A 461373-nucleotide genomic window follows, 5' to 3' on the forward strand; every position below is an offset into this window, starting at 1 on the left:
TTCGGCGGCTGATCTGTATGGTGATCTACCTACCGTAGACATGCAGCGCTTGGTACTGGAACAAGCCGGTATCCAAAGCACTAACCCTGATCTGCCTAGCGTTCACCAACACATTGCTAACCACTCGCACGCCAGACCATTGAATATCGTCATCATTGTGGAAGAAAGCCTAGGCGCTCAGTTTGTGGGTAACTTGGGTGGACAAGACCTCACTCCAAACTTAGACAAACTGTCTACCGAAGGTTGGAATTTCCGCAGAGCCTATGCCACTGGCACACGCTCAGTACGTGGTTTGGAAGCGCTAGTATGTGGTTTCCCACCTTCTGCCTCTGATGCGGTGCTGCGTCTATCCGGCGCTCAACAGAACTTCTTCACCTTGGCACAAGGCTTAAAACCCTTGGGATACCGTTCGCACTTTGTGTATGGCGGCGAGGCGCACTTTGACAACATGAAAGGTTTTTTCATGGGTAACGGTTTTGATGAGCTGCATGAGCGCGCTCAGTTCAAAGACCCTGCCTTTGTAGGCACATGGGGTGCTAGCGACGAAGACATGTTCAATAAAGTGCATGAGGTTCTGAGCCAAGCTCACGACACCCCTACCCTATGCTTGGCCTTTTCTGTCAGCAACCACTCGCCTTGGGAATACCCTAGTGGCCGCATCACGCCTGAAGGTGAAGCTGCCAGCGTACAAAACACCGTGCGTTACGCCGACTGGGCGATTGGCCAGTTCTTTGAACGTGCCAAACAAGAAAGTTACTGGGAAAACACTGTGTTCTTGGTGGCTGCTGACCACGACGCCCGTGTAGGTGGTGCCGATGCAATCCCACTGCGCCACTTCCATATTCCTGCATTGATTTTGGGCGGTTCTATTGCCGCCAGACAAGACGACCGCATCATCAGCCAAATCGACTTGCCCGTCACGTTATTGTCGTTAGCCGACGCTTCTATTGCGCACCCGATGATTGGTCAAGATTTGACCAAACGTCAGACCGTACAACGCGCCATCATGCAATACGGCGAGAACTTTGGCTACCTGTATGAAGACTTGTTGACGGTATTGGAACCTGGCAAAAAACATCGCCAATTTACCTATACCGCCCCCGCTGACTATCAGGTAGTAGAAACACGCCCGCAAGCGCTGGAAACTGCTAAAGCCTATGCGCTATGGCCTACCTATATGTATGACTCTCGTAGCTATACCGTAGCTACTACCAACGATGTTCAAAACACTTATTCCCACCCTCTCAGCATCGCTGCTGAGTAGTGTGACCGCGACGCTGCTGCATATCTGTGTGTTTTACGGTTTGCTGCAGCACTCAGTTCCCGCACAAACGGCGACCTTTATTGGAGCGATTAGCGGTGCTGTTCTGAACTATATGTGTCAATACCATTTGGTGTATCGCAGTACGCGAGCCCACCGTTCAGCGGTACTGAGATACCTGCTGCTGGTCTGCACCAACATTGCATTGAACTCACTTATTTTTCAGGGGCTAACTGTACTGCTACCTACGCTCCAACCGTTATTACTACAAGCGCTCACAAGCGCCAGCCTTGCCACACTTAATTTATTTGCTTATCAGAGGATCATCTTTCATGAACGCTCCTGCTGAACCCTGGAGAACACTGCATACTTCATCAGCGAAAATGCTGAGCGTAGTGATCCCACTCTACAACGAGGCTGCGGTACTGCCGCTATTAATTCCCCGTTTATTGGCCATTCTGCAAACCACCGGCTTACGTCACGAAATCGTGTTTGTGGATGATGGCAGTCAAGACAACAGCCTTACTCTGCTACGCCAAGCCGTCGCTCAAGGACTGCCATTGCGCATCGTGGTCCTGAGCCGTAACTTTGGTAAAGAAGCCGCAGTAAGTGCCGGTTTGGAACACTGCAAAGGCGATGCCGCCATTGTGATGGACGCCGACTTGCAAGACCCACCGGAGCTAATCCCCGACATGGTATTAGCATGGGCAGCAGGTGCCGATGTAGTCACCATGAAACGTCGTACTCGCCAGGGCGACTCTTGGCTAAAACGCAGCACCGCACACTTGTACTACCGCCTACTGAACCGCATGAGCAGCATTAGTATTCCTGCAGATACGGGCGACTTCAGATTAATGTCCAGACAGGTGATTGACGCTATCTTGCAATTGCCAGAGCGCAACCGCTACAACAAAGGTTTATTTGCCTGGGTGGGCTTTAACACTCACGTCATTGAGTATGACCGTGCTCCACGTCCTGCAGGTCAAAGCAAGTGGAACTACCTGCATCTTTGCAACTTGGCGCTGGATGGTATTACCTCATTCTCGTCCGCCCCATTACGCTTAATTTTGCTCAGTGGCTTGCTCATTTTCATCGGCAGCATGATCACCGGTGTATGGCTGCTAGTAGAGCATTTATACATGGGCACACCCGTCACCACCCTGACCCTAGGTATTTTGCTGTTGGGTATGTTCAGTGGTTTGCAATTGAGCGCGTTGGGTCTGGTGGGCGACTACGTAGGTAAAGCCTATTTAGAAACCAAACAACGCCCTGTATTCCTGATCAAAGGCGTGATTGGCGCTGACACACCACTGCTATCGTCTTATCAACAAGACTATAAACATGCCTCACACATCTAACAGCGTGTCTCGTACACTGTGGTCGCTTCTGCTGTTTACGCTGTGCAGTCAGTTAGTCATCATGTGGGCATTGCCGTATGCCGACAGCTCTGAACCTCGCTATGCAGCTATCGCCCAAATCATGGCGCAAAGCAATGATTGGATTACACCGTGGTTTTCTCCAGATGTACCTTTTTGGGGTAAACCACCCCTGTCATTCTGGGCACAAGCCTTGTCGTTCAAGGTATTTGGCATCAATGAGTTTACGGGCAGGCTACCTTCGTGGTTAGTCAATATCGCCATTACTGCGCTGATTATGCATGGCACACGCTGCATCATGCAGTTGCAACCGCATCTTACCCGCGCCCAGTCTTACACCCCACTACTGGCTGCGTTGATCTACAACACCATGTGTTTGGCATTCAGCAATGCTGGCGCCGTACTCACTGACCCGTATTTGAATTTGGGGCTAAGCCTCAGCATGGTGGCGTTGCTACAGCAAGCAGCTCAACCGTCTAAAGCATGGGGCTGGGCATTTTTTGTGGGGCTGAGCATAGGTATGCTCTCTAAAGGCCCATTAGCACTGGTATTTTGCTTTGCCCCCCTAGTACTGCTGGCTTTCTTCAGACATCGCTTTGTGCTGAATCTACTGCGTCGCCTACCGTGGGTAAGTGGCACACTGCTGTTTTGTGCACTGTCCCTGCCTTGGTATATCTTGGCTGAGCTCAAAACACCTGGCTTTCTGAATTACTTTTTAATTGGTGAACACATCAGCCGTTTCTTGGTGCCCGGCTGGCAAGGCGACTTATACGGTACAGCCCATAAAGCCCCGTTAGGCAGCATCTGGATTTCGCTGCCCCCCGCTACGTTCCCGTGGGGATTACTCAGCCTATTCTTGCTGATTAAAGCGTGGCGCAAACATGGTTTACGCGCCTTTATGTCACTACCTACTGGTAGCCTGTACCTGTTTATCTTGGCGCTGTTTCCCGCGATATTCTTTACCGCAGCCGGCAACATTTTATGGACGTATTTGTTACCTGGTTTAGCCCCTCTAGCAATCTTGACGGCGTATTACTGCCCACCCATCACCCGCCCTATACAGCGTATGGTTGCAGCCTCTACAGCATTAGTCCCTATAGCTGGGCTTGTGTTGGCAGGCTTAAGCTTACATGATGTCACCATCACCAAGACCGAACGCCCTATTGTTCAAGAATTTTTAGCGCGTGCCACACCTAGCGATACCTTATACTTCGTAGACAAACCTACCTTTTCCGCTAGGTTTTACAGTCAGGAGCGCACCGCATCAATAGATCCGGCAGTCTTTAACAGCAACGACGAAGCTGCTACCCCTCGATTTGTTGTGATCGCGAACGACAACTCCAAAACGTTGAAAACCGTCACTGACCAGCACTACAGCGCTATTGCTCATTCCAAGCGCTATCAGTTATTTATGCGTTCACAACCTTGATATGACACAAAACTTTGGCAAAATCCGCTTGTTGATCGTTGAGGACAATGTTTCTCTGGCTGAAAATCTGTTTGAGTACTTTAATGAGCCACCGTTTTCACCCGACTTTGCATCTGATGGTCTAACTGCACTGCATCTTCTCGCCACCAATCAGTACGATGTCATCGTATTGGATGTCATGCTGCCGGGTATTAACGGTTTTGAAATTAGCCACCGAATACGCCATGACCTGCGTCGCAGTACGCCCATTATCCTGATTACGGCCAAAGATCATATTGATGACAAAACGCAGGGCTTTAATGCGGGCGTAGATGACTATCTGGTCAAACCCTTTGACCTCAAAGAACTAAGCTTACGCGTGCAAGCCTTAGCGCGTCGTAATAGCGTTTCTTCCGATCCATTACTGCATTTTCAAGCAGTCAGTTTTGACCCCGATACTTACACTGTATATGCGCAACAGCAAGCGGTTGGTACGCTTACTGGCTACAGTGCGAAGATATTTGAATTACTGCTGCGAGCCTACCCCAGACCAGTAAGTCACGAGCAACTCGTTGAGCAAGTATGGGATGGCCGGCCTACAGAACACCATACTGTGCGCACACACGTCTATGCTCTACGCAAACAACTGACTGAGTTCACACAACAGCCATTAGTGAAAACTCTGCATGGCCGTGGTTATATTTTGCATACTGCTGAGTAATCTATGAAAAGCATCGCCTCTAGAATTTATAAAGCACTCTTTGCGCTGTCTTTGATCAGTATGCTGGTCACGGTCATCACAGTGCTGCTTACCAATGAAAATCTTGAGGATGTGCTCTTAGGCTCACAAGCGGATCATATTCCACCGGAGCTGCTCAATGCGCAGCACCAACAGAACCTGTTTATTTGGGATGGCGCACTCAATAAAATCGCCTTTATTCCTGCCGGAACACCCATACCTGATGAGTTACCAGCCCCTTTCACTCCCTCTACTGTGCATAAAAAGGATGAGGTAGAGTTAGGCAATCAAACCTACCTCATCAATGTAGAAGTCACTGATCAGGGCACCCTCTATTGGGCTCGCAACATTACTGCTTTTGAAGAACGTGAAACCACCTTATTGATTTCGGTCGCTCTTATCATGGCAGGCATGGTGATACTAAGCTGGCTGTTAGCCTACTTGAGTAGTCGCAAACTGATTGCCCCACTTTCGGCACTTAGTGAACAAATTGCAGCGCTGTGTCCAGGCAAAAAACTACCGCCCTTAGACCTGAACTACCAAGATCGTGAGTTGCACCACATCGCCATGACCATGAACTTATTTCTAAGCGAAATGGAAGCATTCATCGAGCGTGAGCAACAATTGCTCAGCCTTGCCAGCCACGAACTACGCACCCCCATTGCCGTGATTTCTGGCGCATTAGATGTGATTGAACGCCGTAATCAACAACAGGCCAATGACTGCCAAACACTATTACGCATTCGCCGTGCATCGGTTGAAATGGCGGATAACGTAGACGCCTTGCTGAAACTGTCGCGTCAAGACACTCAAGATTTGCCCATTGAGCACATTAGCTTGGCAGAGGCTGTACGAGTCATCATTCAAGACACCTCGCACTTCTATGACACCACTCAGCGCGTCACCGTGCAGGCCCCCGCCTCTGAGGTTTACATCGTCAGCAACCCCGTTCTGGTGAGAATCTTGCTGCGTAATGTGATTCATAATGCTCTACAGCACACCAATGGCCCTATTACGGTCACTATGGAACACACTCACATTGCTATTTGTGATCAAGGCTCTGGTTTACCTGTAAGCAAACTGTCTTCCCTCCCGCCACAAAAAAACAGTAGCGGCTTAGGTCTGTACATCGTGACACTGCTCTGTGAGAAACTGGGCTGGACTTTACACATACAGCACGACGCCAATGGCCATTGCGTCTACATACATTACGCTGACGCCAGCCCACAAGGAACAAAGGCCTGTTGTTAAACAGGCCTTTGAGTGGTTTATAGCGCTTTTAATATCTGCTCTACCGTTGCTTTGGCATCCCCAAAGCACATGAACGAATTCTCGTTATAGAACAGCGGATTCTGCACACCGGCATAACCGGAATTCATTGAGCGTTTGAACACAATCACGTTTTGAGCTTCCCACACATGCAATACCGGCATGCCAGCAATGGGGCTGTGCGGGTCAGTAGCGGCGGCTGGGTTCACCGTATCGTTAGCACCGATCACCAACACCACATCCGTAGTGGCGAAATCATCGTTGATTTCGTCCATTTCTAACACAATGTCGTAAGGTACGCGGGCCTCAGCCAACAATACGTTCATATGCCCCGGTAAACGCCCCGCTACAGGGTGTATACCAAAGCGCACCGTTACCCCTTTTTGGCGCAAAAACTCGGTGATCTCAGACACCGCATTTTGTGCGTGTGCCACGGCCATACCGTAGCCTGGGGTGATGATGACAGAACGCGCATTTTTCAGCATATCGGCCACGTCGGCAGGCTGAATTTCGCGGTGCTCGCCAGTTTGCTCGGCGCTATCTGAGGCTCCACTTTCGGTGCCAAAGCCACCCGCAATCACCGATAAGAATGAGCGGTTCATGGCTTTACACATGATGTACGACAAAATCGCACCCGACGAACCCACTAACGCCCCCGTCACAATCAACAGATCGTTTTCTAGCATGAACCCAGCCGCCGCCGCTGCCCACCCAGAGTAGGAGTTCAGCATAGACACCACTACTGGCATATCCGCACCACCAATAGAGGCCACCAAATGCCAGCCAAACGCCAGCGCAATCAGCGTCATCAACAGTAATGCAATAGTTGAGCCATCAGCACTCACAAACGCCAATAGCAGCAAGAACGCGACCACCAACGCAGCCAAATTCAGCTTATGTTTATGCGGCAACACCAAAGGCTTGCTGGAAATACGGCCATTTAACTTGCCAAACGCCACCAACGATCCTGTGAAGGTCACAGCACCGATGAATACGCCCACAAACACTTCTACTAAGTGAATGGTGTGCATATCTGGGGACACGCTGTCGGCATTAGCGTAGCTGTTATAGCCCACCAATACAGCGGCCAACCCCACAAAACTGTGCAGTAATGCAATCAGCTCAGGCATCTGGGTCATTTCTACGCGCTGTGCACGAATCAAACCAATACCTGCACCAATTAGCATGGCCAAAATAATCCAGCCAAAACCAGACGCTTGATCGCTGAAAATGGTCGCGATCAACGCCAGCGTCATGCCAGCCACACCAAAGTAATTACCGCTACGTGCGGTTTCCTGTTTAGACAAACGCGCCAAACTCAGGATGAACATCAATGCTGCGATGATATAAGCAGCTGTTACTAGACCTTGAGACATTTCTTTTCCTTTTATTTGTCTTTACGGAACATCTTGAGCATGCGGTGGGTCACAAAAAAACCGCCGAAAATATTGATGCTAGCAATCAAGATGGCAATAAAAGCAAGAAACGACACCCAACCATTGCCTTGGCCTATCTGCAATAAAGCGCCCACCACAATAATGCCGGAGATCGCATTGGTCACTGACATTAATGGCGTATGCAGAGAGTGCGTGACATTCCAGACTACGTAATAGCCCACCACGCACGACAGCACAAACACAATCAGGTGATTCAAAAATGCGGCGGGTGCATTCGCGCCCAACCATAGGAAGCACAGCCCACCTACGCCCACAGCCAGTAACTTCTTCCACAGCGCCATAGGTGGTGCAGCAACGGTCTCTGTCGGTTTAGCGACTTTAGCTTGCGTAGGTGCTGCCGACACTTGAATAGGTGGCGGCGGATACAGCAACTCGCCTTGGTGACAGACCAGCATATTGCGCAGCACTACATCCTCTTGGTTCAGCACCGCCACACCATCTTTAGCGGGGGCCAACAACTTAGCCAAGTTCACTAGGTTAGTGGAGTACAACTGCGAGGCTTGGCCTGCCAAACGATTGGCCAAATCGGTATAACCAATCACGGTCACGCCATTGGCTGTAGTAATGGCTTCGCCTGGCACAGTGTATTCGCAGTTACCACCCGTTAACGCGGCCAAATCCACGATCACCGAACCCGCTTTCATGCTGTCTACCATCTCGCGAGTAATCAGTTTAGGGGCTGGCTTACCTGGAATCGCTGCTGTCGTGATGATGATATCTACCTGCTTCGCCTGCTCGGCAAACAGCTTCATCTCGGCAGCGATAAATTCATCACTCATGGTTTTGGCGTAACCATCACCACTACCCGTATTTTCTACAGGAATATCCAGTTTCAAGAACTGGCCACCCATGGAAGTAATTTGCTCCGCCACTTCTAAACGCGTATCGAAAGCTTTCACTATCGCACCTAGCTGGCGTGCAGCACCTATGGCAGCTAAGCCCGCTACGCCTGCGCCAATCACCAAGACCTCGGCGGGAGGCATTTTTCCAGCAGCGGTAATTTGGCCTGTAAAAAAGCGCCCAAATGCACTGGCAGCTTCTACTACTGCTCGGTAGCCACTGATATTCGCCATGGAAGACAACGCGTCCATCGCTTGTGCGCGAGAAATACGCGGCACCATATCCATGGCCAACACCGTAACTTGTTTTTCTTGCATGCTCTGCAATAACTCGGGGTTTTGGGCGGGCCAAATAAAGCACACCAACATGGTGCCGGGTTGTATAAGCTGTATTTCGTGGGAAGTAGGCGCATTGACCTTATAAATCAATTCGCATTCCCATACGCTGCTTGCATCCGCTACCGTTGCGCCAGTAGCGCTGTACAGCGCATCGTCAAAACTGGAGGCTTTTCCTGCGCCAGTTTCTATCACCACATCAAAACCCAGTTTCAGTAGCTGCTCCACACTTTTAGGTGTAGCGGCCACTCGTGTTTCACCGGGTATTGTCTCCCTGGGTATCCCTATTCTCATCGTTATCATCCTTATGCGGTGAGCTATACCTATTGATTAGGCTATTAAAATAATTAACGATTTTTTGTGTGCGATAAAGTCTTTTGCTGCGCGATACGAACATCACCCCTATAACAGCACATATCTACAACTAAAGTGTTGTGTAATGACCAAGAAAAACCCCTGTTAACCGTAGGCTAACAGGGGTTTGATGAAAATAGCTTATTGACTGACTTAGAACGGCAATCGGTATCCGGGAGACACTTGCTCTAGGCTGTAGCGTGTACCAGTTTGAGAACGCACCACCAATCGCTTACCTTGCTGACGTTCGATGATAAATCGATTCGTGAACAACGGATCATCTGGCTCAACCGCCAAACCATTGGATTCCAAGGTTTGCAGCACTAAAGCTTGGCCATCACGCACCCAACATCCGGCTTCGGACAAGCCTTGAGACGGTTGGCGTGGGCGTTTCACTTGCTCGGTGTACAGCATTTGGCCATTCGCCTGCAACGTCACCAAGGTGCGTAGCTCGCCTTGAATACCTTTTTCGTTACGCTTGCTCAACCAGTTCCCGATCACAGGATCTTCAGGGCTCGCTGGTGTACACGCGACAGGACGCGTTTCCACTGGCGTAGTAGGTTGAGTCGTTGGTGTTTCAGTAGGCATAGTCACACAACCGGCCAAAACCAGTGTTGCTAAACCTGCTAGGTAATTCATCCCTTTTCGCTTCATCTGTGCGCCCGCACGCATAATTCACCTTTGCGAATACTGTGTTGAACAGAGCACTATCTCTGTGTCCTAGCAAAATATTCTACCTCAGCTAATAGGCTTTGCCTGCCCTCTATGGGAATTTCTCTACACACTGTGGGCACCTACATTTTGTTACCCTAGAGAGGCCTTGGGTATTTCTCTGTAGGTAGCTAAAACATTAACCACAGAGAGGGCTAAAATAGGACACTAGAAAGCAGACTCATGCCTGTAAAATAGGCATGATTGAATCTCTATAGCCAGTGTGCTGGCATTTGCCACCACGCCACTGCCTATGACTTACACGCAAGGAGTAGCCACACTATGGCCACAGCAAAAAAAGCCAGCAGTACCACCGCTAGCAAAGCAGCGGCTACCAAAAAACCTGCCAAATCTGCCGCAAAAGCACCCGCTGCAAAGCGTGATGTGAACCCAGCAGGTTCTTGGCCGTTTCCTACTGGTAACCGCCCATAAGGTAAGACCACAAAACATCTGGGCCAGCACATCACGACTGGCCCGTGTTTTTTGACCTTCTGGATCTACCCTTTCTGCTTTTTCTTCGCTCTCTGCCATGTTCACTGATATTTTGTACTTTATTGCGAATATTGCCCTCAGCTTGCTGGGCATAGCTTTTGTGCTTCGTGCATGGTTGTATGCCATACGCTTGCACCCCTTTAACCCTTATTCCCAAGCCATTTTCAAAGTGACTGATTGGGCGGTACTTCCCTTACACCGATTCATCCCCAATCAACAATACGTAGACTGGCCAAGTCTGGCAGCCGCCTATATTGTGGCCTACGTACACGTCGCCTTGACCTTGCTGCTGCTCACCGATGCAGGTTTGTTTGTACCGGGAGACTTCTGGCTACGCGCCTTATTGTCTGCCGTGTTCACGGTGGCTGGCTGGATTGCCAACATGGTGCTGTGGGTCACATTGATTCAAGCTCTGCTGTCTTGGATCAACCCAATGGCGCCTGTCATGCCTATACTCAATACGCTGACAGCACCGTTGCTGAACCCAATACGTAGACTGTTGCCACGCACTGGTGCTTTTGACTTCTCGCCATTGGCACTGCTGGTACTGGCCCAGATCTGCATCTTTATTTTGGGCAGACTAAAACTAGGTGTTTTCGCTGGCGCATTCTAAGTGCTTAGCCCGCTGTAACGTCTCATCAAAAAGCCCGCTTCTGCGGGCTTTTTGATGCCTAGATTAATGTCGTCATGCTACTGCCGCGTGCCTATCCCATGCCAAAGCACTGTTTTTATCCAAACAGTGCTTTTTGATACGTTCACTAGGTGTTAGCTCGAAACGATCTACAGCACGGTAAAAACGCGGCATTTGATACGACGCCAGCTTGTTGGTTGCCCACTCTATTAGCGTGCCCCACTCCACCGCGCTGTTGGGCCTGAACTTCACATACAACATGATTTCTTGTTCGCCAATTTCGCTAGCCACCCCTACCGCTGCAGAGGCTTCTACTGCATCATGCTCAGCGAACACTCGCTCAATTTCCCATGCCGAAACGTTCTCACCACGTACGCGCATGCTATCGGTTTTTCTACCTACGAAAAACAGATCACCATCCCCATCACGCCACGCTGCATCACCGGTGTAGAGCTTGCCCTGTATTAATGCTTTTTGTGTAGCTTCTGGATTATGCAAATACGCTGGTAAAAACACACCCTCTAGCGGGCTGGACAGCACCATCTGGCCTATTTCACCTTCACCTACTTCTAGACCTTCGTCATTCAGTAGTTCTACCTGAATCCACGGCAACGCCGTACCTATAGAACCTGGCTTTCCAGATGCATTAAAGGTGGCAAAACTGGAGCATTCGGTCATGCCATAGCATTCGCGTAGCTCGCAGCCTAACTGCTCCTGCACGCTTTGCCAGGCATTTTTTGAAACGCCAGCTCCCCATGCCGTTTGAATGCTCGCGCCTTCTGGTACTTCGTCTTGCGGCAAGCGCACCAGAATATCCAGAATGCCGCCCAGATAATGTAAATGGGTGGCTCTGGCTGCTTGCCATTGCGACCAAAAACGACTGGCTGAAAAACGCTTCACAATCAGCAGGCAAACACGCTCTAAGAACGGCACCAACAACATCTGTGCGCCCCCGATGTGACATAAGGGCTCCCACAAAAACAAGCGTGCACCTTCTTTAACACCTGCAACTTGAATAGCCGCTTCACTGGCTACGCGCATCATTCTATGGGTGAACACCACACCTTTAGGCGCACCGGTGGTTCCCGATGTGTAGATGATGCATAAGGTGTCCGATGGCGCTATAGCAGGGTTCTGCAACACCGCATCACTCGCTATCTGTATCTGCTGCAGTTCTACCCAGTTCTCTGCACTGACTCCGGCATCGGCCAGCACCTCGGCAAACTCAGCTTCCGCAATAATTAAGGATGGCACGGCGTGCTCTACGATGTAGCGCACGCCTGGCCCCTTCACTTTGGTATTCACGGGAATCCAAATCACCCCAGACAACATCAGTGCATACAGCAACGCTATATGCTCGGCTGTGTTGCTCAGCATGACCGCAACGCTATCCCCTTTTTTGATGCCACGCGCCGCCAACCATTGCTGGAATCCCGCTACCTGTTGCCCCAACTGTTTTCTAGAAAGCGGCACAGACTCAAACTCAATCACATCTTGTTCAGCGGTTTGCGTCAGCCCTCGGTATAAAAGCGGCACCACATCCCATTGATCATCTTCTATACGTTTTGCAAAATACTGCTCAAAACCGTTCATAGTCCACTACGCCTGTTTTTGAAATAGGAAGAAATTGAAATCACTGCGGTCACCACAATCAGCAATACCGTCGATACTGCTGCCAACGTAGGCGTTACCGCCAACTGGATGTCATCCCACATTTGTTTAGGCAATGTGGTGTTGATACCGCCGCTCACAAAAATAGCGATGGTCAGGTCATCAAAAGACACGATGAACGCAAACAAAAACGCTGACGCTAAACTGCCGGCCAATAAGGGCAAGATCACCGTACGTAGACGCGCCATTACAGATGCACCCAAAATACGAGCAGCATCATCCAAGCGCCAATCAAACAGTCGTAACCCTGCCGATAACGTGACCACGGCATAAGGCAGCGCCAATACCGTATGGCCAATCACCATCCCCAGATCCGTGCCCACTAAGCCTGTGCTGGCAAACAAGTACAGCAACCCGATAGCAATCACAATACGTGGCACGATTAACGGTGCAACAAACACCCCAAACAGCAGCTTGGTCCACTTGGAAGGCAATTTAGTCAAGGCAAAGGTAGCCCCAAAACCCAACACCACCGCCAGAAATGCCGTCGTCAGCCCTATACCAAAAGAACGAATCACCGCAGCTTGCCACACAGAAGAGTTAAAGAACTCTTTAAACCAGCGCAGGCTAAATAGCTCAGGCGGGAACGCCACGACAGCATTCTTCGTAAACGCAATGGGCACCACGATAATGACGGGCAGCACTAAAAACAGCAGAATCAGCCAGGTATAACCACTAAGTGCGCGATTCGACGAAGACGAGGCTGGCGAGGCGAGCGGCAAGAATCTATCCAACCGTTGACCTATAAACAGCAACAGTTTCAGCATCATTCCAGAGCCAGACTTACTACTGCGTTTAGCCTCGGCACCTGCTAAGGACGTCAACCCCACCATGCGGTCATACACGTAGAACACCACAATGGAGCACAACAGCAGCACCGTTGATAACGCCCCAGCAAACTTCAGGTCAAACAGCTCCAGTACGGAAGAAATCACCAACTGGGCAATCATGGTTTCGCGTGGCGTACCCAGCAAAGCAGGCACAATAAAGAAGCCCAAGCTCGTAATGAATACCAACAGCCCGGCAGCAGCCACACCGGGCATAGAAAGCGGCAAGAAGATGGTCAGAAAACCCGTTGCCCTACCGGCGCCCAAGGTTTCAGCGGCTTGGCCTAACTGCCTACTAATACCTTGCATAATAGGTAGCATGGTCAACACGGCTAAGGGCAACATGGCATGCACCATACCCACTAGCACGCCTGACAACGAAGGCATCAATGACGCACTGCCATCAATTAACCCCAAGGCTTCGGCCACGCTGGTCAATACCCCACTACGTGACATCAGCAGCATCCATGCGTAGGTTTTCACCAGATAACTGGTCCAAAACGGCAGCATAATCCACAGCAACCAGCGGTTCCTGCGGCGCTCATTGAAGCTACTCAGTAGCAGCGCAATGGGATAACCAAACACCACTGAGAACACAGCGGTTAAGACGGAAATACCAAAGGTTGTCCACAGCACTTTGACGTATACCGGCGTTTCAAACAGTCGTGCAAACTGCTTAACGCTGAACTCGTCCTCGGCTGACATAAATCCGCCCTGCAGAATTTGCAGTACCGGTAATAGAAAAAAGACACCCAAAAAAACGATGGCGGGCAAGGCTGGTAGCCATACCCGTAAGTTTTTTCGCAGTTTGGATGGTCTAGGCTCACTTAACGAGAGCGTCGCAGCCCTATTGTTCATGACTTGCTCCTACTGCATCAGCACACTGGTAGAGGCCACATCCCAACGAATGCCCACCTTGTCACCCAAACTTGCGGCATGACGTCTATGGCAACGAACACTGAACAACTCGTCAGAGTCTGCCATCCCATCCAGCTTCACGCGTGCGCGTATCTCTGAACCCAGAAACACCATTTCTGCTACTGTGCCCTGCACGAAACCGTCTGCAGGTGTGACTAGCTCAGCCATTTCTGGACGTACCAGTAACGTAGACGCCTCGTGGTGGTGGTTCGTCGGCACATAGGCCGACTCTACTGACAGGTTGTATGCACCCGCTGCAAAGCTTTGCGTGGCTGTCATACGCCCATCTAGTAGGTTGGACTGCCCAATAAAGTCGGCAGCGAAACGAGAACAAGGGCGGTCGTACAGCTCTTGTGGTGTACCCAGTTGCTCAATACGAGCTTGATTCATCAAGCACACACGATCACTCATGGTCAACGCTTCGTCTTGATCATGGGTCACATAAATAAAGGTGGCACCTAAATCATCGTGTAAACGGCGGATTTCCAACTGCATGTGTTCCCGCAGTTTTTTATCCAATGCACCCAGAGGCTCATCCAGCAGCACCACGGATGGACGGTAAGCAAAGCATCGCGCCAGCGCTACCCGTTGCTGCTGCCCACCCGATAACTCTTTAGGCAAGCGTTTGGCGTAGTCGCTCATCTTGACCATTGCCAATGCATCCTCTACGGCAGAGTTCAACGCTGCGCCTTTGACTTGTCGCATACGCAAACCATAGGCAACGTTGTCCCACACATTCATATGCGGAAATAAGGCATAGCTTTGGAACACCATCCCTATGCCGCGCTGACCTGCCGCGGCATGGGTGGCATCTTTCCCATCAATCAGTAGCTGGCCACCGCTAGGGTCTACCAAACCGGCAATCATCATCAACAACGTGGTCTTACCCGAGCCTGATGGCCCTAGCAAGGTCAGGAACTCACCCGCCTTCACTTGCAAATCTGTAGGCAACAGAGCGTCCGTCTCGCCATAACGTTTAGCGAGACCTTTAGTTTCCAACTTGTACATACCAGAGACTCTTAAGAAATAATCCAGTTGTTAAAGCGCTCCGTCACTTCTTGACGGTTCGCGGCCCACCACTCAGGACTTGGCAATGCCATGTTTGTAAAGTTCTGTGGTGCGCTAGGAAGGATTTCTGCCCGTTCTGGAGAAATAAACTCAAACGCTTCTTGGTTGGTAGGCCCATATGCCAGCTCATCGGTGAACAAGGCTTGGCGCTGTTTGTCGGCACAAAAACGCACAAACTGTTTGGCAATGTCAGCGCGTGGTGTGCCACGAGGAATCCCCCACCCTTCAATGGAGTACAACCCTTCATTCCACACGATTTTGACCGGTGCCTCATTATCTATAGCTGCTTGAGCTCTGCCATTCCATGTAGAAATCATGTCTACATCACCGTTTTGGATGGCTTGCATAGCTTGTGCGCCAGATGTCCACCAAATAGCGATATGCGGTTTGATCTTATCTAGGCTACGGAAAGCACGGTCTACATCCAGTGGATAGAGTTGATCCATCGGTACGCCATCCGCCATGAGCGCTTGCTCTAAGGTATCAAGCGGATTACGACGCAGCGAGCGACGCCCTGGAAACTTCTCTACGTTCCAGAAATCAGCCCATGTCTGTGGGCCTTGCTCACCGTACTTGTCGGTTCTATAGGCCAATACCGTGGAGTAAATGTCCACACCCATCCATGTAGACGTTAGCGCCTCTGGAATCAACCCCGGCACGTCGGCTAACGTAAAGTCCAAAGGCTCCAGCAAATTCTGCGATTCCAAATATGGAATGTCTGCCGACAAGGTGAGTGTGGTCACATCCCAAATATAGTTTTTGGTCTGCACGATGGCGTTAATTTGGGCCACTGGCTGCGCCTCACGCGCCACGTTCACTACACGTATACCCGTTTCTTTTTCAAACGGATCGTAAAAGGCTTTACGGTACGCTGCAGAGTACGGACCACCAGGGTCAGCAACGATAAGTTTTTGGTCTTTGGCCCACGCGCCTAAGCTAGTCCCCGCCAATGCCAAACCGCCTGTGGCTTGTAATATTCGGCGGCGCATCATACTTTTAGGTGTATCCATGTCTCTCTCCAGTGCACTCGTTTAGTGGTTCTTCACAGCACAGCCACAACTGATTTTTAGGTATGTAGACTAGTGTGTGGCTTTACGATCTCTACGCACTTTGAAGAACTCTTCCATCATGCGTACAGGTTCACCACTGGCATACGATTCGGCATGTAGGCGTGTGGCGGCATCCATTGTTTCTGCAAAACTGGCTGCAGACATTTCTCTAAAGCGCTGCTTGTTCAAGCGCATCGCAACAGGCGGCTTAGCGCCCAACTCTTGGGCTACTTCCATCGCTTTAGCAAACACTTGGTCTTCGGCAACCAAGTGGTGAATCAAACCAATACGATGGCTTTCATCGGCTTCCATCATGCGGCCAGTCAAGGTGAGCTCAATGGTTCTAGACATGCCCAACATCAAATTCATGATCCACGGCCCGGTCACGCTCGCAATACCGGAGTTAATTTCAGGCTGGCCCATTTTCACGCCCGCGTGTGCAACACGTACATCACCCAATAAGGTGACTTGGAAGGCTGAACCTGCTGCGGTACCGTTCAACGCCATCACTAATGGTTTTTGCAGATTACGCAGCACATCGTAAAAACGTTCCCAAGACTGAATCCATACCCCTGAATCACTGACGTCAAAGTTTTGCGCTTCTTCCAAATCTTGGCCCGCGCTAAAAGCACGATTGCCTGCACCCGTCATGATCAATGCGCGAACACTGTCATCGTGATCAAAGGTTTTTAGCGCCTGCATAATTTCTTCGCGCATCGCGCCATGCCATGCGTTTAGCTTCTCTGGTCGGTTCAAACGGATCACTGCAACATTGCCAACTTTTTCTGTCTCGATAAACTTATTGCTCATAAAATAACCTTTTATTGCATAGCGATTAATTATTAGTGAAAACAATGATATTTTCTTAGCAAAAGTAAAAAAACTAGGGAAATCCATTAACAAAGACATATTCTTTCCCTGATGCATAAAAGGAAAAACATCAACAACACATAAAATTTCTTCTATAACAAGCACATAAGCACATAGACTTTGGTTTCCGTTGAAAACAGAAAAACCGCATGTTATTGTTATGCGATAAACATTTACAAACACTAAAACATGACTGTGAACTCTTCCCAAACTGCTGCTCAGTCCCCAAAACGTCGTCGTGCCGTCAAAGCCCCTACCGAGTCGTCACTGTTCGTGAACTCAGTAGAGAAAGCATTTCGTGTACTGGCAGTGTTCAACCATAAACATCGCAAACTGTCGTTATCGCAGATTGCTCAGCTATCCAAGCTGGACATCAGTGCTACGCAGCGCTTTACGTTTACGCTGCAGCATTTAGGCTTTTTGACGAAAGATGAGGAATCCAAGCTCTATGAGCTGTCGCCTCGTATGCTGGATCTGTCGCATCAGTACATTTCTTCTAATGACTCAGTAAGTCGTGCCACACCGTTTTTGCAGCAACTGGCCATAGAGACAGAAGAAACCGTCAACTTTTCCACGCTAGATAACACTGAAATTGTGTATTTGCAGCGTATTGTGAGCCGTCACGTACTGACACCTGAGGTGATCGTAGGTACGCGCCTACCGGCTTACTGTACGTCTTCAGGGTTGGCCATGCTGGCCGCTCTACCTACCGCTGAAGCGGAAGCTATTTTGGATGCGTCTGAGCTGGTGCCCTATACACAGCACACCATCTACGACAAGCCTAGCATCCTGAAACGCTTAGCCGACATACGCATGAAGGGGTATGCGCATGCAGAAAATGAGCTGTATCTGGGGGATATTTCCACCGCTGTGGCGATTGTGAATTCCGACAATAGGCCTGTAGGTGCGATCAATATCGCTGTGTCACTATCGCGCTGGAAAGGTCCAGACGACGAGCTGCGCATCGCCTCGTTACTGATAGAAGCTGGACGCGCTATTTCCAGTAGAGAATAAAAAACGGGACACTATGTAGTGTCCCGTTTTTTGTGACTGCTGCCGTATTAGTACTGTGCAGGAGCAGGTACCACACGAGTTGGACCTGTGCCGCTTAGCAACTGTACACGTTGACCAGGTACAAACTGGATATCTGCCTCTTGGGCGATAACGCGAGTTTCACCGTTATCCAAACGTACGGTAATTTCCAAACCATCGGTTTTACCTACGCGGTTTTCAATGGCATTACCCAACAAGCCGCCCAATAGCGCACCACCAATAGTTGCCAACGTTTGGCCACGGCCACCACCTATCGTGCTCGCAGCAACGCCACCAATCGCAGCACCAGCCCCCATACCTACGCCAGAGCTATTTTCGTCTTGAATGATGATAGGACGGCTAGAAATCACCGTACCCATACGCACAATTTGTTCGCGTTGGGCTTGCCCATAGGTATACACATTGCTGGATGCGGATTTATTGGCACAACCAGCCAAAAACACCAAAGGAGATACGGCCAAGGCAACCGCAGCAAAACGTCGTGCTGCGCCTTGTTTTGTTGCTAGACTAATCATAGGTACTCCATTATTAAATACGGGAACGATGCCCTTAAGGCGCTACGCCTTAGAATTTCACATCCAGATCGTAATGTTGCTTCAGCAATGCACTGATCTCTACACGCGAAGGCTGATGATTCTGAGGACCTTGGGATGCAATTTTAATCCCACCCATCACGTTACCCAAGCAACAAGAATCGTAAAGACTCCAACCTTTTGCTAAGCCGTAAAGCAAACCGCCGCGATGCGCATCACCACATCCTGTAGGATCAGCCAAATCGCTCACAACGATAGGAGCAATGGCTATTTCCTGCCCGTCAGTATACAGGCTAGCACCTTCGGCACCACGCGTAATGATTACTGCTTGTAACCCCTTGGCGATGTCAGCAATAGAGCGCTGCGTACGTTGCTCAATAACTTCAGCTTCGTAGTCATTTGCGGTCAGAATACTGGACATGCTGATCATGCGCTGCAGGTCTGCACCATCAAACAAAGGCATTGCTTGGCCCAAGTCAAAAATAAATGGTGTGCCTTGACGATGCAAACGCTCTGCATTGGCAAACATACCTTCTTTGGAATCTGGTGCCACAATAGCCCAGCCAGCCTCTTGGCCAGACAAGTCGTTTTCGCTAGAGTACTGCATCGCACCGGGGTGGAAGGCTGCAATCTGGTTGCCATCCAAATCGGTAGTGATATGACACTGTGCCGAGAACGTCTCTGGGCGCATTTGAATCATGCTGGTATCAATACCCAAATTATTCAGATATTGCAGGTAGTCTTGGGCATCTATACCAATAGTGCCCACTGGTACTGCCTGAGCGCCCAGCAAGTTCAGGTTATAGGAAATATTCCCTGCACAACCGCCGTATTCTTTACGCATGCTAGGAACCAGGAAAGACACACTCAGTGATTTCACACTATCAGGCAGAATGTGATCTTTAAAGTGCCCTTCAAATACCGTGATGGTATCAAAAGCCAACGACCCACATACCAGAATTCGCTCAGACATAAGCCTACCTAAAATATTTATCGATTTTATAACCATTGATGCGTGTTGCTGATTGCACCGGCAACACAAACTCAATTTCCGACTGCGCAGCAAAAGGCTGTTCTAGCTGTTGAGCAGTCAGATACTGTTTGGGTAATACTTCCACGCGCGCCACCACAGCTGCCGCCACATCAGTAAACGTCACCACCAAACTTGGCCATTCTTGGGCTTGATCATCAGCATTACGTAGGCGTACACGTAGCTGATATTGCTTCACACTGTTGCCCGAACCGGCCTGCTGCACCTGCAGCGCCGACGAAACTACTTTGATATCAGCAATATTGCGTACGTACGGTACGGTGCACCCTAATTTTTCGCACAATGCTTCCAATACAGGACGCGTCATCGGTACGGCACTGGCAATCTGCAAACGAAATACATACAAGGCTTGCACCGCCAATACACCCAAGAGTATCAGAGCCACAAGCACCCAGAACAGCCTGGCTAGCCTAAAGCTACGTGGTAAGTCGTGGGGCTCATCATAACGGTGATAGGGGCGCTCTTCGTCGCGTGCGCGGCCACTGGCAATAAACACCGGCGACTCGTCGTCTTGCTCTGCCCCTATGCGCCATGCCGGCTCACGGGTAGCTGCTGCTGCACTATTTCGTGGGGACACAAAGAACCTATTTTCATCCTCATGATGATCGTCAGGGTCTTCATAAATAGGTTGATGAGGCTCGTCATCCGCAGGAGGTTCGTAGCGAGCAGAAATCCACTCTACGCTGTCTACGATTGGTTCTGCTTCTTGCGCTTCTGAACTTTCTTGAGCATCCTGATCGTCGTAATCATCCTGATCATCGACGTAGTCTGTCTCATCATACTCAACCGTCTCTTCCTCTACAGGAACAGACGGCTGTGGTGCTTCTACTATAGGCGTGTTGCTAACGGAAACTGGAGTAGGCTCAGGCTGCCACTGTTGTAAGCCATCGGCTTGCGTCACGGAGCGTGGCGTTTGTGGTTGTGGCCCTTCAGGAACTACCTGTTCAAAACCGTCGAAGATGGCTGCGCACTGAGGACAACGTATATACCCTTTACGGCGTTGCAACTGCTCAACGTTTACCGTAAAACGCGTCTGACAATGCGGACAAAGCGTAACCAGTTCCATAGCCATCACTACCTAATCAAGCGGGTCGGCGACCTGCCAAACATACCCAGCCTTCGCGCTCTTGCCATACTTCCATGGGAATCCACTGCCCATAGGTTTTAATCAAGTCTTCGGCTTGCCAATCCAAAATACCGGACAATGCCAAGTAGCCGCCCGGACGTACACGCCCGCACAGCATGGAAGCCATCACTTTCAGCGGGCCAGACAAAATATTGGCCACTACTACATCATACTGCCCATCTTCTAGTGCATCAGGCAGGCTTGCATTCACCGTTACCTGATTCACTTCCGCATTGTAGATAGTGGAGCTAACAGCTTGCTCGTCTATATCCACCGCGTCTACGGAGCTTGCACCCAGTTTTTTAGCAGCAATAGCCAAAATACCTGAACCGCAACCGTAATCCAGTACGCGCTGATCTACTAGGTTTGCGTCAGACAACCAATGCAAACACAGGTGTGTGGTGGGATGGCTACCCGTACCAAAAGCCAGACCTGGATCCAACTCTATACGCACACCGCTTTCATCGCCTTGATCTGGCATAACCAAGTCAGGATCATCACGGTGCCAGCTGGGCACAATCAATACTTTCTCGCCCACACGGATGGGGCCGAACTGCGCCTGAGTAATACGTACCCAATCGCTATCAGGAACGTCACGTACCGACCATGCATTAGCTGGTACAGAGATATCCACATGTTCTTGAAGCTGAGCCACCATATCTTCGGGCTCTACGTCTTCTGGCAATAGCGCTACCACGCGGTTACGTTGCCATGCCAATACCTCAGGCTCTAGGCCTGGTTCACCAAACAAGGGCTTTTCTTGATCGGTGTGCTCATCAGCATCTTCAACCGACACTGAAAGCACGCCCAGCTCCAGCAAGGCATCGGACAAGCTCTCAGCCTGTTGCTCGCTGCAATGCAGTATCAGTTCTCGCATAATTTATTCCACCAAAAGAAAACAGGGGTACTAAACCCCTGTTCTTATTTTACCGTTTGCCTTATGGGCGTTGGGCAAGTTTTTGCTCTAAATAGTGGATGCTGGCCCCGCCTTCACGGAACGCACCATCTTGCATCAGCTCGCGATGCAGTGGAATATTGGTTTTGATACCTTCCACCACCATTTCAGACAGCGCGATAGACATACGCGCAATAGCCTGTTCACGTGTTGCACCGTAGGTAATCAGCTTCGCAATCATGGAGTCATAATTAGGCGGAACTGTGTAACCAGAGTACACGTGTGAATCCATACGCACGCCTGGGCCACCTGGTGTGTGCCAGTTGGTGATTTTCCCTGGGCTAGGAATGAACTTGAATGGATCTTCAGCGTTGATACGGCACTCGATAGAGTGGCCTTCAAACACGATATCGCGTTGACGCAGAGTGAATTTCTCGCCTGCAGCAATCTTGATTTGTTCTTGAATCAAGTCTAGGCCTGTGATCATTTCTGTCACAGTGTGTTCAACCTGAATACGGGTGTTCATCTCGATAAAGTAGAACTCACCGTTTTCGTACAAGAACTCAAATGTACCTGCACCGCGATAGCCCAGTTTCTTACATGCCTCTACACAGCGATCGCCAATGCGTTCGATGAGTTTGCGTGCAATACCTGGAGCAGGTGCTTCTTCAATCACTTTCTGGTGACGACGCTGCATGGAGCAATCACGCTCGCCCAGCCAAACCGCATTACGGCCGCCGTCAGCCATCACTTGAATTTCAATGTGACGTGGGTTCTCGAGGTATTTTTCCATGTATACCTCGGGATTGTTAAATGCTGCTGCAGCTTCAGTACGCGTTGTCGCGACAGCTGTCAGCAATGAGCCTTCGGTGAAGACCACGCGCATACCGCGGCCACCGCCACCACCAGAGGCTTTAACAATCACGGGATACCCAATATCACGAGCGATACGGATAATTTCTTGAGGGTCATCCGGCAATGCGCCAGCAGAGCCCGGTACTACCGGCACACCTGCTTCGATCATGGTTTTCTTGGCAGTCACCTTATCGCCCATCAGGCGAATGGTTTCAGGACGTGGACCGATGAAGACAAACCCGGATTTTTCCACACGCTCGGCAAAGTCGGCATTTTCAGCCAAGAAACCGTAGCCAGGGTGAATGGCTTCAGCATCGGTAACTTCGGCAGCGGAAATGATGGCGGGCATGCTCAAGTAGCTATCGCGAGCCTGCGCTGGACCAATACACACGGACTCGTCAGCCAATCGTACATACTTGGCTTCACGGTCAACATCCGAGTGCACCACCACCGTTTTGATGCCCATTTCACGACATGCGCGCTGGATACGTAGGGCGATTTCGCCCCGGTTGGCAATGAGGATCTTGTCAAACATGGACTTAGCCGATCACGAACAAAGGTTGACCAAATTCAACGGGCTCGCCGTTTTCAATCAGAATTTCTTTAATCACACCGCTCTTGTCTGCTTCGATTTCGTTCAGCAGTTTCATGGCTTCGATGATACACAGGGCATCACCCTCTTTCACGGACTGACCTACTTCTACAAACGGTGCTGCACCTGGGTTAGGAGCACGGTAGAAAGTACCAACCATAGGAGCAGGCACAACGTGGCCAGCAGGTGCTGCAGGCGCAGCTTCTGCGACAGGCGCGGCAGCAACGGGAGCCGCTGGTGCAGCAGCAGGAGCAACAGCTTGAGGTGCTGCGTACACTACTTGTTGGGCAGCAGCAGACGCTTTAACGATGCGTACTTTGCCATCACCTTCAGTTACTTCCAGCTCAGAAATATCGGATTCTGCTACCAGGTCAATCAGGGTTTTGAGTTTTCTAAGATCCATGCGTGCTTCCTGCTACACCGCCTCAGGCCAAAGCTGATACGATGCGGAAAAAATTGGTCAAATCGGACATATCCATTAGCGAAACTTATTGTGCCAAAGCAAAGCGCAATGCAGCTTCATAGCCATATGCACCCAGCCCCACAATAACACCTTTAGCCATCGCAGACAGATACGAGTGATGGCGAAAAGTTTCCCGCTGATATACGTTTGAAAGATGAACCTCCACGAAAGGAATGGATACTGCAGCCAGAGCATCACGAATCGCCACACTGGTGTGAGTGTAGGCACCAGCATTAATGATGATGTAATCGATGCGTTCACCAGCAGCCGCTTGAATGCGGTCTACCAGAGCACCTTCGTGATTGCTCTGAAAAACATGGCATTGAGCCCCCATACCAGTAGCCACATCCAGCAGATGTGTATTGATATCAGCCAGGGTTTGTCGCCCGTAAATATCGGGTTCACGCATACCGAGCAGATTCAGATTGGGCCCATGCAGAACCAGAATGTTTTGCGCCATGCTTTATCTTTTCGTGGAGACAGTTCGACTTTTTACGCCAAAATGCGCTAAATGTCTATAAATACCGCATCATAGCATCCACACAATTCTACGCCTACCCGGCGAGACTTGCCAATTCTAGTGCTAAGGATGCCTTACTAATTTGTCCTAATACGCGATGCTGCTCGCTACCTTCAGCATCAAACAGCATCGTGTACGGCAAACCACCTTGTCGGTTACCCAAATCGCGCATGATTTGTATGCCACGATGACCTGCCACCAAAATGTCATAACTGACTGGAGTTTTCAGCAGAAACTTGTTCACATTTGCAGTGGTATCGACGGCAACTCCCAGAAAACGCACATCTGGAAACTCTTTGCTCAACGCATCAAGGTCTGGCATCTCTTTCACGCAGGGTGGACACCATGTCGCCCAGAAGTTCACCAATAGCGGTTTACCCAAATAATCTGTCATGCCACGACTTTCGCCATCCAGCGAGGTAAACGACTGCTGGTAGAAACCGCTTGCTGTCACATCAGTGGCCCACACTGATGATAGTGCTGACCCATATAGCCCGGCTGCCGCACAGGCTTTCATAAAATTGCGTCTATCCATGTTTCTACTCAATTTGAACTGCCTAAATACTACTGTACACACTCTACCCAAGCCAATACATAACTGACTACAATGAACGCCGGAGGTTTCCCATGCACGTACATATTTTAGGCATTTGCGGCACATTCATGGGCGGTTTAGCCCTGATCGCTCGTTCTGCTGGCATGACCGTTACTGGTTGTGATGCAGGCGTTTATCCCCCCATGAGTACCCAACTGGAAGAGCAAGGCATAGAACTGATTGAAGGTTTTGATGCTAGCCAGACACAACTCAACCCTGATCTATATATAGTTGGTAACGTAGTGTCACGCGGTAACCCGCTGATGGAGGCCATCCTCAACCAAGGATTACCTTATGTCTCTGGCCCTCAATGGCTAGGTGAACACATACTGCGCAACCAACATGTACTCGCGGTAGCTGGCACACATGGTAAGACCACTACCAGTTCTATGTTGGCGTGGATTCTAGAGCACGCAGGTTTGCAACCTAACTTCTTGATTGGAGGCGTCGCCCCCGATCTGGGCCTATCAGCACGCTATCAACCTGAACAACGCTATTTCGTGATTGAAGCCGACGAATACGACACGGCCTTCTTCGATAAGCGTTCTAAGTTCGTGCATTACCGTCCACGCACAGCCATTTTGAATAATCTGGAATACGATCATGCCGACATTTTCCCTGATTTGTCTGCCATCGAAACCCAATTTCATCATTTGGTACGTACCATCCCAGCAGAAGGCCTAATCATTGCACCGGCACAAGACACTAATATAGATCATGTGTTGCAACGTGGTTGCTGGACACCCGTTACTCGCTTTGGTGACGGTGGTGAATGGCATGCCGAAGTAGATGGCGATGATTTGCTGATCTACCATCAGCAAGAGTTATGTGGTCGTATCCAATGGGAGCTTACTGGCTCCTACAACGTACTCAACGCGCTAGCAGCGATTGCCGCGGCACAAAGCGCAGGCGTTTCTGCAGAAGCCGCATGTGAAGCACTGTCTAACTTTAAAGGCGTAAAGCGTCGTATGGAGTTGCGTGGTGAAGTAAACCGTATCAAGGTATACGACGACTTTGCTCACCATCCTACCGCTATTGCTCTAACGTTAGAAGGTGTACGCGCCAAAGTAGGCAATGCCCGCATTCTGGCAGTGCTTGAGCCGCGTTCTAACACCATGAAGCTAGGCGCTATGGCAGCCAGACTCCCTACTGCGTTACAAGAAGCTGATCTTAGTTTCTGCTACGGCGAGTCTCAAGGTAAACACATGCTGGGTTGGGATGCTGCCTCGGTACTGTCCCCACTGGGTGATAAGGCCTCGGTATGGCATGATTTAGATACCATGATCCAGGCCATCGTCCGTCAGGCGCAGCCCGGTGATCATATTGTGGTCATGAGTAATGGCGGTTTTGGTGGCATACACCAAAAACTACTAAACGCGTTGTCCACTACAGCCTAACGTACACATCATGATTCTTTATTTGCATGGGTTCCGCTCTTCCCCCTCTTCGTTCAAGGCGCAGCGCTTGGCGGAGCGACTACGAGCATTAGAGCTAGAAGATTCATGGGTATGCCCGCAATTACCGGCTAGCCCAGCGGAAACCATTGCTCTGTGTCACCAGCTCATTGCACAGCACCACGCCACCACACCAGACCAGCCTCTGGTTGTGGTGGGTTCATCACTTGGCGGGTATTACGCCGCACATTTAGCTGAACACTATCGCGCTCCGGCTGTATTATTGAACCCAGTAGTACATGCAGCGCGCGACCTACGAAAACACGTAGGTTCACACACCTTATTTCATAGCGACGAACCGTTTCATTTTCTAGAGCAATACGTCGCTGAACTCGAAGCATTAGCCGAACAACCACCTAAAGATCCGCAGCGCTACTATCTATTAGCCTGCACGGGCGACGAGGTTCTAGATTGGCAAGAAATGGCTGACCATTACGCTGGTAGCCAAGGCAAAATCATACAAGGTAGTGATCACGGCATTTCTGATTTCGCAGAGTACGAGGACGACATTCTCGCCTTTATTCTCGAGAAACTCCGCACTACTACCCACCCCTAGTTTTCCAAGTTACACCCCGATTTATGTACGTCCTTTTTGAAGACAGCGGTAAGTTCAAAGCTGAAAAAATCTTTTCCGACGCAGACAGCACCCTGCAAGTAGAGTCTGCTAGCGGAAAACGCAGCAAAATCAAAAAAAACACCGTCTTTTTTGAGTTTGAACAGCCCGAACCCAGCACACTGCTCGAGCAGGCAGAAACACTGTCTCAAACCTTGGATATCAAATTTTTGTGGGAATGCGCTCCCCAAGAAGAGTTTCAAGCTACCGAGTTTGCCGCTGACTACTTCGGCCACGAGCCGAACGCCATAGAAAAAACCGCACTGATTCTGGCGCTACATAGTGCACCTGCTTATTTTCACCGCAAAGGTCGCGGCCTTTACCGCCCCGCGCCACCCGAGATTCTGAATGCTGCATTGGCAGCCATCGAACGCAAACGCCTACAAGAAATTCAACAAAAAGCATGGACTGATGCCATGCTCAATGGCGAGTTGCCACCGGAAATTGCTGCGGTAGCAGGGTCCTTGCTGATCAGCCCTGATAAAAACACCCAAGAGTGGAAAGCCTTTGATGCTGCCGTTACGCAATCTGGCCTTAGCGCAGAAAAACTGCTGCTGAAACTGGATGCATGGCCTAGTGCCTTAGCATTGCACCGTTATCGTTTCTTTTCCCAACACTTCCCGCGCGGTATAGAATTGCCCCCCGTCACGCTGGGTGATTTCTTGGAAGGCCTGCCACTTACGGATGCCAAAGCCTATTCCGTGGATGATGCAGGTACCATCGAAATTGATGACGCATTATCGGTCACCAAATTGGATGATGACCGTGTACGCATAGGCGTGCACATCGCCACCCCCGGTTTGGCTATTTTGCGTGATAACGAATTCGACCAAATGGCACGCAAGCGCATGTCTACGGTGTACATGCCCGGGCAAAAAATCCCCATGCTGCCACACGAGTTCGTTGAGCGCTTCTCTTTGCAAGCAGGTGCAGAACGCCCCACACTGTCGCTGTATGTAGAAGGTAGCCTGAGCACAGGTGAAATTTTCCATAGCGAAACCAAGCTAGAAAAAATTGTTGTACAAGAAAACCTGGTACAAAGCGACCTAGACCCACACGTCACACTGGAAGCGCTAGAAAACCCAGACGTAGACCTGCCGTATGGCGACTGGCTGCGCCCCTTGTGGCAATTTTCCCGCAAGCTATCGGCCAAACGTGACGAAGTACGCGGCAAACCCGAAAACAATAATCGCGTGGAATACACCTTCGACCTGCAAGGCCCGCCTGATGACCCCGATAGCCCTATTAATTTGATTCCTCGCGTGCGTAATGCCCCATTAGGGTTATTAACGGCGGAATACATGATCATGGCAAATAGCTTGTGGGGTGGTTTGTTGGTGCAACTTGGCTTACCGGGTATTTATCGTTCCCAACAAGCCATGCGCACTCGCATGTCTACCCACGCCGCGCCACACGAAAGCATTGGTGTACCCCAATATATTTGGTCTACATCGCCACTGCGTCGCTACGTAGACTTGGTCAACCAATGGCAAATTCTGGCTGCCGCTCAACACGGCGTATCCGCGCGCTTGGTTGCTCCGTTTAAACCCAAAGACGCTGATCTGTACGCCATCATTGGGGCGTTTGACTCCCAATACACCGCATGGGGTGACTTCCAGCACACTATTGAACGCTACTGGGTGTTGCGCTGGTTACAGCAGCAAGACATTCATCAGGTAGAAGCCACCTTCATCAAAGAAGACTTGGTACGCTTCAACAACTGCCCATTCACCACCCGAGTTGGCGGTTTGGGAACACTGGAGCGTGGCCAGCAATTGCGCCTGGAGATTTGTCAGATTGATGAGCTGCAGCTAGACGTTTCCTGCCGTCTATTGGATGTGCTGGATCCGCCGGCCGCCGCCTAACCTCATGGACCGCCTGCCCACCCCTACTGCGGCACAACCCTACCGAGATTTTTTATGGTGGGCGGTTCTGGCTTCTGTACTTATACATGTAGGTTTGCTGTGGTGGTGGCAGCGCACGCCTGCCTCTACACCGCCAATGCCTTCAGAGCTGGATGTCACTTTGGTGAACTTCAGTACCGAGTCCGCCCCGCTACAAGCAAAGCTACTCGCACAGTGGCAGGCCGATGGTGGTGGCTCAAGCGAGCTGGATGTGAGCGCTTCTGCTCCTGCAGAATCCCAAGCCATGCCCACTCCAGATCAGTTAGTCTTACAAGCTTTCAAACGCCGCCAACAGCAGCTAGAACAAGAGCAATTACAACTGCTCAGCGCCCTAGAGGCTGAATGGGAGGTCGCCCAAGCGCGTTACGCGCAGGACTACACCGGTGATGGCGTACGCTTTGACACCGCAGATCAAGACCCTCAGCTACAAGCCCTAGCTCAACAACTGCAACGTTTGCGTGATGAGGTAGAACTCTACAACCGCAAACCGCGCTATCAATATGACGCCCCTTCTGCTCGCCAATCCGCGCAAGCCGAATACTTAGAAGACTGGCGCCACAAAATTGAAACGCTGGGCGCCGAACACTACCCCGACGAAGCACGTGGTCGTTTATCTGGCTCAGTGCAACTGACGGTATTCATACGTAAGGATGGTAGCGTAGAGCGCATCGCCATCAATAAACCTGACCCTAATCCTCTCTTTACGTTAGCGGCACAACGCATCGTGCGCTTGGCTGCACCATTCCCGCCGTTTCCTCCTGAGCTCAGCGACGAGACCGACGGACTGGCTATCACACGTACTTGGCATTTTTCTCAGCATCAACTGACCACACAACCATGACCAACACTGCTCGCTATGCGGTTATAGGCAACCCTATTGCCCACAGCCGTTCACCTTTTATCCATCACGCATTTGCCGAACAATGTGGCATTTCTTTGGTGTATGAGCGCCTGCTAGCACCGTTGGATGGTTTTAACGCCACCATAGAGCAGTTCTTTGCCGAAGGCGGCAAGGGCTTAAACGTTACGGTGCCCTTTAAAGAAGAGGCATTTGCGCAGTGCCAATCTAGGCTTTCTTTACGCGCTCGTATCGCTGGTGCCGTCAACACGTTGTGGATGGAAGATGATGGCCTACACGGCTGTAACACCGATGGTTTGGGCTTGCTTAACGACATTATCCGCTTAGGCTTTGACCCCAAAGGCAAACGTGTACTGATGATTGGCGCAGGCGGCGCTGCGCGCGGTTGCCTATTGCCATTATTAGAAGCTGGTTGTCATACCTTGCAGGTAGTCAATCGCACCGCTAGCCGTGCACACAGCTTGGTAGACGAGTTTCTACAACACTGCCCTGACTACAACAATCACATACTTGCGGGCGGTTTAGACAGTGCTACAGGCGAGTGGGATATCGTGATTAATGCCACCTCGGCAAGTCTTGGAGCCCAGCGTATTGCTCTGCCCACCTTGAGTTTTAGCGCGCACTCCTTAGCGTATGACATGATGTACGGCGCTGAACCTACACTGTTCATGCAAGAAGCTGCACAACAAGGCGCATCACAGCAAGCGGACGGTTTAGGCATGTTAGTAGGCCAAGCAGCCGTTAGCTTTGAAATCTGGCATGGTATGCTACCGCGTACCGAAAACGTACTGGATCAATTGCGCCAAGCGCTCTAAGCCTTCTTTTGTCATGCTAGACGACACCGCCCCTCTGCCTAAGCGCAGACTGAACAAGTTCAAGGTAGTCAGCCTTATTGTGCTGCTACCTATAGCGTTGTTGTTGCTCTATCAGGTGTATTTATTCCTGATGGTGTGTTGGTATAGCGTGCAAAACCCTACGGCTAGCGCCGTCATGCGTCAAACCATAGAAGAACTGCGCGACCATGATCCCGCCGCAACTATTACCCATAAATGGGTAGATTACGCAGACATCAGCAACAACTTGAAGCGTGCCGTGATTGCATCGGAAGACTCCAACTTCCTCAATCACGAAGGCATTGAGTGGGAAGCCATACGTCGTGCCTTAGCCTACAACCGTTCACAAGCGGAAAAAGGCTCTGCTTTGCGCAGAGGCGGTTCTACTATTACGCAGCAAGTCGCCAAAAACCTGTTTTTGTCTAACTCCCGTAGTTATTGGCGTAAAGGCCAAGAGCTAGTGCTGAGCTACATGATTGAAACCGTCATGAGCAAAGAGCGTATTTTGGAAATCTACCTTAATATCGCGCAATGGGGGACAAGCACTTTTGGTGCTGAAGCCGCAGCCAGACACTACTTCCGGGTGGGTGCAAATCAGCTTACCCCTAGACAAGCCGCCAACTTGGCTGCCATGCTGCCTAACCCTGTGTATTACGACACCCATCGTAATACCCGCTACTTAAATAGTCGCACCAACACCATCCAGCAACGTATGCGTTTGGTGCAGATTCCTTAAGCAGCCACGCAGCAATTTTGTTAAGCTTTATCCTTTAGCATTTTGACCTTTAGTAAGTCCCTGCAATGCGCACTGCTCGCCGCTATTTGGCCTCTGAAATCTACCGATCCTGTGCTGTAGTGCTTCTCGCCCTACTGGGACTATTTACCTTTTTTGCTCTGATAGACGAGTTAGACAAAGTGAATAAAAATTTCACCTTGTTGAACCTGTTTTATCTGGAAAGCCTGCAACTTCCTACCCGCCTGTACGAACTGCTGCCCATAGGGTTGCTGATCGGTGCCGTATTAGCATTAGCCAGTTTGGCACAACGTAACGAGCTAGTCATTTTGCGCGTGTCGGGTGTAAGTGGCTTAGGCATGCTAGGCATGCTGTGGGTAATCACTATACCGTTGATGGTGGGTGCGTTCCTGCTGTCCGAGTACATCACCCCCACCGTACAGATTAAAGCCAGCGAAGCCCAACTGCAGTTACTGGGACGATCCGGTGGTGGTCGCTTAAGCAGCGGCTATTGGTTTAAGGAAAATATCGAGGACGGCGGCTCACGCATCATCAACATTCAGCGTATTCAAGCCAGCGGCAAAGTGGACAACATCACTGTGCTGGAAATGCTGCCTGAACAAACCTTAGACACCTTAACCCAAGCCCCTACTGGCCAATTCCACAGTGACGGCCTGCGCTTGGATAAAGCTACTGTCATTACTATAGATCCAGCAGCTTCACAGGCATTACACGGCGAACAAGCCCCTGAAAAACCGTTAAGCACACTGGCTAACGAATCCACACTAGAAATTCGCACGTCGTTAACCGCTGACCGGTTAATTGCCCGTATTCTGACGCCTGAAATGATGTCAGCCAGCGATCTGATGGACTACATCAGCTACTTACAAGCCAATGAGTTACAAACTGACCGACAAATGGTGGCGTTGTGGCGCAAGATCGCCTACCCCTTCACGTTGTTGGTGATGATTACCATTGCCGCCCCCATCAGTTTCATGCAAACCCGTCGTGGTGGTGTAGGCACTAAAGTGTTTGCTGGTATCTTGATTGGTGTAGGCTTTTTCATGGCTAATCAAATGGCACTGAACATTGGTACGCTCAGTAAATGGGCGCCGTGGATTACGGCCTTAGGCCCCAACATCATCGCGCTAGGCAGTGCACTGATAGCCTTGCTGTTAATGGAAAACCGTAACCGTTTCACACGTCGCCGCACTATGCTGGCATCGACTGACTGATATGATTCTTGAAACCTCCAAACCAGTCTGGGTGATTGGTGATGTGCAGGGTTGCTATCAAAGCCTAGAAGCTCTGCTGGCACACCCAGCGATACAAGCCGATCACGATGCCCTATTCTGCTTTGCAGGCGACCTGATTAACCGTGGCCCACAGTCCCTGGACTGCGTACGCTTAGCCCAATCCATGGGCGATAAAGCCATCACTCTATTAGGTAATCACGATATACATTTGTTGGGTGTGGCGGCTGGCGTACGCAAAGTAGGCAAGTCGGATACGGCCCAAGAAATCTTGGCTGCACCTGATGCCGAGCAACTCGTAGACTGGCTGCGCCATTGCCCCTTAGCCTTGCAGGTTCACGATCACTTGATCGTGCATGCCGGTGTCGCCCCCAGTTGGACCTTAGCGCAGACCTTGGCCCATGCTCGTGAAGTAGAGCAATGCCTGCAAGCCCCTAACTGGCAAAGCTTGTTAGAAGGCTTATTTGGCAATCACCCCGATGTATGGAGCGACTCGCTACAAGGGCAAGACCGACTACGTTTAATCATCAACATTCTGACCCGCATGCGTACTTGCTATCCAGACGGGCGATTAAACACCAAACACAAAGGCCCACCTGATCTACAAGAGGGCCACACTGCATGGTTTGATTTACCGAATCGCGCACTAGAAGTACCTGTGATCTTTGGTCACTGGTCTACCTTGGGCCTGATGCAACGGCCTGATGCCGTATGTTTGGATACCGGCTGCGTATGGGGCGAGTCACTGACCGCCATACGCTTACCGGATAGAAAGATTGTGCAGGTAGCGCACCAAGAAACTCAGGCGCTAAACCCGCTCGCGTTTTAACTTAGGCTTTTTCTACGACGGCAGCATGTACTTGCTGCCACGTTTCGGTTGCGACGACGGCCCTACCTACTTCAGCACAATGCTCAGCAGGCAAAACCTCTAAGAACTCGCACTCCACCATTGCACCGCGTGAGCCCAGCAAAATCCAAATATTGGCCATCAAGCTTTGATCGCCAGTGAAAGCAAAACGCGCAGTACGCTCGCCATGCTGGTAGTAGCGCAGCGCCACAGGCTGAATATCCACTTTCACACGTATAGCAGCTTCAAACAAGCTGGCATGAAAAGGCTTAACCTCGTCACCCGCAGACGTTGTGCCTTCAGGAAACAAGCCCACGGCTTCAGAGCGAACGAAGCGTTGATTCATCTGCTCGCTCACGCCTTTGATGGCATGTCGGTGTGTACGATCTATGTACACCGTACCCGCACCTGATACCAACCACCCTATCACTGGCCATTTACGAATTTCGCTCTTCGCCACGAAACAGGTAGCACGCACCTTATCTAATACAAAAATATCCAACCAAGAACAATGATTGGATACCCATAAGACTGAACCGTTCAATACTGGCTTGCCTTGCACGACGACTTTGACGCCGCAAATGGCCAGCAAACCTTTAGACCAATTCTGAATCATCCATAATCGGCGTGAAAAACCAATAATGGGGAAAAGTAACAGTGTGGACAGTAGTCCACCTATCAGCCACAACAGTAGCCCGGCAGCGCGCCAGACAAATCGCAATACACTCAAGATTCAATTCCTGCTTGTGTAGAAATAGGCTGCCCTTCTTGGGCAGCGTCCAACCAACGCTGCAAAATCACAGCTGCGGCCACCGCATCATCATCGTCATGATTGCCCAGTATTTGCTGAGCTTCCATGCTAGACCCTCGTTCATCCACCAGAACTACAGGTAGCCCGTACCGTCCTTGTAACTGGTTGGCAAAACGTCTGCAACGCAAGGATGCATATTGCTCCTCGCCAGAGGTGGTAAGCGGCAAACCCACCACCAACTGATCAGGCTGCCACTCTTTGAGTAGTGCCTCAATTGCTGCAAAACGTTGAATTTTAGTGACTGGCCGCAAAATAGTTAAGGGGCGTGCGTGCCAGGTCAACGTATTGCCTAGCGCCACGCCAATTTTTTTCAGGCCGTAATCAAAGGCCAGTACAGTTAACTCAGGCATGACCAGCAGCCATACTCAACATGGCCGGGTCTATACCCAACTGTGCTAGCGCCGCATGGTAACGCTCACCAGCAGGCAACTCAAACAAAATTTTAGAGTCTGCGTCCACGTTTAACCATGCATTTTGGGACATTTCGTCCTCTAGCTGTCCTGCACTCCATCCTGCGTACCCTAAGGCAATCAGAACTTGCTCAGGCCCTTTACCGCCCGCTACGTCCTGCAATACATCACGCGATGTGGTCAATGCCATGTCGCCCAATGCAATACTGGAGCTATAACTACCTGCTGGAGCATGCAAGACAAACCCTCGGTCTGTTTGCACCGGGCCACCAAAAAAGACGGCGCGCTGCTGCTCTTCTAAGTCTAAAGTCAGTTCTAACTCTATACGTTGCAGCAGATCTCCGATGGTCATGTCGGTAGGTCTATTGATCACTACGCCCAGCGCACCGTTTTCATTGTGTTCACACACATAGATCACCGTGCCAGCTAAACTACCGGTCACCATCCCAGGCATCGCCACCAGCAATTGTTTGGAGAGATCAATACGCTCAGGTGTTTCCACCGCCTGCTCCGCTGTACTCATGCTGAACCCTCCAATGCTAAATGTCGTAGCGTCACGACTGAAATTAGACTTCAATCAGCTCAAAATCTTCTTTACGAGCACCACACTCTGGACAAACCCAGTTTGGAGGCACATCCTCCCATAGAGTACCAGGCGCAATACCTTCTTCAGGCAGGCCTGCTTCTTCATCATAGATCCAGCCACAAATCAAACACATCCAGGTACGCATAACTCAAATTCTCTCTTCAAAAAACTCTGGACCCCCCGCATGCAGGCAATCCATTAAAATGGGCTTCATAATACTAAACCCTGCGCCAATCTGGCGTACTTTGCTCAAGTTTCATTGATTTTTCACATCATGGCTACTGATTTACCGCCTTCCTCACCGCCTTTGGTGTTGTTGTTTGGCCCTCTGGATCCTACTGGCGCAGCCCACCTTATGGCGGACAGCATCAGCTGTGCCCGCTTGGGTTGCCATGCGCTGAGTGTAGTCACCAGTTTGCACGTACAAGACACCATTTCCTGCGAGCAATTGCAACTTGTGCCGCCCGAGCACCTGTATGACCAGATGCGCTGTTTGCTGGAAGATATGCCCATCAGCGCCATCAAGGCTGGCCCGCTATACAGCGCAGAGGCCGCTAGTGTACTGGCTCAGGTCGCTGCAGACTACACAGCGATTCCATTAGTGCTGCAGTTGCAGTCATTGCAAGATCACATGCTGGCCGACCATGACATAGATACAGATGATGTCATGGACGCGATTTTTCAACTTGTACTGCCACAAACCGACCTAGTCGTAGCTGACAGCACACTGTTGGAACAACTGCAAAACTCAGGTCATCTACCTGAGCAAGACGATGTATTCCAAGCCGTGCTGGATTTAGGTGCTAACCAATTACTCAGCGCCACCACGGCCAACGGTACAGAACCAGCTCGCTACCAGTTGCTAGGCCAAGACGGCACACGCCAGCACTGGCCACTGCAAGCCATCCCACATCGTCTGCATGACACCGATTCCACGCTTAGCGTTGCAATTGCCGCAGGGCTAGCACAAGCCAAACCCATGAATCGCGCCATCACTGATGCCATAGGTTTTACCGAAAGCAGCGCAGAACGGCATTTTCAAGCAGGCATGGGCAAACTCATATTGAATCAAACACTATGACCCAGACATTACGTTTTCCTCGTGGCTTGTATGGTGTCACCCCTGAATGGGATGACACGGCCAAATTACTGGATGCAGTATCTGATGCGCACCGCGGTGGCATGACTGTGCTGCAATGGCGCCGCAAACTGGCTACCCCTGAACTGGCCACCACGCAGTTAAACGCATTGCTAAAACGCTGCCGCGAGCTGCACCTCCCCTTGCTGATCAATGATGATTGGGAATTGGCGCTGCAATGTCAGGCTGACGGCGCTCATTTGGGTAAAGATGACGGCTCACTCAGCATGGCCAGAACCGCTCTGCCTAGCCCGAAATTCGTGGGAGCCTCTTGCTACAATCAACCAGAGCTTGCGTTGCAGGCCATACAAGCTGGTGTGGATTACGTGGCCTTTGGTGCCATGTTTCCCTCTAGCATCAAACCTAACGCCCCTCGTGCGTTAGCCGAACACATACAACAAGGTTTGGCCCACTGCCGTGCACATGCAAGTGCATCAGGCCGGCCCGCCGTGGTCGCCATTGGCGGGATCACACTGGACAATGCTGCCAGCGTAATTCAAGCCGGAGCCGATACAATAGCCGTTATTAGTAGCCTGTTTGAGGCTCCAAACGTTTACCAGCGAGCACAAGCTTTTACGGATCTTTTTGCCAAATTCGCTTAACACGCTCACCTTTACCGGATACTTCACATGACTAGCAATGCAGATTTGTTCGAACGTGCCTGCCACCATATTCCTGGTGGTGTTAACTCCCCCGTGCGAGCCTTTGGTTCAGTAGGTGGTACGCCACGCTTTATCCAACGTGCACAAGGCCCGTGGGTATGGGATGCAGAAGGCACCCAGTACATTGATTACGTAGGCTCGTGGGGCCCGGCCATTCTGGGTCACGCACACCCTGAAGTGATTAAAGCCGTGCAAGAAAGCGCTGCACACGGCTTGTCCTTTGGTGCGCCTACAGCAGGTGAAGTAGAGCTGGCTGATCTGATTTGCCAATTGCTGCCATCCATTGAAAAAGTACGTTTGGTAAGCTCCGGCACCGAAGCCACCATGAGCGCCATTCGTTTGGCTCGTGGCTACACCGGTCGCAATAAAATCATCAAATTTGAAGGCTGCTACCACGGCCACGCTGACAGCTTGCTAGTGAAAGCGGGTTCTGGCTTGCTGACATTCGGTAACCCCACCTCCGCTGGTGTGCCTGCAGAATTCATCCAGCACACACTGGTACTGAACTTCAACGACATCGAAGGCGTTAAAGCTGCCTTTGCTCAGCACGCTGACGATATCGCTTGCATTATCGTTGAGCCTGTTGCGGGCAACATGAACCTGATCAAGCCTATTCCTGGCTTCTTGGAAACCTTGCGCGAGCAATGTACCGAACATGGTGCTGTGCTGATTTTTGATGAAGTGATGACTGGCTTCCGTGCAGGCGCTAAAGGCGTGCAAGGCATTAGCGGCATTCGCCCTGACATGACCACTTTGGCTAAAGTGATTGGTGGCGGTATGCCGGTAGGCGCTTTTGGTGGTAAAGCCGAAATCATGGATTGCATTGCTCCTCTGGGTTCGGTGTACCAAGCCGGTACGCTGTCTGGTAACCCTGTTGCGGTAGCGGCTGGTTTGGCCACACTGAAACTGCTACAAGCTCCTGGCGTTTACGATCAACTAGAAAAACAAACCCGCATGCTGGCCGAAGGTTTGGCTGAACGCGCTCGTGCTGCTGGCCATGCGTTTTCTAGCGATTACGTGGGCGGTATGCTGGGTCTGTACTTCACTGACACAGTGCCTACATCGTTTGCCGAAGTGTCAAAAAGCGATACTCAAAAATTCAATCGTTTCTTCCATGGCATGTTGGATGCCGGTGTTTACTTGGCCCCATCCGCATACGAGGCAAGCTTTGTATCTTTGACTCACGATGACGCCATCGTTGCACAAACTCTGAACGCCGCAGAGCAAGTATTTAAACAGCTTTAATTCTTAAGTTGTTTCGCTGTAAAAGGCGTGTTTAGCGGGCTTCAAGCCACTGCCGTGTCATGCGGCAGTGGCTTTTTTGTAAGCAGACGAATGTTAAAAGCTTGATTATTCGCAAGGCAAAGATACCCCTCACTAATAGAATTGAATGCATTATCTGAGCCCTTAACTGGGTTTAAATTCATATAGCGCTTCTTTATGGAATACCGCCATGAATATGCATGATGTCCCTTTTACTGCGACCCTAGCTGATGCTCCTGACCTAGAAAGCCGTGTGGTTTCTAGCGATCATCAGGACATACGCCTATGGCTACGACTGCTCAGCTGCACCACTTTTATAGAAAATGAAATCCGTAGCCGTCTGCGTAGCGAGTTTCAAACTACATTGCCGCGCTTTGACCTCATGGCTCAACTGCAGCATGAATCAGGCGGGATGAAAATGAGCGATCTCTCTAGACGCATGATGGTCACGAACGGCAACATTACCGGTATTGCTGACCAACTTGAGAAAGATGGTCTGGTAGAGCGTACCAAGCTGGATACTGATCGCCGTAGCTCGTTGATTCGCTTAACGCCTAAAGGCCGCAAGCTGTATCAGAAAATCTCCCAAGCACATGAGTCATGGATTCGTACACTGTTCGCTTCGTTGTCCAAGAACAGTCACCAGAAACTCTATGAACAGTTGGGCGAACTGAAAACAATGGCACGTCTGTTCAGCCACATTCCTGAGATGACAAATTAACCCTAACGGTTTACGCCGATATACCTTTCGTCATACCGACGAAGCCCCATCAGTAGCTGCACTGCGCTCAGCAAAACGGGTATGATTAAAGCCTATTTTTGATCTCTCTCACCTACAGGTGTGTTATGGCTGTCAATCTGCAAATTCCCGCTGAATCCGAGATTCACGCTGTTGCTGGCGTTGAAATCGGTATTACTGCTGCTGGTATTCATAAATCAGGTCGTCCAGACCTGACCGTATTTAAGTTAGCTCCCAACAGTACGGTTGCTGGCGTCTTTACCACCAACCGTTTTCGCGCGGCACCAGTGCAGGTTAGTGAAGCACACCTGCACTCCGATGCCGACACACGAGCATTGGTCATCAACACCGGTAACGCCAATGCTGCGACTGGCGAAAGCGGTTTGCAGAATGCTCGCCGTACATGTACTGAGCTGGCTGAACTGCTGGATCTGCGCCCATCGCAGGTACTGCCTTTCTCTACTGGTGTGATTCTAGAGCCGCTGCCTGTGGACAAACTGGTTGCCGCCTTGCCTGCCGCTGTAGGTAGCTTTGGTGCTAACCGCTGGTTTGATGCTGCACACAGCATCATGACTACCGACACACAGCCTAAAATTCATTCCAGCCAGATCAAACTGGGCGACACACTGACTACCATCACCGGTATCAGCAAAGGCGCTGGCATGATCAAACCCAACATGGCAACCATGCTGGGCTTCTTGGCTACCGATGCCGGTATTGCCCCTGAATTGCTGAAAGAGATGACACGCTCTATTGCGAACCGCTCTTTCAACCGTATCACCATTGATGGCGACACCTCTACCAACGACTCTTTCATCATCATGGCTACAGGCCAAAACGGTGTAATGGTGGACTCCGTTGCGAGCCCGCACTACGCTGGCCTGTACCAAGCATTGACTGCCGCCGCAGCCGAGTTGGCTCAAAAAATCGTGCGTGATGCCGAAGGTGCCACGAAGTTCATGACCATTCAGGTTGAAAACGCTGCCAACGAAGCTGAAGCCCTGAAAGTGGCTTACGCTGTTGCACAGTCACCACTGGTTAAAACCGCTTTCTACGCCTCCGACCCAAACTTGGGCCGTATTCTGTGCGCCATTGGTTATGCCGGCATTAAAGACCTAGACGTCAGCAAACTACGCCTGTGGTTGGGCGATGTCTTGGTAGCGGAAGAAGGTGGTCGCGCCGCCAGCTACCTAGAGGAAGATGGTCAACGTGTGATGCAAGAAGCTGAAATCGTGATGCGCATCGATTTAAATCGTGGCACGCACAACGAAACGGTTTACACCTGCGACTTCTCTCACGATTACGTAACGATCAACGCAGACTACCGCTCTTGATCCACCTAAGGCAGCCCTCAAGGTTGCCCTACAGGTGCTTGTTTTATTGCAGATTTTAAGTTTTTCCCCTACAATAAAAGGCTTAGCTTAAAAGGCTAATAATTTTATTTTTATGATTTTGGCGATTTTCGCCAGATTTTTAGGATTTTCCCTATGTACGCGGTTATAAAAACCGGTGGTAAACAGTATCGTGTTACTACTGGCCAAAAATTGAAAATAGAACAGATACCGGCAGACATTGGGCAAGAAATCTCGCTAGACCAGGTTTTGTCCGTTGGTGAAGGTGAGTCCCTGCAAGTGGGTACTCCTTTTGTTAATGGTGCCGTGGTTAAAGCTACTGTTCTTGCACAAGGCCGTCACCCAAAAATCAAGATCTTCAAAATGCGCCGTCGCAAGGGCTATCGCAAAACACAAGGTCACCGTCAAAATTACACCGAAGTTCGTATCGAAGCTGTTAACGCTTAATTAGCGTACAGTTTTGGAACTTCCGGCATAACTGGAGTTTAAAAAATGGCACAGAAGAAAGGCGGCGGCTCTACGCGGAACGGACGCGACTCACAATCGAAACGACTGGGCGTCAAAATCTACGGTGGCCAAGCCATCAATGCTGGTTCTATCATCGTTCGCCAGCGCGGTACTGAATTCCACCCCGGCGTGAACGTGGGCATGGGCAAAGACCACACCCTGTACTCCTTGGTGAATGGTCATGTTAAGTTCAGCATCTCTGGTGCTCTGAACAAACGTACTGTTTCTGTAATCGCTGCTGAATAAGCATCATTACTGACGGTATCAAAGCCCTGCCCCAAACCGGCAGGGCTTTTTGCTTTACACTATCTATCTTTACATTAGTACATTACACATCAGGTCAAATCACTTTATGAAATTCGTAGACGAAGCAACCATTGAGGTTATAGGCGGTCGCGGCGGCAATGGCGCTGCAAGCTTTCGCCGCGAAAAGTTCATCCCTAAAGGTGGACCTGATGGCGGCGATGGCGGTAGAGGCGGCAACGTGTACGCTATCGCCGACCGTAACGTCAACACCCTAATTGATTACCGTTTTTCTCGACTGCACCGCGCACGTAACGGTGAAAACGGTAGAGGCTCAGATCAATACGGCGCAGCAGGTACTGATATTGTCTTGCGTATGCCAGTAGGCACCACGATTATGGATGCCGAAACAGGCGAGCTGCTATTCGATCTGGATCACCATGATCAAGAGGTTATTTTGGCCGCTGGCGGTCAAGGTGGTCTGGGTAACTTGCACTTTAAAAGCAGTATCAACCGTGCTCCCCGTCAATGCACACCAGGCGAGATGGGTCATCAGCGCAAACTGCGTTTAGAACTGAAAGTGTTGGCTGACGTAGGCCTGTTAGGGTTGCCTAATGCAGGTAAATCCACCTTTATCAGTAAAGTGTCGAATGCTCGCCCACGTATTGCTGATTACCCCTTCACTACACTGCACCCTAACTTAGGTGTGGTGCGTACCTCGGCTTCGCACAGCTTTGTGATTGCCGACCTTCCTGGTCTGATTGAAGGTGCATCTGAAGGCGCAGGTTTAGGCCACTTGTTCTTGCGCCACCTGTCGCGCACACGCTTGTTGCTGCATATTGTGGACGTGAGCACCCTAGATCAAGATGTAGACCCAGTAGAAGCTGCGTTAGAGCAAATCAACGTGATTACTGCTGAGCTGAGCTTGTACAGTGAAGAGCTAGGCGACAAACCTCGCTGGTTAGCACTAAACAAACTCGACATGGTGGATGATCCTGAAGCCCTGCGTGCAGAGTTGGTGAAACGCTTAGATTGGAAAGCACCTATCTATGGTATTTCTGCGCTAACAGGCCAAGGCACAGAAGATCTGGTTCGCGACATCCAAAACTGGCTGGACGAACAACGTCGTCAACAGCAAGAAGCGGAAGAAAAAGCAGCGGGTACTTTCGTACATGTTGACCCTAGGTTTGACGAAAAACGACAAAACATTGACGTACCTCCGCCGGCAGTAGACAACGAATAGCAAAGGCGACGCTCTCGCGTCATTCAGCGCTAAAATCCACAGGTACCCACTCGGGTACCTGTTTTAGTCTAGACTGTAGTATCACCTCTTTATTTGCTGCGTCCCCATGTCTGTATCGTCTGAGAACACCTCCGTTATTGCCCAGGCCAAACGCTTGGTTGTGAAAGTAGGCTCGTCGCTAGTGACCAATAATGGTCGCGGTATTGATAGCAATGCCGTTGCACAGTGGTCGGCACAAATTGCTGAACTGCATCGTCAAGGCAAACAAGTTGTACTGGTATCCAGCGGCGCGATTGCCGAAGGTATTGCCCGCCTGGGCTGGACACGCCGACCTAGTGTGATGCACGAACTGCAAGCCGCCGCAGCTGTCGGGCAAATGGGGCTGATTCAAGCCTATGAGGTGGCGTTTGCTAAACATGGCATCCGTACTGCACAAATTCTGCTGACGCACGAAGACTTGGCAGACAGACACCGCTATTTGAATGCGCGCAGCACGCTCTACACACTGTTAGCGCTGGGTGTAGTACCTATCGTGAACGAAAACGATACCGTGGTCACCGACGAAATTCGTCTGGGCGATAACGACACCTTAGGTGCTCTGGTCACCAATCTAATTGAAGCGGAATCCCTGATTATCCTGACCGATCAAAAAGGGCTCTACAGTGCCGACCCTCGCAGTAACCCAGACGCCGAGTTTATTTCGGTGGCTCAAGCTGGTGATCCAGCTCTGGAAAAAATGGCGGGCGGTGCTGGCAGTGCTGTTGGTACAGGCGGTATGTTGACCAAAATCTTGGCCGCCAAACGCGCCGCCAACAGCGGTGGCCATACCGTGATTGCCTCTGGTAGAGAAGAAAACGTCTTACACCGATTGGCTCAAGGCGAATGCATAGGTACAGAACTACGTGCCACCCTACCCGTAAAATCAGCGCGCCAACGCTGGCTGGCGAACCACCTGCGTGTACGTGGTCGCGTCACACTAGACGAAGGCGCCATCAAAGCGCTGACCAACGGCCATAAAAGCTTACTACCCATAGGTGTGATACATGCTGAGGGTGATTTCGAGCGTGGCGACGTAGTAGCCTGCGTAGATGAGCATGGCGTGGAATACGGACGTGGCTTAATCAACTACTCCAGCTCTGACACCCGACGCATCTTGCGTACTCCTAGCCATAAAATCGCTGAGATTTTGGGTAGCATGTCTGCATCCGAGCTGATTCACCGTGACAACATGGTGTTTAGCCAGAGTAGCAACGCATAAAAAAGGGGCTTAAGCCCCTTTTTTATTACCTCGGTAGCCCCTATTCACCTGCTGCTTCAATCATATGACCAGCCGACACATCAGGCTGAGACTGCGATTTCGGCCGTGGCGGATGATAGTCATATTCTTTTGGCCAAGGAGTAGTGCCACCGGTAGTCTGGTGACGTTTATAGAACGCCACAAAATCGGACCAGCACAGTGCTTTGGAATACAGCCAACCCTGCACAAAATCTACACCATTAGCACGTAGGTAGTCAGCTTGCTCTTGGGTTTCCACCCCTTCAGCCACCATCACCAGACCTAGGCTTTGCGCCATCTTAATGATGTGCAACACCACTGCACTAGACGCCGCACCAGTACCAATAGAATGAATAAATGCTTTGTCTATTTTGAGCACATCCACTGGCAAACTCTGCAAGTACTGCAAACTTGAATACCCTGTACCGAAGTCATCAATTGCCACGACAAAACCGTCATCGCGCGCCGTGTTCAATGTGTCTCTAGCCGCCTCAATGTCCATACTCACCCGCTCGGTGATCTCTAACCACAATTGCTCAGCCTTGACCCCTTGCTCAAGAAAACTTTCACGTAGCACAGGCAAAATACGACCACTGCGCACGTCATGCGAACTCAAATTCAGGCTAATGTGTAGATTACGATCCAGCACCAGAAAATCGCCCGCCTCAACCACCACACGATCAACCAACAAGTTGGTCAACTCAATGATTTGACCGCTTTTTTCTGCCGCAGGTACAAACTCTTCTGGACTGATCCATGAGCCATCACCGCGCTTCCAGCGCATCAAGGCTTCAGCCCCCACACACGCACCGGTTTCTAAATGCATGATGGGCTGATAATACACTTCCATCTCGCGTCTACGTAAAGCCAGCCGCAACGCCGCAGTAAGTGATCGTGGCTTTAGCATTAAGTACAGGGTGAGTAACAAGCTCAACATGGTGAGCATCAATATCGTGGGCATCATGCTTTCGCGGTTTTCCTGTATATAGCTAAGAAAACCTTGTCTAGGCACCATTGCCACTGCTAGCCAATTCCCGTAGCGCTCCATGACAGTGATGTAGCGTTTATCTTGCCATTGCGCACCGTTTTCAACACTGAATACTTGCGTAAGCAGCTCTTGTGGAAAAGCGGCTGAGGCTGCTACTAAGGTACCGTCTGTGGTAGCTAATGCTAACAATGCTGGGCGCGTTAGATACATATCCATAAACCGCCATTCCCGCACCATAGCCTCGTAATTACCATAGCGCAGTAGAAGCACCCGCTCTGCTTCCAACTCGCTTAGCTCTATACCTGCTGTTACTTCCAGTCCACCGGGCGTACCAAAACTAACATCTTGTATCCCCATGAAAACATTTACTTGCCCCCATAAGACACATTTTTTTCCATCGGGCATGGTGTACGCTACTTCCTGAATAGCAGGAGAGTTCACCGCCACTTGCCGCATCCTCTCCAAATGCAGTGGCGAACAGGGCTCTACCTGATACGCTGACAATGCTTTCAATGCATCTTCGGCGGCTCGCAAGGTATCTTCTGTGCGCATCACAATAAGGTGATCGACACTACGTAACCTCTGTTCTTCACTGTATAGACTGAATTGCCATGACAACATGGCAAAGAGCAAAGAAGGAACTATGGCGCCCAAGCCAAGCATGGTCATCCTGATCAGCGCCGCTTTATAACGATGCATATCGGAATCCCAACTAGAAAAATATAAAAATACAAAAGAAATCTGAGCAGAAAAAGGTGCGCGCGCTCATTGCGCAACAAGCCGCACTTCAGACTACCGTTCTTTTCCCGTTTTTTGCGAATTTAATCGCTACTATTTATATCAGCCATTGATCCTGCCACCTTGCAGCAGCACTGCTTTCTACGTACCATGTGAGAGCGCATTCGGTATGGTGATCACCACATACCGTTTCTTATTTTTGCCCTTCCTTTTTCATGACTAGCACCCTTTTCCAGCTATTAGGCGGTATAGGCCTGTTCCTGATCGGTATGTCTATGCTTACCGACGGTCTGACGACATTTGCCGGTAATTCTTTACGCCAAGCGTTAGCGCGTTTTACAGGAACACCATTTCGTGCCTTTACATCCGGTGCGTTAATTACCATCTTACTGCAGTCTTCCACCGCCACCACCGTTACCTTGATCGGTTTTGTCAGCGCGGGCTTAATTAGCTTCACGCAAGCCATTGGCGTGGTAATGGGCGCAAGTTTAGGTACTACGGGTACCGGTTGGATTATCGCTACATTGGGGCTAAAGGTCAGCCTAGGGCTCTATATGCTGCCCCTCATAGGCATAGGTGCTTTTATCAAGCTATTAGGCCGTGGCCGCTGGCCTGCTCTGGGGATAGCCATGGCTGGTTTTGGCATGCTGTTTGTAGGGATTGATACCCTGCAATCCGGGATGACTGGCTTAAGCAGCATGCTGAACTTAGAATCGCTGCAACCTGATAGCTGGTGGCATCGCATTCTTATCATGCTAATTGGTACGGTGATGACGGTGATTCTGCAGTCATCCGCTGCCATGGTCGCCGCCACACTTACCGCCTTGGATGTAGGTGCCATCAGTTTTGAACAAGCCGCCATTCTGGTTATTGGTGCAGCCATCGGTACCACCATGACAGGAGTGTTAGCCGCTATTGGTGGCTCCATTCTGGCACGCCGCACTGCGCTGACTCACGTGCTGTTTAACTTATCTAGTGGCTTAATTGCGCTGCTGATTCTACCTCTGCTGCTGTGGCTTATTGATGCCATGCAAACCTATATGCATCTGCAAGCAGGGGCTGTGGCACTAGCTGCCTTCAATACTTTATTTATTGCTGTGGGTGTAGCGATTTTCTTACCCAACGCTGCACGCTTTGCGCGTCTGATAGAACGCATACTGCCAGAACGAGAAAACACGCTGACTAGCCAATTGGATGACTCGCAGTTGCAAGTGCCTGAGTTGGCCTTGGGCTCTATGCATAAAACGCTGGTGTTACTGTCTAACGAGCTATTTACTGTAGGCCGCCAGCTATGCACTATGCCCACAGAATCCCCCTTAAGTCCTACAGAACGCCAACGCTTACACAAGGCGTTGGAAGACTCACAGGAGTTCTTTGCTGGTATACGCTTAACCGATGAACATGATGCGTTGGTGCCTACACACTTAGCCCAAATGCATGTACTGGATCATTTGCTCAGACTCTACGGTCGCACCGTTAATGTGCGCCTGACCGCTATAGAAAATGTGCCTGCTATTCTTCAAGAGGCTTTAAACAGCACAGACCACCTACTGAAACTCGCCATTCAAGGCGTATCAGGACAAGCTGAAGAGGGCTGGTTGCAGGTGTTGGCCCATCAAAATGAAGCTCTAGGTTTGTTACGCCAACAAGCACGTACACAAATCATGACTGAAACTGCTAACGGTTACAGAGACTCTGCCCAAGCCCTGCATATTCTGGACTCCATGCGCTGGCTAGAACGCATCGCTTACCACGTATGGCGTATCTGCCATTACCTTTCTACCGAGAACCAAACTATCGTAGAAAGCAGTACAGACATAGAGCCTGCGTAAATGACAGCAAAGCCTATTTAGGCTTTGCTTGATCCGTCTTGCACCGGCAATGCGGTGGAATACTTAATTACTTCCATCGCAAAGCTGGAGCTGACATCGTGCAAATCGCATGCTTGAATCAGCTTCTTATAGACGGCGTCGTAACCTTGAATGTCATTGACGATCACACGCAATAAATAATCCACATCACCACTCATTCTATAAGCCTCTACAATTTCTGGAATATCCTGAACCGATAAGGCAAATTTCTTAATCCACTCTTCGTTGTGATGATTCGTGGATACTTTCACAAATACCGTCGTATTTAACCCTAATTTTTCAGGGTCACACAGCACAACGCGTTTCTGGATAACCCCTTCTTCTTTTAATTTCTGTATACGCTTCCAACATGGCGTACTGGATAAACCCACACGGGCAGCGATTTCGCTAATAGCCACATCTGCGTCTTCTTGTAGCATTTGCAGAATTTGCCTATCAATAATATCCAATTTTCTTTCCTTAAAATAATCAATATTAATGATTGGCAAAGTATGGTTTAACTCAAATTTTTTGCCCACCACTTACTTCAATGCGCTGCGCGGTAATCCACTTAGCTTCATCAGTAGCTAAGAAAGCAACCACATCGGCAATATCACCAGGAGCACCAATGCGCCCTAATGCAATGCTGCTGATGGCTCGCGCTGCTGTGTGTTCATCAATAGGACTCATAGCGGTTTCTGTCAGGCCTGGCGCAACAGTATTTACCGTAATTCCTCGTGGTCCTAAATGCGCTGCCAGCAAACGCGTCAACGCCTCTAGCCCAGCTTTAGCTGGCGCATACACAGCCATTTCTGGAAAGGCCATGCGTGTACCCATAGAAGAAATATTGATGATCCGCCCGTGATCGCGCAAACGGGGCAACATGCATTGTGTCAGAAAAAATGGGGCTTTTAAATTCACCATTAGTGTCAGGTCAAACTGCTCTGACGTCACACTTTCAATTGGCTCACGTTTCAATACACCCGCATTATTGACCAATATATCTAATCTTGTTTCGCCAACGGCATCGGCCACAATTTTATCAAATTGTGCCTGAATCTCGTACGGCCCTTTTGCATCGGATAAATCCGCAAAAATAGGCGCAGCTTTTCCACCTTCAGCCTCTATAGTCGCTACTAACTGCATTAACGATTCTTTGGATCGGTGTGCATGCACACACACGAACGCACCTAATCGCGCCAACCTCAATGCAATTTGATAGCCTATTCCTTGGCTGGCTCCGGTAACCAGAGCCACTTTTCCGTGTAGCTGCGCCATATTCGTATTCCTGTAGTCGTTAAGGTTGAACAATCACTTTGCCGAAAGCAGAACGATTTTCCAGCGCTGCAAAGGCTTGGGCCGTGTCTTCTAAGGGGTAGCGCATGTCTACAGGTGGATTCAAATCGCCTTTTTCTACTAAAGCCAGCAAAGCATGTAAGTCTTCGCGCATCCAGCCATTGGAGCCTAATACCGTCAATTCAAAAGTCCAGATATAGCGCAGATCGGTTTTAGGATCAAAACCCGCTGTAGCACCACACGTTAGCAACTTACCGCCTTTCTTCAACGACTTAATGGACGACACCCAGGTATCACCGCCTGTGAAGTTCACAATCATGTCCACGCCACCGGTGCCACTAATACGTGGTTTACCTACGTGCTCATGTAAGCCTTTGATGAAGTCTTGCTCTTTGTAGTTAATGCCGTGATCAGCACCTAGCTCACGTAGTTTTTCTAGCTTGTCATCACTGGAGGCCGCCACAATCACTTCGGCACCACTGAGTTTGGCTAACTGTACGCAGCAAGTACCTACACCACCTGACGCCCCCAGCACAAAGACTTTCTTGCCTTTGGCACTACCATCCAGTGGTAAACCACCACGAGTCACCATCATGCGATAAGCCGTACCGTAGGCCACCGGCAGCGCAGCGGCTTGCTCGTAACTCACACGGTCAGGCAAGGGGATAAGCTGGCTTACAGGCACTTTGCAGTACTCAGCCAAACCGCCATTTACGGTCTCGCCCAACAACTGGTAAGGATTCAACACTAGCGGGTCTACCAACACGCGGTCGCCTACTTTCCAGCCTTCTACATCAGGGCCTATTTCGGCAATACTGCCGGCCATATCAATACCCATGATGATAGGCATAGGTACGGTAATACCGGGCATACCTCGCAGCGTAAACAGATCGTGGTAGTTCAGCGAACATGCCCCCACTTTGATGATCACATGACCTGCATCCGCAGTAGGTGTAGGCCAATTGGCTTCAAAGGTGATTTGTTCAATGCCCCCGTGGGACTGTATAACTTGTGCTTTCATCGTTCCCTCACTAGAGAAATATTATTTGGCATAGCCAGCGGCCATTTTTTTGATGCTCAACTTGTCTAGCTTGTTATTTGCCAGCAAAGGCATGTCTTCAATAAACCGTACATGGCGCGGATACTGATACACAGGCCCGTTTTGCAATGCAAATTGCTTGATGTCGTCCTCGTTGATATGCGAGGCTTGGCGTTTCACCACAAATGCTGCTGGCACCTGCCCTTTGATCTGATCCGACACAGCGACCACCGCGACTTGCACCACATCAGGGTGTTTCATCAACAGTTTCTCCACATCACTGGGGTAAATATTTTCCCCACCGCAGACAAACATGTCGTCTACCCTACCCACGAAGTAGAAAAATCCGTCTGTGTCTCTGCGCATCACGTCGCCGGTTTTGTACCAACCATCGTGCAAGGCTTTAGCCGTTTCATCGTCACGATTTAGATAGCCTGGCATCACCGCTTTACTGCGTACCCATAGCTCACCTTCTTCGGCGTTATCCGTACCTAAACGTACTTCTACATCCGCAATGGGATGCCCCAAGGACAAGGCAGGACGGGTCAAACCAGCGGGGTGCGGCCCAAAAACGGCAGGCCCTGTTTCGGTAGTACCCCAGTTGTTGTTGACGGTGGCATTGGGGAACAGCGCACTGACACTGCGATGCAATTCGTCAGTGATGGGGGACGACCCCATTGCTACACTCAACACCGCACTAAAGTCATAACTGAGTGGTTGATCTTCCAATGCCCGTAATGCCATCGCCAACATGGTAGGCACAGCTGTCACCACTTGGCAGCGGTGATCTTGGCAGGCTTGTAGAAAGCTTTGTGCCGTGAATTTTTTCAGCATCACTACAGTGCCGCCGTATGCCGTCACCAACTTGGACAAGAACAAGGCATTCATGTGCGACAACGGTGCGGCGCACAGAACCTTGGCATGCTGTGTTTGGAAAAACTCGCCCCCATTCACACGCATTTTTTGCAGTGCCCAGATATAACCGCCATGGGTAAGCGGTACCCCTTTAGGCACACCTGTAGACCCCGATGTATACAGTACTGTTGCTGCGTCACTAGGGTGTGGCACGACGATTTCGGTAGTATTGCTGGCACTGCTTACTGTGTTCAATAGCGTAGCCAAATTGATGTGTGGCGTACCTTTGGGCAATAAATGCTCAAACTCGCTATCGCAAAACACCGTCTGCACCTGCGCATCACGCACGATGTAGTGAATGGTGTCTGAAGCCAGTTTGAACCCTATGGGTACTGCACAATAGCCAGCTTGCATAATGCCGTAATACGCCAGCAGATACTCCGCACTATTTAGCCCCATCAGCCCAATACGTGAACCTTTGGCCAAGCCTTGCTGCTGCAAAAAACCCGCAATGCGTGCGGCCTGATCGTGTAGATCATGGTAGCTGAACACGCGCTCTTGCCCGCGTTCATCCACTTCTATCAACCAGGCTTGCTGCGGGCTCACCTGCTCAGCAATGGCTCCACCCAGATTACTACTTTGTGGAAATTGCTCTGTAGACATGACTTAGCCCTTTTGCGCGCTGTAGCAACCACGACCAATGGCCGTCAGTCTGCCCTGCTCGTCATACACATCCACATCGGCTACCCCTACCGAACGGCCTACGCGGCGCGCTACGGCTTTGGCAATGAGGTATGGCCCGCTAGAGGGACGAATAAAATCCACACGGAAGTTAATGGTAGGTACGGCACCACCCACACTTAACGCCACCGCCAAATCACCGGCGGTATCAATCAGCGAGGCGATAGCGCCACCGTGAAACTGGGTGGCAGCGCGATCTCTCGCCAAGTTAGGCAACAGCGGCATTTTCATGTCTACTGTAGCGGCCTCTACATCAAGGTCTACCAGCTCCATGCCACAACTTTGGATGAAGGGTGATTCCTCAATTAGGTTCTCAAAAAGTTGACGCAATTCTTGACTCATAGTGCTCTCCTGTACTTACTGTTTGCTGTATTTCCAAAAAACCAAACGGTGATGCAAAACCCGGACGGCAAAGGCCAGCAAGGTTGCTAAAAGCGCCAGCACAAATACAGCTGAAAACATGGCTGTTGCATCAATATCGTAGGAAGCAGCCCGCAGGTAATACCCAATCCCTGCTTTGGCGGCCAAAAACTCGCCCACTACACACAAGATGAAGCTCAAGGCTGCGCAAACCTCTAGACCACTAAATACATAATCCAGAGCCGACTTGATTTTCACTAAAAAAACGATGCGCCAGCGCCCACCACCAAAGGCTTTGGCCATGTCTACCAACTCTGACGACACTGACCGCATACCGGCTACCGTGTGAATAAACATGACAAAGAACGTACCAATGGCGACCAAAGCAATCTTGGATGCCAAGCCAATGCCGAACCACACAATCACCAACGGTGCGATAGCGACTACGGGCATGGCTTGCAACGCCTGCACAATGGGGTGAAACACGCGATATAGGGTCTCAACCTCGCTGACCACAATGCCAAACAAGAAACCCAAACTAGCACCAATGAGCAGCCCTACTAACGTGGCAATCACCGTGGCCACGAAGTGGGTCTCAAACCACCCTTGGCCTGCCCACGCTGCCACGTTTTTAAATACGCTCATGGGGGCAGGCATAAGTGTGGGATTAGCCACTACATAGATAGCTAGGTAGTGCCAGCCCGCAATCAAAGCGATCACACCCAGCACAGGCAACACAACACGCTGCCAGCGAGGCGCGGAAAAATAGTTATCACTCATGAGCGTTTACTCCCTTCCCAGAACACCAGTTTCTCTTTGGCATAAGTCAGCAACGCTCCACCTACATAGCCCAGCACCCCTAGCAATACCATTGCGGTTACGGCCGTTGTGGTGTCCAGTGAGTTAGCTGAGTTATCAATCAAGAAACCCGCTCCCCCCATCCCTACGATGAACTCCATCACCACACAACCCACCAAGGCAAAGCCCCAGCCCACTTGCAAGCCCGAGATGATGGAGCCCGCCGCATTCGGTAAGCAGCAATGCCAATACAATTTCAAGCTGTTGGCATTCAGGCTCTTGAATAGATCCAACAGCACAGGTGGCGTTGCGCGTATGCCTACAAAGGTGCCCACAAAAATCGGGAAGAAACAAATCAAGGCCACCAGCACCACTGTGCTTTTGGTTTCATAGCCCAGCCACAACAAAATCAACGGGGCAATCGCCACCTTAGGCACAGCCTGTAACACCACCACAACCGGATACATCAACAGCTCTACCCGCTTGTACATGGCCAACACGCTGCCAAACACCACTGCCAGCAGCGTGCCTAACAAGAATCCCAAAATGGTGCTTTGCAAAGTCTGTGACAAATGCGGCCACAAATCGGCATCTGTAAACAAGCCGCTATAGATGCGTTCTAAGACGGCCTCCGGCCCTGGGAACACACGATTCGGAATATGGAACAGCGCAATCACGCAATACCAAATTACAAAAAACGCGATCACTGGTGCTATGGGCAACAGCACTCTTTTCAACACTTGGTTCATGATCACTACCCCTTAGCTCATTCGTGATCATCAAAAATCGATCGCAGATAGTTGGACATCTCGATGAACTCCGGGCTGTACAAGGTATCGATGCTGCGTGGTCGAGGAATGTCTATCTTCACGTCAGCCACGATCTTGCCGGGTCTACCGCTCATTACCACCACACGATCAGACAAAAACACCGCTTCTTGTATGGAGTGAGTAATGAACAGCACCGATGGTTTTTTCTCCAGCCAAATACGCTGTAGCTCTACCATCATGTTTTCTCTAGTCATGGCGTCTAGCGCTGAGAAAGGCTCATCCATCACCAATACCGACGGATTGCGTATCAGCGAACGGGCTAACGACACCCGCTGCTGCATACCACCTGACAGTTCAAAGGGGTAACGATCATGAAAGCCTTTGAGCCCTACCAAGTCCAACAAATCACGAGCGGTTTCCTGGTGCTGACGCGGTGATTTTCCGGTCAAGCTCATAGGCAACAACACGTTATCCAGTGCGGTTTTCCAAGGCAACAATGCTGCTTGTTGAAATGCCACACCTACGTCGTCCCGTGCACCTTTGATGACCTGACCGTTAAATTCCACCTGACCAGCCGTAGGTTTTAACAACCCCGATACCAAGCGCACCAGCGTGGACTTACCACAGCCTGATGGCCCCAATACTGAGACAAATGAGGAGGACTCTACCGATAGGTCCAGCTTATCCAGAGCCAGCACTTCTCCACGTTTACTGGGATAGCTGACCACAATATCTTTCAACGTTAACGACATGACTCAATCCTGGCGGTTGCGTTTAGTTGGGTAGCTGCTGCACCGTTTTGCGTACGGCTTCTGCATCAAAGTTATTGATTCCTGGGATGAACTGGTTGGTGTAGAGGGTTTCCACATCAAAGTCCGTCGTAGAGATCTGCTCACCTTCGTACAGTTTTTGCACGAACTTTTCCCAATCGGCCTTGTTGTACTGGCCAAAGTTTTCTTTGATGTCGTACAAACCAATCATGTTGTACGTGCCGTCGTTCACAGCCGAGAAGGTATCTACCCACTTAGCTTCGTTTGCCGCATCAGGCTTAGAGCTAGGGTCGATTTGCCAGTAAGCTTTCACACATTTTTCAGTGTCTGTAGCGCACGCCACAAACGACTTAGCGATAGCACGTCCCATACGTTCTACCAGCTCTGGGTTGGATTGAATGAGTTGCTCGCTAGTTGCCACACCATTTGCAAATAAATTGGCAAACTCTTCAGGAATAGGCAGGCGACGAATAGCGGTACCGTCTTTTTCCATCATCACATTTTGCGGTGCAGGCAGGTTCAGTGCATCCACACTGCCGGATTTCATGCGCTGCCATGCCGCAGGGCCTACACCCACAGGCATCACTTGCACATCTTTCATCCAGGTCACCCCTGCATCACCCAGCATGAGGCGGCTCATAGGTAGATTGCCCCAGCTCAATGCACCCACACCCATTTTCTTGCCTTTAAGATCCGACAAGGTTTTGATATCGCTGTCTTCCAAAACGGTGATTTCAAAAATATTGCGTGGGTAAAAGTTGTAGAAAAACTGGATAGGGAATTTCTCATCTTTGGCGGCGGCAATCACAGACAAGTCTGGGCTCATAATGCCGAACTCCACCGAACCATTCGCTACCTGTGGCAACAGCACGGCCGTACCTTGTACCGATACGTATTCCAGCTCTAAGCCTTCTTCTTTAAAGAAGCCCAGCGCATCCCCAAAGGGAATGGCAGCTTCTACGGCCGACCATGCTGGAGGAAAGCCTATACGGACTTTCTCCAAATTATCAGCTGCGTACAAATTACTACTGGCCAACAAGGCCACACTCAATGCGATTTTCTTCATGGCTAACACCGCCTCTTTGGAGGAATATTGTTTACTGTGATGAGTTAAGGGAGCTGAAACACGCCCTTTGCCGACTGAATCGTGATGTTCAGTTCTGGTTGTTTTGCGTGGGAAACGGGAACATTCACGCCCAATGCATCCCACAATGTCTGTACTACTACGGGCTCTGGGTGCCCTGCTTGGCATGCCACCAAACTAAATTGCTCAGCCAAGCGCTCGGAAGGATGCTGAGCATCACCCCAATCAATGAAATACGGTGCCAACACACCTAACGCATTGGGGCGCGGTATCAGCAAATGCCAATGCAACATCTCGCCGCTTTGGCTTTCTCTAGACAGTGGCACTACATCGCTTTCAATGCCTGCCACCGCATAGGCAGCCTTTAAGGCATCAAAATTTGCCAAAGTGCTACGCATAATGAAACGGTGCAAAGTAGGCTGTTCTAATGCTTGCAACTCATGTCGCAACGCACTCTGTGCATCCGATGACTCATCGATCGCAATCAGTTCTAAATAAGGGCTAGAACCACCGCCTATCAACTGGTTATGCGTGCCGAATAAACGGTGCTTTCCACCGGTTTCAGCCACCATTCCCGTTTTCAAGGCGAAAGCTTCCGCTAGAGGCGGCAATTGCTTGGCGCCAAACATAAAATGATCAATTGTTTGCATGGTGTTTTACTTGCTCATACTGTGCAGTGCACGCTCACTGATACGTAGGCCTTCTTTCAGCACATTCAGTCGCCACTCGGGCGCTAACGGGCAAAAAGCATCAAAGGCATCGGCTTTGAGTTGTTCGCGCTCTGGGTCACTTAAGGTGTTATCAAAGCGCAAACGGTTATCCGCTTGTAGACCACTGATGGTGTATTCCGGTGGTGTAGTACCAAACTCAATCACCGCCCCTACAAAGCGTGTTTTCCCCACAAAACTGCGTACCCCGTTGAAAACCAAACCAGAGTATTTGGGGCGCTCGCTACCATCAAAACCTGCTTTGGTTTCTATATTGTCTTGGCCCCACATCTCGCAGCACTCTTGCCACTCGCTGCTGCCGGGCTCATTAAAGCAGAGGTAGAAAGCTTGGCCGTATTCGCCTAGACCTGTGTGCCAGTCTATGAACACCACCTTTTCTTTATCTTGTAGAAATTCGTGTGCCACGTTCTCCAAGGCCAGATTGGACCATTGGCGAGCCTTACCACCGTAAATTAGCCCTTCCTCTATGTCGTACTGGCCATCAAACAAGGCACGGAAAAAATTGTTTTTACCGTGTTCTGCTATCCATTGCTGTAAGGCCTGCGCGTTATCCTGCTTTTGTTGAGCGGATGTAGCCCCGCACAAGAACGGATGTATCTGCGCATACAGTGGATTGGCGGGCGTAGCGGTAGAAAAATCGATGAAATTACGGTTTAGGTCTACGTTACGCTCGTTGGTACGCAACATGTACGAGAAACCATATGGATTCACAGCATGCACCAGTAGCACTGCAACGTCTGTAGGCAGCACGATAGTGCGTTGGTGCACAGCCTCTAAAAAGGCTGTGAGTAAGGCAGAAGAGGCATACCCCTCTAAACCATGGGTACCACACAACATAACCAGTACCTGTTTCGCCTCTGGATCACCAAGATAGACGGCATCCTGCGTTAGCGCCTCACCCATCACCCCTTGGTAACCTGGTAGTTCTTGGCTTAACACCCTGGTTTGTGCCACATTTCTTGCTGCTGCCAAAAATGCGGACCTTGCCTCGTCATAACTCTGAGAGTAATAGTCGAGCATGCTGCTTCCCCCTGCCTACTGCTAATAAACATCACCAATACTTCTAAAAGTTCTAAGAACCATCAAAAGTATTACAAAAATTTATCATGCTAAAAGGTAAGTCCCGAACGAGGAATTATGTATATGCTTATAGCGACTTACCAGTTTCGTATCGTTCTAAACCATGCCGTGCTCTGTTTTGGGCTCGTAGTGACGCATCAACACAAAGGCTTGCTGCAGGTCATTGATAAGGTCTTCAATGTTCTCTAACCCCACATGAATCCTGACTAACTGCCCTTCTTTTGGATAGTCATCATGAATTTGTGAGGCAGGTCTGGCTACTAACGGCACAACCAAACTCTCAAAACCGCCCCACGACAGACCTATACCCACAATACGCAGAGAATCGAAAAACATAGCTAGTTTTTCTTCGGGCATGGGCTCGAACACAAAGGAAAACAAGCCAGATACGCCACGAAATAAGCGTTTAAAGGTGGCATGCCCCGGATGCGATTCCAGCCCTGGACAACACACCCGCTGCACTTCGGGTTGTGCTTCTAGCCAGCGAGCCACACTTAACGCCGACTGGCCATGCTGACGTAACCGCACATCCAATGTACGCAAACCACGCAATGCCTGATAAAGATCATCAGGTGATGCTGTTTGCCCAAAACGCGTAACCGAATTAGAGAGCAACTCCCACGCTTTTTCGGTGCAAGACGCCACCCCCATAATGCAATCGGAATGACCGCCTATGTATTTGCTGACAGACTGTATAGAGATATCCACTCCATGCTCTAAAGGCTTGAACAGTAGGGGTGTAGCCCATGTGTTATCCATCAGCACAATGGCACCACGCTGGTGCGCTGCATAAGCCAACTCATCTACTTCACACATTTCAAACGAAATAGAACCCGGTGCTTCTAGGTATAAGGCGCAGGTGTTTTCCTTGAAGCGACTCAACACATCGGCCGTGTTTTGGCTGGTGAAAAACTCTACTTCCACCCCCAATTGCGTCAGCACATTTTCAGCAAACTCACGCAATGGCCAATACACAAAATCAGTAAGCAATACATGACTGCCAGGTTTACATACCGCTAGCAGCGAATGCGTACATGCCGCTAACCCTGATGGAAAACAAAAGGACTTATAGGCCCCTTCTAGCTCAGCAATGGCTGACTCGAACGCTGCCGTTGTCAGCGTGCCAAAACGACCATAGTTGGCTTGTGGCTTGGCATTAAAAGGCAATTTAGCCCGTTGACGCCACTGCTCCAACGTTTGAGCCAAAACCGTGGTGCCGCGCACTATAGGCGGATTCACGTACTGCAACGAGGATTCCCCGCCCCGTCCTACCTGCGTCAGCATGGTTTGCGTTGAACTTCCTGATTCGCCCACTTTTTTCTCCAGAAAACAATTCTTGTGAAAACTCACTTAGTAGAATAATTTACTAATATTTATTTATTGTGTGGTTTATTTTTCGTTAATAAATACTAATCACAAAATTTTCACAGCACAACCCACCCTAGGGTAATCCTATATGGGTTTTGCAACAGCAGAGGAAACCTGAGGTGTTTCTGAGCGAAATTCGGATAGGGCGATAAGAAAAAGATAGTGGTGGCACAGCCACGCAGGGATAGCGGTAGGCCTATACCAACACAGATGACCTTCCCACCTAGACACTCAGCATGGGCATAAAAAAACAGCAGAAGCTATAACTTCTGCTGTTTTGTAGGTGTCTATATGAACAGGCAGCGCACTACTACTTACTGCCTTGTTGCGTTGCCTGCAGGTATTAGGACGCCAGCTTCATGAGCACCAAGCCAGACACAATCAGAATAGCGGCAATAATACGCATCGCAGTAGCTGGTTCGCCCAAGAGGGTCAGGCCCAAAATAAAAGCTCCCACTGCGCCTATACCAGTCCAAATGGTATAAGCCGTACCCAAGGGTAGCGTGCGCATCGCAACGGCCAACAAGCCGAAGCTGATAATCATGGTAACAATGGTGATCACCGACGGCCCGAGTCGGGTAAACCCATTGGATAATTTCATGGAATAGGCCCACACCACTTCAAACGCACCCGCGAGAATTAACAAGAACCACGCCATTTGGCTTTCTCCTAAAAAGCCGGGTCGTCCCGGTAATCTACACACTGGATGGTGAGAGGTCGTCCTCTAGAAAATTATATCTTTTGGGGAAAATCGCTACACATTACGCTGGCTTTTTGACCACACTTTTTTTTGTAACCATGCCTGCCCATTCACCAAAAACACGCCAACCAACACCAAACAGGCACCAAGTAAAAACGATTTTTCTACGCGCTCATCAAGTAGCCATGCCCCTAGAACAAGACCAAATATAGGGGTCATAAAGGTCAACACACCCAATCGTGCTGCCAAATAGCGCTCTAGTAACCAGAACCACACAAAATAGCTGAGTAACGATACTAGTACTATCTGGAAGAGCAGGCTCATGCCTAAAGTAGTACTGGGGATAATGGTAGTCTGGCCTGTCCACAACACAAATACGAGCACAACCGCAAAGGTTAACCACATCTGACAAAACAGCACCTGTGTCACCGGTGCTGTTTTCAGCTTAGTGGTACGCAACACAATGGTGGTTCCGCCCCACAATGCCCCAGCCGCCAAAGCAAACACATCACCTAACCAGCTTAATGGGTGTGCATCTGTGGAGGGCACTGCACCACTTAAGGTAGGCCATAAAAACGCTAACGCTATCCCTGAGAAAGCTAGTCCTATCCCTATCCATTGCAAACGGGTTAATCGTTCGTCCGGCAAAAAACCATGCAGTCCAATCGCTACAAAGATAGGGGCGGTATAGAGAAATACAACGACGTGAGAGGTACTGGTATAGCGTAACGCTTCAGCAATGAGCAAGAACTCTAGCCCAAACAGTAAGCCCACTACTAAGCCTGAGCGCCCAAAAATTCCAGGTAGCCAAGTATCGTGTAGCCAGCATCTGTGTATCACAAAGATTAAAACGGCCACCACCCCTGAGCGCAGGGCAACTTGCAACGCCGGTGCCATATAGTCTGCAGCACCTTTTAGTGCAATTTGCTGCATGGCCCAAATCAGGCACAACACCACCATGATGGATACTGCTGAGCCATCAACCGCTTTTCTCATTTTGATGCTACGCCTTGCTGACTATGTAATGCTTCATAGTAGCGATTTAGCATCAAAGATATATAGTGTGAACACCCACTTTACTCAGCGAAAAACAATCACTCCGTGCTTATTTATAACGCCTTACTCAACAATTATGCGAGTTTCAAGATTGAGGCACCCAACACAATAAACCCTATACCTAGGTAACCAGAACGGTTCAAACGTTGTTGGAAGAACACGCGACCCGCCATCGTGGTCAAGAATATACCGGTACCACCCCACAGCGCATAGGCAATAGACAGATCTATTCCTTGCACAGCTTGTGAAAGTGCGGTGAATGAAAGAAGAATACTGGCAATACCAAGAAACCCAACCCAACGTTTCTTGAAACCATCTGAATATTTGATGAATATGTTAGCGGCTACTTCTAAAAGAATTGCGGCCAACATGAAAAAATAGTGAATCCATTCTGCGTTTTGCATGGTTATGACTCCTCCACCTGACGTGGAACACCGAGATTTACCAGCATTACACCTACTAGCAATACGCCCATACCAACCAGCTTTAGCGTACTAACTTGTTCACCGAAAAATCGGAATCCGATAAAAGCAATGGCGATCAATCCAATAGTTTCCCAGGTGGCATACGTTAGGGCCATTGGTAGATACTGCATCGTCGTTGCTAAAAAATAAAAAGATAAGCCAATCATGGCATACATGAACAACAGAGCAGTCCAAGATCCTGAGTCGGAAACTACTTTCATGGTGGTCACACCACTTATCTCTGCTGCTATGGCTGCCAATAAGAACAGCCAAGGTTTGACTAACACGGTAATCCTCATAGATTGCGGAACACGGAGCTATTCTCCACTGTCTACGCAAATTCCCAAAGATGACTCCCATCTATTTTTGAGATAGCATGGCATTATGCAATGGAGCCTTGAACAACTTCGACAATTCGTGACCACAGCAGAACAAGGGTCAATTAGCGCGGCAGCACGACATTTGGGCAAGGCCCAATCGGCGGTCAGTACAGCGCTTTCTCTATTGGAAGCTGACCTAGGTGTGGAGTTGTTTACACGCAGTGGACGCAGCGCTCAGCTTAGCGAAGCTGGGCGTGTACTACTGATGGAAGCTCGTGAATTACTACGCCAAGCGCAAGAGCTTGAGCAACGCGCTCAGTCGTTGGCCGCAGGCGACGATGCCTCGTTATCGTTAGCCTTAGATGAAGCCCTACCCTACACCGCCATACGCACGCTAATACGCGAAATTTCTGACCGTTTCCCACAGCTAGAATTAACGTTGTTAAATGGCACCGCCGCCGAAGTTGCGGGCTATGTAGAACAGCAACGCGCCGAAATTGCCTTTCACTATGACCGTGAAACCGTGCATGATTGCTTTGATCAGCGCCATATCAGTACAGTACCCCAAGGGATTTTCGTAGCCAGTGGCCACCCCTTGCTACAAGATCAACCTGTTAGCCGCAAAGACTTAATGCAATACCGACAACTGGTGATGCACACCGATGGCGACGAAGAACCCACCTACAGCACTAGGTTGTGGCATTCCGATAGTTTCTACAGTATTGCCGAGATGGTAGCCGATGATGTGGGCTGGGCAATTTTGCCACTGAACGTGGCCACAGATGACAGCTACCCCAAACCACTGAAGCAAGTGCATTGCCCATCGTTGGTATTGCCGCTCTTGTCTGTACGTATGCTGTGGCTACAAGGGCAAGCGCTCAACCCAACAGCTCGCTGGGTTGAAAAACGCTTTGCAGAATTGCTAAAACGCCCTGTGTAGACTGCCGTGCCGCTTAGGCGCCTTGCTCTACCGATGCGCTGGTGTTTTCTGGCGATTGATAATGACGTAATACGCGCCACACTACACCTGTTAACAACGCCACCAAAGCCGCTGCCGAAAACAACACCATGCTATGCGCACTGGAATAAGCATTTTGGGCGGCCAGTACTAAGGCATGACCTTGTTCCGCACCCAACTGCTGTGCCATCAGCATGGTTTCACCAATAGACAAGCCTGCTTTGCTAGCAACCTCGGGCGGTAACCCTGCGGGTAGTTGGATGTGATTGGCGTAATTCGCCGTTAATACCAAACCAAACCCCGCAATCCCCAGTGCAGAGCCCAAATCGTAGCTACTGGCGCTTAATGCACCCGCAGCACCGGCTTTTTCCTCTGGTGTACTACCCATAATTGCGACGGAGGAGGCTGTTAGCCCCACGCTGAGCGATAAGCCCAGACCTATCAACATAATGTTGATACCCCAACCCACCTGGCTAAAGTCACTAGCTCCCAAACCAAATAAGCTCAATGCAGAAACCAGCAACGATAAGGTGGCTATAGGCCGCAGCCCCACTCGGGCTAACAACATACTGCCTAGTGGTCCACCTACAGCCGAGGACACCATCAAAGGCAACATCACCAGTGCCGCAGTCAGCGGACTTTTACCCAGTACAAACTGCAGCTCTTGTGCGATGGTGAGCTCTACACCCGCCAACGCCCCCATCACTACAGTCGCCATCAACACCCCGGTACGCAGTGCAGGTAATGCAAACAAACCCATATCCAACATAGGCGCATCAGAGTGACGTTGCTTTTGTACGAACCATGCCAATAGCCCCACACCTATAGCGCAGAACAGCAAGCTGTAGCCCCAGTCACCATCTGGCTTAAAGCCTGATTTCACACCGTATACGGCAGCCAATAGGCCTACCATCAGAATCAGTGCTTGGCCTATAGTCCAGTCCCCTTTGCCAGTCACAAAATGGCGTGGAATCAGCACATAGGCCATAGGGCCAACCACCAACATGATGGGTACGTTCACCAAAAAGACTGATCCCCACCAGAAGTGCTCCAACAGCGCACCACCCACTAACGGGCCCAAGGCTGCCCCCGCCGAGCCCACTGCACTCCACAACCCCAGCGCTAAGGCGCGTTCTTTGGGGTCGTCAAAACTTTGGCGGATGATTGCCAGCAAAGAAGGAATCACCATGGCTGCACCACACGCCATCAAAGCACGCGCCAGAATCAACACGGCTGATGACCACGCATAGGCTGCCAGAATAGACATCGCAGTAAACACTACCACGCCCCACAGCAGCAATAGCCGGTGACCGATGCGATCGGCCAATGTCCCCATGGGAATCAACATACTCACCATCACCAGTGAGTACAGGTCAATAATCCATAGCACCTCTGTGCCACTCGCCTGTAAGGCCAATGTGAGAGAAGGAATAGCGATATGCAGGATGGTGAAATCCAACACAATAGGAAAGAACAACAGCATTACCGCTAGCAACACTAGCCAGCGATTATTTGTCACTTGTGACAAAGACTTCTCCAGATAAACAATAGCGACTAGGTCGCTTCAGTTCGAGCGCGTTTTTTTCGTCGTGGCAACTTGAATTCACTGACCAATACGCCCAATACGATCAGTGCGCCACCTAGGATGGCAACAGCAGGCAGTCTATCGCCCGCAATTCGCCCTACTATGCCAGCCCATACAGGTTCGCTGGCATAAATCAGGGTGGCCCGTGTGGGCGTCACCGTGCGCTGCGCCCAGTTCATGGTGTACTGAATCACCATGCTACTTAAGCCCAACCCTATGGCTGCCACCAACCATACCCATGAAAATTCAGGTATGGACTCGCCGGCAATGGGCATACAGAGAAATGACAGCACGCCTGCTACCCCTGTCTGCACCACTGTAATGCGTTGCACATTAACCTTAACGGCAAAATAACTGATCAATATCACTTCTACAGCAATGGCAAAGGCGCTAATCAACGTAGCAATTTCACCTGCGCTTAGGTTAAAACCAGCGGTTGTAGGCCCCGCCAGCAACACCAAACCTATAAAGGCCAGTGTGACCCCAATCAAAGTCATAAGGCTTGGTGCTTTACGCCATACCAGCCATTGCAGCAACGGCACTATAGGCACATAAAGAGCCGTGATAAAGCCCGACATGCTGCTGCTTACTGTTTGTAGGCCGTAGGTTTGCAAACCATAGCCTGCAAAAATACTGGCTCCTATCACCGTACCAGCCAACAATTCTATGCGTGTAATGCCGCGCATTGCGCGTCTGAATACCACCCAGCCTATAAGCCCTGCCGTCACAAAGCGCAGCCCCACAAAAAACAGCGGGCCGCTGTATTGCATGGCTGTGTGTATGATCAGAAAAGTCGTTCCCCACAACATGGTCACCGCGACCAGAGCCAATTCCTGCTTACTCAACGAAAACATGCTGGGGACTTATAGAAAGAAGAAAAATGTACATAAGACTATAAGCTGCTATCTTATAGTATTCATTGCTGACTGCGCACTACGTAGACAGATAACAATGATCACTCCTTTCTTTTTGCGTTTTATACACACCACATCATGCAACACAAGGTCTTGGCTATTTTACAAATGGGCGACCCACCGCTGGATATACAGCAAAAACTGGGCGTGCAATCAGATTGGATGATTGCGGCCTTGCCCGACACCCCAATTACCGTAAAAGTGCTGTATCCAGCGTCCGGCGATACCTTACCTGAACCCAATTTGCTGGCAGGCGCTATTTTGACAGGCTCTATGTCGATGGTGACTGACCGCGAAGCATGGAGCGAATACACTGCCGACTGGATACGACTTGCCATAGACCAACAGTTGCCTTTACTAGGCATTTGCTATGGCCATCAATTGATGTCTCATGCGTTGGGCGGCGTGGTGGACTATCACCCTGCTGGCCGAGAAATAGGCCAATTACCTATACAACTGCATGATGAAGCTAAAGCAGATCCGCTATTGGCTGACTTGCCGTCAACATTTATGGCTAACCTCACGCACGAACAAAGCGTGTTGCAACCTCCTGAGCAAGCAACGGTACTGGCGTCATCGGAACACGATGCTCACCAGATTTTGCGCTACAGCCCCTATGCCTTATCGCTGCAATTTCACCCCGAGTTTTCCAACGAGGTGATGAGCTATTTCTTGAGCCGACGCGAGGCATTGTTCAGCACTGAAGGCTACGATATTCCTGCCATGTGTGCAGCCTTAGAGGCTACCCCCGTAGCACGTAAAATTCTGCATGATTTTGTTGATCTGTGTGCGGCGGCTACACCCGCTACCGTCAACACAGCTGCCAACGCTAGCTAAACAGCCACGGGACACAGCAAAAAGAAGGCCAACTGCAATCATGGTTGGCCTACGCCAGAAAAATAGCCTCTGCTCTTTTGCGTACATATAAAAAATGGCTGAGCCTCTACAGGTTCAGCCATTTTTTTGCCGTAGTGCTATCGCATTAACGCAGCAGCGGCACACCAGTTTTAGACTGGATTTCCTCGAAGCTTACGCCTTCAGCCAGCTCTACCAGCTTCAGACCTTCGGGAGTCACATCCATCACGCCCAAATCGGTAATGATGCGGTCTACCACGCCCACGCCGGTCAAAGGCAATGTGCACTCTGGCAGAATTTTCATATCGGTAGTGCCGTCTTTTTTACGTGCTACGTGCTCCATCAGCACGATCACACGTTTCACACCCGCAACCAAATCCATCGCGCCGCCCATACCTTTCACCATTTTGCCTGGAATCATCCAGTTGGCTAAGTCACCGGCTGCAGTTACCTGCATAGCGCCCAAGATAGACAAGTTCACTTTGCCGCCGCGAATCATGGCAAAGCTTTGATCGCTACCAAAAATGGACGAACCTGGCAGTGTGGTCACGGTTTGTTTACCCGCGTTGATCAGGTCAGCATCCACTTCGTCTTCGGTAGGGAATGGGCCAATACCCAGCATACCGTTTTCGCTTTGCAGCCAAACTTCAATGCCTTCTGGTACATGGTTAGCCACCAGCGTAGGAATACCAATACCTAGGTTCACATAGAAACCATCTTGCAACTCTTTGGCAGCACGAGCTGCCATTTGATCTTTGGTCCATGCCATGACTATCAAGCTCCTGCCTTGGTGGTAATGGTGCGCTGTTCAATGCGCTTCTCGGGATTAGGGTTATGCACGATGCGATGCACATAAATGCCGGGCAAATGCACATCATCAGGCGCCAACTCGCCTACTTCCACGATTTCTTCCACTTCCACAATGGTAATTTTGCCTGCGGTAGCTGCCGCTGGGTTGAAGTTACGTGCGGTGTAACGGAAACGCAGGTTCCCGGACTTATCTGCTTTATGGGCTTTAATCAGCGCCACATCAGCCACCAAAGCCTCTTCCATCACGTAGGTTTCACCATTGAATTCACGCAGTTCTTTACCTTCTGCTACTAAGGTACCTACGCCAGTTTTAGTGAAGAAAGCAGGAATACCAGCACCACCAGCACGCAGCTTTTCAGCCAACGTACCTTGGGGAGTAAATTCAAGTTCCAGTTCGCCGGATAAATACTGGCGTTCGAACTCCTTGTTTTCCCCTACGTAAGAAGAAATCATCTTCTTGATTTGTCGGGTCTCTAATAGTTTGCCCAGACCGAAACCATCCACACCTGCATTATTGGAAATGGCAGTCAGATTTTTCACACCAGAGTCACGCAGCGCATCAATCAATGCTTCAGGAATGCCACACAGGCCAAAGCCGCCTACAGCCAGAGTCTGGCCGTCTGCTACTACGCCTTTCAGAGCTTCCGCCGCCGAAGGATAGAGTTTGTTCAAGGTAAGTCCTCCGTCAATAATTATTCATCAAGTCTATCCTGCCACACTTTACGGATAATGGTAGGTAGACTTGGCAGCTTAAGGTGCTTGCTATGATAATTTACCAAGATGCACTACGTAAGCGCATACGTAGTTTTTCGTACAGGAGTCGCTTTGTCAATGCTGGAAGATTACCGGTCAGCCTTTGAAATGGCCCCCATCGGTCTTGTTATCTCACGTCATCGCACCATTGTTGAATGTAATCAGCGGGTATGTGAAATTTTTCAGACCACCCGTGATGCCCTGATGGGACAATCATTTCTCACGCTATACCCCACGGTAGATGAGTTTGAACGTCTGGGGCTACGTATCCCCCCCATTATGAATGCCACCGGCCTGTATTCCGATAGTCGCATCATGAAGCGTGCTAACGGGCAGTTCTTCTGGTGCCATGTATCGGGGCGTTCTTTTGATCGTGACAAGCCGCACGACGCAGGCATTTGGAGCTTTGAAGACATTAGCGAACAACGCCCTATTACCGAGCACCAACTTACAGCAAGAGAACGCGAAGTCGCTGCCCGAGTACTAGAAGGCAAGAGCGCCAAAGTCATCGGTAAAGAGCTGGGCATTAGCCACCGCACGGTAGAAATTCACCGTTCACGCTTGATGCAAAAGTTTGGGGCCAGCTCTACGGCTGACCTTATACAGAAAATGCTTAGCGTTTAGTCTTGTTCATATGTTTTAGCGGCTTTACTACGCCCCGTCGCTTTCAACATAGGGTGCTGCCCCATGTATTCATGCAGGAAGTGTATGAAGCTAGTTGCCGCTGGTGATAGCGCCCGCCCTTGTCGGGTAAACAAATAAAAACTACGTGTGATCACGGGGCGATATAAGGCCCGCATCTCTAATTGGTACAGTTTGACCAATGGCGTGGCATACGCCACGCAGATAGTCACCCCCAGACCGGCATTCACCATCGCCAAGGCGGTGGACATAAAGGTGACTTCATTGGCTGGTTCTAACACCATGCCACGAATGGCACCGTACAGATCCTCTGACAAACGCTCAATAAACTGCCCTTGCAGCGAGATTAGCGGGTATTGCGTCAAATCAGACCAGCACACCCTGCGCAGTTTTTCCAACGGATGCCCCGGTGGAAATACCGCCATAAACGGGCCTTTGAATAGCGCTTGAGCATGAATATCAGAATTATTGTCTCGCTCAGGCCCTAAGCCTATATCCACTTCGCCTGAAAACACACGCGACACTACACTTTCCACAGCACAATCCACCAGCTTCACCCGTATGCCAGGGTAGCGCTGGGTGTAAGCCGCAATAATGCCCGGCAATAAGGTAGACGACATCAACTGCGGCGCTGCTATACGCACTAACCCACTTTTGAGGTCTTTCAAGTTAGCGGATTCATCAAGCGCATGATCTAGATCGTTTAGCACCTTCCCGATAATGGGTAATAAATCCTCCCCCACCTCGGATAATTGCAACCTACGCGTGCTTCTATCTATAAGCACCAACCCCAGCGCCGTTTCCAATTCTTTGATTAAGGCACTCACGGCTGACTGACTCACAAACAAGCTTTCCGCCGCCAGAGAAAAGCTGCCTGTACGTGCCACCGCCACAAAGGCACGCAACTGCCGTAAGGTCACGTTACGCTTGCTACGCAAAAGCTGTAATTGATCTGCAGACACGTGCTTTTCCTTATCTAATGGTTACCCCTAATTTATAAGGTAAATTGATATAACAATCCATAAATATCATTTGTTTTATAAGTAATTATGCCTTGTAATAGGTTCGTCACTGTGTGATCTGGGCCACTTTTGGCTCCTTATGTGGCTACAAGGCCCACATGGTCACAGCTCTACCTTTAAGGGGACATCCATGCAAATCAAAAAAATTCACCACGTTGCTTACCGCTGTAAAAACGCTAAGGAAACTGTGGAGTGGTACGGCAAGTACCTGAACATGCGCTTCATTCTGGCTATTGCTGAAAACGAAGTGCCTTCCACTAAAGAACCCGATCCTTACATGCACGTTTTCTTGGATGCAGGTAACGGTAACGTATTGGCGTTTTTTGAGCTGCCTACCCGCCCTGAAATGGGCCGCGACTCCAACACCCCAACTTGGGTGCAGCACTTGGCGCTGGAAGTAGACTCCGTAGACGACTTGTTGCGCACTAAAGCCAACTTGGAAGCCGACGGCATTTCCGTGATTGGCCCTACTGATCACACCATTTTTAAATCCATCTATTTCTTTGATCCTAACGGTCACCGTCTGGAACTGGCTGCTAACACCGCCACCCCAGACATGAGCAAGAAACTGGACGACGTGAAATGGGCAATGCTGGAAGAGTGGGACCGCACCAAAAAAGCCCCACAACATGCACAGTGGATGCATGACGGCAGCTATCAGGCCAACTAAACCTCTGGATCACGCATGTTTCTTAAATCCCTGACTCATTGGATCAACAAGGGGCTAGAGCTGTTTCTAGTCGTTTGCCTTGCCATTATGGCCATACTGGTATTTGCCAATGTGGTTTTGCGCTATGGCTTCGACTCGGGTATTGCGGTTTCGGAAGAATTAGCACGACTGTTGTTCGTCTGGCTGATCTTCCTTGGCGCTGTGCTGGCAACCCGCCAGCACGCCCACATTGCTTTTAATTCCTTTCTGGCCAAACGCACGCCTACCTGTCGCAAAATTTTGATAGCGATAAGCAGCCTCTTGATGCTGGTTGGTGGCGTTATTTTTGTTATTGGCGGCTGGAAGCAAACCCTCATCAATATGGACAATAGCTACCCTGTACTCGGCATTTCCTATGCATGGCTGTATGGCACCGCTATTGTTTTTGGTGTGGGCTTGGTCTTAAGTACCATTTTGAATATGTGGGAAAGCATTACTAGCCCCACAGGCTTCCCTGGCGGAGACGAATAACATGACCGCCGTATTATTGTTTCTTAGCATTCTGGTTGGGCTGATTTTTATCGGCATGCCCATCGCCTTTGCCCTGCTTTTTTCTGCCATCGGCATCATGATGGCCACCGACTCGTTCGATACCCAGATTGTGGTGCAGAACGCTATTGGCGGTGCAGATAACTTTATTTTGATGGCAGTGCCTTTTTTCATTCTGGCTGGCGAATTTATGAACGCCGGCGGTTTGTCTAAACGCATTGTGAATTTGGCTAGCGCCTTCTTTGGTCACTTGCGTGGTGGTCTGGGCTACGTCACGATTTTTGCCGCCTTGTTATTAGCCAGTTTGTCCGGCTCTGCTGTGGCAGATACTGCCGCATTGGCTGCAATCTTGATGCCAATGATGCGCCAAGCCGGGTACGATCCAGCGCGTGCTGGTGGTTTGATGGCTGCTGGCGGGATTATTGCCCCAGTATTGCCGCCTTCCATCGGTTTGCTGCTGTTTGGTGTGGTCACCAACGTGTCCATTACCCGCCTATTTATGGCTGGTATTGTGCCCGGTATCTTGATGGCCGTATCGCTGATCGTGGCGTGGTACTTGGTATCCCGCAAAGATACTACCGTCACCATTAACCCTCGCGTTCCTATGCGTGAGCGTTTAAAAGTGGTGTACCAAAGTTTCTGGGCACTGCTGATGCCAGTCATCATCATTGGTGGTTTGCGCTTTGGTATTTTCACCCCTACTGAAGCGGCTGTAGTGGCTGCGGCGTACGCGCTGTTTGTAGGGACTGTTATTTACCGCGAACTCACGTGGAGCCGCATTTATCACTGCTTGTTGATGTCGGCACGTTCGTCTGCTGTGGTACTAATTCTGGCTGCATTGGCGATGGTGGCGTCTTACATGATTACCATTGCCGACATTCCTTACCAAGTTGGTGAGTGGATGGATGTCTTTACCGACAACCCGATTTTGTTGGTTGCTGTGATGATGGCTGTGGTGTTCACCGCTGGTATGGTGTTGGACATGATTCCATTGGTGCTGATTTTTGCACCCGTGTTCGTGCCTATCGCTGTAGATGCCGGTGTAGACCCTGTGTACCTAGGCGTGCTGTTTGTCATGAACTGCGCGATTGGCATGATCGTGCCTCCAATTGGGGTGGTACTGAACGTCGTAAGCTCGCTGGGCAAGATCAGCATTGAACGCGCAACACGTGGCGTGATGCCTTTCTTGATCGCTGAGCTGCTTATTTTGATACTGCTTATTTTGTTCCCACAGCTGGTGATCACACCTGCTTCGTGGTGGCGTTAAACACAATACTTATTATTCTGGAGATATCCCTATGCGCACTACGCTACTAAAAAAACTGGGTGTATTACTGGCTACAGGTTTGCTGTCCAGCGCAGCTGTTGCTCAAACCATTGATGCAAAATTTGCAGTAACGCTGCCTAAAAATTCCCACCAAGGTTTAGGTGTGGCTAAGTTTATTGATCTGGTCAAAGAGAAAAGCGATGGCCGCATCAAAATCCGCCCTTACTACAACGCAGCGTTAGGTAACGACGTACAAGTAACCTCGGCTTTGCAAGGCGGCACCATTGAATTTACCGTGCCACAAACCTCTACCCTGACCGGTATGGTGCGTGAGTTTGAAATTCTGGATTACCCATTCTTGTTCGCTAACGAGCAAGAAGCCGACACCATTTTGGATGGCGCTATTGGTCAGCGTTTGCTGGATCAACTGCCAGAAAAAGGTTTGGTAGGTTTGGCGTACTGGGAAAACGGTTTCTTCAACGCAACCAACAGCAAGCACCCTATTACTAAGCCTGAAGACTTCGAAGGCCTGAAATTCCGTGCCGTACAAGCCAAGATTTCTCAAGAAACACTGAAAGCATTGGGCGCAAACCCTGTGTCCTTGGCTGTACCTGAGATTTACACCGCATTGGAAACTCGCACCATCGACGGCCAAGGTACACCTACGGCTGTAACGTCCTCCCTGAAACTGGGTGAAGTGCAGAAATACCTGTCGTTGACTAAACACTCCTACGGCGCGTTCTTGCCTTTGGCATCCAAGAAATTCTGGGACAAGTTATCTGAAGCAGATCAACAGATCATCAAAGAAGCTGCTGAAGAAACCCGTATTTACCAGCGTGAAATTGCTCGCCAGCAAGCCGCTGACGCCCAAGCAGCATTGGCCGCTCAAGGTTTAGAAGTTAACGAAGTAAGCGACGCCGAAATGGTTCGTTTCCGCGAGAAAATGCAACCTGTATGGGAAAGCTTTAACGCAGAAATCGGCCCTGAGTTCGCTGCTGAAACCTTCTCCGAAATCGAGAAGCTGCGCGCTGCTCCTGCTAACTAATACAGCTGGGGCTACCGCGTAGCCCCGCCCCACCAATTCCGAATAAGGAAAAGTCATTATGAAACTTGCTACCCTGAAACAAGGTGGCCGTGATGGTACCCTGATCGTTGTAGACCGGACATTGACACGCTACACGCCCGTGCCCCAGATCGCTGCCACCCTGCAAGCTGCCCTGGATAACTGGGAGCAGGTCGCACCTCAGCTGCAAACCGTTTACGACGCATTGAACCGTAACGAAGTAGCTGATGCAAAACCCTTTGATAGCCAAGCCGTACATTCTCCACTACCACGTGCTTACCAATGGGCAGATGGCTCTGCTTACGTGAACCACGTTGAATTGGTACGTCGTGCTCGTGGCGCTGAACTACCAGCGTCATTCTGGACTGACCCCTTGATGTACCAAGGTGGTTCCGATTCGTTCATCGGTCCACGTGACGACATTCCTGTTCCCTCTGAAGAATGGGGTATTGACCTGGAAGCCGAGATCGCTGTGATCACTGGCGATTTGCCTATTGGTGCTACACCAGAACAAACTGCAGGCGCTATCCGTTTGCTGATGTTGGTGAATGACGTATCGCTACGTAACCTGATTCCAGGTGAATTGGCCAAAGGTTTTGGTTTCTTCCAATCCAAACCAGCTTCGGCTTTCTCGCCAGTTGCGGTGACACCAGACGAACTGGGCGACGCTTGGCAAGACACCAAAGTACACCGTCCTTTGACTGTGCACCTGAATGGCAAACTGTTTGGTAACCCTGATGCAGGCACCGACATGACCTTCAACTTTGCGCAATTGGTGGCACACGTCACTAAGTCTCGCGAAGTAGAAGCAGGTTCTATCATTGGTTCGGGTACGGTATCCAACAAACAGGGCAACCTGCACGGTTCTTCCATCGAGAACGGTGGCGTAGGTTACTGCTGCTTGGCGGAAGTACGTATGTACGAAACCATTGAAACCGGTGCGCCACAAACACCTTTCTTGAAGTACGGCGACACTGTGAAAATTGAGATGCTGGATGCGCAAGGCCAAAGCATTTTTGGCGCGATTGAACAACGCGTAGTACCAAACTCCTAATCCACTAGGTATGCCCGTCTGCATGCGCAGGCGGGTAGCCCTCACCGGCCTAGATCCCATGAAACTATATAGTTATTTCCGCAGTTCTGCGGCATATAGGGTTCGTATTGCCCTCGCATTGAAAAAACTGCCTTTTGAGATCATCCCTGTGCACCTATTACGGGATGGCGGACAGCAATATCAGCCTGCGTATTTGGCAAAAAACCCTATGGGCATAGTCCCCAGTCTGGAAACCGATGATGGCCTGACATTGACGCAATCGTTAGCGATTATCGAGTATCTGGATGAGACCCACCCAGACGTTGCTCTACTGCCTGCTACGCCCGCTGAACGCGCGCGTGTGCGTGCACTGGCGCTGACCATTGCCTGCGATATTCACCCTATCAACAATCTGCGTATCTTGAAGTATTTGCAGAACACGTTGGGTGTGGATAACGATCAGAAAACCGAGTGGTATTTGCATTGGCTGAAACAAGGTTTGGCTGCCGTGGAAACCATGTTGGCAAACGACCCGCATACCGGTACGTTCTGTCACGGCGATACGCCCGGACTAGCCGACTGCTGCTTAGTACCTCAGGTGTTCAATGCCAAGCGTTTCAAGCTACCTATGGAAGACTACCCTACGATTAGCCGCATCGTAGACGCTTGCGAAGCGCTACCCGCGTTTCACCAAGCTGCACCAGCGCAGCAACCCGACGCTGAGGCGTAAAATCGTATTCATCGCACACGCAGGGGACTGCAGGAATACTTTTTGTGATTTGAGACACCAAATCACAAAAGTTTCCTCTCCGTCCCCGAAGCTTCTAGCTAGTGTTAAGTTTACTGCCCATTCTTATGTGGCCCTTTCTCTGGTAACTCATACCTGAGGATAAGTCATACACACGCTCAAACCGCGACTCTAGAATCGCTTGCTATGACGTATAAGAATTCAATCTTGCAGCAGCCAACGTACAAAAACCGTGGCAGGCCATGAAGGGAAAACAGAGGAAAGTGTTTTTTTATTTGGTGGTCAAATTAAAAAATACTTTTCGCAGTGCTAGCTAATGCAAGCAGTCGTTGATCAGCGTAATGCTGCATTCAGTGGTTGGTCCGTAGGTTTCAGCGTCCTTGCTTTCTACTTCGCAATCCCAAACGCTACGGACCAAGGGTAGATTAGCTCAACCCAGTTACAGGCACGCTCGCACCATGAATGGCACTCGCATCTTCAGAAGCCAAGAAGCCAATAACTGCCGCTAACTTCTCCGGGCTTACCCAACGAGTTGGATCGGCATCTGGCATGGCTTCACGGTTTTGAGGCGTGTCGATAATCGTGGGCAATACGCAGTTCACGTTAATGCCTTTTTCACGCAGTTCGGCGGCCATGCTTTCAGTGATGCGGCTCACCGCGCTTTTGGCTGCAATGTAAGCGCCCATATCAGCCAAGCCTTGGCGTGATGCAAAGGCACCTACGTTTACTACTTTGCCACTTCCTTGTTGCAGCATGTGCGGTACTACCGCCTGCACGGTGTGCAGTACTGTCATGACGTTCATGTCGTATTGCTGCTGCCAAGCTGCCAAGGGTGTGACGTGCACGGGCTCTCCCATGTGAAAGCCGCCCGCTACGTTGCACAGTACATCTATACGTCCAAAGCGTTTAACGGCCTCGTCTACGCCTTTCTGCAAGGCTTCAGGCTGCATTAGGTCAGCCTGTAGGTAATACACGTTATCGCCTTCTGGAGCAACGGCTTCCAACGCTTTACGATTACGTGCCACCAGTACCAAGCGCGCACCTTTTTGCGCAAAATGATGCGCCACTGCCTGCCCTAAGTTACCGCTAGCACCACTAATCATCACCACAGGTGAGTGCGTATTTTGCATGTTTACTTCCTGACTACTGTAAGAATCTAGTCTGCCGCTTATTTCGCCACAGACTTTTTGTTTGCATGGTAACGGCCCGAACCACGGTGGTAGACCGTATCGTCAGCCAATATAGTACCGGGGTCTAAATCAGGGCGCGTTGCGATGCGATCATAGACCGGCTGGAAATCAATGGCTGCCAATTCCAACAACGCATCCAAATCCTTGATCACAAAATAGCTTTCTTGGAAATCATCAATACGGTAATTGGTACACATCACCCTATCTAGATCAAACGCGATACGGTTAGGCGAATCGTCTTCCAAACTGAAGACACTTTCGGTGCGTGATGACGCTATGCCTGCACCGTAAATGCGGGGTGCGCCATCTTCCAGCACCAAACCAAATTCAACGGTGTACCAGTACACACGAGCCAAACGGTGCAGCACACCTAATTCCTTGGCACGCAAACCACCCTGACCATAAGCTTGGATGTAATCCGCAATAGCAGGATTCATCAGCATAGGAACATGACCGAACACATCGTGAAAGACGTCGGGCTCTTCTAGGTAATCCAGCTCGTGGGCTTTACGTATAAACTGCCCTGCTGGAAAGCGTCTATTGGCCAAGTGCTCAAAGAATACATCGTCTGGCACCAAACCAGGTACAGCGACCACTTGCCAGCCCGTGTGCTTCATCAGCACTTCACTCAATTGCTCGAAGTGCGGGATTTTATCGGCAGAGATAGGCAGCTTTTTCATGCCCTCTACAAACTCTTTGCAAGCACGCTGCGGCAACAACTTGGTTTGTCGCTCAAACAGTGTTTTCCAGACGCCATGCTCTTCGGCGGTATAGCGATCCCAACCTTGGTCTATGGTCCAATCAGCGCGCTCAGGCTGAAAAGCGTCGCCCGCCGCCAAGCCATGTTTGCTCTTGTCCTGAGTAATCTGTTCCTGCTCTAGCATGTGGGTATCCTCCGGCTGTCATACCTGTCTTAGGCTTGATCAGCTGACGCTGCGCAACGCGCAAAAACAGCATCAATAATATGTGCCAACGCGATATCACGTTGGCTCAACCCATCAGCATCGTGTGTCGTTAATACGATTTCCACACGGTTATAGACGTTACTCCACTCAGGATGATGATCATGTTTTTCAGCATGCAACGCCACTTGCGTCATGAATGCAAAGGCTTCAGTAAAGTCATGCAGCACAAACTTGCGTCGGATCAGCCCGCCGCGTTGTGCTTCATACTGCCAGGAAGGCAATTGTTCTAATGCTAGTTGTCTTTCCTGGTCATCCAATTTCAACATGATCATCGTTCCTTGATGGTTACATGCAGTGTGGCTTATTCAGCTGTCGCTGTGCCCAGCACACCGCGTTCAATTTGGTCACGCTCAATGGACTCAAATAGTGCTTTGAAGTTTCCTTCGCCAAAGCCTTCATCGCCTTTACGTTGGATAAATTCAAAGAACACAGGGCCTAGCAACGTGCCAGAGAAAATTTGCAGCAACAGACGTCGTTGACCACCTTCCGCCGTACCATCCAACAAGATGCCGCGTGCTTTCAATTCATCAGCGTTTTCACCATGCCCTGGGATACGCGTCTCTAGCATTTGGTAGTACGTTGCTGGTGGCGCTTTCATGAGCGGCACACCGGCTTTAATCAACTGGTCCACACCGTGGAAGATGTCGTCACACAGCAGCGCAATATGCTGTATGCCTTCCCCGTTGAACTGCAGCAAAAATTCTTCAATCTGCCCAGACCCTTGAGCCGATTCTTCATTGAGAGGAATACGAATTCTACCATCTGGTGCTGTCATGGCTTTGGAAACCAGACCGGTGTACTCGCCTTTGATATCGAAGTAACGAATTTCACGGAAGTTAAACAGCTTCTCGTAGAAATCTGCCCAGAAAGACATACGGCCACGGTACACGTTGTGTGTCAGGTGATCGATGAATTTGAAACCGTAGCCTACCGGATGGCGATCAACACCTTCGATAAACTCAAAATCAATGTCATAAATAGACTGACCATCTGCGTAGCGATCGATCAGATACAACGGCGCACCACCAATACCTCGGATGGCAGGCAAACGTAGCTCCATAGGGCCAGTTTCAATTTCAATAGGTCGCGCACCCAGCTCTAACGCACGATTGTATGCATGGTGGGCATCACGCACGCGAAAGGCCATACCACAGGCACTAGGGCCATGTTCAGCGGCAAAATATGCTGCTTCACTATTAGGCTCGCGGTTAACGATGAAATTAATGTCACCCTGACGGTACAGCGACACGTCTTTTGAACGGTGCTTAGCTACCTCGGTAAAGCCCATTAATTCGAAAGTTCGCTCCAGCAGACCTGGCTCTGGAGAGGCAAACTCCACAAACTCAAAACCATCCAGCCCCATTGGGTTCTCAAATAAATCCGCCATAGCTTTCTCCTGAAGAAAAGACTTTTAGATAGACTTATTTTAAGACTCAAGCACTGCACTAAAAATGCAAAGACAGCTCAGTTAAACCCTATAATACGCAGGAATCCTGCAAAAATTAGATAATTGGTTAAAGATATGAATGATTTCAAGCTAGACAAGGCCGACATTCACATACTACGCCTGTTGCAACAACAAGCTCGCGCTTCTTTTGATGAACTCGCCAGCCAAGTAGGACTGTCCTCGTCTGCCGTTTTACGTCGCGTTAAACGTCTGGAAAAAGAAGGTGTAATCCAGGATTACCGAGCCACCATCCAACCAGAAGCCATAGGTATAGGCCTGACTGCCTACATTAACTTGCGTTTGGAGAAACAAAGCTCACACGCCAAAAATAGCCCACGAGAAATGTTCAGGTCGTTGGTGCAATCGTGGTCTGAGGTGACGGGCTGCGTGGCTTTGGCGGGGGAAATGGACTACATGCTGTGCGTGGTCGTGCGCGACATGGCGCACTTTTCACGATTTTTATCCGACAAGTTACTGCGCCACGAAATTGTTCGCGACTGTCGTACCAGCTTTGTGCTGGAATGGGTCAAGGAAGAAAAAGGGCTACCCATCTAGCCCTTTCTTTACTGCTTAGCCACCCACAGGACTACACAACTCAACCAACGTACCATCAGGGCAACGTACGTATGACACCGCTTGCCCCCACTGTTTGATAATGGGTGCTTCAAGCTCTATAGCACCTGCTTTTAATGCTTTTTGATGGGCTTTCAGCACATTATCAGTCACAAACGCGACCTCTACACCCAGCGGTTTTTCTGACGTATGCGCCTCTACATGGCCGGTTGAAAAATTCATTTCACCCAACGCATGCGCCGCAAAAGCCAGTGTAGTTTGGCCAGTCTCTAACTCGCCATAATCACCAGTTTCGGCCAAAAATCGACGCTTGAAGCCAAAAGCTTGCGTAAAAAAACTCAATGATGCATCCACATCAGGCACATAAATAATCGTGTAGCCGAACTTCATACTGCTCCCACCCAACGTGTGTGTCACATTATTCGTAATTGCGTAACCAACGATCAATCTCACCAGCCACTGTACGGCTAGCATTTGCCAATGCTTGTGCACCACCTGCTGCATTAGCTTCGGGCGCATCAATAGCGCTTACAAAGGTACGCTGTGCCAAAAGTTTGTCGCCTGTTGCACCAGGCTCAACCAAGGTGGCACGCAACTGCACAACGGCTTTGCTGTGTTGATCATCTTGGAAGATTTGCTCGAAATTTTCTATGTCTACGCGCAGCAGCAATGGATACTGGTCACCGGATCGCAGACGCGTCACGCTGAAGTCGGTATCCAAAATGGGGCGGCCCTGTTCCAACTGTTGGCGCAACTGTAAGCCAAACAACTGTTCAATAGGTCGGCTCCAACGTGCTTCTTGATAGGCGCGTAATTGTTGATCCACATTAGCAAAACGGTACAACATGGCAGTACTGCCTGGAATCAAGCCTTGGCCTGTAATAGCCGCCACAATCACTGGACGCTTACCTACTACTGGTAGGTCTACAGGTTTGCTAATTGCTGGGCCCAAATCGTATAGCGTTGCCGTTGCTGGAGGTTTAGGTAACACAGAGCACGCAGACAGCAATACCGCCCCTGCTAATAAGCCTACTTTGAGAGCTATGCTTTTCTTCATGGAATTCAGTTTTCCTTGTGTCGCAACCATTTCTTATCCCCTTATCAGTTCGCAGCAGGCGTTCTAAAACCTCGCTCGCCTGGACCTGGCTGACTACTATCTGGGCCATACAGGAAGCGTTGCGGGTTGCTGGACACTTGATGAATCAATACTTTGACTTCTTGTACTGCACTACTGACTTCTTCCATCATGCGCTGTAGACCCGGCAAGGTAGCATTACCCAACTCTGAGCCCACTACAGACAAGGACTGCGCTGCCTGCTGCAAATTCGGAATAACACCACCCGGCGCTCGCATATTTTGCACAATACCGCTTACGTCTTGGCCCATTTTGGCCAGATTGCCGGCAGCCTGACGTATCACTTGCATATCGGTTTCAATCTCTTTAGCCATAGTTTCCACTACCGGTTTCAAACCCTCCATGACCTCTGCCGCATTTTGTGCAGCCGCCCCCATCCCTGCGATGGACTGCATCAATACCTGCTGGTTTTCTTTACTCAGCAACGCATTCAGACTCACTACGGTTTCTTGGATTTCACCTAAGAACTCTGGCCCCATCTCTACAAGACGACTTAAACGCGAAGGTCGCATTTCCAATCGTTTAAACCCGCTGGCTGTCTCGCCCAGTACAGGCTGAGCCACAGCATCATCATCCAATTCTATGTAAGCCAAACCCGTCACACCTTGGTACCCCAAGGTGGCATAGGTTTTGGCAGAAACGGGGGTAGATTCTTCTACTTTGATATGGATAATCACCATACCTTGTTGTTCATTATTGAACCCTATAGAGGCTACACGCCCCACCGTTACCCCTTTGTAGCGTACGGCAGCTTGTGGCTGTAAACCTGTCACAGCTTGCGTGCTGGAAAGCTCATAATCCACGTAAGTACCTTGATCGCGGGTCAGCCAATACGCCAGCAAGCTTAAGAGTGCTGCAACCACCAGCACAAAAACGCCAGCTGCCATGGCATGTGATTTATTTTCCATTTAATTCGACTCCGGATGCTGCGTCGAGACGGTCTGTGCCGCCGCTGAAGTTTGCATGGGTTCGCGTGCGCGACGGCCTCGTTCACCCAGAAAAAATTGCTCAATAAAAGGATGCTGGAACTGCACGACTTCGTCGGTAGTGCCTTCCACAATCACTTTCTTTTCTGCCAGTACGGCTACCCTATCACTCAACGCGTACAAGGTATCCAAATCGTGCGTTACCATCACCACCGTAAAGCCCAGCTCTTTGTGCATGGCCAACAGCAATTCACAAAACTCGTCTGAGCCACGTGGGTCTAACCCGGCAGTAGGCTCATCTAGCAACAATAAAGGCGGGTCCATAATCAGGGCGCGCGCTAACGCTACCCGCTTAATCATCCCACCCGATAGGTCAGACGGCATGCGTGAGGCGTGCTCAGGTTTTAAACCCACCATTTGCAGCTTTACCATCGCCGCATCGCGTATCACTGGTTCTGGCAAGCTTTGCTGCTCACGCAACGCAAAGGCAACGTTATCCAACACATTAAATGCCGAATACAACGCCCCACGCTGAAACAGCATCCCCATGCGTGCCGAAGCTCCCTCTGGGGGTAACGATGCAGGGTCTTGTCCATCAATACGCACCGTGCCTTTGGTAGGACGTGTTAGCCCCAAAATATGGCGCAGCAGTACGGTTTTACCGGTACCTGAACCACCCACGATCGTGAGTATTTCACCGCGACGTATTTGCAAATCTAAATCTTGGTGCACAGCAAAAGCTTTGTCGCCTGTGCCAAAAACGGTCCACAGTTTTTTGATATCTACCAAGATATCGCTATTTTTCTCTGCAGTTTGGGCCTGTGTCTGATGCATGACTTAGAACCCCACGCTTTTAAACAAGATGGCAAACACGGCATCCAGCAAAATTACCGCTGTAATAGAGGTCACTACCGACGCAGTAGTCCCAGAACCCAAGCTTTCTGTATTGGGTTTTACCCACAAGCCCCAATAACACCCAATCAGTGCAATGGCGGCACCAAACACCGCCGATTTAGCCGTTGCCAACCACACGTTGGCTACCTGCACGGCATTAGGCAAAGCTTGGATAAAATACGCGGGTGATAACCCCAAACTGGCCTCAGAGGCCCACATACCACCCAACAAGGCAGCCAAGGTAGTCCACACGCTGACCAACGGCATGGCTACCGCCAGCGCTAGCACTCTAGGCATCACCAGTCTGTAACCATGCGAAATACCCATCACTTGCATGGCATCTAGCTCTTCGTTAACTCGCATCACCCCTATTTGGGCTGTAATAGCAGAGCCCGACCTACCCGCAACCAGAATGGCGGCCAACAACGGACCCAGCTCACGTATTAGTGAAATACCTAGAATATTGACGATGAACGCGTCAGCACCAAACTGGCGCAGTTGCAGGGCCAACAAATAGGCCACTACCACACCAATTAGAAAGCCCACTAAGGCAGTAATAGGTAAAGCTTGCGCACCCATTCTGAACAAATGCGCAGAAAAATCATGCCACGGGCCACGCGATGGACGGCGAATCAGCTTCAACACATCCAATAAAAACTGCCCCATCAGTGCAATCATGCCTTTGGCATGGTTCACACCATTAAAGGACATTTGCCCCAAGGAGACAAAAGCACGCTGTGTTATGGTGCATTCAGGTTCGCTTACCGGCTCAACGGTAAGCTCTGCCACGCGCTCTACAATGGCCTGTTGAATCTCGGTGAGCCGTACTTGCTCGGGCAACTGACGCCCCCAGCAGTCCCACAAGATTTGCACCGTCACATAGTCCAGCCCCTGGGCTTCAGTGAGATCCCATACCGTCTGCTTGTTCCCTGCCACACTACGTAACTGAGGCAACAGCCGTTTACTATGTTTTTCATCACTTAATACGCCGGCCTCCCACTGGCCCTGCAAACGCACGACGGTCGTTTGCCCAGAGGTTTCGGTTACGATGACGGCATCCTGGGTAAGCCCCATATATCACTCTATCCTGTATTTGGCCCACGCTATTTTAACGGTAAGAAGCAAAATGGGGGCAGTGTGCATTGTCACAGAATTTAATTTGTAGCCCGTAGTAAAATCAGCCCACCGAATCACCCCATGTAAAGGTAGAGATATGGCACGGGATATGACCTCCCTTCCGCACGATCCGCCTCCTGTAGGCCAGGCTATACAAGCCATTCGCGCCCAACAGAAGCTTTCCTTGGATGCCCTATCCAAACGTTCTGGGGTGTCCAAATCCATGCTGTCGCAAATAGAGCGCAATCTGACCAATCCTACGATTGCCGTGCTGTGGAAATTGGCGCAAGCACTGGATATTAGTGTGGGGGATATATTGGGTTTAGGTATGCAAGCAGTCTCGGCGGCTGAACCTACCATTACCCTGCAATCTGCACATGCAACGCCTGTTATCAAAAACAAAGACGGCACCTGTGAGCTACGCATTTTAGGTCCTATAGATTTGGCGGGCACCACCGAGTGGTATGCCTTAACAGTAGAACCTGGTGGCGTATTGGCTTCTGATCCCCATGAGGCCGGCACCAGAGAACACTTAACAGTGCTTTCTGGGCTCTGGAAAGTGCAGTCAGGTAATAGCGAGCAGCAACTGCAAACAGGCGAAACAGCTCGCTACCCTGCTGACCAACCACACGTTATCAGTAATATTGGAGATACCACCGCCACCGCATGGCTGGTGGTAGAGTCTATACGGCGTTAAGCCGCTTTGCTCAGCCTTGCTTGGCTAGCCGGTACAGGCATGTTGAAAATATAACCGCGTCTGGCCACACGCAATACCGCGCCCAACATGTCTTCGTTTGTATGATTCTTTTCCATCGTGGGTATGGTTGCGTCCAAAATAATCACATCAATGCTGTGCTCTTCCAATGTATGCAGCTCAGAAGATGAACACTGTTTAACACGATGCAGATTGGCAGGTCGTAGCAACCCATCCAAATGGCGCGTATGACAGGAAGACGCACTGAAGGCTTCCAAATCAGAACCTAGAAAAAGAATATCCATGATGTCATGCCCCTCAAGCACTATCAATTCAGTAAAACGAACGATGTTCTATATATAGAACACAAAATTCATAATATAGAACGGCTTTGGTCAGATCAAGCGCTTCCTGAAATAACGCAGCTAAACACCCACAATACTGCTGAAGGCTGCAGTTTCTGCACACTTTTTGACACCTAGGTGTACACGTAGCCGTGGTATTCTGCCTTTTTTCTTTTTAGCTTCATTCAACTCTATGCCAGAAGAATTGCTTGCCGTATCCGGAGACTTATTAATCAAGTACTCCATTGGTCTAGGTATTGCATTATTTTGTTTGTTCGGTGCGTTATGGGCTGACGTACGACTGAAACGTAAACAAAGTCTGACGCGAAAAATCACCTTTCACGTCATCCAAAGCGCCTTCCTGTGTTCGCTGGCCTTAACAGTGAACCAATATGCTGAATACGCTATCGTGGACTACAAGCTGCGTGCAGCGAGTACTAGTGTCATTGATTTCATCACCGTATTAGTAATCGCGCTGATCGTTCTGCGACAAATATCGCTATTAATTACGCTCTTTGAAAAACACCAAATCAGCAAAGGCAGCGATCCTACTTCTACACGTGTGATTGCCAGAATGCTGAAAATCGCCGTGTTTGTGGTGCTGCTACTGATGTTTGGTGAGCACTTTGGCCTAAGTTTGTCGGGCTTGATGGCGTTCGGGGGTATTGGTGGTATCGCCATCGGTATGGCCGGTAAGGATATTCTGAGTAACTTTTTCTCGGGCGTGATGCTGTACTACGATAGACCCTTCAATATTGGCGACTGGATTAGTTCTCCTGATCGCAATATAGAGGGGACGGTAGTAGAGATTGGCTGGCGTATCACGAAGATTAAAACGTTTGATAATCGTCCGCTGTATGTGCCGAACTCGCTGTTTTCTTCTATCAGCGTGCAAAACCCCGGGCGCATGACTAACCGTCGTATTAATACGCAAATTGGCTTGCGCTACGAAGACTCTGCCAAAATTCGCGTGATTGTGGATGAGATCAACGCTTACTTAAAGAGCAATACCGACATAGACCAGACCCAAACCATTTTGGTGTATTTCGATGCCTTTGCCGACTCGTCTCTCAACATCATGATTTACTGCTTCACCAAAACAACGGCATGGGCGGAATGGTTAGGCATACAGCAAGATGTCTACTTGAAGATCATCGATATCGTGCAAAAACACGGCGCTGACTTCGCCTACCCTACACAAACACTGTACGTGAATAAACAAAGCATTCCTGAAGCCTAAGGCCATAGCAGCACACCATCAAAACCAACATCAAGGGAAATCCCGGGTGTTGGTTTTTTTTGTCTCCCTATATCTTTGATCAAAGATCAAAAATCATATTAATTTTAGGTGGGTGCATATGGACGCACATCTTCCCGGTACAACAGGGCCTATTGTTCGCACTTCCGTACACGACGCGGTGTACCAGGTGCTACGCAACCGCATCATGCACGGCGTGTACCGTGCAGGCCAAGTGTTGGGCATACAAGAATTGGCAGACAATTTAGATACCAGCACCATGCCTGTACGCGAGGCGCTACGTAGGTTAGTGGCCCAACAAGCGCTGGAGCCTATGCGCAGCCGTTCTTCGCGTGTACCGCTGATTACGCTTGAACGCCTCGAAGATTTGCGCCGCTCACGCGTGCTGATTGAAGGCGCTGTCACACAATGGGCTACTGGCAATGTCAGCGAAGCGGATTTAGCACTGCTTACCCAACTTGCCAAAGATATACACCATAGTCGCAGCCAACCTGACGGCATGACCACCAGTCTGGAACTGAATAGACAATTCCACTTCTGTATTTATCGCTATGCTCAATCGCCTGTCATGCTGGGCATGATTGAAAGCTTGTGGCTGCAATCTGGCCCCTATTTACGTGAGGTACGCGAGCATTGCGGCCCTGAACGTACCCCTATTGATGACCACCACGAAACCATCGTGAATGCACTGCGCAACAAAGACGCCAAGGCCGCCCAAGAAGCCTTGCAAGCCGACATCAGTTGGCCTTTTGAACAGTTGCTGCAATTACAACAACCAACAGCCTAAGCCTCATTGGAGGAGACATTCCATGTTGCACAAACACCGTTCCCGCGTCGTGACCAGCGGCCCTACCCGCGCACCACATCGTGCCTTTTTACGCGCCACTGGTATGGACGACCATTCGCTGGAACAATCCTTTGTAGGTATTGTGAGCACCACGGGTGATAACACGCCCTGTTCTATGTCATTAGCCCCACAAGCAGATCACGCCCGTTTAGGCGTAGCGGAAGGCGGTGGTGTGCCTATCAGTTTCTCTACCATTTCAGTGTCAGATGGCACGTCGATGAACCATGCCGGTATGCGCATGAGCTTAGTGTCACGCGAAACCATTGCCGACAGCGTCGAACTGATGGTGCGTGGCCACGCCTACGACGGCTTAGTGGGGTTTGCCGGCTGCGATAAAACCTTGCCAGGCATCATGATGGGCATGGTGCGTACCAATGTGCCTTCAGTATTTGTGTACGGTGGCTCAATGCTGCCTGGCTTTGATGCCGAAACTGGCCAAGACAGCACCATTTTGACCACTATAGAAGCAGTAGGGCGTTACCAAAGCGGCACCATCAGTTTGGACCAGCTACGCGGCATTGAGTGCAGCTCATCCCCTACCGCTGGCGCCTGTCCGGGCCAATTTACCGCCAACACCATGGCGATGGTAGGCGAAACGCTAGGCTTGTCGTTGCTAGGCTCTTCCATGACACCTGCGGTGTACAGCAGCCGCCTAGCTTTGGCCCGTCGTGCTGGCCGACAAGTAATGTCCATCTTGTCCACAGGCGGCCCATTACCTCGAGACTTAGTCACTAGAAAGAGTTTAGAAAATGCCTGTGCCGTCGTCGCCGCAACCGGTGGCTCTACCAACGCAGCGTTGCACATTCCCGCCATTGCGAACGAAGCCGGTATTCGCTTCACACTGGAAGATGTAGGCCGTGTGTTTGAACGCACGCCATTAATTGCGAACCTGCAGCCCGGCGGCCTGTATCTAGCGCGTGATTTGGATCGCATCGGCGGCACACCGGTGGTGCTGAAATCCTTATTAAAAGGTGGCTTCTTACACGGCGACACCCTCACCATAGAGGGCAACACACTGGCTGAGGCGCTGGAACACTTCCCCGACCCTGACAATAAAATCGTCTTCCCTTGCTCTCAGGCATTGCACCCCACTGGTGGCGTGGTCGTACTCAAAGGCAATCTGTGCCCCGATGGCGCGCTGCTAAAAATTGCTGGCCTGAAATCGCTACAGTTCACGGGTACAGCCCGAGTCTTTGAAAACGAAGAATCCTGTATGAAAGCCGTCTCCACGCAAGCCTACCAAGATGGCGATGTACTGGTGATACGCAATGAAGGCCCTATGGGTGGCCCCGGTATGCGCGAAATGCTAAGCGTGACAGCGGCGATCTACGGCCAAGGTAAAGGCGAAAAAGTAGCCCTGCTAACAGACGGCCGTTTTTCTGGTGCTACCCGTGGCATGTGTATTGGCTACGCCAGCCCCGAAGCCGCAATGGGTGGTGCCATAGGTTTAATCCAAAACGGCGACACTATTCACATTGATGCCGCTACTCGCAGCCTTAACTTACACATCAGTGACGAAGAACTCGCCTTGCGTCGTGCCAACAAACCTACGCTAGAGCGCGCACCTTTAGCTGGTGTACTAGAGAAATACGCCAAATTGGTAGGGCCAGCCAACGAAGGTGCTACTACGCACTCCGGCAATCTGGATTGGCCTTATGACCCAGCGGAGGGCGAAGAATGAAACTCGCTTTCTGCGGTTTAGGCTTAATGGGCACAGCCATGGTGAAGCGGTTACTCGCCGCAGGACATCAGGTTAATGTGTGGAATCGATCCCCTGCTAAAGCACAGGCAATGGCAGAGCTAGGGGCAACAGCATGCCGCACGCCTCAAGAAGCAGCTACGGATGTAGACGGCGTATTACTGTGTTTGCTGGATGCCTCTGCGGTGCAAGAAGTGGTCTTTGGGGAAAATGGTGTGGCCCACGCCCCCAACGTATCGTGGGTGGTAGACCATTCCAGCATTGCCCCAGCTATCACTCAACAACTGGCTAAACAGCTACAACAACAGTGTCAGGCTAACTGGTTAGACGCCCCCGTATCCGGTGGTGTGACTGGTACAGAGCAAGGTACATTAACCGTGATGGTAGGCGGCAAGGCAACAGCGTTACAGCAGGCGTCTCCCGCTATCTTGGCCTATGCCGCTCGTATCACCCACATGGGTGATTCCGGCACCGGCCAAACTGCCAAGCTGTGTAACCAAACCATTGTGGCCGCTACGCTAAACGCCATCGCCGAAGCCTTAAGCTTAGCCCGCGCTGCCGGTATGGATGCGGCCAAATTGCCCGAAGCGCTACAAGGTGGCTGGGCTGATTCCAAACTGCTGCCCTTATTTACACCCCGCATGCTGCAAGCACAACACCATATTGTGGGTGCGTTAGACACCATGCTTAAAGACATAGACAGCGCTTTGGATTTAGCTAAGCAAACGCGTACCCCTACCGCGCTCGCCGCAACAGTGCAGCAAAACCTGCGACTAGCCAGTGCCTTAGGGTTAGGGGCAGCTGAAATCTCAGCGCTGGTGTGTCTGAGCCACCCTGATAGCCTGCCTGCATTTCAGGCGCAAGCGTAGCCACAGGAGCCAGCCACCATGCGTTTTGCTGCCAATCTCAGCTTGTTATTCCCAGAACATGTGAGCTTTGCGGAACGCTGCGCACGCGTTGCCGCACAAGGCTTCAGCTATGTGGAAATGCTGTTTCCCTACGATTTGCACCCACAAGAATACTTACTTCCCTTAGAAGACCACGGACTACAGCCACTGCTGATTAATACCCCTATTGAAGCTGATCATTTCGGGCTGGCAGCACTACCCGAAGCCAAAGAGCGGTTCAGAGCCGATTTTGATCGCGCCTTGCACACCGCATACAGCTTAGGCGTGCCCGCCATTCACGTTATGGCTGGCATTACGCAGCATATAGAGGCCCAGCACTGGCAAGACACGCTGCAAGAAAACCTTAGCTACGCCCTGCACCAAGCGACTGGTACTGGCATCACTTTGCAACTGGAAGCGCTCAACCGTCGTGACTTACCCGGTTATGCCTACTGGAATCCCGCTGATGTGTTGACTATTGTGCAGGCAATGAACTCCCCTCAACTCAAGCTGCAATTCGACTTCTATCACAGCTTAGTGGAAGGTTTACCACTACTTGAAACCCTACAGTCATGCCGAGACATGGTGTCTCACGTGCAAATTGCTGATCCTGCTCAACGCCATGAACCTAACCTGCAACAGCACCCAGAGATGCTACAAGCCCTGCTCTATCTATTGAACACGCAATACTTAGGCAGCATAGGTTGCGAATACAAACCCGCCGCTCAATTTGAGCAAGGGTTAAAGTTTCTCGTGATCTTGCAGCAAGCAGGCTTATGCACCACGCCGGAGCACACATCATGCACATAGTCATCACTGGTGCCGCCGGCTATATAGGCCATGCGCTGACTCGCTGGTTATGCACCCAAAGCTATTTTGCGGGCCAACCCATCACGCGCTTAAGCCGCACTGATCTAGCGTTACAGCCCATAGAACATGCCCCCGCTTTTCTACGCGATGTAGAGGGAGACCTCTGCCAAGCCTCTGTACGCGAGCAACTATTGGCTGAACCCGCCGATTACGTCTTTCATCTGGCTGGTATCACCAGCAAACGTGCCGAAGAAAACCTGTGTTTAAGCTTAGAGGTGAACCTACAGGCGTCGATGGCTCTGTTAGAAAACCTGCGCCACCAAACGCATAAAGCCACCGTGGTGTTTACCAGCTCAATTGGTGTGTTTGGCACTCCATTGCCTAACCACATTAATGACCAAACACCCATACAGCCCACCTTAAGTTATGGCACGCATAAACGCATGGTTGAGCTACTGATTGCTGATTACAGCCGTCTTGGCCACATAGATGGTCGCTCAGTGCGCTTACCCGGCATTATCGCCAGACCGCTGCAAGCTATTGCCGCGTTATCCAGCTTTTCCAGCGATGTTGTACAGCATATGGCTGCTGGTACGGCCTATACCTGCCCTGTCTCATCTGATGCGGCAAACTGGTTGATCTCTTTACCTTGTTGTTTAGAACAACTGCTGCATGCGGCTGTATCACCAGCCTCGGCGTGGCCTACTAGCCGAGTAGTCACCCTACCCGCATTACGCGTACTAACTGGCGAATTGGTGCAAGGTTTAGCACAGCGTTATGGCGCTGATCGCACCGACTTGGTGAGCTGGCAGCCAAACGCCGACATAGAAGCACAATTTGGCCGCTGGCCCACCTTGGACACCACCCTCGCTAACCAGCTTGGGTTCACCCATGACCATACGATTGAAAACCTGATACACAGAGCCCTGCTTACCACCCCATCAGCTTGATACATATAAAACATAGAGACCACAAGGAGACTTATTATGCTGAAACTCTGTAAAAAACTACTGTACTGCTCAGGCTTGGCACTTTCACTAAGCAGCGCCCATGTTGCTCATGCCGCCCCCACCGAATTAACCGTATCTGTCTGGCTGCCGCCTACCCACTCGTTGGTGGCAGGCTTTATCGTGCCGTGGTTAGCCGAAATAGAAGAACAAACTGAAGGCCGCATCAAGCCTCGTCTACTCCCCAAACCAGTCACCAACCCTGCAGGCCACTACGATGCCGCACGTAACGGCTTGGTGGACATCACCTTTATCTCGCACGCTTACTACCCAGGCCGTTTTGAGTTAACCAAACTGGCTTCGTTACCCTTAACCGGTGATCACGGCGAAGCCCGCTCTGTAGCCGCATGGCGTATTTATGATCAGTACCTTAAAGACGCTGGCGAACACCGTGGCGTCAAATTGTTAAGCATGTATGGTCACGGCCCAGGTTTGGTTATGACCAGCAATAAACCCGTTCGTACGATTGAAGATTTTGATGGTCTGAAAGTACGCGTAGGTGGCGGTATGGCTGCCGACGTTGCACAAGCCCTAAATATCAATCCTGTGGTCAAACCTGCCCCAGACTCTTACGAATTATTAAGTACGGGCGTAGTAGACGGACTGTTCTTCCCCGGCGAATCCTTAGCCGCCTTCAAACTGGATGAGGTGGTACGCCACATCACGCGCTTTCCTGGTGGCCTCTATGGTGACTCTCATGGGTTAATCATGAATCAACGTGCCTACGATAATCTAGACCCACAAGACCGTGAAATTCTAGACAGACTAAGTGGTGAATACGCAGCACGCATGGCTGGTGCAGCATGGGGTGGAGCCGATGCAGGATCACTGAAAGCCGGTCAAGAAAAAGGGGTAGAAATCATCGACGCTGACGAAGCGCTGGTCGCCGCTGTACGCGAGCGCACACAACGCTTTGAACAAGCCTGGTTGGATGCCGCAGCGGCCAAGAACATTGATGGCCCAGCAGTACTTGCCGAGTTCCGCGAGCAACTACAACAGCTGGATGCGGAAATAGACAATCGTCCTTAATCCCTGCCCTCAATCAGGAAATCATGATGAATGCTCTGCTTCGTTCCGTGCTATGCGTCATGCGGCGCATCGCCGAAGTGACACTCTTTCTGATGATGTGCCTCACCATGCTGGACGTGGCGGGACGCTATTTCTTCAACTTTCCAGTACTGGGCTCGGTAGAACTTACCGAGCTACTCATGGTGGGCGTGATCTTTTCGGGGATTGCCTTGTCATCCGCTGCTAAAGGTCACATCACGGTGGACTTGGTCGCCATGGCGCTGCATGGTCGTACACGCTGGTTACAGCGAGTACTGGGCGACCTCATTTCCTTCGGCATCATTGCATTACTCGCTGTAGTGAGTTGGGGCAAAGCCGCTGAAATTGCAGATTACGGCGATAAAACCGCCGTATTACTGCTGCCCATCGCCCCCGTAGCCTACTTTATGGCCATTATGCTAAGCGTCACGACGCTGTACCACCTGCTGCAACTACTGCACACCATTTTCAAAGAGGCTAACCATGACTGAAGCGCTGTTAGGCTTTGCCGCCATGCTCGCCCTCATCATGCTGCAAGTACCCGTGGCATTTGCCATGGCTCTAGTAGGTTTAGTGGGAACAGCACTGATACGAAACTGGGATTCTGCCTATGCTATGGCGGGTTCCATGGTGTATGAAAGCGGGTTTCAATACACCTTATCTGTGTTGCCGCTGTTCATTTTGATGGGCAACTTCATCACTCAAGCCAGACTGTCCAAAGAGCTGTATAACGCCGCACACGCCTTCTTAGGACACCGACGCGGTGGATTGTCGCTATCTACTATTTTGGCCTGTGGTGGGTTTAGCGCTGTTTGTGGCTCTAGCCTAGCAACGGCGGCCACCATGTCCAAAGTGGCCTACCCAGAAATGCGCCGTTTTGGTTACGACCCTGCTCTGGCTACAGGCTCTATTGCGGCTGGTGGTACGTTAGGGATCTTGTTGCCGCCTTCTATTGTGATGGTGGTTTATTGCATTTTGACCGAACAAAGCATTGGCAAAATGTTTGCCGCAGGCCTAATTCCCGGTGCCTTGGCTATCTTGCTGTATTTGCTTGCATCGGCATGGGTAACATGGCGCAACCCTAATGCAGGCCCGGCTGCGGGTGAGCGCCAAGGATGGGCAGTACGCTGGCAAGCCATCAAACAAGTATGGGGCTTACTGGTACTGTTTGGCATTGTGATGGGTGGCATTTATGGCGGTATCTTCACCTCTACCGAAGCCGCTGGTATTGGCGCTTTCGGAGCCATGCTGTTCTCATTACTACGCGGCACCTTAACATGGCGCAGCCTGTCCGAAGTATTAATAGAATCCACCCAAACCACTGGTATGTTGTTTATGGTGATTATTGGCGCATTGCTATTCGCCAATTTCATCAACTTCACCTCATTGCCTGACGACCTAAAAGCTATGGTCATGCAGTTTGACCTTAGCCCTTACACCGTCATTATTCTGATCAGCCTACTTTATATTGTGCTGGGTGCTGTACTGGAAAGCATGTCCATGATTTTGCTGACCGTACCGGTGTTCTACCCTCTGGTGCAGTATCTGGGTTTTGATCTAATTTGGTTCGGCATTATCGTGGTGGTGGTCACAGAAATCAGCTTTATCACCCCCCCTTTCGGGATGAACGTAATCGTCTTACGCAGCCTATTACCTGAGGTTCCGTTAGCGACCATGTACCGTGGTGTGATGCCGTTTGTGTTTGCTGACATCATCCGCTTGGCAATCTTGATTGCCTTCCCTGTACTGTCGCTGTACCTACCTCGCTATTTAGGCTAACTGCTTGTTGGAGCCCTTATGAGTATGACTTCTCCCCGCGTTGCCGTTTGTGCTCGCGTTTTTCCTGAATCACTGGCCAAACTGGAAGCCGCTGGTTTTACCGTATATGCCCATCAAGCAGACAACGCTTTGCAAGGTGAACAACTGGTAGCCTGGGCACAAGATGCTGAAGCATTGCTCATTTCAGCCAGCAGCCGTATTGATGCCACCATGTTGGACCAACTCCCCAACCTGAAAGTCATCGCCAACATAGGTGTAGGCTATAACAACATTGATGTAGCCGCAGCCACAGCCCGTGGCATTCCCGTCAGCAACACCCCCGACGTATTAACAGAAACCACCGCCGATCTCGCGTGGGCATTGATGTTTGCCGCTGCCCGACGCATCAGCGAATCCGAACGCTGGCTGCGTGACGGGCAATGGAAATCCATGGCCTTAGATGGCTGGTTAGGTATGGATATACACGGCAGCACATTGGGCATTATTGGTATGGGCCGTATAGGTGGTGCCGTAGCACGCCGTGCGATGGGTTTTGGTATGCGTGTGCTGTATCACAACCGCACAGCCTTACCCGCTGAAGAAACACCAGGCGTGACTTGGGTAGAAAAAGACACCCTGCTGAAAGAAGCAGATCACGTGATTTTGGTTGTGCCTTACTCCCCAGCCACCCATCACCTGATCGGTGCCAACGAGTTGGCGTTGATGAAACCTACTGCTGTGTTGGTCAACATTGCCCGTGGTGGCGTGGTAGACGATGTGGCCTTAGCCCATGCACTGCAAAGCGGCAAACTCGGTGCTGCAGGTGTGGATGTGTTTGAAAACGAACCCAACATTGCCAAAGAACTGCTAGCCGCCCCCAATGCCGTACTGACACCCCACATAGGTAGCGCCACCAAACGTACTCGTTTGGGCATGGTGGATTTGGCTGTGGATAACTTATTGGACTGGCAGGCAGGCAAAACACTGCGTAATTCGGTTAACGGTTAAATAGCACGCAGGGGGGATAACTCCCCCTGTTTGTATTGCCGCAGCCCTCCCTAACATGGGCAATGAATGCGACTTTCATGGTTTAACTGGTGAAGTGTGATTTGCATGCCTAGAGTGTAAAACCCACGGATCAATCACTGTCTGCCGTAGCCTTGCGGCTGCGAAAGTATTTTTTAATTTGTACACCAAATAAAAAAACACTTCCCTCCGCCTTTCCTTCATCGCTTGCAACGAGCGTCAGATAGATCGCAACTGAAGGTGTGCGTATTTCTGCAGTAAAGAACAGTGCAGCCAAAGAAAGGGCGGTAAACCTCTTCACATTCAGAACACCCGGGGGACGGAGAGGAAACTTTTTTGATTTGGTGTCTCAAATCACAAAAAGTATTCCTGCAGTTCCCAGCGTGTGCGATGGATACTGCATCACCATATTTATGACTGATAGCCTTGGCTTGAAGCGGTTCCTCCCTCATCAACTACCGCGAGATTGCAGATAGATGGCAACTGAAGGTGTGCGATGAATGCAGTCGTCAGACAGCAACCTCTCTGGGCCTAAAGAGAATACCTATCACCACGTGCGCACCTTCTACACAAAACACAAACCCACAAGTTTTTAATCCAGATCAAAGTTTGTTATCACGCTAGCACCTATGCTCTAAACCACTATATATAGTTTCAAAAATACTTTTAAACACAATATGTAGATGGAGAGCCTTATGACACTGCTACCCGGTCACGCGCTGGATGATGGCCATCACCCCTCACTAGCCCCTGTTGTAGAGGTAGGCAACACCATGGAGGAATACCTGCACAGGCGTGACTGGCGTATCAATGCCAACGCCAACCAAGGGTACTCTTTGGGCGGACTAATCCTAAACGTCGCAGGCAAGGTAGTCGCCAATTATTGGCTAAGCCATATTTACCCACCTGAAGTAGGCCTAGCACACCGCAACGCCGATCTGCATATACACGACTTGGATGTGTTCTCTGGATATTGTGCAGGCTGGTCACTGCGCACCTTGCTGCATGAAGGGCTAAACGGTGTGCCAGGAAAAGTAGAGTCTGCACCACCCAAACACTTATCCAGTGCAGTGGGCCAAATCGTCAACTTCTTGGGTACCTTGCAAAACGAATGGGCAGGCGCTCAAGCCTTTAGCTCTTTCGATACCTACATGGCACCGTTCATACGCAAAGATAATTTGCCTTATGACGAGGTGAAGCAGTGTATGCAAGAGCTGATTTACAACCTCAACGTGCCATCGCGTTGGGGTACGCAAACCCCTTTCACTAATCTCACGTTTGATTGGGTATGCCCTGAAGACTTGCAAGAGCAAACGCCAGTGATTGGTGGTGTAGAAATGCCCTTTAGTTATGGCGATCTACAAGCTGAAATGGACATGATTAACCGCGCTTACATGGAGATCATGACCCAAGGTGATGCCAAAGGCCGCGTGTTTACTTTCCCCATCCCCACTTACAACATCACCAAAGACTTTGATTGGCACAGCGAAAATGCCGATCGCCTGTTTGCCATGACAGCACGTTACGGGCTGCCTTACTTTCAGAACTTCCTCAACTCCGATCTAGAGCCCAATATGGTGCGCTCTATGTGCTGCCGTTTGCAGTTGGACCTGCGCGAGCTGCTAAAACGCGGCAATGGACTATTTGGCTCAGCAGAGCAAACGGGCTCAGTAGGTGTGGTCACCATTAACTGCGCCCGTTTAGGGTACGTATATGCAGGGGATGAGCAGGCTCTTTTCAACCGTTTAGATGCACTGTTAGAACTGGGTAAAACCAGCTTGGAAATCAAACGTCAGGTCATACAGCAGCATATGGATGACGGACTATTCCCTTACACCAAACGCTATTTGGGTACGTTGCGTAATCACTTTTCCACCTTGGGTGTGAACGGTATTAACGAAATGATCCGTAATTTCACCCTAGATAAGCACGATATCACCACCCCATGGGGGCACGACTTTGCGCTGCGTTTGTTAGATCACGTGCGGGAACGCATGGTGGCATTCCAAGAAGAAACTGGTCACCTCTATAACCTAGAAGCCACGCCCGCAGAAGGTACTACGTACCGTTTCGCCAAAGAAGATAGAAAACTCTATAGCGACATACTACAAGCCGGCACCGAAGACATGCCTTACTACACCAACTCATCGCAATTACCTGTTGGTTTTAGTGATGATCCCTTTGAAGCTTTGCTGCACCAAGACAACTTGCAATGTAAGTACACCGGCGGCACCGTGCTGCACCTGTATATGAACGAAGCGGTTTCGTCGGTGGATGCCTGCCGCACGCTGGTTAAACGTAGTTTGGAAAACTTCCGCCTGCCTTACATCACCATCACCCCTACTTTTTCCATTTGCCCTAAGCATGGCTACCTGTCTGGGCGACATGAGTTCTGCCCCAAATGCGATGACGAGCTGCTGGCCCGTCACGCCACCACTCACCATTAAGCTATTGGAGTACTAACGATGACTACTACCCAACATCCTGTTTTGCGTAATGAAGAACGACAAGCGTGCGAAGTGTGGACACGTGTCATGGGCTATCACCGCCCTGTGTCCTCCTTCAATATTGGCAAACAAGGGGAGTTTCACGAGCGCCTGCACTTCGCAGAACACCCGCAACACAACACTGACTCTCTACGCAAACGGGCCTAACCACCATGACAACTGCCACGGTCACGCCTTGGCCCATACGCCCTGGGCGCAAGATAAAAATCGGTGGTCTGACACCCTTTAGTGCAGCCGATTATCCAGGCCAACTGGCCGCCGTCATCTTTATCCAAGGCTGCCCGTGGCGCTGTCATTATTGTCATAACCCGCACTTACTAGAGCGTACTGCCAAAAGCCCCGTAGATTGGGATGAGGTCCTAGCATGGCTGGATACACGGCATGGGTTGTTAGATGCGGTGGTCTTTAGCGGTGGCGAAGCTCTGTTAGATCCCGTCTTACCAGTAGCGATGGCACAAGTGCGTAAACGTGGTTTCAAAATAGGCTTACACACTGGCGGTGCATACCCTGATGCGTTGCAAGGTGTGTTGCCCTTGGTGGATTGGGTAGGCTTGGACATCAAAACCCGTTTTGCTGATTATCCTGCCATCACCAAACTGCCACGCAGCGGTGAACCCGCTAAACGCAGCTTGGAAATCTTGCTAAAAAGTGGGGTCAGTTACGAGTGCCGCACCACCATACATGCCAGTTTGCATAGTGATGAACAACTGTGTGAGATGGCGGATGAACTGGCATCGCTAGGCGTGTCCACCCTGAGTTTGCAGCGTTTCCGTAGTGAGGGCTGTAGCAATCATGCGCTGAACAATGTCAGTTATGCACACTTTCCAGCCCCCAACACGCTAGAACATTTATCAGGGCTATTTGCGAACTTTAGCGTACGTTAAGGCTTGGCGGGTTCTGTCCACGGGCAATAACAGCCCACAGCCAAGAAGCCCGCCCGCTGGTTCACGGTTTCACCTGCGACCAATCTATCTAATATGGGCTCTACAAAACTATTGGCTGACGTACACACCATACCCAAGCTATATGGCCCGGCATACACTAAGCGCCCAGACGCATCCCAAATACCAACCGCAGGACTAGCCGGAATGTGTTCCATACCAGGGATGTAATCCAACGCTTTAAGCTTGCCTTGCAGGAAAGTCGGTAATTCACCTGTAGAGCCAGGTTTTTGTACGCTATAGAAATCAATATTGGCGCGCTTATACATGCTAATCAAATAGCTAAGGTGCGCACCGGTTTCTCTATTACAGTACGTGCACTCTGGGTCCCAAAAGTGCACCATGCGGATGCGGCCCGTTGCTCCGGCTAACTCTATAGGTAGTTGCAGTGACGTATCTTCAAACACAATAGCTTGCTCGGGGTAAGCACTTAAGCCACTTATCCCAAAATAACGCCACAATGCGGCCCCCATGCCAAACAAAATCAGCATGCAGACGCTCACAAATATACGTAGCGCATTACGGCGCACAAAGCTTGGGCGCTCAACCGTAGACGATGGCGTTGTTTTCATTCTGATTCCAACCCACTACTTACGGCTGCTGCCCAAATTTACGTACGTATTGCTTAGTCATTTCTTGGCATGACTTCGCCAACTCCTGTTGCGCAATCAGAGAACGACTGGGATCTACGCTACGCTCACGGCATTTCAGTATGGCTTGCTGCTCAGCTGCCTGCACTGCTGGAGTTTGCGGTCTAGACATGACGTACGCCAAAATAGCGAGCATCAGAATAATAAAAACCCCACTTCCAGCCATAATGATGTGAAAGTGCAAACGCGAACGTCTTGGCCCTTGGCCTTGCTGAGACGACATACTTCATCCATTTTTAAACCCTACATGGGCTTTATTTTACTGCATACAAGACATTCTTGTATGTATTTACAAAAAACATGTAGGGCAAAAATGACTACACGATAGCAGCAATTCGCTGTGGTTTATCAGCAGATAGCAAAATATCTGCCAATTTCTCTAGGGCTACTTGCAAGCGAGCATGATCTGGAGCCCCACCCAACGCAATACGTATAGCCCCCGGAGACGACTCATAGGGACAGAACACATCGGAACTGGTAACACCCAAGCCTTGCTCTTGCGCCGTTTGTATCAACCTATACTGATCCAACTTCGGTGACAGCTCTAACCACAAGTGCAAACCGTAAGGATGAGCAATGGGTTTGCCCGGCAAGATACTGGCAGCAATTTTCTGCCGCTGGCCAGCATCTTGGCGTATTTGGCGCATCCATTCTTGTGCTGCCCCTTCTTGTATCCAGTGCGTGACACTAGACACCATGGTTTGCGCAGGCATTAGGCTCAATGAACGCAATGCATCCAAAATAGGCTCTATGGGTTCTGAGGGCGGCACCACCAAGTAAGCCGTGCGCAACCCCGGCGCCAAACACTTAGACAAGGTAGAGACATAAAACACCGGAGGCCCCGATGTAGACGACAGCCCCAGCGCCGCAATAGGTGGCGCAGCATCGCCTGCCAACAACCAATAGGGGTCATCTTCGATCACTGCCACGTCATGGCGCATGATCACTTTATAAATAGCTTCACGCCGCGATTGCGGCATAGTCGCAGTAGTGGGGTTATGAATAGTAGGTACTAGATACAGTAAGGAAGGCTTGTTTTCTCTGCATACTTTTTCTAGTTCGTCAGGCAACATACCATCTGCATCCGCAGGCACCGTAACCACTCTACGCTGCAATACGCGTATAGCGGCCAAGAAGCCGGGATGCGTCAAACTATCTACCACCACCACATCATTAGGCTGGGTACGCGCCAATAGCAACGCGCTCAGAGCGGCTTGAGCCCCTGAGCAAATCACAATGCGATCACCATCCACGTTATTCAGCATAGGTTTTAGCCATGCTGCCGCTGCTTGGCGATCTTGGCTGAGGCCAGCCCCAATGCGATAACTCATAAAATCTGCATTAGACATCAGCTTTTGCACATGGCTCATGGCTGACAACATCATGCGACTAAACAACGCACTTCCCAATAAAGGAGGCGTGTTCATGCTGAGGTCCACAGTCCCGTGATCCTCAGCGCTCGTACAGGAAATATAGGAGCCCCCTGCTCCGTATGCATCCATTAAACCGGCCGCGCGTACCTCTGCATACGCACGTGTAACCGTTGTAAGATCGACACCCATCGCTTGCGCCAGCTCTCGCTGAGGCGGCAAACGGTCCCCTGGGCGCAACACGCCATCATGTACCGCATTGATGATTTGGTTGGAAATCTGTTGATAAAGGGATCCTTCTCCGTCTTGGAAAGGCCTGACCCAAGAGGAGTTTGGTTTTTTTAATTTGCGGATTGTGGTTGGAACTTCCATAACGGAAACTCACCTCCTCTATACAAAACCCCATAAAATTACCATACAATAGCGAACTTGCATGGAACATTCTTTACACTTGTATGGTGCTGACTCTTCTTCTTACATAGCCATCATACCAAGAGTAAGTGCAACGTCCCTGTTGTTGCGTCAATACACGCTCATCTTCTTGGAAAAACCATTACACAAGGTCTAGGCATGATGAAAACTTGCTGGAACCGTGCCCGTTATGCACTCATGGCTTTTATGCTTTTGGGTCTTAGCGGATGCGACTGGGTGCTGTTCAACTCTAAAGGAGCTGTAGGCATTGCCCAACGCGATCTGATTATTATTTGCGTCGCGCTTATGCTTATTGTGGTGATTCCCGCCATCGTCATGTCAATTGTCTTTGCATGGCGCTACCGGGCATCTAATCAGAAAGCTAAATACACACCAAACTGGACTCACTCCACAAAAATTGAAGTTGTGGTTTGGGGGGTTCCCTTGATCATTGTTTGCATTCTTGCATTCATTGTGTGGAAATCCACCCACGAATTGGATCCTTACAAGCCTCTAGAGTCGACAGTAGAACCACTAAACGTGGAAGTCATTGCTACCGACTGGAAATGGGTCTTTGTTTACCCTGACCAAGGCATTGCCACTGTTAACCAGTTGAAGTTCCCTGCGAATCGCCCCTTGGCCTTTAGCATTACTTCTAACTCCACCATGAATACTTTCTTCATCCCTCAATTGGGTGGTCAGATTTATGCCATGGCTGGTATGCGCACACAGTTGCACCTGATTGCTGACGAGACTGGCGAATTCCGCGGTATGTCCGGCAACTACAGTGGCCTGGGTTTCTCGCAAATGCACTTCATGGCAACCGCTTTGACGGATGTCGAGTTTGATGCATGGGTAGATGAAGTACGTGAGTCCGACAAAACACTGGATATGACTAGTTTTGAGCAATTAGCTCAACCTACACGTCATTACTACCCTATTACTTACTTCGGCTCAGTTGAACCTCAACTGTTCAAGAAGGTAATCGACCAGTTCATTGGTGTAGGTGCTAACACCACACCGGCACCGGCACTTGATGCCGAGCCATCCCAAACAACGAAGGAGTGAAGGTCATGTTTGGAAAACTGACATGGGACGCCATACCGACGCACGACCCTATCGTCGTGGTGACCCTGATCGGTATCGTGTTGGGCGGAGCTGCCCTACTTGGTGCGATCACCTATTTTAAGAAATGGGGCGTACTCTGGCGTGATTGGTTTACCTCTGTAGACCACAAACGCATCGGTATTATGTATATCGTCGTTGCTATCGTGATGCTGATTCGTGGCTTCGCCGATGCACTGATGATGCGCGCACAGTTAGCTGCTGCCGGCCCTGGTAGCGAAGGCTTCCTGCCCCCAGAACACTACGACCAGATCTTTACCGCCCACGGCGTAATCATGATCTTCTTCGTCGCCACACCATTTGTTGTGGGTCTGATGAACGTAGTAGTGCCTCTGCAGATCGGCGCTCGAGACATGGCTTACCCATTCTTGAACGCGTTCAGCTTCTGGATTTTCGTAGTCGGCGCTGTGCTGGTTATGTTGTCCTTGGGTGTAGGTGAGTTTGCTCAAACCGGTTGGGTAGCGTATCCGCCATTGTCTGGGATTGAATACAGTCCTGGAGTGGGGGTGGATTACTACATATGGGCCTTACAGGCATCCGGTCTAGGTACACTGCTGACCGGGGTTAACCTGTTTGTGACTATCCTGAAAATGCGTGCACCAGGCATGAGCCTGATGAAAATGCCCGTATTTACATGGACCTCTTTTGTTACTTGCGCGATTATTATTGCTGCGTTCCCAATCCTGACCGTAGCTCTGGGCGCTCTGACACTAGACCGTTACTTAGACTTCAACTTCTACACCAACACATTGGGTGGTAACCCAATGATGTACGTAAACTTGGTGTGGGCATGGGGTCACCCTGAAGTGTATATTTTGGTGCTGCCAGCTTTCGGTATCTTCTCCGAAGTGACAGCTACCTTTGCACGCAAAAAACTGTTCGGCTACAAATCCATGGTAGGCGCGACCATCGCTATTGGTCTGCTGTCCTTCGTAGTGTGGCTGCACCACTTCTTTACCATGGGTTCCGGCGCCAGCGTCAATGCCTTCTTCGGCATTATGACCATGATTATTGCCGTCCCAACAGGTGTGAAGATCTTTACATGGCTGTTCACGATGTACCGTGGCCGCGTAGAGTTCTCCGTACCAATGATGTGGACTATCGCTTTCTTGGTGACATTCACCATCGGCGGTATGACAGGCGTGTTGTTGGCTATTCCTGGTGCTGACTTTGTTCTGCACAACAGCTTGTTCCTGATCGCTCACTTCCACAACACCATTATTGGTGGTGCGCTGTTTGGTTACTTTGCTGGTTTCTACTTCTGGTTCCCGAAAATGTTCGGCTTCAAGCTCAATGAGCGTCTGGGTCGTTACTCCTTCTGGTGCTGGGTCATCGGCTTCTACTTGGCGTTTATGCCGCTGTACATGCTGGGCTTCATGGGCATGACACGTAGGCTGAACCAATACGACAACCCTGCATGGCAGCCGTACCTGTACGTAGCCTTCGTAGGTGCTCTGTTCGTGTTGGCAGGTATTGGTTTCATGCTGCTGCAGTTGTACGTCAGCTTCCGCGACCGCAACAAAAACCTGGACGTTACTGGCGACCCATGGGATGCCCGTACATTGGAGTGGGCAACCTCTTCTCCTCCAGCGTTCTACAACTTCGCAGTTACCCCTGTGGTTGATGATCTGGATGCGTTCCACGTAGCTAAAGAGCGTGGTTTACCACCGCCTCCTAAGCATTACGAACCTATCCATATGCCACGCAACACCGGCGTACCGCTGATTGTTAACGGGTTCCTGCTGTTGATGTGTTTCGCACTGATCTGGCACATTTGGTGGTTGGCTGCAGGCAGTTTTGCGGCAACTATCATCACCTTCATCGTGCGTTCTTACAACGATGATGTGGACTACTACGTCCAGCCTGATGAAATTGAACGTATAGAGACCGCGCATCATCAAGCTGCGCTTGCACAGAAAGGTTGATAGCAACATGTCGACTATGACTCAACAATCCGCTCATTCGGCTGCTCACGGCGACCACGCCCACGCAGACGATCACTCACACGACCAGGGCTCCACAAAAGTCCTGGGCATGTGGATATACCTCATGTCCGACCTCGTACTGTTTGGTACGTTGTTCGCTTCTTTTGCGGTATTAAGCAATGCGTTTGCTGGTGGCCCCACCAGCAAAGAACTGGTCTCTTTGCCTTTTGTACTGGTTGAGACCTTCGTTCTGCTGTTCTCCAGTATTACGTACGGCTTTGTCATGCTGGCAGTACATCGCCAAGACAAAGCAGCCGCACTACGCTGGTTATGCGTAACTTTTGTATTGGGTGCTACCTTTATTGGCATGGAGCTCTACGAGTTCCAGCACCTGATTGCTGAAGGCGCTGGCCCTACCCGTAGCGCGTACTGGAGTGCCTTCTTCACCTTGGTTGGCACACACGGTATTCACGTTACTGCCGGTTTGATCTGGATGGCTGTGGTTATCCATCAACTGACTACACGCGGCCTGACACCTACCAACATCACACGCCTGTCGTGCCTGAGCATTTTCTGGCACTTCCTGGATCTGGTTTGGATCTGCGTGTTCACCGTCGTGTACCTGTTTGGAGCTCTTTAACATGTCACATTCCTCCACAAGCCGCGCAGGAGAAAGCCACGGCAGCGCCAAGTCGTACGGCATTGGGTTTGTTCTGTGCGTGATTCTGACTGTTATTCCTTTTGCTTTGGTGATGAACCCTGTTCTCAGCAAACCAGCCACTATGTTGATCGTAGTTGCCTTTGCCGTGATTCAGGTAATCGTTCAGTTAGTGTTTTTCTTGCACATGAACCGTTCGTCCGAAAACGGCTGGAATTTGGCCAGTTTCGTGTTCACCTTAGTTATTTTGTTCATCGTTATTGCATTGTCGATCTGGATCATCTGGAGCATGCATTACCACATGATGATCAACGGATAAGTTCAGCTCTGAACTGTTAGTCCGTTCGCTCTTCGCACCCGGCCGGCTTTACGGCTGGCCGGATGCTTCCTGCTACTGGAGCGCACTATGAATCATGCGACCCTCACCGCCGTCACTGCTTCACGTTGGTCCCAATTTTGGGTACTGACCAAGCCTAAGGTGGTACAACTCATTGCTTTCTGCGCCTTCATCGGAATGATGCTGGCACTTCCCCATTGGCCAGACCGCGCCGAATGGGTACGAATTCTGCTGTCTTGCTTTGGCATTTGGCTGGTAGCGTCGGCTGCCGCCGTTGTGAATTGCTTCGTAGAAAAATCCATTGATGCCCGCATGAAGCGTACAGCGTGGCGTCCTACTGCTCGTGGCGAGCTCTCTGATCGCCAGGCACTGCTGTTCACTGCCATTTTGTGTTCGCTGGGCTGCTTTATTCTGGTGACATATGCCAATATGCTCACGATGTGGCTGACTCTAGCAACCTTTGTTGGCTATTCCATTATCTACACCATTATTCTGAAGCCCCTGACATCCCAAAACATTGTGATTGGTGGTGCATCAGGTGCTATGCCTCCACTGCTGGGCTGGGCAGCCATACGCGGTGAAGTGCATATGGAAGCCATCATTCTGTTCTTGATTATCTTCGTCTGGACCCCACCGCACTTCTGGGCTCTAGCGATGTATAGAGTTGAGGATTACAAGCGCTCTGGCCTGCCTATGCTGCCTGTTACACACGGCATGGACTACACCGCGCGCCACATATTTCTCTACACCATTGCGCTGTTTATCACGACGTTACTGCCCGTTTTCTATGGCATGAGCTCGTGGCTATACCTGATCACTGCCATTGTGCTGAGCGGCATATTTTGTGCCTACGGGTATGCGCTGTACAAAAACTACTCCGACGATTTGGCAAAAAGAACCTTCCGTTGGTCTCTCTGGCACCTTAGTGGCATTTTCCTTGCCCTATTGCTAGATCATTACTTGCTATAAAAGTTGTTCGTTATGCCTTGGATTCGTACCCTACTGCTGTGTTTACCTCTGTTGTGGCTTAGCGCTTGCTCGGACGACAAGCCCTCCTTCCATGCCATGGATTTCAGTCAAGTAGAGTACGCCCAAGACTGGAACATGCCTGACGATACAGGCCGCTACACCAGCGTAGCCAATTACGCTGGCAAAGTTGTCTATGTATTTTTCGGTTTTGCCCATTGCCCTGACGTCTGCCCCACCACCATGGTGGAAATGGCAGAAGTAAAAGAAAAACTGGGCGAAGACTTCGACAAGCTGCAAATACTGTTTGTGACCGTAGACCCCGAGCGAGACACGCCCGAAGTCATGCGCGCTTACCTGGACAGTTTTGATCCTAGCGCCCAAGCCCTGATTGGCAGCCCGGAAGAAGTAGAGAAAATGGCTAGTGACTTCAAAGTGTTTTACCAACGCGTACCCGGCCCTACCCCAGACAGCTACACCATGGACCACTCAGCAGGTGCCTACGTGTACGATCCTAAAGGTAAATTACGCCTGTATATCAACTACGGTACGCCTGTGGATAACATTGTTGATGACATACAGCAATTGATAGACGGGAAGTAGAAAATTCGCAGTCTATACACTGCGTCAACTACACGCTCACTTTCTCTCTAGCACAGCGCAAATACGCATTTCTACAGCTTGCACCATAGCAATGCCCAGCACACAGTTAGCTGGGCATTTTTTATTTCTGATGCGTTGCTTAGCTCGCTGCCTTAATAACGGCTGAAACGCGCATGCACGCTACCGTTACGCTGTTTTACTTTGCCGATGTTGGTATCCTTATAGCTGCTTTATGTTACCTGTCACAAGACAGTCACTATAAAGCCCTACAGGCTGTTTATAGGCCAAACCAGCCCTTACCCACGCACATTCAAATTAGATGCCTCAGAAGGCCTAAAAATCGTTATACACAGCATGGGTTTTAACGCTCAGCCAACTGTGGACAACCTAGCTGAGTAGAGCCCTTAACAGGCTACGTTGGACACGTCCTACTTTAGCTCGGCTCAGCACATCTACCGCGCTATTCAAGACTATGAAAAACGCTGATGCTGAGTACATAAAAAAATCTGAGCTACGCTACTTAACCCATAAACCGAATCTGAAAGCCTGCTTATGTCTGGCATGGACTGGGCTGAAGTTGCTGTTGCTGTTGCTGTTGCTGTTGCGGTTGCGGTTGCTGTTGCGGTTGCGGTTGCGGTTGCGGTTGCGGTTGCGGTTGCGGTTGCGGTTGCGGTTGCGGTTGCGGTTGCGGTTGGCATCAGCTTCCCCCTCAACATCACAGCCGTGGCTACATCAATCAGTAGGGACAAACAAAAACCCCTGCTGATTTGCATCAGCAGGGGTTTTTTGATCGCTCTATGATCCGTAGATCATGCGTCTTTCAGGCTAACGCCCAGTCAACTTAGTGACCTGGGTTTTGCTTGAAACGACGTGCAGCAGCGGCTTGAGCGGCCAACATGGCCAACTCAGCTTCTACTACAGCCATATCCGCTTGATCTTTGGTATTGCGCAGAGCTTCTTCGGCGCGCTCGCGGGCTTCCAATGCTTTGGCTTCATCCAAATCAGCAGCACGAATAGCTGTGTCAGACAGAACCGTTACTTTGGAAGGCTGAACCTCGAGAATACCGCCAGCAACGAAAATCACTTCTTCACTGTTGTCGGCCATAACGATCTTCAGCATACCCGGACGAATCCGAGAAATCAGCGGGGTGTGACCGGGCAAAATACCCAGCTCGCCGGATTCACCTGGAAGCACAACAAACTTGGCTTCACCAGCAAACAGCGATTTTTCCGCACTGACCACATCAACTTGAAGCGTAGCCATGAGTAGTCCTTACAGGTTTTTCGCTTTTTCGAATGCTTCGTCGATGCCGCCAACCATGTAGAAGGCTTGCTCTGGCAGTGCATCACACTCACCATCAACGATCATTTTGAAACCGCGCAGTGTTTCGCTCAATGTAACGAATTTACCAGGAGCACCTGTAAACACCTCTGCCACGTGGAAAGGCTGAGACAGGAAACGCTGGATCTTACGTGCACGAGCAACGATCTGTTTGTCTTCTGGAGACAGCTCATCCATACCCAGAATCGCGATAATGTCACGCAATTCGTTGTAACGCTGCAGAGTTTGCTGTACGCCACGCGCAATTGCGTAGTGCTCTTCACCAACAACTTGAGGATCCAACTGACGGCTTGTAGAACCCAGTGGGTCAACCGCAGGGTAGATACCCAAAGCAGCGATGTCACGAGACAACACAACTGTGGAGTCCAAGTGCAAGAAGGTTGTTGCTGGGGATGGGTCAGTCAAGTCATCCGCAGGAACGTAAACAGCTTGAATAGAGGTAATAGAACCAGTTTTAGTGGAAGTAATACGCTCTTGCAGTTTACCCATCTCTTCAGCCAGTGTAGGTTGGTAACCCACGGCGGAAGGCATACGACCCAACAGCGCGGATACTTCAGTACCGGCCAAGGTGTAACGGTAGATGTTATCTACGAAGAACAGAATGTCACGACCTTCGTCACGGAATTTTTCCGCCATAGTCAGACCGGACAATGCCACGCGCAGACGGTTACCTGGAGGCTCGTTCATCTGACCGAACACCATGGCTACTTTGGATTCGCCGATGTTGTCCAGTTGAATAACGCCAGCTTCTGCCATTTCGTGGTAGAAGTCGTTACCTTCACGAGTACGCTCACCTACACCAGCGAACACGGACAAACCACTGTGTTGCTTAGCGATGTTGTTGATCAGCTCAAGCATGTTCACGGTTTTACCCACACCCGCACCACCGAACAGACCTACTTTACCGCCTTTAGCAAAGGGGCAAACCAAGTCGATCACTTTGATACCGGTTTCAAGCAATTCCACGGATGGGGACAGCTCGTCAAATTTAGGGGCATCTTGGTGAATAGCGCGACGCTCTTCAGTAGGGATTGGGCCAGCTTCGTCGATTGGGCGACCCAGTACGTCCATAATACGACCCAGAGTGGCGGAGCCAACTGGAACGGAGATAGGAGCGTTGGTGTTGCCTACTTCCATGCCACGGCGCAAACCGTCGCTGGAACCCATAGCAATCGTACGGACAACGCCGTCACCCAATTGCTGCTGAACTTCGAAGGTCAAACCTTCTTCGGCGAATTTGGAGCTTGTATCGACAAGCTTCAAGGCGTCATAAACCTTAGGAATGCTGTCGCGGGGGAACTGAATATCCACCACGGCGCCGATGCACTGAACGATGGTACCGTTGCTCATGTTTAGTCCTTGCATAATAACTTAATGGTTAGCCACACACCGATTACACGGCTGCGGCACCCCCCACGATTTCAGAAATTTCTTTAGTAATAGCAGCTTGACGGGTTTTGTTGTAAACCAGTTGCAGCTCACCAATCACTTTTTTGGCGTTATCGGATGCGGCCTTCATCGCCACCATACGGGCGGATTGCTCAGAAGCCATGTTTTCCGCTACAGCCTGATACACCAGACCTTCTACATAGCGCAACAACAGTTCATCAATAACAGTTTTCGAATCGGGTTCGTAGATGTAATCCCAACCGTATTCAGATTTGAGTGCCGTAGATGCTGTTGCACTCTCGCCTACAACCTGGAAAGGATCTGCCAAACCGCTAGGCAGTGGCAATAAACGAATGAACGTAGGATCCTGCGTCATGGTGTTTACGAAGCGACTTGTAGCTAGGTAGACTGCATCAATCTTGCCAGCAACGAAATCGTCCATCTGCACTTTAACAGCACCGATCAAACGCTCAAGGTTAGGTTCATCACCCAACTGCACTTCCTGAGACACCAAGTTAGCACCAACACGTGCCAGCGTAGAGGCAGCTTTGCTACCCAGCGCTGTGGTTTGTACCTTAATGCCTTGATTTTCAAAATCGCGCAGACGAGCCAATACCAAACGCAAAATGTTGGTATTCAAACCACCACACAGGCCTTTATCCGTACTAACTACCACCACACCAACTGCATTCAGCTTTTCACGCTCAAGCAAGTATGGGTGTGCGTAGTCTGGGTGTGCCTGCATCAGGTGCGCTGCAATTTCGCGTACCTTGGTCGCATAAGGACGGCCTGCACGCATCCGCTCTTGCGCTTTACGCATTTTGGATGCCGCCACCATCTCCATGGCTTTGGTGATCTTGCTCGTGTTTTGCACGCTCTTGATCTTTGTACGAATTTCTTTAATTCCAGCCATCACACTTTCCTGTAAAGGCGTTATCGGGACAGGGCACCTGCCCCGCTATATGGGGCAGAACTAGCCTGCCCCTGCCTTAGCTCCAGACTTAGAAAGAGCCGTGCTTTTTGAAGTCCTGAATGGCTGCAGCCAATTCAGCTTCATCTTCTTTGCTCAGGTTAGCCGTATCTTGGATACGGTTTACCAGGTCTGCATGTTTGCTACGCAGCGAGTCTTTCAGGGCTTTTTCGAATGGCAGAATCTGCGCAACTTCGAGGTCATCCAAGTAGCCATTGTTAATGGAGAACAAGCTAACAGCCATTTCCCACACTTCCAATGTGACGTACTGAGGCTGTTTCAACAACTCAACAGCACGACGGCCACGCTCTAACTGACGACGTGTAGCTTCATCCAGATCAGAAGAGAACTGCGCAAACGCAGCCAATTCACGGTACTGAGCCAGGTTAGTACGAATACCACCGGACATTTTCTTGATCACTTTGGTCTGAGCTGCACCACCCACGCGGGATACGGAAATACCAGCGTTAATCGCAGGACGTACACCGGAGTGGAACAAGTCTGTTTCCAAGAAGATCTGACCGTCAGTAATAGAAATTACGTTGGTAGGAACGAAAGCGGAAACGTCACCAGCTTGGGTTTCAATAATTGGCAGAGCGGTCAAAGAACCAGTTTTGCCTTTTACTTCACCGTTAGTCAGACGCTCTACGTACTCAGCGTTTACACGAGCAGCACGCTCCAGCAAACGGGAGTGCAGGTAGAACACGTCACCTGGGTAAGCTTCACGACCTGGAGGACGACGCAACAGCAAGGAAACCTGACGGTATGCCCATGCTTGTTTGGTCAAGTCATCGTAAACGATCAGAGCATCTTCACCACGGTCACGGAAGTATTCACCCATCGTGCAACCGGCGTAAGGAGCCAGGTACTGCATCGCTGCGGACTCGGAAGCCGACGCAGCAACTACGATTGTGTATTCCAGAGCACCGTGCTCTTCCAATTTGCGTACTACGTTGTTGATGGTAGAAGCTTTCTGACCAACAGCTACGTATACACAAGTAACGTTTTTGCCTTTCTGGTTGATGATGGTGTCAACTGCCACAGCTGTTTTACCAGTCTGACGGTCACCAATAATCAATTCACGCTGACCACGGCCAACTGGCACCATGGAGTCAATCGCTTTAATACCAGTTTGCAGAGGCTGATCAACGGATTGACGAGCAATCACACCAGGAGCAACCTTTTCGATTACGTCCGTAGCTTTAGCGTTGATAGGGCCTTTACCATCGATTGGGTTACCCAGTGTATCCACTACGCGACCGCGCAGTTCAGGACCCACAGGAACCTCAAGAATACGACCTGTGGCTTTAACAGGGTCGCCTTCCGACACACCTGTGTACTCACCCAGAATAACGGCACCAACGGAGTCACGCTCCAGGTTCAGCGCCAAGCCGTATACGTTGTTAGGGAACTCTAGCATTTCCCCTTGCATCACATCGGACAAGCCGTGGATACGTGTAATACCGTCAGTCACGGAAACGACCGTGCCCTGCGTGCGAATGTCTGCAGACGCGCCAAGGCCTTCAATTCGGCTCTTGAGCAGTTCGCTGATCTCAGACGGATTAAGTTGCATGTTCAGACTCCTGGAATCCTGTATTCTGGCCTGCCATCAAGCTGCCAATGTGTCGCGCATGCGGGCCAGACGGGCCTGCACGGAAGTATCAAGTACCTGATCGCCTACCACTACGCGAACGCCGCCGATCAAATCAGTATCAACGGTGACTTCAGGCTCTAGCTTCAAACCGAATTTTTTCTCAAGTGCGGCAACAAGCTTGTTCAGCTCATCACCTTGCAAGGGGAACGCACTGCTGATGCGGGCTACAGCACTACCTTCTTGTTTATGTTTCAGAAGGTCAAACTGTTCAGCAACCTGCGGCAATAGCAGCAGGCGTCCGTTAGCAATCAGCAAGTTCAGCAGATTGCGTGCCTTGTCATTCAGTGGGGTTTTCAGCAGACCTGAAAAAATCTCAAAACGCTGCGTATTGTTCAGCGTGGGCGTAGCCAGTGCTTCACGAACGTCGGGAAGATCAGCCACCTGAGCCATTTCGGACAAGAGGGCCGCCCATTGCTCAAGTGCACCCTGTTCTTGGCGTACAGCCTCGAACAGCGCCTCAGCGTAAGGTCTGGCAATAGTCGATAGTTCAGCCATGGCCTACCTTCAGATTAAAGTTCTGCTTCAAGCTGGTTCAACAGCTCGGCATGCACAGAAGAATCAACTTCGCGTCGCAGAATCTGCTCAGCGCCAATTACGGCCAATTTGGCCACGTCGCCACGCAGTTGATCACGCAAACGCTGTACTTCCTGTACCGCGTCCAGGTGAGCCTGGGCGATGATACGGGCTTTTTCATGTTCAGCTTCAGCGCGTGCTTGTTCGATAAGTGCAGCGGCTTGCTTTTCAGCTTCAGCCAAACGTGCATGGTTATCGGACTTCGCGGATGCTTCCATCAGACTGATACGTGCCTGGGCTTGTGCCAGATCAGCTTTGCCTTTATCGGCTGCAGCTAGACCATCGGCAATCTTTTGGCGACGATCATCGATTGCTCTCGTCAGTGGTGGCCATACGAATTTCATCGTAAACCAAGCCAAGACGAAAAACACGATCATCTGGAAAAAGAGAGTCGCGTTTAAATTCACGGTCGTATCCCTTAAATACCTCTTGTGCCGGGCTAAAAATGTACCGACACCCTATGTTCAAGTCGAGAGCGGCGCAATTTACAGCACCGCCAACCTCAACTGCCTGTCCGCCGTAGGGCCAGCGGACGCGCCGCTATTAACCAACGAATGGGTTAGCAAACGCAAACAACATGGCAATACCAACGCCAATCAGGAAGGCCGCATCGATCAGACCAGCCAACAGGAACATTTTGGTTTGCAAAGCGTTCATCAGCTCTGGTTGACGAGCAGAAGCTTCCAAGTATTTACCACCCATCAGGGCAATACCGATACTGGCACCAAATGCACCCAGACCGACGATAATACCGCAAGCCAGTGCAACAAAAGCAACGTTGGTCATGACAACTCCTTGGTTAAAAATCTTGTGTTCAAAAAACAAATAAAAAACGGAACGGCGTAGCAGAAAAACTGATCAGCCCCGGGTCAGACACCGCGCCAAACCCGGAATATGTTTAATGGCCTTCGTGAGCCTGACCCACGTAAACGAGTGTCAGCATCATGAAAATAAACGCCTGCAGCAGCACGATCAGAATATGGAAAATTGCCCATATAGAACCGGCCAATACGTGACCCACACCCAAGCCAATGCTTGAGCCATTAAACCCTGTCCATGCCCCGCCTAACAACGCGATCAACATGAAAACCAGCTCACCCGCGAACATGTTACCGAACAGTCGCATACCGAGAGAAACCGTTTTGGCCCCGTACTCGATAAGGTTCAGCAAGAAGTTGAACGGAGCCAGCAGCACACCAGCAATACCACCAAAGGTAAAGGGGGCTGTAAATAATGATTTCACAAAGCCTGTAGGCTTATGCATTTTGACGCTGTAATACAGTGTCATCAACAACACGCCCAGAGACATACCCATAGGGATGTTCAAGTCGGCGGTTGGCAAAATACGGTGGTAGTACAGGGGATCGCCGTGTTCGCTAGCCAAACCTGTTTGGATGAAGATCCAACCAAGGAAGTCAACGGGGATCAAGTCCAGTACGTTCATCAGAATGATCCACAAGAACACTGTCAGTGCCATTGGTGCCACAAAGCGGCGGGACTCTTCATTGTGAACGATGGATTTAGCCTGATCAGCAACCCAATCAACCAGCATTTCAGCGGCAGTTTGGAAACGACCTGGTACACCTGCTGTTGCAGAACGCGCTGCACGGTACAAGAAAAACACGACCAGCAAACCCATGATCAACGACCAGAAGATCGAGTCATAGTTGATGATGCTGAAATCGGCTATAACACTCTGCTTTTCACCCGTACTGTTCATGTGAACAAGGTGGTGCTGAATGTAGTCAGACTGAGGCGAAATACCACTGGCAGCCATCTGAATTACCCTGTGACGTATACATTATGGGTACGAGACCCGTTAATCGTTTATGGCAACTTGCCTGCGACAAGCAGCAGCACATATCCCTTTAATACACCGAGCAGCCCAAACAACAAGGCTGGCCACACCAGCCAACCCGTATCAGACCAGACCACTAGCGCCAAAATACCCAATGCTGAGCCTAGCTTAAACAGTTCACCCACAAAGAAGGCTTGTACTGTTGCTGTCTTACCGCTGAACAAATTCAGCAACAGCCGCATGGCAAAAAGTGCATTCGGTATCAAGTAAGCTGCTGCGCCCAGCAAAGCTGAGAGTGCTGCATTGCTACCTGCGACCATCCACGAAATCAAGATAACGACTACTGCCATGACTGCCTGAGCCATGAGCACACGAACTATTCCTGCTCCAGAACGCTTAGCCAGTCGGCTTCGTTGCTCTGGTGTCAGAACCAGCTTGTTGTGATCTTGTACTTCGTTGGTTTCTGGTCCGACAGCCTGTAACTGAGTGCTATCGGTGTTGTTGGCCCGCTGCATAACTTAGCCTTCCTGATTGAATATCTTGCTCGGATACGATTTCCTTGCAAGACAACACTTTACATGCGAAAAATCGTGTAAATATGGCAATTCATCACTAAGTTGCTTGGTGCCAAACCCGTAAAGTATAGCGTCTTTTTTTTGCTTCACGCAAATTAACAAAGGCATTCACGCCACAAATCGTTACCTTCTTTTAGTCATAATACGGCAACAAAATATGTTAACGGGGCGCAAAGCCGCGCCCCGTATAGCTTGCTTAAAATCAAAGACACTATTAACAGTGTTGGAATTTTGGTGGTCGTTTTTCCACAAATGCGTTCATGCCCTCTTTTTGATCTTGAGTTGCAAATAACGCATGGAAATTTCTACGCTCAAACAGCAGGCCTTCTGCCAATGGGCTCTCGTAAGCGCGGTTGACGTTTTCTTTAGCCATAATCACGCAATGCAATGGCATGCTAGCAATGGTTTCAGCAATTTTCATCACTTCTTCCATTAGCGACTCAGCCGGCACCACACGAGACACTAAACCAGCGTCTTCGGCTTCTTGTGCATTCATCATGCGTGCAGTCAAAATCATATCCATCGCTTTGGCTTTACCAATGGCGCGAGGCAAGCGCTGCGTGCCACCGTAACCAGGAATAATGCCCAGCTTAATTTCAGGTTGACCAAATTGTGCGTTATCGCCAGCGATAATCATGTCGCACTGCATGGCCAACTCGCAGCCTCCACCTAATGCGTAGCCAGACACAGCTGCAATCACTGGTTTGCGTATGCGACGTAAGTCTTCCCAATTACCACCCAAGAAATCAGCGCCATACACATCTTGAAAGAACCAGTCTTTCATGGCGGCAATGTCAGCACCAGCCGCAAATGCTTTGGGGCTACCCGTCAACACGATCACACTGATATCAGGATTAGTATCCAGCGCCCGCATGGCTTGCGCTAACTCGCTAATCAATTCATTATTTAATGCATTCAGTGCCTTAAGCCTATTCATCTGCACGAGACCCACGCGTCCGCGGGTTTCGACCAGAACTAAAGATGGTTCGCTCACATTGCCTCCGTTAAGCATTCTTGAAAGTAAAAGATGACTGCCAAAAATATACTGTATCGCGTTTGTTTTCCTGATCTTGCCGGACACCGTATACAGGTATCCCTGCATATTCCCAAACCCAACCCCCAAGGACAAGAACTTTTTTTGCCCGCGTGGATCCCTGGTAGCTACTTGATTAGGGACTTTTCCCGTCAAATCGAGAGCTTAAGCGCCACGTCTGACAAAAAAACGGTTGCCGTACAAAAGCTAGATAGCCACCGCTGGCTATGTGCTCCTACTAACGGCCCTTTGCATATTGAGTACACCGTCTATGCGTGGGATTTGTCGGTACGCAGCGCTCACGTCGATGAAACCCATGCTTTCTTTAACGGTACTAGCGTATTTTTAGGCGTACACGGTCAAGAGAATCAGCCTTGCTTCGTCGATTTACAAGCACCAAAAAAACAAAAAGACTGGCGTGTTTATACCAGCTTGCCGCTGGCCCCAAAACGCACCAAAGGTGCTGCAAAACGTCATGAGTTTGGGCTGTATATGGCCCCAGATTATGACGCCCTGCTGGATCACCCTGTAGAGATGGGTACACCACAGCATATCAGCTTTCATGCCCACGGTGCATTGCACGAAATGGTGTTTACGGGCGTTATTCCTAATCTAGATTTAGAACGCATCGCCGCTGACGCTAAAGCCATTTGCGAAGCTCAAATTAGCTTATTTGAGCCCGATGACAACCGCGTACCGTTCTTAGATAGCTCTGATCGCTATGTCTTTATGACTATGGTGACCGGTGACGACTATGGTGGCTTGGAGCATCGCAGCTCCACGGCATTGATGGCTTCTCGCTGCGACTTGCCTACGCTTAGCCAACGAGATCAACCCAAAACTGCTGGTTATCAAACCTTCTTGGGCTTAGTCAGCCACGAATACTTCCACACTTGGAATGTAAAACGTATAAAACCTGCCGCCTTTGCGCCGTATCAGTATTTACAGCCTAACTACACCGAGCTGCTGTGGGTGTTTGAAGGCTTTACCTCGTACTACGATGATTTGATGCTGTTGCGCGCCAAGGTAGTCAGCGAAGAGCAATACCTAAGCTTGTTGGCCAAGAACATAGACGTGGTACACCGTACAGGCGGTAGACTGAAGCAATCCGTCACGGAAAGCTCTTTTGATACGTGGACGCGTTTCTACAAACAAGACGAGAACTCGCCTAACGCTCTCGTGAGCTATTACAGCAAAGGGGCTTTGGTAGCCCTAGGCTTAGACCTCTATATACGCCAACACACTCAAGATCAACGCAGCCTAGATGATGTCATGCGTTTATTGTGGCAGCGCTATGGCCGTGATTTCTACCAAGGCAAACCCCATGGCGTGACCGAAGACGCTATTCCTGGGCTGATTTTAGAGGCCACAGGTGTAGATACTAGCGACTTCATTCAACGCCATGCCCATGGTCGTGACGATGTGCCCTTACAGCCGCTACTACAGGCTCAAGGCATAGAGCTACAGTGGCAAGCAGAGAGCCCACTGCCATCCTTAGGAGTACGCCTCAAAAACAGCCCACAAGGGCTGCAAGTGGCAACCGCCTATGAGGATGGCGCAGCTCATCACGCAGGAATTTCTGCAAACGATATAATCGTGGCTCTGGATGGTTTACGCGTCAACGATCAAGCCTCGTTAAACAAGCTGCTTGCCGCTTACACCGCCGGAGACAAGGTAGAGCTACACGTATTTCGCCGTGATGAATTACGCAGCTTCCGTGCCAAATTAGGCCCGGCCCCACAACAGACTTGTTCGCTTAAACGTCTTATTTCCTGACATGACACACGCTTCATCTGCTGTTAACTGTGTACTGATTACGGGTGGAGCCCAGCGCTTGGGCAAAGCCATGGCGCTACGCTTTGCCCGTCAAGGCTGGGATATTGCCCTGCATTATCATCGTTCGCATAAACAAGCCTTACAGACCGCCGCAGAAATAGAAGCCTTAGGACGTCGTTGTGCTCTGGTACAGGGTGATTTGTCTGACGCCCAAGATCGCAAAGACATTTTCACCCGTAGCGTGGAACAACTAGGGCAGCTGGATGCCATTATTAACAACGCGTCGCTGTTCGAATATGACAATGCCAGCCAGTTTTCAGCCGAGCTGTTAAACCAGCACTTGGGGCCTAATCTTGTTGCGCCTATAGAGCTCGCACAACAACTGCAGCAGCACATACAACCTCACCACCCTCAGCGCCAAGGTGTGGTGATCAACTTGCTGGACCAAAAGCTATGGGGCTATAACCCCGACTTTTTCTCCTACACGCTGTGTAAAGCAGCGTTGCAATCAGCCACCACCATGCTTGCTCAGGGGCTAGCGCCCTATGTTCGCGTGGTAGGATTAGCTCCTGGCCTGACCATGCCCAGTCATCTGCAAAGTGAAGACGATTTCGCCCGCACCCATGCACTGGCCCCTCTAGGTCGCGCCAGCACCCCGGATGACATCGCCAATGCGGCGTTAATGCTGGCAGAGAACCCCAGCATCACCGGTTCTTCTCTTGTTGTAGATGGTGGCCAACACCTCATGGGCCTACAACGCGATTTCAGTTTGCTTTAAATACTCTTCTTTTTGTTATGACTCTCGCTTCGGCAATACCTCCGCCACCCTCCGTTCGCCGCGTTTTCTTTACCAATCTGGAATTGGGTGCTCGCATCGGCATACTGGAGCATGAGCTACGCGCTACTCAGCCTATTAATATTGATGCCGAGTTCGATGTGCTCACACACCACGTTGTGGATGATCACAATATCGCTACGGTGTTGGATTACCGCCAATTGCGTAACGCCATCATTGAAGAGTGCACACAAGCCCACGTAAACTTGCTCGAAACTCTGGTTGAACAAGTAGCCCGCAGGCTATTTACCGACTTCCCAGACCTTGTGCGCCTACGCTTGCGCATCAGCAAACCTCAGGCATTCAGCGATTGCGATGCCGTTGGCATTGAACTTGAACAAAGCCGTACCGTTACTCCATGACCCTCCATTCCCCTGAAGCCGCCGTCAGCGAAGAAACGTCTGCCCTGACCCGCGAAGAAAAAAAACAACGTCACAACTTCCTGCAACTGGAAAAACGCCTGCTGCGTGAAGCCGGACGAGCGATTGGCGACTTCAATATGATTGAAGACGGCGACAAGATCATGGTCTGTTTGTCGGGTGGTAAAGACTCCTACACGTTGCTGGATCTGCTGATCAAGCTGAAAGCCCGTGCGCCTATACACTTTGATATCGTGGCAGTGAACCTGGATCAGAAACAACCCGGTTTCCCTGAGCACGTATTGCCTGAGTATTTGGAAAGCATTGGTGTGGACTACCACATCGAAACACAAGATACGTACTCCATCGTCAAACGAGTGATCCCCGAAGGTAAAACCACCTGTTCGCTGTGTTCACGTCTGCGTCGCGGTATTTTGTACCGTGTAGCCGAAGAACTGGGCGCGACTAAGGTTGCCTTGGGCCACCACCGTGACGATATTCTGGCTACTTTTATGCTGAATCTGTTTTATGGTGGCCGCCTTAAAGCCATGCCGCCAAAACTGATGTCGGATAACGGCAAGCACATTGTGATTCGTCCTCTGGCCTACGTGGCCGAGAAAGACATTATTGAGTACGCTCAAGTTCGCGAATTCCCCATCATTCCTTGTAACTTGTGCGGCTCTCAAGTCAACTTGAAACGCCAAGAAGCCAACCGCATGATTGCAGAATGGGACAAAAAATTCCCAGGTCGTACATGGAATATGTTTGGTGCGCTGAACAAAGTGGTGCCATCACACTTGATGGACAAAGAGCTGTTCGACTTTGAAGGCTTAACCATCAGCGGTCAGCCTGATGCCGAAGGCGATATGGCTTTTGACACGGAAGACTTCAACCAACCGCTCAATCACACATTTGGGCAGGATGAAAATGACGAAGCCACCAAGCGTCCTGCTGTGGTGGCCCGTCTGGATAAATAACGCGGCTTACTTAGCTGGGTTCTATCCCAGCGGCCCGTTTTAAGCGTGTGATCAACAACGGATCATACTCAGGCCCCTGCACCCTAGGCCGATTTGGCTCGGGTGCAGACAACGGCGCTGCTTCTTGACGCATAGTTTGGCCTGCTTCCAGTGCCAAACGTTGGTACAACGCCGTCCCTTCGCTTTTCCACGCAATTTCTTCGGGTTTGAGCGGGCGCATAATACGTGCAGGCGCCCCCATCACCAACTGCCCCGGTGGAATCTCCATGGCTGCTTTGACAAACGCCATCGCCCCCACAATAGAGTCTTCACCAATTACGGCGCGGTCCATGATGACGGCGTTCATCCCCACCATGGCATTTTTACCTACTCTGCAGCCATGCAAAATAGCACCATGCCCAATATGCCCATCTTCTTCTACGATGGCGTCAGCATCCGGAAAACTGTGAGCAACACAGTTATCTTGGATGTTGGCCCCAGTCATCAACTGTATGCGGCCAAAATCACCACGTAATACAGCGCCCGGGCCTACATAGCAGGCAGGGCCGATGATGACATCACCAATCAGCGTCGCCGAAGGATGCACGTACGCTGAAGGGTCTACAACGGGGATCACGCCACCGAAAGAAAAAATCTGGGCCATGGGTTAGTTCTCCCAGCTTTTCGCAACCATAGTCAGTACATCGTAGAGTGCGACTACATCACCATTTTGATTGGTAACTTCGCAATCCCAACGTACTTCACCATGCTCTGCGCTGCTGCGTGGGTTGATTTCTTTACACGTTAACTGCACACCCAAGGTATCACCGGCATACACAGGTGTCAGGAAACGTAAGTTATCTACACCGTAGTTAGCCAATACTGGACCGGGTGCCGATTCCACAAACAAGCCTGCTGCAAAAGACACCACCAAGTAGCCGTGTGCTACACGACCATCAAAGAATGGGTTGGCTTTAGCAGCTTCTTCGTCCATGTGGGCGTAGAAAGTATCACCTGTGAAGTGCGCGAAGTGCTCAATATCATCCAAGCTTACCGTGCGTTTTGCTGTAATCAGCTGATCGCCGATTTTGAGCTCTGCCAACGATTTGCGGAAAGGATGTGGCCCTTCTGTTTGTGCTGGAGCACCGGCTACCCAACGGCCAGTTACCGCGGACAACATAGTTGGAGGCCCTTGCACACCGGTACGCTGCATGTAATGGAACACACTGCGCAACCCACCTAGCTCTTCGCCACCGCCTGCCCGGCCTGGTCCTCCGTGCACTACACCAGGAACTGGTGAACCGTGCCCAGTTGAGCTTTTCGCGCTATCTCGGTTAGATACCAAGATACGGCCATTGAATGCCGCCATACCCAACACTACGTGTTGCACAACGGCTGGATCGTAGCTGAACACGGAAGTCACCAGACTACCCTGCCCTTTACGTACCAACGTTACCGCGTCATCCAAGGAGTCGTAAGGCATCACCGTGCTAACGGGGCCAAACGCCTCTACATCGTGTACTTTTTTAGCGCTCATAGGCTGATCGCAGTACAGCAATACCGGGTTATAGAACGCACCCGATGCGCCTGCATCGCTTTGCTCTGGCTGACCAAACCATACTTGGGTTTCTGCCAACAACTCTTGAACACGCTCTTGCACTTCTTTGCGCTGATCTTGACTAGCCAATGGCCCCATTTTGGTGCCCTCAGCAGCAGGATCACCCACTACGACTTTGCCCAAGGCTTCCGACAATGCGGTTTGCACTGCAGGCACCAATGCGCGTGGCACCATAACACGACGTATAGCGGTACATTTCTGACCGGCTTTAACAGTCATCTCGTTCACGACTTCACGCACAAACTGCACAAACTCAGGACTATCTGGAGTCACGTCTGTGCCTAGAACTGTCGCGTTCAGACTGTCGGCTTCCATCGTGAAACGTACAGAATTTTCTACAATGGCGCGGCTGCTACGCAGCATACGACCCGTAGAAGCAGAGCCTGTAAAGGTCACCACATCTTGACCATCCACATGGCTTAACAAGTCGCCTACCGAGCCACATACCAGTTGCAATGCCCCCTCAGGCAGCACACCAGTATCTAGCATACGACGCACCATCAATTCGGTCAGGTACGAGGTTTGGCTGGCAGGTTTCACAATGGCAGGCATACCGGCCAACCATGTAGGCGCCAGTTTTTCCAACATACCCCAGCAAGGGAAGTTGAACGCATTAATATGAATAGCCACGCCTTGCAGCGGTGTCAAAATGTGCTGTGCGCTAAAACTGTTGTCTTTGGATAAACGCTCAATACCGCCATCCAACAATACCGATGTATTGGGCAGTTCGCGTCTACCTTTAGAGGAATAGGTCAACAGTGTTCCTATACCCCCTTCAATATCAATCCAGCTGTCGCGTCGTGTTGCACCCGTGCGTGTGGACAATGCATAGAGTTCCTCTTTGCATTCCAACAGGGCCAAACCCAACGCTTTGAGCATGCCAGCGCGCTCATGAAAGGTCATAGCACGCAATGCTTTACCACCTGTTTTGCGGCCATACTCACGTATGGCTGCAAAGTCTAAACCTGTGGAATCTACTACAGCTACCGCCTCACCAGTTACCGCATCCAACAACGTCTGCCCGGCCCCGGTACCAGCTGTCCAGCTACCGCAGACATAGCTTTCAAGACGCGTAGGCGTTGACGATGAAATGGTCATGAAACTTTCCTTCCTGTTATAGAGTTTTGATCAGGCGTGTAAACCTAGTGCCTGCAAATGATCGTTCACGCGCTTTTCCCAGCGCAGCAACTGATCACTATTGCTTTCATGGCGCAGACCCAATCTGCACATCATGGCGTAGCGTGTGGAGTTTTGTTGACCAAACCCTGCTGCTACACGTGGGTGCCAGTACGCCAAGCTCTCTTTGATTTGCTGAGTGTGCGTGCCTGCTTTTACCAATACAGACAACCCTTCCTGACCCAATTCGGCGTGATGCACTTCTTGGGGGGCAATATCGCGGAATACTTCAGCCAAAGGGCCGTATGACACTTTGCTCAGCTCTTCCAACTGCACTTCAGCAGCAAAACCTTGCAGCACGTTCATTACTACCGCATCTACCCAGTTATTCAAAGGGAAGTAGAACACCGATAAGCGCATGTCCGAACCCTGACGCGCTGTAGGCAGCGCGCTATCTCTAGGTAAACGAGCGGCCCAGTCGTGCTGTTGCTCGTAACGCTCTACATCGGTGCCGAAGCTGCGCATAATTTCTAATACGCGCTGTGCATGATCGGCTTTTTCCAGCGTAATACGGCTAGCCGCAATACGTGCTTTGATGTTGGGAGCAAAGTTAATAGAAGACGCAAAGCCTGCCGAAGCAGCCAGTTCGCTATCCACGAAAGCAGACATCATGCGCATCAACTCGCCACGATAGCGAGCCGGTGCATTTTCAGGCGAACTCAGCACGCCGCCCTGTTCTAAGTATTCTTCAATTTTCATGGTATCGGACATAGCGACTCCCCTTACTCATCAAAACTCACTACCACCTTGTCACTCAAGGGATAGCACTGGCAACTCAGCACATAACCCTGCTCAACTTCGTAATCTTCCAGAGCGTGGTTGACCGCCATTTCCACTTCCCCTTCCAGCACTTTGGCTTTGCAGGTAGAGCACACACCAGCTTTACAGGCATATGGCGCATCCAGATCATTTTCCAGTGCAGCATCCAACAAGCTTTGACCTTCTTTAGGGAAATCAAAACTACGGGCCACACCATCCAACGTCACGGTTGCCGCACACATTCTGGCGGCACTACCAGCTTCAGAACTGGTGGATTGCTTACGAGCACGACCAGGCTGCGCCGAAGCGAACAGCTCGAACTTGATGCGCTCTTTGGCCAAGCCATGTTCTTTCAGAGCATCAGCAATGGTTAGCATCATGGGCTCTGGACCGCAAATAAAGGCGGTATGAACAGATGGCAGGTTGATCCAGCCACCGAACAAACCATCGCATTTTTCACGGTCAATACGACCAGTGAACAACTCAATCTCTTGGCCTTCTCTATCAAAAATATGGATGATAGACAGGCGTTCCATGTACTGGTTTTTCAGATCTTCCAGCTCTTCACGGAACATCATGGAGCTGATCTGACGGTTGGCGTACACCAGCGTAAAGCTCGCTTGTGGCTCACTAGACAGCGTGCTTTTGATGATGGACAGCAAAGGCGTAATGCCACTACCACCCGCGAAACCCAAGTAATGGCGTGAACTTTCGGGTTCCATAGGGATATGGAAGTTACCCATAGGAGGCATGGCTTCCAGCACAGCGCCTTCAGTCAGTTCTTCGTTTGCCCACGAGGAAAACGCACCACCATCCACCCGTTTAATCCCCACGCGCAACACGCCCTCTTCCAAGCCGGAGCAAATGGAGTACGAACGGCGCAGCTCGTCGCCTTCAAACTCGCGACGGAAGGTCAGGTACTGACCTGGGATAAACGTAAACAATGCGTCATCTTCTGGACGCGGCTTCAATGTAACGACTACGGCATCGCGAGTTTCGCGACGCACATCTATAACTTGCAAGGGGTGAAAGCGTGCCATGATTTCCTCCAATGGCTAGGCTTAAATACATTTGAAATAATCAAACGGTTCCAGACAATCCTGGCAGCGGTAGTTGGCCTTACAGGGCGTAGAACCAAACTGGCTAACCCGTTCTGTGCGTGTGGAGTTGCAGCGTGGGCAAGGTACCGTTGGTGCGCCTTCGGCTCGCAACCAAATACGAGCAGGCTTGCCATCGGTACTTTGCTCTACAGGCGGTGCAATACCGTAGTTCCGCAAGCGCTCTTTACCGCGCTCGCTCATCCAGTCGGTACTCCACGGTGGTGAGAGCTGACGCTCCAAACGCACCTGTTCTATGCCTTGAGCACGCAGAGCAGCTTCTATATCCTCGTTGATCACAGTGGTGGCCGGACAGCCTGAGTAGGTGGGTGTTACCACCACAACCAAGGTGTCTTCCTCGTAATACACCTCACGGATAATGCCGAGGTCCACCAATGAGATCACTGGAATTTCAGGATCAGGCACGGCGTCTAGCCATTGCCATACCTGATCCAGTTCGGGACGAGAGAGCGTGTTCATGATGCTTACCACGTACAGCCAGGGTAGGCGCGCTGCAAGAATTGCATTTGCGCGAGGATGTAACCCAAGTGCTCTGTGTGACGGCCTTGCTTGCCGCCTTTGTGCATGAAGGGGTTCTCGGGCAAGGTCAGTGTGGCGGCTGCCATCACTTCTTTCACACAAGCCATCCATGCATCACGCAGGCTTTCAGGTTGTGGTGCAATGCCGGCTTCTGCCAAGGCTGCATCAAACTCGTCACCCATGAACATCTCGCCGGTGTAGGCCCACAAGTTATCCAGCGCCTCTTGCATACGGCGGTGGCTTTCGTCTGTGCCATCACCCAAACGAATCAGCAAATCACTGCTGCGCTCTAGGTGGTAGCTCACTTCTTTCAATGCTTTGGCAGCAATCTCTGCCACACGGCTATCGCTGGATTGTTCCAGCGCTTGCAATTGCAAGTGGTGCCATGCATCAAACAAGAACTGACGCATCAAGGTGTGGGCATAGTCGCCGTTAGGCTGCTCTACTAACAACAGATTGCGGAATGCCACGGCATCACGCAGGTAAGCCAAATGATCCGCTGTTTTGCCTTCGCCCTCTATCTCGGCAGCCAGACCCAACCAAAACTGTGTCTGACCGATCAAGTCCAGCGCCACGTTCGCCATGGCGATATCTTCTTCCAAGATAGGGGAGTGGCCACACCACTCTGAAATCCTGTGACCCAGAATCAAAGTGCTATCGCCCATGCGCAGCAACAGCTGCTGCAAAGCCGTCGTTGTGTCTAACTGGGTAGTAGTCATTACATGTGCCCCACTTCTTCAGGAATCTTGAAAAATGTTGGGTGTCTGTACACTTTGGAGTTGGAAGGTTCGAACAACGGGCCACGTTTGGACGGTGCGCTCGCTACCACATCCTCGGATTTCACTGCCCAGATGCTCACGCCTTCATTACGACGGGTGTACACATCACGGGCATTGTTGATTGCCATTTCCGCGTCAGGCGCATGCAAGCTACCCACGTGTCTATGATTCAAACCGTGTTGACCACGAATAAAAATTTCCCACAGAGGCCATTCTTGAGACATGGTGTTGTCCTCCTTATCTCACTTGTTATTGCTACAGTTTTAGATGTACGTGCCGACAGCGATGTCACCGTCGGCGCTGTGTTGTACGCTTAGGCTTGCTTGCGCTGTTGCGTCTGTTTTTTCTGCGCGTGTACGGCTAGGCCTTCACGGAACCATGCGCCGTCATCCCACGCTTTCACTCGTGCGCCCAAGCGCTCTTTATTGCACGGGCCATTACCAGCGATCACTTCAAAGAACTCGTTCCAATCAGGCTCGGAGAAATCGTGTGCGCCACGTTCTTCGTTCCACACTAGGTTTTCGTCTGGTACGGTCAAGCCCAAGTACTTAGCTTGTGGCACGGTTTGGTCCACAAACTTCTGACGCAGCTCGTCGTTAGTGTTGATCTTGATTTTCCATGCCATGGACTGTGCCGAGTGCACGGAGTCTTTGTCGGAAGGACCAAACATCATCAAAGCGGGATACCAGAAACGGTTCAACGCATCTTGAGCCATCGCTTTTTGCTCTGGGCTGCCTTCGCACATCTTCATCATGATGTCGTAGCCCTGACGCTGGTGGAAGCTCTCTTCCTTACAGATACGAATCATGGCACGGCTGTAAGGGCCGTACGACGTACGCTGCAGAGGCACCTGGTTCATAATGGCGGCGCCATCCACCAACCAACCTACTGCACCGATGTCGGCCCAGTTCAATGTTGGGTAGTTAAAGATGGACGAATACTTCATCTTGCCGGAGTTCAGCAGCTCGATAAGTTCATCGCGGCTGACGCCCAGCGTTTCGGCCGCACAGTACAAGTACAGGCCGTGACCGGCTTCATCTTGTACCTTCGCCAACAGAATTGCTTTACGCTCTAGCGTAGGAGCGCGCGTAATCCAGTTACCTTCTGGCAACTGACCTACTACCTCAGAGTGCGCGTGCTGACCGATCTGACGAATCAGGGTTTTGCGGTAGCCTTCCGGCATCCACTCTTTAGGTTCAATTTTTTCACCGCGCTCAATACGCTCCATGAAGGCCTGTTCTTCTGCCGACATTTCATCAATGGGGCGTACGCGATCACTGCCCGTATTAATTACCTGTGCATACATAGGATGTCACCTTGCGTTCTATACTCGTTCAATAATCAGTGCGATACCTTGCCCTACGCCAATGCACATGGTGCACAGCGCGTAGCGGCCGCCTTGGCGATGCAGCTGATACGCTGCGGTCGCTGCCAGACGAGCACCACTCATACCCAGTGGGTGGCCTATAGCAATAGCGCCCCCGTTGGGATTCACATGTGGCGCATCATCCGCCAGCCCCAATTGGCGTGTTACAGCCAGAGCTTGGGCAGCAAACGCCTCATTCAATTCGATTAGATCCATGTCTTCCAAGCGCAAACCGGCACGTTTTAGTACGCGGCGAGTGGCTTCTACTGGACCAATACCCATCACACGTGGTTCTACACCCGCCGCAGCCATTGCTACGACGCGAGCCAACGGTTTGAAACCTTGTTGTGCGGCCATGGCTTCAGAAGCCACTACCAAGGCACATGCACCATCGTTCACGCCAGAAGCATTACCTGCGGTCACACTAAGGTCTGCACCGTTTACGCCTTTCAGTTTGGCCAATTGCTCTACGCCAGTACCAGGGCGTGGGTGTTCGTCTTCCGTCACGACGATAGGATCGCCTTTGCGCTGAGGAATACTGACGGACATCAGTTCGTCGTTAAATACACCAGCGGCTTGTGCTGCTGCCCAACGTGCTTGGCTACGCGCAGCGAACAAGTCTTGGTCTTCACGGCTAATGTTGAAGTCAGCCGCAACGTTATCAGCCGTTTGCGGCATGGTGTCTACACCAAAGGCCGCTGCCAGTTTGGGGTTCACAAAGCGCCAGCCAATGGTGGTGTCATACACTGCGTTGCTGCGTGAAAACGCGCTAGTCGCTTTGGGCATCACAAAAGGCGCACGGCTCATGCTTTCCACACCGCCTGCCACGATGAAATCACAGTCGCCTGCTTTAATGGAGCGAGCTGCCATACCTACGGCATCCAAGCCCGAACCACATAGTCTGTTGATGGTTGTTGCAGGTACATTCACTGGCATACCAGACAACAAGACCGCCATACGAGCCACGTTGCGGTTATCTTCACCCGCTTGGTTCGCACAGCCAAAAATCAGATCGTCCACCAGCGACCAGTCCGCATTAGGATTACGCTGCATCAAAGCAGTCAACGGCATTGCCGCCAAATCATCTGCTCGTACTGACGACAGTGCGCCACCATAACGGCCTATGGGTGTACGTACAGCATCACAGATAAAAGCCTCGGACATAGGTCTGTTTCTCCTGTTGGATCTGCTCCAGTCTATTCAATGACCGACCGGACGGTTATATATATTCACATGAGTATTTAGCCATTTAATACATTACAGATCAATGAGGGTTTTCTCTTAATTTGTAATGTTTCAGGCTAAATTTTTTTGCTGCTACCTACAAAACGGCAGCCAAACGTTCCAAACGTTGGCTAACTTGCTGGCTCTTGCCAGGCAATTCACCGTCAATACTGACAAAATCAGCCACCACCTTGGTATCGGCCATTTTTGATAAAGCTAAATACAATCGGGCAAACAGCTGACGGGCTTCGTGGCCTTCCCAGTTTTCTGGCAAGGCTTCTACCGGCAAGTGCGGTGCACGCAAGGCAACATGACGAAATTCATGCACCATCAGCAAACGCAATGTCAGTGCGGTAGCGGGCTCTAACTGCGAGAGCAACGCCTCAACTGGTTGGAAATGGGAAATAAAACCTTGATACGCTTCAGCGTAACGCGGTAAGTCCCAATGCTCGGCCACAAAGGTGCGCATGTTATCGCGCCCCTGCAATACTTCGGCCTGCCACACCAATACTTGTTTAGGCAGCGGTACGTCATCTGGCCCCATCGCCAAGCGAGGGCTTACTGCAGCATAGCCCAAACGTTTCAAGGTACGCATGATGGCGTCGGAATCACCACCTTCTACGTAGACCAAGCGCCATTGCTGCGTGGCTTGGTAGTCATACAGCACTTTTGCCGCATACGAAAACTCGGTGCGTGCGGCGTTGGTCAACCGGTAGAAGCTGCGACGCCCTGCCCGCTCACCCTGCAACTGCCCTGCTGCCATCAATCGCGACACCGCTGTGCGTACCAGATTTTCACTAATACCCACAGCAGCGCAGCATTCGATGATATTTCCCATCCACACTACACCACCACGCGGTTCTACTACGTCACCATATAAGGTGACGATGAACGCTGCCGCTTTAAGCTGGCAGTTTTGCAGCAACGTATCGACTAGCTGCTGACCCGCGTTGGTATTCGGCGTAGATGTAGACAGGAGTGGCATAGGCTTCAAAAAACATTAAGTGGGCTACAACCCTCAAAATGTACCAGTTTCTGCTACAGCTAGCAGCTTTTGGCAAGGTTCTGGTGTCATACCCATTGCGGCAAAGTGACGCAAGCGTTGCACCACCTCGGCTACACCACGCTCTTGAGCGTCTTGCAACAAACCACCCCGCCAACGTGGGAAACCGTAGCCATGAATCTCTACCAAATCTACATCAGCCGAACGTTGTGCAATACCTTCTTGCAGAATCAGCGCAGCCTCATTCACCATAGGCAACACTAAGCAATCAACAATGTCTTGCTCGGTCCATGCTTGTTTGACCCCACCAGTAGCCACGTTGGCGATGACCTCAGCCACCACAGGCGACTCTATAGCCTGGCGCTCACCAGGCACGTAGTCATACCAGCCACCATTGGTTTTTTGACCCAATCGTCCCATCTCGCACAGTTGCTCAGCCACTGGTGCAAAGACTTCTTCGCCACGCTCTTTCGCTGCTTTACGCTGGAAGGCTGCGATGTCCAAACCACCCAAATCTTGAGCCTCAAATGGCCCCATAGGCATACCGTAGGCACGCATAGCGGCGTCTACTTGGCTAGGTGTAGCACCCGCCAGCAGCAAGCGCTCTGCCTGCGCACGCAATACGCGCAGAATCCGGTTGCCGATAAAGCCATCACAAATGCCTGCTCGTACTGGAATTTTGCGCAACTTAGCCGCCAACGAAAAACTGGTAGCCAGCGTTTGCATAGAGGTTTGCTCTGTTGGCACGATTTCCAGCAGCTTCATGATTTGTGCTGGACTAAAGAAGTGCAGACCAATAAAACGCTCGGGCGCTACGATACCTTGGGCAATAGCAGAGGGATCTAAGTACGACGTATTGGTTGCCAAAATGGCATCCAAACGGCATACGGTGGACAACTGTGTGAATACATCTCGCTTCACTTGCAGGTCTTCAAATACCGCTTCTATAACCAGATCCACTTCGGCCAAGCCGGTGTAGTCGGTCACACCACGCACACCCGCAATACGTGCTTCGGCAGTTTCCGCCGTGATGCGGCCACGCTTCACGCTACTTTGGTACGTAGAGCTAATACGGTCCAACCCACGCTGCAACGATTCAGCATCACGCTCCATCAACACGACATTGATGCCTGCATCACGCAATGCCATGGCAATACCCGCACCCATGGTCCCACCACCTACCACGCCAGCCACCTGAATTTCTTTGGTATCAACACCCTTGATTTCTGGTGGACGAGTCGCGCCACGCTCTGCAAAGAACACATGGCGCAATGCACGTGCTTGTGCCGAACCACGCAAGGTCAGGAAAGTTTCACGCTCGAAGGCTTGCGCTTCTGCTACTGGTGCCTCGCACGCACGTTTTACACACTCCAACGTCATTGCTGGTGCTTGCAAACGTTTATCACGTGGCAACAACTCTTTAGCCAGTTGTGCCCACTCTTCTGAGGACAAGGCCTCACCCGCTACTGAACGTTGCAATACAGGCTGCGGTAATGGCTGTGCCAATACCTGCTCTAGCCATGTGAGCGCATTTTTCTGTAGATCAGTCTCAAACACAGCATCTACCAAGCCGCTTTGCAAGGCTGCCGGCGCTTTAACGGGAGCACCTTTGACGACCATCTCCGCTGCTTTACGCGCACCCACCAAACGTGGCAAACGCACGCATCCACCCGCGCCAGGTACCAGACCCAAATTCACTTCGGGCACACCCAATTGCGCATTAGCCAACGCCACACGGAATCTACACGCCAGCGCAATTTCCAAACCTCCACCCAGCGCGCTGCCATGAATCGCTGCCAGCCACGGTTTAGTGGCCTGCTCAATGGCCGCAATCACATCAGGCAAGTGCGGTGCTTGAGGCGGTTTGCCAAACTCATTGACGTCTGCACCCGCAATAAAGGTACGCCCTGCACATGTCAGCAGTACCGCTTGTACAGAGGGATCTGCATCCAGTGTTTGTACGGCAGCAATTAAGCCGCTGCGCACATCCTTGGATAGTGCATTTACGGGTGGATTATCCACCTGCACAATCGCAATAGCCCCACTACGTTCAATAGCAATATTCATCGTTTACATCCCCAGATAGGCCGAGCGTATGCGTGGGTCTTCAATCAATTGCTGAGCCGGGCCGGACAAGGTGATGTGCCCTGTTTCCATCACATAGCCTCTGTCTGCAACTGACAATGCGCCAAACGCATTTTGCTCTACCAACAATACAGTGACGTCCAACTCTTTCAGACTTTTCACCACATCAAAAATCTGAGCCACCAAAATGGGGGCCAACCCCATACTAGGCTCATCCAACAATAAGCACGACGGACGACTGAGTAATGCGCGCGCAATCGCCAACATTTGCTGCTGCCCGCCTGATAAACCACCCGCCGCCAAATTACGCTTTTCACGCAGGATAGGGAACATGTTGAAGGCATCTTCCATGTCTCTATCTACTTTGTCATCGGTGTACAAATAAGCACCCAAACGCAGATTTTCTTCCACCGTCAGGCTAGTGAAAATCTGGCGTCCCTCGGGTGATTGCGCCAAACCGCGCTTCACACGCTGGTAGGCTGGCATGGTGTTCAGGTTCTCACCCCTAAACACAATCGTGCCATCTTGCACAGGCTGAATACCAGACAAGCAGCGTAACAGGGTGGTTTTACCGGCACCGTTTGCCCCCACCACTACGACAATCTCACCTGCACTGATTTCCAGATCAATGCCATGCAGCACTTCAATGCGGCCATAGCTGGAACGTAATTGATTAACACTCAGCATATTTGGCAGCCTCCTCTTTTGCGCCTGCACCCAGATAGGCTTCAATCACGCGCGGATGGCTTGCGATCTCTGCGGGCACACCTTCTGCAATTTTTTCGCCATGATCCAGCACTACGATCTGATTGGAAATGCGCATCACCATTTTCATGTCGTGCTCTACCAGCAAAATCGCAATACCGCTGCCAGCAACCTCGGCCACCAGCTTCTCTATTTCTTCCGTTTCTACCGCGTTACACCCTGCCGCAGGCTCATCCAACAGCAGCAATTTGGGCCCTAACGCCAATGCACGGGCAATTTCCAAGCGCTTTAACGAGCCGTAAGACAGCGAACCGGCTTCAAACTCAGCAGCGCGCCCTAGCCCTACACGCTCAAGCAACTCACGCGCTTGGTCCTCTGATCGTTTGGTGCGTCTACGTGCGGAAGGCAAACCCAGCAAATCGGCCAATAGCGAACCGTTTTCTTGCAGGTGAAAACCCGTTGCCACGTTTTCCAAAGCTGTCATGGCAGGAAAAACCTGTAGGTTTTGAAAAGTACGTGACATGCCACGGCGCGCCAACAAATGTGGTGCCATGCCGGTAACAGGCTCATTGTTCAGCAACACTTCGCCTTGCTGCGGTTGATATACCCCCGACAGCATATTGAACAAGGTAGTTTTACCAGCGCCGTTAGGGCCAATCACCGAAACGATCTCACCTTCACGCACCGCAAAACTCACGTCATGCACCGCACGCAAACCACCGAAAGAGATACCTACGTTTTTAACGTCTAATAAACTCATTAGCCTCTCCCGCGTAGTTTCTGTGACAAGCTAGGCAATACACCTTCGCGCATGAATATCATGACCAGCATCATGATTAAGCCCAACACAATCTGCTCGTACTCTTGCAAGAAGGTCAGCACCTGCGGCAAGGCTGTCAGTAGCGTCGCACCAAACACAGCACCCAATACAGACGCTGCACCGCCCAACACGGCCATCGTCACAATTTCAATGGAGTGCATGAACCCGGCCACATCAGGTGTCACGAAACGGTTTTGCATCGCCAAAATAGAGCCCGCAAACGAAGCATAAATCGCAGAGATCACAAAGCCACGCAGTTTGAAGCGCGCTACATCCACACCTACGGTACGGGCAGCCACTTCAGAACCGTGCAATGCACGTAGTGCACGACCTGTTGCACTGTATTGCAAGTTCAAGGCAATGGCAGCACCAATCACCAACGCAATACCGCTAAAGGCATACCAGAACTCGGCATTATTCAGGTTTAAGCCCCACTCTTTCAATATGGCGCGTAAGCCAGGGTCAGCCACCACGATACCGTCTGGGCCACCTGTTAACCATGCTTCGTTAGTCAGAATCATGGAAATCAACACACCAAAACCCAGAGTGGCGACGGACAAGTAGTAGCCTTTGAGTCGTAAGATAGGACGTCCAACCAACCAAGCCAAAACGCCGGAAATCACAGCGCCCAACACAGCGGCTGACAACACCGAGATACCTAAGTGTTTAGGGGCCAATGCACAAGCATAAGCACCAATACCGATAAACCCGGCATGACCCAAACTGATCTGGCCTACAAACCCGGTCAGAATCACAATCCCCACCACAGCCAAGCTATTCACAAATACTAGTGAACCCACGCGTAGGTAGTAAGAGGACGGGAAGAACCACGGCGCAATAGCGATCAGCGCAATCAGAATCAGCAAAGTGGTATGTTTAGGAGACAATCTTTTCATGGTTTACACCCTCTCCATGGATTTACGCCCAAACAGACCCTGTGGCATCAGGAACAACACCGCCAAGATCACTACAAATGCTGCCGCGTCTTTGTACTGCGAACTGATATAGCCCGCTGTCATTGCTTCTAGCACGCCCAGCAAAATACCGCCTACCAATGCACCTTTAGGATTGCCCATACCGCCCAACATCGCGGCTGCAAACCCTTTAAGAGCCATGGTCATGCCAATGTCATAGCTGGTCAGCGTAATAGGTGTCACCAACACGCCCGCCAATGCACCAATCGCTGCCGACAAGGCAAACGACAGCGTCATCACGTATTTAGTGTTGATACCTACCAGCACCGCTGCGATGCGGTTGTTTGCCGTTGCCAATACTGCACGGCCAGTCAGGGTGCGCGTAAAGAACAGCCACAACCCAAAGAACACCACAAACGCACCAGCAATCACCCACAAGCTCTGCGGCAAAATTGTTGCCCCCAGCAGCCTAATGGGATCATCACCTGAAAACGCAGGAAATCTATGCAACTGCTTATCAAAAACCAGTTGCACTACCCCACGTACGAAAATGGATGCCCCGATCGTAATAATGATCAGGCTTACTACTGGTGCGCCACGTGCCGGCTCAATGGCCAACTTATTCAGCAACACCCCAATCACTGCGGTCACCACAATCGCCAAGGCGGCAGCCAATGGCAAAGGAGCGCCAGCGGTATACGCCGCAGCCGTAATCATGCCCCCCAACATCACGAACTCACCTTGCGCAAAGTTCGCCACATCTGAGGCGTTATAAATAATGGTAAAACCTAGTGCCACCAGAGCGTAGACGGCACCTACCGTCAGTCCCGATAACAGGAACTGCATAAATTCGGACATATCTGTCTCCAGACGTTCTGCGTGCCCACCGTGGAGGGTGGCTACTGCCACACCCCACGGATGACCTTATTACTCAATAATTGTCCATTTGCCATCACGGATTTCCAGCATGCGGAATGCTGTCAAATCCAGACCCAAGTGGTCTTCAGGCGTCATGGTGTAGATACCTGTTGTGCCTACCAAACCTTTGGTAGCTTCCAAGGCGTCGCGGATTGCTGCTGGATCAGTAGAACCAGCACGTTCAATCGCATCTACGATCAAGTACAGCGCATCGTGGGCATAGCCACCGAATGTGGAAACAGGTTTACCTGTTTTGCTTTCGTAGCGCTCTTTGTAAGCTTGTACAGCAGGACGTTGTGGATCATCAGCAGCCAACAAGCTTGCTACCAACAACGGTGTACCTGGCAAACGGATACCTTCAGCCTCTTTAGCGCCAGCCAACTCAATGAACGCATCAGATGCTACACCGTGAGACTGATACAAAGGCAGATCAATAGCCAACTGTGAGTAGTTACGTGTCACGATGGCAGGACCTGAACCCAAGCCCATCACCATGATAGTTTGGATACCGTCTTTGTTTTTCAGGTTGGTCAACTGTGGAGTCATATCTGCATCGGTAGGGCCAAAAATTTCATCGCCCACAACATTGATGCCGTACTCGTCCACGATATCCAAGCACTGTTTGCGCATGGAAGAACCAAAGCTATCCGAACCAGACAACAAGCCTACGTTGTGCAGATCACGTTTTTTCATGTCCTCAAAGATCTTGGCACAAGCCATGCGATCAGTGTGAGGGGTTTTGAACGTGTGTTTACGTACTGGTTGAGTAATTTCAATCGCACCAGCCAACGAGATGAATGGCACACCAGCCTCTTCCACTACCGGCATGATCGCCATAGTGGCGCCTGTTGTAGAACCACCGATGATGGCCACAACTTCGTCATCTTCTACCAAACGCGTCGCAAACGTACGCGCTTTATTGGCATCACTCGCATCGTCATACGAGATCAAACGGATTTTTTCGCCCTTAACACCAACACCTCCTCTGGCATTGATATCCTCTACAAGGATTTTCAGTGTCTGTTCTTCAGGCTCGCCCAAAAACGATGCAAAACCCGTGGAAGATACGGAAGAACCGATCAGGATTTCAGCTTGACTGCTCACTGCCATGCAAGATAGCACAGCGGCCACAGCAAGTTTGCACACGTTTTTCTTTGACGCGTATTGAGTCATCTCATGTCTCCTAGCTTGTTGAAGTGAACTACTTGTTATTGGGGTGGCCTTGCTGGCCACTCCCTGATTTCTTTGTTCTTACTGTGTCACCGGTCTACGCCACATCACCACACGGAAGCGGTTTGCTACAAAAGCAGCATCCGCCACGCATGCGTTTCCAGCAGGATTAGCCCCTGTGACGTGGAAATCACTGAATGCAGCGCTCTGGTTTACATAAATACCGCCCATCAAGTTGATGGACAGGTTTACACCCGCTGCCGCAAATGCCTGAATAGCCACTTGAGTTGCGTCAGCATCGGTTTCGTACAAGGCAGCGGTAATCGCTCCTTTGGTTCTGGCCAATGTGGCAGCGCGACGTACACCCTCTTCTGCGCTGTCTACTGCTACTAGAAATACGATAGGGCCAAAGCATTCGGCACCGTACAAGGTTTCGTCTTCAGCCTGTACCGACAACAGCAATGGGGTGGCTGTACGTGTGCCTTCTAAGCCTTCTATAGGTGCGGAGTCACGCACAATTGGGGCCACGTTACGCATGGATTGCACACGCTCCAACGTATCAGTATTTGCCAAAGCACCCGCCACCATAGCGGCACGCGCAGGGTCTGCTAACAAACCGTCAATCGCAGCGGCAATACCTTGCTGCACTTCTTCCAACGTTTTGTGGCCGTCACCAGCACGTATACCGGTTTTGGGAATGAAGATATTCTGCGGAGCCGTACACATCTGGCCGCTGTACAGTGCTAACGAGAACGCAATGTTCTGGCACATGCCTTTGAAATCATCCGTTGCCGATACAACAATACTGTTTACGCCTGCTTCTTCGGTGTACACCAGCGGGGTAGCGGCATTCGCACGCAACCATTTACCGAAAGTATGCGAACCGGTGTAATCAATTTGAGCCACATCGGGGTGTTCAGCCAAATCTTTGGCCAACCCAGTACCGGCGTCTTCTGCTGCTAACAACACCACATCTGCAGGGAAACCTTGCTCTGTCAGCACTGCACGGGCCACTTGCACTGTAATCGCCATAGGCAAGATCGCAGCAGGATGCGGTTTGGCAATGACGGTGTTACCGGTCATCAAATTGGCAAACAGACCAGAGTAACTGTTCCATGTAGGGAAAGTTTGGCAACCAATCAGTACCGACACGCCGCGCGGAATAATCTGCCAGTGTTTTTCCAGTACCAGGTCACCGGCTTTGCCTTGTGGCTTAACCCACTGAGCTTCGGCAGGAATACGAGCCATTTCTGCCCACGCATAGGCCAACGCTTCCAGACCACGATCTTGGGCGTGTGGGCCACCTGCTTGGAAAGCCATAGGAAAGGCTTGGCCAGAGGTATGCATCACAGCATGGGCCATTTCAAAACTACGTTTATTCAGACGATCCAAGATTTCCAAACACACACCCGCACGTGCCTCGTGCGATGCCGCTGCCCACGCTTTTGCAGCTGCTTGCGAATGCGTAACCAATGCTTGTGCATCGACTGCAGGGTATGTAATGCCCAGCACCGGACCATACGGCGACTGTTCTTGGCCTACCGTATAAGCACCCGGATGACCCGGCAAATCGAAGGGACTATTCAGGGTAGCGTTATACGCTGCCAAGCCATCGTCTTTGGCCGTTTCACCATAAAATTTGCCGCTGGGAACCTCTGGATATGCTGTCCAGAAACCGCGCTGTTGCAGGGCTGTTAACGCCGCCTCGAGGGTGGCGCGGTGCTGTTCAAATAAACTCTGCATACTGGTTTTTCCTATGTCTACATTTGGCAAATATTATTGACCGACCGGACGGTTTATGCAATAGTAACAACCCGAATACCCGAACTTTGAGAAAATAAGCAAAAAAATCAAAGCCTACCAAAGCAAGGTTCGGCACCACTGGTTCTAAAGCAAAAGGAGACATGCAATGAACCCTGCACACGATTGCGTGCTGAGTCGTCTTGACCAAGGCGTACTACACCTGACCCTCAACAGGCCAGAAAAGCTAAATTCCTTTAACACCGAGATGCACTTGGCCTTGCGCGCCGAATTCGAACGCGCCAGCCAAGATCCTGACGTACGAGCGGTGCTGCTTACGGGTGCAGGTCGAGGTTTTTGTGCTGGGCAAGATCTGGGTGATAGAGATCCGCGCAAAGCAGAAGCGGCACCAGATCTAGGTCAAACCATTGAACAGTTCTACAACCCACTCATCCGCCAAATTCGCGCTCTGGAAAAACCAGTCATTTGCGCGGTTAATGGTGTGGCTGCAGGCGCTGGTGCCAACATCGCACTGGTATGTGACATCGTATTGGCGGCACGTTCAGCCAAATTCATTCAAGCCTTTTCCAAAATCGGCTTGGTGCCAGACTCTGGTGGCACATGGAGCCTGCCTAATCTAATCGGTGAAGCACGTGCCAAAGCTTTAGCACTAACCGCAGCACCACTGGATGCCACTACTGCCGCCGAATGGGGCATGATCTGGCAAGCCGTGGAAGATACCGAACTGCAAGATACGGCCACTAAACTGGCTCGTCAACTGGCTCAGGGCCCTACTTTTGGCCTAGGCTTAATCAAACAAGCGATTCAATCCGCCTCTGAGAACAGTCTGGATCAACAATTAGATCTAGAACGTGACTTACAGCGCCGTGCAGGACGCAGTCACGATTATGCTGAAGGCGTAACCGCTTTCTTGGAAAAACGCGCACCTGAATTCAAGGGGAAATAAGATGAGCACAACGACTCTCTCCCCTCAGGCTTTAGCGCAAGCCTGTGCAGATGCCATGTGGGCGGATGATCACGCCACCAAACATCTGAACATGGAATTACTCAATGTGGATGCAGGCACTGCCTCTATCCGCATGCGTATTGCGCAACACATGCTAAACGGCCACGGTACTTGCCACGGCGGCTACATGTTTACTCTGGCGGATTCCTGCTTTGCTTTCGCCTGCAATACCTATAACCAACGAACAGTAGCCCAACATTGTTCCATTACTTATTTGGCTCCTGCATTCGAACACGACGAACTCACGGCTACCGCACGTGAAGTCAGCCGAATTGGTCGCAGCGGTATCTACGATATTAGTCTTCACAATCAACGTGGAGAACACATCGCAGAATTCCGCGGCCATTCGCGCACCATCAAAGGTTCATTATTGCCTGATAGCCAGCCCTAAGAGGCACGGCTTACACAAAGAAATAGAGAAGTAGAGGACACAAAACCATGGAACCTATCATTCCTAACAAAGCTGATCTGGACCCCATCGTACTGGCTTCGCGTGATGAAATTTCCGCACTGCAGTTGGAGCGCATGCAATGGTCACTGACCCACGCCTACGAGAACTCCCCTTTCTATAAAGCGCGTTTTGATGAAGCTGGTGTACACCCTTCAGATCTGAAAACCTTGGCAGACTTGGCCAAGTTCCCTTTCACCTGCAAAGATGATCTGCGCAAATCCTACCCCTTCGGTATGTTTGCGGTACCACGCGAAAAACTGGCTCGTATTCACGCTTCTTCAGGTACTACAGGTAAACCTACTGTTGTAGGCTACACCCGCAATGACATCGACACATGGGCCACATTGGTTGCCCGATGCATTCAGGCTGCTGGCGGTAGGCCTGGCGACATCATGCACAACGCCTACGGCTATGGGCTGTTCACAGGTGGTTTGGGTGCTCACTACGGCGCAGAAAAACTGGGTTGTACCGTAGTACCTATTTCTGGCGGCATGACTGAGCGTCAAGTATCCCTGATCAACGACTTCAAACCTCGTATTATCATGGTGACCCCATCCTACATGCTGTCCATTTTGGACGAGTTCCACCGCCAAGGCCTGGATCCACGTGAGTGTTCGCTGGAAGTGGGTATTTTCGGTGCAGAACCATGGACCAACGCGATGCGTTTGGAAATTGAGCAAGCCTTCGATATGCACGCTGTGGATATTTATGGCTTGTCTGAAGTGATGGGCCCAGGTGTGGCGAACGAGTGTGTGGAAACCAAAGACGGCCTGCACATTTGGGAAGATCACTTCTACCCAGAAATCATCAACCCAGAAACAGGCGAAGTGCTGCCTGACGGTGAGGAAGGCGAACTGGTGTTTACGACACTGACCAAAGAAGGCTTGCCTATTATCCGTTACCGCACCCGCGACTTGACTCGCTTGTTGCCAGGTACTGCTCGTAGCATGCGTCGTATGGCCAAAGTGACAGGTCGCAGTGACGACATGATCATTTTGCGTGGCGTGAACGTGTTCCCTACACAGATTGAAGAACAAATTTTGAAATGTGACGGCTTAGCTGCACACTTTAAAATCGAACTAAACAAATCGGGCCGCATGGATAACATGACTGTGCACGTAGAGTGCCAGCCACAATCCACTGACGATGCTTCGCGTCAACGTGCTGCCAAAGAACTGGCTCACCACATCAAGAGCATCATCGGCATCAGCACACACATCAACGTTGCTCAGCCAGGCACCTTGCGCTCTGAAGGCAAAGCACAGCGTATTGTGGACAACCGACCCAAGCAGTAAATTACCCCTTGTACATCAGCCTGTTACAGGCTGATGTACAAGAATACGCTACACTGATAGTTTTACTTACACAGGAAAAATATGGCTCGCTCCCGCGCAGCTGACTTTGAAGAAAAGCAGTTGCACATCTTAACCAATGCTGCTGCCGTTTTTGCAGAGCTAGGCATGGAAAAAGCCTCCATGTCACAAGTTGCTGCTCGCAGCCAAGTCTCCAAGGCTTTGCTGTACCACTACTACCCCAGCAAAACCGCTTTAATTTTTGACATCATCCGTAGTCACCTTGAAGAACTGGATGACGCGCTAGAAATTGTTGCCGAAGAAAGCAAGAACGATCCTGCTGAAGTACGCCTGCGTAAATTGGTGCGCCAAATTCTAGAATGTTATCGTGACGCCGATGACAAACACTTGGTACAGCTGAATTGCCAGCGTTCGCTTCCCGAAGAAGAAACGCATGAAATTAACATGCTAGAACGTAAGATTGTGGTGCAAATCGCCGATACGATCCGCGCAATCAACCCCGACATCAATGCCGAACGCCCGCTACTGAAGCCGGTCACCATGTCATTGTTTGGGATGTTGAACTGGGTTTATATGTGGTTTAGGCCTGATGGCCCTATCAGCCGCGAAGAGTACGCTGATCTCGCCACCACGTTGATTTTAGAAGGTCTGAAAAACATACGGTAAGCAAAACGGCTTACCGTTCTTCTTTTAGCCCCTGCCACTCTGGCCCGGGGACATCAATGTCCAACATAGCTAACACTCGTTGCACCGAGTGGTCGACTAGCTCATCAATATTCTGTGGTTTGAAATAAAACGCCGGTAAGGGTGGGAAAATAACAGCCCCCATTTCCGTCACCGCAGTCATATTGCGCAAGTGCGCCAAGTTAAACGGTGTTTCCCTGACCATCAATACTAAACGGCGGCGCTCTTTTAGCACCACATCAGCAGCACGGGTAATCAGGTTATCGGCTAAACCATGAGCTACCGAGCCCAAGGTACGCATAGAGCACGGCACGATAATCATACCGGCTGTTTTGAAGCTGCCGCTGGCGATGCTCGCGCCCACTTCTTTATGGCTGTGCACCACGTCGGCCAGATCATACAACTGCTGGCGCGTCATGCCCAGCTCGTGATCTAGATTCAGTACTGCGGCGGGTGAAACCACCAAATGGCTTTCCACCCCCTCGCAGCGCTGCAACATTTGCAACAGGCGCACTGTATAAAGTGCTCCCGTTGCGCCTGTCATGGCAACAATAATACGTTGCCTTACGCCTGAACTCATTCCAGAGCCCCAGCCTCACGCAGCATAGTTTCCAGTTCGCCGTTTTCGAACATTTCGGAAACGATATCGGAACCACCAACAAACTCACCGCCGATGTACAGCTGAGGAATCGTAGGCCAGCTAGAGAAATCTTTAATGCCTTGACGTACTTCTTCATCGTCTAGCACGTTTACGGTTACCACTTGGTTCAAACCTACTGCACGCAAGATTTGCACAGTGCGAGCAGAGAAACCACACTGAGGAGCTTGTGCTGTGCCTTTCATAAACAGCACAACTGGGTTTTCGGTCACGGTTTCACGGATAAAATCTTGAACTTCGCTCATGGTCTATACCACCTTAAAAATCGTTAATGCACCCGCCGGAGATGCGTTCAATTCCGGCTAGATCCTGTTTGCTGTGCACCGCCTTGAAACCGGCCTGCTGCAACATGTGACGTACCTGTACAGCTTGATCCCAACCATGCTCCATCCAAAGCTGCCCTGAAGGCAACAAAAATCGCGAAGCACCGTTAATAATAGTCTGCAAATCAGTCAAACCATCTGCCCCATCACTTAGCGCCATATCTGGCTCAAAGCGCACGTCACCCTCTGATAGATGGGGATCATTTGCCGCAATGTAAGGGGGGTTGGAAACAATTACATCAAAACCTTCAACGCCTTGCAGTGCATCGTACCAACTCCCTGCAAAAAATTCGACTTTTGCACACAAATCGTGGGAGTTTTTCGTCGCTATCTGTAAGGCATCCGCACTGAAATCCGTCGCAACCACCTGCGCATCAGGTCTAGCCAAAGCAATGGAGATCGCCACAATGCCACTGCCTGTACCTAAATCTAACACGCGCGGCTGCAACTTGCCTTCTAGGCAGCTCAATGCGTGTTCTACCAATGTTTCGGTATCGGGGCGCGGAATCAACACACTAGGCGACACACTAAAGCGGTGCCCCATAAACTCACGCCAGCCCACCAAATACGCCATCGGCGTGCCACCTAAACGCTCTTGTTCTAGCCGAGCATACGCTTGCACGGCGACTTCAGATAGTTCGTCAGTATCGTGTGCGATCAACCATGCTCGGCTTACGCCCAACACATGCTCCCACAGCATTTGCTGCTCTAAGCGGGGAAGCTGCGAGGCGCGCTGCCAGGCGCGTAGCGTATTCATTATGCGTTAGCCAAGGCCGCCAGCTGTTCAGCTTGGTGCTCAGCCAACAAGGCGTTGATCACTTCTTCCATATCGCCTTCCATGATGTAGCCCAGCTTGTACAGCGTCAGGTTGATACGGTGATCGGTCACACGGCCCTGTGGATAGTTATAGGTACGAATACGCTCTGACCTATCCCCCGTCCCCACCAGTGAACGGCGCTGATCGGATTCTTTTTGCTGTTGCTCGCGCAATTGCTGATCTTTCAGCCTTGCCGCCAACACTTGCATCGCTTTATCACGGTTACGGTGCTGTGAACGGTCATCCTGACACTCCACCACCACGCCTGTGGGCAAGTGAGTAATACGCACAGCAGAATCGGTTTTATTCACGTGCTGACCACCCGCACCGCTGGCGCGGAAGGTGTCGACACGCAGGTCGCTACTGTTGATCACAATATCAGAGGCTTCATCAGCTTCTGGCATGATCGCAACGGTTGCAGTAGAGGTATGCACACGGCCTTGCGCTTCGGTTTCAGGCACACGTTGTACACGATGCGCACCCGATTCAAATTTCAGTTGGCCATACACGCCATCGCCCTCAATACGAGCGATCACCTCTTTATAGCCACCCATTTCCGCATCGTGCGCAGAAATCATTTCCACACGCCAGCCTTTTTGCTCAGCGAAGCGGCTGTACATACGCAGCAAATCGCCTGCAAAAATGGCGCTTTCATCACCACCAGCACCCGCACGAATCTCTAAGTAAATGCCGCGACCATCGTCAGGATCTTTAGGCAACAACAACAGTTGCAGCTCGTCTTCCAATGCAGCGATACCGTCACGCGCAATACGGAACTCTTCTTCGCCCATTTCACGCATTTCAGGATCACGCATCATTTCTTGTGCGGTTTCCAGATCACCTTCGGTGGCCACATAGCGATTAAAGGCTTCCACTACAGGTTCCAACTCGGAACGCTCGCGTGACAACTTACGGAAGCTGTCCATATCTGACGCGGTTTCTGGCTCAGATAACAGGGCATCCACTTCAATCAACCGGTGAGCTAACTGCTCCAACCGGGTACGCATAGAATCTTTCATAAGGCAGGGATAGTGTGTGAAATCGGTAGGGACCAAAGTGCGGGCCCGTGCAGAGTTGCCTGCTCACAGCCCAAGAATGAACGCAACAGAGCGTCGCTACCGGCGACGGTGCGAATCAGGCAATAAACGCGGCAGCATATCCAACAACTGTTCGCGTTGCGGACCTTCGCTGCGGTTCAATTCGGCCATAGGGCCGTGCAGGTACTTCTGTGTCAGGCTATGAGCCAGCCACTCCATCACCTCTTCAGGTGATTCACCGCGAGCCAACATGCGACGAGCACGATCCAGCTCAAGCTGGCGTAGCTGGTCGGCATTACGCTGTACATCGATTAGCGTTGGCACGATTTCGCGGTTAGATAACCAGTGCATAAAGTTTTGCACTTGGGTATCAATAATTGCTTCGGCCTGAACTACAGCCGCTTTACGAGCATCGGTACCTTGTTGCACTACACGACCCAAATCGTCCACTGAGTACAAGTACACATCAGACAGACGAGCCACTTCAGGTTCAATATCGCGAGGTACAGCCAAATCCACCATCACCATAGGACGGTGTTTACGTGTACGAATAGCTCTCTCTACCATCCCCAAACCGAGGATGGGCAAGGAACTTGCCGTACAGGATACGATGACGTCGTATTGATCTATATGGTCTGGCAAATCGGACAGCTTCATTGTTTGGGCGGAAAAGCGATTCGCTAAGGATTCGGCTCGGTCCAAACTACGGTTGGCCACACACATGGATTTGGGGCTAGCCGCCGCAAAGTGCGTCGCACACAGTTCAATCATTTCGCCAGCACCGATAAACAGTACTTTGCTGTCACTTAAATTACCAAATACGCGCTCAGCCAAACGCACCGCAGCTGCGGCCATAGAAACCGAGTGCGCACCAATAGCTGTTTGTGAACGTACTTCTTTAGCAACAGAAAAAGTGCGCTGGAACAACTGGTGCAACAACGTGCCCAGTGCGCCTGCTTCTTCAGCAGCTTTCACGGCATCTTTCATCTGCCCCAGAATTTGGGGTTCGCCCAACACCATGGAATCTAAACCACTGGCCACGCGGAAAGCGTGACGCACAGCACCATTTTGTTGGTAACGATAAAGATGAGGAACCAGCTCGCTGGATTTCAAACTATTGAAATCAGCCATCCACTCTGGCAAACGCTCTGCCACATGCGGTTCAGCCGCACAGTAGATTTCTGTTCTATTACAGGTGGATAGAATAGCGGCTTCGCTAACGCTCTTTCCAAAGGCCGAGCGCAGGCCTTCCAGGGCGGGCCGAAGCACGTCCATAGGAAACGTCACTCGCTCACGCACAGCAACAGGTGCGGAGACGTAATTCAGACCAAAAGTAAGAACGTCCACTGACATGAGCCACTAAGGATAATTTAGGTATGGAGCATATTATAAGCGCCCGCAGCCTAGAACCCAAATTAGGGCTTTGTAAATACGGCTTCCCTGAGGCAAATCATGTGCCAAGTAAAATTTCTGTTGCAGGGGGTTTACAAACTCAAACTACGTGCTATAATTATTTTCTTCGTGGCCTTGTAGCTCAGTCGGTAGAGCAGAGGATTGAAAATCCTTGTGTCGGTGGTTCGATTCCGCCCAAGGCCACCACGAATTAAAAAAGCCCAATCTTCGGATTGGGCTTTTTGCATTTCTGGCCACGTTAACTCTACGAAGCCTGAGGGCATTCAACTTCGTAGCCACTCACGCTACTGCCCCCCCCCTATTCGCTTAGCCTTCTCTACGCATGCAGCAAGCAAACGCATCTGTTATCACCAGATAGTTTTCTTCTTACTACGCCCGAACTCACACACCACACGCCCTAGAACCGTAGGCAGTATGCTGCTATCTTCATCAACTTTCTCAAATGATCATCTATAATTAGCAATCATTCCTATTATCGTTTGAGAAAATCCCCTTGCATCCTGTCAATTCCGCACCCTCTGACGAGTTTGCCAGACTGTACAGAAATCATCATGGTTGGTTGGTGCAAATGCTTCGTCGTCGCTTAAACGGCGATGCTGAAAATGCGGCTGATCTCGCGCATGACACTTTCGAACGAGTGATGCGCAATGAACTTCATACCCCCTTGACGGAACCACGAGGCTTTCTCACGACGATTGCAAAACGGCTTCTCATTGATCAATTTCGTCGACGCGCCATCGAACAGGCTTTTCTCGAAACACTGATGTCTCGCGAGGAAGAGTTTGCACCCAGCCCTGAAACACAAGTATTGGTGATAGAAGCCCTAGACGCGGTATGTCGCATGCTGGAACAACTACCACCTCGCGTACGCAAAGTCTTTGTTCTTGCCCAAGTAGAAGGGCTACCCTACCAACGTATCGCACACACATTGAACATCTCTGTACAGGCTGTGCAACGTGATATCACCAAAGCTTGGCAGCACTGCTACCAAGTACTCTACACATGACCCCACCAAAGAGTGATCGCCTACATCCCGATATCATCAAACAAGCAGCTCAATGGATGATGCGTATCGGAGATACCCCTGATGCAGCGACTCAACAAGCCTGTTTCCAATGGAGACAGGCCGATACTCAGCACGAATTAGCGTGGCAACGCTTGCAAAGCATTAGCCATGACGTCAGTGCCGTAACAGATAGCGGAGTCTCCAGTGCAACAGCGAGCCACACGATCATACGCTACTGCGAACAGCGTTCACGTCGCACCACATTGAAATGGATGCTGGGCGGAATAGGTGTTGGCCTAGGTACATTAGGTTGGGCTGGCGCACGCCAGGGGTTATGGGACGGCTCGGAGGTTTATCAAACAGCCACCGGCGAACAACACATCATGACGTTACCGGACGGCACGGTTCTTACGATGAACACAGGCTCTGTAGTTGCGCTGAACTACTCTGAGCAACAGCGACGTATTGACCTACGCAGCGGCGAAATCCTCATCGTGACAGCACACGATCCAAACGATAGGCCTTTTAGTGTGCAAACACAGAATGGTCTGTTGACGCCGCTGGGCACGCGTTTTGTAGTACGTCAAATGGACAACAGTCTCAACACGACACGTCTCACAGTGTTCGAAGGTGCTGTACGTGTCACGCCAATCAATCAAGCGTCATCGGCTCTGGTCGTACCCGCAGGTGAAGAATTAGAGTTTGATGCACAGACCTTCTACCCCTCCAAGGCAGTAAGCAGCACCGTGCCCGACTGGAGTGTAGGTATGTTAGTTGCAAACCGCATGCGCTTAGACCAGTTTTTGGCCGAACTCAGTCGTTATCGCCCGGGCATACTGCGTTGCGACGACGAGGTTGCCGGGCAGGAAGTAACCGGCGCTTTCCGCATAGACAATACCGATAAAACACTAGAAGTACTTGCTAGCGTGTTGAATCTAACACTGCGATATCGCACACGCTATTGGGTCTCTTTAGGGCGAGACTGAGCACATACTGCTAGGTCTACTACACCAATCATCTTAATAATTTTCTACCACACCGAAGATTTTCATTTCTGGTTCGTCAGATATAGAGAGACAGGCTTCGAGGCTCACGAGGTCTGGTTATCCCCTTCGACAAACCAGGAGTTTCAACCATGGCCATACGCCATCACAATTCTTCGCTGCCCCTGATGCGATCCATGCGACCCGCCCCTTTGTATCTCGTTGTTCATTTGGCGCTTATGGTGGTGCCATTTGCCATGCCGACTGTAGCCTCGGCACAGCACACCACTACTGCTAGGACGATTACGTTCTCTATTGCGCCTACAACATTAGACAATGCGCTAGGGCAGTTTGGAGCCACCGCAAAAATCACGGTTGCTGCATCGCCAGAATTAACGCAAGGTGTGATGACACAGGGGTTATCCGGACACTACAACGTCGAACAAGGCCTAGAGCAGTTATTAGCCAACACGGGGCTACAAGCGATTACCAATGAGAATGGCGAGGGCTATAGATTGCGTAAAGCCCCTCCGGCAACCTCTGGTATCTCCACCTTGGCACCTGTAACCGTAACAGGCTCATACAACGATGCCGTGACCGAAGGATCACTCAGCTACACCAGCGAAGTGGTCACCATCGGCAAAGGTAATCAACGTATCAAAGACATTCCACAATCGGTCACGGTCATGACACGGCAGCGGATGGACGACCAGAACGCCAACACACTTGATGATGTGCTGGCAAATAGTACGGGCATGACTTTGTATAAAAGCCCAATGGGCGGCAATTACATTTACTCGCGAGGCTTTCAAGTTGAAAGCTATCAATTTGATGGCGTTAATCGTGCCTTTTATTATCCACAGGCCAATAGCTTTACCAGCAACACCGTCACATTAGATCGCGTGGAAATTATTCGTGGGGCCACCGGCTTGCTGCAAGGGGCAGGCACACCAAGCGCCGCCGTCAATCTAGTACGTAAACGCCCTCTGGAGGAAGACCAAGTTCAGCTGCTAGCCAGTGGTGGTTCTTGGAGTAATTATCGTGCCGACATAGACGCGACAGGCGCGTTGAACGAGGCAGGCACATTACGCGGCCGCGCGATAGCGAGCTATAACGACCGAGAGTACTTCTACGACGTTGCAAACAGTCGTACTGGCGTGTTGTATGGCGTTCTGAGTTATGACTTCAGCCCTGATACCACCCTGACTGGCGGCGTGAGCTATGAAGAGCTGCGCTCTACCCCCTTCTTTCACGGCCTGCCTCATTACAGTAACGGTGACGACATTGGACTCAAACGATCCACATCGTTAGCGCAAGACTGGAACCGCTGGAATGGTAAGCAAACCGTCTTTTTTGCTGAACTAGCGCATCGCTTTAATGAGGATTGGTCAACAAAACTGACAGCAACCTCCACTCAAGAATCCAATAACTCAAAATATGCCTTTACAGAAGGTGCTGTTAGCCCGGAAACAGGGCTTGGGCCCACTATGTATGCTGGTGTTTTTGATTTCTCTACGCATAACAAAGCATTCAATCTGGATGTTGATGGCGCTTTCCATGCGTTAGGACGCAAACATTCAGTCAGCTTTGGCGCAAGCCTCAACAAGTTAACCAGCAAAAACGAGTTTGCACTGGCACGACTCAATCGTGCAGTAAATGTGTGGGCGCCGGATCATCACGTTCCCGAGCCTACGGATGAATGGCTGCATGAAAATGCCTATAGGGCGTCGGCAACCATCCACAAAATGGAGCAAACAGGCGTATATGGTGTGGGACGTTTCAGCATTACGGATCCCTTAACACTGGTCGCAGGCGCACGCGTTAGTTGGTACAAAAACACCTCCCGTTATCGTGACAGTGGCGACCAATACACGGATCCATATAAAGAAAACGGCGTAGTTACCCCTTATGGTGGACTGATTTATGCCTTCAACCCACAGTGGTCAGGGTACGTCAGCGCCGCACAGATCTTTGAGCCGCAAAATGCGCTGAATGCCGCAGGTAAGGTGCTAGACCCTATAGTAGGACGGAACTACGAAATCGGTATTAAGGGCGAACTGATGGATGGCCAACTGAATACCTCTATCGCATTATTTCGCATTGATCAAAAAAATCGAGCTCAGCAAGATTTAACTAGCACCTGCATGGTTGGCGATATTTGCTACTTATCTAGTGGCAAAGTACGTAGTCAGGGGGTGGATGTAGAAATCAGTGGCGAAATCGCTCAAGGGTGGCAAGTTTTTGCAGGTTATACCTTTAATACCCTCAAGTTTTTAAACGATACCACTGTCACAAACGCGAACTTTGCACGGACAGTGACACCAAAACATCTTCTACGCTTATGGTCAAACTATCAGCTTCCTGGTGCGTGGTCGGCGTGGTCATTCGGTGCGGGCGTTAACTATCAAACTGGCAGTTACACCGAAACACGATCTGTGCGCGTTTCACAAGGATCCTACGGAATTTGGAATGCGAGAATCGGGTACGACATTAATAAAAACTGGTCAGCAGCCGTCAACGTCAATAATATTTTCGACAAGACCTACTACCAGACTATTGGCGCACCTAGTTGGGGCAGTTTCTATGGCGACCCACTCAATGCTGTGCTGACGATACGTGGCAAGTTCTAACGCATAACAATTGCGAACGAAGCGACAGAGTTAGGACGTTCAACGCCTGTCGCTTCATCAACCCCTCTCACCTCAGCATCTTTACGCTTACTTGCTTTCTCTTACGTCGGTTTCAGCTACCATGTAACAAATCAAGTCACTTTATGTCGTTAAGGAGAGCAAGTTATGAATTTCCACGCAGATTGGACAAACACACTCACAGAGCTAGGTCTGACTTCTGTTATGACTGAACTGTCTAGCGAAGAAGGCATTGCACGTAACGGCAACCACGCTGTTGAAGTGCTGAAACGCAAACTCGTTGAACTACGTAAAGTACCTAGCGAAGAACAAAGCAAAGGTCATAGCCACAATCTGCACGTGCTGAGCGAAATCATTGATACCGTAGAAAAAACCATGCGCAAGCAAGGCAACTAATACCTACCGGTACTAGCAGCACATAACAAAACAGCCCAAAGGCCACTAGGCTTTTGGGCTGTTTTGATCATGACGGATAAAACGACACAGACGCTACGCGCCCTCACACTTACATATCTTCTTTACGTATAGGCAGCGGCTGGCCAGCCAAGGTTAAGGTGCGCTCAAGCAACTGCTCGTAAATAGGTCTACCACCCAAGCTTGCGGCAACAACCGATGCACTCAGTGCCGCCAATAAGCTAGGCAAAGCCAAGCTATATGTGCCTGTAAGCTCTATTACCAACACCACTCCCACCAAAGGTGCACGAATGGTGCTAGCAAACATACCCGCCATCCCAGCCACCGCAAAAGCAATAGTCGCATCAGGCGGCAAGGTCATTACTTCGCCTAACAACGTCCCAAGAAATACACTCAAGGTTGCAGACAACGCCAAAATAGGCGCAAAAATACCTGCTGGCGCGCCAATGGAATAACTGGCGGTAGTCATAAAGAACCGCACCAATACCAGCAACCCCAGCAACCCTATGCTGATAGAGTGATTGGCGACAAACACGGCCAAATTTTCACCACCGCCAGTTGCCTGTGGAAAACTTAATACCAGCGGCCCAATCAACAACCCCATCAATGTGGGTAACAAATACGGCGACACCGATAAGCTGATACGGCGCGAGAGATCCAGCCCCATCAAAATGGTGCGGTTAAACACTACCCCTGCACATCCAAGGATCATACCCAGCACAACAAACACAGGCAGCATGTACATAGGCATATCGACGCTAGCCATTTGCATAAACGGTGTAGAACCCGATACCAGCATGGTCATGACCGCACTAGAACCACACGCAATTAATACCGCGCAGTAAGCACGCACACTGTAGGGGAACACATTGCGTGCTTCCTCGATCACAAAAAGCGCTGATGCCAACGGCGCATTAAAGGCAGCCGTTAAACCTGCCGCTGCACCCGCACCCAGTAAGGCTCTAGCTTCTTTGAAACGCCGTCCCAACACCTGTGCAATGGACGCCCCCATATGGATAGTAGGCCCTTCTCTACCGCCCACTAAGCCAGCACCTAGCGCCATCAAGCCACCCACGAATTTCACTGGCAGCACACGTTGCCAGCGTACCGTACGTAGCCCTGCCATCGCGCCTTCAACTTCTTGCACACCTGAACCACTGGCTTCCGGTGCAAATTTACGCACTAAGGCTACGGCCCCACAGAACATCGCTGCACAAAACACGGCCATGCCTACGTACTGCCATATTCCTTCCAGCCCCAACCACTCAGGTAGTAGGTGCACTCGTTGTTGTGAATGCCCGACCAACATATGAAAAACCGAGCCCAACAAGCCCGTTAAAACACCAATCATTACGGCGACGAAGTAGTACGCCAAAGTTTCTTTTTGCGTGGAAGTAGCTGTAGATTGCGTAGCCATATTAGGTAATGTCGGCCTTATTTCTCAGGATAAAAGCGGGGCAACCGCTCTACCACCTACGATGTGTAGTGTCAGAACAGCACCTTATTTACGAGGGTGAATCCTACATGCAGCAATGAGCGCTAATTGTTGAGGCTTGCGCACAAACCACACTATACCGCTATACGACGCTGTGTATAGGTTTGCAACACACTATTCACATTCATTCAGATTTGCCCCGTTTCTTCCCCCTACTTGGCATAGCCCTAAATAACACAAGGTTATTAATTGTCATATTTAAATATAATTAATGAAAATCATTATCATTTCAATTCAGAGAAAAGGGGAAGAAAGTGGCATCACGTCAATGCTACGCCATCTGGCTGGGTATCGCGGGTTTGGGCTGCGCACCATTACTACATGCTGAAGAGGATAAATCGGTACGTAGCCTAGAAGCCATTGAGGTTAAAGCGAATCATTTTTTAGAGTTAGCACCTGCTTATGGCGGCAACCATCTGGCCACAGGCGGTTCCATCGGTTTGCTAGGCAATCTGGATAATATGGAAACACCGTTCAGCACGGTGAACTACACCAGCGCCTATATAGAAGATCAACAAGGTCAAGAACTACGCATTCTGATCAGTAAAAATGATCCGTCGGTACAAACACCCGGCTCAGGCGGCACAGCAGGTAAAGACACCATCTACATCCGTGGTTTCTCGGCGGGCGATGTATACCTGAACGGTATGCAAGGCCTTACCAGCGGCAGACGTGTGATGGCCATGGCCGAACGCTTAGAAGTACTCAAAGGGCCATCAGCGCTGCTCTATGGCATGAATGCCAGTGGTGATGTGGGCGGCTCAATCAATATGGTGACCAAACGCGCCACCGTAGACCCCATCACCAACTTCACCGCAACCTACATGGCACCTTCCCAGTTTGGTGGACATCTAGATTTAGGCCGGCGTTTTGGTGAGAACAATGAATTTGGCCTACGTCTCAACACCGTATTTAAAGACGGTGAAGGCATGGTGGATCATCGCAAAAACCGCGATAAGTTTGTTTCATTAGGTGCCGACTATAACGGTGGTGCCTTCCGCCTAAAAACAGACTTCTACCATTTGGATGAATACATTAGCGGCGTCAACCGCGGTATTAGTTTGGCCAAAGACTTGCAGAAAAACCCACTGCCTTCAGCACCTAAAGGGGATGTATTGCTGAGTGCGCCATGGGCATCAGCACAAATACGCGAAAATACCGCCATGGCGCGTGCTGAATACGATTTCAACGATCAGGTCAGCGCCTATGCATCGGTAGGCTATAGCGAATCCAGCATGCACAACTACAACACCAAAGGCAGTGTGCTGCTGAACGACCAAGGTGATTTACGCCTTAAAGTGACCCGTCGTCATAACCAAAGCCGCAACGTGGCAGCCAACACAGGTCTGTTCTACGAATTTGATACGGCTGGGGTGAAACACAACCTCAGCATGGGCGTAGATTGGTACCGTCAAAACAGCCGTATGTCGAATACCGCACTCAAAGGCTGGACGGCAGACATCAACATCTACGACCCTGTTTACCCAGAGCGCCCAAACTTCGCCCAAGCCCCCTTAGGCCCTGCCACCATTACCGAGCTGTACAGTTTTGGTTTGGCCGATACGCTGTCGTTTGCTGACGATCGCTTTAGGCTGATTTTGGGTTTGCGCCATCAGACCGTTAAAACACATAACCGTTCTTCTGGAGTGCGCTACGACAAAAGTGCGCTTACCCCCGCCATCGCCGGTGTATGGCGCTTAGATGAAGACTGGATGGTCTACGCCAACTACATTGAAGGGCTGACTAAAGGCACGCAAGTGGGTGACGACTATGCTAACGATGGCGAAATCTTCCCACCACAGCGCACCAAACAACATGAAATTGGCCTGAAGTATGACTCTGGTGATTACGCAATCACGGCTGCTCTATTCCAGATCACTCAACCCAATACCTATGAGGTTCCTGGTCGCGCAGGCGAAAAACCCTCACTGAGCTATGGCGGTGAACAGCGCAACCGTGGTGCTGAAATTCAGGTGGTAGGCCAAGTGACTCCTGAATGGCGTCTAACGGGCGGTGTAGCGTATTTGGATCCACGCTATCACAAGACCAGCGATGAAGCCTCGCGCAACAACTACGTGACAAACCTATCTCGCTGGAGCGTAAAACTGGGCGCAGAATGGGAGCCATCCTTCTTTGAAGGTTTCACACTCAGCGCTCACTTGTCGTCACAGTCTAAGCAATATCTGGATAAATCCAACAGCTACTATGTACCCGGTGTGACCACTTATGATGTAGGTGCACGCTACCGCACGTCCTTGGCAGGTAACCCACTAACCTTACGTCTGAGCATTGAAAACCTGACCAACAAAGCCTATTGGGTAGCTCCTCTCAGCCAAGGCCAAGGTTCACCACGCACCGTATTGTTATCGGCCACGATGAACTTCTAAGCCCTATCAGTATCGCGGTGTAGTGAGTGTATCTATGCTGTGACTCCCCCAAGCAGTGCGGCAGGTTCTGCTTGGGGATTTGGCATCACAACCTAGCCCCCTACCACCCTATACTCAGGCGCCAAGGTGTCATATAACGACGTCTTTAACTGTTCAATAAAGCGCTCTTGCAGCACCGAAGGCGGGCGCTCTGAACTGGTGACCACCGAATAGTGGTTCACCACTATAGGGTCAAACGGCACAAACACGACGCCATCGCCCCTGTAGAGGGTCGCGGTTAATGGGTCTACCAACGCTACCCCTGCCCCCGCTGCCACTAACTCTATCAACGAGTACGAAATTTGCGACTCCAACCGCATTTCGCGTTGAATGCCGTGTGCTGCAAACAAAGCATCAATCTGCAAACGTGTATCTAACACGTGAGGATGCGATAAGAAGGTTTCGCCTTTTAAATCCCACGGCCCCACCGTTGCTTCCCCTGCAAGTCTATGCCCTACGGGTAGTACGCACACCATACGACCGGACAAAATACGCTCGCCATACGTGCCTGACTGTCGCATAGACAGCATCACCACAGCAATATCGCACATACCACTCAACACCATATTCAGCGATGTTTCTGAACCGTGCATGTGCAGGGTTAACCGCGCACCAGGGTACTGCGCACTAAATCCAGCCATCATTTTGGGCAAAAAAGACAACGCTAAAGCGGGGGCAGCGGCGATCTGCAAATAGCCTTGATGACCGTCGCGCAACATCTCCACACTTTGTAAGATGCGATCCACACTGATCAAAGACCGTTGCACTTCCTCATACAAAATCAGCGCTTCGGCTGTTGGTTTCAGTCTTCCTTGTTCTCTAACGAACAGTGAAAACCCTATATTTTCTTCTAAATCCCGAATCAACCGCGTTACCACGGGTTGCGAGACATTTAGCACCAAAGCCGCAGCAGTCACGGTTTTAGCCTGCATTACAGCTCTAAAACCCTCTAGTAATCGTAAGGTTATTTTTCCGGTCATAGCAAAAAGACATACAAGGTCTATAAATAAGCATTGGTCACACTAAAATTTCATTAATACTATAAATTAAAACAATTAAATATATAGCTCTAGATCACCATCAGCCCGTTTTCAGACTTATGACATTATCCTATAGGAGACATCATGCTTAGAACCTCCGTTCTCTTTGCTGCTGTATTAACTGCTTTCTCAACCAACCTTGCCGCACAAGAAGTTCTTAACGTTGGCGCCTACGGTGGCTCCACGGAAACATTGTTCAAAGAAAAAATCATTCCAAACTTTGAAAAAGAACATAACGTGAAGGTCATGTACGTCGCGGGCAACTCCACCGATACATTGGCCAAACTGGTTGCACAAAAAAACCGTCCTGAGTTTGACGTAGCCCTATTGGATGATGGCCCATTGGCCCAAGCAAATCAGTTTGGTCTCTGTAGCAGCATCGAACCTTCCCCGGTGTACGACGACCTGTACCCACTAGCCAAAATTTCTGATACCAGCATGGCTATTGGTGTAGTCGCGACCGGTTTGTTCTACAACACCGACGCCTTTGCCAAAGCAGGTTTGCCTGCTCCTACTTCGTGGGAAGATCTGACCAAAACAGAGTTCAAAGACAAAGTGGTGATCCCGCCTATTTCTAACGGCTACGGTCTGCAAACACTGATCAAATTCGCCAAACTGCGTGGCGGTGGCGAAAGCAATATAGACCCAGGCTTTGAGGCCATGATCGACCAAGTTGGCCCGAACGTGCTGGCATGGGAACCCTCACCAGGCAAAATGACTGAACTGTTCCAGAACGGCGATGCCATCTTGGGCGTATGGGGTAGTGGCCGTGTAGAAGCGCTGAAAGAGACAGGCTTTCCGGTCGAGTTCGTTTACCCACAAGAAGGCACGATGGTATTGCTGACAGGTGTGTGCCCTGTAGCGGGTCGCGCTGAAAACAACCCTGTCGCACAAGCCTTTATTCAATACTTGGTCAGCCCAGAAGTCCAAGCCTTACTGGCTGACGGCCAAGCATGGGGTCCCGTGAACAGCAAAACTGAACTGACACCAGAAGTGGCCGCCAAAGTGCCTTACGGTGAGGACCAGATTGCTGCTCTGGAAACCGTAGATTGGACCATCATCAACAAAGAACGCGCCCAGTGGACTAACCGCTGGAACCGTACAGTAGAGCGTTAATTTTGAGTTTCGTGCCGGCTTGACTCCCAAGTCGGCACTTTTGTTTTCTCTTTGCACAGTTCCGGTACACCATGAGCTTCATCAAGATCCAAAACCTTAGAAAGACCTTTGGCGATTTTCAGGCCGTAAAAGATTTAAGCCTGAGCATTGAAAAAGGTGAATTCATTTCTTTGCTTGGCCCCTCTGGCTGCGGCAAGACCACGACCCTACAAATGATCGCTGGCTTTCTCTCCCCTACCTCAGGCAGTGTCAGCGTCAACGGCAAAGACATCACTGGTATGCGTCCAGAAGCTCGCGGCATGGGGATTGTGTTTCAAAGCTACGCCCTCTTCCCCCACATGACCGTGGCCGAGAACGTGGGCTTTGGTTTAGAGATGCGCGGCGTGCCAAAGTCTGAACGCCAAGCACGCATTGAAGAAACCTTATCGCTGGTGCGACTGGATGGCCTGGGCAAACGTTACCCCGCTGAAATGTCGGGTGGCCAACGCCAACGTGTCGCTATTGCACGTGCCTTGGCTATCAAACCTGAAGTACTGCTGTTGGACGAACCCATGTCCAACTTGGACGCCAAGCTGCGTGAAGAAATGCACGTAGAACTGCGCATGATCCAGCGTCGCTTAGGCATTACCACCATCTTGGTTACGCACGATCAAGTAGAAGCCATGACCATGAGCGATCGCATCGCCGTCATGCATGGTGGCCGTATTGTGCAGTTGGCTACCCCCTATGAAGCGTATGAACACCCCGTATCACGCTTTGCTTCTGGATTTTTGGGTAAAACAAATTCGTTTGATGGCCTCATCGTTAAGCAAGATGACACCCATCATCATGTACAGATTCACCCTGACTACACCGTAGCTATTGCCCGTACCCACGACTTCACCTGTAAAAAAGTGCAGGTCAACATCCGCCCTGAAAAAATTCGTCTGGATAGCGCAGTAGGGCAAGGCCTCACTGGCACAGTCACCACACGTTTGTTCTTGGGTGCCAACTGGATGCTAGATGTGGACACCACGCTGGGCACGCTACGCGTCAGTGTGCCTAACAAAAATGCCTATGCCCCCGAAGAAGGCACGCAAGTGTCGGTGTTGTGGGAAGAGAGCGACCTGCGTCTGGTAGAAGCAGGAGACGAGGCATGACCACGGCATCGCAATCTCGTAGCGCGCCTTGGCTGTTAACTGCTCCGGGTCTAGCTGTTTTTCTGACCATGCTGCTAGTCCCGCTGGGCCTGACAGCCGTATTGTCGTTTAGGGTGTTTGACGGCATGTTTGGGGTGCAAGACACGCTAACGTTGGCCAACTACCTGGAAGTATTTGGCGACCCCTACTATCACGAAATTTTCATGCGTACAGGACTGATGTCCTTGGGCGTGACATTTATCTGTATTTTGATTGGGGTACCCGAAACGCTGATTTTGTCGCGTATGCGCAGACCATGGCGCGGGCTGTTCCTTGTACTGATTCTGGCTCCACTACTAATTTCCGTAGTGGTACGTACCTTGGGCTGGTCCATTTTGCTGGGCAACAATGGCCTGATTAACCAAGTCCTAATGGCCTTAGGCATTGTGGATGAGCCTCTACGCTTGGTCTTTACCATGAGCGGTGTGGTCATTGCCATGACCCATGTGATGGTGCCTTTTATGGTGATTTCCATCTGGGCATCACTACAAAAGCTAGACCCTCAAGTGGAAAACGCCGGTTTGTCGCTGGGAGCTTCCAACGCTACCGTGACCCGTCGCATTATCTTGCCGCAAATTTTGCCGGGCATTTTATCGGGCAGCATCATCGTCTTTGCCATGTCGGCCTCTGCGTTTGCGACCCCTGCTTTGTTAGGCGGCCGACGCCTGAAAGTCGTTGCTACCGCTGCTTACGATGAATTCCTCAGCACCTTGAACTGGCCGTTGGGCGCTACCATCGCCATCGTTCTGCTGATTGCCAACATCATCATCATTCTGGGCGCCAACCGCTTGATTGAACGCCGCTTCAAACAAGTCTTTAGCTCCTAAGGAAGAATCATGAGAAAAAACTCTTGGCTTGCCCTGATCTACCATGCGTTGTTCACGCTGTTTATCCTGGCCCCTCTACTGATTGTTATCGCCGTTTCGTTTACCGACAAAGGCTATATTTCCCTGCCTACAGACGGCTTGTCACTGCGCTGGTTCTACGCCATTTTTGAAGCCCGTGAAATTGTGTCGGCCTTTTGGCTATCGCTAGGTATTGGCTTGGTTTCAGCCACCATCGCGATTGTGTTAGCGATTCCTGCTGCCTTGGCTTTGGTGCGCTACAACTTTACCGGCCGTGGTGTTGTAACAGCTTTCTTTATGTCACCGTTGATGATTCCCCAAGTAGTATTGGGGGTCGCTTTTCTACGCTTTTTCAACGTTGTGGGCATCAGCGGTTCATTCATCTGGCTGGCCTTCACCCACGTGATTGTGGTGATGCCTTACGCCCTGCGTTTGGTACTGTCTGCTGCTACGGGCATGGGTAACGATGCTGAAAATGCCGCCATGTCATTAGGTGCATCCCGCTGGACCACATTCCGACGCATCACTATCCCCCTGATTCTGCCGGGCGTGGTGGGTGGCTGGATGCTTGCTTTCATACAAAGTTTCGACGAGTTAACCATGACTATATTCGTGGCCACACCGGGTACCACTACCTTGCCAGTCGCCATGTACAACCAGATTACCCACACCATCGATCCACTGGTGACCTCTGTATCCACCGTACTTATTGTGGGCACATTAATTCTGATGGTTCTGCTGGATAGGATTGTTGGTCTGGACCAAGTACTTATTGGTAAAAACTCTAGCAGGTAAGCAAACGTGCACACATCCGATATCGTAGTTGTAGGCGCCGGACTGGTAGGTAGCGCCCTAGCGTGGGGATTATCCCGGCTAGACCAAAAGGTCACCATTCTGGATGAAGGCGACCAAACCCTTAGAGCATCACGCGGCAACTTCGGCCTAGTATGGGTACAAGGTAAAGGCGCTGGTTTGTCAGACTATGCGCGTTGGAGCCTACGCTCTGCCACGCAATGGCCTGAACTGGCCAGTGCATTGACAGCTCAAACTGGCGTAGACGTCGCCCTGCAGCAAAAAGGCGGCTTAAGCCTTGCCCTTAGCGAAGACGACCTACAAAGCAAAGTAAAAAACCTAGAGTGGTTACGTGGTGAGGTGGGTGCTCCCTATGACTTTGAGGTGCTGGATAACAAGGCCCTTAAAGAGTTAGTACCCAGCATTGGCCCCACCATTCCGGGGGCTACTTACTCGCCCATGGACGGGCATGTAAACCCCTTGAAGCTGTTCTTGGCACTACACCGTGCCATGCACCATCAAGGCGTGTCCCTGCATAGCAATGCTGCCGTAGAGCGCATTGAACGCAAAGGCGGTTTATTCATTTGTCATACCGCTGCGGGCAAATTTGCTGCGAAGAAGGTCGTGTTAGCCGCTGGTTTAGCCAATAAAAAACTAGCACAGCACGTAGACATACATGCTCCTGTAGAACCCAATCGCGGCCAAGTGCTAATTACCGAGCGCCTACCCACCTTCTTAAACTTCCCCACCAATTACGTGCGCCAAACCGATGAAGGTACCGTACAGCTGGGCGATTCGCTAGAAGACGTGGGCTACAACGACGGGACCACTACCCCTGTACTGCAAAACATTGCACAGCGCGCGGTGCGTTGCTTCCCCATATTGGCAAACACCCGTGTTGTACGGTCGTGGGCCGCCTTACGCATCATGAGCCCCGACGGTTTCCCTATTTATCAAGAATCCAGCAGCATGCCTGGCGCCTTCTTGGTCACCTGCCATAGCGGTGTCACGCTAGCTGCTAATCATGCGCTCACTCTTGCGCCATGGATCGCGGGTGATCAAAAACCTGAAGCCATTCAGGCCTTCACGGCCAATCGTTTCAACGCAGCACGCACCAGCCCGCTGGGAGAAGAACATGCTCACTAAAGCCTTATTTAGAAAACTACCTCTTGCCACAGATCACAACGCTCCCTGCGTCACCATTGTGGTAAATGGCACCTCGCATAGCGTGACCAACGACCTGTCGGTTGCCGCCGCACTGCTCACGCTGGGTCCCGCAGCCATTCGACGCAATCTTGCTGACAACAGCGCTCGCGGCCCCTACTGCATGATGGGCGTCTGCTTTGAATGTTTGGTTGAAATTGATGATGTACCCAATGTGCAGTCCTGTATGGTCCAGGTGGCTGAAGGAATGCGTATCAACACTGTAAATGCGACGGAAACCTGTCATGACTGAACTGACCGCTAATCCACAACACGCTAAAGCGCCCTCTCGCCACGTGCCTGTGGTGATTATTGGAGCTGGCCCTGCTGGTTTGTCGGCAGCTAGCGAATGCGCACAACACGGTATCAAAACACTTTTGCTGGATGAGCAAAACAGCATGGGCGGTCAGATTTACCGTTCTATTACGCGTACCAATGCCGAACGCAAAGCGATCTTGGGACCGGACTACGTTGCTGGCGAGAAAATCGCCGAAGCGGCTAAAAACTCACTGATAGACTATTCGCCCAACAGCACGGTTTGGCAGGTTAACCGTGACCGCCAAGTCAGTTATAAAAAAGATGGCAAAAGCATCACCGTACAAGCTGACCACGTCATTTTGGCAACTGGTGCTATGGAGCGCCCCTTCCCTGTATCCGGCTGGACTACACCCGGCGTACTCAGTGGTGGTGGTGCCCAAATCCTACTAAAAAGCGCCGGTGTAGTGCCTAACGGTGCTGTCGTACTGGCGGGTTGCGGCCCATTGCTGTACTTACTGGCCTACCAGTACTTACAAGCTAACGTCGCCATTACCGCCATCGTCGACACCAGCAGTCGCGCTGACATCAAATCAGCCTTGCCACACTTGTTCCCTGCCCTGCGTGCATTCAATTACCTGCGCAAAGGCTTGAACATGATTACTGCCATTAAAAAGGCCAACATTCCGGTCTACAAAGGCAGTACTGATATCGCGATCCAAGGTGACGACACCGTCAACAGCATCCGTTTTCACAGCCAAGGGCGTTCGCACACACTGAAAACCGATGTAGTGTTGCTGCACCAAGGCGTGATTCCCAACACCCAAATCAGTTGGTCACTACGTGCCGAACACGAGTGGAATAGCGAGCAGTTGTGCTGGGTACCTGTTACCTCTGATTGGGGTGCCCTAGACGTACCCGGTATTTATACCGCTGGTGATGGTGCAGGCATTGGTGGTGCAATCGTTGCTGCCCTACAAGGCAAAATCACTGCTCTAGAAGTTTGCCAACAACTGGGCAAACTGGACAACGCCAAACGTGACGCTCTGGCAGCACCATTACGCAACGACCTCAACCGTAACCTTGCTATTCGCCCCTTTATTGATGCGCTGTACGAGCCAAAGAAAGCCAACCGCATCCCTACAGGTGACACGCTGGTGTGCCGCTGTGAGGCCGTAAGTGCCGCCGACATCAACTCATATGTGGAACACGGCTGTGTGGGTCCCAACCAAGCTAAAGCCTTTGGCCGTTGCGGTATGGGCCCCTGCCAAGGCCGTCAATGTGGCACTACCGTCACCGAGCTGATTGCCGACAAACTGCAGCGCAAAGCCGGCGACGTAGGTTATTACCGCATACGTCCACCTATTAAACCCATTACTCTGGCTGAGTTAGCGGGCAATGAGTAACTCTGACCACACGCACTGCGATGTCGTGGTGATAGGTGGCGGCCTGCAAGGCTTGTCTTCCGCCTATCATTTAGCCAAACGCGGGTTATCCGTCACACTGCTGGAAGCCGAATACTGTGGCCGCCACGCCTCGGGGGTTAATGCTGGTGGTGTACGTAGCCTAGGCAGACATGTGGCTGAAATTCCCATTTCACTGATGGCTCTAGACGACTACTGGCACCGTATGCCCGAAGTAGTAGGTCACGATTGCGGTTTTGTAGGCAGTGGCCAATTACAACTGGCTGAAAACGAAGCAGAAATGCAGGTAGCGGCTGAACGCGTCGCCTTACTCAACAGCTTAGGTTTTCACCACGAAGAAGTGATTGATGCTGCTTATGTGCGCAAGTTGGTGCCTAGCATCAGCCCCCATGTACACGGTGGTATCTGGGCCAAGCGTGACGGCTATGCGCTACCGTTCCAAACGGTAGTCGCCTTCAAGCACAGTGCGAGCCAGCTAGGCGCCCATATTCACGAACAAACCCCCGTGCTAAAGGTTGAGTCACATGGTGCTGATTGGGTAGTACACACAGCCACTCAAGAGTTCCGCTGTGGCCATATCGTGAACACGGCAGGCGCTTGGGCCAATGGTTTTGCCCGCCAACTAGGCGAAGAAACACCCGCTAAAACTAACGGTTTGATGTTGATGGTGACCCAACGGGTGGCCCCCTTCGTACGCCCCACTTTAGGTGCGTTGGGTAGACCATTGTCGTTCAAGCAGTTTGATAACGGCACGGTAGTTATTGGCGGCAGCCTAATGTGTGACGCCGATGAGGTCGCACGCTGCGCCGATGCCAATGCCGCTGCACTGTACAAAAGCGCACAAACCGTCACTGATTTATTTCCACACCTACAGCATGTCGCCATCAACCGTGTCTGGGCAGGGGTAGAAGCATTTATGCCTGATAGCATTCCTGTGATCAGCCCCAGCTCTACGGTGCAGGGCGTTACCCATGCTTTCGGTTTTTCTGCTCACGGCTTCCAACTAAGCCCGGCGATTGGACGCCTAGTGTCAGAACTGGTCTGTGATGGCCGTGCTTCGCTGGATCTCCATCCATTTTCCATCACCCGCTTCCAAGAAAGCGGGGATCATCCTTCTTAATTTATAGGAAATCTCATGAGTGATATTCAACGCATTGATAGTAACGAACGTCTGAGCCGTATTGTAATTCACGGTGGTGTGGCCCACGTTGCTGGTGTAACTGCCTCTGACCGCAGCGGCGACATTGGTGCACAAACACGTGAAGTACTGCAAAAAATTGACGGTTACCTGGCACAAGCTGGTACTGATAAATCCCGCCTGCTGAACGTACAAATCTGGTTGAAAGACATTGACCGCGATTTCGCAGGCATGAACGCCGTATGGGGCGAATGGGCAGACAAAGCCAACATGCCTACACGCGCAACCTGCGAAGCCAAGCTGGCAGCACCTGAACTGTTGGTAGAAATCATCGTTTCTGCTGCGGTTTAATACGCACCTCAACGCCCTTTCTGTTCTGGAAAGGGCGTTTCTATAGTTGCCCCCTGCCAGCATCTCATCATGACACGCTGCACTGTAACGCTTACTCATCGCTGATACATTCAGACGTCTAGTTCTATATTTTTCACACGCTACAATAAAGCTTTCTAACTTCTGCGTGGAAAACCATCATGATGCCTGACACCGATTACGACTCGTTGCTAGCCCAAGCCAAAGGCTTGTTCGATGGAGAGCACGACAAGATTGCCAACGCTGCTAACCTTAGCGCTCTGGTCTACAACACCATTCCTGGCCTGAACTGGGTGGGCTTTTACTTCTTTGATGGTAAAGAGTTGGTGCTAGGACCTTTCCAAGGCAAACCAGCCTGTATACGCATTGCGCTCAACAAAGGAGTATGCGGCACAGCAGCTGCCACACGCCGCATCCAACGTGTAGACGATGTACATACTTTTGACGGCCACATTGCCTGCGATGCAGATTCCAACTCGGAACTGGTGGTTCCTTTAGTACGCAATGGCGAGTTAGTTGGTGTATGGGACGTAGATAGCCCCTTGTTGGCACGCTTCAACCCAGAAGACGAAGTGGGCATGCAAGCCCTGTGCACGCTGTTTTTGGAATCGTACAAATAATTACTGCAGGCCCTGCCAACGTTCTACGGACGGTTCTGCTACTGCCCAATGCCATTCACCTTGGTAATGGCATATAGACGTGACGTAGGGCACTACCTGCTCTTCCGCACCTTCCACCGTAAATAAGACCTCACGACAACGTGCGAGTGCATTGTCAATGTCACGCACTACTTCCAGTTGCCCTTTCTCATTGCCATAAGGAATGGTGTTAGACACTTCCCACGAAACGGTCTGCCCAATAGGCAAACTACCGGCCAAGTTAGCCATGTAGTTTTGTTGGTCGTTCTGCCATTCGCGCAGTACGTATTTTACTAACGCGTCGGTAGCAGCTTGGAAGGTCACCCCTATACTAAAACCGATGGCTGGATTGGCGGTAATCGCACTACCAGCCACCCCGGTAATTGCCCCTACTGCACTACCAATATTGGATGATGCACACCCCGACAAGCCCACTACCAGCGATCCTATACAGACTAGGCCACGCCATCCCATCATTGCAGTGAGCCCCACCGCGAGGTTGCGGGTTCCGCATTCGCCCAACGCCACACCTTGCCGTCTTGGCAAATAGTGCTGACATAAAACTCTTGTTCACGCTCCGGTTCATCGGCCTCTACAGACACCACCGAAAACACCACTTCTTTGCATTGCAGCCCCATACCACCCATGAGTCTACTGACCGTCACTTGGCCGTAAGCATCTTCTTCAATGGGGATTTGATGGCTGACCTGCCATTCGGCTACATCACCTACTTGCAAGGTGCTGGCAGCCAGTGCAATCGCATCTTGTTCTTCTGCTCTAGTAGTACGCTGCATATATTGCACACCAGCGCGCGTTGCAGCTTGCACCCCTAAACCTATGCCCGTTGCGGCCGCCGCGTTATCCGTGATTCTGTCGGCAATGGCAACCCCCGCTATACCAGCGGCTGCACTACTACCTTCGGTCAACATGGAACTGCAACCAGACAGCAGCCACCCGGCTAAAACTAGCCACATGGCACGTGTAGTTTGACGTGTTACGCAGGCGTTTTTAATCCGGCGCATAACAGTTTTTCCACCTCGAGCGAAATAACAACCACCCGAGTGTAACGGACACGCCCCGTCTAGACGGTAAAAGAAAGTAAAGCTTTTAAAAGAAGCGAGCCCACTACCATTTTTTAATTATCTTTTTGAGCAACAGGTACTTTCTCGTCTGCCTGATTCATACGTTGAATCACCGACGTGATATAGACCGTAAAAATAGGGAAAGTGGTCATACCTATTACCGCCAAAGTAGTAGCCGATACTTTACCTATAGGCGTTTGCGCAATGATATCGGAGCCTACAGTAGTCACCATCATGGCTGCCCACCATAAGACGTCGTAATAGTCTTTCACCTGTTTATTCACCCCCACCTCAAAAATATAAAAGATCAGTGTCTGGGAATAAATCAGTGAGAAGAAAATCACTATGTACGAAATGAACAAACTGGTAATGCTATTGCGCACCACGATACGCGTCAGTACCACTAAGGCAGCGCCCCCACGCAAAACGGGCACAAAGCGCAGCAAATAGGTCACCTCGTGTGAGAAATCTATAGAGAAATACTCAAAAATATACAGGTACGGTATAGAAAGGAATATCACTACAAAATAGCGCCAGAAGAAGCGTCGTCTATTTTTCGCCAACAAGAAAAGGATGAGAAAATCCAGTAAGAAATACCCGCAGATCCAAAACTGTATGGTGAGGTAAATAGAACGCCCTTGAGATAGCTTATCTTCAAATGTTTCTATGGAAATACAGATAATCAATATAACGGTCAAAATGATGGTGACCACATTTAAGGCCTTCTCTACATCACTTTGCCAATTTCTTTTCTGATCGTTGTTCGATGACATACAAACACCACATTGGGATTGATTCCACGGCTACTACCGTACCCTAGGTCCTTCACGAGGGATTGTCGCCAAGCATACACGACAAAAGGCTTACCACCTTATAAAAAACCTCATTTCTAGACAGCGACGTTTTCCTCGCTCTATACTAAAAACTCTTATCCCCCATCGAGGTACTACGCCCATGCGCCAGTAATGCCGCCGTTCACATATTGACGGCCTGTTTTCGCCCCCCTTTCTTAGCGGGGATGTACGGCATTACTCTACGGTTACGCGCATGACACCTCCTTATCTCTTGCTTGATAACGTCGGCTATACCTTGCCCGACGGACGTATTCTTTTTTCTGACTTAAGCCTTAGTCTAGACAGCGCCCGCACAGGACTAGTGGGTCGCAATGGTGTGGGCAAAAGTATGTTGGCTCGCATTATGGCAGGCGAGCTCATACCCAGTCACGGGCGCTGCCAACGTTTGGGTTCGGTCCGCTACTTGCCACAACATATCCCCATCAATGACAGCACCACCATTGCCTCGTTGCTGGGTATAGAGGATGCCCTAACCGCCTTACAGCACATAGAAGCTGGCAGTACAGACAGCCTGCACTTTGATGTGCTGGCTGACCGTTGGGATGTACGCCAACAGTTGCAACAAGCGCTAGACAACACTGGACTTGGCCACCTGAACGCCCACACACCGGCACAGCAACTTAGTGGCGGTGAGTGTATGCGCTTAGCACTGGCCGGTGCCCTACTGAGCAACGTAGATTTGCTCATTTTGGATGAGCCTACCAATCACTTGGACAGCCGCAGCCGCGCAGCCTTACAACAGCAGCTACAACAGTGGCCCAACGGCTTGCTGTTAATTAGTCACGATAGAGCTCTACTCAGTACGGTGGAGCATATTATCGAGCTCACCCCTACTAGCATCCAGAGTTACGGCGGTAATTACCAGTTCTACAGTGAACAAAAAGCCATTGCTCATGCTGCAGCCACACAAGCATTGGAACACCTGCAACACACCCAGAAACAAGAGCATAAACGCCTGCAAATGCTGCAAGAGCGCCAAACCAAAAGGCAGGCTCAAGGCACCAAACACGGCAAAGAAGCCAATCAAGCCAAAATATTGCTGGATAGACAAAAGGAACGCAGTGAAAGCTCGGCTGGCCGCATTCATCAACAACAGGCCACCCGGCTGCAGCAACTTGGTCAACAATTACAGCAGGCACAGCAGCAATTAACCCAAGAAAGCATCACGGCCATACACGCAGTGCATGGGGCACCACCCACACAACAACGTGCCGTGGTATTAGAAGAAATCGTGTTACCTCATGGTGACCAAGCACTGCGGTCCATCACCTTTACACTCTATGGTCGCCAGCGCGTAGCCGTTCATGGCCCAAATGGTTGTGGAAAATCCACTCTATTAAAAGTCATTGCCGGGCACGTTGAGCCATTATCTGGTGCTAGGCAAGTCAATGTGCCTTTTGCCTATTTGGATCAACACCTGCACACCCTGGATCCACAACGTACCGTCCTAGAACAACTGCGTGATGCAGCCCCAAAAACCGCCGAAGGCAACTTACGTACTCGGTTGGTGCATTTAGGTTTAGATAGCCAACGCATCCTACTACCCACCGCGCAACTCAGTGGTGGTGAACGCATTAAAGCCGCGTTAGCGTGCCTACTCTATGCCGATGAACCGCCTCACCTTCTACTGTTAGACGAACCCAGTAACCACTTAGACTTACCCGCTCTACATGCTTTAGAACACATGCTGCGCCACTACCAAGGCAGCCTTATGGTGGTGTCTCACGACAGCCATTTTCTAGACCAATTAGCCTTGACGCATGCTCTTAACGCTACCAACATAGGCTGGCAACTAGAAGAACTACCGCCTACTCAGACTGACAATCTGCTGTAATTAAGTGTATGTCGTTATGGGTTTCAGTATTGGACACGTCAAAGTCCACAAAACACTGCTGCCACGCTTCGCCTTCTGGCCAGAAAATAGCAAGCTTGCCGGCAGGCGTGGGCGACACCATATACAACTGGTTAAACGCCCCTACCGTGAAATATTGACCCAACTCATCTTCCAAGTAGGCGCGTGCGCCAGATGGGATATCCTGGTTACCAAACAGCAGCATGATTTTGTAGCCTTTGGTGGTCTGGAACTCTGCCAATACCAATGCCCCCTTGGTGGGGTACAAGTCTGTTTGCGACAAGCGGCTTACATCCACATTCAGAGGCAAACTACGACTGTCTAACCTAATGGTGTTATTACGGTATGCAGATAAGCCAGGCACGACTGCCAAGCCGTCTTCATCGGTATGCACATTGACACCATTCAATACCCGTATGCCTTCAGCATCTGGTGCAACCACCATGGCATTGGACTCAGACAGTGGATGAGAAAACACCACGCCATACTCCGATGCCGTCACTGCCCCTGTCATCCCATAACTCACAGTGCTGTGGTTATGCCGCGCGTAGGAGAACGCTGCATTCATTTCACCAAAGCCACCTCTGTACACCGCGTTCACACCACCATAATTTGCCGTACCGTGCGTGCCATAACCTTGCTGCACACCCCAGCTCAGCCGTTTATCGTAAGCATCGCCATCCAACCGCACACTCTGATCCACCATACCGTCGTTGTTATGACTGATGGTGTAGCCCGCCCGCAAACTGTTCTCCCCTTTACGCGATAACGGAATGCCCACGGTGAACATCACTTCGCTGGAGTTACGCCCACGCTCTGCCGACGCCATTGCGCTACGCTCCCTACCCGTATCTTGATAGCGACGGAAGTACAGGCCGTAATTAATACCTTTATACGTGCCTGTGTAACCCACGCTTAATGAGCGTATATCGCGCCCACTTCTAAAACGTTGATACACCATGTCGGCATTCAGCGCCCCCAGGCTGTCGGGCAAGCCCTGCACAATAGATGCCCCCACACGGTTCTTTTCTTGATCTGCAGGCCTATCAAAAGCAATCGCGTCTTTAAAGTTCAGATAGTTTTTATCCAACTGCTGCTGCAAGCTAAACGAGAACCTTGTGTTGGTGCTAGTCACCCCTTTGGCATAGTCCATCACTAACGCACGGCCACTTCGTGTGCCTTCATGACGCGTATCGTAGCGTGCGTATTTCACCCCGCTAGACAACGCACCAAACTGCCCCAAATTTAGCCCTATACCTAGCGCGGCAGCTCGGTAGTCGTTCGTCACCTGCGTACCGCCGTAGAACGTGGTGAAATCACTAAGGCCGTAGACCAGCTCCGCCTGCGCCACGTTGTGGTGCGCACCATCCCAGCTATCTTCTAGATAACGCCCTGCTGATACGCTGTATTTCACCCCACCCTTACGTTCCAGGATAGGCACAGAGGCAAAAGGCACAATGAACTCATTGGTACTGCCATCAGACTCTTGCACCGTCACATGTAAATTGCCGCCATAGCTAGCAGGCGAGTAATCAGTAATTGTGAAGTGCCCCGCTGGTACCGAGCTTTGGTACACCACTTGGCCATTTTGCCGTATGGTCACACGCGCATCCGTACTCGCCACCCCACTCACTGCAGGCACATAATTACGTTCCCCTACAGGGCGCATTTGCTCGCTACTTTGCAACATGACGCCCCTGAACTGAATAGAGTCAAACACTGTCGCTGACGAATACACATCGCCCAATACCAGTTCACTGTGCAACGAGCGTATGTTGCGCGATAACGTGTTATTCAGGTTTTCCCAGCTTTGGGAAATATCATCTTTGTGCCATACCGAATAATTACGGTAACGCCATGCTCCAAAGTTGATGCCAGGTCGTATGTTCAGGTATTGCTCTCGCTTGTTCGCATTTCGCGAGGCCGAATACGCATAGTTCAAAAAAGCGTTATCTATGCCGTCATCCCATAGACCTTCCTCTACTTGCTGCAACTTCTGCACATCCAAATAGGCTTGTGGCACGGTTAGTAGCAAAGAGCGGTCTTCCCAGTCGGCTTTATAGGTGATGTAGCGCAGTCTATCTAAATCCAAACACAAGCGTTCGCCACTTTGAAAAGTAGAGGGCTGAAATAACCAGATGCCTGCATTGCGCAGGCTCTCTTCGGTTAAGCAGGGGAGTAATTTGCGTTGTGCCCCCGTCCCCTTTTGGGCAAACGGAATTTCCAGTACATCGACTAAGCGGTTGTTCACGTACAAGTGCATGCCATAGCTGCCAGGAATCACACCCCCATCCGGCACCATGACATCTTCTTGGTTCAGTTGCTCTACTTCTTGTGCTATCCAATCGGGCAACGGTTGCGCGCATGCGCCACTACTGGTGAACAGGCTACCTGCACTGACCACACTGCACACATAGAGAAAACGAAATACGGTATTCATCTGCTGTGCGAGTCGCGCCGCTTACTGGTTTAGGCCACGGGCGACGGACGGTGTAGCGCCACCCACAAGGCATGTATGCCCAAGGCGCCCAAACATAACCACCAGTACCACTGATGCCATGCCAGTACCCCTATCACCCACACAGCAAGGCCCATTACCACTGCAATCCAGCCCCAGCGCGCCCAGTTTCTACCCTCCGATAAGCCTCCAATCGCTACTGTTCCCAGCACCAATAACGTGAAAATAGAATATTGCTGCCACACTTCCCAATACCCATCACCCGCCACATACAGCAACACCACCACAAACAAGCCTACACCGGCTGTAGCAATCACCCATGCCGGCCACTGAGCCGTAATGGCTGGGCGTTTGAGTATGGGCTTACGTAGCCATCTACGTAACGGGTCATGATTGGTATGTACAGGATTCGTAGAGGCATCATGCCCTGTAACCCCATAGCACACGGGGTACTCGGGCTGCGCAGTTTTATAGGTGCCGAATAACTTGTCCCAAATCAGGAAGGTGCCACCGAAATTCGTGTCGTGATACACCGGATGATCGCCATGGTGCACACGGTGGTGATTAGGCGTCACCATAAAGCTTTCCAACCACAGTAAACGTGGTGTCACGGCATTATGATTGAATAGTTGCACGCCATAATGAATGGTAGAAACCACCAAAAAGATCTCTACGGGCAACCCTAAAAATGCCATCCACACAAAGAAAGGGATAGAGCTTAAGGATGAGTACCAGGAGTTACGTGCCCCCAACGACACATTGAAGTAGCGCCCTTCGTGGTGCACTTCGTGAATGGCCCACAGTAAACCAATTTTGTGATGCGTGTAATGCAGCACGTAGAAACAAAAATCCCAAACAATGAAGCCAAATACCCACTGCCACACCACAGGCCAGCGCGAGATCACATCCAAACTCCAGTGACTGGCTACCCACCCGAATACAAAGACCTCAAAGCCTCTAAACAGCCACAACACTACGTGCCCAGAATTCAGGTTCAAAATAGTGTCTTTCCAGCTGAACTCTGATCCTCTACCCTGCCATTGCAGCACAAACATCTCGGCCACAATAAAAAACAGCATAAACGCCAGAGGGAAAACCATCAGATTAATCTGCGTCACCCTGCACCTCTGCTCTATTTGCCCGCCAATACGCACTCAAGGCAATCACTACTATCGCTACCACCACAGCCGCCATCACATCGATGAGCAAATGCCGTTTTAATTGCAGCACGGTATACGTAATCCATACCAGCCAACCAGCATAACCACTTTTCACCCACCAGCTCTTACGGTGCCATACCGCATGTACCGCTAATAACGATAACAAGATATGCAGCGAAGGCACACAGTTTTGACTGGAATCTATATGTAACAACCATGTCACCCACGGCCCCGTCCACGTACCTAGCTCTATAGGCGGATACACAATGGTGGTCGGGTACAGCAGGTAAATGGCCCCACAGAACAGTGCGCCCCATTGCATTTGCCGTGCCAGCATTCGCACTCTGGAAAGCTCGGCAAATAAGTACGCCGCTGGTATCAGCACAAAGAACGACAAGTACCCCACAATCGCACTTTGGTCATAGGAAATCACCTGATCCAGCCATGTTTCAGGAACCACATGCCCTGCACCTTGCCAGTAATCCGTCAGGCTGTAGACCACACCTACGGTTCCCCAACCCCATGCCATCCACCATAATCTATAGGCTAACGACTGCCGCCATGACGCCTGCAAAGACATTGCCATACTACCTGACATGATTAGGGCCTCTGTCTGTCGTTGACACGGACAATGCGCCGTTTTTTACGTAAGAAATCACGCGGCACAGTATGTGACACAGCGTCCCATCGCAATCTTTGTACATCTACCTGCTGTGTCGCAAACCATTGCCATAAAGCCTGCTGCACCGTCTGTTGCTGCACAGGCGATAACGGAGCATGCAAACGTAACAAGACAGGCTCAACCTCATCAGCCATCGTGTGCTCTAACACGTAATCTACCTCCCACGGCAATGCAGTAGCCAAGATTCTATTGCACGCATCCGCAAAGATCGTCACCCACGGCTGCTCTACACCCGGCAAACACAACTGGTCATCAGCCCTGCCTTCTATATGGCTAATGACCCTCGTCGGCCTACCGCAAGGGCATGCACAACCACCGTCATGCAGTACATCATCCAACCTATAGCGCACCACAGGCTGCGTAGCACGACGGAAATCCGTAATGATGGGGATAAAACGAGTCTGATCCAGCCACTCCGTTTCTACCACCAGTGATTCTTCGTTCAGGTGCATGACTCCTAGCTCGCAAGTAGAGCCCAGAAATCCCTCGGTAGCCTGATACACCTCTGCCACATCACCAAACTGCTGTTGCAAGACCTGTTTATCCTGAGGGCTTAACACCTCGGCAGCGGAAATCACGCGTGCGGGACTAATCGTTAAGCTGTGATCCTGGCATTTCTGCGCCAAGGCCACCAACACTTGAGCGGGTGCTACCAAGATCGTAGGTTGATAGCCTTCTAAGGCCTGACACTGCTGATCAAAATTGGCCAACAAATCGAAAAATCTAAAACTCAGAAAACGGCTGTTGACGTTTTGGTAGAGCGCGTTATCAGCACGTAAAAATAGCGCCACACGCTCGCCTGCAAACAAACCTTGAGGTAATAGCTTGGACAAAATCGTTGCTGACCATAAAGCACGCTCAGCCGGGCTAGTCACAAACAGCCCTCTAGTACCCGACGTACCTGACGACAGGCCCACGCTGTACTTAGACACCAGTTGAGAAAAATCACGGCTGCGCTCGGCCTGCAAAGCGTTTTCCAACAGAACATCCCTGCTTAGCCCTGCCGTATTCATCTGATCGAATTGCGCCATCATGCTGGCTTTATTCATCAACGGCCATGCCGATAAAGGCTGTCCTACATACGCACTAAAGTACGGGCTTTTTACCAGCACCCGACTCATAAACCGCTGTAACTGCTGCTGTTGGTACTGCTCTAGTTGTTCGCGTGACCAGTGCCGTACCAGCTGCTGCAAGCGTTTGGCTTTCGCGTACTGCCACAACGTTTGTAGACCCTGCGCCATTAGGTAGACTCCACAGCAGAGGGAATACCGCCTTCATGCGCCAACAAAATTTTCACCACGCCACGCTGGTGTAAAGCATGCAGCTTCTGCAAGGTTTGCAGCATTTGGCTGGCATCGTCCATGATCAAACGAGCAATCCACGCTGGTTGGCGCAGTTCGGTGTAATTTTCTGGTGCCCATGCTGCATCTGCAGCCAATAACACCCACCCCGTTTCGGTATGAATAAAAGCACCTATGTGTCCCCGCGCATGCCCTGGCAACGACACCACAAACACCTCGCCATCGCTATCAGGCAGCGCCCAGCCAGACTCAAACGGAGCCAACTCAGGCGGCAGCGCACATGACTCCCACTGCTCTACAAACTGTATGCGTGACTCAAAATCATCGGGAATAAGCCCTGGTACAAAGCCTTTACGCACGGCACGTAAACCTTTCAAGGTTTTGTGATACTCCCAACCCGGCTTACTGGCGTACATTTCTACACCGGGGAAATCTCGTAACCCTGCAATATGGTCACCATGAAAATGCGACAGCACCATACCCCGTATATCCTTGCCCGTTATACCTTGCTGCGCCAACTGCAAAATCAGCGCTTCCTCATTTTGGAAGTGCACAGGAGTAACCGCTGGATATAAGCGATATATCCCTTTCGCTGTACGCGTATGAAAATGGCTGGCATAACCGGTATCCCATACCCATAGTTCACGCCCTACCTCAATAACATAGGCACGTGCAGGAAAACGGCATAGCTTAAAACCGCTACCTTTCAACGCTACGCAGGCTGGGTGCATGCAATAGCCCACTTCATACGTATGCAAGATTGCCATGAGTTACCTTTGCTGCTGTCGCAGCCACTGCGCCGTCAACGCAATACTTTGCTGCATGGAATACAACGGGTAATAGCCAAGTTCTTGCTGTGCTTTACGCGGGCATAACGTCATATCAAAACTTAGAGCACCCACGCTATACCGCGTCAACATAGGTTCTTTACCTGTAATTTTGGCGACCGCTTCCATACCCGTAGCCACTGCATACAGCACGTGATACGGCACCGCCTGAATGCGTATATCGTGCCCCAACTCTTGCCTGAACAAGGTATCAATCACCTCACGCAGCACAATAGATTCTTGATTACTAATGTTATACACAGCAGCAGGTGGCAAGTTAGGCTGCGTACTGGCCAACTGCATGGCATGCACTACATTCAACGCAAAGGTCAGATCCACATACGCTTCGCCGCCACGCGGTAGTTTTAGCACCCCGTTAAAACGCGCTAGCTGCTCTTGTAAACGCGGCACAATCACTCTATCGTAGGGCCCAAAAATCCCGCGTGGACGCAGCATCGTAAAACGCGTTTCCGGATACTGCTGCTGCGCCTGCTGTATACAGCCCTCAGCCATAAATTTGGTCTGCGCATACATATTCGCAAACCTGTGTGCTACAAAGCTTTCTGGAATTTGCTGCCTATTTTGAAAATCAAAATACAAAGAAGGCGTAGAGATATGCACAAAACGCTGTACCCCAGCTTGCCCCGCTGCTTGCGCTAACGCCTGAGTAGCCACCACATTGGCAGCCATAAACGCCTGCTTATCACCCCACGGCGCGGATAACGCAGCGCAATGCCATACCCAATCCACCTGCTGCACCAAGGCCTGTAAGATCGTCGGTTCAACTGTGGATAAGTCACAGGCCACAAACCGCACACCTTGCTTGGCCAATTCTGCACCTGCTTGCTGATCTCTACCCAGACCTATCACCGTATACCCGGCTTGCTGCAGCCACAAGGCGGCATTACGCCCCAAACCACTGGTAGCGCCAGTCACCAATACGGTAGGAAATGAAGAAGGTTGCGTCATTAACAACTCACAGTTGCAAGATCATGCCAGCGAACGACACACTTGCTGCCGTAGCGATCAACATCACCACATCACCCGCCTTGCAGCGTTGCTGATGAAAAGCTTCGTACAACGCCGTCGGCACTGAAGCTGCCACCTGATTACCGTGCGTTGCGTAAATATCCATCAACTTATGCGTAGGAATGCCTAGCTGCTTATGAATATGTTGCATCGCCAAATGACTAGCTTGGTGCGGAATCACTAAATCCACCTTATCCAAGCTCAAGCCTGCTTGCTGCAGCAACGCCTCTTGGTAGCCATCAATAAAACGCGAAGCAATCTTAAACACTTTGCGCCCCTGCATCTTGAAATAGAAATCCTGCTCTTGCATACCAGCGCGCTGATTAGCGCGTGTACCACCCGCACGGATTTCACAGAAATCGCCTTCCAAAATATGGTTTTCCAGACGCGTCGCAAGAATGCCTTGGCTGCCATTCCCTTTTTGCACCAACGCGCAAGCAGCACCGTCACCGAACAAGTATGAAGATTCCTCGTCCTCCCAGTTCAGACCGCGCGAAGCCAACTCAGCACTCACAATTGCGATACGTCGGTAACGACCTACTTGCAGCAAACCGCTAGCCACCTCTAAAGCCGCCACAAAACTGCCACAACTTAGATTCACATCAAAACCTGGGGTGCCATCAGGCGCTTGTGCGGCGCGTAGTATATGCGTGGCTGTGCAGGGTAAAGCTTGCACGGGAATCGCAGATGCACTGATCAACAAATCTACCTCGTTGAGGTGCCAACCCGCCTTACCCAAGGCGTTATGCAACGCCTGAGCACCTAGGTCTGCCTGCAATACCGAGGCATCCGCCAACGATCGAGACACAATGCCAGAACGTTTTTGCACGTATCCAGCCGGTTTACCTAATTGAATATCTAGATCCGATGACAACACCGGTTCTGAGGGTAGCGCTTTGCCCATGGCGCTGATTTCTAGAGGGACCAGCCCCATGCTTATATATCCTTTACCAAACCGACTTCAGCCACCATACCGTCGCCAAGCCGGCGATAGTCATCAGCAGAGAGCCCAAAACGTGCACCGTCACCATCCCTAGCGCCCAGCTATACGCACCGCGCTCTATGGCGGTGACAACCTCGATGGAAAACGTAGAAAAAGTAGACAGTCCACCACAAAAACCAGTGATGATGACCAATCGCCACTCAGGGGATAAATTTGGCATCTGCGCAAAGCATGCCACTGCCACACCTACGATATAGCCCGCCACTAAATTGGAGACCAAGGTTCCTAGTGGCATATTTGGCCAGACAGCATTTAATCGTAGGCTCAATAGCCAACGTAAAACACCACCGCTCCCCGCCCCAACGGCCACTGCCACGATGGCTTTCCACATAAATTTTTCTCCGTAACGGCACACTGCCGTCATCCGACAAAAATCCTATCGTAGCACCAGAAAAGCAGCCATTCCGCACTTTTTCCTATTTTTGTTATGTTGAGGGGCAAGGCTATAAACTCCTCTCTCATCACACACCACACTCTAGCCTTACAAGAACGAGGGGCTTAGATCTGCACAGCGAATGTTTATGCGAGCGGCTGGCTGTGTATTGCTACCCTATGGTATGAGTGGTGAAATGTGAGGGTGAAAAGGGTCCTTTTTGAGCATCAGAAAATGGGATGGCGTATATCAAAGGCAACAACAACGCACAAAATAATAAATAGAATAGGTAGGCCTCCCCTGGCCTCAAAGTGCATGATATAGTTCATCGTTCAACACTTGAACGATGGGCTAATCACCAGCTTATTATCATGCAAAAAACACATAATGCTGCCGTGCAAGAAGAGAGTCATTTCAAAGTACTGCGTCTGCTAGAAAAAAACCCAAACCTTAGTCAGCGTGAACTTGCAGAAGCTCTCGGGATAAGTGTTGGAAAAACCAACTACTGTATTAAAGCCCTAGTAGATAAAGGTCTTGTCAAAATTAATAACTTTCGTAATAACAAAAACAAAAAAATCTATGCCTATCTACTTACACCAGCAGGTATCACACAAAGAACAGAATTGACTATGCAATTTCTGCAACGAAAACTACAAGAATATGAAACTTTGCAAACAGAGATTGCGTCCCTACAAAGAGAGCTACAACAGCAGCCTGATACACACGCTGTGACGACGGGCTCGCCATGCCCTAAGTCTTACTAAGATTGCTAATACAAAAAACATTACGAACATTAACCATTCACATAGAAAATTTGTGGACGAATAACACATGAAGATACTTGTTACTGGTGGAGCTGGGTTTATTGGTTCTGCTGTGGTACGCCACATCATTCAAAATACGCAAGATAGTGTTCTTAACGTAGATAAGCTTACGTATGCAGGGAACCTAGAGTCTCTGGCTACCGTAAGTAGCGATGAACGTTACAGTTTTGCGCAAGTTGATATTTGTGACCGCGCCGCACTAGATAAGATATTTGCACACTACCAGCCTGATGCTGTTATGCACCTAGCTGCAGAAAGCCATGTTGATCGCTCTATTGATGGCCCTGCTGAGTTCATACAAACCAATATCGTAGGCACCTACTCCTTGCTAGAAGCTGCTCGCGCCTATTGGAGCAAACTTCCTACTGAGCAGAAAGCAGCTTTCCGCTTTCACCACATCAGTACTGATGAAGTGTATGGCGACTTGCCACATCCACTGGATATTGAAACCTCTGCCACCCAAGGGTCTTTACCTCTGTTCACCGAGAAAACGGCGTACGCGCCAAGTTCTCCTTATAGCGCAAGCAAAGCCAGCTCTGACCACTTAGTACGTGCATGGCATAGAACCTACGGCTTCCCCGTCATCGTGACGAATTGTTCTAACAATTACGGCCCCTACCATTTCCCAGAAAAGCTTGTCCCCCTCATTATTCTAAATGCATTGGAAGGTAAAGCTTTACCCATCTATGGTTCTGGTGATCAAATCCGCGATTGGCTGTATGTAGAAGACCATGCCAGAGCGCTATACACCGTCATCACCAAGGGCCGTATTGGCGAAACCTATAACATAGGCGGCCATAATGAAAAACAGAATCTAGAAGTAGTACATAGTCTGTGCGAGATTCTGGATGAGCTCAAGCCTTTACCTGCGCAAGCTAGTTATAAGGACCAAATAACCCACGTAGCCGATCGCCCCGGACACGACCGTCGCTATGCGATTGACGCTGGCAAAATTGAACGCGAATTAGGCTGGAAGCCTCAGGAGACTTTTATGACAGGCCTGCGTAAAACTGTGCAGTGGTACTTAACTCACCAAGACTGGTGCCAGCATGTACAAGATGGTAGCTACCAACGTGAACGTTTAGGGGTGTCACTATGAGCACTACCACCAAAGGTATTATCCTCGCAGGAGGCTCAGGTACACGTCTATACCCTATTACTAAAGGCGTCTCCAAACAGCTACTCCCCATCTATGATAAGCCCATGATTTACTACCCGCTGTCTGTGCTGATGCTCGCGGGTATTAGAGACGTACTCATCATCTCCACCCCTGAGGATTTGCCTAGCTTTAGGAAATTACTGGGTGATGGTAGTAGCTTTGGCATCACGCTAAGCTATGCCGAACAGCCTAGCCCAGATGGATTAGCACAAGCATTCATCATTGGTGAGCAGTTCATAGGCCAAAGCAATGTCTGCTTGGTATTAGGCGACAACATTTTCTATGGTCAAGGTTTTACGCCAAAACTACAGCAGGTCGTTTCTCACTCAAACGGTGCCACAGTATTTGGCTATCAAGTCAAAGATCCAGAGCGCTTCGGTGTAGTTGAGTTTGACTCTCAAATGAAAGCAATTTCTATAGAAGAAAAACCCGAACAGCCTAAATCTAACTATGCCGTTACCGGTTTGTATTTCTACGATAACGATGTAGTGGAAATTGCAAAACAGGTCAAACCTTCCCATCGTGGTGAGTTGGAAATCACCAGTGTTAACCAAACTTATTTAGAACGCGGCAAGCTAAGCGTAGAACTGCTAGGTCGCGGCTTTGCTTGGCTAGATACCGGTACCCATGAAAGTTTACTTGAAGCTGGTATGTTTGTTGAAACCATTGAAAAACGTCAGGGTTACAAGATCGCCTGCTTAGAAGAGATTGCCTATAACAACGGCTGGCTTAGCAAGGAACAACTGATTAATGCAGGCCAACAGTTAAGTAAAAATGAATATGGCCAATACCTGTTACGCATAGCAAGGGATATGAAATGAGCAACACCATTCAATTTCCCATGCTGGGAGATGCTCGCGGCAGCTTAGTCGTACTTGAGGCGCAAAAACAAATCCCTTTTGATATTCAGCGTGTGTATTACATCTTTGGCACCCAAGAAGGTATTGCCCGAGGCTTTCACGCTCATAAGGAGCTGCTGCAAGTTGCGGTTTGCGTCTCAGGACAATGCAAAATGCTACTGGATAATGGCAACGAGAAAACGGTCATTACCATGGACTCCCCAACGCACGGTGTACTGATTGATCGCATGGTCTGGCATGAAATGCATGATTTTAGTAGCGACTGTGTGCTGCTAGTGTTGGCCAGTGCTCACTATGATGAAGCCGACTATATACGAAATTATGATGATTTCACTTCACTCTCATCAATAGAAAAAGGAAGAATCTCTGAATGAAGCCGCTAATCAGTAAAACAATAAAGATGAGATTTGTAGAAGAAGAAGATGCTGATTTCATTCTAAAACTCCGTCTTGATGATAGATATAACAAATTTCTATCTAGAGTAGATCCTGATGCTCAAGCACAAAGAGATTGGATAAAAAAATACAAAGTTGATGAGAACGACAGAAAACAATTTTATTTTATTATCGAAAGACTAGATGGAACACCCTGCGGCACGGTGCGAGTCTATGATCTACTAGAAGACTCATTCTGCTGGGGAAGTTGGATTCTTAATGATGAAAAAACAAGATTCTCAGCTATAGAAAGTGCGTTTTTAGTATATCAGTTTGGTTTCAAAGAGCTTGGCTATAGAAAATCACATTTTAGTGTAATGAAAGAAAATGAAAGGGTTGTTTCATTCCACAAAAAAATGGGTGCAATACAAGTAGGAGAAGATGAGCAGAATTATTATTTTGAAATTCACGATAAAGCTGTTCAAGAATCCAGAAGCAACCTAGAGAGTAAATTAAAATGATCCCTTTTCTTGACCTGAAAAAAATTAACGCTCAACATAAAAAAGAACTTATCGCTGCCACAGAGCGAGTTATAGACTCTGGTTGGTATATACAAGGCACTGAGTGCAAGTCGTTTGAGCAAGAGTTTGCTGCATATTGTGGTACCAAACATTGCATTGGTGTAGCCAATGGTCTAGATGCCCTGAATCTCACTCTACGCGCTTGGAAAGAGCTAGGTAAGCTGCAAGATGCTGACGAAGTCATCGTTCCAGCAAATACGTATATAGCCAGTATTCTTGCGATTACAGAAAACCGACTCACTCCCGTGCTGGTTGAGCCCGACGGAGGAAGCTACAACCTCAGTCCTGACAATGTTCGCAAAGCCTTAACAGCAAAAACTAAGGCCATACTAGTCGTACATTTATACGGCCAACTAGCCGATATGCCTGCTATCACTAGCATTGCTACAGAACACAAACTGTTAGTACTTGAAGACTCTGCCCAATCCCATGGCGCCAGTATCAATGACAAAAAATCAGGAAACTGGGGAGATGCAAGTGGCTTTAGCTTTTACCCTGGGAAAAACCTTGGGGCCTTAGGTGATGCTGGGGCAATTACCACCAATGATGATGAACTCGCGCAAACATTACGTGCACTAAGCAACTATGGTAGTCACAAAAAGTACGAAAACTTGTACCAAGGGATTAATAGTCGTTTAGATGAAATGCAGGCCGCCCTGCTACGTGTCAAACTCAACTATTTAGATCAGGAAACACAACGTCGCCGTGAGATTGCCCTTCGTTACACGCAGAGCATACAAAATCCTCTGCTAACATTGCCCATACACTCTACAACAACTACGAGTGCTGATATAGAAAACCACGTATTTCATGTGTATGTGGTTCGTTGCGCACAGCGCGAAGCGCTACAACAACATTTGCTGCAAGCAGGTGTACAGACTCTTATTCACTACCCTACCCCACCACACCAACAAAAAGCCTACCCAGAGCTGAACCATTTACATTTTCCTTTAACAGAAAAAATTCATGCTGAAGTACTCAGTATCCCCATTAGTCCTGTCATGACGGACGCTGAAGTAGACCAAGTCATTAGTGCTTGCAACAGTTTTAAAGGCTAAGTTGTGACGCTAATAAAAACCAGCTTACTCAATGCCATTGCTGTCATTGTAAAAATGCTGACCATGCTGGGCCTAAATAAAATTTTAGCAATTTATGTAGGCCCAGCTGGTTACGCAGCAATAGGTAACTTTCAAAATGCGGTACAAATCATCACCACTTTTGGAAGCGGTGCTATCACCAATGGGGTAACGAAATATACAGCTGAATACGGAGAAGATAGCTCAGAACAACGGGAACTATGGCGAACTGCAAGTACCATATCCATAATCTCCTCTGTTTTAACTGGATTGTTAATCTTTATATTCCGCAAAGACATTTCGATCTGGTTTTTAAAAGATGAAATATTTAGCCCAGTATTTACATGGTTCTCCATATCAATTTTATTCTTTGTATTAAATAGCTTTTTTCTTGCCATATTAAATGGAAAAAAAGAAATACAACGATATATTTTGGCAAATATTGGCGGCAGCTTATTTACACTAATTGTAACCAGCATTCTTGCTATAAAATTTGGCCTACAAGGCGCATTAATAGCATTAGCTATTTACCCGTCGTTCTCATTTATAGTCACACTTGCTCTTTGCCATAAGGCAAACTGGTTTAAGTTTAGTTATTTATTTGGTCGCCCAGACAAGACTATAGCAATAAATCTAGCAAAATTTACTGCTATGGCCTTAACTAGTGCTGCCTGCGTACCTATAAGTCATATCTTTATTCGGAATCACCTGGGTGATACATTAGGCTGGGATGCTGCGGGGTACTGGGAAGCCATGTGGCGCCTAAGCAGTGCCTATCTTATGATGGTGACTACAACCTTAAGCCTGTATTACCTACCCAGACTATCTGAGCTCAAAAACCCACAAGATATTAAACACGAAATAATACAAGGCTATAAAATAATCCTACCTATTACTGCAGCATCTGGTGTGATTATATTTCTATTGCGGGATTTCATAATAGGAGTCTTATTCACCACCGATTTTTATGCCATGAGAGACCTTTTTGCATGGCAAATGCTGGGAGACACCTTAAAAATTGGAAGCTGGATTCTTGCCTACTTAATGATAGGTAAAGCCATGGTAAAAATTTTTATTTTTACAGAAATAATATTCTCTGTTAGTTTTTACTTTTTTGTTTTGTTTTTTACTTCTATTTATGGTTTAGATGGAACTACCGTAGCTTATGCAGTAAATTATGCCATTTATTGGATAGCAATCGCCTTTTTTGTTAAAGATTATATTTTTATTAGATCAGAAAATAAAAAACAAAAGAAGAAAATTACGTGAAAAATATTATTATTTTCTATCCAAGCCATAATATTGGCGGGGCAGAATATCTATTAAAGCTAACAGCTGATCTATTAAAGTTACAGCACAGGGTTAGAATTGTAGATATCAAAGATGGCTGGTTATCTAAAAATACAGAAGGTGTTCCCATTCTTTTCGCCGAAGAGAAGATCGCCCTAGAAAAAGAAACCATTGTCATTACCACTGCTAACCTAGTTAGAAATTTAGACTTATATTTTACAGGTGACTTTACTGTCCTTGCATGGGTAGTACACCCTTACAATGTCATACCTTTCTTTCCTGCCCTTAAATCTTTGCAGTTTAAAAAAACAATAAAAACAATATTAAAAAAAACAGTACTACGAAATGAGTACAAGAGATCAGAAAAAAGAGTTAAATATTTAATTGCAAAAAAATCCATTTTTGCCATGGATTCTTCTTGCGATGATGTTTTATTTAGATATACAGGAACTCATTACGATGAGTTTCTGCCTGTCATTATATCTGATGAAAAAATAGACTACTCAAATATAGAATTCTATCAAAAAGAAAATAAAATAAAAGCCGTTTGGTTAGGAAGACTAGACGGTGAATTTAAAAACAATATCCTCATAAAGGTCATGAAAGACCTAAATGAATACGCAAAAACAAAAGACCATAAAAAGATTGAATTAAATATAGTTGGCAATGGCCCTGGAATGCCAGAAATACAGCAGGTTGCTGAAAACCTAGCGTTTCTAGAGGTTCATTTTCATCTAGAAAAACGTGGCAATGAACTCAAAAGCATCATTACACAGTCAAATATTGGTTTTGCTATGGGAACATCAGCTATAGAGATTTCTGCGTTTGGAGTGCCCACTATACTGCTAGACTTCTCATACTCTTCTGTGCCTGATAGCTATAGATACAGATGGTTTTTTGAGTCTACTGGTTATAGTCTAGGTCGCTCAATTGAGCTAGAAAGCGATGCCAGTATGGGAAACACCATGAGTATGGATGATGTACTTAATGGTTTAGAAACGTCCTCTAAGAAACTCTCAGAAAAATGTTTTCAGTATGCTATTAACAACCATAGCCCTGCCATTTTCAACAAGAAAATAAATCATATACTTAACACATCAAGCTCAAGTTTTTTAGAAATGAAAAAACTTGGATTATTAAAAAAACCTTTTTGGTTTTTTTTAAAGAAATTTGCCAAAAAAATTAAACTCTAATATGAAAATTTTATCTGTTTTTGGAACCAGACCTGAAGCCATAAAAATGGCACCCTTAGTTAAAGCATTAAGTAGTGATCATTTTTTTGATGCAAAAGTGGCAGTGACCGCTCAGCATAGAGAAATGCTAGATCAGGTATTAGATTTATTTGAAATCAAGCCTGATTACGACTTGAACATCATGAAGTCAGGACAGGATCTATACGATATAGTCTCGGAGGTACTGCTAGGTTTGCGAGATATTCTTAAAACCTTCCAACCAGACTTAGTGCTAGTTCATGGTGATACGGCCACTACCTTTGCCGCGTCGCTTGCCGCCTTTTATCAGCGTATCCCTATTGGCCATGTAGAAGCAGGCCTGCGTACTGGTAACCTCTATTCACCATGGCCTGAGGAAGCAAACAGACTACTAACTGGGCGTTTAGCGAACTTACATTTTTCGCCTACCGAACGAAATCGTGCAGCATTACTCGCTGAAAATATCCCTGACGAACAAATTGTAGTTACAGGTAATACTGTCATTGATGCATTGCAGTGGATGGTCAAGAAAATAGACACATCGGCTGATCTGAAACAGAACATAGAAGCAAACCTGCATGCTTCAGGATTAGATCTTAATACCATCAACCAACGCTATGTACTCGTAACAGGCCATAGACGTGAGAATTTCGGACAAGGATTCGAAAATATCTGCCTTGCTCTGCGTGAGCTCGCCAAAAACAACCCAGGTACACACTTCATATATCCCGTGCACCTAAACCCTAATGTTCAAGAACCTGTCAAACGATTATTAGGTGGTTTGAATAACATTCATCTAATTAAACCATTAGGCTATGAGACATTTTTGTATGTAATGCAAAATTCTTACTTAGTGCTTACCGATAGTGGCGGCGTTCAGGAAGAGGCTCCTAGTTTAGGAAAGCCTGTCCTGGTGATGCGTGACACGACTGAAAGGCCTGAGGCCATAGAAGCTGGCACAGTCAAGCTGGTTGGAGTGAATCCTAGTACTATCATTAATGAAGTACAAAGTCTTTTAGATAACCAAGCACTATATATGCAGATGTCACTCTCTCACAACCCATATGGGGATGGCTTTGCTAGTAAAAGAATTATCGAGTTTATAAAACAAAAGAGAAATTGATCCATTCTTAATTCTTCTTTAACTTAACTCACACATATTATTTCGCTGTAAAGCATATACTATGATCAGCACCAAGAACAAAAATTTCACATCAAACATACAGAAATTATATATATCAATTTCTGTATGTTTTATTGTCTGGCCATTTTCTTTTGGATTATTCTATAGTCAGATATTCGGCCTACTAATGCTTTTTGTTCTTTTTTTATTCAACATAAAACTGTTGTTAAAAACAAGCATACCTAAGAGAGATGCACCTATACTATTAATATTATTAGCACTAATTTCTATAACCTTGTTTAGCTACCTCAATTGGGAAGGTAGTTTTTTTTCTTTCTTTTTCTACATATATAAATTTATAATATTTTACTTTGTTTCATTATTTTTAATAATAATTATAAAAAATAATGACAAAAATGAATATTATCCAGAATTAATATTATTCAAATCTATATATATATACTTGTTTTTTATAATTCTACAATTTTCAATTCCAGATTTTCATATTTGGAGTTTTAAAAATTTTGGTACCGAAGCTGCTTTTGAAGTTATAGAAAAAAACATGTCAGGTCATAATCTAAGAAATCTAGGTTGGAATGGATTTCTATTTGCATCTGATGGTGTTGCATTTTCATTTTCTGCTTTATTTATACTTTTTTATAGAACTTCTATAAAAAACCTTAGTACAAAACATAAGCTATTTTTATTCTTTATTGAGATTATTTGTATAGCACTGGCGCTTATCTCTGGTCGTAGCACTATTCCTATAGTCCTGATTTATTTTATCTTCTATGCTTTTTCATCAGGATTTCTAAGTCTATTTTTGAAAATATTCGCTTTAATTGTTATTAGCCTACTACTATTTATAGCTTATGGCGACACCATATTAAACCATCCTTTTTTTGTCTGGCTACTAGAACCCATTACATCTTCAATAAGCCATGGCAAACTATACTCAAACTCCACTGACGTCACCAATAATGTATATATGGAGTTTTTCTCTGGGCCTTCTGCCTGCAATTTCCTAGACAATTTTAACTGCTACTACTACAAGTCTAATAATGATTACTATGCTAATGGCTTAGTTGGTGCAGACTCTGGATTTATTAGATTATATTATGCGATAGGACTACATGGATTTATCATATTTATCTTAATGTGGTGTTATTTTGTATTTAAAATAAGCATTACTTGTCTAAAACGCAAAAGCTTATATTTCTTTCTCGTTCTCATTTTTTTAATTTATTCTCTTGCCTTTTTCTACAAATCCGAATGGCTTTATCAGAATTTCTTTATTTTTTATTTTTTCGTACTTTATAACTCAATTTTCCTTAATAGTTCTAAAAAAACGGATAAATAATAATATATTCATATATTCTCTTTCCCTGTAGAGAACAACCTCTTTATGAAAAAAATTCTTATCATTGATACTACCTGGCCAATCAACTCTAGAACAGAAAGATTTAGAAAAACATTACAAGAAAAATATCATGTAATAGTTTCGGCGTGGAAGCGAGATGGAAAACCTGAAGATCCACGCGAAGATTTGCATATTATGGTTAATAATATTGGGTATGGTAATCAAATTCTTAAACTTATAAAATTACCACTTTTTATATTACACAACTTTAACGTTTGCAAAAAAAACAATCCCGATATTATCTTTGCTAGCCACTGGGACTCTCTCATTTGTGCAGCTTTTATTAAAGCACTATTTTTTAGAAGAATAAAAATAATTTATGATTGCTTAGATCTACCTACAACATCAAATTACTTTATCCGTAAATTTTTGCAACTTATCGAAAAAACATCTCTGAAATACGTTGATATTACAATATTTGCTTCCCGATATTTTGAATCCTTGTACCCAAAAAAAATCAATTCTATTATATTTGAAAACTATCCCCCAAAGAGCTCTCTAACACCATATCATTCACAACCATCTTGGTTCAAAGATTATGATATTGTAACTATCAAGAACACAAAAACAGTCAGCTGGATAGGAGTTGTTCGTTACTTAAATATCCTAGAAAATATTCTTGATGCAATCAAAGATACTGATATTCATTTTCTTGTTTTTGGAACAGGCCCTGATTTAGAAAAATTGCAAGCTGCTGTTATCCAAAAAAATCTCAATAAACAGGTGCATTTTTTTGGCCGATACGAGCATGCAGATTTAAATTTTATTTATAGTATTTCTGAACTCATATGGGCGGCATATCCAACTAGCGATCACAATGCTGTATATGCTATATCCAACAAATATTTTGAATGCTCTTCCTTCGAAAAAACCCCAATCATCTCCAAAAAAACAAAGATGGCAGAGTATCTTAGAGGTAGAAAAAACGCTATATTAATTGATGAATTTAATGTAAATGAAATAAGAAATAGTTTTTTTGACTATTTTAACAATGGTAAAGATGATGAGCCATTCGAAAAATATGAACCTGATGCATCTTGGGAGGATAGAGAAAATCTCTTAATTGAATATCTAGAGAAAAACCTCCCCTAGAATTAGTTCATCAAAAAAGCCTAGAGTACCAATCGCACTTTAGGCTTTTTGATCCAGAATAATAAATTACATTCTTTTAATTATTGAATTTAGCACATATAAAGAAAAAAAATACATGGATGAAAATAAATTTAAACCACAATATTTTCTATATATATCCCACGTCCATTTCGCTGATTGTATTTTATTTGCTGAAAGACTATCTTCACCCACCCGGTAATACGCTAAATTCTCTTGTATACCCAGAGCATAATCAGTTTTTTCAAGTATTTCAAGCCACATCAAATAATCTTCATGATGCACCTTCTTTTGAAAAATCTTTCCTAATTTCTCCTGATCGTAAACGCCAGTTAAATTTCCAATAAAATTACCTGTTAAGAGTTTTTTGTAATCCCCTACTTCAGGCACATTAACCTGACTTTGCTTCCCATCTGGATAGAAACGTGTGTACATAGCGTACACAACATCTGCCCCTGAATTTAATGTTTCTAGCTGTACCGCCAACTTCCTAGGTTCCCATAAATCATCAGAGTCTAGAAATGCAATATATCTCCCTGCCGCCATTTCTATCGCTGCATTTCTTGCTACCGCTACCCCAGAGTTGTTCTCAAGGTTGATTACGCGTATGCGAGAATCCTGTTCTGCGTAATCGCGCAATATCTGCAGTGTGTTGTCTTTACTGCAGTCATTCACAGCAATTAGCTCATAGTCTGTATAGACCTGAGCAAGCACACTATCTATAGAGCCCTTGATTGTGCTTGCTGCGTTGTACGCAGGCATAACAATGCTAAATGTTGGATTTTCCATTTATCGTGCGCCAAAGCCTGTCAACATAATTTTAATTGTCAGTACCGCAATGATCAGGTCCAAACCTAATGAACAATTCTTAATATAGTAAAAATCATGCTCAATTTTTACTTGGGTTTCATCCATGCTAGCCGTGTAGCCATGCCTAACTTGCGCCCAACCGCTGATTCCTGGTTTAACAATATGTCTATAGCTATAAAAGGGGATTTTCTGGTCGTACTCGACGACAAATGATGGCTGCTCAGGTCTAGGCCCTATTAAGCTCATTTCGCCTTTTAACACATTCAGGAACTGAGGCAGCTCATCTATACGTAGCTTACGTATGACCTTACCAACCCTAGTAATTCGCGGATCATTTTCTCCTGCAAACTGCTCTGGAGCCGCACGATCGAAACGCATGCTACGAAACTTATAAATGGTGAATGGTTTGTTGCCACGCCCAATCCTAGTCTGTGTATAAATCACCGGTCCAGGACTCTCTAGCCGTACCAATATCGCTGTTATTAACGCTATTGGTAATACGATTGGCAGTGTCAGCAACACCAATAGTATGTCGATACAGGTCTTCATTCGTTCATATATGGGTGATGGTAACAATGCCCCCATATTATTCTCTGACATACGATGTATTTTTACCTTGCCACTTAAAGACTCATAGATTTGTTTGGCATCATAGACAGGTATCCTCTCCAAAGCACATTGCGTTAGAAAACGCTGTGTTGCCTCATCAATGCTGCGAAAATCAGCTACTACCCCATCATAACGCCTATCACCTAAAGATAACTCGGCTAATGGTCTAGCATCAATAAAATCGAGCTCTATCAGCTCATCTGTATACTGACCGCCAGGGACCACGCCTAGCTTCAAACGCATATATTTATAGGTCAGAGTATATTCTATGTGAAACCACAGTACTGATATAACGGCACTACTCAATAATAAATATCTAGAGACCTCTACACGCAACAATAGAGTGATCAACGTTACTGCACCATATATCAGTAAAACAATAGGAATAATAAAGGCAGCGGCCCGTCCACCAGGGTAAATAACGCGCAATCTTTGCAACCCAAAATAACACAGTACACAAGAAAAACTCGTTGTGACTAATGCTGTCTGCTGTCCATCTGTAGGACTCAACAAACTTTCCCATGACCAAAACATAACAAATGGAGCAACAACTGCAATCGCCCAGCCCAATAGCAGCGAAAAAGCTCTAGAGAGCAATATCTGTTCATGTAGACGCTTAAATCGTCTAAGTGTAGTGAGCTTCATTCTTTCCTTGGTAACATGATTGTTACATAAAAATTATAGCCAAGCACTCTAACAAACCAGTTTATGATCATCTATATACGTTTCATCGAACTGGTTTCCAGGAAGACTTCTTAAAGTATGTATTATATTTACTTATTAAAAAATAATTTATTTATTCTTATAAAATTATAATTTCCCTTACTTACCAATAATTGTTTTATTTTCTAAAATCAATTCTCTATAAATCTTTAGAACAGATTTATTCATTTTTTCATAATTTCCAAAACTCAATAATCTTATAGAGTTTTCATTTGTTTTCAATAAAGAAAAAAAAGGTCTTCTTGCAGTATTTTTAAAGAAATCATGCGAAACCGGATTGACCACTTTACATTTCAAATTTCCATTTTCTTGCATCAAAATATGAAATACCTCTTTAACTAAATCATATTTACTGCATAGCTTTCCGCCAGAAAAATGAACTACACCCCAAAGTATTGGTAAACATAACCGAATTCTCTCTGCTACAAGCCATATATACGCAGACAAGGCATCCGTTCGTGTAAGAGCTGAATACTGGTCTGATACTACATCAATACTTTCCTCTTCAAACATCAATACTATAAATCTACGTATGAAGCTGTCGCCATACTCACCAAATAACCAACTAGTCCTCAATATCAGACTCTTCTCACAGACTTGCTGTAACGCTCGCTCGCCCGCTAGCTTGCTTTTGCCATACACATTGATTGGGTTAGGTGCATCTGTTTCTATGTAAGGGGTGCATTTTTCACCACCAAACACGTAGTCAGTAGATATATGAATAACAGAAACACCTGCTTCTACCGCATAAAGGCCAAGATTCTCTGGACCATCTCTGTTCACTGCATAGGCTAAGTCCTGATTTTCTTCTGCAGCATCCACGTTAGTATAAGCTGCTGCATTGATGATCAGTGAAGGTTGGTAACTACGCAGCTCATCTAGCACCACGGCTTTGTTGCTAATATTAATCTCAGTAGAGCTAGGAGCCCACACCTCTACACCCTCTGGGATATTACGTAGCAACTCTTGGCCCAATAAACCACTGCCACCGCATAGCAAAACTTTAAATGACATATCACCATGACTCCTCTTAACTCTTACTTATGGTACCGATAAGGGACAACATCACAGCCGCTTGATCCACTCTACTGACTCAAGTGTCGGACAAGAGCAAAACCGATAAAACCGGCACCACAGGTAACAAGAATTTCCATGTGCTTTCTAAAGATAGTCAGTTTCTATAACATCGGCCCTCTTTGAACATTAATAGGGCCTTACGCAGTATTGTAAAGAAATTGTGCTTGGTGACTGCGTTATTCTGGACCATTCTTTAGACACAAAAAAGCCCGCCTAGTCAAAACTAGGCGGACTTTTCAGAACGTTACAATTGCAAGCTTATTTATACATCAGCGCCAATTGCTTTTAGGCCAGCTAATGCACATTGTGCATCAAGGTCCCCATTTGGGGCGCCGCCAACCCCTATACCCGCGACTAAGGCATTACCAAACTTCACAGGTAGGCCACCGCCCTGTATCACCATGCGGTCATCCATGTCGCGCATACCATTGTTAGCAGGCTTAGAGGCGATGAATTCAGCCAGCCCAGCAGTATCGCGACCCATTGCGGCGGAGGTAAACGCTTTACCCGTAGCACTGCCTACGGTGTGAGGGCCTGAATTATCTGCTTTAAGCAATACTTTGGTTGCGCCATCTCGCGCTACGACTGCAACGCTTACTGCATAACCTTCAGTGGCACATGCTTGGACGGCCGCTTGTGCGGCTTGAGTGGCGAGTTCTAATGGCAAATATGGTGTGGTGGGCAAGGTGGTTTGAGCACCAGCCGCCAGAGGAAGCAATAAAGCAGACGTTAACGCGAGTGTACGAATCATGGTGAATCTCCACTGAGTAAAAGATAACAACAGAGTAAACGGGCTCGTTTTTTTGCACTATGCGTAGTGCTTGCTGATTACCTACGTAGTCCTACGGATATTCCCTGCCTTCCAACCACAAGCGCGTCATCTCTGCTTGCGATGTAGTGCCTAGCTTGGCACCTAATGCTGCTCTATGACTTTCTACGGTACGTGGGGATAGACCCAAGCCTTCGGCGATTTCTTTGGAGGTAAAACCGGCTGCCACTCTACCCAATACTTCTTTTTCTCTAGGAGTCAGGCTTGCTAATAAGGCTAGGGTTTCTTCTTTTTCAGCCTGAACACGTAAGCGCTTCTCTAGAATTTCTTGGCCTTTTTGTATGGCATCGATCAGGTCTTGTTCGTCTACAGGTTTAGAGAGAAAGTCTATAGCGCCGTTTCTGAACGCACGTCTGCAAGCTTCTATATCACCGTGTCCAGAGATCACGATTGTGGGCCAATCCACATCTTGTTCTAGCAGTTTCTCTTGTACTTTTAGGCCTGACACCCAGGGCATACGTATATCCATGATGATGCATCCGGGCGCGAGTTGGCTCACGGACGTCAAAAATCGTTGTGGGTCAGCAAAGCTATGTACAGCAATGTCTACCGTGGATAACAGCAGCTCTAACGCATCACGTACGGCTTGGTCATCATCTACTAAATAAACAGGGTGACTCATTCGCTAGGTTCCGATGTAGCAGGTTGGCTTGCTAAGAGTATGCTGAATACGGCTCCCTTACCGGCGGTTTCTTGTAACAATAACTCTCCACCTACGCGTTCTACTAAGCGCTGGCTTAATGCCAAACCTAATCCTGTGCCGCCTTCTTTCCCGGTCACAAATGGCGTAAATAGCTCACCTCGCAACTGTGCCGGTACGCCAGGACCATTGTCAGCCACATCCACACGTACTTGATTACCTTGCTCAGATGCCGTAATCGTAATGAGCCTATCACCTGTAATCTGCTGTAGTGCATCCATGGCGTTACGTAGCAAATTAAAAAGTACCTGCTCCATTTCTATGGCATCAGCTTTTACTAACAAAGGGGTAGCAGGCACGTTCAAAATGATGTGCACCTGTTGATTCTGTGCTTCTTGGCGTAATAGGGACTGCACGTTATGCAATGCATCCCGCAGATCAAAACTTGTAGTAGGCAAACGCTGTGGGCGAGACCAATGCCTGAAATGCTCCAAAATCGCCGAGGCGCGCTGCGCTTGGATAACAGTCTCATCCAAAGACTTAGCCAACCGTTCGGTGTCACCTTTGCTAAGCAATCGCCTACCCGCTTGGCTTTGCGCCAAGATCGCCGTTAACGGTTGGGTAAGCTCGTGGGTTAGGCCGCTTGCCATTTCCCCCAAAGCATTCACTCTGGAAGCATGAGCTAATCTGGATTCTAGACCGCTGATACGCGCTTGCTCCACTGCTGCGTTAACGCGCCTACGCTGACGCCACGCCAAACATACCCCTGCGTACGCCACACCCACTAACAGCGCCATGCCTAACGTGGGCCATAGCGGTAATAGGTCATCCCACTTCAACTGCAGCCCTGTTTCTAGCAACAAGGGCTGTGTGGTACTGCTGAGCGCTTTAGAGAAATGTAAGGTTGTAGGAGCGTCAGTGGCCGCCCCCAAAAAGGGTGTGCCATCAGGTAAAGACAAACGCAGCGTAACGTCCGGTTTAGACCATAATGCCTCACCATTGCCCAGCAACCGTGCTGCATCTATATCTAGCATCAGGGCATAGCCCAATGCATCCAGATTAGGATTACGCTTAATCAACAAGTAATGGCCGGGATGCGTAGGGTGCACCAACAGCTTCATATGCTCATTGCCAGTCCACGCCTGTTCTTGTATCCATGCTTGGATTTCCGGATCCACAGCCCCCACACCTGTGGGTAACTCTGCCGCATCCGGTTGTGTGACTAATTCAATTGCATCAATACTGGGGTAGAAATTGAGGATGCTGTGAGCGACGTCTTGGAAGAGTTCATGCCCGCGCTGATCCGCTGTTGTTTGCACCACCGCGGCTAATGCAGTTAAGTGAGCATCATGCTGGCCAGCACGCTGAGATGCCAAGCGCTGCAACAACACACTTTCTTTTTCCAAGACTTGTATATGCGTGTGATAACGCCAGCTCGCCAACCCTACTACGGTCAGCACTACCAGCAGCACACCTAGCAAGATTGCTACACTGGGACGGTAAAAGAAAGACGGGCCAGTACGCATGACGTAAAGTTTCCCACAAGGCTTGAACGAATACGAATTATGGCACAGAGCCTATCTGGCTCCGCTTACGTATACGGTAAAATCACCTTTCTCTTTGCACTCACACCCATGAAAGTCATTACTACTTCCCTACCCGGCGTACTCATCATAGAACCCAAAGTTTATAAAGATGAGCGTGGTTTTTTCACAGAAACCTTCCAGCTAGAGCGCTATCAGCAGGCTGGAATGACGCTGCCTTTTGTGCAGGAAAATCATTCCAGGTCGCAGCGTGGTGTGCTGCGTGGCCTGCATCAACAACGTACCCGCCCCCAGGGGAAATTAGTACGTGTTAGCCGAGGTGCGGCCTTTGATGTAGCGGTAGACCTTAACCCTGATTCGCCCACATATGGACAACATATAGGGGTAGAACTAAACGACGAAAACCACCGCCAGCTCTGGATTCCGCCAGGCTATGCACATGGTTTTTGCGTATTAAGTGAGGTCACAGACGTACAGTATTCGTGCACGGATGTGTATTGCCCAGACGATGAGGATGGTGTGCGCTGGGATGACCCAGATCTAGCCATCCCCTGGCCTATTCAGCAGCCCACCTTATCTGTCAAAGACTTGGCATTGCCTACATTACGCGAACGTATGCAACGACTATAAAGGGTTACAGAAACTGCTATGCAACAGCCTGCAGCGTTCAGCTTAACGACGTGCGGCGCGATTTTGCGGCTGACGAGGGGCGCGATCTTTGAGGTGACGGAAAGTAATACGACCTTTGCTCAGGTCATAAGGCGACAGCTCTAGTGACACATCATCACCAGCCAAAATGCGAATGTGGTGTTTACGCATTTTACCGCCTGTGTAGGCAATCAATTCGTGACCGTTTTCTAAGGTCACACGGAAGCGTGAATCTGGCAGCACTTCGTTCACTGTGCCACGCATTTCAAGGATTTCTTCTTTAGCCAATAGTTTGCTCCTAAAAAATTAGACTACTAGTATAACATACGCTATTTTTTAGTGATTTTTCAATAAAGTACGCTAAACTTGGCGGTTACTTGCGGCTTGGGATTTCAGCCCTCTGTCGCGACCTTCGCTATGACGCTACGCCGGACTATTTTTCTGGTGGTAGCAGGAGTTTTTCTATGTTGCGCGCCATATGGCTAGCGGCGTATGCGTGCGCCGTTCTATTAGCCAATGTCTACTTGGACAGCTTTATTGAGCTGCCTTGGTTTGGACTGTTCAGTATTGGTTCTATCTTTTTTGCCGCAGTTTTCACGCTGCGTGATCGCCTACACCAATACGGCCTACCTACGGTATATCTGGCTATAGCTTCCGCCGTACTGATCACTACCTTATATGGTCAGTTTATTGCCCAAATCAGCCCCCGATTTTTATTCGCCTCATTTGTTGCGATCTTAATTAGCGAGCTCGCCGATACCGCTATGTTTCAGCGTTTACGCCATTATCGTTGGCATAAACGGGTGCTGGCCAGCCATGCAGTAAGCGTCCCTTTGGACAGTTTAGCCTTTACCCTTTTAGCGTTTGCAGGCGTGATGAGCAGCTATGACATGATGCAGATTGTCTACGCCGATGTGCTGGGTAAATACATCATTGCTGCCGCTGTGGCGTACTTACCATTTATTTCTGTGCGTGAACGCCGCACCGTATCGCCCTGACTTTCTTCGCGAACTTTACTTATGACCACTTCCACCGATCATACCTACGTGCCGGCTGATGCTAACAGCTACACCTCACCCGACACAGGTGCCGTGTTGAAAACTATTGCTAACCCGCACCCCCATTTTCAAAGCTGGCAAGAACATGTGCTGACGTTACCTGAGCTATGCCCCGCGTCGCATAACCCCGGTGCAGGTTCTACGCTAGCCATACGCTATCAAGCCACTCAACGTTTTCTGGAAGTATTTTCACTCAGCGCTTATATACAGGCATTCATAGGCCACAAAACGGTGCGTGACGTAGAAATGCTGACTCAAGTCATTGCCCGTGACTGTGCTGCTGTATTGCATATAGCCGTGGAAGTAGAAGGCTGTTTTGAATTGCCTGCATTAGGCCAACGCGTCACCACTCGCGTACAAGCCTAAACAACACAATGGCCACCCTATATAGGTGGCCATTGTGATTACCGATTTAACGGCACGCTACGATTACGCGTTTTCGGTTTTGCGCATACGCACGCCTTGGTTCCACCACAAGAAGGCCAGAATCAACAACGCTGGCAAATACATGTAGTAATCCATCAGAGCATTGGGATTAGGTTGTTTCACAACCATTACATCCCAACCCTGCTCCCAACCAGAGCGTCTGGCTTGACTACCAAAACCCACATTAGAAAGCTGTACCATATCGCCAAAGGCCATCACGCCAATACCAGCATCAGCCATACGTTTACGACCTGCTGCTTCGCCTGTAAGCGTAGAGCCTTCCTCTAGCACGGGCAGTTCTGCACCTACTGTTTTACGGATGGTGTCGCCTTCTATAGTCATCCCTTCAATTTCTACCACCAACTGCTGACCTGGGCGTAAATCTCCCGCCACGGCATAAATTTGCGCAGGCTCGGCATTTACGTAGCGAGTTTGTATATGGTTCATGAACCAGTCTGGTCGGAACATGATAAACATCACCAGCAAGCACAACAGCACTTCCCACCATTTGGATTTAATACGCATCCAACCCATGGTTGCTGCAGCAAAAGCTAGTGATCCTAGAATAGAACCGAACACTACAAAGACAAACTCATACCAACTTTCTATACCAATCAGCAAGAGCAGTGGGTTAAACACGAACATAAACGGCAGCACAGCTGTACGCATCGCATACTTGAAGCCCTGTATACCGATTTTCAGTGGGTCCTCACCTGCAATAGCGGCAGCCGCAAACGTAGCCAATCCTACAGGTGGTGTGATATCCGCCATCAGCCCGTAATAGAACACAAACATGTGTACAGCAATGAGCGGGATAATCAGGCCACTTTGCGCACCCAACTCAACCACCACAGGCGCCATCAAGGTTGCCATCAAAATGTAGTTGGCTGTAGTAGGCATACCTAAGCCCAACACCAAACACACTACTGCAGTGAACCCCAACATCAACAGCACGTTCCCCATGGACACCAGTTCCACAAAGGACGTCATGCGTAGACCTAAACCAGTCAGCGTAATGGTACCTACAATCAAACCTGCCGTACCACACGCCAGCGCAATACCCACCATGTTGCGGGCACCCTCTTGCAACCCCACCAACGTATCTTTAACACCTTCCGATAATGCCGTACCAACTTGTTGACGACGGAAGAATGCTTGTAAAGGACGGCGCGTGAGCATCAGCAGCAACATGGTTGTCACTGCCCAGAATGCTGACAGGCCCGGCGAGAAACGCTCTATGGTCAGGCACCATACCAAAATACCGATAGGGATTAGGAAAAACAAACCCGTACGCACGGTGGCCCATACTTCAGGCTGCGTCATCGTGCCATCTTGCTTCACCAAATCGGGTAGGTCATCGTGCTTAGAGGCTATCCACACCAACCCTACATACAGTGCGATCAGTAAGGTCACTAAAATACCAAAAGCCTGTTGCGGGAATAGCTGTTGCGTTCCCACCCCTATCCAATAGATCAGTGCGACCACAATTATGGTGGCAGAAATGCCCATCCCTAGTCGCCCGATGCGCTGAATAGGTGTGCGCGCTTGCGTGGCTGCCTGCATGGGCTGCAAGCCCAACCGCAGTGCTTCTAAGTGCACAATGTAGAACAACGACACATAGGATAATATCGCCGGTAGTAGCGCGTGCTTAATGATCTCCGTGTACGGGATACCCACATACTCAATCATCAAAAATGCAGCCGCACCCATGACCGGCGGCATAATTTGCCCGTCAGCCGATGCTGCAGTTTCAATCGCCCCTGCTCGCACACCACCGTAACCAGCACGCTTCATCAGCGGAATGGTAAAGATACCAGTAGTCACCACGTTTGCCGTAGACGACGCTGACACCATGCCGTTTACAGCCGATGACACCACTGACACCTTCGCTGGTCCACCACGCAAGTGCCCCAACAATGAGAAGGAAACCTGCATCATGTAGTTCCCTGCACCGCAGCGGTCTAGCAGCGAACCCAACATCACAAAAATGAAAATATAGGATACCGACACACCCAGCGCTACACCGAAAACCCCTTCGGTAGTCAGCCACATGTGCGAAACCAAACGCTCTAACGACGCGCCACGGTGCGCCAACACATCAGGCAAATGTGGGCCTAGAAATACATAAATCAGAACCAACGTACCCAACACTGCCATGGGAGCGCCCAATGCACGGCGAGTTGCTTCTAACAGCAACACCAAGCCAATGCTGGCAACCACTACGTCCATGGTGGTAGGAATACCAGGGCGCAATGACAGTTCTCGGTAGAACAGGAACAAATACGCACCGCAAAACGCCGCAATAATCGCTAGCACCCAGTCTAGTAAGGGCACACGATCGCGGTTTGATTTTTTGCTAACAGGATACGAGACATAGCCCAGAAACATGGCGAAGCCCAAGTGCAAAGCACGCGCCTCAGTATCATTAAAAATACCAATATGAAATGTAAACGGCAGTGGAGAGGCATACCACAACTGGAAAAATGCCCAACATAACGCCACTACCGAAATGATCATTGCTACTGCACCAGTAACATTGCGACCACCGCGGTCCACCTCTTCTACCATCTGCTGTAAGGCTTGCTGATTGGAATTACTACTCATCATCCATCCTTCTTCTGATTATCTAGATAACGTGGGCCACCCTTTTGGGGCAGCCCACGATGAAGGGGTGTATGCGCACGCCCCTTCGCACTACAAAGGATTACAGCAGACCTTGCTCTTTAAAGAAGCGCTCTGCACCGGGGTGCAACGGTGCGGACAAGCCATTTTTCACCATGTCTTCTTTCTGCAAGTTAGCAAACGCTGGGTGTAAACGTTTGAAATCTTCGAAGTTGTTAAATACCGCTTTTACGACTTCGTATACACGGTTCTCAGGCACGTCTTCAGAGGTCACAAACGTCGCCAACACACCATAGGTAGGCACATCATTAGGGTTGTTCTGGTAGATACCACCAGGGATCACCACTTTGGCGTAGTACGGGAACTCTTCTACCAAGGAATCTACCGCCTCACCCGTGATGCTCACCAATTGAGCACCACATGTGGTGGTAGGATCTTGAATGTTGGCGGAAGGGTGACCTACACCATAGAAAAAGCCATCTACTTTGCCGTCACACAGTGCTTGACCATGTTCATCAGGACGCAACTCAGACGCCAGCGAGAAGTATTCTTGTGGGGTTGTGCCCATACGCTCTAGCAACTGCTCCATCGACGCACGTGTACCGGAACCTGGGTTACCAACGTTAAAGCGCTTACCTTTAAGCTCTTCAAAATTCTTCACGCCACTTTCTTTACTCGCCACAGCCGTAAAAGGCTCAGGGTGAATGGAAAACACCGAGCGCAATTTTTTGTATTCGCCAGCATCTTTAAATTGGCCTTCACCATGGTACGCGTTATAGCCCACATCGGACTGCACCACGCCCAAGTCTAACTCGCCCGCTTTAATGGTATTGACGTTAAAAACTGAACCACCCGTGGACTCTACCGAGCAACGTACGCCGTGATCCTTACTGTCTTTATTCACCAAGCGGCAAATCGCACCACCCGCCGCGTAGTACACGCCGGTTACACCACCAGTACCAATACTCACAAACTCAGTTTGTGCAGCAGCTGGCAGAGGAGCCAGCAAGAAAGAGCAGAATGCCGCACCCACTGCCAGCGCAGAACTTTTCACTTTTACATTTAACTTTTTATTCATATATGACTCCTCTATTGACGCGTCTTGCGACGTTACAAACCCTTCGGTTTATTCAGAACGGACCACTAGATGGTACAGATCTCAGGCTTGAAAAAAACAAGTGAAATCCCTGATTCGCAGCGCCGTTATAACAACAAATGAATCCCAAAAACCAACAAAGGAAACATATGTATCGGCGAATCATACTGGAAAATCAATGGATAACAAATACTTGTTTTCCTGAACCACCTCAGAAGAACACAGCCAACTTATACACCAGAAAGCTTTGAGCACATAACCGTGAAAGGCTAAACAAGGCAAAAATTTAGAAACCAAATGCGTTAAATCAAGAAAATCTTGCACAGCAAGACACATGAATCCTACTCACTTTAGCCATAAAGAAAATCGCTATTTAGTCTAGTTTCCCCTGTAGCGGAGCAGATCACTAGCTACCAGCACTGTCATGGACATTCACGCCTCACCCTATAACTAAAAGCCATGTAATAATGAAAACATCACCCCTGATCCTCATGCTCTCAGCCTGCTATGCGCCTACGCCATATAGAAATTTTCGATGCCATTTGCCGTACTGGCTCACTGACCGATGCAGCCAAACTTCTGCATATTTCACAGCCCGCAGCCAGTAAGCTGCTGGCCAGCGCCGAGCAGCAATTAGGCTTCAAACTGTTTGAACGTATCAAAGGGCGCTTACAACCCACTCGTGAAGCAGGCATTCTGGAACCTCGTGTCGCACACCTACAGCATGAATTAGCACACGTGCGTAGACTGGCCTTCAATCTGCGTCACAGCCAACATGGCCACCTACGTATAGGCATCAACCCAACCATGGGGTTAGGGCTACTCCCCGAGGTGATGCGCCAAAGCCAAAAAGCGCAACCACACATCACCTTTGATCTACGTGCGCACCACAGCGGTGAATTACGCGAGGCGCTACTATCGCGCGATCTGGATATGATTATTTCTTTTTCCAGTGAAGAAACACCCGGCATTCAACTGACTCACATAGGGCAAATTGAACTGGTACATCTAGGCCCCGAAGGCGCACTAGGTGCCAAACACATTACCGACTTAAGTCACAAGAATTACATTGCGTTGGACTCTAGAGACCCTTCCGGCCGTGTCTTGCAAAGCCTCTTAGATGAGTACAACGTAGAGACCACTATTACCGCTCAAGTGCAAACCCATTATGTAGCCTGCTCACTGGTAGCGGTAGGTTTGGGGGAAACAGTGATAGACATCATTACCGCGCAAGCCATGTTGCGCCCAGGGTTGATGATTAGTCGTTTGAACCCGCACACCACCATCCCCATTACCCTAATGACGCACGCTAATGATCCACTCTCTGCTGTGCAACGTACCTTGATTGATACATTGCAGAAAGTCTGTAAGCAGTACGTATTTCCTAGCCATACTGACAACCTACTTTTCCCTCACTCCATATCCTAAGGTTATACCTTGTACCTACTTGGCTATTGGAAAAGTCTAGGCTTCACTGTCAGAATCGTAGCGTTACCCATTTAACGTTACGGTTATATTCATGCATGTCTGCATTATTGGTGGCGGGATCATTGGTGTTGCCTCTGCCTACCAACTTACCAAACAGGGCATTCAGGTTACCCTGATTGAAGCTGAACACGATGTCGCAATGAAAGCGAGTTTCGCCAATGGCGGACAGCTAAGTTACAGCTACGTGGCTCCACTGGCCGATCCTTCCGTTTTTGTGGACCTTCCTAAATGGTTAGGCCGCAAAGACTCTCCGCTGAAATTCACCCCACAACTCAGCTTCTCGCAATGGCGCTGGCTTAGCCATTTCCTGATGGCATGCCGAAGCTCTGTGCAAAGCGCGTCTACGCAAGCATTGTTGTCGTTGTCTTTCCTGAGCCGTAAGAACATCCATCATTGGCTAGAACACGATGGACTGTCATTCCACCATCAGGTAAACGGCAAGTTGATTGTGCATGAAAGCCAAAAAAGCTGGGACAGTGCGCGTGCACAAGTAGAGAAACAAGCCAAGCTGGGTGCATCGCAAAAACTGCTGAATGCCGAAGAGTTGTTTGCGCTAGAACCTGCCATGGAAGGCATGCGTGGTCGTGCTATTGGCGCCGTCTATACGGCCGACGAAGAGGTGGGTGATTGCCACGTATTGGCAAAATCCATGCTAGAGAAATTACAGCAAACCAGCACCTTTACCCTGTTAACCGGCGTGAAAGTACACGGTTTCAAAAAGTCTGGCTCTACAGTTAACGCTGTACACACTACCGCTGGTGAAATCCAAGCCGACCATTTCGTGGTGTCTTCAGGTGTACAAAGTGGCAGCTTGTTGAAGCCGCTGGGGTATTCTCCACTGCTGTTCCCACTTAAAGGCTACAGCTTAACGTTGGATCAAGAAAATCAATCGGCGCTGTTTCCTAAAATCAGCGTGACTGATTACGCTCGGCGCATTGTGTACGCCCCTATTGGCACACAACTGCGTATTGCCGCGATGGTAGACATTAAAAACTTCTCCAACGCGGTAGATCCTGAACGTATCGCTATTTTGAAAAACCAGATTCAAGGCACCTTCCCACAATTGAATCTAAGCGAAGCACAGCCTTGGGCCGGTCTGCGTCCTGCTACACCTACTAGCAAACCTATTATTGGTGCTTGCCCGAACACCCAGAACGTCTGGATGAACATCGGACACGGTGCCCTAGGCTTCACACTAGCGGCAGGTTCTGCACAGTTACTGGGCGAAATGCTGACTAACAGCGCTTTGTCTGTAAACCCAGCTCCTTTCGCTCCTTAAGCCCACTAACTATCACTTCAGTGCATAGCCCCAGTACGCTGCAAGTAGCGATCAACCAGTCATTCAGCGCACTGCTGGCACTGTCGCCACCTCAAAACCAGCCCTACAAAGGCTGGTTTCTTCTCCATGCCCACGCGGTGAACACATCAAAATCCTTTAGGTTACAAAAAAGTGAATCTCACGCAACGATTGGAGTTTTTTTGTAAATCAGCCGAAACAATTGCTCCATCCGAACCCTATAATTAACAGAACGGTGTCACTTCCCGGCTGTGCCTGTTAGTATGTAGGGTTCATGTCATGGTTACTACCCTACTAAGTACGGGTCGCGGGCATCGCGGCGTCTTGCCAAAAACATAGATGACGAACATTGAAGTCCTACGCTCACTCCCTACACAGGATCTTGTGAATGCGGCTCCATCACTCGTAAAAACCTGCATGCTCATCACAAGCATCGCCCATCATCGACTGGTTTGGTAAGGGGCGATCACTTCATTTTTTGTTTTTTATCACCGCGGACATCTACGTCTAAAAACATCTAATTATGAGCACTTCTTCACTCTCACGTACAGAAAAAGACCTTCTTGGAAAACGAGAGATCCCTGCCGACACCTACTACGGTGTACAAACACTGCGCGCAGCCGAGAACTTCAATCTGACCGGTATTACTCTGGCAAACTTCCCTAAGTTTGTCGCCGCCTTGGCAATGGTCAAACACGCCGCCGCATCAGCCAACAACAAGTTAGGCTGCCTGAGTGACGAAAAATTCCAAGCTATTACCAATGCGTGTAATCGCATTATTAATGGCGAATATCTGGATCAGTTCGTAGTGGACATGATTCAGGGTGGCGCTGGTACGTCCACCAACATGAATGCCAATGAAGTGATTGCAAACGTGGCACTGGAAAGCATGGGCCATCAGAAAGGGGAGTATCAACATCTGCACCCCAACAATGATGTGAACATGGCTCAGTCCACCAACGATGCCTACCCTACCGCGATTCGCGTAGGCTTGTTGCTAAGCGTTGAGCGTTTGACTCAAAGCTTGGATCAGCTGGTTGCCTCTTTCAACAGCAAAGCCGACGCTTTTGACGGCATCCTGAAAATGGGCCGTACCCAAATGCAGGACGCTGTGCCTATGACTGTAGGTCAAGAGTTCCGCGCTTTCGCAAACAACATTGCTGAAGATGCACGTCGTATTCGTCAACAAGCTCCTGAGCTATTGGAAGCCGTGAACCTAGGCGGTACTGCTATTGGTACAGGGATCAACGCTGACCCCGACTACCAAATGCTGGCTGTGAAGTTCTTGGCTGATGTAAGTGGTTTCGACATCAAAGCTGCTCCAGACTTGATCGAAGCAACTTCCGACATGGGTGACTTCGTTTCCCTGTCTGGCGAACTGAAACGTACTGCCGTTAAGCTGTCCAAAATCAGCAATGACTTGCGTTTGTTGTCTAGCGGCCCACGTACCGGTATTGGTGAAATCAACCTGCCAGCACGTCAGCCCGGCAGCTCTATCATGCCAGGTAAAGTAAACCCAGTAATTCCTGAAGCCGTCAGCCAAGTAGCTTTCGAAGTGATTGGTAATGACTTGGCTCTGACATTCGCTGCTGAAGCTGGTCAGTTGCAGTTGAACGCTATGGAACCACTGGTTGCCTACAAACTGTTCAGCTCCATCGAAATGCTGGCACGTGCTGCCGACATGATGCGCACTCTGTGTATTGACGATATCACTGCTAACCAAGAGCGTTGCGAAACACTGGTTAAACAGTCCATCGGCTTGATCACTGCGTTGAACCCATACATCGGCTATGAAAACTCCACACGTATTGCTAAACATGCGTTGGATTCCGGTCGTGGCGTATTGGAACTGGTTCAGGAAGAACAATTGCTGGCTGAAGATGTACTGTCTGATGTAATGCGTCCAGAGAACATGATCGCTCCACGCAAAGCACAATAATTCGTTATTGTCTAATGTTACACAAGACCGCCTAGTGAGCTGACACCCCTAATCGGCAATCAGTCACTACGCAGCTAAGGTCTGAGATTCTGGTATCACACCGAACTCAGGCCTTTTTTGCATCTACTGCTTTTGTGCCTATCTCTATAGCTAAATCATCAGTCACGCCTAAACACTTAGCTATATAGATAAGAGAAAGGCAGGCCAAATGGCCTGCCCTTGCTCCTTCACTGATACGACTACTATCAGTTGGAATATGCGGATTCCCCGTGCGAGGAAATATCCAATCCAGTACGTTCTTCATCTCGGGTTACTCTCCATCCAATTGCTGCATTCACAATCACGCATCCTGCTAACGTGACTACGCCAGACCATATCATGGTGATCAACACGCCTTCTGCCTGTATCCACAGTTGGTAGGGCACTTCAGAAAAGCTCGCCAAACCTGGGCCACCCAGTAACTGGGCATTGAACACGCCAGTCAACAAAGCACCAACAATGCCGCCCACACCATGAATGCCGAACACATCCAGCGCATCATCCACGTTCAGAGCATGCCGTAAACCATTGACACCCCACACGCACACTGCACCAGTTAGCGCACCAATCAGCAACGCACCAAACGGCCCGACGAACCCCGCTGCTGGCGTAATACCTACCAGCCCAGCAACAGCCCCTGATGCCGCACCCAATAACGAGGCTTTTCCTTTAGCCATGCGCTCCACTATCAACCACGCCAGAATCCCACCGGCTGCAGCGATTAGCGTATTAAAGAATGCCAACGCAGCAAGTGTGTTTGCGCCTAATGCTGAACCCGCATTAAAGCCAAACCAACCTACCCACAATAATGCCGCCCCTGTCATGGTCATCGTCAGATTATGCGGACGCAAAGCCTCGCCACGCCCATAGCCTAATCTACGCCCGGTGTACCACGCCGCCACTAAAGCAGCCATCCCCGCGTTGATGTGTACTACTGTGCCGCCTGCGAAATCTAGTGCACCACGCTCAAACAACCAGCCACCCGGAGACCACACCATATGGGCAATAGGCAAATAGGAAAAGGTCATCCAAATTGCCGTGAACAAGATCACTGCACCAAAGCGTACGCGTTCCGCAAAGCCGCCCACAATCAATGCGCAGGTAATGCCGGCGAAGGTAGCTTGGAAAGCTACAAAGCTAATTTCGGGAATACTACCAGCAACTTCAAAGGTGTTTTCAGGAAGATTAAACACCCCTGCCAAAAATACTTTTGACCAGCCACCAATAATGGCATTGCCATCGGTAAAGGCTAAGGAGTAGCCGTAGGCAAACCACAAAACTATCGCCAACCCAAAGGTTGCCAATACTTGCGTGGAGATAGACAGCACATTTTTACCGCGCACCAACCCGCCATAGAAAAGCGCTAGGCCAGGCGCGACCATCATCAGCACGAGCAGAGTCGACATACTGACCCAGGCAAAATCTGTTGAGTTCATACATATTCCTTGATAGGTAAATCATTAGTTTGGGAGGGGCGCTAAATCGCCCCATCCCCTGCCTCTTGCGTACGAATACGAACCACCTGCTCTAACGGCAGCACAAATACCTTGCCGTCGCCGATATTGCCGGTGAATGCCGCTGCGCACAGCCCCTCGATCACCCTATCGGTGTCGTGGTCGCTGACAGCAATTTCAATTCGTAGTTTGGGAAGAAAATCGACAATGTAGTCCGCACCCCTGTACTGCTCGGTGTGCCCTTTTTGTCGACCGAAGCCTCGCGCTTCGCTGATGGTCATGCCCTGAACGCCAAGCATAGACAACGCTTCTCGAACATCGTCTAACTTGAAGGGCTTAATAATGGCAGTAATCAACTTCATGATTATTTCCTCTGTTGCTCATTAAAAAGATGTGCAGGCACGCCAGGCGTGCCAGAGCTCCAGAGAAAAAATACCTTGCGATCACGAGGCCTGTTTCCAGGAATACTCGGACTCGCCAAACGCCCTATTTACTAAAATAAACACAAATAAAAAAACGCACCAGAACTTCGTGTTTACCCTTAGATTCTCGTGGTGGCGCTACTACAAAAACCACCAAAACGGCGTATATAGCATGATGATGCAACACTCTAACGGTCGTTAAAACACTCTCAAAGCTATGAAACACAACGGCATAAGAGGTAATACCTTTTTTATGCCAAAAAATAAGCTGTCTCTGCCTTGTGTTCAGGGGATGAAATTTTAGAACTCAACACCTATTTTCCCTCTTTGACAAAGCCCATCACACCATGCTGTTATTACGGAAGCTGGCGTAATACATTACGCGGCATATATATACTTTATAAACAAACAAGCAAGCGTCCTTCGCTCTAAAAAGGAGACCTTATGCAGCACATTAAAATTAAACCTGGTGCTCCATTATCTGAACAGGCAGAAATCGGTCATAACCGCTGGCACCCCGATATTCCAGAACTCACTAGCGTCAAACCCGGTGAAGAGATCATTCTGGAATGTCTGGATTTCTTAGATGCCCAGATCAAAAACACCGATAGCGTGAACGATGTACGCGATGTAGACCTAACCCGTGCTCACCCACTAACTGGTCCTGTACACGTAGAAGGCGCTGAGCCTGGCGATATTCTGGTGGTAGACCTGCTAGATATTCGCTGTATCACTCCCGTAGGTTTCTCTGGTATTTTTGCCAAAGAAAACGGCGGTGGTTTCTTGGTAGATACCTTCCCTGATGCAGACAAAGCAATTTGGGATTTGCACGGTATGTACGCCACATCCCGACACATTCCTGGTGTGCGTATTGGCGCAATGATGCACCCTGGCTTGATCGGTACACTGCCTTCTCACGATCTGCTGCGTGAGTGGAACCGTCGCGAAGCTCCTTTAGGCGCGAAGAAACAAGCCAATATGCCTTACGCCGACACAGCCGTACTGCGCGGTCTGAAAGGCGCAGAGTTTGACCGCATTGCTGCTGAAGCAGCTCGTACCGTGCCTCCACGTGAGCACGGTGGTAACTTGGACATCAAAAACCTGACCATCGGCTCACGCATTTACTTCCCTGTGTACGTAAAAGGCGCAGGTCTGTCCATGGGTGACTTGCACTTCTCACAAGGGGATGGCGAGATCTCTTTCTGTGGTGCGATTGAAATGGATGGCGCAGCACATCTGGGCTTTGATTTGATCAAAGGCGGGATGGCCAAATACGGCATCACTGCACCTATCTACGTTCCAGGCAAACACGATGTACGTTACGACGACTGGCTGAGCTTCACTGGTATCAGCGTAGAAAACCGTGTGAACACCTATCTGGACGCCACTGTTGCCTACCGACAAGCCTGTCTGGCTGCTATCGATTACATCTCTCGTGTAACTGATCTGAGCCCAGCACAAGCCTACATGCTGCTGACCGCAGCGCCTGTTGAAGGCCGTTACGGCGGCGTCGTTGACCTGCCTAACGCATCCGCATCGGTATCCATTCCTACCGGAATTTTCGATACCGATATTCTGCCAAAAGGAGCACTGAATGAAGCTGCTCGTTTCGGTCGTCCTGGTGTAAAAACCACTCGCGGGTAATCGCTACAACCCACCCTATGACGAACACGTTATAGGGTGGTCAGACTGATTAGTGAGATCACAATGCCTCTTTACGATTACGAATGCTCCCACTGTGACAGCATAGTCAGTGCATTACGTCCCATGGCACGTCGCCATGACCCCAGCACCTGTCCAGATTGCGAAACGGGTACGCTGAGCCTGAAGATTACAGCGCCTCGTAGCCTGCAATTCAAAGATGGTCCTCGTCGTGCGCTAACGCCACAGCAAGCGCTGGCAGGCCCTGATGTACGTGGCCCAGGCACACGAGCTGGCACACGCAATTCGGTATTACATAATTGCGCTGGAGCAGCCTGTGCTGTATGTGCCGCTTGATGATGGCAACCATGCCATCTCGCTATAGTCCATTACTAGGTATCAGACCCGTTTACACACGGGCCTGACCTTACATCGCTCTACAGAACGACACAGTACTGTGTAACAATACACGTGGGTAATACATTGTTGGGGTAGCAGGAATCATGCAATATGAGGCCATTCTTTTTGACTGCGATGGCGTCTTAGTAGACAGCGAACCACTGGCCTTACGACTGCTGCAAGAAATGCTAGCAGACCTAGGATGGCACCTGAGCACCGACGAGTGTGAAACGCTGTTCATCGGAAAATCTACCCGAGATGAACTGCAACTGATTCAAGCCCGCACTGGCAAAAAACTAGAACAAGACTGGATAGACGAATTCCACCTGCGGCTAATGCAATCCTTACGCCAAAAACTGGTGCCTGTACCCGGTATCATCCCTACGTTACAAGCCGTACAAGTGCACTGGGGTAAAAAAATGGCCTGCGCCTCGGCCAGTGAATATCACAAGCTGCATTTGCAATTGGATATGACAGGGCTATTGCCGTATTTTGAAGATCGCATTTTTAGCGGCGGCGATGTACCCCGCAATAAACCCTATCCAGATGTCTATCAGAAAGCCATGTCTGTACTGGGTTGTGCACCTGAGCGCTGTTTAATTATTGAAGATAGCGTGACAGGCATTACGGCTGGTGTAGCCTCTGGTGCAACCGTGTGGGCCTATGATCCTAAACACAACCCAGCTCCGCTGTTGGAGCTAGGTGTACAGCGCACATTTAATCATATGCAGGACTTACCTGCACTGCTGTCTATTGCTTACCCTTGTGATGCATCGTCACAGTAAAGACAACTACTGAGGCTAGGATTATTAGCACTGTCGTAGACCACTACAGTGCGTAGCTGCCATACCCAACGCATGTCGTAGCGTATGTCTTGCAGCTCTTTAATGGAATCGCGGGGATACACCACCCAGACCGGGCCAAAATGCCTGACAGACAAGCGCAACCCGCTCATAGAGTGCGCAAAAATCGCATCAAAACGTCTGAAATCGCTGAGTGGCACATCAATAATGTACCCGTTCAGCGCTTCCAGTCTGACGGTATCACCCACAAAGTTGAATTTGTCTAATACGCTACGTATTAAGGGTCCGCTGAATATATGAGAGCCATATGTCACTTGTGTAGACGTTTGCACTCTCTGTTCGGGGAAAGCATATAGCTCGGCATAGCTCATTGTGTAGACATGGGCCTCATCTTCGCCCGCCTTCTGACCCACAAAAGTCAGTACTACATCGTTACTATTTTCCGCCTGAGAAAGACCTGTTGTGAAGAGCATCAATAAAAAGACGCCCACACAATACCAAAGCCTTACTCTTTGCTTCGCCCCATTTGGCATATCACCCATTGCTGTCTCCGGCCGCATACAAAATGAAGCAGATAAATATTTTCGAAAATTATAAACACAGTATGGCAATTTATTGTCACACATTAAAATTATTTACAATCTTTGATGATATTAGATTCTTTTACCAGCCAGATATTAACTATTATTCACAATTAATGATTCTTATGTTTCTATCACTTCCTATTGGAGAAAAGGTATAAAACTGCCAAAAATACCTAGTCTCTATGCTGTAGATACAAGCCCTTACGTCACGGCGTATCAAAACAACAATTCCACAGCTAAGGCACATAACCATAATGTTCTACGTCTTGCGTGGCATAGCCTAACAACATTTATTGCTTGCTAGATGTTAGCAGCACACAGCTTGCTGTTACCCAACGTATCAATGCTATGTAGTCGTAACAACCCAGCCTTTGCTACAGCATTCATTCTTCACACCCTTAATCTTGTTTCTGATCTTTATTTATAATTATTTACATTCAATTTGAATTACAAATCCCTCTTCCAATTCAAATGACATATACGTATTCAATTAACAAAATTTGACAAAATCTATTACATATTTAACACACAGACATTCTCTGCAGTTTCTACAATAGAAAGGTCTTGATATGTAACAAGGAGCGAATCATGGGCTTTATCTGGATGCTACTCGTAGGCTTCATCGTAGGTTTGCTGGCACGCGCAATCATGCCAGGCAACCAAAGTATGGGCATTATCCTGACAACCGTACTGGGGATCATAGGTTCGCTAGTAGGCGGCTTTTTAGGCCAAAGCCTAGGTTTGTATCAGCAAGGCGCGCAAGTAGGCCTGATAGGCTCTGTTATCGGCGCTATCGTTGTACTCTTTATCTATGGTCTGATTAGCAAAAAAGGCTGATTACGCACCATTTACACACGCAGTCGGGCCGCCAGAGCAGCTACAGCCTGCTCTCTACGGCCTGATGCGTTTTGCATGTGCAGCATTGTGCTCCACTCAGCATGCAATCTCGCTTCGGTGAGCTCTACTGGCAAACCACCTTTGCGCCAATCTACGGCGGTGGGCGCATCAGCAAGTGGTGCTGTTGTCTCTGGCTCAGGCGAATTTTCAGTATCCAAAGCCACCACAGAGCGAGCAATAGCAATAGGTATCTGAGCCGCATGACCGCGACGCTCTAACGCATGAATTAACGCTGTTTGGCGCAATGCCAAAACACGTATCACGCTGTCATCTACCGTGAGCTCCATTTTCCCTTGCCATTTACCCAGCAAACGTTGGCCCCATTTGTCCAGACCTTGCCATACTCCACCCGCAGCGGCCCCAATCACTGTTCCGCTACCTAAGCTAAAACCCAGTGTCAGCAAATCTACCGTAGCACCTGCCAAGGCACCAGCGGCTACCCCTTTACCCATGTGTACACCCAAGTCTTTCAAGGCATCGGGATTAAACAGATCCATTTCCCAGCGCGTACCGTCTAACGACAAGGTATCTGGCAAATAGTCTCTAGAAGTGAAGTTAAATCGTTTCAGCAGTGCTTTCACGCAGCGTTCTTCGCGCTTACGTACTTGCTCTTGCATGGTACGTGTGCTTTCTTGCATAGATCGCTCATCGGGTTCGCTCACCATACGCCATGCTGCTACATCAACAAGCAAATCAGCCAATAAACGCCACGCATCTTCTAATCGTTGCGCACGCTGCTGCTGCACATTCGTGATCAGTGCCTTCAGCGTTTGGGCATGCGACTCTTTCACCAACAGCGCTAGGCGTTCGTATAGTTGCTCTTCACCATTAAGCGGTGGGGCGACCGTATCAAACTCACTAATCGCGTGTAGACCTACACTCGCCAGCGCCGCACGCCACTCATCAATACGCTGTTCTTCGCTACGCGTGAAATTCAGCACTGGCAGCAACGGTTTACCCGCCCACGCCAAAATACGCAGCTCATCTTGGTGCTTGGCTAATACTGGATCGCGCACATCAATCACATACAACCCAGCATCCGAGGCCAACAACTGCTTTACCACTCTGGCTTCTTGTTCAAAGCGACCCACGGCCTCTGGCATCTGCAAGAAACGCTCTAAAACGCTAGGGCCGTCTAGACGCTCCCCAGGCTGCACCAAACGCTCAAGGTAATCGCGCAACGCCATGCTGTCTTCGATGCCGGGTGTATCAAATAACTCCACTACAGCGTGGCCGTCATTGGTCAGTCGTACGGCTTCCACATGGCGCGTCGTCCCCGGGCTATTACGTACTTCCCCAAACTCTGTGTCTCGCGTCAACGTACGCAACAACGATGTTTTACCGGTATTGGTATGCCCAACTACCGCCAAACGTAAAAGAGAAGACTGGTTATTCATAGCTCATTAAGAATGGGGGAATAAAGACTGCAGGTTGATGTGTAGTTGTTCAGATCTAAAACCTGCTGCGCTCAACCTATCACGCCATGCTTGTAGGCGCTCTGGCTGCACATCAGTCGCGGAAGCCACCTGCAACACAATTGCGCAATATCGGCCATAGCTACTGAGTTCACCTAACCATGCCACGATTCCTCGATCGGGGGTCTGATTCGCATCACACACCAATAGCAAGTAATCAGGCGAATGCTGATGCAATAGTTGCAATAGCTGCTCACGCTGTATGCGTGTATCAACCACACCAGCATTAATCCATGTCTCAGGTATTGGCAATGGCGGCCAGCTACGGTCTTGTGGGTACTCTATCGCGGCCACACACACCGTATCGGTAGTTTGAGGAAACTCAAAGAGAGTAGGTTGAGCAATAGCTACCTGATCGGTAGGAGCTTCGGCATCAATGCCCACCCGTACATGCACTGGTAATAATCGTTCTTGCTGCTCTATCCAGCCCGGTAGCTGTCTATCTATACGCAAATGTCGTAAGCGAAAACGCACTACACCTGCACTGCATAACCACGCTACCAAACGTGGCAATAAGCCATAGCACACCAAGCAACCCAACAACCAACTGGACCACACTCGTTGATCATCCGATGTCAGGGGAGTTAAGCCATCGCTCATGCGTATTAATTCAGCAGACGGCACATCAAACCCCAGCCAACGTGGCACACTGCCCAAACTTTCTACCAACGCCACAAAGCTATCAGGTGATAGCAACGTCGTTTCCCAACCAAAGCCGTAACGTCTAGCGGACAAAGCCCACAGCAGCGCCAAAATAGCGACCAAGGTAGCCCAGAGCCAAAACGTGTGGCTAATGAGCCCCGACAACCAACGGCCTAACTTTTGGCGTACTACCACGTTTACGCCTGCGCCCAACACCAAAGTCGCCGCCTCGCCACGTGCAAAACGGCCTACTAGTTTTAAGCTCAATTTACCTAGCACACTACCTTGCTGTGCCGAATCACTTTTAAAGAAAAAACTACTTAGCCACAGCAATAGAGTCAGGACATTCAGCCCCACCAAACTCACTACGGCGGTAATCACGTTAATGTATGCACCCGCACCCAATACACCCCATACCGCACTCAAACCTGCTACCACTGCCAATACCAACCATGCAGGCAGCAACCAGCGCATTACCTGACTCAGGCGTTGATACGCCGCTACCCAACCCTCTCGCTGTGCCAACAATGCGGCTCTGAACACCAGCCTATCTTCTACGCTACCGCCTTGGGCAATGGCTCGCCGTACTTCGGCGGTATCTTCCAAAGGCCCCCAGCCACTTTCTTTCAAGCGCACGGCCTCCGCCAGACAGTGCGCCTGGAAACCCGTGGTACGTGAAGTCAATCCGTGAGTCATGTAAACCTAAAAAACAGGGGTAAACACATCAATAATGGTGCAACAGCATCGTGATGCTTACAGCAACACAGGTTCATCTGGCAAATAATTAGGCTCATCCAACAAGGACAAGGGAGGTGTGGTAGTGCGCAAAATAGTTTCTATGTCTTCTACTGCTTGAAGTAAGCCCTCAACATAGGCTTTACGGCCAAATGCTTGCTGTAATTTAGTACACACGGCTTGCCACTGTTCTGCACTCGCCGTAATACCACGGTCAGCCACAATTTCTATATAGCGCTGATCTAACGCCAAATACAACAACACACCACTGTTTAAGGGCGTATCCCATACACGTAATCGACCGAACACCTCTAAGGCACGTAAATGGCTATCCGTCTCGTGGCTAGGCATTACGGCCTCTACCGCTAAGACCAGCTCACCACTATGCCCTTGTTCGCTCGCGTGTATACGTTGCGCTACTTGATCCAGCACTTGGGCAGTGAAGTGCTTATGCCGTAACCAATGGCCTTGCACCTGTGACACACCCATCATACTTTTCAACATTCTTGCCATGGTTCCCTCCTACCAGCTGCCAGAGGCACCACCGCCCCCGCTGCCGCCACCGCCTCCGCCGCCAAAACCTCCGCCTCCGCCGAAGCCGCCGCCCCCAAAACCACCACCGCCTCCGGGGAAGTTTCCGCGACCGCGTTTACGACCATGGCTGGCTAACCCATCTAAGGCTCCGCCATATTTAGATGCCCTACCAGCACCTGAGCGACGCCCACCTGCCCCGATGACATAACCTATAAGCGAGATCACCAAACCCACAACGGCACCTAGTAATGCCAGTGGTAGGCTTTCAAACATGATGAACACAAACACGCCTGACATCAGCGCTGCCGCCGCCATAGGCATTACCAACGCAAAAAATGCCAAGGGGATCAGCACAATCGCTGGACTTTCATCGTCGCCCTCACTTTGCGATACAGGTGGCAGATTTTCGCCGCGAATTAAGCCAGCTAAGCTATCCACCCCCGACTGTATGCCTGCAGCGTAATCACCCTGTGCAAAGTAGGGTGTGATTTGCTCTCGAATAATGCGGCCGGACTGTAAGTCGGTAATGGCACCCTCTAACCCATAACCCACTTCTATGCGTAAACGTCTATCGTCCTTAGCTACCAATAGCAGTACACCGTCGTTTACCTTTTTGCGCCCTACTTTCCAGGCATCAAACACACGCCGAGCATAACTCTCGATGGTGTCGTTACCCGTTGTAGGTACTACGAGCACAAAAAGCTGCGCTCCTTTTTCCAACTGCAACGCTTGCAATTGCTGGCTCATGGCTTGCTGTTGAGCACTACTCAATGTACCCGTGGTATCAGTGACCCAATCATTCAGCTTAGGCACAGGCACAGTGGCGGCTTGCACAGGCAAACACACCACAGCCAACAACCATGCCATCAACAGGCTGCGCCAATAACGCAGCAAAACGGCGGTGTTACTACGCATAGTCATGTCCTGTCAGCGACTATCTAGCGGTTGCCGATGCGGGCAAATCAAACTTCACTTCTGGATCACGGCGAATATCGTACTCACGATCTACGCCATAGTTTTCCATCACTTTGTAGCCAAACAGTTTGGCCGTTACTACGGCTGGGAACTGACGTATATATACGTTATAAGCCTGCACCGCTTCCACGTAACGACCACGTTCGGTAGCAATGCGATTTTCTGTACCTTCCAATTGAGTCATCAAGTCGCGGAATAAGCCGTCACTTTTCAGTTGTGGATAATTTTCCGATACCGCCAACAATCTAGATAAGGCAGAGGACAACTGACCCTGTGCTTGCTGGAAACGTTCCATCACCGCTGGGTTATCTAGATCTTCTGCTGTAATTTGGATACTGCCTACACGAGCACGTGCCTCGGTGACTTCCACCAGCACACTACGCTCATTCACCATGTACGCATTCACAGAGCTTACCAATTTAGGCACTAACTCAGCCCTACGTTCGTACTGATTCAGTGTTTGCGACCACGCTGCCTTGACCTGCTCATCTAAGCGCTGAATTTCGTTGTAACCACAACCGCTGAGCAATAATGCCATCGCGGAAATCAACCATAGTCGTAAAGAGTTTTTCATGATGCTCACATGGCAAAAAAAGTAGAGAGAAAAGAGTATCGTGAGCCGCTGTGCAGAACAAGATCTCTTTACATTGGTTATCGCTTAGCGACACATTGGCTCGTCACAAAACTCGATGATACTATGACGTAGGCTCTCTGCCTTAAGCTGTCAGTACTTGTTTCACCGTAAACGACTACGCCAATGTTTGGCGCCACCTTATGATTTCTGCAATCCTTTGTGATGTAGAAGGCACCACGACAGACCTTGCCTTTGTGCATCAAACCTTGTCTCCCTATGCGAGACGCCATATCGCCAATTTTCTGCGGCAACAGCAATCGCAACCCGCCGTAAAAAGCGCACTACTCACGTTGCGTACCGAAGCTCAACTACCCTTAGCTGGGTTGGACCGGCTGATCGCCGAATTGTTGCACTATATAGATATAGACAAACCCTCTCCTGTGCTTAAACAACTACAGGCCATGATCTGGGCAGAAGGCTATATCAGCGGGCAGTTCACAGGGCATATTTACGAAGATGCCTATGAACAGATCAAACGCTGGCATAACGCTGGGCAAGCGGTGTACCTGTATTCGTCCAGCACCATTGCGGCACAAGAACTGCTGTTTGGTCATAGCGATCATGGCAATGTGTTGCCGCTCATCAACGGGCATTTCGATAGTTCGGTAGGTTCTAAACGCGATAGCAGTTCCTATCGCAGCATTCGCGAAACCTTAGGGATCCCTGCTGAACAACTGTTATATGTGTCTGCGGTACATCAAGAACTAGATGCTGCCCGCCAAGATGGTTGGCACACTGTACAAATTAGCCGCCAATCGCCAGACCGCCGTAGTACACATACACAAGTCACATCGTTCCTCGATATACCTACCCAGCAGTAACTACAGCAATTCTGTACCTACCCAGCACCATACTGTATGGTGCTGGTTTCAGCTTTGTGTATTTTTGTGATTTTTACGGCTTATCACTATTTTCAGGGATACCCGAAAGCCTTGTTTTAGGCCATAGTGAAGTCAATCGCTATTCCCAGATATTTCCTTGAAAACAGTTCCCATGTCCCCTTCTGCCCCCATCGCCACAGAACTCTCGCTACCCGCACCCGTGCTGATTGTGGAAGACGATAATCTGGTCCAACACAGACTAGATCTCATCTTGCAACAACTGGGCTATACACCAGATGCCTTAATTTTCGCCGCTAATCTCGCCGACGCCCGTGCCCGACTGGCTGAGCACCCGGTTGCTTTAGCTTTAGTTGATCTGGGTTTGCCTGATGGGAACGGTCTAGACCTGATTGCTGAGTTATCCGCTGCTGATCCTTCCCTAGGTATTTTGGTGATTTCAGCATGGAGTACCGAAGATGCCATTTTGGCTGCGTTACGTGCCGGCGCTACAGGGTATGTGTTGAAAGAACGTGAAGATGTAGAAGTGGCCTTGTCCATACGTAGCGTGCTGCGTGGTGGTGCCCCCATTGATCCGTTCATGGCCAGACGTATTATTGCTGAACTACAACCTGCCCCACCACAAGCCGTAGTCACTCCGCCCGAGCCATCACAAACTGCGAACTCCACACTCACTACGCGTGAGCAGGAAATACTGCAACTGGTAGCCGACGGCCTGACCAATCGCGAGATAGCTGAAAAACTAGAGTTATCCCGATTCACCGTAGAATGCCATGTGAAGCATATCTACCGTAAACTAGCGGTGTCTTCCCGCACCCGCGCTGTCGTGAAAGCACGATCACAGGGGCTGCTTTCCTAACTCGCTGACTTTTCATCATTCATGGGTATCACCTACCGCAGCATGCTCGCTATCTTGCTTCGCTACTGCTGCAGTGTGATCACTCTGTGGCTAGGGTTATGTGTGCTCATTGTTCCAGCGCAAGCACAAAGCCAGCCACACAACACATGCGAGCCTAGACTCATCACAGTAGAAGTCGCTCAGGCAGTAGGTGAACCGTTATCTCCACCACCTGAAGACGGTTGGCACACCACCACCCTACCCGACAAAAACTGGGCTAGCCGCTGGCCCGCCTACCGAGGTAATGCGTGGTACAAGCTGCAGTGGCAAAACCCCACTTGCGATAACCAACCTCTCGCTTTGCACATTAGTTCTCTGGGTGTGGCGGGCGCTGTATTTTTGAACCACTCTCTGCTCTGGCGAGACGCCAACCTTAGCGAACCGTTATCACGCAGCATAGGTGTGCCACGCTATTGGGTGCTACCCGATGCCCTGTTAAAACCCGGCTTAAATACCGTCTGGATATGGGTAAGCGGTGCTACTACACAGTTCACAGGATTGCAGTACATAGAGCTAGGCACCCTGCCTACTGTCTTAGCCACACAGCGCGCCGCATGGTGGCAAAACCAAGCCTTGCTGTTGCTGAACCTAGGCGTGACAGGCGTATTGGGAACGTTGGCGTTCTTTATCTGGCTACGCCGTCGCAATGAGCAAAGCTATGGTTTGTACGCGCTGCAAGCCCTACTTTGGGTGCTGTATTGCTCATTACAACTACGACACGAAACAGGCCCTCTGTTTAGCGATTCACTGCAATTCTCCAGAGTGAACATCTTACTGTTCCTCAGTTTCATTCTTAGCTTCTCTTTATTTGTGTGGAGTTTCGGTAACTACACACACATCAAGCGATTGTGCATTGCGGCTATAGTCCTGTTTACGCTCGCCTCACCGGCCGTGCTGCTCGCATCCTCGACCGCTGTACCGTTGGTACTGTTAGGGGTGTTTTTTATCGCCCTTATTGTCTTTTGGAGTACCTGCTTACTCTTTCCCGTTCGAGCATGGCGTAACAAACAAACTGAGCAAATATGGCTATCGCTGTGCTTACTGAGCTATTTTGCGACCAGTGTGCATGACACGCTCACCATACTAGGTTTGTCCTCCTCAGTACATTTGTACTCGGCGTATACCAGCCTACTCACCATGTTGTTCATGTCGGCATTGTTAAGCTGGCGATTGGTGAACACAATGCGTCGTATTGAGCAGTTCAACAAAGAACTCACCCACAGTGTCGCTGAAGCAAGAGAAGAACTGCGAGACACACTAGCACGCAAGCATGAGCTGGCACTGAACAACTCTAGGCTGCAAGAGCGCCTGCATATTGCTCAAGATTTACACGATGGGCTAGGCAGTTCATTGATACGCTCTATGGCAATGATTGAGCAGCAGAAAACGCCTCTACCCAACCAGCAATTTCTGTCTATTCTGAAACTGCTGCGGGACGACTTACGTCAGCTCATTGATGCAGGGGCCAGCGCCAAACTGGATGTACCCGAATTGCCATCCACGTGGATTGCCCCCCTACGTTATCGCTTTGGGAACTTGTTTGATTCATTGGATATAAAAGCCGATTGGGTTATTGCCCCACAGTGGGAACCACGACCATCCCCTTTGCAAATATTGGCCTTAACCCGACTGGTGGAAGAGGCCCTTACCAACGTCGTCAAACACAGCCGCGCCACACACCTGAACATTGCGTTGCAACAACCGGACGACCACACGTTGCAGCTCATCATCGAAGACAATGGCATAGGTTTTGATGTGGATGCCGTGCAAACCGCAGGTCTTAGCATAGGTATGCGCAGCATGGCCAATCGTATGCAGCATATAGGCGCCACCTTGCATGTGCAGTCACGACCTGGCCATACGTGTTTGGAAGTATTGCTACCGTTGAACACGACTAGCGCTAAATAAGCGAACACACGCACGACTGCAGCAATTCCACACCGTGGACTGAACACGTTATAATTTATGCTTCTCTACGCGTTCTTACCAATTACAACGCGCTACTGTCAGGCCATTTTGTGCGCCTGGTTTATCTACCTGCTTGTCACTGACCTGGATTGGTATTGCCCTGAAAGCAATAAGGTTGGTTGCTGGAAACTCTCTTGAATTCTGACACTACTTTCGCCTCATTAGGATTGGCCGCCCCTTTGTTGCAGGCTATCACTGATGCAGGCTATACACACCCTACGCCCATTCAAGCCCAGGCTATTCCACACGTGATGACAGGTGGCGATTTGCTCGCCGCCGCACAAACTGGTACGGGTAAAACAGCCGGTTTTACGCTGCCCATTCTGCATCGTTTGTTGACTCAACCCGCTGCAAAACTACAACCCGGCTCACCCCGCGTTGTGATTCTGACTCCTACCCGCGAATTGGCGGCACAGGTAGAAGAATCAGTACGTTTATACGGCGCCCATAGCCGCATTCGCTCACTGGTACTGTTTGGTGGTGTGAACATCAACCCCCAAATCCGTGCGCTGCAAAAACCCGTAGACTTGGTCGTTGCCACACCTGGCCGTTTACTGGATCACTGCGGTCAAAAAACCATCGATTTGTCTCGCACTGAAACCTTGGTGCTGGATGAAGCCGACCGCATGCTAGACATGGGTTTCATCCGCGATATTCGCCGTGTACTCGCCTTGATGCCTAAGCAGCGTCAGAACTTGCTGTTCTCGGCTACGTTCTCGTCTGAGATTCGTGCTCTGGCACACCAAATTCTGAAAGACCCTATTGAGGTCTCCGTTGCTCCACGCAACACAACGGCCGAGCGCATCACGCAAAATGTAGTGCTGACTGAGCAAAGCCATAAACGTGAGCTGATCAGCCACATCATCCGTGAAAGCGGCTGGCACCAAGTTTTGGTGTTTTGCCGTACCAAGCATGGTGCCAATAGACTGGCCGAGAAACTGAGCAAAGATGGCTTAAATGCTGCTGCTCTACACGGCAACAAGAGCCAATCAGCCCGTACCCGTGCGTTGGACGGTTTCAAAAGCGGTAAGGTCGTTGTGCTAGTTGCCACCGACATTGCTGCACGCGGTATTGATATTGACCAACTGCCCTACGTGATCAACTTTGAACTGCCACAAGTACCTGAAGACTACGTGCACCGTATTGGCCGTACAGGCCGTGCAGGTAGTGATGGCTTGGCATTGTCTTTGGTAGATCGTACCGAAAGCCGCATGCTGCAAACCATCGAGAAAATGATCAATCAGGAGATCCCTCGTATTGAGTTCCCTGATTTCAAACCTCCAGTGCGCAGTGCAGCAACCGAAGAGCGTAGTCGCCCTGCTCGCCCAGAGCGTGAACGTGATCGCCCCCGTAGCAATCAACGTCGATCGGCCCCGCGACAAGGACAAGGCAAGCCGCAAGGCCAAGGTAAACCCGCAGGCCAACGTCGTCCACGACGCCCTGCCAACACGGCTTCCTGACCCTAGGGATTTACCCTTTACTGCATGAGTACGCTAACACGCCCCATTTTGGGGCGTGTTTCGTTGTGCGCCGCATCATCACTGCCTTTAGCGCTAAAAACTGCACTGCGACTAAAGTTTTATCTCAAAAGTGGCCCCCTATTTTTGACTCTAAATGGCTCTATGTCATGTCCACTAGCTTCACTTATATTGCCCCTTATTAAAAGATCAAAACGAGACAAATAAGGAGACCAATCAGTGTCCACACGACCACTGGTGCGCTTTGAGCAGGTACAAAAATCCTATGACGGCGAGACATTTGTAGTTAAAGATCTCAATCTGGATATTCAGCAAGGAGAGTTCCTCTCCCTGCTCGGACCTTCCGGGTCTGGTAAAACCACCTGTTTGATGATGTTGGCTGGGTTTGAATACCCCACAACCGGCAACATCTATTTAGACCAACAAAACATCAACCGCGTCCCGCCTCACCAGCGCAATATAGGGATGGTGTTTCAAAACTATGCTCTGTTCCCCCACATGACTGTGGAAAAGAACTTGGAGTACCCCCTTAAAGTCCGTCGCCTACCGGCATCCGAACGTAAAGCCAAAGTACGCAAAGCACTGGAAATGGTGCAAATGGAGGCGTTTGCAAAACGTTATCCCGCTCAAATGTCAGGCGGTCAGCAACAACGTATTGCTCTCGCTCGTGCGCTGGTGTTTGAACCCAAACTGGTATTGATGGATGAACCCTTAGGTGCATTGGATAAGCAATTACGCGAGCACATGCAGTTGGAGCTCAAAGCACTGCATCAATCGCTAGGCATCACCTTTGTATACGTTACCCACGATCAAAGCGAAGCCCTGACGATGTCGGATCGCGTCGCCGTATTTAACGACGGCATTATTCAGCAAATTTCGTCGGTTAATACCTTATACGAAGCGCCACAAAACCCATTCGTAGCGAGTTTCGTGGGGGATAACAACCTGTTGACCGGTACGGTATCGCACGCCGACGGCGACATGTGCCAAATCACGCTGGGTGGCAATAGTGTGATTCACGGTTTGAATGTTAACCACGCCTCTGCCGGGCAAGCCGCTGTGCTAAGCATTCGCCCGGAACGCATTCAGATCATGGCTGCGCCCACCCACAACTGCCTACAGGCACAAATCACTAACACTGTGTACTTGGGCGACCACGTACGCTTGATCTGCAAAACCCATGATCAGCAAGAGATCAGTATCAAACAGCAGATCAGTCAATTGTCCTCAGATACTAGTCTTGCTCCGGGCGCATGGCTATCACTACAACTACCCTCAGCCTTTGCCCGCGTTTTTACCGCCTGAGTCACCCTCAGTAGCTGCAGTACATCCTATACCTAGATATAACGGAGACAACCATGAAAACATCCCACAAGGTAGCAATTGGTGTAATCAGTAGTATGTTGGCATTTGGAGCTCAGTCCGCCCTCGCGCGTGATCTGACTATCGTGAATTTTGGCGGCGCTGCCGGCGAAGCACAACAAACGGCCTTCGTGGAACCACTACAAAAACAAAAAAATATCAAAATTCTGAATGTCCCCTATAACGGTGAACTGGCCAAAATCAAAGCCATGGTAGACACCAATAACGTAGTCTGGGACGTAGTGGAAGTAGAGACCGCCGACCTTAGCCGTGGCTGTGATGAGGGCTTGTTTGAACAACTTGATTGGGACAACATCATCGCTAAGGATCAGCTGATCCCCGAAGCAGTACACGACTGTGGCATGGGCGTATTCGTCTGGTCCACCGTCATGGCATATAACGGTAAATCGCTGAAAGACGCTCCTAACGGTTGGGCTGACTTTTGGGATGTGGAGAAATTCCCTGGTAAACGAGCTCTGCGCAAAGGTGCTCGCTACAACTTAGAGTTTGCGTTGATGGCAGATGGCGTCGCGCCTAAAGACGTTTACCAAGTATTGAGTACTCCTGAAGGAGTAGACCGTGCTTTTAACAAACTCAACGAGCTGAAGCCACATATTCAGTGGTGGGAAGCCGGTGCACAACCCTTGCAAATGCTGGCGGCAGGCGACGTAGTCATGTCCACGGTCTATAACGGCCGTATTGCCGCCGCTAACGCCGAAGGCCAAGATCTACGTATTGTCTGGAACGGCAGTATCTACGATTTGGACTACTACGTGATCCCTATGGGCTCACCAAACAAAGCACTGGCAGAAGAATTCATCAGCTTCTCAGCACAACCTGAGCAACAGATCAAACACGCTCAGAGTATTAACTACGGTGCTATCAATAAGTCAGCCATAGACAACTTGGATGAGGCCACCTTGGCACAAATGCCCAACTCGCCTCAAAACGCCGAACACGCGCTGTTGTCCAGCTATGACTACTGGGCTGATCACGGTGAAGAACTAGATCAACGCTTCACTGCTTGGTCTACTCAATAAGCCTTCTGTGATGAGGCCGTGCTCTGTAGAGTGCGGCTTCCTTTACGGGTACATCTGAATGAATTCTTCCATGACGCTGTCCACAGCGGACATTAAAAAAGCCGTGGTCAAAGCACACCGCAAACAGCGCTGGCAAGCAGCTGGTTTACTTGCTCCATTGGCCATTTTTTTGCTGGTGATTTTTGTTATTCCCGTTGCGGCGTTGCTATTTAGAGCTGTGGATAACCCAGAGGTTATCGCACACATGCCACGCACGCTACTTGCGCTAAAAACCTGGGATCAACAAAACGCACCACCAGCGGAAAGCTTTGTCGCCCTGGCTACAGATTTGCAACACGCCAAGGATGGCGCTGGATCTGGTCTCTTAGCACGCCGTTTAAATTACGAAATTGCTGGCTATCGCACCTTGATCTTCAAGACCGTGCGCAAAATGCCATTGGCCGACATAGAAAACAAATCGCCTGAGGTCATACGCGATGAGCTGATTGCTATAGATCCTCGCTGGGGCGAAGTGAATTACTGGCGTGCCATTGCCAACAACGATAACGCTTACTCGGACTATTACCTGCTAGCCTCGCTGGATTTGAAGCGCGACACCCAAGGGGACATCGTCAAAGTCCCCGAAGGTAGCTCTGCCTTCCAAGATATTTTTGCCCGCACCTTTGAAATCAGTCTGGGCGTAACCGTAATGGCCTTGCTGCTTGGCTTCCCGCTCGCCTACTGGATGAGTCGCATGAGTGCGCGCAGTGCCAATCTGGTGATGATCTGTGTGCTGATTCCCTTTTGGACGTCTGTGCTGGTGCGTATTGCAGCGTGGATCGTGCTGCTGCAACGCCAGGGGCTCATTAATAAAACCTTGATGGAATTAGGCTTCATCGATGTGCCTTTGGACTTACTGTTCAACCGCGTCGGTGTCTACATCGCCATGGTTCACATCATGCTGCCTTTCATGGTCCTACCTATATATAGTGTGATGCGTTCTATTCCACCTACGTATCAACGTGCCGCCATTTCACTAGGTAGCCATCCGTTTGCCGCATTTTGGAAAGTATATGTGCCACAGACGTATCCCGGAGTAGCCGCTGGGTGTTTGCTGGTATTCATCATTTCCATCGGTTATTACATCACCCCCGCCTTGCTGGGTGGTGCTAACGACCAAATGATCAGTTACTACGTGGCCTACTTTACCAACCAGACCATTAACTGGGGCATGGCCAGTGCGTTAGGCTTCTTGCTGTTAGCAGGCACCTTGGTGCTGTACACCTTGTATCGCCGCCTATCGGGTCGCGAACTGGGACTGGGCTAAAGGAATCGATGATGACACCCAATCCTTATCTTTCTACTTCAGAACGCATCTGGCGTATCGTACAGCGGTTGCTGTGCTGGCTGATTTTGATCTTCCTGTTGATTCCTATATTGGTAATCATCCCCTTGTCGTTCAGCGAAGGCAGCCTACTGCTGTACCCCATGTCCGGCGTGTCATTGCGCTGGTATGAAGCGCTGTTCAATTCCGAAGACTGGATACGTGCCACCCGCAACAGTTTTATTGTGGCACCACTATCTACGATTATTGCGACGGTACTGGGCACCATGGCGGCCATGGGCTTACAGCGCGCCAACTTCATCGGTAAAAGCCTGCTAATGGGGATGCTGATTTCCCCCATGATCGTGCCGCTAGTTGTTGTGGGTGTGGGGGTATATTTATTCTTCGCCCCTTACGGCCTCACCAATAGCTACATGGGGCTGGTGCTGACGCATGCGGCGCTAGGCTCGCCCTTTGTGCTCACTACGGTATTGGCCACTTTGCAGGGTTTTGACAGCAATTTGGTGCGTGCGGCCTACAGCTTGGGCGCTAACCCGCTGCGAGCATTTTTCACGGTGACACTGCCCATCATTGCCCCTGGAGTTATTGCAGGTGCGCTGTTTGCCTTCATTACCTCCTTTGACGAGGTGATCACCACCTTGTTCTTGGCAGGCCCTCAGCAAGTCACGTTACCGCGCCAAATGTTCACAGGCATTCGTGAAAACATCAGCCCCATTATCGCGGCCATCGCCACGATTCTGATTGTGTTTTCTACGGCTCTGCTGCTGACATTGGAGTGGCTACGTGGACGCAACGCCAAACGTGCCGTACGCATAGACAGCGGTTCGTAAGTACCACAGGCACACATGCCGAACACTCGGCGTGTGTGCCTGTGATAGTTACTTAGAAACGTTCGTCGTATCGCGCGGGCAGCAATACTTCACGCATAAACGAGGCATCTGATAACGACAGCATTGTGCGCACCACACTCACTACATCGTGTACCGGCACAGTGTGGCCTTCATCGCGAGCCGCAGCCTCTGACACAGGCACCGACAAGGTGTCCTCAGTATTCAAGTACCCCAGTTGCAGCACACTCACTTTTAGGCCTTGATTCCTAAATCCTTCGCGTAATGAATCTGCCATACCGTTCAACGCAAATTTGCTGGAACCAAAAGCGACTTCTGGGCGTCCGCTTTGACGTAGTGCTGACGTAGAGCCGGTCAAAATCACCTGAGCTTTGTCAGATCGCAACACATGAGGCAACAACCGTTTCAACACCAATAACGTGGCTGTGATGTTGACCCCCACCAATTGTTGGATACTGTCGTCGCTATCCTCTAAAAAGTTGTAGTCTTCGGAAAAAGCCTTCGCCTCCCATATACCCACGTTATAAATCAGCACGTCAATCGCGTGTGGCGCGGCAGCGGCCAATGCGTCCGCTGCTGCTACGGGATGGCTCATATCAGCCTCCACCCACGTCACGGTGGCCCCGTTTTCCGACTGCACACTGTGTGGTCGTTGTCGTGACACCCCAACCACGGTATCGCCGGCTGTACCCACACCTTCTACCAGGGCGCGCCCCAGTCCTTTACTGGCCCCTATCACCATGATGTGCATAGTTTTTCCCTTTTCTACCCTTACAAATACGGCCTAACACGGCAAGATAATTGTGAGTCTGGCAGATTTGAGCGAAAATAGACGTTTTGCCTGATTTTTTCTACAGGCTTTAGCCTCTTTTACCGTATCTGCTGATGTCCACCCTTGCCCAAGAAGCTTCGCGCCGCCGAACTTTTGCGATTATTTCCCACCCTGACGCGGGGAAGACTACCCTTACGGAAAAGCTTCTGCTGTTTGCGGGTGCCATCCAAATTGCGGGTAGCGTGAAATCGCGTAAAGCTGAACGGCATGCCGCATCCGACTGGATGGAAATCGAAAAACAACGTGGTATTTCGGTTGCCTCGTCCGTGATGCAGATGGAATACCGTGACTGCGTGATCAACCTGTTGGACACCCCCGGTCACCAAGACTTCTCTGAAGATACCTATCGTGTACTGACTGCAGTGGATGCGGCGCTGATGGTTATTGATGCGGCGAACGGTGTAGAACCACAAACCATTCGTTTACTACAAGTCTGTAGAGCACGTAACACGCCCATTATCACCTTCATCAACAAGCTGGACCGTGAAGTTCAAGAACCGTTGAACCTGCTGTCCGAAATTGAAGATCACTTGGGCATGGAAGCTATTCCCTTCTCATGGCCAGTAGGTATGGGTCGCGCTTTTGGTGGGGTATTTAACTTAGGCGCAGATCACCTGCACGTATTTACCTCCGGCAAAGAGCACCGCAGCGCAGACGATGAAAAACTGCCTGGCCTAGAAAACCCAGAAGCAGAACGCCGTTTTGGTGATAACTTCACCAAAGCCCGCGACGAAATCCACCTGATTAAAGAAGCAGTGAGCGAGTTTGATCACGCAGCTTTCTTGGAAGGAAAACAAACACCCGTGTTCTTTGGCTCCGCGCTGAACAACTTTGGTGTGCAAGAAGTATTGGATGCGTTGGTAGACATGGCTCCGCCACCCGGCCCACGCGTTGCGTTGCAACGTACGGTAGAACCCGACGAAGACAAATTCAGCGGCGTAGTGTTCAAAGTACAAGCCAACATGGATCCAGCCCACCGTGACCGCGTAGCGTTCGTGCGTGTGAGCTCTGGCCACTTCCAACGTGGTATGCGTTTGAAAGTAGCCCGTACTAACAAAGAAATACGCCCTAACAACGTGGTGTCCTTCCTGTCACAACGTCGTGACCTACTGGAAGAAGCCTACGCTGGCGACATTATCGGTATTCCTAACCATGGTGTGCTGCAATTGGGTGACGTGCTAACCGAAGGCGAAAACCTGCAATTCACAGGCTTGCCATTCTTTGCGCCTGAGCTATTCCAAGCAGTGGAGGTTAAAGATCCACTACGTACTAAACAATTGCGCGTAGGTTTGACCCAGTTGGGCGAAGAAGGTGCGATTCAGGTATTCCGTCCACACCTCACTAGCGGTGTACTGCTGCTGGGTGCAGTAGGTCAGTTGCAGTTTGAAGTGGTCGCTCATCGACTACGCACTGAATACAACGTAGACGCACGTTTGTCCCCCTCACGCTACAACTTGGCACGCTGGGTTACAGCTTCTGACGAAAAAGTAATGAAGAAGTTTCTGGAGACCAACGCTGCGAATATTGCCTACGATGTCGTAGACGCCATCGCATTCTTAGCCTCTTCTCCAGCACAGTTACGTGTGGCTCAAGACCTTAACCCTGGCATAGAATTCCATGCCATGCGTGAACATGGCGGACAGGTTTTCGCTACAATGTAAACTTCAAGCTCTGGCCCTTTCCTGTGAAAGGGCCAGCCGCTACCATCACAGCGAACACTTACTATGTCCTGGCGTTTAATTCTTGCAATTGTGTTACTAGCTTTGGGAGCCTCAGTCTGGGGCGGTATCCAGATGGGTAACTGGCTAGTAGAAAATGGCCCATTACGTGCTCCCAACATGGTGGCGATTGAAGAGGCTGCCCAGCTCATGCCTACGCTAGATGCTGATGGCAAGCCGTATGTCACCCCTGCTCCCCAGCCTCTGGTCAATGGCCGTTTGGGCGTACCTGAGGAACCAGAAGGTTTCGAATGGAAAATCGTCGCAAAAACTGCTGACCAATACAATCCACCTATTGCGCTAGCCAGCACCAGATTGTCTGCCCGCGCACTTTCGGATTTACGTCAGCAAGGCGCTACATCACCTAGCGGTTTGCAAGGTTTGGCTCGTATAGGTCCTTCTGGTGGCAGTCGCAGCGCAGGACAACAAGCGATACAGCCTGTGGATGTCACTATCCCCCCACCCCCACCTGCTGCCCCTGTTCCTAACGTAGGAGGCAACAGCAACTGGATTCCACAGTTTCAACGTGAGCTCGCCGCATGTTCGCAAAAAGGCTTCTTTGAACGCCCTAGTTGCTCATGGGATGCCCGTAATAAATACTGCGGCCCCAACAACGCATGGGGTCAAGTTGAAGGCTGTCCCAGCCGATAATGCGGCTTTGTAAGATATAGATACACAAAAAAACGCTACGTACATTACGTAGCGTTTTTTATATTGACAGCACAAAAGCGCGTTATTCGTCGCCCATTTGTGATTGTAAATAGTTCTGTACACCCACTTTTTCTATCAATTCCAGCTGGGTTTCCAGCCAATCGATATGCTCTTCAGTGTCGTCCAGAATTTTCAGCAGCAAATCGCGAGAAACGAAATCGCTCACGCTTTCACAGTATTCCATACCTTCTTTCACGGTCACATGAGCGGCTTTTTCCAAAGCCAAATCACATGCCAGCATTTCAGGCACGTCTTCGCCAATGCGCAATTTGTGCAGATCTTGCAGGTTAGGTAGACCTTCCAGCAGCAAAATACGTTCAATCAACAAATCGGCGTGTTTCATTTCGCCGATGGACTCTTTGTATTCTATTTTCCCCAGCTTGCCAAAGCCCCAATGGTTCATCACGCGGGCATGCAAGAAGTACTGGTTAATTGCCGTCAGCTCATTTTTAAGCTGCTGGTTCAGGTAATAAATAACTTTGGTATCGCCTTTCATTCTTCTCACCTCCGGAAAGCTACGTTAAGCCAAACAGACCTAACTATAACAGCCCGGACAGCATTACTTGAGGCTTGAAGCCAGAATAATTAGCGTGAAAAAAGGCAAAAAAGAGAAGCATTCTCAAACACTTAGCTTGAGAATGGGCATGAGCGAAGTCGAATCAGGACAAGGTGGCGTAGGAAACCGTGCGAGCTGGGCGCAATTGTGACTCGTTTGCGGCCATTTCTACAGTTTCAGGCTGACGTGCAATTGGCGTAGCGAACATCGAACCCTCGCTGGCATATTGCCCACCGGGCAAATACTCAACGGCAGTGTCCGCGCAGGCTCCGCAGCACGTAGCTACTCCAAGTTGGGCTTGTAGATCAGACATGGTGGAAACACCATTATCTACAGCTTCCTTAACCTGACGCTCAGTAATAGCGTTACATATACAAATATACATGCGAACCATTATCATCCTCAGTTCCAAAAAACGCAACTACTAATATTTGGATACTATTTGCCCTTTTTTACAGTGGGCTAAAACCAACAATTCTGGTGGCCAAAAACTGGGGGCATGACGGGCTTTCTGCAACAATACCAGCTTGTCAGACTTTCCCAGATTCTTACATTTAGGTTGCCATGAAAACAGCTTCTGCTACCCAACGCCCCGATCGCGCTCTGCTACGCAATACGCTGATGCGCCTGACTATGCCTCAGAAACTACTTAGCATCATCGTCGTCCTTGTGGTGGCGTTGATATGGTTGCCCTTGGTTCAACGTTTAGTACGTTTTGGTGACACCATCGACTACTCCGGCCTGCACGCTTTGGGTACCGACGGCTTATCGTTCATTCAGCACTACGGTACGTATGTATGGTGGTTCATTGGCTTGCTGTGTACGCTGCTGATCATCTATATGCTGTACAGCTTTGTAGTATTCACCCACGGACTGTGGCAACAACGCGCCGTTAGTGAAAGCACGCTGAACACCCTAGTGCCACAACTCTCACCCGATGCTTGTGAGGTCATACACTGGACATGGGCCGAGCGCCGTAATCCTATTACTATCGGTGACTTACAACGTGCTGCCCAAGAGTTAGGCAATAACCGGTTCGACAAAATTCGTATGGTAGAACGCCAAGCTGCGTTGCTGAATACGCATCGCAATGCTACCCCAGCACCCACAAATGACTTGCAATCAGCCGAATTTCATGTTTGACTAATAGTTATGGATAACGCACGCACTATTTCTCTCAGCATTGCTTCCGCCGACCAGTCTGGTCGCACCGGTGCTGCTGTGCGTGCAATTATTTCCCTGTCCCAGATTACCCTACTACCACTACTACTAGCGCCCGGTTGCCGGGCCTAGAGCCTAGTGGTAGTTCGGCAGCCAATATTCAGCCACGTGTTTATATGCCGTCATTAGCATGACGTAGTGGTTCTGGTGACGGCAAAAAGTTTATATGCTTTTTTCGCCTGACAGGTGCACCAATGATTACCCATCCCGCTTCAAAATACATTCCATTTAAACCTTTCGCCCGCGATTTTTCCGAGCGTACTTGGCCATCCAAACGCATCGAGACTCCGCCTATCTGGATGTCTACTGACTTGCGCGATGGTAACCAATCCCTGATCGAGCCTATGAGCGTAGCGCGCAAATTGCGTTACTTCGACATGCTGGTCAACATTGGCTTCAAAGAAATCGAAGTAGGCTTTCCTTCTGCCTCGCAAACTGATTTCGACTTTGTGCGTACACTGATAGACGAAAAACGCATTCCTGACGACGTCACCATTATCTGTCTGACACAATCCCGTCAGGACTTGATTGAACGTACAGTAGAAGCAATGGCTGGCGCTAAAACCGCCATGATCCACCTGTACAACGCCTGCGCCCCTGCATTCCGCAAAATCGTCTTTAAAATGAGCAAAGATGAAGTGCGTCAGTTGGCGGTGAACGGCACAAAAATGATCAAAGAAGCCATTAAGGCTCAACCTGGCACTAAATGGCGCTACGAATACTCTCCAGAAGTGTTCAGTACCACCGAGCCTGAGGTCGCCTTAGACGTATGTAATGCAGTAGTAGAAGCGTGGGACCCAAGCCCAGCAGATCCTATTGTGTTGAACTTGCCTGCTACCGTCGAAGCCACTACCCCTAACTTGTACGCTGACCAAATTGAGTGGATGCACAATAACTTGGCGCGCCGCGACAGCATTCTGATCAGCTTGCACCCCCACAACGACCGTGGCACTGCTGTTGCTGCTGCTGAGTTCGGCGTGATGGCTGGCGCAGATCGTGTAGAAGGCTGCTTGTTTGGTAACGGCGAACGTACTGGTAACGTGTGTTTGGTCACCTTGGCACTGAACTTGTACACCCAAGGTGTGCACCCAGGCTTAGACTTCTCTGACATAGACGCTATCCGCTTGTGCGCAGAAGAATGCAACCAGATTCCTGTACACCCACGTCACCCGTACGCGGGCGATTTGGTGTTCACAGCATTCTCGGGCTCTCACCAAGACGCGATCAAAAAAGGCTTTGTATTACAGAAAGCAGATGAGCCTTGGGAAATTCCTTACTTGCCAATCGACCCTGCCGACTTGGGACGTAGCTACGACGCGGTTATTCGTGTCAACAGCCAGTCTGGTAAAGGTGGCGTGTCGTACTTGCTGGAACAAGAGCATGGCTTGGTATTGCCACGTCGTCTGCAGATCGAATTCAGCCGCGCCATTCAGCGCGTAACCGAAGAAACAGGCAAAGAAGTCACGCCAGAAGCGGTATACAGCATTTTCGAAAGCGAGTACTTGGATACCAAAGGGCCTTGGAGACTGGTCACACACACCATCAGCAGCGCCCCTAAAGATGATGACGGCAACCAACGCGTCACTATTGATCTGACTGTGAAAGTAAACGGTGAAGAGCGCTCGTTACAAGGCTCCGGTGACGGTGCTTTGGCAGCCTTCATCAATGCCTTGGATATGCCTATCAAGGTCATGGATTACACCGAGCACGCGATTGGCAGTGGCATTGATACCAAAGCTGCCACCTATATCGAAACTCGTATTGCCGATAACCAGAGTGGTTTTGGCGTAGGTATTCATCAGGACATCCTGACATCTACGTTCAAGGCCATCTTGAGTGCCGTTAATCGTCATGAACTGGCGAAACGTGCAGAAGCTGAATGCGCTTAATACAGTGATCCTGTTTAGCGCACGCTACTTATAAGCGCCTGCCAGTTACCCTAGCAGTGCCGCTACAACGCCCCTACCAGGGGCGTTTTTGCATTCTGTGCTTACCACTCGGTATGAGCAGGTTCCCACATCACATCTACATCCGCTTCTGCAGAGCGGCGCATCATATCCAGCAAAGGAAAAGCCCGCTGTCTGAAACTCACTGGCAACTGCATAGGGTGTTTGTTGTTGTTTTCCTCTTCCTCATCTTGTTCAGAATCTTGATGAGCAGGGTCCAATGACATAGCACGTTCTATACCAGCAATGGCTGCAGCCAATTGATCATGCGGAATAACACCTTGCTCGGGCAGCGCATCAAGGTAAGGACGTCCGGCCGCTTTTAATACCAGCAATGCATGCTCCGCAAACATCATGACGTTGGGGGCAGCTTTAGAACTAAACACCAGCAACATAGCACTTTCTCCAATAGATCATCACGGCCCCTATGGTAACGCGCTTAACGCAAAAAATTGCAGTATAGAAGCTGCTTTTTTATATCTAAGGGCTCTGCCTTATGTTGCGTCTACTGTTATACAGCCTACTGCTTCTCTGGCAGGGAACACTGCATGCCCAGCAATGCCAAGCACCTACTGCAGACCAACACTGCAATGCCAGACTAGGTAGCTCAAACCAACCTTATCAATTACCCGATCCTACAGCGGGTAATCCCATACATACGGCTACTGGCAACAAAACCCATCATGACTGGGATCTCTTTGCACTACCACACAGAAACAATCTAGGCTTTGGCCGCTACTACAGCGCACAAGGTTTGATTCTGGGCAGTCTAGGTGCCCAATGGCAGCACAACTATGAACTCAGTCTTACTGTGTCTATAGGGCACTATGTTGTGCAACTACCTGGCGAGCCTGATCTCATACTGACAGAAAAACCATCGCCCTCTGGCTTCATACGGATAGACCAGAAACCAAACACCTATACGTGGCACCGCCATAACGGCGACAGCTATACCTTTGTAGAAGGCAAACTGCAGCATATACAGCAGGGTGAGCTGGCTACCTATTTTGACTACTACCCCGACAACAGCCAATGGCCTGCGCAGCTACATAAAATACGTACCGACCACACACAGTTGGAACTACGCTATCTGCAACACGGCTCACATTATTACCTGCAGCAGCTACATAGCCCTGTAGGCACCATCACCTACCATTATGATCAGCCAGCCTCGTCTCAGTTGCTACGGTTACAGCGCGTGCACTATCCCGATGGCCGCAATCTGCATTATTTGTACGAAGCCGAGCATCAAAGCGGCCACCCCTTTGCACTAACGGGCATTAGCATCCAACACAGCCCCACAGCTCAGCTCTACCGCTTACGGTATTGGGCCTATGACCAGCAAGGGCGCGCCATCAGTTCGGCACAAGAAGATCGACAGCAGTCAGCCACTATCCACTACCCTGCCTCTGCTGAGCAACCTATACGCATACAAAGCGAAGCAGGAGAACAGCAGCAATACCTCAACCACTCAGGGCGCTTAACTCGCACTACTGGGGCTTCTTGCCCTGGCTGTCCTCCCTCTGATTTACAGGTGTCATCCCCACAAAAAGGGCAATTACAGATCAACACGCTGAACCTGCAACAACACGCACAAGGCATAACGCTCACACCTAGGCAAACAGGCTGGACTGGCTTACAACTGGACTACGACGACACCGGCAAGTTGCAACAGTGGTCTAGCACCCTTAGCGGGACCACACGCTGGTTTTATGATTTAGAGGGCTTACCGCTACGTCAAACTCATGCCAATGGCGATCAGCTCACGGTTTACCGACACGCTACCCCTCTGCGCTGGCAGTTACAGTACCGTTCAGATCGTGCGCGTAGCCAAACCAACGTTTTGTGGCCACACCCCACGCAACTGCACATCGAACACCCTGCTGAAACTCAACATCAGCGCTTCGACGCAACGGGTAACCTGTTGACCCGCACAACCACCCGCCTACTACAGCCTACGCTTGAAGATAACTACGTTTACGATACGCAAGGTAGATTACAAGAGCATGCTCTGCCTGAAGGGGGGCAATTGCACTACATCTGGGCCGACGACACCCCACACCTACTAGGCATCACATGGCAAGACAGCACAGGCCACAACACCACGTTATTGCGCAGCCTACCGGGTGGTTATGCTTATTCAAATGGTCTCATCACCCAGATGGACTACAACACGGCAGGGCAAGCCTATACGTTGTCGGTGCATTCAGATCAAAAACTGTATTACCTCAGCGCACGCTATTACCATGCCGCCTCTGGCATGCTGCGGGCTGAACATCATCTTTTACCTACTCTACAGTCACAAGAACGCTACTGCTTTGGGTATAACAACCAGCAGCAAACCGTAGTCTGGCAACGCAACCTAGATGCGCCTACGTACTATGTTTGGTCAGAAGAAGGGGCTCTGCAGCACTCCAATATTATGGCCATACGTAGCATAGAACGAGATGCCTCTGGCTTACCCACAGTAGTACCGCAGGGAAACAAAACTCTATCGTTACGCTACAGCCCACAACGACAGTTACAGCAGATATGGCACCAACACGATCTGCTGGCCAGCTATGAACACAATGCGTTTGGGCAGCTCATCGCAGCACACTACCCCAATGACAGCAGGTCGTTCTATTTCAACAGCACCCGATTAGAGTTAGAACAACGCCGTATCAGCCCCACAGCCCCAGTTTACGAATCACGTCGTTATATCTATGCACACAATGTGCCTATAGCCATGCTGCGCTATCTACCTGATCACAGCACCGAGCTCTACCACATACATAGTGATTGGCTGGGTGCACCTCACAGCATGACTGATCAGCATGGCGAGGTAGTCTGGGCTGCACAACTGACTCCTTTTGGTCAGGCTCAGATATTGGTAAACCGTGTAGACCTCCCTTTACGCCTTCCCGGGCAATACGCCGACCCGATCACGGGTTGGCACCATAATGGCTACCGTACCTATCTACCAGAACAAGGCTATTACCTAGAGCCGGATCCTTTAGGCCCGATTGCTGGGCTACAAGCTTTAGGTTATGCACAGCAGCAACCTCGTCATTATGCTGACCCCACCGGTTTGGTGCTGTTTGCCTTTGACGGCACACGCCAGAACCAACACACCGAAAGTAATGTGCAACTATTAAGTAGGCTGTATGACGGAGAAAGCTTTTATCAGTCTGGCCCCGGCAACCCATACTACGTAGATTGGGATGCCATCACGGCCAGCCAAGCACATCAGATTATCCAAAATCAGTGGGCACACTTACTCAACCTAGTCGAACGCGGCCAGCGACAAGGGCAAGCCGTACTCCCCATAGACATACTAGGCTTTTCTCGTGGTGCAGCATTGGCCCGACACTTTGCCAATCTGATTGTGCAGCACACGAAAAACGGCTGGTTTCAGTATCAACACCCACAGCGCGGTCTACTCGCTATGTGCATACAAACACGCTTCATGGGCCTGTTTGATACGGTTGCCCAGTTCGGGTTATCAGGATCAGCAAATCACCTGTACGATTTATCTGTCTCACCCGTTTGGGGTTGGGTGGCCCATGCCGTCGCTCTTAACGAGCACCGCTGGATGTTCCCCTTATACAGCCTAGACGTCCCCAGCAATCTGAACCGATTAGAGCAAGCGTTTATAGGTGCTCACTCTGATATAGGAGGCGGCCACGATCTACTTGAGCCTGAACCGGGCGATCTGAGTCGCGTCGCGTTGATGTGGATGCTCTGGCAAGCTCGCGCTGTAGGTCTGAATTTCAACGACCTAAACACCGATGACGCTAACGTCAGCACCCCCATCCTGCACGATGAACGCTCTGCCCTAGAACGCTACCTACTCAACAGTGACCGGCGTGTGCAGTCGCCGTCACATCCGGCTCATAATCAATATCAACAAGACCATCCCGAATTGGGAAAAAACATACGCGATCAAGTCGAAGCCTTCTTACGACGTTTTTCAGATTGGCGTACACGCGACGACAATCAAGTGGCAGAAGTCGATATGGCTGCCTACTACCAGTGGTTGGCGCAGCAAAACGCCCAAGCACCTTGAATCAAAGAGGAAATCTAGCGCAAATCACGCTATCATGTAACCCTTGGACTTTCTTTACGTATGGGCTGCGGTAAACCGCCGTTTCCCCATCACGCAACCTGATACTACACACGATTTCTATGCTTGCAGAGCAACAACAACAGCTCATCGCGCTGCTTCAAAGCGCCGTTCACGCCCTCGTTCCTGACGCGTCACCTACTATCACCCTTGAGCGCCCAAAAGTGGCTGCACACGGTGATGTTGCTTCAAATATTGCTATGCAATTGGCTCGCCCAGCAAAACGAAACCCTCGTGAATTGGCACAGGAAATCGTGGCGCACGTAGCAACCAACCCTGATGCACAACAGCTGATCGCTGCTGCTGAAGTCGCCGGCCCTGGTTTCATCAACTTCCGCCTGACTACTGCGGCGCACCAAGCGGTGCTACAAACCATCGCAAAACAAGGTACGCAGTACGGTTTTCAACCTGCACGCACCGACAAAGTATTGGTGGAATTCGTATCCGCGAACCCAACCGGCCCCTTGCACGTAGGCCACGCCCGTCAAGCCGCGTTGGGCGATGCTGTTTGCCGTCTGTTTGCCACGCAAGGCTTTGATGTCACTCGCGAGTTCTACTACAACGATGCAGGTAACCAAATCGAAAATTTGGCAATCAGTGTGCAAGCTCGTACGCGCGGCATTGACCCTGAATCTGAAGAGTTTCCTAAAGATGGCTACCGTGGTTCGTACATCCAAGACATCGCTGAAGACTTCTGCGCTGGTAAAAGCGTAGGCGCAGCCGACGTAGAAACCGTGGTGGCGTCTGGCGATGTGAACAACTTAGATGACATCCGCCGTTTTGCCGTTGCCTACCTGCGTCGCGAACAAGACTTGGATCTGCAAGCTTTCGGTCTGAAGTTTGATAACTACTACTTGGAAAGCTCGCTATACACCAGCGGCCGTGTAGAAAAAACAGTAGATGCTCTGGTGAAAGCCGGTCATACCTACGAAGAAGAAGGCGCTCTGTGGCTACGCACTACAGAATTAGGCACAGGCGACGATAAAGACCGTGTGATGCGCAAGCGCGAAGGCGGCTACACCTACTTCGTACCCGATGTGGCTTACCACGTTGCTAAATGGGAGCGTGGTTTCCACCATGCTATCAACATTCAAGGTACAGACCACCACGGTACTATCGCTCGCGTACGCGCCGGTCTGCAAGGCCTAGATATTGGTATCCCTAAAGATTACCCCGCATACATTCTGCACAGCATGGTGAAAGTCATGCGTAATGGCGCAGAAGTTAAAATTTCCAAACGTGCAGGTAGCTACGTCACCATGCGCGAACTGATTGAATGGGTGGGCCAAGATGCTGTGCGCTTCTTCCTGGCACAACGCCGCGCCGACTCCGAGTTCGTATTTGATATAGACCTAGCGCTGTCACGCAGTGAAGAAAACCCTGTGTACTACATCCAGTACGCACACGCACGTATACACTCGATGGTGAACCAATCCGGCGAAACGCTGGAGCACATTCAGCAAGCCGATACTAGCTTGTTGGTCGCACCTACCGAGCTGACCATGCTGCAACGTCTGGCTGAATACCCAGCCATGCTGCAATTAGCAGCCAATGACTTGGCTCCGCACCAAATTACCTTCTGGTTGCGTGATTGTGCAGCAGACTTCCACGCTTGGTATAACGCCGAGCGCGTCAATGTAGACGACCTGCCGCTGAAACGTGCCCGTCTGGCTTTGGCTATTGCTTGCGCACAAGTCATCGCTAATGGTCTGAGTGTACTGGGTGTGTCCGCACCTGAAAAAATGTAGGAACTATGGCAACACGACGCAAGAATACCCGATCTAGCAAATCCTCCAGTGGCGGTGGCAGTACCCTGTTTGGCGTCATCATCGGCCTCATTCTGGGTTTGGCGGCAGCAGCATTGGTCGCGTTTTATATCACTAAAGCGCCTATGCCTTTTAATGACAAGGCAAGCCGTGCTGCACCCAACGTATTGCTTCCCGAAGTTCGCGATGCTCCAGACCCAAATATAGGTCTGTATCCACGCCCTAGCAGCAGCGCCAATGGTCAGCCAGATAGCTTGAGTCCTGTTGCCCCTGCAGGCGGCACACGCCGTGATGAAGACGTACTAGGTGAGTTGATTGCAACCCTGCCGGAAGCTGCTAAGCCTCCGGTAGTAGCGGCACCTACTGCCTCTCAACCTGCTGCATCTGCACCTACGGCAACGAACAACTCCGAGCCTAAACAGCTCGCCATGATACCGCCACCAGCACCGCCTAAAGCGGCTGCTTCGCAGCGTTATTTCTTGCAGGCCGGTGCATTCCGTTCTGCTAACGATGCGGATGCTACCAAGGCGCGTATTCTGATGTTGGGCTTACCTGCCGAAGTACAGATTGCCGAGGTAAACGGCACCACACTGAATCGTGTACGTGTAGGCCCTTTCAATGGTCTGGATGCCATGAATCAAGCGCGTATCACTTTGGGTAACGAGCAAATCGCTACCTCTGTCGTACGTCAGCCTTGAACTTTATGCAATCCTCACTGTCCTATAGCCCTATTACCTAGCAGGAAGGAAATCCTATAATGAACAAAACTTCAGTTCTTCGCCTGGCAGCTAGCAGTGTGCTAACACTGAGCGCCCTTTTCAGTGCTCCCTCCATGGCCCAGCAAGCACAAACGTATGTCACGTTGGAACAGGCTCAGCCCTCGGATACGCTTAACAAAACCGAAGTACTAGAGTTTTTCTCCTATAGCTGCCCACACTGCGCAACTGCCGAACCGCTGGTAGCAGAATGGGCTACAAAACTTCCTGAAAATACTGTTCTGCAACGTGTACCTATCGCCTTTAATGCTGGCATGGTAGACCTGCAACGCATGTATTACACCTTGGAAGCCATGGATCGTTTGGATCTGCACGAAGCTCTATTCAAAGCGTTGCACCAAGAAAGAAAACCACTGTTTGACGCTAAAGCACTGACCCAATGGGCGGCTGACCAAGGCATTGATCAAGACGAATTCACCAAAACTTTCAACTCGTTTGGTGTGAACACCAAGATTTCCAAAGCCAACGATTTGGCACGTGCCTACCGTATTGAAGCTACACCTAGCTTGGCTGTAGGCGGTAAATACGTTACCAACCCAAGCATGGCTCGTGGTATTCCACAAATGCTGGAACTGGCAAACGGTTTGTTAGCGCAATAACACATTGGGTATTCACACCTAGCGTTGTTGTGCCTTTGCCGGTGATTCGCTAGGTTCACATACCCATAAAAAATCCCCCTGATGTTTTTGGCATCAGGGGGATTTTTCTTTTCACATGGTTACCCATGTGAACATAGCGTTATATCACAGACCTGCTGGGCGTACGTAACCTGGGAAGTGCTCATCCAACGCTGCTTTGAACGCATCGGATTTAAACGCATCAGCCAAGTCTTTAGCCCATGGTTTGTCCAAGTCTTCTGTACGTACAGCCACTACTTGTTGGTAGTCGACTGGAGGCTGCTCCAACGCTACTGCGCTGGTCAGGTCCAAGCCGGATGCAATCGCAAAGTTACCGGGTACAACCGCGTACTCTACGCCACCAATAGTGCGTGGCAACTGTGCCGCCTCTACTGGCTGCAAACGGATGTTTTTAGGATTCTCAACCACATCACGCTCAGTCACGCGCAGTGGGTCTACATCTTGCTTCACCACAATCACTTGGTGCTGTTGCAGCAGTTGCAAAGCACGTGCCAAGTTACTTGGGTCGTTAGGTACAGTGAAGCGGTCTTTGTCTTGCACATCAGCCAAGCTGTCGCGGCCAGTTGCATAAATACCCATAGGAGCAGTTGTGCTCTGAACCAAATCGCTCAATGGCAAGTTTTGGTCTGTTTTAAAACGATTCAGGTACGCAATGTGCTGGAACAAGTTGGCATCCAACGCACCATGAGCCAACGCGATATTAGGCTGCACGTAATCGTTAAACTCTACCAGTTTTACCTTGTAGCCTTGCTCTTCCAACTGAGGAACAATGGCCAACTTCAGCACATCATAGTTATAGCCAGCCGTTGCACCAAACACCAAGCTTGGTTTGTTTGGATCTGCTGCGTGAGCAGCGCTAGTGCCCAGAGTTAGCATGGCGGCAATGGTGCCAAGCATAAGCTGGCGGCGTAGCTTCAACATGAGAATACCCCTTGAGTAATACGATAAAAGTACAACAAAAATTACGAACGTTTATCCAGTCGGTGTGCCAAGGCATTACCGCCAAACTGTATGATCTGCACGATCACAATCAGTATCGCTACCGTCAGCAACATCACATCTGTTTGGAAACGGTAGTAGCCGTAACGAATGGCCAAATCCCCAATACCGCCACCACCTACCACGCCAGCAACCGCTGAGTAGGACAAAAAGCTTACTGCTAGTACCGTGAGGGCCAGAATCAACCCCGAGCGAGCTTCTCGCGCCAACACACGCCATACAATTTGCAGCTCTGACGCGCCCATGGCCTGGGCTGCTTCAATCACACCACGCGGCACTTCACGCAGGCTTTGCTCTACCAGACGTGCCAAATAAGGAATTGCAGCGACGGACAACGGCACTGAGGCTGCCAATGGACCAATGGGTTCGCCCACAATTTTCAGCGTGAACGGCGCCAACACCACCAGCAGAATAATGAACGGGAATGAACGTATGGTGTTCACTACCCAACTCACGACCAAATAGATTTTTGGGCTGCTGAGTGATTGGCCTGGGCTCATCAAAAACAGCAACACACCCAGCGGGCCCCCTAATACAATGGCGGCGCTCACCCCTATGCCCAACATTAAAAAGGTTTGGCCTATGGCCAGCCACAAGTCGGGAAGAATGGGAATAATATTATCTAGCATGCTCTCTACGCCCTTACGCGGCACTTAGCCCTTCTTGGGCATAAAATTTCTGCAATAACTCAGCACGTCGTGCTTCTTCAGCTAACTCACGCCCCAACCCACTTAAACGCGGGGTAGTTTGGTCGGCTACATCTACTACCTCTACCAACTGGCCCGCTTCCAAAATCGCCGCGCGTGTACACAACGACAACACCACTGGCAATTCATGCGTCACGATCACAATCGTTACGCCCAACTGGTGATTAATATCACGTAAGGTATCTAACACCGAACGTGTCGTTTCTGTATCCAGTGCCGACGTAGGCTCGTCACACAACATCACTTTGGGACGCGGCGCCAACGCACGCGCAATTGCCACACGTTGCTTTTGTCCACCTGACAACTGAGCGGGATAGTGATGAATTTTGTCGCTCAAGCCCACCAATTCCAAACACTCACGCACTCGCGCTTCTACTTCTTTTTTGTTCACTCTGCGGTGCAGCGTCAACGGAAAGGCGACGTTTTCAAAGACAGTGGCGTTTTGCAGCAAGTTAAACTGCTGAAAAATCATGCCCAAATCTTGTCTGGCCATGCGCAAATCGCGCTTGGACAGCGTGGTCAAATCTTGTCCTGCCAGCAATACTCGGCCGCTATCAGGGCGTTCCAGCAAATTAATCATTCGCAGCAACGTCGATTTACCCGCACCACTTTTACCAATCAGACCAAATATCTGTCCTTCCGCAATATCTAGCGTCAAGGAACGTATGGCATTAAAAGTGGAACCATCCGGTAAGGGAAAAGTCTTGTTTACGGCGTCCAATCGTATCAAGGTTGGCGCACTGATTTGATTTTTTGGTTGCATGGTTACTTCAGAACAAGACTGCTTACCACCCAGCAAACAGTCGAAAAGAGCGATTCATTATCGCATCTATTGCTTATTTCAAAACTGAACATTTAGCCATAACATAATATCTTCTAGTTATTAGAAGTTATTGCTATAACCAAAACAAGCCAAGGGTGATGGCAGCCCATCACCCTTGATTACACGGTTTCACTGCCCTTAGCAGAAACGCATCCTGCTAAGAACACATACCGTTAAACCGCTACGACTAGAGAAATTTCCAGTGGCGATTTGCTAGGCAGTGTGAATACGCCCACAGCTGCACGTGCACTAATACCTGCGGCACCCAGTTCAGCGGCCAAGTAATCAGACGCGAAATCCGCTACTTTAGGGTGCTTATCAAACTCAGGGTCAGTACTGGCGACGTAAACAGTCATGCTCACTACTTTGCGCAGTTGCTCAGACTCGTTCAGCACGCTACGAGCGGCTGTCAGTGCGTTTTGTACGGCCAACTCAGCAGATTCACGCAGTACATCTACAGGGTCGCTGCTGCTAATACCGCCAGTACGAATCAACACACCTGCACGACGTGGTGTCATGCCTGCTGTAAAAATCAAATTCCCTTCGCGTGTAGCGGGAGAATAATTACCTTGTGGAGCGGGAGTGGCGGATTGGTTACTACTCATTTTCTATACCTCTGGATTAAGGTGGCAACACGCTGCATTGCCTGCACAGTTGCCCCATAATCTTGTGAAAAATTAACACGTATACTGTGGGTGACATTGGGCCCGAACTCACTGCCCGGGGTGACAGTCACCCCTGCTTGCACGCGCAAAATACGCACAAATTCTTCTGGTTTCACAACCAGATCAGGTAGCTGGGGAAACAAATAACTGCCAGCCTGTGAAGGCCGAACCTGCACCCCATCTACTGCATGCAGGATGTCTAGAATAGCATCACGAATACGCTGATGCGCAATAATACGCTGCGACATCCACCCATCTGGCTCATTGAACCACGTACGCAACACTGCTTGGTTATAGCCCGCCGCACGCAAGGCAATAATGGCCTGCAATTTCTCCATGCGCTGTATTAAACGCGCCGCCCCAAATGCAACACCCAGACGGAAACCACTCAACGATTCGGTTTTAGATGGCCCCATGATGGTCAGCAAATTATCGCTGTTCATTTCTGGTTGCGCCCGCAGGTGGGTGTACTGTTCTCCGCTATATAACAAGCGTGAATACAGTTGGTCCACAATGACAGTCACGTTGTACTGTGCCGCTAGCTGTGCAACACGTACGATTTCCTCGCGGGAATACACCACACCAGTAGGATTGTTGGGGTTAGAAAACAAGAAAACTTCTACACCAGATTTGAATACCGCTTCTAGCTGATCCAAATCTAAGCCTGCAGCCGTACGTGTCGCATGGTAATTCAGTTGCACCGGCACTAACTCGCCTTCCATAAAACTGACAAGTTTGCGGTTCGCGAAATAATCGGGCTGCACGATGGCCACTTTAGTGCCGCGCGTGACGCAGGCTGCAATGGCTAAAAACAGTGCGCCTTGCGTACCTGTAGTGATGATGAGTTCTTCCTCAGCATCTACAGGGCTACCCGTGAACGTACCTAGGTGTTTGGCTACCTCATGACGGATCGCAGCCTTTCCGCGATACTCGGTATAGGCTTGCGCGCCCCCTTGATGATAGCCATCAGAAAACACAGCCAAGGCGTTATCCACAGGCGGAAAAGCATCCACGTCACCATGGGAAAAATCCACAGGGCGACCTTCTAGGGTTTCACCACGCAGCAAAGCTTGAAACTCAGTGCCCTCACGCTGCCGTACTTCTTGGCCTGGCGCATTATCTGTACCTAAACGGCTAAATTTCTCGTCTAACTTATCCATTTTGTCCCTCTTTAGCTTCCTGCTCAGCACGGTAGGCTCTATAACGTGCCATGTTCTCTTCATTGGCCGGGTACAAACCGGGTAAGGGATGCCCTGCCCGCACTTGCTCTACCACCCAACCTTCCAAACGCTCTTGCTCAGGAGCTAACTCCAACACCTTGTCCAAAAACGATGCAGGTATAGCCACTGCGCCATCTTGATCGGCCACGATGATATCGCCGGGGAAAATTGCCACGCCACCGCAACCTATGGGCTCTTCCCAACCAATAAAGGTCATGCTCGCCACAGACGGTGATGCTGCTTGGCCTTGGCTCCACACAGGCAAACCAGAGGCCTTCACGCCAGCCCCATCCCGCATCACGCCATCTGTCACCATCGCTTTAATGTTGCGCTTCACCATGCGCTCGCACAAAATGTCGCCCCACACACCAGCGTCAGTCACACCAAAAGCATCTGCCACCGCCACGCACCCTTCGGGCATGGCCTCAATCGCAGCACGAGTAGAGTTAGGTGCACTCCACGATGCCGTCGTCGCTAAGTCTTCACGTGCCGGTATAAAACGTAAGGTAAAGGCAGGCCCCACTATGCGCGGCTGCCCTTCAGCCAACGGTTTGGTACCGCGTATCCACGTATTACGTAGTCCCAACTTCAACAGAACGGTAGTGATTGTGGCCGTAGTGACCCCTTCTAGGGTTTTGACAATCTCAGCATCCAACGCCATATTCTGCCTTTCAAAAAATTAAATAGACGTAGTTAGTCTCTCACCAATTATTTTTAATGAAAAGCTATAATTTTTTATGTTTTCCATCAATTTAATTGATCAATTATGCTGAGTGAATTACGTACTTTTCTGGCGGTAGTGCGTTACGGCAGCTTTGCCAAAGCCGGTGAGCATATAGGCCTCACGCAAGGCGCAGTTAGCGCGCAAATTCAACGACTAGAACAGCATGTGGGTCTACGCTTGTTTGACCGTAGCGCCAGACGTGCCACGCTCACCTTAGAGGGCCGTGAAGTACATTCACGCGCCGAGCACATCGTCAACGCCATGCAGCAGTTAGGGAACATGAGCTACAGCGATGGCGCACAAGGCACCTTGGTCTTGGGTGCTATCACCTCTGCCCAGCAGTCGTGGTTAATTGATGCAATGGCGGCGTTCAGGCAGGAATACCCCGGTATTGCTCTACGTGTCATTCCAGGTGATTCGTTAAACATCATTGCCCAAGTTGATACTGGCGATATGGACGTGGCGGTCATGGTGCGCCCACCGTACACCCTGCCACCCGATATCACGTGGCACACGTTACTACACGAACCCTTTGTGCTAATTGCCTCTGACCATCACCCAGGCTCCGATTGGCAGCATCTACTTCAAGACGCTCCGTTTGTACGTTATGTGCGCACATCCTTTGGTGGGCGACGCATAGAACAGTTTTTACGCCAACATAAGTTATCGGTACAAGATGCAGTGGAGTTGGATGAAATAGGCGGGTTAATACACGCCGTAGAGAAGGGCATAGGCGTAGGTATTGTGCCTGTGACCGCTGCGCATTACCCCTTTCCTAAAGGCGTGCGCATGCTCTCGTTAGGCAAACATGCGTTTTCCAGAGAGATTGGTATAGCAGAAAGGGGTACGCTCACGCACCCCTTATTGACTCGCAGATTGATCAGTTTGTTAGAGCACAGCGCAACCACCAATGCCGTTGCGCTGCCTGACTCATCAGAGACTTAGAAGAAGCCCAAAGCATCTGGACTATAGCTGACCAGCATGCACTTGGTTTGCTGGTAGTTACCCAGGGCGATTTTGTGTGTTTCTCTACCAATACCGGACTGCTTGTAGCCACCAAAAGCAGCGTGCGCTGGGTACAAGTGATAGCAGTTAGTCCACACACGACCGGCTTGTACACCACGGCCTACGCGGTAGGCACGTGAGCCATCACGACTCCATACCCCTGCGCCCAAACCGTAGGAGGTGTCGTTCGCAATGGCAATGGCCTCTTCCTCGTCTTTAAAGGTAGTTACTGCCACAACTGGGCCAAAGATTTCTTCTTGGAACACACGCATGGAGTTATCACCACGCAGCATAGTAGGGCTTACATAGAAGCCCGCATCCAGCCCTTGCATACGGTTTCTATCACCACCGGTTAGGCACGTAGCACCCTCTTCACGCCCTAGGTTGATGTACCCCAAGATACGGTCCATTTGCGCTTGAGATACCTGCGCCCCCACCATCGTAGCGGCATCCAGCGGGTTACCCTTTTTAATGCGCTCTACCCTAGCCACCACTTTCTCGATGAAGCGCTCGTAAATGGATTCTTGCACCAGCATACGTGTTGGCGCTGTACATACCTCGCCCTGGTTCAGGGCAAACATGCTGGCACCTTCCAATGCTTTGTTCAGGAAAGCATCGTCGTTTTGCATGACGTCTTCAAAGAAGATGTTAGGGCTTTTACCGCCTAGCTCTACCGTAGCAGGAATCAGCGAATCGGCTGCATGATGCAAAATGGTTTTACCTACAGGTGTAGACCCTGTGAACGCAATTTTGGCAATGCGTGGGCTGCTGGCCAACGCGTTACCGGCTTCTTTACCAAACCCGTTCACCACGTTCAGCACACCCGGAGGCAATAAATCGCCAATAACTTCCATCAACACCAAGATAGAGGCGGGTGTTTGCTCAGCTGGTTTCAGCACAATTGGACAACCTGCTGCCAACGCTGGAGCCAGTTTCCATGCTGCCATCAGTAGTGGGAAGTTCCACGGAATAATTTGCCCCACCACACCCACTGGTTCGTGGAAATGGTACGCCACCGTGGTGCTGTCTATATCGGAAATAGCGCCTTCCTGAGCGCGAATGCAGCCCGCAAAGTAGCGGAAATGGTCTACGGCTAGTGGCAAATCAGCAGCGCGTGTTTCACGTACAGGTTTGCCGTTATCGATGGACTCTGCCACCGCCAGTTTTTCTAGGTTTTGCTCTATCCTATCAGCAATGCGCAACAAGACATTGGAGCGTTCAGCTACGGAGGTTTTACCCCACGCCTCACGCGCCGCGTGCGCTGCATCTAAGGCCAAATTAATATCATCTGCATCTGATCGTGCGACTTCGCAGAATACTTGCCCCGTAATGGGCGAGATGTTCTCGAAATAATTCCCCGCTACAGGAGGTACCCAACGCCCCCCAATGTAGTTGTCGTATCGTTTTTTATAGGGGAATTCCAGATCGATGCCAAACTGTTTTAAATCCGAAAAACTCATTTCAACCTCCTCGGTCACGCATGAATTGCTCGAATACTGCAGAGCGGAATGTACAGCGGAAACAGCGCCGTGTGATTACTACTATACTGTGATTTCTATCATATCTTTATCCTACTTTGTGATATGGACAAGACCCGTTTAGACAAATGGTTATGGGCAGCACGGTTTTACAAGACGCGCAGCCTAGCCGTAGATGAAATCAATAAAGGACGCGTGCTGGTGAATGGCCAAACATCAAAGCCTGCACGCGATATTCAGGTGGGTGATGAAATTTCCATCACCAAGCAGCCTCCGGCTACGGTGGTGATCGTGCAAGCCATTAGTGCTGTGCGCGGCCCGGCTACCGTTGCCCGTACGCTGTATAACGAAACACCTGAAAGCATTCATGCTCGCGAAAGTGCTGCTGAACAGCGCCGCTTGGCGCCGGAGCCTGCCTTAAGCATTCACGCTGGTCGCCCTACTAAGCGTGATAGACGTAGCATCGACCGCTTAAAACACGACGACTATTAAGCGTTACGCCAACTCACCGCAAAAATCGGTGAGCCAGTAGTCGGGCAATTTTTGCGCGGTGATGCCCGCCCCCAACAAGGCAAATAATTTGGCTAAGGCAGCTTCTCGCGTCATGCTGCCGCTAGGTAACATACCCGCCTGTACTAGCAAACTGCCCGCGGCGTATTGCCCTGGCAGTACGCTACCTACGGGGCATTGACTAATCCCCACCACAGCCACCCCTCGTGCGATGGCACGGTGTAGTACAGCTAAGAGTTCAGCGTCCTCTGTTGGGCCAGTGCCAGTACCATAACACTCCAAAATCAGCCCCTGTACGCCTGTATCCACAATGCTTTGTAAGGCATTAGCCTGAAAGCCCGGGTAAAACGGCACCACGGCTAGAGATACCGGCTGACGCTGCACCTGAAAATTCAGTGCAAGAGGTACATGACCAGTAATAGTCTCAGCACCGTCATGGCGTACTGCCCTGAACGCGTCATCGGCCTCACTATGCCATTTGCTTACCTGTGTGCCGCGTAACAAACGCTGGTGAAAGTACACAAATACACCCGCTGCACAACTAGTGATAGCCGACAACGCACCAAACACATTGGCCCATGCATCGGTATCGGGTTGTACGGCTGGCCGCATGGAGCCCGTTAGTACAACAGGAACACCTAAACCACCCAGCAAAAAACTTAATGCAGCCGCGCTATAGGCCAACGTGTCGGTCCCATGTAGTACCACCACGCCACTACACCCTTGCTCGGCGGCCTGCACAATCACATCTCGCATGCTTAGCCACAATTGCTGCGTCATGTTGGCGCTATCTATAGGCGGATCTATGGTGGCATAGCGCCACGCTGGCAGTGACTGAGCCTGCGGCCATGTGGTTTGTGCTTGTTGAATACGCTGCTCAAACCCTACAGCAGGTGCCCAACCGTTGGCTCCCAGCTCCATGCCTAGCGTGCCGCCGGTGTACAAAATCAACACCGGCCCTGTGACGGGTACTACATTCGTCATGCTGCTTTAGCCGCTGCCAATGCTTGGGTTAGATCCGCAATTAAATCTTGCGCATTTTCTAAACCTGCATGCAAACGTATCAGTGGTTTGGTGTTGCGATTCCAGTAGGAATGCGGTGTCACCAGTTCTGGCTCTACATACTGCACTAGGCTCTCGAAACCACCCCATGAATAGCCAATACCAAACAGCGTCAACGCATTTACAAAGCGACGCGCTTGTTCAGGTTGTAGGTTCAAACTGAAGGCCAACATGCCGTTAGAGCCAGTGGCATCACGTTTCCATAATGCGTGGCCTGGGTCGCTAGGCAAGGCAGGGTGAAATACACGCTCTACCTCGGGCAAGGTACTCAAGAATTCGGCCAGTTTCAGGCCATTGGAGGCACTTTCACGCATACGTACCGATAGCGTACGTACACCGCGCAACGCTAGCCACACGTCATCAGCACTCACCGAATAACCCAAGGCGTAATTCGTTTTCTTCACGGCAGAAATCAGCGCTGGGTTATCGCCCACCACCACTGCGCCCATCATCAAATCAGAGTGACCCGCCACATATTTGGTCGCGGCAATCACCGATACATCCACACCCAGCTCTAATGGTCTGTAGGCATAGCCAGAACCCCATGTGTTATCAGCAACGGTCACCAGATTATGTTCTTTGGCCACGGCGACTAAGGCGGGCACATCCAGCATTTGCATCAACAGCGAACCGGGAGACTCTAGATACAGCACTTTGGTGTTAGGACGTATAGCCGCGCGTACAGATGCTTCGTCAGGCTTCACATAGGTGATTTCTATGCCTAACCGTTTAGCCAAACCGGAATCATAAAGGCGTACGGGAGCATAAGCAGAGTCAGTGACCAATACATGGTCACCATGCTGCGCCAACGCCGTAAGGCTTAATGCAATGGAAGCCATACCAGAAGGCACAAGCACGCAGTACTGGCCTTGCTCTAACTCACAAAACACCTGTTCTAAAGCAGCGTGTGTATCCAGCCCGCCCCTACCGTAAGCAGGTCTGCGTTGGCCTGCCGCTTGTGCGGCTTGAGCATTATCTAAGTCTTCCAACGAACGAAATCGCACCGTACTGGAACGCACGGAAGGAATAGCCACCGGGGCTGCGCCTGTTTGTGGGTCAAACTCGGCTAACCCTAAATGAGCAAGCAACGTATCCAGATGACGGTAGGAGGACTGACTCATAGTGACTGTACCCTGCAGAAATTAGCTAAAGGTATACGCTAGCATAAAGTCTGCAGAGGCGGTACAGCCATGATGTCATTAGCTACACACGAAATAATAGATGCCATCTGCGCGTTTTTCGCGGCGCAACTTGCCCTCGTACCACAGCGCATGCAAATGGGCTAAAGCCTCACCCATCGCAAAGGTGAGTTGATGCAGATCCAGCTCGCGCTTAAATAACACCGGCACCAAACCTGCTGCATTCAGGCCAGCACTACCACAGGCCTCTAAAGTATCAACCAAACGGTCTTTATGGTGCTGTTGCAAGTCATCTATGCGGCCATGCAACCCTCTAAATACTTTGCCATGCGACGGCAAAATCAACACGTCTTCGGGTAAGACGCGGTATTCATCCAGAGAGGTCAAAAAGCAAGGCAGTGGATTTGCGTCAGGCTCATGGTCAAACACACTGACGTTGGTAGAAATACGTGGCAGCATCATGTCGCCAGAAATCAGCACATTCAATGCTGGGCTGTATAGCGATACGTGCTCTGGTGCATGGCCGTAGCCCACAATGATTTTCCATTGGTTAGCACCAATCGTAATACTGTGGCCCGCCATCAAACGGTGGAAACTGCTGGGCATATCGGATACCAACCCAGGGTAATAACCTGCGCGTTCTTTGATTTTTTGTTGGGACTCAGGGTCGCTCAAACCGTTACGTCCAAAGTGCGCCGCCGCGTTCTCACCACTTTGCTGAGCCGCTTTGGCATCGTGACGACGCTGCGACCACAAACAGGCAACCGTGTAATCGGTCATGCTCATGTACAACGGCGCTTTCCAGCGCTCACACAACCAACCTGCCAAACCCACGTGATCAGGGTGCATGTGCGTGACTAACACGCGCAATACCGGCAAGCCCTGCAATTGTGTGGCAAACAACTGTTCCCATTGCTCGCGAATCACGTCTTTATTCACGCCGCAATCCACAATCATCCACCCTTGCTGCCCTTCAAACTCATCACGCAACAACCACACGTTGATGTGATTTAAGGCAAATGGTAACGGTAATCTCGCCCAAAAAACGCCAGGGGCAACTTCCATGATCTGACTAGGCTCAGGCAGTGTGTCACCAAACGGATAGGTCACTGCTTCTTGGGTATCTTGCATTCTGTCTTCTCCAATCATTACGTTCGTGCTTTGCAACAGGCATAATAGGACAGCCCCTTGCCTCAGCCAATCTTTGTTTGCTGAAGCGCACTTTCTGGAACTTTTCACCTTGGTAACACGCAGCCATGTTTGAGTCAGATAGTCCCAGCATCACCCCAGTTGCACCTAAAGGCCCTTCTCCACTGGATATTGCCCAGACCATTCTGAATGGCTTTAACCGCCACTATGCGCTGTTTCGTTACAGTGCGCAGCGTGCCAAAGTGCTGTTCGAGTCTGCCGCGTGGCATGCCATACAACATCTGTCTCGTGAGCGTATCGAATATTACGATATACGCGTACGCGAATGCGCCACCATCCTTAGCTCAGCGCTTAAAGGAAACCGCACCACACCAGATGAGCATAGCCAACTTACCCACTTGGATGAACCCCAGCACCAATTTTGGCATCAGGTAAAACGGGAGTTTGTAGGGCTGTTACGACGTCACCATCAGCCAGAATGTGCAGAAACGTTTTTTAACTCGGTGTCGTGCCGCGTACTGCATCGCAACTATTTCAATAATGATTTTCTCTTTGTACGCCCCGCCATCGCTACCGAATATCTGGATGGTAGCCGCCCGTCGTACCGTGCCTATTACCCGTTAGAACAGGGCTTGGTGCCTACCCTGAAAACCATGATTCAGGACTTCGGCTTGGCCGCCCCTTTCGCGGACCTACCTGCCGAAGTACGTATCTTGGCGCGCCGCATTGTGCATACGCTACGCCAACGCTTGCCTGATGATCCCGGTCACCGCCTAGGCCCTGACTGCCAATTCCAAGTTCTGAACTCGTTATTCTTCCGTAACAAAGGTGCATATATCGTGGGGCGCTTTATTAACCACGGTAACATTCACCCCTTTGCAATTGCGCTGACGCACACACCCGCAGGCACCATTTCGTTGGATGCCTTGTTAGACACCAGTGACGACATCAGTACGCTGTTCAGCTTTACTCGTGCCTATTTTTTGGTGGATATGGAAACCCCCTCCGCCTATGTGAATTTCTTGGTGACCTTGCTGCCCCGCAAATCCAAGGCCGAGTTCTACAACGCCATCGGTTTGCAAAAACAAGGGAAAACGCTGTTTTACCGCGATTTTCTCTACCATTTAGCGCATTCTAGAGACCAATTCACCTTATCGCCTGGTATTAAAGGGATGGTGATGTGTGTGTTCACCTTGCCGTCGTACCCATACGTCTTCAAGCTGATACGCGACCGCATACGCAAAAGTGGGATGGATCACGCCACCGTCAAAGAGCGCTATCAACTGGTGAAAAAACATGACCGTGCAGGGCGCATGGCTGATACCTGGGAATACTCCCAAGTCGCCCTACCGTTAGACCGCTTTGACCCTGAGTTACTGGAAGAACTGCGCCGTGAAGTACCGTCACAAATAGAAGAAAGCGACGGCTCACTGGTTTTGCGCCATGTGTACATTGAGCGCCGTATGTTGCCACTGAATTTGTTCTTGGCCCGTGCCAGTGAAAACGCTATTGAAGGTGCAATCAAACAATACGGTGACGCCATACGCGAACTGGCCGCAAACAATATCTTCCCTGGCGATATGCTGTACAAAAACTTTGGCCTTACCCGCTTGGGACGCCTAGTTTTCTATGACTACGATGAAATTCAGCGTATGACCGAGATGCAGTTTCGCACCATTCCAGCTGCGCCCAACGAAGAGGCAGAAATGTCTGGCGAACCGTGGTATCCCATTGGTAAAAACGACGTATTTCCCGAAGAGTTTGAATACTTTTTGCTGGGTGACCCACGTATCAAGGAAGCCTTCAAAAAGTACCATGCAGAATTGCTGGATGCGCAATGGTGGACTCAGTGCCGAGAGCGTGTCGCACAGGGCAGATTAGAGAATATTTATCCCTATCCCCTTACTAAGCGATTAGATAATTGCCGCAGTGCAGCAATTTAATGGATAATGGTGTGACATCAACCTGACTACAACAACCCGAGGAGCTCTTGCCATGTCAGATCCTGTTGTGATTGCTTCGATTGCCCGTACCCCTATGGGTGCCATGATGGGTAGTCTTTCTTCCCTAGCCGCTCACGAACTGGGTGCGGTTGCCATTAAAGCCGCTGTAGAGCGCGCTGGTATTGATTCTGCCCTGATCGACGAAGTGATCATGGGTAACGTACTGCAAGCTGGCCAAGGCCAAGCTCCTGCACGCCAAGCCGCTATTGGTGCTGGTCTGCCGAAAAGCGTAGGTGCGACCACTGTACACAAAGTGTGTGGTTCCGGTATGCGTGCTGCCATGTTTGGCCACGATATGCTGGTAGGTGGCAGTGCTGACGTCGTCGTTGCTGGCGGTCAAGAAAGCATGAGCAATGCTCCTTACCTGTTGCTGCGTGGTCGTCAAGGCTACCGCTACGGTCACTCCACCGTGTATGACCACATGGCATTGGACGGCCTAGAAGACGCGTACCAAAAAGGTACAGCGATGGGTCTTTTTGCGGAAAGCTGCGTAGACAAATACCAGTTCACCCGTGAAGAACAAGATGCGTTCACACTGGAATCTCTGCGTCGTGCAACAGAAGCCAGCAAAGATGGCAGCTTTGCCTTTGAGATCACTCCAGTCACTATAGAAGGCCGCAAAGGCGACACCGTTGTTGATACAGACGAAGCACCTCAACGTGCTATGCCTGAAAAAATCCCAACCCTGCGTCCTGCTTTCAAAAAAGACGGTTCCATCACTGCTGCTACTTCATCCTCCATTTCGGATGGTGCCGCCGCAATGGTGTTGATGCGTTCCTCCACAGCTGGCGAGCTGGGTGTAAAACCTTTGGCAAAAATCGTAGGCCACACACAGTTTGCTCATGAGCCTGAGTGGTTCACTACAGCTCCTGTAGGCGCGATTGAAAAACTGCTGAAGAAAACCGGCTGGAAAGTTGAAGACGTAGACCTGTTCGAAATCAACGAAGCCTTCGCCGTAGTCACCATGGCTGCCATGAAAGAGCTGAACATCCCTCACGACAAAGTGAACGTTCACGGTGGCGCGACTGCATTGGGTCACCCTATTGGTGCATCCGGTGCGCGTTTGATCGCCACACTGGTAGGTGCGTTGAAACACAAAGGCCTGAAACGCGGTATTGCCTCTCTGTGTATTGGTGGCGGTGAAGCCGTCGCTATCGCAGTAGAAATGCTGTAATTCACAGCCCTGCTGTGTTACCTACACGCCAGTGTAAAAACGCTGGCGTAGATAGCTGAAAACCTCTGGTGTTTTGCCAGAGGTTTTTTCGTTTTAGCGCTAAAGAACAAAGCAATGCAGGTTATGCGTTAAAATCGTTAGCTTGAAGTGGGAAATCATATTTCCTGCGCCCATCCTTATCCTGCTTTCTCTACGAGGAACTCATGCTACTGCGTACCTTGCTGGTGACTCTGGCTACTGCTTTTGCTCTGCAATCACCCATCGCCTCTGCCCAAGTCAAGGTAGGGGTCATTACTTCCTCCACCGGCTCTACTGCCATGGTTGGCATTCCGCAAAACAATACGGTTCCTCTGCTACCTAAGAAAGCTGGCGATCTGGATATCGAATACATTGCGTTGGACGATGCTAGCGTCACCAACCAAACAGTGACTGCTTTCCGTAAGCTGATCTCTGAGCACCAAATCGATGCGTTGATTGGGCCTACTGGCTCTCCGCATGCGATTAGCTTGATCCCTTTTGCCGCAGAATCCGGTACGCCGATTTTATCGCCCGTGGGTGCTGCCGCCGTGATCTTGCCCATGACGCCAGAGAAAAAGTGGATTTTCAAAACCACACAGAACGATGACATCATTGGCTCCGCTTTGGTGAAACACATGGTGGACAACGGTGTTAAAACAGCGGGTTTCATTGGCTTTAACGATGCCTACGGCGAAAGCTGGTTGAACGTATTTAACCAACTGGCCGCTGAAAACGGCATTGAGATTGTCGCTACTGAACGCTATGTACGTTCAGACAACTCGGTGACAGGCCAAGCACTGAAAGTGTTCTCTGCTAAGCCTGATGCAGTACTGATCGCAGGTACTGGCGCTGCCGCTGTGCTGCCACAAGTAACCTTGGCAAAACTGGGCTACGAAGGCCAGTTCTACCAAACTCACGGTGCGGCACTGCCTGCATTCTTGTCGCTAGGCGGCGCTGAAGTAGAAGGTACTGTACTGGCTGCTAGCTTGATGTTGGTGCTACCTGAAATCGACGACAGCAACCCATCCAAAGCGATTGCTCAAGACTACATTGATCGTTACACCGCCAAATATGGTGAAGCCCCAGCTACGTTTGGCGCGAACGTATTTGATGCTGGTTTGTTGCTAGAAAAAGCGATTCCTGTTGCGGCACAAACAGCACAACCTGGTACGCCTGAATTCCGCGCTGCGTTGCGTGATGCACTGGAACAAACCACTGAGCTTGTGGCCACACAAGGTGTGTACAACATGACTCCTGAGGATCACAGCGGCTTTGATGAGCGTGGTCGTGAGATGATCATCGTGAAAGATGGTCAATGGCGATTACTGAAATAAACGCCTAATAATTAGCCGGGAAATCCACCAGATTCCCGGCTTTTTTACGTCCATAATCCGAAGCATTTATTTACGCACCACCGCTTCTGCAAGCATAGGCTCCATGCTATGCTGCCCTTAATAAAATTCTTATCGACATAGATATAAGAAAACCTGAATACAGGTATAACAACGGTGGAGCAACATGGAACAACATAGAGTCATCCTCATTACGGGTGCTGGTTCAGGTATTGGTGCGGCTATCGCACGCACACTCGCCTCTGAACACACCTCCCTTCTCCTGCATTCGCGTGGCGCTGATGACAGCAGCAAGCAAGCCATGCAGCAAGTGCTAGACAGCGTACGCGCCTTGGGCGCTAAAGCGGAATGCTACTTCGCTGACCTAAACGAACCCCAACAGGCTAAACGTATAGTAGAAGCCTGTGTACAAACCTTCGGCACCGTAGATCAAGTGGTCAGTAACGCGGGGCATGCCAGCAAGAAAAACCTGCAAGAAGCGTCGTCCTTAGACTTAGCTGAGGCCGTACAAAGCATGGCCGGTGCATTTCTTGAACTGGTACAAACTGCTAGACCCTATTTAGAAAAATCCTCCTGTGGCAGCATCGTACTCACTAGTTCCTTTGTGGCGCACCGCTTCAAACCTGGCGAACTCTACCCCCTCACCGCTGCCGCCAAAGCCACTGCTGAAGCCTTGGCCATGAGCCTTGCCGCAGAACTGGCCGCCACGGGCGTGACTGTCAACTGTGTATTACCTGGCTATACCCTCAAAGACAGCCAACGTTATCCACATGTGGACTGGCAAAATCGCTTGCCCATGCCCCCTCTAGGACGTTTTGGCCAACCTGATGACGTAGCTGGCGCAGTAGCCTATTTACTGAGTTCGCACGCCCGCTATGTGACCGGTCAGAAACTTTCTATAGATGGCGGTTTACGTCTAGGGTAATCGCCCGTTTTTTTCCGTTCTGTTTGCCGTAATACGGAGCTATAGGCCTATGTATCAATGGGACTTCAGCCAGGTCTGGCGCTACAAGGAAATCCTGCTGGCAGGTTTGGAATACACCTTGTTTTATACCGTGCTCAGCATTGCCTTCGGGCTAGTGCTGGGTTTGTTTGTCGCACTGGGTCGCATCAGCAGCCCCCGTGCACTGGGCATCCCGCTACGCGGAGCCGTAGAACTATTCCGATGTACCCCGTTTCTGGTCATTTTGATCTGGTTCTACTATGCCCTACCGGTACTGATTGATATTAATCTGTCAGCCCCTACGGCGGCGCTACTCGCCCTGTCGTTGTATGGCGCAGCGTTCTACTCAGAAATCATCCGTGCTGGGATTGTGTCTATTGACCCCGGGCAAGTCGAAGCAGCTAAAGCACTAGGCATGCGAAAGTGGCAAGCCCTACGTCGTGTGATCTTGCCGCAAGCATTCAAACGCATGATCCCACCGTTGATGAACCAGTCTATTTTGCAGTTGAAAAACACCTCGTTAGTGTCGGTGCTAGCTGTACCTGACTTGGTGTATCAAGGTCAGCTCATTGCACACGAAACCTACCGCCCACTAGAGGTCTATACCGTGGTGGCCTTGGCGTATTTCGTTGTACTGTTCCCAGCCACCTTGCTGGTGCAGCACATTGAAAACCGTTTGGCTCGCAGCAACTAGGGAGCACGACCATGATTCATGTACGAAATCTACGCAAAGCTTATGGCGACAACGTGGTGCTTAAAGATATTTCCTTAGATGTGCCTAAAGGAGCCGTGTTGGCCCTGATAGGCCCATCAGGGTCCGGGAAATCTACCTTGTTACGCTGTTTAAACCTACTGGTACAGCCCGATGGTGGCACGGTACAAGTAGGCGACATACATTTTGACTTCGGCCAAAAAAAGCGCCAACCCAGTGATGCTGAACAGGCATGTTTTCGCACGTCTACTGGCATGGTGTTTCAGCACTTCAACCTGTTCCCACACATGAACGTGCTGCAAAACGTGATGGAAGGCCCCATTACCGTGCGCAAACACAGTCGCGCCCAAGCAACCGAGCAAGCCAAAACCTTACTAGAAAAAGTGGGACTACTACACAAGGCTGAGTTCTTTCCTAACCGTTTATCGGGTGGTGAAAAACAGCGTGTTGCCATTGCTCGTGCCTTGGCAATGCAACCTAGTGTGATGCTATTTGACGAAGCCACCTCGGCACTAGACCCCGAGTTGGTAGGCGAAGTGCTCAACGTGATGCGCACCTTGGCTCAAGAAGGCATGACCATGGTGATCGTCACTCACGAAATAGAATTTGCCCGTGAAATGGCCGATAGAGTGCTGTTCATGAAAGACGGTGTAGTGGTAGAGGAAGGGCCAGCAAAACAACTGATAGACAGCCCACAGCAACCTGCTACCCAAGCGTTTCTTAGTCACTTTCACCATGCTAGCCAGCGAGGTGCTCATGCCTGAAACGCCTTTACAAACTGTGCTTGCGACTACCTTACCGGATGCCGCTAGCGCCGAGGAAAAGCAGGAGTTCCAGCGCGGGCTGCAACTGATCGCCCAACTGATTGCGCATCAAACACACACGCCTACGGACCCTATTGCTGTGCAATCGGTGCTGGAGTCTGCATCATGATTCCTCGTCATATTGCCGCCTTACAGAGCGCCTACCGCAGTGGCCAATTACGTATCACCGATGTGGTGCAGACACAGTTGGATCGCATTGCTGAGCAACAACCGCACTTGCATGCCTACATCAGTTGGCATGCGGACAGCGCTTTAAAACACGCAGCACTACAGCAACAACAGCTGGAAACCCACCCTAACGCTTTACCCCCGCTCTTTGGCGTAGGCCTATCCATCAAAGACAACATGGATGTAGCGGGGATGAAAACCAGTGGTGGTTCATTCTCACAGCAACACCAACCTGCAGCCACACAAGATGCGGCGGCAGTGGCACGATTACGTGCTGCTGGTGCCATCATTCTAGGCAAAGCCAACTGCCATGAGTTTGCGTTTGGTGGCCCCTCCTTTGACCTGCCTGTTCCCCCTGCTACCAACCCGTGGAAAGCTGGTTACTTTCCGGGTGGATCATCTAGCGGTTCTGGCACCACCGTAGCGGCTGAGCTCTGTATGGCCTCTATTGGTACAGACACGGCAGGCTCTATACGATCACCCAGTACAAACTGCGGCCTAGTGGGGCTAAAACCCACCTATGGTGCGGTGCCCTTAGACGGTGTACGTATGCTCAGCGTGAGTCTGGACCATGCGGGGCCTCTAGCCCATAGCGTGGAAGACTGCGAACGGATTTTCACAGCATTGTGCCCACAGGCGGTACATTCTGCTGCGCCCAATCGCCCCATCCGGTTAGGGATTCCTACCAGTCACTGGGGGCTGAAAGCCTTACTACAGCCCGAAGTACACAGCATGATGGAAGGGGTACAACAACAGTTGCAAAATGCCGGTGTAGAGATAGTACCGATGTCCCTTCCTAATTTAGAAGCACTGCACACCAGTAGCGCACTCTTAATGATGGCTGAAGTGGCTTACGTATTTGGCCCTAAAGTACGCCAACACTTTGACACATACGGCCAAATTTTCAGAGGTCGCGTTTTAGTAGGGGAAAACATCCCTGCCAGCGCCTATCTGCAAGCTACACAAGACAAGCTACGACTGACCCAAGCTTTGGCGCATAGCCTACAAGCGGTAGATGCTTTGCTACTGCCAGGAGCCACGGCGGTAGCAGGTCCGTTGAATCAAGTAGACACCTTCTACTTTCTTACCCAACCCAACCTCAATGCCATTGCCAACTTAAGCGGACAACCTGCCATCGCTTTGCCTAGCGCAATCAGCGAAGAAGGGTTACCTATGGGCATACAACTGCTGGGTAAGCACCACCAAGACCATGCTTTGCTACACATTGCTCAACGCATAGAAACCATTCTTGATTTTGCCCATCAACGGGATCAACACCACGCTGTAACCAGTCCTCTAGGAGACAACCATGGACCACTACAATAACGATGCTCCCCATCAGATGTCCCGTCGCCAACTTGCTAAGCTGGCCGCTGCTTCCGCTCTAGGCCTGAGCTTGCCTATTGCCAGTGCAAGTGCTCAGTCCGCGCCCTCAGACACCGAGTCCACACTGGAACGTATACGTCGCACCAAGAAACTACGCATTGCAGCGCTGGTAGGTGAGCCTCCGTACTTCACCCGTGACCCCTTTACCAAAGAATGGTCGGGTGCATCGGTAGAAATGGCTAAGGACATCGCCAAGATTCTGGATGTGGAACTGGAATATGTGGATTCCACCTACGGCAACTCGGTGATACAGCTGCAAACTGGCAAAGTGGACTTGGCGATGGCGCTCACCCCCACCCCACAGCGCGCGTTATCCATTGGTTTTTCTCATCCCACGTATCTGCACCCCTACGGTATTGTGGCGCAGGAAAGCGTTCAAGCCAGTACATGGGCAGACCTCAACAAACCAGAAGTGCGCATCGCCGTAGACTTGGGTTCCACACAAGAAATGGCAGCGCGCCGCTATGCGCCGCAAGCCCAAATTACCGCCTTTGCTACACGCGATGAAGTGATGTTGGCGCTGCAAAGCAAGAAAGTAGACTGCGCTGTGTTCGCTGTGCTGCTGGGTCTAACCGCCGTGAAAAAGAACCCCAGCATCGGCAAGTTCTCTATGCTAACTGACCCCATCGTAGGGTTGACCTCTAACTTGGCCTTTGCCAAAGAGACCAATACCGACTGGCGTGACTTCTTAAACGTTTGGGTGGATTACAACCGTGATCTGGGCCAAATCAGTGGCTGGATTCTAGACAGCTTGAAGTTAGCGGGCATTGAGCCTAGCGATATTCCTTCGGACGTCGTGTTCTAAGCCACTCGCTATGGATCCCTACTCATCTTCTCCTGCCGTCACTATTATTGGTGGCGGCATGGTTGGCACTGCCTGCGGCTTGGCTCTGCAAGAACGTGGGCTATCTGTCACCATTATTGATGCGGGCGACGAACGCGACAAAGCCAGTTTTGGCAATGCCGGCGTCATCAGCAATGGTTCTATCTTTCCCATGGCCAGTGCGGGTATCTGGAAGCATTTGTCACGCTATGCGCTGAACCGTGATAACGGCTTACGCATACGCTATGGCGACCTACCTTTTCTGGCGCCATGGCTGCTGCGCTTTATGGCGAACGCCAGCACGACGCGACGCGAACAAGCCGTAGCCGCACTCGCCCCTTTTACTGCCACAGCACTGAGCTACCATCAAAAGTGGGCGCAACGTACCAGCAGCGAGCACCTCATACGCCAAGAAGGTTGGCTACGCTTATATAGAAGTGCAGAAGGCTTTGCCGGTAGCGCGGCCGATCGCCTGCTGCTTGAACGCCATGGCGTGAAATTCGACGTGCTGGATACGCAAGCCTTACGCGAACTAGAACCTGCTATTCAACACCCGTTTCATCGGGCTATTTGGCTAACGGAAACCGCTACGGTTGCCACACCTGGTGAGTTGCTCTTTGCCTACCAGCAGCTATTCCAGCAACAAGGTGGCCGATGGGTGAACGATCAAATACAACAGTTGCATACTGCCGAAGGCTACGTGCAGCTGTACGGTAAACAGCAGCATTACAAGAGTCAAACCGTGGTGCTTGCAGCAGGTGCATTAAGTGCGCATTTGTGCCAACAACTGGGCTACCGTATTCCGCTGGTGGCGGAACGTGGCTATCACGTTAGCCTACCTATACCCGAAGGCCCAGCCTTACGGCGTGCGGTGTACGATGTGGCGGCAGGCTACGTGGCTGCCCCTATGCAAGATCGATTGCGCTTACTGAGCGGCGTTGAACTGGCACACCCACAAAGTCGTGCCAATCCCATTCAACTTGAGCGGCTCTACCCTGCTGCCCGTGAAGCCTTGGGGCTAGCCCCCACTATGGATACCTCACAGCTTTGGTCTGGCAATAGGCCGTCTACCCCCGACAGCTTGCCGGTATTAGGCTTTGCTCCACGTCATCAACAAGTGCTGTGCGCATTCGGACACGGGCACATTGGTTTTTCCACAGGCCCTATTACCGGCGAACTGATTGCACGGTTGATTTGCCGAGAGCATTTACCTGTGGATATACATCCGTTTAGGGTAGATCGTTTTTAACCGGATGTAGATACCGCTTTGCTCGTTATGCCATAAAAAAACGCCCCGTCAGGGGCGTTTCTCTTGGTGTAGCCGTGTGTAGTCTGGTTAATCCAGCGCTTGTTTGGCTTGGTCGCGCAGCGTGTCCATGTTGCCGCCCTGACGTACACCTTCCAACCACTGCAAACCTACTTCACTGATCTGCTCTGCCTGTTCAGCTTCGAGGGCAGCACCCACTTTGTGCTCGGCAAAATCAATGATGTTGTTGATGTTTTGCAGTGCAGTTTTCAGCTGAGCATAGTTTTGCTGCATATCCCCAACAGACTGAATATACGCTTCTAGAATATGAAAAGGGTCACGTCTGAACATCATAATTCTGCTCCTAGTTGTTATGCCATGCCTGCCCTGCAAGCACTTCGCAAATGGGTAAATTCTGCTACGCCTAGTACAAAAGCTATTATGCGACAGATTGCCGTATAGAACACCTCAATGCCTACTTGAATTGACCTAGATTATACTTTTCACTATCATTCAATTAATTTATTGAATGATAGCAAAGGCAGATCCTTCTGCTGACACGGCAATGCCAACGTCCGAACTTCATTCTTTTTGAGTAAGGTAGGCCATCATGGTTCAAGACTTAAACACCAACAATTTCGATCAACTCATTAACCAAACGCCCGGTTTGCATGCCGTACGTTTTTGGGCTGAGTGGTGCGGCCCTTGTCGCATGATGGCGCCCATTTATCAACAAGCGGCAGCGGCACTACACGAGCAAGCACACTTCGCAGAAGTGGATATTGATGCCGTGCCCGAATTGGCGAGCCAGTTCCGCGTGCAAAGTATCCCCACTGTGCTGCTGTTTAAAGATGGGCAGGTCGTCGATAAGATGATTGGTGCTGCAAGCCAAACGCAACTGCAGCAACTGATACAGCGCCACGCCGCCTAAGCGTTTGCGGCAATCTATGCACAACAGCCTAGCTGCAGTAGCTAGGCTGTTGTGCGTTGGATGTGAATAATGCTCAAGCATTCATTGTTAGCTAATCAATGGCGTGAGCAACAAGGCCAATACGGTAGCGGTCAGCAAACGCATCACAATACCCAAAATAGCAGCCTTCATGGCTTCTTTCTCGGTTAAATCCGAGCTTTCTGCCCACACCACTGGAATCTGGCCAAACACAGCTGAAAGCGGCAAACCAGACGATGCCAAAATGAAAGAACCCACCACCAAAGACGGATCTAAACCACTAGCCATCGCCTGCAATTTACCCATCGCCAAGGTTGGGCTAACCAACACGGCTAACACCCCTGTTTCTGGGTGAATATTCAAGGCCAACATCGCACGCTCTAACAACGCATTCACCGGCTGCCAGATACCCATGTGATCCAGCAACCCGATCACACAGAACACCAATGCCACAGCTGGAATCAAAATCAAAAACAGCAGTTCCACACCCTCACGTGCGGCTTTGAACAGCATGGGAGCAAAGTCAGTATCAGGCGTGAATTTAGGAGCAGTCAGCAAATCTACCGATTTCACATCGCGATATACCAGCTTGGACAAAATCAGTGGTGACAGCAACAGCGGGCCAAAAATGGCAATCATCACCACCGCAAACACGTTTACGCCCGCGAAGGTCAGCGCCATCATCCCTAACATAAAGGTAGAGAAGGATTGCTGCGATTGCACCATGGTGGCGACGGCAATTTTTTGCTCATCTTTGGTCGCCCCCGCCTGACGCAATAACGGGCCAGAAATACGACCTGCCGCATTGATATCGCCAAAAATGTTGTAGACGCTAGGAATAATCACCGCGGGATTAATGCCAATCCAACGCATACCAGGCATAAACACCCGCATCATGGCATCGGTAAAACCTAAACGCTCAAGCAATCTACCAATGATCACACTGATGATCACCGCTATACCCACTTGCCCCGTCAAGAAAACATCCACAACTACTGGTTTGACTGTGGTCAGTACGGTATCAAATGCCCCCGATAAGGTTCCGGGAAAGAAAAACAGGGTCAACATCGCCAGACCCAAAAGCGCCAAACCTATGCCTTCTATACGCTCCATTGGCCTGCGGCTGCCTGATGGGGTATGCGTTACTTTATCTATTTCTATAATCTTATTATTCATGTCTCTCTCCAGCCTTAGGGAAAGTTAGTGGAAACTCAAAACGTTCTTACCCATTAAATGGGCGGCCGAAACATGTTGTGCATACTCGCGCAGACGCTCTGTCCCCACTTGGTGCACGGGTGTGGAGGTCACCCTGTCTCGGAACATCACCACCTCTACACCCTCCAATAACGCACTCAAGGCATACGCCAATGGCAATCCGTTTTCTAAGATTTCCAATACATGGCTATTGCCCACCATAAAATTCAGCCCTAGCTCTTGGGCGCATGCGATCAACTCATGACCGTCGTACACGCGACTAATAGACGCCAACACGGTATCTACATCTGGGTTTTCAGCAATGGCCTGACGCAAATGCTCGGGGCTAAAACCTGTGTGCGGGAAAATATGCAAAATGCGGTTTACAGGGCTATCTGGACGCCCTACCCGTATAGCACCGCGTGTCAGCAAACTCGTTTCTTGGATGTTGTCGTTGTTCTTGATACGGCGTTCGCTCAGCAATAGCTGCTCTTCCATATCCAAGCCCATGAAACTATCCAGGCGTGCCAACATATCGCCCATGGTGTGTATACCTTCTAACGGTTCACCCACAAACATCACATTGCCGTGTACACCGCCATAGCTGATATTGCTTTTCTGTACTTTGTGACCGTGTAGATAAGCAATGCCGGGATGCAAACCATGAAATGCCTCATGGCATTCCAACGCCGCAATACCGTACAAATTCAGGTAATCACGCAATGTCACACCACCACAACTGGCTGCGTCCGCTATAGGGTGATGCGCCACAATCGCATCCACTCCAGTCGCCCCTGCCAGCTCAATGCTAAGTTCGGTCATGGTCATGCACACCGCTACTTTGCGTATTGTCTTCTGCGGGTCACCATGAATAAGACCTGGTATTTCCAACACCTCCTTGCCGTAAATACCCGAGGACTTCCAGATCACAAAGGGATGATTGCCGTGTTTGACTTCGTCCATACAGGACACCATGCGTCCGCCTGTGATTACGTTCAATGCATCTAGCAAATCGCTTACACGTGTCATAGTGTTTGTCTCCAAAATAAAAAGCCGGCCTCATACCCTGGTTAAAACCAGAGCGTGAGGCCGGCGGTATAGTTGTACTTATTGTTGGCGACTTCCACAGCGGCTACCATCACGCATTACGCGGGCAACAACGCCATCAAAGCACAACAAGACTTCGTACCAGTCGGTTTATGTCTAAAGGCTAAATTCAGCTGACCAACTTTAATAGTCTGACTGCGTTTGACCTTCTTTTTTCAGCAAAATCACGGTAGAAGACAATTGGGCTACAGCATCATAATCTTTGAATATAGCCACTATTTCTAACCCATACTGCTGCACTAAAACCTGTTTCATCTCCTTTTTGAATGCCTTAATCAGGTAGAGGTCTGCTAAATCAGCAATGTGTGCATTTTCGCGGCTTAAGGTATCTAACACTGACTGGCGTTTATGAATAGCCAGCATGTTGATACGATCATCCTGCACATCTATTTTTAGCGTCACCACCCCTGAGGCAAAAATACTGCTATTGATGCGGTTGTAGTCCCGGGTCAATGCCTGCTTGAACTCGCCTAGTGAAGAAAAGCCTGCTATCCCCATTTCCTACTCCATTACCGCTACAGCGTATTTGTACCAATCCCGTTTTATACACGGAAAAACGTAGCACAGCACTTAGTGCTTTCACGCTCTGTCACCATGTAACGGTGACGTCTCCTCGCACAAAAGTTTGGCAGGCCATGCGATAGCCTTGCTGCAAATCCTCAGTGCTTAGATGCTTGTGTTCCTTAGCTTTCACCTCATCAGTGTTATCCATGCCTTCGGTAATGCGACACTTGCAGGTACCACAGATTCCCCCACCACATTTAAAGGGAATTCCACCCCGTTCACGTATGGATACTCGCAATAAATTGCTGTTTTCGGCAGCGGACACCACTAAATCGTTATTGGAAGCAAACGTAATCTGAACCATAGTTGTTTCTACCTCTTATGCCGTCAGCGCACACTCGCGCAGCTCGGCTTCAATCGTGCCAAACTGGGTCAAGCCATGCAGCTCGTCGTACGCCTCTTCTCGCGTGTGAAATTTTTCCATTTGGCGCGTAGGAATATCATTAATCGTGCCACCTTCGGTTTCTTCTACGATGCGCACTCTAGAGGCATCCTGAATACGAGCAATGGTGAAAATGGCTTTTAAACGCCCATGAAAATGGTATTCATAAGCAGCTACTGGCTCTACCCCAGTACCTGCCTCGGTGCGATACTCGCCCGGTTTGCTGGTCAGTACCACGTACATTATTCGCTCTCCACGGTAATCGGCTGCTCTAAGGTAATGTCCTCAGTGATCCAAAGTTGGCAGGTCAAACGCCACCCTTGCTCTAACCTGTCGCCTAATTGTTTTTTCTCTTTCCAATTCGCAGCGGGCAGATGCTCTGCACCTTCTAGTACCTTGCACGCACACTTCGCGCACTTACCCATCCCGCAGCCATAATTCAGGTGCGGAAAGGGAAATTGTTTGATGCCAGCACGTACCACCAAATTGGTGTTGGCTTGCACTTCTCCCACATGAACCTGATCATCTTTATGAAATGTGATGGTTGGCATAAGGCCTCCTGCTTACTACCAAATCTGCTGCCGGATTATCAGCCCGATCGCAACGAAATCCAAAAACGGTATACCAGATAATTTTTCACCCTATAAATTGGATGAAATTTCTGCTTTTTATTTACTAAACACCCAAATTTGAGTAGAAACCCTAATTACGGTATACTTAATTCAGCACAACAACATGTAGACCATCATGAAAAATCCCGTCGAACTGCGCTATCTAGAGCGTCCCATCGGCGAGCAGTTGCATCCGCATTTCGCCAAACGCCAACAGTTGCGCCAACATATTCCTCTGATTAATCTGCCTCGTTTATCTGATCTGTTTCGCTCCAAACCCAAACAGCCTTAAGCAGGTAATGCTTGGCTATCCGCTTGGAAGTTAAACGCATCGGCATACACAAACTGGCTGTCTGCCCCCTGCAGTCCAAACAAGGCTTTAGCCTCATCAATCATGGCGGGTGAACCGCACAAGTACACGGCGTGCTCGGACAAATCAGGGAAGTCTTCACATACCTGATGCTGCACATATCCACGTGCACCCGTCCAGTTGCCATCAGCGTTGGACAGCACTGGCACAAACTGGAACTCAAATAACCGATCTGCCCACGCAGCGATTTCTTCGACCAAGTACAAATCTTCGACGTTACGCATACCCCAGTACAGGCTGATGGGCGGGCAATCATCGTTGTCCAACAAAGACTCCAAAATCGCTTTGATAGGTGCAATACCGGTACCAGTAGCCACCATCACCATGGGTCGCCAATCTTTTTCACGCCAGTAGAACTGCCCCAGAGGCAGCATTAACCGTAAGGTGTCGCCTGCCTGTAATGTGGGTAAACGCTGTTGGGTGAAACGACCGCCTGCTATCTCGCGTATGTGCAGCTCTACCACGCCGTTAGCCGCGTTTGCACTGGCCATAGAAAAACTACGAGTACGGCCATCCTCACACAACACGTTCAAATATTGACCGGGCCGGTAGTCCATCGCCACACCTTCAGGCAATTGCAAACGCACACGCCAAATACCACTGCACGCACGCTCAACCGACAGTACGGTAGCGTCTACTTCTTGTGCATCAGCCAGGTCATCTTGGTGATTCGCTAAGCTAATTTCTATATCGCCAACCAACCGTGCCTGACACGCTGCAGCCATGCCAGCAGCATGTTCTTCGTCGGCCACACTCATAGGCAAGCAATCATCTTCATACTGCACTTGCCCTTGAGTGACATGGATACGGCACGTGCCACAGCCACCAAACTCGCAATCACTGTGTATGCGTATGCCTTGCCGCTTGGCGGCTTGCAATACGGTTTCTTCGGGTTCTACCCAGAAGTGTTCGCCGGTTTCCCGTACGTTGACACGATGCGCCATATCCTTGCCCCCTTCTTACTTCTTGATGTCAGCCTGTACCAGCACATCCAGCCCTTCAGCTTTCAGCGCATCGGACAAGGCTTGCAACGCGGCTACACCAGCAGCGGTATCTTGCTCACCATTACCGCCGCTCAGCCCAATACCGCCAGCCACTTCGCCATTAATCACTACTGGGAAACCACCCACGAATGCGGCGAAACGGCCTTCAAAACTCAGCTGAATACCAAAAGCTTCATTGCCTGGTAGGGCGGGGCCATTAGGTGCTGTGGTGAACAAGTGTGTAGAACGTTTGTGACCTGCTGCAGTAAACGCTTTGTTCCACGCAATTTGTGGACCAGTAATACGTGCGCCATCCATACGCTCTAAGGCAATGGGATAACCGCCTTCATCCACCACACAAATGGTTTCCAACACGCCAATTTCTTTAGACTTGGCGATAGCCGCTTCCACCATCAAACGGGCTTCACGCTGTTCAAGACGCAGAATTTTTTTCATATCACTTTTCAACCTTTGGTTTACAAAACATCAAATACCGCGGTACACGGTTTTGATTTGGGTATAAAACTCCAAGCCACCTCGGCCCGACTCGCGGAATGTAGAGGTACTGGATTGCTTCAAACCACCAAATGGCGCATTCATTAAATTGCCAGTGGTAGTGCGATTGATCTTGACCGTGCCAGCTTCTATGTCTGTGGTGAAACGGTGTGCGTATTCCGCACTGCGCGTCACAATGGCGGCCGACAAGCCGTATTCGGTATCGTTTGCCATGGCCAAAGCTTGCTCGTAGTTCTCGAACTCCAGCACGGCAATCACTGGGCCAAAAATTTCTTCGCGAGCGATACGCATGTTTTGGGTAACGTCAGTAAAGATGGCTGGTGTCATGTAGAAACCGTGAGCAAAATCACCCTCAGTCAAACGTTCCCCCCCACACAAATGGGTAGCTTCTTGTTTGCCTATTTGTACGTATTCCAAAATGCTTTCTAACTGGCCACGCGTAGCAATAGGGCCCAAGTCTGGGTTGGCTGTCAGTCCATTGCCTACCGTCAGCGCCTGTACTTTTTCTAGCAATTTACGTGTGAATTCTGCTTTGACGTCTCGCTGCACTAACACACGACTGGTGCCGGTACATGCTTGACCGCTTAATGAAAAACCACCTTGGATCACCAGCTTCACAGCCAAGTCCAGATCAGCATCTTCCATCACAATGAGCGGGTTTTTGCCGCCCAATTCCATTTGCGTACGCGTGCTCATGCGCGCTTGTCGGCAAATGTCTTCGCCCGCTTTGGTAGAACCCGTAAATGAGATCGCACGCACTTCAGGCGACTTCACCAGCACAGGGCCTACTTCGCCTGCTCGGCCATGCACCAAGTTCAACACCCCTGCTGGAATACCGGCTTGAGCAAAGGCCTCGCACAAGTAATAGCCTGTTAAGGGCGTATCGGATGAGGGCTTGAATACCACGGTATTACCGGTAATCAGTGCAGGAGCAATCTTGCGAGCAGGAATAGAAATGGGGAAATTCCACGGCGCAATCACCGACACCACACCCAGCGGTTCGCGCTGTGTATAAACCAGTTGCTGCGCATCGTCCTGTGGAAAAGTTTCGCCCGTGTAGGTTTTGCCTTCCACTGCGTAAAAACGCAACGTTTGTGCTGAACGGGTCACTTCCATTTTGCTTTGCGCAAGCGTTTTGCCTTCTTCGCGCGTCAGCCCTGCGGCAATGCGTTCTACATTGGCATCCAAGTAAGCCGCCGCCTTGTCCAAAATACGGGCACGCGTCGAGATAGGTGTAGCGCGCCATGCTGCGAAAGCAGCTTGGGCAGCGGCCACCGCTTGCTGCGCATCTTCAGCGGTTGAAACTGGAAAGTGCCCAACCACGTCGCGCTGATCAGCCGGGTTTAGATTGGGCTGTGTACGCCCGCTGCTACTGGGTTGCCACTGTCCGTTGATATAGTTCTCGAACACAACATCGTTAAGATTTTCCACCGCTCTACTTCCTTTGTTGCTGTACTGGCGGGCAGCCCATCTGCCCGCCGGTGTGTGTCACTACTTACGCTGCTTCCAGTTCCAATTCCTGCAAACTGATTTCGTCTTTTACGTAGTCGTTGTACAGAGCAGTGGTGTACAGCAAGCGCATTTCTGCACCGATTTCACAAATACGCAGACAGCGCTGTTGCAGCTCAACTGTATTGGCGTGTTCCAGCACGATTTGGTAGCCACGCTCACCGTGAATTTCGTCAGACACAATGTGCAGATCGAAGAACTCCACTTCCTCATCGGTGAAGCCGTATTTCTCGCGCAAAGTAGGTGTTTGTTTGCGGTAGATGGATGGCACTTGTGATTCCAAACCCACCACTAAACCGGCTACGGCCACGACAGGATCTTCACGCATTGCGATGGCGTAGCACCACGCTTGCAACGCACGTGTAGTGGCGTTCATGTTGTCTGGGTTTTCGATACGAGCGCGGGATGTGCCACATGCCTCACCGAAACGAATCAGCAAATCAGTGTGGCGATCACCACCGATTTCTTCTTCGTACATGTTGGCCAGCAAGAAGTCTTTGGCTTCTACAAACTCTGCGGGTGTACGTGCGTACAAGTAGCCCAAGTAATCGGCAAATGGGCCTACATAGTGGTAGTGGTTCTCTGCCCAACGTGCCAAGTGCTCGCGGCTAAGTTTGCCGCTGGCCCATGCAATGCTGAATGGAGATTTGTTGGCGCTTTTGCCTTTGATGGCAGTTTCCAATGCGGCGCGAAATTCGTCGCGGTTCAATAGTTTTTCCATGACTGTTTCCCTTTTTAAAAACATCGCCCTACGGCAGCTGACTAAAACATGAAGCTTAAACTGTTTAAGCATATTGTATACGGTATACAATTTAAGAAAGTAGGGAATTACCCTGCCTGTTTAGCGTCATGCAACCGCTACGCATCCATCCTTTCTGGAATCCGAAACAGCTTGCAAACGGCCATCTGTTTGGCGTTGCACCGCTTGAGCACCACCGAAATCACTGCGTCCAGCTAATTCACCCACGCCAGGATCTGGTTCAGAAAAGCCGTGGTTGCGTAAGAAATCAGCACACTGCGCATCAAAACCTCGCTCTACGGCAAGGCGTCCTGCCGCTTCTAAGCGCCAACGCGGTGCATACACTGCTTCATCTAGTGGACAACGATCGCGCAGCACTTTGGTCCAGATTTGTATTTGCCCTTGAGGTTGCATCAAGCCCCCTACCACCCCCAAACCCATGTAAAACTGGCCGTTTTGCAGCGCCATGGCGGGTACAACCGTGTGATAAGGCCGTTTATGAGGCCCAGGTTCATTCACATGCCCTGGTGCTGAAAAACCAAATCCTCGGTTTTGCAGCACAAAGCCACAACCTGGTACGGCATACCCTGAACCAAAGCGTTTAAAGATGCTGGACATCAGTGTGACCGCCAAACCATCGCTATCTACCACCACGGTGCATACCGTATTGCCTGCTGGGTCGCACACCACACGCGCCGCATGTGCCATAGCGTTTTCTGTGGCCTGTACTAGCGCAAGCTCTGCCTCGGGAGCACTATGATCACGCATCTCCCACACTTGCTTGACCGCTTCTAACACCGCCATCCCGTGAGTATTAGGAGGACATTCATAGAGGGTGTAATCATCTAATGCCACACTCACTGGCTCACAGAAAAAGCCCCGATGACGCTTGAAATCCTCTGCTCGCAGCAAACCACCTACAGCCAACATGGCACGCTCTGCTTGTAGCGCTACCTCGCCCAGATAGAACGCATCTGGCCCTTCATCGGCTATAGCCTGCAACACGGCGGCTAACTCGGTGTTTTTGAATTGCTCACCAGCGCTATAAGGCTGACCAGCCCTATACAGCGCCGCGCAAACTGGATCTTTATGCAGCACAAAATCAAAAATCTTCCATTCCTGCGCGGCTACTTTGGCTACCTCAAAGCCTGCTTGCGCCAAGTGAATCGCGTCGTCAAACAACAGCTTCCACGGCAACCGCCCATAGCGCTGATGCACGTCATACCAACCACGCACCAAACCGGGCGTAGTGATAGACAATACGTGACGCTCTGGGATGCGCTGATTAGGTAAGGTCTGTACATGCTCGGTAGTCAGCAACAAGGGCGCTGCACCGCTGCCGTTATAGGACACAGGAGCTTCTCCCGGCTTGGCAAGCATCGCCAACAAGTCACCACCTATGCCGGTAGCCATGGGCTCTACCACACCCATCACCACATCGGCAGCAATGGCCGCATCCACCGCACTACCGCCTTGTTCCAACATCGTGCGGGCCGCTTTGGCGGCCAGTGGGTGGCCGGTCGCCACGGCCCACCGGCCACCTACAGCCGATTTTTGTATGGATGAAAAATCGCTACTTTGCATACTCAGTTACCTAAAAGAACAACACGGCGCAGGCAGTGGATATCGCCATCCCCACCAAGACGGGTACGGTCAGTGCCCGCACTAAATCTAAAACGTGTACCCGTGCAAAACCCGCCACGGCGATCAGAGATGACCACGCAATTAACGTGCCACCACCCGTCCAAATTGCACCGATCTGCCCCACAGCTGCCAAAGTTTCCACACTCAGACCCGATACCGGTGCGAGGGCTGACGCTAATGTGCCCGTTAATGGCAGACCAGAGAAACCAGAGCCATCAATACCCGACACTACCCCTACCAACAGCACCCCAAATGCCACCAAGAAATGGTTTTCAGGAATGTATTGTTGACCAGCAGAAATCAGCTCAAACAGCAGGCTAGGCGTTTGATCCAAGGGTCTATCTAAGATGGCAGAAGCTGCTTCGCTAGCACCCAAGAAGAAGAAACCTGCAATAGGTAGCACCGAGCCCATAGCACGGAATGCAAACACAAAACCGTCGGTCATGTGATCAGGGCACACATCCAATGTGCGGCGCGGCCCCTCGGCCATACAGGTAGCAATGGTCATCAAGATAAAGGCCACACCGCCTACCAAACCGGCGGCTTCACCACCACGCAGCACGGGCAAACTAGGGATAAAACGAGGCAACAACATCAACCCAATCACACCCAAAAACGCCAATGGCGTAATCACAGCCAAGATGCGGGAATAGCGCTTTTCTTTATCGTTCAAACTGTCATGTGCCGTCAGCTCAGACCCTGACGTACCTCGTGCAATTTCTGCTTTGTCATATGTGCCTTGTGATTCCACTTCGTCCAGCGTGCTGTCCGGTGCTTGCCCCATCCACTCGTCCAACAACTTGGTATTCGCAGGCTTAAAGTAGCGACGCATAAACAAGAAGGCCAAGGTCAATGCTACGCCCCCGGTAATCCACGACAGCACCAGCGCTCTATCCGCAATCAAGCCCACATCAGCCGCTACACCAGCAGCTTTGGCGCTAATTCCTGGAGCCACGCCAATGATGTAATCCGATGACAGCGCCATCCCTTGGCCACAAATAGCAATCACCATCGCTCCCACCAACGGTGGTAAGCCTGCAGCGATAGCGGCAGGTAACAGAATGGCCGAAACCAGTGGCACGGCTGGAGTAGGCCAGAAGAACAACGAAATGAAATACGTGGCCGCACCAATCATCAAAAATGACGCTGTGCTATTCACCATGACTTTACGAAAGGGTGCCACCATGCGCACATCAGCCTCTAAACGCTTCAGCGAATTCAGCAAGGCGGTCATGAATGTGATCACCAAAAAGATATTGAACAGCTCTTTGGCTGCCACAAAACTGGCAGAGAAAATACTGATAATCCCTTGAATAGGACTGCCCGTAATGGCGGTTACTACTGCCAACGTGCCTATCACCGATGGCACCACGACGTTGGCTCTAAACAGCATGGTGACAATGATCACCAATACCCCAATCAGATACACCCAATGTGCCGCACTCAGCACTACATCAGTTGGCATGCCACATCCCCCTTTATCTATACTTTTATTTAAATCATTCACACCTCTTGAATTGGTATACTATCTGCAATTTGTTTTAGGATTCGACAAAATTCCCAAATACTGGGGAAAACTCTGATAAATTCAAGCCTAAAATATTAAATTTGAATACCATATACAAAAAAGGAAAAACAAACGTGTTCATGTCATTGCTGAGTTTGGTTGACCCTCTGTCTTGGCTGTTAATGGCGGCCTTGGTGGTGCTGGCTGCTTTCTTGCAAGGCGTAGGCGGTGTGGGCTTTGCCATGTTGGTGGCACCCATAGCTGCGCTTACCTTTCCAGAGCTAGTCCCAGGACCATTATTGGCATTAGGTGGCAGCGTTTCCTTGCTCGCAGCGCTGCGCGAACGGCAGCATATTGTGTTCCCTGTTGTGGGCTATGCCGTAGCGGGCCGCGCCATAGGTTCACTCATTGCCGTATTAGCCATGACCCAGCTGCCTATAACCGTGATTAACCTGAGCTTTGCACTGATGATTTTGGTGGCCGTCACCCTCAGCGCCAAAGGGCTACGCATTCTGCCCTCGTCGCGCAACATGGGTTTAGCGGGCATAGCCTCGGGCATTATGGGAACCCTTACCTCGGTAGGTGCTCCGGCGTTGGCCATTGCCATGCAAAATCTGGTTGCTGCTCAACTACGCGCCTCTTTAGGATTAATTCTGTTCTTGGGAGCTAGTTTGTCCCTGATCTTGTTGATAGCAGCAGGGTTATTCACCACGCAGCAAGCGCTACTCAGTGTGGTGCTGTATCCCTTTATGCTGCTGGGTTTCGCGCTATCCGGGAAAATGCGTCACAAAGTGAGCCTGCCTGTTATACGTAGGCTATTGCTCAGTGTGTGTACCTTTAGTGCTGTAGTACTTATCGTACGTACCCTACTGGTGGCCTAAGGCCACATGTGTATACCATATTCGTTAAATCGTCCGGTGACCGTATAATTCAATCTTGGTCCCTGTTGGATTCGCAAGGTCATACCATGAGCATAACCAGTTTAAGCACTACCCAAAATACCGATAATCGTCGCATTGGCGACAACCACGCTTCGCTATTCGCAGTCATCCGCGATCAGCTGCGCGACCGTATTCTCAGTGGTGAGTTTCATCCTGGCGATAGATTGGTAGAAGGCAAACTTGCTACCGAAATGGGCGTATCGCGCATCCCTGTGCGCGAAGCCTTGCGTGAGTTAGCCTCTGAAGGCTTGGTCACCATCGAGCCGCGCCGTGGTGCATCGGTGTCTGTGTTATCCCCAGATATTGCCTACAACATGGCGGAAGTACGTGCTGCACTAGAAGGCTTAAACGCCAAGTTGGCAGCGCAACGTCGTAACCAAAAAGGCATAGAACAACTGCAACAGATTCTGGACCAAGGCAAAGCCGCTGTTGAGCGTGAAGACTTAGATTTGCTGCAATCGTTGAACCGCGAATTCCACGAAACTTTGGCTGGGTTATCTGGCAACATTGTGCTGACCGAGCTGATGCGCTCCTTACGTGACCGCACTGCCCTGCTTTTTGCACCTAGCAACCTGCAACGTATACGTCAGAACTGGGAAGACCACGCGCAAATTTTAAATGCGGTGATCAACGGCAACAGCGACCTTGCTGACCTCTTAGCATCGCAACACGTACACAACGCGGCACAGGCTTACCAAGACATGCAGGCTAGCGAGGCCGCCTCACAAGCTTAAGCGTGTCTGCACTTCAAGGCATCTAAACTGCCGGTATACGGAAAACGTACGGAGTCATCGTAGCCAAAGGGCTGGAAATGCACGGTGACTCCTTCTGCGTGTGGCAAGATCACGGCGTAACTTGCCGGCTCAAAGGTAGAGGTCGCTGCCCCTGGAGTAGTTAAGTCCAATTCGTGCTGGTGATTGGTACCGTTTACGGTGAAGAACGGTATACCGTTCCACACTCCAGCCGAACAACGATGTACATGCCCAGAGAACAAATGCACCGGCTGTGTACAACGCTTTAACAGCGGCAAGACTTGTTCGGCATTGCTTAAACGCAGCCAATCCATGGATGGGTACTGCAGCATTGGCATAGGATGGTGCGAAAACAGCAAAATAGGCCGTGTAGCCGTAGCTAGCTTCTGCTCTAACCACATCAAACGCTGCTCACACAAATACCCATCGGTATAACCGTCTTGTAGCGTATCCAAATACAGAGCTTCATAGTCACCTAAGACTTCAGCATGCTGCACAAAACCAGCCACTTCTGAAGGCTGCTGGGTAAACACCTGCCCAAAGGCAGCGCGATCATCATGATTGCCCATCAAAAAGCGCACGGGCATCGCTAAGGCTTTCAGGCACTCGGCTAACCGCTGATACGCCATAGGGTGGCCTGCATGAGTAAGATCCCCTGTCAGCACACAGTACTGCGCATCGGCGTGATGTCTATTGATATGCTCTATGCACTGCGAAAGATGTTCAGTAGGATCTTCGCCAAACAAGCTTTTTCCTGCGGGCGTAATGTGCAGATCAGAAAGATGGATGATTTTCATAACACGTCCTTAACGTATACCAGCACGCAGAAACGCCTGCATAAATTGCTTTTGGAACAGTAAAAAGCCTACCAACAGCGGAAAAATGGTCATCAGGGTTGCGGCACTAATCAGTGAAATACTGACCCCGCTTTCTGGCGCACCGAACAGCGACAACCCTACGGTTAACGGGCGCGTGTGCTCTGAGCTGCTTACCACCAGCGGCCACAAAAAGTTATTCCAGTGCGACGACACCGACACCAAGGCATAGGCCAAGTACACCGGTTTGACCAACGGCACATACACGCGCCACAGCACGCCCAATCTAGAGCACCCTTCTAAGCGCGCAGCGTCTTCTAGTTCGCGTGGTACTTGCTTAAACGCCTGACGCAACAAGAACACCCCAAACGCACTGGCCATATAGGGCACACCCATGCCCCACACAGTATCGGTCCAGCCCAATAAAGACACCATGCGGAAGTTCTCTACAATCAGCACTTCGGGCAAGATAAATAACTGCAACAGCAACAGCATGAACAGAAACTGGCTACCAAAAAACTTGAATCGCGCAAAGGCGTAGGCAGCTAGGGTACAAATCACCAGTTGCCCGACCAAAATAGTCAGCACCAACAGGGTGGTATTGAACACATAACGTAGCCACGGCGCACGCGCCCAGGCTGCACTGAAATTCTCTAAGGTCCAGCCCTTCATCAGGTCTAACGACAAGGCCGCGGAAGGGTCTCTAAACGCTGCCCAGCAAGCGTACAACAGGGGAGATATCCACAACACTGCCAGTAAATACGCCCCCACGTTTTCCAAAGGGAAAGCGGTGATAGCACGACGCCAGGTAGGGGTACGAGAAACAGAATACACAGTAGTCATCATAGTTACTGGTAATGCACACGCTTTTCAGCGTAACGGAATTGAAGAATGGCGATCAGCCCTAAACCACCTAACAGAATCACGGTCAGCACCGCCGCACTAGGCGTATCCATGTAGGCAAATGCGGTTTCCCATATCCAATACAACAGTAATTTGGACGCGTTATTTGGGCCGCCTTTGGTCAAAATGAACAGGTGATCCACCAGCTTCACCGAGTTGATCAGCGCATTAATCAAAATGAACAACGTGGTGGGCGCTAACAACGGCAACAACACACGCCTACCATATTGCCAGCGGCTCGCACCTTCCAAACGCGCGGCATCGCGCAGCTCCGGCGGTACAGTTTGCAGCGCCGCCAAGTAAAAAATCATGAAAAAACCGGCTTCTTTCCAGATGGTCACTACCATCACTGCGCCTAGTGCGGTCTGTGGTTGACCCAACCAGTTGGTAGAACCACCACCAAACCATTTCATGATCTGATCTAACAAGCCTAGATCAGGTGTATAGAAGAACAACCACAAATTGGCGGCTGCAATCATGGGAAGCATGGTGGGCGTAAAGTACGCACAACGCACCCACGCCCGCATGCTCATGGCACGGTTCGCCCACAACGCCATCAATAACGCCAAAGCAATAGAGACAGGGATGGTGACAGCCGCATACCACAGGTTATTTTTCAACACTAACCAAAACGTGGGGTCTGCCAGCATGGCGTCATAGTTGTCCATGCCCACAAACTGTGAGGGGCGGCGGGCCGACCCCTTACTTTGCAGACTTGCCCATAACGTGTGCAGCGCAGGAATAAAGGCAAACACACTTAACAGTACCAACAAGGGTGTGAGCAGCAAATACGCAAACACCGATTCCTTTTGCAACACACGCACGGGTTTCATCTGTGTTCCAGCTTAGTTAAAAGAGCGCAGCAAACGATCCGCCGCTGTTTGCGCTTCATCCAAAGCAGCTTGCGGTGTTTTGCTCTGTGTTAAAGCCGCCTGCACAGCGTTGGACAACAACTCACGCACACGGGCTGTTTCGTAGGTAGCAAACTCAGGGGAAGCCACGGCTAACTGGTCACGTGCCACGGTCGCTTGTGGGAAGGTCTTCGCGTAGTCTTGCAACGCCTGTGTTTCATACGCCGCTGGGCTCACACCCACATACCCTGTAGCCATCGACCATTTTGCTGCACGCTCAGGCGCTGTCATCCAACGCACGAACTCTACCGCGGCTTCTTTTTGCTCGTCACTTGCACCTTTAAACAGGTAGAAGTTACCGCCGCCTGTAGGTGAACCCGCTGTCTCGTTAGAGGGCAACATGGCAACACCAAACTCAAACGGTGCTTCATTTTTAACCGCCGTCAGGTTGCCTGTGGTGTGCCACATCATGGCTGTTTGGCCTTGCACAAAGGCTTGGCGTAACGTGCCCCACTCAATGGTGCCTGCTGGGCTGACTTTATGCTTCTGTGCCAAGTCTTGGAAAAACTGTAGGGCTTCTACCGCTTTAGGGTCATTGAAGTAGACTTGCGTGCCGTCTTCATTCATCAGTTGGTGGCCGTTTTGCAATGCCAGCGCTTGGAACATCCAGTAGGGATAACCTGTGGACGGAATCATTAAGCCGTAACGTTTGTCGGTAGTCAGTTTTTGAGCAGCTTCCACCATTTCAGCACGTGTTTTTGGTGGCTGCTCTGGATCCAGACCTGCTTCGCGGAACATGTCTTTGTTGTAGAACATCACGATGGTAGAACGCTGGAACGGAATGCCCCATACCTTGCCATCCAAGGTACCGTTTGCCATCAATGCAGGGTAAAAACTGCTCAACCATGCTTTGTTTTGGTCGCCTTGCGCTACATCGCTAAAAGCCTCTACCAAACCTTGGTCAACCAAGTCATGCGTATCCAACGCCCCCAACACCGACAATTGCACAGGCTCGCCCGCACGCAATGCTGACAACGCACGCACACGTGTTTCATCGTAGTTACCGGAATACACCGCTTTCACTTTGATGTCTGGGTTTTCGGCTTGGAAATCGTTAATCATGCCATCCACCACTTCGGTCAACGGACCGCCTACCGAAATGGGGTAGTACATGGTCAGTTCTACCGCACTCAGCGCTTGGGCGCTTAGACCCATCAACAATGCACTAGAGGTAGTCATCACAAATTTTTTCAACATAGCTATCTCTCTTAAACGTTAATCGGCCAGCACGGGCGAGGCCAGCTGCAAACGCGCCCCGGTGTCCTGACTGAAGTAAAAAGCATGCGCAGGATTCCAACTCAATCCACAACGCTCTCCTGCCATAAAGCGTCGGCTGTGCGGCGCGCGCACAATCAAGGTGTTGCCATCTTTAAGACGTACATACACATAGGCATCAGCACCTTGAAACTCGTGGTGCACAACCGTAACCCCTACACTCTCCGGGGTAGGTTCGTGCAACTGCAATTGTTCGGGGCGTACCCCAATGGACACCCGATGCGGCAAGTCAAAGCCATAACGTGTAGGCCACAAAGACAGTGGCACAAAGTCGCTATGGATCAGCATCATGGGTGGGCTACCTATAAAACCTGCCGTGAACATACTGTTAGGTTCTTGATAGAGTTCTTGCGCAGAACCTTGCTGGGCAATGCTGCCCGCATTCAGCAATACCACCTGATCCGCCATACCCATGGCTTCGGTTTGATCGTGCGTGACATACACCACGGTTAAGCCCAAACGCTGCTGCAATGCGCGAATTTCATGGCGCACGCTGTGGCGCAATTTGGCATCCAAGTTAGACAGCGGCTCATCCATTAAACAAATGCGATGCCCCGACACAATGCTGCGAGCCAAAGCCACACGCTGGCGCTGTCCGCCCGATAGCTGTGCGGGTCGACGGTGCTCTAACCCTTCCAAATTCGTCAGTGCCAGCGCTTCTTGCAGGCGTTTGTGTTGATCAGCTTTGCTCACGCGTCGCACCTGTAACCCAAACAGGATGTTGTGCGCCACACTTAAATGCGGAAACAGCGCATACGACTGAAACACCATGGTCAGCCCACGCTGGGCTGGCTCTTGATACGTCGCATCTTGCCCGTCAATCAGTAACCTGCCTGTAGTGGGCTGTTCTAATCCGGCAATAATGCGCAGCAATGTAGATTTTCCGCAGCCAGATGGCCCCAATAATGCGGTGAACTGCCCTTCTGGAATAGAAAGATCTATATGCTTAAGTACCGCATGATCCCCCCACGATTTGCCTATACCTTGCAATTGAATGGCGGCTTGACTCATGCTGCACCCTCACTAGCTATTACTACGTGTACGTGCGCCGGAATGCGCTGCCTGTAGCCCGCAGGCAAAGGCAAATCAGTCACCAGCACATCTATATCGTCTATGGACCCACTACGTACTGCCGCCAACCGTCCAAACTTGGAGTGATCCAACACCAAGATACGGGTGCGACAGTTACCGCGCAGGGCTTTATGGCAATCAGATTCGGCAATATCAAAATCCAGCAGCGCCCCTTCTAGGTCAAAACCGCCTACGCCTGATACCCCAAAATCTGCCTTGAAACTATTGAATAAGCGCTCCGCCTCTGGCCCCAGAATTTCTGGATTAGGCTGACGCAATACACCGCCAGCAATTACCACTCTATTGCTGGTGTTCTGGCTGAGCGGCATCGCTGCACTCAGATTATTAGTGACTACGGTAAGTTCTTGATGCTCTACCAAGGCCAAAGCCACTTGTTCGGGCGTCGTTCCAAACCCCAGCAGCACACTAGCACCGTCCGGAATCAACGCGGCCACCGCACGGCCTATTTGTACTTTGGCTTGAAAATGGGTGATGCGTCGCGTCTGGAAAGACACATTACGCTCATGACCGGCTAGCTCGGCACCGCCATGACGGCGACGCACCAAGTTGGCTTCATAAAGTGCGTTCAGATCCCGTCGGATGGTTTGCGGCGTCACGCTAAAGTGCGTAGCAAGCCCTTCTACGGACACTGCCCCCTGCACGCGCAACAACTCAACAATCCCACCTTGTCGAACCGAAAGATTCATAACACTGCATTGCCTTTCATTTGAATACTCAGCAGTGTAAAAAGCGAAAATTACGCTCGGATTACTACCATATGAACCTTTTATGACGGTAAAAAATGTTCATATGAACATGTAAGCCTGCCCTACATTCAGCAACCTTCAGGCTTTTGTGTAGTCCAACCCTTTTTGTTAAGGTGAAGGGTATGGAGTTTGCACCTAGCCGTTATGACCTATTCCAACGCTGACTACGCCAAACTGGATACTGCTCGCTGGATGGCCGCCTTGGCCGTCGTGCTCTTGCACTGTGCAGCCGTTCCCCTAACCACTACCACCGATTACGGTACACAAAATTGGTTCTGGGCCAATGTGTACGATGCCGCTACCCGCTGGTGCGTGCCTATTTTTGTGATGGTGAGTGGCGTGCTATTGTTAGACCCCGCTAAACGCGAAGGCTTTGGCGAGTTCTATAAGAAACGAGGCCGCCGTATTTTGCCAGCCCTGCTGTTCTGGTCGGTGTTCTATCTATTCTGGGGTGCATGGATGTACCACCAACAAGGTGTGCCCATGGATGCCCAAGCATGGCTACGTAAGGCCACCAGCGGCGAGCCCTACTATCACTTGTGGTACTTATATATGTTGGTAGGGCTGTATTTGTTTGCCCCCTACCTGCGCTTGCTGTATCAACACTGCACCCAACGGCAAAGCCGCTATATTTTGTTGTTCATGCTGGTGCTCGCTATGTTGCAAAGCCTGTACAGAGAAACCCAAGGCAACAGCTACGGTTTTTTCCTGCTCTGGTTTTTGCCCTATATTAGCTACTTCTTAGCCGGGCGCATGATGTTCGAGCGTCGTGTGGTGATTCCCTACCCAGGCTGGGTACTGGCTGCCAGCATTGCAGCCACAGTAGTAGGCACTACGCTGTTGTCTTCAGAAGACTATTTCAGCACCTACTTTTACGACACCTTTAGCCTCACCGTACCGGTGATGTCGTTAGCCGTATTTCAACTCATACTAGATCGTCCCCGCCTGCCACAACTGCGCATGTTGGCTCCCTTCACCTTCGGGATTTATCTCGTACACCCTATCTTTTTAGATCTGGCACAACAAACTGGTTTATACCAAGCACAAACCGGTATAGTCTGGCAGACACCATTGATGGCATTCGCCGTTTTTATGCTGTCGTGGTTATTGGCTCGCCTCTTACGAACCCTGCCCGGTGGTACACGTATCACCTGACGACTTATGACTCAGCCCCCTGCGCCCCCGCCTTCTGACCAGCGTCCACAATCCGCTTTTTTGCGTGTGTGCTGGTTCATTCTGGCGATATGCAGCTTTGCTTTAGCGATCATTGGAGTCATTTTGCCAGGCATGCCAACCACGGTTTTTGTATTGATCTCGGCATGGGCGGCAGCACGTAGTTCCCCACGTTTTCATCAATGGTTGATGAATCACCGTATTTTCGGCCCTTCCTTACACAACTGGCAAAACGGCAGGCTGGTCAATAGGCAAGCCAAGTGGACCGCACTGGTGAGTATGAGCGTTTGCGCCGTGTTATTACTATGGCTGGCTCCACATTTCTGGATTAGCCTAGTCGCCATCAGTTGTATGTTGTGCGTGCTGCTATGGCTATGGTCCAGACCAGAACCACCCACGCAAAAAAGCGAGCCTTAAAGGCTCGCTATAGTCTGGCACCACATACTAACGATTAGGAGTTAGCAGGGTATTGCTGTGGGTACATCTGGTTTAGGGGTTGGCTAGACTGTCCCACTACCATATCACCGGTACGGATGGCCTCAACCAACTCAGACTGCACTTGGGCACGCGTTTTCATAGCGACATCTTGGTGAGCAGCAGGATACAAGGCAGGGTACATTTCACTCAGCGTAGCACTGGACTCACCAACCACCACATTGCCTTCGCGTACAGCCTGCTCCAGCTCCGCACGTACTTCAGCGCGTGTTTTCACGGCTACAGGCTGTGAAGGGTATACAGCAGGGTACATCTCACGCAGTGTTTGGCTGGAGTCACCAGACAACATCTCACCAGCGTTGATCGCTTGAGCCAATTCAGCTTGTACTTCAGCACGTGTAGGGGTGGTATTCACATTCAAAGCCATCGCTTGGCCAGCAAACAGTGTAGCAACAGCAAGACTCAAAGCAGGTAGTGTGCGTTTCATAATAATGATTCCTTTCCAATAATTAAGGGACTCTGTGCGATACATCCCAGAACACTCGATAGGGCTCTTTCTTTTTAAGAATAAGATCACTATAGAATCTGCATGAAGTGCAAAAAAGTAAGTTTATCGGAATCCATCAATGCTTTTTTTGGCACTACTGAACTCTGAACTTCACTCTATTCTTTCTTGCGTGTAGTCTAGAACTTCACACGGGATGAATGCTCTTTGACTTTGTATCGCTGCATCCATGGCTACACTTTAAGTCAACCGAAAAAACAGATAAACCAGACAAAAAGACATACACTATTGCCAAAAACGAAATAATAAATTTTTGCTACAGGTAAATTATGAGCCGTTTACTCGCTATGCACGTGTTCGAACGCGTGGCAAATGAGGGTGGTTTTGCTGCTGCAGCTCGCTCGCTCAATATGTCCCCCTCGGCTGTCACCCGCCATGTGGCTGACTTAGAAAGCCATCTAGGAACACGATTATTCCAACGCACCACCCGCCGCGTTCATTTAACCGATGCAGGTGAGGTCTATCTCGCCCGTATACAGCATATTCTGCAAGACATTGAAGAAGCCGATGCCCAAGTCAGCGCACACACCAATGCACTGGCGGGCAGGCTGCGTATCTATGCTCCCCCCGCCTTGGCGTATCACGTTGTAGCCCCTATTTTGGGTGACTTCTGTTTGGCCTACCCCGACATACGTATAGAGATTCAAGTAGGCGCGGAATACGCACTGCCTATTGAAGACTTTGACATCACCATGTTGGGCAACAGCGTGCAAGAAAACGCCAACATCGTGGCGCGAAAAATTGTGGAATCCGAAGTTATTTTGGTGGCCTCACCAGGCTATGCCGACCGTAACCCCTTGCCCCAACATCCGGCTGAATTATCCCAGCACCGCTGTTTACGCCTGCGCGACTCTGAGCGTCTGGACAACTGGACATTCCGACACCCTGACCAGCCTGATGAACAACTGAGCATCGCCGTAGATCCTGTGATTATTGCTAATCACACCGACACCCTGCTCAGGGCAGCGTTAAATGGTGTGGGTATTACTTCGGTGGTATTGGGGTTGGCTGCTCCGTACTTAAATCGGGGCGAATTGGTACGTGTATTGCACCCCTGGAGCACAGGCTACATCAATATGTACGCGGCATTGCCTAGCCGTAAACACATACCGCAGCGCTCCCTAGTTTTCTTGGATTATCTGATTAACCACACTAGACAACAACATGCAGAGGCCAGAGCTAACTGTACTGCCTGCTAAACGCTACTTTTCGCACTTAATGCCATTTGCCCCCACCCCAAATTCAGCGTAAAGTGGCTACTAGGTTTTACGCTTCTTTTGTTTAGCGCTTCCTATTTCTGTACGGCACTACGCTTTATGTTCGATATTCTTGTCTATCTGTTTGAAAACTATTACAACCCACAGGCTTGTCCTAAAGCTGAAGTGCTCGCGCATAAGCTGGCTGCCATCGGGTTTGAGGACGATGAAATTAACGATGCATTGAGCTGGTTACACGGTTTGCATGAGTCTTCTGCTCAGCACCAGCCACTGCAGGCGTTGCATCATCAACAAAGCATGCGCGTCTATACTGACTTGGAATACGAGTTTTTAGGTCAGGAAGCCTTGGGCTTCATCAGCTTTTTAGAGCAATCTGGCGCGTTGCCGCCTACGTTGCGCGAGATCATTATCGAGCGCGCCATGGCTATAGATGAATCACCTATAGCCTTGGAAAAAATCAAAATCATCACGTTGATCGTGCTCTGGAGCAACGATGCCGAAGTCGAGCATCTGATCTTTGAAGAGCTGGTCACCGACGACGGCGACCGCCTCTACCACTAATCTTCAGCCGCTACCACTTTCCCCTGCTCATCCAACATATGTTTGAGCAGTGGAATACCATTTTCTACGCGGAATTCAGCAAACTTCGCAGGCTCAAATACAGAGGCTTGGCCTTCTTTGAAGAACCAGGCATCGGTACCGGGAGCCCATTGGCCATTCTTACGCACCAAGCGTAATAGCACCCAATCAGGCTGCACGGCTACGTCTATCACCTGACTTTGATTGCTGCCGTCTTCTAGCTCTACATAACGGTGCTGATAGGCTTTATCTGCATCACGTGAGCTTTGCAGCGCCTGCAATTCCCACGCGAGTTCGCCCGTTTTCGGTGGTGCCAGCCATGCCCAGACGGTAGAACCATCATGCTCGTAGGCATCCATATCGCCCTGCTGTATGCCACGATTCAATCTATCTGCTTCTCGGGTCACTTGGAAATCCAGAGCCATGTAATCGCCCTGCATCAAAGACCGTGGGTCCACAGGTGCCAACGCCAATACGATTACTTTGCCATCCGACAAAATACGCTCTTTGTTCCAGATGTTGTAATTGGCCAAGCCTAGTATCAATAGCAATCCAGCCAAAATAACAGGCCCCGGACGCAAATACTTCATGCCCTTAGGCATAGGTGCAGCCGTAGCGTCTGTGTCTTTAAAAGCCGCTAGCGACTTCACTGCCCCACGGAACACCACCATATACACCAACAGCACCACTGCACTGCACGTCAGTAACACCGCTTTTTGATTCAGACTGATATTGAAGTCGTAATACAGTTTTCCTAGCGCAATAAAGAGCGCTAACAGCATCACGACAAACAACAGGCGACTACGCCATGCATAGGCAGCCAGCAACCACGCCAAGGTCAATGAAATAGTCGGCGCGCCTGCCCACGTAATAGACAACAGCACACACACTGCCACGCCTACCGCCGTGACAACAGACCACGCTTTCTGACGCTGCACCGCTACCGCTAACACCACAGCTGGTAATGGGAAGAGCAGCCAGCTTGGTATCCACGAACCTAGTGCCCATTCAGATAACGTTTCGCCAAATATCAACACTGGCGGCATCAACCCTATGCCCACCAAACTGGCTACCAGCCCTGCCCACATGGCAGGTGCCCAGTAACGATAGCGATCGGGGGTTTGATGGGCTCTTAGACCAATCAACAAACTCAACACGACGACAGAAAATACCTGCCATTGCATGGACGGTGTTAGCCATGGGAACTCATAGTAATAGTTACTCACCAGACCATAGAAGTTCAGCCACAAGAATGCACTGATGATGGTCCAACCTGCTGCCAGCAACCTCACTAGCCATACGGGCGATAGCACATATAGCACCACACCCATAATCACCTGCAGGAGAGGATAAATCGTGTTTTCTTGTTCTACCTGCATGACCCATTCCACACCGCTGAACACGAGGCCAACGATCACCAATAGGGCTGGAATGTCTTGCAAACCCTCTTCACCGGCTTGGCGCGACAACCACAAGCCACCGCCTACAAAGCACAGCATCACCCAGAAGGAATGTTTAAAGATTTCTGCGTCGGTAAGCAGCGTTAATGTCACCAGTATTAGGGCACTGCCCAACAATACTGCACCCAAACGCAATAAACGCAAGAACCAAGGGGGTGACGCCGCATCAGTATGTGTGGGTGCAGCCTCGTCTTCTTGCTGTGTGGTGGCCACACTCACGTTATGTTTACGCCACTGCAGCAGCAGGTCTTTAGCCAGCAGTACAGCCACGCTAATTTCTATAATCGTGAAGATGAACCACGCCGCAATATCGTCACTACCAAGACGAATAAAGAACGGTATCAACGCCGCCAAAAAAGCGCCGTATACAAAGCTCAGGCTGACTTGATCAGGACAACGCTGTCGGTAGTACCAGGCCATTGCCGCCATCGCAACTGATGCCCCTAACCAATAGCGTAAGAAGCCATCTTCCCACTCCATTAGGCCGCCCATGACCAAATAGAACAGTGCAACACTGGCCACTGCCGCCAGTAAACGGGGCACTACCCTAAACGGATCACGTAAATAGTGCTGACACACCTCGGACAACACTAATAAACACAGATTAAGCACAACCACGATCAGCGTCACCGCCAAGGGGCCATCTATCCACCAATACATCCGGCTCCACATGTTCAGTGCGTTAAACCCTAGCAGTACGCCTGCTACGTTCACAATCACTATCCACAGTACTGCCAAGATAATAGAGCGCAGCCCCACTAGCCACGGCGTAATGGTCAGAGCCCATACGGCAAAAAGTTGCCACGGATCAGCACCTGTTTGATAGATTTGCCCCAGCAATGCCCATAGCCCACCTACGGCTACAGCAGATAGCCCCATCAATAACGGTACAGGCGCATATTCAGGCCACCAGCCGTGACCGCGCTTATGTAATATCCACGCTAGACCAGCTGTTAGCACAACAACGCCCTGCACCAAGGCAATACGTATGGTTTTGCTCAGCTCAGACCAGTTCGCCGCAATCACACTGATCAATGCGCTACACAATAATAAGATGGCTAACGCCAGTGAGGCCCGCAATAAAAACCTAGGCCAAACAGGCATACCGAATGTGGCAGATACTGGGGATTTAGTGTTAGACATAGTTCCGAGTGTGGATAATTTTTTTCTGCTATCGTACAGTAGCAAACAATGTTGCGCATACAAAAATGGTAAGGCCTTGTGGCTGGAACTTGCGCATACGGGGTTCAACCCGTAATATCCGCGCTATTGCTGCGGGACCGCTGTCATTGGAAATACATGAATAAAACACTCATCATTGCTGAAAAACCCTCTGTTGCCCTGGATATTTCCAGAGCCTTGGGTGGTTTTACCCGTGAAGGGGACTACTTCGAAAGTGAACAGTACGTACTGTCATCCAGTATTGGTCACTTGCTGGGCTTAGTCGCTCCCAACGATCCTAAACGTGGCAAATGGAGTTTTACTCACCTGCCAGTCATTCCTGAAAAGTTTGAACTGGATGTGGCTGATAAGCGTTCCGCAGAGCGACTAAAACTATTGGTCAAACTGCTGAAGCGTAAAGACGTAGACCGCATTATCAACGCCTGTGATGCGGGGCGTGAGGGTGAACTGATCTTCCGCTACATCGTGCAATACGCGAAAGTAAACAAGCCTATACAGCGTTTGTGGTTACGTTCCATGACTCAGGCCGCCATCCGCGAAGCCTTCGAGAATCTGCGTGACGACGACGAAATGAAACCGCTGGAAGCCGCTGCTCGTGCCCGTGCCGAGGCAGACTGGCTAGTAGGTATCAATGGCACACGTGCTATGACGGCGTTCAATAGCAAAGACGGTGGCTTCTTCAAAACACCTGTAGGCCGTGTGCAAACCCCTACGTTGGCTATCGTGCATGCTCGTGAAGAGGCCATTCGCAAATTCGTGTCCCGTGACTATTGGGAAGTACACGCCACCTTTGTGGCAGGTGCTGGCCTGTATAACGGTAGATGGTTTGACCCCGAATTTAAGAAAGACGAAAAAGACCCAGAGAAACGTGACTCACGCCTCTGGTCTGAAACGGCCGCCAAAACCATTGTGGTGGCCTGCGACGGCAAACCTGGCATTGTGAGTGAAGAGTCCAAACCTTCTACTCAGCAATCACCTGCCCTGTTTGACTTGACCACACTGCAACGTGAGGCCAACTCCCGTTTTGGTTTCTCGGCAAAAACCACGCTAGCACTGGCACAAACACTGTACGAACGCCATAAAGCGCTTACCTACCCACGTACTGACTCACGCTATCTGCCTGAAGACTACGTAGCCACCGTTAAAGACACCATGCGTGCTTTAGCTGACTCACAAAGCTCAGCTAGTGCTTCGGTACAGCCTTTTGCGCGCCAAGTGGTAGAGCAGCAGTGGGTGAAACCTAGCCGCCGTGTGTTTGACAACAAAAAGGTTTCTGATCACTTTGCGATCATTCCTACACTACAAGTGCCACGTGAGCTCAGCGATGCCGAGTTCAAGATCTACGAACTGGTCACACGACGCTTCTTGGCGATTTTCTTCCCAGCAGCAGAGTTCCGTGTCACCACACGTATTACTAAAGTCTCTGGCAACCACTTCAAGACCGAAGGTAAAGTACTAATCAACCCCGGTTGGTTAGCAATTTACGGCCGTGAAGCACAAGGCGAAGACGACAACTTGGTTGCCGTTCAACCTAACGAAGAAGTGCTTACTGAAGACATTGAAGCCCGCGGCTTAGCCACTAAACCACCAGCACGCTTTACTGAGGCTACCTTGCTGTCCGCCATGGAAGGCGCAGGCAAGCTGATTGACGACGAATCCCTACGTGATGCCATGTCCGAGCGTGGTCTGGGTACGCCTGCCACCCGCGCCTCTATTATTGAGGGTCTACTGAACGAAGGCTACTTGCGCCGTGAAGGCCGCGAGTTGGTGCCTAGCGCCAAAGCCCGTCAGTTGATGACGCTGTTGTCCGGCTTGGATGTCAGCGAATTAACTTCACCTGAACTGACAGGTGAGTGGGAATTCCGCCTCAAGCAAATAGAACAAGGCCAAGAAGGCCCCGAAGCCTTCATGACCAAAATCGCGCAGATGACACAAATCATCGTGAAGCGCGCCAAAGAATACGAACGCGATACGGTGCCAGGTGATTACGCTACCCTGCAAACTCCCTGCCCTAAATGTGGCAGCGTAGTCAAAGAAAACTACCGTCGCTTTGCCTGCACCAGTTGTGATTTCTCATTCGGCAAACACCCTAGCGGGCGCACCTTTGAGTTGCCTGAAGTAGAGGAACTGCTGCAAAAACGTGAAATTGGGCCGTTGACTGGCTTCATCAGCAAAATGGGCCGCCCTTTTGCCGCCATTCTACGTATTACCGATGAGTTCAAGCTAGAGTTCGACTTTGGCCAGAACGACGAGGAAGATGAAGAAGAGGTCGATTTCTCTGACCAAACACCCGTAGGCGCCTGCCCTAAATGCCAAGCTAACGTGTTTGAGCATGGCATACGCTTCGTGTGTGAAAAAGCCGTAGGCCCTGCACAATCATGTGATTTCCGCAGCAATAAAGTCATTTTGCAGCAGGAGATCTCACGTGAACAAATGCACAAGCTGCTGACTGAAGGCAAAACTGATTTGCTGGATGGCTTTGTGTCCAACCGAACGAACCGTAAATTCAAAGCATTCCTTACACGTGACGCCAAAGGTGCCGTGAGCTTTGAATTCGAGCCTCGTCCTGGTAAAACTGCTGCGAAAAAATCCTCTGCTAAAAAGGCCGCTAAGAAGGCAGCCAAAAAAGCAGCGAAGAAAGTCGCTAAAAAAGCCGCTAAGAAAGTGGCCTCCAACGAATGATCATGTCGATCCTTGAGCCTTGGCACTATGTAAAACCCTCTTCCTTACACGGGACGGGGGTTTTTGCTGCACGAGATATTCCTGCTGGCACCAGCATCATGGAGTACGAAGGCAAGCACATTAGTAACCAAGAAGCTGATGAAATGGAGCCATCAGACCCTAACAACCCCTTTCACACCTTCTTCTTCTCGCTATCTTGCGGCAAGATCATAGATGGTGGTGACGGTGGTAACGAGTCGCGTTTCATCAATCACTCCTGCGCACCCAACTGCGAAGGCCATGAAAACAGCGCGGGCACCCGCGTATTTATCGTGGCGCTGCGGGACATCGCCAAAGACGAAGAGCTGCTTTATGACTACGCTCTCGTCATTGACGACGACATCACTCCCACACTGAAGCAGCAGTACCGATGCTTGTGTAATGCTCCCACTTGCCGTGGCACGATGCTGGCCTTACCTGAGGCTAAAGACAAGCCTAAAGTCACAAAATCAGCACTGCACAAAAAACTGAAAAAAATACGCCGCGAACAAAAAAAATTGCGCAAACACATGCGCCAGTTAAACAAAAAGTTAGACCGAATCCTCCAGCATACAGAAGATCCGGTCTAGTTGTAGCAAGGTGACGGCGTACTGCTCTCTGCGCTAGCATTACGCTGCAACCATTTTCCTTATCTCCCTTCTAGCGTCGGTGCTATGCGTGCTGCTGACTCGGCGCTTTGCGGCTGCTTCTTGCTTTAATCGATACACAGCCTTGTATGGCTATCTTGTTCTATGCCTGATGTTTTCTCGTTGTATGTTTCCGCACTAAGTTCTATTGCACCCTTGGTCATGTGCAGCGGCGTAGGTTTTATTTGGGGTAAAAGTAAACTCCGCTTCGACATTGCTTTTATCTCTACGCTGGTCACTCTGGTGGGTGTACCTGCACTGATTTTCCATACGCTCTACACCACCGCCATTGATACAGCCGCCTTGGTGGACATTGGTTTATCTAGCGTGGTCGCCTTAGGCCTTGCTGCTGCACTTTGCGCTGCCACTCTGAAACTGTTCAAGAAACCTATACGGGCCAACATACAGTTGGCTACCTTCCCCAACTCGGGCAATCTGGGTCTACCTCTGTCTACGCTAGCCTTTGGCTCCCTAGGGTTATCAGCAGCCTTGGTGTTCTTCGCCATCTGTACCTTCCTACACAACACGTTAGGCGTGCGTACGCTGACCGACAAACAAAGCAGCAGCAAGGGCATACAATTTATTGTGATCAGCGCGGCCTTACTTGCCATCATTGCGAAAGGTTTGTCTGTACCAGTACCCGAATGGACACTGAACGGCCTGGGTTTAATAGGCAGTATTACCGTTCCACTGATGCTGTTTAGTCTGGGTTATTCGCTGGCCAATATTTCGTCAGAAGGCATGCAAAGTGGTAGTTTTATGGCCATCTTGCGCTTAGCTGCTGGCTGTATCGGCGCTGTGCTCGCCTGCTGGTTACTGGGCACACCTGGGTTATTAGCCGCCATCATTATTCTGCAAATGACCATGCCCTGCGCGGTGTTGAGCTATATGTATGTGTCGCATTTTCAGCCCGATCAAAAACACATCGCGGCCAGTGCGGTACTGGTGTCTACGATCATTTTCTTGCTGGCGTCACCACTATTTATTGCCGCCTTGCAGCACTTCTATCTTTAATCTGCCAGTACCAGACCCTCACGACGGGGGTCTGCGCCACCATATAAGCCATTTTTGGTGATCACAATGCCTTGCAAGCCACTGGTGAAGGGCAAGATATTCACCTGATGCCCTTTGGCACGTAAAGCATCGGCCACACTCACCACGGCCGTACCTTCTTCCAACTCTGTCGCTCCATTACGGCTACCGTAGTGAGGTAACGCAATGGCGGCTTGTATATCCAACCCCCAATCCAATACACCTACCAAGGTTTGTGCCACGTAGTTAATGATGGCACTGCCACCTGGTGATCCTGTAATCAGATACGGTTTTCCAGCATCAAACACCATCACAGGTGCCATACTACTGCGCGGCCGTTTACCCGCTTCTACACGGTTTGCAACTGGTCTACCTTGCGCATCAGTGGGCAAACTAGAGAAGTCTGTGAGTTGATTATTCAACAAGAAACCGCGCACCAAGATTTTGCTGCCAAAGGCGGCTTCTATGCTGGTGGTCATGGTCACTAAGTTGCCAAAAGCATCTGCCGCCACCAAATGGCTGGTGGAGGGAAGCTCGTATGCATGGTCTTTACCCAAGCTGGCTAACAACGCCATAGGATCGCCCGGCTCAGCCTTGCCCATGCTGGAGTCAGGTTGTATCAACGCGCTGCGCTGTCGCAGGTAGGCAGGGCTTAGTAGCCCTTTGACAGGCATATCCACATACCCTGGATCCGCCACATAGAAATCACGATCGGCATAGGCCAATCGGCCCGCTTCCGAGAAATAATGCACAGCCTCTACACCCTGTGGCGCAAACTGCTGCATGGGAAATTGCTGTAGCACCCTTAATAGCTGCAGCACAGTCAGCCCGCCAGAGCTAGGTGGCGGCATACCGCACACGGTATAGCGGCGATACGGCCCACACAAAGGCTCACGCTCTACCGCAGCATAGCTTTGCAAATCAGCAAGGCTTAAGTCACCTGGTTTTGGGTGATTTCTAACCGAACTCACCATCTCTTCGGCGATGTCCCCCTCATAAAATGCCTGTACACCATCTTGAGCAATACGAGTCAGAGTATCTGCCAACGCTACGTTTTTCAGCCTATGACCCACTGGCCAAGGTTGGCCCCGTGCATCCAGAAAATAAGCGGCTGCCGCAGGTTGCTCACGCAACGCCTGTTGGTTATCCGTAATCAAGGTATGCAAACGTGGGCTAACACTAAACCCCTCCGCCGCCAGTTGTATAGCTGGTTCAAACAAGGTCGCCCACGGTAAACGGCCATGCTGTTGATGCGCCATTTCTAACGCACGCAACACGCCTGGCGTGCCAACGGACAACCCACTGTTTACTGCCTGTGTATACGATAAAGGTTGGCCTTGCTGCAAGAAACGGTCAGGCATCGCTAACGCAGGCGCTGTTTCACGTCCATCATAGGTTTGAAGTTGCGCCTCTGCACCATCGTAGTGCAGCAAAAATGCGCCTCCTCCTATGCCTGACGACTGCGGCTCTACCAGCGTCAGCATGGCTTGCGCCGCGATAATGGCATCTATAGCGCTACCACCTTGCTCTAGCATGGCATAACCTGCCTGTGTCGCGAGCGGGTTAGCCGTCGCAAACATCTGGCGCTGTCCATGCACCAGTTTCTGCGTAGTCTGTGCGCTGGCTGCCTCAGGCGCCGTATCTGCTGCCGTCAACGTAGAGGAAGGCTGTGTGGCACACCCTAGCAATGTTGCGGTCGCTATCGCTAGCGCCATCAAACGCCAGAGTTGATTGTTAGCCTTCATCACTACTCCTTAACGGGCGGATTATTGGAATGCTGTCTCCAAGAAGCTGCGCAGTTTACGTGAATGTAAACGCTCACTCGGCATTTCTCGCACCATCTCTAAGGCACGTATACCAATGTGCAAATGCTGGCCTACCTGCTTACTGTAGAACGCATTGGCCATACCCGGCAGTTTTAATTCACCATGCAACGGCTTATCGGATACACACAACAGCGTGCCATAGGGGATGCGGAACCTAAAGCCATTCGCCGAAATGGTGGCGGATTCCATGTCCAACGCAATCGCACGCGATTGAGACAACTTCAATACTGGCTCATGGTGATCACGCAGTTCCCAGTTACGGTTGTCAATGGAAGCTACCGTCCCCGTGCGCATAATGCGTTTTAATTCCCACCCTGACAAACCAGCCACTTCGGCTACTGCTTGCTCCAAGGGCACTTGAATTTCTGCCAGTGGAGGAATAGGAACCCACAACGGTAAATCGTCATCCAGCACCTTGTCTTGGCGCACATAACCATGTGCCAAGACGTAATCACCCAAACGCTGTGATGTGCGTAGTCCGGCACAATGCCCCAGCATCAGCCACGCTGACGGGCGCAGCACCGCTACGTGGTCAGTAATGGTTTTAGCGTTAGATGGTCCCACGCCAATATTAATTAGGGTGATACCTGTATGGTCATCACGCATCAAATGGTATGACGGCATTTGCGGCTGGCGCGAGGCATGCGCACCCTCTACTACGCCACCGGCACGGGTAATACGATTGCCCGGCTCTACCAGCGCGGTATAACCGCTATTAGGATCATCCAACGTAGACTGCGCCCATTTGCAGAACTCATCCACATAGAACTGGTAGTTGGTGAACAGCACAAATTTCTGGAAATACTCGGGGCGCGTCGCGGTATAGTGCTGCAAACGGTGCAACGAGTAATCAATGCGCGGAGCCGTAAACGGTGCTAACGGCAGCTCTTCGCCCGGCTTACCTACCCATGTGCCATTCACAATGGCATCGTCCATGACCTCTAAATCTGGCACGTCAAAGTGGTCGCGCAAGGTATGCGCGGACGACTCTGGATACACCGCTTGTACCGAGTTCTCTCCGGCTAAGCAAAAATGCAGCGGTATAGGTTGTTCGGATTCGGCAATCTCTACGGGTACGCCGTGATTCTTCAGCAGCAAGCGAATCTGGTCACGCAAGTAATCAAAATACAGCTCAGGTCTAGTCACTGTCGTCGCATAAGCACCAGGCTCTACCACGTAACCGTAAGCTAAGCGGCTATCTACCTCTTGGAAGGTGTCTACACGTATGCGTATTTGGGGGTAGCAGGCGCGATATCTCACACCTTGGGTGAAGCCCTGCGCCATGCACATTCTGAATTGTTCTCGTATGAATGCCGTGTTGCGTCTATAAATTTCGACCAACCGCCATACGGCTGCCTCGGCATCCCAAAATTCTTCAGCCCCGATGACTGGGGGGGTAACCACTTTTACATCGTATTGCACAGATTCACGCATGATGTCCACAGCCTCAAACAAAAGTCCAGTGTATACAGGATTTATGACAATAGAGAAAACCCCCGTCTTTTAGGTATGTACGGGCTTTCCCCTATAAAAACATTCTAATACTAGGTATAGTCTTATATAACACTGGAAGGTCTTATATAAGACCGAAGACATCACAGCCATGTCATCCTATGCAAGTCACTGTATTTATTGGTAAAATGTGAGAATTCACGCTTTATGAAGAAATGGATTCGTTCAGGGCAACTTCCATTTTTCCGCGTTGATCGGGCTATTTTCTCCGCTCATCAGTCAGTACTTATAGTATTGAGTGTTCTTACCAGAAGTACATTCAGAGCCAGTGCTCTGAGTTTCTATCCCTATTTTCGTGCCCTGCAGCGACCTTCCTGCCCGGGACTATCCTCCCGGTTTCAGCAACCTCTTAACCTTACGCAAAGGCAATCATGACCAAACGAATCACATGTGAAAGACTGCAGATTGCAGAAGCACTGCACCAATTCATCGAAAACGAAGCCCTGCCCGGCACAGGCTTGGATTCCAAAACATTCTGGCAAGGCGTAGATAAACTGGTGCACGATTTGGCACCACGCAACCGCGAATTGCTGGCTGAGCGTGACCGTCTGCAAGCTGAGCTAGACAAATGGCACGGCGCCAACCCAGGCCCTATCAAAGATATGGCTGCTTACAAGACATTCTTGAAGCAAATCGGTTACCTAAAAGACGTTCCTGCTTCTGTGAAAGTGAACACCACGAACGTGGACACTGAGATCACCGAGCAAGGCGGCCCTCAGTTGGTTGTACCTATCATGAACGCTCGCTACGCGCTGAACGCGGTGAACGCTCGTTGGGGCAGCCTGTACAACGCACTGTACGGTACAGATGCTATTTCCAACGACGGCGGTGCCGAAGCTGGTAAAGGTTACAACCCTGTACGCGGTGCCAAAGTGATCGCTTTCGCACGCAAATTCCTGAACGACACTATTCCTCTGAACCAAGGTTCTCACACTGATGCGACTCAGTACGCCATTGTGAACGGTGCGTTGGAAGTCACACTGAAAGACGGCAGCAAAGCCACATTGGCTGATGCCTCCACATTGATGGGCTACCGTGGCGACGCCGCTAACCCAGAAGCTATCGTTTTCGGCCACAACGGTCTGCGCTTCGAGCTGCAAATCGACCGTAACGATGCTATCGGTAAAGACGATGCAGCGGGCGTAAAAGATGTACTGCTGGAATCCGCACTGACCACCATCATGGACTGCGAAGACTCCGTAGCTGCTGTAGACGCTGAAGACAAAGTACTGGCCTACCGCAACTGGTTAGGTCTGGTCACCGGCACACTGACTGAAGAAATCAGCAAAGACGGTCGCACGTTCACACGTAAACTGAATGCTGACCGTGACTACACTGACCTGCAAGGCAAAGCACAAACGCTGCCAGGTCGTTCCATGATGTTCGTGCGTAACGTTGGTCACTTGATGACTAACCCCGCTATCTTGGACGAAAAAGGTAACGAAGTACCCGAAGGCATCATGGATGCTATCTTCACTAACCTGATCGCTATGCGTGATCTGAAGTTGAAGAAAAACTCCCGCACTGGCTCCATCTACATCGTGAAGCCAAAAATGCACGGCCCTGCTGAAGTTGCCTTCGCTAACGAACTGTTTGCACGCGTTGAAGACGTACTTGGCCTGCCACGCAACACCATCAAAATGGGTGTAATGGACGAAGAGCGTCGTACTACCGTTAACTTGAAAGCGTGTATTGATGCTGCTAACGAGCGTGTAGTGTTCATCAACACTGGTTTCTTAGACCGCACCGGTGACGAAATCCACACCATCATGCGCGCTGGCCCTGTTGTGCGTAAAGGCGACATGAAAACCCAGAAATGGTTGTCGGCTTACGAGCGTAACAACGTTCAAACTGGCTTGGAATGCGGTCTGCGCGGTCGTGCTCAAATCGGTAAAGGGATGTGGGCGATGCCTGACCTGATGGCCGATATGCTGGTACAAAAAATTGGTCACCTAAAAGCCGGTGGTAACACTGCGTGGGTTCCTTCACCAACGGCAGCTACTCTGCACGCACTGCACTACCACCAAGTAAGTGTGGACGAGATTCAGAAAGGCATGGAAGGTCAGAAAGTTGAAGTTCTGGACGACATCCTGACTATTCCTGTTGCTGAAGACACCAACTGGTCTGCTGAAGAAATCCAGCAAGAATTGGACAACAACACCCAAGGTATTCTGGGTTACGTTGTACGTTGGATTGATCAAGGCGTAGGCTGCTCCAAAGTGCCTGATATCCACAACGTAGGCTTGATGGAAGACCGTGCCACACTGCGTATTTCCAGCCAGCACATCGCTAACTGGATGCTGCACGGTATTGTGACGCCTGAGCAAGTAGACGCCACACTGCAACGCATGGCTGCTGTCGTAGACAAGCAAAATGCTGGTGACGCTCTGTACCGCAACATGGCTGGTAACTTTGAAACATCCAAAGCGTATAAAGCTGCACGCGACCTGATCTTCAAAGGCCTAGAACAGCCTAACGGCTACACCGAGCCTCTGCTGCATCAATGGCGTTTGGCGCTGAAAGCTGAAGGCTAATCGCTTTACAGCTTTGCCATACAAAACGGGCTGCCTTTAGGTAGCCCGTTTTTTTATTGCTGTATGACCACGCGCTATAATGCATACTCATTCTGCTGCAGGCGCTTTATGTCCACTTCTTTATCGCCCCAGTCGCGTACTAAACGCTTACTGCTACGTATTTTGTTGATACTGGCTATCGTAGCCAGCGTTGGTTATTACTTGTATTACGCCATTCGTTATCAGCATCTACACGTACCTGTACTAAATTGGTTTCAACAACACGAACAAGACGACCAACATTGGAATCAGCCTGCGTTACACGAGGACTCATTTCCTCTACAGGATTACCGGCTCACGTACTCCCGTACTATCCCCCAAATTGAAAAAAATTTGTCTGGCCTTTCCTATATGGAAGACCAGCAGACACTATTAGCCGTCTTAAACAGGCCGCCCACCATCCTAGAACTAAACCTACAAGGTGACATACAAGCGACCTACCCATTAGATGGCATCTCTGACACCGAAGGCATTAGCTATCTAGGCAATGGGCAGGTGGCACTGAGTAACGAGAAGCACGGCAGAATCGTCTTGGCTCAATTACCTGAGCAACCAGGTCGCCTAGACCTAAACAATGCCCCTAAATTGTCTCTAGGCCCTACTGACAGCGATAACGGTGGCCTAGAAGGATTGGGCTACGACCACATACGAGACCTGTTGTATGTAGTGAAAGAGCATTCACCCAAGGGGCTGTTCCGATTACATGGATTATGTGCCGAAAAACCCACATGCTCATTCGACAATATACATATTGAAGATATAAGTCATTGGGTAGAATCTTTAGATTTTATTCACGATTTATCTAGCGTTATTGTGGAACCAGAACGTGGTCATATTATTTTATTAAGTGAACAAAATCAGGCACTACTAGAATTAGATGATAACGGTGAGCCGCGTAGTTATAGAGCTCTAAATTATCAGCATAACGATCAAAACATTCCGCAAGCTGAGGGCATCACCCTAGGCCCTAACGGCCATCTATATTTAGTTAGTGAGCCGAATTTATTTTATGTTTTCACACGCTAAATTATTTCAACGTTAAATTAAAAAACCTTTAATCAAAACAAATTAATTTCTAGCTACAGAAATTTAAATCATCCATCTTCGCCAAAATTAAGATTTAGTTACAGGCAAAAGGGACTTTCACGCTGCTATACTACGGGCTAATTTTTGCTATCCGAGAGAGCACGGGAAATGAAAAAAGTACTACTTATTGCAGCACTAACAGTGGGTTTGGCTGGTTGTGAAACTCTAAACTCCGTAACCAAAAGCATTGATGACACTTTTGCCAGCGTTAACGATGCAATGGGCGGTGCTCCTATCGCAGATACACCTGCACAAATTTGTGCAGAGATTCGCTCTAATAAAGCACGCGCTACCAACAAGTACATGGGCAAAACCATCGAAACCACTGGCCGCCTGACTTCCATCGAACAAAACTTGGTCGCAAAAAGCATGAGCAGCTTTAACTCCGATGTATGGGGTAGCGCTAAACAGTTCGACGTACGTGTTACCAACGGTCAAACTGAGTTTTTGACATTGATCACCAAACGTCCAACCCAACTGGATGCGTTTAATCTGGGCGACTCCGTGACCATTAAAGGCCGTATCGAGAGCGTGGACGGTGGTAACAAAGGCTGCCGTATCGAGCTTGCATCCGACCCGAAACTCACTAAAAACTAACGAGTCTACGTTTGGCCCGCGCTTCACGCTGCTGCATTTCTGCTTTCTCAACAAGCACGTCTTGTATGTAGCGTATGTGCCCTTGCGCGGCCAGTAGCGCGTTATCAGCAGATCCTTGCATGATGGCCTCATACAGCGCTTGATGTTGCGCGATGAGGTCATCACGTATGTTTTGCCCTTCTTGTACGCCACCAAAATTGATACGCACCTCGGGTCCTAGTACCTCATACGTATTGCGTATAGTGTGTAGCAACACCGCATTATGGCTGGCTTCAGCAATTACCAGATGAAAATGTGCGTCGGCATCTTGATGCTGCTGCTCGTTAGCGCTATGGGGTTGCTCATAGTGCAGCTTCAGCACTCTAAACGCCTCGCTCAGGCGCTCTTTATCTGCCTCTGTCGCACGTAAAGCCGCATAGTACGAACACGCCCCCTCAACCATGTGTCGGAATTCCAGCAAATCACGTTGAGCATCGGCATTGGCCAACAACACGTTTTGTAATGGGTCTCTAAAAATAGCCCCCACTTCGTCGGCCACATAGGTACCGCCGCCATGCTGCGTTTGTAGCAGTCCCATTGCAACTAGAGAATGTATGGCTTCGCGCACAGAAGGACGCGACACGCCAAAACTTTCTGCGAGCTCACGCTCGGCAGGTAAACGTTGTCCACGTACCCAAGCCCCCTCAAAAATCAGATTTTTGATTTTCTCTGCAATCTCATCTGACAAGCGGGGCCGCTTCATGATTGGTGTATTCATAAAACCGCAATTTCAGGTAAAGCTCTTACCTGCCCTCATTTTTTTCTCATGATTATACGCTGTAGGCACAGGGCAGCGGCACACAATACACCGCTTCTCTGCTCTGACAGGGTTTTCCCTCAAACACCCTAAAAACAGCGCTAAATAGCTGATTTTCTTTAGGGTTTTCCCCCAACTATATACAAAAACAAGAGCTCTGTATCTGCTTTGCTGTATAGCCCTACTGACTTTACCCCATTACAGTCATATGCCATACATGATTATGGATATCACAAATAAAATGGAGACTGCTACATGGAGACACATGCAAAAGTAGCGCCTGTGGATGAGCTGTTACCACCAGGAAAACTCGGCTTATTGGGCTTACAACACGTATTAGTGATGTACGCCGGTGCGGTCGCTGTACCCCTCATTGTGGGTAGAGCGCTAAACCTTAGCCCTGAAGAAGTATCCTTATTAATTGCCGCCGACTTATTCGTGTGCGGTGTGATCACCATCATACAGTCCTTAGGCGCCACTCAGTGGTTAGGGATACGCCTACCCGTGATGATGGGAGTCACCTTTGCTGCCGTTGGCCCTATGGTGTCCATGGCACATGCCAATCCTGGGCACGAGGGGGCCCAACTGCTGTTTGGCACTATTATTGGCGCGGGGATTATCACCGTGCTTATTGCGCCTATAGTCAGTAGGCTCTTACGTTTCTTCCCACCAGTAGTCACTGGCACCATCATCACCATGATTGGTATCACCTTGATGCGTGTGGGGATCAACTGGATCTTTGGCAACCCTGTAGGGCCTACCGCACCACAAATCGTAGATCCTAACCATATTGCATGGCTACAAGCGGTACAACAAGCCGCCGCACCGGGTTCAGCCTTGCCGCCCCCACCAGACGGTCTAGTGCTTGCAGCATCCGTACCTAACCCACGCTACGCTGCCATACCAGCCCTGAGTATCTCTGCCATCGTGCTGCTGTCCATCTTGCTGATTGCCAAATTCTGCCGTGGCTTTATGGCTAACGTGGCTGTGTTGATGGGCATTATCATCGGCGCCATTGTGGCCACGTCCATTGGCATGATGACCTATGAGAAAGTCGCTGCTGCCCCGTGGGTAGATATTGTGCTGCCCTTCCACTTCGGCATGCCTAAATTCAACCTGCTCTACATCATGACAATGACACTGGTCATGATTGTGGTGCTGATCGAATCCACCGGTATGTTCCTAGCGCTGAGTGACATGACTGGCAAAAAGATCACTCAACGCGAATTGGCGGCCGGTCTACGTACTGACGGTTTGGGTACTATTGTGGGCGGTATTTTCAACACCTTCCCGTACTCCAGCTTCTCGCAAAACGTAGGCTTGGTAGCAGTCACCGGTATCCGTAGCCGTTTTGTATGTGTGGCCGCTGGTGTCATCCTGATTATCTTGGGCTTGCTACCAAAAATCGCTGCCTTGGTAGAGTCTCTGCCTACTGCCGTACTTGGCGGTGCTGGTATTGTGATGTTCGGCATGGTGACCGCTACAGGTATTCGTATCTTGTCGCAGGTGAATTACACCAGCAACCGCAACAACGCGATGATTGTGGCCATTTCTATAGGCTTTGGCATGATCCCGCTGGTGGCTCCACACTTCAAACAGTGGATGCCTGAAAGCTTAGGTCCACTGATCGAATCTGGTATTTTGCTGACATCTATTTGTGCGGTGGCATTGAACCTGTTCTTTAATGGTGCCAACAAAGACACACAATTGAGCGTAGACCCTGACGGCCCAACCGTGGACGCACACGCCTAAAGCACTCATCTCGCTGCTAGTACACGCTAGCAGCGAAATTGCTTACACAGAAAAGACAACGCCCACAGGAACAATCCTTGTGGGCGTTGTGCTATGTAGCGAGTAGCGACTTAGATTTGTGTCACAAACTTAGTCACCAGATAACCATCAAAAGTTTCTGTACCGCCTTCACTACCTATGCCGCTGTCTTTCACACCACCAAATGGGGTTTCTGGCAGGGCGCTACCGAAGTGGTTAATGTTGACCATACCAGACTCTATGCCTGTCGCCGCCAGATGCGCTGTGTGCAGAGAATTCGTGAACACATAAGACGACAAACCAAATGGCAGGTGGTTGGCTTTACGGATAACGTCGTCCGTATCCGAGAACGGCACTACAGGCACCACAGGACCGAACGGCTCTTCTGTCATCAACATGGAGTCTTCGCTCAAGCCGGTAATCACGGTTGGTGGGAAGAAGTTACCAATACCTTCCAATTTTTCGCCGCCCAACACTACTTTACCGCCGTGCTGCACCGCATCTTCCACGAAACGAGCCATACGTGGCACGCTGCGTTGGTTAGCCAGAGGGCCCATTTGTGTGTCTGCTTCCAGACCATTACCCACACGCACTTGTTTCAGCGCATCAACGAATTCTGCCAAGAAACGGTCGTACACGTTTTTATGTACGTAGAAACGGGTAGGCGATACACACACCTGACCCGCGTTACGCACTTTGAAATTCGCCAACTGTTTAGCAGCGCGATCCACGTCTGCATCTTCAAACACCAGCACAGGGGAATGACCGCCTAATTCCATGGTGGAGCGCTTCATATGTGCGCCAGCCAAAGCAGCCAGTTGTTTACCTACCGCCACCGAGCCCGTGAAAGAGATCTTGCGCACAATAGGTGAGCGAATCAGGTAGTCGGAAATAAACGGTGGATCACCCCAAACGATGTTCAGCACGCCTGGAGGCAAACCAGCATCGTGGAATGCTTTGGCAATCGCCATCACAGCGCTAGGCGCTGTTTCCGGGCCTTTTAGAATGATGGTACAACCGGCACCAATCGCTGCTGAGATTTTGCGTATAGCTTGGTTATACGGGAAGTTCCATGGGGAAAATGCCGCACACACGCCAATAGGCTCACGCAGAACCATCTGACGCACATCGGGGTTACGCGCAGGTACGATACGGCCATAAATACGACGGCATTCTTCAGCATGCCAATCAGCATGGTCAGCACATGCAACGACTTCGCCCACGGCTTCAGCCACAGGCTTACCCATATCTTGCGTAATATTGCGGCCAATTTCCTGAGCACGCTCACGGGATAATTGGGCTACTTTACGCAAAATCTCTGAACGCTGCATAGGAGAGGATTTTTTCCAACTCTCAAATGCTTTCGCTGAAGACTCCAGCGCCAGATCCAAGTCTGCCTTCGTCGCCATTGGCAACTGGCCTAAAACTTCCTGGGTGGCCGGATTCACTACCGGCATGGTCTCCCGCCCATCGGCCTCCACAAATTGACCATTGATATATAAAGCCAGCTTTTCGTACATGTTTGTCCCGTTATGCATTAATAAATATTGTGTAATACCGTCACTTGCACGCATTGTTCAATCGTGACTTTTCCACTATACCCGAACTGCTTTATGGGGTCATCGTTGTTGCAGCAGGCACACGATACAAGTCTTTATTTACACCGCTTCCACTCTCATCACCCATCACTGAGCTGCGTGCATCAAACCCTATAAACTGCACACCTTCACCTTGCAGTGTTTGCTTGATATCGGCTGTATATTTTTCAGCTAACTCTTGGCTATATATCCCTGCTTCCTGAGCAGTGGAGGCCAACAACTCTTGTTCTGCTGGCGACAGCCCATTCAAGAATGTCTCACTACCCAGCCAGACTCGAATCGTCGATGTAGCCCCAATAGCAGAGAGGTATTTTGCAGGCTCATACCAATCATGTTCATACAACGTAAATAAGTCACCCTCTGCGCCATCCACCGTCCCGTACGTTAGCGCAGCAGACACCTCGTCAGGCTTCAACACAATGGCCGAGGCTTTCTGATCATCCAACAGTTTTTGCTGAATAGGATCATTAGATGTCGCAATTCTCAATCCGGCTACATCACGCACGTTGTACAAGGGTTTTTTAGCCAGAAACAACGGTTCACTGTTGTAGTAGTTGTTCATCACCACACGCATCCCTTGATCCCGTAAGGCTTGGCTGTACGCAGTAAATAGCGTGTCACTGCCTGCTGTAGGCAGAACGCTCATCATCTCGTGATTGGCCGCGTAGTTTGCCAGCACGGGCAACGCCACTAACGCCAGTACATTCTTGTCTTCAGCAATATCTGCCAACGCTTGTTCGGTAGTCTGATTGGCCTTTGCCTCGTAACGCAGCACCAAATCCCCTGCACTACGCTCTTTAAGTAAGTCAGCCCAGTACTTCACCACTTTGCTGTCAAAGCCATTACTCTTACCGTCGTGCACTATCGTAATCTCGGTAGGAGCAGCCCATGCTGCCAAAGGGGCACAGGCCAAACACAGAATGTGCACCCAGTTTCCTAAAATTTTGTTTTTTTGCATGGTTACTTCTCTCCGCTGCACAAATACTCCACAAACACTCTCTACACTACGTCTTTTGCCTCTCGCAGAAGCAAATAGAGGTAAACAGTACCCCACTGTAGAGTAGGCTTACACATTTTTTGCGATTAGTATCAATCCATGACGTGTTTTTACGAGTTTACGTTTATACACGTTCCAGACTTGCCAGAAATAGAGCCGCTTCGGTACAGTTTCACTTAACTACGTTATACATTGGTGGCGCATCCTGTTGCGCAACGTAAAACGTTACAATGCACCATCACTGGATTTTCACTGCATTTCATGAACAGTTCCTCTTCCGATACGTTGCTGAAGTTCGAATCTGCTTCGCTAGGCTACGGTAAATTCACCGTCTTGAGCGAGATTGATATTGAAGTTAAGCGTGGCCAAGTTGTGGCCATGATGGGTGGTTCTGGCTCAGGAAAAACCACACTGATGCGTGCTGCCACACGTCAAATTGTGGCGCAAAGCGGTAAGGTCTATGCCTTTGGTGACGACTTAGCCCAGCTCAACGACCAACAAGTACGCCACGCACGACAACGCATGGGGGTTTTGTTCCAACAAGGCGCCCTGTTCACTGACTTAAATGTCTTTGAAAACGTTGCCTTCCCACTGCGCGAACATACTGATCTATCCGAAGAACAAATACTAGAACGCGTACTGGGCAAACTGGATGCCGTAGGGTTACGTGCTGCCGCACACCTGCAAATCGCCGAAATCTCCGGCGGTATGGCACGTCGTGTCGCCTTAGCCCGCGCCATTGTGCTGGAACCTGAGCTTATTTTGTACGATGAACCGTTTGCTGGTTTAGACCCTATCTCTCTGGGTATTACTGCGCAACTCATACGCGACCTTACCGACAAGCTGAATTGCGCCTCGGTACTGATTACGCACGACGTACCAGAATCCTTCGCCATTGCCGATCACGTGTATATCGTGGGGCAAGGCAAGTTGATTGGGCATGGTGCCCCTGCCGAGTTAGAAAAGTCGACGGATCCTTATATTGCCCAGTTCTTGCATGGTGAACCTGATGGCCCTATCGCCTTCAACTACCCTGTGACACCCGCATTTAACGACTGGTTAAATACACAACGCCGCCCATGATAAAACTGCTCTCCCCCATCACGGCACTAGGCCGCTTTGTCAGACTGAGCATTCATGGCTTGGGTGCTTTTACACGTCTGTTTTTTGCCATTCTGGCGCGCTCAGGCATTGCCCTGAGACGTCCCGGTTTGGTGTCACAACAAATTCACTTTATTGGTAATTACTCGCTGCTGATTATCGCCATCTCTGGCCTTTTTGTAGGTTTCGTGCTGGGATTGCAAGGGTATTACACGCTGAGCCGTTATGGTTCCGAAGAAGCATTAGGCTTGTTGGTCGCGTTGTCGTTGAGCCGTGAGCTAGGCCCCGTGGTGACCGCATTATTGTTTGCAGGTCGCGCCGGCACATCCTTAACTGCTGAAATCGGGCTCATGAAGGCCGGCGAACAGCTTACCGCCATGGAAGTCATGGCCGTAGACCCCATACGCCGTGTATTGGTACCCCGTTTCTGGGGCGGCATGATCGCCATGCCTATACTCGCTGCCGTATTCTCAGCCGTTGGTGTGATTGGCGGCTGGATTGTAGGTGTGCCCATGATTGGCATTGACCCAGGCTCGTTCTGGTCACAGATGCAGTCTGGCGTTGATATCTTTGATGACGTCCTCAACGGCGTTATCAAAAGCATTGTGTTCGGTTTGGTAGTCACGCTGATCGCCCTATATACAGGCTGGACAGCCAAAGCAACACCTGAGGGTGTTTCCCGTGCCACGACCCGTACAGTGGTCGCCGGCTCATTAGCCGTGCTCGGTTTGGATTTCCTGCTTACAGCACTGATGTTCAGCAATTAATTTTTTACGGATACGTATCATGTCACGCGAAAGATCTGATTTTCTTGTAGGCCTGTTTGTGCTGATTGGCTTGGTAGCCTTAGCCTTTCTGGCACTGCGCGCAGGTAACCTGAGCTCTTTCTCCTTTGCGCCTACCTACCAAGTACAAGCCTCTTTCAATAACTTGGGTGGCCTGAAAGTACGCGCTCCCATCAAGAGCAGTGGCGTGGTCGTAGGCCGCGTTACCAATATCGCTTTTGATAACGAAGACTTCAAAGCCTTGGTCACCATGGAGCTAGAAGACCGCTACCAGTTTCCGGATGACAGCTCTGCTTCCATCCTCACTTCTGGCTTGCTAGGCGAACAATATATAGGCATCACTCCCGGTGGCAGCGATGACGCTCTACATAACGACAGTGTCATTCCCTACACACAAAGCGCCGTAGTTCTAGAAGAGCTAATCAGTAAATTCCTCTATAACAAGGCTGGCGAGTAAACTCTATTCCCCTGTGCGAAATAGAGTGCGTCCAAAAAACGACTCTGCGGTCAATTTGCTATATATAGGGCTCCAGCATCTGGTATCTTTGTCTCTCTTTACCTCGGATTTTTGATCATGAACGTTACACAGCAAGCTTCACCCCCTCTCTATAAGCGTCCCTTAGCCATAGGTTCTACCTTGGCTGCACTGGCGTTGGTGAGCGGCTGTGCGACCGTGAACAACCCAAATCCTAGAGACCCCTTCGAAAGCTACAACCGGACTATGTACACGATCAATTACAACATTGATCAAGCACTATTCCGTCCTATTGCATCGGCCTACCACACCCTGACACCGCAACCTGCGCAGAACTGTTTCCGTAACATGTTCAATAACCTGGGTGACATCTGGTCTGCTGCCAACAGCTTCTTGCAAGGTCGCCCGCACGATTTCTTCAACACGCTGGGTCGTGTGCTGTTCAATACCACTATGGGTATTGGTGGCTGCTTCGACGTTGCATCTGAAATGGGTTCCAGACGTATTCCTAACGACTTTGGCACAACGCTAGGCGTATGGGGTATCCCAACTGGTCCATACATTGAATTGCCATTGTTAGGACCAAGCACCTTGCGTGATACGGCTGGTTATGCAACCGTATTTGCTGGTATTGATAGCCTGACTGAAGTTGTACCAATCATGGCAATCAAAAATGTCCCTGTACGTAATTCACTCATGGGGCTATACATCATCAACATGCGCTCTAACCTGTTGGATGCAGACGAGTTGGTTAACGAAGTAGCGTTGGATCGCTATAGCTTCATTCGTGACGCCTACTTGCAGCGCCGTGACGCCATGGTAGAAAGCCGTCGAGATGGCGGTACAGCTGGTGATGCCGCGTTACCAGACTATGGCGATGACGACTACGATGATGAAGACACCAGCACCACAGCCCCTGCTACCACACAAGACTGAAGGCCGAAACCCTATGTTTACGACTCTTTTTAGATTACCTGCTCTCTTGCTGATGGCGTTTAGCCTGACACTGTTCAGCCCACTGGCCAGCGCACAAACTATTGATGCCACAGGTTCACCACAAGACTTCGTAGAAGCCGTGGCGAGCACAGCATTAAACGCTGTCAAAAGCGATGATGCCGCGCGTCAAGGCGATCGTGAAGCCGTTAAAGTGCTAATCGAAAACTACGTATTGCCTTACGTTAATTTCGAGAAAACCACCCGCTTGGCGGCTGGCAGACACTGGCGTACCGCCACACCCGAACAGCGTCAGAATCTGGTAAATGCGTTTAAAAACACCTTGATCCGCACCTACAGTGGTGCCATGACCAAGGTAGACGACAAGTCCAGTATTTCCATGCAACCATTTCGTGGTGATGCCAATGCGAACGACGTTGTAGTGCGTTCCATGATCAACCAAAGCAATGGCCCAGCAGTCGCTGTAGATTACCGTCTGGAAAAAACCCCAGAAGGCTGGAAAGTGTACGACCTGAATGTGGAAAATATCTGGTTAATTCAGAATTACCGCAACCAGTTCAACGACCAGATAGCTCAAAACGGCATAGATGGTCTGATCAACGCACTGAATCAGCAAAACCGCTGATCCTGCGCTACACTTGATCGGATCACCTCTGTTTTTCCGATCCTAACTCTATGCAGAGTCGGGTTTACCAATAAGCCCGGCTCTTTGTGCTTTCATGTCTGCCATTCTGCTTGAAAACGTTTCCAAAACTTTCAGCCCTAAACGCCACAAGCTGCCGTTTTTGCGCTCGACCAAGGCTGCAGAAGCCGCACCCTTTCAGGCTCTGAAAGATGTTTCCCTGCGCATTGAGCCCGGAGAGTTTTTTGGTTTGCTAGGCCCTAATGGCGCTGGCAAAACCACCATGATTTCCATTTTGGCCGGCATTACCAAAGCCACCCAAGGCACTGCTAAGGTGTATGGCTACGATGTGCAAAGCGAATACAGGCAGTCTAGACGTGCATTGGGAGTCGTTCCCCAAGAGCTGGTGTATGACCCATTTTTCACCGTGCGTGAAACTCTGCGCTTGCAGTCCGGCTACTTTGGTTTACGTAACAACGATGACTGGATTGACGAAATCCTGCACCATTTGGGCTTAAGCGATAAAGCCAATTCCAACATGCGCGCTTTATCCGGTGGGATGAAACGCCGTGTATTGGTAGCCCAAGCCTTGGTACACAAACCACCCGTAATCATTCTAGATGAACCTACCGCTGGTGTGGACGTAGACTTACGCCGCAACTTATGGGAATTCATCACACGCTTAAACCGCGCTGGCCATACGATTTTGCTGACTACCCACTATTTGGAAGAAGCAGAAGCGCTGTGTGGCCGCATTGCTATGCTCAAAGCCGGTGAAATCATCGCACTAGACACCACCGCTAACCTGCTAAAAAGCGCTGGCAGTCACGATCTGGAAGAAGCTTTTGTACGTATCATGCATGGCGAACAACTGAATGAGGCACTGGCATGAGCACACAACCTACGCCAACCAAGCGCTGGGGTGTGCCTGACCAAGACAGCCTGGCACAACTCGCACAAGATTCCTTACCGCCGTTGCAAACCCAACCTGGCGGCTCAGGTTTTCCTACGCTGCTATTCAAAGAGCTCAAGCGCTTCTGGAAAGTAGGCGGCCAAACCATGGCAGCGCCTGTGCTGTCTGCCTTGCTGTATTTGCTGGTGTTCGCACATATTTTGGAAGGGCGCGTGAACGTATACGACAAAATCCCGTATACCGCCTTTTTGATTCCCGGCTTGATGATGATGAGCATGCTGCAAAATGCATTTGCTAACCCATCGTCATCGCTAGTGCAAAGCCGTATGGGTGGGAACCTGATTTTCATCTTGCTACCGCCACTATCCCACTGGGATATCTTTGCCGCCTATTTATTAGCCTCTATTATTCGTGGCTTAGTGGTGGGCATTGCGATTGGTGTGGTCTCGCTGTTCTTCATTCCGCTGCAAATCCACAGCTACGTTTGGGTACTAACTTTCGCGATTTTATCCTGTGGCGTCATGGGTGCTCTGGGTATAATTGCGGGCCTGTGGTCTGAAAAATTTGATCAACTTTCAGTGTTCCAGAATTTCCTGATCATGCCTGCGACCTTCTTGTCCGGCGTGTTCTACTCCATACACAGCCTGCCTCCTTTCTGGCAGACGGTATCGCACTGGAACCCTATTTTCTACACCATTGATGGTTTCCGTTATGGCTTTTTTGCCATCTCAGATGCCTCCCCTTGGCACAGTCTGGCCGTGGTTGGGTCCGTGTTTGTCGTACTGTGCCTGATCCTGCTACGCATGCTCATTTCGGGCTATAAATTACGGAATTAATTATGTTGCCGACACCTGAACTCGTACGCCAGTACATTGCCGACAACCTTGACTGTGAACACGTCGAAGTCACTGGTGATGGTGCCCACTTTGAGGCCATCATCGTAAGCCGTGAGTTTGAAGGCAAGCGCGCTATCGCTCGCCACCAACGCGTATACAAAGCATTGGGGAACCGCATGGATGCTGAAATCCATGCCTTGTCCATGCGCACTCTTACTCCCGAAGAATATAAGGCTGAACAGAATGGATAAACTGCGCATCACCGGTGGTCAACGTTTAAACGGAGAGATCACCGTATCCGGTGCCAAAAATGCCGCCCTGCCTATACTCTGTGCCACGTTACTGACCAGCGATACGATTACGCTGCATAACGCGCCAGAACTGCGCGACATTGACACCACCCTAAAGCTGCTGAATCAGTTGGGTGCTCATGTAGAGCGCAATGCCGAAAGCGTAACCATATGCGCCAACGAACTGCATAGCTTGGAAGCCCCTTACGAGCTGGTGAAAACCATGCGTGCTTCCATTCTGGTGCTAGGCCCATTGCTTGCACGTTTCGGTGAAGCCCGTGTGAGCTTGCCTGGTGGTTGCGCCATTGGCCAACGCCCTGTGGATCAGCACATCAAAGGCTTGGAAGCCATGGGTGCAGATATACACATCGAACACGGTTTCGTAGTTGCCAAAGCCAAACGCCTCAAAGGTGCGGTAATCCGTACTGACATGGTGACGGTCACAGGTACAGAAAACCTACTGATGGCCGCCACACTGGCCGACGGTGAGACCATTCTGGAAAACGCAGCACGTGAACCAGAAATCGTAGACTTGGCCGAACTGCTGATCGCCATGGGAGCGAAAATCAGTGGCCACGGTACAGATCGCATCACCATTCAAGGTGTAGAACGCCTGCACGGTGCAGAACACACCATCATGCCTGACCGCATTGAGGCAGGTACATTCCTGTGCGCGGTAGCCGCTACAGGCGGTGATTTAATGCTGCGTCGCGCCTGCCCTGACACTCTGGGTGCAACGTTAGACAAGCTGCGTGAAGCGGGCCTGCACATAGAAACTGGTCCAGACTGGGTACGCGGCACAATGCATGGTCGCCCTAAAGCCACAGGCTTCCGCACTAGTGAATACCCAAGTTTCCCTACTGACATGCAAGCGCAGTTGATGGCACTGAACACCATCGCTGACGGTACTGCCATGGTAGTAGAGACCATCTTCGAAAACCGTTTCATGCACGTACAAGAGCTGATCCGCTTGGGTGCGCAGATCGAAATCGACGGTAATGCTGCCGTTGTAACTGGTGTAAGCCAGCTGTTGGGTGCCCGTGTGATGGCAACTGACTTGCGTGCGTCTGCTAGCTTAGTAATTGCTGGTTTGGCCGCCAAAGGCGACACCATCATCGAGCGTATTTACCACTTGGATCGTGGCTACGACCGCATGGAATCCAAACTGCAAGCTGTAGGCGCCCGCATTGAGCGCCTAACGAAGGAAGAAGAATGAGCCCAGCCAGTGCAAATCGTCCTCTGACCTTGGCACTTTCCAAAGGTAGGATTTTTGATGAAACCCTACCTTTGCTGGAAGAAGCCGGCATTAAGGTGTTGGAAAGCCCAGAAACGTCACGCAAGTTGATTCTGCCTACCAACTCACCTGATCTGCAAATCATCATTGTGCGCGCTACTGACGTACCTACGTACGTGCAATACGGTGCTGCGCATATTGGGATCGCGGGTAAAGACGTACTGTACGAACACAGCGAGCATCACCCTGGCGGTATCTACCAGCCCATCGACCTGAACATCGCTCGTTGCCGTATGAGCGTGGCCGTGGCCGAAGGCTTTGACTACGACAACGCCGTACGCAAAGGTTCTCGCCTGCGCATCGCGACTAAATACACGCGTGCAGCGCGTGAGCACTTCGCATCCAAAGGTGTGTACGTAGACTTAATCAAACTGTACGGCTCCATGGAACTGGCTCCGCTGGTAGGGCTGGCTGACGCCATTGTGGACTTGGTTTCCACTGGTAGCACCTTGCGTGCCAACCACTTGGAAGAAGTAGAAGAGATCGCCCAGATTTCCTCGCGCCTGATCATCAACCAAGCCGCCATGAAAACCCGTCAGACTGAATTGCAGCCTCTGATCAACGCTTTTATGCGCGCAGCGGTTGAACCCCCCCTGAACTAGACGATCTCGGATACACTAAACTGTACCCTGTTGTTTCTCTTTAGATTAGTACCATGTCTATGATCCGCCGTTTGAGCACGACATCCGCCCAGTTCGATCAAGAATTGCGCGACTTGCTGGCTTATGAAGCCACACAAGATGACTCCATCGAGCAAGCCTGTAAAACCATTCTGCACGCTGTGCAGCATCGTGGTGATGAGGCATTGCTAGAGTTCACACAGCGTTTCGATCATGTACCAGCAAACTCTATCGCTGATTTAGTTATTTCTGCCGAAGAGTTACAGCAAGCACTGGACACTCTGCCTGCAGAGCAACGCAGCGCGCTAGAAAAAGCCGCTGAACGTGTACGTCTGTACCACGAGAAGCAACGTGCAAGCGATTGGTCCTACACCGAAGCCGACGGCACAGTGCTAGGCCAAAAAATCACACCACTGGATCGCGTGGGTTTGTACGTGCCTGGTGGTAAAGCCGCCTACCCATCATCCGTACTAATGAACGCCATGCCTGCTAAAGTGGCAGGCGTTAAAGAGCTGGTGATGGTTACCCCCACACCCAAAGGCGAGCGCAACCAGTTAGTACTGGCTGCAGCGGCATTAGCGGGTGTAGATAAGGTGTACACCATTGGTGGCGCGCAAGCCGTAGCAGCATTGGCTTATGGCACACAAACTATTCAGCCTGTGGATAAAATCGTAGGCCCAGGTAACGCCTACGTCGCCGAAGCCAAACGTCGCGTGTTTGGTATTGTGGGCATAGACATGATTGCTGGCCCTAGCGAAATTCTGATCATCGCCGACGGCAGTACTCCTGCCGAGTGGGTAGCGATGGATCTGTTCTCGCAAGCCGAGCACGATGAACTAGCACAATCCATTTTGCTGTGCCCTGACGCCGCCTACTTAGACAAAGTAGAAGCCGCTATCGCTGAACTCATCACCACCATGCCGCGTGAAGCCATCATTCGCCAAAGTCTGAAAGACCGTGGCGCACTGATCTTAGTACGCGATATGGATGAAGCATGTAACGTTGCTAACCACATTGCCGCCGAACACTTGGAAATTTCCACACTGGAACCCGAGCGTTGGGCGCAAAAAATCCGCCATGCGGGCGCTATTTTCATGGGCCACTACAGCTCGGAGTCGCTGGGCGACTACTGCGCAGGCCCTAACCACGTACTGCCCACATCGCGTACCGCGCGTTTCTCATCCCCATTAGGTGTGTATGATTTCCAGAAACGCAGCAGCATGATTAATGTCTCGCAGGCCGGCGCTCAAACGCTAGGCCCTATTGCCGCTACTCTCGCTAAAGGCGAAGGGCTATTTGCCCACGCTGCCAGCGCAGAATACCGTCTCAAACCTTAACCCCGGTCTGGTTACCGTTTTGTTATGCGTACAGCTGAAGTTTCCCGTAATACCAATGAAACCCGTATCCGTGTTGCCATCAATATTGATGGCACCGGCCGCCATAATCTAAACAGCGGCGTACCTTTTCTGGACCACATGCTGGACCAGATCGCACGTCATGGCCTCATTGATCTGGATGTATCCTGTGATGGCGACACCCACATTGATGATCACCACACTGTGGAAGATATCGGCATTGCACTGGGTAAGGCTTTTGCACAAGCCGTTGGCAACAAGGCAGGTTTGCGCCGTTATGGCCACTCCTACGTGCCACTGGACGAGGCCTTAAGCCGTGTAGTAATTGATTTCTCCGGCCGTCCTGGTCTGTTTTACTACGTAAATTACACCCGTGCCCGTATTGGCAATTTTGACGTAGACTTGGCCCGCGAATTTTTCCAAGGCTTTGTGAACAACGCCAACGCTACTGTGCACATTGATAATCTACGTGGCGAAAACGCACACCACCAGTGTGAAACCATTTTCAAGGCGTTTGGCCGCGCGTTGCGTATGGCACTGGAAGTAGACCCACGCAGTGAAGGCATCATCCCCTCCACTAAGGGCGTACTCTAACCCTCACTCTCTGGCTATCCATCGTGAGTACGATCGCTATCGTCGATTACGGCATGGGCAACATACACTCTGTTGCCCGCGCCCTTCAAGCTGCAGCACCCGAGGCCACTATTTTACTGGCCAGCACTCCCGCACAACTACAACAAGCCGACAGGCTAGTACTCCCCGGACAAGGCGCCATGCCTGACTGTATGCAGTCCTTGCAACAGTCCGGACTACTACATTCCTTACGTGAACAAGCCAACCTCAAACCGTTGCTGGGTATTTGTGTAGGTGAGCAAATGCTGTTCAGCCATAGTGATGAAGGCAACACTGACTGCCTGAACCTATTTGAAGGTGATGTGGTACGCTTTCACGGTCCGGCTTTTTATCACCCAGAACATCAACGCCAAGGGCTGAAAATCCCTCATGTGGGCTGGAATCAAGTTTTTCAGCAACAGCCACATCCGTTATGGGTAGATATAGCTCAAAATAGCTACTTTTATTTTGTTCATAGCTATTACGTAAAGCCAGTTGCCACTACACTATGCGCAGGAAGCACCCATTATGGCTATGCTTTCACCAGTGCAGTCGCAAAAGACAATATTTTCGCTGTGCAATTTCATCCTGAGAAAAGTGCACAGTCCGGTTTACAGCTATTGCACAATTTTGCACACTGGAAACCTTAACTTTACCCGCATCGCGGCTTTTTCTTTTCGTTTACCATTTAGACATTAACGCTAGAGATCATGCTTTTAATCCCCGCCATCGACCTACAAGACGGGCGTTGTGTACGCCTACGCCAGGGCGACCTGGATGACGCTACCGTATTCTCCGATGATCCCGGTGCCATGGCAGCACAGTGGCTTGAACAAGGAGCACGACGCCTGCATCTGGTGGATTTGAACGGTGCTGTGTCCGGCAAACCTGTGAACCAAGCCGCGATCAAATCCATTTTGGCTGCTGTTGACGAAGAAGTCCCCGTGCAAATCGGCGGTGGTATTCGTGATCTGAACACCATCGAAGCCTATTTGGACCAAGGTCTGAGCTACGTCATTATCGGTACTGCTGCCGTTAAAAACCCCGGTTTTCTGCGCGATGCTTGCAGCGCGTTCCCTGGCCAAATTATCGTAGGTTTGGACGCACGCGACGGCAAAATCGCTACTGATGGCTGGAGCAAACTGAGCCGCCACGACGTACTAGATATTGCCAAGAAATTTGAAGACTACGGTTGTGAATCCATCATCTACACCGACATCGGTAGAGATGGCATGCTAAGCGGCGTCAACATTGAAGCCACCGTTGCTCTGTCCCGCCACGTTAGCATTCCTATCATCGCATCCGGCGGTGTAGCCAACCTGAAAGACATCGAAGCCTTGTGCGAAGTAGAGCACGAAGGCATCGAAGGCGTGATTCTGGGCCGCAGCCTGTACGAAGGCACTTTAGATTTCGCAGAAGCTCAAAACTTCGCGGACGAGTACGAAGCATGAGCGAAACCAACACCCACAGCTGCCGCATTATTCCTTGCCTTGACGTCAACGCAGGCCGTGTCGTTAAAGGCGTGAATTTTGTGGACTTGGTGGATGCAGGTGACCCTGTTGAAATCGCGCGCAGTTACAACGAGCAAGGTGCTGACGAAATCACCTTGCTGGACATTACTGCCACCACAGAAAACCGTGATCTGATTCTGCCTATTATCGAAGCAGTCGCGAGCCAAGTATTCATTCCACTCACAGTAGGTGGTGGTGTGCGCGAAGTAGGCGACATTCAGCGTTTGCTGAATGCAGGTGCCGACAAAGTGTCCATTAACAGCGCCGCTGTCGCGAATCCCGACTTAGTACGTGCAGCTGCTGATCATTACGGCTCACAGTGCTTAACTGTTGCTATTGATGCCCGTCGCGTCTCTGCGCCAGGCGAACCTGCTCGTTGGGAAGTACACACCCACGGCGGCAAAAAAGGCACAGGCATTGATGTAGTGGAATGGGCGCAGCGCATGGCCAAACTGGGAGCAGGGGAGCTGTTGCTCACCAGTATGGACAAAGACGGCACCAAGTCCGGCTTTGACCTTGAGCTGACCCGCGCAGTGTCTGATGCTGTTGCTATTCCGGTGATTGCCTCTGGCGGTGTGGGTACGCTTGAACACTTGGCTGAAGGTGTATTGCAAGGTGGTGCCAGCGCCGTATTAGCTGCCAGCATTTTCCACTATGGCACCTACACCATCCCGCAAGCTAAAGCCTATTTGGCCGAACGTGGTATTCAGGTTAGGACATAACATGACCCAAGACTGGCTGTCTCAAGTGCATTTTGATGAGCAGGGATTAATCCCTGCCATTGCCCAAGACGCCCACACAGGCGCCATTTTGATGGTGGCCTGGATGAACCATGAAGCGTTGGCTGAAACCGTAGCAACCAATCGTGCTGTGTATTGGTCACGCTCTCGCCAACGTTTGTGGCGTAAAGGTGAAGAATCTGGGCATACACAAAACTTAAAAGAAATTCGTCTAGACTGTGATGGTGATGTGATTTTGCTGCGCGTAGAACAGCTAGGCGGCATTGCATGTCACACAGGCCGGGAAAGCTGTTTTTACCAGCGCCTGGATACCGATGAACAAGGCCGTACTTACTGGAAGACTGTAGATCCAGTATTAAAAGACCCTTCCACTATTTACCAATGACCACCGATTACCGTAATGTACTCAGCCAACTGGCTGATTTGTTGGAAACACGGCTACCCGCTAATGGCGGCGATCCACAAACCTCCTACAGTGCTCGTTTACTTGCCACCGCGAATGCACCAGACGCATTCCTGAAAAAAATAGGTGAAGAAGCCTGTGAATTGGTGATGGCAGCTAAAGACAATACGCCAGACCGTATTGTGTCGGAAACCGCTGATCTCTGGTTTCACTGCTTGGTTGCGCTGACTCACTACCAGATTCGTCCCGAAACGGTATTGGCCGAACTGGCCCGCCGCCAAGGTTTGTCTGGCTTGGAAGAAAAAGCCCAGCGCAAGCAAGACTAAGCAGCCATCAAGTGCTGTAAACTAAGATTTGACCTCTCTTTTTCACTTGTCTATACGTTATGAGCGAAAACTGCCTGTTCTGTAAAATCATTGAAGGTACGATTCCTTCCGCCAAGGTTTTCGAGAACGACGAATTTGTCGCTTTCAAAGACATCAACCCGGTTGCTCCCGTGCATATTCTGCTGGTGCCACGTCATCACGTAGTATCTTTGCAGGATGTCACATCCACTGATGCAACATGGCTGGGCAAAATGATGGCATTGGTGCCTCAGATTGCTAGCGAAAATGGTTGCCGCCCAGGTCCTGAAGGCGGCTTTAGAGTTGTGATCAACAGTGGAAACGATGGTGGTCAAGAAGTTGGCCACTTGCATGTACATATTATCGGGGGTCAACGCCCCTGGAAATCCACGGCTACCGCCGTTGCCTAATTTGCGGAGAAAAACATGGGAAGTTTTAGTATCTGGCACTGGCTGGTTGTACTAGTCATCATCGCTCTGGTTTTTGGTACCAAAAAACTGCGTAACGTAGGTGAAGACCTAGGCGGCGCAATTAAAGGCTTCAAAAAAGGTATGAAAGATGCACAGACCGACGAACAGCCTGAAGCTGTGACTCAAAAAGTGCAAGACAACACCACCATTGATGTGCAAGCCAAAGAAAAACAGGATTCCTAAGGTTTCCACCTTTTAAGGTTTTGCCACGTATATGTTTGACATTAGTTTCAGTGAATTACTGCTGATTGCTGTTGTTGCTCTGATAGTGCTCGGTCCCGAACGTCTACCCAAGGTAGCGCGTACGGTAGGGCACTTGATGGGGCGTGCTCAACGTTATATGAACGACGTCAAATCGGACATACAACGTGAAATGGATCTGGAAGAAATCAATAAACTGAAAAACCAGATGCAAGATGCCGCCAACTCAGTGCGCAGTTCGGTCAACGATAGTGTCAACACCATAAAAGACCCTTTATCTGAAGCACAACAGGCTCTCTCTGATCTACACAAACCGTTAGATACCCCTACAGAACCTGTTGCTGCTGAGAAAAAGGCTGCATTACCGGATACCGCTGAAGCAGCGCAGCCTGCCTCAACCGCTACGCCAGACAACGCTAATAAGGCCAAAGAATGACCCAAGAGCAATCTGGCGATACCTTTATCTCGCACTTAGTTGAATTACGCAGCCGCTTGATGCGTGCCGTGCTGAGCGTACTGGTCGTATTTTTTGTACTGTTCATGTACCCCGGGCCATCCGTCATTTACGACGTACTGGCACAACCTATGCTGGCCTCGTTGCCGCAGGGTACACGCATGATCGCTACGGGCGTTATCACACCCTTTATGGTGCCAGTCAAAGTGACGTTGTTAGCGTCCTTTATGGTGGCGCTACCAATAGTGCTGTATCAAGCGTGGGCTTTTGTCGCTCCTGGTTTGTACAAACACGAGAAACGTCTGGCCTTACCGCTGATTTTCTCTAGTACCGTGCTATTTATCGCAGGGATGGCGTTTTGTTATTTTGTGGTCTTTAAAACGGTTTTCCACTTTATTGCCACCTTTGCTCCAGACTCCATCACGCCTGCACCAGATATCGAAGCCTACCTGAACTTTGTCATGACGATGTTCCTGGCCTTTGGTATTACTTTTGAAGTGCCTATTGCCGTTATTTTGCTTGTCAAAACCGGCATCACCAGTGTGGCCAAACTACGTGAAGTGCGTGGTTATGTGATCGTAGGGGCATTTATTATCGCTGCCGTTGTCACACCACCAGATGTAGTCAGCCAATTCCTGCTGGCTGCCCCACTGTGTTTGCTCTACGAGCTAGGTATTATCTTTGCCAGCTTCATGAAAAAACGTGAAGCAGATTCCGATTCTGACTCCCGCGAACTAGAAGCCTAAAAACTCACTCACAAGCCGCAGATTCTGCGGCTTGTTTGTTTTAGCACCACGTCATTTACATTTACCTACCTATCGGTAGGTAGGAATGCTAGAATACGTTTTTCTTTAAACATGAAGCTCCGCACATTATGTACGCTGAACTGTCACCGTCTGCTGAACGTATATGCCAAGCAGCAATCCTACATTTCTCTGAGCACCACTATGCTAGCGCCTCGTTAAATGAAATAGCGATAGCTGCCGGCATACGCAAAGCATCGCTGTACGCACACTTCAAAAACAAAGATGAACTGTATCTCGCAGCGTTTAATCGCGCTTTGGCCGTAGAGCTAGAACACGTACAACAATGCTTTGCAGACACCCCCGCCTCCCAGCTTGGTTTTCATTACTGCCAAAGCTTAGCTGCCCGTTACACCCAAGCCCCTACACTGCGCTTCATGTTATTGGCGGCCTATATACAGCCCGCCTCATTAAAGGTCGCTCTGGACGAAGGCTATGAAGACTACTTGCAACTGCTCAGGGATCGTTTTAGTGCAGCTTTAGTCACTGCTCACCCAGCACTAGTGCCACACCCCAGCCTCATTACTCAATTCAGCACGGCCTACCTAGGTATCGTAGACAGCTTGCACGTCAAACTGGTCTACACCAACGGCCAAGAATTCCAAGGCAGATTAGCAGCGCTAGAAATGCTACTCATCACCTCTTTGCAACACACTTTGCACTCGCTGTAATCACAATGACCTCCCATCGCAATACGGCCGCAGGCGGCCTGTCTCTTTCCCTGATTCTGCTTCTTGCTTTGTTTACCGCCATGGATGCCATGGCCATAGACATGTATTTACCCAGCATGCCCGCCATAGGGCTAGGCTTTGGGGTATCGGCAACTCAAGTACAACAAACACTGTCCATTTTCTTGATAGGCTTAGCGGTAGGGCAAGCGGCTTACGGCCCATTGCTAGACAGATACGGCCGTAGACTACCCATGCTCATAGGCGTGGTGATCTTTGTTGTGGGTTCTGTGGTCGCAGCCCTAGCTCCCAGCATTGAGTGGTTATTGACTGCCCGCTTCTTACAGGCGCTGGGTGCAGCAGCTGGCTTGGTCACACCTCGTGCGATTGTGTCAGATCGCTGCACGCTAGCAGAGTCAGCACCCATCTTTTCATTGCTAATGCAGATCATGATGATTGCCCCCATCCTGGCACCCATCATTGGCGGATTTTTATTAGAGCAGGGCAGTTGGCGTCTGATTTTTTGGGCATTGGCTGGCATAGGTGCTTTGGGTCTACTGTGGGGCATTGTCACCGTACCTGAAACGCTCAAACCCGCACAACGCAGCAGCCTCAGCATATCCAGCATCTTGCGCTCGTACAGCCAGCAATTACGTTTGCCTATTTTCATGGCCTACACGTTAGCCGGTAGTTTTATGCTGTCGTCGCTGTTCTTGTACATCAGCCACTCAGCTTTTATTTTTACCCAGCATTTCGATCTCACACCCAGTACCTTCAGCTACCTATTCGCGGGTAATGCGATAAGCCTGGTCATTGGTGGCCAACTGAGTACCTCACTGTTGAAGCGCGGTTTTGCCGAAACGCGAGTAACGTACATAGGCCTGTGCCTGCATCTACTCAGTGGCGCATTATTGTTCCTCATCGTAAAACTAGGGTTAGCGTCACTGTGGAGCTATGCTACGCTCATTGCTTTGGCCGTTGGTTCGCTGGGGCTGATTTTTGGTAATCTGACAGCATTGACCATGCACCATAGTGGTAAGCAAGCAGGGGTTGCTTCGGCGCTGATGGGCACCTTGCAATACCTAATCTCTGCGCTAGCAGGGTATGTGGTTGCTTTCTTTGGTCAGGGCCCAGCAGTATTGCCACTGGCTATCGCCGGATGCGCCTTACTTGCGCTGCTATGCTGCAAGCTGGCCGAACGCCCACAGCCACCGTTGGTACAGGCCTAAGCACTACGTTCAACCTTAGTTTATTGATGGAAGCACCATGTCACAGATCTCGCGAACCGAGCTTGAGCACTGGCTCACAGCCACCCTGCAACCGCACCGCTTTTCGGATTACTGCCCCAACGGCATACAAGTAGAAGGGCGCGACACTATTCGCCATATCGTGACGGGTGTAACTGCCTCACAAGCCCTATTGGACGCTGCTGTAGAGCGGGGCGCTGACACCGTGCTGGTGCACCATGGTTGGTTCTGGAAAAACGAAGATGCCCGCATACGTGGCATTAAAAAGCAGCGTCTACTGACCACGTTGCAGCACGACCTGAATCTGTTCGCGTACCACCTACCTCTGGATGCTCATCCCACCTTGGGCAATAACGCCCAATTGGCGCAGGTATTAGAGCTAGAACCCACCTACGATGATGAAGGTGAACCCGTCACCTGTGGCCCTGGCGGACTCATTTGGTTAGGCAAAAGTAAGCAGCCTCAGACCCTAGAAAGCCTGGGCCAGCTAGTTTGCAAGCAGATGCAACGACAGCCATTAATTGTAGGTTCACCACAACAAAGTGTGTCTACTGTTGCGTGGTGCACGGGCGGAGCTCAGGGCTATATGCAAGCTGCATTAGATGCAGGCGCTGATGTGTACATCACTGGAGAGGCGTCTGAGCCCAATTTCCATCTAGCCCACGAAACTGGAGCTGCCTTCATTGCCGCTGGTCACCACGCTACTGAGCGCTACGGTGTAAAAGCACTGGGTGAGGCCATTGCACAGCGTTTTGGCATCCAAGTAGACTTTGTAGACGTGGATAACCCCATCTAACTGTTGCAAGAACAGTACAAAACACCATAAACAAAAAAGCCCCGATTTTCGGGGCTTTTTTTGCGACGTTATCGCTAGATAACGACATTACTGAGCAGCATCACGTGTCTTCAAAGAGTCACGGATTTCACGCAGCAACACGATATCTTCTGGTGTAGGAGCTGGAGGTGCTTCTGCTTCCTCTACCTTCTCTTCTGCCATCAGCGTATTGCGCATACGGTTCACCATTTTCACCATCAAGAACACCACGAAAGCCAGCAGGATGAAGTTGATGAAAACCGTCAGGAAGCTACCCCAGGACAGCAACACAGCCCCAGCTTCATTCAAAGCCTCTAGGGTTTGTGGACCTGTATAACCTTCAGGTGAACGTAGTACAATGTATTGATTAGAGAAGTCGACTTCGCCGCCCAGCACGAAGCTGATGATGGGCATGAAGAGGTCTTTCACCAGTGAATCAATAATTTTTCCAAATGCGCCGCCAATAATCACACCGACGGCTAGGTCGATCATGTTGCCTTTTACTGCGAACTCCCTAAATTCTTTGATAAAACCACTGGTTTTGCTCATATAAACCTCTCTGATCAAGTCACTTGTGACGGGTAATGGCTATAATACCGGGTTGATATAACTTAACCCAGACCCAAAGTTTCGTAAATTTTGTGGTATACCCCGAGGGGGGTAGGAATAAGGATACTAGAATGAGTCAGATTACGACACAGCCCGAAGAAAACGGGGTCGACGAGCAGAAGCCTGCCGATCCTTCGCGCCGTTTCTGGGTCACTACTGCCTGTGCGGTTGGAGGTGTCGCCGGGGTTGGCGCCGCCGTTCCGTTTGTCGGGTCATTCGCCCCGTCAGCCAAAGCCCGCGCTGCAGGTGCTCCTGTAGAAGTAGATATCTCCACACTCGCTCCTGGCGAAATGCGTACTGTAGAGTGGCGCGGTAATCCCATTTGGATTATGTACCGCACTCCAGAGCAACTCGCCGAGCTTAGCAAGCACGATAACCAATTGGCTGACCCCGATTCAAATCGTCCCGGTTTCACCCCGGCTTACGCTAAAAACGAGTACCGCTCACGCCGCCCAGAAATTTTTGTCTGTATCGGTATTTGCACTCACCTTGGTTGCTCCCCCACCCCTCGTCTGAATTCCGGTGCCCAGCCTGGCCTACCCAGCGATTGGGATGGCGGTTTTCTATGCCCCTGTCACGGTTCTACCTTTGATCTTGCCGGGCGCGTGTACATGAACAAACCTGCACCCGATAACCTGGAAATTCCTCCTTACGAGTTTTCTGCCGACGGCAACCGCATCATGATTGGTGTGGACGAAAACAATAAGGCATAAGACATACAATTTTCAAAGATTAAAGGAGCCGTTTCATGGCTGGTGAGAAAACCGTCGAAACGACAGGACTCTTAGGATGGATTGATAGACGCTTCCCGCTGTCATCACTCTTTAAAGAGCATATGTCGGAGTACTATGCGCCAAAGAACTTCAACTTCTGGTATTTCTTTGGTTCGCTGGCACTGTTAGTGCTGGTCATTCAAATCGTGACCGGGATTTTCCTGGTAATGAACTACAAGCCTGATGCTGCATTGGCCTTTGCCTCTGTGGAATACATCATGCGCGAAGTACCGGGTGGCTGGATCATCCGTTACATGCACTCCACCGGCGCCTCCATGTTCTTCGTGGTGGTATACCTGCACATGCTGCGCGGCCTGATTTACGGCTCATACCGCAAACCTCGTGAGCTGGTCTGGATCTTCGGTGTGGCACTGTTCCTCTGTTTGATGGCGGAAGCCTTCTTGGGTTACCTGTTACCGTGGGGCCAGATGTCCTACTGGGGTGCACAGGTGATCGTGAACTTGTTTGCCGCCATTCCATTCATTGGCCCTGAGTTGGCGATTTGGATCCGTGGTGACTACGTAGTGTCTGACGCTACTCTGAACCGCTTCTTTGCCTTGCACGTAATTGCGATTCCTTTGGCCATTATTGGTTTGGTAGTTGCTCACATCATCGCGCTGCACGAAGTGGGCTCTAACAACCCAGACGGCGTAGAAATCAAAGAAGGCCCCAAAGATGCCAAAGGCAACCCTCTGGATGGCATTCCTTTCCACCCTTACTACTCCGTACACGATATCGTGGGCGTAGCTGGGTTCCTGATCGTGTTCGCGGCTATTTTGTTCTTCGCTCCAGAAATGGGCGGGTACTTCTTGGAATACAACAACTTCATTCCAGCTGACCCAATGAAGACACCTCCGCACATTGCTCCGGTTTGGTACTTCACACCGTTCTACTCCATGTTGCGTGCAACGACTGCCGATTTCACATGGATTCTGGCTGGTTCTGCGGTATTGGCTGCTGTGGTCTTGTTCTTCAAGAGCCGTCAGCCCGGTATTTTGCGCCTGATTGCACCAGTTATCCTGTTGGGCGTAGCTGTAGCACTGAAAATTTTTGACGCGAAATTCTGGGGCGTGGTCTCCATGGGTGGCGCTGTAGTGATTCTGTTCTTCTTGCCTTGGCTAGATGCATCACCAGTGAAATCCATCCGTTACCGTCCTACCTGGCACAAATTCCTGTACGCGATTTTCTTCATTAACTTCGTGATACTGGGTTACCTAGGTACACAACCACCAAACGACCTGTTCAACCTGCTGAGCCAAATTGGCACCGTTATCTATCTGGCATTTTTCTTCTTGATGCCTGTGTGGAGCCGCATGGGTACATTTAAGCAGGTACCGGATCGCGTGACCTTTCGCGCTCACTAGGACTCAACACGGATAGACCATGATTAAGAAACTATTTGGAATCTTGGCGTTGTCCCTGTCTTGCTCGGTGGCGGTTGCCGCCGAAGCAGGCTACCCGTTGGAAAGCGCCCCTAATCGCATTACCGACATGCCTGCACTGCAAAACGGTGCAAAGCTGTTCGTTAATTACTGTTTGAACTGTCACAGTGCCAACTCCATGCGCTACAACAAGCTCACGGAAATTGGCCTGACAGACGAAGAAATCCGCAAGAACTTACTGTTCACGGGTGAAAAAGTTGGTGATTTAATGACCATCGCCATGACACCTGCTGACGGTAAACAATGGTTTGGCGCTACGCCTCCAGACCTGTCTGTGACTGCGCGTGCCCTGTCTACCAACTTGGGCCCTAGCGGTACTGACTACATCTACACCTACTTGCGTACGTTTTACCGTGACGTGAACCGTCCTACCGGTTGGGATAACTTGGTATTCCCAAGCGTAGGTATGCCGCATGCGTTGTGGCAGCGTCAGGGTCATACTCAAGTAGAACGCACCACCGTTGCTGAAGCTGTGGGCGCAGATGGCAAACCATCTTGGGTACGTACTGTGACCAACTTTGATCAGTACGGTTTCTCTAGCAGCAAACAAGAAACACTGCCCGCCGACTACAAAGGTGGCGCTAGTGAATCGGTTAAATACACACCGGTGAATGCATCGCAAGCTAGCGAGTTTGCTAGCGATGTAGCTGACCTGAGCAACTTTATGCAATGGATGGCAGAACCTGTACAAAATACCCGTAAGAAAATTGGGTATGCTGTGATAGGCTTCTTGCTGATCTTCTTCTTTGTTGCTTGGCGTCTAAACAAAGCCTACTGGCGCGACATCAAGTAATGTCTTGTGACCATGCTGCCTACACGGCAGCATGGTAATCTTGCAAAGACGCCGGTATTATTATCAGAGCCTATGCTGGCTCTTGTTTTTATTTCTACGACTGGAAATCCTCACTATGATGGTACTCTACTCTGGAACTACATGCCCCTTCTCACAACGCTGCCGTTTTGTGTTGTTTGAGAAAGGCATGGATTTCGAGATTCGCGATATTGACTTGTACAACAAGCCCGAAGACATCGCCGTCATGAATCCATATGGCCAGGTACCTATTCTGGTTGAGCGCGAACTGGTTCTGTACGAGTCCAACATCATCAACGAATACATTGATGAGCGTTTCCCGCATCCTCAGTTGATGCCTGCAGACCCCACCATGCGCGCCCGCACACGCCTGTTCCTATACAACTTTGAGCGCGAACTGTTTACTTACGTTTCCATCTTGGAAGATCGTAGACAAGCAGCCGATCCTAAAGCTCAGGAAAAAGCCCGTGCGCAGATTCGCGACCATTTGGCTCAGTTGGCTCCAATTCTGACCAAAAACAAATACATGTTGGGCGAAGAGTTCTCCATGCTAGACGTGGCTATTGCTCCATTGCTATGGCGCTTGGACCACTACGGTATTGAACTGCCCAAGAGCGCTGCTCCAGTACAAAAGTACGCCGAGCGCGTGTTTTCCCGTCCGGCCTTCATTGAGGCACTGACACCATCCGAAAAAGTCATGCGTCGCTAAACACTATGCAAGAGACTTCTACCAAACCCTACATGATTCGTGCTCTGCACGAATGGTGCACTGATAACGGCTACACACCGTACATTGTGGTCACTGTGGACGACAACACCGTTGTTCCTCCCGGTTACGTACAAGACGGACAAATCACGCTGAACTTAGATTTGCTCGCTACCAATCAACTTATTCTTGGTAACGACTACATCGAGTTTCAGGCACGATTTGGTGGTGTTGCCGAAGATCTATTTGTGCCCGTTGCTGCCGTCAGCGCGATTTATGCGCGTGAGACAGGTGCCGGTATGGGGTTTGAGGTCTCTGAGTCCCCTGTCTATCCGGGGACAAACAGCACATCTGATTCAGCACCAGCCGCCACACCAGCGCCGGCAACTGAAAATAACGAATCACGTGCAGCGGATAAAGCGCCGCACCTGAAGATCGTTAAGTAACAGACGGCTGAACTGTCTAGCGCCTTAGGGCTACAAAAAAGCCTACCTGTTTGCAGGTAGGCTTTTTTACGCCTGTGGATAAGGTTTACGTGATGCAACTACTGTCCACAAAAACCTCCTGTGTATAACGTTAGTTCTGCGGTGCAGCTTTATTTTGCTGTAAACGCCATTCCAATAGACTTTTGAGTCCCACCGTCAGGATCGCCATACCCGCCAACAAGGCAGCAGCGGTAAAGGCAGCAGCCGTTTTGTAGTCGTTATTCAATTGCTCTACTAGCAACGACAGGGTAAGTGTTTGGTTCATCACCGTACCAGACACCACCGATACCGCACCAAACTCACCAATAGCCCGCGCGTTAGTCAGCACCACACCATATACCAAGCCCCAACGGATGTTAGGCATGGTCACCTGCCAAAAAATCTGCCAACCAGATGCCCCCAGACTCAGAGCTGCTTCTTCTTGCTCGCTGCCCAATGTTTGCATCACAGGAATCAGAATACGAGCCACATACGGTACGGTTACGAATATAGTGACCATCACAATGCCCGGCCACGCAAACATCAACTGCACGTTATGGGCACCTAACCAGCGACCCATCATGCTTTCAGCACCGTACACCACCAAATAACATAGACCGGCTACCACGGGCGATACAGCGTATGGGATGTCCACAAACAGGCTCAGCAGGCGTTTGCCTCGGAACTGGTAGTGCGTCATACACCATGCCAGCAAGATACCAAACACCATGTTTAATGGCACACTTAACAGCGCCACAAAGATCGTCAGACCAATTGCATGCTGCATGAAGTCTTCACTCAGGTTTTCAGTCAGCAGTGTCCAACCGCCCGCTATCACCTGACTAAAAATCAACGCCAGCGGGATGATGAGCATCACCACCACCACGGCCAAGCCAGCACCTACTTGCAGCCACTGTCCAAAACTCTGGGGTTTCTTTCTCATGATCGTTGCCGTTGCCAGCCCAATAAACGTCCTTGCAGCACTTGCAGAACAAACAATAACAATAAGGAAGCCATCAATACCACTGACGCAATTGCGGCAGCAGCAGGGTAGTTGAACTCTTGCAAACGCACAAAAATCATCAACGATGTAACTTCTGTTTTGAAAGGCGCATTACCGGCAATCATGATCACCGCACCAAACTCACCCAAGCTACGAATAAAGGCTTGGGAAGCGCCTGTCACAATGGCAGGAATCAGTGGCGGCAATATGACTTTGAGGAAGATCTGCCAGCGGCGTGCGCCCAGCGTTTGTGCTACTTCTTCGTATTCTGTGCCCAGCTCTTCAATCACTGGCTGCACAATACGCACCACAAAGGGCAGACTGGTAAAGGTCATTGCCACCAAAATACCAGGATAGGCATAGGAAATCTTGATGCCCATGGCAGCAAAGTATTGGCCCAGCCAACCACCAGGTACAAACAGCGCAGCCAAAGTTAAGCCCGCCACTGACGTAGGCAACGCAAAGGGAATATCGACCAAGGCATCCATCATACGGCGGCCCCAGAAGTTATACCTAGTCGTCACCCACGCAATCAAGAAACCGATGAACGTTGCCGCAACGGTAGAGTAAAAGGCCGCACTTGCTGTGACCTTATAACTCTGCACCACCCTAGGATGCGAAATAGCACGCCAGTACTGTGCCCAACTCATGTCGCTAACGTAGATCAGCAATGCTGACAGCGGCAGCAAAACCACGATGGACAAATAGAAGAGGCTGAGTCCAAAGCTCAGCCCAAAACCCGGCAATATGGGTTTACGTAAGAAAAACCACTGACGAACGGGGGAGGCCGTTACAGCCTTGTCCCCCGATGCAGTGTTAGACAATGTTGTCATAGCTAACTACTTTTACTGTGCCTGAATCTGATCCAACACGCCGTCTGTAGCAAAGTGCTTGGTTTGGATGTCTTTCCAAGAACCCAATACATCGGTTGGGTTCACCAGTTTGACGTCAGCAAACTTGCCTGCATTTTCTTTGGCAACTTCGTCGTTGGTCACACGGTAGTTAAAGCCAGCCAGCAAACGCTGAATGTCGGGTGTGTACTGAAACTCCAGATACTCTGTCGCCACATCACGTGTGCCACGCTCGTCTACCACTTTATCCACAACCGCTACTGGGAACTCGGCCAACACGCTAGTTGGAGGCACTACGATCTCGAACTCTTGGTCTTTGAACTCTTCACCGTTCACGATGTTCAGTTCTTCAGACTCAAATGTCAGCAATACATCACCTTGATCATTCTGAGCAAATGCCACTGTTGCACCACGACCGCCGGTGGGGAAGTTTTCTACGTTACCCAGCACCTGACCTACAAATTCACGGATTTTGGCTTCGTCACCATCGAATTTTTCGTGGGCGTACAACCATGCACCTAAGTAGGTGTAACGTGCGTTACCGGAGGTTTTAGGGTTAGGGAACACCAAGCCTACGTCTTCACGGGCTAGATCATCCCAATCTTTGATGTTTTTGGGGTTGCCTTTACGCACCAAGAAAGCGATGGTGCTGTAGTAAGGCGAGCTGTTGTTAGGCAAACGCTCGGCCCAATCGGCTGCCACGATATCGCGGTCTGCCAAAATATCGATGTCGGTCACTTGGTTAAAGGTCACCACATCCACTTTTTTACCTTGGATGATATCTTGAGCCTGTCTGGAAGTACCTGCGAAAGATTGGTCGATTTTGATGTCTTCGCCGGTCTTCTGCTTCCAATGCTCAGCAAATTTCGGATTCACCGCAGCAAAGGTTTCGCGCGCCACATCAAACGAGGCATTCAAGATACTGGTTTGGGCCACCGCAGCTGTGCTGGCGGCCGTAGCAACCAAGGCAAGCGCTCCAACAATTTTCTTCAGATTCATCATTAACCCCGCAATATATTTGAGTGACTGCAACGGCAAAACCGTTTATCCATGAAGTGCATTATGCAGAGTCACCATATAAATACGAACGATAATGTACTCATTCACTTATTACTTTAAGAAATAATGAATCACTTGAAACCTGCCTCGCACAGCAGACTTAATTAAGAATTCCTGACAATGATTACATATGCTAATCATTCGTGCCAGAATGATTTCTGATAAACTAATAGCCTTTAAAACACGAGCATAAAAGGTCTATGAGGTCCAATAAAACCCCAACAAGCCTACAACCCCCCGTCTTTTTCCCTGCTGCTTTTCTGATTTTGGCTCTCGTGGCGTTCGCAATTCTCGCGCCAGAGACTGCTCAAAACATCTTTAGCGCCACGCAAAACTGGATCATCACCCACGTTAGCTGGTTCTACATCCTCACCGTTGCCATCATTTTGCTGGCTGTCATTTTCTTGGCAGTGAGTCGTTATGGTGATATCAAGCTAGGCCCCGATCACTCCCAACCCGATTACAAAAACATCACCTGGTTTGCCATGCTGTTTTCTACCGGTATGGGTATTGGTTTGATGTTCTTCGGTGTGGCAGAGCCCGTCATGCACTTCATGAACCCACCTATAGGTGAGGGCGGCACGATTGAAGCTGCTCGCGAGTCCATGAACATCACGTTCTTCCACTGGGGCTTACACGCTTGGGCAATTTACGCCATCGTTGCCTTGGTGCTGGCTTTCTTCAGCTACCGTCATGGCTTACCACTGAAGCTGCGTTCGGCCTTGTACCCACTTATCGGTGACAAGATCTATGGTCCTATAGGCCACGCTGTGGATATCTTTGCCATTATTGGTACAGTATTTGGTGTGGCAACGTCTTTAGGTTTTGGCGTGGCACAGATTAATAGCGGTTTGGAGTATCTGTTCGGTATGGAGGTCTCCACCGTCAATCAGATCATCCTGATCGTTATTGCCTGCGGCTTGGCTACCTTATCAGTAGCCAGTGGTTTGGATCGCGGCATTAAGATTTTGTCTGAGCTGAACTTAGCCTTTGCCGTCTTACTGCTACTGTTCGTGCTGATTCTTGGCCCTACCGTATTCATCATGCAAACCTTTATGCAGAATACGGGGGCTTATCTGTCCGACATCGTCAGCAAAACTTTTAACCTCTACGCCTACGAACCCAACGACTGGATTGGTGGTTGGACGCTGTTCTACTGGGGCTGGTGGTTGGCATGGTCTCCATTTGTGGGCCTGTTTATTGCACGTATTTCCCGTGGCCGTACCATCCGTGAATTTGTACGCGGTGTGCTGCTAGTACCTGCCGGTTTCACCTTGTTGTGGATGACCGTGTTTGGCGATACCGCTATCCATGCCATCTTGTACAACGGGATGCAAGAATTCGGTGTCTTTGTTCAAAACAATACCTCGCAAGCCTTGTTTGCGTTCTTAGAACAATTGCCCTTTGCGTCCATTACCTCTGGCTTGGCCATTTGTATGGTGGTGGTGTTCTTTGTAACCTCCGCTGACTCTGGCGCACTGGTCGTGGATTTGCTGGCTTCCAAAGATGGCGAGCCATCACCGGTATGGCAACGTATATTCTGGTCCGCATTGGCCGGTGTAGTAGCGATTGCCTTGCTGTTGGCTGACGGCTTACAAGCCCTGCAAACGGCGACTATTGCGAGTGCCTTGCCGTTCTCCATCATCTTGCTGATTGCTATTTGGGGGCTGTTCAAAGCGCTGCAACTGGATGCCACCAAACGCCACATCCGTTATCAAACGGTGGCACGTAGCCAGCCGGTAGTACCCGGTCAACCATGGCAAAAACGCTTGCGTAACCTGATTGTGATGCCTAAACGCGAACAAGTATGTCGCTTCTTAGACAACACCGTAGAACCTGCGATGCAAGCGGTAGCTGCCGAACTTCGTAAAGCTGGTTTTGATGCCAAGATGACTGTTTTAGAGCCATCTGAAGATCAACCAGAACGTGCTTTGGCCTTAGATGTAGAACACCATGGCGCTTACCAAGACTTCCGCTACAAAGTACGTCCTATGTGCGTGATTCGTCCTACCTTACGTACGGCTGATGCGAAACGTGACGACGAGGTGTATTACCGTGCTGAAGTGTTTCTAAGCGAAGGCGGTCAGGACTACGACGTTATGGGATGGAGCCAAGAAGAAGTGATCGGCGACATACTGGATCAGTACGAACGCCACCGTCACTTCTTGCATTTGGTGCACGATAACGACCCAACTATCCTGGCTGAAAACACATCGAATGGGGAAAATAAAGAAAGTTCATAAAAACGCTTGCGTTTTAAGAACACCCCCCATATAATTCTTATTTCGCCGGCTTAGCTCAGTTGGTAGAGCAGCGCACTTGTAATGCGAAGGTCGAGGGTTCAACTCCTTTAGCCGGCACCAAGAATAAAGAAAACGCCAATCCTTAGGGGTTGGCGTTTTTTTGTGTGCGTTATCTAGGCTCTGAAAACGCTATTCCTGTGACACGTTAGATATATCGCTACATGCTATTTGATAGCAATGGTTGAGCGCTTAGCGAGTAGCTTTAACCCTTGAGCATCTGTGGTTAGGGTATCTGCCATTTTTAAGATCGCTACAGCCTGCAAACCATTTGAGTTGTCGTAAACCGTTAAGTAATAACTCACGTCTACCGTATCTGTCACGCCTATACTAATCTGAATATTAGTAATCAAATGGCAGGTTTTACGTGACCGGCCCCGAGCCAATAACACCTCCCGTATGGCAACTTTACCTTGAGCAGGGCCTTCTTTTCTGTACCACACCCCATCGTCAGCAAACATCGCTATCAATGCGTCATCTTGGTGTGTATCCAAATACCCGTAAAAGCTACTCAAAAATAATGTGATGTCTTCATAACAATGTGAACTACCCATGTGCAACCTCTTTAAGCAACTTGGGTAAAGGCTCTGTTGGATTGCTCAACTGTTCGTGAAGCACCGCAACCCTAGCCTCCACAAGCATACGCGCCCACCTGAACTCTCTACCCGCATTAATTCCAGCAACCCCCACAATTACGCCTGTTGCCTCTGCATAGAAAATTAACTTGCCTATATTGCCTACCGCTCTTTCAACGGTATGGTGTGCATCCTTTACCATACCTGCCACTTGCAGCATCCACTCAAACTGCTCAGACCACAGCATTAATAAAGGTGTATAGGGCTCTGCTTTGCCCAGCATAGCCTTCGCCACCGCTTGCGCTTGATCCTTAGCGTTTTGCCACGACTCATGCCGTATGGTTTGCAGCGTATGACTGCACGGTGTACGAGCAATATCACCTGCTGCATAAATTAGCGGGTCTGACGTACAACCAAACTCATTCACCACCACACCGCCATCGGTATGCAACCCTGCTGCTGCGGCTAGTTCATCGTTGGCTTTCATTCCTACCGCCAAAACCACCACCGCACTTTTGAGCCGTTGACCATCCGAAAGTACCACCTCTAGCTCGGTAGGCGATACCTGCTCTATAGCAATCACTGCTGCATTGAGATAAAAGCGATTCCCCTTACGACGGTGCAGTACTAAAAGCTCCGCCGCCAAAGCCGCATCCACGCTACGCTGACACACTTGGCTAGCGAACTCTACGATGCTGACATGATGGCCTTGTTGATTGAGTGTCGCCGCCACTTCCAAGCCTATCCAGCCGCCCCCCACAACCACCACATCTTGCTCTGCCTCAGCCTGCAAAAATTGCTGTAGCCGCTTGGCATCATCGACCGTACGCAACGTCACCACACGGTCATGATCTACACCAGACAGGGTAGGGCGCACCGCACGCCCCCCCGTAGCGAGGATTAATCGCCCATAGGGCTGTGTTGTGCCATTATCCAGATACAGCTGCTGTTGCTCTCTATCTATTTTCTGTACACAACACCCCAACATAGCCTGAATATGTAAGCTCTGTAGCTCCTCTTCCGCTAACAACACGTGCTGAGCAAACTCACTGTTGCCGAGCAAGAACTCTTTAGACAACGGCGGTCGCTCATAAGGAGGATGGGCTTCTTGACCAATCAATACTATCGCACCTGTGTAGCCCTCTGTTCGCAAAGTGCGGGCTGCCCATGCGCCAGCCTGACCCGCCCCTATAATTACAATGGGCTTTGCCGTCATACACGTACCCCTCCAAGGTAGATACGATCCTCCTCGACTTTGACGTGATACACCCGTAGCGGTAGTTTGCACGGTGCTGTCAGCGCCTCACCGGTCACAATATCAAAGGTTCCCTGATGCAGCGGACACTCAATAGCGCCATTTTCTATATACCCTTCTGACAAACTGGCGTTGCCATGCGTACAGAGGTCTTGGCTAGCATGTACTGAACCATCTTCCAGCAAGTACAAGCACACAGCCGCCCCCTCATACTCCACGCGTAATGTATTGGTGTAAGTAGCCGTCAGCGCTGACGTAGACGCCACCTCCAGCCATTGCTGTACAGTGCTCATAGTCCCATCGCCTCACGGTAATAATTGTAGAAAGAGCGAATCAATACTTCACTTACCATGTAATCGGCGGGCTCTAGATCTTTTCCACCCATCTCTACAATACCTAGACTATCTGGGTAACCCGTCACGCCAGACTGCACCTGTTTCAGCATCTCACTATCATCCATGGATACAAATCCGGCAGGCCCCAGCAAGTTGGCATGCTTAAGACGCAAACGAGTCATTTCCTCGTCATCATCCTCATAGCCGTAATAGGTAAAAATCAGCTCATGGGCATTAGGCCCTCTGGGAATCACATGACGACTCTTTAAGGAGTTGGCTTGAATACCAAACTGTGCGGCGGGGAATACCCAGGCACCACCAACTCGACCTCGGTTGAACTCAGCCCTAGGCGTTACCGTTTCACTATCGAGAATTTGTAGATCATGACGAAAACGTTTCATCTCCGCCGTAGCTTCAGTCACCTTTTTTCCCTCATTGTGTGACACCATCACACTGTGCTCACCACGCCCAGCAGGGATACATTCTGACTTTGAGTCAGCACGCCATAAACCAAACGTAATATAGAAGGTATGTAATAACGTAGCGTGATAGGGATCTTTTAGGTTTTCCAGATACATCTTCCAGTTGCTAGGAATCAATTGACGGCTATAACCCAGCAACTTCAGCTTTTTACCGGGCAGCATGTGATCAATCTCCGCCAATACATCTTCACCACAAAACTCTTCAAAAGAGGGTGTGTCGTCTGAGAAAGTCGCCCAAATAGAGCCTCCGCGGTTCACCGTACGCAACTTATTGATGCCAAACTTCTTGGGGTCAAAGTCACGCGGCATCCCACCTTTACCTAAAGCACCCCGTCTAAACGGCACACCGCGTAGGTTGCCATCCAAGTCGTAATTCCATTGGTGATAAGGACAAGTGAAGTCCTCTACCTTCCCCTGATTTTGCCAACAAATTTGTGCACCCTTATGCGCACAACGGTTTTCAATAACATTAATTTCCCCCGCTTCATTACGCACCATAATGACAGGACGATCCCCTATCCAATTACGTTTGAAGCTTCCCACTTCCGGCACTTCACACTCCAGCCCAACGTAATTCCACGTATTTCCTGCAAAGAACACTTCCATTTCTTTGCGGTATACCTCTGGATCGGTATAGACCCACGCGGGGATACGGGTAAAGCCTTCTTCTGGCCACTGGCGATTAATCTGTATGGGATGCTGTTTTACACTTGGGCTATGTTCTTCGCACATCATCGTGTTGTCTCCTGCGTCAAACTGGAATAATGAGAGAGTTTCGAATGCGGTAATTGTCATAAACACAATCTCGGTGTTTCAACAAAAAACCATCCTCTTGCCGGATCACAATGTCCTGATACTGCCCAACCAAACTGATAGTCGGCTCTTGATCAGACAACGACTCTGTAATCAGGAAATTGGCTTCTACCTGAATCTCATCATTCGTTATGTTCAAAATCTTCAAACCACTGATGAAATGCCTCAACACTCTAGGTTCATACATAGTGGTTTCGCGAAGTGCCAATACTCGATCTCTGAGCATGTTTTTGTTCATGCAATAAATCAGACCAAGCGGCAAACCAGCAGACATGTTTTCGTGCGAAATCACGCGGTAATGACAGTCTTCAGTAAAACACGCCACCCAGGCATCCAAATCGTACTTATCTAGCGCATGAGCATAGTCATCGTAGAAATCACTAAGCTCCATTTTCAGCATCACCATCTCGGTATTTTTCATCCCTCTCTCCTATGGTTACGCTGTCACAAATTGGGCGCGATTACTCTCAAAGCCACTTTGGCTACCCAAATTCAGAATTGGCTCATTAATGCGTTCTTGCCAAATCAACGACTCCATCGCTATTTGCAGCGGGTGATCCTGAATAGTGAGCGCAGAGGTTGTTTCGTCACCTGAGTGATGAGAGTGCATTGCCCAACCTGGAGCCGATAAAATCAAATCGCCCGCTTTCCATTCCATACGCTCTGTACCTACCTTGCTATAGCCATGACCGCGTAAGTAGTAATTCATAGCCGCTGAACTATGGCGATGAGGAATATGGTGATTATTAGGTGGTGAACTCGAGATCGTCGCAAAGAAACTATGAGTAGTGCCAATACGGCGTTCTGTGGCTGGGTTGTACAACACAAACAAACGGCGACCGTTATAGCCCTTAGCGATATCCTCAACACTAGGCAATTTCTCGGCTACTTTTGCCCAAGGCCAATGCAAGGCTTTAGACTCAATCACATCAATATCTATTAACCACTCATAGCCCAGCAACCACGCTCCTTCTGGAGTGATCTGCTCGCGCAGCGCTAAGTCACGGGCTCGTACTTTGGCTTCAGCAGGCTCGTCTTTTTTCACCTTCCCTATATCCGAAGGAGGAATACCACCTTCAAACTCTTCTACATAATGAATCTCTAGATTTTCCAGCAAAGGAGCATTGGAATAGCTCAACCTTACCCATGGCTCTTTTCCATCATTAAAGTAGCTGTGCACATTCATGGAGGGCACATTCCATACATCCCACTTACTCGCACGCGTCTGTACGCCATTGCAGGTGGTCACGCCTGTCCCGCTCAAACAAATCTCAACCATGTTGGAGTTTTTGCGCAAACTAAAAGTACGCTCACCTGGTTTCAAGACGTTGATCGTGACATCTATACCTGGGGCAAAACCGTAGCCCGGTGCTGTCGCACAAGGGTGCACAATTCGAGTGGCGCGTCTGCCATTTTCAGGCATAGGTACGTCAATTAACCGTTCTATTTGCAGGTCAATTTGCTCTTTAGGCACCACGACCGAAGGCCAAAGATTTTGCTCCCGCGGTTGCACACCGCTCACATCCTTAAATATTGCAGTCATTATGTTGTCTCCTTGCTCTTTGTATATTCTTCCAATAGAAGATTCTGTCGAGTCTGTGCTGGAAGCATGATGCCTCTGTCTTGCTGCTGTGCTCGCTCAAATACCAAACCTGCTACGGCAAGATCCGATATCCCCATACCCATACCCTTGAAAAAACTCATGTCCGTGGCATGTGCAGGTTGATGCGTACTCGCCAGCATTTCCCCTAGTGTTTTCACTGCGCCCCAGCTATCGGCCTCCGTACCCAATAACTCTCGTAGCTCGCGCGACCCTTTGAGGGCATTTTCTTTGTCATCCACCACTAACAGGTTGGCGCGCTGTAAACAGGCTGTGGAAAACTCCGCCTTCGTTGGCAAAATGGCGCCTATAGCATTGATATGGCGACAAGCCTCTAACTGATGGTCATGGATAAACGCATCTGTAGCTCTAGTAATGGTGGTAACAATCTCAGCACCTTGCAGTGCTTCATCTAGGCTGTTGCAACTGCGCATTTCGAAGCTATATTTAGGTGCAAGCAGACGCACAAATGCGTCCCTTTTCTCCGCTGTAGGGCTAAACACGCGAACCTGATCTAAAGCTTGAACACTTGCCAATGCTGCTAATTGGGTGACTGCTTGCGGCCCTGTGCCAATAAGCGCTGCCACACGAGCCTGCCGAGGTGCCAATACCTTCGTCGCCACCCCAGTGATTGCTGCAGTACGCAACATACCCAATGCACGTGCTTCTATCAGGGCTAGCAAGCGGCCAGAATACGCATCAAACAAACTAAATAATGATCCACCGTTTCTAGGGGTGTGCATCCACGTTTTGAATCCAGCGTAGCCTTGATCCGTCATAAATGAACCCAAAGCATGCATAGAGCAGCCTTCACCCCACGCCCCTAATGCCTTGGATATATTGCGTACCTGACCCTTACCTTGTTGCAGAAGCACCTGCTCCAACACCGTAATTGCGTCAGACATATTCACCAAACTGACGACGTCTTGCTCTTGTATATAACGTATGGTCTGTTCCGCCATCTCCTCCTCCTTTTTTATTCCTTAACTACCGGTACACGTAATGTGCCTATCTCTGAGATCTCTATCGTTAGCGTGTCCCCCTCACGCAGATACAAAGGCGGCTTGCGCTTCATACCCACACCTTCGGGGGTTCCCGTCGCAATCACATCGCCTGCACGCAAGTCGGTGAAACTGCTAATGTATGCAATCAATCCCGGCACAGAGAAAATCAGCTGGTCGCAACCATCGTGCTGTACACATTGGGCATTCACATAGGTGCTCAGTACCAACGCATTAATTTCTGGAACGCTGTCAGCCGTCACAATCCATGGGCCTAACGCACCACTGTGTTTGAAGTTTTTTCCTGGTGTAACTTGCGCCGCATGCTTCTGAAAATCACGCACGGAATTCTCCGCCATACAGGTGTACCCCCCTACATGGCTCATCGCGTTTTCTACTGAAATATGACGACCTGACTTACCTATCACTACAGCCAGCTCACCTTCGTAATCCAACTGATCAGACACGCTTGGCAGCACAATGGGCTGTTGATGGCCTACCAACGAATCAGGGAAACGTATAAAAAGGGAAGGGTGCGTAGGGAGATCTTTACCTGCTTCAAGCACATGCTTACCGTAGTTCAAACCTACACAAATAACCTTGGCACTACTGGTCACCGGCGCTAGCCAACGCACCTCATGAGCGGCTATGGCATACTGCATGCAATTTTTTTCTGCCGCCTCCAAACGCTCTATGCCAGCTGCTAAGCCTTCTGCGTGTGTGGGCCAAACTGTATGCAAAGGAATGATTTTTTGAGTATTCTTTTGATATACGCCCCAGAACTGCTGTTCTTGGTATTCGAAACAGACTATGTGCATCCCATCCTCCAATTGCATGCAATAAAGCGTTTATTATTCTTTTTATCCTAATTTTTTCGCATTATTGCATGCAATTTTGTGACAATCAAGCTTTAGACTTCAAGTTTCGAGCAAATACCTGCGACAAGCCCTATAGGAACACTCATCCATGTCTGCCAAATCACAAACAGAAAGAGTCATCTCCCAACTTAGGGAAATAATCCTGTCAGGCGAGGTTGCGCCTGGTGAACGCCTAACCGAAATTCATTACGCCGAACGTTTAGGTGTCTCTCGTACACCGTTACGCTTAGCATTGGCTGAACTTGAAAAAGAAGGCCTCTTGGAACAAAAAACCTCCAGAGGTTTTAGGGTGCGCAACTTCTCTATTGACCACATAGGTGACGCTGTTGAAGTGCGCGGTGTACTAGAAGGAATGGCAGCACGCATTCTGGCTGAACGCGGCCTAGATGCTGCAACTGAACAGCAATTAAAGCTCTGCGTACAACAAGGAAAAGACCTAATTTACAGAGCTATTGCTGAACAGAAAATGGTGGATGCACAAGCATGGCGGAAAATTAATCAGCAATTCCATGAATGCTTAGTACTAGCCAGCCAAAACTCAGCACTCATTGAGGCTATCCAACACAACAACAAAACACCGTTTTCTGGCCCAGCCGCCATGACCCTTAATACGGCTCCCACTCAGCTGGAAACTGCATTTGTGCAACGCGCTCAAGCAGACCATGAGGATGTGCTCGAAGCCCTCACTCTGCGCCAAGCTGCAAGAGCAGAAGCCTTGATGCGTGAACACGCCTATAGGAGTCGCATCAATAAGCGCAAACTGATTGAAAGCATGCGACAGGGACGACATGCCACCAATAGCCCCCAGCCGTCCAACTTAGGGATCGCTAGCGAACTGCAGGTCATTCAAGCGTAAAACAGCACTAAAAAAGCGTGTGTTGCCTACTCGGAGCAACACACGCTTTTTTGTGCTTTAGCACCGGAGATCGGTGCAATAAGCGCATCGGGCTTATTTAAAATTTTCCAGCAAATCCAGACACTGGCGTCTGAGCAACACCATATCCACACCCACTGCAACAAACGTCGCCCCTAACTCCAGATATTTTTTCGCTTGTGCGACATCTACCTGCAAAATACCCGCAGCCTTACCAGAGGCCACAATTTTCTGCATCGCCGATGTAATAGCCTCCACCACCACAGGATGACCAGACTGTCCTGGGTACCCCAAACTGGCAGCCAAATCGGCAGGCCCAATAAACACACCATCCACACCCTCTACGTGTAAGATGTCATCCAAAGCCGCTAAACCAGCTACGGTTTCCACCTGACACAGTATGCATAGCTCATCATTGGCCTTAGCCAAATAATCTGTCACCCCGCCCCATAAAGCCGCTCTGGCTAAGGCCGTACCAATACCTCTGGTGCCTTGTGGTGGATAACGTAAGGCTGATACCACCTTCGAAGCCTCTTCCCCAGACTCAATCATAGGGATCAAGAAATTGCGGCCCCCAATATCGGATAACTGCTTCAATAACGCTGGATCACTGTCCACAGGACGAACAACTGGCGCCACAGGATACACCGCTACCGCCTGTAGTTGTGCCAACACTGTCTGCACCGTATTCGGGGCATGCTCACCATCAATCAGTACCCAGTCATAACCCGTGCTGGCACATAATTCGGCAATATACGCACTCGTACTACCTAGCCATAACCCTATCTGTGCATGGTTTTCGTGTAACGCCGCCTTAAACATATTTGTAGAGACTTTCATGCTAACGCTCCTGCTCGGTGAACTGACATTGAATAGTGCCTAATGGACCATAGTCAGCATGAAATACATCTCCCGACTTTGCCCATACAGGACGCGTAAAAGAGCCCGACAATATTACCTGCCCAGCTTTTAACCCTACCCCCAACGTACCCAATCTATTCGCCAACCATAGCACGCCATTCGCAGGATGATTTAGCACCCCCGCCGCAAGCCCCGTTTCTTCTATCTGGCCATTGCGACTTAAAATCGCCCCCAACCACCGCACGTCAAAATCCTGCAAACGCACAGGGCGCCCACCTAACACTACCGCCGCATTGGCGGCATTATCGGCGATGGTATCCAGCACTTTACGTGTCACACCTGTTTGTGGATCCACCTGATGAAAGCGCGCATCAATAATTTCCAATGCCGGCTGAATGTATGCCGTTGCATCATAGACATCCGTGAGCTCTAGCCCTGGACCTACAAGATCTTTAGCCAACACAAACGCTAACTCTACTTCTACCCTAGGAACAATGAACTTGTTTATAGGTAGCTTGCTACAGTCGCCATAAAACATGTCATCGAGCAAAACACCAAAATCTGGCTCATCAATGTTGGATGAAATTTGCATGGCTCGTGAGGTCAAGCCCACCTTATGCCCACGTATATGACGACCTTGTGCACACTTCAAATCTACCCATGCCGTCTGTATGGCATAAGAGTCCTCTATGCGCATTTCTGGGTATCGCAGTGACACCTGACGAGTTTGCTGCCCCTTCTGTTCACTCTGCTCCAGCTCGCTTGCTATTAGCGCTATTGTCTGCCTATCCAGCATAACTTCTCCCTATTTATGTACAAACACTCTATTGCATGCAAAATAACCAAGACGCAACGTTACGAATTTTATGTCAAAAGCATTTTTTCATCTATATGAAAACCCTAACAAGAATCAAAAATACATATATATTTAGTTATAAATCAAGTGCTTATTGATTATTACTACAAATCTAAAACATCTTGATCTATACAGTTTCACTATGCTAAATTATTTTGCACATAAATACGAAAAAGCATTTTTTACAAAAATTGCATGCAATATGGAGACAGTTATGGAACAGGCTCTTACACAAAAACGTGGTATGTGGCACAAGGTTCTTTACAAGAGTGCAGCGGTACTTACCACCTGCGTTCTACCCTTTACCTGTAATGTCTATGCCTCTGACAATCCCGCATTAGACGCCCTAGCACAAGCCGCAGAAAAAAACGGCAAAACTATTACATGGTATGAAAGCTCACCTGAGGATCAAATCAAGAAGGTGTTAGAAGCCTTCAATCAAGACTATCCAAATGTACCGGTCAAATACGTAAGACTCGTGGGCGGCAATGAACTGGCTTCACGTGTCATACAAGAAGAACAAGCCGCAGGTAAAAGCGCTGACGTGCTCACAGGCGGCCCAGACCATCTATGGCAGTTACATGAGCGCAACCTACTGCTAGAGATGGATGCTGCCACCTTAGGGCTATCCGACGCCTTACTCCCTGTACCGTACGCTATCCCCACTGCTGCCTCTATCTACGTACAGATATGGAATACGCGCACAGTACCCGCTGATGCGGTTCCAAACTCATGGGACGAGTTAATTAATCCTGCTTGGAAAAACAAAATCGGCAACTGGGTTCGTGCCGCAGCGTTCACACAATTAGCGAGTGTATGGGGTGTAAAAAAAGCAGAGGAAGAACTGCGTAAATTTGTGCAGTTGAATCCTTACCTATTCAAGTCCACCTTCCCACTGGCTCAAGGCGTAGCATCTGGGGAAGTAGATATTGCCATTGGGTTCTACCACTCTATGCAGCCCGTCATGCAAGCCGGTGCCCCTGTCAATTACAAGCTGCTCAACCCCACCCCCATGCATACGATTTCATCGTCTATAGCCAAGTCTTCCGTTAACCCTGACGCAGCGCAACTACTGGCTGTATGGCTAACAACGAGCCGCGGTGCTGCTGCCTATGAAGAAGCAACCTCCAGAGGTAACCCCTTTGTGCCAGGCACCAATGCCCATGAAATGCTATCTACCGTAGACGTTGCCGATTGGCCGTTCGATAAAAGCTCTGAGCTCGCCGAGTTGACTGACAAGTTCAATGCCATCCTTGCAGATGGCGCAACCGTGAAATAGTCTTTTTATACACAGTCTTTGTATCAAATTCAGCCTGTGTACCCTCGCAGGCTGAATAACTGCTGGAGTCAACTTAATGACATCCTCATTCCCCCTCTTTACCAAGCTCAAACTGGGAATCCCCTTTCTTGTCATTTTCCTTATTCTTGTTTATCTAGTGCTTATCCCACTGGGTATTCTGATTATTAGTAGTCTGACGCCTTCAGGGTTGCCGTTTGATCCAGGCTGGACCTTCCAGAACTACCTATTGGTGTACCAAGATGCACAGTTCTGGAAAATGGTTTGGACTACTATCCAATTTGCTGTTGGCTCCATGCTGGGCGCCATGCTGCTTGGCATTAGCCTCGCGTGGGTGGTGGAGCGCACTGACCTGCCTAAAAAAGGCATGCTGCGACTCTTGCTCTCGCTACCTATGGCTATTCCACCCTTCTTACTCGCCATTGGTTGGAGTTTATTGCTTAGCCCCAGAATCGGCTTCATCAACACCTTACTGCAAGACTGGTTTGGCCTAGAAGAGGCTCCCTTCAATATTTACTCACTTGGGGGCATGATTTTTGTACAGGCAATTTCTCTTGTACCCTCTACCTTTCTGATTCTTAGCCCCGCGTTCAGAAATATGGACCCTAGCCTCGAAGAGGCGGCCATGACCTCTGGCGCCAGTCGCTGGCATCTCTTTACCCGTATCTTTGTCCCTCTACTATCGCCTTCGTTGCTCGCCGCTGCCATCTTCATGTTGATGGTTGGCTTTTTGGTATTTGATGTGCCCGGTACTCTAGGTATGCCCGTTAATATTTTCGTGCTGTCTAGCCGCATCATGTATCTCGCCACTGATAGCGCTGGCGGTATGTCTGCGTACCATATCATCAGTACTATTGCCGTGTTTTTTTTGGTGATCCTGTTACTGCAAGCCAGTGTTTATCACCGCTTAACGCGTAATGCCAGTCGCTTCGTCACCGTAACAGGAAAAAACTTCCGACCGCGACAGTTCAAGTTAGGGGCCTGGAAACGTCCTATACAAATTCTGATCTTCCTGTTCTTTGCTGTGGCCACCATTATTCCTCTGGGTATTTTACTGTGGACCAGCCTTACCCCATGGTTGATGCCTCCTTCAACTGAAGGCTTGGCTATGCTTTCGTTGAATAACCACCTAGCATTCTTCACTAATGACCTAACCTTGTCCGCTCTGCTGAACTCGTTAGTGATTGGCGTTTTCGCTGCTACTGCCGTTGCCTTGTTCTCAGTGCTCACTTCGTGGTTCGTGGTTCGCTCTGGTAGTAAAGCCGGTAAATTTATCGATTTGCTGGCTTTCCTACCTATCGCCATACCCGGAACCATGATTGGTATTGCCTTGGTTTATGTCTACCTAAATCTACCGGCACTGCAAATCTACGGCAGCATCTGGATCATTGCTATCGCCTACATCACGACCTACATCCCATTTGGTACACGCAGCACCAACTCCGTCATGATGCAGATGCACAAGGAGCTAGAAGAAGCGGCCAGAACGTCGGGGGCATCATGGCTACAAGTCATGCGTAAAGTGGTGTTACCTCTGACCCTACCTGCAGCCATGGCTGTATGGATATGGGTGGTTGCGCACTGTATTCGAGAGCTGTCATCCGCACTACTGCTGCAGGGCGGGGAAAACCAAACATTGCCCGTTGTGCTATGGAATTTCTGGGTAGGTGGAGAACCCAACAAAGCGGCAGCCGTAGGTCTGTGGCTAGTGGCTCTGCTGTTTATCACCATGTTCCTTTGGCAGGTCTGGGGCAAAAAATCATTAAAAAATAGGTAATTAAGGAGCGCCCGTGTTAAAGATTGACAATCTACAAGTCCATTACCAGACCGAACACGGTCTGGTAGAGGCCGTCAAATCCATATCACTAGAAGTTAAGGCCGGTGAGTTCTGTACTTTTCTTGGCCCTAGCGGATGCGGTAAGACCACGACGCTACGCTGCATTGCGGGGCTAGAAGAACCCACTCGCGGCAGAATACTCATAGACAACGAAGAAGTATTTAATTCCGGCAACCAAACTCTAGTCCCTACGCATAAACGTAACCTAGGAATGGTGTTCCAGTCTTACGCTATTTGGCCGCACATGAGCGTATTTGAGAACGTAGCCTTCCCATTACAAAATGCTGGAAAATCCAAAGCAGCCATTCAACAAGCCGTACAACATGCCTTAGAAATGGTTGGTCTAGGTGATTTTTCAAGCCGCTCAGCCACACAACTTTCAGGTGGCCAACAACAGCGTGTGGCATTGGCACGAGCCATTATCCGCAATGGCAAGGTACTACTGCTGGACGAGCCGCTCTCTAACCTAGATGCGAAACTGCGCGAACAAATGCGTGATGAGTTACGAGAGCTGCAACTGAAGTTGCAAACCACCACCATTTTTGTAACGCACGACCAAGACGAAGCCTTGGCAATGTCTGACCGCATTATCGTCATGCAAAAAGGCAACATTGTGGAGCAGGGCACGCCCTTTGAACTGTACCAACGACCACGCAAACTGTTTACGGCTAACTTCATCGGTAAAGCCGATGTACTAGAGTGCTGCTACCAAGAAAGAAGAGAGGACTTCACTCTTGTTAAAACCAAACTAGGTGTAATCGTTGCCAGCGATCCGCACAACCTTGGCGGTAAAACTGGCTATGTCATGATTCGCCCTGAAGCCATCACTATCCATACTACGCCGCCAAACTCCCCCGACAGTAGCAATCAGTTAGAAGCCCGTTTGGTGAAAAAAGTATTCATAGGTGAGAAAACAGAATACCAATTCAAAACCCCCACAGGCCACTTGATTTCGGCAATTGCCCCTTCGTATATCCAGGTTCCTGCTGATAAAAGCATCACTCTGCACTTCCAGCCAGAACGCTGTGTATTACTGGAGAAAGAACCAGCATGAACTCACTACAAATCAAACCTTATAACCAACAACTACAAGTGCCATACCGCTGGTCCAAAGGTACCCAGTATGTGCGCCGAGGGCTACTCATTCGTGCAGAAATTGATGGGCACGTGGGCTGGGGGGAATCTGCACTGCCACCCCACGTAAACTACGATGGCTGGAGTTTTGCTGCCCACTGCTCCACCTTGCTTACCGGTTTAGACGCTCATAGCACCGATTTTTTGGCAGAGCTTGCCCTCAGAGAAGTCTCGCCGCGTCTACGCTGTGGGCTATCATCAGCGCTGTACACGGCCAAAGCAGCCAGCCAAGGGCAATCGCTGGCAGCCTATCTTGCTGGCGACACCATGACCCCACTCACTCGTGTCCCCATCAATGACCTTATTAACGAAGCAGACCCCGCCGAGTGTGTACAAAGCGCCGCCGCCGCAATCGCACTCGGACAAAACACCATCAAGCTCAAGTGCACAGCGGAAAGAGCCCTAGACATTGCACGAGTCAAAGCCTTACGCACAGCGTTCCCCGACCTCATTATCCGTTTAGATCCTAATGAATCGTGGGCTGTGGAATGGGCGTTGGAACAAATCAAGGTAATGGAAGGTTTCAACATAGACTATATAGAAGAGCCCTTACCTCGTGGCACGGACTTATCTGTCTATGCACAAATCAGTAAACAAACCTCTATCCCCATTGCACTAGACGACTCCATCCGTAGCCCTTTTCATGCTTTACGTGCAATTGAACTAGGCGCAGCCAAGGCTTTCATCATCAAACCACCACGAGTAGGGGGGGTAGATGAAACCAAAGCACTCATTGAGCTTGCGCGTGCAGCGAACATACGCTGCATTATCACAGCCAGTTTAGAAACCTCTGTAGGGTTATATGTAGCGCTGCATTGCGCTGCATTACTAGGCAGCTTTGTTGAGCCATGCGGTATGGGCACAGCACGTTTCTTCAAAAATGATGTAGCACCACCACCGCCTATTATTGATGGTTACATGCACGTACCCGAAACCCCGGGATTAGGCGTTGACCCATCAACATGGTGGGAACAACATTAAAGTAATCGAGAAAACGCCAATCCTTAGGGGTTGGCGTTTTTTTGTGCGTGTTTTTAATCCTTCAAACCCGCATCTTCTCTGGCCTGCGCTCTATAGTTCTGCGGCGTAGTCCCCACCCAGTTTTTAAATGCACGAGAAAAGCTTTTCTCGTTCTTAAAGCCAGTCTCAAACGCAATCTGCTTGATAGGCTTGCTGGTTCTGGCCAAGCACTCCATTGCCTTTTTCTGGCGCACATCGTTTTTCAACTGCTGTATGGAAAAGCCTTCTTCTTGTAGATGACGATACAGTGTGCGCACCGACATATGCAGTTTCTCGGCCAGTTCTTCGGCGGTTAAGCCCAAATCGTTATGCAGCTGTTTGCGTATGCCTTGCACCAATAACTTGTCGCGCCGGTAAGGCAGCACGGTTAACAAGATAGCTTGGCGCAGCATGCTTTGCAGCATAGCTTCGTCGCGTAACAACGGCAGTTGTAGGTAGCGAGCGTCGAAATGCATAGCCGACTGACCAGCGTTAAAACTGGTTTGGCCTGAAAACAAACGCGGATAGATTTCAGCGTGATCGGGCTTATCAAAGGCAAACATCACGTCTTGTAGCTGTATGCGTGAATCAATAAGCCAACAGGCGTAGCCCAACATGTATCGGAACAAGGTGACATGGCAGAACTCGCGCATCTCACCCAGGTCGCGGTTTTCTTGCAGACTAATGGTTGCCACGTTGCTGGACACATCTAGGCTTAAGATCACATCGTCAGTCAGTAGGCGGTGATGCCTACACCAGCGTTTCAGGGCAATGCCCAAATCGGGTGAGCTCAATGACGCTCTACACAGCATGCCGTAGCTACCCCACGGCAACTTCCTAGAAAACCACCCCAAGGCTTCGTCGTCTAGCTCTTGCATGGCAAGTGCCGACATTTGTTCCATTTGAGTGGCGGTGACCCGCGCTTTAGCATCCAACAACAGCTTGGGTGGAATCTGCGCTTTACGTAAGGCACTGGCAGGATCCATGCCATATTTTTGATACGCTAGCACCATAGCCTTAATGAAGGCTATAGGCGTAGTGGCCTTCTTTCCAAACAATAACGGCAAACTGTGTATAACTGTCATAGGTGCCTCCTCTACACCACGGCGTAAACCACTATACAGAGTGGCAGTATTTGCAACCTTTTTGGCATGACCAGACCCACCGGCCACCTTATTATCAATTCATCACCATACCCATTCAAGATCAACTATACGTATTGCACTCACTACTCATACAGTGAGGCAACAGAGACAGCTCAGCACAGGCTTACCCTCCTGTGCTGACACCAATCACCAACAGGAGCATGACACCTGCAAAGGTGTGCATGAAAAGCCATGAGTATTTCAGGCCTTAATTTCTTTCTTGGCGACACCATTGAAATGCTGCAAGAGACTGTACGGTCTTTCGCGGCCAAAGAGATCGCCCCTCGTGCTGCTGACATAGATAGGGATAACGAATTCCCAGCCGACCTCTGGCAGAAAATGGGTGATCTAGGCCTATTGGGCATCACCAGTTCTGAAGAGTACGGCGGCACCGATGCCGGTTACTTGGCCCATATTATTGTGATGGAAGAGCTCTCACGTGCCTCGGCCTCGGTAGCTCTATCATACGGCGCACACTCTAACTTGTGTGTAAACCAAATCACTCGCCACGGCACTGCCGAACAAAAAGCCAAATATTTGCCAGGTCTTATTTCTGGTGAGCATATAGGCGCTCTGGCCATGTCCGAGCCTAACGCAGGTTCTGACGTCGTGTCCATGAAGCTGCGTGCCGAGAAGAAGGGCGATAAGTTCGTACTGAATGGCAGCAAAATGTGGATCACCAACGGCGGTGATGCCGATACCTTGGTGGTGTACGCCAAAACTGATCCTGCTGCCGGCGCTAAAGGTATTACTGCTTTTATCGTAGAAAAAAGCTTTAAAGGTTTTTCTCACGGTACGCATTTGGACAAGCTGGGCATGCGTGGCTCTAACACCTATCCACTGTTCTTTGATGATTGCGAGATTCCCGAAGAAAACGTGCTAGGTGGTGTGGGCAATGGCGTCAAAGTGTTGATGAGCGGATTGGACTACGAACGCGCCGTACTGTGCGGTGGCCCACTGGGCATCATGGCCGCATGTATGGATGTGGTCGTGCCCTACATTCACGAGCGCAAACAGTTTGATCAACCTATAGGCCAGTTCCAACTGATGCAGGGCAAGATTGCTGACATGTACAGCACATGGCAAGCAAACCGTGCCTATGTCTACGCATTGGGTCGTGCCTGTGACTTAAGCAACCATAGCCGCACGCTACGTAAAGATGCTGCAGGCGCTATTTTGTACAGCGCTGAAAAAGCCACCTGGATGGCAGGCGAAGCAATTCAAGTTTTGGGTGGTAACGGTTACATCAACGAATACCCCACAGGCCGCCTCTGGCGCGATGCCAAGCTGTATGAAATTGGTGCAGGCACCAGTGAAATCCGACGCATGCTGATTGGCCGCGAATTGTTTGAAGAAACCCGTTAAGAAGGGGGTTGTATGACCAAACTTACCTCCAAGCTGAACACCCGCTCTGACGAGTTCAAAACCAACGCTGAAACCATGCGCACGCTGGTGGATGACTTACGCGCCAAAGCCAAACTGGTGGCCGACGGTTCATCACCCAAAGCGCGTGAAAAACACTTGGCACGCAATAAGCTGCTACCGCGTGATCGCATTGATCATCTGCTAGACAAAGGTTCGGCCTTTTTGGAAATAGGGCAGCTAGCCGCCTACGGTTTGTACGGCGACGAAGTACCCTCTGCCGGCCTTATTGCTGGCATTGGTCGCATCCACGGCACCGAGTGCATGGTGATTGCGAATGACGCCACAGTCAAAGGGGGAACGTATTTCCCCATGACGGTGAAAAAGCACCTACGCGCACAAGAAATTGCCGAAAAGAACCACCTACCATGCATTTATTTGGTGGACTCTGGCGGCGCGTTCTTGCCTATGCAAGATGAAGTGTTCCCCGATCGTGATCACTTTGGTCGTATTTTCTACAACCAAGCACAAATGTCAGCCAAAGGCATTCCACAGATTGCGGTGGTAATGGGTTCGTGTACCGCTGGTGGCGCTTATGTGCCTGCGATGTCTGACGAAACCATTATCGTAAAAAATCAGGGCACCATCTTTTTGGCAGGCCCGCCGCTGGTTAAAGCGGCTACCGGTGAAGTCGTAAGTGCCGAAGATTTGGGTGGTGCTGATGTGCACACACGCATTTCTGGTGTGGCTGACCATTACGCCGAAGACGATGCGCACGCCTTATATCTCGCGCGCCGCATTGTGCAGAATTTGAATCGTAAAAAACCGCAGTCGCTAGTGCTACAACCTAGCGAAGAGCCGCTGTACGACCCCGAAGAAATCTACGGCATTTTGCCTACCGATAACCGCAAGCCCTACGATGTACGCGAAGTAATTGCGCGCATTGTAGATGGCTCGCGCTTCGACGAATTTAAGGCGCGCTACGGCAACACCTTAGTCACAGGTTTTGCGCATTTATACGGTCAGCCCGTAGGCATTATTGCCAACAACGGCATCTTGTTCAGTGAATCTGCCCAAAAGGGTGCGCACTTCATCGAGCTATGCGGCCAGCGCAATATCCCTCTGGTGTTCTTGCAGAACATCAGCGGCTTTATGGTAGGGCGCAAATACGAAAGCGGCGGTATTGCTAAAGACGGCGCCAAGATGGTGACGGCCGTGAGTACAGTCGCCGTACCCAAAATCACCATGCTGATTGGTGGCTCGTTTGGTGCTGGTAACTATGGCATGTGCGGTCGCGCTTATGACCCACGCTTCTTGTGGATGTGGCCAAACAGCCGTATCTCGGTGATGGGCGGCGAGCAAGCAGCCAGTGTGCTGTCTACCATCCGTCGCGATCAGTTAGAAGCCAAAGGCGAAAACTGGAGCACTGACGACGAGGCGCAATTTAAAGCCCCCTTGTTGCAACAATACGAGCACCAAGGCCACCCCTATTATTCCAGCGCCCGCCTATGGGACGACGGCATTGTAGACCCTGCACAAAGCCGCCGTATTTTGGGGTTGTCACTATCTGCTTCCCTAAACGCCCCCATAGAACCCACCAAATTTGGTCTGTTCAGAATGTAAACGCGCCACTATCAAGAGGTGTAATGATGTTTAGCTTTCTTGAGATTACCCAACACGCTGGTGTCGCGACCGTCTGGATGAATAGACCGGAGCTGCACAACGCGTTTAATGCCCAGCTGATTCACGAGCTGTACACCGCTTTTCAGCAACTGGATAACGATGCTGAGGTACGTGCTGTAGTCTTAGCCGCCAGAGGTAAAAGCTTTTCAGCCGGTGCTGACTTGAACTGGATGAAAAGTGCCGTCAATGCCAGCCAGCAAGACAACCACAACGATGCGTTAGCCTTGTCTAACATGCTGCACACGTTGGCGACGCTACGTAAACCTACCATTGCCCGTGTACAAGGCGCGGCAATTGGTGGAGGCATGGGCCTAGTCAGCGCTTGCGATATTTGCGTTGCTGCTGACACCGCTAAATTTGCTACGTCTGAAGTCAAACTAGGGCTGATTCCTAGTGTGATTAGCCCCTATGTGATTCGCGCTATTGGGCCTCGCCAAGCCCACCGCTATTTCCTAACAGCAGAGATGATTCCTGCTACTACCGCACTGGCGATTGGGCTTGCCCATGAGGTAGTACCCGCCGACCAACTGGATGACAAAATCAACACGCTACTTGCTGCCCTGCAAGCCGGTGGCCCAGAGGCCCAAGCAGCATCCAAAGTGTTGATTCAGTCGGTGAGTTACAGACCCATAGACCAGAGCTTGCTTGAGCTCTGCGCCCGCAACATTGCTGAACTGCGTACCGGCAGCGAAGCTCAGGAAGGCATGGCAGCCTTCCTTGCCAGACGTGCGCCTCAATGGCTGCACAGCAAGGAGTCCTAATATGTTCAATCGTATTCTGATTGCAAACCGTGGCGAGATTGCTTGCCGCATTATCAAAACTGCACGACGCCTAGGCATAGAAACCGTTGCAGTTTATTCCGAAGCAGACCGCAATAGCCGTCACGTGCGTTTGGCTGACCAAGCCATACTGATTGGCCCTGCGGCATCGGCACAAAGTTACCTCAGTATCGAAAAAATCATTGCTGCCGCCAAAACCAGTGGCGCTGAAGCCATTCACCCCGGCTATGGATTTTTGTCAGAAAACACTGCATTTAGACAAGCATGCGACGATGCAGATATCGTGTTTATTGGCCCTCCTACTGCGGCTATTAAAGCCATGGGCTCTAAATCTGCCGCTAAGAAACTGATGGAAACGGCCAATGTGCCGCTTACCCCCGGCTACCACGGCGATAACCAAGATGCAGATTTCCTGAAGCAGCAAGCTGATCAAATTGGCTACCCTGTGCTGATTAAGGCCGCGGCAGGCGGTGGCGGTAAAGGGATGCGCTTGGTTGAGCGTACTGAAGATTTCGCGGCTTCGCTGGTATCGTGCAAACAAGAAGCCAGTGCCAGCTTTGGCGACGACTTGGTGTTAATTGAGAAATACATCACCCAGCCTCGCCACGTAGAAATACAGATTTTTGCTGACCAACACGGTAACTGTGTACACCTATTTGAACGCGACTGTTCCGTACAGCGTCGTCACCAGAAAATTCTGGAAGAAGCTCCCGCCCCAGGTTTATCTGCTGAACTACGCAACACCATGGGCGAAGCCGCTGTAAAAGCAGCACAGGCGACTGGCTATGTGGGTGCCGGTACCGTGGAATTCATCATGGGGCCGGCGGGCAACTTCTACTTTATGGAGATGAATACTCGTCTGCAAGTAGAGCACCCGGTCACAGAAATGATTACCGGCCAAGACTTGGTGGAATGGCAGTTGCGTGTCGCCGCAGGCCAACCTCTGCCGCTTAGCCAAGACCAACTGCACGTTACTGGCCATGCGATTGAAGCCCGTATTTATGCGGAGTCGCCCGATAAAGATTTCATGCCCGCAACCGGTAAATTGCTGCACTACCAACCACCAGCAAACACCCGCTATGTGCGCGTGGACAGCGGCGTGGAAGAGGGTGATGCCATTACTCCTTTCTACGACCCAATGATCGCCAAGCTGATTGTGTGGGACGAAGACCGCGACAATGCTTTAGCCAGAATGCTACAGGCCTTAAAGCACTACGAAGTGGCTGGTGTGCAAACCAATATCCAGTTCTTATCACGCTTGGTGGGCTGCCCCGCCTTTATGCAGGCCGATCTGGACACCGCCTTGATTACCCGCCAGCACGATCACCTGTTCGTGCCACCTACACCTGTACCGGATACTGCTTTTGCCGCCCTAGCCGTGAGCGAATTGCTGCGCGAGGCATCACAGCACAACACTGAGACCTCACCATGGGCCATCAACGATAACTGGCGCTCGAATCTGGATGCCACACGCTTGTTTGCCTTCCAGCACGACGACCACAACGTCATCGTGAGCACACTCGCCACCCCACAAGGTTGGCGCATTGATGTCAACGGACAGCGCTTTACCGCCGATGGTAACGCCTTGGGCGACCAGAAATTCCGAGTCTGCCTAGATGGACGTTGCCAAGACCTGTCTGTTGTCAGCACTGAGCACCAACGTCATGTGTTCTACGACGGTCAAAGCTGGCTGGTGCACTGCACCCACGATTTGCCACCACAAGTGGCTCAAGAACAAGACGACAAGGGCCTACAAGCGCCCATGCCAGGCATTGTGGTGGCGTTGCTGGCCGAAGCTGGTAGCCATGTCACCCGCAACACCCCTTTACTCACACTGAGCGCAATGAAGATGGAATACACCATCAGCGCCCCCAGTGATGGCGTGATTCGCAAACTACTGTGCGCAGTAGGAGACCAAGTCGATGATGGAGCAGATCTGATCGAATTCGAACCGTCAGCAGCATAACAAAACATAAGCTGAGCAGGCATAAAACAACCCAGGAGACAACACCATGAGTCATGTAATAGGCAGGACTGACACCCCTCTGATTACCTCAACCATCGGGCAATTCTTTGACCAAAGCTGTACCCGCTTTGCCGATAACGAAGCCATTGTCATACACCAAGACAAGGTGAGGCTGACCTACAAAGAACTACAGGAGCAGGTCAACACACTGGCGTGCTCTCTGTTGCGCCTCGGACTGTTACCCGGCGATCGCGTTGGTATTTGGTCGCCCAATAATCTGGAATGGTTACTCATGCAATTTGCCACCGCTAAAGCGGGGCTAATTCTGGTGAACATCAACCAAGCCTATCAACAGGCCGAGTTGGAATATGCCATCAACAAAGTAGGGTGCCGGGCTTTAGTACTGGCCCCTGGTTTCAAATCCAGCAACTACCTGCAGATTTTGTCGGAGCTTAAACCTGCCTTGCAGGGTAAGCCTGACGCGCACGATAAGCTACCTAGCTTGGAGTTCATTGTGCGTTTGGGCACAGAGCCCACCAACGGCATGATGAACTTTGCTAGTTTAATGGTGCCACCTAGCGCATCCGAACTAGAGCATTTGCACGAACTGGGCGCTACCTTTAGCCCTCGTGACCCGGTGAATATTCAATTTACCTCGGGGACTACCGGTGCAGCCAAAGGCGCCACGCTGTGCCATAGCAATATCTTGAATAATGGTTTCTTCGTGGGTGAAACCATTAAGCTCACCCACCATGATCGCGTGTGTATTCCTGTGCCGCTGTACCACTGCTTTGGCATGGTGATGGGGAACATTGGTTGCATTACACACGGCTCGACGATGGTGTATCCGTCTGAAGCTTTTGATGCTGAAAGTGTGCTGGATGCCGTCACCCAAGAGCGCTGTACGGCTCTTTACGGTGTGCCCACCATGTTCATTGCGTTGCTGGATCACCCACACTTCAGTCGTTCGGATTTCAGCAGCTTACGTACTGGCATTATGGCAGGCAGTCCATGCCCCGCCGAGATCATGAAACGCGTGATAGAAAAAATGCACATGAGTGAGGTCACTATTTGCTATGGCATGACTGAAACCTCTCCGGTGTCCTTCCAAAGCCATACCGACGCTCCCGTCGATCGCCGCGTTTCTACTGTGGGCACTATTCATCCACATTGCGAGGTCAAAATTGTGGACTCCGACGGCCACACTGTGCCACGAGGCCATACTGGCGAGCTATGCACACGCGGCTATTCTGTCATGCTGGGTTACTGGGGCGATGAAGAAAAAACGCTAGAAGTCATTGATGACGAAGGCTGGATGCACACTGGTGATTTGGCCACCATTGATGAGGAGGGCTACTGCAACATCGTTGGCCGTATCAAAGACATGATTATCCGTGGCGGCGAGAACCTGTACCCCCGCGAAATCGAGGAGTTCCTGTACCGCCACCCTGACATCAAAGATGTGCAGGTAGTGGGTGTGTCAGACCAGAAATTTGGTGAAGAACTGTGCGCATGGGTGATCTTACAAGACAACGTTTCCACCACTGAAGACGACATACGCAACTTCTGCCGTGGTCAGATTTCGCACCATAAGATTCCCCGCTACATACGCTTTGTAGACGAGTTCCCCCTTACCGTAACGGGCAAAGTGCAGAAATTCCGTATTCGCGACCATATGGAGCAAGAGCTGGGCCAACAAACAGCTCAAGACCTGCCGCAACGTACTGGCACTACGGCCTAACCCTTTACTTGTGAGCCACCATGCCCTTTTATGAAATCAACGGAATACGGCCAGTCGTACATCCCACTGCTTACGTGCATCCCGATGCAGTACTCATAGGTGATGTCATTGTGGGTCCCAACTGCTATGTCGCCCCCTTGGCCAGTTTGCGGGGGGATTTTGGCCGGCTGATTTTAGAAGAGGGCAGCAACATTCAGGATTGCTGTGTAATGCACGGCTTTCCGGGAGGCGATACCGTTGTAGAAACCAACGGCCATATAGGCCACGGCGCGATCTTGCACGGCTGTCGCATCAAAGCGCATGCGCTGGTAGGCATGAATGCCGTCGTTATGGATAACGCCGTGGTGGGTGAATTCAGCATTATTGCCGCCAGTGCCTTCGTCAAAACAGGCATGATTATTCCAGACAAAGTACTGGTGGCTGGGATGCCCGCCAAAGTCATGCGCGACCTGACTGAAGACGAAATGGCTTGGAAACATAAGGCTACCGGTCGCTATCAACAACTGGTGATAGAAAGCCAGCAAAGCCTACGTCCTTGCACGCCGTTGACCGAGGTTGAGGCACAGCGGCCACGCAACCCAGCCTCTGACGTGGTGCCGTTAGCGACACACCGAGCCAAATCCAAACCCTAAAACTTTTCACCACCATGCAACACGGTAGGCGGCCTACAGCCCTTCCGCCTTCCTGAGCGCCTGACACAAAACCAAAGTACTCAAATTCTGCCCTGACAGCTCTGCAAAAAGCTGCCGGAGCAGGCTAGCGACCCTGTAACACTGTTGCACACTCAATCCACGATACGTATCACAACAAACAATTAGTCGTAGAAAAAAGGAGTAGGGAGATGACACAAGCGATGAATCCCAAGGCTATAGGGCCTGGGGTAGTAGACGTATGCCCCATTATCAATGAGGCCAAGTTTCAGAAATTCCATTGGCTCACAATTTTCTGGTGTGCCTATATCATTATTTTTGATGGTTATGACCTAGCAGTACTGGGGGTCATTTTGCCGTCCATCATGAATGAATGGAATTTGAGCGGTGCGGAGGCCGGTTTGCTCGGTAGCTATACCTTGATAGGGATGATGGTAGGAGCGTTGTCGCTAAGCGCCCTGTCAGATAAGCTAGGCAAAAAGAAAGTCATCACCATTTGTGTGCTGGTTTTCAGTGTTTTTACGTTCTTATGCGCATTTGCGACCAGCCCTACACAGTTCGGCTGGTATAGGTTTATTGGTGGCGTAGGGCTAGGCGGCGTGATGCCCGTCGTCACCAGCCTCACTAGCGAATATTCCCCCAAACGTAGACGTAGCCTAACGGTTGGCTTGATGTTTAGTGGCTATTCCGTAGGTGGCATGTTGGCCGCCGTACTGGGTATTTGGGTGATCCCCGCCTTTGGATGGCAAGCCATGTTTTACATTGCCATCTTTCCAGTACTACTGCTGCCCCTGATGCTCAAACAGCTACCCGAATCTGCGGCCTATATGGTGCAAACCCAGCAGTGGGAAAAAATAGGTACAACACTAAGCAAGGTCAGCCCTAGCTACCACTACGAACCAGGCACCCAGTTTAGTAACCCCAGCATAACGGCGAACAACAGCAAAGCACGTATAGTCATTCGCGATCTGTTCTTAGAAGGACGTACCCTGAGTACCTTGATGCTGTGGGCCATGTGTTTCATGGCACTGTAGGTGGTGTACGGGATGACCTCATGGCTACCACGCCTGATGTTGCAAGCAGGGTATCCATTGGGTTCCAGCCTAAGCTTTTTATTCACGGTGCACTTCGGTACAGTGCTTGGTGCATTAAGCTGCAGTTGGCTCATGGACCGCTTCAGCGGCCGTAATGTGTTGGTGGTTTATCTATTTATTGCCGCCGCAGCGATCGCTGCCCTAGGCTTTGCCACCAACAGCGTGGTGCTTTACACCCTGTTGATCATTACCGGGGCGACCACCATTGGTACGCAAATAGGTTTATACGCCTTTATTGTGCGCTTCTACCCTATGACCATGAGCTCTACCGGCATGGGCTGGGCTTTGGGTGTAGGACGTTTGGGAGCCATCATCGGCCCCTTTGCAGTAGGCCTACTGTTTGACCTTAACCTCACTCTGCAACAAAACTTCTTTAGCTTTGCTATTCCTGCCTTGCTTGCAGCGATTTTCATGAGCCTAGTGAGCAACCGCCAAACAGCTTCGTAAACAGAGCAAAACCCTGCGCAAAGTCCCCCAACAAGTTGCCGTTGTATCCAACTTTTGGGGGCTAACCACAGTAGAGGCCAATAGCACAACACGTCATCAGCCATAGAGTCTCGTGTCATGGCGTACCCATAGGGCAACACCTAAACCCACAAGCATCAAAACAAAAAATAGTAAATACGCCTAAAGTTTTATATATGAACTAGCGTGCCTATATCAATACGATCATACGGACGTATTAGAAGTCCATAGTAGCCTACACATCGCCATTCGTTTTTTACACTTTCTGCGGCTACCTTGTATTGTGCGAGGCAATGCTAAGCCGACTACGTGCAGCACATTGCTCTGTGCCGTACGCCTAGTATCCACCTCAGGCAATACTATTGAAATATAAAAGAAAAACAGCAAACCTTAAAAATAGCTTAAAGCTTTATTTGTTTAAAAACGATGAAGATTATAAAAACAACATCATTATTTTTTTAAAATAAAAAAACCCTTTTAAATTAAAAAAATTAACAATAATAATATTTTAAAAAAACAAAAAAATACCACTTAGTTTTTATGGTTTTATTTAATTATTTATACCAAAAACTCACACTATAAATAGTGAAAAAAACAGTCTTTATTTAAAACCCATATAGCCGGAACCACAGCCAAGCCTGTACACGCCTGCTCGCGCGAGGCTATAGATTGCGATACAATCCTCTGTATTCACTCAGGTTGTCGCCGTTATCACTGATTTGCAGCTGTTACACTAGACCAACCATTGCGCGTTCCAAATCTTTACAGATGTAACCGGATTGCTATTGTCTTGTTATTCATGTAACTGTTTACAGTAACCTGCGCCATTTAACTTTTATTGCGCGACTTACTGAAGTAAAACCTTCAACACTCATTTGTTTTTATTTCTCCTGTCATTCAGATCTTCATCTGGGTACTTAGAAAAGGAGTTTCCTATGCACGACCATTCCCAAAAAGGAAGTCTGACGCGCCGCCGTTTCTTGATGGTGTCCGCTGCTACAGCTGGTCTGGCTAATGTGCCTATGTCACTGCACGCCAAACCTGCCGACTTTCCGCCGCTAGATCAGTACACACCTGTCTATTTCACGCCTGAAGAGTGGGCGTTCATCTTGGCTGCTACCGCCCGCCTGATTCCTTCAGACGGCGACGGTCCAGGCGCGATAGAAACGCGTGTCCCACTGTTCTTAGACCAGCAATTGGCTGGCGATTATGGCAAGGCTGTGGACTGGTATATGGAAGGTCCTCACGATCCAGCCGCTGCACCACAATTGGGCTACCAAACTCCCTACAACCCTGCTCAGCTCTACCGCGAAGGTATTAAAGCTTTTGATGCATGGTGTGTAACCGAGCATGGCGCACTGTTTGCCAAGCTCACTACCGAACAACAAGACGCTGCACTGCAAGCGCTACAAGACAACAAAGTGGGTCTTGAGCCTGAATTGCGCGACTTCTTCACCTTGCTGTTGGGGAACACCAAAGAGGGTTATTTTGCTGACCCCATGTATGGTGGTAACCAAGGTATGCAAGCGTGGAGCTACATCGGCTTCCCAGGTGCTCGCGCCAGCTTCAAAGAATGGGCTGACCAGTACAACGTCCGTTACCCACTGGGACCGGTTTCAATTTCTGGAGAGAGGGCATAACCATGGCACGCACAGCACCCAAAAAAGATGTAGTAGTAGTTGGTCTGGGCTGGACCGGTGCCATTCTGTCTATGGAATTGGCTCAAGAAGGCTTGGAAGTTCTGGCCTTGGAACGTGGTGAAGACCGCGACACTGTACCCGGCTTTGAATACCCCAATGTGATTGATGAGCTGAAGTACGGCGTACGTTACGGCTTCATGCAACGCCCATCGCAATCCACCGTCACCGTGCGTCACGCCCCCGGCGAAAACGCCTTGCCGTACCGTATTTTGGGCTCCTTCTTGCCCGGTAACGGTGTAGGCGGCGCAGGTATGCACTGGAACGGCCACACATGGCGTCCACAGCCAGAAGAAATGCGTCTGCGTTCCTATACCATCGAGCGTTTTGGACGTAATGTCATCCCTGACGGCATGCAACTGGCCGACTACCCTCTGAGCTACGAAGAGCTAGAACCTTTCTTGGCACGCTTTGAAGGCGTAGCCGGTATTTCTGGCCAAGCAGGGAATATCAACGGCAAACTGATTCCTGGTGGGAACCCATTTGAAGGTCCTCGCTCAGGCAATTACCCTATGCCTGCCATGCCGCACACCTACGATGCGGATCTGTTTACCCAAGCTACTAAAGCCATGGGTTACCACCCATTCCCGCTGCCCGGTTCTATTGCGTCACAGTCTTATGTGAACGAATACGGCATGCAAATGGGCCCCTGTAACTTCTGTGGTTTCTGTGAACGCTTTGGTTGCTACAACTACTCCAAAGGTTCACCACAAACCTGTATTTTGGATGCGCTAAAACGCAAATCCAACTTCAGCTACAAAACACACTCCGAAGTGCTGCGCGTAGAGCTGGCTCCCGATGGCAAAACTGCTACCGGCGTGACCTATTTCGACCACGCTGCAGGCGAAGAAGTGTTCCAGCCAGCAGACTTGGTATTGCTCTGTGCCTACCAGTTGCACAACGTACACCTGTTGTTGTTGTCTGGCATTGGTAAGCCTTACAACCCCACCACAGGCGAAGGCGCAACAGGCCGTGGCTATGCTTACCAGATGACTGGCGGCACCACCTTGTTCTTCAAAGACAAAGAGTTCAACCCCTTCATCGGTACCGGCTCCAACAGCATGGTGATTGATGACTTTGGTGTGAACCAAATCGACTTTGCTAAAGAAGGCTTCGTAGGCGGTAGCTACATTACGGCCGGTACCTATAACGGCCAGCCTATTCGCTCTATGCCACTACCCGCCGGTACGCCGTCATGGGGTGGCGAATGGAAAAAATCCATTGGTGAATGGTACGGCCACGCTATGAGCATTGGTTCGCACGGTTCCTGTATGTCCTACCAAGATAACTACTTGGATCTGGATCCTACCTACAAAGACCAGTTCGGCCGCCCCTTGATGCGCATGACCTTCAACTGGAAAGCCAATGACATCCGCATGACACAATTCATGCGCGGCAAAATTGAAGAAATTGCCAAAACCATGAACCCCGATATCATGCAGTCTGGGTACAAAGCCGACGGTGCCATGTACGACGTACGCCCTTACCAAACCACACACAACGTGGGTGGTGCTGTGATGGGTGAGGATCCTAACTCCTCCGTAGTGAACCGTTACCTGCAAGCACATGATGTGCATAACTTGTTCGTCATGGGCGCGGGTGCCTTCCCACAAAATTTGCAATACAACCCTACTGGGCTTGTAGGCGGGTTGGCATACTGGGCAGCGCACGCCTTGCGTAACGACTACCTGCGTAACCCACGCATTCTGGCCTAAGGGGAGGACTCATCATGAAAACGTTTATTCGTATAGTCCTAGCGCTGATCGTCATCGCCATTTTGGTGATTGCCGGTATGATCTGGATCCCTTCAGAACGTACACCAGCACAAGCCTTGGCTCCCGACAGTGAAGTCAGCGTGGCCCGTGGCGAATACATGATGCGTGCTGCGGACTGTATTGCGTGTCACACTGCCCCTGACGGCAAAGACTTTGCCGGTGGTCGTGCCATTCAAAGCCCGTTTGGCGTGATTTGGTCTACCAACATCACTCCTGACAAAGAAACAGGTATTGGTAACTACACCTTGGATGACTTCCGTGCCGCGTTGTACGACGGTCTAACCAAAGAGGGTGCTCACTTGTACCCAGCCATGCCCTATGAAAACTACCGCGTCATCAGTGAAGCGGATGTACAGTCCCTGTACAAGTACTTCATGGAAGCCGTACCGGCTGTGAACAACAAAGTGCCTGAAACTGACTTGGCGTTCCCATTCAACCAACGTTGGGGATTGCGTGCATGGAACTGGGTAGCTCTGAACCCCGTTGGTTTCCAAGCACCAACCGATGATCAGATGATCAATCGCGGTGCCTACTTGGTACAAGGTGCAGCCCACTGCGCTGCTTGTCACAGCCCTCGCACAATGTTCATGTCTCAAAAAGGCGCGAACGGTGACGATCCTGCTTTCTTGTCTGGTGGTGAAGTAGACGGTTGGAGTGCCCCAAGCTTGCATGGCCCCGACAGCGTTGCTGGTCAGTGGAGCACAGAGCAAATGGCACATTACTTGGCTACTGGCCGTAATGACTATGCAACGGCGGTAGGTGAAATGGCCTTGGTTGTCGGGGATTCGCTGCAATACCTGACCTCCGAAGACAACATGGCCATTGCGGCATACCTGAAGCACATCAGCGGTGGTAAAACACCCGAAGCTCCTGATGCTGCAAACCGCACTGTTACCGACACAGAAAAACTGCTGGCATCTGCAGATCCGTCTATGCCATTGGGACCAAGACTGTATCTGGATAACTGTTCCGGCTGTCACTTTGTGGATGGTCGTGGTGCTCCAGAAATCTTCCCAGCACTGGATGGCAACCTGATGGTTACTGCTGACTCGCCTAAAGGCCTGATCTACACCATTTTGCACGGTGCAGAACTGCCTTCAACTGAGTCTCGTCCTGCGCGTTTACGTATGCAAAGTTACGCATGGCGTTTGAGCGACGAAGAAGTTGCTGAATTGGCGACCTTTATTCGCCAAGGCTGGAACAACAAAGCGTCCGCTGTAACCGCGAGCGACGTAGCTCCCGTACGTTAAACCTGCCAGTCCTTACGCATAGTAAGGGCTAGCGGCTATACCACAACCGATAAGTGAGGCCTTTTCTGGGCAGCACTTATCGGTTTTTTTAGATAATACGTCGCACAAAACGAGCATGCTAAACTGACAAATACCGCTACTACCCCGCTTTGGTAGCGCCATAAATGGCTTCTATTTTTGTGTATGAGCATTACACCCACACCGCTTTCCACCCCTAGTCATCTGGTCCTGATTGTTGAGGATGAGCCGGCTATTGCCAGCGTGTTAGAGGCCTATCTACGGCGTGATGGCATGCGCACGTGCATGGCTGCCGATGGTATACAGGCGCTGCAACTGTTCAGAGACATGCGTCCTGACATGGTGCTGCTAGACATCAACTTACCGGGTGTAGATGGGCTAGATGTACTGCGCCATATACGAGCCGACGACCAAACTCCCGTCATTCTCGTCACCGCCTTAGCGGACGATGTGGATAAGTTGCTGGGGCTGCGCTTAGGGGCTGACGACTACGTGATCAAGCCTTTTAATCCTGCCGAAGTTGTGGCCCGAGTGAAAGCCGTATTACGTCGCGCCGCTAACGTGCAAACCGTGAGCGCCCCCATTCGTGTGGGCGACTTGGAAATAGACGAGCAAGACCACGTCGCACTGGTACATGTGGAAAACAAAGCCATACCACTGCCCTTAACGCTCACTGAGTTCCGACTGTTAGCCTGTTTGGCCGCACAACCACGCCGCTGTTTTTCCCGCAGCTACCTTATTGAGCAATGTTTGCCTGAAAGTGATGCGCTGGAACGCGTGATTGATTCTCATATTTCCAAACTGCGTCGTAAATTGCAGCAAGCCGGACAAGAGGATCTGATTGAAGCTGTGCGTGGCATCGGGTACCGGCTATGGCAAGAAAGATAGACCGCATCTGGGTACGTTTTGGTATAGCTACTGCCGCCGTCATTTTATTCATGATGGCCTTGCTCACTACCAGCTTGCTGCTGTTCTGGCGTGGTGAATACAGCGACTTCTATCAACGCTTACCTCAAGACATACGCGTAGAGTTTGATGACCTCAGCGAACGCGGGTTGTCGGATAGCCCTCGTGCCATGCAAATTTACTCTGAATACTGGGTGGGCGACCCTATTAAAGGTGAACAGTTCTCACTGTTACTTACCCTGATTGCTGGTTTGCCCTTAGGACTAGGCGCAAGCTTCTGGCTATCTAAGCTGGTCACACAGCCCTTAGGCTCTATGGCCGAAACTGCTAAGCGGGTCGCCGTGGGCGACTTCACAGTACGGGCCTTGCCTGGCCAAGCGCGGGGCGAAATGGCTGATATGGTGCGCGACTTTAACCGCATGATCGACTCGCTAGAAAAGCTAGAGCGTGAACGCAGTGCCACCATTGCTTCGCTGTCGCACGAATTACGCACACCGCTCACCATTCTGAGCACACGCCTGCACGCCATTTGTGACGATGTAATCCCTGTTTCTCCTGAGGAACTACGCGGGCTCTTAGATCAATCCCTGCACTTAGGCCGGTTGGTGGACGATCTACACACCATTTCTATGGCTTTTGCGAATAGGCTGTCGCTGCACGAAGAGCCGCTGGATTTAGCTCAGTTTATTGATGCAGAATTGAATAACTACTCCGCCAGACTAGCCGAGCAAGGTATGGAGCTAGAACGCCGCATCCCCGATTCACTCGATGATGCGCTGGTGATGGTAGATCCCGATCGCATACGCCAAATTTTGTCTAACCTGTTGGAAAACTCCCTGCGCTATGCGCACTCTGGTCACTGGGTAGAAGTCGCCGTCACTAGCGACGATGAACGTGTCAGCCTACACGTTAGTGATGCAGGTCCAGGCCTACCCGATGCGTTACGCGACAATCCCTTTAAACGCTTCCCACACCCTACCGGCACGCATAAAGACGGGTCAGGCTTAGGACTGTCTATTGTGCAGGCCTTAGTAGAACGCCAAGGCGGTGAAGCACAAGGTGGCACATCGCAACGGGGTGGGGCGCGTTTCAGTATTCATTTCCCACGTAAAAACTACAGTACGAACGCCTGAGTCTACGCAGGATTTCAACCCTTCACGACCACCGTTGTAGCGCCACCAGTCGCTCCATCATTTCTCCATAAAACATGCATCACCACGCAACGTTGGTCTTTTACTATTAAGGTAGCCTTTGTGTGTCTTTGGCTGCCGCGCCTACTTTCATCACCTTTGTACGTGTTCAGTTTGTCTTATTTTGCTACCCGCTTCAGCGTCTCTGCAGCACTCAGCCTGCTACTTGCAGGGTGTGTGACGCTCAATACGCCTGAACTGCCAACCGATACGCCCAGCTCTTGGTCTGAAACCACATCCAAGACTGCGCCAGCTATTGCCTTGCGCTCCTGGTGGCAATCGTTGCAAGACCCCACTCTGAACACGTTGATAGAAGAGGCTCTTACTGCCAATCTGGATATTGCCCAAGCGGCTAAACGCTTAGAAAGCGAGCGCTTGCTTGCTGGCCGTTGGCAGGCACCTTATCTGCCCTCCATTACCGCCGGTGTACGCCCCACACAAGACGTTGCCGCAACCGACATGTACTACCACGCCAGTTTGGACATGATGTGGGAACTTGGGCTATTCGGTGCTTTAGATAACTCTAAGTTGTCTGCCGGTGCACGCACATTGCAAGCTCAAGCTACCGAGCAGGGCATACGCGTTATGGTGGTCGCCGATGTAGTGCGTCATTACCTAGATTTAGGTCTAAGCCAACAACAACAAAAATTGCTGCACACCCAATTGGCGGTAGATGAAGAGGCGCTAGCACTGGCACTCACGCGTCAACGCGCACACGTTGGTAACCCAGAAGAAAGTACCCAAGCACAAGTACGACTGGCCCAAACCCGCGCGACCCTAGCCATGGAGCGCGAAGCCGCTTCTCGCTCTGCTCGTGCGTTAGCCGTATTGCTAGGCCGTGATCAACCTGATGCGGCGTGGTCCACCATTCAGCGTCCTTTACAGGTACCGGCATTTTCGCTGGAAGAACTACCTGCAGACTTGCTACGTACACGCCCCGACATACACATCGCCGAAGCCGCAGTGCTGCAAGCCGCTGCCCAAGTGGGTTTGGCTCATGCGGCACTGTACCCTCGTTTAAGTCTGGGTGGCTCATTTCTGTACGCCTATAACACCACGCAAAACATGCGTACAAGTACCGACTCATCTCCCTCCGTCGGTATATACCTAGACATCCCACTATGGGATTGGGGCATACGTCGTACCCGCATGGAAGCCAACGAAGAGCTGTTAGACGCCGCGTTGCTAGGCTACCGTAAAGCAGTGCTGGACGGAGTAAGCGAAGTGGAAAACGCCCTGAGTGGCTTAACCCACCAAAAAGAACGTATCAACGCACTGCAAAGCTCAGAGCAAGCACTGCAACAGCAGCAGCAATCACAACGCACCTTGCAATCGCTAGGGCTATCCAGCCGCTACGATCAATTGCTGCAACAGCGCGCATTGCTAGATACGCAGTCTGAGTTGCTGCGCGCGCAGGCCTCACACACACTGTCGTTCATCGCCTTGTACAAAGCACTGGGTGGCGCGCCATTGCCTGAAGCCGCCAAGGACGTTACGCCATGATCCCATTAGCGCGTAAAACCCTGGTCTATGAATGGCGACGCTTCGTGCCTGTTATTCTGGCGGTATGTTTCTCCGGTGTATTACTGGTAGTACAAGCCGCGTTGGTACTGGGTATTTTCGGTGCCTCCGCACTGTACGTGAAAAGCTCTTCTGCCACCTTGTGGGCTGGCTATCCCGGCACACAAAGTGTGAACTTTGGTCAGCGCGTAGACCAAGACGTAGAGATGCTGATGCGCATGGACCCAGACATCACCGATGTAGAACCCTACCTCTGGGTAGATGGTGAGTGGAGCGCTGAACACAGCGATGCAGGTAGCGTCTCTATTTACCTCTCTGGCATTGCCACGCGTGAAGACGCCATGATGTTCTCATCCCTGCTGTCCAAAGGCATGCGCGCCCGTCTACGTGAGCCTGGCGCTGTAATTGTGGATCCAGCCGACCTAGACACGCTAGGCGCACACGAAGGTGACCGTGCATGGATTAACACCCATCCGGTACATATTGTGGGCGTTTTACCAGGTCTGCGAGGCTTAGGTGGCGTGAACGTGCTGAGCTCCTTGGATACTGCCCGCAATATTGCAGGTAACGGCTCACAATACGGCAGTACCTATTACGTTGCCCACACCCCTAGCACAGTAGATGCCGATGCCGTACGCGCTCGCCTGCAAAGCGAAGCCGCCAGTTTTGGCCCTGTGGAAATCTGGACAGCCCCACAATTCGCCTACAAATCACAGTTGTACTGGTTGCTGGATACGGGTGCTGGTATGGCCGTGCTCTTTATGGCCATTATTGTGTGTTTGGTAGGGGCCATCATCACCAACCAATCTTTTGCCGCTGTAGTGGCTGGCTCTGCCCGCGAATATGCCACCTTGAATGCCTTGGGTGCCAGCCGTGGCGCACTCGCACGCGTCGTGATCGAGCAGTCATGTTTGATTGGCGGCATAGGGATGTGCTTGGCAGCATTGGTCAGCCTCGCGTTACTGAGCTTGGCTGCGGTCTATCACGTCCCCATCGCCATGACACCGCTGGTCGCGCTGGGATGTGCGGCATTGGTCAGTTTGATGGCACTGTTTTCTAGTGTGATGGCTATACGTAGCCTGATGCGCACCGACCCATCGTTGCTGCTGCGTTAAGGGGATATTGATGCCTACTACCCATACTCCGCAAACTCCCCCTACGCTAGAAGCTATTCGCATCAGCAAAGCCTTTTTGTCAGGCATGGTGCAGGTGCAAGTGCTGCGATCACTCTCGCTGTCTGTGTATGCGGGTGAGCTGACCTTGATCTCTGGCCCGTCAGGATGCGGTAAAAGTACGCTACTGTCGCTGTTATCCGGCTTGCAGCACCCGGATGCGGGTGAAGCCCATGCCTTGGGTCAAGACCTTAGCAAAATGAAGCGCAGCGAGTTAGATACTTTCAGATTGCACCACACTGGTTTTGTGTTTCAGGGCTTTAATCTGTTTCCCGCCTTAACCGCGCAAGAACAAGTACAACTGCCCCTGGGTTACTTAGGTATTTCCGACAGAGAAAGCGCCCAACGTGCCCTACAAGCCTTAGAAAGCGTAGGTTTGTCGCACCGTTCGCACATGCGTCCAGCACAGTTATCAGGCGGTGAAAAACAGCGTGTGGCCATTGCCCGTGCTATCGCCAAAGAGCCCAAATTTTTATTTGCCGATGAACCCACCAGTGCGCTAGATGCCGAAAACGGCCAGCGCGTGGCGGACATACTGCAGCGTTTTGCCAGCACACACCAAGCTACGGTTCTGTGTGTTAGCCATGATCCTCGTCTTGTGCGCCACGCTGACCGCGTGATTGGCATGGAAGACGGCATGATACGCAGTGACCGGCGCCTCCATGCCCGCACAGAAGGAGTCAGTGCATGATTGTTTTTACACGCGCGCGTTGCTGCGTGATTCTTACAGTAGCTACGTTGATGTTGGGTGCATGTTCCGATAACACCCCCACCACCAGCAATGCCGCCACTACGCCACAAGAGTCCTCCCGCAAAATTGCGGTAGCCAGAGGTACGGTGGATGTGGAAGGCGGCTTAATCAATCTGGCTTCTAGCACAGATGGTGTAGTGCGCACGTTAGCCGTACGCGAAGGCGAGACCGTAGAAAAAGGCCAAACCTTACTGACACTGGCAAACACCACAGAAACTGCTGCCGTTGCCGTGGCTGAATCCGAATGGAAACTGGCCCAAGAGCGTAAACAGGCCAGCCTTGCCAAGCTACCTGAATTGCGCCGTACCGCCTCCAGACTAGAACAAGCTGCACGTGCAGGTGCGATACAAGTACAGCAATCCGACACTGCTCAGCAACAGCTTAAAGATGCAGATGCCGATGCACGTATTGCCCAAGCCGAAGTAGACGTTGCGCTGCAACGCTTGAACCAAGCCAAAGCTTTGCTAGCTGAACGCACTTTAAAAGCGCCCGAAGCCGGTGAAATCATCAGTATTAGCGCTCAACCTGGTGCCACAGTAAGCGCCAACACACCGGCGATGAGCATGTTGCCTGCACGTCCATTAATCGTGCGTGCCGAGCTAAATGCTGCCTATGTGGGCAACATCAGCCCCGGCATGGTGGCGACCATCACGTCCGACATGGACAGTGCTTCTGACGCCAATGCACTACCTAAGGCACATGTGATTCGTGTCAGCCCAGTGTACCGCCAAGGGCGTTTGCAAGAAGAAGCACAACGTGGCCCCGTGCGCGTGGTGGAGTGCATCCTAGAATTTGACGAGCCAGCGAACGTGCGCGTTGGCCAGAATGTAAGAGTAAGCTTTCATGAATAATCGCCCCCAACTGTCCGTTGCTGACCTATCTTGCAGCCAATCCGCTTCGGAATGGGTAATACAGTGTGATTTTGACGGCACTATTAGCCTGCGTGACACCACTGACAGCTTGCTAAACAGCTACGGCTTGCCCGGCTGGGAAGCTCTGGAAGAAGCGTGGGAGCAAGGTGATATAGGCTCCAGAGAATGCATGCAAAAACAGGTAGCGCTGTTAGACATGAGCCCTGAACAACTGGACGCTAGCCTGCAACAAATAGGGGTTGATCCCGCATTCCCCGCCTTTCTCAGCGCCGCACAACAGCAAGGCATTCCATTTTTTGTGGTGAGCGATGGGCTGGACTACGCCATCAACACCATTCTGGGCCGCGAGGGTGTGCATAACTTACCTATTCTGGCTAACCACTTGGTGTACCAACAAGGCAATCGCTGGGCGTTAGAAACTCCGTGGAATCAACCCACCTGTGCCAGCGCCAACTGCAAATGCCAACATGCACAAAGCTCCCACAGTGTAGGGCGCAAAGTGCTGTACATCGGTGATGGCAGCTCTGATTTCTGTGTGTCAGGCAAGGCCGATGTAGTACTCGCCAAAGCCAAACTGATTAACTATTGCCGAGAACAAGGCATTCCTCACGTACCGTTTACCGATTTCCGTGAAGCACTAGCACTGCTGCCCGGCATACTTTCCGGTACGGCACTGGAACCCGTAGTATGAGCAACCTAGCACCAACTTTTCCCTCTACCTTGGTGGCCGCTGAGCGCCCCAACATGAGCATGACGCCTTCCTCAACGTCGTGCACAATCACCCCGCACGAGTTTCTGCTGGAAGGCAAAGACGAGCGTGCACGCACTGGCGTGTTGCTGATACACGGTTTAACCGGTACACCAAACGAAATGCGCGTACTGGCCCGTGGATTAAACCGACAAGGCTTCACGGTATACGCCGTGCAATTGGCCGGTCACTGCGGCACCCAAGACGACTTGGTGAATACAGGTTGGGAAGACTGGTTAGCAAGCGTGATCGCAGGCGCAGACCGCTTAGCAGCCAGAGTAGACCGCATCGTTGTAGGTGGTCTGTCTATGGGCGCCGTGCTGTCACTGGCCTTAGCACAACGCCGCCCCGATCTAATCTCAGGTGTATTAGCACTGTCCACTACCTTCCGTCACGACGGTTGGAGCATGCCACCTCATACCCGTTTAGCCTTTATCTTGCCGGTGTTTAGAGCACTGGGTATTGGCCGCAACCGCATGTTCTTAGAACAACCGCCCTATGGCATCAAAGACGAAGCCTTGCGCGCACGAGTCGTGGACCAAATGAACTCTGGCGACAGCTCTGAAGCGGGCCTACCTGGCAACCCATGGTGGTGCGTGATAGAAATGCAGGCATTATCGCGTTCGGTGCTGAAAAACCTGTCTGCCATCCAAGCCCCCTGCTTGGTCATGCACGCACGCCACGACGACATTGCATCGGTATCCAACGCCTATGCCATTGTCAAAGGCGTGCGTAATGCCCCTGTAGAACTGCTCTTGCTGGATAACAGCTATCACATGATCACCATAGACCGAGATCGCCGCACCGTGATCGCTAAAGCCGCTGATTTCATTGCTTCGCTTACTGAAGGGCAGCCCGTGCGCGCCGGAGGCACGCACTGATGGAGTCAATCACACCGTTGGTGCTGCTGTTGTGGACAACTAATATTATCTTGGATAGCGGTGGGCAATTGGCCCTTAAAGCCGCTGCGGCTGACCCTAGAGCAGGCGATGGCCTTGATCGTTGGCGCTGGATGTGTAAACGCCCATGGCTGTGGGTGGGTATTAGCTGCTACATCATCGAATTTGTGATGTGGCTGGCCTTCTTGTCGCTAGTACCGTTATCTAATGGTGTGCTGCTAGGCTCTATCAATACGGTTGTCATCATGATCTTAGGGCGCATGTTCTTTAATGAACAACTCACCCCCTTACGCGTGACTGGCATTGTATTAATTTCCATTGGCGTTGCCATTGTGGGTTTGCAAGCCTAAGGAGCTCAACATGAAACGTTTTTATTTGGTTGGCTTCCTTGTCCTCATGGCCTTGGACACCTTCGCACAAGTCAGTTTTAAAATGGCTGGCAACAGTGCGCTTCCTCTGGAATTTACCGCCAGTTGGTTTGGCCGTGTGTTTGGCCAGCCTTGGATTTACGGTGCCTTGCTCGGGTACATAGGTACGTTTTTTGCGTGGATGACCTTGCTTAAACATGCCCCTATTGGGCCAGCCTTTGCAGCCTCGCACTTAGAAATTGTGGCAGTACTGGTGGTGTCGGCGCTGCTGTTTGGTGAAACCATTGGATGGCCGCAAATCACCGGTACGATTTTTATTCTGGCCGGCATTGTGTGTCTGGCTATTAGCGAAACCCGATTGGCCGCTAAACAGCCAGAATAGTCACACAGTATTACGAGCGGGCCGCCTGCAGCATCTGCAACAACTGTTGATTGAAGCTAGTCTGGTGTGCCTGCCATTGCGGCAACTCGGCATCTTCTTGTGTGGTGTCTTGACCATCCGCTGTACTGAGCCAGCGCTTCCACGGCGTGGTGTAATTCCACACAGATACCTCACCTGTCACATCGCTGCCCACAATACGCCCACGTAAAGCCTGCACAATGTCTTGCATGTGCTGTGTGCGTAATTCGCCTTGATCCCAATTAGTACGCACCACTTCTGGCGAAAAAGCGTCTTTATCCACACTTAAATAGGTGTCTGTATCGCCCTCGGCCAAAGTGTCGCACAAGGCTTGTACCATCTCGTCTTCGGTGTCGAATGAACGAAAGAAACTACCCAAGCCCAACAGCTTCGCCCAGCCGGTATCTACCTTGGTGCTCCAGTAGGTCAGCTTGCCTGCACACAGTGCAGCCAAACGATGCTCCCACGCATGTGCCGCACCCAAATCGGATGACGTAATACCCACCACATGCACCTTAGCAACAGCGGGCAGCAAGGCCACGCGCTGTACCCACGAGCCACAGTGAATACCCCAGGGGAAGCGCATGTTATCGGGGTGATTATCCAGAATCACCACCTGTACCGGGCGCAGCATATCGTAGCCCCCCGCCGCAATACAACGCTGTATCAACGAGAAACTTAAATGGTGAAAGTCGCCACTGCCCATAAACACCGTGCCATGCTCGTTAAAAGCAGGCATCAGCGCTTCCATTTCAGCTATACGCTTTGCCCACACTGAACGGCGGCACCCAAAACGTACCGCTTCCCGCCAGTCGTTCGAGAGGGTAATACGCTGCTCATTGTCTAAGGTACCGATGGAGTCATCGGTATTGAGCACAACAGGGAACAGCGGTTCAGAAGGGGTTAGGACGTAATCCATTGGCTATCACTTTCAAAACGGTTGGCAAAACGTCTGGCCAACGCACGCAAAATTGGGTTACGTACATACACCATATGACGCGTGGGCGTAAACGTCGCGCCCAACAAAGCCTTCACTCCAGGATCAGTCCAGCCCGCCACATAATGGCTTAAGCCTTTTTCCAGAGCGTATTCCAGATTCACAAACCAGCTCACAAAATACAGGTTCATTTCCCGTGACAAGGGATACGACAATCCTATGTATTTATCCACCAATTTGCCTTGGTGCTCGAAGCACAAATTCCAGCCCAGAAACTCATGAGTTTCAGCGTGCCGGTATTCAAATACGATACCGCCATTGCTTTGGTCGCGCAGCAATTGCGTGAAAAATGCTTTGGTCAGCTTATCGAAGTGCACGTCACTTTGCGCATATACCCCTTGGTACAACGCATAGTATTCATCCACTTTTTGGTCATCATCAAACGCCGCTCCGGTGTGCACACGGGTGACGTCTATCTGCTCACGGGTACGCAACTTACGGCGCAAATAGCGACGTGAGTCTTTGGGCAGCTTGTCCAAGTAGTCTTGGGTACTGGCAAAGTTAATGGGCACATAGGCTAATGCCTGACCTTCCACCGGCACAAAGCCCGCCTGTTTACACGCTGCAACCACGGCATCTGCGTACGCATTATCGTCATCAGACAACAAAGGCGATTGCTGCGGCAGGTCTTTAATGATGGTGAGCTTTTGCGCTTTACAGGGCCCGTTCAATAACGCTTGTACGGCTTCGTTGACACCCAACTGTGGCGGCCACACCGCGTACTCACTGACCGTCGTCCCTACAAAGGCAGTACGGATGGTGAGCCAACGCGACCACATGCTGTAACCCACAAAACCGGTGATGCGAGCTTTGAACTCGTCATCGGCGGTAGTGAGCAAATCAAAGGGCGCTACAAACGCCGGAACCGGCACGTCTTCCAATACATGAAACCCCTCCGGCGGGTGCCGGAGGAAACATGCATGCAAGGCGGCCGGTTCTAACGCGTTACGTAATAACGGCAACTCTGGCATTAGGCCTGTTTTGCACGTGTGATCAATTGATCCAGCAAGGCCATTGCTTCGTCAATTTCAGCACGCGTAATCATCAGTGAAGGAGCAAAGGTAATTACGTTTTTGTAGTACCCGCCCACATCCAGCACCAAACCACGTTTGCTGCCCTGATAGTCCAAATTACCTTCCAGACCGATATCCACCATTTTGTCCAACAATGCTTTGTTGGGGGTGAAACCGTCTTCAGTACAAATCTCTGCACGCAATGCCAGACCCAGACCATCCACATCGCCGATTTCACGGTGACGTTTTTGCAGGTCGCGCAGGCCGTCCAGGAAGTAAGCACCGGCGTCGCAAACTTGTTTACCGAAGTCCATTTCGTGCGTCATTTTCATCACTTCCAGACCAATGGCGGTACCCAATGGGTTAGACGCAAAAGTGGAGTGTGTAGAACCTGGAGGGAACACGGTTGGGTTGATCAACTCTTCACGAGCCCACAAACCGGACAATGGGTTCAAACCGTTAGTCAGTGCTTTAGCAAATACCAATACGTCTGGTTTGATGCCAAAGTTTTCCACAGACCACAGCTTACCGGTACGCCAGAAACCCATTTGAATTTCGTCTACTACCAGCAATACACCGTGGTCATCCAATACGCGTTTCAAGCCTGTGAAGAAGTTCGCAGGAGGAATCACGTAACCACCGGTACCTTGAATAGGTTCGATGTAAAACGCTGCGTATTCACACTGGTTAGTTTTAGGATCCCAAATCGCGTGGTATTCGTTTTCAAACTTACGTTCGAAATCGCGCACGATGGAGTCTGCATACTCTTCCGCAGTCATGCCTTTAGGGCGACGGAAAGGGTAGGGGAAAGGAATAAACTGCGCACGGTCACCAAAGTGGCCGTAACGACGACGGTAACGGTAGCTGGAGGTAATGCTGGATGCACCCAAGGTACGGCCGTGATAGCCACCCTCGAACGCAAACATCAGGCTTTTACCACCACTGGCGTTACGTACAATTTTCAGGGAATCTTCAACTGCTTGTGCGCCACCTACGTTGAAATGCACACGGCCTTGGCTGCCCCATTTTTTCTCGGCGTCCTGTGCAATCACACGGGCCAATTCGATTTTTGTGGGGTGCAGGTATTGGCTAGCAATTTGTGGCAGCGTGTTCAGCTGCTTAGTCATTGCGTCTTCCAGACGACGGTTGCGGTAACCGAAGTTCACCGCGGAATACCACATCTGCAAGTCTAAATAAGGGGTACCCGCGTCATCAAACATGTAACTGCCTTCGCAGCCTGTAAAGATCTTTGGCGGATTAACATAGTGAACGGTATCGCCGAATGAACAATACCGGGCTTCGTCAGCCAACAGGCTGGCAGTGTCGATGGACATGGACGCATATCTCCAAATTAACGTGATGCTGGACACAGTGTGCGCCATCAAGGTGGAATGACTGTCGAGGGATTGTGTACGGATTGTGGAGTAGCGAATTTTGTTATGACACGATGTAATCGTCGCCCATCAAAGTACGCGCAACCGGCACTACACCTACCAACGCCATGCCGTGTATAGCCTAGACACAGCATATCTGTGGCGACGCCACCACTCGCCCATGACATAAGATCAAGATTTGTTAACGTGCATATCACCTTAAAAAGATCTGCGACACCACTCATCCAGCAGTACGAAACCTCAAAACCAATCCTTGCACTCGCCTTACTTACCCTCGATAACACGCTATACAGGCGTCATGACTTATGTCACGCTTTGCGAAATTGCCTGTGCATCGCGCAAGAATGGTGTTCCTGCCGACCACAAGCGCAATCTGAATGACCCTTTACCCAGTGATGGCAGGCCTATAAGCACATAGGGTCGCGTAGGCTACCTAGAAGCCAACCACTGAGACCTTCCACTCCCATTACGGAAATGGATAGGTGGACCTTATGGATAGCCACACAGCACCATGACTACACCAACGCTATACCTACGCGCTGCCCATGCCAGTGATTTAGCCCCGTTAGGGCAACTCAAACTACGCGCTGCATTGGCGTGGGGTGAACACACCGAAAAACTACGCCAACTGCCTGATATAGATCAGGTAGATCCCAACTTGCTGCCCCAACTGATCGTGGCAGAACTGCAAAAACGCCTCGTAGGCTTTGCCTCACTCGAGCTACGCCCAGCCTTGTCACAAGTGCAATTAGATGACTTGTTTGTAGACCCTGATTACTGGCACCAAGGTATAGGGGCAGCATTGCTACGCGCCGCCGAAAAACGCGCTTACCACTTGGGTGCAACAGAGTTGCAATTGGTTTCTAACCCCAAAGCACGAGAGTTTTACATCAAACAAGGCTATCTATTCCGCACCAACATACGCACCGACTTAGGTGTAGCTCCCGTGTTCTACAAACCGCTGAGCAACTAACTGCTTAGCGGTTTTTGCCGTTTTTTCGCACTAAGGTTTTCCAGAATCCATCTTGTACTCCGTCAGAATGCAGTGGCACTATGAAGCGTTGCTGAGCCTCAGCACGCCATAATTACAACCACAAACGGAGACCTTATATGTCGCACATTCTGACCGTCGCGGCGGCCCAAATGGGACCCATACAACGCACGGATTCCCGCGATGATGTGATCGCACGCATGCTCAAACTGGTGGAAGGTGCCGCTCACCGTGGCGCCCATGTAGTCGTTTTTCCAGAGTTATGCTTAACCCCGTTTTTCCCTCGGTGGTACTACGAAACCATGGCAGAGGCCGATCAATGGTTTGATACACAATGGCCACCAACTGGCATGCAAGCCGTGCTGGATCTGGCGCGACAAAAGGGCGTGATGCTGCAGTTTTCCTATGCAGAAAAAACGCCCGACAACCACCACTTCAACACAGCAAGTTTGGTTTCTAGGCACGGCGAAGAAGTACTGAAATACCGCAAAATCCATTTACCCGGTCATGCTGAATACATCGCTGAACGCCCATTACAGCACTTGGAAAAGCGCTATTTTGAAGTGGGTAATTTAGGCTTTCCAGTACGGCGCTTAGACTTTGAAGGCGTCGCTACCTTTAACGCCGGTATGTTGCTGTGCAATGACCGCCGTTGGCCAGAAGCATGGCGCGAATTGGGCCTGCAAGAAGTAGACCTGGTAATGATTGGCTACAACACACCTGTCGCCAACCTAGATGTAAAACACGAACAGCCACCGCACCTTAAAGTGCTGCATTCCAACTTGGTGGTACAGGCAGGCTGCTATCAAAACAACTGTTTTGCCGTGTCCGTTGCCAAAGCGGGGGTAGAAGATGGCCACGCCATGTTTGGTAATTCTATTATTGTGAACCCCTTTGGCGAGATCATTGCCCAAGCCTCTACGTGGTCAGACGAACTGTTAGTGGCCGATTGCGATCTTCGCTTATGTCACGTTAATAGAGCATCAACCTTCAACTTCAGCGCTCATCGTCGCCCGGAACACTATAGACGAATCGTAGACCAAACCGGCTGGAAGCGTCCGGAACACACACTCACCGTTTAAGGGTTTTTCTCTACCACGACACGCTTTTCAGCTAATCCAAGCAGTGCTAGCATTTAAATGTGACCAGATGGTCACTATGTTTGGAGTTAAGCATGACGATTGGTGTTGCAGTCGCTGGTGAACACGCCGTAGTGCACGCATTGCGTGTGCTGCGGTGTGCAGAAATATTGGGAACCGGCTCCATTGGTGGCTTTGCTGTGTTGGCGGTTATGGCCGACGACGGTGCTGTGCACTATAGCCAAACCCAAGACGGTGGCAGTCATGCACTGGAGCTTGATCCTGCGTGGCTGAACTACCAACGTGCTGCCTTGATTTCCAGCGGCCCACACAGGCCTGAACCCCTGCAGCAATTTCTGCCTAGTCTGCCCGGCATCGCCTTAATGACAGGTCACAGATTACCCAATAGGCCCACCCCTACAGGCTTGCCCTTAAACCAATTGGCTCTGCAGACACTGCAACAAGGCAGCTCACCCGAACACGCTATACAGCACACTGTCGCTGCCTACCCCGAATACGATGCCGGGTTGATGACTGTGACCGCAGACGGGCAAATCGCCTATGCCAATACCGAGCGTGTGGCGCGACGCCCCGATCAACATCATGGCGCACAGCAATACCAAGACAAAAAGGTTGCGGTGATGCTGAATTCCATCTTTTTTGCGCCGCACCTGACACCGCACATCGCCACCTTGTTGTGCGATGTAGCGTGGCAAGAACCAGCCCCTTCCAGCCAAACGGGAGCCATGCTGCTGACGGTGCCTGATCACTGCCCGCTATTGCCTGCCCCGCATGACCAAATAGTAGTGGACCCCATTACCGCCACCGTGCAATGCATTTACACTGCAGATCCCTTCGTGCAGCACGCCGAAGGTCGCTGTGTCGCCATTCAAGGTGGTTGTGCAGCGGTAACTACGGATGGCTATGTGCTGGGCACCTGTTTACACGACCTGCTAGGACATAAACTCGGTGACCATCTGCAGCGTGTGCTGCCGCATCACCCACCCTTGTCTTTGATCATAGGAGCACACGTATGACCCTAACTCGTCGTCAACAGACCGAACAAAAAATCATGCAGGCGCTGGAAGACCAAATCTGCGAAACCGGCATGATGGGCGTAGGCGTTAATGCCATTGCGAAACGCGCAGGCGTCAGCAAAGAACTGATCTATCGCTACTTCAATGGCCTACCTGGTCTGATGCTGCAATGGATGCAAACGCAGGATTTCTGGACGGGGAAATCGTCCATGCTGCTGGACGACAAAGCGGAAACACGTAGCCCGCAGCAATTGATTCTCACCATGTTGAACGCGCAAATTACGGCACTGGCCAGTAACGACGCCTTGAAAGAAATTCGACGTTGGGAGCTGATTGAGCGCAACGATGTGAGCGCACAGTTGGCAACCCGCCGTGAGAAAGCCGCTCGTACCTTTATTGATGCGCTGACTTCGGTGAACGATGACGAAGATGCCGACTTGGCTGCCATGGTAGGCATCATGCTGGCTGGCGTGTTGTACCTGTCGTTGCGTTCCAAGACAGAAACCCATTTCTTGGGGGTGCCGCTACGCACCGAAGAGGGCTGGGATCGCATCCAAAAAGCGTTGATTCAGCTTAGCGCCAGCCTACCCGAACCGTTGAAAGAACAATCTCTGGAAAGTTTACGGAAGCAGTCTCCCGACCCGTCTTAGCCAGAGCAGCCCTTATACATAATTTATAACGAGACGAGACAAAAACATGACCATTCGTGCTGCCGATTTGTTGGTGGAGTGCTTGATAGCGCATCACGTCAAACGCGTGTATTGCGTACCCGGTGAAAGCTATCTCAGCGTGCTGGACAGCTTGCATGACCAATCCGCTGTGGAAGTTGTGACCTGCCGCCATGAGGGTGGTGCAGGTTTCATGGCTCTGGGACACGCTAGGCTCACCGGCACCCCCGGCGTACTCATGGTTAGTCGTGGCCCCGGCTGCATGAATGCCGCCATTGCGATTCACTCCGCTCAACAAGACGCCTGCCCCTTAGTGGTCTTAGTAGGTCAGGCAGAACGCGAAAACCTGCAACGTGAAGCCTTCCAACATATACATTACGAGCGCATGTTCAGCGACATGGCTAAGTGGGTGGTGGAAGTAGAGCACGCCGAGCAACTGGCTGATACCTTGTGCACTGCCTTTTATTTGGCACAAAGCGGCACACCTGGCCCCGTTATTATTTCTTTGCCTGAGGACATGCTGGAAGACCATTGCCCACACACTGGCGTCTTCCCTCGTCACAGCCAACCTAGCACGCTCAGCGCCCTCGACAGCGACGCTATTGTGCAGGCAATCAGCCAAGCAGAACGTCCCTTAATTATTGCCGGTGGCCTGCTTAAAAGCGATGCAGGTAAGCAGGCTTTGTTGAGCTTTGCAGAACGCTTTTCTCTGCCAGTCGCCACATCAGTGCGCCATGCTGATTTGATTCCTAACGATCACCCCCTGTTTGCAGGGCACTTGGTGTATGGCCTACCTGCCGCACTTAAAGAGTCCGTTACACGCAGCGATTTGATTTTGGCCATTGGCACCCGCTTGGGCGATGTCACCAGCCAATCTTTCCATTTCCCTGCCGCCCCAAAAGCCGCACAAACCTTGATACACATTTGGCCAGATAGCACCGTCGTTAGCCGCTACCGTCAAACTGACATTGCGGTTGCTGCTGACCCCGTTGCCAGCTTGCACACACTGAATCAAGCCACTGCGCCTGCCGTACCCGCAACACGTCAAGACTGGATTGCATCCTTGCACCGCACAACCGTAGAACTGCGCGACTGGGCGCCGGTTGCAGACCAAGCCGATGGCGTCGTGTTCGGCAATATCATGGCTCACGCTGACGCCTTATTGCCAGACGATGCCATTATTTGTTTGGATGCCGGCAACTTTGGGGGCTGGGTGCAGCGTCAATTACGCTTCAGCCCCACACGCCAACTCATAGGCCCTTCTTCAGGTGCGATGGGTTACGGCGTGCCCTCGGCTGTAGCGTGTTCTCTCGCACAGCCCACACGCCCCGTGGTCTGCTTTGTAGGCGATGGCGGCTTCATGATGACGGGTACTGAGTTAGCAACTGCCGCACAATATGGCGCAACCCCCATCGTCATCATTTCAGACAACGCCTGCTACGGCACCATACGCATGCATCAGGAAAAACACTTTCCGCATCGCCCTAGTGCTACCGCCCTGCACAACCCCAACTTCGCCCAACTCGCTGCCGCATGCGGTGCACAAACCTTTACTGTGCAACACAGCGATGAGTTCGCCCCTGCATTACATGCCGCGCTGCAAAGCAAGCAATTATGCGTGATCGTGGTGCGTACCAGTCTGAATTACATCTCTCCCAATGCAACAATTGCTGCACTGCAACAATCGGGGAGTCCAGCATGAAAAAAATCGCTGTTATCGGTGCAGGCATTGTAGGGTTGGCTACGGCGTATGAGCTACGTCGTCATGGCTTAGACGTAAGCGTGTACGATGCTGACGCCAAGCCAGGTCAAGGCACCAGCAAAGCCAATGGCGCACAGCTAAGCTACAGCTTCGTTACTCCCTTAGCCACCCCAGACGTGCTGCGTTCCCTGCACAAATTATTGTTGGATAGAAATGGGGCATTACGTTTGCACCCCACGTTTAGCCTTTCGCAATGCAGTTGGTTGCTGTCTTTTTTGAAGGCGTGCTCCGCCAGCCAAAGCCAACGCGGTGCGGAAAACTTGCTGCAACTGGGCAAGCTAAGCCGCCAAGTTTTAGACCAACTACAACGCACACAACCCCTGGAGTTTGCCCATAACCATCACGGCAAATTGCAGGTCTTTGAAAACTCGCAAAGCTTCGCTGCCGCTCGTGATGCACAAGGCAGCTTCTTAGGTCGTCACGGTGTAGAACAACGCGTACTCACCCCTGCACAAACCGTAGAACAAGAACCTAGCTTAGCGCCCATCGCACACCGCATACAGGGTGGTTTATTTACCCCTAGCGAGGAAGCTGGCGACTGTGAGCAACTGTGCTTAGCCTTGCAAGAACGCCTGCAACAAATGGGTGTGGTGTTTCACTTCAACACTCCCATTACGCGCTTAGAACGCCACGGCGACAGCATCACAGCCTTTACTGCCCAAGGTGCTTTAGATGCCCACACCATTATTTTGGCCAATGGCACAGGTGCGCAAAAACTAGCGCGCCCCTTAGGGTTGGATTTGGGTATTTATCCCCTGCGTGGTTACTCACTCACCATCCCCGTAGACGAGCACAGTGGCGCACCACAGGCCAGTGTTAGCGACATCCGCAACAAAGTGGTGTACGCCCGCATTGGCGACAAGTTACGTGTGGCGGGCATGATTGATATTGGGGTCAATAAGCCCTCTGCCATTGCAGCCCGACTTAGTACCTTGCGCCAGCAAGTGCAGGAATTTTTCCCTGCCTTAACACCCACCGGTGACATAGAGGAATGGACCGGTGAACGCCCTTCGCGACCCACCAGCACACCGCTGATTGGTGCTAGCCCCTTTAACAACTTGTTCGTAAACGTAGGACATGGCGCATTAGGTTTCACCTTGGCCTTTGGCTCTGCCCGTTTATTGACCGACATACTGCAATCGCCCAGTAACAAACAGCCGTTGTTAGCGCCGCTTTTCAGCCTGTAATACCGCCACAACTGCTGCACCATAAAACACAACAATACCTACCTGACTCAGGAGACAAACATGGCACGTCACTCACTTGCCCCGCTATCGCGCACCACGTTGGCCGGCTTGCTGCTGGCTAGCGCCTGCGTTGCGCCCCTCGCTGCACATGCTGAAACCACGGTTACTGCCGTCATGCATGCTGGCCTGCGGGTAATGGACCCCGTATTCAGTACCTCTTTCCTCACCCGTGATCATGGCTACATGATTTACGACACCTTGTTGGGCATGGATGAGCAATTCCACGTTCAGCCTCAAATGGCCGACTGGAGCGTCAGCGACGACGGTAAAACCTACACTTTTACCCTACGTGATGGCTTGAAATGGCACGATGGTACACCTGTAACGCCCGCCGACTGCCTCGCCTCTATCAAACGTTGGATGAGTGTGGATGGAACGGGCCAGGTCTTGCAGACCATGGTGGAAGACATGTCTGCTCTGGATGACAAAAGCTTCTCTATACGCCTACAAGAGCCCACTGGCTTGTTGCTATCTGGCTTAGCAAAACTCAGCTCTAGACCGGCCTTCATGATGCCAGAACGCATTGCTGTCACGCCCGGTTCTGAAGCCATTACCGAGTTTGTAGGCTCTGGCCCCTTTAAGTTTGTCGCCGACCAATTCCGCCCTGGCGTCAAAGTGGTATACGCCAAAAACACCGACTACCAGCCTCGCTCTGAACCTGCCAGTTGGACAGCAGGGGGCAAAGTTGTGAATGTGGATAAAGTAGAGTGGGTCACCATGCCAGACGCCATCACCGGCGTGAACGCATTGCTGCAAGGCGAGATTGATTTCATGCAGCAAATTCCGTTGGATCTGTTGCCCTTGCTGCAAAACAATGACGACGTGAAACTGGACACCATTGATGAGCTGGGCAACTGGACGTACTTCCGCTTCAACCATCTGCACGCCCCCTTTAACGACCCCGCCGTGCGTGAAGCCGCCATGCTAGCTATAGATCAGCAGCAGGTGTTAAACGCGCTGATTGGCAACCCAGACTATTCCCGCACCTGCGCCACCACACTGGGTTGTGGCAACCCGTTTGAAAGCGACTACCGTTATGACGACGTGGTCAAACCGCAGCTAGAAAAAGCCCAAGCCTTGCTGAAATCGTCCAGCTACAAAGGCGAGCCTGTGGTCATTCTGCACCCCACCGACATGGCAACCGTGTCCCCCCAACCTGTGGTGATTGCCGATGCACTGCGTAAAGCCGGTTTCACTGTGCAATTGAAATCCATGGATTGGCAAAGCGTAGTGATGCAGCAAGGTAATCAATCAGATGCAGAAAATGGCGGCTGGAACATCTTTTCCACCTACGCCACCTTGGCTTCTAGTGGCGATCCTTTTGGTAACACCACACTGAATGCCGGCGGCAAACAAGCGTGGGCAGGGTGGCCAGATGTGCCGGAAATCGAAGCACTGCGTAAGCAATTTGCACTGACCACAGACGATGCAGAACGCAAAGCCATCGCCCTAAAAATTAACGAATTGGCCATTGATCAAGGCGTAGTCATTCCCTTGGGTCAATTCACTATTCCTTCCGCCTACAGCCAGACTTTGCACAACGTGCCGCATTCTCCCGTCACGGTATTTTGGTCGTTGAGCAAGTCCAACTAGGAGGCCGTGCATGCTTGTCTATATTGCTAGGCGCCTGATCACCACCATACCGGTGGTGATCATGGTGGCCATCGTGATCTTTGCCTTGCTAAGGCTGACTCCGGGTGACCCAGCCGCTGTGATTGCCGGTGACGACGCGTCACCGGCCCAGTTGGCTGCCATACGTGCACAAATGGGTCTGGATCAGCCCATTACTACTCAGTTCTTTGATTGGGCTGGCAAACTGCTGCACGGTGATTTGGGTACGTCCTTGCTGTCTGGCACAGCCGTGACCACTCTGATTGCTGACCGCATGGGCCCCACTATTGCCTTAGCCATCAGCACCATGAGCTTCACTCTGCTGATCGCCATCCCCATAGGTTTAATTGCCGCATGGCGACATGGCCGCGCCACCGACCGTTTTGTGATGATTTTGTCGGTACTGGGGTTCTCTATTCCCACTTTTGTGGTGGGTTATCTACTGATCTACCTATTTTCACTGCAATTAGGGTGGTTTCCCGTACAAGGCTACAAAGATCTCAGCCAAGGTTTCTATGCCTTCAGTATGCGTTTGGTGCTGCCTACCATCGCACTCAGTACGGTGTACGTGGCGCTGATTGCCCGTATTACCCGCAGTAGCGTCATCGAAGTGATGAACGAAGACTTCATCCGTACTGCCCGCGCCAAAGGCGTAAAAGAAAGCGCGGTGTTTTTACGCCATGCGCTACGCAATGCAGCCGTGCCCATCGTCACCATTGTAGGGATTGGGGCTGCCGCGCTGATTGGCGGGGTGGTGGTCACAGAATCGGTATTTAACATCCCCGGATTGGGCAGGTTGGTCGTAGAAGCCGTGCAAGCGCGTGACTACCCCATTATCCAAGGGGTGATTTTGCTGTTCTCCCTGACCTACATCGTCATCAACTTGGTTATAGACGTGCTGTACACCGTCTTTGACCCTCGCATCACCTATTGAGGGAGTCTGTTATGCAACCCTATTCTCTCTGGCGTGGCCTGCTTTCCAGGCTGTTGTCTCCGGCGGCATTTTTAGCCTGCAGCATTGTGGTTCTTGTGATTGCGATGGCGATACTCGCGCCCATCATCAGCACCACTGACCCCATACAAATCAACCCCGCATCACGTTTATCGCCCATTAGTGCGGAACACTGGTTGGGTAGCGATGCCTTTGGCCGCGACATGTATTCCCGCGTGGTGTACGGCGCCCAAGTATCCATGATCGTAGGGCTAGGCGCAGCACTGTTCAGCCTCACCCTAGGCTTATTGATTGGTGTGTTGGCCGGGTATTTTCCGCTGTTTGATTCCATCATCATGCGCGTCATGGATGGCATCATGGCTATCCCCAGCATTTTGTTGGCCATTGCGTTGGTGTCACTCACTGGCAGCAGTTTGCTCACGGTGTTGGTAGCGATTGTGATTCCAGAAATCCCACGTGTGGTGCGACTGGTGCGCAGTGTGATCTTGTCTATACGCACTGAGCCCTACGTAGAAGCGGCCATCACCTTGGGTACACGTATCCCAAAAATCATCGTGACGCACATCATTCCCAACACCTGGGCACCGCTGATTGTGCAAGGCACCTACATTTTCGCCTCGGCTATTTTGATCGAATCCACCCTAAGCTTTTTGGGTGCCGGTTTACCGCCAGAAATCCCCTCGTGGGGCAACATCATGGCCGATGGCCGCATGTTCTTTCAACTCTATCCCGGCTTGGTGCTGTATCCCGGTATTTTGTTAGCGCTTACCTTATTGAGCGTCAACGTATTGGGCGATGTACTGCGTGATGAACTGGACCCAAGGATGATCAAACGATGACGCAAACGTTTTCACATACACAGGGTGATCAGCCAGTTCTACAGGTACAAGACCTGTGGGTACGCATCGCCAACAGCAAAGAAGGGCAGCACGCTATTTCCAACATTTCGCTGGACATACACCCCGGCGAAACCGTCTGCTTAGTGGGGGAGTCTGGCTCTGGTAAATCCGTGACCTCGCTCGCTACCATGGGCTTACTACCCAAAGCCGAACTGCAAGCCACGCAAGGCCGCATCTTGTTAGATGGCGAGAACCTGTTAGACGCCTCGCCTAGCCGCATACGGACGCTGCGTGCCTCCAAAATGGCCATGATCTTCCAAGAGCCTATGACTGCGCTCAACCCCGTAGAGCGCGTTGGCCCACAAGTGGAAGAAGTGCTGAAGGTACACGGTGTACGCAACCCCTCTGAGCGCAAGAAGCAAGTGTTGGCGATGTTCGAGTCCGTGCATTTACCCAACCCTGAAAAAATCTACCGCGCTTACCCACATCAATTGTCTGGCGGCCAACGTCAACGCATTGTGATCAGCATGGCGTTGATTTTGAAACCACGCCTGCTGATTGCGGATGAGCCCACTACGGCACTGGATGTCACCACCCAAAAGCAAATTTTGGCGCTGATACGCGAGCTGCAAGAGCAGCAAAACACCGCTGTATTGTTCATCACCCATGACTTTGGGGTAGTTGCTGAAATTGCCGACCGTATTGTGGTGATGAACCGTGGTGCCATGGTAGAAACCGGCACTAGAGACACCATTTTGCGTGCCCCCACACAAGACTACACCCGCCTCTTGGTGTCGTCCGTACCTAGTCTGATTCCTCCTGCTCCACGCGACATTACGCCAGCACCTATGCTGCAGGTAGAGGCGCTCAACAAAACCTACGAAGAACGTGTGCTGTTTTCAGCCAGTCGCAAAGTCGTAGCCGCCAACAATGTGTCTTTCACTCTGAATAAAGGGGAGATCATTGGCATTGTGGGCGAGTCCGGTTCAGGGAAGTCTTCAGTGGCGCGCTGCATCATGCGGTTGATCACCCCCTCATCGGGTCACGTCACTCTCGGCGATGCCGATCTAGCCACGGCTAAAGGCGAAGAACTACGTCAGTTGCGCCAGCGCATACAGATCGTTTTCCAAGATCCCTATAGGTCGCTTAACCCTCGTTTACGCATACACGACGCCTTGTTAGAAGGTATGCAAAACTACGGCTTAAGTGCCAGCGAATGTGAAAAGCGCATTGATACCTTACTGGAATGGATAGGTATGGATCGCAGCGTACTAAGCCGTTATCCGCACCAGTTTTCAGGTGGACAACGCCAACGCTTATGTATTGCCCGTGCCTTAGTGTTAGAGCCAGACATTTTGGTGGCCGACGAAGCAGTATCCGCACTAGACGTATCGGTGCAAGCACAAGTATTGAAACTGTTAGACGAACTGCGCCAACGCATTGGTATTTCGGTGCTGTTTATTACGCACGATTTACGTGTGGCCGCACAAATCTGCGACCAAATCATTGTGATGCAACGCGGTACCGTCGTGGAAGCCGGGCCTACCGAGCAAGTACTAGTCAGCCCCCAACATGAGTACACCCGTTCACTTATTGAAGCGGCTCCCGGACGTCATTGGGACTTCCAGCATTTTCGTCCCCTTGAACCTGCCATCCACTGAGCTACGACTGTGAGAAAGACTATGGCCAAACATGCCCACATACTGATTCAACATGCCGAGGTAGCAGATGGCACAGGCACCCCTCGCTTTGATGCCGATATTGCCATTATTGATGATCGAATTGCCTTTGTAGGCGATTGCAGCCACTGGACAGCCGACCAACGCATTGATGCCAGTGGGTTGGTGGTGTCCCCCGGTTTTATTGATACCCATACCCATGACGACCGTTTACTGCTGTCCAGTAACAGCATGGAACCCAAGGTAAGCCAAGGCGTGACTACGGTCATTACCGGCAACTGCGGTATTTCGCTAGCACCCACACCACAGCGTCTACACGCCCCCATCACGCCGCCATTGGATTTGCTGGATGGAGAAGGGGAATGGTTCACTCATCCCACCTTTCAGAGCTACGTAGAGGCCCTACAGCAGCAACCCGCCGCCACGAACTGCGCACCACTAGTAGGCCACACCACACTGCGTATTGTGGCCATGTCTGCGCTAGATAGACCTGCCACGGCAGATGAACTAGAACGCATGAAAAGCTTGTTGCGTGAAGCCATGCAAGCCGGTGCAATTGGCTTATCCACAGGCTTAGCCTACGACCCGGCCATTGCCGCTTCTACCGAAGAGGTCATTGAACTGGCTAAAGTCGCTTCTGAATTTGGGGGCGTGTATTGCACCCACTTGCGTGACGAATCAGACAAGGTCATGGAGGCGCTAGAAGAAGCCTTCCGCATTGGCCGCGAAGCCAATCTACCCGTCGTGATCTCGCACCATAAAGTTGCGGGCAAAAACAACTTCGGACGCTCTACCGAAACCTTGGAACGCATACGCCAACAAATGGGCGTGCAAGACATTTGCCTAGACTGCTACCCCTATGCTGCATCGTCTACTGTGCTGTCCGTTAAACACGCCTCATCAGCCCTAAAAGTTCTGGTCACCTGGTCTAGATCGTGCCCAGAAATGGCCGGGCGAGACTTGGCCGACATACAGAAAGAATGGCAGTGCAGCCTAGAACAAGCGGTAGAAAGGCTGCAACCAGCGGGCGCTATTTACCACCGCATGGACGATGCCGATGTATCGCGTATTTTGGCTTTTGACGACACCATGATTGGATCAGACGGCTTACCACACGATGCCGTGCCGCATCCACGTCTATGGGGCAGTTTCCCCCGCGTCTTGGGACATTACTCACGCGAAAGAGGCTTATTCAGTTTTGAAAAAGCCATTCATAAAATGACGGGCTTAAGCGCCCAAAAATTTGGATTACGAGATCGTGGATTTATACGTGATGGCGCCTACGCCGATTTGGTCATACTACACGCAGACACCGTTGCAGAAGGTTCCAGTTTCGCTAGGCCCATCGCCCCAGCCATTGGTATAGAAACGGTATTGGTGAACGGCAAAATAGTCTGGGAAGCCGGACAAACCACGGCTGCCAGACCAGGGCAAGTGCTTTCTAGAGAAGCCTTAACCCAGTAAATGCCGTGCGCTACCCGTCATACGTCTAGACGCTATGGCGGGTAGCGACCCACATTACTGCTTCTTCACCCCCCAGAAGGCGGTAATAGGCGCTTCAGGAAGATCACTTAACGCGGTGCTGTATGCAGCCGGTGTACGGAACTGGCCCAGCGGCACGATCACGCCTTCATCCAACACTATCTCTTGAATTTTGGCAGCAATAGACTGCTTTTCTTCCTTGCTAACTGCCTTGGCATATTGCACACGCAGCGCTTCAATTTCTGGGACATCAGGCCAGCCAAACCACGCCTTATCGCCATTAGCAGCAATGGTGGTATTGGCAAACGGATCTACTGCCGCAGCAATAATGCCATACGTGGAAAATATCCCCCACCCACCATCTTTAGGGGCTTGATTGTTAGCGCGTCTAGACACCACCGACTGCCAATCCATAGATTGCATATCTACCGTGAAGCCAGCATTACGTAATGCCGCCGCAATAACCACTGGTTGCGGAGCTGCCATCACGTGATCCGTAGGGTGCAGCAACACCACGGGCGTGCCATCGTAGTTGGCTTCGGCCAGCAAGGCTTTGGCTTTTTCGATATTGCCTGGCACGATCATGTCTTTGCCGCTATCGCTGGCATTAGGCGTACCGCAACCAAATGGCGATGGGCAGGTGGAGTAGTAATCAGGATTCCCCACCAACGCTTTCATCACGTCTTCTTGGCTGACCGCATACATCGCCGCTTGTCTAACCAGCTTGTTATCAAAAGGCGGATACAAGTGATTCATGCGGTAGTAGCTCCAGTTGCCCAGCGGATCAATCACTTTAGTCACCAGTTCAGGATTATTCTGCACCAACGGCAACAAGTCATACGGGTAGTGCTCGATATAGTCCACCTCGCCATTAAGCAGTGCATTCGCCGCTGTCATGGCATCGGGCATACTCACCCATTCCACCTTATCCACATTTACGACTTTACCGCCTGACGTCCAGTCGTTAGGCTCGCTACGTGGGATGTAATCGGTGTTTTTCTCGTACACCACCTTCACGCCGGGGCGAAACTCAGCAGCCACAAACTTAAAGGGGCCAGAGCCAATCATCTCGGCCACGGCTTTACCAGCCGATGCCTCTACGATGCGCTTAGGCATCATGAAAGCAGGGCGCGAGCTAATCTTGGCTAAGCTATCTAACAACAAGCTGGTAGGCTCGTTGAGCTGCACCTCAAACTCCTGACCGTTGACGATGTTGTAGCCCACTAAAAAATCTTTAATGACCGGGCCAGTATTGTCGTTGTCCAACCAGCGCTTAATGGATGCGACGCAGTCCTCGGCAGTAACCGGCGTACCATCGTGCCATTTCAGCCCATCACGTAAGGTAAAGGTGTAGGTTTTACCATCATCGCTCACACGCCAATCGGCCATTTGCGGTTGAACGGTAAAGTCAGAATCCATGCCCACCAACGTGTCATAGATCATGTAACCATGTTCTCGGGTAATAAACGCAGTGCTTTGTATGGGGTCCATCATGCGTAAGCCCGAATGCATCACGGCGGTAATAGTTTGCCCATATGCTGGAGCAGCCGCCACCAACACAGAACCAAACACAGCGGCGTGCAATACAGGCTTCAGCCCACGGGATTGCAATAGCTTCATCGTTGTCTACCTCACTGTTTTTTCTTGAGTGAAATACTCTACTTTTTACTTCTCCCTTATTCTGTGACCGATCGGTCACGACCCCACAATAAACAGTTAGATACCCCATCACAATTAGGAAAAACCTGTGGCTATTGCACAGCCGCAAAAAAACCCAGCTATCGCTTGCGCCATAACCGGGTCAGAAAAGTAAAGCAGGGGTATTCGCCACCCATACCGGTGGCGAGTGTTACGTAGCGATTAGCCGTACATCATTTTGGGTAAGCCCAACACAATGTCTGGCACCATCACCACCAACAAGATCGTGAGCAGCAACATCAAGAAGAATGGCAAGGCTGCTTTGGACAAGAACAAAATATCTTTACCCGTCATGCCTTGCAGCACAAACAAGTTCAACCCTACTGGTGGGGTCAACTGGCCCATCTCTACCACCAGCACCAAATACACGCCAAACCAGATAGGGTCCAAACCAGCGGCTTGTACCGCAGGCAACAACACCGCACTAGTCAGCACCACGATGGAAATACCATCTAGGAAGCAGCCCAACACGATAAAGAACACCGTTAGCGCGGCCAACAAGGCGTAGTTATTCAAACCCAAATCACCAATCCAGCGCGCCAAGTTCATTGGCAAGTTGGAATAGCCCATAGCGATGGTCAAGAAAGCCGAGCCCGCCAAAATCAACGCGATCATGGACGATGACAAGGTGGCAGCGATCAAGCCTTCCTTGAAGGTTTTCCAGTTCAGATCACCAAACAGCCAGCTTAATAACAGTGCAATCACTACCCCCACCGCAGCGGAATCAGTAGGACTCGCCAAACCGGAGTAGATAGAGCCAATCACACCCAAAATCAGCAGCGTCACCGGCAATAAGGTGCGTGTGGCTTTCATCTTTTGAGCAAAGCTCATGGGTGGATCTTTAGCGGGTACTTTGTCTTTATTTTTGGTGGACCAAATGGCGACATAGGCCATAAACAGCAGGATCACCAATACACCAGGTACTACACCAGCGATAAACAGACGGGCGATGGACAGCTCAGCCGCCACACCGTACACAATCAAAATGATGGACGGTGGAATCAACAACCCTAAGGTACCGGAGCCCGCAATAGTCCCTAAAATCAGGCTCTCGTCGTAGCCACGCTGCTTCAGTTCTGGCACCGCCACTTTAGCCACGGTGGCACATGTTGCCGCAGACGAACCGCTCACTGCCGCAAAAATCCCCGATGCCAAAATACCTACGTGCCCTAAGCCACCCGGTAATGAACGCATCCACGGAGCCAAGCCGGAAAACAAGTCTTGCGACATGCGTGAGCGAAAGAGAATTTCACCCATCCAGATAAATAACGGCAGAGCCGCCAACGACCATTCCGCCGAAGAGCTCCAAATATTAGTCGCCAATACACTGACCACAGGCGCATTGGAGAACAGCAAAATGCCCACCAAACCTGTCACAAACAGCGCAATAGATACCCACAATCCCATGGCTAGGCAGCCCAACAGCACGCCCACCATAATCAATGACATGGTTACATCAGACATTACAGCACCTCCTCAGCAACCGAATCCACCACCAGCGCATCGCTGCGCCCAGTACGTACCACTTCCTGCAAGGTATCCAGCGCTGCGACCAAAAACACAGCAGACCCAAGACTCAACACGCTTTGCGGAATCCACAACGGTACTTTGACTAAACCACTGGCACGGTCGCCCCACAAAAAGGACTCGTACGCCAATACACCCAAGCTATAGGTAAACAGCACGCCCATCATCACGCCCAACAACGCGATGATGGTTAAGGTGCCTCTACGAATAGGCGAGGGTAGTTTGGATTCCAGCAATGTCACCCGTATGTGTACGGCTTTGCGTAACCCTAAACCTAAGGATAAAAACGTGGCAAAACCCAGCGCATAACCTGAGAACAGCGAGTAGGAAGGGATCAGCAAGCCAAAACTCTGATCGAAGAAACGAAGGGCCACGTAGTCAATCGTATTAAAGACCACCTGACCAAAAACAATAGCGGCTATGCTCGCCAACGACAGGGCGGCTAAACCCGCACTGATCGTATAAAGGCCATCCAAGATTTTGCGCATGGCAATTTGCCCACTTCAGAAATGCCAGCGCAGACAACACTACGCTGGCGAATTACATTCAAGAATTAGTTGGCGCGGTAAGCCTCAAGCACGACTTCACCCTCATCGCCCGCTTCTTTGGCCCATTCAGCAGCCATCTGCTCACCTACTTTATGCAGGGCGGCATTCAGCTCGTCAGAACCAGGGCTAACTTTGATGCCGTGCTGTTCCAACACATTACGTTGTGCAACGTGATCGGCTTCGGCCATTTCCCAACCGCGCAATTCAGCAGCAGCGGCTGCATCCAACACCGCTTTTTGAGTGGCTTCATCCAAGCTATCAAACACACGCTGGTTCACTACCACAACGTTCTTAGGCAAGAAAGCCGCTACATCGTAGAAGTGCGTCAGATAATCCCACGCTGTAGTGTTCACGCCAGTAGACGTGGACGTAATCATGGCGTTCACACGACCTGTAGTGAATGCTTGGGCCAAATCAGGCACTTCTACCTGTGTAGGTACCGCACCAGCCAATTGCGCCAAACGCTCAGTTTGCGGGCTGTACGCACGCATTTTGATGCCTTTTAGATCTTCGATCTTTTCAATAGGGCGGTCGGTGTACAAACCTTGTGGAGGCCACGCTACCGAGAACAAAATTTTCAGATTTTGACGGCCTAACAGTTTCTCCAAGTCAGGCTTAGACACGTGGTACATCTTGGCAGCATCATCAAACGACACCGCTACAAAAGGCACGGAGTCCAACGCGAACATGGGGTTCTCGTTGGCCAAGTTGGAAATAATGAACTCGCCCGTTTCAATCTGCTGCGAACGCACCGCATTTTTGATCTCTTGGTGCTTGATCAACGAACCCGCTGGGTGCACGTTAATTTTCAACTCACCATTGGTAGCGGCTTCTACATCCTTAGCAAATTGCTGGATGTTCTGAGTGTGGAAGTTGGACTCAGGATACGGGGTGGCCATCTGCCACGTGGCTGCGTAAGTGGTTGCACTGGCAAATACCAATGCTGCACCAGCAATCATACTTTTATAGGCGTTCATGTTTGCTCCTCTGCGGGGAAAATCGATATTATTAATAATAGTATCGATAAGATGGAGGCTAGTGTAGAGTGCTTTAAACCCATTGTCTATATTAGAACAAACCCTAAATTAGACAGAAAGCAGACACAAACTAGAACAAAAATCTTTCTATTGATAGTATTATTGATAATTAATAAGCCCGCATAATAAGGAGCGCACATGGCTGTGCAACATGACATTCTCGTTGAAGGGAACTGCCTTAGTTTTAAAGGTGGTTTTTTTGGTTTTTCAGCGGTAGTGCTGGTCAACGTAGACGGGCACGGTCCTATCTTGTTTGATACTGGGCACCACTCTACGCGTCTACTGTTGCTGAATGCGCTGGCAGAACGCAACCTCACCCCTGCTGACATCAAAACTGTTTTTCTGTCGCACCTGCATTTCGATCACATCAACAACATTGATCTGTTCACCAATGCCACTATTTATGTCAGCTCGGCAGAATGGGACTACGCGCAGCACCCCGCTTCTGAGGACGTGTTTGGCAGCCAAGGTATGAACGAGTACCTACAGCGCCAAAACTTACAACTCATACAAGCACCAGAAGGTGAATTAGCCCCTGGCCTGTTCTACAGACAAGCGCCTGGCCACACCACCGGTAGCTATTTGCTGCACTTCGTCAATCCGGATAAAAAGCGTGTTGTGTTAGCAGGGGACGCCTGTAAAACCTACCGTGAACTCGCTACACTGTCCGCTGCCAATGAATATGACCCGGATCGCCAATCCAGTAACACACTGCAGTGGATAGCCGACAACGCCGACATCGTCGTGCCGGGGCATTTCCCTGAGCTGCATCGCACACCACATGGCTGGATCTGGGACCAACCCTCGACGCTGGAACTGATTGTCCGATGAGCACAGAAACTCTTGCCCCTTCCTCTGCCGAACTGATTGCCCAAGAACTGGAAGCCGATATTATTTTCGGCCACTTGCGTCCGCATCAGGAATTGATTGAAGACACATTAATGGCGCGCTTTGATGCCAAGCGCCATGCTGTACGAGCCGCCATTCAAGAACTAGTTGCCCGCCAAATCGTGGTCAAACCACGCTCCCGTTCAGCCCGCGTCAAAGATTTCAGCGCCCAAGAAGTGGAAGAGCTTTATCACCTGCGAGCGCTACTGCAAAAAGAAGCGGTAAACATCATGCCATTCCCCGTCTCTGGGGCTGACTTAGATGCGCTAAAAACCCTGCACATCCAATATGCCGCTGCAGCATCAGTAGGGGCTGACCCACGCCTCATTCATCAATTTAACGATGAGTTTCATCGCCAAATTTTTGCGCTGTGCGGCAACGAAACCCTGTGTAAGGCTATCGCGTTTTACACCGAAGCCTCTAACCCCATACGTTCTTACGGTATGACTGATCGGCAGTGGCTGGAGCAAGCAATTGCAGAGCATGCCGCCATGGTTAACGCCATTGAACAAGAAGACCGTGCCACCTTGGCCCACCTCGTCGTCGCGCACATGCAGCCTACCAGACGACGTTGGGAATCCATGCGCGGCCTGAGCTAAAGCAAACAGAACGTCACTGGAATCACCTTTCCCATGAAATACGATTACCTCATTATTGGTGCTGGCATTGTTGGTGCTGCGTTGGCGGCCGAAATCGTCAAACGTCGCCCCCAAGCCCGTGTATTGGTCGCAGAAAAAGAAGCCCAACCTGCCTTCCACCAAACCGGTCGCAACAGTGGCGTGGTGCACTCCGGCGTGTACTACACACCCGGTAGCCTAAAAACCCGTTTCTGCCGTGAGGGCTTAAGCGAAATCAAAGCCTTTTGTGCAGCCAGACAAATAGGCTACGAAGCGCGCGGCAAATTACTGGTAGCCACTACCCCTCAAGAACAAGAAAACCTCTACAAACTTGAGCAACGCGCCATCGAAAACGAGGTATATACCGAACAACTCACCCAAGCTGACTTAGGCCGTTTAGAGCCTGCCATCACCGGGCTTGCTGCACTACGCATTCCCGAAACAGCCATCACCGATTACGCAGGCATCACCAAAGCGTTATTAGCTGACGTAGAAAATGCGGGCAGCACCGTGCTGTTTAACGCCCCCGTCACTTCGGTGACCCAAGCCGGTTCGGCTTACCGCGTACAAGCCGGCAATCAGCAAATCGAAGCAGGGCACATTATTGCGTGCAGCGGCTTGGCCTCTGACCGGGTGGCCCGCATGTTAGGCATGGATCCCGGCATTAGAATTTTGCCCTTCCGAGGCGAATACTTTGTGCTGCCTACCCACCTGAACAAAGTTGTACACAGTCTGATTTACCCTGTACCCGACCCCACCTTGCCATTTTTAGGGGTACACCTCACGCCTATGATTGATGGCACCATCACCGTAGGCCCCAACGCTGTTTTGGCATTAGCACGAGAAAAATACAGCCATTTCAGTGTAGACGTACGCGACGCCTGGTCCGCCTTAAGCTACAGCGGCCTGTGGAAAATGTTGGCCAAACACCCACGCGCCACTTGGAACGAACTTAAAGGTTCGTTGTTTAAGCAGGTGTATTTAGACGCTGTGCGTAAGTATTGTCCTACTGTCACCTTGTCGGATCTGCGTACCTATCGCAGTGCTAACCGCGCACAAGCCGTACGCCCAGACGGCACGTTGGTAGACGACTTCCTGATCAAACACTCTGGTGGCCTGACTGCCATTTTGAATGCCCCATCCCCTGCGGCAACAGGCGCCATGCCTATTGCACGTCATATTGCAGACGAACTAGGTTTGTAAACGACAACGTAGTGAAGAAACGGCGTGTATTTGCAAAAATACAGCCGTTTTCTTTTGTCTTCAACATGACTGTGTGCGTGCTGCACATGTCATGTTCACCCACAATTCTGCACCACTGGCACACTGCACGTCACCATGCAGAACGCTGCGAGCACCGTGTAGAAAATGCCATCCAGCCATCCCCCCCCTGTGTGTAACTTTTCCCATTTCTGCCTCATCTTATATAATTAGGCAACATACTATATGGTGACTTTAACGTGGAACAAAAATACTTAGCGCTTCTCAATGTGGCCGAACAACGGCAGCTTCCGCTGGTGGACAACATACGGCTATGTTTTCAAATGCTGTCTTTAACTGCCGCTATAGACAGAGACTGCGCGACACAGCTAGCCCCTTACGGATTGTCAGAAGGGCGCTTTATTGTGTTGTTCTTACTGGATAACGCCCCCGATGGTTTGGCTCCTGCGGCCTTAGCCGAACAGGCAGGTGTTACCCGCGCCACCATCACCGGGTTACTAGATGGCTTAGAACGTGATGCACTCATCGCTCGCCATGCAGATCCTGTAGATCGCCGTGCGCTGTGCATACGTCTGACTGACAAAGGTAAGGAAATCGCTGCCCAAGTCTTCATGCAACACAGCACGTGGATTGCCAATCTGTACGCCAATCTCAGCGCTTCGGAACGTGAGCAGTTGACCATGCTATTGAACAAAGTGGCCCACAACTTACCAGCCTAAACACCATCACGCCATGACTGCTACCGCCGCCCGCAAAGGTGCCAACCGCATCGCTGATATACCCGCTGACATTCTAGAAGCCTTATCCACAGGCAGTATCCCCAGCGCGACGCTAACCGAATGTTTGGCCTTGGACCACTATCGCTTGCTGTGCTTGGTATTTCCTACCCTGTCACCCGCTGCACAAGAAGCCGCCCAAGCCCTCAACACGCAGGGCATCTTGCGTCGCATGGCAGGCTTAGGTGAGCTATTGCTAAACGAAGTAGGGGACGAGGCGCTACCTATATGCCTAGCACACCCTTCTGACACCGTGCGCGGCTGGGCATGTTTCATGATTGGTGCACAAGCTGATTTGTCCTTAGCAGACCGGCTCGCAGCCATACAGCCCTTGGCGGATGACGCGCACTTCGGCGTGCGTGAATGGGCATGGATGGCTGTGCGCCCACACCTCGCCAACGATCTGAATACCGCGATCCAGCTACTCACACCATGGACGCAATCTTCTTCCGAACGCATCCGACGTTTTGCCTGCGAAGCCATACGCCCGCGAGGCGTGTGGTGTGCCCATCTAAAAGCACTTAAACAAACACCCCAGCAAGCCTTACCCATACTGGAAGCGCTACGTGCAGATAATTCTGTCTACGTACAAGATTCAGTCGCGAACTGGCTAAATGATGCGAGCAAAGACCAACCAGAATGGGTACGTGAACTTTGCGCTCAATGGGTAGCGGCCTCGACTTCGCCTGCCACACGACGTATCTGCCAACGCGCCAGCCGCAACCTGAAGTAATGTATAGGTTGTACTTTTCTCAGGAACCGCCATGCAACTCCCTATCTATCAAGTCGATGCTTTTGCTTCCCGTCCGTTCGAGGGTAACCCTGCCGCTGTTTGCCCGCTGGATGCGTGGTTAGATGACCAGACATTGCAGTCCATTGCGGCGGAAAACAACTTGTCTGAAACCGCTTTCTTTGTGCCCGATGAGCACGGCTATCAGTTGCGCTGGTTCACTCCTGAAGTAGAAGTAGATTTGTGTGGCCACGCCACCTTGGCCAGTGCGTGGGTGTTGATGCACGAGTTGAACTACGACAAAGATGTGATTCATTTTTCTACCCGCAGTGGTCGCTTGTCCGTTAAACGCTCTGCCCACGGTTTAGAAATGGACTTTCCTTGTCGCCCTCCGCAGTCATGTGCTGTGCCTGATGGGCTGCTAGATGCTTTGGGCATTGAGGCTGCCTCGGTGCTGTCCGCCGACGATTACATTGTGGTGATAGAGGATGAAAGCCTCATCCCACATCTACACCCTGATCTGTCACGCCTTCAAGGTTTGCCCAACCGCGGCGTAGCCGTGACCGCCCCCGGCAAAGAGGTTGATTTTGTGTCACGGTGGTTCGGCCCCAACGTAGGCGTTAGCGAAGACCCCGTGACAGGCTCTGCACACACTGCACTAACGCCGTACTGGGCACAGCGCTTGGGTAAAAATCAGTTAAGCGCACGACAAGGCGGCGCACGACGCGGTTATCTGCACTGCGCTATGGCGGGTGATCGTGTGCTGATTTCTGGCACCGCCGTGGTGTATATGCGCGGCACAGTTTACCTGTAACGCCTCGCAACGTAGTGACCACATGGTCTAGTGGCATAATGTGGCACTACTTTTTCACCAACCGCCCATCATCGGGGCCTCCTTCAGGTCTATGCAACAGCACATGCAGCAAAAAACTGCCGCCTCACCGCTTTACGAAGCCATTGCCACAGCGTTACGCAATGCCATTACCCAGCGTGTGCTGAACACCGGTGATCTGATTAACGAAAGCATGGTGGCCCAAGCCTTCAACGTTAGTCGCACCCCAGTCAAAGCGGCGCTAAAGGCATTGGTTGATCAAAAAGTCATGCTCAAACACGATGGCCGTGGTGTCATCGTGGGGCCTGCTAAAGCCGTCAAACACATCAGCCGTTTAGGGCCAGATGCTCTCGCTGCGTTGGAGCAATTTGGGGATGCCATTCGTTCACCGGATTCCTGGATACAGGTCTATAACGAAGTAGAACGAGAGGTCTGTAATCACTCGGTGTTTGGGCCTGTACGCATCATAGAAACCGAACTGGCTAAATGCTTTAACGTCAGCCGCACAGTAGCGCACGAAGTCTTAATGCGTCTGGAAGGCGTAGGGCTGGTAGAAAAAGATCCTGCTGGTCGCTGGTCTATAGTCCCCATGACTGCAGAGCGCGTTCAGCAGTTATACGAGATACGTCGTTATCTAGAACCGCCCGCACTGCGCAATAGCGTGGCGCACATTCCGAAAACCGTATTGAGCAACATGCTTGAGCGCTTGGAAGCTATCGCAACACGTTACCCCAACGTCAGCGAAGCCGAGTTGGATGATCTAGAAAAAGACCTGCACTTTCGTTGCCTGAGTTACTGCCAGAACGCAGAGTTGATTAAGCTGCTGGGGCATACCCAAGCCTTGCTCATCAATAACAAACACATGCTGGGCGGCTATTTAAAACTGCCTTCTATGGACCCCTTCTTACAAGAACACCGACTGATTATCCAAGCCTTAATCAAGCGTGACCCCGACGCTGCGGCACAGGCTTTGGATGAACACCTGCGCTGTTCTATTGCTAAAACCATAGAACGCCTGCAAGTCGTCGCCAGCGAACCCGCCAAGAATTTGCCTAGCTATATGGCAGCGATACGCGACGGAAACGGCTAAAAAACCGTATTGCCAGACTGAGTCTTCTAAAACACCTGCACGATGAACAGGTGTTTTTTTATTGGCAAGATGCCGTAATTTCGCTGTCTCCTGCCCCCCACATGTAGATCTCACGCTACATCTACACCCATTCATTTCTATTATTTTGCCCGGGTAATATTGACGTTTAATTTTATACGGGTAAAAATAAATACATCTTCATTTCTAAAGGCATCGCCATGAGCCATGCGCACACCTCCACCTACACCAGTTTTGACGGCCACCGTCGCCTGGCTACTGGCTCACTCGCCGACAATGCACTGGCGATTAAACACGCACTAGAGCAAGGCACCCACCATGCCGTGCTGCTGTTTGATGACGCTACAGGCCGCACTGTAGAGGTAGACACGCGTGGTTCTGACGATGACATACTCGCTAGACTAGCCACTACAACCACGGCAACCACAGCGAGCCCCGTAGACCCAGCCAATGACACCGCACCCCGTGGACGCGGGCGTCCAAAATTAGGCGTAGTACCACGCGAAGTCACGCTGTTACCCCGTCATTGGGAATGGTTGTCACAACAACCTGGCGGCGCATCCGTCACGCTACGTAAATTGGTGGAAGACGCCAGACGTTCCAACAGCGACAAAGACAAAACCCGTAAAGCGCATGAACGTGCGTATCACTTTATGGTGGCCATTGCGGGCAACTTGCCCGGCTATGAAGAGGCCACACGTGCGTTGTTCGCTAACGATGCTGATGCACTGCAAACCCAGATCAGCAGTTGGCCAGAAGATGTACAAGCACACACTATGAAACTCGCATTTGGTACTGCCCACTCCTAAAACAGGGGCAGTACACAGGAACCACATCATGCAACACCTCACCGCAAACGGCATCACGCTGGGCTATGACATTTTTGGCGCTGCTCACACCGATGCTATTTTGCTGATCTCTGGCCTAGGCACACAAATGACTAGGTGGAGCGACACATTTTGCACAGGCCTAGCCACACAAGGGTTCAAGGTCATACGTTTTGATAATAGGGACGCAGGCGGTTCCACTCACTTCACCCACAGCCCATCACCCGATTTTGCAGCACTGGCAGAGGCCGTTGCTGCCCACCAAACACCCGATGTGCCTTACACCCTGCATGACATGGCGGCTGATGCTATAGGGCTACTTGATGCCTTGGGTATAGAGCGTGCCCACGTGGTAGGTAGATCCATGGGCGGCATGATTGCTCAGCTCATGGCCTGCCACTACCCACAGCGGGTACTGTCGTTGACCTCTATTATGTCCAGCACGGGCAACCCTACACTGCCTTCGGCAGCGCCTGATGTCATGGCTTTTCTAACTACACCGGCTCCTACACTGGCAGAAGACACCGCAGGCTTTTTGAGTCACCACTTGGAGTTTGCCAAGCGTATTGCCAGCCCCGCATACCCGTTTGACGGCGTAGCACAGCGCACCATGATTCTGGAAGAAACCAACCGTGCCTATGACCCCACGGCCTTTGGTAGGCAATTAGCGGCCATCGTTGCTACCGGTGATTTACGCCCCGCCTTGGAGCAAGTGAACACGCCAACGTTGGTGATTCACGGCACAGACGACCCCTTAATACCGCTAGCCTGCGGTATGGATACCGCCGCTTCCATTAGCAATGCCGAATTCATGCCTATCGTCGGTATGGGGCACGATTTACCGCCTCAACTCTATGCGGTAATCATTGATGCCATTGTGCGCACTGCACGCCAGCCTAAACCGCTGCTGCATTAACGTACCTGCGGTACCGTGTGTCACCGTGAGCCACAGCGGTTTTATGCAGCAACAAAAAACGGGCAAGAATCCAGCACAGATTATTCAGTGCACAATTCTTGCCCGTCTAGGCAGATACAAATCAGTCTAGCCTGACTGGCTTCTGCAATGGCAGCCTGCTTACGCCGTTACCGCTTCTGCCACCAACGACTGACGGCCAGATACACGGATCACATCGTCTACCAGCTCTATCCAATGCTGGATTGGAATAGGCGACTTAGCTGCCAAGTGGCCATAACAACCCACGTTGGCGGTCACGATCATGTCAGGTGAGTTGATCTGCAAAGACTCCAGCTTGTTGGTACGCAATTGCTCAGACAACTCTGGTTGCAGCACCGAGTAAGTACCGGCAGAGCCGCAACACAAGTGGCCATCACGTACAGCAACTGGTTTGAAACCAAAGGCCTTCAACAAAGACGAGATAGAGCCTTTGTTTTGCAAGGCGTGCTGGAAGCTACACGGTTCTTGCACGGCAATTTTCAAGGCTTGCTGAGCTTGTGGTAAGCCTTCGGCATCCAATAACGCTAACTCGTCCTGCACAACACGACTAATATCACGCGCCATACCGGAGATCGTGCGGGCTTTTTCTGCGTAGTGCGCATCGCCAGCCAGCAAATCACCGTAATGCTCTAACTGCACACCACAACCACTGGCGGTACTGATGATCGCATCGGCTTGCTGGCCTGCAATCATGGGCCACCACGCATCAATGTTGCGTCGTGCTTGTTCTTGAGCGCCTTCCAAATCGTTCATGTGATGCTTGATCGCACCACAGCAACCGGCTTTCTCTATGCGCACTAACGTGATGCCCATCGCATCTAACACGCGTATCGCCGCGATGTTAGTTTGCGGTGTGAGCGTAGGTTGTACACAGCCGTCCAACAGCAGCATTTTTCGCTGATGCACGCGCGTAGGCAGCGGTAAAGACTCAGCTTTGCGCTCTGGCAGCAACTCTTGCAGGCTCTCGGTCAACAATGGGCGTACTTTGTAGCCTACTGCCGCCACTTTAGAGAACACAGCAGGGTTAGAGGCCAATTCTTTTAGCCCCCAACGCACTACTTTTTCTTTGATAGGGCGCTCAACTTTGGTTTCCAGAACGCGGCGGCCTACTTCCACCAATTCGCTGTAACGCACACCTGATGGACAGGTGGTTTCACAGGCGCGACAGGTCAAGCAATGATCCAAGTGCTCCATGGTAATGCCGGTTACGGTCTTACCTTCGAACATCTCTTTCATCATGTAGATGCGCCCACGCGGGCCATCTAGCTCGTTACCTAGCAACTGGTAAGTAGGGCATGTGGCATTACAAAAGCCGCAGTGCACGCACTTAGCGATGACTTCTTTGGCTTTTTCCCCTTCAGGGGTGCCGATAAACTCTTCTGCCAATACGGTTTGCATTACAGAACTCCCGTATAAAGACGGCCAGGATTCAAAATACCTGCTGGATCAAATGCTTTTTTCAGACGCTGCTGCAAACGCAGCATAGGCGCAGGCAAGGGATGGAAAGCAGAGGTCACTGCACCGTTTGCACGGAACACATTAGCCGTACCACCCACTTTGCTCGCTTGTGCGCGCATTTCGTCTTCGCTAGCAGTGCTGAACTGCCAACGCAGTGCGCCACCCCATTCCACGAATACGTCGGCATTCGCATCCATCACAGGCGTCGTGCTAGGCACCGACAAACGCCACAAATGGCCAGCCTCTTTGCGTTGGAACCACTCGTGCTGCTGCTCACGAATGCTAGTCCACAATTGCGCAGCATCCGACTCAGTCAACTCATCGCCGCCAATGCGGTTTTTACCAGCTATCAACGCTTCGGGTGCACCGCTCAAACGAATGTACGCCTGACCGTTGATCCATGCCGTCGCAGAAATTGCCACGGGTTCGCCACCCAAGGTGTTGAACAGATCCAAGGCTTTGTCTTGCGGCAACGCTAATTGCAAGGTGAGGGTACGCTCTGGAATAGGCAGTACCTTGATGGACAGTTCGTCAATCACGCCCAAGCTACCGAAGCTGCCAGCAATCACTCGCGACACGTCGTAGCCCGCCACGTTTTTCATGACCTGACCACCAAAGCTTAGGTGCTGACCCAGACCATCAATAATTTTTACGCCTAAAACGAAGTCTTTGAGACCACCCGCGTTAGCACGACGAGGGCCAGACAAACCGGCGGCAATACAGCCTGCAATTGTGGCATCAGGGCCAAAGTGAGGCGGCTCAAATGCTAAGCACTGGTTACGCTCGGCAAGCAAGGCTTCCACTTCGCTTAAACGTGTGCCGCCTTTAACCACCATCACCAATTCGGATGGCTCGTAATCCACCACGCCTTGGTTACCGCGCAGGTCTAGTACCTGCCCTTGGGCCTGAGGACCATAGAAATTTTTACTACCTGAACCACACAGCTGCAAAGGCGTGTGGTTCGCTGTGGCCTGCGCAAGTTGTTCCTGCCAGTCCTGAATAAGAGATGTCGTTGTAGTCATCGTTACGTATCACTCCGGATGGCAAATTAGAAGCGTGGAATATCAGGGAAAGGCACTTCACCATGATGCACGTGCATGAAACCCATTTCAGCACAGCGGTTCAAGGTAGGAATATGCTTGCCCGGATTCAGCAATCTATTCGGATCAAAGGCGGCTTTCACATCAAAGAAACGCGTACGTTCTTGATCGCTAAACTGCACACACATTTGGTCGATTTTTTCCACACCCACGCCGTGTTCACCGGTGATAGAACCACCCAGTTTCACAGAAAGCTCCAGAATGTCGCCCCCAAAAGCCATTGCACGGTCTTTTTCTTCAGGGATACTGCCATCAAACAAAATCAGAGGGTGCAAGTTACCATCGCCCGCGTGAAACACGTTCAAGCAACGCAAGTTATGCTTTTTCTCTAGGTCTTGCATGGTCACCAACATCTCGGACAAGCGTTTGCGTGGGATGGTGCCATCCATGCAAATGTAGTCAGGCGAGATACGGCCTGCAGCGGGGAATGCAGCTTTACGACCTGCCCAAAATAGGGCGCGTTCTTCCTCAGATTGGGACACACGAATTTCGGTTGCACCACTTTCGGTCAACACAGCTTTCATGCGAGCCACTTCGGCAGCCACTTCTTCAGGCGTACCATCAGATTCACACAGCAAGATCGCGGCGGCATCCAATGGGTAACCCGCTTTCACAAAGGCTTCCACAGCAACTGTTGCTGGCTGATCCATCATTTCCAAACCAGCAGGAATAATACCGGCAGCAATCACGTTTGCTACAGCATCACAGGCTTTGGAGACGTCATCGAAACTCGCCAAAATACACTGTGCCAATTGCGGTGTAGGGGTAAGCTTCACGGTCACTTCAGTAACCACTGCCAACATACCTTCGGAACCGGTCATCAACGACAGCAAGTCAAAGCCAGGCACATCCAATGCATGGCTGCCTATTTCCAGAATATCGCCATCAATGGTCACCACACGCAACTTCAACAAGTTGTGGATAGTCAGACCGTACTTCAAACAGTGCACGCCACCCGCGTTTTCAGCCACGTTACCGCCGATACTACAGGCGATCTGCGAAGAGGGATCAGGTGCGTAATACAACCCGTATTGCGCGGCATCCTGAGAGATTTTCAGGTTACGCACGCCCGGCTGCACAATAGCTGTGCGCGCATAAGGGTCGATTTTCAGAATTTTGTTCAGTTTGGCCAGTGACAGCAATACACCTTGTGGGTGCGGCATAGCGCCACCCGACAAACCGGTACCCGCACCACGCGCCACAATAGGCACGCCCATGGACGCACAGACTTTAATGGCTTGCACCACTTGCTCTTCGTTAGCGGGCATCACCACCAACAAAGGCAAGCTGCGAATCAGCGTAAAGCCGTCGCACTCGTAGGGTTTAAGTTGTTCTGGTGTGTGCAAAACGGCTTCAGCAGATGTAGCCTTTTGCAATGCGGCGATCAGTGCATCCCTGTCCACAGGGTCAAACTGATATTCCGCATAAAGATTGTGTTCATGAAGGTCAGACATAAGGCCCCTGTCGCAATCCATGTACGAATGGATCAGATGTGTAGCCCCGACAGAGAGCGCATCAGCACGATACGCCCATCGCTATGTCAGGCACTGCACATTTGGTAAAGTGGTAAGACCATTTAATGGTAGCCTAACTATACCAAGGCGCATAGCGGCATAAACCCTAAGAGCGCATACCTTCAGTACAAACTGTCTGTCTATTTTGATTAGTCTTGGTCGTCAGACTGTCTAAATTGCTGCACCCAATAAGTGGTGGACGCATCGTGATGGGTCGCTTCTGTACTAGGGCGACGCAGCTCACCCAAGATGCCTGCAGCCAATTGCTTACCGTATTCCACCCCCCACTGATCGAAGGGGTTGATGCCCCAGATCAGGCCTTGCACAAACACTTTGTGTTCGTAGGCTGCCAACAACGCCCCCAAGCTATATGGCGTCAAATGCGGCAACACAATCAAGGTATTAGGACGGCCACCTTTGTGTACGCGGTGTTTAGCCAACCAAGAGGCTTCTTCAGCTTCCATGCCGCTAGACAAGCATTCTTGCAATGCCTGTGCATAACTTTTACCACGCAGCATCGCTTCGCGCTGTGCCAAACAGTGGGCTAATAAAGTTTGATGGTGAGTGGGCCAACTGTGATCGGCATGCTTACACACGATGAAATCCACCGGTGCGCCATCACTACCTTGGTGCAACCACTGGAAGAATGTATGTTGCGCATCCGTGCCCGGCATGCCCCACACGGCAGGACCCGTAGGTACGGTCACCAACTCGCCATTCAAGTCTACTGACTTGCCCAGTGACTCCATTTCCAACTGCTGTATGTAGGACACCAAATGCCCTAAGCGAAAATCGTAGGGCGCTACATTCAGTGAACCGTAGCCCAGCACACTGCGGTTCACCACGCCCGCCAACGCCATTTGCACAGGGATATTTTGCTCTATAGGTGCTTCGGCAAAGTGTTTATCCATTGCCGCTGCACCAGCCAACATACCCGCCACCACGTCACTGCTCACCGCCATTGCGGTGGTCAAGTTCACGGCAGACCATAGCGAGAACCTACCGCCTACCCAGTCCCAGAAACTAAAAATATTACTTTCAGGAATGCCCCATTCATGCGCACGGTCAGGGCGCGCGGTAATGGCCACCACATTGCTGTACGGATCGGGCACATCAGCGGCTTTTAGCCACTCCAATGCACGGGAGGCATTCTCTAATGTTTCTACCGTGGTGAATGACTTACTCGCCACCACGATCAGCGTATCCATAGGATTTAAATCAGACAACGCACCGGCTATCGCATGACCATCAATATTGGCCACAAAGCGTACCGTACGCCACTGCTTACAGTAACCAAAGGCGCTAACACTTAAGCGCACACCCCAGTCACTACCGCCAATACCAATGTGTACGATGTTGCGCCATTTACGGCTAATATCTGCCGTGCGAATAAACGCATTCAAACGTTCGCGCTCGGTCGTGATTTCCTCTTTAGGTGCCGCAGGTGCTCGCAACGCGGTATGCCACGCAGCCCTACCTTCAGTCACATTACTGACACCCCCACTCAGTAAAATGTCGCGTTGTTGCTCAAACTGTCTGTCTGCCAGCAATGCTTTGGCGGCGGCCTCTAATTCTGCAGAATGCAGTTGACCACTAAAGTCAGCATGCAGACCCGCCGCGCGTATACATCGTACGGAATCCAATTGCACAGAAGCTTGCAAAGCAGCATCTGCAAAGTGTTGCCAGGAGTCTAGTTGCGTAAGAGGAGGAACAGGATAGTGCACGTCAGGAGGTTCTTCTTAAAGGATCACTAAAGCCATCAGGGTCGCAACATCAAGACCCAACAGCTGATTATACCCTCAGCCTTTCCCAAGTTTGCTGTCCATCTAGCAAACACGCTGTTCACAGCCCAACCGCTTGCAATTTCCGGCGCTATACTGGCTTTCAGTTCTAACAATTAAAGCCTCTACAGAGACAAACTATGCGCATTCATAAAATCGCCGTCATCGCCGGAGACGGTATAGGTAAAGAAGTTATGCCCGAAGGGCTGCGAGTGCTAGAAGCCGCCGCACGACAACATGGCATTGAGCTGGAATTCGAACATTTAGACTGGTCCAGCGCTGAGTACTACCAAGAGCACGGCACCATGCTGCCAGAGAACTGGTTTGAACATTTGGCACCCTTTGACGCGATTTATTTCGGTGCGGTAGGCTGGCCCGATGTGGTGCCTGATCATGTGTCACTATGGGGTTCATTACTGCAATTCCGCCGTGGCTTTGACCAATACATCAACCTACGTCCTGTACGCTTGATGCCGGGCGTCCCTTGCCCCTTGGCCAACAAAAAACCGGGCGATATCGATTTCTTAGTCGTACGCGAAAACACCGAAGGTGAATACACCAACTTGGGTGGCCGTATTTTTGAAGGCACCGACCGTGAAGTCGTGATTCAGGAATCCATTTTTACCCGTACGGGTGTAGACCGTGTACTGGACTACGCCTTTAAAGTGGCCAGCAGTCGCCCCGCTAAACACTTAAGCGCTGCAACCAAATCCAACGGTTTGGCCATCAGCATGCCGTACTGGGACGAACGTGTGGCCGCTCGTGCCGCCGACTACCCAGAGGTACGTTGGGACAAACATCATATCGACATCATGGCGGCACGCTTCGTACTGAAGCCTGAACAGTTCGATGTCGTCGTTGCATCTAACCTGTTTGGCGACATTTTGTCTGACTTGGGCCCAGCATGTACTGGCACCATCGGTTTGGCACCGTCCGCCAACCTGAACCCCGAGCGTAAATTCCCATCCTTGTTTGAGCCTGTACACGGCTCTGCACCCGACATTTATGGCAAGAACATCGCCAACCCTATAGGCATGATCTGGTCTGGCGCGTTGATGCTGGACTTTTTGGGTGATGGTAAAGACAACTATCGCGCCGCACACGACGCCATTCTGTCTGCAATTGAACACACTCTAGAAAACGGTCCGCGCACCGCAGATCTAGGCGGCTCAGCTAGCACCACAGAAATGGGCGAAGCCATCTGCCAAAGGCTGTAATTCGGGTTAGTCGTAAGTTTTGCAGGGTGCCACGATGCGCTAACATAGAAGCCCTATGCGCACTGGCTTCCCTGTCTTATGACTGTCTTGCTGTCCCGCTTTTTGGGCTTATGTCTGACCCTAACCCTACTACTGGGTTATGCGTCCGACAGCCTTGCTGCGCCAGCTCAAGAGGTACGCATCGGGGTGCTGGCCTACCGGGATTCAGACGCCACCCATGACACATGGGAATCCACCATTGAGCACCTGAACAAAGCTCTGCCCGAATACCATTTCACGTTGAAGCAAGGCGACCACCAATCGCTGCAACATGCGATTGAAAATGGTGATGTGGATTTCATTCTGACCAACCCCGGTCATTATGTAACGCTGGAAACCCTACTAGGGGCCAGTCGTATTGCTACCTTGGAACAAGGTGGCCGACCTTCTGTAGAGAACTCCCTAGGCACTACAGTCATTGCGCGCGCCGATCGCAGTGACCTGAACACCCTGTTTGATCTCAAGAAACAAAAACTCGCCGCCACATCCCCCGAAGGTTTCACCAGCTACCAAGTACTCTGGCGCGAGTTAGAAGCCTTAGGCATGAAGCCCGACACTGATGTGCAGTTACTCTTCACCGGTTTGCCCATGGATAAGGTGTGGCAGGCAGTGGAAAGCGGCAAGGCCGATGTAGGCGCTATACGTGGCTGTTTGCTGGAAACACTGCCCAATTGGCAAGAACGATTCCGTGTGGTGTCTCCGCTGCCTACTACCTCCTTGGGCTGTGCGGTGTCATCACGGCTGTACCCCAACTGGCCATTGGCCTCGCTACGTTATACCAACCCAAAACTGGCTCGTGCAGTGGCCGTCGCCCTGCTGCAAATGCCTACAGACGAACAAGGCCTATCATGGGCAGTACCGGCTGATTACCAGTCTGTACACGATATGTTCAAAGAATTAAAAATCGGCCCATACCAATACTTGCGCGAACCCACGCTGCAGCATTTGGCTGAGCGCTACTGGCCCATTTTGGCCTTTGCCCTGTTAGTGCTGCTAGGTTGGCTGGTATACACCGTACGCGTGGAATACCTCATCCAAAAACGCACACTGTTATTGCAAAATGCTCTCACCGAAGGTGAGGCCATGCGTGAACGCATGCAAGCCAGCCAACAAAAAGCTGACCATATGTCGCGCTTGTCTATTTTGGGTGAGCTATCGGCCAACTTGGCGCACGAACTGAACCAACCACTGGCTGGCATCATTAACTACGGACAAAGTTTGCTACGTAGACAGGCCAATGGCAGGCTAGACCCCGAAGCATTAAATCAAGCGGCCATTGAGATCATCACTCAAGCTGAAACGGCGGCCGGTATTCTGGGCCGTGTGCGCTCTTTTGCACGCAAGCGCCCGCCTGTGCGCGAACACCGTCCCATTATTAGCCTAATACAAGACTCGTTGGACCTGTTCAGCAATATGCTGTCCTCTCCCCCCTCCATCGTGTTAGATGCCCAAGTCCCCCCTGAAACTCGCATACAGGCTGATCCCTTACAAATACAGCAAGTGCTACTGAATCTGCTGAAAAATGGTCTGGATGCCATGCAAGACTTGCCCCCTGATCAACGCGTTTTACAGGTCAAAGTCACCATGCAAGATAACTTGGTGGCCATCGCTGTGCGTGACTGGGGGCATGGCTTGCAAAGTGACACAATTCAACATGTCTTTGACGCGTTCTATACGACCAAAGAGAATGGGCTAGGCCTAGGTTTGGCCATTTGCGTTGGTATTGCCGAAGCACACGGCGGCCAACTCACCGCCACCAAACCCGAACAAGGGCCTGGAATGATCTTTACGTTACTATTACCCACATATGACTGATAAAGAATCCACTATCTACCTCATTGACGATGACGATGCGTTCAGACGCTCGCTCGTGTTTCTACTAGAGTCCGTAGGTTGGAACGTGCGCGACTTCAATAGCGCTGTCACCTTCATGGAAGAATACGATGAGGTGCCCACTGATCTGGGCTGTTTGGTCTTGGATATACGTATGCCCGTCATGAGCGGCCTGCACTTGCAACAACGCTTACATGCGCGCGGCTGGTCTATTCCAATCGTGTTCATCACTGGGCATGGCGACGTAGAGCTCGCTGTACAAGCCATGAAAAGTGGCGCCTGTGATTTCATGGAAAAGCCTTTCCGCGACCAAGCCTTATTGGATGCGGTAGAAAACGCCGTGCGCCAAGGTGGTCATCTGCGTCGTACGTCTGAACGCCGTGCGGCTGCCCAAGAGGCACTCTCGCATTTATCGCAACGTGAATATGAAGTGGCCCGACTGCTGGCGTTAGGCCAACCCAATAAATTGGTGGCGCGCAGCTTGGGTATCAGTGAGAAAACGGTGCATGTGCACCGTCAACGTATTATGGATAAGGCATCGGTCAGTAGTGCCGCGGAACTTGCCCACTTAATGCTACTGACCGACCCAGATTTGTTAGACCAGATTATGCCCACGGTCGCTGAAGACTAAGGCGCAAACTAAGATCCGTAGGTTATTTAACCATGCCCTCTACGCGAGTACGTAGTGCCGGATCCTGCTGGATAGCTAGGCTAATGCCGTTGTACTCATCCAGCTCCATGCCTTTGCCCTTGACTACATCGACCAAACGTTGATCAGCCTCTATGACAATAGCTTGTCGCTCCTCATCAGTCTTGGCTGCAGCAAAGCGAGATTGATAAGGCTCTGCTTCCTTAACCACGACTTTGTAAATGTCTGCGTAACGCTGCAATTGGGCGTCAGAAGGCTGTACCACCGGAATGGCTGTACCAGTTGCAGCAGGTGAGCCCTGTGCCATGGCGTACGGGCTGAATAGTCCAAATGCAATCGCAGCCGCTGCCAAGAATGCTTTCAGGGTTTGTGCCATGTGAACCTCCTCATCAATATCCGTGAGTAACCATCATGACAAGCCTGAGCAGGCGTTACAAGTAACCTAGTGTGTAAACCTGTATCGGGATGCCATGTGTAATTTACTGTCGCACAAAACAGGGCTGCTTTGCAACCCCGTTTCATGTTGCTAAACGTTAAGCATTGAGTAGTCTGCCGGGTAAACCGTTACGTACAGCGGCTCCCGAAACTGAATCCACCCAAGGCGAACGGCTAGCACGGGTAGGATCCACAATACCTAAATCGTTAATGTTCACCCCAGCCGCCAAATCAGAACGATCTGGCTGCGCCGCACCGCCAATGGTGTGACTACGTGCCCCCAACTCGCGGTGGCCGTAACCGTGCTCTACACCTACTACACCGCGCATCACACCTGCATGTACCAAGACGGTGCAAGGCATCACGCCACCGGGAGTTTCCAAACGTGCGCTATCGCCGGTTTGCAGACCCAGTTTCGCAGCATCATCAGGGTGTACTACTACGGGATTATGTGGGTGCAAACCGGTGATACGCGTCGCGATACTGTAGGAGTTCTGCAGTGCTGATTTATAGCTCACCAGCAGTAACGGCCATTCGCTTTCGCTGTACACCGTACGCATAGGAGTGTCATCCAAGAACGCCGGTGCTTTCCACGTTGCACAACCCGAGAAGTGCTTACCAGTAATGGCGTTACGTGCGCCCCCTACATGCTCGCTCCACACCCACAGCGGGTCGCTAAAGCGGTGACGCTGCCAATCATCGTTATCCGCGTCTTGTGCTGCACTAGGCGGCTCGTAGCGGCCACCACGGCTGTACAGCAAGGCCACTTTGCGGATTTCATCGTCTTTCAATGAGGCTTTCATGGCAGGCATCAAACGGTCTACGCCCGACATGGCGATATCGTCGTCGGTTGCATCACCCACAGGCTTGCCACCCAAGTACGCAATGTTAGCCGCGCCACGCAAGAACCAGTCTTCCGCACGCTCAAGTGGTACGGCGTTACCATCTTTATCGCGCAAGCCCTCAGGACCAAAGCCTGGCAAGTCCATGGCTTTAGCCAAAGCCATCACAAAGCTTTCCATACAGATAGGCTGACCATCGGCTGTTTTGGCCTGTTTAGGCTCTATCACCGGCCAACGTGCTGTCATCATCTTGGTAGGTACACCGTTCCACGCCGAAGTCCAACCCCAGCTTTCGTACATCATGGAGTCTGGCACGATGTAGTCAGCAAAAGCGTTACTTTCGTTGATCAGACCATCAATGGAGACAATCAACGGCAGTTTTTTGGGGTCAGCTAAATCCTCACCAAAACGTTCGCGCAAACCAGGTACACCGTACAGCGGGTTAGCCATCCACATAATCATGGCTTTCAAGCTGTAAGGATAGCCGTGGAAGGTACTGGCGAACCACTCAGTCGCCAAACCGGGGGCGCTAGGGAACCAGCCGTCTTGCGCCGGGTAAGCCTGACCTTGTTCTTTTTTCTGCTTAAATTCAGCGGTACGCTCGTAAGGAATATTACGGCCCAGAGGAATACCTTTAGGCTGGATTTTTCCTTCAAAATTCACTAAGTCATAACGCGGGCCGGGCGACATATCGCGGTAGCCACCGCCGTTCATGACGTAACCGCCTTTCCAGTTCAAGTTACCAATTAACGCATTCAAGGTGGTCACCGAGAAAGCGTTGTAGAAACCTGCACCAGACATCATGCCACCGTGTGCGGTAGCACAGGCTTTACGGCCATGGCTGGAAAACTCATCTGCCAAACCAGCAATGACATCAGCATCAATTCCGCAGTCGTTCGCATAGGTGTCTAGGTCTTGCGCAAACACTTCGGATTTCAGCAACTCATACGCTGTACTCACTTGCAGCGGTTTCCCAGCCGACTCTACCGTCGTTTGCACTTCCAACTGTGCAGACTCTTGCATGTTTTTAACCGGTACTAACTCACCAGCGGCGTTCATCACCAAGTAGGGGTCAGCATCACTAAACGCTTCGGCTTCGCCGATATCCATACCGATGTTAGAGCCGCGCAAGTAGCGACCGTAACGGGGATGGTTAGGCTCGGTAATCACCAACCAGCTAGAAGTAGTGAATGATGGCTCACCATTGGCTTTTGCCACCTCAATGCTAGGGTTAGCCAAGTACGCTTTGTTGACCCTATCGTTTTCCATCAACCAGCGCATCATGCCCAACACCAACGCACCGTCCGTACCTGGACGAATAGGCACCCAACGGCCTTGATCGCCAGCCGCACGGTTATCAGAGTTGTTCAATACAGGGTCTACCACCACGTACTCTAAGCGGCCTGCTGCACGACCTTGCGCCAACATACCGCCAGTACGTTTGAAGGGGTTACCCGCGTTACCGGGAGCTGTACCAATAAAGATCACAAACTCGGCATGAGCTAAGTCAGGCTTCGCGTGTGGCATACCACGGTGGTCACCAAACAGCGCGCCCGAACCTGAACGCCATGAGCCGCCACAGTAGGAGCCGTGGCCCACGTAGTTCAAGGTACCGTAGGCGTTCTGCCAGAAGCGGCGTGCCAAGAAGTCACGACCATCGTTCACACTCACGATGTGGCCAACTTGGTTAACTTTAGCGCCCAATGCAGGGTTGTTAGGATCAATAGGAGTTTCCAGATCGCGCAGCGCACGCAAGCCATCCACATGGCCTTCACCAAATAAATCGCCGCCTTCTACCACCTCTTGCACCAGTTGCTCGAAAGAAATGGCTTCCCACTGACCACTATTACGAGGCCCCACACGTTTCATGGGGGTCAACACACGGAAAGGGGAGTTAATCTGATCCAGCGCCGCATTACCGCGACCACAGGCGGTAGAGCGCCCTGCCAAACCTTTGTCTTTGAAGCGTGACAAGCCTACCAAGCTGTCTTTAAAACTCACATCCATAGGCAGGTGAGGTTCGGTAGACAGGGGGTTGTACGGGTTACCGGTGACACGAATCACATCACCAGTGCGTTTATCCACACGCACACGCACCCCACACAAGGTGGTACAGCCCAAACAGCCGGTGTAGCTCACTTGCTGGTTGGGGTTCAGGCGCACTTCACCTGTTTTCTGGTCAACAATGTATTCTGGCTCAGCAGAGTGGCCGTGCAGTCGTTTTTCACCAGTGGGTTTACCCAATACGCTATCGGCCATACGTCCCAGAGTCTGGGAAAAACCGGCTACAAAAGCGACCAAGCCACCCGCTGCAATGAGTTCACGTCGTTCTATTTTCATATTCGTACTCCAACAATTCAGGCCTGACGGGTGTTACCCAACTGATTCAAGGGCAGTAAAGAGGTGAGGGCGATGAACAAGAACACCCACAAACCTGCTGTACCCACAATGCCTAGCAATCCTTCTGGCCCTAAGGGCAACTGGTAGCTGTAGTAGCCTGCGCCGGTTTTAGGCACTTCTTGGCCACCGATGAAAATACTCCAACGCATCATCCACGTAGAGTGCAGGGCCAACAAGCCAATCAACAAACCAGAGCCGGGGCGTTTCCATGCCAGCAAGAAGGTAATCACCGTTGCCAATACCGCCCATGCAGCGGCCAAGCGCCAGTTTTCTGCTGGTGCAACCTCGGCTAAAGCGGCGCTGTGTACAGGCGACCAACCGCTCAGTGCAATCACCAACCACAACGCACCTACCAACAAGGCACACAGCTGACTTAGCGCTAACCAACGCGATGCTTTCTGCACAATCAAGGTGGATGGTCTGGACATCATGCGGTTAAAAATCAGCACCATACCCAAGGCTCCAGCCATGGCTGTCACCACGAACTGCACGGGTAACAACGGTGTGTTCCACAATGGGCGGGACGCTACCACCATCACCTCAGCACCGGTATACAGCGCTACCAAGAAGGCACCAATAGTTGTCACCACTGCTGCAATACCTAACGCGGTACGGCTTTCATGACCACCTAAAGACAACCATCTAGCGATAGGGGCGTAACGAGTAGGTTGCGCGCCGGTTTTCGCCAACAACGGACGCCATGCCAACCAGCCATACAGCAACAAACCACCCACATACACAGGAATAAATACTGCCCCCCACGCCATCCATGATTTAGGATTGAAGTGCAGGTAGAAATTCAGGAAACGGCCGGGCTGGTGTAAGTCGGCCAACAATGCCACTGGCGCACTAATGCCGCAAATCACCGCAACAGCGAGCGCCAAGTTAGAAATACCGCCCCACGAGGGACGCTTAAACATAATGCCTGGCAGCGACAGCAAAAATCCGCAGTACGACAAACCAATTAAGAAGAAGTACTGCACCGCCCAGGGCAACCAAGCCACTTCACGGGAAACGTTGATGGTTTCTACAATTTGGGTATACATAGCTGGCTCCAGAACTTAGATGGACGTATGGCGAGGTTTCCACAAGGCAGCTTCACCTACCACCTTGCCCTGGAATTTCTCATCCAGCCCTATGTAAAACACATGTGGGTCTGTGCCCGCCTCAGGTTTCAGCACTTTCAGCTCATCTTTGGACGCTTGCAGCAACTGGTTCAGTTCACCATCGGGATCATTCAGATCACCAAAAATACGAGCACCACCTACACAGGTTTCCACACAGGCGGGTAACAAACCGGCTTCGAGTCGGTGCGCACAGAAGGTGCATTTATCGGCTTTACCCGTGTTGTGGTTAATGAAACGTGCATCGTAAGGACAGGCTTGTACACAGTACGCACAGCCCACACAGCGGTCGCTGTCTACCAGCACCAAACCATCTTCTTGTTTGAAAGTAGCGCCTACTGGACACACCGGCACACAGGGTGGGTTATCACAGTGGTTACATAGTCTAGGCAGCACATAGGTACCGGCTGGCTGATCTTCGCCCTCTAGCGCCACGCTGTAGGTGGACACCACCGTACGGAAGCTGCCTTCCGGGACGGCGTTTTCCTGAATACAAGACACCGTACAGGCCTGACAGCCAATGCACTTACGTACGTCTACCAACATGGCCCAGCGATGTTTGCTTTGGTCATCTGCCATGGCTGGTGTGGGTAGGGCTACCGCAGCGGCAGTCACCACAGGAATACCACGTAAGAATGCGCGGCGGCCCGCATCTGGCTGTTGTGTCTGACTCGCACAGGAGCGTGCGGCCCCTTGGCAGCCTGAAGTGGACACACTGGTAGCTGGCGTAGCCGGTTGCAGTGATTCTGCCCGTGCTTTGCGCGAGAAAAAACGGATTATGCTCTGGCGCGGTGCGGCACCGGTGTTGGCTTCTGGACTAGGGCTCATAGAACTCTCCTGACATCATTGCTGACACTCGCCGCAACGTTTTGATTTATTGTAAAAATCAGCGCGGTTCTGTGCGTTATGGTCAGAATAAGAGTTGGCCCCTATGCCAACTATAGCTACTAAAATCTACACCAATAGATTAAAGTACCTATATAGAAAACCCTTAATTCGTTGAAGCCTATAAGCCATCACGTCTTAAGGGTTTTTGGGTGCAATGCCTGCCTACACATGAGAATGAGCAAAGCTTGATACTGCTCAATATGTAGTTGACTATATAGCGTTCATTTATCCCTACATAAAGTAAGGAATAGGCCCTAAACGGGCCTAGTGCTTAGCGACTACGAACTTCCGTGATGATCGCATCCAGTTCGGACAAGGCCAACGCCAACTCGTCTGCAGTCACGTTCAATGCAGGCATAAAACGCAGCAATTCTGGACGTGGAGCGTTCAGCAACATGCCTTGAGGCTCACGGTTACGCGCAGCCAATACGATAGCAGCACCGTCAGGACGATCCATTTTCAGTGCACGCAGCAAGCCCATACCGCGCTCGCCATTCATGCCCCATTTGTCGCTTATCGCATTCAAGCCATCGGACAGCTGCTTACTACGCGCTTGTACGGATTCCATAAAACCGGGGGCCGCCAAGGTATCAAATACTGCCAAACCAGCTGCAGCCATCACCGGATTACCACCGTAGGTACCGCCTTGTTCGCCATGCGCAAAACACGATGCGGACTCGGTTGCACACAATGCTGCCAGAGGAATACCGCCACCAATGCCTTTAGCCAAGGTCATGATGTCAGGCTCAATCTCGGAGTGCTGGTAGGCAAACATTTTGCCTGTACGGCCCATACCGGTTTGCACTTCATCCACGATCAACAGCATATTGTTTTCGCGGGTCAGTGCGCGCAGTTGCTGCATGAACTCTTTGGTAGCTGCAATCACGCCGCCTTCACCTTGTACTGGCTCCAGCATCACGGCGACGGTTTTGTCGTCTATCAGTGCTTTAACCGAGTCAATATCGTTCAGGACAGCTTTAGGGAAACCTTCCACCTGAGGCGCGAACATGGTGTCCCAACCCTCTTTACCGGATGCAGACATAGTCGCAATAGTACGGCCGTGGAAACCATGGTCAAAAGTGATGATTTTGTAGGAACCGTTACGGTTCACTTTGCCCCATTTACGGGCCAATTTGATAGCACCTTCGTTGGCTTCGCCACCACTGTTCGCAAAGAACACGCGATCAAAGCACGACGCACCAGTCAAACGCTTTGCCAACGCCATAGAAGGCTCGTTGTAAAACGCAGGAGATGGGTTCATCAATTTTTGCGCTTGCTCGTGCATCGCATCAACGATCACTTTAGGGCTGTGACCCAACGCGTTCACTGCCCAACCCTGAATCATATCCAGGTATCGTTTGCCATTATGGTCTTCCAGCCAGGAACCCTGACCTCGAACAAAAACCAGCTCCGGGCGAGCTGTAATATCCATAAGCGCCTTGGCACCGGACCGATCAAATTGCATAACGGCAAACCCTATAAGGTAAAAACGTAGTGGGTGAAATCGTGCACCCACAATGGACAAAAGCCCTTGTTTAGTTTCACGTAAACAAAGGCATTAGCGCGCACAGTAAAAGCACCATGCAAGTATGCATAATTTACCGCTACAGCGCAGAAATGCAAGAGAAACTGCGTGTTTGCCGCCTATGTGCTACGCAGACGCTACGCATGCGCCACACCACGGCCATTAAAACGAAGTTTGCTCGTCTTCCCAGCCTAACAACGACAATTGTTGCGGCGCTTCATCCCAGCGCCTTGCTTCGTCTTCGGGGACCAAATTACTGGCTTTAACCCCAAACAAACGCAACGCCGGTTTATCAAACGGCACCCGTCGTAAACACTGGCCAGCCACCGCGTGAATATCCACAGCCTCCACCACCGGCATCTCTACGCTGCGATCACGTGTGACAGTACTAAAGTCATGAAAACGTACTTTGATGCCTATGGTTTGCGCTCGCACTTTTTTGCGCCGCAAGTCGGCTTCTAGCTGTTGGCACAGCCGTTTAAACACCGCCGATAAGGTCTGCTTATCTTGGCGCACATGCAAGTTGCGCTCAAAGGTGGTTTCTCGGCTAATAGACTTGGGTTCGGGGCTAAGGTCTAGTTCGCGATCATCCTTACCTTGTGCCACACGACTTAACCACTGTGCATAACTTAAGCCAAAGTGCTGCTGTAACAGAGCAGGGGGCGTTGCCGCCAACTCACCAATAGTATGTATATCTAACTCTTGTAGCTTGATATGTGCTTTGGGCCCCACCCCGTTAATCTTGTTAACGGCCAAGGGCCAGATGCGATCCGGCACATCGTCCATACTCAAAATGGTGTAGCCGTTAGGCTTGTTTAATTCTGAGGCAATTTTAGACAGCAGCTTATTCGGTGTAATGCCGATCGAACAGGTAAGGCCGGTGGCTTCCCACACCGTATCTTTAAGACGCTGCGCCAACGTAGCGCTGTCTTCAGGTAAATGGCTCAGATCTATATAGATCTCATCTATGCCTCGGTTCTCTATACGGTCTGATATCGTTGCTACAGCAGCTTTAAACAGCGCTGAATAACGTCGGTACGCATCAAAATCCGAGGGCAGCAAATAGGCTTGTGGAGCAAGCTCTGCTGCCTTCATTAGTCCCATCGCCGAAAACACCCCAAACGCACGCGCTTCGTAGGTGGACGTAGTCACCACCCCTCTACCGGTGTAATCCCCTAGTCGAGCATAACGTCGTTCACCCGATGGTAGAGTGGTAGGAGCATCGGCACTACGCCCGCCGATCACTACCGCTTCTCCACGCAAATCCGGATAGCGCAACAATTCCACGGACGCATAAAATGCATCCATATCCAGGTGGGCTATGCGTTTTAGGCTACTCATTTTTACGGTACATCAAATAACTGGTTATTTGGTTAAGCCATAATAAACGTTGACGTTGATATATAGGCTAAGGCACTATTGCCGCATTCCATCTGTCAGCAAACTGTCAGGAGACACACCAAAAATGCGTCAAAAAATACTGATTTCCGCACTGGCCGCACTGATGTTGGCCCCCGTTGCGTTGAATGCTAAAACCTTGCGCTGGGCAAGCCAAGGCGACATTCTTACTTTAGATCCACACGCTCAAAACGAAGGCATGACCATTGCTGCCAGCAGCTATGTGTATGAGCCTTTGGTGGACTACGATAAAGATTTTAACTTGGTCCCCGGCCTAGCAGTAAGCTGGGAACAGCCAGACGCTGAAACATGGCGTCTAAAATTACGTGAAGGCGTGACCTTCCACGATGGTGCCCCCTTTACTGCCGATGATGCGAAGTTCTCGCTAGAACGCGCCATGGCCCCCACTTCTAACTACAAAGCCTATGTAAACGGCATTAAAGAAGTGAAAAAGGTAGATGACTACACCATAGACATCATCACCGACGGCCCTAACCCCATTTTGCTGCGTCAGTTAACCAACCTGTTCATCATGAACAAAGCGTGGTCTGAGAAAAACAATGCGCAGCAGCCGCAAGACTTTAACGCCAACCAAGAAACCTTCTCGGCGCGTAACACTAACGGTACCGGCCCCTACAAGCTGGAAAGCCGTGAAGTGGATATTCGTACTACCTACGTAGAAAACGAAAACTGGTGGGGCAAAGACACCAAACCGGGTAACGTCACCCGTGTGGTCTTCACGCCTATCAAACAAAACGCTACGCGTACCGCAGCATTGCTGTCCGGCGAAGTGGATTTTGTACTGGACCCACCCGCACAAGATTTGCAGCGCTTGCGTCAACAAGCCAAGATTGTAGAAGGTAACGAATACCGCACCATTTACCTAGGTTTGGATCAAAGCAGCCCAGAACTCAAATACAGTTCTATTAAAGGCAAAAACCCATTTGCCGATGCACGTGTACGTGAGGCCCTGTACGTCGCCATTGATATGGACGCGATTAAACGTGCTGTCATGCGTGGCTCATCACTGCCCACTGGCACCATGATTGCACCACAAGTGCACGGTTACGATGCTGCATTGGCTGAACGCGTACCTTACGACCTAGAACGCGCAAAAACCTTGCTGACTGAGGCAGGTTATGGGCCAAACGAGCTCAACTTTACGTTGGATTGCCCGAACAACCGTTACATCAATGATGAAGCTATCTGCCAAGCCATTGTTGGTATGTGGGCCAAAGCGGGCGTGAAAGCCTCCTTGAATACCATGCCGCGCGCCACCTACATGCCCAAAGTGCAAAACGCCGACACCAGCGCCTACATGTTCGGCTGGGGCGTACCTACCTTTGACGCGCTGTACACACTGCAAAGTCTGATTCACAGCAAAGGCGAGGGCGCAGACGGCTCCTTTAACTTTGGCGGCTACAAAAACGCTGAAGTGGATGCACTGATCGACAACATCAAGGTTGAAACTGACGACGCCAAGCGTACGGCGCAAATTCAAGAAGTGCTGAAAATTCACGCTCAAGAATTCGGTCACATTCCTCTGCATGACCAAGTGATTCCTTGGGCCATGGGCAAAAACGTGGACGTGATCCACCGTGCCGACAACCGTCTGACACCGCAATGGGTCACCATCCAATAATTGGTCTCTGACCATTATCACAGGAACTGCGCCTGACTCTTACCAAGGGTCGGGCGCAACCCGCTTATTATGCTGGTATTCATCATCCGCCGCCTCATACAGGCAGGGTTGGTCATGTTAGTGGTCAGCTTGCTGGCCTTTGTTTTATTCCGCTATATCGGTGATCCCGTCACAGCTATGCTGGGCCAAGACGCCACCGAAGCCGACCGCATTGCTTTACGCCACAGCCTAGGGCTGGATCAATCTGCCTTAGTGCAGTTTGGGCATTTTGTGTCCAACGCTGTACACGGTGAATTTGGATTGTCCTTGCGCCAAGGGCAAAGCGTTGCCGAACTACTTAAAGACCGGCTTCCCGCCACGGTAGAACTCTCTGTAGTCGCTGCCGTACTGGCATTGGTCATCGGCTTACCACTGGGCATTTATGCCGCGCTACGCCGTAACGGTTTCATTGCTCAAAGTATTCTGGCCTTTTCGCTGCTAGGCATCTCACTGCCCACCTTTTTGATTGGTATTTTGCTGATACTGGTGTTCTCGGTACAGCTAGGCTGGTTGCCCAGTTATGGGCGGGGCGACGTGGTGTATTTTGGTTGGTGGAGCAGCGGGATATTCACGTGGGATGGCATCAAACACCTGATCCTGCCCGCCATCACACTCTGTTTGTTCCAGCTCACCTTGATACTGCGCTTGGTGCGTTCAGAAATGCTGGAAGTACTGCGCAGTGACTACATTAAATTTGCCCGCGCCCGTGGCCTCAGCCAACGCGCCATACACTTTGGGCATGCACTGAAAAACACCTTAGTGCCTGTGATCACCATTACCGGCTTACAGCTGGGTGGCATCATCGCTTTTGCCATCGTCACAGAAACCGTTTTCCAATGGCCTGGCATGGGCTTGTTGTTCATCCAAGCTGTACAGTTTGCCGACGTACCCGTCATGGCCGCCTACCTGTGTTTAATTGCCTTGGTCTTTGTGATCATCAACTTGGTGGTGGACTTACTGTATTTCGCCGTAGACCCCAGATTACGCACCAGCCTTGGTAAAGCAGGGGGACACTAATCATGGATAGCTTAAAACGTTTTTGGGATAGCGATCTGGCGTGGTCATGGCGCCATTCCCCCGTCGCCATTGTGGCCAGCATCATCTTGTTTTTGCTCTTAGTGGGCTCACTGGGTGCAGGCTGGGTAGCCCCGCACGACCCCTTTGACCTCGCCAGCATAGACCTGCTTGATTCCTTGCTGCCCCCTGTGTGGGAAGCAGATGGCCAAAGCACCTACTTACTGGGTACAGACAGCCAAGGGCGCGACCTGTTTTCCGCACTGCTGTACGGCACACGCATCTCGCTGCTGATTGGCTTTGCTTCGGTCGCCTTAGCGATGGTGGTAGGCATTATCTTGGGTCTTATTGCCGGTTACGCCGGTGGCCGTGTGGATGCGCTGATTATGCGTATCGCGGACATTCAATTGTCCTTCCCCGCAATTCTGATTGCACTGCTGATTGACGGCGTAGCACGCGCCGCCGTGCCTGCCGACATGCTAGAAAGCATAGCCTTCCCGGTCTTAGTAGGCGCGATTGCCTTGGCGGGTTGGCCACAATATGCCCGTACCGTGCGTGGCTCCACCATGGTAGAAAAAAACCGCGAATACGTGCAGGCCGCAAAAGTCATTGGCGTATCCCGCAGCCGCATCATGTTTAGCCACGTACTGCCTAACGTCATGGGCCCGGTACTGGTGTTAGCCACGGTGCACTTAGCCACCGCCATTATTACCGAAGCCACCCTGTCATTCTTAGGGGTAGGGGTTCCGCCCACATCGCCCTCATTGGGCACCTTAATACGAGTGGGTAACGACTTCCTGTTTTCTGGCGAATGGTGGATCACCATTTTCCCCGGCGTGATGCTGGTACTGCTGGTGCTGTCCGTCAACCTATTGGGTGACTGGCTGCGCGACGCACTGAACCCGAGGCTGAACTAATGAGCGCTTTATTAACTGTGGATAAGCTGGCGGTAGAGTTTCCTACCCGCCGCGGCGTACTCAAAGCCTTGGATGACGTCTCGTTTCACATCAGCAAAGGCGAAATTCTGGGCGTAGTAGGCGAATCTGGTGCTGGCAAATCCCTAACCGGTGCGGCCATCATAGGCTTGCTAGAACCCCCAGGGCGCGTAAGTAGTGGTGCTATCTACCTGCACGACGAGCGCATCGATAACCTGCCAGAAAAGCAGTTGCGCAACATACGTGGCCGTCGCATCGGCGCTATCTTCCAAGACCCGCTCACCTCGCTAAACCCCTTGTACACCGTGGGCAGACAGCTGGTAGAAACCATACAAACCCACCTACCGCTGTCTAAGCATGACGCCCAAGAGCGCGCCATCAGCTTGTTAGAATCCACCGGCATTCCGGCTGCACGTGAACGTATTAACCACTACCCCCACCAGTTCTCTGGCGGCATGCGTCAACGGGTAGTGATTGCGCTGGCCTTGGCGGCCGACCCAGAACTGATCGTGGCCGATGAGCCCACCACCGCCTTGGACGTCTCCATTCAGGCGCAAATCATCGACCTGCTTAAAGAGCTGTGTAAGTCCAAAGGCACAGCGGTCATGCTCATCACCCACGACATGGGTGTCATCGCTGAAACCGCCGACCGCGTGGCAGTAATGTACGCTGGCCGCATCATAGAAATAGGCCCGGTGCGTGACATCATTCGCGAGCCATCACACCCCTATACCCGTGGGTTGATGCGCTCCATCCCTACGCTAGACAGCGGAACAGAAAGACTAGAACAAATCCCCGGTAGCATGCCGCGCTTAAACGCCATCCCTACCGGCTGTGCCTTCCACCCGCGCTGTAGCGCGGCCATGCCAGTCTGTACCCAGAAACGCCCAGAATTACAGCAGCACGAACAAGGCCAAGTCGCCTGTTGGCTGCATCACGCCCCAGTTGAGGAGCCAGTAGCATGAGTACTGCGCCACTATTAGAAGTGCGTGATGCCGCACGTTGGTTTGACGTCTCCCCATCGTGGTTGGAACGTACCCTCTACCGCAAACCCAAAGTCATGCTGCGCGCCGTAGACGGCGTCTCCTTCACCCTAAACCGTGGAGAAACCTTGGCATTGGTGGGTGAGTCCGGCTGTGGAAAATCCACCGTCGCACGGCTATTGGCAGGCTTATATCCGCTTACACGTGGCTCAATTAGCTTTGAAGGGGCAGAACTCAGCAGCATGAACGCCGCGCAACAACACGCGCTGCGCAAACGCCTGCAAATGATCTTCCAAGACCCCTACGCCAGCCTCAACCCGCGCTGGCGCGTAGGTCGTATCATTGCTGAGCCGCTCAAAACACATACCCAGCTCAGCAAAACCGAACAACAAAAGCGCGTAGGGGAGTTGTTGGAACAAGTAGGCCTAAGCGCCGCCGACCAACACCGTTATCCACACCAGTTTTCAGGTGGACAGCGCCAGCGTATCTCTATCGCACGCGCCTTGGCATTGAAACCAGACTTCATCGTCTGTGACGAGCCTACATCCGCCTTGGACGTATCTGTACAAGCGCAGGTGTTGAACCTGATGAAAGACCTACAGCGCGAGCTGGGTCTAAGCTACCTATTCATCTCGCACAACTTGGCCGTCGTGCACCATGTCGCTGATCGCGTAGGTGTGATGTACTTAGGGCGTATCGTCGAAATTGCCGAACGTGATGCGCTGTTTAACAACCCACAGCACCCGTACACACGTATGTTGTTGGGGGCGATTCCAGATATGAGTGGCAGTGGCAAAGCGCGTACGCCGGTGGCTGGTGAAGTACCTAACCCGCTAAACCCACCCTCAGGCTGTACCTTCCACCCTCGCTGCCCGCTGGCAAATGAGCGCTGTAAGCGTGAGGCACCGGCGTTGGTGAGTTATGAGGGAGGGACGCAGGTGGCTTGTCATGCGGTGGATGAGGGGCGGAGTGAGGGCAGAAAAGACTGATACAAGAACAGTATACTTTTGATAAAGAGGATAGGTAGATAGCTCTCTTCTGTTCCATACATATTGATTACTTTAGATCCATTAGTTTTGCCTTCTAGCCTTGATGCGATATGAACAACACACAAAAAAAAGAGGGGTCTGATGTACTTCAGGCATCAACAGATGTAGGCAGTTGTATCGTGTCAGAAAGTACATTGCCGGAGGCTGTTCATATTCCTCTGAAAATAGCCAATCGTGCCCTACGCGATATTAAGTCTATTCTGCGACAAATTCGTAGATTTACGAACATGCCATTCGAAGAATTGAAGGCATATCTACAAGCACACCCCAGAGACACTTTTTGTGAAATCCCCCACCCAAATGGAGGACATCTCTACTGCGGCAGAATTGGCTGGACAAAACTTGGAGCACTTACAGAGTTATGTCTTAACTTAGATCCTAGGTTGCGCCGACGAATCCGCCATAACCAGGCATTAAAGGCCGTCATCGACTCCTTTGTAAGTCTGTTCTCGCAAACCTCCTGCGCTCTTAATGAGGTCAGTGCAGGACAGCTTCTTCAGGACTCATTACGTAAATTAAGACTATCACTTGTTGTAACTGAACACTACGTACCATGTGTCCTGTTTCCCGATGGTCCCCTCTCTGAGTTTAGTATCGGTCCTGTTACATTCACCAGACGACGTCAGTTTTTCAAAAATAAAAAAGCAGAATTCCGACGAAGTGCTGAAATGAATACAGCAGCCCACATAGAGTTTATTAATGCAAAGGTTGCGCAAGGGTTCCCACGAGATCGAATGCTCAATAAAAAAGAGTCCCGAAGGTTAGTCCGCAATCTTCAAGCGCGCTCCATCAGGATTTATAGGGACTATCCGTGGGTTGCAAGCGTGAAAGTGATAGATTGTGATAGCGAGACCTCTAAAGCACACGCTCTAGAATCTGTGAACATGGCTCTCAACGTCATCCGTGTACTTTTAGGAGCAGATGCAACCCGCAAGCTTAGATCAGCATGGTCACAGAGTAATACTCTAAAGAAAGCTCATCTACACGCCGACTCCAATGGAATAATCTCATCTAGCCTTAGCAGTGAAAGCGATGCTCCAGTTGGTGTGATCAATTGGGATAAGGCACTCCACCGAGCTAATTGGGAACTTGCTATTTTAGGTTCTGCTTTAAATTCCATCGTTGATCCCAAAGAGATTTCCCCCCTAAGCCAGCGACTACTCGATGCGGTCCATTGGTATGGCGATGCTGTCATGGACTCAAATCCACCAGCGAGCATTATCAAATATATAACTGTAATCGAACGACTATTCTTTGGTGCTTATAACCAAGGGCATACAAAAAATTTTGCTCTCCGCGTTAGTAGCGTATTAGATGCTTTCGACTGTAATTCTGACAATCGTGCCCAGGAGCATGCCACAACCATATATCAAGCACGTTCAAGCTTATTGCATGGTGCAGGCTCACCTACACTCGACGCCTCATACGAACATCTACGTGTTGCTGCCGAGTTGAGTAGGTTGTGTATCTTGTGTTCAGCCCAAATATACCCAATGATGTCTAGCGCGTTCGATAACCCTGATCCCGCAAAGCTAGAAGAAACAATGAAACGTATTTGTAATGAAGGAACTGACTGGTTAGCAGAAGCCGCAGGCTATAACAAACGGTGATAGCTAAACACTCTGGCTACAAAACCCTGTACCCTTCTATTTGCTATACCTCGACCAGCTTTCCATCACCCCCCCACAACCCTAACCTTAGGCTGCTCCGCACACTCCTCGCACACCACCGACACGTTCAGCCTATACATCTCCAGCTTCACACCCTGATCTGCACACGCTTGCTCCACCGCACGTAATATCCGTTTGTCGTCCATGGATTGTTTTTTGCCGCAGGTGACGCAACCCATACTCCCCACTGGCTGTTCATCCTGCATGGAATACAGCAACTTCCTGCCTTGCTCCATATGTGCGTAGATCACGCCGGCATCGTGCAAGTGCTTCAAGGTGCCGTACACCGTCCCTAAACTAAGCGGTGTGTTGTGGTGCTGTAGTTGGTTGAAGATTTCTTCTACGGTCATGGCTTCTTTCTGCTCGTGCAGCACATTCAGTACCGCCAACCGCGCCAGTGTCATGCGTATACCTGCTTGGCGCAACAAACCAGCGCCCACACTGTGTGTCATTAATACGTTCGTCATGTGTTACTCCCTTGCCAAAGTAAGGAAGAATCTATGTCTTCCAAGGAACCTACTCCGCTTAGCACCATGCTGCTTTCTAGTTCGGTGCGTAGTAGGTGCAATATGTGTGCGACGCCTGTAGCGCCTGCGACCGCCAACCCGTGCAATACAGGCCGCCCAATCAATACCGCTTTGGCACCTAAGGCCAAGGCTTTTAGTACGTCTGTGCCACGCTGTATGCCGCCATCTACCAACACCGGTACGTGGGGACCAACGGCGGCTACCACTAGCGGCAATACCTCTAAGGTGGCGGGCACGCTGTCTAGTACCCGCCCACCGTGGTTAGACACAATCACACCCGCCGCCCCCGCTTGCACGGCTAGCTGTGCATCAGCCGGATGCAAGATGCCTTTTACCAGTACGGGTAGGGTGGTCTGTTTAACTAACCATGCCACGTCATCCCAATTCGCCATTTGAGTGACAAGGGGATGCTGAAATAAAGACTGCCCAGCTTCTAATACGCCGGGTGTTTGCAACTTGTCTGCATAGGGCAGCAAGTTCACAGGCTTGATGCTCGCAGGCAGACTAAAGCCAGATCGTTGTTCGGCATTACGGTTGCCTTGTATGGGCGCATCTACCGTCATCACAATGGCTTCGTAACCGGCCGCCTCAGCACGACGCAATAAGGCCAAATTGACGTCTTTATCGGCCTGCCAATACAACTGAAACCAACGTGGGCTGGGTGCAGCAGCGGCTACATCTTCTAAACTTACACTAGCTTGAGTGCTGACCACGTACACAGCTTGCAAGGCTGCCGCGGCAATAGCGGTCGCGCGTTCAGCATCAGCATGCGCTAAAGCATGAAAAGCCGTGGGCGCGATGAAAATAGGGTGTGCATAACGTTTACCGAATAACTCCAGTTCAGTGTTGCCCTCGGTAATACGGCGCAATACACGCGGCCATAGCATTCGCTGCTCAAAGGCTGCCGCATTACGGCGTTGGGTGATGCCATCCGCCGCCCCCGCGTTCACATACGCCCACGTCGCCGCCGGCAGTAGCTCGCTGGCACGTTGTGCGTAATCGGCCAAACAGCTTAGCCCTTGTAGGGATGCCTCGGCTTGGCTCATGTCTCTCCCCATTGGCGTATAAGGTTGTGATACACGCCAGATAAGCGTGTGACTTCATCCACCGAATCACCACGGCTCGCCAACTGCTGCACCACGTTATCCAATTCGTATAAGGACTGACGTGCGCTGTCTTCGCGCACCATGCTTTGTGTCCAGAAAAAGGCCGCAAGGCGCTCGCCCTGCGTGACCGGACAGACTCTATGCAAGCTGGTGCCGGGGTACACCACAGCATGGCCAGCGGGTAGTTTGACGCGCTGTGTGCCGTAGTTGTCTTGAATTTCTAGCTCACCACCTTCGTAGCTATCTGGGTCACTAAAGAATACGGTGGTGGAAATGTCTGTACGTATACGCTCGCCCGTTTGTGGGTGCACGCGTATGGCGTTATCAATATGAAACCCGTAAGCGCCCCCGCCTTGGTAACTGTTAAACATAGGCGGCAGTATTTTCAGGGGCAGGGCAAAGGACACAAATTTAGGCAACGAGGACAAGCGTTGCAACACCGCTTGGGCAAGTTCTATTGCCACGGGGTCTTGCACATTTAATTGCTCATTACTTTTTTGCTGTACCGCGATATAGCCTGCGGTTGCACGGCCATCTTGCCAAGATGCCTGCGCCAGCCGTTCACGTATGGCGTGGCACTCTTCTGCACTGAAAACTTCGGGAATCACCAGAATCATCTGTTTCTCCTAATGTGCCAGCAACAGAGCCGTCGCGAACAGGCTCTGTTGCTGTCCTATGGCTTACTCCCAGCGATAGGTGGCACTGAACATATAAGAACGTCCGGGAGCGACGTTTGCAAACACCCCTACGTGCGATGCATCATACAGCGCATTGTTAGACAGGTTATTGGCGTTGAACTGCAAGGACAAACTCTTACTTACGTCGTACTGCAACATAGCGTCGTAACGCAGGTAGCTAGGCAGTTCCAATGTGTTGGCATCGTCTACATAGCGTTTGCCCAAGTAGGTCACACCGCCACCCAAGGTCAGCTCAGGCAAGATCTTGTAAGTTGTCCACAAGCTGGCGCTGTTACGAGCAATAAACTTGGTTTGGTTGCCGTCATACACGCTGTTACCACTGCGGTATTTTTTGATCTTAGGTGCTAAGTAGGTGTAACCCGCCCACACATTCCAACGTGGAGTAATTGCACCGGATGCACCCAGTTCAATACCACGTACACGGTTGCTACCGTTTAGCGTGACATCACCGGTTAATGGATCAGTAGAACGCGCATCGGTTTTGTGGGTTTCAAAGTACGCACCAGTCAGTGACAAGCGTTCATCGAACACATCCCACTTAGTACCGATTTCCCAGCTGTAGCTTTTCTCGGGTTTCATATCGCGCACGGTAGCTGAACCACCCACGCCATCCGCACCACCACCTTGGCCTAAGTTCTCACCAGCAGGGTTGGAGGACGTTGCATACGACACGTAGATACTGCCGTTTTCAGCGGGTTTATACACAGCACCCAACTGATAGTTCCAGAAGTCATCTTTACGCTTCATCTTCATGTTATCCACAGTGAAGCTTTCACGACGCAAGCCCAAGTTCAGCAAGAACTGTTCGCTAAGTGCAATCGTGTCCATGAAGTAGATGGAGCGTGTTTTGATGTAACCGTCTTGGGTTTTATCGCCGTAATTCAGCGTGAAGTTATACGGTTTATTAGGATTAGGATTCCACAATGAACCGGTATCAGTAGCTGGCAAGCCCGTCACCGCACGGCTATAGACTTTCTCGTAGGTGAACTCCACACCAGCACTATACGAGTGCTTCATGAAACCTGTGTTGAAGGTACCGTACAAGTCGGTTTGGTTCTGCACGGCAGTGTTATAACGCCAGCGAGCACGGTTATCGCGTTTGAACTGCGCATCAGGGCCTTCGGTAGAGCATGGTGGGCCAGAAGTGGCCGTGCAATTATCGAAGCTTGGACGCGTCATCAAATAATTATTCAGCGCCTCAGAGTGACGAGTGATATTGCGGAAGTGAGTCTGATCCGAGAAATCATGCTCAAACAACATCGTCGTGGTTTTCATGGTGTTCTCGCGGAAGTCCGCGTTCATACGACCATAAAAGTTCTCTCTGTCCACATTCGGTGGAGTATCGCGATCATTGGCTTTGTTCGCAAACGGAATACCCAAGTCTGGCGTATCTTTGTTTTTCAACTCAGAATACGACAGCGTCAGGCGGGTAGGTGTACCCAAACCAAACGCGATAGAAGGCGCCACACCCCAACGGTCAATCTCTGGGCCATCACGGCCAGGCACATCACCGCCCATTTTCATCACGTTCAAACGGATGGCAACGGCATCACCAATAGGCATGTTGGCATCTGCCGTGGTGCGCCACTGGCTGGAATTACCAAAGCCTGCACTCAATTCTACAAATGGCTCTAAGCGCGGGGCTTTAGTGGTCAAGTTGATGCTACCACCGGTACCGCCACGGCCTGTGTAGGCAGAGCTAGGCCCTTTGATGATCTCTACCGCTTCCAAGTTAAAGGTTTCATGTGAGCCACGAGCGTAGTCACGCAAACCATCAATGAAAATGTCGGTACTGGCTTCGTAGCCGCGAATGAATGGACGGTCACCCACTGGGGTACCACCTTCACCCGAACCCAATGTCACCCCAGGTGTAGTACGCAGCACGTCTTGCAACGAGGTGGCACCACGGTCTTTCATTTGCTGCTCGGTGATGATGTTCACCGTGCGAGGGGTATCCAATAAGGGGGCGGTAAATTTAGGGCTAGAAAGTGAGCTAGGCGTTTGGTAAGTATCGTTAGGTACTTCACCCATCACTCGAATTTCTTTAAGAACAGTGGCTTCGGCTGCAGTAGCATTATTTTCTTCTGCTTGTACTGGCGACATGGCGACCATTGCGCCTGCCAACACTACCGTACCAAATGCCGGCTTGAAACTGTCCATGGACAAAACGGTTGTCCCCTCCAACGCCTTGTCCTGCTGCGCTGACGCGTAATTGCTTAACACGTACCTCTCTCCTGAAATAAAAAAGGGCCAAGCTTTACAGCCGAGGTGTTGCCCCTAGTAAAAGCCCGCCAGTCAAAACAAATGAGACTTGTTCTTATTTCAGAATAAAGAGTGGAACGTGAAGTTTTCGTCAATAAAACCCCAACGCACAATAAAACAAACAATAATCAATCTTATTTATAATTCGATGATAATTTCACGCTGACTCTGCTACCCTAAATATCTGCGCCTGCCTGAAGCGTCTTCAGAGTGCCGCTTGAAGATCATCCTCATGACTGAGAAACAAAACCCTATCCCCTACACCGTCCTGATCGTCGAAGACGAAACAGTCATTGCCGAGAACATTCTGCTAACACTAGAGGCCGAAGGCTTTACTGCCGACATCTCTAGAGACGCGCCGTCGGCATTGCATCGCCTAGAGCAAGGCAACTACGATCTGGTGCTACTGGATATAGGTTTGCCCGGTATGGATGGTTTGAGCATGCTGCAAAAAATGCGCCGCAAACTCAGTCTATCTACGCCCGTACTCTTACTCACAGCTAGGGCGACACTGGAAGACAAACTGCAAGGCTTCGCCTGCGGTGCAGACGACTACCTCACCAAGCCCTTTGCACTAGAAGAAGTTGTCGTGCGCGCCCAAGCGCTCATACGTCGCTCACGACAGCTGTGCGATACCGCTTTCTCGCTGCAATACGGCCCGCTGTGTTACGTGGTCGCCGACAAAAGCCTCAGCATTAATGGCGAAACCATTAAACTGCCGCGCAAATGCCTAATGATTTTAGAAATGCTAATGCGCTATTCTGGCCGCATCGTACCTAGGCAAAAACTGGAAGAGTACTTGTGGCAAGGGGAACCCCCTTCCTCGGAAGCGCTACGTAGTCAATTGCACTTATTGCGCAAAACCCTGCAGCAGCATCAGTACGAAGGTATTGAAACCGTGCATGGCATAGGTTGGCGACTCACGTTGGATACACCATGAAGCTACGTCGCTCGCTGTCTGGACGCATCACCTTAGTTCTCACTCTGTTAATTTTTCTGGCGGTCAGCCTATCAGCGGTAGTGACCTATGCGATCTACACCACGCTAGAAGAAAACATGCTGGATACCTTGGTGCAAACCGAGTCTAAGCGCATTGCGGTGCGGGTATCCCGCTTTGGCGACCACTGGCAACAGCCGTTCGAGCGCGACATGGGGCCGTCCATGTATGCCTGGGGTGAAACCGACACCTTACTCGCCCCCAGCATGCCAGAAGAACTACGTGAGCTACCTTTAGGCCTGCACTATATAGATAAGGGCAACACGGGTTGGCACGTGCAAGTGGCCGATGTGATGGATGGCCGTCTTTATGTGTTGTATGACTCTGTAGTCTTGGTAGAACAATCACGCCATTTTGCATTGGCCTTGGCAGGGATTGTGCTGTTTTGCACCTTGCTAGCTCTATTCTTCAGTAAAGCTATCGCCCGTTGGTTAGTCACCCCTATTAACACCATGACGGAACGGCTGACACGCTGGTTACCCAGTGACTATAAAAGTGCTATTCCCCATACCGACGAAGAAGCCCGGTTAATGGAGATTTTTAACCGTGCGCAAGATCAGGTAGACGCCACCATTGCCAACCAGCGTGAATTCACCGCTAACCTGCATCATGAGATTCGTACACCCTTAAGCATTATTCGCAGTGATGCAGAATTAATGTTGCGCCATCAGATGGTGAATGAATCTGAGCGTCCACGACTGCAACGCATTGTGCATGCGGTGCAAGACATCAAGCAATCACTAGAAAGCACTTACAGCCTTTGCCATGCGGGCGATACCGAAACCCGTGCCGAGATATCTCTGTATGACTGCGTACAAGACGCCATAGAAGGGCAAAACCAAGACGCTGAAAACGCGAAGCTGGTGATTAAAAATCAGGTGGACACAGCACAGCGCCCATCGCTGAACCAGCATGCCTTAATGACCGTCATACGCAATATTTTGCGTAACGCCATTGCTCACGCTGCTCCTGCGACATTAACGGTCACTTCTCTAGAGAACGGCCTACAGTTCACGGATGATGGCCCAGGTATCGCGGCAGACGAACTTTCGTCAATCTTTGAGCGCTATTTCAGCCATAGACGTACAGACCAACTCGTTGACCCACAAACTGCCGTAGCGTCTAACACCGGCAGCGAACTGGAACATCAAGCAGGCTTAGGGCTTGCCATTGCAAAACGGGTTTGCCACATGCAATCGTGGCAATTAGAAGTGACTTCCCCTGTTTCAGACGGCCACGGCGCATGTTTTACCTTGCGTTTTCACCACCAACCACATAATCCTGCCTAAAAATCGTGGAGAACCAGCAAGGCCGTCACCATTAGGCCCAGTTTGGAATACACTAAAGGATTGTTTATTTCCTCTTAGCAGAGCTTTGACATGAATACCGAATCCGCTCAGCCATCGCTGGCCTTTAGTATCAACCGTTCTACTCATCCACGTTCCGCGGAAGAGCGCGCCACCATTCTGGCTAAACCGGGTTTTGGTCAGTACTTCACCGATCACATGGCTGCCATTGATTGGAGCGTCGAGCAAGGTTGGCACGATGCCCGCATTCAGCCTTACGGCCCACTGCAACTGGATCCTGCTTCATCGGTACTGCACTACGGTCAGGAAATTTTTGAAGGCCTAAAAGCCTACCGTCACGCTGACGGTTCTATCTGGACATTCCGCCCAGACGCCAACGCCGCACGTTTGCAGCGTTCTGCTAGCCGTTTGGCCTTGCCTCAGTTGCCTACAGACTTGTTCGTAGAGTCCATCAAACAACTGGTTAAAACCGACGCTGACTGGGTACCGTCTGCACCAGAAACCAGCTTGTACCTGCGTCCATTCAGCATTGCTAACGAAAGCTTCTTAGGCGTACGCGCTGCACAACGCGCCGCTTACTACGTGATTGCCAGCCCAGCCGGTGCTTACTTCGCCAAAGGCGTAGCGCCTGTATCCATCTGGTTGTCCACCGAACTGAACCGCGCAGGCCGTGGCGGTACCGGCGCAGCCAAATGTGGTGGTAACTACGCTGCATCCTTGGTGCCACAACAAGAAGCCAGCGACAACGGCTGTTCACAAGTTTTGTTCTTGGATTCCGTAGAAGGCAAATACTTGGAAGAGCTAGGCGGTATGAACCTGTTCCTAGTACGCAAAGACGGCAGCTTGCTGACACCAGCACTGTCCGGCAGCATCTTGGAAGGCATTACCCGCGCCAGCATCATCCAACTGGCACGCGATCGCGGCCACGAAGTGGAAGAGCGTCGTATCACTGTTGAAGAATGGCGTGAAGGTGTTGCTTCCGGCGATATCGTAGAAGCCTTTGCATGTGGTACAGCAGCTGTAGTGACCCCTATTGGTCAACTGAAAGGCCATGGTTTCGCAATCGGCAACCCAGATGCCCCAGCAGGCAAAATCACCATGGAACTGCGTCAAGCATTGACCGACCTGCAATACGGTCGTGCTCCAGATCCACACGGTTGGTTGGTACGTTTGGTGTAAGTTTTTTCACCAAAGCGGTAGAAAAGCCCGATGCTTGCGTCGGGCTTTTTTTATTTTTATGGTTGTGGAGGTGGTTTTTAAAGCTTTTAAAATATCAGTGGTCGCAAGCCATCATCACTACGCGCCAACACTGGACTGCCGTAGCCTTAGGCTGCGAAAGTATTTTTTTATTTGAGACACCAAATAAAAAAACACTTCCCTCCGCCTTCCCTTCATGGCTTGCAACGGTTTTTAGAGTGGTTGCTGATGAGGAGAATGAGTCCTTGTGCGACAAATGAAAGGCACATTCTGACTGCCCTTTTAACAAGCCACCATTCTTAAAAAGGATGACAAGTCTAACTGCATTCAGCACAGTAATGAGGAATGTATCCTATGGTGTGTCTCATAAGGCCCCCTCTATTAACGGCTGTAGGCTGTAGTCTTAGGCTTTCCTCTAGCTGAAATGAAACACGCCACCTCAACGACACGCAATAAAAAGCGCAACCTTATCCACAGCCAGAGATCAGAAGCGACTAAAGGTGCCTGTAGTACATGGATAGATACTATGTCTTAAGCATAAATGTAGACACGCCTGTGTTCTATGTCCTGCTTTTGCATGAGGGTTACGCTATTCAATTGGCTCATTAAAAATAGACCAACGACACATAAGAAAGGGCAGTAAATCTATCAACAGCCAGAACTGTCGGGGGGACGGAGAGGAAACTTTTTTGATTTGGTGTCTCAAATCACAAAAAGTATTCCTGCAGTTCCCCAGCGCGTGCGATGAATAGAGCCGTCACAGCCTCACAAACCATCAACGTAGCACCACAACAACCAGCCCACAAAAAACAAACCCCTGCATCTCTACAGGGGCTTATTCAACCTATACCGCAATACATTTATCTACCGCAGTATAAACACCGCTAAAACACCTTAGCGCGCAAACTGCGACAAATGGCAGGACAGCACATCAGCAATCGCATGATCGCTTAACCCACGTGCTTTAAGATCGGCCGTCAGGGCAGCTACGTCTACATCTACCAACGTACGCTGATCAGAAGTAGGGCGGTCGTCACGCACGATGCGGAAATCAAAATCGCGCTCAGGCGTTTTACGCACTTCGTAATGCATGACTTCATCAATCTGATTATCAGGCGTGAAGGTCAACACGGTAGGGCGCAGATCATACAGCTCAGCCGTTTGCACATACTCGGATGCGCAAATAATGACCTGATCGCCTTTCTGGCACGTACGTGCTGCAGCACCATTCAAAATGCAGCAGCGTGAGCCTGGCTCACCGTAAATCACGTAAGTAGAAATCCGCGCACCGCTTTGCTTATTCCAGATTTCCACGAACTCCATCGGAAAAATACCTGCTTGTTCGCAGACTTCCGGATCCAAGGTAATGGAACCATGGTAGTTCAGATCCGCTCCGGTAATGGTGATACCGTGCAGCTTGGCGCGGACAACTTTTTTCATGCTAGTAATGGGCCATCAAAAGATAAAAAAATCGGTCAACATTATGGGCCGTAGTCCCCGTTGATCTCTAAGTCATTTTACCCAATCTCTACGAAAATAGTGGTGTAGGAGTGGGAAAACCACGTTAGCCTTCTTCCACAAACTGCTGCACTTCGGCAGGAGTTAAGTAGCGAGACTCGCCCAGTTCCAACGTGTCATCCAACGCCAACGAGCCAATACGCTCACGGTGCAAGGTCAGAACCAAGTTCCCCAACGAGGCAAACATACGTTTAACCTGATGGTATTTGCCTTCTTGAATAGTGAGTCGTGCCGTGCGCTCATCAATCCGCTCTAATACGGCAGGAAGCGTAGGTTTGTCTTCACCATTCAGCAAAATACCTGCTTGAAAGAGCGCTTCGGCATTATCGGGCAATGGCTCAGCCAAGGTGGCTATATAGACCTTATCGCACTGGTGGCGCGGGGAAATAATACGGTGCGTCCACTGGCCATCGTCCGTAATCAAAATCAACCCTGTGGTATCTACATCTAGCCTACCTACGGTGTGCAAACGGTCGCGCTTTTCTATGTCTAACAGCGTCATTACCGAAGGGTAAGCGCTATTTTTAAGACTGCACTCGTAACCAGCAGGTTTATTAAGCATCAGATAACGCAAACCAATCAATTCGAGCACATCGTCTTCCCACTTAACGACGTCGCCCTCTTGCACAACGTAGGTGCCTTTGGTGACCACCTCACCGTTAACCGTGATTTCCTCGCTTTTAAGCACCTTACGTGCATCAGAGCGGCTGAGGTCGGTGCTCTCACCAAGGAACTTGTCTAGGCGCATTCTATTTCCAAACAAAGCGTTGTTAACTAATTTTCTGTTTTTAGCTGTGTTCATCTTAACAACGAAATGAACTCACTACAGGGCAAAGAAACTATAGGTTTTTACAGTAGTAGACCAGTGTTTATGAAAGACTTGGCCACTGGCGACTCTACAAACGTCGATCGACATGGCAATAGTTTGCACTACAAAGCAAGGCGAGCCAGATTACTTCTAACACCCTCAAAGATTGTATCTGCTATATGCACTGGAAACCCCTCTGGAACGAGCTCTTGCACAGCAGTGATAGCACTTTCTACTATGCTGGGTAACTCACCAAGAATAGCCATTGTAGGCTCTACACCAACATACTGTTCCCCCACTCTCAGCCAATGCCTTCTATAAATGTCGTTCATACGATAGTGTGTATTTTTAGTGCGCAACGCCATCGCCATTTTGACATTTCTAAGGTGAACATGATTGGCACCGCTTCCCACCCAAGGCCAAGCGGACAGCACATCATAGAGCGGAGCAAGTTTAAAGGTACCACCCGGCGCAATCGCTATGCTGAAATTCTTAGCATGGCCATCTACGGCGGCAAGCAACCAAAAATACAGTAGCGCCTTGAAGAAAGTCTGCCTATCGTCTGTAACGTTAGCAGAACCACGCAGAAGCCCCATGATATCTGACACTCCTGGCCCACCATCCGACTCATACTTGAGATGTGAAGGCAATCCTTGCGCTTGCAGCAGATCCTCATGTGGGATACGAACAATCCAACCATCTGGATGAACGTGCCGGTCAAATCGCTCCACAATGAGTACGCGCTGGTCCTCGAATTGAGCCATCTGCGTTTTTGCAATGGGCAACCCCATTGCCCTCAACAGCTCCATTGAAAGCCACTCATTCTCTATGGAGTGCTGCAAGTCATAACGCGTGTTGCCTGCTAAGCCTAGCGGCAGCTTAAGAATATGCGTGGTTGGCGTTGCTCCCTGAGGTATATGCCAAGAGCCTTTATGCCACAGCAGCGCCGTTTTCTCTTGTGCGCCCGCTAACGAAAAACGGAAGTCGTCACTTGAGCTATCCCCTGTAGACAAAATAGCGCCTCTAAGGTGCTCTGCAACCTCCGCTTCCGTTAAGGCTCTACCATTGATGGACTTCACATCCTGTGGCGCAGCACCTTCAGGGAGTAGCTGCACAGCTCCGGCAGAATCACGGCCAATACTCTGTAGCAACGTAAAAGCATCCAAGGATGTAGCCTTGAATCGCGCACCTACACGACGACGTATTACCTCGTTATCCGGCAGAAGATTATCAAAATAATTGTCGACGACCGCACCACGCAGTCCATCCCCCGTACCAGTCATTGGCAATGAAAGTGACAGTGGCCTACCTTGTGGATGCTCCACCCACGATGGGGCATACACAAGTCGAGAAGCTGTTCTGCCTTGCTGATGCCACTGCCCCACCAAAAGGCCGTTCATCCAAATATCAAGAACACGCATTACCAGCCCTCAATAGAATCCTTGAAGGGCCGTCTGGGTTCAGCGGCTAATTGTGTATCAAGCACGGACAACACTTCATACACCCGTGCAAAAGCAAGCCCTGAGGCATCCTTCTCCATACGAGAAACCGCTTGCTGAGTAGTGTTCAGCATACGAGCCAGTTCCGCTTGGCTCCACCCCTTTTCTTCTCGTAACGAACGAATAAGCGGTGAGAGCTGCTCCACTTTTAATAACAATACCGATTTCATCATCATGTCTCACAGCTAACCTGAACAAATACAGCATAAATGATGTGTTCTTCAAATACATCAAATAAGGTGTAAGCACTAAAAACATCATAAATGATGTAATCTGCAATTACAACAAATTTGGTGTAAAGACAAGGCTAGTTGCTTTGGAGAGTATGGCCCAGCATGGAAGCACCATGCACCAGCAAAATACCCTCCACATAAAAAACGGACCACTCAAAAGTAGTCCGCTTCTTTTCAAACCTCATTGATCACATTGATGTGGAAACCCACAGCAATTACACGTCAATGTTGCCGGCCTGCAAGGCGTGAGTTTCGATAAATGCACGACGTGGCTCAACCTCATCACCCATCAAGGTAGTGAATACTTGATCCGCAGCGATAGCGTCTTCGATACGTACTTGCAGCAGACGGCGGGCAGATGGGTCCATGGTGGTTTCCCACAACTGCTCGGGGTTCATCTCACCCAGACCTTTATACCGCTGTTTGGACACACCGCGCTCCGCTTCGGAACGCAGCCAGTGCATCGCGTCACGGAAGTCGTCGATGACCGCTTCTTTACGGCGATCACCTTCACCACGCATTACCATCGCGCCTTCACCAATCAGGCCCAAGAAGGTTTGACCAGCACGGCTTAGTGTCAGGTAGTCGGAACCACGCAAGAAGGCTTTATCAAACACGCTCACACGTACGTTTCCGTGGTGCAGGCGGTTTGCCAGCAAGCGCCACTGGCCTGCATCGTCTTGCTCTACGCTGACGGTAAACAGGTGTGGGTTAGCGGGGTCTTGCAAACGCTCTACCAGCTCTTTAGCCGATTGCTGTGCCGCGGCTTCATCATCCAGTTTGATAACACTACCCTCAGCAATTGCTGACAGTACTTCGCTATCCATTAAGCGGGACAATCTATCAATCACTTGGTCAGCCAAAACGTACTGGCGCACCAAGCTTTCCAATGCGTTACCAGTAATAGGCTCAGCACCTTCGCGTGGCAGCAATTGTGCATCTTTCACGGCGATGCTCAGCATAAACTGGGCTTCTTCCGCCTCATCTTTCAGATAGCGCTCTTCACGGCCCACTTTCACTTTGTACAGCGGTGGTTGGGCAATGTAGATGTAACCACGTTCGATCAACTCAGGCATCTGACGGTAAATCAGCGTCAGCAGCAGGGTACGAATGTGTGCACCATCCACGTCCGCGTCAGTCATGATGATGATGCGGTGGTAACGCAGTTTGCTGACATCGAAATCTGGGCCAATGCTAGTACCCAGTGCGGTAATCAACACCGTGACCTGCTCACTGCTGATCAGCTTGTCGAAACGTGCTTTTTCCACGTTCAGGATTTTGCCTCGCAGCGGCAAAATCGCTTGGAATTTGCGGTCACGACCTTGCTTAGCCGAACCACCCGCGGAGTCACCCTCCACAATGTACAGTTCGGATTTCGCTGGATCTTTTTCTTGGCAGTCAGCCAGTTTGCCAGGCAAACCAGCACCTTCCAGCACACTCTTACGACGCGTTACTTCACGAGCCTTACGAGCGGCCTCACGGGCACGCGCTGCTTCAATAATCTTGTTGCAGACTGAACGTGCGTCGGTTGGGTTTTCTTGCAACCAGGTTTCCAAGGTACGGCTTACCGCGTCTTCAACGGCAGGACGCACTTCGCTAGAAACCAGTTTGTCTTTAGTCTGGCTGCTGAACTTAGGCTCAGGCACTTTCACTGACAACACGCAGGCTAAACCTTCGCGCATATCGTCGCCAGAGGTTTCTACCTTGGCACGTTTAGCCAGTTCGTTATCGCTGATGTATTTGTTCAGCACGCGAGTCATCGCAGCGCGCAAGCCAGTTAAGTGGCTACCACCATCACGCTGAGGAATGTTATTGGTGAAACACAGCACGTTTTCAGCGTAGCTGTCATTCCACTGCATGGCGATTTCCACGCCCACCAACACACCACCTGCCTCGGATTCTGTTTCTACCGAGAACACGTTAGGGTGCAACACGCTTTTACCGCGGTTGATGTATTCCACAAAACCTTTGACGCCGCCCAAGAAAGCGAAATCTTCTTCTTTGTTCTGGCGCTCGTCAATCAGCTTAACTTTGACGCCGTTATTCAAGAAGGACAATTCGCGCAGGCGTTTTGCCAAAATCTCGTAGGTGTACTCTACGTTGTTGAAAATTTCGTGGTCAGCCAAGTAACGCACTTGCGTACCAGTTTTGTTGGTATCGCCAACCACTTTCAACGGTTCTACACGCTCACCACGCTGAAAGCGCAGGTAGTGTTCATGGCCATTACGCCAAATTGTCAGATCCAACCACTCGGACAACGCGTTCACACACGACACACCCACACCGTGCAAGCCGCCAGAAACCTTGTAGGAGTTCTGGTCAAACTTACCGCCGGCGTGCAGTTCTGTCATGACGATTTCAGCAGCACTACGCTGCTCTTCGTCGTCTTTGTGAATGTCCGTAGGAATACCACGTCCGTTATCGCAGACAGAAATACTGTTGTCTGCGTGGATAGTGACAAGAATTTCATCACAATGCCCGGCCAGCGCTTCGTCAATGGCGTTATCCACCACCTCGAATACCATGTGGTGCAAACCGGTACCGTCCGAGGTATCGCCAATGTACATGCCTGGGCGTTTACGAACCGCTTCCAGGCCTTTGAGCATGCGAATTGAATCGGCGCCGTACTCGGTGTTTGGAGTGCTTTGATCTGACATGTATTGTTTATACCCTTAGTAAGCCAACGCTTAAATGCGCATTGGCATGACAACGTATTTGAATGCATCCTCATCGGGCAGAGTGATCAGCACCGATGCATTGGAATCCGGCTGCACCGACCAGCGTACTTGTTCGGTTTTGACGTTAGCCAATACATCCAGCAAGTAGCTGACGTTAAAGCCTACATCCAGCGGTTCAAATTCGTAGTCAATTTCAATTTCTTCGTTGGCTTCTTCTTGCTCCGCGTTGGAAGCAGAAATACGCAACTGGTGGTTAGCCAAGTTCACGCGTACGCCACGAAGTTTGTCGGTGGTCAAAATAGCCGCACGTTGCAAACTACCCTGCAGCGCTTCACGGTTAACCGTGAAGTGGCGAGTATAGGTAGATGGAATCACGCGGGTGAAATCAGGGAATTTCCCTTCCACCAACTTGGAGATCAGCTCAACTTGGTCAAAGCTGAAGCGAATCTGGCCGCCTGCCACTTGGATTTGCACAGCATCATCAATCTCACCCAACAAGCGCTGCATTTCCAGCACTGTTTTACGTGGAACAATGACATCTTGGCGGCTTTCCAGACCTTCGATCTCGGTACCGTTGTGTACCAGACGGTGGCTATCGGTTGCCACAGTACGTACCCAGCCCGGCTCAAACACAAACAGCATACCGTTCAAGTAGTAACGGATATCTTGTTGCGCCATCGCGAAGTGGGCGGTATTGAACAGGTGTTTCAGTGTTTTCTGTGGCAGTGCCAACGATACATCCCACTGCTCTGGCTGAGCCAAAGTAGGGAACTCGTTCGCATCCATAGTTTGCAGCGCAAAACGGCTGCGACCAGACTGCACAATCAGTTTGCCATCTACCAGAGACAGCACTACGTCGCCCACATCAGGCAGGGCACGCAGAATATCCAGCAATTTACGTGCAGCAACTGTAGTTGCCACATGCTCGTCACCCACACCAAAGTCAGCATGAGTGGTGATTTGCACTTCCATATCGGAGGCAATAAACGAAACCCTAGAGCCTTCTTTGCGCAAAAGAATGTTGGCAAGAATAGGCAAGGTGTGGCGACGCTCGACAATCCCTACTACTGTCGATAATGGCTTGAGCAATGCGTCACGAGAGGCTTGTACAAGTTGCATGGTCATCCTTTCAGGGTTTGTTCAAGTACGTGTAAAGAGTGATTCAACTCTGTCTGCTTGCTGCGTGCCTCAGTAATTTTACGCACCGCATGCAGCACCGTCGTGTGATCCCGCCCACCAAACAACTCACCAATTTCTGGCAGACTTTTTTGAGTGAGTTCTTTGGCCAAATACATAGCAATTTGGCGGGGCAGGGCAATATTAGCAGGACGTCGTTTTGAGTACATGTCCGCTACTTTGATTTTATAGAAATCTGCTACCGTTTTCTGAATGTTTTCTACCGTAATCTGCCCATTGGAAACAGAGAGTAAATCTTTCAAGGCATCTTTACAGACTTCTACACTCAGCACATCGCGGCCATGGAAACGGGCGTAGGCAGATACCTTACGCAGCGCGCCTTCCAGTTCACGCACGTTACTGCGCAAATGCTTGGCGATAAAGAACGCGACTTCCTCTGGCATCACAATGCCTTCCGTCTGTGCTTTACGCAGCAAAATAGCGACCCGCATCTCTAGCTCAGGTGGCTCAATCGCTACCGTCAAGCCGGAGTCAAATCGAGAAATCAGTCGGCTATCAATATTCGATAGTTCTTTTGGATAGGTATCCGACGTGATAATGATCTGTTTGCGCTGCGCCACCATGGCTTCAAACGCGTAGAAGAATTCTTCTTGTGTACGGTTCTTGCCAGCAAAAAACTGAATATCGTCAATTAACAATAAATCCAGCGAGTGGTAGTAGCGTTTGAACTCATCAAAGGCTTTGCGCTGATACGCTTTCACCACATCAGACACATATTGGTCAGCATGCACATAACGTACACGCATACCTGTGCCGTTTGCCAACAGGGCGTTACCAATAGCGTGAATCAAGTGAGTCTTACCCAGGCCCACACCACCGTACAAAAACAACGGGTTATAGGACACACCGGGGTTTTCCGCGACCTGCAACGCAGCAGCACGTGCTAACTGGTTGGCTTTACCCGTCACGAAATTATCGAAAGTCAGCTCAGGATTCAAACGCGAACGTTCGTGTACCGCATCAGCCACAACGGCAGCGGGATTCACAATAGCAGCTTCAGCCGCCGGTTCAACGCCGCCCATCGCAGACGGTGCAGCCGCACCCGATGCCGCTGACGGCATGCGACGCGGCACAGCTGGTTGTGCTGCAGGCGCATTAGCAGCCAGCTCTAACGCAAGCTCTACAGGACGGCCGAACCATTCGCTGGCCAAGTCCTGTATGCGGTGCGCAAAGTTCTTGCGCACCCAATCCAATTTAAAACGGTTCGGCGCTGACAGGCGCAAGATTGCCTGCCCTTCATCGTATTCCAAAGGAACCAAAGGGCGTATCCAAGCACTAATTTGCTGCGGCGGGAGCTCCTGTTCAAGCGTCTGAACGCAAGACTGCCAAAATTCGTTCATATTTCTCACTTGTGTAAACCTCGATTCTACCCTGTGTGGCACCCAGTTATCCACAGACAGTAGAAATTACATTGTAATTGATGGCCTAAACAATTGACTAAAAGCTAAAAGTTTGCTGAAATGGTGAGCTTTTCAAGAATTCTTTGTTGCCAGAGGCCGGCATGGTTGCCGGAGGTAGGCCCTTTTTAGGCGTTTTCTGGCGGCACCTTTATTTGTGGATAAATCCCCATGAAGCGCACTTATCAACCTTCCGTTACACGCCGTAAACGCACTCACGGCTTTCGTATCCGTATGAAAACTCGCACTGGTCGTGCCGTTCTGAACGCACGCCGTGGTAAAGGCCGTAAACGTCTGGCCGTATAAAATTAGCGGGACATGGCTGGCACAGTGCTAGTGCCTGAACTCTCATGGACGCCACCTTTCCAGCCACAGCTCGTCTAAAACGCCCCTCCGAATATGTGCAGGCCCTCAAAGGCCGGCGTATCGCCAGAGGGGCTTTGTTCGTTGTAAATACTCCACGCTCATCTGCGGAGAGTTTTCCACAGGAGCAAGCCCGTTTGGGATTAATTATCCCCAAGCGCGTGGCTCCACTCGCTGTCACTCGTAATCAGATCAAACGCATCTTGCGCGATACCTTCAGGAAACAGCGTCATCAGCTTCCTGCTCGCGACTATGTATTCAGATTGCACAGCAAAGTACCTGATATTTCGCTACGCCAATTAAAAGAACTGGTGCGAAACGAGGCGGAAGAACACCTCAAACGGGTACAACAATGATCAAAGCCTTGCTGATCGCACCCATACGTTTTTACCAGTATGTGATCAGCCCCTGGTTAGGCCGCTGTTGTCGTTACAGTCCCAGTTGCTCCGCCTACGCCATTGAAGCCATCCAAACACATGGAGCCCTCAAAGGACTCTGGTTGGGCATTCGCCGTATTGCCCGTTGCCATCCTTGGGGCAGTAGTGGCTATGATCCCGTTCCCCCGGCTAAAAATCGCTTATCAGTTACCGCTGAAAAGCCAGATTCCGGGCAGACTTCCCATGATAATCACCGTGGATGTAATCACTAACCCTGTAACATCTACATAAATTATCAGTCCAGCATCAAGCTGCGTTAAACTGCTAAGTTTGCTCAGCTTCATATTGTGAAACAGGCGCTATGGATATTCGTCGTACCCTCCTTTGGATGATCTTCTCCTTCTCGCTCCTGCTGCTATGGAATAACTGGCAAGAGTACAATGGCAAACCTTCGTTGTTTTCCAGTACCTCTGCAAGCGAAACCACTGCACAGGCCACCACTGATGGTGCACCTACAGCAAACGGCTCGTCCGACGCTAGCATCCCATCAGCCGCACCAGCGACAGCCAGCACGCCTGCTGAATTGCCTGTCAGCCCTGCGGTTACACCAAGCACCGAACTTGTACAGGTTGAGACCAATGTATATAAGTTGAGTTTTGATCCTACTGGTGCCCAGTTGGTCAAAGCTGAACTGCTGAAGTACGGCTCTCCCGACGCTCCTGATCAGCCTATGGTGCTGCTGGATAACTCGGCCGACTCTGTGTACATGGTACAAAGCGGTATTGTGGGTGCGCCAGCTGGCCAAAGCTACCCTACTCACCTGACCCCTTATGGTCTGGTATCTAACACCGTAGATAGCGCCAATGTGCGTACGTTGGTGTTTGAGGCAGTTTCCGACGGTGTGCGTGTGGTGAAAACCTTTACCTTGGGTAGTGACAGCTACGCCATTCAGGTACGACACGACGTGTACAACGTGGGCGACGTTACGATCCAGCCTTCTGTGTATCTGCAGTTGACTCGTGATGGTAACAACCCACCTGATTCCTCTCGTCTGTACAACACCTTCACTGGCCCAGTGGTTTACTCCAGCGAAGACAAGTTCCAGAAAATCTCTTTCTCAGACATCGATAAAAACAAAGCTAGCTACGCTACCCAAGCCAACAACGGCTGGATTGGTTTCGTACAGCACTACTTTGCGACAGCATGGGTTCCGCCAGCAGACAGCGTACGTACTAACCAAGTGCTGCGTGTAAGCGATAACCTGTACGCTATCCGCACTATCGAAGCTGTAGGTAGCATTGCCCCCGGCGCGAGCCAAAGCGTAATTGCTGACCTGTGGGTTGGTCCTCAAGACCAAGCTGCTATGGGTTCCTTGGCTGAAGGCCTGGATCTGGTTGTCGACTACGGTTGGCTGACTATCTTGGCTAAACCTCTGTACTACCTGTTGGCGCTGTTGCACAGCTTCTTAGGTAACTGGGGTTGGTCTATTGTGGCACTGACTGTACTGATCAAACTGGTGTTCTACCCATTGTCAGCAGCCAGCTACCGCTCCATGGCAAAAATGAAGCTGGTAACACCACGCTTGCAAGCTCTGCGCGCCAAATACGGTGACGACAAAGCCAAGCTGAATGCTGCCATGATGGAAATGTACCGTACCGAGAAGATCAACCCATTGGGTGGTTGTTTGCCGATGTTGGTACAGATTCCTGTGTTTATTGCTCTGTACTGGGTACTGCTGGGCAGCGTGGAAATGCGCGGTGCTCCGTGGATCCTATGGGTACAAGACTTGGCTGCACGTGACCCATGGTTCATCTTGCCAGCAGTGATGATGGCTACCATGTTCCTGCAGATCAAACTGAACCCAACACCTCCAGATCCAATGCAGGCTCGTATCATGATGATCATGCCATTGGTATTCGGGGGGATGATGTTCTTCTTCCCAGCAGGTCTGGTGCTGTACTGGTGCGTGAACAACACCTTGTCCATCGCTCAGCAGCGCTACATCATGCACAAACTGGACAAAGAAACAGCTGCAGCTAAACGCTAAGCTACGTTGATTTATCCTAAAGGGGCAGACGTTATGTCGGCCCCTTTTTAGTGCCTACACATTAAGCTGGTTTCTCTTAATACGGCGTCAGTTGCATCGCGCCCTCGAAAATTTTTCGCAACTGGAACGTATGGTTGATTCATCTTCCTTTCTCTCGCCACCCGCCCCATCTACAACTGCTCACATGGCAGAACAACAAGAATTAGGGCAATGGGTACTCGCCAGTAACACCGCTGTAGCCATTTTCAATGCCGAAGATCAACTGCATTTTGCCAGTCCGTCTTTCTTGGCACTCTATGCGGTACAACCCGGCCCCCAAACCTTTCATAGCATCATTAGCCACTGCTTTCACCATAAAGTAGGCCCACGTATTACGTCGCCACTCTCGCAATGGGTGAACACCATACAAGCCAAACGTCGCACTATTCCCCTACGCACGTTTGAGATCGTTATGCTGGATGGCCGCTGGATGTGGGGTACTGAAGTCACCTTTTCAAACCAGTGGACGATGGTGCAAATCATCGACTTCACAGCCATTAAACATAAAGAGTTTGCCCTACAGAAAGCCCACGACGAAGCGCTGCTTGCCGCAAAAACGGATGACCTCACCCGGTTACCAAATCGCGGGGCTATCATTCAGCGTTTTCATCAGCTCTATGACTACTGCTCTGAGCAGAATCTCCCCCTCACCTTGGCCATTATCGACTTAGATCACTTCAAATCAGTAAACGATAACTTTGGTCATGCCGTGGGTGATGCTGTCTTGCACCACTTTGCAACCCAAGCCGATCAGCTAATTCGAGCTGCTGGCGGCGTAATAGGGCGCAGCGGTGGGGAAGAGTTCCTTATGATTCTGCCAGGCGCACCCACCAGCTGTGGACAAGACCTCTTAGAAACACTGCGCATTGATCTACAAAAGCACCCATTCAGCACCGCGCAGAGCATAATTTATTACACCTTTTCCTCTGGTTTGGTGTCGTGCAGTCAGCTATGCTCTTTCGAGGATCTGTATAAAGCCGCTGATAAAGCTCTCTATACCGCAAAAATCCGCGGACGAAATCAGGATTGTGTTTCTGCCCCAGTAAAAGCGAATACGCAGTAGTGATTAAGTAAAGCTATCGACTTCTTCAATATATTCAATTTCAACTAAGAAACAAACTCTCCTAGAATAGATCACATATAGAGTGCAATACAGATCCCCTGTACATACACCCGAATAGGAGAGCTTCAATGAAGAAAGACCTCATGACCACTGCCGCTGGCGCCCCCGTCAGCCATAACAATGATTCCATGACGGCAGGCCCGCGTGGACCGGTCTTGATGCAGGACACTTGGTTGTTGGAAAAGCTGGCACACTTCAATCGTGAACGTATTCCTGAACGTGTAGTACACGCCAAAGGCGCTGGCGCTTTTGGTACTTTCACCGCCACACACGACATTAGCCAGTACTCCTGTGCCAATGTCTTCAAAAAAGGGCAACAAACCCCAGTAATGGGCCGCTTTTCTACAGTAGCAGGCGAAGCAGGTGCTGCCGATGCTGAACGTGATGTGCGTGGTTTCTCGCTGAAGTTTTACACTGAAGAAGGTAACTGGGACATGGTGGGGAACAACACTCCCGTGTTCTTTATTCGTGACCCGCTGAAGTTCCCTGACTTTATCCACACCCAAAAACGTGATCCACAGACTCACCTGCGTAACATGACTAACGCATGGGATTTCTGGTCACTAAACCCCGAATCTCTGCACCAAGTCACCATTTTGATGAGTGACCGTGGGCTGCCTAAAAACTTCCGTCAAATCCACGGTTTTGGTTCACATACTTACAGCCTGATCAACGCTGAAGGCAAACGCCACTGGGTGAAGTTCCACTTCAAATCCATGCAAGGTATTGAGAACTACACCAATGCCGAAGCAAGCAAAGTGGTAGGTGAAGACCGTGAAAGTGCTATTCGTGACCTGTACGAGCACATTGATGCGGGCGACTTCCCTCGCTGGGCACTGCGTATTCAGGTAATGACTGAAGAACAAGCTCTGAACTACCACCTTAACCCCTTTGATCTGACCAAAGTATGGCCACATGGCGACTTCCCACTGATCGATGTAGGTGTGTTGGAGCTGAACCGTAACCCTGACAACTACTTTGCCCAAGTCGAGCAAGCGGCCTTTACCCCCGGCAACGTGGTTCCAGGTATTGGTTACTCACCAGACCGTATGCTGCAAGGCCGTTTGTTTGCCTACGGTGATACCCAACGCTACCGCTTGGGGATCAACCACAACCAGATTCCAGTGAATGCGCCTAAATGCCCGTTCCACAATAGCTACCACCGTGATGGCGCTATGCGTGTAGACGATAATCAAGGTAACAAGCCTAACTACGAACCTAACAGTGCGGGTACATGGAAAGAGTCTACTTACCAAGAGCCTCCTCTGGCCTTGGATGGTAAAGCTGCTGACCACTGGAGCCACCGTGTAGACAGTGATTACTACTCACAACCTGGTGACTTGTTCCGTTTGATGAACCCATCCCAACAGCAACAACTGTTTGATAACGTTGCCGCGGCTATGGCCGGTGTACCTCAGTTCATCATCGACAGACAGTTAGAGCACTTCCACCAAGCGGACCCTGCCTATGCAGAGGGTGTGCGTAAAGCCTTAGCAAAAGCCTAATAGCTAGGCACTAAAAAACCGGAGCAGCCTAAGCGCTGTTCCGGTTTTTTTATGGCTGTGGATAAGTTTTATGCTGCTGCCAACTAACAGAGCAGTATCCAAAAAGCATTAAGCCCCACGTATTGCACGTGGGGCTTAATGTCGCCATATGGATGGCTAGATGGGCAAGGCAGGTTACGCGTTTGCTACTTTTAAAGCTTTGCCTTTGCTGTTGGACAGAATTCCGAAGAACGCTACCAACCACACCAAGGCGGCAATCCACCAGCCCATGCTGCCAGTAATCAGTGCCTGGCCAATCAGACCAGCCTGAATACAATAGTAGGCCATCGGGATCAAGGTTTTACGAACGATTTCACCTTCACGGTTCATCATCCCTACTACCGCACCAGCCGCCACCACGTTATGTACACAAATCATGTTACCGGCTGCACCACCAACCGCTTGCAAGGCAACTACGATCGCAGATTGATCAATACCCAGACCAATATGCTGTGCTGTGGAGAACTGGAAGTACGAGAACATCATGTTACTAACGGTGTTAGAACCGGCAATAAACGCCCCCAAACTACCTACCCATGGGGCTACGTTAGGCCAACTGTGACCCGCTAAACCAGCCGCACCCTGAGCCAATACCAATGGCATGCTGTTTAGTGAGCCATCTGCCGCTGCAGAGTTAATGAACACTTGCACCATAGGCACAGCCAACAGCAGAGCAGGGGCTGCGTCCAGCATGGTAATACCAGAGTTTTTAATACCACGACCAAACTGCTGCATGTTCATTTTGAAAATGACGATACACAGCAAGGACACGACGATCAGGATAAAGCCTGGTGAGAACAAGAATTGGGCAGAGCTAGAAATACTTGTACCAAACAAGTTCGCAAACTTAATGGTTGCCTCAGGCCCCGTCAGTGCAGCTTTTACCGCTGGAATCGTACGTGTGATAACCAAGAAAGCTACTACCAATACGTATGGCGAGAATGCACGCAATACAGAGAATTTCTTGGCGTTAGGATCATTATCTACCGTACGCAACGTACCCAACCATTTATCTTCCCATGAATCACGAGGAGGGAAATCAAAGGTGGTTTTAGGAATCAAGAAACCTTTTTTCGCAGCAGGCACCACAATGGCCAAACCAATCAGCGCACCCAACATTGATGGGAACTCAGGCCCCAAGATGGTGGCGATGAAGTAGTACGGTACGGTAAAGGCCAAACCAGCAAACAACGCAAACTTCCATGCACCCAAACCTTCACGGAAGGATTGTTTAGCGCCAAAGAAGCGTGTCAGCAAACCACACAGAATCAGAGGGATCACAAAGCCAGTGAGGGCATGAACCAACGCCACGTTATCCACGATCTGCTGCAGGTACTCCAACGGAGTGCTTGGAGCGATCAGTGCGGCCACATCTGCTTTGTTATCAATACCAGAGCGCACGCCAACCAACATTGGTGTACCCACAGCGCCGAAAGATACCGGCGTAGACTGAATAATCAGTACCGACATCACAGCAGCCATGGCAGGGAAACCCAGAGCCAAAAGCAACGGAGCTCCTACCGCTGATGGTGTACCGAAACCTGAAGAGCCCTCAATCAGCGAGCCAAACAACCACGCCACAATAATGACTTGAATGCGGCGATCAGGGGAAACGTCAGTAAAACCTTGGCGTATAGCTTGTAAGGCACCACTTTCTTTCAGTGTATTCAGCAGCAAAATTGCCCCGAACACAATGAAAAGCAAGGTAATGGCCGTAATCAAACCATGCACAGTAGCAGCAGCAATCACAGCACCCTGGGCATTCCACACAAACAATGCCAACAACGCTGTGACGACGTATGCAACTCCCATGGAGAATTTTGCAGAGCGTTCTAGTACAACCATCAACAAGAACACTACAGCAATTGGAGCCAACGCCAGTAGCATGTAGAAAGAACTCATAGTTAATACTCTTCTGAATAATCGGCAAGCACGTAATGGTGGGTTTTTCTTTGACTACATCCACCCCACTCTACGACCACTCACTTACCTAGCTAAAAAATAAACATCCTGAATCATATTGGTAATACCACTTTACACGAAACCCGTATTTACCCTTGTAGGGATACAAAAATCCCTACAAACGTTATAATCTGGTAATACCAAAATTAAAAAATGAGCCGCATCTCTACTATTCTGGGCCCACAAGATGTCCACTCCTTTACGCCTGTCTGACCAGATAGCACAACAAATACAACAACTGATACTGGATCAACAGTTAAAGCCAGGCGAGCGTTTGCCCGCTGAACGCGTATTGGCGGCACAGTTAAATGTGTCCCGCCCGCCCATTCGTGAAGCCATCCGTACACTGGCCAGCCAAGGTCTATTAGCCACCCGTCCAGGCGGCGGTACTTTTGTGCTGTCACCCATACAAGATTGGCCAGAAAAAAACTTATTACCCTTGGCGCAATTAGTCGTGGCTGACCCAGCCTATAACTACGACATGCTGGAAGCCCGCTACGCACTAGAAAGCAGTACTGCGTGGTATGCCGCCTTACGCGCTACCGATCAAGACAAAGACAACATACAACGCTGTTTTGACAGCATGGTGAATTACCAGCAACAAGGTGATGCTGAGCAATCCTCACGCGCCGATGCTCGCTTTCACATGTCTATTGCCGAGGCCTCCCACAACATTGTGCTAATACAGTTCATGCGAGGGCTTTTTGATGTGCTGCTCTCTGTGGTTAGCCAAAGCCGCAATACTATGTTCCAAAGCTCGCAGCCTAATGTGCTGAAAAACCTGACACACCAGCATGAAAGCCTCATGAATGCCATTTTGGCTGGTGATCCAGAACAAGCTAAACACGCCATTAGTCAGCACTTGCACTATGTACAAGACACCATACGCGAAAACGACGACAACCTGGCTCGTCGCCAGCGCTTAACCCGTTTCTCTCTTCCGGACCCGCTACTATGATTATTTCTGCTGCTACCGACTACAGAGAAGCCGCTAAAAAACGGCTCCCTCCTTTTTTGTTCCACTATGCCGATGGTGGTGCATATGCGGAACACACATTGCGTCGTAACGTAGAGGACTTGTCGGATGTTGCCCTGCGTCAGCGGGTACTCAAAGACATGTCTAATCTAGATTTGAGTACAGAGTTATTTGGTGAATCCCTGTCCATGCCGGTGGTACTCGCCCCCGTAGGGTTAACGGGTATGTTTGCACGACGTGGTGAGGTACAAGCCGCCCGCGCCGCCGATGCGCACGGTATTCCCTTTACCCTGTCTACAGTATCTGTTTGCCCTATAGAAGAAGTCACCCCAGCGATTAACCGCCCTATGTGGTTTCAGCTGTATGTGCTGCGCGATCGTGGTTTCATGAAAAACGCTTTAGAGCGTGCTCAAGCCGCTGGCTGCAGCACCTTGGTATTCACGGTAGATATGCCAGTACCCGGTGCGCGTTACCGCGATGCACACTCAGGTATGAGTGGCCCTAATGCCGCCATGCGTCGTTACTGGCAAGCCGTTACTCACCCTCAATGGTCGTGGGATGTGGGCCTAAACGGTAAGCCCCACGATTTGGGTAACGTGTCCGCCTACTTAGGTAAGAAGATTGGCCTAGAAGATTACATAGGTTGGTTAGGCAATAACTTTGATCCTTCCATTTCCTGGAAAGACCTAGAGTGGATTCGTGATTTCTGGAAAGGCCCCATGATCATCAAAGGCATTCTGGATCCTGATGATGCTCGCGATGCGGTACGCTTTGGTGCCGACGGTATTGTGGTGTCTAACCACGGTGGTCGTCAGTTGGATGGCGTATTGTCATCCGCCCGTGCATTGCCGGCTATTGCCGATGCCGTCAAAGGCGACCTAAAAATTCTTGCTGACTCTGGTATTCGTACTGGGCTAGATGTAGTACGCATGATGGCACTGGGTGCTGATGCTGTGATGATTGGCCGTGCATTCTTATACGCTCTGTCTACCGCCGGTGAAGCTGGGGTACGCAACCTGCTGCAATTGATTGAAAAAGAAATGCGCGTCGCGATGACCCTCACCAGCACACGTAGTATTGCTGATATCTCTGCCAACATGCTGGTACAGGCTGGCGCACAACAATAACCTCATCCTAGCCCCCATCACGCATACAGTGATGGGGGCGGGTGGCTTACAATAACGATGTTTTCAGCCGTTTTTGTGTGCCACTTATGTCCTATACCTCCCATTCCCCTATTGTTGCTATCGCCACAGCTCCTGGCCGAGGCGGCATCGGTGTTATTCGCGTATCCGGCCCACAACTGCGTGCCTTTACCCAAGCGCTGTTAAATACCGAACTTAAACCCCGTCATGCGCATTACATCCCCTTCAACGACGCCGAAGGGCAAAGCATAGACGAGGGCATTGCACTGTTCTTCGCGGCTCCTAACTCATACACCGGCGAAGATGTACTAGAGCTACAAGGCCACGGCGGCCCAGCGGTATTACGTCGCGTACTAGAACGTTGCTTAGAAGTAGGTAAAGAATACGGTTTACGCTTAGCGGAACCTGGCGAGTTCACACAACGAGCATTCTTAAATGACCGTATGGACTTAGCGCAAGCCGAAGCCGTAGCCGACCTCATCAATGCCTCATCAAGTGCCGCAGCAAAAAGTGCGATGGCATCGTTGTCGGGGGCGTTCTCACAGCATGTAAACGAGCTGGCCGATAAACTAGTGCATCTACGTATGTTGGTAGAAGCTACCCTAGACTTCCCCGAAGAAGAAATAGATTTCTTAGAAAAATACCAGGCGGCAGCTCAGTTGCAAGGCATACAGCAAACGCTGCATGACCTAATGCGCCAAGCCAAACAAGGTATGGTGTTACGAGATGGCTTACACGTCGTGTTAGCAGGGCAACCCAACGTAGGTAAATCCAGCTTGCTGAATGCACTGGCAGGCGACGACATTGCTATCGTGACCGATATTGCTGGTACTACCCGTGATCGTGTCACACAACTGATTCACTTGGACGGTGTGCCTATTCATATTGTGGATACGGCGGGTCTACGTGAAACCGAAGATACCGTAGAGAGCATTGGTATTGAGCGTAGCTGGGCTGAAATCGCCAAAGCTAACGTGATCTTGCATCTACACGATGCCAGACAACCCAACGATCAGCTCGATGATGCCATCACCGCACGCTTGCCTACTGACGTACCTATCTTGAACGTCTACAACAAGTGCGATCTGTTAGACGACACTGCCTCTGCAGCGTTGCCAGAACACAATCCACAAGCCCGCACTTTACATATCTCGGCCAAGCAAGGGCAGGGCTTAGATAACCTACGTAGCGCGTTGCTAGATATAGCAGGGTGGACCGGGGGCGGTGAATCCCCGTGGTTGGCTCGTGAACGCCACCTACGCGCACTGGAAAGCAGTAATGAACACCTCAGCATTGCCGCACAACACGCCTCGCACAGTGATCAAGTACTAGATTTATTTGCTGAAGAACTGCGTTTAGCGCATGAATCGCTAAGCTCAATTACCGGTGAGTTCACCAGCGACGACTTGTTGGGCGAAATTTTTTCTAGCTTCTGTATTGGGAAGTAATTCCTACACAAGCATTGTCGTGTTTCATGTGGGTGGCATAACTAATGAGCACGCCAACTTTTACTGCCGTAGACCATTTACATGCTAAATGAAGCGTATTTACGTAAGCACTACTCTGTAAACCCTCCCGCATCAGTTGGACAAATACAGCTAGCCCAGTCGCAATCTACAATTACTTTCCCACAAGCTTATGTAGATCTGCTATTGCTAAGCAATGGCTTAAGCTCAGAGGGGTGCCTAACGCTGCACCCAATAGAAGCTCTTCCCACCAGAAATACTGACTATGAAGTCGCCGAATACTTAGCTGGTTATTTCATGATTGGCGATGACAGCGGTGGTCAAGCCATTTTAATTAATGGAAACGGGGAAGTGTTTGAAGTAGGAATGGGCGTAATGAGTATCGATTTCTTAGAAAAATCAGCAGAGTCCCTTGAAGACCTACTTATTACTCAGGAAGGGCTGACGTTAGGGGAACGCTAACTAGCGTCCTTTACCTGTACATCGCAATACAGCACCTACCAACATCAAACCGCCCCCTGTCCCATACAAGGGAAACCAACGGGCCCACCAATTCATAGAAAACACTACCTCGCTATGCTGAGCATCCGCGATAGCACTGCTGTATATATTCAAGCCTAAGGTAATAAAAAATAAAATTAGTCCTATTACCAAAAGCTGGGTAGATATCTTAGAAATCACGTAGAGCGTAATAAAAATAAAATGCTAGTTGGTGTCTCTAAACACCAACTAGCGAAAAAACTTAATTAGGCATTAGGATTTTTATATTTATTGTAAAAACTTACCCCACACATTGTTTTGATAAAGTCATCACCCGCTGTAGTGACAGATACTGGTTTATCTTTTGCTACATAAATAAAATATTTTTGCAGGTTTCCTTTAGTATCTACAGGTGTGAGTTTGCCATTCTCGAATCTAATCGCATCAAAATTCACGCAATAGCCAATAGTTGCAGATGATCTTTTATCTTTGACTGGCATGATCTGGTGATAAGTGAATTGGTAGTCTCTTCCTGCTTCATCCAACTCTTTCTGTATGCTTTCATTCACAGCAAAAGGTCTTTCCAAACGATCAACCGCATCACCAAACTCAGCATCCATTTTTCTAGATACAAACTGAGAGTCTGCTGTACTTGCCGTCCCGTAAGTAACACCTTGGGTAGTCTTGTCAATGGCGTACTGTTCCCAGGCCTGAGACTCCTCTACAAATGGCAATGACCTGTCCAGAATATTGGTAAAGCTATTAAATGCTTCCATCAACGTGCTATTGCCATCAGTAGAGCCACAGCCAGAAAGTAGTACGGTAGTAAAAACAGCAATAGGTAGTACACGTTTTTTCATTTAATTCTCCAGAGGTTTAGCTGGTAGCGACGAGTTTTTTATGTATCGCACACCATAGCGTAGTCATAACCTCAAATATTATTCTATATACCTTCCTAGCGTTATAGTCCGTTACAGCGCCTTACAAACAAAACTCATTCTCAAAAAGTACTTCCTATATGATGCCAAGCATCACTTGTCTAAATTTATTTAACCTTAAAATAAAATACAGAGAAGTACTTGTTTCTTATCATTATTATTAGTAAAAAATTTGATATTTGAAAAATATCAATAATCCACTTAGCTGTTTCTAGACTGAAAATTACTTTTTCGAAGCGTATCACCCCATAACCACTGTAACTGTCACAAAAACGAATAGCAGCGAACAATTTTTACAGGGTAGACAGAAGACCAAGCTCCAATAGCCTTATAGATATTGGGGAAATAAATGAGCAATGCTGATTCTGCATTTTTATTCTTACTATGTCAGGTAATGCTCTACCAATAAATACCAGTAAAAAGAGCTCCCTCTATAACATAGTTTTTCAGCTTGTAAATACCCAAAATTAGGTAGTGTGCTAGGATTTCTTATGTCAATCCATTCAGGAGAACCCTATGTCCGCCATTGCTCATGATGATGTTCTGGCATTTTGGTCGGAAAACGCAGATCACTGGTTTAGTAAAAGTACAGAATTCGACCGTGAGTTTCATCACCATTGCCAAGCACTACATTGGCAAGCTGCTCGTCGCGAATTGGAAAGCTGGATTCAATACGATGATAGTGGTTTAGCATTGCTGATCTTGCTGGATCAGTTCCCACGTAACTGTTTTAGAGAAAGTGGCCACATGTATGCCACCGATAGTTTAGCCCGTCACTACGCTCGATTACTGGTAGAACGAAAAGGTGACCTCACCTTGCCACAAGAATTACGTGTGTTTTGCTATCTGCCTTTTACACACTCTGAAAACCTAGAAGACCAGAATCTGGCCGTGCGCCTAAACGAACGAGGAAAAACAGGTGAAGGGTTGAAGTTTGCTCATCACCATCGTGAGATCGTTCAACGCTTTGGCCGTTTTCCTCATCGAAATGCTATTCTGGGCCGAGACTCTACAGCCGAAGAAATAGAGTACATAAAAGAAGGTGGGTTTAGCGGTTAATCAGTGTTTGGCCAAGCCTTTGTAAATCAGCCATACTGTTAACAAAGGGCCAATACTTAGCACGCTAAACAGTACAACGGAAGCCTGGCGCGCACCCTCAAAGCCGCCGGGTTCCACAAAGCCAGCCAGGTTTGTCAACATACCTGCAAATGCGCCCCCAAGAGCCAACGCATACAGTTGCACGGTGATAATGGCAGAAGACGCAATGTTTTCCTGACCTTTAGGTGCAGCTTGGTACACGCGAGTCAACACATGAGACCAACACACACCAATACCACCACCCACTGCCATCAACGGTATCAACAAGAAGTACATCGCGCTGCCATCACCAAACCCCATAGGCATCATGATGGCAAGGCCTAACAAGCCACACCCAGACACCAATGGTCCGAATTGCACATAACGCTGTGTAGCAACAGGCGAACGGCCTGCACTCAAGAAAGATCCTGCTGTCCATGAAAAAGACAATGACGCCATAAAATATCCAGCAATCAGTGGACTTTGGTGATGTATGGTCTGCAAGAAATAGGGGATAAATACCTCTACCGTAATTGCCAAGCTTAATAGCGCTACACAGCCGTATAGGACGGCCAAAATGCCCCCCCAGTGGTAAGTACCATGTGGCAATAGATTGGCATCGCTGTGCTTGTCTGCACGTCCTGTTAATACACTTAGCAGTACTGCTACTAACAAGCCTGCTGCATTGACCATCCAATTCACAGACAAACTCGCCCACGATACACACAATACCGATATGGCCAACACCAGCAATTTGCCCATAGGCACTTTTAATTTTTTACTGTCTTGCGATTTTCCCGCCTCAATCTGAGTACATACCAGGAGCATCAGCAAAGCAATAACGGGGATCACCGACCAAAATGCCAGCCTCCAATGCCCACTTTCTGCAAAGATTCCGCCAATGGTGGGGCCTATCAACGTAGAAACTCCCCACATACTGGACACTAGCACCATGGCGCGTGGCCATAATACTTCGGGAAATACTAAACGCACGGCGGAATAACACAGGCCTAATAAGAAGCCACCACCTAAACCTTGTACGGTACGGCCCACTAGCATCGCCGGCATAGAAAATGCCAAGGCACAGGCAATGGTTCCCACCATAAAGACCAACATGGCGACCACAAAGGCGTGACGCAGCCCCACTAATTGCAGTAATTTAGGGGATAGGGCAGATCCAATAATGGATGCCATGACAAACAAGGTCATGTTCCACGTGTAATACGACAATCCACCAATATCGGCCACCACTGACGGCAAAATAGTGGTCACCAAATACACATTAATCGCGTGCAGGGCTACACCGCCAGCTAAAGCCACGGAGCGCAAACCATTACGCCCCCGTAGCAGCGCGGCCCACGAATTTTGTTCAATCATGATTACTCAGTGTGCAGTGCAGAACCCATGCTTTGGCCCATGCAGATTTTTCCGGTAGCAGACCAGTCTGAATCAAATTGGTAGGTGTTTTCAGGGAAGAGCAGCACAACAGTAGAACCCAACAAGAAACGTCCCATTTCTTCGCCTTGCTGCAAAACGATCTGTTGATCGTCATACTGCCAATGCACAACCTCACCATAACGTGGTGGATTAACTTGGCCATGCCACACTGTGCTCATACTACCCACAATGGTTGCCCCTACTAAGACCATCACAAATGGACCACGTTCGGAGTCAAACACACACACTACACGTTCATTACGTGCAAACAACCCAGGCACATTACGTGCGGTTAACGGGTTCACGGAGAACAAGTCGCCAGGTACGTAGGTCATTGTACGTAAGCGGCCAGTGCAGGGCATATGAATACGGTGATAATCCTTAGGGCTTAGGTATAACGTCGCGAACAACCCGTTCTCAAATACCTTCGCCAAAGCCGCATCACCCGCTAATAGCGTTTGTGCAGAATAATCATGACCCTTAGCTTGAAAAATCTGCTGTACTTGAATCTTGCCCAACTGGCTAATAGCGCCGTCCACAGGGCTTACTAAGGCAGATTGTGCAATAGGGCGCACACCTGCTTTGAGTTCTCGGGTGAAAAAGTCATTAAACGTCGTATAGGCAGCGGCGTTAGGCTGACTCGCCTCACTCATATCCACCTTATACCGTTTAATGAACCACTCAATCGCACGCGTCGTTAAGCCACCACCAGGATGAGCTGCTAACTTACCCACAGCCTGTGTTAACAAGCGTTTAGGCAATAAATACTGTAGCCAAATGGCCAGACGTTCTACCATGTTTATACACATTCAAAAGAATTGGGACACACCAAAAGATGTCCACAACGTATTGCTTAAGTCATCAACTCAATACGATTACGCCCGGCATGTTTAGCTTGATACAAGGCTTTATCCACACGCCTGAGCGTAGGAGTATAGTCGGGATGACCATCATAAAGCGCTAAACCCATACTTGCTGTTAGGTTCAACTCATGGCCAAAAGGCAGGATAAATTTTTCTCGCTGTATGCGTTCGCTAATTTTTTTGGCAATACGCAAAGCCGTATCTACGTTCACATCCACCAGCAGAACGAGAAACTCCTCGCCCCCTAAGCGGAAAATATAATCGCCCGCTCGGCATTGTGCATTCAATAATTCGGCAAATTGGCGCAATACCGCATCGCCAGACTCATGACCATACTCATCATTCACACGCTTGAAGTGATCCAAGTCTATGGATAACAAGGCAAATTTCACGCCTCTACGCCGTGAATAAGCAACCTCTCTACCCAAAACCACTGGCAAATATTTACGTCCCAGCAACTTGGTCAGTGTGTCACGCCCAGCTTCTACTTCGTTTTGCTGTTCAAACAGCAAATCCATACTCAATAGAATCAAACGTGTTTGCGTACGTAGTTCACGTAAAACATCTAGCTGGTTCGCAGAGTTAGCCTGTGTAAAACGAGGGAGAACTTCTTGATCTATGTGCTCCATCGTGTTCTGTATAACTTGAGTTTCCTTAAGGTTCTCAAATGCATGAGCCCCTTTATGGTGAAACCACAGTCCAAACTCTGAACTATTGATAGTGGATAACTGTTTATCCACCATGCCTGTGGCTAACTCAAACATCAGATTGTTTTCCCAGTCTAGCAATGCCGCTCGCTGGCGTCCTCGCTCAGCAGCTGAGTTATGCACAGCCGCAAATACTCTATAGGACTCTTCAGCTCTGGATTTTCTATCGTACGATGCCGCGTAGGCACGGCTCATAAACTCAATCGCAATGTCTATGGATTCAGCAATAAATTGCTGCGCCGCCATCTTATCTATCAATTCTAAGCTTGGCTCTTCCTGAACAATTTCAAAAAATCGTTCTTTTAGCAGTCGAGCACCACTTAAAACCAGATACAACGGCAGATCTATACGGGCGTGTACATCACCGACTTGGCGCTGTAACTCAACTAACGCCACAAAATCATCGTCGGGAGCGACCGAAAAAAGCTCACTTAACCATTTTTGCAGAGAACGAGACAACCTTTTCTGCACTTCATCATGGCTTAAGAATACGTTTGCCGCCTGGTCATTCAGCAAGCTGGCATAAAAATACGACGCCAGTAGCTCTTTATGGCTGTTTGCCGCTTCTTTCACATAACAGCGAATGTGCTCAGGGATTTTTTTGAGAGCTTTTTGCCAGTCAGAGGCAAGGCGGTAGACCGCGACATTAGACATGCTAATACAACATCAAGTAAGAAAAACGGCTGGTATGCAGCGAGTATATCTTGCACATGTTGATCTAAACAATGTCGCTGCAAAGCCCTTGAGGAACAAGGCCTGTGGATAGTTGCAGGAGAGGAGCTTGTGGATAAGTTGTGGAGTGAAAAGGCTTAACTGGGGTATGAAACTTATACACAAAAATTATCCAGAAACCATCCTCAACAAACCGCTCAGCCATCAACAAGCAAAAATATAGGTTAAAGCATTGAATAATCAGGCTTTCAAGCGATTGTACCACTTATCCACAGACACCCATTATTAATCATCTATAGATATATATGATAGTTAACAACATTAAGAAGAAAGAGCTGCTGAACTTTTTTTTGAAAGCATCCTTTTGACAACAGTTTTTCAAGATGATCTTTACTGAAAACCTAACGTTGTTTTAGGTACACGTGGCTACAAATATATTTTCTGTGGATAAGCCCTAGAGCGACGACATGAGGATTAGTTGTGGATGATTGTTGGATAACCTAACTGTTTACAGAGATTCTTATTTTTATACCCAATCTATACACCTAGACTTATGCAGTTTTGCCTGCAGTGTAAAACTCTGTAGAAGTCCATAGAATAAGGGCTACAAAGAGTTATCCTAGTTATCCACACCCCTTATACTAACTACCAAATATATATAAATACTAGTGAATAACTACTAACACTATGTACTCTTTACACAGGCCAAAGCAGCCTTGTCTTTTGCTATTTGCTTCCTTACACTTGAAGCCTGTGCATAAAAAATCCCCTACCAAAAACTTGATAGGGGACGATGTGAATGAACTGTGGAAGGATTATTTCTTAGGTAAACGTTCTAAGGCTGTAGCTAAGGTTTGCTCTTGTTTTGCAAAACAGAATCGTATGAGATTTTGGTTTGCTTCTTTAGATTCAGGATTTCGATAAAACGCTGAAACAGGTATCACCCCTACACCATATTCGGTGGTTAACCATTTGCTAAACTCAAGTTCAGACTTGTCAGACCATCCCTCATATGAAGCCAGTAAGAAAAATGTGCCTTCACTTTTGTAGGGAGTAAATGGAGTATTACGTAACCCTTGGTACAACTGATCACGTTTTTGTTGATAAAAGTTAGGCAGGTTCAAATAGGTATTAGCATCCCGCATGTACGTAGCCAAACCCACTTGCAACGGCGTGGGTACAGAAAACACTGAAAACTGGTGAATTTTTTGAATTTCAGTATTTAACTCGGGCGGAGCTAAGCAGTAGCCTATCTTCCAACCTGTAGCACTAAACGTTTTACC

At 50.4% G+C, this 461373-nt stretch carries 450 protein-coding genes, 2 tRNA genes and 2 pseudogenes (2 of these 454 only partly in view); 247 read left to right on the forward strand and 207 right to left on the reverse strand.

All coding sequences use genetic code 11. The annotated features are described in order from the left end of the window. The 6 genes in view from ACLO87_RS11980 to ACLO87_RS12005 are tightly spaced (at most 3 nt apart) and all read left to right on the forward strand, a layout consistent with a single transcriptional unit that may run on beyond the window. Positions 1-1264 carry the 3' portion of an LTA synthase family protein gene (locus ACLO87_RS11980; RefSeq protein ID WP_430223825.1) on the forward strand. The gene continues 668 nt to the left of window position 1, outside the view, so only the last 1264 of its 1932 coding nucleotides appear in the window; its start codon lies beyond the left edge, outside the window; its stop codon occupies positions 1262-1264. Then, positions 1218-1610, forward strand: a complete 393-nt coding sequence (locus ACLO87_RS11985; RefSeq protein WP_430223826.1) for a GtrA family protein — start codon at positions 1218-1220, stop codon at positions 1608-1610. The genes ACLO87_RS11980 and ACLO87_RS11985 overlap by 47 nt, the downstream gene beginning before the upstream one ends. Next, a complete protein-coding gene (locus ACLO87_RS11990; protein ID WP_430223827.1) occupies positions 1594-2619 on the forward strand; it encodes a glycosyltransferase family 2 protein in 1026 nt (341 codons plus the stop codon). The genes ACLO87_RS11985 and ACLO87_RS11990 overlap by 17 nt, the downstream gene beginning before the upstream one ends. Next, the gene (locus tag ACLO87_RS11995; RefSeq protein ID WP_430223828.1) at positions 2603-4066 is read left to right on the forward strand and encodes an ArnT family glycosyltransferase; all 1464 of its coding nucleotides are present in this window, start codon (positions 2603-2605) and stop codon (positions 4064-4066) included. Before ACLO87_RS11990 ends, ACLO87_RS11995 begins: the two co-directional genes overlap by 17 nt. 1 nt (position 4067) lies before the next feature. Next, positions 4068-4766, forward strand: coding sequence for a response regulator transcription factor (locus ACLO87_RS12000; protein WP_135863053.1), 699 nt, complete (start codon positions 4068-4070; stop codon positions 4764-4766). A 3-nt stretch (positions 4767-4769) separates the two neighbouring features. Beyond that, the gene (locus ACLO87_RS12005; RefSeq protein WP_430223829.1) at positions 4770-6035 is read left to right on the forward strand and encodes a sensor histidine kinase; all 1266 of its coding nucleotides are present in this window, start codon (positions 4770-4772) and stop codon (positions 6033-6035) included. 17 nt (positions 6036-6052) lie between these two features. Here ACLO87_RS12005 and pntB read toward each other — a convergent pair whose 3' ends face one another. From pntB to ACLO87_RS12020, 3 genes are all read right to left on the reverse strand, one after another. Next, complete coding sequence (pntB, locus tag ACLO87_RS12010) at positions 6053-7429, reverse strand: Re/Si-specific NAD(P)(+) transhydrogenase subunit beta (RefSeq protein WP_430223830.1); 1377 nt, start codon at positions 7427-7429, stop codon at positions 6053-6055. An 11-nt stretch (positions 7430-7440) separates the two neighbouring features. Beyond that, the gene (locus ACLO87_RS12015; protein ID WP_430223831.1) at positions 7441-8979 is read right to left on the reverse strand and encodes a Re/Si-specific NAD(P)(+) transhydrogenase subunit alpha; all 1539 of its coding nucleotides are present in this window, start codon (positions 8977-8979) and stop codon (positions 7441-7443) included. A 213-nt stretch (positions 8980-9192) separates the two neighbouring features. Next, a complete protein-coding gene (locus tag ACLO87_RS12020) occupies positions 9193-9693 on the reverse strand; it encodes a hypothetical protein (RefSeq protein ID WP_430223832.1) in 501 nt (166 codons plus the stop codon). A gap of 339 nt (positions 9694-10032) precedes the next feature. Here ACLO87_RS12020 and ACLO87_RS12025 point away from each other — a divergent pair, with 339 nt between their 5' ends. Then, positions 10033-10182: a hypothetical protein gene (locus ACLO87_RS12025; RefSeq protein ID WP_168246827.1), complete on the forward strand. Its 150-nt coding sequence runs from the start codon at positions 10033-10035 to the stop codon at positions 10180-10182. 97 nt (positions 10183-10279) lie between these two features. Then, a complete protein-coding gene (locus tag ACLO87_RS12030) occupies positions 10280-10855 on the forward strand; it encodes a YggT family protein (protein ID WP_135863041.1) in 576 nt (191 codons plus the stop codon). Positions 10856-10927: 72 nt separating this feature from the next. On the opposite strand, the gene ACLO87_RS12035 is transcribed toward ACLO87_RS12030, so the two are convergent. From ACLO87_RS12035 to ACLO87_RS12055, 5 genes are all read right to left on the reverse strand, one after another. Beyond that, complete coding sequence (locus ACLO87_RS12035; RefSeq protein ID WP_430223833.1) at positions 10928-12466, reverse strand: class I adenylate-forming enzyme family protein; 1539 nt, start codon at positions 12464-12466, stop codon at positions 10928-10930. Next, entirely contained in the window at positions 12463-14229 is a 1767-nt protein-coding gene (locus tag ACLO87_RS12040) for an ABC transporter permease subunit (RefSeq protein WP_135863038.1), read from the reverse strand. The genes ACLO87_RS12035 and ACLO87_RS12040 overlap by 4 nt, the downstream gene beginning before the upstream one ends. A 9-nt stretch (positions 14230-14238) precedes the next feature. Beyond that, positions 14239-15297: an ABC transporter ATP-binding protein gene (locus ACLO87_RS12045; protein ID WP_430223834.1), complete on the reverse strand. Its 1059-nt coding sequence runs from the start codon at positions 15295-15297 to the stop codon at positions 14239-14241. An 11-nt stretch (positions 15298-15308) separates the two neighbouring features. Further along, a complete protein-coding gene (locus tag ACLO87_RS12050; protein ID WP_430223835.1) occupies positions 15309-16367 on the reverse strand; it encodes an ABC transporter substrate-binding protein in 1059 nt (352 codons plus the stop codon). A gap of 69 nt (positions 16368-16436) precedes the next feature. Continuing rightward, the gene (locus tag ACLO87_RS12055; protein WP_430223836.1) at positions 16437-17216 is read right to left on the reverse strand and encodes an enoyl-CoA hydratase/isomerase family protein; all 780 of its coding nucleotides are present in this window, start codon (positions 17214-17216) and stop codon (positions 16437-16439) included. A gap of 249 nt (positions 17217-17465) precedes the next feature. On the opposite strand from ACLO87_RS12055, the gene ACLO87_RS12060 reads away from it, so the two are divergent. Continuing rightward, positions 17466-18290, forward strand: coding sequence for an IclR family transcriptional regulator (locus ACLO87_RS12060; protein WP_430223837.1), 825 nt, complete (start codon positions 17466-17468; stop codon positions 18288-18290). Positions 18291-18337: 47 nt separating this feature from the next. Here the strand turns inward: ACLO87_RS12060 and ACLO87_RS12065 are convergent, their stop codons facing one another. The 8 genes from ACLO87_RS12065 to ACLO87_RS12100 form a co-directional block, all read right to left on the reverse strand. After that, positions 18338-18844, reverse strand: coding sequence for an outer membrane lipoprotein (locus ACLO87_RS12065; protein WP_135864283.1), 507 nt, complete (start codon positions 18842-18844; stop codon positions 18338-18340). Between the two features lie 49 nt (positions 18845-18893). After that, on the reverse strand, positions 18894-19835 hold the full coding sequence (locus tag ACLO87_RS12070) for a carbohydrate kinase family protein (RefSeq protein WP_135864285.1): 942 nt from the start codon (positions 19833-19835) through the stop codon (positions 18894-18896). Between the two features lie 4 nt (positions 19836-19839). Further along, complete coding sequence (locus ACLO87_RS12075) at positions 19840-20979, reverse strand: zinc-ribbon and DUF3426 domain-containing protein (RefSeq protein WP_430223838.1); 1140 nt, start codon at positions 20977-20979, stop codon at positions 19840-19842. A gap of 16 nt (positions 20980-20995) precedes the next feature. Further along, positions 20996-21916 carry a 50S ribosomal protein L11 methyltransferase gene (prmA, locus tag ACLO87_RS12080; protein WP_135864289.1) on the reverse strand — a complete coding sequence of 307 codons (921 nt, stop codon included), beginning with the start codon at positions 21914-21916 and terminating at the stop codon, positions 20996-20998. 61 nt (positions 21917-21977) lie between these two features. Next, positions 21978-23324: an acetyl-CoA carboxylase biotin carboxylase subunit gene (gene accC, locus ACLO87_RS12085; protein WP_135864292.1), complete on the reverse strand. Its 1347-nt coding sequence runs from the start codon at positions 23322-23324 to the stop codon at positions 21978-21980. A gap of 4 nt (positions 23325-23328) precedes the next feature. After that, a complete protein-coding gene (gene accB, locus ACLO87_RS12090; protein ID WP_135864294.1) occupies positions 23329-23784 on the reverse strand; it encodes an acetyl-CoA carboxylase biotin carboxyl carrier protein in 456 nt (151 codons plus the stop codon). A gap of 85 nt (positions 23785-23869) precedes the next feature. Next, positions 23870-24304, reverse strand: a complete 435-nt coding sequence (gene aroQ / locus ACLO87_RS12095) for a type II 3-dehydroquinate dehydratase (RefSeq protein WP_135864296.1) — start codon at positions 24302-24304, stop codon at positions 23870-23872. Between the two features lie 94 nt (positions 24305-24398). Beyond that, complete coding sequence (locus tag ACLO87_RS12100; RefSeq protein WP_135864298.1) at positions 24399-24899, reverse strand: TlpA family protein disulfide reductase; 501 nt, start codon at positions 24897-24899, stop codon at positions 24399-24401. Between the two features lie 92 nt (positions 24900-24991). On the opposite strand from ACLO87_RS12100, the gene mpl reads away from it, so the two are divergent. The 8 genes from mpl to ACLO87_RS12140 all read left to right on the forward strand — a co-directional run bounded on the left by mpl (position 24992) and on the right by ACLO87_RS12140 (position 33437). Beyond that, complete coding sequence (mpl, locus tag ACLO87_RS12105) at positions 24992-26356, forward strand: UDP-N-acetylmuramate:L-alanyl-gamma-D-glutamyl-meso-diaminopimelate ligase (protein WP_135864300.1); 1365 nt, start codon at positions 24992-24994, stop codon at positions 26354-26356. A gap of 10 nt (positions 26357-26366) precedes the next feature. Continuing rightward, the gene (locus tag ACLO87_RS12110; protein WP_430223839.1) at positions 26367-26969 is read left to right on the forward strand and encodes a YqiA/YcfP family alpha/beta fold hydrolase; all 603 of its coding nucleotides are present in this window, start codon (positions 26367-26369) and stop codon (positions 26967-26969) included. Between the two features lie 23 nt (positions 26970-26992). Beyond that, a complete protein-coding gene (locus ACLO87_RS12115) occupies positions 26993-28891 on the forward strand; it encodes a ribonuclease catalytic domain-containing protein (RefSeq protein WP_135864303.1) in 1899 nt (632 codons plus the stop codon). Between the two features lie 4 nt (positions 28892-28895). After that, a complete protein-coding gene (locus ACLO87_RS12120) occupies positions 28896-29771 on the forward strand; it encodes a TonB family protein (protein WP_430223840.1) in 876 nt (291 codons plus the stop codon). Continuing rightward, a complete protein-coding gene (gene aroE, locus ACLO87_RS12125; protein WP_430223841.1) occupies positions 29768-30604 on the forward strand; it encodes a shikimate dehydrogenase in 837 nt (278 codons plus the stop codon). Before ACLO87_RS12120 ends, aroE begins: the two co-directional genes overlap by 4 nt. A 34-nt stretch (positions 30605-30638) precedes the next feature. Then, the gene (mtgA, locus tag ACLO87_RS12130) at positions 30639-31358 is read left to right on the forward strand and encodes a monofunctional biosynthetic peptidoglycan transglycosylase (RefSeq protein ID WP_430224066.1); all 720 of its coding nucleotides are present in this window, start codon (positions 30639-30641) and stop codon (positions 31356-31358) included. Positions 31359-31423: 65 nt separating this feature from the next. Beyond that, a complete protein-coding gene (gene lptG, locus ACLO87_RS12135; protein WP_135866671.1) occupies positions 31424-32590 on the forward strand; it encodes an LPS export ABC transporter permease LptG in 1167 nt (388 codons plus the stop codon). A gap of 1 nt (position 32591) precedes the next feature. After that, on the forward strand, positions 32592-33437 hold the full coding sequence (locus tag ACLO87_RS12140; protein ID WP_430223842.1) for a symmetrical bis(5'-nucleosyl)-tetraphosphatase: 846 nt from the start codon (positions 32592-32594) through the stop codon (positions 33435-33437). 1 nt (position 33438) lies between these two features. Here ACLO87_RS12140 and ACLO87_RS12145 read toward each other — a convergent pair whose 3' ends face one another. Genes ACLO87_RS12145 through ACLO87_RS12160 form a run of 4 tightly spaced genes read right to left on the reverse strand, consistent with a single transcriptional unit; the run spans position 33439 to position 35407 of the window. Next, positions 33439-34185, reverse strand: a complete 747-nt coding sequence (locus tag ACLO87_RS12145) for a lysophospholipid acyltransferase family protein (protein ID WP_135866669.1) — start codon at positions 34183-34185, stop codon at positions 33439-33441. Further along, complete coding sequence (gene ruvX, locus ACLO87_RS12150; protein WP_430221578.1) at positions 34182-34616, reverse strand: Holliday junction resolvase RuvX; 435 nt, start codon at positions 34614-34616, stop codon at positions 34182-34184. The genes ACLO87_RS12145 and ruvX overlap by 4 nt, the downstream gene beginning before the upstream one ends. Continuing rightward, positions 34609-35199, reverse strand: coding sequence for a YqgE/AlgH family protein (locus tag ACLO87_RS12155; protein ID WP_135866665.1), 591 nt, complete (start codon positions 35197-35199; stop codon positions 34609-34611). Before ACLO87_RS12155 ends, ruvX begins: the two co-directional genes overlap by 8 nt. Positions 35200-35242: 43 nt before the next feature. Then, on the reverse strand, positions 35243-35407 hold the full coding sequence (locus ACLO87_RS12160) for a rubredoxin (RefSeq protein WP_073102607.1): 165 nt from the start codon (positions 35405-35407) through the stop codon (positions 35243-35245). A 129-nt stretch (positions 35408-35536) separates the two neighbouring features. Here ACLO87_RS12160 and thiD point away from each other — a divergent pair, with 129 nt between their 5' ends. The 9 genes from thiD to proB all read left to right on the forward strand — a co-directional run bounded on the left by thiD (position 35537) and on the right by proB (position 43667). Then, the gene (gene thiD / locus ACLO87_RS12165; protein ID WP_135866036.1) at positions 35537-36343 is read left to right on the forward strand and encodes a bifunctional hydroxymethylpyrimidine kinase/phosphomethylpyrimidine kinase; all 807 of its coding nucleotides are present in this window, start codon (positions 35537-35539) and stop codon (positions 36341-36343) included. Further along, complete coding sequence (thiE, locus tag ACLO87_RS12170; RefSeq protein WP_135866033.1) at positions 36340-37002, forward strand: thiamine phosphate synthase; 663 nt, start codon at positions 36340-36342, stop codon at positions 37000-37002. The genes thiD and thiE overlap by 4 nt, the downstream gene beginning before the upstream one ends. Positions 37003-37029: 27 nt before the next feature. Further along, positions 37030-38307: a glutamate-1-semialdehyde 2,1-aminomutase gene (gene hemL / locus ACLO87_RS12175; protein WP_430223843.1), complete on the forward strand. Its 1278-nt coding sequence runs from the start codon at positions 37030-37032 to the stop codon at positions 38305-38307. Positions 38308-38515: 208 nt separating this feature from the next. After that, on the forward strand, positions 38516-39046 hold the full coding sequence (locus ACLO87_RS12180) for a MarR family winged helix-turn-helix transcriptional regulator (RefSeq protein WP_135866029.1): 531 nt from the start codon (positions 38516-38518) through the stop codon (positions 39044-39046). Between the two features lie 125 nt (positions 39047-39171). Continuing rightward, a complete protein-coding gene (argJ, locus tag ACLO87_RS12185; RefSeq protein WP_135866027.1) occupies positions 39172-40398 on the forward strand; it encodes a bifunctional glutamate N-acetyltransferase/amino-acid acetyltransferase ArgJ in 1227 nt (408 codons plus the stop codon). A 153-nt stretch (positions 40399-40551) separates the two neighbouring features. Next, positions 40552-40863: a 50S ribosomal protein L21 gene (gene rplU, locus ACLO87_RS12190; RefSeq protein ID WP_135866025.1), complete on the forward strand. Its 312-nt coding sequence runs from the start codon at positions 40552-40554 to the stop codon at positions 40861-40863. Positions 40864-40908: 45 nt separating this feature from the next. Beyond that, positions 40909-41169 (forward strand): 50S ribosomal protein L27, encoded by a 261-nt coding sequence (rpmA, locus tag ACLO87_RS12195; protein ID WP_135866024.1) that lies wholly within the window; start codon positions 40909-40911, stop codon positions 41167-41169. Positions 41170-41275: 106 nt separating this feature from the next. Next, positions 41276-42409, forward strand: coding sequence for a GTPase ObgE (gene obgE, locus ACLO87_RS12200; protein ID WP_430223844.1), 1134 nt, complete (start codon positions 41276-41278; stop codon positions 42407-42409). Between the two features lie 106 nt (positions 42410-42515). Next, a complete protein-coding gene (proB, locus tag ACLO87_RS12205; protein ID WP_135866290.1) occupies positions 42516-43667 on the forward strand; it encodes a glutamate 5-kinase in 1152 nt (383 codons plus the stop codon). 40 nt (positions 43668-43707) lie between these two features. Here the strand turns inward: proB and ACLO87_RS12210 are convergent, their stop codons facing one another. Continuing rightward, the gene (locus tag ACLO87_RS12210; RefSeq protein ID WP_430223845.1) at positions 43708-45372 is read right to left on the reverse strand and encodes an EAL domain-containing protein; all 1665 of its coding nucleotides are present in this window, start codon (positions 45370-45372) and stop codon (positions 43708-43710) included. Positions 45373-45626: 254 nt separating this feature from the next. Here ACLO87_RS12210 and ACLO87_RS12215 point away from each other — a divergent pair, with 254 nt between their 5' ends. Next, complete coding sequence (locus ACLO87_RS12215; protein ID WP_135866286.1) at positions 45627-47243, forward strand: Na/Pi cotransporter family protein; 1617 nt, start codon at positions 45627-45629, stop codon at positions 47241-47243. Positions 47244-47260: 17 nt separating this feature from the next. Here the strand turns inward: ACLO87_RS12215 and ACLO87_RS12220 are convergent, their stop codons facing one another. From ACLO87_RS12220 to ACLO87_RS12295, 16 genes are all read right to left on the reverse strand, one after another. Further along, positions 47261-47731: an Lrp/AsnC family transcriptional regulator gene (locus ACLO87_RS12220; RefSeq protein WP_135866283.1), complete on the reverse strand. Its 471-nt coding sequence runs from the start codon at positions 47729-47731 to the stop codon at positions 47261-47263. A gap of 52 nt (positions 47732-47783) precedes the next feature. Continuing rightward, a complete protein-coding gene (locus ACLO87_RS12225) occupies positions 47784-48539 on the reverse strand; it encodes an SDR family NAD(P)-dependent oxidoreductase (protein ID WP_135865797.1) in 756 nt (251 codons plus the stop codon). Between the two features lie 19 nt (positions 48540-48558). Continuing rightward, positions 48559-49578 carry a zinc-binding dehydrogenase gene (locus ACLO87_RS12230; protein WP_135865798.1) on the reverse strand — a complete coding sequence of 340 codons (1020 nt, stop codon included), beginning with the start codon at positions 49576-49578 and terminating at the stop codon, positions 48559-48561. 21 nt (positions 49579-49599) lie between these two features. Further along, positions 49600-51114 carry a class I adenylate-forming enzyme family protein gene (locus tag ACLO87_RS12235; RefSeq protein ID WP_430223846.1) on the reverse strand — a complete coding sequence of 505 codons (1515 nt, stop codon included), beginning with the start codon at positions 51112-51114 and terminating at the stop codon, positions 49600-49602. Positions 51115-51117: 3 nt separating this feature from the next. After that, positions 51118-51534, reverse strand: a complete 417-nt coding sequence (locus ACLO87_RS12240) for a PaaI family thioesterase (RefSeq protein WP_135865800.1) — start codon at positions 51532-51534, stop codon at positions 51118-51120. 15 nt (positions 51535-51549) lie between these two features. Next, entirely contained in the window at positions 51550-52332 is a 783-nt protein-coding gene (locus ACLO87_RS12245) for an ABC transporter permease (RefSeq protein ID WP_430223847.1), read from the reverse strand. Beyond that, positions 52329-53099, reverse strand: a complete 771-nt coding sequence (locus ACLO87_RS12250) for an ABC transporter permease (RefSeq protein WP_135865804.1) — start codon at positions 53097-53099, stop codon at positions 52329-52331. Before ACLO87_RS12250 ends, ACLO87_RS12245 begins: the two co-directional genes overlap by 4 nt. Before the next feature lie 17 nt (positions 53100-53116). After that, positions 53117-53872 (reverse strand): ABC transporter ATP-binding protein, encoded by a 756-nt coding sequence (locus tag ACLO87_RS12255; RefSeq protein ID WP_135865806.1) that lies wholly within the window; start codon positions 53870-53872, stop codon positions 53117-53119. Positions 53873-53894: 22 nt separating this feature from the next. Next, the gene (locus tag ACLO87_RS12260; RefSeq protein ID WP_430223848.1) at positions 53895-54956 is read right to left on the reverse strand and encodes an ABC transporter substrate-binding protein; all 1062 of its coding nucleotides are present in this window, start codon (positions 54954-54956) and stop codon (positions 53895-53897) included. 44 nt (positions 54957-55000) lie between these two features. Beyond that, positions 55001-55624 (reverse strand): VOC family protein, encoded by a 624-nt coding sequence (locus ACLO87_RS12265; RefSeq protein ID WP_430223849.1) that lies wholly within the window; start codon positions 55622-55624, stop codon positions 55001-55003. A gap of 6 nt (positions 55625-55630) precedes the next feature. Beyond that, entirely contained in the window at positions 55631-56722 is a 1092-nt protein-coding gene (locus ACLO87_RS12270) for a DUF2817 domain-containing protein (protein ID WP_135866936.1), read from the reverse strand. Between the two features lie 156 nt (positions 56723-56878). Then, positions 56879-58066 carry a cystathionine beta-lyase gene (metC, locus tag ACLO87_RS12275; protein ID WP_430223850.1) on the reverse strand — a complete coding sequence of 396 codons (1188 nt, stop codon included), beginning with the start codon at positions 58064-58066 and terminating at the stop codon, positions 56879-56881. Positions 58067-58493: 427 nt separating this feature from the next. Continuing rightward, positions 58494-58808 carry a DMT family transporter gene (locus ACLO87_RS12280; RefSeq protein ID WP_135866412.1) on the reverse strand — a complete coding sequence of 105 codons (315 nt, stop codon included), beginning with the start codon at positions 58806-58808 and terminating at the stop codon, positions 58494-58496. 96 nt (positions 58809-58904) lie between these two features. Continuing rightward, positions 58905-59846, reverse strand: a complete 942-nt coding sequence (locus tag ACLO87_RS12285) for a DMT family transporter (RefSeq protein WP_430223851.1) — start codon at positions 59844-59846, stop codon at positions 58905-58907. 134 nt (positions 59847-59980) lie between these two features. After that, entirely contained in the window at positions 59981-60310 is a 330-nt protein-coding gene (gene mdtI / locus ACLO87_RS12290; protein ID WP_135866416.1) for a multidrug/spermidine efflux SMR transporter subunit MdtI, read from the reverse strand. A 2-nt stretch (positions 60311-60312) separates the two neighbouring features. Further along, positions 60313-60657 (reverse strand): DMT family transporter, encoded by a 345-nt coding sequence (locus ACLO87_RS12295; RefSeq protein ID WP_430223852.1) that lies wholly within the window; start codon positions 60655-60657, stop codon positions 60313-60315. 97 nt (positions 60658-60754) lie between these two features. Between ACLO87_RS12295 and ACLO87_RS12300 the strand changes: the two genes are divergently transcribed. Continuing rightward, positions 60755-61630 (forward strand): LysR family transcriptional regulator, encoded by an 876-nt coding sequence (locus ACLO87_RS12300; protein ID WP_135866420.1) that lies wholly within the window; start codon positions 60755-60757, stop codon positions 61628-61630. A gap of 13 nt (positions 61631-61643) precedes the next feature. Here ACLO87_RS12300 and ACLO87_RS12305 read toward each other — a convergent pair whose 3' ends face one another. Further along, positions 61644-63167, reverse strand: a complete 1524-nt coding sequence (locus ACLO87_RS12305; RefSeq protein ID WP_430224068.1) for an MFS transporter — start codon at positions 63165-63167, stop codon at positions 61644-61646. A gap of 35 nt (positions 63168-63202) precedes the next feature. Next, entirely contained in the window at positions 63203-64087 is an 885-nt protein-coding gene (locus tag ACLO87_RS12310) for a DMT family transporter (RefSeq protein ID WP_135866389.1), read from the reverse strand. 138 nt (positions 64088-64225) lie between these two features. On the opposite strand from ACLO87_RS12310, the gene ACLO87_RS12315 reads away from it, so the two are divergent. Next, the gene (locus tag ACLO87_RS12315) at positions 64226-64984 is read left to right on the forward strand and encodes a glutamine amidotransferase (protein WP_430223853.1); all 759 of its coding nucleotides are present in this window, start codon (positions 64226-64228) and stop codon (positions 64982-64984) included. A gap of 145 nt (positions 64985-65129) precedes the next feature. On the opposite strand, the gene ACLO87_RS12320 is transcribed toward ACLO87_RS12315, so the two are convergent. Beyond that, positions 65130-65771 (reverse strand): CoA transferase subunit B, encoded by a 642-nt coding sequence (locus ACLO87_RS12320; RefSeq protein WP_135866392.1) that lies wholly within the window; start codon positions 65769-65771, stop codon positions 65130-65132. A 5-nt stretch (positions 65772-65776) separates the two neighbouring features. After that, positions 65777-66484 carry a CoA transferase subunit A gene (locus ACLO87_RS12325; RefSeq protein ID WP_135866394.1) on the reverse strand — a complete coding sequence of 236 codons (708 nt, stop codon included), beginning with the start codon at positions 66482-66484 and terminating at the stop codon, positions 65777-65779. A gap of 159 nt (positions 66485-66643) precedes the next feature. On the opposite strand from ACLO87_RS12325, the gene ACLO87_RS12330 reads away from it, so the two are divergent. Next, positions 66644-67189: a PAS and helix-turn-helix domain-containing protein gene (locus tag ACLO87_RS12330; protein ID WP_135866396.1), complete on the forward strand. Its 546-nt coding sequence runs from the start codon at positions 66644-66646 to the stop codon at positions 67187-67189. On the opposite strand, the gene ACLO87_RS12335 is transcribed toward ACLO87_RS12330, so the two are convergent. After that, on the reverse strand, positions 67186-68169 hold the full coding sequence (locus tag ACLO87_RS12335) for a LysR family transcriptional regulator (RefSeq protein WP_430223854.1): 984 nt from the start codon (positions 68167-68169) through the stop codon (positions 67186-67188). The genes ACLO87_RS12330 and ACLO87_RS12335 overlap by 4 nt on opposite strands. A 190-nt stretch (positions 68170-68359) precedes the next feature. On the opposite strand from ACLO87_RS12335, the gene ACLO87_RS12340 reads away from it, so the two are divergent. Genes ACLO87_RS12340 through maiA form a run of 6 tightly spaced genes read left to right on the forward strand, consistent with a single transcriptional unit; the run spans position 68360 to position 73520 of the window. Next, positions 68360-68899: a VOC family protein gene (locus ACLO87_RS12340; protein WP_135862298.1), complete on the forward strand. Its 540-nt coding sequence runs from the start codon at positions 68360-68362 to the stop codon at positions 68897-68899. Positions 68900-68914: 15 nt separating this feature from the next. Further along, positions 68915-69409, forward strand: coding sequence for a TRAP transporter small permease (locus ACLO87_RS12345; protein ID WP_430223855.1), 495 nt, complete (start codon positions 68915-68917; stop codon positions 69407-69409). A gap of 1 nt (position 69410) precedes the next feature. Further along, entirely contained in the window at positions 69411-70694 is a 1284-nt protein-coding gene (locus ACLO87_RS12350; protein WP_430223856.1) for a TRAP transporter large permease, read from the forward strand. 31 nt (positions 70695-70725) lie between these two features. After that, a complete protein-coding gene (locus ACLO87_RS12355; RefSeq protein WP_430223857.1) occupies positions 70726-71739 on the forward strand; it encodes a DctP family TRAP transporter solute-binding subunit in 1014 nt (337 codons plus the stop codon). 58 nt (positions 71740-71797) lie between these two features. Beyond that, positions 71798-72811: a fumarylacetoacetate hydrolase family protein gene (locus tag ACLO87_RS12360; RefSeq protein ID WP_135862291.1), complete on the forward strand. Its 1014-nt coding sequence runs from the start codon at positions 71798-71800 to the stop codon at positions 72809-72811. Positions 72812-72869: 58 nt separating this feature from the next. Further along, the gene (maiA, locus tag ACLO87_RS12365) at positions 72870-73520 is read left to right on the forward strand and encodes a maleylacetoacetate isomerase (protein ID WP_135862289.1); all 651 of its coding nucleotides are present in this window, start codon (positions 72870-72872) and stop codon (positions 73518-73520) included. 443 nt (positions 73521-73963) lie between these two features. Here maiA and ACLO87_RS12370 read toward each other — a convergent pair whose 3' ends face one another. The 4 genes from ACLO87_RS12370 to hppD are packed head-to-tail and all read right to left on the reverse strand — an operon-like array spanning position 73964 to position 77080. Next, entirely contained in the window at positions 73964-74668 is a 705-nt protein-coding gene (locus ACLO87_RS12370) for an SDR family NAD(P)-dependent oxidoreductase (RefSeq protein ID WP_430223858.1), read from the reverse strand. 38 nt (positions 74669-74706) lie between these two features. Continuing rightward, positions 74707-75612 (reverse strand): phenylalanine 4-monooxygenase, encoded by a 906-nt coding sequence (gene phhA, locus ACLO87_RS12375; protein WP_135862287.1) that lies wholly within the window; start codon positions 75610-75612, stop codon positions 74707-74709. A gap of 29 nt (positions 75613-75641) precedes the next feature. Next, on the reverse strand, positions 75642-75959 hold the full coding sequence (locus ACLO87_RS12380; RefSeq protein ID WP_430223859.1) for a 4a-hydroxytetrahydrobiopterin dehydratase: 318 nt from the start codon (positions 75957-75959) through the stop codon (positions 75642-75644). 35 nt (positions 75960-75994) lie between these two features. After that, positions 75995-77080 carry a 4-hydroxyphenylpyruvate dioxygenase gene (gene hppD / locus ACLO87_RS12385; protein ID WP_135862285.1) on the reverse strand — a complete coding sequence of 362 codons (1086 nt, stop codon included), beginning with the start codon at positions 77078-77080 and terminating at the stop codon, positions 75995-75997. Between the two features lie 135 nt (positions 77081-77215). Here hppD and ACLO87_RS12390 point away from each other — a divergent pair, with 135 nt between their 5' ends. Continuing rightward, positions 77216-77695 carry an Lrp/AsnC family transcriptional regulator gene (locus ACLO87_RS12390; protein WP_430223860.1) on the forward strand — a complete coding sequence of 160 codons (480 nt, stop codon included), beginning with the start codon at positions 77216-77218 and terminating at the stop codon, positions 77693-77695. Positions 77696-77710: 15 nt separating this feature from the next. Here ACLO87_RS12390 and ACLO87_RS12395 read toward each other — a convergent pair whose 3' ends face one another. From ACLO87_RS12395 to ACLO87_RS12415, 5 genes are read right to left on the reverse strand one after another with little or no spacing between them, the layout of a single operon-like run. Further along, complete coding sequence (locus ACLO87_RS12395) at positions 77711-78103, reverse strand: VOC family protein (RefSeq protein WP_135862281.1); 393 nt, start codon at positions 78101-78103, stop codon at positions 77711-77713. A gap of 28 nt (positions 78104-78131) precedes the next feature. Further along, complete coding sequence (locus tag ACLO87_RS12400) at positions 78132-78770, reverse strand: ABC-type transport auxiliary lipoprotein family protein (protein WP_168246806.1); 639 nt, start codon at positions 78768-78770, stop codon at positions 78132-78134. A 44-nt stretch (positions 78771-78814) separates the two neighbouring features. Beyond that, the gene (locus tag ACLO87_RS12405) at positions 78815-79756 is read right to left on the reverse strand and encodes an MlaD family protein (protein WP_135862277.1); all 942 of its coding nucleotides are present in this window, start codon (positions 79754-79756) and stop codon (positions 78815-78817) included. Continuing rightward, complete coding sequence (locus ACLO87_RS12410) at positions 79757-80608, reverse strand: ABC transporter ATP-binding protein (RefSeq protein ID WP_430223861.1); 852 nt, start codon at positions 80606-80608, stop codon at positions 79757-79759. A 3-nt stretch (positions 80609-80611) separates the two neighbouring features. Further along, on the reverse strand, positions 80612-81742 hold the full coding sequence (locus ACLO87_RS12415; RefSeq protein WP_135862273.1) for an MlaE family ABC transporter permease: 1131 nt from the start codon (positions 81740-81742) through the stop codon (positions 80612-80614). A gap of 139 nt (positions 81743-81881) precedes the next feature. Here ACLO87_RS12415 and ACLO87_RS12420 point away from each other — a divergent pair, with 139 nt between their 5' ends. Then, entirely contained in the window at positions 81882-82481 is a 600-nt protein-coding gene (locus tag ACLO87_RS12420) for a helix-turn-helix domain-containing protein (RefSeq protein WP_430223862.1), read from the forward strand. On the opposite strand, the gene ACLO87_RS12425 is transcribed toward ACLO87_RS12420, so the two are convergent. Then, entirely contained in the window at positions 82478-82783 is a 306-nt protein-coding gene (locus ACLO87_RS12425) for a hypothetical protein (protein ID WP_430223863.1), read from the reverse strand. The genes ACLO87_RS12420 and ACLO87_RS12425 overlap by 4 nt on opposite strands. 232 nt (positions 82784-83015) lie before the next feature. Here ACLO87_RS12425 and ACLO87_RS12430 point away from each other — a divergent pair, with 232 nt between their 5' ends. The 10 genes from ACLO87_RS12430 (at position 83016) to ACLO87_RS12475 (ending at position 93143) form a co-directional block, all read left to right on the forward strand. Continuing rightward, on the forward strand, positions 83016-84062 hold the full coding sequence (locus ACLO87_RS12430) for a mechanosensitive ion channel family protein (RefSeq protein WP_135862267.1): 1047 nt from the start codon (positions 83016-83018) through the stop codon (positions 84060-84062). A gap of 118 nt (positions 84063-84180) precedes the next feature. After that, complete coding sequence (locus ACLO87_RS12435) at positions 84181-84867, forward strand: GntR family transcriptional regulator (RefSeq protein ID WP_135862265.1); 687 nt, start codon at positions 84181-84183, stop codon at positions 84865-84867. Positions 84868-84889: 22 nt separating this feature from the next. After that, the gene (gene ilvD / locus ACLO87_RS12440; RefSeq protein ID WP_430223864.1) at positions 84890-86608 is read left to right on the forward strand and encodes a dihydroxy-acid dehydratase; all 1719 of its coding nucleotides are present in this window, start codon (positions 84890-84892) and stop codon (positions 86606-86608) included. Beyond that, positions 86605-87495, forward strand: coding sequence for an NAD(P)-dependent oxidoreductase (locus tag ACLO87_RS12445; protein WP_430223865.1), 891 nt, complete (start codon positions 86605-86607; stop codon positions 87493-87495). Before ilvD ends, ACLO87_RS12445 begins: the two co-directional genes overlap by 4 nt. Positions 87496-87513: 18 nt before the next feature. After that, entirely contained in the window at positions 87514-88323 is an 810-nt protein-coding gene (locus ACLO87_RS12450) for a hydroxypyruvate isomerase family protein (RefSeq protein ID WP_430223866.1), read from the forward strand. Next, entirely contained in the window at positions 88314-89273 is a 960-nt protein-coding gene (locus ACLO87_RS12455; protein ID WP_430223867.1) for an NAD-dependent epimerase/dehydratase family protein, read from the forward strand. Before ACLO87_RS12450 ends, ACLO87_RS12455 begins: the two co-directional genes overlap by 10 nt. A gap of 36 nt (positions 89274-89309) precedes the next feature. After that, positions 89310-90359, forward strand: a complete 1050-nt coding sequence (locus tag ACLO87_RS12460) for a TRAP transporter substrate-binding protein (protein ID WP_135862257.1) — start codon at positions 89310-89312, stop codon at positions 90357-90359. Positions 90360-90385: 26 nt separating this feature from the next. After that, positions 90386-90868, forward strand: coding sequence for a TRAP transporter small permease (locus tag ACLO87_RS12465; RefSeq protein WP_430223868.1), 483 nt, complete (start codon positions 90386-90388; stop codon positions 90866-90868). After that, positions 90861-92156 (forward strand): TRAP transporter large permease, encoded by a 1296-nt coding sequence (locus ACLO87_RS12470; protein WP_135862254.1) that lies wholly within the window; start codon positions 90861-90863, stop codon positions 92154-92156. Before ACLO87_RS12465 ends, ACLO87_RS12470 begins: the two co-directional genes overlap by 8 nt. A gap of 18 nt (positions 92157-92174) precedes the next feature. Beyond that, positions 92175-93143: a 2-hydroxyacid dehydrogenase gene (locus ACLO87_RS12475; RefSeq protein ID WP_430223870.1), complete on the forward strand. Its 969-nt coding sequence runs from the start codon at positions 92175-92177 to the stop codon at positions 93141-93143. A gap of 130 nt (positions 93144-93273) precedes the next feature. Here the strand turns inward: ACLO87_RS12475 and ACLO87_RS12480 are convergent, their stop codons facing one another. Beyond that, complete coding sequence (locus ACLO87_RS12480) at positions 93274-93462, reverse strand: hypothetical protein (RefSeq protein ID WP_430223871.1); 189 nt, start codon at positions 93460-93462, stop codon at positions 93274-93276. 394 nt (positions 93463-93856) lie between these two features. On the opposite strand from ACLO87_RS12480, the pseudogene ACLO87_RS12485 reads away from it, so the two are divergent. Continuing rightward, positions 93857-95773: pseudogene (locus tag ACLO87_RS12485) on the forward strand (ribonucleoside triphosphate reductase); the annotation flags it as partial. Between the two features lie 47 nt (positions 95774-95820). Next, positions 95821-96552: an anaerobic ribonucleoside-triphosphate reductase activating protein gene (locus ACLO87_RS12490; RefSeq protein ID WP_430223872.1), complete on the forward strand. Its 732-nt coding sequence runs from the start codon at positions 95821-95823 to the stop codon at positions 96550-96552. Here ACLO87_RS12490 and ACLO87_RS12495 read toward each other — a convergent pair. The 3 genes from ACLO87_RS12495 to ACLO87_RS12505 form a co-directional block, all read right to left on the reverse strand. Continuing rightward, the gene (locus ACLO87_RS12495) at positions 96549-97181 is read right to left on the reverse strand and encodes a DUF6436 domain-containing protein (RefSeq protein ID WP_430223873.1); all 633 of its coding nucleotides are present in this window, start codon (positions 97179-97181) and stop codon (positions 96549-96551) included. The two genes, ACLO87_RS12490 and ACLO87_RS12495, sit on opposite strands and share 4 nt — an antisense overlap. Positions 97182-97200: 19 nt before the next feature. Beyond that, a complete protein-coding gene (locus ACLO87_RS12500) occupies positions 97201-97482 on the reverse strand; it encodes a hypothetical protein (protein WP_135866581.1) in 282 nt (93 codons plus the stop codon). Positions 97483-97576: 94 nt separating this feature from the next. Beyond that, the gene (locus ACLO87_RS12505) at positions 97577-99001 is read right to left on the reverse strand and encodes an aminotransferase-like domain-containing protein (protein ID WP_430223874.1); all 1425 of its coding nucleotides are present in this window, start codon (positions 98999-99001) and stop codon (positions 97577-97579) included. Positions 99002-99199: 198 nt separating this feature from the next. Here ACLO87_RS12505 and cyoA point away from each other — a divergent pair, with 198 nt between their 5' ends. From cyoA to ACLO87_RS12540, 7 genes are all read left to right on the forward strand, one after another. Next, the gene (gene cyoA / locus ACLO87_RS12510; RefSeq protein ID WP_430223875.1) at positions 99200-100108 is read left to right on the forward strand and encodes a ubiquinol oxidase subunit II; all 909 of its coding nucleotides are present in this window, start codon (positions 99200-99202) and stop codon (positions 100106-100108) included. 5 nt (positions 100109-100113) lie between these two features. Further along, positions 100114-102090 carry a cytochrome o ubiquinol oxidase subunit I gene (gene cyoB / locus ACLO87_RS12515; RefSeq protein WP_135865761.1) on the forward strand — a complete coding sequence of 659 codons (1977 nt, stop codon included), beginning with the start codon at positions 100114-100116 and terminating at the stop codon, positions 102088-102090. Between the two features lie 7 nt (positions 102091-102097). Then, complete coding sequence (cyoC, locus tag ACLO87_RS12520) at positions 102098-102730, forward strand: cytochrome o ubiquinol oxidase subunit III (protein WP_430223876.1); 633 nt, start codon at positions 102098-102100, stop codon at positions 102728-102730. 1 nt (position 102731) lies between these two features. Beyond that, positions 102732-103067 (forward strand): cytochrome o ubiquinol oxidase subunit IV, encoded by a 336-nt coding sequence (gene cyoD / locus ACLO87_RS12525; RefSeq protein ID WP_135865763.1) that lies wholly within the window; start codon positions 102732-102734, stop codon positions 103065-103067. Positions 103068-103154: 87 nt separating this feature from the next. Next, a complete protein-coding gene (cyoE, locus tag ACLO87_RS12530; RefSeq protein WP_135865765.1) occupies positions 103155-104054 on the forward strand; it encodes a heme o synthase in 900 nt (299 codons plus the stop codon). A gap of 12 nt (positions 104055-104066) precedes the next feature. Next, a complete protein-coding gene (locus tag ACLO87_RS12535) occupies positions 104067-104654 on the forward strand; it encodes an SCO family protein (RefSeq protein ID WP_135865767.1) in 588 nt (195 codons plus the stop codon). 552 nt (positions 104655-105206) lie between these two features. Continuing rightward, a complete protein-coding gene (locus ACLO87_RS12540; RefSeq protein ID WP_430223877.1) occupies positions 105207-105455 on the forward strand; it encodes a hypothetical protein in 249 nt (82 codons plus the stop codon). A gap of 40 nt (positions 105456-105495) precedes the next feature. Here ACLO87_RS12540 and ACLO87_RS12545 read toward each other — a convergent pair whose 3' ends face one another. From ACLO87_RS12545 to ACLO87_RS12590, 10 genes are all read right to left on the reverse strand, one after another. Continuing rightward, a complete protein-coding gene (locus ACLO87_RS12545; protein ID WP_135865769.1) occupies positions 105496-105918 on the reverse strand; it encodes a F0F1 ATP synthase subunit epsilon in 423 nt (140 codons plus the stop codon). 9 nt (positions 105919-105927) lie between these two features. Beyond that, positions 105928-107346 (reverse strand): F0F1 ATP synthase subunit beta, encoded by a 1419-nt coding sequence (atpD, locus tag ACLO87_RS12550; RefSeq protein WP_430223878.1) that lies wholly within the window; start codon positions 107344-107346, stop codon positions 105928-105930. Between the two features lie 43 nt (positions 107347-107389). Continuing rightward, positions 107390-108298 (reverse strand): F0F1 ATP synthase subunit gamma, encoded by a 909-nt coding sequence (gene atpG, locus ACLO87_RS12555; RefSeq protein WP_135863677.1) that lies wholly within the window; start codon positions 108296-108298, stop codon positions 107390-107392. Between the two features lie 88 nt (positions 108299-108386). Beyond that, positions 108387-109928, reverse strand: coding sequence for a F0F1 ATP synthase subunit alpha (gene atpA, locus ACLO87_RS12560; RefSeq protein ID WP_135863679.1), 1542 nt, complete (start codon positions 109926-109928; stop codon positions 108387-108389). A gap of 36 nt (positions 109929-109964) precedes the next feature. Beyond that, complete coding sequence (locus ACLO87_RS12565; RefSeq protein ID WP_135863681.1) at positions 109965-110504, reverse strand: F0F1 ATP synthase subunit delta; 540 nt, start codon at positions 110502-110504, stop codon at positions 109965-109967. Between the two features lie 14 nt (positions 110505-110518). Then, positions 110519-110989, reverse strand: a complete 471-nt coding sequence (locus ACLO87_RS12570; protein ID WP_135863682.1) for a F0F1 ATP synthase subunit B — start codon at positions 110987-110989, stop codon at positions 110519-110521. 136 nt (positions 110990-111125) lie between these two features. Then, positions 111126-111368 carry a F0F1 ATP synthase subunit C gene (gene atpE / locus ACLO87_RS12575; RefSeq protein WP_077734422.1) on the reverse strand — a complete coding sequence of 81 codons (243 nt, stop codon included), beginning with the start codon at positions 111366-111368 and terminating at the stop codon, positions 111126-111128. 112 nt (positions 111369-111480) lie between these two features. Next, the gene (gene atpB, locus ACLO87_RS12580; protein ID WP_135863683.1) at positions 111481-112359 is read right to left on the reverse strand and encodes a F0F1 ATP synthase subunit A; all 879 of its coding nucleotides are present in this window, start codon (positions 112357-112359) and stop codon (positions 111481-111483) included. 50 nt (positions 112360-112409) lie between these two features. Next, entirely contained in the window at positions 112410-112895 is a 486-nt protein-coding gene (locus ACLO87_RS12585; RefSeq protein ID WP_430223879.1) for an ATP synthase subunit I, read from the reverse strand. A gap of 274 nt (positions 112896-113169) precedes the next feature. Then, on the reverse strand, positions 113170-113949 hold the full coding sequence (locus ACLO87_RS12590) for an enoyl-CoA hydratase (RefSeq protein ID WP_135863687.1): 780 nt from the start codon (positions 113947-113949) through the stop codon (positions 113170-113172). 33 nt (positions 113950-113982) lie between these two features. Here ACLO87_RS12590 and ACLO87_RS12595 point away from each other — a divergent pair, with 33 nt between their 5' ends. From ACLO87_RS12595 to ttcA, 4 genes are read left to right on the forward strand one after another with little or no spacing between them, the layout of a single operon-like run. Then, positions 113983-115764, forward strand: coding sequence for a M61 family metallopeptidase (locus ACLO87_RS12595; RefSeq protein WP_430223880.1), 1782 nt, complete (start codon positions 113983-113985; stop codon positions 115762-115764). A gap of 1 nt (position 115765) precedes the next feature. Beyond that, positions 115766-116542, forward strand: a complete 777-nt coding sequence (locus ACLO87_RS12600; protein ID WP_430223881.1) for an SDR family oxidoreductase — start codon at positions 115766-115768, stop codon at positions 116540-116542. A 17-nt stretch (positions 116543-116559) separates the two neighbouring features. Continuing rightward, positions 116560-116961, forward strand: a complete 402-nt coding sequence (locus ACLO87_RS12605) for a dihydroneopterin aldolase (RefSeq protein ID WP_135863692.1) — start codon at positions 116560-116562, stop codon at positions 116959-116961. Then, complete coding sequence (gene ttcA / locus ACLO87_RS12610) at positions 116958-117935, forward strand: tRNA 2-thiocytidine(32) synthetase TtcA (protein ID WP_135863694.1); 978 nt, start codon at positions 116958-116960, stop codon at positions 117933-117935. The genes ACLO87_RS12605 and ttcA overlap by 4 nt, the downstream gene beginning before the upstream one ends. Before the next feature lie 10 nt (positions 117936-117945). Here ttcA and ACLO87_RS12615 read toward each other — a convergent pair whose 3' ends face one another. The 17 genes from ACLO87_RS12615 to paaN form a co-directional block, all read right to left on the reverse strand. Beyond that, on the reverse strand, positions 117946-118578 hold the full coding sequence (locus ACLO87_RS12615; RefSeq protein ID WP_430223882.1) for an acyltransferase: 633 nt from the start codon (positions 118576-118578) through the stop codon (positions 117946-117948). Positions 118579-118581: 3 nt separating this feature from the next. Beyond that, positions 118582-120630 (reverse strand): phenylacetic acid degradation bifunctional protein PaaZ, encoded by a 2049-nt coding sequence (paaZ, locus tag ACLO87_RS12620; protein WP_135863698.1) that lies wholly within the window; start codon positions 120628-120630, stop codon positions 118582-118584. A gap of 30 nt (positions 120631-120660) precedes the next feature. Next, complete coding sequence (locus ACLO87_RS12625; RefSeq protein ID WP_430223883.1) at positions 120661-121419, reverse strand: Phenylacetic acid catabolic protein; 759 nt, start codon at positions 121417-121419, stop codon at positions 120661-120663. 11 nt (positions 121420-121430) lie between these two features. After that, entirely contained in the window at positions 121431-122507 is a 1077-nt protein-coding gene (paaE, locus tag ACLO87_RS12630) for a 1,2-phenylacetyl-CoA epoxidase subunit PaaE (protein WP_430223884.1), read from the reverse strand. 21 nt (positions 122508-122528) lie between these two features. Continuing rightward, positions 122529-123044 carry a 1,2-phenylacetyl-CoA epoxidase subunit PaaD gene (paaD, locus tag ACLO87_RS12635; RefSeq protein WP_135863704.1) on the reverse strand — a complete coding sequence of 172 codons (516 nt, stop codon included), beginning with the start codon at positions 123042-123044 and terminating at the stop codon, positions 122529-122531. 5 nt (positions 123045-123049) lie between these two features. Then, the gene (paaC, locus tag ACLO87_RS12640; RefSeq protein ID WP_430223885.1) at positions 123050-123823 is read right to left on the reverse strand and encodes a 1,2-phenylacetyl-CoA epoxidase subunit PaaC; all 774 of its coding nucleotides are present in this window, start codon (positions 123821-123823) and stop codon (positions 123050-123052) included. Continuing rightward, positions 123823-124107 carry a 1,2-phenylacetyl-CoA epoxidase subunit PaaB gene (paaB, locus tag ACLO87_RS12645; protein WP_135864575.1) on the reverse strand — a complete coding sequence of 95 codons (285 nt, stop codon included), beginning with the start codon at positions 124105-124107 and terminating at the stop codon, positions 123823-123825. The genes paaC and paaB overlap by 1 nt, the downstream gene beginning before the upstream one ends. A gap of 89 nt (positions 124108-124196) precedes the next feature. Next, the gene (paaA, locus tag ACLO87_RS12650; protein WP_135864573.1) at positions 124197-125189 is read right to left on the reverse strand and encodes a 1,2-phenylacetyl-CoA epoxidase subunit PaaA; all 993 of its coding nucleotides are present in this window, start codon (positions 125187-125189) and stop codon (positions 124197-124199) included. Positions 125190-125207: 18 nt separating this feature from the next. After that, positions 125208-126413, reverse strand: coding sequence for a 3-oxoadipyl-CoA thiolase (gene pcaF, locus ACLO87_RS12655; protein WP_135864571.1), 1206 nt, complete (start codon positions 126411-126413; stop codon positions 125208-125210). A gap of 157 nt (positions 126414-126570) precedes the next feature. Further along, positions 126571-127458 (reverse strand): PaaX family transcriptional regulator C-terminal domain-containing protein, encoded by an 888-nt coding sequence (locus ACLO87_RS12660; protein ID WP_430223886.1) that lies wholly within the window; start codon positions 127456-127458, stop codon positions 126571-126573. Between the two features lie 33 nt (positions 127459-127491). Next, a complete protein-coding gene (locus ACLO87_RS12665; protein ID WP_430223887.1) occupies positions 127492-129543 on the reverse strand; it encodes a 3-hydroxyacyl-CoA dehydrogenase NAD-binding domain-containing protein in 2052 nt (683 codons plus the stop codon). Between the two features lie 3 nt (positions 129544-129546). After that, a complete protein-coding gene (locus ACLO87_RS12670) occupies positions 129547-130248 on the reverse strand; it encodes an ABC transporter ATP-binding protein (RefSeq protein ID WP_135864564.1) in 702 nt (233 codons plus the stop codon). Next, positions 130235-131026, reverse strand: a complete 792-nt coding sequence (locus ACLO87_RS12675) for an ABC transporter ATP-binding protein (RefSeq protein ID WP_135864562.1) — start codon at positions 131024-131026, stop codon at positions 130235-130237. Before ACLO87_RS12675 ends, ACLO87_RS12670 begins: the two co-directional genes overlap by 14 nt. Beyond that, complete coding sequence (locus ACLO87_RS12680) at positions 131026-131982, reverse strand: branched-chain amino acid ABC transporter permease (protein WP_135864560.1); 957 nt, start codon at positions 131980-131982, stop codon at positions 131026-131028. Before ACLO87_RS12680 ends, ACLO87_RS12675 begins: the two co-directional genes overlap by 1 nt. Positions 131983-131985: 3 nt before the next feature. Then, positions 131986-132858: a branched-chain amino acid ABC transporter permease gene (locus ACLO87_RS12685; protein WP_135864558.1), complete on the reverse strand. Its 873-nt coding sequence runs from the start codon at positions 132856-132858 to the stop codon at positions 131986-131988. 69 nt (positions 132859-132927) lie between these two features. Beyond that, positions 132928-134091: an ABC transporter substrate-binding protein gene (locus ACLO87_RS12690; RefSeq protein WP_135864556.1), complete on the reverse strand. Its 1164-nt coding sequence runs from the start codon at positions 134089-134091 to the stop codon at positions 132928-132930. Between the two features lie 78 nt (positions 134092-134169). Next, complete coding sequence (gene paaN / locus ACLO87_RS12695; protein ID WP_430223888.1) at positions 134170-135831, reverse strand: phenylacetic acid degradation protein PaaN; 1662 nt, start codon at positions 135829-135831, stop codon at positions 134170-134172. Between the two features lie 166 nt (positions 135832-135997). On the opposite strand from paaN, the gene paaG reads away from it, so the two are divergent. The 4 genes from paaG (at position 135998) to ACLO87_RS12715 (ending at position 139285) form a co-directional block, all read left to right on the forward strand. Beyond that, positions 135998-136795, forward strand: coding sequence for a 2-(1,2-epoxy-1,2-dihydrophenyl)acetyl-CoA isomerase PaaG (gene paaG / locus ACLO87_RS12700; protein ID WP_430223889.1), 798 nt, complete (start codon positions 135998-136000; stop codon positions 136793-136795). 1 nt (position 136796) lies between these two features. After that, positions 136797-137246, forward strand: coding sequence for a hydroxyphenylacetyl-CoA thioesterase PaaI (gene paaI / locus ACLO87_RS12705; protein ID WP_430223890.1), 450 nt, complete (start codon positions 136797-136799; stop codon positions 137244-137246). A gap of 47 nt (positions 137247-137293) precedes the next feature. Continuing rightward, positions 137294-138601, forward strand: coding sequence for a phenylacetate--CoA ligase PaaK (paaK, locus tag ACLO87_RS12710; RefSeq protein WP_135864384.1), 1308 nt, complete (start codon positions 137294-137296; stop codon positions 138599-138601). Between the two features lie 81 nt (positions 138602-138682). Next, a complete protein-coding gene (locus ACLO87_RS12715) occupies positions 138683-139285 on the forward strand; it encodes a TetR/AcrR family transcriptional regulator (protein WP_135864387.1) in 603 nt (200 codons plus the stop codon). A gap of 10 nt (positions 139286-139295) precedes the next feature. On the opposite strand, the gene ACLO87_RS12720 is transcribed toward ACLO87_RS12715, so the two are convergent. From ACLO87_RS12720 to hemA, 5 genes are all read right to left on the reverse strand, one after another. Then, the gene (locus ACLO87_RS12720; protein ID WP_135864389.1) at positions 139296-139883 is read right to left on the reverse strand and encodes a UbiX family flavin prenyltransferase; all 588 of its coding nucleotides are present in this window, start codon (positions 139881-139883) and stop codon (positions 139296-139298) included. After that, positions 139880-140206: a Grx4 family monothiol glutaredoxin gene (gene grxD, locus ACLO87_RS12725; RefSeq protein ID WP_135864391.1), complete on the reverse strand. Its 327-nt coding sequence runs from the start codon at positions 140204-140206 to the stop codon at positions 139880-139882. The genes ACLO87_RS12720 and grxD overlap by 4 nt, the downstream gene beginning before the upstream one ends. Before the next feature lie 13 nt (positions 140207-140219). Beyond that, positions 140220-141041, reverse strand: a complete 822-nt coding sequence (prmC, locus tag ACLO87_RS12730; RefSeq protein ID WP_430223891.1) for a peptide chain release factor N(5)-glutamine methyltransferase — start codon at positions 141039-141041, stop codon at positions 140220-140222. Continuing rightward, the gene (prfA, locus tag ACLO87_RS12735) at positions 141041-142120 is read right to left on the reverse strand and encodes a peptide chain release factor 1 (protein ID WP_135864395.1); all 1080 of its coding nucleotides are present in this window, start codon (positions 142118-142120) and stop codon (positions 141041-141043) included. Before prfA ends, prmC begins: the two co-directional genes overlap by 1 nt. Positions 142121-142216: 96 nt before the next feature. Further along, positions 142217-143491, reverse strand: a complete 1275-nt coding sequence (gene hemA, locus ACLO87_RS12740; protein ID WP_430223892.1) for a glutamyl-tRNA reductase — start codon at positions 143489-143491, stop codon at positions 142217-142219. Positions 143492-143661: 170 nt separating this feature from the next. Between hemA and ACLO87_RS12745 the strand changes: the two genes are divergently transcribed. From ACLO87_RS12745 to ACLO87_RS12765, 5 genes are all read left to right on the forward strand, one after another. Next, positions 143662-143737 (forward strand) — tRNA-Phe (locus tag ACLO87_RS12745). A 307-nt stretch (positions 143738-144044) separates the two neighbouring features. After that, positions 144045-144557, forward strand: coding sequence for a sigma-70 family RNA polymerase sigma factor (locus ACLO87_RS12750; RefSeq protein WP_430223893.1), 513 nt, complete (start codon positions 144045-144047; stop codon positions 144555-144557). After that, a complete protein-coding gene (locus ACLO87_RS12755) occupies positions 144554-145543 on the forward strand; it encodes a FecR domain-containing protein (RefSeq protein ID WP_135864400.1) in 990 nt (329 codons plus the stop codon). Before ACLO87_RS12750 ends, ACLO87_RS12755 begins: the two co-directional genes overlap by 4 nt. Positions 145544-145692: 149 nt before the next feature. After that, positions 145693-148170: a TonB-dependent siderophore receptor gene (locus tag ACLO87_RS12760; protein ID WP_430223894.1), complete on the forward strand. Its 2478-nt coding sequence runs from the start codon at positions 145693-145695 to the stop codon at positions 148168-148170. Between the two features lie 165 nt (positions 148171-148335). Further along, positions 148336-148584 carry a hypothetical protein gene (locus ACLO87_RS12765; RefSeq protein WP_135864403.1) on the forward strand — a complete coding sequence of 83 codons (249 nt, stop codon included), beginning with the start codon at positions 148336-148338 and terminating at the stop codon, positions 148582-148584. 109 nt (positions 148585-148693) lie between these two features. Here ACLO87_RS12765 and clcA read toward each other — a convergent pair whose 3' ends face one another. Then, entirely contained in the window at positions 148694-150019 is a 1326-nt protein-coding gene (gene clcA, locus ACLO87_RS12770) for a H(+)/Cl(-) exchange transporter ClcA (RefSeq protein WP_430223895.1), read from the reverse strand. Positions 150020-150351: 332 nt separating this feature from the next. Between clcA and ACLO87_RS12775 the strand changes: the two genes are divergently transcribed. After that, on the forward strand, positions 150352-152484 hold the full coding sequence (locus ACLO87_RS12775) for a TonB-dependent receptor (RefSeq protein ID WP_135866861.1): 2133 nt from the start codon (positions 150352-150354) through the stop codon (positions 152482-152484). Positions 152485-152576: 92 nt separating this feature from the next. On the opposite strand, the gene ACLO87_RS12780 is transcribed toward ACLO87_RS12775, so the two are convergent. Next, entirely contained in the window at positions 152577-153503 is a 927-nt protein-coding gene (locus ACLO87_RS12780) for a LysR substrate-binding domain-containing protein (protein WP_430223896.1), read from the reverse strand. A gap of 144 nt (positions 153504-153647) precedes the next feature. Here ACLO87_RS12780 and ACLO87_RS12785 point away from each other — a divergent pair, with 144 nt between their 5' ends. From ACLO87_RS12785 to ACLO87_RS12830, 10 genes are all read left to right on the forward strand, one after another. Further along, on the forward strand, positions 153648-154679 hold the full coding sequence (locus ACLO87_RS12785; protein ID WP_135867049.1) for an ABC transporter substrate-binding protein: 1032 nt from the start codon (positions 153648-153650) through the stop codon (positions 154677-154679). A gap of 71 nt (positions 154680-154750) precedes the next feature. Continuing rightward, entirely contained in the window at positions 154751-155818 is a 1068-nt protein-coding gene (locus tag ACLO87_RS12790) for an ABC transporter ATP-binding protein (RefSeq protein WP_430223897.1), read from the forward strand. Beyond that, positions 155815-156684, forward strand: a complete 870-nt coding sequence (locus ACLO87_RS12795; RefSeq protein WP_430223898.1) for an ABC transporter permease — start codon at positions 155815-155817, stop codon at positions 156682-156684. The genes ACLO87_RS12790 and ACLO87_RS12795 overlap by 4 nt, the downstream gene beginning before the upstream one ends. Before the next feature lie 9 nt (positions 156685-156693). Continuing rightward, a complete protein-coding gene (locus tag ACLO87_RS12800) occupies positions 156694-157497 on the forward strand; it encodes an ABC transporter permease (protein ID WP_135865995.1) in 804 nt (267 codons plus the stop codon). A 6-nt stretch (positions 157498-157503) separates the two neighbouring features. Beyond that, entirely contained in the window at positions 157504-158640 is a 1137-nt protein-coding gene (locus tag ACLO87_RS12805) for an NAD(P)/FAD-dependent oxidoreductase (protein ID WP_430223899.1), read from the forward strand. Continuing rightward, positions 158630-158950, forward strand: coding sequence for a (2Fe-2S)-binding protein (locus tag ACLO87_RS12810; RefSeq protein ID WP_135865998.1), 321 nt, complete (start codon positions 158630-158632; stop codon positions 158948-158950). The genes ACLO87_RS12805 and ACLO87_RS12810 overlap by 11 nt, the downstream gene beginning before the upstream one ends. Further along, on the forward strand, positions 158943-160358 hold the full coding sequence (locus tag ACLO87_RS12815; protein WP_430223900.1) for an FAD-dependent oxidoreductase: 1416 nt from the start codon (positions 158943-158945) through the stop codon (positions 160356-160358). Before ACLO87_RS12810 ends, ACLO87_RS12815 begins: the two co-directional genes overlap by 8 nt. Next, a complete protein-coding gene (locus tag ACLO87_RS12820) occupies positions 160351-161496 on the forward strand; it encodes an NAD(P)/FAD-dependent oxidoreductase (protein ID WP_430223901.1) in 1146 nt (381 codons plus the stop codon). The genes ACLO87_RS12815 and ACLO87_RS12820 overlap by 8 nt, the downstream gene beginning before the upstream one ends. Positions 161497-161511: 15 nt before the next feature. Next, positions 161512-161865, forward strand: a complete 354-nt coding sequence (locus tag ACLO87_RS12825; RefSeq protein WP_135866004.1) for a RidA family protein — start codon at positions 161512-161514, stop codon at positions 161863-161865. 179 nt (positions 161866-162044) lie between these two features. Continuing rightward, entirely contained in the window at positions 162045-162503 is a 459-nt protein-coding gene (locus tag ACLO87_RS12830; protein ID WP_135866006.1) for a GAF domain-containing protein, read from the forward strand. Here ACLO87_RS12830 and ACLO87_RS12835 read toward each other — a convergent pair whose 3' ends face one another. From ACLO87_RS12835 to ACLO87_RS12845, 3 genes are all read right to left on the reverse strand, one after another. After that, entirely contained in the window at positions 162504-162998 is a 495-nt protein-coding gene (locus ACLO87_RS12835; protein ID WP_430223902.1) for a hypothetical protein, read from the reverse strand. Further along, positions 162995-163543: a hypothetical protein gene (locus ACLO87_RS12840; protein WP_430223903.1), complete on the reverse strand. Its 549-nt coding sequence runs from the start codon at positions 163541-163543 to the stop codon at positions 162995-162997. Before ACLO87_RS12840 ends, ACLO87_RS12835 begins: the two co-directional genes overlap by 4 nt. 113 nt (positions 163544-163656) lie before the next feature. Continuing rightward, on the reverse strand, positions 163657-164376 hold the full coding sequence (locus ACLO87_RS12845; protein WP_430223904.1) for an ion channel: 720 nt from the start codon (positions 164374-164376) through the stop codon (positions 163657-163659). A gap of 274 nt (positions 164377-164650) precedes the next feature. On the opposite strand from ACLO87_RS12845, the gene ACLO87_RS12850 reads away from it, so the two are divergent. Next, positions 164651-166291 (forward strand): ABC-F family ATP-binding cassette domain-containing protein, encoded by a 1641-nt coding sequence (locus tag ACLO87_RS12850; protein ID WP_430223905.1) that lies wholly within the window; start codon positions 164651-164653, stop codon positions 166289-166291. Here the strand turns inward: ACLO87_RS12850 and ACLO87_RS12855 are convergent. Genes ACLO87_RS12855 through crcB form a run of 8 tightly spaced genes read right to left on the reverse strand, consistent with a single transcriptional unit; the run spans position 166266 to position 175100 of the window. Continuing rightward, positions 166266-168749 (reverse strand): fimbria/pilus outer membrane usher protein, encoded by a 2484-nt coding sequence (locus ACLO87_RS12855; RefSeq protein ID WP_430223906.1) that lies wholly within the window; start codon positions 168747-168749, stop codon positions 166266-166268. The genes ACLO87_RS12850 and ACLO87_RS12855 overlap by 26 nt on opposite strands. A 29-nt stretch (positions 168750-168778) precedes the next feature. Continuing rightward, a complete protein-coding gene (locus ACLO87_RS12860) occupies positions 168779-169885 on the reverse strand; it encodes a sterol desaturase family protein (protein WP_430223907.1) in 1107 nt (368 codons plus the stop codon). Next, complete coding sequence (locus ACLO87_RS12865) at positions 169872-170525, reverse strand: phosphatase PAP2 family protein (protein WP_430223908.1); 654 nt, start codon at positions 170523-170525, stop codon at positions 169872-169874. Before ACLO87_RS12865 ends, ACLO87_RS12860 begins: the two co-directional genes overlap by 14 nt. A gap of 2 nt (positions 170526-170527) precedes the next feature. Beyond that, positions 170528-171850 (reverse strand): F390 synthetase-related protein, encoded by a 1323-nt coding sequence (locus tag ACLO87_RS12870; protein WP_430223909.1) that lies wholly within the window; start codon positions 171848-171850, stop codon positions 170528-170530. After that, positions 171850-172677 (reverse strand): MBL fold metallo-hydrolase, encoded by an 828-nt coding sequence (locus ACLO87_RS12875; protein ID WP_430223910.1) that lies wholly within the window; start codon positions 172675-172677, stop codon positions 171850-171852. Before ACLO87_RS12875 ends, ACLO87_RS12870 begins: the two co-directional genes overlap by 1 nt. 3 nt (positions 172678-172680) lie before the next feature. Further along, positions 172681-173706 (reverse strand): NAD-dependent epimerase/dehydratase family protein, encoded by a 1026-nt coding sequence (locus ACLO87_RS12880; protein WP_430223911.1) that lies wholly within the window; start codon positions 173704-173706, stop codon positions 172681-172683. 7 nt (positions 173707-173713) lie between these two features. Then, positions 173714-174700 (reverse strand): 3-oxoacyl-[acyl-carrier-protein] synthase III C-terminal domain-containing protein, encoded by a 987-nt coding sequence (locus ACLO87_RS12885; RefSeq protein WP_430223912.1) that lies wholly within the window; start codon positions 174698-174700, stop codon positions 173714-173716. Positions 174701-174713: 13 nt separating this feature from the next. Continuing rightward, positions 174714-175100: a fluoride efflux transporter CrcB gene (gene crcB / locus ACLO87_RS12890; protein WP_135864323.1), complete on the reverse strand. Its 387-nt coding sequence runs from the start codon at positions 175098-175100 to the stop codon at positions 174714-174716. Positions 175101-175513: 413 nt separating this feature from the next. Between crcB and ACLO87_RS12895 the strand changes: the two genes are divergently transcribed. The 11 genes from ACLO87_RS12895 (at position 175514) to ACLO87_RS12945 (ending at position 186152) form a co-directional block, all read left to right on the forward strand. Further along, a complete protein-coding gene (locus tag ACLO87_RS12895) occupies positions 175514-175906 on the forward strand; it encodes a MarR family EPS-associated transcriptional regulator (protein ID WP_430223913.1) in 393 nt (130 codons plus the stop codon). Between the two features lie 67 nt (positions 175907-175973). After that, positions 175974-177065 (forward strand): dTDP-glucose 4,6-dehydratase, encoded by a 1092-nt coding sequence (rfbB, locus tag ACLO87_RS12900; RefSeq protein WP_430223914.1) that lies wholly within the window; start codon positions 175974-175976, stop codon positions 177063-177065. Continuing rightward, entirely contained in the window at positions 177062-177946 is an 885-nt protein-coding gene (rfbA, locus tag ACLO87_RS12905) for a glucose-1-phosphate thymidylyltransferase RfbA (protein WP_430223915.1), read from the forward strand. Before rfbB ends, rfbA begins: the two co-directional genes overlap by 4 nt. Next, a complete protein-coding gene (locus tag ACLO87_RS12910; protein ID WP_430223916.1) occupies positions 177943-178359 on the forward strand; it encodes a sugar 3,4-ketoisomerase in 417 nt (138 codons plus the stop codon). The genes rfbA and ACLO87_RS12910 overlap by 4 nt, the downstream gene beginning before the upstream one ends. Next, positions 178356-178880, forward strand: a complete 525-nt coding sequence (locus ACLO87_RS12915) for a GNAT family N-acetyltransferase (RefSeq protein WP_430223917.1) — start codon at positions 178356-178358, stop codon at positions 178878-178880. The genes ACLO87_RS12910 and ACLO87_RS12915 overlap by 4 nt, the downstream gene beginning before the upstream one ends. Further along, positions 178877-179998 carry a DegT/DnrJ/EryC1/StrS family aminotransferase gene (locus ACLO87_RS12920; RefSeq protein WP_430223918.1) on the forward strand — a complete coding sequence of 374 codons (1122 nt, stop codon included), beginning with the start codon at positions 178877-178879 and terminating at the stop codon, positions 179996-179998. Before ACLO87_RS12915 ends, ACLO87_RS12920 begins: the two co-directional genes overlap by 4 nt. Positions 179999-180001: 3 nt before the next feature. Beyond that, on the forward strand, positions 180002-181285 hold the full coding sequence (locus tag ACLO87_RS12925; protein WP_430223919.1) for an O-antigen translocase: 1284 nt from the start codon (positions 180002-180004) through the stop codon (positions 181283-181285). Beyond that, the gene (locus ACLO87_RS12930; protein ID WP_430223920.1) at positions 181282-182499 is read left to right on the forward strand and encodes a glycosyltransferase; all 1218 of its coding nucleotides are present in this window, start codon (positions 181282-181284) and stop codon (positions 182497-182499) included. Before ACLO87_RS12925 ends, ACLO87_RS12930 begins: the two co-directional genes overlap by 4 nt. Position 182500: 1 nt before the next feature. Beyond that, a complete protein-coding gene (gene wecB, locus ACLO87_RS12935) occupies positions 182501-183640 on the forward strand; it encodes a non-hydrolyzing UDP-N-acetylglucosamine 2-epimerase (RefSeq protein ID WP_430223921.1) in 1140 nt (379 codons plus the stop codon). A 61-nt stretch (positions 183641-183701) separates the two neighbouring features. Then, positions 183702-185000, forward strand: a complete 1299-nt coding sequence (locus ACLO87_RS12940) for an O-antigen polymerase (protein ID WP_430223922.1) — start codon at positions 183702-183704, stop codon at positions 184998-185000. 45 nt (positions 185001-185045) lie between these two features. Further along, complete coding sequence (locus ACLO87_RS12945; protein WP_430223923.1) at positions 185046-186152, forward strand: glycosyltransferase; 1107 nt, start codon at positions 185046-185048, stop codon at positions 186150-186152. A gap of 66 nt (positions 186153-186218) precedes the next feature. Here the strand turns inward: ACLO87_RS12945 and ACLO87_RS12950 are convergent, their stop codons facing one another. From ACLO87_RS12950 to ACLO87_RS12975, 6 genes are all read right to left on the reverse strand, one after another. Beyond that, complete coding sequence (locus ACLO87_RS12950; RefSeq protein WP_430223924.1) at positions 186219-186959, reverse strand: glycosyltransferase family 2 protein; 741 nt, start codon at positions 186957-186959, stop codon at positions 186219-186221. Beyond that, entirely contained in the window at positions 186960-188234 is a 1275-nt protein-coding gene (locus ACLO87_RS12955; RefSeq protein WP_430223925.1) for a sugar transferase, read from the reverse strand. 177 nt (positions 188235-188411) lie between these two features. Further along, positions 188412-189326 carry a dTDP-4-dehydrorhamnose reductase gene (rfbD, locus tag ACLO87_RS12960; RefSeq protein ID WP_430223926.1) on the reverse strand — a complete coding sequence of 305 codons (915 nt, stop codon included), beginning with the start codon at positions 189324-189326 and terminating at the stop codon, positions 188412-188414. A gap of 325 nt (positions 189327-189651) precedes the next feature. Beyond that, a complete protein-coding gene (locus tag ACLO87_RS12965; RefSeq protein ID WP_135864742.1) occupies positions 189652-190140 on the reverse strand; it encodes a GlcG/HbpS family heme-binding protein in 489 nt (162 codons plus the stop codon). Between the two features lie 91 nt (positions 190141-190231). Then, positions 190232-190840 carry a response regulator transcription factor gene (locus tag ACLO87_RS12970; protein ID WP_135864741.1) on the reverse strand — a complete coding sequence of 203 codons (609 nt, stop codon included), beginning with the start codon at positions 190838-190840 and terminating at the stop codon, positions 190232-190234. Then, positions 190837-192384, reverse strand: a complete 1548-nt coding sequence (locus tag ACLO87_RS12975; protein ID WP_430223927.1) for a sensor histidine kinase — start codon at positions 192382-192384, stop codon at positions 190837-190839. The genes ACLO87_RS12970 and ACLO87_RS12975 overlap by 4 nt, the downstream gene beginning before the upstream one ends. Positions 192385-192492: 108 nt before the next feature. Here ACLO87_RS12975 and rfbC point away from each other — a divergent pair, with 108 nt between their 5' ends. After that, the gene (rfbC, locus tag ACLO87_RS12980) at positions 192493-193032 is read left to right on the forward strand and encodes a dTDP-4-dehydrorhamnose 3,5-epimerase (RefSeq protein ID WP_135864744.1); all 540 of its coding nucleotides are present in this window, start codon (positions 192493-192495) and stop codon (positions 193030-193032) included. Positions 193033-193074: 42 nt separating this feature from the next. On the opposite strand, the gene infA is transcribed toward rfbC, so the two are convergent. Beyond that, a complete protein-coding gene (gene infA / locus ACLO87_RS12985) occupies positions 193075-193338 on the reverse strand; it encodes a translation initiation factor IF-1 (RefSeq protein ID WP_135864739.1) in 264 nt (87 codons plus the stop codon). A 176-nt stretch (positions 193339-193514) separates the two neighbouring features. Between infA and ACLO87_RS12990 the strand changes: the two genes are divergently transcribed. Together ACLO87_RS12990 and ACLO87_RS12995 are read left to right on the forward strand one after the other, a co-directional pair. Continuing rightward, positions 193515-194048 (forward strand): VUT family protein, encoded by a 534-nt coding sequence (locus tag ACLO87_RS12990; protein ID WP_430223928.1) that lies wholly within the window; start codon positions 193515-193517, stop codon positions 194046-194048. Between the two features lie 21 nt (positions 194049-194069). Further along, entirely contained in the window at positions 194070-194474 is a 405-nt protein-coding gene (locus ACLO87_RS12995; RefSeq protein WP_430223929.1) for a hypothetical protein, read from the forward strand. A 63-nt stretch (positions 194475-194537) separates the two neighbouring features. Here the strand turns inward: ACLO87_RS12995 and ACLO87_RS13000 are convergent, their stop codons facing one another. Then, positions 194538-197138, reverse strand: coding sequence for a TRAP transporter permease (locus tag ACLO87_RS13000; protein ID WP_430223930.1), 2601 nt, complete (start codon positions 197136-197138; stop codon positions 194538-194540). 100 nt (positions 197139-197238) lie between these two features. Next, on the reverse strand, positions 197239-198234 hold the full coding sequence (locus tag ACLO87_RS13005; RefSeq protein WP_430223931.1) for a TAXI family TRAP transporter solute-binding subunit: 996 nt from the start codon (positions 198232-198234) through the stop codon (positions 197239-197241). A gap of 525 nt (positions 198235-198759) precedes the next feature. Between ACLO87_RS13005 and ACLO87_RS13010 the strand changes: the two genes are divergently transcribed. From ACLO87_RS13010 to ACLO87_RS13020, 3 genes are all read left to right on the forward strand, one after another. After that, on the forward strand, positions 198760-199680 hold the full coding sequence (locus ACLO87_RS13010; RefSeq protein WP_430223932.1) for a LysR family transcriptional regulator: 921 nt from the start codon (positions 198760-198762) through the stop codon (positions 199678-199680). 91 nt (positions 199681-199771) lie between these two features. Further along, positions 199772-201019, forward strand: coding sequence for a D-amino acid dehydrogenase (locus ACLO87_RS13015; RefSeq protein ID WP_430223933.1), 1248 nt, complete (start codon positions 199772-199774; stop codon positions 201017-201019). A 541-nt stretch (positions 201020-201560) separates the two neighbouring features. After that, the gene (locus tag ACLO87_RS13020; RefSeq protein ID WP_135865912.1) at positions 201561-202976 is read left to right on the forward strand and encodes an aspartate ammonia-lyase; all 1416 of its coding nucleotides are present in this window, start codon (positions 201561-201563) and stop codon (positions 202974-202976) included. 245 nt (positions 202977-203221) lie between these two features. Here the strand turns inward: ACLO87_RS13020 and ACLO87_RS13025 are convergent, their stop codons facing one another. Continuing rightward, on the reverse strand, positions 203222-204451 hold the full coding sequence (locus ACLO87_RS13025; RefSeq protein WP_135865910.1) for an ammonium transporter: 1230 nt from the start codon (positions 204449-204451) through the stop codon (positions 203222-203224). 41 nt (positions 204452-204492) lie between these two features. Next, positions 204493-204831: a P-II family nitrogen regulator gene (locus ACLO87_RS13030; RefSeq protein WP_135865908.1), complete on the reverse strand. Its 339-nt coding sequence runs from the start codon at positions 204829-204831 to the stop codon at positions 204493-204495. Positions 204832-205335: 504 nt separating this feature from the next. On the opposite strand from ACLO87_RS13030, the gene fmdA reads away from it, so the two are divergent. The 3 genes from fmdA to ACLO87_RS13045 all read left to right on the forward strand — a co-directional run bounded on the left by fmdA (position 205336) and on the right by ACLO87_RS13045 (position 207716). Continuing rightward, positions 205336-206535 (forward strand): formamidase, encoded by a 1200-nt coding sequence (gene fmdA, locus ACLO87_RS13035; protein WP_135865906.1) that lies wholly within the window; start codon positions 205336-205338, stop codon positions 206533-206535. Between the two features lie 63 nt (positions 206536-206598). Further along, on the forward strand, positions 206599-206889 hold the full coding sequence (locus tag ACLO87_RS13040) for an FmdB family zinc ribbon protein (protein WP_135865904.1): 291 nt from the start codon (positions 206599-206601) through the stop codon (positions 206887-206889). Positions 206890-207035: 146 nt separating this feature from the next. Further along, positions 207036-207716, forward strand: coding sequence for an HAD family hydrolase (locus ACLO87_RS13045; protein WP_430223934.1), 681 nt, complete (start codon positions 207036-207038; stop codon positions 207714-207716). On the opposite strand, the gene ACLO87_RS13050 is transcribed toward ACLO87_RS13045, so the two are convergent. Continuing rightward, positions 207689-208207: a putative pterin-binding protein gene (locus ACLO87_RS13050; RefSeq protein WP_430223935.1), complete on the reverse strand. Its 519-nt coding sequence runs from the start codon at positions 208205-208207 to the stop codon at positions 207689-207691. The genes ACLO87_RS13045 and ACLO87_RS13050 overlap by 28 nt on opposite strands. A gap of 699 nt (positions 208208-208906) precedes the next feature. Here ACLO87_RS13050 and ACLO87_RS13055 point away from each other — a divergent pair. Continuing rightward, positions 208907-209155: a GlsB/YeaQ/YmgE family stress response membrane protein gene (locus tag ACLO87_RS13055; RefSeq protein WP_135861771.1), complete on the forward strand. Its 249-nt coding sequence runs from the start codon at positions 208907-208909 to the stop codon at positions 209153-209155. Between the two features lie 11 nt (positions 209156-209166). On the opposite strand, the gene ACLO87_RS13060 is transcribed toward ACLO87_RS13055, so the two are convergent. The 5 genes from ACLO87_RS13060 to ACLO87_RS13080 form a co-directional block, all read right to left on the reverse strand. Continuing rightward, positions 209167-210612: a DUF3482 domain-containing protein gene (locus ACLO87_RS13060; RefSeq protein ID WP_430223936.1), complete on the reverse strand. Its 1446-nt coding sequence runs from the start codon at positions 210610-210612 to the stop codon at positions 209167-209169. A 6-nt stretch (positions 210613-210618) separates the two neighbouring features. Then, the gene (locus ACLO87_RS13065) at positions 210619-211968 is read right to left on the reverse strand and encodes a DUF2868 domain-containing protein (RefSeq protein ID WP_430223937.1); all 1350 of its coding nucleotides are present in this window, start codon (positions 211966-211968) and stop codon (positions 210619-210621) included. A 117-nt stretch (positions 211969-212085) separates the two neighbouring features. Beyond that, positions 212086-212580, reverse strand: coding sequence for a TPM domain-containing protein (locus ACLO87_RS13070; RefSeq protein WP_135861765.1), 495 nt, complete (start codon positions 212578-212580; stop codon positions 212086-212088). Between the two features lie 9 nt (positions 212581-212589). Continuing rightward, positions 212590-213516 (reverse strand): TPM domain-containing protein, encoded by a 927-nt coding sequence (locus ACLO87_RS13075; RefSeq protein ID WP_430223938.1) that lies wholly within the window; start codon positions 213514-213516, stop codon positions 212590-212592. 19 nt (positions 213517-213535) lie between these two features. Then, positions 213536-214150 carry a LemA family protein gene (locus ACLO87_RS13080; protein ID WP_135861763.1) on the reverse strand — a complete coding sequence of 205 codons (615 nt, stop codon included), beginning with the start codon at positions 214148-214150 and terminating at the stop codon, positions 213536-213538. Between the two features lie 200 nt (positions 214151-214350). Between ACLO87_RS13080 and mtnC the strand changes: the two genes are divergently transcribed. From mtnC to ACLO87_RS13120, 8 genes are all read left to right on the forward strand, one after another. Continuing rightward, the gene (mtnC, locus tag ACLO87_RS13085; RefSeq protein WP_135861762.1) at positions 214351-215031 is read left to right on the forward strand and encodes an acireductone synthase; all 681 of its coding nucleotides are present in this window, start codon (positions 214351-214353) and stop codon (positions 215029-215031) included. Positions 215032-215203: 172 nt separating this feature from the next. Then, a complete protein-coding gene (locus ACLO87_RS13090) occupies positions 215204-215908 on the forward strand; it encodes a LuxR C-terminal-related transcriptional regulator (protein ID WP_135861760.1) in 705 nt (234 codons plus the stop codon). A gap of 21 nt (positions 215909-215929) precedes the next feature. Then, positions 215930-217855, forward strand: coding sequence for a sensor histidine kinase (locus ACLO87_RS13095; RefSeq protein WP_430223939.1), 1926 nt, complete (start codon positions 215930-215932; stop codon positions 217853-217855). Between the two features lie 194 nt (positions 217856-218049). Beyond that, the gene (locus tag ACLO87_RS13100; RefSeq protein WP_135861758.1) at positions 218050-219375 is read left to right on the forward strand and encodes a DEAD/DEAH box helicase; all 1326 of its coding nucleotides are present in this window, start codon (positions 218050-218052) and stop codon (positions 219373-219375) included. Positions 219376-219612: 237 nt separating this feature from the next. Then, positions 219613-220698 (forward strand): ABC transporter ATP-binding protein, encoded by a 1086-nt coding sequence (locus tag ACLO87_RS13105; RefSeq protein ID WP_430223940.1) that lies wholly within the window; start codon positions 219613-219615, stop codon positions 220696-220698. Positions 220699-220751: 53 nt separating this feature from the next. After that, a complete protein-coding gene (locus ACLO87_RS13110; protein ID WP_135861754.1) occupies positions 220752-221795 on the forward strand; it encodes an ABC transporter substrate-binding protein in 1044 nt (347 codons plus the stop codon). Between the two features lie 58 nt (positions 221796-221853). Beyond that, positions 221854-223101: an ABC transporter permease gene (locus ACLO87_RS13115; protein WP_430223941.1), complete on the forward strand. Its 1248-nt coding sequence runs from the start codon at positions 221854-221856 to the stop codon at positions 223099-223101. A gap of 11 nt (positions 223102-223112) precedes the next feature. Further along, positions 223113-223949 (forward strand): ABC transporter permease, encoded by an 837-nt coding sequence (locus tag ACLO87_RS13120; protein ID WP_430223942.1) that lies wholly within the window; start codon positions 223113-223115, stop codon positions 223947-223949. A 52-nt stretch (positions 223950-224001) separates the two neighbouring features. Here ACLO87_RS13120 and ACLO87_RS13125 read toward each other — a convergent pair whose 3' ends face one another. Beyond that, on the reverse strand, positions 224002-224718 hold the full coding sequence (locus tag ACLO87_RS13125) for an SDR family NAD(P)-dependent oxidoreductase (protein WP_135861751.1): 717 nt from the start codon (positions 224716-224718) through the stop codon (positions 224002-224004). A gap of 134 nt (positions 224719-224852) precedes the next feature. Here ACLO87_RS13125 and ACLO87_RS13130 point away from each other — a divergent pair, with 134 nt between their 5' ends. Continuing rightward, the gene (locus ACLO87_RS13130) at positions 224853-226460 is read left to right on the forward strand and encodes a peptide chain release factor 3 (protein WP_135861749.1); all 1608 of its coding nucleotides are present in this window, start codon (positions 224853-224855) and stop codon (positions 226458-226460) included. 63 nt (positions 226461-226523) lie between these two features. Then, positions 226524-227168, forward strand: coding sequence for a hypothetical protein (locus tag ACLO87_RS13135; RefSeq protein WP_135861748.1), 645 nt, complete (start codon positions 226524-226526; stop codon positions 227166-227168). A gap of 82 nt (positions 227169-227250) precedes the next feature. On the opposite strand, the gene bfr is transcribed toward ACLO87_RS13135, so the two are convergent. Further along, complete coding sequence (bfr, locus tag ACLO87_RS13140; RefSeq protein ID WP_135861746.1) at positions 227251-227724, reverse strand: bacterioferritin; 474 nt, start codon at positions 227722-227724, stop codon at positions 227251-227253. A 163-nt stretch (positions 227725-227887) separates the two neighbouring features. Continuing rightward, complete coding sequence (locus tag ACLO87_RS13145) at positions 227888-228169, reverse strand: (2Fe-2S)-binding protein (RefSeq protein WP_135861744.1); 282 nt, start codon at positions 228167-228169, stop codon at positions 227888-227890. A gap of 179 nt (positions 228170-228348) precedes the next feature. Between ACLO87_RS13145 and ACLO87_RS13150 the strand changes: the two genes are divergently transcribed. From ACLO87_RS13150 to leuA, 3 genes are all read left to right on the forward strand, one after another. Next, complete coding sequence (locus tag ACLO87_RS13150) at positions 228349-228927, forward strand: hypothetical protein (RefSeq protein WP_430223943.1); 579 nt, start codon at positions 228349-228351, stop codon at positions 228925-228927. A gap of 9 nt (positions 228928-228936) precedes the next feature. Then, a complete protein-coding gene (locus ACLO87_RS13155) occupies positions 228937-229077 on the forward strand; it encodes a hypothetical protein (RefSeq protein ID WP_168246787.1) in 141 nt (46 codons plus the stop codon). A 122-nt stretch (positions 229078-229199) separates the two neighbouring features. Next, positions 229200-230894: a 2-isopropylmalate synthase gene (gene leuA, locus ACLO87_RS13160; RefSeq protein ID WP_135861742.1), complete on the forward strand. Its 1695-nt coding sequence runs from the start codon at positions 229200-229202 to the stop codon at positions 230892-230894. A 101-nt stretch (positions 230895-230995) separates the two neighbouring features. On the opposite strand, the gene ACLO87_RS13165 is transcribed toward leuA, so the two are convergent. Beyond that, complete coding sequence (locus ACLO87_RS13165; protein ID WP_135861740.1) at positions 230996-231346, reverse strand: DUF1840 domain-containing protein; 351 nt, start codon at positions 231344-231346, stop codon at positions 230996-230998. A gap of 101 nt (positions 231347-231447) precedes the next feature. Here ACLO87_RS13165 and ACLO87_RS13170 point away from each other — a divergent pair, with 101 nt between their 5' ends. The 4 genes from ACLO87_RS13170 to ACLO87_RS13185 all read left to right on the forward strand — a co-directional run bounded on the left by ACLO87_RS13170 (position 231448) and on the right by ACLO87_RS13185 (position 238197). Continuing rightward, positions 231448-234999, forward strand: a complete 3552-nt coding sequence (locus tag ACLO87_RS13170) for a phospholipase effector Tle1 domain-containing protein (protein WP_430223944.1) — start codon at positions 231448-231450, stop codon at positions 234997-234999. Positions 235000-235118: 119 nt separating this feature from the next. Beyond that, positions 235119-236804, forward strand: a complete 1686-nt coding sequence (gene argS / locus ACLO87_RS13175; RefSeq protein WP_430223945.1) for an arginine--tRNA ligase — start codon at positions 235119-235121, stop codon at positions 236802-236804. 5 nt (positions 236805-236809) lie between these two features. Further along, positions 236810-237520, forward strand: coding sequence for an SPOR domain-containing protein (locus ACLO87_RS13180; RefSeq protein WP_430223946.1), 711 nt, complete (start codon positions 236810-236812; stop codon positions 237518-237520). A 59-nt stretch (positions 237521-237579) separates the two neighbouring features. After that, positions 237580-238197 (forward strand): thiol:disulfide interchange protein DsbA/DsbL, encoded by a 618-nt coding sequence (locus ACLO87_RS13185; RefSeq protein WP_135861735.1) that lies wholly within the window; start codon positions 237580-237582, stop codon positions 238195-238197. A 144-nt stretch (positions 238198-238341) separates the two neighbouring features. Here the strand turns inward: ACLO87_RS13185 and ACLO87_RS13190 are convergent, their stop codons facing one another. The 6 genes from ACLO87_RS13190 to ACLO87_RS13215 form a co-directional block, all read right to left on the reverse strand. Then, positions 238342-239157: a MetQ/NlpA family ABC transporter substrate-binding protein gene (locus tag ACLO87_RS13190; protein WP_135861733.1), complete on the reverse strand. Its 816-nt coding sequence runs from the start codon at positions 239155-239157 to the stop codon at positions 238342-238344. 41 nt (positions 239158-239198) lie between these two features. Continuing rightward, positions 239199-239864 (reverse strand): methionine ABC transporter permease, encoded by a 666-nt coding sequence (locus tag ACLO87_RS13195; RefSeq protein ID WP_135861732.1) that lies wholly within the window; start codon positions 239862-239864, stop codon positions 239199-239201. A gap of 13 nt (positions 239865-239877) precedes the next feature. Continuing rightward, positions 239878-240705, reverse strand: coding sequence for a methionine ABC transporter ATP-binding protein (locus ACLO87_RS13200; RefSeq protein ID WP_135861730.1), 828 nt, complete (start codon positions 240703-240705; stop codon positions 239878-239880). 233 nt (positions 240706-240938) lie between these two features. Then, positions 240939-241370: a RidA family protein gene (locus ACLO87_RS13205; RefSeq protein WP_135861728.1), complete on the reverse strand. Its 432-nt coding sequence runs from the start codon at positions 241368-241370 to the stop codon at positions 240939-240941. After that, positions 241367-242590, reverse strand: a complete 1224-nt coding sequence (locus tag ACLO87_RS13210; protein ID WP_430223947.1) for a pyridoxal phosphate-dependent aminotransferase — start codon at positions 242588-242590, stop codon at positions 241367-241369. Before ACLO87_RS13210 ends, ACLO87_RS13205 begins: the two co-directional genes overlap by 4 nt. Further along, positions 242583-243311 carry a ribonuclease activity regulator RraA gene (locus tag ACLO87_RS13215; RefSeq protein ID WP_135861726.1) on the reverse strand — a complete coding sequence of 243 codons (729 nt, stop codon included), beginning with the start codon at positions 243309-243311 and terminating at the stop codon, positions 242583-242585. The genes ACLO87_RS13210 and ACLO87_RS13215 overlap by 8 nt, the downstream gene beginning before the upstream one ends. Before the next feature lie 105 nt (positions 243312-243416). On the opposite strand from ACLO87_RS13215, the gene ACLO87_RS13220 reads away from it, so the two are divergent. Then, positions 243417-244319 (forward strand): LysR substrate-binding domain-containing protein, encoded by a 903-nt coding sequence (locus ACLO87_RS13220; RefSeq protein WP_430223948.1) that lies wholly within the window; start codon positions 243417-243419, stop codon positions 244317-244319. Here the strand turns inward: ACLO87_RS13220 and exaC are convergent. Further along, complete coding sequence (gene exaC, locus ACLO87_RS13225) at positions 244316-245839, reverse strand: acetaldehyde dehydrogenase ExaC (RefSeq protein ID WP_430223949.1); 1524 nt, start codon at positions 245837-245839, stop codon at positions 244316-244318. The genes ACLO87_RS13220 and exaC overlap by 4 nt on opposite strands. 123 nt (positions 245840-245962) lie before the next feature. Here exaC and ACLO87_RS13230 point away from each other — a divergent pair, with 123 nt between their 5' ends. After that, entirely contained in the window at positions 245963-246349 is a 387-nt protein-coding gene (locus tag ACLO87_RS13230) for an RNA-binding S4 domain-containing protein (RefSeq protein ID WP_135865323.1), read from the forward strand. Between the two features lie 3 nt (positions 246350-246352). Here ACLO87_RS13230 and ACLO87_RS13235 read toward each other — a convergent pair whose 3' ends face one another. The 3 genes from ACLO87_RS13235 to ACLO87_RS13245 all read right to left on the reverse strand — a co-directional run bounded on the left by ACLO87_RS13235 (position 246353) and on the right by ACLO87_RS13245 (position 249699). Beyond that, positions 246353-247351, reverse strand: coding sequence for an asparaginase (locus tag ACLO87_RS13235; protein ID WP_430223950.1), 999 nt, complete (start codon positions 247349-247351; stop codon positions 246353-246355). Continuing rightward, positions 247348-248550 (reverse strand): cystathionine beta-lyase, encoded by a 1203-nt coding sequence (metC, locus tag ACLO87_RS13240; protein WP_430223951.1) that lies wholly within the window; start codon positions 248548-248550, stop codon positions 247348-247350. The genes ACLO87_RS13235 and metC (ACLO87_RS13240) overlap by 4 nt, the downstream gene beginning before the upstream one ends. Positions 248551-248628: 78 nt before the next feature. Further along, on the reverse strand, positions 248629-249699 hold the full coding sequence (locus ACLO87_RS13245; protein ID WP_430223952.1) for an MBL fold metallo-hydrolase: 1071 nt from the start codon (positions 249697-249699) through the stop codon (positions 248629-248631). A 125-nt stretch (positions 249700-249824) separates the two neighbouring features. Between ACLO87_RS13245 and aceK the strand changes: the two genes are divergently transcribed. The 10 genes from aceK to ACLO87_RS13295 all read left to right on the forward strand — a co-directional run bounded on the left by aceK (position 249825) and on the right by ACLO87_RS13295 (position 260369). Then, positions 249825-251660, forward strand: a complete 1836-nt coding sequence (gene aceK, locus ACLO87_RS13250; protein ID WP_430223953.1) for a bifunctional isocitrate dehydrogenase kinase/phosphatase — start codon at positions 249825-249827, stop codon at positions 251658-251660. A gap of 52 nt (positions 251661-251712) precedes the next feature. Continuing rightward, complete coding sequence (locus tag ACLO87_RS13255; RefSeq protein ID WP_135865333.1) at positions 251713-252894, forward strand: acetyl-CoA C-acyltransferase; 1182 nt, start codon at positions 251713-251715, stop codon at positions 252892-252894. A gap of 203 nt (positions 252895-253097) precedes the next feature. Further along, on the forward strand, positions 253098-254246 hold the full coding sequence (locus tag ACLO87_RS13260) for an ABC transporter substrate-binding protein (protein WP_430223954.1): 1149 nt from the start codon (positions 253098-253100) through the stop codon (positions 254244-254246). Positions 254247-254430: 184 nt separating this feature from the next. After that, positions 254431-255189, forward strand: coding sequence for an SDR family NAD(P)-dependent oxidoreductase (locus tag ACLO87_RS13265; RefSeq protein ID WP_430223955.1), 759 nt, complete (start codon positions 254431-254433; stop codon positions 255187-255189). 49 nt (positions 255190-255238) lie between these two features. Continuing rightward, the gene (locus tag ACLO87_RS13270; protein WP_135866911.1) at positions 255239-255901 is read left to right on the forward strand and encodes an amino acid ABC transporter permease; all 663 of its coding nucleotides are present in this window, start codon (positions 255239-255241) and stop codon (positions 255899-255901) included. A gap of 11 nt (positions 255902-255912) precedes the next feature. After that, entirely contained in the window at positions 255913-256683 is a 771-nt protein-coding gene (locus ACLO87_RS13275) for an amino acid ABC transporter ATP-binding protein (protein ID WP_135866909.1), read from the forward strand. Next, a complete protein-coding gene (locus ACLO87_RS13280; protein WP_168246921.1) occupies positions 256676-256852 on the forward strand; it encodes a hypothetical protein in 177 nt (58 codons plus the stop codon). Before ACLO87_RS13275 ends, ACLO87_RS13280 begins: the two co-directional genes overlap by 8 nt. Next, positions 256849-258237: an amidase gene (locus tag ACLO87_RS13285; protein WP_430223956.1), complete on the forward strand. Its 1389-nt coding sequence runs from the start codon at positions 256849-256851 to the stop codon at positions 258235-258237. The genes ACLO87_RS13280 and ACLO87_RS13285 overlap by 4 nt, the downstream gene beginning before the upstream one ends. Beyond that, the gene (locus ACLO87_RS13290; protein WP_135866901.1) at positions 258221-259102 is read left to right on the forward strand and encodes a transporter substrate-binding domain-containing protein; all 882 of its coding nucleotides are present in this window, start codon (positions 258221-258223) and stop codon (positions 259100-259102) included. Before ACLO87_RS13285 ends, ACLO87_RS13290 begins: the two co-directional genes overlap by 17 nt. 10 nt (positions 259103-259112) lie before the next feature. Continuing rightward, positions 259113-260369, forward strand: a complete 1257-nt coding sequence (locus ACLO87_RS13295) for an NAD(P)/FAD-dependent oxidoreductase (RefSeq protein WP_430223957.1) — start codon at positions 259113-259115, stop codon at positions 260367-260369. Positions 260370-260456: 87 nt separating this feature from the next. Here ACLO87_RS13295 and ACLO87_RS13300 read toward each other — a convergent pair whose 3' ends face one another. Further along, positions 260457-260720, reverse strand: coding sequence for a hypothetical protein (locus tag ACLO87_RS13300; protein WP_135866898.1), 264 nt, complete (start codon positions 260718-260720; stop codon positions 260457-260459). Between the two features lie 256 nt (positions 260721-260976). Between ACLO87_RS13300 and trxA the strand changes: the two genes are divergently transcribed. Further along, complete coding sequence (gene trxA, locus ACLO87_RS13305; protein WP_135867131.1) at positions 260977-261297, forward strand: thioredoxin; 321 nt, start codon at positions 260977-260979, stop codon at positions 261295-261297. 87 nt (positions 261298-261384) lie between these two features. On the opposite strand, the gene ACLO87_RS13310 is transcribed toward trxA, so the two are convergent. The 6 genes from ACLO87_RS13310 to ACLO87_RS13335 form a co-directional block, all read right to left on the reverse strand. Further along, positions 261385-262491: a hypothetical protein gene (locus ACLO87_RS13310; protein WP_430223958.1), complete on the reverse strand. Its 1107-nt coding sequence runs from the start codon at positions 262489-262491 to the stop codon at positions 261385-261387. 24 nt (positions 262492-262515) lie between these two features. After that, on the reverse strand, positions 262516-263538 hold the full coding sequence (locus ACLO87_RS13315; RefSeq protein WP_135865215.1) for a Nif3-like dinuclear metal center hexameric protein: 1023 nt from the start codon (positions 263536-263538) through the stop codon (positions 262516-262518). 201 nt (positions 263539-263739) lie between these two features. After that, the gene (locus ACLO87_RS13320; protein WP_430223959.1) at positions 263740-264114 is read right to left on the reverse strand and encodes a DUF2294 domain-containing protein; all 375 of its coding nucleotides are present in this window, start codon (positions 264112-264114) and stop codon (positions 263740-263742) included. Positions 264115-264205: 91 nt separating this feature from the next. Further along, positions 264206-264484 carry a 2Fe-2S iron-sulfur cluster-binding protein gene (locus ACLO87_RS13325; RefSeq protein WP_135865213.1) on the reverse strand — a complete coding sequence of 93 codons (279 nt, stop codon included), beginning with the start codon at positions 264482-264484 and terminating at the stop codon, positions 264206-264208. 15 nt (positions 264485-264499) lie between these two features. Further along, positions 264500-264805: a ferredoxin gene (locus tag ACLO87_RS13330; RefSeq protein ID WP_135865211.1), complete on the reverse strand. Its 306-nt coding sequence runs from the start codon at positions 264803-264805 to the stop codon at positions 264500-264502. Beyond that, positions 264805-265113 carry a 2Fe-2S iron-sulfur cluster-binding protein gene (locus tag ACLO87_RS13335; RefSeq protein WP_430223960.1) on the reverse strand — a complete coding sequence of 103 codons (309 nt, stop codon included), beginning with the start codon at positions 265111-265113 and terminating at the stop codon, positions 264805-264807. Before ACLO87_RS13335 ends, ACLO87_RS13330 begins: the two co-directional genes overlap by 1 nt. Positions 265114-265309: 196 nt before the next feature. On the opposite strand from ACLO87_RS13335, the gene ACLO87_RS13340 reads away from it, so the two are divergent. Continuing rightward, on the forward strand, positions 265310-265465 hold the full coding sequence (locus tag ACLO87_RS13340) for a hypothetical protein (protein WP_430223961.1): 156 nt from the start codon (positions 265310-265312) through the stop codon (positions 265463-265465). Here the strand turns inward: ACLO87_RS13340 and ACLO87_RS13345 are convergent. The 6 genes from ACLO87_RS13345 to ACLO87_RS13370 all read right to left on the reverse strand — a co-directional run bounded on the left by ACLO87_RS13345 (position 265462) and on the right by ACLO87_RS13370 (position 272399). Beyond that, a complete protein-coding gene (locus ACLO87_RS13345) occupies positions 265462-266487 on the reverse strand; it encodes a 2Fe-2S iron-sulfur cluster-binding protein (RefSeq protein ID WP_430223962.1) in 1026 nt (341 codons plus the stop codon). The two genes, ACLO87_RS13340 and ACLO87_RS13345, sit on opposite strands and share 4 nt — an antisense overlap. A gap of 15 nt (positions 266488-266502) precedes the next feature. Further along, positions 266503-266982, reverse strand: a complete 480-nt coding sequence (locus ACLO87_RS13350) for a GlcG/HbpS family heme-binding protein (protein WP_430223963.1) — start codon at positions 266980-266982, stop codon at positions 266503-266505. A 30-nt stretch (positions 266983-267012) separates the two neighbouring features. Then, complete coding sequence (locus tag ACLO87_RS13355; protein WP_430223964.1) at positions 267013-268473, reverse strand: aldehyde dehydrogenase family protein; 1461 nt, start codon at positions 268471-268473, stop codon at positions 267013-267015. Positions 268474-268537: 64 nt separating this feature from the next. After that, positions 268538-269272, reverse strand: coding sequence for a TenA family transcriptional regulator (locus tag ACLO87_RS13360; RefSeq protein ID WP_135865202.1), 735 nt, complete (start codon positions 269270-269272; stop codon positions 268538-268540). A gap of 126 nt (positions 269273-269398) precedes the next feature. Further along, positions 269399-270874, reverse strand: a complete 1476-nt coding sequence (locus tag ACLO87_RS13365; protein WP_430223965.1) for a gamma-glutamyltransferase family protein — start codon at positions 270872-270874, stop codon at positions 269399-269401. 10 nt (positions 270875-270884) lie between these two features. Next, positions 270885-272399 carry a hypothetical protein gene (locus ACLO87_RS13370; protein ID WP_430223966.1) on the reverse strand — a complete coding sequence of 505 codons (1515 nt, stop codon included), beginning with the start codon at positions 272397-272399 and terminating at the stop codon, positions 270885-270887. 182 nt (positions 272400-272581) lie between these two features. Between ACLO87_RS13370 and ACLO87_RS13375 the strand changes: the two genes are divergently transcribed. Together ACLO87_RS13375 and ACLO87_RS13380 are read left to right on the forward strand one after the other, a co-directional pair. Next, positions 272582-273322: a sulfite exporter TauE/SafE family protein gene (locus ACLO87_RS13375; protein ID WP_430224069.1), complete on the forward strand. Its 741-nt coding sequence runs from the start codon at positions 272582-272584 to the stop codon at positions 273320-273322. A gap of 86 nt (positions 273323-273408) precedes the next feature. Next, positions 273409-274116 (forward strand): GntR family transcriptional regulator, encoded by a 708-nt coding sequence (locus ACLO87_RS13380; RefSeq protein WP_135865382.1) that lies wholly within the window; start codon positions 273409-273411, stop codon positions 274114-274116. On the opposite strand, the gene ACLO87_RS13385 is transcribed toward ACLO87_RS13380, so the two are convergent. The 6 genes from ACLO87_RS13385 to ACLO87_RS13410 are packed head-to-tail and all read right to left on the reverse strand — an operon-like array spanning position 274113 to position 279816. After that, a complete protein-coding gene (locus tag ACLO87_RS13385) occupies positions 274113-274931 on the reverse strand; it encodes a phosphodiesterase (RefSeq protein ID WP_135865380.1) in 819 nt (272 codons plus the stop codon). The genes ACLO87_RS13380 and ACLO87_RS13385 overlap by 4 nt on opposite strands. A 9-nt stretch (positions 274932-274940) precedes the next feature. Then, positions 274941-275795, reverse strand: a complete 855-nt coding sequence (locus tag ACLO87_RS13390; protein ID WP_430223967.1) for a carbohydrate ABC transporter permease — start codon at positions 275793-275795, stop codon at positions 274941-274943. A gap of 2 nt (positions 275796-275797) precedes the next feature. Beyond that, entirely contained in the window at positions 275798-276685 is an 888-nt protein-coding gene (locus ACLO87_RS13395) for a carbohydrate ABC transporter permease (RefSeq protein ID WP_135865378.1), read from the reverse strand. 12 nt (positions 276686-276697) lie between these two features. Then, the gene (locus ACLO87_RS13400) at positions 276698-277960 is read right to left on the reverse strand and encodes an ABC transporter substrate-binding protein (RefSeq protein ID WP_135865376.1); all 1263 of its coding nucleotides are present in this window, start codon (positions 277958-277960) and stop codon (positions 276698-276700) included. An 18-nt stretch (positions 277961-277978) separates the two neighbouring features. After that, positions 277979-279049, reverse strand: coding sequence for an ABC transporter ATP-binding protein (locus ACLO87_RS13405; protein ID WP_135865374.1), 1071 nt, complete (start codon positions 279047-279049; stop codon positions 277979-277981). Beyond that, entirely contained in the window at positions 279046-279816 is a 771-nt protein-coding gene (locus tag ACLO87_RS13410) for a DeoR/GlpR family DNA-binding transcription regulator (RefSeq protein ID WP_430223968.1), read from the reverse strand. The genes ACLO87_RS13405 and ACLO87_RS13410 overlap by 4 nt, the downstream gene beginning before the upstream one ends. A gap of 204 nt (positions 279817-280020) precedes the next feature. Here ACLO87_RS13410 and ACLO87_RS13415 point away from each other — a divergent pair, with 204 nt between their 5' ends. Further along, on the forward strand, positions 280021-281031 hold the full coding sequence (locus ACLO87_RS13415) for an acyltransferase (RefSeq protein WP_135864072.1): 1011 nt from the start codon (positions 280021-280023) through the stop codon (positions 281029-281031). A gap of 6 nt (positions 281032-281037) precedes the next feature. Further along, the gene (locus ACLO87_RS13420) at positions 281038-281466 is read left to right on the forward strand and encodes a YbaN family protein (protein WP_430223969.1); all 429 of its coding nucleotides are present in this window, start codon (positions 281038-281040) and stop codon (positions 281464-281466) included. A 34-nt stretch (positions 281467-281500) separates the two neighbouring features. Here the strand turns inward: ACLO87_RS13420 and ACLO87_RS13425 are convergent, their stop codons facing one another. Then, the gene (locus ACLO87_RS13425) at positions 281501-281971 is read right to left on the reverse strand and encodes a DUF4148 domain-containing protein (RefSeq protein ID WP_168246844.1); all 471 of its coding nucleotides are present in this window, start codon (positions 281969-281971) and stop codon (positions 281501-281503) included. A 347-nt stretch (positions 281972-282318) separates the two neighbouring features. On the opposite strand from ACLO87_RS13425, the gene ACLO87_RS13430 reads away from it, so the two are divergent. Next, positions 282319-283248, forward strand: coding sequence for a LysR family transcriptional regulator (locus tag ACLO87_RS13430; protein WP_430223970.1), 930 nt, complete (start codon positions 282319-282321; stop codon positions 283246-283248). A 117-nt stretch (positions 283249-283365) separates the two neighbouring features. Beyond that, positions 283366-283827, forward strand: coding sequence for a Smg family protein (locus ACLO87_RS13435; protein ID WP_135864080.1), 462 nt, complete (start codon positions 283366-283368; stop codon positions 283825-283827). Here ACLO87_RS13435 and ACLO87_RS13440 read toward each other — a convergent pair. Further along, positions 283824-286448: a GDYXXLXY domain-containing protein gene (locus ACLO87_RS13440; protein WP_430223971.1), complete on the reverse strand. Its 2625-nt coding sequence runs from the start codon at positions 286446-286448 to the stop codon at positions 283824-283826. The two genes, ACLO87_RS13435 and ACLO87_RS13440, sit on opposite strands and share 4 nt — an antisense overlap. 156 nt (positions 286449-286604) lie before the next feature. Here ACLO87_RS13440 and ACLO87_RS13445 point away from each other — a divergent pair, with 156 nt between their 5' ends. From ACLO87_RS13445 to ACLO87_RS13455, 3 genes and pseudogenes are all read left to right on the forward strand, one after another. Then, the gene (locus ACLO87_RS13445; RefSeq protein ID WP_430223972.1) at positions 286605-289169 is read left to right on the forward strand and encodes a DNA topoisomerase III; all 2565 of its coding nucleotides are present in this window, start codon (positions 286605-286607) and stop codon (positions 289167-289169) included. Further along, positions 289166-289636, forward strand: a pseudogene (locus tag ACLO87_RS13450) (SET domain-containing protein); the annotation flags it as partial. The gene ACLO87_RS13445 and the pseudogene ACLO87_RS13450, both read left to right, overlap by 4 nt. Positions 289637-289939: 303 nt before the next feature. Continuing rightward, entirely contained in the window at positions 289940-290848 is a 909-nt protein-coding gene (locus ACLO87_RS13455; RefSeq protein ID WP_430223973.1) for an AEC family transporter, read from the forward strand. Here ACLO87_RS13455 and ggt read toward each other — a convergent pair. Together ggt and ACLO87_RS13465 are read right to left on the reverse strand one after the other, a co-directional pair. Beyond that, positions 290845-292611: a gamma-glutamyltransferase gene (gene ggt / locus ACLO87_RS13460; RefSeq protein ID WP_430223974.1), complete on the reverse strand. Its 1767-nt coding sequence runs from the start codon at positions 292609-292611 to the stop codon at positions 290845-290847. The genes ACLO87_RS13455 and ggt overlap by 4 nt on opposite strands. 21 nt (positions 292612-292632) lie before the next feature. Further along, a complete protein-coding gene (locus ACLO87_RS13465) occupies positions 292633-294126 on the reverse strand; it encodes an AMP nucleosidase (protein ID WP_135866385.1) in 1494 nt (497 codons plus the stop codon). Positions 294127-294575: 449 nt separating this feature from the next. On the opposite strand from ACLO87_RS13465, the gene ACLO87_RS13470 reads away from it, so the two are divergent. From ACLO87_RS13470 to ACLO87_RS13480, 3 genes are all read left to right on the forward strand, one after another. Then, the gene (locus tag ACLO87_RS13470; protein ID WP_430223975.1) at positions 294576-296738 is read left to right on the forward strand and encodes a malate synthase G; all 2163 of its coding nucleotides are present in this window, start codon (positions 294576-294578) and stop codon (positions 296736-296738) included. Positions 296739-296846: 108 nt separating this feature from the next. After that, a complete protein-coding gene (locus tag ACLO87_RS13475; protein WP_430223976.1) occupies positions 296847-297803 on the forward strand; it encodes an SdiA-regulated domain-containing protein in 957 nt (318 codons plus the stop codon). Between the two features lie 168 nt (positions 297804-297971). Next, positions 297972-298460, forward strand: a complete 489-nt coding sequence (locus ACLO87_RS13480; protein ID WP_135861397.1) for a hypothetical protein — start codon at positions 297972-297974, stop codon at positions 298458-298460. Here the strand turns inward: ACLO87_RS13480 and ACLO87_RS13485 are convergent. Next, positions 298450-299202, reverse strand: a complete 753-nt coding sequence (locus ACLO87_RS13485) for a FadR/GntR family transcriptional regulator (protein ID WP_430223977.1) — start codon at positions 299200-299202, stop codon at positions 298450-298452. The two genes, ACLO87_RS13480 and ACLO87_RS13485, sit on opposite strands and share 11 nt — an antisense overlap. A gap of 309 nt (positions 299203-299511) precedes the next feature. Here ACLO87_RS13485 and ACLO87_RS13490 point away from each other — a divergent pair, with 309 nt between their 5' ends. Next, positions 299512-301008, forward strand: coding sequence for a nucleobase:cation symporter-2 family protein (locus ACLO87_RS13490; RefSeq protein ID WP_430223978.1), 1497 nt, complete (start codon positions 299512-299514; stop codon positions 301006-301008). 110 nt (positions 301009-301118) lie between these two features. On the opposite strand, the gene ACLO87_RS13495 is transcribed toward ACLO87_RS13490, so the two are convergent. Next, positions 301119-302546, reverse strand: a complete 1428-nt coding sequence (locus ACLO87_RS13495) for an NAD-dependent succinate-semialdehyde dehydrogenase (RefSeq protein ID WP_135861400.1) — start codon at positions 302544-302546, stop codon at positions 301119-301121. 91 nt (positions 302547-302637) lie between these two features. Then, the gene (gene dctP, locus ACLO87_RS13500; RefSeq protein ID WP_430223979.1) at positions 302638-303582 is read right to left on the reverse strand and encodes a TRAP transporter substrate-binding protein DctP; all 945 of its coding nucleotides are present in this window, start codon (positions 303580-303582) and stop codon (positions 302638-302640) included. 300 nt (positions 303583-303882) lie between these two features. On the opposite strand from dctP, the gene ACLO87_RS13505 reads away from it, so the two are divergent. The 24 genes from ACLO87_RS13505 to ACLO87_RS13620 all read left to right on the forward strand — a co-directional run bounded on the left by ACLO87_RS13505 (position 303883) and on the right by ACLO87_RS13620 (position 321115). After that, positions 303883-304704: an ABC transporter ATP-binding protein gene (locus ACLO87_RS13505; RefSeq protein ID WP_135861402.1), complete on the forward strand. Its 822-nt coding sequence runs from the start codon at positions 303883-303885 to the stop codon at positions 304702-304704. Beyond that, positions 304701-305489, forward strand: a complete 789-nt coding sequence (gene mlaE / locus ACLO87_RS13510) for a lipid asymmetry maintenance ABC transporter permease subunit MlaE (protein WP_135861403.1) — start codon at positions 304701-304703, stop codon at positions 305487-305489. The genes ACLO87_RS13505 and mlaE overlap by 4 nt, the downstream gene beginning before the upstream one ends. 19 nt (positions 305490-305508) lie before the next feature. Next, positions 305509-305964, forward strand: coding sequence for an outer membrane lipid asymmetry maintenance protein MlaD (gene mlaD / locus ACLO87_RS13515; protein WP_135861404.1), 456 nt, complete (start codon positions 305509-305511; stop codon positions 305962-305964). A gap of 117 nt (positions 305965-306081) precedes the next feature. Continuing rightward, positions 306082-306918 (forward strand): MlaA family lipoprotein, encoded by an 837-nt coding sequence (locus ACLO87_RS13520; RefSeq protein ID WP_135861405.1) that lies wholly within the window; start codon positions 306082-306084, stop codon positions 306916-306918. 13 nt (positions 306919-306931) lie between these two features. Next, positions 306932-307561 (forward strand): MlaC/ttg2D family ABC transporter substrate-binding protein, encoded by a 630-nt coding sequence (locus ACLO87_RS13525; RefSeq protein WP_135861406.1) that lies wholly within the window; start codon positions 306932-306934, stop codon positions 307559-307561. A 94-nt stretch (positions 307562-307655) separates the two neighbouring features. Further along, positions 307656-308450 carry an ABC transporter ATP-binding protein gene (locus ACLO87_RS13530; protein WP_135861407.1) on the forward strand — a complete coding sequence of 265 codons (795 nt, stop codon included), beginning with the start codon at positions 307656-307658 and terminating at the stop codon, positions 308448-308450. A 50-nt stretch (positions 308451-308500) separates the two neighbouring features. Further along, positions 308501-309307 (forward strand): ABC transporter permease, encoded by an 807-nt coding sequence (locus ACLO87_RS13535; protein WP_430224071.1) that lies wholly within the window; start codon positions 308501-308503, stop codon positions 309305-309307. A gap of 2 nt (positions 309308-309309) precedes the next feature. Then, positions 309310-309558, forward strand: a complete 249-nt coding sequence (locus ACLO87_RS13540; protein ID WP_135861409.1) for a BolA family protein — start codon at positions 309310-309312, stop codon at positions 309556-309558. Beyond that, complete coding sequence (gene murA, locus ACLO87_RS13545) at positions 309551-310813, forward strand: UDP-N-acetylglucosamine 1-carboxyvinyltransferase (protein WP_135861410.1); 1263 nt, start codon at positions 309551-309553, stop codon at positions 310811-310813. The genes ACLO87_RS13540 and murA overlap by 8 nt, the downstream gene beginning before the upstream one ends. Further along, positions 310810-311493: an ATP phosphoribosyltransferase gene (gene hisG / locus ACLO87_RS13550; protein ID WP_135861411.1), complete on the forward strand. Its 684-nt coding sequence runs from the start codon at positions 310810-310812 to the stop codon at positions 311491-311493. The genes murA and hisG overlap by 4 nt, the downstream gene beginning before the upstream one ends. A gap of 53 nt (positions 311494-311546) precedes the next feature. Then, positions 311547-312848 carry a histidinol dehydrogenase gene (gene hisD / locus ACLO87_RS13555; RefSeq protein WP_430223980.1) on the forward strand — a complete coding sequence of 434 codons (1302 nt, stop codon included), beginning with the start codon at positions 311547-311549 and terminating at the stop codon, positions 312846-312848. 24 nt (positions 312849-312872) lie between these two features. Further along, a complete protein-coding gene (hisB, locus tag ACLO87_RS13560; protein WP_135861413.1) occupies positions 312873-313460 on the forward strand; it encodes an imidazoleglycerol-phosphate dehydratase HisB in 588 nt (195 codons plus the stop codon). A gap of 23 nt (positions 313461-313483) precedes the next feature. Further along, on the forward strand, positions 313484-314128 hold the full coding sequence (gene hisH, locus ACLO87_RS13565) for an imidazole glycerol phosphate synthase subunit HisH (RefSeq protein ID WP_135861414.1): 645 nt from the start codon (positions 313484-313486) through the stop codon (positions 314126-314128). Positions 314129-314188: 60 nt separating this feature from the next. Next, on the forward strand, positions 314189-314929 hold the full coding sequence (gene hisA / locus ACLO87_RS13570; RefSeq protein ID WP_135861415.1) for a 1-(5-phosphoribosyl)-5-[(5-phosphoribosylamino)methylideneamino]imidazole-4-carboxamide isomerase: 741 nt from the start codon (positions 314189-314191) through the stop codon (positions 314927-314929). Then, complete coding sequence (gene hisF / locus ACLO87_RS13575; protein ID WP_135861416.1) at positions 314926-315711, forward strand: imidazole glycerol phosphate synthase subunit HisF; 786 nt, start codon at positions 314926-314928, stop codon at positions 315709-315711. Before hisA ends, hisF begins: the two co-directional genes overlap by 4 nt. A 1-nt stretch (position 315712) precedes the next feature. After that, positions 315713-316114 carry a phosphoribosyl-AMP cyclohydrolase gene (gene hisI, locus ACLO87_RS13580; protein ID WP_135861417.1) on the forward strand — a complete coding sequence of 134 codons (402 nt, stop codon included), beginning with the start codon at positions 315713-315715 and terminating at the stop codon, positions 316112-316114. Further along, the gene (locus ACLO87_RS13585) at positions 316111-316458 is read left to right on the forward strand and encodes a phosphoribosyl-ATP diphosphatase (protein WP_135861418.1); all 348 of its coding nucleotides are present in this window, start codon (positions 316111-316113) and stop codon (positions 316456-316458) included. The genes hisI and ACLO87_RS13585 overlap by 4 nt, the downstream gene beginning before the upstream one ends. A gap of 59 nt (positions 316459-316517) precedes the next feature. Beyond that, the gene (locus ACLO87_RS13590) at positions 316518-316886 is read left to right on the forward strand and encodes a histidine triad nucleotide-binding protein (protein WP_430223982.1); all 369 of its coding nucleotides are present in this window, start codon (positions 316518-316520) and stop codon (positions 316884-316886) included. Between the two features lie 15 nt (positions 316887-316901). Further along, positions 316902-317129: a Sec-independent protein translocase subunit TatA gene (gene tatA / locus ACLO87_RS13595; RefSeq protein WP_135861420.1), complete on the forward strand. Its 228-nt coding sequence runs from the start codon at positions 316902-316904 to the stop codon at positions 317127-317129. Positions 317130-317160: 31 nt separating this feature from the next. Continuing rightward, the gene (tatB, locus tag ACLO87_RS13600) at positions 317161-317583 is read left to right on the forward strand and encodes a Sec-independent protein translocase protein TatB (protein WP_430223983.1); all 423 of its coding nucleotides are present in this window, start codon (positions 317161-317163) and stop codon (positions 317581-317583) included. Then, entirely contained in the window at positions 317580-318347 is a 768-nt protein-coding gene (tatC, locus tag ACLO87_RS13605) for a twin-arginine translocase subunit TatC (protein WP_135861422.1), read from the forward strand. The genes tatB and tatC overlap by 4 nt, the downstream gene beginning before the upstream one ends. Before the next feature lie 128 nt (positions 318348-318475). Next, positions 318476-319075 (forward strand): TetR/AcrR family transcriptional regulator, encoded by a 600-nt coding sequence (locus tag ACLO87_RS13610; RefSeq protein WP_430223984.1) that lies wholly within the window; start codon positions 318476-318478, stop codon positions 319073-319075. A gap of 5 nt (positions 319076-319080) precedes the next feature. Beyond that, complete coding sequence (locus ACLO87_RS13615; RefSeq protein WP_135861424.1) at positions 319081-320301, forward strand: multidrug effflux MFS transporter; 1221 nt, start codon at positions 319081-319083, stop codon at positions 320299-320301. 37 nt (positions 320302-320338) lie between these two features. Then, a complete protein-coding gene (locus ACLO87_RS13620; RefSeq protein ID WP_135861425.1) occupies positions 320339-321115 on the forward strand; it encodes a Nif3-like dinuclear metal center hexameric protein in 777 nt (258 codons plus the stop codon). 87 nt (positions 321116-321202) lie between these two features. Here the strand turns inward: ACLO87_RS13620 and mscL are convergent, their stop codons facing one another. After that, positions 321203-321682, reverse strand: coding sequence for a large conductance mechanosensitive channel protein MscL (gene mscL, locus ACLO87_RS13625; RefSeq protein WP_135861426.1), 480 nt, complete (start codon positions 321680-321682; stop codon positions 321203-321205). Positions 321683-321813: 131 nt separating this feature from the next. Between mscL and petA the strand changes: the two genes are divergently transcribed. The 5 genes from petA to ACLO87_RS13650 all read left to right on the forward strand — a co-directional run bounded on the left by petA (position 321814) and on the right by ACLO87_RS13650 (position 325920). Next, positions 321814-322455: a ubiquinol-cytochrome c reductase iron-sulfur subunit gene (gene petA / locus ACLO87_RS13630; RefSeq protein WP_135861427.1), complete on the forward strand. Its 642-nt coding sequence runs from the start codon at positions 321814-321816 to the stop codon at positions 322453-322455. 35 nt (positions 322456-322490) lie between these two features. After that, entirely contained in the window at positions 322491-323879 is a 1389-nt protein-coding gene (locus tag ACLO87_RS13635) for a cytochrome b (protein WP_135861428.1), read from the forward strand. 19 nt (positions 323880-323898) lie between these two features. Then, positions 323899-324750, forward strand: coding sequence for a cytochrome c1 (locus ACLO87_RS13640; RefSeq protein ID WP_135861429.1), 852 nt, complete (start codon positions 323899-323901; stop codon positions 324748-324750). Between the two features lie 115 nt (positions 324751-324865). After that, a complete protein-coding gene (locus ACLO87_RS13645) occupies positions 324866-325477 on the forward strand; it encodes a glutathione S-transferase N-terminal domain-containing protein (protein ID WP_135861430.1) in 612 nt (203 codons plus the stop codon). A 5-nt stretch (positions 325478-325482) separates the two neighbouring features. After that, entirely contained in the window at positions 325483-325920 is a 438-nt protein-coding gene (locus ACLO87_RS13650; protein ID WP_135861431.1) for a ClpXP protease specificity-enhancing factor, read from the forward strand. A gap of 130 nt (positions 325921-326050) precedes the next feature. Here the strand turns inward: ACLO87_RS13650 and cysW are convergent, their stop codons facing one another. The 3 genes from cysW to cysP are packed head-to-tail and all read right to left on the reverse strand — an operon-like array spanning position 326051 to position 328791. Beyond that, positions 326051-326881, reverse strand: a complete 831-nt coding sequence (gene cysW, locus ACLO87_RS13655; RefSeq protein ID WP_430223985.1) for a sulfate ABC transporter permease subunit CysW — start codon at positions 326879-326881, stop codon at positions 326051-326053. Continuing rightward, positions 326878-327774: a sulfate ABC transporter permease subunit CysT gene (gene cysT, locus ACLO87_RS13660; RefSeq protein ID WP_135861433.1), complete on the reverse strand. Its 897-nt coding sequence runs from the start codon at positions 327772-327774 to the stop codon at positions 326878-326880. Before cysT ends, cysW begins: the two co-directional genes overlap by 4 nt. A 12-nt stretch (positions 327775-327786) precedes the next feature. After that, the gene (cysP, locus tag ACLO87_RS13665) at positions 327787-328791 is read right to left on the reverse strand and encodes a thiosulfate ABC transporter substrate-binding protein CysP (protein ID WP_135861442.1); all 1005 of its coding nucleotides are present in this window, start codon (positions 328789-328791) and stop codon (positions 327787-327789) included. Positions 328792-329051: 260 nt separating this feature from the next. Here cysP and ACLO87_RS13670 point away from each other — a divergent pair, with 260 nt between their 5' ends. Together ACLO87_RS13670 and ACLO87_RS13675 are read left to right on the forward strand one after the other, a co-directional pair. After that, entirely contained in the window at positions 329052-331094 is a 2043-nt protein-coding gene (locus ACLO87_RS13670; RefSeq protein ID WP_135861434.1) for a choline BCCT transporter BetT, read from the forward strand. A 44-nt stretch (positions 331095-331138) separates the two neighbouring features. After that, positions 331139-331214, forward strand: a tRNA-Thr gene (locus ACLO87_RS13675). Positions 331215-331318: 104 nt separating this feature from the next. On the opposite strand, the gene ACLO87_RS13680 is transcribed toward ACLO87_RS13675, so the two are convergent. Genes ACLO87_RS13680 through ACLO87_RS13715 form a run of 8 tightly spaced genes read right to left on the reverse strand, consistent with a single transcriptional unit; the run spans position 331319 to position 338030 of the window. Then, on the reverse strand, positions 331319-331705 hold the full coding sequence (locus ACLO87_RS13680) for a nuclear transport factor 2 family protein (protein WP_430223986.1): 387 nt from the start codon (positions 331703-331705) through the stop codon (positions 331319-331321). Then, complete coding sequence (locus tag ACLO87_RS13685) at positions 331698-332942, reverse strand: NAD(P)/FAD-dependent oxidoreductase (RefSeq protein WP_430223987.1); 1245 nt, start codon at positions 332940-332942, stop codon at positions 331698-331700. Before ACLO87_RS13685 ends, ACLO87_RS13680 begins: the two co-directional genes overlap by 8 nt. Next, the gene (locus tag ACLO87_RS13690; protein ID WP_430223988.1) at positions 332939-333274 is read right to left on the reverse strand and encodes a non-heme iron oxygenase ferredoxin subunit; all 336 of its coding nucleotides are present in this window, start codon (positions 333272-333274) and stop codon (positions 332939-332941) included. The genes ACLO87_RS13685 and ACLO87_RS13690 overlap by 4 nt, the downstream gene beginning before the upstream one ends. Further along, positions 333271-334533, reverse strand: coding sequence for an aromatic ring-hydroxylating dioxygenase subunit alpha (locus ACLO87_RS13695; RefSeq protein ID WP_430224072.1), 1263 nt, complete (start codon positions 334531-334533; stop codon positions 333271-333273). Before ACLO87_RS13695 ends, ACLO87_RS13690 begins: the two co-directional genes overlap by 4 nt. A gap of 16 nt (positions 334534-334549) precedes the next feature. Then, on the reverse strand, positions 334550-335032 hold the full coding sequence (locus ACLO87_RS13700; protein WP_430223989.1) for an aromatic-ring-hydroxylating dioxygenase subunit beta: 483 nt from the start codon (positions 335030-335032) through the stop codon (positions 334550-334552). A 15-nt stretch (positions 335033-335047) separates the two neighbouring features. After that, positions 335048-336145, reverse strand: a complete 1098-nt coding sequence (locus ACLO87_RS13705; RefSeq protein ID WP_430224073.1) for a cupin domain-containing protein — start codon at positions 336143-336145, stop codon at positions 335048-335050. A gap of 8 nt (positions 336146-336153) precedes the next feature. Next, complete coding sequence (locus ACLO87_RS13710) at positions 336154-337173, reverse strand: ornithine cyclodeaminase family protein (RefSeq protein ID WP_430223990.1); 1020 nt, start codon at positions 337171-337173, stop codon at positions 336154-336156. A 14-nt stretch (positions 337174-337187) separates the two neighbouring features. Continuing rightward, positions 337188-338030, reverse strand: a complete 843-nt coding sequence (locus ACLO87_RS13715) for a fumarylacetoacetate hydrolase family protein (RefSeq protein WP_430223991.1) — start codon at positions 338028-338030, stop codon at positions 337188-337190. A 148-nt stretch (positions 338031-338178) separates the two neighbouring features. Between ACLO87_RS13715 and ACLO87_RS13720 the strand changes: the two genes are divergently transcribed. Continuing rightward, positions 338179-338946, forward strand: coding sequence for a GntR family transcriptional regulator (locus tag ACLO87_RS13720; protein WP_430223992.1), 768 nt, complete (start codon positions 338179-338181; stop codon positions 338944-338946). Positions 338947-339039: 93 nt separating this feature from the next. Here ACLO87_RS13720 and ACLO87_RS13725 read toward each other — a convergent pair whose 3' ends face one another. Continuing rightward, entirely contained in the window at positions 339040-339804 is a 765-nt protein-coding gene (locus ACLO87_RS13725; RefSeq protein WP_430223993.1) for an aldolase/citrate lyase family protein, read from the reverse strand. A gap of 1 nt (position 339805) precedes the next feature. Further along, the gene (gene hpaH / locus ACLO87_RS13730) at positions 339806-340621 is read right to left on the reverse strand and encodes a 2-oxo-hept-4-ene-1,7-dioate hydratase (RefSeq protein WP_430223994.1); all 816 of its coding nucleotides are present in this window, start codon (positions 340619-340621) and stop codon (positions 339806-339808) included. A 274-nt stretch (positions 340622-340895) separates the two neighbouring features. Between hpaH and ACLO87_RS13735 the strand changes: the two genes are divergently transcribed. The 4 genes from ACLO87_RS13735 (at position 340896) to ACLO87_RS13750 (ending at position 345930) form a co-directional block, all read left to right on the forward strand. Further along, entirely contained in the window at positions 340896-341960 is a 1065-nt protein-coding gene (locus ACLO87_RS13735) for an ABC transporter substrate-binding protein (protein ID WP_430223995.1), read from the forward strand. A gap of 76 nt (positions 341961-342036) precedes the next feature. Next, positions 342037-343755, forward strand: coding sequence for an ABC transporter permease (locus ACLO87_RS13740; RefSeq protein ID WP_430223996.1), 1719 nt, complete (start codon positions 342037-342039; stop codon positions 343753-343755). Between the two features lie 13 nt (positions 343756-343768). Then, positions 343769-344869, forward strand: coding sequence for an ABC transporter ATP-binding protein (locus ACLO87_RS13745; protein WP_430223997.1), 1101 nt, complete (start codon positions 343769-343771; stop codon positions 344867-344869). Continuing rightward, the gene (locus ACLO87_RS13750; RefSeq protein ID WP_430223998.1) at positions 344866-345930 is read left to right on the forward strand and encodes a mandelate racemase/muconate lactonizing enzyme family protein; all 1065 of its coding nucleotides are present in this window, start codon (positions 344866-344868) and stop codon (positions 345928-345930) included. Before ACLO87_RS13745 ends, ACLO87_RS13750 begins: the two co-directional genes overlap by 4 nt. 53 nt (positions 345931-345983) lie before the next feature. On the opposite strand, the gene ACLO87_RS13755 is transcribed toward ACLO87_RS13750, so the two are convergent. Continuing rightward, the gene (locus ACLO87_RS13755) at positions 345984-347033 is read right to left on the reverse strand and encodes an AraC family transcriptional regulator (RefSeq protein WP_135861435.1); all 1050 of its coding nucleotides are present in this window, start codon (positions 347031-347033) and stop codon (positions 345984-345986) included. Between the two features lie 252 nt (positions 347034-347285). Between ACLO87_RS13755 and ACLO87_RS13760 the strand changes: the two genes are divergently transcribed. From ACLO87_RS13760 to ACLO87_RS13860, 21 genes are all read left to right on the forward strand, one after another. Beyond that, positions 347286-348458 (forward strand): isovaleryl-CoA dehydrogenase, encoded by a 1173-nt coding sequence (locus tag ACLO87_RS13760; RefSeq protein WP_135861436.1) that lies wholly within the window; start codon positions 347286-347288, stop codon positions 348456-348458. Positions 348459-348470: 12 nt separating this feature from the next. Beyond that, entirely contained in the window at positions 348471-350078 is a 1608-nt protein-coding gene (locus tag ACLO87_RS13765) for a carboxyl transferase domain-containing protein (protein ID WP_135861437.1), read from the forward strand. A gap of 23 nt (positions 350079-350101) precedes the next feature. Further along, positions 350102-350899, forward strand: a complete 798-nt coding sequence (locus ACLO87_RS13770; protein WP_430223999.1) for an enoyl-CoA hydratase/isomerase family protein — start codon at positions 350102-350104, stop codon at positions 350897-350899. A gap of 1 nt (position 350900) precedes the next feature. Then, complete coding sequence (locus ACLO87_RS13775) at positions 350901-352883, forward strand: acetyl-CoA carboxylase biotin carboxylase subunit (RefSeq protein WP_430224000.1); 1983 nt, start codon at positions 350901-350903, stop codon at positions 352881-352883. A 46-nt stretch (positions 352884-352929) separates the two neighbouring features. Further along, positions 352930-354624 (forward strand): AMP-binding protein, encoded by a 1695-nt coding sequence (locus ACLO87_RS13780; RefSeq protein WP_430224001.1) that lies wholly within the window; start codon positions 352930-352932, stop codon positions 354622-354624. 20 nt (positions 354625-354644) lie between these two features. Continuing rightward, positions 354645-355256 (forward strand): phenylacetic acid degradation protein PaaY, encoded by a 612-nt coding sequence (locus ACLO87_RS13785; protein WP_135861441.1) that lies wholly within the window; start codon positions 354645-354647, stop codon positions 355254-355256. A gap of 209 nt (positions 355257-355465) precedes the next feature. Then, positions 355466-356308, forward strand: coding sequence for an MFS transporter (locus ACLO87_RS13790; protein WP_430224002.1), 843 nt, complete (start codon positions 355466-355468; stop codon positions 356306-356308). Between the two features lie 12 nt (positions 356309-356320). After that, the gene (locus tag ACLO87_RS13795) at positions 356321-356815 is read left to right on the forward strand and encodes an MFS transporter (RefSeq protein WP_430224003.1); all 495 of its coding nucleotides are present in this window, start codon (positions 356321-356323) and stop codon (positions 356813-356815) included. 953 nt (positions 356816-357768) lie between these two features. Beyond that, positions 357769-358473 carry a gluconate 2-dehydrogenase subunit 3 family protein gene (locus ACLO87_RS13800; RefSeq protein WP_135864599.1) on the forward strand — a complete coding sequence of 235 codons (705 nt, stop codon included), beginning with the start codon at positions 357769-357771 and terminating at the stop codon, positions 358471-358473. A 2-nt stretch (positions 358474-358475) separates the two neighbouring features. Beyond that, positions 358476-360245, forward strand: a complete 1770-nt coding sequence (locus tag ACLO87_RS13805; RefSeq protein ID WP_135864597.1) for a GMC family oxidoreductase — start codon at positions 358476-358478, stop codon at positions 360243-360245. Positions 360246-360259: 14 nt separating this feature from the next. Beyond that, complete coding sequence (locus tag ACLO87_RS13810) at positions 360260-361555, forward strand: c-type cytochrome (RefSeq protein ID WP_135864595.1); 1296 nt, start codon at positions 360260-360262, stop codon at positions 361553-361555. A 183-nt stretch (positions 361556-361738) separates the two neighbouring features. Next, positions 361739-362461, forward strand: coding sequence for a response regulator (locus ACLO87_RS13815; protein ID WP_135864593.1), 723 nt, complete (start codon positions 361739-361741; stop codon positions 362459-362461). Beyond that, positions 362446-363612 carry a sensor histidine kinase gene (locus ACLO87_RS13820; RefSeq protein ID WP_430224004.1) on the forward strand — a complete coding sequence of 389 codons (1167 nt, stop codon included), beginning with the start codon at positions 362446-362448 and terminating at the stop codon, positions 363610-363612. The genes ACLO87_RS13815 and ACLO87_RS13820 overlap by 16 nt, the downstream gene beginning before the upstream one ends. Positions 363613-363783: 171 nt before the next feature. After that, positions 363784-365172, forward strand: coding sequence for an efflux transporter outer membrane subunit (locus ACLO87_RS13825; RefSeq protein ID WP_430224005.1), 1389 nt, complete (start codon positions 363784-363786; stop codon positions 365170-365172). Beyond that, positions 365169-366305, forward strand: coding sequence for an ABC transporter permease (locus ACLO87_RS13830; protein ID WP_135864587.1), 1137 nt, complete (start codon positions 365169-365171; stop codon positions 366303-366305). Before ACLO87_RS13825 ends, ACLO87_RS13830 begins: the two co-directional genes overlap by 4 nt. A gap of 10 nt (positions 366306-366315) precedes the next feature. Beyond that, complete coding sequence (locus ACLO87_RS13835; RefSeq protein WP_430224006.1) at positions 366316-367053, forward strand: ABC transporter ATP-binding protein; 738 nt, start codon at positions 366316-366318, stop codon at positions 367051-367053. Beyond that, positions 367050-367964 (forward strand): HlyD family secretion protein, encoded by a 915-nt coding sequence (locus tag ACLO87_RS13840; RefSeq protein WP_430224007.1) that lies wholly within the window; start codon positions 367050-367052, stop codon positions 367962-367964. The genes ACLO87_RS13835 and ACLO87_RS13840 overlap by 4 nt, the downstream gene beginning before the upstream one ends. Continuing rightward, positions 367957-368676 carry an MtnX-like HAD-IB family phosphatase gene (locus ACLO87_RS13845; RefSeq protein ID WP_135864581.1) on the forward strand — a complete coding sequence of 240 codons (720 nt, stop codon included), beginning with the start codon at positions 367957-367959 and terminating at the stop codon, positions 368674-368676. The genes ACLO87_RS13840 and ACLO87_RS13845 overlap by 8 nt, the downstream gene beginning before the upstream one ends. Positions 368677-368729: 53 nt before the next feature. Continuing rightward, the gene (locus ACLO87_RS13850; protein ID WP_430224074.1) at positions 368730-369614 is read left to right on the forward strand and encodes an alpha/beta hydrolase; all 885 of its coding nucleotides are present in this window, start codon (positions 368730-368732) and stop codon (positions 369612-369614) included. Beyond that, complete coding sequence (locus tag ACLO87_RS13855; protein ID WP_430221873.1) at positions 369614-369982, forward strand: EamA family transporter; 369 nt, start codon at positions 369614-369616, stop codon at positions 369980-369982. Before ACLO87_RS13850 ends, ACLO87_RS13855 begins: the two co-directional genes overlap by 1 nt. 10 nt (positions 369983-369992) lie before the next feature. After that, a complete protein-coding gene (locus ACLO87_RS13860) occupies positions 369993-370382 on the forward strand; it encodes a DMT family transporter (protein ID WP_430224008.1) in 390 nt (129 codons plus the stop codon). 10 nt (positions 370383-370392) lie between these two features. Here ACLO87_RS13860 and ACLO87_RS13865 read toward each other — a convergent pair whose 3' ends face one another. Genes ACLO87_RS13865 through ACLO87_RS13875 form a run of 3 tightly spaced genes read right to left on the reverse strand, consistent with a single transcriptional unit; the run spans position 370393 to position 373744 of the window. Then, on the reverse strand, positions 370393-371319 hold the full coding sequence (locus ACLO87_RS13865) for a hypothetical protein (protein WP_135864266.1): 927 nt from the start codon (positions 371317-371319) through the stop codon (positions 370393-370395). Then, positions 371304-372368: a GNAT family N-acetyltransferase gene (locus tag ACLO87_RS13870; protein ID WP_430224009.1), complete on the reverse strand. Its 1065-nt coding sequence runs from the start codon at positions 372366-372368 to the stop codon at positions 371304-371306. Before ACLO87_RS13870 ends, ACLO87_RS13865 begins: the two co-directional genes overlap by 16 nt. After that, complete coding sequence (locus ACLO87_RS13875; protein ID WP_135864263.1) at positions 372368-373744, reverse strand: aspartate aminotransferase family protein; 1377 nt, start codon at positions 373742-373744, stop codon at positions 372368-372370. The genes ACLO87_RS13870 and ACLO87_RS13875 overlap by 1 nt, the downstream gene beginning before the upstream one ends. A 571-nt stretch (positions 373745-374315) precedes the next feature. Between ACLO87_RS13875 and ACLO87_RS13880 the strand changes: the two genes are divergently transcribed. The 11 genes from ACLO87_RS13880 to ACLO87_RS13930 all read left to right on the forward strand — a co-directional run bounded on the left by ACLO87_RS13880 (position 374316) and on the right by ACLO87_RS13930 (position 387133). After that, positions 374316-374777, forward strand: a complete 462-nt coding sequence (locus ACLO87_RS13880; protein ID WP_135864261.1) for a GNAT family N-acetyltransferase — start codon at positions 374316-374318, stop codon at positions 374775-374777. A 137-nt stretch (positions 374778-374914) separates the two neighbouring features. Further along, positions 374915-375877: a nitrilase-related carbon-nitrogen hydrolase gene (locus ACLO87_RS13885; protein ID WP_430224010.1), complete on the forward strand. Its 963-nt coding sequence runs from the start codon at positions 374915-374917 to the stop codon at positions 375875-375877. Between the two features lie 92 nt (positions 375878-375969). Next, on the forward strand, positions 375970-376911 hold the full coding sequence (locus ACLO87_RS13890) for a DUF6963 family protein (protein ID WP_430224011.1): 942 nt from the start codon (positions 375970-375972) through the stop codon (positions 376909-376911). Then, positions 376908-377561 (forward strand): TetR/AcrR family transcriptional regulator, encoded by a 654-nt coding sequence (locus ACLO87_RS13895; RefSeq protein WP_430224012.1) that lies wholly within the window; start codon positions 376908-376910, stop codon positions 377559-377561. The genes ACLO87_RS13890 and ACLO87_RS13895 overlap by 4 nt, the downstream gene beginning before the upstream one ends. Positions 377562-377607: 46 nt before the next feature. Further along, a complete protein-coding gene (locus ACLO87_RS13900) occupies positions 377608-379281 on the forward strand; it encodes a thiamine pyrophosphate-dependent enzyme (RefSeq protein WP_430224013.1) in 1674 nt (557 codons plus the stop codon). Further along, on the forward strand, positions 379278-380528 hold the full coding sequence (locus tag ACLO87_RS13905; protein WP_135865280.1) for a D-amino acid dehydrogenase: 1251 nt from the start codon (positions 379278-379280) through the stop codon (positions 380526-380528). The genes ACLO87_RS13900 and ACLO87_RS13905 overlap by 4 nt, the downstream gene beginning before the upstream one ends. A 60-nt stretch (positions 380529-380588) precedes the next feature. Then, positions 380589-382181 (forward strand): ABC transporter substrate-binding protein, encoded by a 1593-nt coding sequence (locus ACLO87_RS13910; RefSeq protein ID WP_430224014.1) that lies wholly within the window; start codon positions 380589-380591, stop codon positions 382179-382181. A gap of 10 nt (positions 382182-382191) precedes the next feature. Next, positions 382192-383133, forward strand: coding sequence for an ABC transporter permease (locus tag ACLO87_RS13915; RefSeq protein WP_135865277.1), 942 nt, complete (start codon positions 382192-382194; stop codon positions 383131-383133). Between the two features lie 11 nt (positions 383134-383144). Continuing rightward, on the forward strand, positions 383145-383990 hold the full coding sequence (locus ACLO87_RS13920) for an ABC transporter permease (RefSeq protein WP_135865274.1): 846 nt from the start codon (positions 383145-383147) through the stop codon (positions 383988-383990). Beyond that, a complete protein-coding gene (locus ACLO87_RS13925) occupies positions 383987-385651 on the forward strand; it encodes an ABC transporter ATP-binding protein (RefSeq protein WP_430224015.1) in 1665 nt (554 codons plus the stop codon). The genes ACLO87_RS13920 and ACLO87_RS13925 overlap by 4 nt, the downstream gene beginning before the upstream one ends. A 21-nt stretch (positions 385652-385672) precedes the next feature. Further along, the gene (locus tag ACLO87_RS13930; protein ID WP_430224016.1) at positions 385673-387133 is read left to right on the forward strand and encodes an N-acyl-D-amino-acid deacylase family protein; all 1461 of its coding nucleotides are present in this window, start codon (positions 385673-385675) and stop codon (positions 387131-387133) included. A gap of 54 nt (positions 387134-387187) precedes the next feature. Here ACLO87_RS13930 and ACLO87_RS13935 read toward each other — a convergent pair whose 3' ends face one another. The 4 genes from ACLO87_RS13935 to ACLO87_RS13950 form a co-directional block, all read right to left on the reverse strand. Beyond that, a complete protein-coding gene (locus ACLO87_RS13935) occupies positions 387188-388771 on the reverse strand; it encodes an ABC transporter substrate-binding protein (RefSeq protein ID WP_430224017.1) in 1584 nt (527 codons plus the stop codon). 240 nt (positions 388772-389011) lie between these two features. Beyond that, entirely contained in the window at positions 389012-390313 is a 1302-nt protein-coding gene (locus ACLO87_RS13940) for a TRAP transporter large permease (RefSeq protein WP_135866496.1), read from the reverse strand. Then, positions 390313-390864, reverse strand: coding sequence for a TRAP transporter small permease (locus ACLO87_RS13945; RefSeq protein ID WP_135866498.1), 552 nt, complete (start codon positions 390862-390864; stop codon positions 390313-390315). Before ACLO87_RS13945 ends, ACLO87_RS13940 begins: the two co-directional genes overlap by 1 nt. A gap of 65 nt (positions 390865-390929) precedes the next feature. Continuing rightward, positions 390930-391901, reverse strand: coding sequence for a TRAP transporter substrate-binding protein (locus ACLO87_RS13950; protein WP_430224018.1), 972 nt, complete (start codon positions 391899-391901; stop codon positions 390930-390932). A 198-nt stretch (positions 391902-392099) separates the two neighbouring features. On the opposite strand from ACLO87_RS13950, the gene ACLO87_RS13955 reads away from it, so the two are divergent. From ACLO87_RS13955 to ACLO87_RS13995, 9 genes are all read left to right on the forward strand, one after another. Next, the gene (locus ACLO87_RS13955; protein ID WP_135866918.1) at positions 392100-392792 is read left to right on the forward strand and encodes an MBL fold metallo-hydrolase; all 693 of its coding nucleotides are present in this window, start codon (positions 392100-392102) and stop codon (positions 392790-392792) included. Beyond that, on the forward strand, positions 392789-393448 hold the full coding sequence (locus ACLO87_RS13960; protein WP_430224019.1) for a GntR family transcriptional regulator: 660 nt from the start codon (positions 392789-392791) through the stop codon (positions 393446-393448). The genes ACLO87_RS13955 and ACLO87_RS13960 overlap by 4 nt, the downstream gene beginning before the upstream one ends. A gap of 33 nt (positions 393449-393481) precedes the next feature. Then, complete coding sequence (gene lhgO, locus ACLO87_RS13965) at positions 393482-394669, forward strand: L-2-hydroxyglutarate oxidase (protein WP_430224020.1); 1188 nt, start codon at positions 393482-393484, stop codon at positions 394667-394669. A gap of 257 nt (positions 394670-394926) precedes the next feature. Further along, a complete protein-coding gene (locus ACLO87_RS13970; protein ID WP_430224021.1) occupies positions 394927-395406 on the forward strand; it encodes a MarR family winged helix-turn-helix transcriptional regulator in 480 nt (159 codons plus the stop codon). A 13-nt stretch (positions 395407-395419) separates the two neighbouring features. Then, entirely contained in the window at positions 395420-396196 is a 777-nt protein-coding gene (locus ACLO87_RS13975) for a HEAT repeat domain-containing protein (protein ID WP_430224022.1), read from the forward strand. Between the two features lie 31 nt (positions 396197-396227). Beyond that, positions 396228-397007: a PhzF family phenazine biosynthesis protein gene (locus tag ACLO87_RS13980; RefSeq protein WP_430224023.1), complete on the forward strand. Its 780-nt coding sequence runs from the start codon at positions 396228-396230 to the stop codon at positions 397005-397007. A 103-nt stretch (positions 397008-397110) separates the two neighbouring features. After that, positions 397111-398115 (forward strand): GntR family transcriptional regulator, encoded by a 1005-nt coding sequence (locus tag ACLO87_RS13985; protein WP_430224024.1) that lies wholly within the window; start codon positions 397111-397113, stop codon positions 398113-398115. 218 nt (positions 398116-398333) lie between these two features. Further along, positions 398334-398942 (forward strand): DUF2239 family protein, encoded by a 609-nt coding sequence (locus tag ACLO87_RS13990; RefSeq protein ID WP_430224025.1) that lies wholly within the window; start codon positions 398334-398336, stop codon positions 398940-398942. Positions 398943-398970: 28 nt separating this feature from the next. Further along, positions 398971-399876, forward strand: a complete 906-nt coding sequence (locus ACLO87_RS13995) for an alpha/beta fold hydrolase (RefSeq protein ID WP_430224026.1) — start codon at positions 398971-398973, stop codon at positions 399874-399876. Positions 399877-400035: 159 nt separating this feature from the next. Here the strand turns inward: ACLO87_RS13995 and glcF are convergent, their stop codons facing one another. The 4 genes from glcF to pgi form a co-directional block, all read right to left on the reverse strand. After that, entirely contained in the window at positions 400036-401313 is a 1278-nt protein-coding gene (gene glcF / locus ACLO87_RS14000; RefSeq protein WP_430224027.1) for a glycolate oxidase subunit GlcF, read from the reverse strand. Next, entirely contained in the window at positions 401313-402395 is a 1083-nt protein-coding gene (gene glcE, locus ACLO87_RS14005; RefSeq protein ID WP_135863342.1) for a glycolate oxidase subunit GlcE, read from the reverse strand. The genes glcF and glcE overlap by 1 nt, the downstream gene beginning before the upstream one ends. Before the next feature lie 26 nt (positions 402396-402421). Continuing rightward, on the reverse strand, positions 402422-403927 hold the full coding sequence (locus tag ACLO87_RS14010; RefSeq protein ID WP_430224028.1) for an FAD-linked oxidase C-terminal domain-containing protein: 1506 nt from the start codon (positions 403925-403927) through the stop codon (positions 402422-402424). Positions 403928-404136: 209 nt separating this feature from the next. Further along, positions 404137-405711 (reverse strand): glucose-6-phosphate isomerase, encoded by a 1575-nt coding sequence (gene pgi, locus ACLO87_RS14015; protein WP_430224029.1) that lies wholly within the window; start codon positions 405709-405711, stop codon positions 404137-404139. Between the two features lie 197 nt (positions 405712-405908). On the opposite strand from pgi, the gene ACLO87_RS14020 reads away from it, so the two are divergent. From ACLO87_RS14020 to ACLO87_RS14030, 3 genes are all read left to right on the forward strand, one after another. After that, positions 405909-406985 carry a tartrate dehydrogenase gene (locus ACLO87_RS14020; RefSeq protein ID WP_430224030.1) on the forward strand — a complete coding sequence of 359 codons (1077 nt, stop codon included), beginning with the start codon at positions 405909-405911 and terminating at the stop codon, positions 406983-406985. Positions 406986-407063: 78 nt separating this feature from the next. After that, complete coding sequence (locus ACLO87_RS14025) at positions 407064-408839, forward strand: sensor histidine kinase (protein WP_430224031.1); 1776 nt, start codon at positions 407064-407066, stop codon at positions 408837-408839. Further along, positions 408832-409488: a response regulator transcription factor gene (locus ACLO87_RS14030; protein WP_135863334.1), complete on the forward strand. Its 657-nt coding sequence runs from the start codon at positions 408832-408834 to the stop codon at positions 409486-409488. Before ACLO87_RS14025 ends, ACLO87_RS14030 begins: the two co-directional genes overlap by 8 nt. 22 nt (positions 409489-409510) lie before the next feature. On the opposite strand, the gene ACLO87_RS14035 is transcribed toward ACLO87_RS14030, so the two are convergent. The 6 genes from ACLO87_RS14035 to dinB form a co-directional block, all read right to left on the reverse strand. Then, positions 409511-409882 (reverse strand): DUF4168 domain-containing protein, encoded by a 372-nt coding sequence (locus ACLO87_RS14035; protein WP_430224032.1) that lies wholly within the window; start codon positions 409880-409882, stop codon positions 409511-409513. A 157-nt stretch (positions 409883-410039) separates the two neighbouring features. Beyond that, positions 410040-413123, reverse strand: coding sequence for a molybdopterin dinucleotide binding domain-containing protein (locus ACLO87_RS14040; protein WP_430224033.1), 3084 nt, complete (start codon positions 413121-413123; stop codon positions 410040-410042). Positions 413124-413140: 17 nt separating this feature from the next. After that, complete coding sequence (gene nrfD / locus ACLO87_RS14045) at positions 413141-414229, reverse strand: NrfD/PsrC family molybdoenzyme membrane anchor subunit (RefSeq protein ID WP_135863330.1); 1089 nt, start codon at positions 414227-414229, stop codon at positions 413141-413143. 15 nt (positions 414230-414244) lie between these two features. Next, complete coding sequence (gene dsrO, locus ACLO87_RS14050; protein WP_430224034.1) at positions 414245-415135, reverse strand: sulfate reduction electron transfer complex DsrMKJOP subunit DsrO; 891 nt, start codon at positions 415133-415135, stop codon at positions 414245-414247. Positions 415136-415466: 331 nt separating this feature from the next. Continuing rightward, complete coding sequence (locus tag ACLO87_RS14055; RefSeq protein ID WP_430224035.1) at positions 415467-416660, reverse strand: acetylornithine transaminase; 1194 nt, start codon at positions 416658-416660, stop codon at positions 415467-415469. 222 nt (positions 416661-416882) lie between these two features. Then, positions 416883-418061, reverse strand: a complete 1179-nt coding sequence (dinB, locus tag ACLO87_RS14060) for a DNA polymerase IV (protein WP_430224036.1) — start codon at positions 418059-418061, stop codon at positions 416883-416885. Between the two features lie 124 nt (positions 418062-418185). Here dinB and ACLO87_RS14065 point away from each other — a divergent pair, with 124 nt between their 5' ends. The 6 genes from ACLO87_RS14065 (at position 418186) to ACLO87_RS14090 (ending at position 425390) form a co-directional block, all read left to right on the forward strand. Then, positions 418186-419760: an ABC transporter substrate-binding protein gene (locus ACLO87_RS14065; protein WP_430224037.1), complete on the forward strand. Its 1575-nt coding sequence runs from the start codon at positions 418186-418188 to the stop codon at positions 419758-419760. 69 nt (positions 419761-419829) lie between these two features. Continuing rightward, positions 419830-420816, forward strand: coding sequence for an ABC transporter permease (locus ACLO87_RS14070; RefSeq protein ID WP_430224038.1), 987 nt, complete (start codon positions 419830-419832; stop codon positions 420814-420816). A 2-nt stretch (positions 420817-420818) separates the two neighbouring features. Then, positions 420819-421730: an ABC transporter permease gene (locus ACLO87_RS14075; protein WP_168246915.1), complete on the forward strand. Its 912-nt coding sequence runs from the start codon at positions 420819-420821 to the stop codon at positions 421728-421730. After that, complete coding sequence (locus tag ACLO87_RS14080) at positions 421730-422713, forward strand: ABC transporter ATP-binding protein (RefSeq protein WP_430224040.1); 984 nt, start codon at positions 421730-421732, stop codon at positions 422711-422713. The genes ACLO87_RS14075 and ACLO87_RS14080 overlap by 1 nt, the downstream gene beginning before the upstream one ends. Beyond that, on the forward strand, positions 422710-423720 hold the full coding sequence (locus tag ACLO87_RS14085; protein ID WP_430224041.1) for an ABC transporter ATP-binding protein: 1011 nt from the start codon (positions 422710-422712) through the stop codon (positions 423718-423720). Before ACLO87_RS14080 ends, ACLO87_RS14085 begins: the two co-directional genes overlap by 4 nt. Positions 423721-423830: 110 nt before the next feature. Further along, complete coding sequence (locus ACLO87_RS14090; RefSeq protein WP_430224042.1) at positions 423831-425390, forward strand: hypothetical protein; 1560 nt, start codon at positions 423831-423833, stop codon at positions 425388-425390. A 65-nt stretch (positions 425391-425455) separates the two neighbouring features. On the opposite strand, the gene ACLO87_RS14095 is transcribed toward ACLO87_RS14090, so the two are convergent. The 4 genes from ACLO87_RS14095 to ACLO87_RS14110 form a co-directional block, all read right to left on the reverse strand. Continuing rightward, complete coding sequence (locus ACLO87_RS14095; RefSeq protein WP_430224043.1) at positions 425456-425917, reverse strand: Fur family transcriptional regulator; 462 nt, start codon at positions 425915-425917, stop codon at positions 425456-425458. Further along, positions 425914-427023: an alpha-hydroxy acid oxidase gene (locus ACLO87_RS14100; RefSeq protein WP_430224044.1), complete on the reverse strand. Its 1110-nt coding sequence runs from the start codon at positions 427021-427023 to the stop codon at positions 425914-425916. Before ACLO87_RS14100 ends, ACLO87_RS14095 begins: the two co-directional genes overlap by 4 nt. Beyond that, positions 427020-427700: a Fe2+-dependent dioxygenase gene (locus tag ACLO87_RS14105; protein WP_430224045.1), complete on the reverse strand. Its 681-nt coding sequence runs from the start codon at positions 427698-427700 to the stop codon at positions 427020-427022. The genes ACLO87_RS14100 and ACLO87_RS14105 overlap by 4 nt, the downstream gene beginning before the upstream one ends. A gap of 63 nt (positions 427701-427763) precedes the next feature. Then, a complete protein-coding gene (locus tag ACLO87_RS14110; protein WP_430224046.1) occupies positions 427764-430004 on the reverse strand; it encodes a TonB-dependent receptor in 2241 nt (746 codons plus the stop codon). Positions 430005-430275: 271 nt separating this feature from the next. Between ACLO87_RS14110 and ACLO87_RS14115 the strand changes: the two genes are divergently transcribed. The 3 genes from ACLO87_RS14115 (at position 430276) to ACLO87_RS14125 (ending at position 433526) form a co-directional block, all read left to right on the forward strand. Then, positions 430276-430983 (forward strand): response regulator transcription factor, encoded by a 708-nt coding sequence (locus ACLO87_RS14115; RefSeq protein ID WP_135862388.1) that lies wholly within the window; start codon positions 430276-430278, stop codon positions 430981-430983. Beyond that, positions 430980-432329: a sensor histidine kinase gene (locus tag ACLO87_RS14120; RefSeq protein ID WP_430224047.1), complete on the forward strand. Its 1350-nt coding sequence runs from the start codon at positions 430980-430982 to the stop codon at positions 432327-432329. Before ACLO87_RS14115 ends, ACLO87_RS14120 begins: the two co-directional genes overlap by 4 nt. 90 nt (positions 432330-432419) lie before the next feature. Further along, positions 432420-433526, forward strand: a complete 1107-nt coding sequence (locus ACLO87_RS14125) for a branched-chain amino acid aminotransferase (RefSeq protein ID WP_135862385.1) — start codon at positions 432420-432422, stop codon at positions 433524-433526. A 912-nt stretch (positions 433527-434438) separates the two neighbouring features. Here the strand turns inward: ACLO87_RS14125 and panD are convergent. From panD to dnaA, 7 genes are all read right to left on the reverse strand, one after another. Further along, positions 434439-434984, reverse strand: a complete 546-nt coding sequence (panD, locus tag ACLO87_RS14130; RefSeq protein ID WP_430221942.1) for an aspartate 1-decarboxylase — start codon at positions 434982-434984, stop codon at positions 434439-434441. Positions 434985-435108: 124 nt separating this feature from the next. Further along, entirely contained in the window at positions 435109-435810 is a 702-nt protein-coding gene (locus tag ACLO87_RS14135) for a pseudouridine synthase (protein WP_430224048.1), read from the reverse strand. A gap of 182 nt (positions 435811-435992) precedes the next feature. Then, a complete protein-coding gene (locus ACLO87_RS14140; protein WP_430224049.1) occupies positions 435993-437291 on the reverse strand; it encodes a type II toxin-antitoxin system HipA family toxin in 1299 nt (432 codons plus the stop codon). Further along, positions 437291-437545: a helix-turn-helix domain-containing protein gene (locus ACLO87_RS14145; RefSeq protein WP_135862376.1), complete on the reverse strand. Its 255-nt coding sequence runs from the start codon at positions 437543-437545 to the stop codon at positions 437291-437293. Before ACLO87_RS14145 ends, ACLO87_RS14140 begins: the two co-directional genes overlap by 1 nt. Before the next feature lie 272 nt (positions 437546-437817). Next, the gene (gene gyrB, locus ACLO87_RS14150) at positions 437818-440259 is read right to left on the reverse strand and encodes a DNA topoisomerase (ATP-hydrolyzing) subunit B (RefSeq protein ID WP_135862374.1); all 2442 of its coding nucleotides are present in this window, start codon (positions 440257-440259) and stop codon (positions 437818-437820) included. A gap of 30 nt (positions 440260-440289) precedes the next feature. Beyond that, positions 440290-441399: a DNA polymerase III subunit beta gene (gene dnaN / locus ACLO87_RS14155; protein ID WP_168246808.1), complete on the reverse strand. Its 1110-nt coding sequence runs from the start codon at positions 441397-441399 to the stop codon at positions 440290-440292. Positions 441400-441401: 2 nt separating this feature from the next. Continuing rightward, the gene (gene dnaA / locus ACLO87_RS14160) at positions 441402-442817 is read right to left on the reverse strand and encodes a chromosomal replication initiator protein DnaA (protein ID WP_135862370.1); all 1416 of its coding nucleotides are present in this window, start codon (positions 442815-442817) and stop codon (positions 441402-441404) included. Between the two features lie 228 nt (positions 442818-443045). Between dnaA and rpmH the strand changes: the two genes are divergently transcribed. From rpmH to ACLO87_RS14190, 6 genes are all read left to right on the forward strand, one after another. Next, positions 443046-443180, forward strand: coding sequence for a 50S ribosomal protein L34 (gene rpmH / locus ACLO87_RS14165; RefSeq protein WP_135862368.1), 135 nt, complete (start codon positions 443046-443048; stop codon positions 443178-443180). Between the two features lie 44 nt (positions 443181-443224). After that, complete coding sequence (gene rnpA, locus ACLO87_RS14170; protein WP_135862366.1) at positions 443225-443593, forward strand: ribonuclease P protein component; 369 nt, start codon at positions 443225-443227, stop codon at positions 443591-443593. Further along, a complete protein-coding gene (yidD, locus tag ACLO87_RS14175) occupies positions 443590-443886 on the forward strand; it encodes a membrane protein insertion efficiency factor YidD (RefSeq protein ID WP_135862365.1) in 297 nt (98 codons plus the stop codon). Before rnpA ends, yidD begins: the two co-directional genes overlap by 4 nt. A gap of 89 nt (positions 443887-443975) precedes the next feature. Beyond that, positions 443976-445661 (forward strand): membrane protein insertase YidC, encoded by a 1686-nt coding sequence (gene yidC, locus ACLO87_RS14180; protein ID WP_430224050.1) that lies wholly within the window; start codon positions 443976-443978, stop codon positions 445659-445661. 184 nt (positions 445662-445845) lie between these two features. Next, complete coding sequence (locus ACLO87_RS14185; RefSeq protein ID WP_430224051.1) at positions 445846-446763, forward strand: GGDEF domain-containing protein; 918 nt, start codon at positions 445846-445848, stop codon at positions 446761-446763. A gap of 128 nt (positions 446764-446891) precedes the next feature. Further along, positions 446892-448328 (forward strand): catalase, encoded by a 1437-nt coding sequence (locus ACLO87_RS14190; RefSeq protein ID WP_430224052.1) that lies wholly within the window; start codon positions 446892-446894, stop codon positions 448326-448328. Between the two features lie 174 nt (positions 448329-448502). On the opposite strand, the gene ACLO87_RS14195 is transcribed toward ACLO87_RS14190, so the two are convergent. Then, complete coding sequence (locus tag ACLO87_RS14195) at positions 448503-450269, reverse strand: L-lactate permease (RefSeq protein ID WP_430224053.1); 1767 nt, start codon at positions 450267-450269, stop codon at positions 448503-448505. Between the two features lie 247 nt (positions 450270-450516). Here ACLO87_RS14195 and lldR point away from each other — a divergent pair, with 247 nt between their 5' ends. The 4 genes from lldR to ACLO87_RS14215 all read left to right on the forward strand — a co-directional run bounded on the left by lldR (position 450517) and on the right by ACLO87_RS14215 (position 454378). Next, entirely contained in the window at positions 450517-451287 is a 771-nt protein-coding gene (gene lldR / locus ACLO87_RS14200) for a transcriptional regulator LldR (RefSeq protein ID WP_135862354.1), read from the forward strand. Continuing rightward, positions 451284-452432 (forward strand): FMN-dependent L-lactate dehydrogenase LldD, encoded by a 1149-nt coding sequence (gene lldD, locus ACLO87_RS14205; RefSeq protein ID WP_430221955.1) that lies wholly within the window; start codon positions 451284-451286, stop codon positions 452430-452432. The genes lldR and lldD overlap by 4 nt, the downstream gene beginning before the upstream one ends. Positions 452433-452518: 86 nt before the next feature. After that, positions 452519-453898 carry a tRNA uridine-5-carboxymethylaminomethyl(34) synthesis GTPase MnmE gene (gene mnmE, locus ACLO87_RS14210; RefSeq protein ID WP_430224054.1) on the forward strand — a complete coding sequence of 460 codons (1380 nt, stop codon included), beginning with the start codon at positions 452519-452521 and terminating at the stop codon, positions 453896-453898. A gap of 81 nt (positions 453899-453979) precedes the next feature. Further along, complete coding sequence (locus tag ACLO87_RS14215; protein WP_430224055.1) at positions 453980-454378, forward strand: SMI1/KNR4 family protein; 399 nt, start codon at positions 453980-453982, stop codon at positions 454376-454378. A 284-nt stretch (positions 454379-454662) separates the two neighbouring features. Here ACLO87_RS14215 and ACLO87_RS14220 read toward each other — a convergent pair whose 3' ends face one another. Next, positions 454663-455256, reverse strand: coding sequence for a hypothetical protein (locus ACLO87_RS14220; protein ID WP_135862347.1), 594 nt, complete (start codon positions 455254-455256; stop codon positions 454663-454665). A 594-nt stretch (positions 455257-455850) separates the two neighbouring features. Here ACLO87_RS14220 and ACLO87_RS14225 point away from each other — a divergent pair. Continuing rightward, positions 455851-456393 (forward strand): DUF924 family protein, encoded by a 543-nt coding sequence (locus ACLO87_RS14225; RefSeq protein WP_135866465.1) that lies wholly within the window; start codon positions 455851-455853, stop codon positions 456391-456393. Here ACLO87_RS14225 and ACLO87_RS14230 read toward each other — a convergent pair whose 3' ends face one another. The 4 genes from ACLO87_RS14230 to ACLO87_RS14245 form a co-directional block, all read right to left on the reverse strand. Then, positions 456394-457788, reverse strand: coding sequence for an MFS transporter (locus ACLO87_RS14230; protein WP_430224056.1), 1395 nt, complete (start codon positions 457786-457788; stop codon positions 456394-456396). It abuts the gene before it with no gap. Positions 457789-457790: 2 nt separating this feature from the next. Beyond that, complete coding sequence (gene asd, locus ACLO87_RS14235) at positions 457791-458645, reverse strand: archaetidylserine decarboxylase (RefSeq protein WP_135866461.1); 855 nt, start codon at positions 458643-458645, stop codon at positions 457791-457793. A 56-nt stretch (positions 458646-458701) separates the two neighbouring features. Beyond that, the gene (locus tag ACLO87_RS14240) at positions 458702-460072 is read right to left on the reverse strand and encodes a diguanylate cyclase (RefSeq protein ID WP_135866459.1); all 1371 of its coding nucleotides are present in this window, start codon (positions 460070-460072) and stop codon (positions 458702-458704) included. An 833-nt stretch (positions 460073-460905) separates the two neighbouring features. Then, positions 460906-461373: the final stretch of a methionine aminotransferase gene (locus ACLO87_RS14245; protein ID WP_430224057.1), read on the reverse strand. 702 nt of this gene lie beyond the right edge of the window; the window shows 468 of its 1170 coding nt (coding positions 703-1170); its start codon lies beyond the right edge, outside the window — the gene reads right to left on this strand; the stop codon is at positions 460906-460908.

The sequence above is a fragment of the Paenalcaligenes sp. Me52 genome (assembly GCF_050487965.1).
Classification (GTDB): Bacteria; Pseudomonadota; Gammaproteobacteria; order Burkholderiales; family Burkholderiaceae_B; genus Paenalcaligenes.

Coding starts and splice junctions, on each gene's coding strand:
- ACLO87_RS11985 (WP_430223826.1), top strand. CDS start 1,218: ATGTTCAAAACACTTATTCCCACCCTCTCAGCATCGCTGCTGAGTAGT.
- ACLO87_RS11990 (WP_430223827.1), top strand. CDS start 1,594: ATGAACGCTCCTGCTGAACCCTGGAGAACACTGCATACTTCATCAGCG.
- ACLO87_RS11995 (WP_430223828.1), top strand. CDS start 2,603: ATGCCTCACACATCTAACAGCGTGTCTCGTACACTGTGGTCGCTTCTG.
- ACLO87_RS12000 (WP_135863053.1), top strand. CDS start 4,068: ATGACACAAAACTTTGGCAAAATCCGCTTGTTGATCGTTGAGGACAAT.
- ACLO87_RS12005 (WP_430223829.1), top strand. CDS start 4,770: ATGAAAAGCATCGCCTCTAGAATTTATAAAGCACTCTTTGCGCTGTCT.
- pntB (WP_430223830.1), bottom strand. CDS start 7,429: ATGTCTCAAGGTCTAGTAACAGCTGCTTATATCATCGCAGCATTGATG.
- ACLO87_RS12015 (WP_430223831.1), bottom strand. CDS start 8,979: ATGAGAATAGGGATACCCAGGGAGACAATACCCGGTGAAACACGAGTG.
- ACLO87_RS12020 (WP_430223832.1), bottom strand. CDS start 9,693: ATGAAGCGAAAAGGGATGAATTACCTAGCAGGTTTAGCAACACTGGTT.
- ACLO87_RS12025 (WP_168246827.1), top strand. CDS start 10,033: ATGGCCACAGCAAAAAAAGCCAGCAGTACCACCGCTAGCAAAGCAGCG.
- ACLO87_RS12030 (WP_135863041.1), top strand. CDS start 10,280: ATGTTCACTGATATTTTGTACTTTATTGCGAATATTGCCCTCAGCTTG.
- ACLO87_RS12035 (WP_430223833.1), bottom strand. CDS start 12,466: ATGAACGGTTTTGAGCAGTATTTTGCAAAACGTATAGAAGATGATCAA.
- ACLO87_RS12040 (WP_135863038.1), bottom strand. CDS start 14,229: ATGAACAATAGGGCTGCGACGCTCTCGTTAAGTGAGCCTAGACCATCC.
- ACLO87_RS12045 (WP_430223834.1), bottom strand. CDS start 15,297: ATGTACAAGTTGGAAACTAAAGGTCTCGCTAAACGTTATGGCGAGACG.
- ACLO87_RS12050 (WP_430223835.1), bottom strand. CDS start 16,367: ATGGATACACCTAAAAGTATGATGCGCCGCCGAATATTACAAGCCACA.
- ACLO87_RS12055 (WP_430223836.1), bottom strand. CDS start 17,216: ATGAGCAATAAGTTTATCGAGACAGAAAAAGTTGGCAATGTTGCAGTG.
- ACLO87_RS12060 (WP_430223837.1), top strand. CDS start 17,466: ATGACTGTGAACTCTTCCCAAACTGCTGCTCAGTCCCCAAAACGTCGT.
- ACLO87_RS12065 (WP_135864283.1), bottom strand. CDS start 18,844: ATGATTAGTCTAGCAACAAAACAAGGCGCAGCACGACGTTTTGCTGCG.
- ACLO87_RS12070 (WP_135864285.1), bottom strand. CDS start 19,835: ATGTCTGAGCGAATTCTGGTATGTGGGTCGTTGGCTTTTGATACCATC.
- ACLO87_RS12075 (WP_430223838.1), bottom strand. CDS start 20,979: ATGGAACTGGTTACGCTTTGTCCGCATTGTCAGACGCGTTTTACGGTA.
- prmA (WP_135864289.1), bottom strand. CDS start 21,916: ATGCGAGAACTGATACTGCATTGCAGCGAGCAACAGGCTGAGAGCTTG.
- accC (WP_135864292.1), bottom strand. CDS start 23,324: ATGTTTGACAAGATCCTCATTGCCAACCGGGGCGAAATCGCCCTACGT.
- accB (WP_135864294.1), bottom strand. CDS start 23,784: ATGGATCTTAGAAAACTCAAAACCCTGATTGACCTGGTAGCAGAATCC.
- aroQ (WP_135864296.1), bottom strand. CDS start 24,304: ATGGCGCAAAACATTCTGGTTCTGCATGGGCCCAATCTGAATCTGCTC.
- ACLO87_RS12100 (WP_135864298.1), bottom strand. CDS start 24,899: ATGGATAGACGCAATTTTATGAAAGCCTGTGCGGCAGCCGGGCTATAT.
- mpl (WP_135864300.1), top strand. CDS start 24,992: ATGCACGTACATATTTTAGGCATTTGCGGCACATTCATGGGCGGTTTA.
- ACLO87_RS12110 (WP_430223839.1), top strand. CDS start 26,367: ATGATTCTTTATTTGCATGGGTTCCGCTCTTCCCCCTCTTCGTTCAAG.
- ACLO87_RS12115 (WP_135864303.1), top strand. CDS start 26,993: ATGTACGTCCTTTTTGAAGACAGCGGTAAGTTCAAAGCTGAAAAAATC.
- ACLO87_RS12120 (WP_430223840.1), top strand. CDS start 28,896: ATGGACCGCCTGCCCACCCCTACTGCGGCACAACCCTACCGAGATTTT.
- aroE (WP_430223841.1), top strand. CDS start 29,768: ATGACCAACACTGCTCGCTATGCGGTTATAGGCAACCCTATTGCCCAC.
- lptG (WP_135866671.1), top strand. CDS start 31,424: ATGCGCACTGCTCGCCGCTATTTGGCCTCTGAAATCTACCGATCCTGT.
- ACLO87_RS12140 (WP_430223842.1), top strand. CDS start 32,592: ATGATTCTTGAAACCTCCAAACCAGTCTGGGTGATTGGTGATGTGCAG.
- ruvX (WP_430221578.1), bottom strand. CDS start 34,616: ATGCCTGAGTTAACTGTACTGGCCTTTGATTACGGCCTGAAAAAAATT.
- ACLO87_RS12155 (WP_135866665.1), bottom strand. CDS start 35,199: ATGAGTACAGCGGAGCAGGCGGTGGAAACACCTGAGCGTATTGATCTC.
- ACLO87_RS12160 (WP_073102607.1), bottom strand. CDS start 35,407: ATGCGTACCTGGATGTGTTTGATTTGTGGCTGGATCTATGATGAAGAA.
- thiD (WP_135866036.1), top strand. CDS start 35,537: ATGGCTACTGATTTACCGCCTTCCTCACCGCCTTTGGTGTTGTTGTTT.
- thiE (WP_135866033.1), top strand. CDS start 36,340: ATGACCCAGACATTACGTTTTCCTCGTGGCTTGTATGGTGTCACCCCT.
- hemL (WP_430223843.1), top strand. CDS start 37,030: ATGACTAGCAATGCAGATTTGTTCGAACGTGCCTGCCACCATATTCCT.
- ACLO87_RS12180 (WP_135866029.1), top strand. CDS start 38,516: ATGAATATGCATGATGTCCCTTTTACTGCGACCCTAGCTGATGCTCCT.
- argJ (WP_135866027.1), top strand. CDS start 39,172: ATGGCTGTCAATCTGCAAATTCCCGCTGAATCCGAGATTCACGCTGTT.
- rplU (WP_135866025.1), top strand. CDS start 40,552: ATGTACGCGGTTATAAAAACCGGTGGTAAACAGTATCGTGTTACTACT.
- rpmA (WP_135866024.1), top strand. CDS start 40,909: ATGGCACAGAAGAAAGGCGGCGGCTCTACGCGGAACGGACGCGACTCA.
- obgE (WP_430223844.1), top strand. CDS start 41,276: ATGAAATTCGTAGACGAAGCAACCATTGAGGTTATAGGCGGTCGCGGC.
- proB (WP_135866290.1), top strand. CDS start 42,516: ATGTCTGTATCGTCTGAGAACACCTCCGTTATTGCCCAGGCCAAACGC.
- ACLO87_RS12210 (WP_430223845.1), bottom strand. CDS start 45,372: ATGCATCGTTATAAAGCGGCGCTGATCAGGATGACCATGCTTGGCTTG.
- ACLO87_RS12215 (WP_135866286.1), top strand. CDS start 45,627: ATGACTAGCACCCTTTTCCAGCTATTAGGCGGTATAGGCCTGTTCCTG.
- ACLO87_RS12225 (WP_135865797.1), bottom strand. CDS start 48,539: ATGGCGCAGCTACACGGAAAAGTGGCTCTGGTTACCGGAGCCAGCCAA.
- ACLO87_RS12230 (WP_135865798.1), bottom strand. CDS start 49,578: ATGAAAGCACAAGTTATACAGTCCCACGGGGGCATTGAACAAATCACC.
- ACLO87_RS12235 (WP_430223846.1), bottom strand. CDS start 51,114: ATGTCTACAGAGCAATTTCCACAAAGTAGTAATCTGGGTGGAGCCATT.
- ACLO87_RS12240 (WP_135865800.1), bottom strand. CDS start 51,534: ATGAGTCAAGAATTGCGTCAACTTTTTGAGAACCTAATTGAGGAATCA.
- ACLO87_RS12245 (WP_430223847.1), bottom strand. CDS start 52,332: ATGAGTGATAACTATTTTTCCGCGCCTCGCTGGCAGCGTGTTGTGTTG.
- ACLO87_RS12250 (WP_135865804.1), bottom strand. CDS start 53,099: ATGAACCAAGTGTTGAAAAGAGTGCTGTTGCCCATAGCACCAGTGATC.
- ACLO87_RS12255 (WP_135865806.1), bottom strand. CDS start 53,872: ATGTCGTTAACGTTGAAAGATATTGTGGTCAGCTATCCCAGTAAACGT.
- ACLO87_RS12260 (WP_430223848.1), bottom strand. CDS start 54,956: ATGAAGAAAATCGCATTGAGTGTGGCCTTGTTGGCCAGTAGTAATTTG.
- ACLO87_RS12265 (WP_430223849.1), bottom strand. CDS start 55,624: ATGCAAACAATTGATCATTTTATGTTTGGCGCCAAGCAATTGCCGCCT.
- ACLO87_RS12270 (WP_135866936.1), bottom strand. CDS start 56,722: ATGCTCGACTATTACTCTCAGAGTTATGACGAGGCAAGGTCCGCATTT.
- metC (WP_430223850.1), bottom strand. CDS start 58,066: ATGCTGACGCAGGTAGGACGGGGCGGGGAATCCTCGTTGCAGTACGTG.
- ACLO87_RS12280 (WP_135866412.1), bottom strand. CDS start 58,808: ATGGCGTGGTTCTTGTTAATTCTCGCGGGTGCGTTTGAAGTGGTGTGG.
- ACLO87_RS12285 (WP_430223851.1), bottom strand. CDS start 59,846: ATGAGAAAAGCGGTTGATGGCTCAGCAGTATCCATCATGGTGGTGTTG.
- mdtI (WP_135866416.1), bottom strand. CDS start 60,310: ATGCAAAACGCAGAATGGATTCACTATTTTTTCATGTTGGCCGCAATT.
- ACLO87_RS12300 (WP_135866420.1), top strand. CDS start 60,755: ATGCAATGGAGCCTTGAACAACTTCGACAATTCGTGACCACAGCAGAA.
- ACLO87_RS12310 (WP_135866389.1), bottom strand. CDS start 64,087: ATGTTTTCGTTGAGTAAGCAGGAATTGGCTCTGGTCGCGGTGACCATG.
- ACLO87_RS12315 (WP_430223853.1), top strand. CDS start 64,226: ATGCAACACAAGGTCTTGGCTATTTTACAAATGGGCGACCCACCGCTG.
- ACLO87_RS12320 (WP_135866392.1), bottom strand. CDS start 65,771: ATGGCATGGACCAAAGATCAAATGGCAGCTCGTGCTGCCAAAGAGTTG.
- ACLO87_RS12330 (WP_135866396.1), top strand. CDS start 66,644: ATGCTGGAAGATTACCGGTCAGCCTTTGAAATGGCCCCCATCGGTCTT.
- ACLO87_RS12340 (WP_135862298.1), top strand. CDS start 68,360: ATGCAAATCAAAAAAATTCACCACGTTGCTTACCGCTGTAAAAACGCT.
- ACLO87_RS12345 (WP_430223855.1), top strand. CDS start 68,915: ATGTTTCTTAAATCCCTGACTCATTGGATCAACAAGGGGCTAGAGCTG.
- ACLO87_RS12350 (WP_430223856.1), top strand. CDS start 69,411: ATGACCGCCGTATTATTGTTTCTTAGCATTCTGGTTGGGCTGATTTTT.
- ACLO87_RS12355 (WP_430223857.1), top strand. CDS start 70,726: ATGCGCACTACGCTACTAAAAAAACTGGGTGTATTACTGGCTACAGGT.
- ACLO87_RS12360 (WP_135862291.1), top strand. CDS start 71,798: ATGAAACTTGCTACCCTGAAACAAGGTGGCCGTGATGGTACCCTGATC.
- maiA (WP_135862289.1), top strand. CDS start 72,870: ATGAAACTATATAGTTATTTCCGCAGTTCTGCGGCATATAGGGTTCGT.
- ACLO87_RS12370 (WP_430223858.1), bottom strand. CDS start 74,668: ATGCAAAATACGCACTCACCTGTGGTGATGATTAGTGGTGCTAGCGGT.
- phhA (WP_135862287.1), bottom strand. CDS start 75,612: ATGCTAGAGCAGGAACAGATTACTCAGGACAAGAGCAAACATGGCTTG.
- ACLO87_RS12380 (WP_430223859.1), bottom strand. CDS start 75,959: ATGTTGAAATTGGATGACCAGGAAAGACAACTAGCATTAGAACAATTG.
- hppD (WP_135862285.1), bottom strand. CDS start 77,080: ATGGCGGATTTATTTGAGAACCCAATGGGGCTGGATGGTTTTGAGTTT.
- ACLO87_RS12390 (WP_430223860.1), top strand. CDS start 77,216: ATGAATGATTTCAAGCTAGACAAGGCCGACATTCACATACTACGCCTG.
- ACLO87_RS12395 (WP_135862281.1), bottom strand. CDS start 78,103: ATGAAGTTCGGCTACACGATTATTTATGTGCCTGATGTGGATGCATCA.
- ACLO87_RS12400 (WP_168246806.1), bottom strand. CDS start 78,770: ATGAAGAAAAGCATAGCTCTCAAAGTAGGCTTATTAGCAGGGGCGGTA.
- ACLO87_RS12405 (WP_135862277.1), bottom strand. CDS start 79,756: ATGGAAAATAAATCACATGCCATGGCAGCTGGCGTTTTTGTGCTGGTG.
- ACLO87_RS12410 (WP_430223861.1), bottom strand. CDS start 80,608: ATGCATCAGACACAGGCCCAAACTGCAGAGAAAAATAGCGATATCTTG.
- ACLO87_RS12415 (WP_135862273.1), bottom strand. CDS start 81,742: ATGGGGCTTACCCAGGATGCCGTCATCGTAACCGAAACCTCTGGGCAA.
- ACLO87_RS12420 (WP_430223862.1), top strand. CDS start 81,882: ATGGCACGGGATATGACCTCCCTTCCGCACGATCCGCCTCCTGTAGGC.
- ACLO87_RS12425 (WP_430223863.1), bottom strand. CDS start 82,783: ATGGATATTCTTTTTCTAGGTTCTGATTTGGAAGCCTTCAGTGCGTCT.
- ACLO87_RS12430 (WP_135862267.1), top strand. CDS start 83,016: ATGCCAGAAGAATTGCTTGCCGTATCCGGAGACTTATTAATCAAGTAC.
- ACLO87_RS12435 (WP_135862265.1), top strand. CDS start 84,181: ATGGACGCACATCTTCCCGGTACAACAGGGCCTATTGTTCGCACTTCC.
- ilvD (WP_430223864.1), top strand. CDS start 84,890: ATGTTGCACAAACACCGTTCCCGCGTCGTGACCAGCGGCCCTACCCGC.
- ACLO87_RS12445 (WP_430223865.1), top strand. CDS start 86,605: ATGAAACTCGCTTTCTGCGGTTTAGGCTTAATGGGCACAGCCATGGTG.
- ACLO87_RS12450 (WP_430223866.1), top strand. CDS start 87,514: ATGCGTTTTGCTGCCAATCTCAGCTTGTTATTCCCAGAACATGTGAGC.
- ACLO87_RS12455 (WP_430223867.1), top strand. CDS start 88,314: ATGCACATAGTCATCACTGGTGCCGCCGGCTATATAGGCCATGCGCTG.
- ACLO87_RS12460 (WP_135862257.1), top strand. CDS start 89,310: ATGCTGAAACTCTGTAAAAAACTACTGTACTGCTCAGGCTTGGCACTT.
- ACLO87_RS12465 (WP_430223868.1), top strand. CDS start 90,386: ATGAATGCTCTGCTTCGTTCCGTGCTATGCGTCATGCGGCGCATCGCC.
- ACLO87_RS12470 (WP_135862254.1), top strand. CDS start 90,861: ATGACTGAAGCGCTGTTAGGCTTTGCCGCCATGCTCGCCCTCATCATG.
- ACLO87_RS12475 (WP_430223870.1), top strand. CDS start 92,175: ATGAGTATGACTTCTCCCCGCGTTGCCGTTTGTGCTCGCGTTTTTCCT.
- ACLO87_RS12490 (WP_430223872.1), top strand. CDS start 95,821: ATGACAACTGCCACGGTCACGCCTTGGCCCATACGCCCTGGGCGCAAG.
- ACLO87_RS12495 (WP_430223873.1), bottom strand. CDS start 97,181: ATGAAAACAACGCCATCGTCTACGGTTGAGCGCCCAAGCTTTGTGCGC.
- ACLO87_RS12500 (WP_135866581.1), bottom strand. CDS start 97,482: ATGTCGTCTCAGCAAGGCCAAGGGCCAAGACGTTCGCGTTTGCACTTT.
- ACLO87_RS12505 (WP_430223874.1), bottom strand. CDS start 99,001: ATGGAAGTTCCAACCACAATCCGCAAATTAAAAAAACCAAACTCCTCT.
- cyoA (WP_430223875.1), top strand. CDS start 99,200: ATGATGAAAACTTGCTGGAACCGTGCCCGTTATGCACTCATGGCTTTT.
- cyoB (WP_135865761.1), top strand. CDS start 100,114: ATGTTTGGAAAACTGACATGGGACGCCATACCGACGCACGACCCTATC.
- cyoC (WP_430223876.1), top strand. CDS start 102,098: ATGTCGACTATGACTCAACAATCCGCTCATTCGGCTGCTCACGGCGAC.
- cyoD (WP_135865763.1), top strand. CDS start 102,732: ATGTCACATTCCTCCACAAGCCGCGCAGGAGAAAGCCACGGCAGCGCC.
- cyoE (WP_135865765.1), top strand. CDS start 103,155: ATGAATCATGCGACCCTCACCGCCGTCACTGCTTCACGTTGGTCCCAA.
- ACLO87_RS12535 (WP_135865767.1), top strand. CDS start 104,067: ATGCCTTGGATTCGTACCCTACTGCTGTGTTTACCTCTGTTGTGGCTT.
- ACLO87_RS12540 (WP_430223877.1), top strand. CDS start 105,207: ATGTCTGGCATGGACTGGGCTGAAGTTGCTGTTGCTGTTGCTGTTGCT.
- ACLO87_RS12545 (WP_135865769.1), bottom strand. CDS start 105,918: ATGGCTACGCTTCAAGTTGATGTGGTCAGTGCGGAAAAATCGCTGTTT.
- atpD (WP_430223878.1), bottom strand. CDS start 107,346: ATGAGCAACGGTACCATCGTTCAGTGCATCGGCGCCGTGGTGGATATT.
- atpG (WP_135863677.1), bottom strand. CDS start 108,298: ATGGCTGGAATTAAAGAAATTCGTACAAAGATCAAGAGCGTGCAAAAC.
- atpA (WP_135863679.1), bottom strand. CDS start 109,928: ATGCAACTTAATCCGTCTGAGATCAGCGAACTGCTCAAGAGCCGAATT.
- ACLO87_RS12565 (WP_135863681.1), bottom strand. CDS start 110,504: ATGGCTGAACTATCGACTATTGCCAGACCTTACGCTGAGGCGCTGTTC.
- atpE (WP_077734422.1), bottom strand. CDS start 111,368: ATGACCAACGTTGCTTTTGTTGCACTGGCTTGCGGTATTATCGTCGGT.
- atpB (WP_135863683.1), bottom strand. CDS start 112,359: ATGGCTGCCAGTGGTATTTCGCCTCAGTCTGACTACATTCAGCACCAC.
- ACLO87_RS12585 (WP_430223879.1), bottom strand. CDS start 112,895: ATGCAGCGGGCCAACAACACCGATAGCACTCAGTTACAGGCTGTCGGA.
- ACLO87_RS12595 (WP_430223880.1), top strand. CDS start 113,983: ATGACTGCCAAAAATATACTGTATCGCGTTTGTTTTCCTGATCTTGCC.
- ACLO87_RS12600 (WP_430223881.1), top strand. CDS start 115,766: ATGACACACGCTTCATCTGCTGTTAACTGTGTACTGATTACGGGTGGA.
- ACLO87_RS12605 (WP_135863692.1), top strand. CDS start 116,560: ATGACTCTCGCTTCGGCAATACCTCCGCCACCCTCCGTTCGCCGCGTT.
- ttcA (WP_135863694.1), top strand. CDS start 116,958: ATGACCCTCCATTCCCCTGAAGCCGCCGTCAGCGAAGAAACGTCTGCC.
- ACLO87_RS12615 (WP_430223882.1), bottom strand. CDS start 118,578: ATGGCCCAGATTTTTTCTTTCGGTGGCGTGATCCCCGTTGTAGACCCT.
- paaZ (WP_135863698.1), bottom strand. CDS start 120,630: ATGACCATTTCATCGTCAACGCCTACGCGTCTTGAAAGCTATGTCTGC.
- ACLO87_RS12625 (WP_430223883.1), bottom strand. CDS start 121,419: ATGTCCGATACCATGAAAATTGAAGAATACTTAGAACAGGGCGGCGTG.
- paaE (WP_430223884.1), bottom strand. CDS start 122,507: ATGGCACGCTTTCACCCCTTGCAAGTTATAGATGTGCGTCGCGAAACT.
- paaD (WP_135863704.1), bottom strand. CDS start 123,044: ATGAACACGCTCTCTCGTCCCGAACTGGATCAGGTATGGCAATGGCTA.
- paaC (WP_430223885.1), bottom strand. CDS start 123,823: ATGACTACTACCCAGTTAGACACAACGACGGCTTTGCAGCAGCTGTTG.
- paaB (WP_135864575.1), bottom strand. CDS start 124,107: ATGTCTCAAGAATGGCCTCTGTGGGAAATTTTTATTCGTGGTCAACAC.
- paaA (WP_135864573.1), bottom strand. CDS start 125,189: ATGTATGCACAGGTAATTAATACGGGCAGTGATCGCGTACGCCCCATT.
- pcaF (WP_135864571.1), bottom strand. CDS start 126,413: ATGTCCGAGGCTTTTATCTGTGATGCTGTACGTACACCCATAGGCCGT.
- ACLO87_RS12660 (WP_430223886.1), bottom strand. CDS start 127,458: ATGCCACTCCTGTCTACATCTACGCCGAATACCAACGCGGGTCAGCAG.
- ACLO87_RS12665 (WP_430223887.1), bottom strand. CDS start 129,543: ATGAATATTGCTATTGAACGTAGTGGGGCTATTGCGATTGTGCAGGTG.
- ACLO87_RS12670 (WP_135864564.1), bottom strand. CDS start 130,248: ATGCTGAGTGTTAATCAATTACGTTCCAGCTATGGCCGCATTGAAGTG.
- ACLO87_RS12675 (WP_135864562.1), bottom strand. CDS start 131,026: ATGAGTTTATTAGACGTTAAAAACGTAGGTATCTCTTTCGGTGGTTTG.
- ACLO87_RS12680 (WP_135864560.1), bottom strand. CDS start 131,982: ATGAAAAGATTGTCTCCTAAACATACCACTTTGCTGATTCTGATTGCG.
- ACLO87_RS12685 (WP_135864558.1), bottom strand. CDS start 132,858: ATGTCCGAATTTATGCAGTTCCTGTTATCGGGACTGACGGTAGGTGCC.
- ACLO87_RS12690 (WP_135864556.1), bottom strand. CDS start 134,091: ATGACTCAATACGCGTCAAAGAAAAACGTGTGCAAACTTGCTGTGGCC.
- paaN (WP_430223888.1), bottom strand. CDS start 135,831: ATGCAGAGTTTATTTGAACAGCACCGCGCCACCCTCGAGGCGGCGTTA.
- paaG (WP_430223889.1), top strand. CDS start 135,998: ATGAACCCTGCACACGATTGCGTGCTGAGTCGTCTTGACCAAGGCGTA.
- paaI (WP_430223890.1), top strand. CDS start 136,797: ATGAGCACAACGACTCTCTCCCCTCAGGCTTTAGCGCAAGCCTGTGCA.
- paaK (WP_135864384.1), top strand. CDS start 137,294: ATGGAACCTATCATTCCTAACAAAGCTGATCTGGACCCCATCGTACTG.
- ACLO87_RS12715 (WP_135864387.1), top strand. CDS start 138,683: ATGGCTCGCTCCCGCGCAGCTGACTTTGAAGAAAAGCAGTTGCACATC.
- ACLO87_RS12720 (WP_135864389.1), bottom strand. CDS start 139,883: ATGAGTTCAGGCGTAAGGCAACGTATTATTGTTGCCATGACAGGCGCA.
- grxD (WP_135864391.1), bottom strand. CDS start 140,206: ATGAGCGAAGTTCAAGATTTTATCCGTGAAACCGTGACCGAAAACCCA.
- prmC (WP_430223891.1), bottom strand. CDS start 141,041: ATGAATACGCTACGCGCCTGGCAGCGCGCCTCGCAGCTTCCCCGCTTA.
- prfA (WP_135864395.1), bottom strand. CDS start 142,120: ATGAAAGATTCTATGCGTACCCGGTTGGAGCAGTTAGCTCACCGGTTG.
- hemA (WP_430223892.1), bottom strand. CDS start 143,491: ATGTCAGTGGACGTTCTTACTTTTGGTCTGAATTACGTCTCCGCACCT.
- ACLO87_RS12755 (WP_135864400.1), top strand. CDS start 144,554: ATGACCCCACCAAAGAGTGATCGCCTACATCCCGATATCATCAAACAA.
- ACLO87_RS12760 (WP_430223894.1), top strand. CDS start 145,693: ATGGCCATACGCCATCACAATTCTTCGCTGCCCCTGATGCGATCCATG.
- ACLO87_RS12765 (WP_135864403.1), top strand. CDS start 148,336: ATGAATTTCCACGCAGATTGGACAAACACACTCACAGAGCTAGGTCTG.
- clcA (WP_430223895.1), bottom strand. CDS start 150,019: ATGGCTACGCAATCTACAGCTACTTCCACGCAAAAAGAAACTTTGGCG.
- ACLO87_RS12780 (WP_430223896.1), bottom strand. CDS start 153,503: ATGACCGGAAAAATAACCTTACGATTACTAGAGGGTTTTAGAGCTGTA.
- ACLO87_RS12785 (WP_135867049.1), top strand. CDS start 153,648: ATGCTTAGAACCTCCGTTCTCTTTGCTGCTGTATTAACTGCTTTCTCA.
- ACLO87_RS12790 (WP_430223897.1), top strand. CDS start 154,751: ATGAGCTTCATCAAGATCCAAAACCTTAGAAAGACCTTTGGCGATTTT.
- ACLO87_RS12795 (WP_430223898.1), top strand. CDS start 155,815: ATGACCACGGCATCGCAATCTCGTAGCGCGCCTTGGCTGTTAACTGCT.
- ACLO87_RS12800 (WP_135865995.1), top strand. CDS start 156,694: ATGAGAAAAAACTCTTGGCTTGCCCTGATCTACCATGCGTTGTTCACG.
- ACLO87_RS12810 (WP_135865998.1), top strand. CDS start 158,630: ATGCTCACTAAAGCCTTATTTAGAAAACTACCTCTTGCCACAGATCAC.
- ACLO87_RS12815 (WP_430223900.1), top strand. CDS start 158,943: ATGACTGAACTGACCGCTAATCCACAACACGCTAAAGCGCCCTCTCGC.
- ACLO87_RS12820 (WP_430223901.1), top strand. CDS start 160,351: ATGAGTAACTCTGACCACACGCACTGCGATGTCGTGGTGATAGGTGGC.
- ACLO87_RS12825 (WP_135866004.1), top strand. CDS start 161,512: ATGAGTGATATTCAACGCATTGATAGTAACGAACGTCTGAGCCGTATT.
- ACLO87_RS12830 (WP_135866006.1), top strand. CDS start 162,045: ATGATGCCTGACACCGATTACGACTCGTTGCTAGCCCAAGCCAAAGGC.
- ACLO87_RS12835 (WP_430223902.1), bottom strand. CDS start 162,998: ATGATGGGATGGCGTGGCCTAGTCTGTATAGGATCGCTGGTAGTGGGC.
- ACLO87_RS12840 (WP_430223903.1), bottom strand. CDS start 163,543: ATGCGCCGGATTAAAAACGCCTGCGTAACACGTCAAACTACACGTGCC.
- ACLO87_RS12845 (WP_430223904.1), bottom strand. CDS start 164,376: ATGTCATCGAACAACGATCAGAAAAGAAATTGGCAAAGTGATGTAGAG.
- ACLO87_RS12850 (WP_430223905.1), top strand. CDS start 164,651: ATGACACCTCCTTATCTCTTGCTTGATAACGTCGGCTATACCTTGCCC.
- ACLO87_RS12855 (WP_430223906.1), bottom strand. CDS start 168,749: ATGAATACCGTATTTCGTTTTCTCTATGTGTGCAGTGTGGTCAGTGCA.
- ACLO87_RS12865 (WP_430223908.1), bottom strand. CDS start 170,525: ATGTCAGGTAGTATGGCAATGTCTTTGCAGGCGTCATGGCGGCAGTCG.
- ACLO87_RS12870 (WP_430223909.1), bottom strand. CDS start 171,850: ATGGCGCAGGGTCTACAAACGTTGTGGCAGTACGCGAAAGCCAAACGC.
- ACLO87_RS12875 (WP_430223910.1), bottom strand. CDS start 172,677: ATGGCAATCTTGCATACGTATGAAGTGGGCTATTGCATGCACCCAGCC.
- ACLO87_RS12880 (WP_430223911.1), bottom strand. CDS start 173,706: ATGACGCAACCTTCTTCATTTCCTACCGTATTGGTGACTGGCGCTACC.
- ACLO87_RS12885 (WP_430223912.1), bottom strand. CDS start 174,700: ATGGGGCTGGTCCCTCTAGAAATCAGCGCCATGGGCAAAGCGCTACCC.
- crcB (WP_135864323.1), bottom strand. CDS start 175,100: ATGTGGAAAGCCATCGTGGCAGTGGCCGTTGGGGCGGGGAGCGGTGGT.
- ACLO87_RS12895 (WP_430223913.1), top strand. CDS start 175,514: ATGCAAAAAACACATAATGCTGCCGTGCAAGAAGAGAGTCATTTCAAA.
- rfbB (WP_430223914.1), top strand. CDS start 175,974: ATGAAGATACTTGTTACTGGTGGAGCTGGGTTTATTGGTTCTGCTGTG.
- rfbA (WP_430223915.1), top strand. CDS start 177,062: ATGAGCACTACCACCAAAGGTATTATCCTCGCAGGAGGCTCAGGTACA.
- ACLO87_RS12910 (WP_430223916.1), top strand. CDS start 177,943: ATGAGCAACACCATTCAATTTCCCATGCTGGGAGATGCTCGCGGCAGC.
- ACLO87_RS12915 (WP_430223917.1), top strand. CDS start 178,356: ATGAAGCCGCTAATCAGTAAAACAATAAAGATGAGATTTGTAGAAGAA.
- ACLO87_RS12920 (WP_430223918.1), top strand. CDS start 178,877: ATGATCCCTTTTCTTGACCTGAAAAAAATTAACGCTCAACATAAAAAA.
- wecB (WP_430223921.1), top strand. CDS start 182,501: ATGAAAATTTTATCTGTTTTTGGAACCAGACCTGAAGCCATAAAAATG.
- ACLO87_RS12940 (WP_430223922.1), top strand. CDS start 183,702: ATGATCAGCACCAAGAACAAAAATTTCACATCAAACATACAGAAATTA.
- ACLO87_RS12945 (WP_430223923.1), top strand. CDS start 185,046: ATGAAAAAAATTCTTATCATTGATACTACCTGGCCAATCAACTCTAGA.
- ACLO87_RS12950 (WP_430223924.1), bottom strand. CDS start 186,959: ATGGAAAATCCAACATTTAGCATTGTTATGCCTGCGTACAACGCAGCA.
- ACLO87_RS12955 (WP_430223925.1), bottom strand. CDS start 188,234: ATGAAGCTCACTACACTTAGACGATTTAAGCGTCTACATGAACAGATA.
- rfbD (WP_430223926.1), bottom strand. CDS start 189,326: ATGTCATTTAAAGTTTTGCTATGCGGTGGCAGTGGTTTATTGGGCCAA.
- ACLO87_RS12965 (WP_135864742.1), bottom strand. CDS start 190,140: ATGATTCGTACACTCGCGTTAACGTCTGCTTTATTGCTTCCTCTGGCG.
- ACLO87_RS12970 (WP_135864741.1), bottom strand. CDS start 190,840: ATGAGTCACCCTGTTTATTTAGTAGATGATGACCAAGCCGTACGTGAT.
- ACLO87_RS12975 (WP_430223927.1), bottom strand. CDS start 192,384: ATGCGTACTGGCCCGTCTTTCTTTTACCGTCCCAGTGTAGCAATCTTG.
- rfbC (WP_135864744.1), top strand. CDS start 192,493: ATGAAAGTCATTACTACTTCCCTACCCGGCGTACTCATCATAGAACCC.
- ACLO87_RS12990 (WP_430223928.1), top strand. CDS start 193,515: ATGTTGCGCGCCATATGGCTAGCGGCGTATGCGTGCGCCGTTCTATTA.
- ACLO87_RS12995 (WP_430223929.1), top strand. CDS start 194,070: ATGACCACTTCCACCGATCATACCTACGTGCCGGCTGATGCTAACAGC.
- ACLO87_RS13000 (WP_430223930.1), bottom strand. CDS start 197,138: ATGAGTAGTAATTCCAATCAGCAAGCCTTACAGCAGATGGTAGAAGAG.
- ACLO87_RS13005 (WP_430223931.1), bottom strand. CDS start 198,234: ATGAATAAAAAGTTAAATGTAAAAGTGAAAAGTTCTGCGCTGGCAGTG.
- ACLO87_RS13010 (WP_430223932.1), top strand. CDS start 198,760: ATGCGCCTACGCCATATAGAAATTTTCGATGCCATTTGCCGTACTGGC.
- ACLO87_RS13015 (WP_430223933.1), top strand. CDS start 199,772: ATGCATGTCTGCATTATTGGTGGCGGGATCATTGGTGTTGCCTCTGCC.
- ACLO87_RS13020 (WP_135865912.1), top strand. CDS start 201,561: ATGAGCACTTCTTCACTCTCACGTACAGAAAAAGACCTTCTTGGAAAA.
- ACLO87_RS13025 (WP_135865910.1), bottom strand. CDS start 204,451: ATGAACTCAACAGATTTTGCCTGGGTCAGTATGTCGACTCTGCTCGTG.
- ACLO87_RS13030 (WP_135865908.1), bottom strand. CDS start 204,831: ATGAAGTTGATTACTGCCATTATTAAGCCCTTCAAGTTAGACGATGTT.
- fmdA (WP_135865906.1), top strand. CDS start 205,336: ATGCAGCACATTAAAATTAAACCTGGTGCTCCATTATCTGAACAGGCA.
- ACLO87_RS13040 (WP_135865904.1), top strand. CDS start 206,599: ATGCCTCTTTACGATTACGAATGCTCCCACTGTGACAGCATAGTCAGT.
- ACLO87_RS13045 (WP_430223934.1), top strand. CDS start 207,036: ATGCAATATGAGGCCATTCTTTTTGACTGCGATGGCGTCTTAGTAGAC.
- ACLO87_RS13050 (WP_430223935.1), bottom strand. CDS start 208,207: ATGCTCTTCACAACAGGTCTTTCTCAGGCGGAAAATAGTAACGATGTA.
- ACLO87_RS13055 (WP_135861771.1), top strand. CDS start 208,907: ATGGGCTTTATCTGGATGCTACTCGTAGGCTTCATCGTAGGTTTGCTG.
- ACLO87_RS13060 (WP_430223936.1), bottom strand. CDS start 210,612: ATGAATAACCAGTCTTCTCTTTTACGTTTGGCGGTAGTTGGGCATACC.
- ACLO87_RS13070 (WP_135861765.1), bottom strand. CDS start 212,580: ATGGCAAGAATGTTGAAAAGTATGATGGGTGTGTCACAGGTGCAAGGC.
- ACLO87_RS13075 (WP_430223938.1), bottom strand. CDS start 213,516: ATGCGTAGTAACACCGCCGTTTTGCTGCGTTATTGGCGCAGCCTGTTG.
- ACLO87_RS13080 (WP_135861763.1), bottom strand. CDS start 214,150: ATGAAAAACTCTTTACGACTATGGTTGATTTCCGCGATGGCATTATTG.
- mtnC (WP_135861762.1), top strand. CDS start 214,351: ATGATTTCTGCAATCCTTTGTGATGTAGAAGGCACCACGACAGACCTT.
- ACLO87_RS13090 (WP_135861760.1), top strand. CDS start 215,204: ATGTCCCCTTCTGCCCCCATCGCCACAGAACTCTCGCTACCCGCACCC.
- ACLO87_RS13095 (WP_430223939.1), top strand. CDS start 215,930: ATGGGTATCACCTACCGCAGCATGCTCGCTATCTTGCTTCGCTACTGC.
- ACLO87_RS13110 (WP_135861754.1), top strand. CDS start 220,752: ATGAAAACATCCCACAAGGTAGCAATTGGTGTAATCAGTAGTATGTTG.
- ACLO87_RS13115 (WP_430223941.1), top strand. CDS start 221,854: ATGAATTCTTCCATGACGCTGTCCACAGCGGACATTAAAAAAGCCGTG.
- ACLO87_RS13120 (WP_430223942.1), top strand. CDS start 223,113: ATGACACCCAATCCTTATCTTTCTACTTCAGAACGCATCTGGCGTATC.
- ACLO87_RS13125 (WP_135861751.1), bottom strand. CDS start 224,718: ATGCACATCATGGTGATAGGGGCCAGTAAAGGACTGGGGCGCGCCCTG.
- ACLO87_RS13130 (WP_135861749.1), top strand. CDS start 224,853: ATGTCCACCCTTGCCCAAGAAGCTTCGCGCCGCCGAACTTTTGCGATT.
- ACLO87_RS13135 (WP_135861748.1), top strand. CDS start 226,524: ATGTCCTGGCGTTTAATTCTTGCAATTGTGTTACTAGCTTTGGGAGCC.
- bfr (WP_135861746.1), bottom strand. CDS start 227,724: ATGAAAGGCGATACCAAAGTTATTTATTACCTGAACCAGCAGCTTAAA.
- ACLO87_RS13145 (WP_135861744.1), bottom strand. CDS start 228,169: ATGTATATTTGTATATGTAACGCTATTACTGAGCGTCAGGTTAAGGAA.
- ACLO87_RS13150 (WP_430223943.1), top strand. CDS start 228,349: ATGAAAACAGCTTCTGCTACCCAACGCCCCGATCGCGCTCTGCTACGC.
- ACLO87_RS13155 (WP_168246787.1), top strand. CDS start 228,937: ATGGATAACGCACGCACTATTTCTCTCAGCATTGCTTCCGCCGACCAG.
- leuA (WP_135861742.1), top strand. CDS start 229,200: ATGATTACCCATCCCGCTTCAAAATACATTCCATTTAAACCTTTCGCC.
- ACLO87_RS13165 (WP_135861740.1), bottom strand. CDS start 231,346: ATGTTGCTGGTGTTTAGTTCTAAAGCTGCCCCCAACGTCATGATGTTT.
- ACLO87_RS13170 (WP_430223944.1), top strand. CDS start 231,448: ATGTTGCGTCTACTGTTATACAGCCTACTGCTTCTCTGGCAGGGAACA.
- argS (WP_430223945.1), top strand. CDS start 235,119: ATGCTTGCAGAGCAACAACAACAGCTCATCGCGCTGCTTCAAAGCGCC.
- ACLO87_RS13180 (WP_430223946.1), top strand. CDS start 236,810: ATGGCAACACGACGCAAGAATACCCGATCTAGCAAATCCTCCAGTGGC.
- ACLO87_RS13185 (WP_135861735.1), top strand. CDS start 237,580: ATGAACAAAACTTCAGTTCTTCGCCTGGCAGCTAGCAGTGTGCTAACA.
- ACLO87_RS13190 (WP_135861733.1), bottom strand. CDS start 239,157: ATGTTGAAGCTACGCCGCCAGCTTATGCTTGGCACCATTGCCGCCATG.
- ACLO87_RS13195 (WP_135861732.1), bottom strand. CDS start 239,864: ATGCTAGATAATATTATTCCCATTCTTCCCGACTTGTGGCTGGCCATA.
- ACLO87_RS13200 (WP_135861730.1), bottom strand. CDS start 240,705: ATGCAACCAAAAAATCAAATCAGTGCGCCAACCTTGATACGATTGGAC.
- ACLO87_RS13205 (WP_135861728.1), bottom strand. CDS start 241,370: ATGAGTAGTAACCAATCCGCCACTCCCGCTCCACAAGGTAATTATTCT.
- ACLO87_RS13210 (WP_430223947.1), bottom strand. CDS start 242,590: ATGGATAAGTTAGACGAGAAATTTAGCCGTTTAGGTACAGATAATGCG.
- ACLO87_RS13215 (WP_135861726.1), bottom strand. CDS start 243,311: ATGGCGTTGGATGCTGAGATTGTCAAAACCCTAGAAGGGGTCACTACG.
- ACLO87_RS13220 (WP_430223948.1), top strand. CDS start 243,417: ATGCTGAGTGAATTACGTACTTTTCTGGCGGTAGTGCGTTACGGCAGC.
- exaC (WP_430223949.1), bottom strand. CDS start 245,839: ATGAGTTTTTCGGATTTAAAACAGTTTGGCATCGATCTGGAATTCCCC.
- ACLO87_RS13230 (WP_135865323.1), top strand. CDS start 245,963: ATGGACAAGACCCGTTTAGACAAATGGTTATGGGCAGCACGGTTTTAC.
- ACLO87_RS13235 (WP_430223950.1), bottom strand. CDS start 247,351: ATGACGAATGTAGTACCCGTCACAGGGCCGGTGTTGATTTTGTACACC.
- metC (WP_430223951.1), bottom strand. CDS start 248,550: ATGAGTCAGTCCTCCTACCGTCATCTGGATACGTTGCTTGCTCATTTA.
- ACLO87_RS13245 (WP_430223952.1), bottom strand. CDS start 249,699: ATGCAAGATACCCAAGAAGCAGTGACCTATCCGTTTGGTGACACACTG.
- aceK (WP_430223953.1), top strand. CDS start 249,825: ATGTTTGAGTCAGATAGTCCCAGCATCACCCCAGTTGCACCTAAAGGC.
- ACLO87_RS13255 (WP_135865333.1), top strand. CDS start 251,713: ATGTCAGATCCTGTTGTGATTGCTTCGATTGCCCGTACCCCTATGGGT.
- ACLO87_RS13260 (WP_430223954.1), top strand. CDS start 253,098: ATGCTACTGCGTACCTTGCTGGTGACTCTGGCTACTGCTTTTGCTCTG.
- ACLO87_RS13265 (WP_430223955.1), top strand. CDS start 254,431: ATGGAACAACATAGAGTCATCCTCATTACGGGTGCTGGTTCAGGTATT.
- ACLO87_RS13270 (WP_135866911.1), top strand. CDS start 255,239: ATGTATCAATGGGACTTCAGCCAGGTCTGGCGCTACAAGGAAATCCTG.
- ACLO87_RS13275 (WP_135866909.1), top strand. CDS start 255,913: ATGATTCATGTACGAAATCTACGCAAAGCTTATGGCGACAACGTGGTG.
- ACLO87_RS13280 (WP_168246921.1), top strand. CDS start 256,676: ATGCCTGAAACGCCTTTACAAACTGTGCTTGCGACTACCTTACCGGAT.
- ACLO87_RS13285 (WP_430223956.1), top strand. CDS start 256,849: ATGATTCCTCGTCATATTGCCGCCTTACAGAGCGCCTACCGCAGTGGC.
- ACLO87_RS13290 (WP_135866901.1), top strand. CDS start 258,221: ATGGACCACTACAATAACGATGCTCCCCATCAGATGTCCCGTCGCCAA.
- ACLO87_RS13295 (WP_430223957.1), top strand. CDS start 259,113: ATGGATCCCTACTCATCTTCTCCTGCCGTCACTATTATTGGTGGCGGC.
- ACLO87_RS13300 (WP_135866898.1), bottom strand. CDS start 260,720: ATGATGTTCAGACGTGACCCTTTTCATATTCTAGAAGCGTATATTCAG.
- trxA (WP_135867131.1), top strand. CDS start 260,977: ATGGTTCAAGACTTAAACACCAACAATTTCGATCAACTCATTAACCAA.
- ACLO87_RS13310 (WP_430223958.1), bottom strand. CDS start 262,491: ATGAATAATAAGATTATAGAAATAGATAAAGTAACGCATACCCCATCA.
- ACLO87_RS13315 (WP_135865215.1), bottom strand. CDS start 263,538: ATGACACGTGTAAGCGATTTGCTAGATGCATTGAACGTAATCACAGGC.
- ACLO87_RS13320 (WP_430223959.1), bottom strand. CDS start 264,114: ATGGGGATAGCAGGCTTTTCTTCACTAGGCGAGTTCAAGCAGGCATTG.
- ACLO87_RS13325 (WP_135865213.1), bottom strand. CDS start 264,484: ATGGTTCAGATTACGTTTGCTTCCAATAACGATTTAGTGGTGTCCGCT.
- ACLO87_RS13330 (WP_135865211.1), bottom strand. CDS start 264,805: ATGTACGTGGTACTGACCAGCAAACCGGGCGAGTATCGCACCGAGGCA.
- ACLO87_RS13335 (WP_430223960.1), bottom strand. CDS start 265,113: ATGCCAACCATCACATTTCATAAAGATGATCAGGTTCATGTGGGAGAA.
- ACLO87_RS13340 (WP_430223961.1), top strand. CDS start 265,310: ATGAAAAATCCCGTCGAACTGCGCTATCTAGAGCGTCCCATCGGCGAG.
- ACLO87_RS13345 (WP_430223962.1), bottom strand. CDS start 266,487: ATGGCGCATCGTGTCAACGTACGGGAAACCGGCGAACACTTCTGGGTA.
- ACLO87_RS13350 (WP_430223963.1), bottom strand. CDS start 266,982: ATGAAAAAAATTCTGCGTCTTGAACAGCGTGAAGCCCGTTTGATGGTG.
- ACLO87_RS13360 (WP_135865202.1), bottom strand. CDS start 269,272: ATGGAAAAACTATTGAACCGCGACGAATTTCGCGCCGCATTGGAAACT.
- ACLO87_RS13365 (WP_430223965.1), bottom strand. CDS start 270,874: ATGCAAAGTAGCGATTTTTCATCCATACAAAAATCGGCTGTAGGTGGC.
- ACLO87_RS13370 (WP_430223966.1), bottom strand. CDS start 272,399: ATGCCAACTGATGTAGTGCTGAGTGCGGCACATTGGGTGTATCTGATT.
- ACLO87_RS13375 (WP_430224069.1), top strand. CDS start 272,582: ATGTCATTGCTGAGTTTGGTTGACCCTCTGTCTTGGCTGTTAATGGCG.
- ACLO87_RS13380 (WP_135865382.1), top strand. CDS start 273,409: ATGAGCATAACCAGTTTAAGCACTACCCAAAATACCGATAATCGTCGC.
- ACLO87_RS13385 (WP_135865380.1), bottom strand. CDS start 274,931: ATGAAAATCATCCATCTTTCTGATCTGCACATTACGCCCGCAGGAAAA.
- ACLO87_RS13390 (WP_430223967.1), bottom strand. CDS start 275,795: ATGATGACTACTGTGTATTCTGTTTCTCGTACCCCTACCTGGCGTCGT.
- ACLO87_RS13395 (WP_135865378.1), bottom strand. CDS start 276,685: ATGAAACCCGTGCGTGTGTTGCAAAAGGAATCGGTGTTTGCGTATTTG.
- ACLO87_RS13400 (WP_135865376.1), bottom strand. CDS start 277,960: ATGTTGAAAAAATTTGTGATGACTACCTCTAGTGCATTGTTGATGGGT.
- ACLO87_RS13405 (WP_135865374.1), bottom strand. CDS start 279,049: ATGAGTCAAGCCGCCATTCAATTGCAAGGTATAGGCAAATCGTGGGGG.
- ACLO87_RS13410 (WP_430223968.1), bottom strand. CDS start 279,816: ATGAATCTTTCGGTTCGACAAGGTGGGATTGTTGAGTTGTTGCGCGTG.
- ACLO87_RS13415 (WP_135864072.1), top strand. CDS start 280,021: ATGACCTATTCCAACGCTGACTACGCCAAACTGGATACTGCTCGCTGG.
- ACLO87_RS13420 (WP_430223969.1), top strand. CDS start 281,038: ATGACTCAGCCCCCTGCGCCCCCGCCTTCTGACCAGCGTCCACAATCC.
- ACLO87_RS13425 (WP_168246844.1), bottom strand. CDS start 281,971: ATGAAACGCACACTACCTGCTTTGAGTCTTGCTGTTGCTACACTGTTT.
- ACLO87_RS13430 (WP_430223970.1), top strand. CDS start 282,319: ATGAGCCGTTTACTCGCTATGCACGTGTTCGAACGCGTGGCAAATGAG.
- ACLO87_RS13435 (WP_135864080.1), top strand. CDS start 283,366: ATGTTCGATATTCTTGTCTATCTGTTTGAAAACTATTACAACCCACAG.
- ACLO87_RS13440 (WP_430223971.1), bottom strand. CDS start 286,448: ATGTCTAACACTAAATCCCCAGTATCTGCCACATTCGGTATGCCTGTT.
- ACLO87_RS13445 (WP_430223972.1), top strand. CDS start 286,605: ATGAATAAAACACTCATCATTGCTGAAAAACCCTCTGTTGCCCTGGAT.
- ACLO87_RS13455 (WP_430223973.1), top strand. CDS start 289,940: ATGCCTGATGTTTTCTCGTTGTATGTTTCCGCACTAAGTTCTATTGCA.
- ggt (WP_430223974.1), bottom strand. CDS start 292,611: ATGAAGGCTAACAATCAACTCTGGCGTTTGATGGCGCTAGCGATAGCG.
- ACLO87_RS13465 (WP_135866385.1), bottom strand. CDS start 294,126: ATGCGTGAATCTGTGCAATACGATGTAAAAGTGGTTACCCCCCCAGTC.
- ACLO87_RS13470 (WP_430223975.1), top strand. CDS start 294,576: ATGACCAAACGAATCACATGTGAAAGACTGCAGATTGCAGAAGCACTG.
- ACLO87_RS13475 (WP_430223976.1), top strand. CDS start 296,847: ATGTCCACTTCTTTATCGCCCCAGTCGCGTACTAAACGCTTACTGCTA.
- ACLO87_RS13480 (WP_135861397.1), top strand. CDS start 297,972: ATGAAAAAAGTACTACTTATTGCAGCACTAACAGTGGGTTTGGCTGGT.
- ACLO87_RS13485 (WP_430223977.1), bottom strand. CDS start 299,202: ATGAAGCGGCCCCGCTTGTCAGATGAGATTGCAGAGAAAATCAAAAAT.
- ACLO87_RS13490 (WP_430223978.1), top strand. CDS start 299,512: ATGGAGACACATGCAAAAGTAGCGCCTGTGGATGAGCTGTTACCACCA.
- ACLO87_RS13495 (WP_135861400.1), bottom strand. CDS start 302,546: ATGTACGAAAAGCTGGCTTTATATATCAATGGTCAATTTGTGGAGGCC.
- dctP (WP_430223979.1), bottom strand. CDS start 303,582: ATGCAAAAAAACAAAATTTTAGGAAACTGGGTGCACATTCTGTGTTTG.
- ACLO87_RS13505 (WP_135861402.1), top strand. CDS start 303,883: ATGAACAGTTCCTCTTCCGATACGTTGCTGAAGTTCGAATCTGCTTCG.
- mlaE (WP_135861403.1), top strand. CDS start 304,701: ATGATAAAACTGCTCTCCCCCATCACGGCACTAGGCCGCTTTGTCAGA.
- mlaD (WP_135861404.1), top strand. CDS start 305,509: ATGTCACGCGAAAGATCTGATTTTCTTGTAGGCCTGTTTGTGCTGATT.
- ACLO87_RS13520 (WP_135861405.1), top strand. CDS start 306,082: ATGAACGTTACACAGCAAGCTTCACCCCCTCTCTATAAGCGTCCCTTA.
- ACLO87_RS13525 (WP_135861406.1), top strand. CDS start 306,932: ATGTTTACGACTCTTTTTAGATTACCTGCTCTCTTGCTGATGGCGTTT.
- ACLO87_RS13530 (WP_135861407.1), top strand. CDS start 307,656: ATGTCTGCCATTCTGCTTGAAAACGTTTCCAAAACTTTCAGCCCTAAA.
- ACLO87_RS13540 (WP_135861409.1), top strand. CDS start 309,310: ATGTTGCCGACACCTGAACTCGTACGCCAGTACATTGCCGACAACCTT.
- murA (WP_135861410.1), top strand. CDS start 309,551: ATGGATAAACTGCGCATCACCGGTGGTCAACGTTTAAACGGAGAGATC.
- hisG (WP_135861411.1), top strand. CDS start 310,810: ATGAGCCCAGCCAGTGCAAATCGTCCTCTGACCTTGGCACTTTCCAAA.
- hisD (WP_430223980.1), top strand. CDS start 311,547: ATGTCTATGATCCGCCGTTTGAGCACGACATCCGCCCAGTTCGATCAA.
- hisB (WP_135861413.1), top strand. CDS start 312,873: ATGCGTACAGCTGAAGTTTCCCGTAATACCAATGAAACCCGTATCCGT.
- hisA (WP_135861415.1), top strand. CDS start 314,189: ATGCTTTTAATCCCCGCCATCGACCTACAAGACGGGCGTTGTGTACGC.
- hisF (WP_135861416.1), top strand. CDS start 314,926: ATGAGCGAAACCAACACCCACAGCTGCCGCATTATTCCTTGCCTTGAC.
- hisI (WP_135861417.1), top strand. CDS start 315,713: ATGACCCAAGACTGGCTGTCTCAAGTGCATTTTGATGAGCAGGGATTA.
- ACLO87_RS13585 (WP_135861418.1), top strand. CDS start 316,111: ATGACCACCGATTACCGTAATGTACTCAGCCAACTGGCTGATTTGTTG.
- ACLO87_RS13590 (WP_430223982.1), top strand. CDS start 316,518: ATGAGCGAAAACTGCCTGTTCTGTAAAATCATTGAAGGTACGATTCCT.
- tatA (WP_135861420.1), top strand. CDS start 316,902: ATGGGAAGTTTTAGTATCTGGCACTGGCTGGTTGTACTAGTCATCATC.
- tatB (WP_430223983.1), top strand. CDS start 317,161: ATGTTTGACATTAGTTTCAGTGAATTACTGCTGATTGCTGTTGTTGCT.
- tatC (WP_135861422.1), top strand. CDS start 317,580: ATGACCCAAGAGCAATCTGGCGATACCTTTATCTCGCACTTAGTTGAA.
- ACLO87_RS13610 (WP_430223984.1), top strand. CDS start 318,476: ATGTACGCTGAACTGTCACCGTCTGCTGAACGTATATGCCAAGCAGCA.
- ACLO87_RS13615 (WP_135861424.1), top strand. CDS start 319,081: ATGACCTCCCATCGCAATACGGCCGCAGGCGGCCTGTCTCTTTCCCTG.
- ACLO87_RS13620 (WP_135861425.1), top strand. CDS start 320,339: ATGTCACAGATCTCGCGAACCGAGCTTGAGCACTGGCTCACAGCCACC.
- mscL (WP_135861426.1), bottom strand. CDS start 321,682: ATGAGCAAAACCAGTGGTTTTATCAAAGAATTTAGGGAGTTCGCAGTA.
- petA (WP_135861427.1), top strand. CDS start 321,814: ATGAGTCAGATTACGACACAGCCCGAAGAAAACGGGGTCGACGAGCAG.
- ACLO87_RS13635 (WP_135861428.1), top strand. CDS start 322,491: ATGGCTGGTGAGAAAACCGTCGAAACGACAGGACTCTTAGGATGGATT.
- ACLO87_RS13640 (WP_135861429.1), top strand. CDS start 323,899: ATGATTAAGAAACTATTTGGAATCTTGGCGTTGTCCCTGTCTTGCTCG.
- ACLO87_RS13645 (WP_135861430.1), top strand. CDS start 324,866: ATGATGGTACTCTACTCTGGAACTACATGCCCCTTCTCACAACGCTGC.
- ACLO87_RS13650 (WP_135861431.1), top strand. CDS start 325,483: ATGCAAGAGACTTCTACCAAACCCTACATGATTCGTGCTCTGCACGAA.
- cysW (WP_430223985.1), bottom strand. CDS start 326,881: ATGAGAAAGAAACCCCAGAGTTTTGGACAGTGGCTGCAAGTAGGTGCT.
- cysT (WP_135861433.1), bottom strand. CDS start 327,774: ATGACAACATTGTCTAACACTGCATCGGGGGACAAGGCTGTAACGGCC.
- cysP (WP_135861442.1), bottom strand. CDS start 328,791: ATGAATCTGAAGAAAATTGTTGGAGCGCTTGCCTTGGTTGCTACGGCC.
- ACLO87_RS13670 (WP_135861434.1), top strand. CDS start 329,052: ATGAGGTCCAATAAAACCCCAACAAGCCTACAACCCCCCGTCTTTTTC.
- ACLO87_RS13680 (WP_430223986.1), bottom strand. CDS start 331,705: ATGGGTAGTTCACATTGTTATGAAGACATCACATTATTTTTGAGTAGC.
- ACLO87_RS13685 (WP_430223987.1), bottom strand. CDS start 332,942: ATGACGGCAAAGCCCATTGTAATTATAGGGGCGGGTCAGGCTGGCGCA.
- ACLO87_RS13690 (WP_430223988.1), bottom strand. CDS start 333,274: ATGAGCACTGTACAGCAATGGCTGGAGGTGGCGTCTACGTCAGCGCTG.
- ACLO87_RS13695 (WP_430224072.1), bottom strand. CDS start 334,533: ATGATGTGCGAAGAACATAGCCCAAGTGTAAAACAGCATCCCATACAG.
- ACLO87_RS13700 (WP_430223989.1), bottom strand. CDS start 335,032: ATGAAAAATACCGAGATGGTGATGCTGAAAATGGAGCTTAGTGATTTC.
- ACLO87_RS13710 (WP_430223990.1), bottom strand. CDS start 337,173: ATGGCGGAACAGACCATACGTTATATACAAGAGCAAGACGTCGTCAGT.
- ACLO87_RS13715 (WP_430223991.1), bottom strand. CDS start 338,030: ATGCACATAGTCTGTTTCGAATACCAAGAACAGCAGTTCTGGGGCGTA.
- ACLO87_RS13720 (WP_430223992.1), top strand. CDS start 338,179: ATGTCTGCCAAATCACAAACAGAAAGAGTCATCTCCCAACTTAGGGAA.
- ACLO87_RS13725 (WP_430223993.1), bottom strand. CDS start 339,804: ATGAAAGTCTCTACAAATATGTTTAAGGCGGCGTTACACGAAAACCAT.
- hpaH (WP_430223994.1), bottom strand. CDS start 340,621: ATGCTGGATAGGCAGACAATAGCGCTAATAGCAAGCGAGCTGGAGCAG.
- ACLO87_RS13735 (WP_430223995.1), top strand. CDS start 340,896: ATGGAACAGGCTCTTACACAAAAACGTGGTATGTGGCACAAGGTTCTT.
- ACLO87_RS13740 (WP_430223996.1), top strand. CDS start 342,037: ATGACATCCTCATTCCCCCTCTTTACCAAGCTCAAACTGGGAATCCCC.
- ACLO87_RS13750 (WP_430223998.1), top strand. CDS start 344,866: ATGAACTCACTACAAATCAAACCTTATAACCAACAACTACAAGTGCCA.
- ACLO87_RS13755 (WP_135861435.1), bottom strand. CDS start 347,033: ATGACAGTTATACACAGTTTGCCGTTATTGTTTGGAAAGAAGGCCACT.
- ACLO87_RS13760 (WP_135861436.1), top strand. CDS start 347,286: ATGAGTATTTCAGGCCTTAATTTCTTTCTTGGCGACACCATTGAAATG.
- ACLO87_RS13765 (WP_135861437.1), top strand. CDS start 348,471: ATGACCAAACTTACCTCCAAGCTGAACACCCGCTCTGACGAGTTCAAA.
- ACLO87_RS13770 (WP_430223999.1), top strand. CDS start 350,102: ATGATGTTTAGCTTTCTTGAGATTACCCAACACGCTGGTGTCGCGACC.
- ACLO87_RS13775 (WP_430224000.1), top strand. CDS start 350,901: ATGTTCAATCGTATTCTGATTGCAAACCGTGGCGAGATTGCTTGCCGC.
- ACLO87_RS13780 (WP_430224001.1), top strand. CDS start 352,930: ATGAGTCATGTAATAGGCAGGACTGACACCCCTCTGATTACCTCAACC.
- ACLO87_RS13785 (WP_135861441.1), top strand. CDS start 354,645: ATGCCCTTTTATGAAATCAACGGAATACGGCCAGTCGTACATCCCACT.
- ACLO87_RS13790 (WP_430224002.1), top strand. CDS start 355,466: ATGACACAAGCGATGAATCCCAAGGCTATAGGGCCTGGGGTAGTAGAC.
- ACLO87_RS13795 (WP_430224003.1), top strand. CDS start 356,321: ATGACCTCATGGCTACCACGCCTGATGTTGCAAGCAGGGTATCCATTG.
- ACLO87_RS13800 (WP_135864599.1), top strand. CDS start 357,769: ATGCACGACCATTCCCAAAAAGGAAGTCTGACGCGCCGCCGTTTCTTG.
- ACLO87_RS13805 (WP_135864597.1), top strand. CDS start 358,476: ATGGCACGCACAGCACCCAAAAAAGATGTAGTAGTAGTTGGTCTGGGC.
- ACLO87_RS13810 (WP_135864595.1), top strand. CDS start 360,260: ATGAAAACGTTTATTCGTATAGTCCTAGCGCTGATCGTCATCGCCATT.
- ACLO87_RS13815 (WP_135864593.1), top strand. CDS start 361,739: ATGAGCATTACACCCACACCGCTTTCCACCCCTAGTCATCTGGTCCTG.
- ACLO87_RS13820 (WP_430224004.1), top strand. CDS start 362,446: ATGGCAAGAAAGATAGACCGCATCTGGGTACGTTTTGGTATAGCTACT.
- ACLO87_RS13830 (WP_135864587.1), top strand. CDS start 365,169: ATGATCCCATTAGCGCGTAAAACCCTGGTCTATGAATGGCGACGCTTC.
- ACLO87_RS13835 (WP_430224006.1), top strand. CDS start 366,316: ATGCCTACTACCCATACTCCGCAAACTCCCCCTACGCTAGAAGCTATT.
- ACLO87_RS13840 (WP_430224007.1), top strand. CDS start 367,050: ATGATTGTTTTTACACGCGCGCGTTGCTGCGTGATTCTTACAGTAGCT.
- ACLO87_RS13845 (WP_135864581.1), top strand. CDS start 367,957: ATGAATAATCGCCCCCAACTGTCCGTTGCTGACCTATCTTGCAGCCAA.
- ACLO87_RS13850 (WP_430224074.1), top strand. CDS start 368,730: ATGAGCATGACGCCTTCCTCAACGTCGTGCACAATCACCCCGCACGAG.
- ACLO87_RS13855 (WP_430221873.1), top strand. CDS start 369,614: ATGGAGTCAATCACACCGTTGGTGCTGCTGTTGTGGACAACTAATATT.
- ACLO87_RS13860 (WP_430224008.1), top strand. CDS start 369,993: ATGAAACGTTTTTATTTGGTTGGCTTCCTTGTCCTCATGGCCTTGGAC.
- ACLO87_RS13865 (WP_135864266.1), bottom strand. CDS start 371,319: ATGGATTACGTCCTAACCCCTTCTGAACCGCTGTTCCCTGTTGTGCTC.
- ACLO87_RS13870 (WP_430224009.1), bottom strand. CDS start 372,368: ATGCCAGAGTTGCCGTTATTACGTAACGCGTTAGAACCGGCCGCCTTG.
- ACLO87_RS13875 (WP_135864263.1), bottom strand. CDS start 373,744: ATGTCCATCGACACTGCCAGCCTGTTGGCTGACGAAGCCCGGTATTGT.
- ACLO87_RS13880 (WP_135864261.1), top strand. CDS start 374,316: ATGACTACACCAACGCTATACCTACGCGCTGCCCATGCCAGTGATTTA.
- ACLO87_RS13885 (WP_430224010.1), top strand. CDS start 374,915: ATGTCGCACATTCTGACCGTCGCGGCGGCCCAAATGGGACCCATACAA.
- ACLO87_RS13890 (WP_430224011.1), top strand. CDS start 375,970: ATGACGATTGGTGTTGCAGTCGCTGGTGAACACGCCGTAGTGCACGCA.
- ACLO87_RS13895 (WP_430224012.1), top strand. CDS start 376,908: ATGACCCTAACTCGTCGTCAACAGACCGAACAAAAAATCATGCAGGCG.
- ACLO87_RS13900 (WP_430224013.1), top strand. CDS start 377,608: ATGACCATTCGTGCTGCCGATTTGTTGGTGGAGTGCTTGATAGCGCAT.
- ACLO87_RS13905 (WP_135865280.1), top strand. CDS start 379,278: ATGAAAAAAATCGCTGTTATCGGTGCAGGCATTGTAGGGTTGGCTACG.
- ACLO87_RS13910 (WP_430224014.1), top strand. CDS start 380,589: ATGGCACGTCACTCACTTGCCCCGCTATCGCGCACCACGTTGGCCGGC.
- ACLO87_RS13915 (WP_135865277.1), top strand. CDS start 382,192: ATGCTTGTCTATATTGCTAGGCGCCTGATCACCACCATACCGGTGGTG.
- ACLO87_RS13920 (WP_135865274.1), top strand. CDS start 383,145: ATGCAACCCTATTCTCTCTGGCGTGGCCTGCTTTCCAGGCTGTTGTCT.
- ACLO87_RS13925 (WP_430224015.1), top strand. CDS start 383,987: ATGACGCAAACGTTTTCACATACACAGGGTGATCAGCCAGTTCTACAG.
- ACLO87_RS13930 (WP_430224016.1), top strand. CDS start 385,673: ATGGCCAAACATGCCCACATACTGATTCAACATGCCGAGGTAGCAGAT.
- ACLO87_RS13935 (WP_430224017.1), bottom strand. CDS start 388,771: ATGAAGCTATTGCAATCCCGTGGGCTGAAGCCTGTATTGCACGCCGCT.
- ACLO87_RS13940 (WP_135866496.1), bottom strand. CDS start 390,313: ATGTCTGATGTAACCATGTCATTGATTATGGTGGGCGTGCTGTTGGGC.
- ACLO87_RS13945 (WP_135866498.1), bottom strand. CDS start 390,864: ATGCGCAAAATCTTGGATGGCCTTTATACGATCAGTGCGGGTTTAGCC.
- ACLO87_RS13950 (WP_430224018.1), bottom strand. CDS start 391,901: ATGAACGCCTATAAAAGTATGATTGCTGGTGCAGCATTGGTATTTGCC.
- ACLO87_RS13955 (WP_135866918.1), top strand. CDS start 392,100: ATGGCTGTGCAACATGACATTCTCGTTGAAGGGAACTGCCTTAGTTTT.
- ACLO87_RS13960 (WP_430224019.1), top strand. CDS start 392,789: ATGAGCACAGAAACTCTTGCCCCTTCCTCTGCCGAACTGATTGCCCAA.
- lhgO (WP_430224020.1), top strand. CDS start 393,482: ATGAAATACGATTACCTCATTATTGGTGCTGGCATTGTTGGTGCTGCG.
- ACLO87_RS13975 (WP_430224022.1), top strand. CDS start 395,420: ATGACTGCTACCGCCGCCCGCAAAGGTGCCAACCGCATCGCTGATATA.
- ACLO87_RS13980 (WP_430224023.1), top strand. CDS start 396,228: ATGCAACTCCCTATCTATCAAGTCGATGCTTTTGCTTCCCGTCCGTTC.
- ACLO87_RS13985 (WP_430224024.1), top strand. CDS start 397,111: ATGCAGCAAAAAACTGCCGCCTCACCGCTTTACGAAGCCATTGCCACA.
- ACLO87_RS13990 (WP_430224025.1), top strand. CDS start 398,334: ATGAGCCATGCGCACACCTCCACCTACACCAGTTTTGACGGCCACCGT.
- ACLO87_RS13995 (WP_430224026.1), top strand. CDS start 398,971: ATGCAACACCTCACCGCAAACGGCATCACGCTGGGCTATGACATTTTT.
- glcF (WP_430224027.1), bottom strand. CDS start 401,313: ATGCAAACCGTATTGGCAGAAGAGTTTATCGGCACCCCTGAAGGGGAA.
- glcE (WP_135863342.1), bottom strand. CDS start 402,395: ATGACTACAACGACATCTCTTATTCAGGACTGGCAGGAACAACTTGCG.
- ACLO87_RS14010 (WP_430224028.1), bottom strand. CDS start 403,927: ATGTCTGACCTTCATGAACACAATCTTTATGCGGAATATCAGTTTGAC.
- ACLO87_RS14020 (WP_430224030.1), top strand. CDS start 405,909: ATGCGCATTCATAAAATCGCCGTCATCGCCGGAGACGGTATAGGTAAA.
- ACLO87_RS14025 (WP_430224031.1), top strand. CDS start 407,064: ATGACTGTCTTGCTGTCCCGCTTTTTGGGCTTATGTCTGACCCTAACC.
- ACLO87_RS14030 (WP_135863334.1), top strand. CDS start 408,832: ATGACTGATAAAGAATCCACTATCTACCTCATTGACGATGACGATGCG.
- ACLO87_RS14035 (WP_430224032.1), bottom strand. CDS start 409,882: ATGGCACAAACCCTGAAAGCATTCTTGGCAGCGGCTGCGATTGCATTT.
- ACLO87_RS14040 (WP_430224033.1), bottom strand. CDS start 413,123: ATGAAAATAGAACGACGTGAACTCATTGCAGCGGGTGGCTTGGTCGCT.
- nrfD (WP_135863330.1), bottom strand. CDS start 414,229: ATGTATACCCAAATTGTAGAAACCATCAACGTTTCCCGTGAAGTGGCT.
- dsrO (WP_430224034.1), bottom strand. CDS start 415,135: ATGAGCCCTAGTCCAGAAGCCAACACCGGTGCCGCACCGCGCCAGAGC.
- ACLO87_RS14055 (WP_430224035.1), bottom strand. CDS start 416,660: ATGCAATTTGATCGGTCCGGTGCCAAGGCGCTTATGGATATTACAGCT.
- dinB (WP_430224036.1), bottom strand. CDS start 418,061: ATGAGTAGCCTAAAACGCATAGCCCACCTGGATATGGATGCATTTTAT.
- ACLO87_RS14065 (WP_430224037.1), top strand. CDS start 418,186: ATGCGTCAAAAAATACTGATTTCCGCACTGGCCGCACTGATGTTGGCC.
- ACLO87_RS14070 (WP_430224038.1), top strand. CDS start 419,830: ATGCTGGTATTCATCATCCGCCGCCTCATACAGGCAGGGTTGGTCATG.
- ACLO87_RS14075 (WP_168246915.1), top strand. CDS start 420,819: ATGGATAGCTTAAAACGTTTTTGGGATAGCGATCTGGCGTGGTCATGG.
- ACLO87_RS14080 (WP_430224040.1), top strand. CDS start 421,730: ATGAGCGCTTTATTAACTGTGGATAAGCTGGCGGTAGAGTTTCCTACC.
- ACLO87_RS14085 (WP_430224041.1), top strand. CDS start 422,710: ATGAGTACTGCGCCACTATTAGAAGTGCGTGATGCCGCACGTTGGTTT.
- ACLO87_RS14090 (WP_430224042.1), top strand. CDS start 423,831: ATGAACAACACACAAAAAAAAGAGGGGTCTGATGTACTTCAGGCATCA.
- ACLO87_RS14095 (WP_430224043.1), bottom strand. CDS start 425,917: ATGACGAACGTATTAATGACACACAGTGTGGGCGCTGGTTTGTTGCGC.
- ACLO87_RS14100 (WP_430224044.1), bottom strand. CDS start 427,023: ATGAGCCAAGCCGAGGCATCCCTACAAGGGCTAAGCTGTTTGGCCGAT.
- ACLO87_RS14105 (WP_430224045.1), bottom strand. CDS start 427,700: ATGATTCTGGTGATTCCCGAAGTTTTCAGTGCAGAAGAGTGCCACGCC.
- ACLO87_RS14115 (WP_135862388.1), top strand. CDS start 430,276: ATGACTGAGAAACAAAACCCTATCCCCTACACCGTCCTGATCGTCGAA.
- ACLO87_RS14120 (WP_430224047.1), top strand. CDS start 430,980: ATGAAGCTACGTCGCTCGCTGTCTGGACGCATCACCTTAGTTCTCACT.
- ACLO87_RS14125 (WP_135862385.1), top strand. CDS start 432,420: ATGAATACCGAATCCGCTCAGCCATCGCTGGCCTTTAGTATCAACCGT.
- panD (WP_430221942.1), bottom strand. CDS start 434,984: ATGAAAAAAGTTGTCCGCGCCAAGCTGCACGGTATCACCATTACCGGA.
- ACLO87_RS14135 (WP_430224048.1), bottom strand. CDS start 435,810: ATGCGCCTAGACAAGTTCCTTGGTGAGAGCACCGACCTCAGCCGCTCT.
- ACLO87_RS14140 (WP_430224049.1), bottom strand. CDS start 437,291: ATGCGTGTTCTTGATATTTGGATGAACGGCCTTTTGGTGGGGCAGTGG.
- ACLO87_RS14145 (WP_135862376.1), bottom strand. CDS start 437,545: ATGATGATGAAATCGGTATTGTTATTAAAAGTGGAGCAGCTCTCACCG.
- gyrB (WP_135862374.1), bottom strand. CDS start 440,259: ATGTCAGATCAAAGCACTCCAAACACCGAGTACGGCGCCGATTCAATT.
- dnaN (WP_168246808.1), bottom strand. CDS start 441,399: ATGCAACTTGTACAAGCCTCTCGTGACGCATTGCTCAAGCCATTATCG.
- dnaA (WP_135862370.1), bottom strand. CDS start 442,817: ATGAACGAATTTTGGCAGTCTTGCGTTCAGACGCTTGAACAGGAGCTC.
- rpmH (WP_135862368.1), top strand. CDS start 443,046: ATGAAGCGCACTTATCAACCTTCCGTTACACGCCGTAAACGCACTCAC.
- rnpA (WP_135862366.1), top strand. CDS start 443,225: ATGGACGCCACCTTTCCAGCCACAGCTCGTCTAAAACGCCCCTCCGAA.
- yidD (WP_135862365.1), top strand. CDS start 443,590: ATGATCAAAGCCTTGCTGATCGCACCCATACGTTTTTACCAGTATGTG.
- yidC (WP_430224050.1), top strand. CDS start 443,976: ATGGATATTCGTCGTACCCTCCTTTGGATGATCTTCTCCTTCTCGCTC.
- ACLO87_RS14185 (WP_430224051.1), top strand. CDS start 445,846: ATGGCAGAACAACAAGAATTAGGGCAATGGGTACTCGCCAGTAACACC.
- ACLO87_RS14190 (WP_430224052.1), top strand. CDS start 446,892: ATGAAGAAAGACCTCATGACCACTGCCGCTGGCGCCCCCGTCAGCCAT.
- ACLO87_RS14195 (WP_430224053.1), bottom strand. CDS start 450,269: ATGAGTTCTTTCTACATGCTACTGGCGTTGGCTCCAATTGCTGTAGTG.
- lldR (WP_135862354.1), top strand. CDS start 450,517: ATGTCCACTCCTTTACGCCTGTCTGACCAGATAGCACAACAAATACAA.
- lldD (WP_430221955.1), top strand. CDS start 451,284: ATGATTATTTCTGCTGCTACCGACTACAGAGAAGCCGCTAAAAAACGG.
- mnmE (WP_430224054.1), top strand. CDS start 452,519: ATGTCCTATACCTCCCATTCCCCTATTGTTGCTATCGCCACAGCTCCT.
- ACLO87_RS14215 (WP_430224055.1), top strand. CDS start 453,980: ATGCTAAATGAAGCGTATTTACGTAAGCACTACTCTGTAAACCCTCCC.
- ACLO87_RS14220 (WP_135862347.1), bottom strand. CDS start 455,256: ATGAAAAAACGTGTACTACCTATTGCTGTTTTTACTACCGTACTACTT.
- ACLO87_RS14225 (WP_135866465.1), top strand. CDS start 455,851: ATGTCCGCCATTGCTCATGATGATGTTCTGGCATTTTGGTCGGAAAAC.
- ACLO87_RS14230 (WP_430224056.1), bottom strand. CDS start 457,788: ATGATTGAACAAAATTCGTGGGCCGCGCTGCTACGGGGGCGTAATGGT.
- asd (WP_135866461.1), bottom strand. CDS start 458,645: ATGGTAGAACGTCTGGCCATTTGGCTACAGTATTTATTGCCTAAACGC.
- ACLO87_RS14240 (WP_135866459.1), bottom strand. CDS start 460,072: ATGTCTAATGTCGCGGTCTACCGCCTTGCCTCTGACTGGCAAAAAGCT.